Annotated in this window: 407 protein-coding genes, 2 tRNA genes and 2 pseudogenes (2 of these 411 running past the window's edge); 201 read left to right on the top strand and 210 right to left on the bottom strand. The window is 65.4% G+C overall.

The window, feature by feature from the left end:
* On the bottom strand, positions 1–434 hold the 5' portion of the coding sequence (locus ETR14_RS18660; RefSeq protein ID WP_129387374.1) for a hypothetical protein. Its footprint begins 208 nt before the window's first position; 434 of the gene's 642 nt are visible here — the first part of the coding sequence; it begins with the start codon at positions 432–434; the stop codon falls past the left edge of the window.
* A gap of 198 nt (positions 435–632) precedes the next feature.
* On the opposite strand from ETR14_RS18660, the gene ETR14_RS18655 reads away from it, so the two are divergent.
* On the top strand, positions 633–1,652 hold the full coding sequence (locus ETR14_RS18655) for a hypothetical protein (protein WP_206185867.1): 1,020 nt from the start codon (positions 633–635) through the stop codon (positions 1,650–1,652).
* A 22-nt stretch (positions 1,653–1,674) separates the two neighbouring features.
* On the opposite strand, the gene ETR14_RS18650 is transcribed toward ETR14_RS18655, so the two are convergent.
* The 3 genes from ETR14_RS18650 to ETR14_RS18640 are packed head-to-tail and all read right to left on the bottom strand — an operon-like array spanning position 1,675 to position 3,791.
* A complete protein-coding gene (locus tag ETR14_RS18650) occupies positions 1,675–2,157 on the bottom strand; it encodes a GNAT family N-acetyltransferase (RefSeq protein WP_129387371.1) in 483 nt (160 codons plus the stop codon).
* A gap of 51 nt (positions 2,158–2,208) precedes the next feature.
* A complete protein-coding gene (locus tag ETR14_RS18645) occupies positions 2,209–2,844 on the bottom strand; it encodes a TIGR04283 family arsenosugar biosynthesis glycosyltransferase (RefSeq protein ID WP_206185866.1) in 636 nt (211 codons plus the stop codon).
* 8 nt (positions 2,845–2,852) lie between these two features.
* Positions 2,853–3,791, bottom strand: a complete 939-nt coding sequence (locus ETR14_RS18640) for a radical SAM protein (protein WP_243455580.1) — start codon at positions 3,789–3,791, stop codon at positions 2,853–2,855.
* A 92-nt stretch (positions 3,792–3,883) separates the two neighbouring features.
* Here ETR14_RS18640 and ETR14_RS18635 point away from each other — a divergent pair, with 92 nt between their 5' ends.
* The 4 genes from ETR14_RS18635 (at position 3,884) to ETR14_RS18620 (ending at position 7,950) form a co-directional block, all read left to right on the top strand.
* A complete protein-coding gene (locus ETR14_RS18635) occupies positions 3,884–6,019 on the top strand; it encodes an FAD-dependent oxidoreductase (protein WP_129387369.1) in 2,136 nt (711 codons plus the stop codon).
* Complete coding sequence (locus ETR14_RS18630; RefSeq protein WP_206185865.1) at positions 6,016–6,642, top strand: TIGR04282 family arsenosugar biosynthesis glycosyltransferase; 627 nt, start codon at positions 6,016–6,018, stop codon at positions 6,640–6,642. The genes ETR14_RS18635 and ETR14_RS18630 overlap by 4 nt, the downstream gene beginning before the upstream one ends.
* 10 nt (positions 6,643–6,652) lie before the next feature.
* The gene (locus ETR14_RS18625; protein ID WP_129387365.1) at positions 6,653–7,063 is read left to right on the top strand and encodes a PaaI family thioesterase; all 411 of its coding nucleotides are present in this window, start codon (positions 6,653–6,655) and stop codon (positions 7,061–7,063) included.
* 152 nt (positions 7,064–7,215) lie between these two features.
* A complete protein-coding gene (locus ETR14_RS18620; RefSeq protein ID WP_129387362.1) occupies positions 7,216–7,950 on the top strand; it encodes a LuxR family transcriptional regulator in 735 nt (244 codons plus the stop codon).
* Between the two features lie 59 nt (positions 7,951–8,009).
* On the opposite strand, the gene ETR14_RS28495 is transcribed toward ETR14_RS18620, so the two are convergent.
* On the bottom strand, positions 8,010–8,183 hold the full coding sequence (locus ETR14_RS28495) for a hypothetical protein (protein WP_165356520.1): 174 nt from the start codon (positions 8,181–8,183) through the stop codon (positions 8,010–8,012).
* 97 nt (positions 8,184–8,280) lie between these two features.
* Here ETR14_RS28495 and ETR14_RS18615 point away from each other — a divergent pair, with 97 nt between their 5' ends.
* The 3 genes from ETR14_RS18615 (at position 8,281) to ETR14_RS18605 (ending at position 10,680) form a co-directional block, all read left to right on the top strand.
* Positions 8,281–8,778, top strand: coding sequence for a hypothetical protein (locus ETR14_RS18615; RefSeq protein ID WP_129387359.1), 498 nt, complete (start codon positions 8,281–8,283; stop codon positions 8,776–8,778).
* A 298-nt stretch (positions 8,779–9,076) separates the two neighbouring features.
* A complete protein-coding gene (locus tag ETR14_RS18610; RefSeq protein WP_129387357.1) occupies positions 9,077–9,937 on the top strand; it encodes a cytochrome b/b6 domain-containing protein in 861 nt (286 codons plus the stop codon).
* Entirely contained in the window at positions 9,934–10,680 is a 747-nt protein-coding gene (locus ETR14_RS18605; protein WP_129387354.1) for a molybdopterin-dependent oxidoreductase, read from the top strand. Before ETR14_RS18610 ends, ETR14_RS18605 begins: the two co-directional genes overlap by 4 nt.
* Before the next feature lie 10 nt (positions 10,681–10,690).
* On the opposite strand, the gene ETR14_RS18600 is transcribed toward ETR14_RS18605, so the two are convergent.
* The 9 genes from ETR14_RS18600 to ETR14_RS18560 form a co-directional block, all read right to left on the bottom strand.
* Complete coding sequence (locus ETR14_RS18600) at positions 10,691–11,140, bottom strand: FKBP-type peptidyl-prolyl cis-trans isomerase (protein WP_129387351.1); 450 nt, start codon at positions 11,138–11,140, stop codon at positions 10,691–10,693.
* 89 nt (positions 11,141–11,229) lie between these two features.
* A complete protein-coding gene (locus ETR14_RS18595) occupies positions 11,230–11,457 on the bottom strand; it encodes a hypothetical protein (protein WP_129387348.1) in 228 nt (75 codons plus the stop codon).
* Positions 11,458–11,634: 177 nt separating this feature from the next.
* Positions 11,635–12,801 (bottom strand): acyl-CoA dehydrogenase family protein, encoded by a 1,167-nt coding sequence (locus tag ETR14_RS18590; protein ID WP_129387346.1) that lies wholly within the window; start codon positions 12,799–12,801, stop codon positions 11,635–11,637.
* Between the two features lie 157 nt (positions 12,802–12,958).
* On the bottom strand, positions 12,959–14,074 hold the full coding sequence (locus ETR14_RS18585; protein ID WP_129387343.1) for an acyl-CoA dehydrogenase family protein: 1,116 nt from the start codon (positions 14,072–14,074) through the stop codon (positions 12,959–12,961).
* Between the two features lie 249 nt (positions 14,075–14,323).
* Positions 14,324–15,511 carry an acyl-CoA dehydrogenase family protein gene (locus ETR14_RS18580; protein ID WP_129387340.1) on the bottom strand — a complete coding sequence of 396 codons (1,188 nt, stop codon included), beginning with the start codon at positions 15,509–15,511 and terminating at the stop codon, positions 14,324–14,326.
* A 137-nt stretch (positions 15,512–15,648) separates the two neighbouring features.
* On the bottom strand, positions 15,649–17,163 hold the full coding sequence (locus ETR14_RS18575; protein ID WP_243455579.1) for an NAD(P)/FAD-dependent oxidoreductase: 1,515 nt from the start codon (positions 17,161–17,163) through the stop codon (positions 15,649–15,651).
* Between the two features lie 4 nt (positions 17,164–17,167).
* Positions 17,168–17,395, bottom strand: a complete 228-nt coding sequence (locus tag ETR14_RS18570; protein WP_129387337.1) for a hypothetical protein — start codon at positions 17,393–17,395, stop codon at positions 17,168–17,170.
* A complete protein-coding gene (locus ETR14_RS18565) occupies positions 17,392–18,825 on the bottom strand; it encodes a radical SAM protein (RefSeq protein ID WP_243455578.1) in 1,434 nt (477 codons plus the stop codon). Before ETR14_RS18565 ends, ETR14_RS18570 begins: the two co-directional genes overlap by 4 nt.
* Positions 18,800–19,513: a prolipoprotein diacylglyceryl transferase gene (locus tag ETR14_RS18560; protein WP_206185863.1), complete on the bottom strand. Its 714-nt coding sequence runs from the start codon at positions 19,511–19,513 to the stop codon at positions 18,800–18,802. Before ETR14_RS18560 ends, ETR14_RS18565 begins: the two co-directional genes overlap by 26 nt.
* A gap of 109 nt (positions 19,514–19,622) precedes the next feature.
* Between ETR14_RS18560 and ETR14_RS18555 the strand changes: the two genes are divergently transcribed.
* The 4 genes from ETR14_RS18555 to ETR14_RS18540 all read left to right on the top strand — a co-directional run bounded on the left by ETR14_RS18555 (position 19,623) and on the right by ETR14_RS18540 (position 24,671).
* Positions 19,623–20,867 (top strand): acyl-CoA dehydrogenase family protein, encoded by a 1,245-nt coding sequence (locus ETR14_RS18555; protein WP_129387332.1) that lies wholly within the window; start codon positions 19,623–19,625, stop codon positions 20,865–20,867.
* 146 nt (positions 20,868–21,013) lie between these two features.
* On the top strand, positions 21,014–21,790 hold the full coding sequence (locus ETR14_RS18550) for an SDR family NAD(P)-dependent oxidoreductase (protein ID WP_129387329.1): 777 nt from the start codon (positions 21,014–21,016) through the stop codon (positions 21,788–21,790).
* Positions 21,791–21,812: 22 nt separating this feature from the next.
* Positions 21,813–22,598 (top strand): SDR family NAD(P)-dependent oxidoreductase, encoded by a 786-nt coding sequence (locus ETR14_RS18545; RefSeq protein WP_129387326.1) that lies wholly within the window; start codon positions 21,813–21,815, stop codon positions 22,596–22,598.
* 15 nt (positions 22,599–22,613) lie between these two features.
* The gene (locus ETR14_RS18540) at positions 22,614–24,671 is read left to right on the top strand and encodes a 3-hydroxyacyl-CoA dehydrogenase NAD-binding domain-containing protein (RefSeq protein ID WP_129387323.1); all 2,058 of its coding nucleotides are present in this window, start codon (positions 22,614–22,616) and stop codon (positions 24,669–24,671) included.
* Positions 24,672–24,808: 137 nt separating this feature from the next.
* Here the strand turns inward: ETR14_RS18540 and ETR14_RS18535 are convergent, their stop codons facing one another.
* Positions 24,809–25,240, bottom strand: a complete 432-nt coding sequence (locus tag ETR14_RS18535) for a hypothetical protein (RefSeq protein WP_129387320.1) — start codon at positions 25,238–25,240, stop codon at positions 24,809–24,811.
* Positions 25,241–25,575: 335 nt separating this feature from the next.
* Here ETR14_RS18535 and ETR14_RS18530 point away from each other — a divergent pair, with 335 nt between their 5' ends.
* The gene (locus ETR14_RS18530; RefSeq protein WP_129387318.1) at positions 25,576–26,796 is read left to right on the top strand and encodes a hypothetical protein; all 1,221 of its coding nucleotides are present in this window, start codon (positions 25,576–25,578) and stop codon (positions 26,794–26,796) included.
* 9 nt (positions 26,797–26,805) lie between these two features.
* A complete protein-coding gene (locus tag ETR14_RS18525) occupies positions 26,806–27,585 on the top strand; it encodes a hypothetical protein (RefSeq protein ID WP_129387315.1) in 780 nt (259 codons plus the stop codon).
* Between the two features lie 153 nt (positions 27,586–27,738).
* Here the strand turns inward: ETR14_RS18525 and ETR14_RS18520 are convergent, their stop codons facing one another.
* Positions 27,739–28,167 carry a hypothetical protein gene (locus ETR14_RS18520; RefSeq protein WP_129387312.1) on the bottom strand — a complete coding sequence of 143 codons (429 nt, stop codon included), beginning with the start codon at positions 28,165–28,167 and terminating at the stop codon, positions 27,739–27,741.
* An 84-nt stretch (positions 28,168–28,251) separates the two neighbouring features.
* Here ETR14_RS18520 and ETR14_RS18515 point away from each other — a divergent pair, with 84 nt between their 5' ends.
* From ETR14_RS18515 to aat, 5 genes are all read left to right on the top strand, one after another.
* Positions 28,252–30,138, top strand: a complete 1,887-nt coding sequence (locus ETR14_RS18515) for a DUF885 family protein (RefSeq protein WP_206185862.1) — start codon at positions 28,252–28,254, stop codon at positions 30,136–30,138.
* Between the two features lie 72 nt (positions 30,139–30,210).
* On the top strand, positions 30,211–32,529 hold the full coding sequence (locus ETR14_RS18510) for an EAL domain-containing protein (protein WP_129387309.1): 2,319 nt from the start codon (positions 30,211–30,213) through the stop codon (positions 32,527–32,529).
* A 255-nt stretch (positions 32,530–32,784) separates the two neighbouring features.
* A complete protein-coding gene (arsC, locus tag ETR14_RS18505) occupies positions 32,785–33,132 on the top strand; it encodes an arsenate reductase (glutaredoxin) (RefSeq protein WP_129387306.1) in 348 nt (115 codons plus the stop codon).
* Between the two features lie 97 nt (positions 33,133–33,229).
* A complete protein-coding gene (locus tag ETR14_RS18500) occupies positions 33,230–33,973 on the top strand; it encodes a ParA family protein (protein WP_129387303.1) in 744 nt (247 codons plus the stop codon).
* A gap of 32 nt (positions 33,974–34,005) precedes the next feature.
* Positions 34,006–34,752 carry a leucyl/phenylalanyl-tRNA--protein transferase gene (gene aat, locus ETR14_RS18495; protein WP_129387300.1) on the top strand — a complete coding sequence of 249 codons (747 nt, stop codon included), beginning with the start codon at positions 34,006–34,008 and terminating at the stop codon, positions 34,750–34,752.
* A gap of 35 nt (positions 34,753–34,787) precedes the next feature.
* On the opposite strand, the pseudogene ETR14_RS29315 reads toward aat, so the two are convergent.
* The 5 genes and pseudogenes from ETR14_RS29315 to ETR14_RS18470 all read right to left on the bottom strand — a co-directional run.
* A pseudogene (locus tag ETR14_RS29315) lies at positions 34,788–34,955 on the bottom strand (DUF2155 domain-containing protein); the annotation flags it as partial.
* Positions 34,956–35,185: 230 nt separating this feature from the next.
* Positions 35,186–35,572: an NADH:ubiquinone oxidoreductase subunit NDUFA12 gene (locus ETR14_RS18485; protein WP_129387297.1), complete on the bottom strand. Its 387-nt coding sequence runs from the start codon at positions 35,570–35,572 to the stop codon at positions 35,186–35,188.
* Positions 35,573–35,880: 308 nt separating this feature from the next.
* Positions 35,881–36,402 carry a DUF192 domain-containing protein gene (locus ETR14_RS18480; RefSeq protein ID WP_129387294.1) on the bottom strand — a complete coding sequence of 174 codons (522 nt, stop codon included), beginning with the start codon at positions 36,400–36,402 and terminating at the stop codon, positions 35,881–35,883.
* The gene (locus tag ETR14_RS18475) at positions 36,399–36,977 is read right to left on the bottom strand and encodes a cold-shock protein (RefSeq protein WP_371416823.1); all 579 of its coding nucleotides are present in this window, start codon (positions 36,975–36,977) and stop codon (positions 36,399–36,401) included. The genes ETR14_RS18480 and ETR14_RS18475 overlap by 4 nt, the downstream gene beginning before the upstream one ends.
* Positions 36,978–37,075: 98 nt before the next feature.
* Positions 37,076–37,615, bottom strand: a complete 540-nt coding sequence (locus ETR14_RS18470; RefSeq protein ID WP_129387291.1) for a regulatory protein RecX — start codon at positions 37,613–37,615, stop codon at positions 37,076–37,078.
* A gap of 130 nt (positions 37,616–37,745) precedes the next feature.
* Here ETR14_RS18470 and ETR14_RS18465 point away from each other — a divergent pair, with 130 nt between their 5' ends.
* The 8 genes from ETR14_RS18465 to ETR14_RS18430 all read left to right on the top strand — a co-directional run bounded on the left by ETR14_RS18465 (position 37,746) and on the right by ETR14_RS18430 (position 44,536).
* Positions 37,746–39,488, top strand: a complete 1,743-nt coding sequence (locus tag ETR14_RS18465; RefSeq protein ID WP_129387288.1) for a fatty acyl-AMP ligase — start codon at positions 37,746–37,748, stop codon at positions 39,486–39,488.
* Between the two features lie 180 nt (positions 39,489–39,668).
* Positions 39,669–39,744: transfer RNA gene (locus ETR14_RS18460), tRNA-Trp, on the top strand.
* 123 nt (positions 39,745–39,867) lie between these two features.
* Positions 39,868–40,065 carry a preprotein translocase subunit SecE gene (secE, locus tag ETR14_RS18455; protein WP_129387285.1) on the top strand — a complete coding sequence of 66 codons (198 nt, stop codon included), beginning with the start codon at positions 39,868–39,870 and terminating at the stop codon, positions 40,063–40,065.
* Between the two features lie 9 nt (positions 40,066–40,074).
* Positions 40,075–40,614, top strand: a complete 540-nt coding sequence (nusG, locus tag ETR14_RS18450; protein ID WP_129387282.1) for a transcription termination/antitermination protein NusG — start codon at positions 40,075–40,077, stop codon at positions 40,612–40,614.
* Between the two features lie 234 nt (positions 40,615–40,848).
* Positions 40,849–41,280 (top strand): 50S ribosomal protein L11, encoded by a 432-nt coding sequence (gene rplK / locus ETR14_RS18445; RefSeq protein ID WP_129387279.1) that lies wholly within the window; start codon positions 40,849–40,851, stop codon positions 41,278–41,280.
* A gap of 4 nt (positions 41,281–41,284) precedes the next feature.
* Positions 41,285–41,983, top strand: a complete 699-nt coding sequence (gene rplA / locus ETR14_RS18440) for a 50S ribosomal protein L1 (protein WP_129387277.1) — start codon at positions 41,285–41,287, stop codon at positions 41,981–41,983.
* Positions 41,984–42,179: 196 nt separating this feature from the next.
* Positions 42,180–43,316, top strand: coding sequence for an LD-carboxypeptidase (locus tag ETR14_RS18435; protein ID WP_129387274.1), 1,137 nt, complete (start codon positions 42,180–42,182; stop codon positions 43,314–43,316).
* Positions 43,317–43,588: 272 nt separating this feature from the next.
* Positions 43,589–44,536, top strand: a complete 948-nt coding sequence (locus tag ETR14_RS18430; protein WP_129387271.1) for a hypothetical protein — start codon at positions 43,589–43,591, stop codon at positions 44,534–44,536.
* An 85-nt stretch (positions 44,537–44,621) separates the two neighbouring features.
* Here the strand turns inward: ETR14_RS18430 and ETR14_RS18425 are convergent, their stop codons facing one another.
* Complete coding sequence (locus tag ETR14_RS18425) at positions 44,622–45,476, bottom strand: trypsin-like peptidase domain-containing protein (protein ID WP_129387268.1); 855 nt, start codon at positions 45,474–45,476, stop codon at positions 44,622–44,624.
* Between the two features lie 72 nt (positions 45,477–45,548).
* On the opposite strand from ETR14_RS18425, the gene ETR14_RS28490 reads away from it, so the two are divergent.
* The 4 genes from ETR14_RS28490 to rplL all read left to right on the top strand — a co-directional run bounded on the left by ETR14_RS28490 (position 45,549) and on the right by rplL (position 47,742).
* A complete protein-coding gene (locus tag ETR14_RS28490) occupies positions 45,549–45,839 on the top strand; it encodes a hypothetical protein (RefSeq protein ID WP_165356519.1) in 291 nt (96 codons plus the stop codon).
* Positions 45,840–45,841: 2 nt separating this feature from the next.
* The gene (locus ETR14_RS28485) at positions 45,842–46,345 is read left to right on the top strand and encodes a TIGR02594 family protein (RefSeq protein WP_165356518.1); all 504 of its coding nucleotides are present in this window, start codon (positions 45,842–45,844) and stop codon (positions 46,343–46,345) included.
* Positions 46,346–46,789: 444 nt separating this feature from the next.
* Positions 46,790–47,305 carry a 50S ribosomal protein L10 gene (gene rplJ, locus ETR14_RS18415; protein ID WP_129387262.1) on the top strand — a complete coding sequence of 172 codons (516 nt, stop codon included), beginning with the start codon at positions 46,790–46,792 and terminating at the stop codon, positions 47,303–47,305.
* Between the two features lie 59 nt (positions 47,306–47,364).
* Positions 47,365–47,742 (top strand): 50S ribosomal protein L7/L12, encoded by a 378-nt coding sequence (gene rplL, locus ETR14_RS18410; RefSeq protein WP_129387259.1) that lies wholly within the window; start codon positions 47,365–47,367, stop codon positions 47,740–47,742.
* A gap of 258 nt (positions 47,743–48,000) precedes the next feature.
* Here the strand turns inward: rplL and ETR14_RS18405 are convergent, their stop codons facing one another.
* Complete coding sequence (locus ETR14_RS18405; protein ID WP_129387256.1) at positions 48,001–49,419, bottom strand: M20/M25/M40 family metallo-hydrolase; 1,419 nt, start codon at positions 49,417–49,419, stop codon at positions 48,001–48,003.
* 148 nt (positions 49,420–49,567) lie between these two features.
* Positions 49,568–54,094, bottom strand: coding sequence for an Ig-like domain-containing protein (locus ETR14_RS18400; protein WP_165356517.1), 4,527 nt, complete (start codon positions 54,092–54,094; stop codon positions 49,568–49,570).
* A 429-nt stretch (positions 54,095–54,523) separates the two neighbouring features.
* Here ETR14_RS18400 and ETR14_RS18395 point away from each other — a divergent pair, with 429 nt between their 5' ends.
* Complete coding sequence (locus tag ETR14_RS18395; RefSeq protein ID WP_129387250.1) at positions 54,524–55,240, top strand: DUF72 domain-containing protein; 717 nt, start codon at positions 54,524–54,526, stop codon at positions 55,238–55,240.
* Here ETR14_RS18395 and ETR14_RS18390 read toward each other — a convergent pair.
* From ETR14_RS18390 to ETR14_RS18375, 5 genes are all read right to left on the bottom strand, one after another.
* Positions 55,237–55,416 (bottom strand): hypothetical protein, encoded by a 180-nt coding sequence (locus ETR14_RS18390; protein ID WP_129387247.1) that lies wholly within the window; start codon positions 55,414–55,416, stop codon positions 55,237–55,239. The two genes, ETR14_RS18395 and ETR14_RS18390, sit on opposite strands and share 4 nt — an antisense overlap.
* A gap of 114 nt (positions 55,417–55,530) precedes the next feature.
* Positions 55,531–56,319, bottom strand: a complete 789-nt coding sequence (locus ETR14_RS18385) for a TSUP family transporter (protein WP_129387245.1) — start codon at positions 56,317–56,319, stop codon at positions 55,531–55,533.
* Between the two features lie 329 nt (positions 56,320–56,648).
* Positions 56,649–56,873 carry a type II toxin-antitoxin system ParD family antitoxin gene (locus tag ETR14_RS18380; RefSeq protein WP_129387242.1) on the bottom strand — a complete coding sequence of 75 codons (225 nt, stop codon included), beginning with the start codon at positions 56,871–56,873 and terminating at the stop codon, positions 56,649–56,651.
* Positions 56,874–57,029: 156 nt separating this feature from the next.
* A complete protein-coding gene (locus tag ETR14_RS28480) occupies positions 57,030–57,206 on the bottom strand; it encodes a hypothetical protein (protein ID WP_165356516.1) in 177 nt (58 codons plus the stop codon).
* Positions 57,207–57,517: 311 nt separating this feature from the next.
* Positions 57,518–57,778 carry a hypothetical protein gene (locus ETR14_RS18375; protein ID WP_129387239.1) on the bottom strand — a complete coding sequence of 87 codons (261 nt, stop codon included), beginning with the start codon at positions 57,776–57,778 and terminating at the stop codon, positions 57,518–57,520.
* A 145-nt stretch (positions 57,779–57,923) separates the two neighbouring features.
* On the opposite strand from ETR14_RS18375, the gene ETR14_RS18370 reads away from it, so the two are divergent.
* The gene (locus ETR14_RS18370; RefSeq protein ID WP_129387236.1) at positions 57,924–59,030 is read left to right on the top strand and encodes a Gfo/Idh/MocA family protein; all 1,107 of its coding nucleotides are present in this window, start codon (positions 57,924–57,926) and stop codon (positions 59,028–59,030) included.
* 399 nt (positions 59,031–59,429) lie between these two features.
* On the opposite strand, the gene ETR14_RS28475 is transcribed toward ETR14_RS18370, so the two are convergent.
* Positions 59,430–59,573, bottom strand: coding sequence for a hypothetical protein (locus ETR14_RS28475; protein WP_165356515.1), 144 nt, complete (start codon positions 59,571–59,573; stop codon positions 59,430–59,432).
* Positions 59,574–59,727: 154 nt separating this feature from the next.
* Positions 59,728–59,937, bottom strand: coding sequence for a hypothetical protein (locus ETR14_RS18365; protein ID WP_129387233.1), 210 nt, complete (start codon positions 59,935–59,937; stop codon positions 59,728–59,730).
* A gap of 777 nt (positions 59,938–60,714) precedes the next feature.
* On the opposite strand from ETR14_RS18365, the gene ETR14_RS18360 reads away from it, so the two are divergent.
* The gene (locus tag ETR14_RS18360) at positions 60,715–62,934 is read left to right on the top strand and encodes a TonB-dependent receptor (RefSeq protein WP_165356514.1); all 2,220 of its coding nucleotides are present in this window, start codon (positions 60,715–60,717) and stop codon (positions 62,932–62,934) included.
* Between the two features lie 11 nt (positions 62,935–62,945).
* On the top strand, positions 62,946–63,932 hold the full coding sequence (locus ETR14_RS18355) for a 4Fe-4S dicluster domain-containing protein (protein WP_129387227.1): 987 nt from the start codon (positions 62,946–62,948) through the stop codon (positions 63,930–63,932).
* Positions 63,933–64,130: 198 nt separating this feature from the next.
* Here ETR14_RS18355 and ETR14_RS18350 read toward each other — a convergent pair whose 3' ends face one another.
* A complete protein-coding gene (locus tag ETR14_RS18350) occupies positions 64,131–64,631 on the bottom strand; it encodes a hypothetical protein (RefSeq protein ID WP_129387224.1) in 501 nt (166 codons plus the stop codon).
* 129 nt (positions 64,632–64,760) lie between these two features.
* Between ETR14_RS18350 and ETR14_RS18345 the strand changes: the two genes are divergently transcribed.
* Complete coding sequence (locus ETR14_RS18345; RefSeq protein ID WP_129387221.1) at positions 64,761–65,471, top strand: hypothetical protein; 711 nt, start codon at positions 64,761–64,763, stop codon at positions 65,469–65,471.
* Between the two features lie 46 nt (positions 65,472–65,517).
* Here ETR14_RS18345 and ETR14_RS18340 read toward each other — a convergent pair whose 3' ends face one another.
* On the bottom strand, positions 65,518–66,249 hold the full coding sequence (locus ETR14_RS18340; RefSeq protein ID WP_129387218.1) for a TlpA disulfide reductase family protein: 732 nt from the start codon (positions 66,247–66,249) through the stop codon (positions 65,518–65,520).
* Positions 66,250–66,302: 53 nt separating this feature from the next.
* On the opposite strand from ETR14_RS18340, the gene ETR14_RS18335 reads away from it, so the two are divergent.
* Together ETR14_RS18335 and ETR14_RS18330 are read left to right on the top strand one after the other, a co-directional pair.
* Positions 66,303–66,617 carry a hypothetical protein gene (locus tag ETR14_RS18335; protein ID WP_129387215.1) on the top strand — a complete coding sequence of 105 codons (315 nt, stop codon included), beginning with the start codon at positions 66,303–66,305 and terminating at the stop codon, positions 66,615–66,617.
* A 774-nt stretch (positions 66,618–67,391) separates the two neighbouring features.
* Positions 67,392–68,285, top strand: a complete 894-nt coding sequence (locus ETR14_RS18330; RefSeq protein WP_129387212.1) for an alpha/beta fold hydrolase — start codon at positions 67,392–67,394, stop codon at positions 68,283–68,285.
* A gap of 395 nt (positions 68,286–68,680) precedes the next feature.
* Here ETR14_RS18330 and ETR14_RS18325 read toward each other — a convergent pair whose 3' ends face one another.
* Positions 68,681–69,226 (bottom strand): DUF3237 domain-containing protein, encoded by a 546-nt coding sequence (locus tag ETR14_RS18325; RefSeq protein WP_129387209.1) that lies wholly within the window; start codon positions 69,224–69,226, stop codon positions 68,681–68,683.
* A gap of 290 nt (positions 69,227–69,516) precedes the next feature.
* Positions 69,517–69,714, bottom strand: coding sequence for a hypothetical protein (locus tag ETR14_RS18320; protein WP_129387206.1), 198 nt, complete (start codon positions 69,712–69,714; stop codon positions 69,517–69,519).
* A gap of 1,675 nt (positions 69,715–71,389) precedes the next feature.
* Here ETR14_RS18320 and rpoB point away from each other — a divergent pair.
* The 4 genes from rpoB (at position 71,390) to ETR14_RS18300 (ending at position 81,537) form a co-directional block, all read left to right on the top strand.
* Entirely contained in the window at positions 71,390–75,547 is a 4,158-nt protein-coding gene (gene rpoB / locus ETR14_RS18315) for a DNA-directed RNA polymerase subunit beta (RefSeq protein ID WP_129387203.1), read from the top strand.
* A 170-nt stretch (positions 75,548–75,717) separates the two neighbouring features.
* Positions 75,718–79,986 (top strand): DNA-directed RNA polymerase subunit beta', encoded by a 4,269-nt coding sequence (rpoC, locus tag ETR14_RS18310; RefSeq protein WP_129387200.1) that lies wholly within the window; start codon positions 75,718–75,720, stop codon positions 79,984–79,986.
* 128 nt (positions 79,987–80,114) lie between these two features.
* A complete protein-coding gene (locus ETR14_RS18305) occupies positions 80,115–80,297 on the top strand; it encodes a hypothetical protein (protein ID WP_129387197.1) in 183 nt (60 codons plus the stop codon).
* A gap of 76 nt (positions 80,298–80,373) precedes the next feature.
* Complete coding sequence (locus ETR14_RS18300) at positions 80,374–81,537, top strand: glycosyltransferase family 1 protein (protein WP_129387194.1); 1,164 nt, start codon at positions 80,374–80,376, stop codon at positions 81,535–81,537.
* Positions 81,538–81,702: 165 nt separating this feature from the next.
* Here ETR14_RS18300 and ETR14_RS18295 read toward each other — a convergent pair whose 3' ends face one another.
* The 4 genes from ETR14_RS18295 to ETR14_RS18280 all read right to left on the bottom strand — a co-directional run bounded on the left by ETR14_RS18295 (position 81,703) and on the right by ETR14_RS18280 (position 85,515).
* A complete protein-coding gene (locus tag ETR14_RS18295; RefSeq protein WP_129387191.1) occupies positions 81,703–82,635 on the bottom strand; it encodes a Gfo/Idh/MocA family protein in 933 nt (310 codons plus the stop codon).
* Entirely contained in the window at positions 82,635–83,267 is a 633-nt protein-coding gene (locus ETR14_RS18290; RefSeq protein ID WP_129387188.1) for a 2-dehydro-3-deoxy-6-phosphogalactonate aldolase, read from the bottom strand. The genes ETR14_RS18295 and ETR14_RS18290 overlap by 1 nt, the downstream gene beginning before the upstream one ends.
* On the bottom strand, positions 83,264–84,151 hold the full coding sequence (locus ETR14_RS18285; RefSeq protein WP_129387185.1) for a 2-dehydro-3-deoxygalactonokinase: 888 nt from the start codon (positions 84,149–84,151) through the stop codon (positions 83,264–83,266). The genes ETR14_RS18290 and ETR14_RS18285 overlap by 4 nt, the downstream gene beginning before the upstream one ends.
* Before the next feature lie 68 nt (positions 84,152–84,219).
* Positions 84,220–85,515 carry a hypothetical protein gene (locus tag ETR14_RS18280; RefSeq protein ID WP_129387182.1) on the bottom strand — a complete coding sequence of 432 codons (1,296 nt, stop codon included), beginning with the start codon at positions 85,513–85,515 and terminating at the stop codon, positions 84,220–84,222.
* A 15-nt stretch (positions 85,516–85,530) separates the two neighbouring features.
* On the opposite strand from ETR14_RS18280, the gene ETR14_RS18275 reads away from it, so the two are divergent.
* Entirely contained in the window at positions 85,531–87,030 is a 1,500-nt protein-coding gene (locus tag ETR14_RS18275; RefSeq protein WP_243455577.1) for a family 1 glycosylhydrolase, read from the top strand.
* Positions 87,027–88,166: a galactonate dehydratase gene (dgoD, locus tag ETR14_RS18270; protein ID WP_129387176.1), complete on the top strand. Its 1,140-nt coding sequence runs from the start codon at positions 87,027–87,029 to the stop codon at positions 88,164–88,166. The genes ETR14_RS18275 and dgoD overlap by 4 nt, the downstream gene beginning before the upstream one ends.
* 69 nt (positions 88,167–88,235) lie before the next feature.
* Here the strand turns inward: dgoD and ETR14_RS18265 are convergent, their stop codons facing one another.
* Positions 88,236–88,556 carry a hypothetical protein gene (locus ETR14_RS18265; protein WP_129387173.1) on the bottom strand — a complete coding sequence of 107 codons (321 nt, stop codon included), beginning with the start codon at positions 88,554–88,556 and terminating at the stop codon, positions 88,236–88,238.
* 132 nt (positions 88,557–88,688) lie between these two features.
* Here ETR14_RS18265 and ETR14_RS18260 point away from each other — a divergent pair, with 132 nt between their 5' ends.
* Complete coding sequence (locus ETR14_RS18260; protein ID WP_129387170.1) at positions 88,689–89,579, top strand: aldose 1-epimerase; 891 nt, start codon at positions 88,689–88,691, stop codon at positions 89,577–89,579.
* A 130-nt stretch (positions 89,580–89,709) separates the two neighbouring features.
* Here the strand turns inward: ETR14_RS18260 and ETR14_RS18255 are convergent, their stop codons facing one another.
* Both ETR14_RS18255 and ETR14_RS18250 read right to left on the bottom strand, forming a co-directional pair.
* A complete protein-coding gene (locus tag ETR14_RS18255; protein ID WP_129387167.1) occupies positions 89,710–90,549 on the bottom strand; it encodes a phytanoyl-CoA dioxygenase family protein in 840 nt (279 codons plus the stop codon).
* Positions 90,550–90,630: 81 nt separating this feature from the next.
* Complete coding sequence (locus tag ETR14_RS18250; protein ID WP_243455576.1) at positions 90,631–91,329, bottom strand: NTP transferase domain-containing protein; 699 nt, start codon at positions 91,327–91,329, stop codon at positions 90,631–90,633.
* A 125-nt stretch (positions 91,330–91,454) separates the two neighbouring features.
* On the opposite strand from ETR14_RS18250, the gene ETR14_RS18245 reads away from it, so the two are divergent.
* The 9 genes from ETR14_RS18245 (at position 91,455) to ETR14_RS18205 (ending at position 100,011) form a co-directional block, all read left to right on the top strand.
* Complete coding sequence (locus tag ETR14_RS18245; RefSeq protein WP_129387161.1) at positions 91,455–92,360, top strand: CDP-alcohol phosphatidyltransferase family protein; 906 nt, start codon at positions 91,455–91,457, stop codon at positions 92,358–92,360.
* A gap of 81 nt (positions 92,361–92,441) precedes the next feature.
* On the top strand, positions 92,442–92,771 hold the full coding sequence (locus ETR14_RS18240) for a YerC/YecD family TrpR-related protein (protein ID WP_129387158.1): 330 nt from the start codon (positions 92,442–92,444) through the stop codon (positions 92,769–92,771).
* Complete coding sequence (hisG, locus tag ETR14_RS18235) at positions 92,761–93,651, top strand: ATP phosphoribosyltransferase (protein WP_129387155.1); 891 nt, start codon at positions 92,761–92,763, stop codon at positions 93,649–93,651. The genes ETR14_RS18240 and hisG overlap by 11 nt, the downstream gene beginning before the upstream one ends.
* Entirely contained in the window at positions 93,648–96,653 is a 3,006-nt protein-coding gene (gene hisD / locus ETR14_RS18230; RefSeq protein WP_129387152.1) for a histidinol dehydrogenase, read from the top strand. Before hisG ends, hisD begins: the two co-directional genes overlap by 4 nt.
* Positions 96,650–97,231 (top strand): imidazole glycerol phosphate synthase subunit HisH, encoded by a 582-nt coding sequence (hisH, locus tag ETR14_RS18225; protein ID WP_129387149.1) that lies wholly within the window; start codon positions 96,650–96,652, stop codon positions 97,229–97,231. The genes hisD and hisH overlap by 4 nt, the downstream gene beginning before the upstream one ends.
* Positions 97,228–97,947, top strand: a complete 720-nt coding sequence (locus ETR14_RS18220) for a HisA/HisF-related TIM barrel protein (RefSeq protein ID WP_129387147.1) — start codon at positions 97,228–97,230, stop codon at positions 97,945–97,947. Before hisH ends, ETR14_RS18220 begins: the two co-directional genes overlap by 4 nt.
* A complete protein-coding gene (gene hisF, locus ETR14_RS18215; protein WP_129387144.1) occupies positions 97,934–98,701 on the top strand; it encodes an imidazole glycerol phosphate synthase subunit HisF in 768 nt (255 codons plus the stop codon). Before ETR14_RS18220 ends, hisF begins: the two co-directional genes overlap by 14 nt.
* Positions 98,677–99,309: a bifunctional phosphoribosyl-AMP cyclohydrolase/phosphoribosyl-ATP diphosphatase HisIE gene (gene hisIE, locus ETR14_RS18210; RefSeq protein WP_129387141.1), complete on the top strand. Its 633-nt coding sequence runs from the start codon at positions 98,677–98,679 to the stop codon at positions 99,307–99,309. Before hisF ends, hisIE begins: the two co-directional genes overlap by 25 nt.
* A gap of 72 nt (positions 99,310–99,381) precedes the next feature.
* Positions 99,382–100,011 carry a YceI family protein gene (locus tag ETR14_RS18205; RefSeq protein WP_129387138.1) on the top strand — a complete coding sequence of 210 codons (630 nt, stop codon included), beginning with the start codon at positions 99,382–99,384 and terminating at the stop codon, positions 100,009–100,011.
* Between the two features lie 3 nt (positions 100,012–100,014).
* On the opposite strand, the gene ETR14_RS18200 is transcribed toward ETR14_RS18205, so the two are convergent.
* Both ETR14_RS18200 and ETR14_RS18195 read right to left on the bottom strand, forming a co-directional pair.
* Positions 100,015–101,406, bottom strand: a complete 1,392-nt coding sequence (locus tag ETR14_RS18200; protein ID WP_129387136.1) for a HAMP domain-containing sensor histidine kinase — start codon at positions 101,404–101,406, stop codon at positions 100,015–100,017.
* Complete coding sequence (locus ETR14_RS18195; protein WP_129387133.1) at positions 101,403–102,080, bottom strand: response regulator transcription factor; 678 nt, start codon at positions 102,078–102,080, stop codon at positions 101,403–101,405. Before ETR14_RS18195 ends, ETR14_RS18200 begins: the two co-directional genes overlap by 4 nt.
* A 174-nt stretch (positions 102,081–102,254) precedes the next feature.
* Here ETR14_RS18195 and ETR14_RS18190 point away from each other — a divergent pair, with 174 nt between their 5' ends.
* Complete coding sequence (locus tag ETR14_RS18190; protein ID WP_129387130.1) at positions 102,255–102,533, top strand: PepSY domain-containing protein; 279 nt, start codon at positions 102,255–102,257, stop codon at positions 102,531–102,533.
* A gap of 36 nt (positions 102,534–102,569) precedes the next feature.
* On the opposite strand, the gene ETR14_RS18185 is transcribed toward ETR14_RS18190, so the two are convergent.
* Entirely contained in the window at positions 102,570–103,364 is a 795-nt protein-coding gene (locus tag ETR14_RS18185; protein WP_129387127.1) for an inositol monophosphatase family protein, read from the bottom strand.
* Here ETR14_RS18185 and ETR14_RS18180 point away from each other — a divergent pair.
* Entirely contained in the window at positions 103,326–103,865 is a 540-nt protein-coding gene (locus tag ETR14_RS18180; protein WP_206185861.1) for a diacylglycerol kinase, read from the top strand. The two genes, ETR14_RS18185 and ETR14_RS18180, sit on opposite strands and share 39 nt — an antisense overlap.
* A gap of 92 nt (positions 103,866–103,957) precedes the next feature.
* Here ETR14_RS18180 and ETR14_RS18175 read toward each other — a convergent pair whose 3' ends face one another.
* The 5 genes from ETR14_RS18175 to ETR14_RS18155 all read right to left on the bottom strand — a co-directional run bounded on the left by ETR14_RS18175 (position 103,958) and on the right by ETR14_RS18155 (position 111,903).
* On the bottom strand, positions 103,958–107,194 hold the full coding sequence (locus ETR14_RS18175; protein WP_129387124.1) for an autotransporter domain-containing protein: 3,237 nt from the start codon (positions 107,192–107,194) through the stop codon (positions 103,958–103,960).
* Between the two features lie 106 nt (positions 107,195–107,300).
* A complete protein-coding gene (locus ETR14_RS18170) occupies positions 107,301–109,700 on the bottom strand; it encodes a TonB-dependent receptor (RefSeq protein WP_129387121.1) in 2,400 nt (799 codons plus the stop codon).
* A complete protein-coding gene (locus ETR14_RS18165; RefSeq protein ID WP_129387118.1) occupies positions 109,687–110,646 on the bottom strand; it encodes a FecR domain-containing protein in 960 nt (319 codons plus the stop codon). Before ETR14_RS18165 ends, ETR14_RS18170 begins: the two co-directional genes overlap by 14 nt.
* A 36-nt stretch (positions 110,647–110,682) precedes the next feature.
* Entirely contained in the window at positions 110,683–111,231 is a 549-nt protein-coding gene (locus ETR14_RS18160; protein WP_129387116.1) for an RNA polymerase sigma factor, read from the bottom strand.
* A 66-nt stretch (positions 111,232–111,297) separates the two neighbouring features.
* Positions 111,298–111,903 (bottom strand): TIGR02466 family protein, encoded by a 606-nt coding sequence (locus tag ETR14_RS18155; protein WP_129387113.1) that lies wholly within the window; start codon positions 111,901–111,903, stop codon positions 111,298–111,300.
* Between the two features lie 101 nt (positions 111,904–112,004).
* Here ETR14_RS18155 and ETR14_RS18150 point away from each other — a divergent pair, with 101 nt between their 5' ends.
* From ETR14_RS18150 to ETR14_RS18115, 8 genes are all read left to right on the top strand, one after another.
* Complete coding sequence (locus ETR14_RS18150; RefSeq protein WP_129387110.1) at positions 112,005–112,583, top strand: HD family hydrolase; 579 nt, start codon at positions 112,005–112,007, stop codon at positions 112,581–112,583.
* A 72-nt stretch (positions 112,584–112,655) separates the two neighbouring features.
* Positions 112,656–112,862: a DUF2945 domain-containing protein gene (locus tag ETR14_RS18145; RefSeq protein WP_129387107.1), complete on the top strand. Its 207-nt coding sequence runs from the start codon at positions 112,656–112,658 to the stop codon at positions 112,860–112,862.
* Between the two features lie 268 nt (positions 112,863–113,130).
* Positions 113,131–113,862: a methionine ABC transporter ATP-binding protein gene (locus ETR14_RS18140; RefSeq protein WP_129387104.1), complete on the top strand. Its 732-nt coding sequence runs from the start codon at positions 113,131–113,133 to the stop codon at positions 113,860–113,862.
* On the top strand, positions 113,859–114,524 hold the full coding sequence (locus tag ETR14_RS18135; protein WP_129387101.1) for a methionine ABC transporter permease: 666 nt from the start codon (positions 113,859–113,861) through the stop codon (positions 114,522–114,524). Before ETR14_RS18140 ends, ETR14_RS18135 begins: the two co-directional genes overlap by 4 nt.
* A gap of 8 nt (positions 114,525–114,532) precedes the next feature.
* Positions 114,533–115,333 carry a MetQ/NlpA family ABC transporter substrate-binding protein gene (locus ETR14_RS18130; RefSeq protein WP_129387098.1) on the top strand — a complete coding sequence of 267 codons (801 nt, stop codon included), beginning with the start codon at positions 114,533–114,535 and terminating at the stop codon, positions 115,331–115,333.
* Positions 115,334–115,344: 11 nt separating this feature from the next.
* The gene (locus tag ETR14_RS18125; RefSeq protein WP_129387095.1) at positions 115,345–116,673 is read left to right on the top strand and encodes a dicarboxylate/amino acid:cation symporter; all 1,329 of its coding nucleotides are present in this window, start codon (positions 115,345–115,347) and stop codon (positions 116,671–116,673) included.
* Positions 116,674–116,768: 95 nt separating this feature from the next.
* On the top strand, positions 116,769–117,803 hold the full coding sequence (locus ETR14_RS18120; protein WP_129387092.1) for an SMP-30/gluconolactonase/LRE family protein: 1,035 nt from the start codon (positions 116,769–116,771) through the stop codon (positions 117,801–117,803).
* A gap of 26 nt (positions 117,804–117,829) precedes the next feature.
* Positions 117,830–118,222, top strand: a complete 393-nt coding sequence (locus tag ETR14_RS18115) for a four-helix bundle copper-binding protein (protein WP_129387089.1) — start codon at positions 117,830–117,832, stop codon at positions 118,220–118,222.
* Between the two features lie 41 nt (positions 118,223–118,263).
* Here the strand turns inward: ETR14_RS18115 and ETR14_RS18110 are convergent, their stop codons facing one another.
* Positions 118,264–119,181, bottom strand: a complete 918-nt coding sequence (locus ETR14_RS18110; protein WP_129387086.1) for an SDR family oxidoreductase — start codon at positions 119,179–119,181, stop codon at positions 118,264–118,266.
* Between the two features lie 138 nt (positions 119,182–119,319).
* Between ETR14_RS18110 and ETR14_RS18105 the strand changes: the two genes are divergently transcribed.
* The gene (locus ETR14_RS18105) at positions 119,320–120,558 is read left to right on the top strand and encodes an NAD(P)/FAD-dependent oxidoreductase (protein ID WP_129387083.1); all 1,239 of its coding nucleotides are present in this window, start codon (positions 119,320–119,322) and stop codon (positions 120,556–120,558) included.
* Here ETR14_RS18105 and ETR14_RS18100 read toward each other — a convergent pair.
* Positions 120,555–121,265, bottom strand: a complete 711-nt coding sequence (locus tag ETR14_RS18100; protein WP_243455575.1) for an oxygenase MpaB family protein — start codon at positions 121,263–121,265, stop codon at positions 120,555–120,557. The two genes, ETR14_RS18105 and ETR14_RS18100, sit on opposite strands and share 4 nt — an antisense overlap.
* Positions 121,266–121,552: 287 nt before the next feature.
* Here ETR14_RS18100 and ETR14_RS18095 point away from each other — a divergent pair, with 287 nt between their 5' ends.
* From ETR14_RS18095 to ETR14_RS18060, 8 genes are all read left to right on the top strand, one after another.
* The gene (locus ETR14_RS18095; RefSeq protein WP_243455574.1) at positions 121,553–122,245 is read left to right on the top strand and encodes an SRPBCC family protein; all 693 of its coding nucleotides are present in this window, start codon (positions 121,553–121,555) and stop codon (positions 122,243–122,245) included.
* 18 nt (positions 122,246–122,263) lie between these two features.
* Positions 122,264–123,487, top strand: a complete 1,224-nt coding sequence (locus ETR14_RS18090; protein ID WP_129387077.1) for a zinc-dependent alcohol dehydrogenase — start codon at positions 122,264–122,266, stop codon at positions 123,485–123,487.
* Positions 123,474–124,253: an SDR family oxidoreductase gene (locus ETR14_RS18085; protein ID WP_129387074.1), complete on the top strand. Its 780-nt coding sequence runs from the start codon at positions 123,474–123,476 to the stop codon at positions 124,251–124,253. Before ETR14_RS18090 ends, ETR14_RS18085 begins: the two co-directional genes overlap by 14 nt.
* Before the next feature lie 392 nt (positions 124,254–124,645).
* Positions 124,646–125,380: a response regulator gene (locus ETR14_RS18080; RefSeq protein WP_165356513.1), complete on the top strand. Its 735-nt coding sequence runs from the start codon at positions 124,646–124,648 to the stop codon at positions 125,378–125,380.
* A gap of 20 nt (positions 125,381–125,400) precedes the next feature.
* Positions 125,401–126,726: an ATP-binding protein gene (locus ETR14_RS18075; RefSeq protein WP_129387071.1), complete on the top strand. Its 1,326-nt coding sequence runs from the start codon at positions 125,401–125,403 to the stop codon at positions 126,724–126,726.
* Between the two features lie 146 nt (positions 126,727–126,872).
* Positions 126,873–127,457, top strand: a complete 585-nt coding sequence (locus ETR14_RS18070) for a porin family protein (protein WP_129387068.1) — start codon at positions 126,873–126,875, stop codon at positions 127,455–127,457.
* Between the two features lie 158 nt (positions 127,458–127,615).
* Positions 127,616–128,581: a nitrilase family protein gene (locus ETR14_RS18065; protein ID WP_129387066.1), complete on the top strand. Its 966-nt coding sequence runs from the start codon at positions 127,616–127,618 to the stop codon at positions 128,579–128,581.
* Positions 128,578–129,813, top strand: a complete 1,236-nt coding sequence (locus ETR14_RS18060; RefSeq protein ID WP_129387063.1) for a glycoside hydrolase family 18 protein — start codon at positions 128,578–128,580, stop codon at positions 129,811–129,813. Before ETR14_RS18065 ends, ETR14_RS18060 begins: the two co-directional genes overlap by 4 nt.
* Before the next feature lie 5 nt (positions 129,814–129,818).
* On the opposite strand, the gene bamA is transcribed toward ETR14_RS18060, so the two are convergent.
* Positions 129,819–132,470: an outer membrane protein assembly factor BamA gene (gene bamA / locus ETR14_RS18055; RefSeq protein WP_129387060.1), complete on the bottom strand. Its 2,652-nt coding sequence runs from the start codon at positions 132,468–132,470 to the stop codon at positions 129,819–129,821.
* A 139-nt stretch (positions 132,471–132,609) separates the two neighbouring features.
* On the bottom strand, positions 132,610–133,194 hold the full coding sequence (locus tag ETR14_RS18050) for a hypothetical protein (RefSeq protein WP_243455573.1): 585 nt from the start codon (positions 133,192–133,194) through the stop codon (positions 132,610–132,612).
* A 303-nt stretch (positions 133,195–133,497) separates the two neighbouring features.
* Between ETR14_RS18050 and ETR14_RS18045 the strand changes: the two genes are divergently transcribed.
* The 5 genes from ETR14_RS18045 (at position 133,498) to ETR14_RS18025 (ending at position 138,783) form a co-directional block, all read left to right on the top strand.
* Positions 133,498–133,902 (top strand): hypothetical protein, encoded by a 405-nt coding sequence (locus ETR14_RS18045; protein ID WP_243455572.1) that lies wholly within the window; start codon positions 133,498–133,500, stop codon positions 133,900–133,902.
* Positions 133,903–134,026: 124 nt separating this feature from the next.
* Positions 134,027–135,430 carry an efflux transporter outer membrane subunit gene (locus ETR14_RS18040; protein WP_129392065.1) on the top strand — a complete coding sequence of 468 codons (1,404 nt, stop codon included), beginning with the start codon at positions 134,027–134,029 and terminating at the stop codon, positions 135,428–135,430.
* The gene (locus ETR14_RS18035) at positions 135,427–136,875 is read left to right on the top strand and encodes an efflux RND transporter periplasmic adaptor subunit (protein ID WP_129387054.1); all 1,449 of its coding nucleotides are present in this window, start codon (positions 135,427–135,429) and stop codon (positions 136,873–136,875) included. Before ETR14_RS18040 ends, ETR14_RS18035 begins: the two co-directional genes overlap by 4 nt.
* On the top strand, positions 136,868–137,578 hold the full coding sequence (locus ETR14_RS18030; RefSeq protein ID WP_129387052.1) for an ABC transporter ATP-binding protein: 711 nt from the start codon (positions 136,868–136,870) through the stop codon (positions 137,576–137,578). Before ETR14_RS18035 ends, ETR14_RS18030 begins: the two co-directional genes overlap by 8 nt.
* Complete coding sequence (locus tag ETR14_RS18025) at positions 137,578–138,783, top strand: ABC transporter permease (protein ID WP_129387050.1); 1,206 nt, start codon at positions 137,578–137,580, stop codon at positions 138,781–138,783. The genes ETR14_RS18030 and ETR14_RS18025 overlap by 1 nt, the downstream gene beginning before the upstream one ends.
* Before the next feature lie 159 nt (positions 138,784–138,942).
* On the opposite strand, the gene ETR14_RS29670 is transcribed toward ETR14_RS18025, so the two are convergent.
* Positions 138,943–139,506 (bottom strand): methylated-DNA--[protein]-cysteine S-methyltransferase, encoded by a 564-nt coding sequence (locus ETR14_RS29670; protein ID WP_129387047.1) that lies wholly within the window; start codon positions 139,504–139,506, stop codon positions 138,943–138,945.
* 139 nt (positions 139,507–139,645) lie between these two features.
* Here ETR14_RS29670 and ETR14_RS18015 point away from each other — a divergent pair, with 139 nt between their 5' ends.
* Positions 139,646–140,173: a DUF1003 domain-containing protein gene (locus ETR14_RS18015; RefSeq protein ID WP_129387045.1), complete on the top strand. Its 528-nt coding sequence runs from the start codon at positions 139,646–139,648 to the stop codon at positions 140,171–140,173.
* Between the two features lie 2 nt (positions 140,174–140,175).
* Here ETR14_RS18015 and ETR14_RS18010 read toward each other — a convergent pair whose 3' ends face one another.
* A complete protein-coding gene (locus ETR14_RS18010) occupies positions 140,176–140,697 on the bottom strand; it encodes a DUF1993 family protein (RefSeq protein ID WP_129387042.1) in 522 nt (173 codons plus the stop codon).
* 324 nt (positions 140,698–141,021) lie between these two features.
* On the opposite strand from ETR14_RS18010, the gene ETR14_RS18005 reads away from it, so the two are divergent.
* The 3 genes from ETR14_RS18005 to ETR14_RS17995 all read left to right on the top strand — a co-directional run bounded on the left by ETR14_RS18005 (position 141,022) and on the right by ETR14_RS17995 (position 143,038).
* Positions 141,022–141,819, top strand: coding sequence for a tyrosinase family protein (locus tag ETR14_RS18005; protein ID WP_129387039.1), 798 nt, complete (start codon positions 141,022–141,024; stop codon positions 141,817–141,819).
* A gap of 126 nt (positions 141,820–141,945) precedes the next feature.
* Positions 141,946–142,446 carry an RNA polymerase sigma factor gene (locus ETR14_RS18000; RefSeq protein WP_129387036.1) on the top strand — a complete coding sequence of 167 codons (501 nt, stop codon included), beginning with the start codon at positions 141,946–141,948 and terminating at the stop codon, positions 142,444–142,446.
* Positions 142,436–143,038 (top strand): hypothetical protein, encoded by a 603-nt coding sequence (locus ETR14_RS17995; RefSeq protein WP_129387033.1) that lies wholly within the window; start codon positions 142,436–142,438, stop codon positions 143,036–143,038. Before ETR14_RS18000 ends, ETR14_RS17995 begins: the two co-directional genes overlap by 11 nt.
* Here the strand turns inward: ETR14_RS17995 and ETR14_RS17990 are convergent.
* The 10 genes from ETR14_RS17990 to ETR14_RS17945 form a co-directional block, all read right to left on the bottom strand.
* A complete protein-coding gene (locus tag ETR14_RS17990) occupies positions 142,986–144,320 on the bottom strand; it encodes a lanthionine synthetase LanC family protein (RefSeq protein WP_129387030.1) in 1,335 nt (444 codons plus the stop codon). The genes ETR14_RS17995 and ETR14_RS17990 overlap by 53 nt on opposite strands.
* Positions 144,310–145,335: a T3SS effector HopA1 family protein gene (locus tag ETR14_RS17985; protein ID WP_129387027.1), complete on the bottom strand. Its 1,026-nt coding sequence runs from the start codon at positions 145,333–145,335 to the stop codon at positions 144,310–144,312. The genes ETR14_RS17990 and ETR14_RS17985 overlap by 11 nt, the downstream gene beginning before the upstream one ends.
* Positions 145,332–146,423, bottom strand: coding sequence for a phosphotransferase (locus ETR14_RS17980; protein WP_129387024.1), 1,092 nt, complete (start codon positions 146,421–146,423; stop codon positions 145,332–145,334). Before ETR14_RS17980 ends, ETR14_RS17985 begins: the two co-directional genes overlap by 4 nt.
* A gap of 51 nt (positions 146,424–146,474) precedes the next feature.
* Positions 146,475–147,053, bottom strand: a complete 579-nt coding sequence (locus ETR14_RS17975; protein ID WP_129387021.1) for a hypothetical protein — start codon at positions 147,051–147,053, stop codon at positions 146,475–146,477.
* Between the two features lie 226 nt (positions 147,054–147,279).
* Positions 147,280–147,645, bottom strand: a complete 366-nt coding sequence (locus ETR14_RS17970; RefSeq protein ID WP_129387018.1) for a hypothetical protein — start codon at positions 147,643–147,645, stop codon at positions 147,280–147,282.
* Between the two features lie 48 nt (positions 147,646–147,693).
* Positions 147,694–148,641, bottom strand: coding sequence for an N-acetylglucosamine kinase (locus tag ETR14_RS17965; RefSeq protein ID WP_129387015.1), 948 nt, complete (start codon positions 148,639–148,641; stop codon positions 147,694–147,696).
* Entirely contained in the window at positions 148,638–149,780 is a 1,143-nt protein-coding gene (locus ETR14_RS17960; protein ID WP_129387012.1) for an SIS domain-containing protein, read from the bottom strand. Before ETR14_RS17960 ends, ETR14_RS17965 begins: the two co-directional genes overlap by 4 nt.
* Positions 149,773–151,056, bottom strand: a complete 1,284-nt coding sequence (locus ETR14_RS17955) for a D-tagatose-bisphosphate aldolase, class II, non-catalytic subunit (protein ID WP_129387009.1) — start codon at positions 151,054–151,056, stop codon at positions 149,773–149,775. Before ETR14_RS17955 ends, ETR14_RS17960 begins: the two co-directional genes overlap by 8 nt.
* 70 nt (positions 151,057–151,126) lie before the next feature.
* Entirely contained in the window at positions 151,127–152,038 is a 912-nt protein-coding gene (locus ETR14_RS17950; protein ID WP_129387006.1) for a DMT family transporter, read from the bottom strand.
* Entirely contained in the window at positions 152,035–154,131 is a 2,097-nt protein-coding gene (locus ETR14_RS17945) for a glycoside hydrolase family 36 protein (protein WP_129387004.1), read from the bottom strand. The genes ETR14_RS17950 and ETR14_RS17945 overlap by 4 nt, the downstream gene beginning before the upstream one ends.
* A gap of 152 nt (positions 154,132–154,283) precedes the next feature.
* On the opposite strand from ETR14_RS17945, the gene ETR14_RS17940 reads away from it, so the two are divergent.
* Complete coding sequence (locus ETR14_RS17940; RefSeq protein ID WP_129387001.1) at positions 154,284–155,396, top strand: amidohydrolase family protein; 1,113 nt, start codon at positions 154,284–154,286, stop codon at positions 155,394–155,396.
* 178 nt (positions 155,397–155,574) lie between these two features.
* On the opposite strand, the gene agaR is transcribed toward ETR14_RS17940, so the two are convergent.
* Positions 155,575–156,354, bottom strand: coding sequence for a transcriptional repressor AgaR (agaR, locus tag ETR14_RS17935; RefSeq protein WP_129386998.1), 780 nt, complete (start codon positions 156,352–156,354; stop codon positions 155,575–155,577).
* A gap of 175 nt (positions 156,355–156,529) precedes the next feature.
* On the opposite strand from agaR, the gene ETR14_RS17930 reads away from it, so the two are divergent.
* The 11 genes from ETR14_RS17930 to ETR14_RS17880 all read left to right on the top strand — a co-directional run bounded on the left by ETR14_RS17930 (position 156,530) and on the right by ETR14_RS17880 (position 172,764).
* Entirely contained in the window at positions 156,530–159,421 is a 2,892-nt protein-coding gene (locus ETR14_RS17930; RefSeq protein ID WP_165356512.1) for a TonB-dependent receptor, read from the top strand.
* Positions 159,422–159,628: 207 nt separating this feature from the next.
* Positions 159,629–161,545 (top strand): NPCBM/NEW2 domain-containing protein, encoded by a 1,917-nt coding sequence (locus tag ETR14_RS17925; protein ID WP_129386993.1) that lies wholly within the window; start codon positions 159,629–159,631, stop codon positions 161,543–161,545.
* Positions 161,546–162,305: 760 nt separating this feature from the next.
* Entirely contained in the window at positions 162,306–163,043 is a 738-nt protein-coding gene (locus tag ETR14_RS17920; protein ID WP_129386990.1) for a LuxR family transcriptional regulator, read from the top strand.
* Positions 163,044–163,120: 77 nt separating this feature from the next.
* The gene (locus ETR14_RS17915; RefSeq protein ID WP_129386987.1) at positions 163,121–163,735 is read left to right on the top strand and encodes an acyl-homoserine-lactone synthase; all 615 of its coding nucleotides are present in this window, start codon (positions 163,121–163,123) and stop codon (positions 163,733–163,735) included.
* 70 nt (positions 163,736–163,805) lie between these two features.
* On the top strand, positions 163,806–164,639 hold the full coding sequence (locus ETR14_RS17910; protein ID WP_243455571.1) for a phytanoyl-CoA dioxygenase family protein: 834 nt from the start codon (positions 163,806–163,808) through the stop codon (positions 164,637–164,639).
* Between the two features lie 52 nt (positions 164,640–164,691).
* On the top strand, positions 164,692–165,285 hold the full coding sequence (locus tag ETR14_RS17905) for a GntR family transcriptional regulator (RefSeq protein WP_165356511.1): 594 nt from the start codon (positions 164,692–164,694) through the stop codon (positions 165,283–165,285).
* A 610-nt stretch (positions 165,286–165,895) separates the two neighbouring features.
* Positions 165,896–166,201: a hypothetical protein gene (locus ETR14_RS17900; RefSeq protein ID WP_129386979.1), complete on the top strand. Its 306-nt coding sequence runs from the start codon at positions 165,896–165,898 to the stop codon at positions 166,199–166,201.
* Between the two features lie 209 nt (positions 166,202–166,410).
* A complete protein-coding gene (locus ETR14_RS17895) occupies positions 166,411–166,950 on the top strand; it encodes an RNA polymerase sigma factor (RefSeq protein ID WP_129386976.1) in 540 nt (179 codons plus the stop codon).
* A complete protein-coding gene (locus tag ETR14_RS17890; protein WP_129386973.1) occupies positions 166,947–167,960 on the top strand; it encodes a FecR domain-containing protein in 1,014 nt (337 codons plus the stop codon). The genes ETR14_RS17895 and ETR14_RS17890 overlap by 4 nt, the downstream gene beginning before the upstream one ends.
* Positions 167,961–168,055: 95 nt before the next feature.
* Positions 168,056–170,659 (top strand): TonB-dependent receptor, encoded by a 2,604-nt coding sequence (locus tag ETR14_RS17885; protein ID WP_129386970.1) that lies wholly within the window; start codon positions 168,056–168,058, stop codon positions 170,657–170,659.
* Positions 170,653–172,764, top strand: coding sequence for an Atxe2 family lasso peptide isopeptidase (locus ETR14_RS17880; RefSeq protein WP_129386967.1), 2,112 nt, complete (start codon positions 170,653–170,655; stop codon positions 172,762–172,764). The genes ETR14_RS17885 and ETR14_RS17880 overlap by 7 nt, the downstream gene beginning before the upstream one ends.
* On the opposite strand, the gene ETR14_RS17875 is transcribed toward ETR14_RS17880, so the two are convergent.
* From ETR14_RS17875 to ETR14_RS17865, 3 genes are read right to left on the bottom strand one after another with little or no spacing between them, the layout of a single operon-like run.
* The gene (locus ETR14_RS17875) at positions 172,733–174,508 is read right to left on the bottom strand and encodes an asparagine synthetase B family protein (RefSeq protein WP_129386964.1); all 1,776 of its coding nucleotides are present in this window, start codon (positions 174,506–174,508) and stop codon (positions 172,733–172,735) included. The genes ETR14_RS17880 and ETR14_RS17875 overlap by 32 nt on opposite strands.
* Positions 174,505–175,170, bottom strand: a complete 666-nt coding sequence (locus ETR14_RS17870; protein WP_129386962.1) for a lasso peptide biosynthesis B2 protein — start codon at positions 175,168–175,170, stop codon at positions 174,505–174,507. Before ETR14_RS17870 ends, ETR14_RS17875 begins: the two co-directional genes overlap by 4 nt.
* A gap of 54 nt (positions 175,171–175,224) precedes the next feature.
* Positions 175,225–175,350 carry a benenodin family lasso peptide gene (locus ETR14_RS17865; RefSeq protein ID WP_165356510.1) on the bottom strand — a complete coding sequence of 42 codons (126 nt, stop codon included), beginning with the start codon at positions 175,348–175,350 and terminating at the stop codon, positions 175,225–175,227.
* Between the two features lie 889 nt (positions 175,351–176,239).
* Here ETR14_RS17865 and ETR14_RS17855 point away from each other — a divergent pair.
* Entirely contained in the window at positions 176,240–176,854 is a 615-nt protein-coding gene (locus ETR14_RS17855; RefSeq protein ID WP_129386956.1) for an SOS response-associated peptidase family protein, read from the top strand.
* A 344-nt stretch (positions 176,855–177,198) separates the two neighbouring features.
* On the opposite strand, the gene ETR14_RS17850 is transcribed toward ETR14_RS17855, so the two are convergent.
* From ETR14_RS17850 to ETR14_RS17765, 18 genes are all read right to left on the bottom strand, one after another.
* Entirely contained in the window at positions 177,199–177,384 is a 186-nt protein-coding gene (locus ETR14_RS17850) for a hypothetical protein (RefSeq protein WP_129386953.1), read from the bottom strand.
* A gap of 264 nt (positions 177,385–177,648) precedes the next feature.
* Positions 177,649–177,846 (bottom strand): helix-turn-helix domain-containing protein, encoded by a 198-nt coding sequence (locus ETR14_RS17845; RefSeq protein WP_129386950.1) that lies wholly within the window; start codon positions 177,844–177,846, stop codon positions 177,649–177,651.
* Positions 177,847–177,965: 119 nt separating this feature from the next.
* Entirely contained in the window at positions 177,966–178,310 is a 345-nt protein-coding gene (locus ETR14_RS17840; RefSeq protein WP_129386947.1) for a hypothetical protein, read from the bottom strand.
* Positions 178,311–178,371: 61 nt separating this feature from the next.
* Positions 178,372–178,602: a DUF2274 domain-containing protein gene (locus ETR14_RS17835; RefSeq protein WP_129386944.1), complete on the bottom strand. Its 231-nt coding sequence runs from the start codon at positions 178,600–178,602 to the stop codon at positions 178,372–178,374.
* 4 nt (positions 178,603–178,606) lie between these two features.
* A complete protein-coding gene (locus ETR14_RS17830; protein ID WP_243455570.1) occupies positions 178,607–179,845 on the bottom strand; it encodes a TrbI/VirB10 family protein in 1,239 nt (412 codons plus the stop codon).
* Positions 179,842–180,687: a P-type conjugative transfer protein TrbG gene (gene trbG / locus ETR14_RS17825; protein WP_129386941.1), complete on the bottom strand. Its 846-nt coding sequence runs from the start codon at positions 180,685–180,687 to the stop codon at positions 179,842–179,844. Before trbG ends, ETR14_RS17830 begins: the two co-directional genes overlap by 4 nt.
* A complete protein-coding gene (trbF, locus tag ETR14_RS17820) occupies positions 180,684–181,472 on the bottom strand; it encodes a conjugal transfer protein TrbF (protein ID WP_129392060.1) in 789 nt (262 codons plus the stop codon). Before trbF ends, trbG begins: the two co-directional genes overlap by 4 nt.
* Positions 181,472–182,776 (bottom strand): P-type conjugative transfer protein TrbL, encoded by a 1,305-nt coding sequence (trbL, locus tag ETR14_RS17815; RefSeq protein WP_129386938.1) that lies wholly within the window; start codon positions 182,774–182,776, stop codon positions 181,472–181,474. Before trbL ends, trbF begins: the two co-directional genes overlap by 1 nt.
* A gap of 103 nt (positions 182,777–182,879) precedes the next feature.
* Positions 182,880–183,626 carry a P-type conjugative transfer protein TrbJ gene (gene trbJ / locus ETR14_RS17810; RefSeq protein WP_129386936.1) on the bottom strand — a complete coding sequence of 249 codons (747 nt, stop codon included), beginning with the start codon at positions 183,624–183,626 and terminating at the stop codon, positions 182,880–182,882.
* 5 nt (positions 183,627–183,631) lie between these two features.
* A complete protein-coding gene (gene trbE / locus ETR14_RS17805; protein ID WP_129386934.1) occupies positions 183,632–186,070 on the bottom strand; it encodes a conjugal transfer protein TrbE in 2,439 nt (812 codons plus the stop codon).
* Entirely contained in the window at positions 186,064–186,324 is a 261-nt protein-coding gene (locus ETR14_RS17800) for a VirB3 family type IV secretion system protein (RefSeq protein ID WP_129386931.1), read from the bottom strand. Before ETR14_RS17800 ends, trbE begins: the two co-directional genes overlap by 7 nt.
* Positions 186,321–186,650 (bottom strand): TrbC/VirB2 family protein, encoded by a 330-nt coding sequence (locus tag ETR14_RS17795; RefSeq protein ID WP_371416822.1) that lies wholly within the window; start codon positions 186,648–186,650, stop codon positions 186,321–186,323. Before ETR14_RS17795 ends, ETR14_RS17800 begins: the two co-directional genes overlap by 4 nt.
* A gap of 7 nt (positions 186,651–186,657) precedes the next feature.
* Positions 186,658–187,608, bottom strand: coding sequence for a P-type conjugative transfer ATPase TrbB (trbB, locus tag ETR14_RS17790; RefSeq protein ID WP_129392057.1), 951 nt, complete (start codon positions 187,606–187,608; stop codon positions 186,658–186,660).
* Between the two features lie 44 nt (positions 187,609–187,652).
* A complete protein-coding gene (locus tag ETR14_RS17785) occupies positions 187,653–188,057 on the bottom strand; it encodes a CopG family transcriptional regulator (protein ID WP_129386925.1) in 405 nt (134 codons plus the stop codon).
* A 7-nt stretch (positions 188,058–188,064) separates the two neighbouring features.
* Positions 188,065–190,077: a conjugal transfer protein TraG gene (locus tag ETR14_RS17780; protein ID WP_129386922.1), complete on the bottom strand. Its 2,013-nt coding sequence runs from the start codon at positions 190,075–190,077 to the stop codon at positions 188,065–188,067.
* Positions 190,078–191,242: 1,165 nt separating this feature from the next.
* Positions 191,243–192,619, bottom strand: coding sequence for a transposase (locus ETR14_RS17775; RefSeq protein WP_129386919.1), 1,377 nt, complete (start codon positions 192,617–192,619; stop codon positions 191,243–191,245).
* A 108-nt stretch (positions 192,620–192,727) separates the two neighbouring features.
* Complete coding sequence (locus ETR14_RS17770) at positions 192,728–193,207, bottom strand: ankyrin repeat domain-containing protein (RefSeq protein ID WP_129386916.1); 480 nt, start codon at positions 193,205–193,207, stop codon at positions 192,728–192,730.
* Positions 193,208–193,217: 10 nt separating this feature from the next.
* Positions 193,218–193,409, bottom strand: a complete 192-nt coding sequence (locus tag ETR14_RS17765; protein ID WP_129386913.1) for a hypothetical protein — start codon at positions 193,407–193,409, stop codon at positions 193,218–193,220.
* A 1,110-nt stretch (positions 193,410–194,519) separates the two neighbouring features.
* Between ETR14_RS17765 and ETR14_RS17760 the strand changes: the two genes are divergently transcribed.
* Both ETR14_RS17760 and ETR14_RS17755 read left to right on the top strand, forming a co-directional pair.
* Positions 194,520–194,930, top strand: coding sequence for a hypothetical protein (locus tag ETR14_RS17760; protein ID WP_129386910.1), 411 nt, complete (start codon positions 194,520–194,522; stop codon positions 194,928–194,930).
* Positions 194,931–195,452: 522 nt separating this feature from the next.
* Positions 195,453–196,196, top strand: a complete 744-nt coding sequence (locus ETR14_RS17755) for a Crp/Fnr family transcriptional regulator (RefSeq protein WP_129383506.1) — start codon at positions 195,453–195,455, stop codon at positions 196,194–196,196.
* A 1,062-nt stretch (positions 196,197–197,258) separates the two neighbouring features.
* Here the strand turns inward: ETR14_RS17755 and ETR14_RS17750 are convergent.
* The 6 genes from ETR14_RS17750 to ETR14_RS17725 all read right to left on the bottom strand — a co-directional run bounded on the left by ETR14_RS17750 (position 197,259) and on the right by ETR14_RS17725 (position 200,419).
* A complete protein-coding gene (locus ETR14_RS17750) occupies positions 197,259–197,576 on the bottom strand; it encodes a hypothetical protein (RefSeq protein ID WP_129386907.1) in 318 nt (105 codons plus the stop codon).
* A 228-nt stretch (positions 197,577–197,804) separates the two neighbouring features.
* Positions 197,805–198,023 carry a hypothetical protein gene (locus tag ETR14_RS17745; RefSeq protein ID WP_165356509.1) on the bottom strand — a complete coding sequence of 73 codons (219 nt, stop codon included), beginning with the start codon at positions 198,021–198,023 and terminating at the stop codon, positions 197,805–197,807.
* A gap of 183 nt (positions 198,024–198,206) precedes the next feature.
* Positions 198,207–198,869 (bottom strand): hypothetical protein, encoded by a 663-nt coding sequence (locus ETR14_RS17740; RefSeq protein WP_129386901.1) that lies wholly within the window; start codon positions 198,867–198,869, stop codon positions 198,207–198,209.
* Between the two features lie 172 nt (positions 198,870–199,041).
* Entirely contained in the window at positions 199,042–199,344 is a 303-nt protein-coding gene (locus ETR14_RS17735; protein ID WP_129386899.1) for a hypothetical protein, read from the bottom strand.
* Between the two features lie 220 nt (positions 199,345–199,564).
* The gene (locus tag ETR14_RS17730; RefSeq protein ID WP_129386896.1) at positions 199,565–199,927 is read right to left on the bottom strand and encodes a hypothetical protein; all 363 of its coding nucleotides are present in this window, start codon (positions 199,925–199,927) and stop codon (positions 199,565–199,567) included.
* A 198-nt stretch (positions 199,928–200,125) separates the two neighbouring features.
* A complete protein-coding gene (locus tag ETR14_RS17725; RefSeq protein ID WP_129386893.1) occupies positions 200,126–200,419 on the bottom strand; it encodes a hypothetical protein in 294 nt (97 codons plus the stop codon).
* Positions 200,420–200,808: 389 nt separating this feature from the next.
* Between ETR14_RS17725 and ETR14_RS17720 the strand changes: the two genes are divergently transcribed.
* Positions 200,809–201,582 (top strand): energy transducer TonB, encoded by a 774-nt coding sequence (locus ETR14_RS17720; RefSeq protein ID WP_165356508.1) that lies wholly within the window; start codon positions 200,809–200,811, stop codon positions 201,580–201,582.
* A gap of 255 nt (positions 201,583–201,837) precedes the next feature.
* On the opposite strand, the gene ETR14_RS17715 is transcribed toward ETR14_RS17720, so the two are convergent.
* Positions 201,838–202,092, bottom strand: a complete 255-nt coding sequence (locus ETR14_RS17715; RefSeq protein ID WP_129386887.1) for a hypothetical protein — start codon at positions 202,090–202,092, stop codon at positions 201,838–201,840.
* A gap of 97 nt (positions 202,093–202,189) precedes the next feature.
* Positions 202,190–202,492 carry a hypothetical protein gene (locus ETR14_RS17710; protein WP_129386884.1) on the bottom strand — a complete coding sequence of 101 codons (303 nt, stop codon included), beginning with the start codon at positions 202,490–202,492 and terminating at the stop codon, positions 202,190–202,192.
* A gap of 883 nt (positions 202,493–203,375) precedes the next feature.
* Here ETR14_RS17710 and ETR14_RS17705 point away from each other — a divergent pair.
* The gene (locus ETR14_RS17705) at positions 203,376–204,197 is read left to right on the top strand and encodes a hypothetical protein (RefSeq protein WP_165356507.1); all 822 of its coding nucleotides are present in this window, start codon (positions 203,376–203,378) and stop codon (positions 204,195–204,197) included.
* Positions 204,198–204,425: 228 nt separating this feature from the next.
* Here the strand turns inward: ETR14_RS17705 and ETR14_RS17700 are convergent, their stop codons facing one another.
* The 3 genes from ETR14_RS17700 to ETR14_RS17690 all read right to left on the bottom strand — a co-directional run bounded on the left by ETR14_RS17700 (position 204,426) and on the right by ETR14_RS17690 (position 207,404).
* Positions 204,426–205,862, bottom strand: coding sequence for an IS1182 family transposase (locus tag ETR14_RS17700; protein ID WP_129382883.1), 1,437 nt, complete (start codon positions 205,860–205,862; stop codon positions 204,426–204,428).
* A gap of 822 nt (positions 205,863–206,684) precedes the next feature.
* On the bottom strand, positions 206,685–206,927 hold the full coding sequence (locus tag ETR14_RS17695; RefSeq protein ID WP_129386875.1) for a hypothetical protein: 243 nt from the start codon (positions 206,925–206,927) through the stop codon (positions 206,685–206,687).
* A gap of 168 nt (positions 206,928–207,095) precedes the next feature.
* Complete coding sequence (locus tag ETR14_RS17690) at positions 207,096–207,404, bottom strand: hypothetical protein (protein ID WP_129386872.1); 309 nt, start codon at positions 207,402–207,404, stop codon at positions 207,096–207,098.
* A gap of 225 nt (positions 207,405–207,629) precedes the next feature.
* Here ETR14_RS17690 and ETR14_RS17685 point away from each other — a divergent pair, with 225 nt between their 5' ends.
* Positions 207,630–208,118 carry a hypothetical protein gene (locus ETR14_RS17685; RefSeq protein ID WP_129386869.1) on the top strand — a complete coding sequence of 163 codons (489 nt, stop codon included), beginning with the start codon at positions 207,630–207,632 and terminating at the stop codon, positions 208,116–208,118.
* A gap of 164 nt (positions 208,119–208,282) precedes the next feature.
* Here the strand turns inward: ETR14_RS17685 and ETR14_RS17680 are convergent, their stop codons facing one another.
* Entirely contained in the window at positions 208,283–208,564 is a 282-nt protein-coding gene (locus ETR14_RS17680) for a hypothetical protein (RefSeq protein WP_129386866.1), read from the bottom strand.
* Between the two features lie 419 nt (positions 208,565–208,983).
* Between ETR14_RS17680 and ETR14_RS17675 the strand changes: the two genes are divergently transcribed.
* The 3 genes from ETR14_RS17675 to ETR14_RS17665 all read left to right on the top strand — a co-directional run bounded on the left by ETR14_RS17675 (position 208,984) and on the right by ETR14_RS17665 (position 214,254).
* Positions 208,984–211,413 carry an AAA family ATPase gene (locus ETR14_RS17675; protein ID WP_129386863.1) on the top strand — a complete coding sequence of 810 codons (2,430 nt, stop codon included), beginning with the start codon at positions 208,984–208,986 and terminating at the stop codon, positions 211,411–211,413.
* On the top strand, positions 211,413–213,272 hold the full coding sequence (locus tag ETR14_RS17670) for a UvrD-helicase domain-containing protein (RefSeq protein ID WP_129386860.1): 1,860 nt from the start codon (positions 211,413–211,415) through the stop codon (positions 213,270–213,272). The genes ETR14_RS17675 and ETR14_RS17670 overlap by 1 nt, the downstream gene beginning before the upstream one ends.
* A gap of 181 nt (positions 213,273–213,453) precedes the next feature.
* Positions 213,454–214,254 carry a hypothetical protein gene (locus ETR14_RS17665; protein WP_129386858.1) on the top strand — a complete coding sequence of 267 codons (801 nt, stop codon included), beginning with the start codon at positions 213,454–213,456 and terminating at the stop codon, positions 214,252–214,254.
* A 395-nt stretch (positions 214,255–214,649) separates the two neighbouring features.
* Here the strand turns inward: ETR14_RS17665 and ETR14_RS17660 are convergent, their stop codons facing one another.
* The 3 genes and pseudogenes from ETR14_RS17660 to ETR14_RS29305 all read right to left on the bottom strand — a co-directional run.
* Positions 214,650–215,387 carry a hypothetical protein gene (locus ETR14_RS17660; RefSeq protein WP_129386855.1) on the bottom strand — a complete coding sequence of 246 codons (738 nt, stop codon included), beginning with the start codon at positions 215,385–215,387 and terminating at the stop codon, positions 214,650–214,652.
* An 822-nt stretch (positions 215,388–216,209) separates the two neighbouring features.
* Positions 216,210–217,517 carry a hypothetical protein gene (locus ETR14_RS17655; RefSeq protein WP_129386852.1) on the bottom strand — a complete coding sequence of 436 codons (1,308 nt, stop codon included), beginning with the start codon at positions 217,515–217,517 and terminating at the stop codon, positions 216,210–216,212.
* A 314-nt stretch (positions 217,518–217,831) separates the two neighbouring features.
* Positions 217,832–218,056, bottom strand: a pseudogene (locus tag ETR14_RS29305) (transposase); the annotation flags it as partial.
* A gap of 544 nt (positions 218,057–218,600) precedes the next feature.
* On the opposite strand from ETR14_RS29305, the gene ETR14_RS17645 reads away from it, so the two are divergent.
* On the top strand, positions 218,601–219,587 hold the full coding sequence (locus ETR14_RS17645) for a toll/interleukin-1 receptor domain-containing protein (protein WP_129386849.1): 987 nt from the start codon (positions 218,601–218,603) through the stop codon (positions 219,585–219,587).
* Positions 219,588–219,731: 144 nt separating this feature from the next.
* On the top strand, positions 219,732–220,220 hold the full coding sequence (locus ETR14_RS17640; RefSeq protein ID WP_129386846.1) for a hypothetical protein: 489 nt from the start codon (positions 219,732–219,734) through the stop codon (positions 220,218–220,220).
* 255 nt (positions 220,221–220,475) lie between these two features.
* Here the strand turns inward: ETR14_RS17640 and ETR14_RS17635 are convergent, their stop codons facing one another.
* Both ETR14_RS17635 and ETR14_RS17630 read right to left on the bottom strand, forming a co-directional pair.
* Positions 220,476–221,228 carry a hypothetical protein gene (locus tag ETR14_RS17635; RefSeq protein ID WP_129386844.1) on the bottom strand — a complete coding sequence of 251 codons (753 nt, stop codon included), beginning with the start codon at positions 221,226–221,228 and terminating at the stop codon, positions 220,476–220,478.
* A gap of 317 nt (positions 221,229–221,545) precedes the next feature.
* A complete protein-coding gene (locus ETR14_RS17630) occupies positions 221,546–222,436 on the bottom strand; it encodes an exonuclease domain-containing protein (protein ID WP_243455569.1) in 891 nt (296 codons plus the stop codon).
* 349 nt (positions 222,437–222,785) lie between these two features.
* Between ETR14_RS17630 and ETR14_RS17625 the strand changes: the two genes are divergently transcribed.
* Entirely contained in the window at positions 222,786–223,415 is a 630-nt protein-coding gene (locus ETR14_RS17625) for a tyrosine-type recombinase/integrase (RefSeq protein ID WP_129386841.1), read from the top strand.
* Positions 223,416–223,613: 198 nt separating this feature from the next.
* Here the strand turns inward: ETR14_RS17625 and rlxS are convergent, their stop codons facing one another.
* The 6 genes from rlxS to ETR14_RS17595 all read right to left on the bottom strand — a co-directional run bounded on the left by rlxS (position 223,614) and on the right by ETR14_RS17595 (position 229,458).
* Positions 223,614–225,623, bottom strand: a complete 2,010-nt coding sequence (gene rlxS, locus ETR14_RS17620; protein WP_129386838.1) for a relaxase/mobilization nuclease RlxS — start codon at positions 225,621–225,623, stop codon at positions 223,614–223,616.
* A gap of 356 nt (positions 225,624–225,979) precedes the next feature.
* Positions 225,980–226,330, bottom strand: coding sequence for a hypothetical protein (locus ETR14_RS17615; RefSeq protein WP_129386835.1), 351 nt, complete (start codon positions 226,328–226,330; stop codon positions 225,980–225,982).
* A 307-nt stretch (positions 226,331–226,637) separates the two neighbouring features.
* Entirely contained in the window at positions 226,638–227,051 is a 414-nt protein-coding gene (locus ETR14_RS17610; RefSeq protein WP_129386832.1) for a single-stranded DNA-binding protein, read from the bottom strand.
* A 288-nt stretch (positions 227,052–227,339) separates the two neighbouring features.
* The gene (locus ETR14_RS17605) at positions 227,340–228,263 is read right to left on the bottom strand and encodes a nucleotidyltransferase and HEPN domain-containing protein (RefSeq protein ID WP_129386829.1); all 924 of its coding nucleotides are present in this window, start codon (positions 228,261–228,263) and stop codon (positions 227,340–227,342) included.
* A 68-nt stretch (positions 228,264–228,331) separates the two neighbouring features.
* A complete protein-coding gene (locus tag ETR14_RS17600) occupies positions 228,332–228,556 on the bottom strand; it encodes a sigma factor-like helix-turn-helix DNA-binding protein (RefSeq protein WP_129386826.1) in 225 nt (74 codons plus the stop codon).
* On the bottom strand, positions 228,553–229,458 hold the full coding sequence (locus ETR14_RS17595) for an ArdC family protein (protein WP_129386823.1): 906 nt from the start codon (positions 229,456–229,458) through the stop codon (positions 228,553–228,555). Before ETR14_RS17595 ends, ETR14_RS17600 begins: the two co-directional genes overlap by 4 nt.
* 630 nt (positions 229,459–230,088) lie before the next feature.
* Here ETR14_RS17595 and ETR14_RS17590 point away from each other — a divergent pair.
* Positions 230,089–230,313, top strand: coding sequence for a hypothetical protein (locus ETR14_RS17590; protein WP_129386820.1), 225 nt, complete (start codon positions 230,089–230,091; stop codon positions 230,311–230,313).
* A gap of 9 nt (positions 230,314–230,322) precedes the next feature.
* Positions 230,323–230,508, top strand: a complete 186-nt coding sequence (locus ETR14_RS17585; protein ID WP_129386817.1) for a hypothetical protein — start codon at positions 230,323–230,325, stop codon at positions 230,506–230,508.
* 77 nt (positions 230,509–230,585) lie between these two features.
* Here ETR14_RS17585 and ETR14_RS17580 read toward each other — a convergent pair whose 3' ends face one another.
* Both ETR14_RS17580 and ETR14_RS17575 read right to left on the bottom strand, forming a co-directional pair.
* Positions 230,586–231,551, bottom strand: a complete 966-nt coding sequence (locus tag ETR14_RS17580; RefSeq protein ID WP_129386814.1) for a DUF2493 domain-containing protein — start codon at positions 231,549–231,551, stop codon at positions 230,586–230,588.
* Positions 231,552–232,201: 650 nt separating this feature from the next.
* The gene (locus ETR14_RS17575) at positions 232,202–234,325 is read right to left on the bottom strand and encodes a ParB/RepB/Spo0J family partition protein (RefSeq protein WP_165356506.1); all 2,124 of its coding nucleotides are present in this window, start codon (positions 234,323–234,325) and stop codon (positions 232,202–232,204) included.
* 424 nt (positions 234,326–234,749) lie between these two features.
* On the opposite strand from ETR14_RS17575, the gene ETR14_RS17570 reads away from it, so the two are divergent.
* On the top strand, positions 234,750–235,115 hold the full coding sequence (locus ETR14_RS17570) for a hypothetical protein (protein ID WP_129386808.1): 366 nt from the start codon (positions 234,750–234,752) through the stop codon (positions 235,113–235,115).
* Between the two features lie 350 nt (positions 235,116–235,465).
* Entirely contained in the window at positions 235,466–235,744 is a 279-nt protein-coding gene (locus ETR14_RS17565) for a hypothetical protein (protein ID WP_129386805.1), read from the top strand.
* Between the two features lie 117 nt (positions 235,745–235,861).
* On the opposite strand, the gene ETR14_RS17560 is transcribed toward ETR14_RS17565, so the two are convergent.
* The 3 genes from ETR14_RS17560 to ETR14_RS17550 form a co-directional block, all read right to left on the bottom strand.
* A complete protein-coding gene (locus tag ETR14_RS17560; protein WP_165356505.1) occupies positions 235,862–236,173 on the bottom strand; it encodes a response regulator in 312 nt (103 codons plus the stop codon).
* 687 nt (positions 236,174–236,860) lie between these two features.
* On the bottom strand, positions 236,861–238,732 hold the full coding sequence (locus ETR14_RS17555; protein WP_165356504.1) for a methyl-accepting chemotaxis protein: 1,872 nt from the start codon (positions 238,730–238,732) through the stop codon (positions 236,861–236,863).
* A 357-nt stretch (positions 238,733–239,089) separates the two neighbouring features.
* Complete coding sequence (locus tag ETR14_RS17550; RefSeq protein ID WP_129386796.1) at positions 239,090–239,458, bottom strand: hypothetical protein; 369 nt, start codon at positions 239,456–239,458, stop codon at positions 239,090–239,092.
* A 195-nt stretch (positions 239,459–239,653) separates the two neighbouring features.
* On the opposite strand from ETR14_RS17550, the gene ETR14_RS29760 reads away from it, so the two are divergent.
* From ETR14_RS29760 to ETR14_RS17530, 4 genes are all read left to right on the top strand, one after another.
* On the top strand, positions 239,654–240,025 hold the full coding sequence (locus tag ETR14_RS29760; protein ID WP_371416685.1) for a hypothetical protein: 372 nt from the start codon (positions 239,654–239,656) through the stop codon (positions 240,023–240,025).
* Between the two features lie 427 nt (positions 240,026–240,452).
* A complete protein-coding gene (locus tag ETR14_RS17540) occupies positions 240,453–243,098 on the top strand; it encodes an EAL domain-containing protein (RefSeq protein WP_243455568.1) in 2,646 nt (881 codons plus the stop codon).
* Positions 243,095–244,411: an HD-GYP domain-containing protein gene (locus ETR14_RS17535; protein ID WP_129386791.1), complete on the top strand. Its 1,317-nt coding sequence runs from the start codon at positions 243,095–243,097 to the stop codon at positions 244,409–244,411. The genes ETR14_RS17540 and ETR14_RS17535 overlap by 4 nt, the downstream gene beginning before the upstream one ends.
* A gap of 336 nt (positions 244,412–244,747) precedes the next feature.
* On the top strand, positions 244,748–245,029 hold the full coding sequence (locus tag ETR14_RS17530) for a hypothetical protein (RefSeq protein WP_129386788.1): 282 nt from the start codon (positions 244,748–244,750) through the stop codon (positions 245,027–245,029).
* 466 nt (positions 245,030–245,495) lie between these two features.
* Here the strand turns inward: ETR14_RS17530 and ETR14_RS17525 are convergent, their stop codons facing one another.
* The 5 genes from ETR14_RS17525 to ETR14_RS17505 form a co-directional block, all read right to left on the bottom strand.
* A complete protein-coding gene (locus tag ETR14_RS17525) occupies positions 245,496–247,532 on the bottom strand; it encodes an EAL domain-containing protein (protein ID WP_129386785.1) in 2,037 nt (678 codons plus the stop codon).
* A 66-nt stretch (positions 247,533–247,598) separates the two neighbouring features.
* The gene (locus ETR14_RS17520; protein ID WP_129386782.1) at positions 247,599–250,502 is read right to left on the bottom strand and encodes a S8 family serine peptidase; all 2,904 of its coding nucleotides are present in this window, start codon (positions 250,500–250,502) and stop codon (positions 247,599–247,601) included.
* A gap of 138 nt (positions 250,503–250,640) precedes the next feature.
* A complete protein-coding gene (locus tag ETR14_RS17515; protein ID WP_129386779.1) occupies positions 250,641–251,027 on the bottom strand; it encodes a response regulator in 387 nt (128 codons plus the stop codon).
* Between the two features lie 61 nt (positions 251,028–251,088).
* Positions 251,089–253,566 carry an ATP-binding protein gene (locus ETR14_RS17510; protein ID WP_129386776.1) on the bottom strand — a complete coding sequence of 826 codons (2,478 nt, stop codon included), beginning with the start codon at positions 253,564–253,566 and terminating at the stop codon, positions 251,089–251,091.
* A 214-nt stretch (positions 253,567–253,780) separates the two neighbouring features.
* Positions 253,781–255,364 carry a winged helix-turn-helix domain-containing protein gene (locus ETR14_RS17505; RefSeq protein ID WP_165356503.1) on the bottom strand — a complete coding sequence of 528 codons (1,584 nt, stop codon included), beginning with the start codon at positions 255,362–255,364 and terminating at the stop codon, positions 253,781–253,783.
* Positions 255,365–255,621: 257 nt separating this feature from the next.
* Here ETR14_RS17505 and ETR14_RS17500 point away from each other — a divergent pair, with 257 nt between their 5' ends.
* Both ETR14_RS17500 and ETR14_RS17495 read left to right on the top strand, forming a co-directional pair.
* The gene (locus tag ETR14_RS17500; protein WP_129386770.1) at positions 255,622–255,921 is read left to right on the top strand and encodes a UrcA family protein; all 300 of its coding nucleotides are present in this window, start codon (positions 255,622–255,624) and stop codon (positions 255,919–255,921) included.
* Between the two features lie 141 nt (positions 255,922–256,062).
* Entirely contained in the window at positions 256,063–257,826 is a 1,764-nt protein-coding gene (locus ETR14_RS17495; protein ID WP_129386767.1) for a gamma-glutamyltransferase family protein, read from the top strand.
* 1,126 nt (positions 257,827–258,952) lie between these two features.
* Here the strand turns inward: ETR14_RS17495 and ETR14_RS17490 are convergent.
* From ETR14_RS17490 to ETR14_RS17430, 13 genes are all read right to left on the bottom strand, one after another.
* Positions 258,953–259,447 (bottom strand): hypothetical protein, encoded by a 495-nt coding sequence (locus ETR14_RS17490; protein ID WP_129386764.1) that lies wholly within the window; start codon positions 259,445–259,447, stop codon positions 258,953–258,955.
* Complete coding sequence (locus ETR14_RS17485) at positions 259,444–262,809, bottom strand: glycosyl hydrolase (RefSeq protein ID WP_129386762.1); 3,366 nt, start codon at positions 262,807–262,809, stop codon at positions 259,444–259,446. The genes ETR14_RS17490 and ETR14_RS17485 overlap by 4 nt, the downstream gene beginning before the upstream one ends.
* A gap of 25 nt (positions 262,810–262,834) precedes the next feature.
* Positions 262,835–264,205 carry a nucleoside hydrolase-like domain-containing protein gene (locus tag ETR14_RS17480; RefSeq protein ID WP_371416684.1) on the bottom strand — a complete coding sequence of 457 codons (1,371 nt, stop codon included), beginning with the start codon at positions 264,203–264,205 and terminating at the stop codon, positions 262,835–262,837.
* Positions 264,206–264,210: 5 nt separating this feature from the next.
* Entirely contained in the window at positions 264,211–265,158 is a 948-nt protein-coding gene (locus ETR14_RS17475) for an alpha/beta hydrolase (RefSeq protein WP_129386756.1), read from the bottom strand.
* On the bottom strand, positions 265,158–266,465 hold the full coding sequence (locus ETR14_RS17470; RefSeq protein ID WP_129386753.1) for a family 1 glycosylhydrolase: 1,308 nt from the start codon (positions 266,463–266,465) through the stop codon (positions 265,158–265,160). Before ETR14_RS17470 ends, ETR14_RS17475 begins: the two co-directional genes overlap by 1 nt.
* A gap of 13 nt (positions 266,466–266,478) precedes the next feature.
* Positions 266,479–267,330 (bottom strand): alpha/beta hydrolase, encoded by an 852-nt coding sequence (locus tag ETR14_RS17465; RefSeq protein WP_129386750.1) that lies wholly within the window; start codon positions 267,328–267,330, stop codon positions 266,479–266,481.
* A 31-nt stretch (positions 267,331–267,361) separates the two neighbouring features.
* Complete coding sequence (locus ETR14_RS17460) at positions 267,362–269,674, bottom strand: TonB-dependent receptor (RefSeq protein WP_129386747.1); 2,313 nt, start codon at positions 269,672–269,674, stop codon at positions 267,362–267,364.
* A 47-nt stretch (positions 269,675–269,721) separates the two neighbouring features.
* Positions 269,722–270,558: a fumarylacetoacetate hydrolase family protein gene (locus ETR14_RS17455; protein ID WP_129386744.1), complete on the bottom strand. Its 837-nt coding sequence runs from the start codon at positions 270,556–270,558 to the stop codon at positions 269,722–269,724.
* The gene (locus ETR14_RS17450; RefSeq protein ID WP_129386740.1) at positions 270,555–271,457 is read right to left on the bottom strand and encodes a VOC family protein; all 903 of its coding nucleotides are present in this window, start codon (positions 271,455–271,457) and stop codon (positions 270,555–270,557) included. The genes ETR14_RS17455 and ETR14_RS17450 overlap by 4 nt, the downstream gene beginning before the upstream one ends.
* A complete protein-coding gene (locus tag ETR14_RS17445) occupies positions 271,454–271,888 on the bottom strand; it encodes a heme-binding protein (protein WP_129386737.1) in 435 nt (144 codons plus the stop codon). Before ETR14_RS17445 ends, ETR14_RS17450 begins: the two co-directional genes overlap by 4 nt.
* Positions 271,879–273,444 (bottom strand): bifunctional 3-(3-hydroxy-phenyl)propionate/3-hydroxycinnamic acid hydroxylase, encoded by a 1,566-nt coding sequence (locus ETR14_RS17440; protein ID WP_129386734.1) that lies wholly within the window; start codon positions 273,442–273,444, stop codon positions 271,879–271,881. Before ETR14_RS17440 ends, ETR14_RS17445 begins: the two co-directional genes overlap by 10 nt.
* A 16-nt stretch (positions 273,445–273,460) precedes the next feature.
* Positions 273,461–274,711: an amidohydrolase family protein gene (locus tag ETR14_RS17435; RefSeq protein ID WP_129386731.1), complete on the bottom strand. Its 1,251-nt coding sequence runs from the start codon at positions 274,709–274,711 to the stop codon at positions 273,461–273,463.
* Between the two features lie 131 nt (positions 274,712–274,842).
* Positions 274,843–275,742 carry a LysR family transcriptional regulator gene (locus tag ETR14_RS17430; protein WP_129386728.1) on the bottom strand — a complete coding sequence of 300 codons (900 nt, stop codon included), beginning with the start codon at positions 275,740–275,742 and terminating at the stop codon, positions 274,843–274,845.
* 597 nt (positions 275,743–276,339) lie between these two features.
* Here ETR14_RS17430 and ETR14_RS29665 point away from each other — a divergent pair.
* Positions 276,340–277,617 carry a calcium-binding protein gene (locus tag ETR14_RS29665; protein WP_165356502.1) on the top strand — a complete coding sequence of 426 codons (1,278 nt, stop codon included), beginning with the start codon at positions 276,340–276,342 and terminating at the stop codon, positions 277,615–277,617.
* A gap of 774 nt (positions 277,618–278,391) precedes the next feature.
* On the opposite strand, the gene ETR14_RS17420 is transcribed toward ETR14_RS29665, so the two are convergent.
* The 5 genes from ETR14_RS17420 to ETR14_RS17400 form a co-directional block, all read right to left on the bottom strand.
* Positions 278,392–278,601, bottom strand: coding sequence for a hypothetical protein (locus tag ETR14_RS17420; protein WP_129386722.1), 210 nt, complete (start codon positions 278,599–278,601; stop codon positions 278,392–278,394).
* A gap of 291 nt (positions 278,602–278,892) precedes the next feature.
* Complete coding sequence (locus ETR14_RS17415; RefSeq protein WP_129386720.1) at positions 278,893–279,480, bottom strand: lytic transglycosylase domain-containing protein; 588 nt, start codon at positions 279,478–279,480, stop codon at positions 278,893–278,895.
* 23 nt (positions 279,481–279,503) lie between these two features.
* Positions 279,504–279,986: a conjugative transfer signal peptidase TraF gene (gene traF / locus ETR14_RS17410; RefSeq protein WP_129392052.1), complete on the bottom strand. Its 483-nt coding sequence runs from the start codon at positions 279,984–279,986 to the stop codon at positions 279,504–279,506.
* A gap of 82 nt (positions 279,987–280,068) precedes the next feature.
* A complete protein-coding gene (locus tag ETR14_RS17405; RefSeq protein WP_129386717.1) occupies positions 280,069–280,293 on the bottom strand; it encodes an AlpA family transcriptional regulator in 225 nt (74 codons plus the stop codon).
* 110 nt (positions 280,294–280,403) lie between these two features.
* Positions 280,404–281,180: a DNA -binding domain-containing protein gene (locus ETR14_RS17400; protein ID WP_129386714.1), complete on the bottom strand. Its 777-nt coding sequence runs from the start codon at positions 281,178–281,180 to the stop codon at positions 280,404–280,406.
* Positions 281,181–281,619: 439 nt separating this feature from the next.
* Between ETR14_RS17400 and ETR14_RS17395 the strand changes: the two genes are divergently transcribed.
* From ETR14_RS17395 to ETR14_RS17375, 5 genes are all read left to right on the top strand, one after another.
* A complete protein-coding gene (locus ETR14_RS17395; RefSeq protein WP_165356501.1) occupies positions 281,620–282,327 on the top strand; it encodes a LuxR family transcriptional regulator in 708 nt (235 codons plus the stop codon).
* A gap of 373 nt (positions 282,328–282,700) precedes the next feature.
* Positions 282,701–284,239 (top strand): tryptophan halogenase family protein, encoded by a 1,539-nt coding sequence (locus ETR14_RS17390; RefSeq protein ID WP_129386707.1) that lies wholly within the window; start codon positions 282,701–282,703, stop codon positions 284,237–284,239.
* Positions 284,240–284,411: 172 nt separating this feature from the next.
* Positions 284,412–287,348, top strand: a complete 2,937-nt coding sequence (locus ETR14_RS17385; RefSeq protein WP_129386704.1) for a TonB-dependent receptor domain-containing protein — start codon at positions 284,412–284,414, stop codon at positions 287,346–287,348.
* An 82-nt stretch (positions 287,349–287,430) separates the two neighbouring features.
* Positions 287,431–288,111, top strand: a complete 681-nt coding sequence (locus ETR14_RS17380) for a DUF6445 family protein (protein WP_129386701.1) — start codon at positions 287,431–287,433, stop codon at positions 288,109–288,111.
* Between the two features lie 11 nt (positions 288,112–288,122).
* A complete protein-coding gene (locus ETR14_RS17375; RefSeq protein WP_129386698.1) occupies positions 288,123–289,946 on the top strand; it encodes a family 43 glycosylhydrolase in 1,824 nt (607 codons plus the stop codon).
* 1,126 nt (positions 289,947–291,072) lie between these two features.
* Here ETR14_RS17375 and ETR14_RS17370 read toward each other — a convergent pair.
* Positions 291,073–291,510 carry a hypothetical protein gene (locus ETR14_RS17370; RefSeq protein WP_129386695.1) on the bottom strand — a complete coding sequence of 146 codons (438 nt, stop codon included), beginning with the start codon at positions 291,508–291,510 and terminating at the stop codon, positions 291,073–291,075.
* Between the two features lie 1,600 nt (positions 291,511–293,110).
* Between ETR14_RS17370 and ETR14_RS17360 the strand changes: the two genes are divergently transcribed.
* Both ETR14_RS17360 and ETR14_RS17355 read left to right on the top strand, forming a co-directional pair.
* Positions 293,111–293,356 carry an AbrB/MazE/SpoVT family DNA-binding domain-containing protein gene (locus ETR14_RS17360; RefSeq protein WP_129386692.1) on the top strand — a complete coding sequence of 82 codons (246 nt, stop codon included), beginning with the start codon at positions 293,111–293,113 and terminating at the stop codon, positions 293,354–293,356.
* Positions 293,353–293,742, top strand: coding sequence for a type II toxin-antitoxin system VapC family toxin (locus ETR14_RS17355; protein ID WP_129386690.1), 390 nt, complete (start codon positions 293,353–293,355; stop codon positions 293,740–293,742). The genes ETR14_RS17360 and ETR14_RS17355 overlap by 4 nt, the downstream gene beginning before the upstream one ends.
* A 471-nt stretch (positions 293,743–294,213) precedes the next feature.
* Here ETR14_RS17355 and ETR14_RS17350 read toward each other — a convergent pair whose 3' ends face one another.
* From ETR14_RS17350 to ETR14_RS17330, 5 genes are all read right to left on the bottom strand, one after another.
* Positions 294,214–295,563 (bottom strand): alginate export family protein, encoded by a 1,350-nt coding sequence (locus ETR14_RS17350; protein ID WP_165356500.1) that lies wholly within the window; start codon positions 295,561–295,563, stop codon positions 294,214–294,216.
* A 220-nt stretch (positions 295,564–295,783) separates the two neighbouring features.
* Complete coding sequence (locus tag ETR14_RS17345; RefSeq protein ID WP_129386684.1) at positions 295,784–296,407, bottom strand: sugar transferase; 624 nt, start codon at positions 296,405–296,407, stop codon at positions 295,784–295,786.
* Positions 296,408–296,471: 64 nt separating this feature from the next.
* Complete coding sequence (locus ETR14_RS17340; protein ID WP_129386681.1) at positions 296,472–298,223, bottom strand: carbamoyltransferase C-terminal domain-containing protein; 1,752 nt, start codon at positions 298,221–298,223, stop codon at positions 296,472–296,474.
* A 146-nt stretch (positions 298,224–298,369) separates the two neighbouring features.
* Entirely contained in the window at positions 298,370–298,588 is a 219-nt protein-coding gene (locus ETR14_RS17335; protein WP_129386678.1) for a hypothetical protein, read from the bottom strand.
* Between the two features lie 310 nt (positions 298,589–298,898).
* Positions 298,899–299,342 (bottom strand): hypothetical protein, encoded by a 444-nt coding sequence (locus tag ETR14_RS17330; protein WP_129386675.1) that lies wholly within the window; start codon positions 299,340–299,342, stop codon positions 298,899–298,901.
* Between the two features lie 205 nt (positions 299,343–299,547).
* Here ETR14_RS17330 and ETR14_RS17325 point away from each other — a divergent pair, with 205 nt between their 5' ends.
* Positions 299,548–301,188, top strand: coding sequence for a histidine kinase (locus ETR14_RS17325; protein ID WP_165356499.1), 1,641 nt, complete (start codon positions 299,548–299,550; stop codon positions 301,186–301,188).
* Positions 301,185–301,835 (top strand): response regulator transcription factor, encoded by a 651-nt coding sequence (locus ETR14_RS17320; RefSeq protein WP_129386670.1) that lies wholly within the window; start codon positions 301,185–301,187, stop codon positions 301,833–301,835. The genes ETR14_RS17325 and ETR14_RS17320 overlap by 4 nt, the downstream gene beginning before the upstream one ends.
* A 689-nt stretch (positions 301,836–302,524) precedes the next feature.
* Here ETR14_RS17320 and ETR14_RS17315 read toward each other — a convergent pair.
* The 6 genes from ETR14_RS17315 to ETR14_RS17290 all read right to left on the bottom strand — a co-directional run bounded on the left by ETR14_RS17315 (position 302,525) and on the right by ETR14_RS17290 (position 309,632).
* Positions 302,525–303,775, bottom strand: coding sequence for a calcium-binding protein (locus ETR14_RS17315; RefSeq protein WP_129386667.1), 1,251 nt, complete (start codon positions 303,773–303,775; stop codon positions 302,525–302,527).
* 274 nt (positions 303,776–304,049) lie between these two features.
* A complete protein-coding gene (locus ETR14_RS17310; protein ID WP_165356498.1) occupies positions 304,050–304,574 on the bottom strand; it encodes a DUF2141 domain-containing protein in 525 nt (174 codons plus the stop codon).
* A complete protein-coding gene (locus tag ETR14_RS17305) occupies positions 304,567–305,853 on the bottom strand; it encodes a hypothetical protein (RefSeq protein ID WP_129386662.1) in 1,287 nt (428 codons plus the stop codon). Before ETR14_RS17305 ends, ETR14_RS17310 begins: the two co-directional genes overlap by 8 nt.
* Positions 305,854–306,292: 439 nt before the next feature.
* Complete coding sequence (locus ETR14_RS17300) at positions 306,293–307,186, bottom strand: plasmid partitioning protein RepB C-terminal domain-containing protein (protein ID WP_206185860.1); 894 nt, start codon at positions 307,184–307,186, stop codon at positions 306,293–306,295.
* Entirely contained in the window at positions 307,183–308,073 is an 891-nt protein-coding gene (locus ETR14_RS17295; protein WP_129386659.1) for a ParB/RepB/Spo0J family partition protein, read from the bottom strand. The genes ETR14_RS17300 and ETR14_RS17295 overlap by 4 nt, the downstream gene beginning before the upstream one ends.
* Positions 308,070–309,632, bottom strand: coding sequence for a recombinase family protein (locus tag ETR14_RS17290; protein WP_243455567.1), 1,563 nt, complete (start codon positions 309,630–309,632; stop codon positions 308,070–308,072). The genes ETR14_RS17295 and ETR14_RS17290 overlap by 4 nt, the downstream gene beginning before the upstream one ends.
* Before the next feature lie 103 nt (positions 309,633–309,735).
* Between ETR14_RS17290 and ETR14_RS17285 the strand changes: the two genes are divergently transcribed.
* The 6 genes from ETR14_RS17285 to ETR14_RS17260 all read left to right on the top strand — a co-directional run bounded on the left by ETR14_RS17285 (position 309,736) and on the right by ETR14_RS17260 (position 316,366).
* Positions 309,736–310,074: a hypothetical protein gene (locus tag ETR14_RS17285; protein WP_129386656.1), complete on the top strand. Its 339-nt coding sequence runs from the start codon at positions 309,736–309,738 to the stop codon at positions 310,072–310,074.
* Between the two features lie 628 nt (positions 310,075–310,702).
* The gene (locus ETR14_RS17280) at positions 310,703–311,530 is read left to right on the top strand and encodes a class I SAM-dependent methyltransferase (protein ID WP_243455566.1); all 828 of its coding nucleotides are present in this window, start codon (positions 310,703–310,705) and stop codon (positions 311,528–311,530) included.
* Between the two features lie 605 nt (positions 311,531–312,135).
* A complete protein-coding gene (locus tag ETR14_RS17275; RefSeq protein ID WP_165356497.1) occupies positions 312,136–312,531 on the top strand; it encodes a hypothetical protein in 396 nt (131 codons plus the stop codon).
* 445 nt (positions 312,532–312,976) lie between these two features.
* On the top strand, positions 312,977–313,783 hold the full coding sequence (locus ETR14_RS17270) for a DNA/RNA non-specific endonuclease (RefSeq protein ID WP_165356496.1): 807 nt from the start codon (positions 312,977–312,979) through the stop codon (positions 313,781–313,783).
* A gap of 632 nt (positions 313,784–314,415) precedes the next feature.
* Positions 314,416–315,036, top strand: a complete 621-nt coding sequence (locus ETR14_RS29660; RefSeq protein ID WP_206185859.1) for a MucR family transcriptional regulator — start codon at positions 314,416–314,418, stop codon at positions 315,034–315,036.
* A 289-nt stretch (positions 315,037–315,325) separates the two neighbouring features.
* Positions 315,326–316,366, top strand: a complete 1,041-nt coding sequence (locus ETR14_RS17260; RefSeq protein WP_129386645.1) for a sulfate ABC transporter substrate-binding protein — start codon at positions 315,326–315,328, stop codon at positions 316,364–316,366.
* Positions 316,367–317,498: 1,132 nt separating this feature from the next.
* On the opposite strand, the gene ETR14_RS17255 is transcribed toward ETR14_RS17260, so the two are convergent.
* Positions 317,499–319,019 carry an FAD-binding protein gene (locus ETR14_RS17255; RefSeq protein WP_129386643.1) on the bottom strand — a complete coding sequence of 507 codons (1,521 nt, stop codon included), beginning with the start codon at positions 319,017–319,019 and terminating at the stop codon, positions 317,499–317,501.
* 9 nt (positions 319,020–319,028) lie between these two features.
* Positions 319,029–319,340, bottom strand: a complete 312-nt coding sequence (locus ETR14_RS17250) for a hypothetical protein (protein WP_129386640.1) — start codon at positions 319,338–319,340, stop codon at positions 319,029–319,031.
* A 770-nt stretch (positions 319,341–320,110) separates the two neighbouring features.
* Here ETR14_RS17250 and ETR14_RS17245 point away from each other — a divergent pair.
* Both ETR14_RS17245 and ETR14_RS28470 read left to right on the top strand, forming a co-directional pair.
* Complete coding sequence (locus ETR14_RS17245) at positions 320,111–320,311, top strand: hypothetical protein (RefSeq protein ID WP_129386637.1); 201 nt, start codon at positions 320,111–320,113, stop codon at positions 320,309–320,311.
* Between the two features lie 298 nt (positions 320,312–320,609).
* On the top strand, positions 320,610–320,777 hold the full coding sequence (locus ETR14_RS28470; RefSeq protein WP_165356495.1) for a hypothetical protein: 168 nt from the start codon (positions 320,610–320,612) through the stop codon (positions 320,775–320,777).
* A 305-nt stretch (positions 320,778–321,082) separates the two neighbouring features.
* Here ETR14_RS28470 and ETR14_RS17240 read toward each other — a convergent pair whose 3' ends face one another.
* Complete coding sequence (locus tag ETR14_RS17240) at positions 321,083–321,451, bottom strand: hypothetical protein (RefSeq protein ID WP_129386634.1); 369 nt, start codon at positions 321,449–321,451, stop codon at positions 321,083–321,085.
* A gap of 332 nt (positions 321,452–321,783) precedes the next feature.
* Entirely contained in the window at positions 321,784–322,539 is a 756-nt protein-coding gene (locus ETR14_RS17235; RefSeq protein WP_206185858.1) for a hypothetical protein, read from the bottom strand.
* 397 nt (positions 322,540–322,936) lie between these two features.
* On the opposite strand from ETR14_RS17235, the gene ETR14_RS17230 reads away from it, so the two are divergent.
* Complete coding sequence (locus tag ETR14_RS17230) at positions 322,937–324,169, top strand: glycosyltransferase family 4 protein (protein WP_243455565.1); 1,233 nt, start codon at positions 322,937–322,939, stop codon at positions 324,167–324,169.
* A 57-nt stretch (positions 324,170–324,226) separates the two neighbouring features.
* On the opposite strand, the gene ETR14_RS17225 is transcribed toward ETR14_RS17230, so the two are convergent.
* The 4 genes from ETR14_RS17225 to ETR14_RS17210 form a co-directional block, all read right to left on the bottom strand.
* Positions 324,227–324,943 carry a sulfate/molybdate ABC transporter ATP-binding protein gene (locus ETR14_RS17225; RefSeq protein ID WP_129386625.1) on the bottom strand — a complete coding sequence of 239 codons (717 nt, stop codon included), beginning with the start codon at positions 324,941–324,943 and terminating at the stop codon, positions 324,227–324,229.
* 1 nt (position 324,944) lies between these two features.
* The gene (gene cysW, locus ETR14_RS17220) at positions 324,945–325,787 is read right to left on the bottom strand and encodes a sulfate ABC transporter permease subunit CysW (RefSeq protein WP_129386622.1); all 843 of its coding nucleotides are present in this window, start codon (positions 325,785–325,787) and stop codon (positions 324,945–324,947) included.
* Positions 325,784–326,563: a sulfate ABC transporter permease subunit CysT gene (gene cysT / locus ETR14_RS17215; RefSeq protein ID WP_243455564.1), complete on the bottom strand. Its 780-nt coding sequence runs from the start codon at positions 326,561–326,563 to the stop codon at positions 325,784–325,786. The genes cysW and cysT overlap by 4 nt, the downstream gene beginning before the upstream one ends.
* A 148-nt stretch (positions 326,564–326,711) precedes the next feature.
* On the bottom strand, positions 326,712–329,213 hold the full coding sequence (locus tag ETR14_RS17210; RefSeq protein WP_243455563.1) for a TonB-dependent receptor: 2,502 nt from the start codon (positions 329,211–329,213) through the stop codon (positions 326,712–326,714).
* Between the two features lie 388 nt (positions 329,214–329,601).
* Between ETR14_RS17210 and ETR14_RS17205 the strand changes: the two genes are divergently transcribed.
* Complete coding sequence (locus tag ETR14_RS17205; protein ID WP_129386617.1) at positions 329,602–329,781, top strand: hypothetical protein; 180 nt, start codon at positions 329,602–329,604, stop codon at positions 329,779–329,781.
* Positions 329,782–330,343: 562 nt separating this feature from the next.
* On the opposite strand, the gene ETR14_RS28990 is transcribed toward ETR14_RS17205, so the two are convergent.
* Both ETR14_RS28990 and ETR14_RS17195 read right to left on the bottom strand, forming a co-directional pair.
* Entirely contained in the window at positions 330,344–334,138 is a 3,795-nt protein-coding gene (locus tag ETR14_RS28990; protein ID WP_129386614.1) for a cadherin domain-containing protein, read from the bottom strand.
* A gap of 367 nt (positions 334,139–334,505) precedes the next feature.
* A complete protein-coding gene (locus ETR14_RS17195) occupies positions 334,506–334,706 on the bottom strand; it encodes a hypothetical protein (RefSeq protein ID WP_129386612.1) in 201 nt (66 codons plus the stop codon).
* Between the two features lie 1,066 nt (positions 334,707–335,772).
* Between ETR14_RS17195 and ETR14_RS17190 the strand changes: the two genes are divergently transcribed.
* From ETR14_RS17190 to virB11, 10 genes are all read left to right on the top strand, one after another.
* Positions 335,773–336,192: a hypothetical protein gene (locus ETR14_RS17190; protein WP_129386609.1), complete on the top strand. Its 420-nt coding sequence runs from the start codon at positions 335,773–335,775 to the stop codon at positions 336,190–336,192.
* A gap of 170 nt (positions 336,193–336,362) precedes the next feature.
* Positions 336,363–336,824 carry a hypothetical protein gene (locus ETR14_RS17185; protein ID WP_129386606.1) on the top strand — a complete coding sequence of 154 codons (462 nt, stop codon included), beginning with the start codon at positions 336,363–336,365 and terminating at the stop codon, positions 336,822–336,824.
* 539 nt (positions 336,825–337,363) lie between these two features.
* Positions 337,364–338,608 (top strand): hypothetical protein, encoded by a 1,245-nt coding sequence (locus tag ETR14_RS17175; RefSeq protein ID WP_129386600.1) that lies wholly within the window; start codon positions 337,364–337,366, stop codon positions 338,606–338,608.
* 268 nt (positions 338,609–338,876) lie between these two features.
* Positions 338,877–339,089, top strand: a complete 213-nt coding sequence (locus tag ETR14_RS17170; protein ID WP_129386597.1) for a hypothetical protein — start codon at positions 338,877–338,879, stop codon at positions 339,087–339,089.
* A gap of 241 nt (positions 339,090–339,330) precedes the next feature.
* Positions 339,331–339,501, top strand: coding sequence for a hypothetical protein (locus ETR14_RS28445; protein ID WP_165356494.1), 171 nt, complete (start codon positions 339,331–339,333; stop codon positions 339,499–339,501).
* A 967-nt stretch (positions 339,502–340,468) separates the two neighbouring features.
* On the top strand, positions 340,469–340,750 hold the full coding sequence (locus ETR14_RS17160; RefSeq protein WP_243455930.1) for a TrbC/VirB2 family protein: 282 nt from the start codon (positions 340,469–340,471) through the stop codon (positions 340,748–340,750).
* A gap of 167 nt (positions 340,751–340,917) precedes the next feature.
* Positions 340,918–343,290 carry a VirB4 family type IV secretion/conjugal transfer ATPase gene (locus tag ETR14_RS17155; RefSeq protein WP_129386591.1) on the top strand — a complete coding sequence of 791 codons (2,373 nt, stop codon included), beginning with the start codon at positions 340,918–340,920 and terminating at the stop codon, positions 343,288–343,290.
* Positions 343,291–343,477: 187 nt separating this feature from the next.
* Positions 343,478–344,293 (top strand): virB8 family protein, encoded by an 816-nt coding sequence (locus ETR14_RS17150; RefSeq protein WP_165356493.1) that lies wholly within the window; start codon positions 343,478–343,480, stop codon positions 344,291–344,293.
* Positions 344,294–344,324: 31 nt separating this feature from the next.
* Positions 344,325–345,476 (top strand): TrbI/VirB10 family protein, encoded by a 1,152-nt coding sequence (locus ETR14_RS29275; RefSeq protein WP_243455562.1) that lies wholly within the window; start codon positions 344,325–344,327, stop codon positions 345,474–345,476.
* A complete protein-coding gene (gene virB11 / locus ETR14_RS17140; protein WP_129386585.1) occupies positions 345,476–346,480 on the top strand; it encodes a P-type DNA transfer ATPase VirB11 in 1,005 nt (334 codons plus the stop codon). The genes ETR14_RS29275 and virB11 overlap by 1 nt, the downstream gene beginning before the upstream one ends.
* A 28-nt stretch (positions 346,481–346,508) precedes the next feature.
* Here the strand turns inward: virB11 and ETR14_RS17135 are convergent, their stop codons facing one another.
* From ETR14_RS17135 to ETR14_RS17115, 5 genes are all read right to left on the bottom strand, one after another.
* Positions 346,509–347,537: an NAD-dependent epimerase/dehydratase family protein gene (locus tag ETR14_RS17135; protein ID WP_129386583.1), complete on the bottom strand. Its 1,029-nt coding sequence runs from the start codon at positions 347,535–347,537 to the stop codon at positions 346,509–346,511.
* A gap of 114 nt (positions 347,538–347,651) precedes the next feature.
* Positions 347,652–347,840 carry a hypothetical protein gene (locus tag ETR14_RS17130; RefSeq protein WP_129386581.1) on the bottom strand — a complete coding sequence of 63 codons (189 nt, stop codon included), beginning with the start codon at positions 347,838–347,840 and terminating at the stop codon, positions 347,652–347,654.
* A 192-nt stretch (positions 347,841–348,032) separates the two neighbouring features.
* On the bottom strand, positions 348,033–349,007 hold the full coding sequence (locus tag ETR14_RS17125) for an NAD(P)-dependent oxidoreductase (protein ID WP_129386579.1): 975 nt from the start codon (positions 349,005–349,007) through the stop codon (positions 348,033–348,035).
* On the bottom strand, positions 349,004–349,990 hold the full coding sequence (locus ETR14_RS17120) for an ATP-grasp domain-containing protein (RefSeq protein ID WP_243455561.1): 987 nt from the start codon (positions 349,988–349,990) through the stop codon (positions 349,004–349,006). Before ETR14_RS17120 ends, ETR14_RS17125 begins: the two co-directional genes overlap by 4 nt.
* A complete protein-coding gene (locus ETR14_RS17115) occupies positions 349,987–350,703 on the bottom strand; it encodes a metallophosphoesterase (protein WP_129386576.1) in 717 nt (238 codons plus the stop codon). Before ETR14_RS17115 ends, ETR14_RS17120 begins: the two co-directional genes overlap by 4 nt.
* A 340-nt stretch (positions 350,704–351,043) precedes the next feature.
* On the opposite strand from ETR14_RS17115, the gene ETR14_RS17110 reads away from it, so the two are divergent.
* The 6 genes from ETR14_RS17110 (at position 351,044) to ETR14_RS17085 (ending at position 358,113) form a co-directional block, all read left to right on the top strand.
* A complete protein-coding gene (locus ETR14_RS17110) occupies positions 351,044–353,326 on the top strand; it encodes an exopolysaccharide transport family protein (protein ID WP_165356492.1) in 2,283 nt (760 codons plus the stop codon).
* A gap of 1 nt (position 353,327) precedes the next feature.
* Positions 353,328–354,050, top strand: coding sequence for a response regulator transcription factor (locus tag ETR14_RS17105; protein WP_129386570.1), 723 nt, complete (start codon positions 353,328–353,330; stop codon positions 354,048–354,050).
* An 85-nt stretch (positions 354,051–354,135) separates the two neighbouring features.
* The gene (gene cysD / locus ETR14_RS17100) at positions 354,136–355,050 is read left to right on the top strand and encodes a sulfate adenylyltransferase subunit CysD (RefSeq protein WP_206186099.1); all 915 of its coding nucleotides are present in this window, start codon (positions 354,136–354,138) and stop codon (positions 355,048–355,050) included.
* Positions 355,050–356,936 (top strand): sulfate adenylyltransferase subunit CysN, encoded by a 1,887-nt coding sequence (cysN, locus tag ETR14_RS17095; RefSeq protein ID WP_129386567.1) that lies wholly within the window; start codon positions 355,050–355,052, stop codon positions 356,934–356,936. The genes cysD and cysN overlap by 1 nt, the downstream gene beginning before the upstream one ends.
* 71 nt (positions 356,937–357,007) lie before the next feature.
* Positions 357,008–357,730 carry a 3'(2'),5'-bisphosphate nucleotidase CysQ gene (locus tag ETR14_RS17090; RefSeq protein WP_129386564.1) on the top strand — a complete coding sequence of 241 codons (723 nt, stop codon included), beginning with the start codon at positions 357,008–357,010 and terminating at the stop codon, positions 357,728–357,730.
* A 146-nt stretch (positions 357,731–357,876) separates the two neighbouring features.
* On the top strand, positions 357,877–358,113 hold the full coding sequence (locus tag ETR14_RS17085; RefSeq protein WP_129386561.1) for a hypothetical protein: 237 nt from the start codon (positions 357,877–357,879) through the stop codon (positions 358,111–358,113).
* Between the two features lie 154 nt (positions 358,114–358,267).
* Here ETR14_RS17085 and ETR14_RS17080 read toward each other — a convergent pair whose 3' ends face one another.
* The 7 genes from ETR14_RS17080 to ETR14_RS17050 all read right to left on the bottom strand — a co-directional run bounded on the left by ETR14_RS17080 (position 358,268) and on the right by ETR14_RS17050 (position 364,939).
* Positions 358,268–358,660 carry a hypothetical protein gene (locus ETR14_RS17080; protein ID WP_129386558.1) on the bottom strand — a complete coding sequence of 131 codons (393 nt, stop codon included), beginning with the start codon at positions 358,658–358,660 and terminating at the stop codon, positions 358,268–358,270.
* Positions 358,661–358,844: 184 nt separating this feature from the next.
* Positions 358,845–360,224, bottom strand: a complete 1,380-nt coding sequence (locus ETR14_RS17075) for a lipopolysaccharide biosynthesis protein (RefSeq protein WP_129386555.1) — start codon at positions 360,222–360,224, stop codon at positions 358,845–358,847.
* A 33-nt stretch (positions 360,225–360,257) separates the two neighbouring features.
* A complete protein-coding gene (locus ETR14_RS17070) occupies positions 360,258–360,833 on the bottom strand; it encodes a response regulator transcription factor (RefSeq protein WP_165356491.1) in 576 nt (191 codons plus the stop codon).
* A gap of 764 nt (positions 360,834–361,597) precedes the next feature.
* Entirely contained in the window at positions 361,598–362,281 is a 684-nt protein-coding gene (locus ETR14_RS17065) for a PIG-L deacetylase family protein (RefSeq protein ID WP_129386549.1), read from the bottom strand.
* Positions 362,278–363,192 carry a methionyl-tRNA formyltransferase gene (locus ETR14_RS17060; RefSeq protein ID WP_243455560.1) on the bottom strand — a complete coding sequence of 305 codons (915 nt, stop codon included), beginning with the start codon at positions 363,190–363,192 and terminating at the stop codon, positions 362,278–362,280. The genes ETR14_RS17065 and ETR14_RS17060 overlap by 4 nt, the downstream gene beginning before the upstream one ends.
* Complete coding sequence (locus ETR14_RS17055) at positions 363,164–363,760, bottom strand: sugar transferase (protein WP_243455559.1); 597 nt, start codon at positions 363,758–363,760, stop codon at positions 363,164–363,166. The genes ETR14_RS17060 and ETR14_RS17055 overlap by 29 nt, the downstream gene beginning before the upstream one ends.
* Before the next feature lie 3 nt (positions 363,761–363,763).
* A complete protein-coding gene (locus ETR14_RS17050) occupies positions 363,764–364,939 on the bottom strand; it encodes a glycosyltransferase family 4 protein (protein ID WP_129386546.1) in 1,176 nt (391 codons plus the stop codon).
* A gap of 419 nt (positions 364,940–365,358) precedes the next feature.
* Between ETR14_RS17050 and ETR14_RS17045 the strand changes: the two genes are divergently transcribed.
* The 8 genes from ETR14_RS17045 (at position 365,359) to ETR14_RS17010 (ending at position 375,527) form a co-directional block, all read left to right on the top strand.
* Positions 365,359–367,497, top strand: coding sequence for a nucleoside-diphosphate sugar epimerase/dehydratase (locus tag ETR14_RS17045; protein WP_129386543.1), 2,139 nt, complete (start codon positions 365,359–365,361; stop codon positions 367,495–367,497).
* Positions 367,494–368,765, top strand: a complete 1,272-nt coding sequence (locus ETR14_RS17040; protein ID WP_129386540.1) for a DegT/DnrJ/EryC1/StrS aminotransferase family protein — start codon at positions 367,494–367,496, stop codon at positions 368,763–368,765. The genes ETR14_RS17045 and ETR14_RS17040 overlap by 4 nt, the downstream gene beginning before the upstream one ends.
* A complete protein-coding gene (locus ETR14_RS17035) occupies positions 368,762–369,625 on the top strand; it encodes a sulfotransferase (protein WP_129386537.1) in 864 nt (287 codons plus the stop codon). Before ETR14_RS17040 ends, ETR14_RS17035 begins: the two co-directional genes overlap by 4 nt.
* Positions 369,626–369,741: 116 nt before the next feature.
* A complete protein-coding gene (locus ETR14_RS17030) occupies positions 369,742–370,320 on the top strand; it encodes a polysaccharide biosynthesis/export family protein (protein WP_129386535.1) in 579 nt (192 codons plus the stop codon).
* A gap of 4 nt (positions 370,321–370,324) precedes the next feature.
* Entirely contained in the window at positions 370,325–371,557 is a 1,233-nt protein-coding gene (locus ETR14_RS17025) for an outer membrane beta-barrel protein (RefSeq protein WP_129386533.1), read from the top strand.
* Between the two features lie 79 nt (positions 371,558–371,636).
* On the top strand, positions 371,637–372,983 hold the full coding sequence (locus tag ETR14_RS17020) for a polysaccharide lyase family 1 protein (protein ID WP_129386530.1): 1,347 nt from the start codon (positions 371,637–371,639) through the stop codon (positions 372,981–372,983).
* Position 372,984: 1 nt separating this feature from the next.
* Positions 372,985–374,364 carry a UDP-glucose/GDP-mannose dehydrogenase family protein gene (locus tag ETR14_RS17015; RefSeq protein ID WP_129386527.1) on the top strand — a complete coding sequence of 460 codons (1,380 nt, stop codon included), beginning with the start codon at positions 372,985–372,987 and terminating at the stop codon, positions 374,362–374,364.
* On the top strand, positions 374,361–375,527 hold the full coding sequence (locus tag ETR14_RS17010; protein WP_129386524.1) for a glycosyltransferase family 4 protein: 1,167 nt from the start codon (positions 374,361–374,363) through the stop codon (positions 375,525–375,527). Before ETR14_RS17015 ends, ETR14_RS17010 begins: the two co-directional genes overlap by 4 nt.
* On the opposite strand, the gene ETR14_RS17005 is transcribed toward ETR14_RS17010, so the two are convergent.
* Entirely contained in the window at positions 375,509–376,645 is a 1,137-nt protein-coding gene (locus ETR14_RS17005; protein ID WP_129386521.1) for a glycosyltransferase family 4 protein, read from the bottom strand. The two genes, ETR14_RS17010 and ETR14_RS17005, sit on opposite strands and share 19 nt — an antisense overlap.
* A complete protein-coding gene (locus tag ETR14_RS17000; protein ID WP_165356490.1) occupies positions 376,642–377,652 on the bottom strand; it encodes a sulfotransferase in 1,011 nt (336 codons plus the stop codon). The genes ETR14_RS17005 and ETR14_RS17000 overlap by 4 nt, the downstream gene beginning before the upstream one ends.
* Before the next feature lie 114 nt (positions 377,653–377,766).
* Between ETR14_RS17000 and ETR14_RS16995 the strand changes: the two genes are divergently transcribed.
* Positions 377,767–378,882, top strand: coding sequence for a glycosyltransferase (locus ETR14_RS16995; protein ID WP_129386515.1), 1,116 nt, complete (start codon positions 377,767–377,769; stop codon positions 378,880–378,882).
* 67 nt (positions 378,883–378,949) lie between these two features.
* On the opposite strand, the gene ETR14_RS16990 is transcribed toward ETR14_RS16995, so the two are convergent.
* Positions 378,950–380,281 (bottom strand): O-antigen ligase, encoded by a 1,332-nt coding sequence (locus ETR14_RS16990; protein ID WP_129386512.1) that lies wholly within the window; start codon positions 380,279–380,281, stop codon positions 378,950–378,952.
* A gap of 351 nt (positions 380,282–380,632) precedes the next feature.
* On the opposite strand from ETR14_RS16990, the gene ETR14_RS16985 reads away from it, so the two are divergent.
* Both ETR14_RS16985 and ETR14_RS28935 read left to right on the top strand, forming a co-directional pair.
* Positions 380,633–381,706: an acyltransferase gene (locus tag ETR14_RS16985; protein ID WP_165356489.1), complete on the top strand. Its 1,074-nt coding sequence runs from the start codon at positions 380,633–380,635 to the stop codon at positions 381,704–381,706.
* Positions 381,707–382,242: 536 nt separating this feature from the next.
* A complete protein-coding gene (locus tag ETR14_RS28935) occupies positions 382,243–383,859 on the top strand; it encodes a hypothetical protein (RefSeq protein ID WP_206185857.1) in 1,617 nt (538 codons plus the stop codon).
* A 171-nt stretch (positions 383,860–384,030) separates the two neighbouring features.
* Here ETR14_RS28935 and ETR14_RS16975 read toward each other — a convergent pair whose 3' ends face one another.
* The 3 genes from ETR14_RS16975 to ETR14_RS16965 form a co-directional block, all read right to left on the bottom strand.
* Positions 384,031–384,210 (bottom strand): hypothetical protein, encoded by a 180-nt coding sequence (locus tag ETR14_RS16975; RefSeq protein ID WP_129386506.1) that lies wholly within the window; start codon positions 384,208–384,210, stop codon positions 384,031–384,033.
* A gap of 91 nt (positions 384,211–384,301) precedes the next feature.
* Entirely contained in the window at positions 384,302–384,544 is a 243-nt protein-coding gene (locus ETR14_RS16970; protein WP_129386503.1) for a hypothetical protein, read from the bottom strand.
* A 329-nt stretch (positions 384,545–384,873) separates the two neighbouring features.
* Positions 384,874–385,620, bottom strand: a complete 747-nt coding sequence (locus ETR14_RS16965) for a response regulator transcription factor (protein WP_243455928.1) — start codon at positions 385,618–385,620, stop codon at positions 384,874–384,876.
* Between the two features lie 499 nt (positions 385,621–386,119).
* On the opposite strand from ETR14_RS16965, the gene ETR14_RS28440 reads away from it, so the two are divergent.
* Positions 386,120–386,278, top strand: a complete 159-nt coding sequence (locus ETR14_RS28440; protein ID WP_165356487.1) for a hypothetical protein — start codon at positions 386,120–386,122, stop codon at positions 386,276–386,278.
* Positions 386,279–386,332: 54 nt separating this feature from the next.
* On the opposite strand, the gene ETR14_RS28435 is transcribed toward ETR14_RS28440, so the two are convergent.
* From ETR14_RS28435 to ETR14_RS16955, 3 genes are all read right to left on the bottom strand, one after another.
* Positions 386,333–386,551 (bottom strand): hypothetical protein, encoded by a 219-nt coding sequence (locus tag ETR14_RS28435; protein WP_165356486.1) that lies wholly within the window; start codon positions 386,549–386,551, stop codon positions 386,333–386,335.
* A 126-nt stretch (positions 386,552–386,677) separates the two neighbouring features.
* Positions 386,678–386,863, bottom strand: a complete 186-nt coding sequence (locus tag ETR14_RS16960) for a hypothetical protein (RefSeq protein WP_129386497.1) — start codon at positions 386,861–386,863, stop codon at positions 386,678–386,680.
* Positions 386,864–387,251: 388 nt separating this feature from the next.
* Positions 387,252–388,655 carry a tetratricopeptide repeat protein gene (locus ETR14_RS16955; protein ID WP_129386494.1) on the bottom strand — a complete coding sequence of 468 codons (1,404 nt, stop codon included), beginning with the start codon at positions 388,653–388,655 and terminating at the stop codon, positions 387,252–387,254.
* A gap of 978 nt (positions 388,656–389,633) precedes the next feature.
* On the opposite strand from ETR14_RS16955, the gene ETR14_RS16950 reads away from it, so the two are divergent.
* The gene (locus ETR14_RS16950) at positions 389,634–390,818 is read left to right on the top strand and encodes a hypothetical protein (RefSeq protein ID WP_129386491.1); all 1,185 of its coding nucleotides are present in this window, start codon (positions 389,634–389,636) and stop codon (positions 390,816–390,818) included.
* Positions 390,819–391,068: 250 nt separating this feature from the next.
* On the opposite strand, the gene ETR14_RS28430 is transcribed toward ETR14_RS16950, so the two are convergent.
* Together ETR14_RS28430 and ETR14_RS28425 are read right to left on the bottom strand one after the other, a co-directional pair.
* The gene (locus ETR14_RS28430) at positions 391,069–391,245 is read right to left on the bottom strand and encodes a hypothetical protein (protein ID WP_165356485.1); all 177 of its coding nucleotides are present in this window, start codon (positions 391,243–391,245) and stop codon (positions 391,069–391,071) included.
* Between the two features lie 998 nt (positions 391,246–392,243).
* Entirely contained in the window at positions 392,244–392,414 is a 171-nt protein-coding gene (locus tag ETR14_RS28425; protein ID WP_165356484.1) for a hypothetical protein, read from the bottom strand.
* Positions 392,415–392,947: 533 nt separating this feature from the next.
* Here ETR14_RS28425 and ETR14_RS16945 point away from each other — a divergent pair.
* Both ETR14_RS16945 and ETR14_RS16940 read left to right on the top strand, forming a co-directional pair.
* Positions 392,948–393,268: a hypothetical protein gene (locus ETR14_RS16945; RefSeq protein ID WP_129386488.1), complete on the top strand. Its 321-nt coding sequence runs from the start codon at positions 392,948–392,950 to the stop codon at positions 393,266–393,268.
* A 580-nt stretch (positions 393,269–393,848) separates the two neighbouring features.
* Positions 393,849–395,624 carry a hypothetical protein gene (locus ETR14_RS16940; protein WP_129386485.1) on the top strand — a complete coding sequence of 592 codons (1,776 nt, stop codon included), beginning with the start codon at positions 393,849–393,851 and terminating at the stop codon, positions 395,622–395,624.
* A gap of 339 nt (positions 395,625–395,963) precedes the next feature.
* Here ETR14_RS16940 and ETR14_RS16935 read toward each other — a convergent pair whose 3' ends face one another.
* From ETR14_RS16935 to ETR14_RS16925, 3 genes are all read right to left on the bottom strand, one after another.
* On the bottom strand, positions 395,964–396,239 hold the full coding sequence (locus ETR14_RS16935) for a hypothetical protein (RefSeq protein WP_129386482.1): 276 nt from the start codon (positions 396,237–396,239) through the stop codon (positions 395,964–395,966).
* 1,355 nt (positions 396,240–397,594) lie between these two features.
* Positions 397,595–398,983: a tyrosine-type recombinase/integrase gene (locus ETR14_RS16930; protein WP_371416682.1), complete on the bottom strand. Its 1,389-nt coding sequence runs from the start codon at positions 398,981–398,983 to the stop codon at positions 397,595–397,597.
* Positions 398,984–399,038: 55 nt separating this feature from the next.
* A tRNA-Ser gene (locus ETR14_RS16925) sits at positions 399,039–399,128 on the bottom strand.
* A 123-nt stretch (positions 399,129–399,251) separates the two neighbouring features.
* Between ETR14_RS16925 and hspQ the strand changes: the two genes are divergently transcribed.
* From hspQ to ETR14_RS16900, 5 genes are all read left to right on the top strand, one after another.
* On the top strand, positions 399,252–399,626 hold the full coding sequence (hspQ, locus tag ETR14_RS16920) for a heat shock protein HspQ (RefSeq protein ID WP_129386479.1): 375 nt from the start codon (positions 399,252–399,254) through the stop codon (positions 399,624–399,626).
* 164 nt (positions 399,627–399,790) lie between these two features.
* Positions 399,791–400,324 carry a 50S ribosomal protein L21 gene (gene rplU / locus ETR14_RS16915; RefSeq protein WP_129386477.1) on the top strand — a complete coding sequence of 178 codons (534 nt, stop codon included), beginning with the start codon at positions 399,791–399,793 and terminating at the stop codon, positions 400,322–400,324.
* An 18-nt stretch (positions 400,325–400,342) separates the two neighbouring features.
* Entirely contained in the window at positions 400,343–400,612 is a 270-nt protein-coding gene (rpmA, locus tag ETR14_RS16910; RefSeq protein WP_106514637.1) for a 50S ribosomal protein L27, read from the top strand.
* Positions 400,613–400,779: 167 nt separating this feature from the next.
* A complete protein-coding gene (locus tag ETR14_RS16905; RefSeq protein WP_129386475.1) occupies positions 400,780–401,331 on the top strand; it encodes a GNAT family N-acetyltransferase in 552 nt (183 codons plus the stop codon).
* Positions 401,332–401,392: 61 nt separating this feature from the next.
* Entirely contained in the window at positions 401,393–401,800 is a 408-nt protein-coding gene (locus ETR14_RS16900) for a hypothetical protein (RefSeq protein WP_129386473.1), read from the top strand.
* Here the strand turns inward: ETR14_RS16900 and ETR14_RS16895 are convergent.
* Positions 401,791–402,624 carry a metal-dependent hydrolase gene (locus ETR14_RS16895; protein ID WP_129386472.1) on the bottom strand — a complete coding sequence of 278 codons (834 nt, stop codon included), beginning with the start codon at positions 402,622–402,624 and terminating at the stop codon, positions 401,791–401,793. The two genes, ETR14_RS16900 and ETR14_RS16895, sit on opposite strands and share 10 nt — an antisense overlap.
* Positions 402,625–402,667: 43 nt before the next feature.
* On the opposite strand from ETR14_RS16895, the gene ETR14_RS16890 reads away from it, so the two are divergent.
* The 7 genes from ETR14_RS16890 (at position 402,668) to ETR14_RS16860 (ending at position 409,528) form a co-directional block, all read left to right on the top strand.
* Complete coding sequence (locus ETR14_RS16890) at positions 402,668–403,291, top strand: TetR/AcrR family transcriptional regulator (RefSeq protein ID WP_129386467.1); 624 nt, start codon at positions 402,668–402,670, stop codon at positions 403,289–403,291.
* A 102-nt stretch (positions 403,292–403,393) separates the two neighbouring features.
* On the top strand, positions 403,394–404,431 hold the full coding sequence (obgE, locus tag ETR14_RS16885) for a GTPase ObgE (RefSeq protein WP_129386465.1): 1,038 nt from the start codon (positions 403,394–403,396) through the stop codon (positions 404,429–404,431).
* On the top strand, positions 404,428–405,354 hold the full coding sequence (locus tag ETR14_RS16880; protein ID WP_243455558.1) for an NAD(P)-dependent oxidoreductase: 927 nt from the start codon (positions 404,428–404,430) through the stop codon (positions 405,352–405,354). Before obgE ends, ETR14_RS16880 begins: the two co-directional genes overlap by 4 nt.
* Before the next feature lie 193 nt (positions 405,355–405,547).
* The gene (locus ETR14_RS16875) at positions 405,548–405,721 is read left to right on the top strand and encodes a DUF465 domain-containing protein (RefSeq protein WP_129386463.1); all 174 of its coding nucleotides are present in this window, start codon (positions 405,548–405,550) and stop codon (positions 405,719–405,721) included.
* A 124-nt stretch (positions 405,722–405,845) separates the two neighbouring features.
* Entirely contained in the window at positions 405,846–406,094 is a 249-nt protein-coding gene (locus ETR14_RS16870; protein WP_129386461.1) for an acyl carrier protein, read from the top strand.
* Positions 406,095–406,122: 28 nt separating this feature from the next.
* The gene (locus tag ETR14_RS16865) at positions 406,123–407,364 is read left to right on the top strand and encodes an aminotransferase class I/II-fold pyridoxal phosphate-dependent enzyme (protein WP_129392012.1); all 1,242 of its coding nucleotides are present in this window, start codon (positions 406,123–406,125) and stop codon (positions 407,362–407,364) included.
* Between the two features lie 253 nt (positions 407,365–407,617).
* On the top strand, positions 407,618–409,528 hold the full coding sequence (locus tag ETR14_RS16860; protein ID WP_243455557.1) for an ATP-binding protein: 1,911 nt from the start codon (positions 407,618–407,620) through the stop codon (positions 409,526–409,528).
* Here the strand turns inward: ETR14_RS16860 and ETR14_RS16855 are convergent.
* From ETR14_RS16855 to ETR14_RS16845, 3 genes are all read right to left on the bottom strand, one after another.
* On the bottom strand, positions 409,485–410,315 hold the full coding sequence (locus ETR14_RS16855; RefSeq protein ID WP_371416821.1) for a hypothetical protein: 831 nt from the start codon (positions 410,313–410,315) through the stop codon (positions 409,485–409,487). The genes ETR14_RS16860 and ETR14_RS16855 overlap by 44 nt on opposite strands.
* 116 nt (positions 410,316–410,431) lie before the next feature.
* The gene (locus ETR14_RS16850) at positions 410,432–411,703 is read right to left on the bottom strand and encodes a GGDEF domain-containing protein (RefSeq protein ID WP_165356483.1); all 1,272 of its coding nucleotides are present in this window, start codon (positions 411,701–411,703) and stop codon (positions 410,432–410,434) included.
* A gap of 16 nt (positions 411,704–411,719) precedes the next feature.
* On the bottom strand, positions 411,720–412,580 hold the full coding sequence (locus tag ETR14_RS16845) for an alpha/beta fold hydrolase (protein ID WP_129386456.1): 861 nt from the start codon (positions 412,578–412,580) through the stop codon (positions 411,720–411,722).
* A gap of 186 nt (positions 412,581–412,766) precedes the next feature.
* Here ETR14_RS16845 and ETR14_RS16840 point away from each other — a divergent pair, with 186 nt between their 5' ends.
* Positions 412,767–413,978, top strand: coding sequence for an MFS transporter (locus tag ETR14_RS16840; RefSeq protein ID WP_129386454.1), 1,212 nt, complete (start codon positions 412,767–412,769; stop codon positions 413,976–413,978).
* 16 nt (positions 413,979–413,994) lie between these two features.
* On the opposite strand, the gene ETR14_RS16835 is transcribed toward ETR14_RS16840, so the two are convergent.
* The 3 genes from ETR14_RS16835 to ETR14_RS16825 form a co-directional block, all read right to left on the bottom strand.
* Complete coding sequence (locus ETR14_RS16835) at positions 413,995–414,969, bottom strand: diacylglycerol kinase family protein (RefSeq protein ID WP_129386452.1); 975 nt, start codon at positions 414,967–414,969, stop codon at positions 413,995–413,997.
* A gap of 4 nt (positions 414,970–414,973) precedes the next feature.
* Complete coding sequence (locus ETR14_RS16830) at positions 414,974–415,477, bottom strand: DUF2141 domain-containing protein (protein ID WP_129386450.1); 504 nt, start codon at positions 415,475–415,477, stop codon at positions 414,974–414,976.
* A 183-nt stretch (positions 415,478–415,660) separates the two neighbouring features.
* On the bottom strand, positions 415,661–416,353 hold the full coding sequence (locus ETR14_RS16825) for a helix-turn-helix domain-containing protein (RefSeq protein ID WP_129386448.1): 693 nt from the start codon (positions 416,351–416,353) through the stop codon (positions 415,661–415,663).
* 169 nt (positions 416,354–416,522) lie between these two features.
* On the opposite strand from ETR14_RS16825, the gene ETR14_RS16820 reads away from it, so the two are divergent.
* The 8 genes from ETR14_RS16820 to ETR14_RS16785 all read left to right on the top strand — a co-directional run bounded on the left by ETR14_RS16820 (position 416,523) and on the right by ETR14_RS16785 (position 428,680).
* Complete coding sequence (locus ETR14_RS16820; protein ID WP_243455555.1) at positions 416,523–418,508, top strand: serine hydrolase; 1,986 nt, start codon at positions 416,523–416,525, stop codon at positions 418,506–418,508.
* Complete coding sequence (locus tag ETR14_RS16815; protein WP_129386444.1) at positions 418,508–419,518, top strand: dipeptide epimerase; 1,011 nt, start codon at positions 418,508–418,510, stop codon at positions 419,516–419,518. The genes ETR14_RS16820 and ETR14_RS16815 overlap by 1 nt, the downstream gene beginning before the upstream one ends.
* Positions 419,515–420,837, top strand: coding sequence for a peptide MFS transporter (locus ETR14_RS16810; protein WP_129386442.1), 1,323 nt, complete (start codon positions 419,515–419,517; stop codon positions 420,835–420,837). Before ETR14_RS16815 ends, ETR14_RS16810 begins: the two co-directional genes overlap by 4 nt.
* A gap of 197 nt (positions 420,838–421,034) precedes the next feature.
* Positions 421,035–423,296 (top strand): TonB-dependent receptor, encoded by a 2,262-nt coding sequence (locus ETR14_RS16805; protein WP_206185855.1) that lies wholly within the window; start codon positions 421,035–421,037, stop codon positions 423,294–423,296.
* 70 nt (positions 423,297–423,366) lie between these two features.
* On the top strand, positions 423,367–424,425 hold the full coding sequence (locus ETR14_RS16800; protein WP_129392003.1) for a DUF1611 domain-containing protein: 1,059 nt from the start codon (positions 423,367–423,369) through the stop codon (positions 424,423–424,425).
* Positions 424,422–425,528: a hypothetical protein gene (locus ETR14_RS16795; protein ID WP_129386440.1), complete on the top strand. Its 1,107-nt coding sequence runs from the start codon at positions 424,422–424,424 to the stop codon at positions 425,526–425,528. The genes ETR14_RS16800 and ETR14_RS16795 overlap by 4 nt, the downstream gene beginning before the upstream one ends.
* Positions 425,528–427,090 (top strand): serine hydrolase, encoded by a 1,563-nt coding sequence (locus ETR14_RS16790; protein WP_129386438.1) that lies wholly within the window; start codon positions 425,528–425,530, stop codon positions 427,088–427,090. The genes ETR14_RS16795 and ETR14_RS16790 overlap by 1 nt, the downstream gene beginning before the upstream one ends.
* A gap of 60 nt (positions 427,091–427,150) precedes the next feature.
* Positions 427,151–428,680: a TolB family protein gene (locus ETR14_RS16785; RefSeq protein ID WP_129386436.1), complete on the top strand. Its 1,530-nt coding sequence runs from the start codon at positions 427,151–427,153 to the stop codon at positions 428,678–428,680.
* On the opposite strand, the gene bla is transcribed toward ETR14_RS16785, so the two are convergent.
* Positions 428,662–429,516 (bottom strand): subclass B3 metallo-beta-lactamase, encoded by an 855-nt coding sequence (gene bla, locus ETR14_RS16780; protein WP_129386434.1) that lies wholly within the window; start codon positions 429,514–429,516, stop codon positions 428,662–428,664. The genes ETR14_RS16785 and bla overlap by 19 nt on opposite strands.
* A 152-nt stretch (positions 429,517–429,668) precedes the next feature.
* Between bla and ETR14_RS16775 the strand changes: the two genes are divergently transcribed.
* Positions 429,669–430,466 (top strand): transporter, encoded by a 798-nt coding sequence (locus ETR14_RS16775; protein WP_129386432.1) that lies wholly within the window; start codon positions 429,669–429,671, stop codon positions 430,464–430,466.
* Between the two features lie 44 nt (positions 430,467–430,510).
* Positions 430,511–431,380 (top strand): LysR family transcriptional regulator, encoded by an 870-nt coding sequence (locus ETR14_RS16770; protein WP_129386430.1) that lies wholly within the window; start codon positions 430,511–430,513, stop codon positions 431,378–431,380.
* Here ETR14_RS16770 and ETR14_RS16765 read toward each other — a convergent pair.
* Together ETR14_RS16765 and ETR14_RS16760 are read right to left on the bottom strand one after the other, a co-directional pair.
* Positions 431,377–431,892, bottom strand: coding sequence for a DUF2939 domain-containing protein (locus ETR14_RS16765; RefSeq protein ID WP_129386428.1), 516 nt, complete (start codon positions 431,890–431,892; stop codon positions 431,377–431,379). The genes ETR14_RS16770 and ETR14_RS16765 overlap by 4 nt on opposite strands.
* 348 nt (positions 431,893–432,240) lie before the next feature.
* Positions 432,241–433,209, bottom strand: coding sequence for a LysR family transcriptional regulator (locus tag ETR14_RS16760; RefSeq protein WP_129386426.1), 969 nt, complete (start codon positions 433,207–433,209; stop codon positions 432,241–432,243).
* Positions 433,210–433,333: 124 nt separating this feature from the next.
* Between ETR14_RS16760 and ETR14_RS16755 the strand changes: the two genes are divergently transcribed.
* Positions 433,334–433,669 carry a UrcA family protein gene (locus ETR14_RS16755; protein ID WP_165356482.1) on the top strand — a complete coding sequence of 112 codons (336 nt, stop codon included), beginning with the start codon at positions 433,334–433,336 and terminating at the stop codon, positions 433,667–433,669.
* Between the two features lie 93 nt (positions 433,670–433,762).
* Here ETR14_RS16755 and ETR14_RS28420 read toward each other — a convergent pair whose 3' ends face one another.
* Positions 433,763–433,939, bottom strand: a complete 177-nt coding sequence (locus tag ETR14_RS28420; protein ID WP_165356481.1) for a hypothetical protein — start codon at positions 433,937–433,939, stop codon at positions 433,763–433,765.
* 162 nt (positions 433,940–434,101) lie between these two features.
* Between ETR14_RS28420 and ETR14_RS16750 the strand changes: the two genes are divergently transcribed.
* Positions 434,102–434,806 (top strand): nuclear transport factor 2 family protein, encoded by a 705-nt coding sequence (locus ETR14_RS16750; RefSeq protein ID WP_129386422.1) that lies wholly within the window; start codon positions 434,102–434,104, stop codon positions 434,804–434,806.
* A 67-nt stretch (positions 434,807–434,873) separates the two neighbouring features.
* On the opposite strand, the gene ETR14_RS16745 is transcribed toward ETR14_RS16750, so the two are convergent.
* The 8 genes from ETR14_RS16745 to ETR14_RS16710 form a co-directional block, all read right to left on the bottom strand.
* Positions 434,874–435,248, bottom strand: a complete 375-nt coding sequence (locus ETR14_RS16745; protein WP_206185854.1) for a GFA family protein — start codon at positions 435,246–435,248, stop codon at positions 434,874–434,876.
* A 155-nt stretch (positions 435,249–435,403) separates the two neighbouring features.
* On the bottom strand, positions 435,404–436,333 hold the full coding sequence (locus ETR14_RS16740; RefSeq protein ID WP_129384622.1) for an electron transfer flavoprotein subunit alpha/FixB family protein: 930 nt from the start codon (positions 436,331–436,333) through the stop codon (positions 435,404–435,406).
* Entirely contained in the window at positions 436,330–437,079 is a 750-nt protein-coding gene (locus ETR14_RS16735) for an electron transfer flavoprotein subunit beta/FixA family protein (protein ID WP_129386420.1), read from the bottom strand. Before ETR14_RS16735 ends, ETR14_RS16740 begins: the two co-directional genes overlap by 4 nt.
* Before the next feature lie 198 nt (positions 437,080–437,277).
* The gene (locus ETR14_RS16730; RefSeq protein WP_206185853.1) at positions 437,278–438,579 is read right to left on the bottom strand and encodes an OmpP1/FadL family transporter; all 1,302 of its coding nucleotides are present in this window, start codon (positions 438,577–438,579) and stop codon (positions 437,278–437,280) included.
* A 79-nt stretch (positions 438,580–438,658) separates the two neighbouring features.
* The gene (locus ETR14_RS16725) at positions 438,659–439,057 is read right to left on the bottom strand and encodes a DUF2147 domain-containing protein (protein ID WP_129386418.1); all 399 of its coding nucleotides are present in this window, start codon (positions 439,055–439,057) and stop codon (positions 438,659–438,661) included.
* A gap of 233 nt (positions 439,058–439,290) precedes the next feature.
* A complete protein-coding gene (locus ETR14_RS16720) occupies positions 439,291–441,087 on the bottom strand; it encodes an acyl-CoA dehydrogenase C-terminal domain-containing protein (RefSeq protein WP_129386416.1) in 1,797 nt (598 codons plus the stop codon).
* Positions 441,088–441,293: 206 nt separating this feature from the next.
* The gene (locus ETR14_RS16715; RefSeq protein WP_129391998.1) at positions 441,294–443,621 is read right to left on the bottom strand and encodes a 3-hydroxyacyl-CoA dehydrogenase/enoyl-CoA hydratase family protein; all 2,328 of its coding nucleotides are present in this window, start codon (positions 443,619–443,621) and stop codon (positions 441,294–441,296) included.
* Positions 443,621–444,757, bottom strand: coding sequence for a thiolase family protein (locus ETR14_RS16710; protein WP_129386414.1), 1,137 nt, complete (start codon positions 444,755–444,757; stop codon positions 443,621–443,623). The genes ETR14_RS16715 and ETR14_RS16710 overlap by 1 nt, the downstream gene beginning before the upstream one ends.
* Before the next feature lie 138 nt (positions 444,758–444,895).
* Here ETR14_RS16710 and ETR14_RS16705 point away from each other — a divergent pair, with 138 nt between their 5' ends.
* From ETR14_RS16705 to ETR14_RS16670, 8 genes are all read left to right on the top strand, one after another.
* Positions 444,896–446,635 carry a long-chain fatty acid--CoA ligase gene (locus ETR14_RS16705; protein ID WP_129386413.1) on the top strand — a complete coding sequence of 580 codons (1,740 nt, stop codon included), beginning with the start codon at positions 444,896–444,898 and terminating at the stop codon, positions 446,633–446,635.
* The gene (locus tag ETR14_RS16700; RefSeq protein WP_243455553.1) at positions 446,619–447,020 is read left to right on the top strand and encodes a MerR family DNA-binding transcriptional regulator; all 402 of its coding nucleotides are present in this window, start codon (positions 446,619–446,621) and stop codon (positions 447,018–447,020) included. The genes ETR14_RS16705 and ETR14_RS16700 overlap by 17 nt, the downstream gene beginning before the upstream one ends.
* A 65-nt stretch (positions 447,021–447,085) precedes the next feature.
* A complete protein-coding gene (locus ETR14_RS16695) occupies positions 447,086–447,337 on the top strand; it encodes a type II toxin-antitoxin system CcdA family antitoxin (protein WP_243455552.1) in 252 nt (83 codons plus the stop codon).
* Positions 447,337–447,630, top strand: coding sequence for a CcdB family protein (locus ETR14_RS16690; protein WP_129386407.1), 294 nt, complete (start codon positions 447,337–447,339; stop codon positions 447,628–447,630). The genes ETR14_RS16695 and ETR14_RS16690 overlap by 1 nt, the downstream gene beginning before the upstream one ends.
* Before the next feature lie 193 nt (positions 447,631–447,823).
* Positions 447,824–449,668 (top strand): calcium-binding protein, encoded by a 1,845-nt coding sequence (locus ETR14_RS16685; protein WP_129386405.1) that lies wholly within the window; start codon positions 447,824–447,826, stop codon positions 449,666–449,668.
* 292 nt (positions 449,669–449,960) lie between these two features.
* Positions 449,961–450,446, top strand: coding sequence for a hypothetical protein (locus tag ETR14_RS16680; RefSeq protein ID WP_129386403.1), 486 nt, complete (start codon positions 449,961–449,963; stop codon positions 450,444–450,446).
* Between the two features lie 87 nt (positions 450,447–450,533).
* Positions 450,534–452,522: a calcium-binding protein gene (locus ETR14_RS16675; RefSeq protein WP_129386401.1), complete on the top strand. Its 1,989-nt coding sequence runs from the start codon at positions 450,534–450,536 to the stop codon at positions 452,520–452,522.
* A 94-nt stretch (positions 452,523–452,616) separates the two neighbouring features.
* Positions 452,617–454,704 carry a calcium-binding protein gene (locus tag ETR14_RS16670; RefSeq protein ID WP_129386399.1) on the top strand — a complete coding sequence of 696 codons (2,088 nt, stop codon included), beginning with the start codon at positions 452,617–452,619 and terminating at the stop codon, positions 454,702–454,704.
* A 64-nt stretch (positions 454,705–454,768) separates the two neighbouring features.
* On the opposite strand, the gene ETR14_RS16665 is transcribed toward ETR14_RS16670, so the two are convergent.
* On the bottom strand, positions 454,769–455,062 hold the full coding sequence (locus ETR14_RS16665) for a hypothetical protein (protein WP_129386397.1): 294 nt from the start codon (positions 455,060–455,062) through the stop codon (positions 454,769–454,771).
* Entirely contained in the window at positions 455,059–455,874 is an 816-nt protein-coding gene (locus ETR14_RS16660; protein WP_129386395.1) for a DUF899 domain-containing protein, read from the bottom strand. Before ETR14_RS16660 ends, ETR14_RS16665 begins: the two co-directional genes overlap by 4 nt.
* Before the next feature lie 167 nt (positions 455,875–456,041).
* On the opposite strand from ETR14_RS16660, the gene ETR14_RS16655 reads away from it, so the two are divergent.
* The gene (locus tag ETR14_RS16655) at positions 456,042–456,620 is read left to right on the top strand and encodes a TMEM175 family protein (protein WP_129386393.1); all 579 of its coding nucleotides are present in this window, start codon (positions 456,042–456,044) and stop codon (positions 456,618–456,620) included.
* Between the two features lie 19 nt (positions 456,621–456,639).
* On the opposite strand, the gene ETR14_RS16650 is transcribed toward ETR14_RS16655, so the two are convergent.
* On the bottom strand, positions 456,640–457,695 hold the full coding sequence (locus tag ETR14_RS16650) for a fatty acid desaturase (RefSeq protein WP_129386391.1): 1,056 nt from the start codon (positions 457,693–457,695) through the stop codon (positions 456,640–456,642).
* 252 nt (positions 457,696–457,947) lie between these two features.
* Positions 457,948–458,310, bottom strand: the 3' end of a protein-coding gene (locus ETR14_RS16645) for an AI-2E family transporter (RefSeq protein WP_129386389.1). 765 nt of this gene lie beyond the right edge of the window; only the last 363 of its 1,128 coding nucleotides appear in the window; the start codon falls outside the window, past its right edge; it ends in the stop codon at positions 457,948–457,950.

The following is a 458,310-nucleotide window of genomic DNA, read 5'->3' as shown; positions in this document are numbered from 1 at the left end:
ATGAACTGGAACCGGTCCTGGCTGATCAGAAGCCGGCCGCACAGCCGTTCGCCGGAGCCCTGCTCGGAGCCTGCGTCCTCGGCTGGCGGACGGTGGCTGACGGCACCGCTGCTGGTGCCGTCCTGAGTCGCCTGGATGTCGAGCTCGAGATCGGCCGCGATCGCATGCTCGCCCTCGGCGCGAAGCGCGTGGAGGCGTCGCCGGGAATTTCGAAGCCGGCACCGGAGCACGCTGGTCGGCGGGCGGTTCGGCACCGGATAATAAGCCTTGCTGGATTGGCCGATCGGTGCCCCGGTGCCTTCGACGATCAGCCAGTCGTCGACCTGGAAGGTTATTGCGGTCTCACGCGGCGTCATTCGTCCAGCAAGGTCGACCACGTCTGCGCTGCGCAGGAACACGCCCTCGCCGGTCTCGATGAAGGTCTTCTTGACCATCTTGCCGCCTCGTTATTGCTGCTCGAAGCACCTTGGAGCATCGCACGATGCTCCTCTCCCGAGACGAAGCTATGCGCCGAAGCCGTCGTCAGGAAAACGAACAATGTCGCTCAGCGAGTGCGGAAAAACCGATCAGAAGAGCCGAGATCGCGTAAGCAGAGGCACGAGCCGAGAGGCGGTCGAAATCGGGGAGCAGGGATGGACTGGTTCGAGCGCCTGACGGGATTCGCTGAAATGCCCTATTCCGAGACGCAACGTCGGCTCGAGGCGGCAGACGGATACCTACGCTCACAGATCAATGGCCGCACCTATGGGGCAGGCTTCTTGAGCATGCCGAGCCTCGGCGAACTGCGCGCCGCTTCCGCGGCGCGTCGGAGCAAGGGCCGCCTGCGGCTCAGCACCTGCTCTGGCGACGTGCGGCGGATGCACGCCGATCCAAACAATGCCGGGGCGCTGTTCCAGGTCGCATCCCAGTTCAATCTTCTCGAGATGACCGGCCCCGAAATAAGTCCGGAGGACGGCGTCACCCGGTATCGATGGGATCACACTCAGGGACCGGCCTGCGCTATGGCGGCCGGCGCTGCGACGATCTACCGCAACTACCTCGTCCCGGTTGGCGGTCAGACCGGGCAGACGCGGAACCGACAGCTGAATGCCCTCGATCAATTCGAGCGCAGGCTTGCTGAAGACATCGACACTGCGGGCGCTCCACCTTGGTCTATGGAGAACGGCTATGCGCTGCCGAGCGACAGCGACTTGCAGCGTATTTCGGAATGGTTGACCCATGCCGATCCCAACGCGCTCGACGAGCTCCGCGCGTGCTTGAAGATCGGACTGCACGAGGATGTCGAAGTCACCGACGTTCAGCCCGGCCCCCGAGTCTCGCAGGCCTTCTGTTCGGCAATGCCAGTCAGTTATTCGGGCTTGCAGCCGGCGCTCTGGCGGCCGCTTGCCACTCTCGTCCTGGAAGCGGCCTATGAGGCGACACTGCACGCCGCGGCCCGCATGGCTGCCGAGGGCGGGTCCAACCGCGTGCTGCTCACGCGCCTCGGCGGTGGCGCGTTCGGGAACGCGGCATCATGGATCGACCACGCGATCGTGCGGGCTGTCGGGCTATTTGCCCAGCACGACCTCGACGTGGTGTTCGTCAGCTTTTCGGAGCCCGATCCCTTCGAGCTGCGACTCATCGAGGACTATGCGGGCCGTTCGGGAGCGTGATCCCGTTTCTCGCGCGACGCACTCACAGAGCCCGATACATGACCAGCGCGTCGACGAAACCATGGGCCGGGTGTCGGAATGCCTCCGGCAGGCGGCCGACGATGTCGAAGCCGAGCGACTGCCACAGCCGCACTGCGCGATCGTTGGTGCTGACGACGAAGTTGAACTGCATCGCTCGGAAGCCCCTAGCACGCGCCCGTTCCAGCGAATGCTCGGCCATTCGCCGGGCGACGCCCCGGCCGGTCGCCGCAGCCGCGGTCATGTAGCCGCAATTGCAGACGTGGCCGCCGCCGCCTGCCTGATTTGATCGAAGGTAATAGGTGCCGAGGCTGACGCCGCTCTCCTCGGCGACGAACGTCTCCTTGTCCGCAGCACACCAGTAAGCGAGCGCGTCGGCCTCGGTCATCGCCGGATCGAGCGCATAGGTCTCGCCCGCGCGGATCGTCGGCATGATGATCGCTGCGATGGCTTCGGCATCGCGCGGCTCGGCCATCCTGATGTCCATGGCTCCGGATTAGGCTGCCCCGCCGAGCGGCACAACGGCGCGCCGCAGCTTCTAGCGGTAGAGTCTGGCTGCTGCATCCGGGCTGAGGCCGAGCCGCCACAAGGCGAGAATCGAGAGGTTGCGAGCCGATCGGCGCAGCCAGCCGTCGCGGCGCCATCGAACGGCGGAAGTGATCGCATCGGCGGCGAGCGGGATCGGCCGCGGCAGCCGCTGGAGAAGATCGACATCCTCCAGCAGCGGCAGCGGACGATAGCCGCCCGCAGCGTCGTAGAGAGTGCGCGAGACCAGCAGCCCCTGATCGCCATAGGGAAGACCGAGCAGCCGCACGCGCAGCGCTACGCCGCGCTCGATCACGCGCGCCTGCCAGGCTGGATCATCGAGGCGGAACCGCAGGCATGCGGGCCGATCGGGACGGGTGGCGACGTGATCCTCCACAGCAATGCGCCAGCCGCTCGCGACGACCGTGTCCGCATGCAGAAACAAGAGCCAGTCGCCGGTCGCGGCGCCGGCGCCGGCACGAAGCTGAACACCCCTGCCCCGCGGAGCAGCGACGATCTCCGCGCCGGCCCCCGCCGCGATCGCCCGAGTTTCGTCCCTGGAGCCGCCATCCACGACGATCAACTGGTCGACCGCGCCGAGCGCGGCGAGGCAGGCCGGCAAGGTCTGCGCCGCATCGAGCGTCGGCACGACCACGCTCAGCCGGAACAGCTCGCGCCCCCGAGTACGCAGAATTTGGCGCAATGCGGATGGTTGAGCATGACCCTCCGCGACGCTTCGGCCAGCGTCTCGCCGAGCGCGAATTGCGGATCGTAGGGGAGCAGGGTGCAGGCCACGACATGCGGCCGGTCGGCCCCGCGCGGCTTCACCACCATCCGGCTCGATGCGCACATCAGCGCATCGGGCGAGAGATGGAGAATGCCCCAGCAGGCCTCGGTGATTTCCGGCACGTCGGCGGCTGCGTCCATCGGCGGGAACAGGACCAGCCCGGCATCGATCCGCAGGCCAAGGCCGTCGAACAGGCGCTGATAGCCGGCGCGCGCCTCGCTTTCGGGCTCGCCCGGCAGGCTCCGCCCGGCCACGGCAAGGCGGAAGCCGCCGTCCGAGAGCCAGCGCAGGCCGTCCAGCGCCTTGGCCCACGTGCCGGCGCCCCGCTCCGCCTCGTGTACGCTCCGGCTATGGTGATCGAGGCTGACCCGCATCGTCAGCGCCCGGCCGGCAAGCGGCTGCAGCGCAGCCTCGAAGCGCCGCATCGGCCGCATCGCGTTGGTCAGAACCAGCACTTCGAAACCGCGCGCAAGCGCCGCCTCGATCATCGGCACGATGTCGGGATTCATGAACGGCTCGCCACCGGTGAAGCCGATCTCCCGCGTGCCGAGCGCCGCCGCCTCGTCCAGATAGGCTTCGGCTTCTGCGAGGCTCAGGTAGACGAGCGCGTCGTTGCGCGGGCTGCTTTCGATATAGCAGCTGGTGCAGGCGAGGTTACACAGGGTGCCGGTATTCAGCCACAAAGTGTCGAGCCGGCGCAGCATCACCGAAGCGCGGCGATCGCCCTTGGCGGTGACGAGCGGGTCCCGGAACTTGGCCGGATCGAGCGGGCGCACGGCCGGATCGGCGAAGGGTGACGGCGCGGGCACGATCCTGGTGGCGATGTCCCCCTCCTTTGGGTGGGATGGTATGAGGCCACCTGCCCTGTTAAGCCTCCGGTGCACGGGCGGGAAGGTCAAGAATGAAGCGGTACGGCAGATTGATCGTCTTGCTGCTGGTCGTCGCACTCGCGGTCGCCTTTTTCCTGTCGCCGCTGCGCGACTGGCTGACCCTGGCCAGGCTCAAGGACAGCCGCGAGGCCATCCAGGCTTTGATCGCAGCGCAGCCGCTCGCCGCCGCCGCCGCCTTCTTCCTGCTCTACGTCGCGGTTACCGCCCTGTCTCTGCCGGGCGCCGCCATCCTGACGCTGGCGGCCGGCGCCCTGTTCGGTCTGTGGGAAGGTCTGTTCCTTGCCTCCTTCGCCTCGGCGCTCGGCGCTTCCCTGTCCTTCCTCGGCGCCCGCTATCTGCTGCGGGACTGGGTGACCCGGCGGTTCGGCGCCAGGCTGCGCGCGATCGACGAGGGCATCGATCAGGACGGGATCTTCTATCTGCTGACGCTGCGCCTCAACCCGGCGATCCCCTTCTTCCTGATCAACCTGGGCATGGGCCTCACCGGCATGCGACTGCTGACCTATTGGCTGGTCAGCCAGATCGGAATGCTTCCCGGCACGTTCGTCTACGTCAATGCCGGTACCCAGATCGGCCGGATCGAGAGCAGCGGCGACATCCTCTCGGGCGGACTTCTCGGCGCCTTCGTGCTGCTCAGCCTGTTTCCGCTGCTCGCCAAAGGCATCGTCGGCTGGCTGCGCAAGCGCCGCGTCTACAAGGGCTGGACGAAGCCGAAGCGCTTCGATCGCAACCTGATCGTGATCGGCGCGGGCGCGGGCGGGCTGGTCACCAGCCTGATCGGCGCGACCGTGCGTGCCAAAGTGACCCTGATCGAGGCCGGCGAGATGGGGGGCGACTGCCTCAATACCGGCTGCGTTCCGTCCAAGGCGCTGATCGCCAGTGCCAAGGTCGCCCACGCCGCCCGCGACGGCGGCCGCTTCGGTGTGCACGCCTCGGACGTGCGGATCGATTTCCGCGCCGTCATCGAGCGGGTCCATGAAGCGATCCGGATCATCGCGCCGGCGGACAGCGTCGAACGCTATAGCGGCCTGGGCGTCGACGTCCGCCAGGGTCACGCCCGCATCATCGATCCCTGGACGGTCGAGATCGACGGCGGCGAACGGCTTACGGCCCGCGCGATCGTGATCGCCGCGGGCGGGACGCCGTTCGTTCCCGATCTGCCGGGCCTCGCCGCTTCGGGCTATCTCACCAGCGACACGATGTGGGAGCGGCTGCGCGGGCGCGACGACGTTCCGCGGCGCATCCTCATCCTCGGCGGCGGTCCGATCGGCACCGAGCTCGCCCAGGCCTTCGCCCGGCTGGGCGCTCAGGTCGTCCAGATCGAGCATGGCCCGCGCTTGCTATCCAAGGAGGATCCCGAAGTTTCCACCTTGGTGGAGGACCGGCTCCGCGCCGACGGGGTCGACATCCGCACCGGCTGCAAGGCCGTCCGCGTCGAAGACAAGGTGCTGGTTGCCGAATGCGGCGGCGCGGAAGTGCGGCTGGAGTTCGACGAACTGATCGTCGCGGTCGGCCGCCGCGCCCGCCTGACCGGCTACGGACTCGAAGAACTCGGCGTCGATATCGACGCCCGCCCCCTGGTCAATCCGTGGCTCGAAACACGCTTCCCCAACATCTATGCGGTCGGCGACGTCACCAACACCATGCAGTTCACCCACCTCGCCGCGCACCACGCCTGGTATGCTGCGGTCAACGCACTGTTCGGCAGCGTCCGCCGCTTCAAGCTCGACGTTTCCGTGCTGCCCTGGGTCACCTATACCGATCCGGAAGTCGCTCACGTCGGCCACAACGAGCAGTCCGCCGCCGAGGCCGGTGTGGCCTACGAGACCCACCGCTACGATCTGTCCCACCTCGACCGCGCCGTATCCGACGGTGCGCGCGATGGCTTCGTCAAGTTGCTGGTGCAACCCGGCAAGGATCGTATCCTCGGCGCGACCATCGTCGGCGCCAATGCCGGGGAGACCTTGGCCGAGATCGTGCTGGCGATGCGCCACGGCCTCGGACTCAACAAGATCCTCGCTACCATCCATGCATATCCGACGATGGCCGAAGCCAACAAATATGCCGCCGGCGAGTGGAAGAAGGCGCACAAGCCGGAATGGGCGCTGGCGCTCGCCGAACGCTGGCACCGCCGGCGCCGCGGGTGAACGCCCGGATACTTCTCTTCGCCAAGGCGCCGGTCGCCGGACGGGTGAAGACGCGGCTCATACCAACCCTCGGCGCGGACGGTGCTGCCCGGCTGGCGCGGCGCATGCTCTCCCGCACCCTCTCCGCCGCGCGAGCCAGCGGGATTGCGGTCGAACTCTGCGGCGATCCGGATCCGGCGTGCTGGGGGCCGCTCTCGTTCGGCATCTCCCTCTCGGTGCAAGGGGACGGCGATCTCGGCCAACGCCTGGCTCATGCCGCAAGCCGCACGATCGAACGCGGCCAGGCCGCCCTGCTGATCGGTGCCGACTGCCCTGGGCTCGATGCCGCGCATCTGCGCGCCGCGGCCGCCGCGCTCGAGGCAGTCGATGCGGTGATCCATCCCGCCGAAGACGGCGGCTACGTGCTGCTCGGGCTGCGCCGCTTCCACTCCTCCCTGTTCGAGGACATTGCGTGGAGCAGCGACCAGGTCGCGCGCCAGACGATCGCGCGGGTCGAAGCGCTCGGCTGGAGCCTCGAGGTGCGGGACACGCTCCGCGACATAGACGAGCCGGACGATCTGGGTGCGCTCCCGCCGGAGCTGCGCCCGGTGACGGCGATTGCGGGCGCCGACACCGCCCGCTAACCCGCCGTCGATGACCCTTGCTTTGCCGCCTTATGCCGAACTGCTCGGCCTCAGCACCCGCCGCGACGACGATGGCGGCCTGCTCTGGGTGATGCCGTTCCGGGATCAGGTCATCGGGCGACCGGGTTTCCTGCACGGCGGCGCGATCGCCGGCCTGCTCGAATTTGCCGCTCTCGGTACTCTCTACGAGGCGTTGGCCGGGCAGACCGGCGTCCGGCCCAAGCCGATCAACGTCAGCGTCGATTTCATGCGCGGCGGCACCGATACCGAGACCTACGCCGCCGCGGTGATCACCCGGCTCGGCAAGCGAGTCGCCAATGTCGAGGCGCATGCCTGGCAGCAGGACCGTGGCCGGCCGATCGCGGCGGCCCGGATGAACCTGCTGCTGAGCCGCGCGGAGCCCAACACCCGCCAGGATTGAGCAGGCACCGTTCGGCCGCATTGCCTTTTGCAATTGGTCTGGTCGACTTCGCTATTGCCTTCTGCGATTGTACAAAGGCTTATCAGCCGTCGTGGGAGGCAAGTCTGAGCAAATTCGCCGACATTCAAAAGTTCATCGATGCGTCCCGGGCGGTGCGCGGACCGCGAGCGCTTGAATCCCTGCTGGGCGACGTCGCGCGCCAGATGGGCTTCGACCATTTTGCCCTCATGCATCATGTCGATCTCGCGCCCTATCGCACCGGCCTCGACCATATGGAGCGGGGCGAGATGGTCGCGATCAGCGATTATCCGTCCGCTTGGATCGAGGAATATGTTCGCCGCAACATCGTCGCGGACGATCCGGTTCTGCTTGCAAGCCGCCACAGCATCGTCGGATTCGCGTGGGATCGGATGCCCGATCTGATCACCCTGACCATGGAACATCGCGCCTTGATGGAGGACACCCACCGTGCCGGCATCGGCGACGGCTATACCGTTCCGGCCCACATTCCCGGTGAAGCCGCGGGCTCTTGCACGTTCGCGACACGGACCGGGCGCGCCTTGCCCGTCCACAATCTCGCCATGGCGCAGCTCGTCGGCGCTTATGCCTTCCAGGCGGCGCGGACGATGGTGATCAACGCGCGTCGGCATCCGGCGGCGCAGCCCCCCAGGCCCCGCCTCACCGATCGCCAGCTGCAATGCACGGTGATGGTCGGACGCGGGATGACCGAGCGGGAGATCGCCCGGCGGCTCGGCATCTCGGACGAGACCGTCAAGCGTCACCTCAAGGAGGCCCGCCAGGTCTACGAGGTGTCGAAGAGCATCGAGCTCGTGACCAGGGCTCTGCACGACGGCCAGATCAGCCTCTTCGACCTGGTCCGCGATTGACCGGTTTTTTCGGCGATGACCCTTTGGGGGGAGAGACGACCAACTTGAAATCACGGACTTTACCCGGGGGAAAGGGGAGCAGGACCGACTTGCGCCTCGTTCATGCCGGCCCCGACACTCACCTTCCCGAACCAGGCGTCGGCGACCCGACGACCGCAAAGCTTCGGCCCGACGTTGCCCGTGTTACCGCGCATGATCTGGTCGGGGTTCGCGGTCGCGGCGGTCTCCTTCACGCAACCTCCACCATCGACACGGACTGGAACGCCGAAAAGGTGCCTGAAAACGACTCCCGAGGACGGGATCTGCCGGACCAATCGAACGGGAAAGAAAATGCCCTGGACGGATGACGAGCCGCTGATTGCCCTGTCCAAGGCGGCCTACGACGAACTGATAGCGGATGGCCCGGCGGGCCTGCGGCGCGCCGCCGACGCGCTCGATCCCGATGCTCGGGCCCCTGCTCTGCGGCCGGAATCCGGACGGCGCGACCTCGCCCGCGTCGCCTTGCTGCTCTATCGTTTCAGGCGCTTTCGCGAGCGCGCCTTTCCGGCCGATCTGTTTGCCGATCCGGCCTGGGACATCCTGCTCAACCTCTACATCGCTGAAACGCTCGAACAGCCGGTCTCGGTGACCAGCGCGTCGATTGCCGCGGCGGCACCACCGTCAACCGGTCTTCGCCACGTCCGCCGGCTCGAGGAAGTGGGAATCATCGCCCGCGCGCTCGACCCCGACGACCGACGCCGCGCCCATCTGCGGCTGACCGAAGCCGGGACGGAGCATGTCGAGCGGGCCTTGTGCGGGATCTATCCGCTGATCGGCGCGGCCGGCTGATCCGGCCTGGCGGGTTCCGGCTTCGAGCCTCGGGATGCGTCTCCCGGCTCCGGCTTCTGGCTTCGGGGCCCAAGTTTCCGTTCGGGCTGAGCCTGTCGAAGCCCTGTCCTTCCTGGCCTCGAAAGGAAGGAAGGTCCTTCGACAAGCTCAGGACGAACGGTCTTCCATCATTGTCGAAGCCCTCCCTTCTTCCTGCCCACGCGAAACACCGATCATCCTCCAAGTCGCTCAGGACGAACGGTGTTTCACTGAGAGCCTGATCATCCTAGATTGGCCATCGGGAGATTTGGAGGCGTCGATGCGCAAGCGGGAGGGGGCCAGGGAGGACGACGCGGCCGCCATCACCTCGTCCGTGGTCCGGCGCCACCGCTTGTCGACCCGCATCTGGCACTGGACGAACGCCGTCACCGTCTTCGTCATGCTGATGAGCGGGCTGATGATCTTCAACGCGCATCCGCGTCTCTATTGGGGCAGTTATGGCGCCAATCCCGATGCCGCCTGGCTGGAGATCGGCGCGACCGCCGCGACCGGCTATATCCGGATCGGGGCGCTCCAGGCCGAGACGACCGGTCTCCTCGGCCTGTGGACCGACGGCGACGGCATCGTGCGCCGCCGTGCCTTCCCCGGCTGGGCGACCATTCCTTCCGGCTACAGTCTTGCCGCCGCGCGACGCTGGCATCTCGCCTTTGCATGGCCGCTCGGAGTCGGCCTTCTCGTCTTCTGGCTGGCCGGCCTACGCAATCGCCACCTGCGGCGCGACATCGTGCCGAGCGCCGCCGAATTGTCGCCGCGGCACATCTGGCGCGATATTGCCGATCACGCGCGTCTCCGTTTCCCCACCGGTGCTGCAGCGTTGCGCTACAACGTACTGCAGAAGCTCTCCTACGGCGGCGTGATCTTCGTGCTGCTGCCGCTGCTGGTGCTGACCGGCTGGACGATGTCGCCGGGGCTCGACGCGGCCTGGCCATGGCTGCTCGATCTGTTCGGCGGGCGACAGTCGGCGCGTTCGATCCACTTCCTGTGCGCTGGCCTGATCGCTTTGTTCATCCTCGTCCACCTGATCATGGTGGTGCTTGCCGGCCCGCTGAACGGCGTGCGCGGGATGATCAGCGGCCGCTACCGTCTGCCGACGCCGCGCGGTGGGGAGGATATCCGATGATCACCCGCCGCCGCCTGCTCGCGGTCGGCGCCGGCGGCCTGCTCCTGCCCGGCTGCGACCGTCTCGACCAAAGCGCGCGCTTCCGCGATGTGCTGCGCTCCGCCGAAGGGATGACGATGCGCGCCCAGCGCCTGGTCACCGACCGCCACGCGCTCGCCCGCGAATTCACCGCGAGCGACATGTCGCCGGTCTTCCGATCGAACGGCACCAGCATGCCCGCCAGCGAGGCGTATCGGGCACATGCCGCCAGCGGCTTCACCGACTGGCGGATCACGGTCACCGGCCTGGTGCGACGCCCGCTTTCGCTGTCCGTCGCCGCGCTACGGGCGATGCCGATCCGCACCCAGATCACCCGGCACGATTGCGTCGAGGGCTGGAGCGCGATCGGCAAGTGGCACGGCACGATGCTCAAGACGGTGCTCGACGCGGCCGGGCTTCGCGATCTGGCCCGCTTCCTCGTCTTTCACTGTGCCGACACGATCGGCGATGCCCCTTATTATGAGAGCATCGACCTGATCGACGCATTCCATCCGCAGACGATCCTTGCCTGGGGGATGAACGGCCAATTGCTGCCGATTGCCAACGGCGCGCCGGTGCGGCTGCGCGTCGAGCGCCAACTCGGCTACAAGCATGCAAAATATGTCACCGGCATCGAGGCAGTGGCGTCGCTCGCCGCGATCCACGGCGGCAAGGGCGGCTTCTGGGAAGATCGCGGCGACTATGAATGGTATGCGGGGATCTGACCGCAAAGGCTCAGCGGGCCGGGGCGATCGACACGAGTTCGACGTCGAAGACGAGATCGCTGTCCGGCGGGATGTCGCGCTTCAGATTGGGATCGCCCGGCGCATAGCGTTTTCCTTCCGGACCGTAGCCGAGATAGGCAGGGATGCGGAAACGCCAGCGATCGCCCGGCCGCATCAGCCGCACAAGTGCGCTGAAGCCGGGAATGACGCTCTTGACGGGAAAGGTCGAAAGGCCGGCGCCATCCTCGGCCGAGGTGCTGAAGATGCGGCCGTCGGCAAGCCTGCCGACATATCGGATCCGCACATCGTCGGCGCGCGTCGGATGCGCGCCCTCGCCTGATCCGGAACCCAGCACCTGATATTGCAGCCCGGGCAACTGGATCGAAGCGGGATCGGCAGCGGCCAAGGGGAAGGTCCAAAGACAAAGCCCGGCGCAGGCGAGAATGCCAAACCGCATCATGCCTCCTTCGTGCCCAGGGCAGCCCTGTTGCCGGGCAGGCCGCGGGCTGATCCCGCGGCCCGCCGCACGGCGTCAGCGCAAGGCCGAGCTTATTGCTCGTTTTCGCCGGGGACCTTGACGTCCACCGTCGGAACCTCGACCGTCTTGTTCTCGGTGCCGACATTGACCTCCGGACCGGTGACGTTGAACTCGGGCAATTGGCCGCCGCTCGCGTTGACGTCGACGTCCGGAAGCTTGGTTTCCTTGGTCTGGTCCACGTCGCATGCGCCGAGTGCCAGGCAACCGACGGCGATGATCCCTACAGCGATGGTCTTCATGAATCCTCCTTCTGGCCCTCCGGAAAACAAGACGCCCCGGCGTGCCGAGGCGTCTTTGGCAGGGGAGTTGAACTGCCAGTGCCGCAATGCGTGACGCGACGAAGGTGCTAACCAACACAGATCAAGGTTGTTCCGAACCCGTCACGAGAACGGTGACAGGCCCCTCATCGCGGAAAGCTAGCCGCCGCGCTTCAGGGTCTCGCGCGCGATCACCAATTGCTGAATTTGGCTCGTGCCCTCGTAGATCCGGAACAGGCGCACGTCGCGGTAGAGCCGCTCGATCCCGTAATCCGCGATATAGCCGGCGCCGCCGAAGATCTGCACCGCGCGGTCCGCGACCCGGCCGACCGCTTCGCTGGCGAAATATTTGGCCGCCGCCGCCTCCAGCGTGATCGGCGTGCCCGTGTCCTTCAGCGCCGCGGTTTCCAGCACCAGCGCCCGCGCCGCCATCGCCTCCACCTTGGAGTCGGCGATCATCGCCTGGATCAGCTGGAAGTCGGCGATCGGCTTGCCGAACTGGCGCCGCTCGGTTGCGTAGGCGACGCAATCCGCCACCAGCCGCTCGGCAATACCGGTGCAGACCGCAGCGATATGCAACCGGCCCCGGTCGAGAACGCGCATCGCGATCCCGAACCCCTCCCCTTCCGCGCCGAGCCGATTGGCGGCGGGAACGGGCACGTCGTCGAAATGGACGTCGCAGACGTGGGCGCCCTGCTGACCCATCTTGGTCTCGGGGCGGCCGATGGTGATCCCCGGCAGATCTGTCGGCACCAGAAAGGCGGAGACGCCCTTGGCACCGGCGTCTCCGGTGCGCGCCATCACCGTGAACAGCGAGGCCTTGTCGGCATTGGTGATGTAGCGCTTGGTGCCGGAGAGGCGATAGGAGTCCCCGCCTGCCCCGACCCCCGATCCGGGGTCCCGAACGGCACGGGTAGACACCGAGGCACTGTCCGAGCCGGCGCCGGGTTCGGTCAGCGCGAAGCTGGTGATCACCTCGCCGCTTGCGATCCGCGGCAGCCATTCCGCCTTCTGCGCATCAGAGCCTGCCATCACCAACCCCTGGCTGCCGATGCCGACATTGGTGCCGAACACCGAGCGAAATGCCGGCGAGGTCCGCCCGAATTCAAGCGCGATCCGAACCTCTTCCCGCATGTCGAGGCCAAGCCCGCCATACCGGTCGGGAATGGAGAGGCCGAACAGCCCCATCTCCCGCATCTCCCGGACGATCTCGGGCGGCACCTCATCAGTCTCGGCGACGTGCGCCTCGAGCGGCCGCAGCCGCTCGGCGACATAGCGGCGGATGGTGGCAAGAAGGGCGTCGAATGTCTCGGTGTCGAGCGGCATGCTTCTCTCCTCTCCCCTTCATGCCCCCCATCAAAGTACTACTTTGATGGGATCCCACGGGAGAGGCCGGGAGAGGGGGAGTGTCCTCCCATCCGACCTGATCAGTGTGGACGAAGACTCCCCTCTCCCGACCCTCTCCCCTGAAGGGAAGAGGGATTCAATATCCCCTGAGCCGCGCGACCCGATCCGCGTGATAGTTGGTATCGCCGAACAACTCGCCGAGCACCCGATCCCGCTTCATGTAGAGGCCGATGTCATATTCGTCGGTCATGCCGATGCCGCCGTGCATCTGCACGCCCTCCTGCACGGCGAGGGTGGCGACGCTGCCGGCCTTCGCCTTGGCGACCGACACGAACAGCTCCGCCTCGTCGCTGCCCTCGTCCAGCAATTGCTGCGCCTTGAGCGCGGCGGCGCGCGCGATCTCGACCTCCGCATAGAGGTGGGCGGCGCGATGCTGGAGCGCCTGGAACTCGCCGATCAGCTTGCCGAACTGCTTGCGCTGTTTGAGATAGTCGACGGTCATCGTCATCGCGCCGGAGGCGACGCCAACCTGTTCGGAGGCGACTCCCACGCGCACTGCCGAGAGCATCCGGCCAAGCATCTCGGCGCCGCCGCCGACATCGCCGATCACCCCATCGGCATCGATCTCGACGCCCTCGAACCGGATCCGAGCGCCGACGCTGCTGTCCGCGAGGCGCACGCCCTCGATGTCGAGCCCGGCCGCGCCCTTTTCCACGGCGAACAGGGTCAGTCCCTCCTCCGCGCTGGCGGCGACGATGAACAGGTCTGCCGACGCGCCCTGAACCACGAATTGTTTGGCGCCGGTCAGCCGAAAGCCATTGCCGGCACGCTCCGCCTGCAGCGCGATCGCCTCGGGCCGATGCTTGGCGTTTTCGTCGATAGCGAGCGCCGCTACGGTCTCGCCGGCGAGGATACCCGGCAGCCAGCGCGCCCGGTGCGGCGTTCCGCGGAGTGCCTCGACGGCGCCGATCGCGGTGATCAGAAAGGGTGACGGGGTCAGGTTGCGACCGATCTCTTCCAACACGATGCCGGCCTCGACATGGCCGAGCCCAAGCCCGCCATCCGCCTCATCGACGAGGATTCCGGTGAAGCCCATCTCGCCGAACTGCCGCCACAAAGCGTGGCCGAAGCCATCCTTGCAGTTCATGTCGCGATATTTGCGCAACTGCTTCTGGATCGCCCCTTCCTCGGCCATGAAGGTCCGGGCGGTGTCCTGAAGCATGGTCTGGTCGTCGGTGAGGGTGAGTGGCATGCCAAGAAACCTTTTGAAAACCTCCCTCTCCCTTTGAGGGCCCCCGTCAAAGTACCACTTTGATGGGATCCCGGGAGAGAGGATACGGAGCCTTGGCGAAGCGAAGCTGAGCCTAGGCGAAGTTGGAGAGGGTGACACCGGCAGAAGATATTCGCTGAAGCTGTCACCTCTCCCAGCTCAGCCTAAGCTCGCCGAAAAGGCTCGCTAAGGCTGCGCAATCCTTCCCCGTCCAAGGGGGAGGGAACCGGTCTAACTTCCCGGCAATTCCAGTATCCGCTTCGCGATGATGCCGAGCTGGATTTCGCTTGTCCCGCCCTCGATCGAGTTGGCCTTGCTGCGCAGCCATTCGCGTGCGGCCTTGCCGCCGCGGCTGCGGTCGCTCTCCCATTCGAGCAGGTCGGCGCCGCCCGCCGCCATCACGATCTCGTTGCGGCGCTTGTTGAGCTCGGTGCCGGCATATTTCATCATTGAGGGCTGGGCCGGATGCGCCCGGCCCGCCTTCAATTCGTCCAGGAACCGCTCCGACATCGCGTTGAACGCGAGCGCGTCGACGTCGAAGCGGGCGATGTCCGCGCGCAGGAACGGATCGGCGATCCGCCCGTCCCCATCGCGTCCGGCGAGATCCGCAAGCGTGCGGCCGAGCGTGCCGTCCGATCCCGGCGCAACGCCCATGCCGCTGATCATCTCGCGCTCGTGGCCGAGGAGATATTTGGCGACATCCCAGCCCTTGTTGATCTCACCCACGACTTGGTCCTTGGGCACCCGGACATCGTCGAAGAAGGTCTCGCAAAAGGGCGACGCGCCGGAGATCAACCTGATCGGCCGGGTCGAGACGCCGGAAGTCGTCATGTCGAACAGCAGGAAGCTGATCCCCTGGTGCTTGGGCGCCTGCGGATCGGTCCGGACCAGGCAGAAGATCCAGTCGGCCTTGTCGGCATAGGAGGTCCAGACCTTCTGTCCGGTGACGCTCCAAGAATCGCCCCGGTCCTCCGCGCGAGTCTGCAGCGCGGCGAGATCCGATCCGGCATTCGGCTCGGAATAACCCTGGCACCAGCGTATCTCGCCGCGGGCGATTTCGGGCAGGAAGCGAGTCTTCTGCGCCTCGCTGCCATATTTGAGCAGCGCCGGCCCGAGCATCGAGATGCCGAAGCTGTAGAGCGGAGCGCGCGCGCCGATCCGCGCCATTTCCTGCTTCAGAATCTTCGCCTCGGCCGGCGACAGGCCGCCGCCGCCATAGTCGCGCGGCCACTCCGGCACCGTCCAGCCCCGCTCCGCCATCGTATCGAGCCAGCGCCGCTGCGCCTCGTTCTTGAAGCTGGCCTTGCGCCCGCCCCAGCACAGATCGGATTCGTCGCGGATCGGCTCACGCATCTCCGGCGGACACTTCGCCTCGAGCCACGCGCGAACGTCCTGGCGAAACGATTCGAAATCGCTCATCGGCGTCCTCTCCTTTACGTAAACGTAAATGACGGGTGCTGCAGTGTACGTCAACCGGGCCCGGTGGATCCATCACCTAGCTCAGATCCTCCTCCCGCAAGCGGGGAGGATTTTGCCTCATCGCAGCCCGGCGCGAGTCACACCGCCCCCACTCGACCCTCGAACTCCATCGCCTCGTCCGCGACCGGACGCAGCCGCAGCGCGGCGAAATCGAGCAGGTAATTCTGATGCACGCGCCAGGGCGCGCGCGGGCCCTGCTTGGGCATTATCGCCGAGGCACGTTGCACATAGCCCGAGGTGAAATCGAGCAGCGGCTCCCGCGCCATTGCCGGGTCCCGCAGGCGCGGCAGACAGGACGTGTAGCCGTGCCGATCCATATGGTTGAGCAGGCGGCACACCGTGCGGGCGGTGAGATCGCACTTCAGCGTCCAGGACGCGTTGGTGTAGCCGAAGGCCAGCGCGAGGTTGGGAACGTCGCTCAGCATCATGCCCTTGTAGACCAGCTTGTCGGCGGTGCGGATGGGCGTGCCGCCGACCGACAGAGCGATCCCGCCGGCAAGTTTGACGACCAGACCGGTGGCGGCGACGACGATGTCCGCAGGTAGCCGCTCGCCCGAGCGAAGTACCAGCCCGTCCGGCGCGAACGCCGCGATCTCGTCGGTGACCACCGACGCACGCTTGCTTCGGATCGCGGCGAACAGATCCCCGTCGGGAACGAGGCAGAGGCGCTGGTCCCAAGGCTTGTAGACGGGTCCGAAGTGACGGTCGACATCGTAGGCCGGACCGAGCGCCGTGCGCACGCCCTTCAGGACGTGCTTTCGGAAGGCCTCGGGCCAGCGGCGGGCGAGCGTGAAGAAGAGGATCGCCAGCAGCACGTTCTTCAGCCGCACGATCCGGTCCGCGAGGCGCTGCGGCAACCAGGCGCGGGCGGCCTTGGCGATCGGATCCGCCGCCGGGAGTGAGACGACATAGCTCGGCGAACGCTGCAGCATGGTCACATGGCCGGCGGACGCCGCCAGTGCCGGCACCAGCGTGACCGCCGTCGCGCCGCTGCCGATCACCACCACCCGCTTGCCCGCGACGTCCAGAGTCTCGGGCCAATGCTGGGGGTGAACGATCGTTCCGGCGAACGCCTGCTCGCCTGTCCAGTGGGGGCGGTAGCCGCCCTCATAATCGTAATAGCCGCTGCACAGATAGAGGAAGGAGCAGGTGAAGCGCCGGACGCCGTCTTCGGTCTCGGCCTCGAGGATCCAGCGCCCCGCCTCCGCCGACCAGTCGGCTCGGACTACCTTGTGACCGAACCGGATCCGACGATCGATGCCGTAGGCGCGGGCGGTGTCCTCGATATAGGCACGGATGTCCGCTCCGTCGGCAATCGCCTTGTCGCCGCTCCAGGGGCGGAACGGGAAGCCCAACGTGTACATGTCGCTGTCGGAGCGCACGCCGGGATAGCGGAACAGATCCCAGGTTCCGCCGATCGCACCTCGCGCCTCGAGGATGGCGTAGGACTTGCCGGAACAGATCGTCTGCAACCGGTAGGCGGCATCGATCCCGGACAGACCGGCGCCGACGATGAGGACGTCGTAATCGTCTTCGGACCGCGCGTCGGAGATCATCGGCAGCGCACCGATCGCGGCATGTCCACGGGGCACATCGTCAGGATCGGTTGCGCTTCAGCATTCTGGATCCCACGATCACGAGCCACACCCCGGCAGCGAGGACTGCGATCGCAAGACCGAACAGCAGGATGCCGTCACTTCCGCGAAGGATCTCACCGATCATCGACAGCAATATGAGGGTGCAGCCGCCGCCGACCAGCGTCAGGCAGATCCCCGCCACGATCAGAAAGACACCCGCAAGGACCCGACCGGGTGAGTCGCTCATGCGCCGATCCCGCCTTTCTCACGCAATTTGGCCGCACCGGGCGCGCCCGGCCGATAGAAACTGTTATAGGTGTCGAACGGGATCAGCCGGCCGTCCGGCGTGGCGAAGTGGATGCAGCTGCGCTTCACCGTGCCGAGATCGAAATTGTAGCGATCGAGGAACTGAATGATCGCCACCTTGAAGGTGTCGCGATAGGCAAGGCTCGCCGGCGCCTCGATCCCCGGCAGGCAGCAGAACAGGCTGGCAAGCCGGTCCTCGCCATTATTCTCCACCGTGGACAGCGACAGGAGCTCGAACACCCGCGCTTTCAGCGCCGGATCGCGCTCGAAGCTGATCGTGTTCGGCGCGGCGGCGACGATGTCCTCGCGGCCCATCAGCCGAGTGACCGGCACGACCGTACTGCCCGAGCGTATGCCGTAGCCGATGCAGATCTGATCCGGGTTGCAAGGCAGCGGCACCAGGTCCGACGCCTCGAACACGCCGCCCGCCGCGATCTTGCGCCGCAGCCCGGACAGCGTCGTCCGATGAAGCGCAGGATCGAAGCCGACGTTGCGCCCGGCGTCCTGGACCGGCTGGAAAACGACGCCGCGAACGCAGCGCCATTGCAGCGCATGATCGACGATCGCCGCGGCCTCATCGTCGTTGAGGCCGGCGCGGACGGCACAGACCAGGGTGGTGGACACGTCCGCCGCCTCGAGCCGCTCCAGCGCACGCTGGCGAATCCGGCGGAGATGCGCCCCGCGCAGGTCCATCAGAACGCCGTCGTCAAGCGAATCGAACTGGAGGTAGACTTCGAAGCCCGGTCCGATCTCCGCCAGCCGCTCGGCGAACCCCTCTTCCTGGGCGATGCGAACACCATTGGTGTTGACCATCAGGTGCCGGATAGGGCGGGAGCGCGCAGCCGCGACGATCTCCCAGAATTGCGGATGGATGGTCGGCTCGCCGCCGGACAGCTGGACGAGGTCCGGCTCGCCCTCGGCGCGCACCACGGCATCGAGCATCGCCTCCACCTCCGCGAGCGGCCGATGGCCGCCGCGCCCCACCGCGCTGTCGGCAAAGCAGACCGGGCAGGTCAGGTTGCAGGCGTCGTTGATCTCGACGATGGCAAGGCAGCTATGCTGCTCGTGATCGGGGCAGAGGCCACAATCCCACGGGCAGCCGCGCTCGGTGCGGGAGGCGTTGAACAGGGGGCGATCGCCGGGCTTCAGCCAGTGCCGGATCGACAGCCAATAGTCCGCATCGTCCTCGATCAGCGTCTTCGTCACGCCATGGTCGAGGCAGCGTTTCTGGAGGTAGACCCGCCCCTCCTCGCCGATGATCTTGGCGGGAACGAGCTCCCAGCAGGTCTCGCACAACGACGTCGTCTGTCCGTAGAAGATCCACGGCACGCTCTTTCGCGTAAGGTCAGCAGGTCCGGCGAGCGCGTGCATCGAACCACAGGGCATAAACGATCATCAGCCCGGCGAGAAGCTGGAACACGTTGAGCGGGCCGATCACCTCGGGATAGGGCTTCAGGAACTCCCAAACGAAACGCTGCGCGGCATAGACGAGGATGAACAGGTAAAAGGCGCGGTCCCGCGTCCACGCCGCTCGCCGCTGCAGCGCGGCGAGGTAGACGAGCAGGAAGACGAGCATCGAAGCACTCTCGTATATCTGCACCGGATGCCGTGCGATCCCGTCGCCCAGATCCACGCCCCAGGGTAGATCCGTCGGCGTCCCATGGGTTTCGTCGCCGAGACCTGCGAACAGGCAGCCCAGCCGGCCGACCGCGATGCCGAGCGCGATCGGGCCAACCCAGACTACACCGGTCGAGCCTCGGATCCCGCGCAGCATCTTGTAGATTTCGACCGCGACGATCGCGCCGGCAAGTCCACCGGCGATGCTGTGGGAGGGGTGCGGAACGGCGGCGAGGCCGGTGTTGAGCGAGCCGATTCCCCACGCTCCCGTCACCGCGCCGAAGGCGAGCACGATCCCGTAGGTCGCGTCGGTTCGGGCGGCGACGCCACGCGCGACCGGCTCCAGCCGCCACCGATAGAGAAAGGCTCCCAGCAGCGCCGCGGCGCCCCAGGCGATCAGGTCGAACAGGAGGTGGACCCAGGGGCTGGTCGGAACGGCCATGCGGCCTTCTTGCCGCGATCGCGCGCCCGCCACAATCGCGACGAGACTGGCGCGAATCTGCCGTTTCTGGCAGCAGGAACGCACGAAAAATGGAGAGGAAAGCGGCCGCATGGACTTTGACCTTACGGAACGGCAGGCTTTTTACCGCGACCGCGTCCGGGACTACGTCGAGGCCGCGATTCGGCCCCGCTGCAAGGACTACAAGGCCGAGCTCGCCGCCGGCGACCGCTGGCAGCCGATCCAGGTCATCGAGGAATTGAAGCCCCAGGCGCGAGCCGCCGGTCTGTGGAATCTGTTCATGCCGCCCGGCCATGCACTCGCCCATGTCGACGAGACGTTCGAGTTCGAAGGCACCCAGCTCACCAACCTCGAATATGCGCTTTGCGCGGAGGAGATGGGCCGAGTCTCCTGGGCGTCCGAAGTGTTCAACTGCTCCGCGCCCGACACCGGCAACATGGAGGTGTTCCATCGCTACGGCACGCGGGAGCAGAAGGAGCAATGGCTGCGGCCGCTGATGAACGGCGAAATCCGCTCGGCCTTTCTGATGACCGAGCCCGGCGTCGCCTCATCCGACGCGACCAACATCGAATGCGACATCGCCCGCGACGGCGACGATTACGTGCTGAACGGCCGCAAATGGTGGTCGAGCGGTGCCGGCGACCCGCGCTGCAAAGTCGCGATCGTGATGGGCAAGACCGACCGCGGCGCCGACAAGCATCGCCAGCAGTCGATGGTGCTGGTCCCGCTCGACGCGCCCGGAGTCACCATCGAGCGCCCGCTCACCGTCTACGGCTATGACGACGCGCCGCACGGCCACATGGAGATCGAGCTGAAGGACGTGCGCATCCCTGCGTTCAACATGCTGCTCGGCGAAGGCCGCGGTTTCGAGATCGCGCAGGGGCGGCTGGGGCCGGGCCGCATCCACCATTGCATGCGCACGATCGGCGCCGCCGAGGAAGCGCTCGCCGCGATGGTCCGCCGCCTCCAGAGCCGGGTCGCGTTCGGCAAGAAATTGGCCGAGCATTCGATCTGGGAGCAGCGCGTCGCCCGCGCCCGTATCGACATCGACATGTCGCGCCTGCTTTGCCTCAAGGCCGCCGATCTGATGGACAAGGCCGGCAACAAGGCGGCGCAGGCGGAGATCGCGATGATCAAGGTGCAGGCGCCGAACATGGCGCTCTCGATCATCGACGACGCCGTCCAGGCCCATGGCGCCGCCGGCGTCGGTCAGGATTTCGAGCTCGCCAAGAGCTGGGCCGGCATCCGTACTCTGCGCCTCGCCGACGGCCCCGACGAAGTCCACAATCGCGCGATCGCGCGCATGGAATTCGCCAAGCATGCGCCGCGCGGCTGAAAATCAAGCATCTTCCCTGCGTGCAAAGCACGTGGGGAGGGAGACCATCCGCAGGATGGTGGAGGGGCGCAGGGGCCGTGACGCCCCTCCACCGCGTTGCACGCGGTCCCCCTCCCCATCGTCTGCGACGACAGGGAGGAGTTAAGATGACCATGTTCGATCTGACCGGCAAGGTCGCGGTGATCACCGGTTCGTCGCGCGGCATCGGCCGGGCGATCGCCGAAGCAATGGCCGATCAGGGCGCGACCGTGGTGGTCTCCAGCCGCAAGGCCGACGCCTGCGCCGAAGTGGCCGACGGCATCAACGAAAAGCACGGCGCGGGCCGGGCGATCGTCGTTCCCGCCAACATCTCGTCAAAGGAAGCGCTGCAAGCCTTGGTGGACGAGACCCGGCGGCAGCTCGGCAAGATCGACATCCTCGTCTGCAACGCCGCCTCCAATCCCTATTACGGGCCGATGGCGGGGATTTCGGACGACATGTTCCGCAAGATCCTGGAGAACAACGTCATCGCCAACCATTGGTTGATCCAGATGGTGGCCCCGGAGATGATCGAGCGGCGCGAAGGGTCGATCATCATCGTCTCGTCGATCGGCGGACTCAAGGCGTCCACAGTGATCGGCGCCTACAACGTCTCCAAGGCGGCCGACTTCCAGCTCGCCCGCAACCTCGCCGCGGAGTTCGGCCCGCATCAGGTACGGGTCAATTGCATCGCGCCCGGCCTCATCCGCACCGATTTCGCCAAAGCGCTCTGGGAAAATCCGCAGACCCTGGCAATGGTGACCGCCCACACCCCTCTGCAGCGGATCGGCGAGCCGCACGAGATCGCCGGCGCCGCGGTGTTCCTTGCCAGCCCTGCCTCCACCTACGTCACCGGCCAGGCGATCGTCGTCGACGGCGGCTCGACCACCGGTGTCGGGCTCTGACCCGCATTCCAGGGAGTTTGCCATGAAACTTGCCGACAAGGTCGCTATCGTCACCGGCGCCGGCTCGGGCATCGGCCGCGCCACAGCAATCCGCTTCGCCGAGGAAGGCGCCCGCGTCGTTTGCGCCGATCTCACCGGCCACGACGAGACCGCCGACATGATCGGCGAGGCGGCGGTCGGCATCCAGGCCGACGCCGGCAATGACGAGGACGTCCAGGATCTCGTCCAGGCGGCGCTCCAATATCATGGCGGGCTCGACGTCTTCTTCGCCAATGCCGGCATTTCGGGCGGCCTCGCCTCGATCTTCGAACAAAGCGCCGAGGATTGGCAGGAGATCTTGCGCGTCAATCTGATCGGGCCGTTCCTGGCGGTGAAGCATGCCGCGCCGGCGATGAAGGAGCGCGGCAAGGGCTCAATCATCTGCACCGCATCGGTCGCCGGTATCCGCGCGGGGGCCGGCGGCCCGGCTTATTCGGCGTCGAAGGCCGGGGTGATCAACCTCGTCGCCGTCGCCGCGACCCAGCTCGCCGGCTCGGGCATCAGGGTGAATGCGATCTGCCCGGGCCTCATCGAGACCGGCATGACCCGGCCAATCTACGACATGGCGCGTGCCGCCGGCAAGGAAGACCGGCTCGGCCACCTCAACCCGCTGAGGCGCGGCGGCGTGCCCGACGAGATCGCCGCCGCGGCCCTGTTCCTTGCCTCGGACGAGGCGAGCTACGTCAACGGCCACGCGCTCGTCGTCGACGGCGGCCTCTCGATCTCGCATCCGTTCAACCACCAGGAATATGGCCGCACGGCCTTCTGACCATCGGAGACACGCATGAGCCCGATCAGCACCCGTCGTCACGGCGACGTCCTCATCATCCTGTCCAACAATCCGCCGGTCAACGCCCTCGGCCACGCCGTCCGCGAGGGCCTCGTCGCCGCGATCGAGCAGGCCGACGCCGACGATTCCGTGAAGGCTGTGGTCATCCTCTGCCAGGGGAGCACCTTCTTCGCCGGCGCCGACATCACCGAATTCGGCAAGCCGATGCAGATGCCGATGCTGCCGCAGGTGGTCGACCGGATCGAGGCGTGCACCAAACCGGTGGTCGCGGCGATCCACGGCACCGCTTTCGGGGGCGGGCTCGAAGTCGCACTCGCCAGCCATTATCGGGTGGCGGTGCCCTCGGCCAAGCTCGGTGTACCGGAAGTGAAGCTGGGCCTCTTGCCGGGCGCCGGCGGCACCCAGCGGCTCCCACGTGCGGCGGGCGTCCGCAAGGCGCTGGAAATGGCGACCAGCGGCAGTCCGATCTCCGCCAAGGAGGCTTATGCCTGCGGCCTCATCGACCGGCTGATCGAAGGCGATCTCGAGCAGCATGCGGTCGCCTATGCCGAGGAAGTGCGCGACGTCCGCCCAATCCCGATCACCAGCGATCGGGACGAGAAGCTCGAGGAAGCGCGGGGCAATGCGGCCCTGTTCGACGATTTCCGGAAGGAACATGGCCGCAAGTTCCGCGGCTTCGATGCGCCCGAGGCGAACATCAAGGCGATCGGGGCCGCCATCGCAAAGCCGTATGCGGAGGGCGTGCAGGACGAGCGTCGGCTGTTCATGGAGCTGATGAACGGCACCCAGGCCAAGGCTCAGCAATATTTCTTCTTCGCCGAGCGCAAGGCTTCGAAAATCGAAGGCCTCCCCGAAGGCACCCTGCCGCGCACCATCTCCAAGGTCGGCGTGATCGGCGCCGGCACCATGGGTGGCGGCATCTCGATGAACTTCCTGTCCGCGGGAATCCCCGTAACGATCGTCGAGCAGCAGCAGGAGGCGCTCGATCGCGGCACCGGCATCATCCGCAAGAACTACCAGGCGACCGCGGCCAAGGGCCGGATGAGCGAGGCCCAGGTCGAGTCCGCAATGGCCCTGCTCACCCCCTCCCTCTCGCTCGACGATCTCGCCGATTGCGATCTGATCATCGAGGCGGTGTTCGAGACTATGGACGTCAAGAAGGAGGTGTTCGGCAAGCTCGATCGCATCGCCAAGCCGGGCGCGATCCTCGCCTCCAACACGTCGTACCTGAACGTCAACGAGATCGCCGCCGCGACGTCCCGCCCGCAGGACGTGCTCGGCCTGCATTTCTTCTCGCCAGCCAACATCATGAAACTGCTCGAGGTGGTGCGCGGGGCGAAGACCGCGCCCGATGTCCTCGTCACCGCGATGCAGCTCGCCAAGCGCATCCGCAAGGTCGCGGTCGTCGCCGGCGTGTGCTTCGGGTTCATCGGCAACCGCATGCTGATTCCGCGCCAGACCGAGGCCAACAAGCTTCTTTTGGAGGGCGCCACGCCCGAGCAGATCGACCGCGTCCATGTCGAATTCGGAATGCCGATGGGACCGTTCCAGATGGCTGATCTCGCCGGCGTCGACATCGGCTGGCACCGCGATCCCACCCGGATCGAGAGCATCCGCGACGCGCTCTGCGCGATCGATCGCTGGGGTCAGAAGAAGGGCGCCGGCTTCTACGATTATGACGACAAGCGTCGCCCCTCCCCCAGCTCCAAGGTGCAGGAGATCATCGACGGTTTCCGTGCGCAGGCCGGCATCGCGCCGCGCCAGATCGACGACCAGGAAATCATCGAGCGCACGCTCTACACCATGGTCAACGAAGCCGCGAAGATCCTCGACGAAGGCATGGCCCAGCGTGCCAGCGACGTGGATGTGGTCTGGGTCTACGGCTATGGCTGGCCCGTTTATCGCGGCGGTCCGATGTTCTGGGCCGACAGCGAGGGCCTCGACACGATCGTCGAAGGGCTGAAACGGCAACAGGCCCGGATGGGCGACGATTTCACCCTCTCGCCGCTCCTCGCCCGCAAGGCCGAAGCGGGGGAGAGATTCACCCGCTGACCGAGCTCCCTCACCGGAAAAGGCGGCCTCGCCGGCTGCCTTGGGGGGGACGTCGGGGATGAGGCGGATATGTCCGCTATGGCAGCCGGGGCGAAGCGCCCGGCCCGGCTGCCAAACCCGGAGGTGCGGGCGCTCCGCTATGCCTTGTGAAGTTCCGGATCCTGCATTTGGCTGCGCATCACCAGCTCGGCGCCATAGGCCTCGATCATGCCACGTGCGCGATCCGCGGTATCGCTCGAATTCCAAAACTCCGCAGGGATCTGATCGTTGGAGGCGGACGACACCTTGCCCGGAGCGTAGACTTCCGCGACAGACCCTCCCTCCGCTTCGCTGTTCCCCGAAATCTCGGCAGCGCTCTTTTCGGCGGATTCGGACGGCAGCATCGCCAGGGTCTGCAACGTTCCCGCGGCCAGCAGCCGTTGCTTGAGGGCATCGGTGACCCCGCTCGGCGGCGAGCTGGCGAGCCCGACGATGATCCGCTCCGGCGCTTCGACCGCGAACCTCTCGGGCGCCGCCTTTGCCGGATATGCGCGATATGGCTCGTTGCCGGCAGTGTTGATCGTGGTCATGCGCACTCCTCTCCTTGCGGGCCGGTGCGGCACGCTCCTGGCTGCTTTATAGACGGCGGCAGTCGTTACGGCGCCGATCGGAACATTGATGTCGGCGCCCGGCCGCTCTCCCCGATGGCTTGAACCGGCGCAGGAGACGCCTTGCGCCGCCGCCAGCAGGCAGGCCCTGCAACCGCTTCACCAATTGGCCGCGGCTCCCGCGCAGGCCGGTGCGAGGAGACTTCCACGCGCCAACGTCAGCTCCTTCGCCGGCTTTGAAGCAGGTCCTAATCGATTCGTTTAGTGATCCCATGAGGAGGTTCGGCGTAGATCTGGGCCAATCAACGGAGGCCGTCATGCAGGATTCCATCGGCTCGATCACGAGCACGCCCGCTCTCCCCAAGACTGCGCAAGCCGATCCCGTCGGCAGCGAGGGGCGCAGCGTCCGGGTCGATTTCGGATCCGGCAAGCCAAACCTTTATTGCAGCGATTGCACGGGCGTGCCGCTCGAACAGGCCGTCCGTTCGGGCGACGCGAAGATCGGCTATGACCTCCAGGCCAGGGCGGCCGGCCTCGATCCAGCCGCGATCGCGCCGGGGAGTGCCGAAGACAAGCAGGTGATCGCGGATCTCTCCGCAACGCTCAACCGCTGGATGAATCATGGCGAGCCTCGCGGCGACGGGATCGCCAGCAGCATCGAAGCCTTCCGTGCGGAGGCGCAGGCAACCGTCGCACTGCGTGACCAGGCCGCTAAGCCCGGTGGACAGACGCTGACTGCGACAGGGGCAACCACCATCCCGACGGAGGCTGGCGGCCGCATCCTGCGCGACAATCCGGCACTTGAGATCCAATGGCGATCGACGACCAGCCCGGTGACCAACAAGGATGGGTTCACCAAACCGCTGGAGACTTTGCTCGACGACGCTGGAATCCGGCGCGATTTCCCCGTCAACCCGGCGCCGATCGGCGGCACCACCTCCAACCACCCCGGCGCGACCACGCTGAACGGCAATGCGGCGCGCGATGCGATCGCCGACGATCTGCGGGCCGATCCGCGCTACAGCGACGTTCGCACCGAAGTACCGCGGCAGACGTCGCTTGGCGGCCGTCAGGTCGACGTCGTCGCTTCCGAGCGGGGCACCCGTCCGGAGATGAACCGCACGCTCGAGATCGAGTCCAAGCTCGGCCGGGCGAGCGCAAGCAGCGACACGCGGCTTCAGGTCGCCAAGGACGCGGAGCGGCTGACGGAGAACGGCAACGTCCGCCGCCTCGGCACGACGCTGGAACGCGTCGGCCGGGTGGCGCGCCCGATAGGATTGGCCATCGACGCCGTTCAGGTCGGCCAGGCCTTCCGTGCTGACGGCAACACGTTCGGCGATAACACGCAACGCGCAGTTGGTAGCCTCGCCGGCGGCGCGGCCGGCGCGTGGGGCGGCGCGCAGATGGGCGCCGCCATCGGTTCCGTGGGAGGTCCGGTCGGAACCGTGGTGGGCGGCGTCGTGGGCGGCGTGGTTGGCGGCGTGATCGGCAGCGGCGTCGGCGCAAAGGCAGTCGACTGGGCCAAGAGCTGGTTCTAAACCGCGGCCATGTTCGGCTGGGCAAAGAAGAAGGATGCACGCACCGAGGCGGGCAAGTTGTCGCGCCTCCTCCAGGAATATCCCCCCTTCACGCCGCGACACGTCGCGCTGAACATCCCCACTCCGGGATCGAACGCGCCGGTACTGACCGAAAGCCAGGCGCACGAGAATCTCGACCAATATCGTGACGCGCTGCCATCGCGGCTCGCTTTGTTGCGGCCCGTGCTTGCCGGGATCGGCATCGACATGGATGCGGCTTATTCCGATCCGCTGGCCTACGTGGCGACGCTGCACCGAACCCTGCTGGCAGAACTGCCGCCGCTCTACCGCCCCGAACTCGCCAGGCAGCCCGCGCGCGAACTTTCCAGCCGCGGCGGGGCAGACATCCCGCTCAGCTTCATGAGCGATCTGGCGATGCTCGAGTGCGATGTCCTCATGCGCGCCAAGCCGGGCTGCTTTCTCGGGCTGAACATCGATCCCGACGACCGAAAGATGGCCAGCTATCGCCGCCCCTGCCTCCTCGGTCTGCGCGATGCGCATTTCGCCGCGCCGCCCGCGACGTTGTTCGTCGAGGCGGATTACTTCAACTCTTACGGCGCAATGGATCATCCCGAACGTCTCGCCAGCCCCGACGTCAGGCTGCCGGCGGGATGGATGCGCACGATCGGCGGCACGCTGTTGATGCGCCTGGACCGCTTCGAGGCGCACCCCGATCTGCCGAGGCTTCGCGAATCGACCTGGCTGGCACAGGCGGCCCGAGCCGAGCCAAGAGCCGTTCGCGAGGCGTGACGGCGAGCCCTGCGCCTCCATGCAGAGCAGACGCTTTCGCGCGCTGCGACCGTCCGCGCCTCCGGTGCCGTCGTCGAAATACTTACCGTGGAGTCGGGCCCGGCTTGCCGTCCGGTCGTTTCCCCGCTCGCCCGTTCGGAGCCGTTGCGCCTCTCACCTGCCGGCGCGCGCCTGCACAGCCGTCCGCTTCGACACGTCGGCCGGGGGAACCGTCCGGATCGTCGCCGCATATTCCGCGATCAGGACAAGCAGCCAGAACTCCACGCCCGCCCATTTGCCCGTCACCCCCGCGGCGATCAGATCCAAAGCGAGGAACACCAGGCTGAGCATCCGAAAGAATCTGAAACTCGCCGTCGGGCTGTCGGCGCGACGGGCGGCGGTGATCATCATGATCACGCTCATGCCGCCCCACAGGATCGACGAGAACAAAGTGTCCGCATGATAGAAGCCATCGAGCGCCGTGATGAACCAGAACAGGCGCGACACTGCGAACTGGCTCTGTCGCGTCACCTGGCACAGCTTGATGATGGGCGGGATGAAGAGGGTCCCACCGACCCATTCGTCAATCTTGTCGAACAGCATGGCGCCGATATGGGGCCGCCCGCATCGGTGCGCTACCGTCACGCGGGGAAATGCCGCCGACGCAGAGCCCGAAACAAGGCAGGAATGACAAAGATGCTCATCCTGTGGCAGGGAACCCCGCCGGCGCGTCCGCCGGCATCCGCTTATCATGTCAGTCGAGGGGGACCAGAATTGTTCAGCCGCCGCCAGACCATCGCCATGCTCGGAGCCCTGCCTGCGGTGACGATTGGGTCCCGGGCGCTTGGCCGTGAAACCGTGCCTATCACCACCGTGCTCGAACAGTTCATCCAGGCGGCGATGAACAATTCGCCGCAGCTGCTGACCATGATGGGCGCCGACAAGGGGGACCATGCCGACGCAAGATCGAAGCTCGACGATCGCTCGGCTGCCGGCATCGAGCAGATGCGCAAGCTGCTGGCCGGCCTGTCCGATGCAATGGACCGTTACGACCCGAAGCAGCTCTCCGGGAGCGACTGGGTCAATCAGCAATCGGCGAAATATCTCGCAGCCGCCACTCTGGAGGGCTTCGACTTCCCGTTCGGCGACCCGAATGTCGGCATCGCCGTTCCCTACACCGTAAGCCAGCTCACCGGTTCCTATCAGAGCATCCCGTCCTTCCTTGCCACCCAGCATCGCATCGCCGCCGCCGCCGATGCCGAAGCCTATCTGTCGCGTCTTTCCGCCTTTGCCGCCGTGCTCGACCAGGAAACGCTTCGGTCGCACGCCGATTATGGGCGCGGCGCCGTTCCGCCGGTCTTTGTTCTTCGCCGCACCCTTGAACAGCTCGATGCCCTGCTGTCACCAGCGCCGGACGCTTCCGAGCTCGTCACCAGCCTTGCCGAGCGCGCCGCCGCCGCGAAGCTGCCCGGCGCGTGGCGCACGCGCGCAGCAGCGGTGGTAGCGCAGGAGGTCAGGCCGGCGCTGCTGCGCCAGCGTGGGCTGCTCGACGACGCGCTTGCCCGGGCGGGGGACGCGGCCGGCGTGTGGAGATTGCCGCGCGGTGAGGAATATTATCGCTATGCGATCCGCGCGGCGACGACCACCGACATGGCCCCGGAGGAGATCCATCGCTTCGGGCTCGAACGCGTCGCCGAGCTCACTGCGCGCGCCGACATCATCCTCAGGCGTCAGGGTCTCGCCGACGGAACGGTGGCCGCGCGTCTGGCCCATCTTCGCCGCGATCCGCGCCACCTGTACCCCAATGACGAAGCCGGGCGGGCGGCGCTGATCGCCGATCTCAATGCGCGGATCGATCGGATCAGGCCCAAATTGCCGTCCTATTTCGGCCACCTGCCCCGCGCGGGCGTGGAGATCCGACGGACGCCCCCGTCGGTCGAGGCCGGCGCGCCGGGCGGCACCTATCAACCGCCAAGCCTCGACGGCAGCCGGCCCGGCCTGTTCTCCATCAACCTTCGCAATCTCGCGGAGTTGCCCAAGTTCGATCTGCCGACCCTCGTCTATCATGAAGTGCTGCCGGGACATCATCTGCAGAATGCCTCGATGATCGAGGCGCCCGACGTGCCGACGCTGCGCCGGCTTCCGCTCTTCTCCGGCTATTCGGAAGGCTGGGCACTCTACGCCGAGCAGCTGGCCGAGGAGATGGGGGTCTATGCCGACGATCCGCTCGGCGAGGTCGGCTATCTCGCGTCCATGCTGTTCAGGGCTGTCCGGCTGGTCGTGGATTCCGGCCTGCATCACATGCGCTGGACGCGCGAGCGCGCGATCACCTACATGGTCGAGACGCTCGGCGACGCCGAGACCTCGATGACCCGCGAGGTCGAGCGTTACTGCGTCCAGCCCGGACAGGCGTCGAGCTACATGCTCGGCTGGCGCGTGTGGTCGAGCGCGAGAGAGCGGGCGCAGGCGCGGCTGGGCAATCGCTTCGACATCCGCGAATTCCACAATCGCGGCCTGCTGGCAGGATCGCTCCCGCTGGATGTCCTGTCGCGCGTGATCGACGACTGGCGGTAGTCTGGCCCTTTCCCGCCGGCCGGAAGGGGAATTGCCACCTTTTGCTAACCTTTTTCAGGCATCGCAACTGGGATGGGGATCGGGCAATTCCGCAAGCTGCGGGAGCAGCTCAGAGACGGGCGTACCAAGGTCCTTCTCTGGACCACGCTCGTCGCCCTGATCTTCGGCGCGATCCAGTTCGGCGAGCCGCTCGAATATTTCTTGCGCATGACCCGCGACCGGCTGCGCGAGCACCCGCCGAGCGGCGACATCGTGCTGGTCGCGATCGACGACAAGAGCGTGGCGAGCCGGGAGGGCATGCTCCTGGCGCGAAGCGACCATGCGGCGATGATCGATGCGCTTGCGAGCGGCGGCGCTCGCAGCATCACGTATGCCAGCGACCTTCCTCCTGCCAGGAGCGAAGCAGACCGGGCGTCGCTTGCGGCGGCGATCCGGCGCCATCCGCAAGTGGTGAGGCTGAGTGCCCGGTTCGATCTCGGATCGCGCGACGAAGCGTCGCGCAGCATCATCGCGGATTTGACCCTGCAGCCGCTTCCCGAGCAGGTAAATACGAACTTCCGTTACAACTTCACCGGGACAGCGTGGCGGCTCCCATTCGCCCTCGACATGCACGGCACGAAGGTTCCCAGCGTCGGCGCCCGGCTTGCCGGGGTTACTGGCGACACCGCCGTCACCTACCGGGTCGATTATGCCGTCGAAGTAACGGCCATCACCCACATAAGCGCCATCGACGTTCTCAAGCGACGAGGCATTGCCGCGGTTCGGGGAAGAGACGTCGTGATCGCAAACACGGCACCGACCATTTCAGACAACTTCTTCGTTCCCGGACACGGCCACCTGCCGACCGTCTATATACATCTCGCCGGCGCCGAGACGCTCAAGCGGGGGCAACCGATCGAGATCGGATGGTTCGTCCCGTTCCTTTGCGCCCTCGCTATTGCGATCCTCGGCACATCGCGAAGAAACGGCAAAGCGGGTGGCGCGATCGCCGCGTCCGGCATCCTTCTGCTTCTCTTCGGACCGCTCCCGTTCGAGGAAGCGTCGATCTTCATGGACGTCACGCCGGCGCTGTTCCTGATCTGCTCGGTGTCGCTGTTCATCGGTTCCGGACGCCTCTGGCGAACCTATCGTCAACGCGCCAACGTCAACGGCGTCTCGGGGCTTCCGAACCTCAATGCGCTTCGCCAGGAGGCGGATGCCGGAGGCAAGGCGCTGATCGTGACGCGTGTTCACAATTACGCAGAGATCTGTGCAGCGCTCGCGGTCGATCAGGAGGGCGCACTGGCGCTCGAAATCGCGAAGCGGCTCGGCATCGGCGTGCCGATACCCAAGCTGTTTCACGGCGACGAGGGTATCTTCGCCTGGTTCGTGCCGCTGGAGCGCGCAGGCCAGATCGAGGAGCATCTGGAAGCGTTGCAGGCACTGTTTCGCACGCCTGTGGTCGTCGGGGCAGCCAAGTTCGATCCCGTCGTAACGTTCGGCATCGAGACGACGCAGGGTCGCTCGCTGGCAAGTCGTCTCGGAAGCGCCCTCGTTGCGGCGGATCAGGCTGCCGCCGCTGGCAGGGCCTGGGGGCGCTACGATCCCGAACGCCTGAAGGAGGCGCCTTGGCGCCTGTCGATCTTGAGCCAGCTTGATGCGGCCGTCGAAAGCGGCGATCTGTGGGTGGCTTATCAGCCGAAGATCAATCTCGCCACGCGCAGCCTTATCGGGGCGGAGGCCCTGGTGCGCTGGACCCACCCCGACAAGGGCCCCATCCCCCCTCTGGAGTTCATTCCGCTGGCCGAGCAGAATGGCCGCATCGCCGGCCTGACGCACTTCGTGCTCGAGCGGGCAGTCCGCGCCGCCGCCTTCATCAACAAGAGCGGGCTCGAGTTCGGGATGTCGGTCAATCTGTCGGCCAAGCTTCTTCACGAGCACGGCCTCGACGAGACGGTGATCAAGATTCTCGATCGCTATCAGCTGCCGCCGGAACGGTTGACCCTGGAGGTTACCGAGACCGCCGCCTTGGCGACGGACGGCGACGACCTCGATTCCCTGCACCGGCTGCGGCGGATCGGCGTTCTGGTGTCGATCGACGATTATGGCACCGGGCTTTCGACTCTCGAATATATGCGGCGGATACCCGCCACCGAAATCAAGATCGACCGCAGCTTCATTCAATCGATCTACAAGAATCACAGTGACAAACTGATGGTCCACTCCACCATCCAGCTCGCTCACTCCCTCGGTCAGAAGGTTGTCGGCGAAGGCGTCGAGGACGCTCAGACCCTGGAGGCGCTGGCCTATATGGGCTGTGACGAGGCACAGGGTTATTTCATCGGAAGGCCGGTTCCGTTCAGGCTTTTGGTTCGGCAGTTGCGGCAGAGCTCAGGAGTTCAAGCGGCCTGACTCGGGGTTTAACGCCTTGATAACCACTTTTGTTAAGGTTAACGCTCTCAACCGACGCCTGCGATGGCCGCAGTGCGCTCGGCGCAGAGGGAAAACACGATGCAAAAGCAGGTTCGACCCACGCGGTTCAGCATCTGGGATTGGATCATCGGATACGGCACTATCAGCTGATCCGGCGTTTCGCTTGCGAGGCCCCGCCACGGGGCCTCGATTTCCAGCTGGAATGATCTCAGATATTATCGCAAGGCAGGCGCCGTGAAGGCGACCATCTACCACAATCCGCGCTGCGGCACCTCGCGCAAGACCCTCGAGATCCTCGAGCGGAGCGGCGCCGAAATCACGATCGTAGACTATGTCAAGACGACACCGTCGAAGGACGAGCTTCGTCGGCTCTACGCACGCGCCGGGATCACGCCGCGTGAGGGTCTCCGGGCCAAGGAGAGCCTGGCGCAGGATCTCGATCTGGTGTCCGGCACCGTCAGCGACGACGCCATTCTCGACGCGATGGTCGAGAATCCCATCCTGATCGAGCGACCTCTGGTCGAGACCGACAAGGGCGTCCGCCTTTGCCGCCCGCAGGACAAGGTGCGCGAGATCCTCTGAGCACGGCGCGGCCTGCCATCAGGGGCAAGGGGCGGCGAAGCGCCGCCATTCTTATATCCGTCACATTCGCATCCTACAGCCGCTTCGGGGGTGCCGGGTGCGTTCTGTCGCGATCTACAGTCTGAAGGGCGGAGTCGGCAAAACCAGCCTGTCGCTCAACCTTGCCTGGGCGGCGGCGACCCTGTCCGCCCGCCGCACCCTGCTCTGGGATCTCGACGCCCAGGCGGCGGCGACCTTCCTCGCCGGTGCCCGCCCGCGCAGCGGCGCCGGCGAAGCGCAGGGCCTGTTCGCGCGCGAGATCGCGCCCGACAAGCTGGTGGTGCCGACCCAGACCGCCCGCCTCGACCTGCTTCCGGCCGATCGCTCGCTGCGCAGCCTCGATCGCTTCTTCTTCACCCTCGGCAAGAAGAAGCGGCTCGAGAAGCTGCTCCAGATGCTCGCCCACGGCTATGATCGGGTGCTGCTCGATTGCCCTCCGGGTCTCTCGGAGACCAGCGAGCAGGTGTTGCGCGCGGCCGACCTGATCGTCGTTCCGGTGATCCCCTCGCCGCTCTCCCGTCGCGCCCTCGACGAGGTCGTCGCCCATCTCGGCCGAAGCTCCGGGCGACGCGGCGCGATCCTGCCGGTGTTCAACATGGTCGACCGGCGCCGCGCGATGCACCGGTCCGCGATCGAGGCGGCGCCGGATTGGCCGGTGATCCCGATGGCGAGCGCGGTCGAGGCGATGGCCGTGCACCACGATGCGGTCGGCAGCTTCGCCCCCGGCGCGCCGGCCGCCGACGCGGTGGCACGCCTGTGGCGCGCGGTCGAGCGCCGGCTGATCGCCGCCGAAAGCAGTTGACGCCCTCCGGCTCTCCCCTTCAATCCCGCGCCATGGCGCTGATCGATCCCGACCTGCTGCTGCGTGCCTATGCGATCGGCGTCTTCCCGATGTCGGACAGCCGGGATGCGGCCGAGATCTTCTGGGTCGAACCGCGCAAGCGCGCGATCCTGCCGATCGAAGGCTTCCGGCTCTCCCGCTCCTTGCGCAAGACCCTCCGCGCCGGTGCATTCGAGGTCAGCCGCGACACCGCCTTCGCCGATGTGATTCGGCTCTGCGCCGGTCGCGAAGAGACCTGGATCAACGACGAGATCGAGCAGAGTTTCGTCCGCCTGCACGAGCTTGGCTACGCCCACTCGATCGAATGCCGGCAGGACGGCAAACTCGTCGGCGGCCTCTATGGCGTGCGCCTCGGCGGGGCGTTCTTCGGCGAGAGCATGTTCTCGAAGCGCACCGACGCCTCGAAGGTGGCGCTCGCCTGGCTGGTGGCGCGGCTGAAGGTCGGCGGCTACACCCTGCTCGACTGCCAGTTCATGACCGATCATCTCCGCAGCCTGGGCGCGATCGAGATCAGCCAGAAGGATTATCTGGCGCTGTTGGCCTCTGCGCTGTCGGCGGACGGAGCCGCTGCCGCCGGAGTCTCCGTGGTTCCGCCGGGAGACGGTGCCGGCGCCGCCGGGGCACGCCGCGCGCCGCCCGATCTCGGCGCACTCGACCGATTGCTTGCCGACTCGGCGCGGACCGTCGATTCGCCGCCTTCGGGATGGGTCATCGCGCAGCTCTTGGGGGTGACGTCGTAGATCGGATGCTCGACGACGTTGAGCGACGGCGTCTCCTTGTACAGCCAGCCGGAGAACACCCGCTGGAACTCGCCTTGGGGATTGCGGACGTCGAGTTGGACGAAGGCACCGGTGAGCTTCTGAACTTCCCACGGCGCTGTGGTTTCGCAGGCGCGCAATCGGACGATCGCGTCGCCGACTCGCAGCGCCTCGCCCGGCTTCATCGTGAGATCGCGCGAACTGCCGTTGCGCTTGTTGAGCAGAGAGACGACGGCGACACGCTGCGCCATCGGCGTGGTTCCCGGCGCAAACGCGGTAACCGTCTGCGGAATGTCGACGGTCTGCGGTTCGGGTTCGCTCTGCTTGCCGGCCTTCTTCTGCTGACCGCCGTCACCGCCGCAGGCTGTGAGTGCGGCAAGAGCAGCGAGCGCGGCGGCGCGGCAGGCGAGGCCGCTCATGCCTGATCCGGAGTCCACGCCTCGTAATCGCCGCTCGCCGCCGGGCGCCGGCCGCCCCGATCGAGCGCACCCGATGGCTTGTAGGCCTCCGGCGTTCCGGTCCGGTTGCCGGTCGGCTCGCGCAGGAATTTTGGCGCGGGCGGCAGCGCTTCGTCGGGAAGTCCTGCAATCTGGTGATGCAGCCAGCTGAACCATTCGGGCGGAATCCGGCTGGCGTCGTTCGGGCCGTTATAGATGACGAACCGGCGGCCGCCCTTCTTCGCCTCGTAATAGACGTTGCCGAGATCGTCGGTGCCGACCTGGCGGCCATTGCGGCGCACGTGCAGCGACGTGCCGATCGTCGCGCCGTCCCACCAGGTGAAGATCTGCTTCAGGAATCCCATGGCCGTCGCCTAGCGCCGATGCGGGGTAAGGCGCAAGCCTGACCGTGCCTCTGCTCCCCGGATCGCCAATGCGCCGAGGAGTGTGTGTCGGGCGGAGCAGCGTGTCGGGTTGAAAGGTCTCCGATCCTCCCGGTTGCCGCAGCGATGAGAGGGGGACAGCGTAGCTGATGGCGTGGCTGAACGCCGCGGCGCTGCTGCTCTGGCGTACCGGTGCCGCTCGGTCTCGGCACACTCTCCACGGCCATCGGCGATCATGAGCGGGCCGTGCTCCCATCGCCGCCTGGATCGTCGCCTCGCTGCGCCTGCGCTCAGCTTTGCGGGCCTCCCGGCCAGCTGATCCGGGCGTCCGCGGTGATGCCGAGCTCGGCGGCTCGGCCGCCGGCGATCTCCAGCACCGCCAGCACCGGCTCGCTCACGCCGACCGGCTCCAGCGACAACGGCGCGGCGCTTGCGATTCGGGCGATGCTGCCGTCGCCCCGTATGAAGATCATGTCGAGCGGGATCAGGGTGTTCTTCATCCAGAATTGCGCCGGTTGCGCCCTGGCGAACGGGAACAGCATGCCTTCTGTCGGCGCAATCTGCTGCCGGTTCATCAGACCGTAAGCCTGCTCGTCGGCGGACGGCGCAACCTCGACGGTGAAGTGGTGGGTCCTGCCGCCGGCCACGATCCCGAGGCGCACCACCGGCAGGCCGGACACCGGGTGCGTCGCCTCGCTCTCACCCGGCGCAGCCGTGTCGTTGAACGCGGCGAGCTTCTGTTCCGGCTGTTTCTGGCAGGCGGCGAGCGGGAGTGCGGCAAGGCTTGCCGCAAGCCCGATCGCTCGCCTCATCGCGGCTCCACTTCGACCGCCAGCGGCCCCTTGCGTCCGCTGGCGATGCGCGCCTGCAGCAATTGCTCGGGCTGAAGGTCGGCGAGGCCGCCGCGGCGGACGGTCTCCATATGGACGAAGATATCCTCCGATTCGTTGCCCTCCCGGTTGAGGAAGCCATAGCCCTTCAACCGGTTGAACCATTTCACCCGCACCGGCTCGAACGCTCCGGCCTCGTCGAGCAAAGCGGTCGGATCGACCCGCTCCTTCGCCCCCGCCCCCGACGCGCGCGGCGGTTCGGGCACGATCGCATGGCTGAGATCGATCGACAGCACCTTGCGCGCCTGAAGACCCCGCTCCTGCTGGGCCACCAGACATTCGATTACGGCGCCTTCCGGGAGGCTTCGCCGTTCATGCTCCTTCAACACACTGAAATGGACGAGTACGTCGCCCGGCACCTCTTCCGATACCAAGAAGCCGAAACCACGCGTCGCGTCGAACCACTTCATTGTTCCGGTGATCTTGAGGAGCCCCTCTTCTTCGGAGTGCACCTCTTCCCCCTCCCCCTCTTGCCGCGCGGAGCTATCGGCCAGCATTTCCCGTCGCGACATCATGTTCGGCCGATCCACCAAGTTTCCCCAAGACAAGGACTATCACGGCTTTCGATATCTTGTGAACTGTATACGTTAGCTTTTCAGCAACCGTCCAATTCCGGGATTTCTCCCGGGCAAGAGTTAATGATGCGGCGAGCATGGCCGAGATCGTGGCCCGCGCGCAACATCGCTGCGATCGCTTTTTCGCGCGCCGCGCGATCCACCGGCGGTTGCGCCGCATAGGGGCCGATCCGGCGCTTCTCGGCGAACCGCAAGGCTGCGCCCCAGGCGCCCTCGCGCGCCTCCTCGCGGGCCGGCTCCGCATCCTCGTCGCCGACGCCTGCCGCGCGCAGCGCCTGCCCGACCCGGCGTTCGCCATAGCCACGCCGGGTGAGCGATGCGGCCCGCGCTGCGGCGAATGCTCGATCGTCGACATAGGACAAAGCGGCGAAACGCTCGACCAGCGCCGGGATCGGATCGGCCGTCTCCCCAGCCCAGCCCCGCTCTGCGATCTTGCGGGCAAGATAAGTGGCAAGCTTGGCGCGGGTCGTCGCATAGCGCTCCACATAGTGGAGGGCGAGGCGCTCGAGCGCGGCTTCGGCAAGCGGCGGCCGGGGCTTTTTGTGGCTGGTCTGTCTCACGCGCCATGTTTGTGCCACAGTCGATAACGATTATGAACGGCCATTGCCTCCTGACGGGGTTGCGTTCGTGCGGCCCGGCCCCTGGATAGAAACGACATCGCAGTGCAAGCACCTGCCGAAATCGAGAAATATGCAGACAAGTAACCTCCTCGCCCCGACCCCGACCGCGGACGATCTGCCGCGGCGCTTCGCAGATTTCCGGACGCTCGGCGAAGCGCTCGATTACGCCGCGCAAGGTCTACGCGGTCTCAATTTCCACGACCCGCGAGGGCAGCTGTCGCGCAGCTACCCGTTCCGCGAATTGCGCGACGACGCGATCGCCGCCGCCTACCGGCTGATCGCCGCGGGCGTGCGCCCGCAGGATCGAATCGCCCTCGTCGCGGAGACCGGCCCCGATTTCGCCGCCTTGTTCTTTGGCTGCATCTATGCCGGCGCCTGGCCGGTGCCGCTGCCGCTGCCGACCTCGTTCGGTGGCCGCGATTCCTATATCGATCAATTGTCGGTTCAGCTGCGCAGCTCCGATCCGAGAGCGTTGTTCTACCCGGCCGAGCTCGCCTCGATGGCCGGCGCCGCCGCAGAGAGCGTCGGTGTCGAGGGCATCGTCTGGGAAGAATTCGCCACCCGCGAGGCACCGGCTGCGGAGCTTCCCGCCGCCGACAGCTCCGACATCGCCTATCTGCAATATTCGAGCGGCTCGACGCGCTTCCCGCACGGCGTCGTCATCACCCACCATGCCCTGCTCAACAATCTCGCGGCGCACAGCCACGGCATGCAGGTCAGCGACACCGATCGCTGCATTTCGTGGCTGCCCTGGTATCACGACATGGGCCTGGTCGGCTGCTTCCTGTCGCCGGTCGCCAACCAGGTTTCGACCGATTATCTGAAGACCGAGGATTTCGCCCGGCGGCCGCTCGCCTGGCTCGATCTGATCAGCCGCAACCAGGGCACCACGCTCAGCTACTCGCCGACCTTCGGCTACGACATCTGCGCGCGCCGCATCGGCAGCCTGTCCAAGGTTTCGGACCGCTTCGATCTGTCGCGCTGGCGGGTTGCCGGCAACGGCGCCGACATGATCCGGCCCGACGTCATGCAATCCTTCGTCGATGCCTTCGCCGAAGCCGGCTTCAACGCCAAGAGCTTCACGCCCAGCTACGGCCTGGCCGAGGCGACGCTCGCCGTGACGATCATGCCGCCGGGCGAAGGCATCGTCGTCGAACTGGTCGAAGAGACCCTGCTCGCCGGCGGCGGCCCCGCCGAGCGGGACCGGCCGCAGCGCTACCGCTCGATCGTCAATTGCGGCAAACCGGTGCGCGACATGGAAGTCGCGATCCTGGACGAGAATGGCGGCCGCCTGTCCGATCGGGAGATCGGCAAGGTCTGGTGCAAGGGCGATTCGGTCATGGTCGGCTATTTCCGCGATGCCGAGGCGACCGACGCCTGTCTCAGCGCCGACAAGTGGCTCGACACCGGCGACATGGGCTACATGTCGGACGGCTATCTCTACATCGTCGGCCGCGCCAAGGACATGATCATCATCAACGGCCGCAACCATTGGCCGCAGGACATCGAATGGGCGGTCGAGCAGCTCCCCGGCTTCAAAGCCGGCGACATCGCCGCTTTCTCGATCACCACGCCGGGCGGCGAGGAAACGCCGGCGGTGCTCGTCCAGTGCCGCACCTCCGACGTCGCCGAACGCAGCCGTCTTCGCGACGCGATCCGCGATCGGGTGCGGGCGATTACCGGCATCAACTGCGTCGTCGAGCTGGTGCCGCCGCGCACCTTACCCAGGACCAGCTCCGGCAAATTGAGCCGCGCCAAGGCCCGCAACCTCTATCTGTCCGGCGAAATCCAGCCCTACGACATCGCCGCCTGACGGCCGCCGCGACACCCCGTCAGATCCACCCTGTCCCCGCTGGGGGAGGGGGTTCCTCTGCCGGGGACAAGCTCAGCACGCGCGCCCCTCTTGCAGCCTGCCCGTTCGCCACCATCTCTTCGATAAGCCTTGCGCGGTTCCGAAGCCCTCGCTAAGGACCGCGCTCTCCCTGGCTCCCTTAGGAGTGTAGCTCAGTTGGTAGAGCATCGGTCTCCAAAACCGAGGGCCGTGGGTTCGAGTCCCTCCACTCCTGCCATCCCCGCTTCGGCGCGGGGCGGCTGAAGGGAAACCTAGGGACAGGGGGTCAAGCAAGGTCAAGGACGGTCCGCCCGGCGGATCAATCCTTGGCCTGATTTGTGTTGTTTTGAGGGTTTAAGCGGTGGCAAAAGTCAATCCGGGCGAATTCCTCCGGCAGGTGAAGACCGAGACCGGCAAGGTCGTCTGGCCGACCCGCAAGGAGACGGTGACGACCGGGATCATGGTGGTCATCATGGCGACGATCCTCGGCGTCTTCTTCTTCGCCACCGATTCGGCCTTCAGCGCCATCGTTCAGGCGCTTCTCGGTCTGCTGAGCTAAGGAAGTCACGTGTCCCGCTGGTACATCATCCACGCTTATTCGGGCTTCGAGAACAAGGTCCGCGAGTCGATCATGTCGGAAGCGCAGCGGCTCGGGCTCGAGCAGCTGGTCGAAGCCGTCGAGGTTCCGACCGAGAAGGTGACCGAGGTCCGCCGCGGCAAGAAGGTGACTTCGGACCGCAAGTTCTTTCCGGGCTACGTGCTCGCCAAGCTGGCGATGAACGACGACGTCTATCACCTCGTCAAGAACACGCCCAAGGTCACCGGCTTCCTTGGCTCCAGCGGCAAGCCGCAGCCCATCTCCGAGGCCGAAGCCGCGCGAATCCTCAACACCAAGGAGGAAGCCGCAGCGGCCGCGCCGAAGACCAAGGTCAACGTCGATTACGAGATCGGCGACAACGTCAAGGTGCTCGACGGTCCGTTCGCAAGCTTCAACGGCATGGTCGAGGAACTCGATTTCGACCGCGGCCGGGTCAAGGTCGGAGTCTCGATCTTCGGCCGCGCCACCCCGGTGGAGCTCGAATTCGAACAGGTCGAAAGAGTCAAGTAACGGCCCCTGCGGGCCGTTATCTACCGCCCTTCACGTCATCCCAGTGAAGGCTGGGATCTCGTAGTGAAGGCTTGAGCGTTTCCGACCTGAGATCCCAACTTCCGCTGGGATGACGGGTATAACAGTTTCCGGAGCGATCCGGAAAAAGCGGGTCGAAGCCCCACTTCGACCCGATCCATGCGGGAGGCCTCCTCGGAGGCCGTCATCACCGCTAAACTTGGAAGAGAGTGAAACATGGCAAAGAAGATTACGGGCTATATCAAGCTCCAGGTGCCCGCGGGCGCCGCCAATCCTTCGCCGCCGATCGGCCCGGCTCTGGGTCAGCGCGGCGTCAACATCATGGAATTCTGCAAGGCGTTCAACGCCGCGACGAATGAGCTCGAGAAGGCGATGCCGATCCCGACGATCATCACCGTCTATGCGGACCGTTCGTTCAGCTTCGAGACCAAGACTCCGCCGGCGACCTTCCTGCTGAAGAAGGCGGCGGGCCTGAAGTCGGGCTCCAAGGAACCCGGCAAGACCTCGGCCGGTACCGTCACCCGCACCCAGGTGCGCGAGATCGCCGAGACCAAGATGAAGGATCTGAACGCCAACGATCTCGACGCTGCGGCGAAGATCATCGAAGGCTCCGCCCGCGCGATGGGCCTCGAAGTGGTGGAGGGCTGAGATCATGGCCAAGCAGACCAAGAAGCAGAAGGCTCTCGCCGCCGCCGTCGACCGTGACAAGCTCTACGGCGTCACCGAGGCGATCGAGACGCTGAAGGCGCACGCCACCGCCAAGTTCGACGAGACGATCGAAGTCGCGCTCAACCTCGGCGTCGATCCGCGCCACGCCGATCAGATGGTCCGCGGCGTCGTCACCCTCCCCGCCGGCACCGGCAAGGACGTGCGCGTCGCCGTCTTCGCCCGCGGCGGCAAGGCCGACGAAGCAACCGCCGCCGGCGCCGACGTCGTCGGTGCCGAGGATCTGATGGAATCGATCCAGGCCGGCAACATCAACTTCGACCGCGTCATCGCGACCCCGGACATGATGGGCATCGTCGGCCGTCTCGGTAAGGTGCTCGGCCCCAAGGGCCTGATGCCGAACCCGAAGCTCGGCACCGTCACCCCGAACGTCACCGAAGCCGTCAAGGCGGCCAAGGGCGGTCAGGTCGAGTTCCGCGTCGAAAAGGCCGGCATCATCCATTCCGGCATCGGCAAGGTCAGCTTCTCGAGCGACGACCTGCGCCGCAATTTCGAAGCGTTCGTCGAGGCGATCGTCCGCTCCAAGCCGACCGGCGCCAAGGGCAAGTACGTCCGCAAGGTCGCGATGAGCTCGTCAATGGGCCCGGGCCTCAAGGTCGATCTCGCCGAGGTCGCCGGCGCCTAAACGCCGCGCGCTCAGCGAACTGAAAGAAGGGCCGGGGCGCAAGCTCCGGCCCTTTCTCTTTTCCCGCCCCCACGTAGGCGAAGCAGGCTTCCGGCGAACCGCGCGCCACTCCCCGCGCCCATGCCGCACCGGCGAAGGTGCGAGAGGATCGCGAACAGGCATTGGTACCAGGGTCGCGGCGGGCTACAGGGCCACGATGCTGAGCCGCCGCAATCTTGTCGCAGCCATGGGTGCGTTGATGACACTGCCCGGTGTCGAGCCCGCAAGCGCGGGAACCCCGCCAAGCAAGGGCAAAGCGCCGCGGCTACGGCCCGGCGACGTCGTCGGGCTGGTGGCGCCGGCCATGTTCAGCGACGGCGGCGAGGAGCTCGCGGCGATCGAGGCCAATATCGCCGCTCTGGGACTGGTGCCGAAGATCGGTCCTCACGTCACCGCGCGTTACGGCTATCTCGCCGGCAGCGACCGCAACCGCGCCGACGATCTCAACCGCATGTATGCCGATCCGGCGGTGCGCGCGGTCTTTGCGGTGCATGGCGGCTGGGGTTCGGCCCGCATTCTCCCTTTTCTCGACTGGAAGACGATCGCCGCCAATCCCAAGCTGCTGATCGGCTTCAGCGACATCACCGCTTTGCACCTCGCCTTTGCCGCCAAGGCCGGCTTCGCTACCATCCATGGTCCCAATGCGGGCAACAGCTGGCAGCCGATCAGCGCCGGCAGCTTCACCAGCCTTGCCTTCGCGGGCGAGATGCCGCTGCTGCGCAATCCTGCTCCCCTGATCCTGCCGGCACCGCTGCCCGCTGGCGCAGATCCGGGTGCCAACGCGCCGGGGACTCCCTTCGGAGCGGCTCCGGCTCCCGCAACGAGCGAGACCCCAGTTGCAGCGCAGGTCGACCCGCGCTGGCGCACCACGGCGATCCGCCCCGGTCGCGCTCAGGGCAGGCTGATCGGCGGCAACCTCGCCGTGCTCGCCGCTTTGGTCGGATCATCCTGGATGCCCGATTTCACCGGTGCGATCCTGGTGTTGGAAGAGACCGGCGAGGCCGAATATCGGATCGATCGAATGCTCACGCAGCTCAGCTATGCCGGCATTCTCGGCAAAGTGGCCGGCATCGTCTTCGGCCAGTGCACGCGCTGCGTCGGCGGCGCAGCCGGCTATAGCGGCTTCACCGTGCCGCAATTGCTCTTCCACCATTTCGCCCCGCTCGGCGTGCCGGCTTTCTACGGCGCGAACATCGGCCACGTCGCCAACCAGCTGTGCATCCCGTTCGGCGTCCGCGCCGATATCGACGCCGCGGCCGGCACCATCCAGATTCTCGAACCGGCGGTGTCTTAGGACGGCCGCGCTCGGTCAGCCCTGAGGGAGGCCAAAAGAGGAGACCGAGCTAAGGTGCGGCTTCGGGCAGGCACTGGCGGAGGCGAGGAGCCGTCGTGGCGCCGCCTTGGCGCGCATTTTCCGCGGACTTCCCGTCGGAAGCCTGTTCCGACCCACTTCAGTTGCGCCCGTTGAACAGTTTGACCGCTCGAGTATAGATATGGGACACCTGCCGCGGAGCCAAGACCGAGGTGCGCAGTGCCGATGTCACAGTTGAACCATGTGTGTCATTCGTGAAGCTGCAGCTGCCAGCCGCGCGGATCGCTGCGGCTGCTCTCCTCCTTGCTTGCTGTCCTGCGCCGTTCCGGACCGCGCCGGAGCGACTTGCCCAATGGACGACGTCGCTCCGTGACGAGCAACCGGACGATGCATTCGCCGCCGTCTACAAGACAGGAAAACGACACCTCGTCTTCATCGGCGCACGGCACGCCAACCGGACCGACAGCTTGACGTTTGAATTGATCAGGAACGCCTATTCAGCGTTCCGAGTGGACGCCACCATCGTGGAGGGCTCCCCGACCTCGCGTGGCCCGAACTTCGCGCGCCTGATAGAATACGCGTCGTCCGCCAAGGTGACGGACGGGTTTCAGGAGGGCGGCGAAACGATCCCAGCGGTGATGGGGGCGGTTCAAGAAGGCGCAACACTCTGGGGTGGCGAACCGGACGATGCAGACATAAAGACGCGAATGCTTGGTGAGGGTTTTCCGAGCGCCGACCTGCTGGGTTTCTACGTCCTTCGGTCCATTCCTGAATGGATCCGAGAAAAGAAGCTCACCGAGGCCGGGGATCCTCGACTGGCAAGTTTGGTGGAAAAGGAGCTTGCCCGCAACCGTCAGCGCCTCGCGCTGGGTCCCGATGTTCTGCCCAGTTTCACCGACTGGGCCGATTGGTACAAGGCAACGAACGGGAAGCCGATCGGCCCGAGCTTCGCAATGGAGGAAACAGGGCCACTGTCCGACGGCGCATTTCCATCAAACCGCATTGCCGCGGCGATTTCACGAGCCCGTGCGGCCTATCTCCACGAATTCATCATCTCACATTTGAATGCCGGCGAAACTGTGCTGGTCGTCTTCGGCAGCAGTCATCTCATGATCCATCGTACCGCTCTCGATGCAGTGCTCGGCTCGCCGTGCTACGTCGGATCGGATATTGCAGCCGCGGCCAAGAACTGCGCCGGCTAATGCCCAGGGCGAACCTTGCTGACGGCCGGGTGATTCAATCACCGCCGCAGCAAGAGCGGTGTCGGCCTGTCGCCTCGCCTCCCCTTCACCGCTCCGCCTGCGCCACCACCTCACGTACCACGTCCGACGGGATCGCGAAGCCGATGCCGACATTGCCCTGGTTGGGGCTGATCAGTGCCGAATTGATGCCGATGACCTCGCCTCTCATGTTGATCAGAGGCCCGCCGGAATTGCCCGGGTTGATCGGCGCGTCGGTCTGGATGAAGCGGCGCGGATCGTCGTCGCCGAGGCCGCGGTCAGTGGCGCTGACGATGCCGGCGGTCACCGTCTGACCGAGCCCGAAAGGATTGCCGATTGCGACGACATAGTCGCCGACCGCGAGCGCGCCGGAATTGCCGAGCGGCAACGCCGGCAGATTGCGGGCGCTGATCGTCAGGATGGCGAGATCGAGCTGCGGCGCGGCGCCGAGCAGCCGTGCCCGCACCCGACGGCCGTCGCGCAGGCCGACTTCGATCGCACTGGCATTCTGGACGACGTGGAAGTTGGTGACGACGAGACCGCGGGCGGCATCGACGATGACGCCCGAACCGGCCGAGATCGCCGGCTCCAGCGCGCTGTCCGGAACCCCGAAATAGCGGCGGAAGAAGGGATCGCGCAGCAACGGATTTTGCGAGGCCGGCGAAGGCTGCAGCACCGCGATGTTGACCACCGCGGGCGCCGTCCGGTTGACCAGGGGCGACAGGCTGAGCCGATTGAGCGGCACCGCATCGCTCGCGATCGTGCCGTTGGTGGACAGGCCTGGCGAAGCCGCCTCCTTCCGTCCCTCGTAGAGGTGGGCGGCGAGTCCGCCTGCGCCACCGGCAAGGGCGAGGCCGAGCACGATCGGCAGGAACAATCTTCCCCGGCCCGGGGTTCGTTCAGCATGGCTAGGTTCGATCATCGTCCTGTCCCTGTTCGGCACGCTGCGAATCCGAGGCTTGTCGGCACGGCCCACGCAGGGCAGACATGGTTCATGTCCGTCCCCGGTTTCAAGATGCGCGGCCAAGGCTGGCTGGCCGTATGGACCTTCATCGCCATCCTGGCCGGCGTTCGCACTTTCAGCGAATTGTTTCGCCATGGCTGGTCCGATCTGGTTCTGATCGGCCTGTTCTCGCTGGCCGCCGCTGTCGCTTTCGCCCTGCTGGCGCGTCGCACCCGGGCCGAGATCGCCGACGATTTCGATCGGGGCGCCCCCCTCCTCCGCCCCGCCGCGGCCCGGCGGCGCATCGGCGATCCGATCCAGCCCGGCCGCCGCTTCTTCTGAGCATGGCCGGGCCCTGGCTCGCCATCGCGCTCGAGGAGGAACGACGGCGCATCCGCGAAGCCGATCCCGAAGGCACGCGTCGGATCCTCGAATATCTCGAGACCTGCGACGATCTCGAACCCGGCGAGGAGTCGCGCGACGACACCCCCTGGTGCTCCGCCTTCGTGAACTGGTGCGTGATCCAGGCGGGCTATACCGGCACCGGTTCCGGCTGGGCTACCTCCTGGGCAAGTTGGGGCGTGGAGGATCCGCACGCCGGCGAGGGCACCATCGTGGTCTGGCGCCGCTCGCGCGATCTCGGCAACGGCTTCGAGCCGGTTGGCGGCCATGTCGGCTTCCTGCTCGAGGATCGCGGCGACATGCTGCACGTCCTCGGCGGCAACCAGCGCGACCAGGTCTGCCGCCGCGACTATCCGCGCAACGGCTTCCTCACCGACACCGTCGACCGCAGTGGCGCCGTCTCCGACCGCTACGAACTGCTCGGCTTCCGCACGGCGGACGCGTGATCCCGGACGCGCCACACCACATCCTCCCGCACCTTGCTCGGGGAGGGGCACCAGCGTCGCTGGTGGAGGGGCAAACGGCGCCGGAGACCAGTCCGCCAGCTACGCGTGGTCATGCCCCCTGCAGCCCCTCACTAAAGGGTTGATTTCCCGTCCTCCTCCTGTATAGGCGCGGCTTCGCGTGCGAGGCTTGTCCTTGCGCGCATCCGTCCGAGACAGCGGGTGGCCGGGTTTGCCGGTCTTAATCCCCCGCCGAGACGGGGACGCGTTTTTCCGGGTGCCGCTTGGCGGCGCCGGGTCTGCCTGATGATGATCGGGCAAAACCACTCCCCTCGGACCGGTTCCCATCGAAGCCTCGGCTTCGGTGCGTACCAAGCCTGCACACGGCGACGGGTGCGGGTTCACCTGCCCGGCAGGCGTTCTGCCGGGCTGTTTGGAGTGTAAGGCATGGATCGAGCTCAAAAGTCCGAGCAGGTCGCCCAGCTCAAGCAGACGTTCTCCGAGACCAGCGTGGTGGTTGTCACCCGCAATCTCGGCATGACGGTGGCCCAGTCCACTGCCCTGCGGAACCGCATGCGCGATGCCGGTGCGACCTTCAAGGTGACCAAGAACACGCTCACCCTGATTGCGCTCGAGGGCACTCAATATGCCGGCATCGGCGAGATGCTGACGGGGCCGACCGGCCTCGCCACCTCGCCGGATCCGGTTGCGGCCGCCAAGGTCGCCGTCGATTTCGCCAAGACCACCGATCGCTTCGAGATCGTCGGCGGCGCGATGGGCGACACTGTCCTCGACCTCGCGGGTGTTCGTGCGCTGGCCGAACTGCCGTCTCTTGACCAACTGCGTGCCACGATTGTGGGCCTCATCCAGGCGCCCGCAACCAAGATCGCGCGGACGATCAACGAGCCGGGTGCTCAGCTGGCGCGTGTCTTCGGCGCATATGCCGCCAAAGAAGACGCCTGATCATCATTTTGTTTTGAACTGAAATCTTTGGGGCACCGCCCCCGATTTGGAGACTTACAATGGCAGACATTCAATCCCTCGTCGACCAGCTCTCCGAGCTGACCGTTCTCGAAGCCGCCGACCTCGCCAAGGCGCTCGAAGAGAAGTGGGGCGTTTCGGCCGCTGCGGCGGTTGCGGTTGCCGGCCCGGCCGGCGGCGGCGCGGCTGGCCCGGTCGAAGAAGAGAAGACCGAGTTCGACGTGATCCTCGTCAACGACGGCGGCAAGAAGATCAACGTGATCAAGGAAGTCCGCGCGATCACCAACCTCGGCCTCGGCGAAGCCAAGGCGCTCGTCGAAGGCGCTCCGAAGCCGATCAAGGAAGGCATCCCCAAGGCCGAAGCGGAAGAACTCCGCAAGCGTCTCGAGGAAGCCGGCGCGACCGTCGAGGTCAAGTAAGCTTCTGCCGGGCACGGCCTTCGGGTCGGCCCCGGTCGAACGAAGAAGGGCGGCTCCGCTGGAGCCGCCCTTTTTTTGCCTCCTCTCCCCTTCAGGGGAGAGGAAAGCGAGCGCAGCGAGCAAGGAGAGGGGGAGACGGGCTCCTTGGCTCAACGCTTGGTCGGGCGCTCTTCGAGTGCGTGCCCCTCTCCCAACCTCCGCTCGGCGGCGGAGCCGCCAAGCTTTGGTACCCCTCTCCCCTGAAGGGGAGAGGAGACGTCAGCTCCCCGCGTAAACCTTCACCAGCCGGTACAGGAACGTCCGGCCGTCCATCAGCGACTTGATCCGCATCCGCTCGTTCAGCCCGTGCGCGCGGCTGCCTTCGCGATCACTGAAGAAGCCGGTGAGGCCGTAGGTCGGGATGCCGGCCGGGGTCAGGAAGGCGCCGTCGGTACCGCCCGCCGCCATCACCGGCACCAGCGGCACGCCCGGAAACACCTCCGCCGCGACCTTCTTCGCCGGCCCGATCACGCGCTCGGTCAGCGGCGGCGGCGGCGCGATCTCGCTGCGGGTCTCGAGCGTGGTGATCTTGACCTGCGGATCGCCGACCACCCGTTCCAGTTCCTGCCGCACTGCTTCCACAGATGTGCCGGGGAAGATCCGGCAATTGACGTTGGCGCGGCTGCGCTGCGGCAGCGCGTTGGTGGCATGGCCGCCATCGAGCATGGTGGCGACGCAGGTGGTGCGCAGGATTGCATTCCAGGCGGGATCCGCCGCTGCGATCGTCGCCGCTGCCGCCGCATCCTTCGGATCGGCCGCGAACGCCGCCATCGACGGCGCCGCAGGCCCCGGCAGCAATTTGGACATCGCGCCGAAATAGCCGCGCGTCGCCTCGTTCGACAGGATCGGGAAATCATAGGCCCGCAGCTTCACCAGTGCGTCGGCGAGCCGGTAGATCGCATTCTCCTTTACCGGCCGCGAGCTGTGGCCACCCGGATTGGTGACTTCGAGCCGGTAATTTTGCGGGAATTTCTCGCCGGCCTGGATGTTGAGCGCGATCGGCTTGCCATTGTCGTCGAGCATGCCGCCCGCGCCCTCGTTGAGCGCGAACTCGGCGTCGATAAGATCGCGCTGCTGCTGGGCGAGATACTGGGCCCCGTTGAAGGCCCCGGCCGTCTCCTCGCCGCAGGTCAGTGCCATCTTGATCGTGCGCTTGGGCTTGAACCCCTCCTGCTTGAAGCGGACGAGCGTATCCACCCACACCGCCGCCTGCGCCTTGTCGTCGGAAGCACCGCGCGCGTAGAAAAAGCCGTCTTCCTCGACCAATGTGAACGGATCCCGCTCCCAGTCGGCGCGGTTGGCCTCGACTACATCGATATGGGCGAGCAGCAGCAGGGCCTTGCGCCTGGAGTCGCTGCCCGGAAGCACCGCCACCAGGCTCCCCTCCTTGGATTGGCTGGGTTCGACGACCAGATGAAGATCCTGGTCGGCGAAGCCGGCCGCCTTGAGCCGCGCCGCCATCCGCTCTGCGGCGAGCGTGCAGCTGCCGGCGGACAGGGTGGTGTCGGTCTCGACCAGCTCCTTGTAGGTCGCGCGGAAGGCCGCCTCGCCGTCCGCGGCAAGCGGCTGAGCGGCGGAGCCAGTGGCGGCGGTGGACGCGAGCAGGGACGCGGCAAGCACGGCAGGACGAAGGCGCATTCGGACGGTCTCCCGGGAAGGACGCGCGCATACTTCCCGCGCCCGCCTTCCCTGTCCATCGCCAATGTGCGGCGCCGCCCGGACGGTGAAGACCCGCGGTGCGTCCTGCCTTGCGCGGCAAGGCCGAGGACGCACCGCGGCGCCGCACTCAGAAGGCGGGGTGCGCGCCCAGGATTTCCGGCGGCGCGAAGCGGACGTCGGCATAGTCGCCGGCGTCGAGCAAGGTCACCGAACCGCCGCCGTTGCTGAAGGTGATGACGAGATCGGCGGTTCCGTCGAAATCGACATTGGTCGTGCGCGCATAACGTACGCTGATCCCGTCGAGCAGGACCAGGCGATCGTGCGCGCTGTCGAAATCCAGCACCAGATCGTCGCCGCCGCTCTTGCCGAACACGAACAGGTCGTCGCCCGCGCCGCCGGTCAGGAGATCGTCGCCCCGGCCGCCGATCAGCACGTCCCTGCCCTCTCCGCCAATCAGCACATCGTCGCTGGCACCGCCGTCCAGCCAGTCATGGCCGTCGCCCCCGAACAGGGAGTCGGTGCCGGTCTCGCCGGTGAGATGGTCGTGCCCTGCCTGGCCGTAGAGCAGATCGGCGCCGTTGCCGCCTGCCAGACGATCTTCGCCGCCGGTGCCGTAGAGAGTGTCGTTGCGGGTGGTGCCGGTGCGGCTGATGCCGTCGGCGATGCTGGTGACGTCCACCTCGACGGTCGCGGTCGAGGTCAGGCCGCGTTCGTCGGTGATCGTGTAGGTGAAGCGATCGACGGCCACCGCGCCGGGCGCCAGCGCATCGAACGCGTCCGCGTCCGCGACGTAAAGCAAAGTGCGGCTCGCCGCATCGAACACCACCGACCCGAGCGTACCGCTGCTGTTCACCGCGGAGATGGACAGCGTCGATCCGGCATCCTGGTCGCTATCGTTGCCGAGCAGCAGGCCCCAAAGATTGCCGGTGGCGGCATCCTCGTCGACGGCGACGCGGTCGCCCGTCGCCACCGGCGCGTCGTTCACGTCGGCGACGTTCAGGGTCAGCGTCCGCTCGACGAACAGGCCGTCGCCATCGGTGGCCCGCGCCGTCACGACGTAGCTCGCCGCCACTTCGTGATCGAGCGGAACCGTGGTCGTGATCCGGCCGGTGGCTGCGTCGACCGCGAAGCGGCCGCCCGCATCGTCGACCAGCGCGTAGGTCAGCGGATCGGCATCCGAATCGCTTGCCGCCAGGGTGCCGACCAGGGTGCCCGCCGGCGCATTCTCGTCGACAGCATTGTCGTCCAGCACGAGGTCGGTCGGGGCCTCATTCGGCTGCGGGATGAAGAAGCGGGCGATCGTCGGATCGTGGTCGGTGGCGCGGGCGCTGTCGGGCAGTTCGGCGTTGATGTGGACGGCGTCGAACGCCGCGCCGGCGCCGAGGCCGCCGCTGACCAGGAAATTGTCGAGCGCCTGCAAATTGCCCTCGAAGAAATAGGAGTAGCGCTCCTCCTCGGGCAGCAGCCGGTGCAGGTTGGTGAGCACGCCCCCGGCTTCGAGCTGGCTGACATTGTCCTCGAACCAGAAGCCGTTGAAGTCGCCAAGCACGCCCAGCTTGAGCGACGGATCGCTTCCCAGCGTCTCGTTGACGTACGCGGCGACGGCCGCGCCCTGGGCGGCGCGGGCACTGTCGCCGGCATCCGCCGGCGGCTGGGCGCTGCCCCACAGGGGATCGCTGCCGCCGCGCGAGGTGAAGTGGACGTTGATCAGCCGCACCGTCTCGCCGTTGAACACGAAATCGCTGACCAGCGGCTTGCGGGTGCCGTTGAAGGCGGAGTCGCCGAGCAGAACCGCGCTGCCCTCGACATAGGAGACACGGTCGGCGTTGTAGAGGTAGCCGCTGCGGATGTTGCCGCCCGGTTCGCCGCCGCTCGAGCCCGCCGTCGCCGGCGCGATTTCGACATAGACGTAATCGGGTCCGCCCGCCGCCTTGATGGCGTCGATCAGCGCCTGCGCCGTCACCTGGCCGGACAGGTCGCCGCCGCTGCCGGGGCCGTCGGCATCCTGGATCTCCTGAAGCGCGATGATGTCAGGCGCCTGCAGGCTGTAGACGATGTTGTCGGCAAGGAGATCGAACTTGGCCGCGCCGTCGCCGACGTCCAGATTCTCGACATTGTAGCTGGCGACGGTCAGGTGGTCGTCGTCGCCGATCAGGGCCGTCGGCCCCTCGGGCGCGAGCGTCACGTCCTCTGTCACCGTCACGGCTTCGCTGACCAGCACTTCGTAGCTGGCGAAGCCGTATGAAAGGATGCCGGTGACGTCGGCGAGACGGTCACCCTGGCTGTGGTCGGCCGTGTAGCCGGCGAACAGCGCCGTTGTCGCGTCGATCTGGATCTTCTCCGGATTATAGTCGCCGTCCGAGATGGTGATACCGCCGCGGTCGTTGACCCCGGTCGCGCCGTCCCCGCCCGAGGCGACCACCCAGGTCTCGCCGAAGCTGTTGCTCGGCGCGACCACCAACGGCGCCTCGATCGTAACCCGCATGCCTTCCAGAGACTCGTAAAAGTCGATACCGTCGGTCGCCGGATCGTAGCTGGAAAGGCCGTCGTCATCGATGATCTCGGTCGGCGGGCGGAGGCCGCTCTCGCCGATCAGCACCGCTTGGGGCAGCGCATTGCCGCTCGATTGGACGGTCACGTGGGTCGCGGTCAGCTGCGTGGTGCTGAGGTTGGTCGGGTCGCTCCCAGGCAGATTTTCGGCGACGGTGCCGCGGACCTCGATCGCATCGCCGGCGACCACGCTCGGCGCGCCGCCGGTGAAGACGAACAGGGCGTCGGAGGTGCGGGCATTGCCGTCGCCGGTCGCGTCCTGCAGGAAGAAGCCGTTGGCGAGCACCCCGGTGACGATGCCGCCGGTGATCACCGGCTGGCCGACATAGGCGGATTGGTGGCTTTCCCCCTGGATCTGGTAGATGCGCAAGGCGGTCGGATCGTCGTTGACGATGGTGCCGGTCGCCGCCCCGTCGCTGATCGCGATATTGCCGGCCGGGTTGACCAGCAGCAGCTCGAACGTCTCATTGGCCTCGCCGATCGTGTCGCCGGCGACCGCGACCGCGATCTGCACCGACGAGACGCCGGGCGCGAACGCGATCGCGCCGGACAGCGGCTGGCCGGCGCCGAGATCGCCGGTGCCGGCGCTGCCGTTCAGGCTCAATACCCAATCGACGCTCGCCTGCTGGCCGAGCCCGCCGGCGCGGGTGACGGTGAAGACCAGCTGCTGGACGCCGCCGTCGCCTTCGATCACGTGCGCATCGCCGACCCTGATCAGGCCGGTGGCATTCGCGCCGACGAAGTCCTGCCCGGCATTGACGCTTCCGAAGCTGGCCGCGCTCGCGCCGGTCCAGCTGAAATCGGCGGCGCTGGCGCCGGTGCCGGTCAGCTGCAGCGACAGGCCGGCGGCGGTGCCCGAATCCTCGGCGACGCCGATATCGGTCGAGGTCAGGCCGGCGGCGGCGCCGTTGGCGGCGACGAACGCGCCCTCGTAGCTGAGGAACTGGACGACCTGGCCGGCGGGATCGACCAAAGCGAAACCGTCCTGCGCCCCGTTCTGCAGGCCGGTGACCGCGAACTGGAGCGTGCCGTAGCCGTCATCCTGGTCGCCGACGATGCCGCCGAGCGCGATGGTGTTGTAGACGGTGCCGGTGGTCGCGCCGGAACTGACGCTGTAGAGGACCAGCGACCAGCCGGCGAGGTTGGTGCCCGCCGGGGCCGCAATCTCGATCGCCTCGCCGCTATCGGTGCCGGCATTGTCGTAATGGATCTCGTTGACGAACGGCGTTCCCGTCACGGTCACCGCATCGTCGTTGACGATCGTGCCCACCGCGCTGCCGTCGGCGACGGTCGCGCCGTTGCCTGGATTGGACAGGGTGACGGCGAACGTCTCGTCCGCTTCGTTGGCGGCGTCGCCGGCGACTTGCAGCGTGATCGTCTTGGAAAATTCGTTGGCGGCGAAGCTCACCGTGCCGCTCAGCACCGGCGACACGAAGTCCGCAGCGTCGGCACCGCCGGCGCCGCCAGGTAGGGTCACGACATAGTCGACCGACGCGGCGACGTTGCTGTCGGTGCCGCGGCTGATGGTGAAGCTGATCGGCACGGCGGCGCCGTCGCCTTCGACGGCGCTGGCATCGGCAATCGAGAAGGCGCCGGGCGTATCGATCACGGTGCCGGAAAAGCTCTGGCCGGCATTGACGCCGCCGGGCGTGTCGTCGGCGATCACCGCCCAGCTGAAGTCCGTGCTGTCGTCGCCGGTGCCGACCCGGCCGATCGCGGTGCCGCTGGCAGTGCCCGGCTCCAGCACGCCGACCGAGACGCTGGTCATCCCGGCGGCGGGGCCATTGGCGGCGGTGAAGCTGCCCTCATAGCTGAGGAACTCGACGACCATTCCGTCCGGGTTGACCAAGGCGATCGCATCGGGCGCGCCATTCTGAATGCCGTCGGCGGGATAGGGAAAGCTCAGCGTGCCGAAGCCGTTCTGCTGGTTCGGGATCGTGCCGGTGAGGCTGCGCGTATTGTAGCTCTGTCCGTTCGCGCCATTGTAGAGCACCAGGCTCCAGCCGGTCAGACTGGTGCCTGCGGCCGCAGCGATCTCGATGAACTCGCCGGTATCGGCGCCCGCATTGTCGTAGTGAAATTCGTTGATCCACACGCCGGCCATTGCCATCCCCTCACTATGTTTTTGCTCCGCAGCACCCGGTGCGCTTGCGGCTTATCCTTGGTCCGTCGGGACAAGAAGCCGATGAGAATCAGCCGATTACGTAGTATCACCGACTTGTGACACACGCATGTCAGGAATTCGTGCCGGGCCAAGCGGAATACCCTCGAGCGGTTCGGGCCAAGGCTCATCGTGAGCGGCTGCGAAGGCGAGCCAAGCCATCTTTCTGTTGTTGCTGAAGCCAGGAGGGGGCTTCGACAGGCTCAGCCCGAACGGAAGTGGATGGCGGTTGCGGACCTACATAGAGGAGCATGGTCCCAACCGTTCGGGCTGAGCGTGTCGAAGCCCTCTTCTTCTTCCTTTGATGAAGTCGTCCCGCAACCCATGCCCTTCGCTCTTGCATCCTCTCACCCGTCGTCGCGTTCGTCGACCATGACCACGATCATCGGCACCGCGGGCTGGAGCCTCCCCCGAAGCGTCGCGGAGCGCTTCCCGCCGGAAGGCTCCTCCCTCGAACGCTACGCCGCCCGTTTCCGCGGCGCCGAGATCAATTCCTCCTTCCATCGCCCGCACCGCGCCTCCACCTGGGCGCGCTGGGCGGAAAGCGTGCCGACCGACTTCCGCTTTGCGGCCAAGCTCCCCAAGACGATCAGCCACCAACAGAAGTTGGTCGGCTGCGAGCATCTGGTCGCGCGCTTCCTGGAGGAATCGGCCGGTCTCGGCGACAAGCTTGCGATCCTGCTGCTGCAGCTGCCGCCCAAGCTCGCCTTCGATGCCGCACCGGCAGAGGACTTCCTGGCCATGCTTGGGTCCTACACAATGGCCCGCATCGTCTGCGAACCACGCCATCCGAGCTGGTTCGAGGATGAGGCCGGGTCCTTGCTGGTCCGCCTCGGCGTCCCCCGGGCGGCGGCGGATCCGGCGATCGTTCCCGCCGCTGCGGTGCCGGGCGGCTGGCCGGGCCTGGCTTACTGGCGGCTGCACGGCTCGCCCGTCATGTACCGGTCGGCCTACGGCACCGAGCGGATCACGGATTATGCCGCTCGGATCCGAAACGTCGCGGCTGCTGAGCGCTGGTGCATGTTCGACAACACCGCGTCGTCGGCGGCCACTGGCGACGCGCTCGATCTCGCGGCGCGGCTCTATTAATCCCGGCGAACGCGGCCCTCGGCGGTCAGATTGGCCTGCGCCTGCGCCGCGTCGACCGCCGCCTCGATCTGCGCCGCGGTGACGCTGCGCGGCGCCGGCTGCGGCGACGCCCCCGCGTCGAGCCCGATCGCGGTCGCCAGCGCGGCGAGCGTGAAGGCGGTGAAGAAACGGATCATCTGCATTTCCTTGGCTCCGGAACGTCTCTGTCCCTGTATGAAGCCGGAATAGGCGTCCTCCGCGGCAACCGCATGTCGCGGGGCGGGCGAAATGGTTTCAAATGTTTCAGTTGGTCAGCGCAGCCAGCTGCCCAGCGCATTTCGCAGAGGATTGGCGGGGTCGGCGAGCAGCTTCACGGTCAGCGCCAGGCACATCAGTACCAGCAACGGCCGCACCGCGCGGCCGCCGAAGCGCATCGCCGCATGGGCGCCAACCTTGCCGCCGGCGATGCTTGCCGCCGCCATCGCCAGGCCGAGCAGCCACAGCACATGGCCGCCGATGATCATCGCCAGCAGGGCCGCGAGATTGCTTGCGAGATTCAACAACTTGGTGTGGGCGACGGCGCGGACGACGCCGAGTCCGGCCAAAGCGACCAGCATCGTGGTGAAAAAGGATCCGGTCCCCGGCCCGAAGAAGCCGTCGTAGAAGCCGATACCGGCGCAGAAGAGGAACAGGCCCACCGCGCCGATATGGGTATGCCGATCCTCCTCGCGCATCCTGGGGCCGATCAGGAAGTAGATCGCCATCGCGATCAGCAGCAGCGGAATGAACCCGGCGAGGAAGGACGGATCGACCCGCTGCACGGTGAACGCGCCGAGCGCCGCGCCACCGAACGATGCCGCCGTCGGCACCGCGAACCGGCGCAGATCGACATGGCCGGCGCGGGCGAAGGTGAAGAAGGCGGTCGCCGTTCCGAAACTGCTCTGCAGCTTGTTGGTGGCGAGCGCCGCAAGCGGCGGCACGCCCGAAGCGAGCAGCGCCGGCAGCGTGATCAGCCCGCCGCCGCCGGCGACCGCGTCGATGAAGCCGGCGACGAAGGCAGCCGCCATCAGAAAGGCGACGAGATCGGGGCCTAGATGCATCGCACCGCCCTAGACCATCGCGCCGGATGAACCACCCGCCATTTCCCGCACACATGATGCGCGGGGTCCGACGCAGCCCCGACCCGCCGTTGCGCGATATGGGCGCGCTTCCCCCTCCACGCCCGACCAAGGCAGTGCCTTCACGAACGGAACGAGCCCGGACCCTCGGGGACGAAGGGCCGGGCTCGAACGTCGCAGCGCCTGTTTCAGGGGCACTGCGGGGCAGCTTTGGGGCTTTTGACACCGGCCCGTCGCCCAGCCGCCAAGGCTGGATCATCGGTCGCGCTCGGCCGCCGGACGGCGGACCGGTGTCCCCGACCCCCCGGGGTTCAGGAAATCCAGACGCGGCCGTTGGTCGCGGGGATGCGGGCGCCGTTGGTCGGCTCGGCCGCACCGTCGATCTCGGCTTCGTAGCGGGCCCAGCGGGCCTCACGCTCCTGGACCAATCGAACGCCTTCGCGAAGCACTTCGCTGCGGGAGCCGTAGCGGCCGTTCTTGACTGCATCGGTGATGAAATTTTCGAGCTGCTCGCCCAGATTTACGCTACTTGCCATTACCCTTCTCCCATCTGAATATCGTCGTCGCTGTCGCCCAGCGGCGCGTCGCCGCTTTCGGATCCTGTGCCCGCCCCCGGCTGCGACCAGGGCAAGGGCGCCTGAGGCCAATCGGCTCCGTGCGCCCACAGCGCAGGGATCCAGAGCGTCTGCCGCTCAGGCGCCGACAAGACCGAGCTCCTGTTCCACCGCCGCCTTGTCCTCGTGGCTGTGCCGTTCGGCGATGCCGCCGTCGTAACGGCCATCGGCCGTCGGCCCCGCGGTCGGAAGGAAGCTCGCATGCACCAGCAGCAAAGCTGCGGTGAGCGCGAAACCGGCAAAAGCGGACTTCATGGCGTTGCTCCTTGCTATGAGAAGCAATCTCGCCCCGGCGTGTCACCGCTCTATGTCGCCGCCTGCGGAGAAGTGTTTCAATTGTGTCGGCGGGGCTGGTCCCTAGACACGCGCACCAACATCCCCCGCGCGTCGCGGGAACGAACCCGATCCCCCTCCCCCACCCGTTCAGGCTGAGCCTGTCGAAGCCCTTCCCTTCGCTGAGGAAGCTCGAACAAAGGCCTGCGACATAAGGGGCCCCTCGCTTGGCCCGGAGACCAAGCAGCCCAATCGTCCGCGCGAATCCAGGAACGGCAACGGCGCGAGAGCGCTCACCGCCGCGCGGCGCGCACCACGACTGCCGTCGACAGCAGAATCGTACCGACCAGCCCGCCGATCGCCAACAGTCCGGCGGGGCTGATCTCGGCCCGTGCGTGAAAGCCGAAGCCGCCGATCCGCGCCTCCACTTCGGCGCTCTCCCGCGCCGCCAGCAGGCGCGGCAGCGGCGGCGGCCCGGCGGCTGCCATCGCGGGCACCCCGCCCGTCTCCCCGGCGTCGCTCCCTGCGACATCCCCCTTGCTCTTCTTGCTCATCGCCAACCTCCATCCAGCCCGGGCCAACGCCCGAGCGCAGCGCGCGTGCCGCTCCCCGGGCGGGCACTTGGGAACCCCGACCATCGGCCGGCTGGCGCCGCCGCGCCTGCTCCTTTATGCCCGGGGCAACGCGAAGGGAGAGTGTATGGCGGATCTGGACAGGCGCGACCTTCTGATCGGGCTCAGCGGGCTTGCCGCCGCGGCGAGCGCCGGCGCCTGCCGCGCCGCCGAGCCGCCCGCGCGCAAGATCGGCTATGCGATCGTCGGCCTCGGCTATTACGCCACCCGGATCATCATGCCGCAATTCGCCAATTGCCGCTTCAGCCGCCTCGCCGCTCTGGTCAGCGGCGACCCTGCCAAGGCACGAACTCTTGCCGCCCAGTACGACGTCCCGGAACGCTCGCTGTACAGCTACCAGACGTTCGATCGGATCCGCGACAATCCCGACGTCGATGTTGTCTACGTCATCCTGCCCAACAGCATGCACGCCGAATATACCATCCGGGCGGCGCAGGCGGGCAAGCATGTCGTCACCGAAAAGCCGATGTCGGTCAGCGTCGCCGAGGCCGAGGCGATGATCGCCGCCTGCAGCAAGGCAGGCAAGAAGCTGGCGGTCGGCTATCGCAGCCATTTCCAGCCGCACAATCTCCACGCGATCAGGCTGGTCCGAGACGGCGCGATCGGCCGCCCGCGCTACCTGCTCGCCGAACACGGCTTCGTCCAGGGCGATCCGACCAAGTGGCGCCTTAAGAAGGCGCTCGCCGGCGGCGGTTCGCTGATGGACATGGGCGTCTACTCCGTCCAGGCGGCCCGCTATCTCACCGGCGAGGAGCCGGTCGCGGTCACCGCGCGCAGCACCACCGATCGCAAGGACCCGCGCTTTGCCGAGGTCGAGGATCTGAGCGCCTGGACGCTCGAATTCCCGTCGGGCGCGATCAACCACGGCATGTCGTCCTACAGCTCCAACCACAATTTCGTCCGCCTGACCGGCGACAAGGGCCGGATCGAGCTCGAGCCGGCAACGCCTTATGAAGGCCAGACGCTGAGCCTCACCCGGGACGGCCGCAAGGAACAGCTCACCCCGCCTCCCGGCCCAGCGGTCAACCAGTTCGTTGGCCAGCTCGATCACATGGCCGAATGCATTCTCAACGATCGGCAGCCGCTCATCTCCGGCGAGATGGGCCTCCAGGACATGCGCATCGTCGACGCCATCTACCGCTCGGCGGCCGGCGGCGGAACGATCAGGCTTTGATCCGCCGCAAGATCGCGCCGGCGGACATACCGGGGCGTTCCTAACCCGTCAGCGCGCCGAAGGCCGGGATCTCCGTTCGGGAAGGCGCTGCGCGGAGGGCAAGCGCCGCCCCGCGGCCGAACGCCAGAAACGCCGCACACCTCCCACACTCGTCATCCCGGCGAGGGCCGGGATCTCCGTGCGGAAAAGCGCGGCGCAAAGGGCAAGCGCCGCCGCTGCGAGCGGCCGGGAACGAACGCGACCAACCCGATCCTGCGGCAGACTTCCATCTCGATCCGGCTTATCGCTCCTTCGCGGCTTCGCCTGCACCGTTTTGCACCTTCGTCGCAGCCAGACGGAGACAAGCTTAAAGGAATGAGACGCGCGCAATGCCAGGTTCGATGCGCCAGGACGATCGCGTCAGCGGCGCTTGGCCGTGAAAAAGCCGATGCCGGCGCCGACCACGGCACCGAAGATCGGCCCGACGAACGGCACCGGGATTGCGATAAGCGCTCCCACCCCGGCCGCGATCGCGGTTCGCTGCGCCACAGGATTGTCGAACATGGCAGTCTCCTGGTCAGAGGGTGTACTATGCAGATAATACACATGTCTGTCCACGGCTATTCTGCCAACTCTCCTGTCGCGGTTCGCCCACCGCCTGTCATTCCGACGAAGGCCGGAGTCTCAAGCCGGGAAGGCTCCGCGCCAAAGGCCGGCTCTACCGGAAAACCTCCACGACGGGAGGGCTCTTCCGGCCTATCAGCACGAGCATCCAGGGCACCCCGACAAGACCAAGCAACGGGATGAACGAGACCAGCGCCCACCAGCCCGACCGACCTGCACGTTTGAACAGGATGTAGAACGGCGCGAACACGATCGACGACAAGATCAGCGACGGAGCAATCTGCGCAATCATGACAAGATCCATGGCGTGCCCCTCATGCTCGGCGGTGCCCGGCTCCTGCCACACCCGAAGTCCCAGGGCCAGACCGCCGCGCGATCTTCGCAGCGGGCCGGCTCTCCACCTTTGCCGCCGCGAGGTGGGCCGCCGCGAGTGCTACCCCGCTGCGAGCCAGGCGTCGCTGCAGACGAGAATGAGATCCCGCCGGGCGGACGGCGTCCTCAGATGGTCTTCGACAGCCGCCCGGTCCTCTTCGGGCAAGCGCCGGATGATCGCCGCAACACTGCGGCACTGGCCTGATCGGGCCAGTTCATAAGCACGTTCGACCGCGGCAGAGCTCGTCATGGGTGACGGCATAGCGTCCGCACCGCGTTCAGGCGAATGCCCATTTCTCCGTCGCGCCGAAACTGCGACACTTTGGTTCGCCGCCGCGGCGTTCGAAGGTCCGGTCCGCGCAACGGCGCGTCGCTACGGTGTAGGCACCGGCGGATGCCGAGCCCGGCTTCGACACGATGCCGCCGTCCGCGCAGGCTTCGGACAAGACCAGAATCACGGCGAAGATAGATGGGGCAGCCAGTCGGTCCCGCTTGCTCGAGCCGCCAGGATCCCAACAGAAGCGTCCGAAATCATTGCTCGGTTTCGAAGACGAACGTAGGTACGTACCTACCTTGTGCCTTGCGTGCCACAGACTGGATCGCGGCGTCGGAAATCGTCGGCAGGCGATGCGAACGGCCCTTGCCAGCGAGAGATTCACCGCTCCATTTCTCCGCTCGGAGCCCGGAAACGGGCGGAGGGGAAAACCGAATGCAACGATCTTTGGGCCCGCTTCTTGGCGGATTGTCTTTGCTCGCGCTCTGCGCATCGCCGGCGTCGGCGCAGACCGGAAGCGACGCCGATGACGCCACCGCCGCACCGGACGCGATCTTCGTCACCGCACGCAAGCAGGCCGAGACGCTGCAGGACGTGCCGATGGCGGTGACGGCGATCAGCGACACTGAACTCGAGCGGCGCGGCGTTCAGGACGTCAACGACCTCACGGCCGAGGTGCCGGGGCTGTTCGTCGCGCCTGGCAGCGTCAACAACAGCGCCGATTTCGCCTATCTGACCATGCGCGGCGTGGGCTTCAACGCGGGCCTGGAGCCTGCCGTCGGCGTGTTCGTCGATGGCATGTACCTGCCGCAAATGGGCTTCGACACGAGCTTCCTCGACATCGCCCGGGTCGAGGTGCTGCGCGGCCCTCAAGGCACCCTGTTCGGTCGCAACACACAGGGCGGCGCCGTGAACCTGGTGACCCGCATGCCCGGGCCAGATCTGCGCGGCCGCCTCCGCCTGGAAGCTGCGGAATTCGACAGCTACTGGCTCCAGGGCGTGATCAGCGGCCAAATCGGCACCGGCCTCTATGCCGGCATCGGCGCCGAGCACCGCCGCTCGAACGGCTTTCTGCACAACATCGTCAGCGGCGACCGGCAGGGCTGGTATCGTCAGAGCGCCCTGCGGGGAACGCTGCGCTGGACGCCGAGCGACACAATCGACGTGGCCTTGATCGGCGATTGGAGCGACCGCGATTATAATGAGGCGATCCGCGGCGTGCGCCTGGCGACCCGCCGCTACGAAAGCGTCGTCGATCAGGACTCACCGGACCGCAAGGACAATCGCGGGGCACAGCTCAACGTCACTGCGCAGCTCGGCGGCGGCATGACCCTGACCTCGATCAGCGGCGCGCGCTACACGAGCTCGGACGTGTTCACCGACATGGACAGCCGTATCACCGCCCAAAACCCGGTGACCCTGCCGGCCGCGCCGCCGCTTGCCGCCACGCCGCAAAGCTTCCGCGGCGCGACTCTCGACGTCGAGATCCAGCAGCGCTTCGTCAGCCAGGAGCTGCGGCTGAACGGCCGCGCGGGGCCGATCGACTGGCTTGCCGGCACCTATTTGTTCGACCAGCGGCAGGATCAGCGCCGCGACCGTCGGGTCGGTCGCGGCGTCGCGCCATTCCCGGCTGCGCTCTACATCTACGAGGATTATCGGGACGATCGCGATGGCATCGCCGGCTTTGCCAACGCGATCTATCATGTGACCGACAGGCTGGAGGTGACCGCAGGCGGGCGATGGTCGCACGAGAAAGTGGAGGGAACGGGCCAGCGCGTCCAGGTGTTCGGCCCGCCGGTCAACTCCGTCCAGCCGGTCGTTCGCGACGCCCGCGACGATTTCGACAATGTCTCCTGGACGGGCTCGATATCGTACCGGCCGGCGGCCGACATCCTGCTCTATGCCACCTATGCGGAAGGCTGGAAAGCGGGCGGCATCAATCGCTTCCCCGGCAATGCGGCCAGCAACCTGCCCTACAAAGATGAATCCTCGAAGAATTACGAAATCGGCGCGAAGACCCGCCTGTTCGATCGGCGTGCCACCTTCAACGCCGCGCTCTACCATATCGACATCCGCAACCAGCAGCTGATCAACGTCATCCCGACCGGCGGGCCGACCCCGGTCAGCGTCGTCGAAAGCGCCGCGCGTGCCCATGTCGACGGCGCCGAGATCGAGGTCGTCGCCCATCCCTCCGATCAGCTTCAGCTGCGCGGATCGGCCTCCTATTCAAGGTCCCGGTTCGATGATTTCGTACGGGTGTTCACGGCCAGCGACCGTACCGACTTTTCAGGCACTCCCTTCGAGAACGTGCCGGAAACGACATTGTTCGCGGCCGCCGATTACGCCTTGCCGCTCGGCCGCGACCGCCGGATCGCATTGCACGCGGAGTATCGCTACGTCGACGCGATCACCTATCAGGACAATACCCGCGCCTCCCGCTCGGGCGACCAGCTGACCGCCCCCGCTTACGACCGGGTCGACGTCAGCGTCAGCTACGAAGGGCCGGGCGGTCTGCGCCTGACGGCCTTCGTCGACAATCTGTTCGACACGTTCGACTACAGTTTCCCGTCGAGCGATCCGCTGCTGGGCGGCGACCTCTTCGTGGTGCCGCTGCCCCCGCGCCAGTTCGGCCTGCGCGCCGCCATCGATCTGTGAGGAGAGCGAAGATGCCGCGCCGTGATCCGCGTCCCTACACACCGTCCCCTGCCGTTGCCGCCGCGATTCCGGATGCCTCTGGCAACGGGATCAACGGCCTTGGCGAGCGGGAGCCCCGCCGCGCCTCGCCGATGTTCTGGCATCCGTCGGACCAGCATCCGTTCGGCGCCCTGCAGGCGGTCGCCGGCGCATCGTGCCGGGTGACGGAGGAAGCGCGCGACGCTTTCGCCGCCGCTTATGATCACCCGCCCCTGGAGCCGATCGCGCCGGACCGGGCAACCCGGTCGCCGGAGGCATGGACGACCTTGGCACGAGACTTCGCCCTCGCCAACGAGGCCGATCTGTTCGGGGCCACGCCGCTCAAGGAGCACCATGTCGTCGAGGGCTATGCGATCGAAGAGCCGAACGTGATCATCCTCGGCGTATCGCACGATTACGAACGGCTGCGCCAACTGCCGAGCACGCCGGACAACGGCGCCGGCATCGCCGAGGTCGGCCGCCAATATGCCCGCGGCACCCGAACCGCCTTCGCCCTGGCCAACTGGATCCGGCGCCAGGGCTTCTCGGCACATGCCTATCCCGGACCGCGCGCGTCGGCGCTGCTGCTGATCCCGCCCGCGATCGAGGCCGGACTGGGCGAGCTCGGGAAGCATGGCTCGCTGATCAACCGCACCTACGGTTCGAACCTTCGGCTCGCCGGGGTCACCACCGACATGCCGCTTGCGTTCGGCCGGTCGGAGACGTTCGGCGCCGACGATTTCTGCACCCATTGCCGGGTGTGCGCCGACGCCTGCCCGCCCGGTGCGATCGGCGACTCCAAGCAATGGGTGCGGGGTGTCGAACGCTGGTATGTCGATTTCGACACGTGCATTCCCTACTTTGCCGACAATGCCGGGTGCGGCCTCTGCATCGCCGTCTGTCCCTGGGCGCGGCCCGGCATTGCCGACGGCCTGCTGGCCAAGATGGCGAGACGCCGGGCCGCCAGCGGCGACGGCTGATCGCGCCGGATACGTGCCGGTCGCTACCTGCCATCGCCGCGCGAAGCCGGGGTCGATGAGAACGTCCGTCTTGCGACGAACCATCATGTGCCGACGGGCGTCAGGTTCGGCGCGACCGTTTGACTTTTCGGCTGACAGGCGCCTTTCTCGCCGGCACCGCCCCGGGGCCGACCTTTCCGGACGTTCCGGATCGGGCCCTCAGCTATGTCCTTGGGTGAGCCGAAAGCATTGGGCCAGGCGATCGACCACCGGCCGATAGCGCTGTGTCGCAGCCTTCGAATATGTCAGCTGAAAGGTGATGAACTGATCGTTTCGTGCGAACGTCTTGGCGTAGAAGAGCCGTGACCCGCCGTTGGTACCGGAGACGACCTCCCACCCCGGCCGCGTCACCCGGTAAGTGATTTTGCCGTTCCGTCCGATGAAGGATCGGACTTGCGCCGCGAATTCGGCGGCAAGGCTACGGTCCAGGACGTTGTTCGTGCCGAACGCGCGCAACTCGGCGCCGTCGCGTGCCTTGAAGACCTGTCCGTCGCCATTGTCGGCTTCCCCCTGCGCCTCGAACAGGCCCGACGGGTAGCAGATGGCGAAGCCGTACCGGACATTGATGTAGGTCTTCCACCGGTCGGGCAGAGCGGCGGCAGAAGCCGGATGCGCAGCTGTGGACAGGGCCAGCGCCGCCAGGAGCAGAAGGGCACGCATCCGAGATGCGATGCCCTGACGGCCGGATGCGTGTCAACGTGCGCGGTTCGAACGGTCCATCTTTCCGATCAAGCAATTGCGCTGGCGAGCACGACCTCTGCTTTCGCCTCGCGGGCAGATCGTGCGGCCGTGCCCAAGGTCGGTTCGCTGCGCGGCAGTCGGACGCCGAGCAGGCCATCGACACCGGTTGCGGACCTCTCGCGGCGTTGTAAGCTGCCGTTTCTTCGAACGGGGCGAACAATGGGATATTCCATCTCGTGGCTTGCTGTCAGGAACATGAGCAAGGTGAAGCTTCTGCGGCGCCTGCAGCTGACGGACACGGGCGAGCCGGATGAGGATAACGAGGCACCTCTCTCGGCCGCCGACCTCCCGACGGGCTGGGCGATCTTGTTCTCGAACGATTTCAGCTTCGGTTCGAGGACGGCGCTGACGGTTTCGCTGGCCGAAAACGAGGTCATCGTCTGTCAGGCGGACGAGCACGTCATGTTCAGTTCGGTCAGCTTCTTCTCGAAGGGGCGGCAGCAATGGTCCGTTGCCCATGATGCACAGCAGGATCTCCGCCACCTGGAGGGCATCGGCGCTCTTCCGGAGCAACTCTCCGCGATTAGAGTCCGCCTGATGGACCAATTGGAGGAAGAAGGCGGCGACGGGAGCGAAGTCGATTACACCTTCGAAATTCCCGTCGAGCTGGCTGAGCATCTGACCGGGTATCGACACGATCGCGATGATCATTCGTCGGGGAGGCCGAACTTCACTGCGGTGGTCGGCAACGGCGGGGACGCGCCGAAGGCCGGCCGACTGCGCCGCCTGATCCACGTTTTTCGAGCGGGCCGCGGCTGAGACTTACCGGGGCAGGCGGCGGCTAAGGAAAAGGTGCGAAAGCCGGCTAACCCACGACCTTCTCGATGGCGTCGGCCAAGCGCAGATCTCGCCCGCCCGCAACGGCGCCGGCGATGACCGCATTCGGCTTGCCGGCGCGATCGAAGACGAGGACGCGCGGCACGCTGAGCTGATTCACCCGGGTCAGCTTCAGGAAATCCGACTGGTCGAGCATCGTAAGGCCAAGCTGTTCGGCGGCGGCGTCGCGCAGGAACGCAGGCCCTTTGGCGCGCTCCACTTCGGGGTCGCCGATGTTGAGATACACGATGTTGAGCTTGTCGCGACCATAATGTTGGCGCAGCCGCGCCAGCTCGCGCGCCTCCATCTTGCACGGGATGCACCAGCTGGCCCACGCTGCAACGAGTGTGGGAGTACCTATTGGCGCCGCCTGTGCGAGCGTCGTCTCGGGCTTGCCGTCCGGCCGGATCTTGATCGATCCCGCGTCGGCGAGAGACATGGGCAGCGTGCCTTTCACCTTCTTCATCTCCGCGGCCAGTTTCGCCTTTTCTGCCGGCGTCAGGCTTGCATAGGCGGCCTTCGCCTCGGCCAGCTTCTTCGCCATAGCCGGGTCCTGACCGGCAACGTCTTCGCCTTCCACGGCGGGTTTCGCCTTGGCTTGCGGCTCGGATCGACGTTCGCATGCCGACAAGCAGCCGGCGGAACCGGCCACCAGCATGATGTAAAAGGCTGCCTTGCGCATTTCGCCTCCCTGCAAGCGGACCGCCGCGATGCCGATCATCGTTGCCGTCGGCTCAGGTCGCAATGGAACCCTTTCGAGCGGCAAATATCCAGATGAGGCTGGACGAACGTCCCTGGGAATACCCGAGTTTCTATCCGGACGATCTTCCAGGCCAGCGGGCTCTGCCTTACCAGTTCGAGGATAAGACTTGGGACCCGACCTACTCCGAAGCGATGATGGATGCATACAGGAACCGACGGGATGGCGTTTGCTTTCGAATCGTCGGCGTCGGCTTCGTGGCGCCGCACAAAGCAACGAGCATGTGGCCTGCGGACGAGCAATTCGTCTTCACGAGGGTTGTCGAACTGGACGAGATGCCATCCGAAGAGGAATGCGCACGACGCCCGGTGCGAAATACCCGTAAATGACAATCGCCAGGCGACGCTGCGAAGGTCCGCTTCCGCGCGGCCCCCTGACGTTCGCCGCCGGCGTGCGCCAGGTGAGAACCTAGGACGTGCTTCGACCCTTTCCGGACATTGGCAGATCCTGTTAGTGCCACATCGCAGCTTTAGAGGATGTAGGAAACACTGTGCCATTGTATCTTGAAAACCTACGGATGGCCGGCACCGGCGTAGCACTCGGCCTCCTGCTCTCAGCGCGTTATCTACGTGGCTACCCGGAGTTGGCAGACAAGCTGGATCATCTTCGCGATGGCGGGATTTTGCTCCTCGTCATCGTCACAGGCCTTTCGCTCTGGCAGGCTCGACCGCCTCGCCCAGACAAACGCTTACAAGTCGCCGCGTCTCGGATCTCACGGGAATCAGCTGAATGAGTGCGGAGCAGGCGAACGTCGGATTGCGCGTGAAAGAGCGACGATGGGACGCGGGTGCTAGCCGTAGACGGCTACAGCGCGGTTCCACCCGAATTAGCTGTTCCCGGAGCGATCGACAGAGCCGCGCCGGAGGTCCGGTTACGAACGCCAGGGCAACGCCCATGCGGTACGGCCTTGCGCCGTTCGGTGGATGAGGAGGAGTAACACTAACCAGGCTACCCACCCATCCATCGTGAGCGGATTGCCAGCGTGGGTGTGACATGCTGCTGTGCTCGTCCGTACCACGCGAAGGATAACTGACTTGATTAGGTCCACTTGGATCTTGGCTGCATTGCTCCTCTGCGCGTCGAGCGCGGGACAAGCGAAGCCGATGACCAGCCAAATGGTCGAGGTCGAAAAGAACGTCTCACTCGAGGTGCTCGAATGGAGCGGTTCGGGACGGCCGATGGTCTTCCTCGCTGGGTTCGGCGGGACCGCGCAAGATTTCGATGGGTTTGCGGAGAAGTTCACCGCGGACCATCGCGTGGTTTCGATTACCCGCCGGGGATTCGGCGTATCGAGTCATCCGCTCCCGATCGAGCAAAATTATACACCCGAGCGCCTGGCGTTGGATGTCATGACCGTGATCAGACGCCTGGAACTGAAGCGGCCGATCATCGTCGGCCATTCGATCGCCGGCCAGGAACTCAGCGAGATTGGAACGCGCTACCCCCAGGAAATCGGCGGTCTGATCTACCTCGAAGCCGCAGAACCGCAGGCTTTCTACGGCCCGCACTCACGCGCGGTCTACCCTATCGCAGCAGAGGTCCGGCGTGACCTCGCGCTCCTAGGAACTGCGCAGCCCAGCGACGGCCGGACGCTGGTAGCAAAGCTCAGGCGCGACCTGCTCAGGCTCTCTGATGGTCTGGATTGGTACGAGAAGGCCTTGGAGGGCGCACCTGATCGTCCTGCGACGTCACAGTCGAGCCCACAATTGGCTCTGCAGGCCGCGGTGATGAATGGTTTTCGGCTCTATTCGCAGATCGACGTTCCAATCCTTTCTGTCGTGGCCGTTCCGCCTCGTTGCGACGACGATTGCGACAGCGAGCGCTACCGGCGCCGATCGGCTGAAGTCGCGGCACAGGCAGATGACGTCGCCCGCGCGAATCCGAATGCACAGGTGGTTCGCCTCCCGAACGCCGGTCACTTCATCTGGGAGACAAACCCGCAACAGGTGGAACAGGCTGTGAAGGCGTTCATCGCAAGGGTCTTCGACCACCAGTGAGCTCCTGCGAATGTCGCTTTTCCACCGAGGGTGTGTGAAACACCACTCCACTCCGCCTTGACGCGGTAGAAGATTTCTCCTGAGCGAACGCGGGACCGGCCCCATTGACGAGTTTGCCACCCAAATCCGCTGGTTTCAATGCTTCGAAGCGGCTGCCGCAAGCGAAGCACTACGGCGAATAGAAGATTATTCTACAGTGCGCAGTGCGGAGCGAGTTTTCACACAGCCTGCACCCAACCCGGTCATCCGATCGCTACCGTCAATCGCAGGATCGCGATCCATCGTCCTGCCCCGAAGCGGACATTCGACGGTGCATCGCCGAAGGTCGGCGTCGACCCTCACAAGCGGACATCGCCTGTGTTCCCGCTCCGGGAGCGGAATCCTCTGCTCGCGCTTCAGCCCACCTCGAAGATGTCGAGTTCCACGCGCTCGGCATAGCGGGCGGCTGAGCAGACGAACACGCTGCACGTCAGCCAGGCATGAGGCCCGGGAACAGCCGCCTCGAACCTGGGCGTCGTTCGGAAATAGTAGAGCGAGGGGTCGACCGCCTCACCGTTGGCGATCCGCGCCAGAACCTTCGCGGGCCCTCGTCGGAAGCCAGGGTTGATGACCGAAATCAAGCCGCCATCGTCCGCCTGGAGCGTGTAGCGGGCAAGGATGTCGGCAACACCGTCGGACCGGATCGTCTGCCAGTCGGCGCCTCCCGGCAGGACCTTGCCCGAGAGCCGCGGCCCGCGAACCTCTCCCCCGGTGATCGGAATGACCCGCTTGCGCGCGCCGTCCACGATCCCGAGTTCCTGAGGCGCGCCGATCGAAACCGTCACGCTGAACACGTGGACGAGAGCCGGTGCCGGCCGAGTCCCGCTCTCCCGGGCATGAGCCGGCCCCACGCCCAGACCTGCAAGCATCACGCCCGCGCCAAGCACCGTCCTGCGATCCATCTTTACCCTCTCCATCCCGGAACGAGCGCGATAGCCCTCCGCTCGCCGGGTTCCCCCAGCCCTTGTGCAGGGTAGTTCATGTCCCTCGGCCGCGCTACGCCGATGGTCCGGCAAGACGTGCAATCCGCCCCTCCGGCTGTTCCCTGCCGGGCGCGTGGAACGACGGCGAAGGCCCCTGGTGGCGCCTCTCGACGTTCGGAGTGGCCATGCACCAGCTCGAACTTAGACCGGCTCAGACACGCACGGCCGGCAAGGTCGGAGCCCGCTCTCCCCGGGAGCGCAGGTGCCGTTCAGACGCTCATCAATGCATGGAAGCCGAACCAGAGGAGAAACAACAGCCACGAGCCAGCTCCGATCAAGGCCAGCACGCCCACGAAGCGCCACGCTCGCCGTCCCTCGCGATGGTCCTCACGAACCTTTCGAGCAAGGTAACCCAAGTTCACGAGCATCAGCACGAGCGTCGCCGTCCACCAGAAGATGAAGATCATTGCGACGCCCTTTCGCTACGCTTGTGCTCACTCGAGGGCTATTCGTCGAAACGGGCTGGCTCAAAACCATCACCGAGCGCCATAGCACGCACACCCCACTTGCAGGTCGCACGATCCGTTCCGGAAGCGTCGCCCTCCCTGCCCGAACGGCGCCAAAGCGGGCATTCGGCGCCGCCGCATCGAAACTCGCTTCATTCGCCGGCGCGCATTTGGCTGGCCGGCTCCTCCGGCCGCTTCGTGCTCTTCGCGGCGTTTCCTGTTCTTCGTGCCGGATGTGTCGGGCCTAGCGGCGCACGGCGCCGGCAAGGATCGCACGCGCCAGTGCGCCGACATCGTTCTTTCGCTGAAGGGTCGGCGCTGGTCTTCAGCCCGGGCCGAAGCGAAGCCGAGCGGTGCTACCGATCCAAGTCGCCGCGGCACTCTGCATTCAGATCGAGCAGCTTGCGCCTTTCGCAACTTTCCCTTGCCTCCATGTGGGCCGACATGGTAGGAACGTTCAGGGAACAGGGGCCGGGAGCAAGCATCCTCATGGCCGATCGCTTTCGCCTCGATGCCCACGCCCGAGAGGAGAACGACATGGACGATCACGCCACACGCGTGGAAGCCCGGCCCATCCCGTCCGGTGACCACGGCCACATGGCGGGCCCGCCGCGTTTCTCGCACCACCGCGCATCGCTGCTGCAAGCCGCTTCTGGTTCGCCCGAACCCGCCCCTCCGCCCTGCCGAGCAGACGAAGCCTCCAACGGCGCAGGCGCCGCCCAGGCGATTGCAGGCGCGCAACCGGTCCCCGCAGCATCCCCAGCCTGTATTTCACCTGTTTTAACGGACTCGTTTACCGCCGGCGGGCATGGAGCCTTTGCCACGTCTGCGCCCCCCTGCCGCGCGCCAGCCTGTATTTCGCCTGTTCTTTCGGTCGCCGGCACGCCCCTCCGGTCCTCGGCGCGCCTGATCCCGGTTCGCCGTCAGCCTGTATTTCGCCTGTTCTTTCGGACGCGGGCAGCGCCCCGCTCGCCGCCGATCCGCTCCTCCCGGATCCGGCTTCCACCTGTATTTCGCCTGTTTCCAGCCCAGGCGAGCCCGACATCCACGAGCGAGCGTCCGACGTGGTCTCAGCCGAGGATCAGGACCCTGGTATGTGCCGCACGCACCAGTCGCGACCGACGGCGTCGCCGCGCGCGCTCCCCGGGCGGCGCGCGATCCCGCCCCTGGTGACAAACGCCCGCTCTTCCTCGTCCCGCTTCCGGTCTGATGTCAGCACCGAGACCCGGTGGCGCGCTCCGGCGCGGCGGCTCGGACCGGTCTCCGCCGGGATCGCCGCGGCCCCCGTCGATCGTCACAAAGCTCCGGCGCGGCGGGATCGCGGCGTGAGGATGGTGCCGGATGCGGTCCCGATCGCTTCCCCGCCCCAGGACCCTTTCGGCGCACTGTGACGGCTCGCGCGCCGAGCCTCCGTAAATCCCCGTAACCAGGGCTTTACATCGCCGGTCCGCGTCCCTAAATAGCCGTCACACCCCATAGGCATCGGAACAGGACACGCCGTCGCGCAGCGTGTTCAACGCATTGAGCCGATGGGGAATTCAGGACGCTGAAGCTGCGGTCTCCGGTCAGAGGGACTCGCGGCTTTTTGCGTCTTCAGGCGCGCCCAATTCTGACGGCGAAGGCGAGAAAAACCTCCATGGCGACCACCGCTCCCAAGGCCCCCGAGACCCGCTCGACGGCCTCCAAGCGCATCCGCAAGATCTTCGGAAACATCCACGAAGTCTCCGAAATGCCGAACCTCATCGAGGTTCAGCGCGACAGCTACGAGCAGTTCCTGCGCTCGCGGCCCCAGGACGCCTATGTCTCGGGCCTGGAGAAGACGCTCCGCTCGGTCTTCCCGATCCGCGATTTCGCCGGCACCGCCGAGCTCGATTTCGTCAATTACGAACTCGAGGATCCGAAGTACGACATCGAGGAATGCCGTCAGCGCGGCATGACCTATGCCGCCCCGATGCGAGTCACCCTTCGCCTGATCGTGTTCGAGGTCGATCCCGATACCGAGACCCGCTCCGTGCTCGATATCAAGGAGCAGGACGTCTACATGGGCGACATGCCGCTGATGACGCACAACGGCACGTTCATCGTCAACGGCACCGAGCGCGTCATCGTCAGCCAGATGCACCGCTCGCCGGGCGTGCTGTTCGATCACGACCGCGGCAAGACCCACGCGTCGGGCAAGTATCTCTTTGCCGCCCGCGTTATCCCTTATCGCGGCTCATGGCTCGATTTCGAGTTCGACGCCAAGGACATCGTCAACGTCCGTATCGACCGTAAGCGCAAGCTGCCGGTGACGGCGCTGCTGCACGCGCTCGACATGTCGAGCGAGGAGATCCTCAACACCTTCTACGATCGCGTGACCTTCGTCCGCGGCAAGAATGGCTGGCAGATCCCCTATGTCGCCGAGACCTGGCGCGGCCAGAAGCCGACCTTCGACATCGTCAACGGCGAAACCGGCGAGATCGCCTTCGCCGCCGGCACCAAGATCACGCCGCGCGCCGCCAACAAGGCGGCCAAGGATGGCCTCACCCAGCTCGTCATCCCGACCGAAGAGATTTTCGGCCGTTATTCGGCGTTCGATCTGATCAACGAGAATAGTGGCGAGATCTACATCGAGGCCGGTGACGAAGTGTCGCCCGAAAATCTCGAGCGCCTCGACGCGGCCGGCATCGATCGGATCGAATTGCTCGACATCGATCACGTCAACATCGGCGCCTGGATGCGCAACACGCTGAAGGCCGACAAGGCCGAGGATCGCGATCAGGCGCTTGCCGACATCTACCGCGTGATGCGCCCCGGCGAACCGCCGACGCGCGAGACCGCCGACGCTTTGTTCGCCGGCTTGTTCTTCGATCCGGAGCGCTACGACCTGTCTGCGGTCGGCCGCGTCAAGCTCAACATGCGTCTCGACCTGCAGGTCGAGGACACGGTGACGACGCTCCGCAAGGAAGACATCATCGCGGTCGTCAAGACCCTGGTCGACCTGAAGGACGGCAAGGGCGACATCGACGACATCGACAATCTCGGCAACCGACGCGTGCGTTCGGTCGGCGAATTGCTCGAGAACCAGTATCGCGTCGGCCTGCTCCGCATGGAGCGCGCGGTGAAGGAGCGGATGAGCTCGGTCGACGTCTCGACCGTGATGCCGAACGACCTGATCAACGCCAAGCCGGCGGTGGCCGCGGTGCGCGAATTCTTCGGTTCCTCACAGCTGTCGCAGTTCATGGACCAGACCAACCCGCTCTCCGAAGTGACGCACAAGCGTCGCGTGTCGGCGCTCGGGCCGGGCGGCCTTACCCGCGAACGCGCGGGCTTCGAGGTTCGCGACGTCCACCCGACCCATTATGGCCGCATCTGCCCGATTGAGACTCCGGAAGGGCCGAATATCGGCCTGATCAACTCGCTCGCCAGCTTCAGCCGGGTCAACAAATACGGCTTCATCGAAACGCCGTACCGCAAGGTGAACGACGGCAAGGTCACCAACGACGTGGTCTACCTCTCCGCGATGGAAGAGGGTAAGCACACGATCGCCCAGGCCAATGCCGAGATCGACGAGAACGGCAATCTGATCGAGGATCTCATCTCGGCCCGTCAGGCCGGCGAGTTCCTGATGGCGCCGCGCGACATCATCACCCTGATGGACGTGTCGCCGAAGCAGCTGGTCTCGGTCGCCGCCTCGCTCATCCCCTTCCTGGAAAATGACGACGCCAACCGCGCCTTGATGGGCTCGAACATGCAGCGCCAGGCAGTGCCGCTGGTTCGTGCCGAGGCGCCGTTCGTCGGCACCGGCATGGAAGAAACGGTCGCCCGCGATTCCGGCGCCGCCATCGCCGCCCGCCGCTCGGGCATCGTCGATCAGGTCGACGCGACCCGTATCGTCATCCGCGCGACCGGCGAGATCGAGGCCGGCAAGTCCGGCGTCGACATCTACACGTTGATGAAGTTCCAGCGTTCGAACCAGAATACCTGCATCAACCAGCGTCCGCTGGTGAAGGTGGGAGACGTGGTCAACGCCGGTGACGTCATCGCCGACGGTCCCTCGACCGAGATGGGCGAGCTCGCCCTCGGCCGGAACGTGCTGGTCGCGTTCATGCCGTGGAACGGCTACAATTACGAAGATTCGATCCTGATCTCCGAACGGATCGTCAAGGACGACGTCTTCACCTCGATCCACATCGAAGAATTCGAGGTGATGGCCCGCGACACCAAGCTTGGGCCCGAAGACATCACCCGCGACATCCCGAACGTCGGCGAAGAAGCGCTGCGCAACCTAGACGAGGCCGGAATCGTCTATATCGGCGCCGAAGTGGAGCCGGGCGACATCCTGGTCGGCAAGATCACGCCGAAGGGCGAAAGCCCGATGACTCCGGAGGAGAAGCTCCTCCGCGCCATCTTCGGCGAGAAGGCCTCCGACGTTCGCGACACCTCGCTCCGCCTGCCCCCGGGCGTGGCCGGAACGGTGGTCGAGGTCCGCGTCTTCAATCGTCACGGCATCGACATCGACGACCGTACCCGTGCCATCCAGGCGGAGGAAAAGGATCGGCTCCGCAAGGACGCCGACGACGAGCGCACCATCCTGAAGCGCGCGACCTATTCGCGTCTTCGCGAGATGCTGCTCGGCCAGAACGCCACCGCGGCGCCGAAGGGCGTCAAGAAGGGCGGCGACATCGACCTCGAGACCCTCGACAGCGTCGAGCGTCACGAATGGTGGAAGTTCGCGGTCAAGGATGACCGTGTCCAGGCCGATCTCGAAGCGGTGAAGGCGCAATATGACGATGCCGAAGCTGCGATCCGTCGCCGGCTCGAGGATCGCATCGAGAAGCTGGAGCGCGGCGATGAGCTGCCGCCGGGCGTCCTCAAGATGGTCAAGGTGTTCGTCGCGGTGAAGCGCAAGCTGCAGCCGGGCGACAAGATGGCAGGCCGTCACGGCAACAAGGGCGTGATCAGCCGCATCCTGCCGAACGAGGACATGCCGTTCCTGGAGGACGGAACCCCGGTCGACATCGTGCTCAATCCGTTGGGCGTGCCCTCGCGCATGAACGTCGGACAGATTTTCGAGACCCATCTCGGCTGGGCCGCCCGCGGCCTCGGCAAGCAGATCTCGGAGATGCTGGAAGACATCCGTCATCGCGCCGAAAAGTTCGACGCCAATGATGCGGGCCAGGTCCGCGCCAAGCTGAAGGACATCTACGGCGACCATTACCATGCCGAGATCGACTCCCGTGAGGACGACGAGATCATGGAAATGGCGTCGATCCTCGTCAGCGGCGTTCCGATGGGCACTCCGGTGTTCGACGGCGCCCGCGAGGCGGACGTGTCGGCGATGCTGGAGAAAGCGGGCCTCGATCCCTCGGGTCAGGTGACGCTCTTCGACGGCCGCACCGGCGAGGCGTTCGACCGCAAGGTGACCGTCGGCTACATCTACATGCTGAAGCTGCACCACCTCGTGGACGACAAGATCCACGCCCGCTCGATCGGGCCGTACAGCCTCGTCACCCAGCAGCCGCTGGGCGGCAAGGCCCAGTTCGGCGGTCAGCGCTTCGGTGAGATGGAGGTCTGGGCGCTCCAGGCCTACGGCGCCGCCTACACGCTGCAGGAAATGCTGACCGTGAAGTCGGACGACGTCATCGGCCGCACCAAGGTCTACGAAGCGATCGTCAAGGGCGACGACACCTTCGAGGCCGGCATTCCGGAGAGCTTCAACGTGCTCGTCAAGGAAATGCGGTCTCTGGGTCTCAACGTCGAGCTGAACAGCAACGCCGACGACGAGGACGGCCTCGCCGAGGCGGCAGAATAATTCTCCCTCTCCCCCTGGGCCCCCATCAAAGTAGCACTTTGATGGGACCTGCCGGGGGAGAGGGCCGGGGAGAGGGGCAGTCGGCAAGCGGCGCTGTCTTCCCCTCTCCTTCGCCGCCTGCGGCGGCTCTTCCTCTCCCCTGAAGGGGAGAGGGTTTGAAGGAAAAGAGCATGAACGAACTGACCAACTTCGCCAATCCGGTCGCCAAGCCGGAAACGTTCGACCAGATCAAGATCGGCATCGCCTCTCCCGAGCGCATCCGTTCCTGGTCTTTCGGCGAGATCAAGAAGCCCGAGACGATCAACTACCGCACGTTCAAGCCCGAGCGTGACGGCCTGTTCTGCGCGCGCATCTTCGGTCCGATCAAGGATTACGAATGCCTGTGCGGCAAGTACAAGCGGATGAAGTATAAGGGCATCGTCTGCGAGAAGTGCGGCGTGGAAGTGACCGTGTCGAAGGTCCGCCGCGAGCGCATGGGCCATATCGAGCTGGCCGCGCCGGTCGCCCATATCTGGTTCCTGAAGTCGCTGCCGAGCCGCATCGGCCTGCTGCTCGACATGCAGCTGAAGCAGCTCGAGCGGATTCTCTATTTCGAATCCTATGTCGTCATCGAGCCGGGCCTGACCCCGCTCGAAAAGTATCAGCTCCTCACCGAAGACGAGCTGATCGAGGCACAGGACGAGCATGGCGAGGACGCCTTCTCCGCCGGCATCGGCGCCGAAGCGGTCAAGCAGATGCTGATCGACCTCGATCTCGAGGGCGAGCGTGAGGCCCTGCTCAAGGATCTCGCCGAGACCAAGTCGGAATTGAAGCCCAAGAAGATCATCAAGCGGCTGAAGGTCGTCGAAAGCTTCCTCGAATCCGGCAACCGTCCGGAGTGGATGATCCTCGACGTCGTTCCGGTGATCCCGCCCGAGCTGCGCCCGCTGGTGCCGCTGGACGGCGGCCGCTTCGCGACCTCGGACTTGAATGATCTCTATCGTCGCGTGATCAACCGCAACAACCGCTTGAAGCGGCTGATGGAGCTGCGCGCGCCGGACATCATCGTCCGCAACGAAAAGCGCATGCTGCAGGAAGCGGTCGACGCCCTGTTCGACAATGGCCGCCGCGGCCGCACCATCACCGGTGCCAACAAGCGTCCGCTGAAGTCGCTGTCCGACATGCTGAAGGGCAAGCAGGGCCGCTTCCGCCAGAATCTGCTCGGCAAGCGCGTCGACTATTCCGGCCGCTCGGTCATCGTCACCGGTCCGGAGCTCAAGCTCCACCAGTGCGGCCTGCCGAAGAAGATGGCGCTCGAGCTGTTCAAGCCGTTCATCTACTCGCGGCTCGACGCCAAGGGTCTCTCCATGACCCTGAAGCAGGCGAAGAAGTGGGTCGAGAAGGAGCGCAAGGAAGTCTGGGACATTCTCGACGAGGTGATCCGCGAGCATCCGGTGCTGCTGAACCGCGCGCCGACGCTCCACCGCCTCGGCATCCAGGCGTTCGAGCCGGTGCTGATCGAGGGCAAGGCGATCCAGCTTCACCCGCTGGTCTGCGCCGCGTTCAACGCCGACTTCGACGGCGATCAGATGGCCGTGCACGTTCCGCTGAGCCTCGAGGCCCAGCTCGAAGCGCGCGTGCTGATGATGTCGACCAACAACATCCTGTCGCCCGCCAACGGCAAGCCGATCATCGTTCCGTCGCAGGACATGGTCCTCGGTCTCTATTACCTCTCGCTGGAGCGTGAGGGTGAGCCGGGCGAAGGCGCCCTGCTGTCCGACATGCAGGAAGTCCACCAGGCGCTGAACGCCGGCGCGGTCACCCTGCATACCAAGATCGTCAGCCGCGTTCCGCAGACCGACGAGCAGGGCAAGCAGTACATGAAGCGCTTCGAGACGACGCCGGGCCGCATGTTGCTGGGCGAGACGCTCCCGAAGAGCCACAAGGTGCCGTTCGAGACCGTCAACCGCCTGCTGACCAAGAAGGAGATCGGCGACGTCATCGACACCGTCTATCGCCACACCGGTCAGAAGGAGACGGTGCTGTTCGCGGACGCGATCATGGGCCTCGGCTTCCGTCACGCCTTCCGCGCCGGCATTTCGTTCGGCAAGGACGACATGATCATCCCGCACGAGAAGGTTGCTCTGGTCGACGAGACCCGTGCACTCGTGAAGGATTACGAGCAGCAGTATCAGGACGGCCTGATCACCCAGCAGGAAAAGTACAACAAGGTGATCGACGCCTGGAGCCGCTGTGGCGACCAGGTCGCGAATGCCATGATGGAAAAGATCAAGGCGCAGCCCAAGGACGAGAATGGCCGCATGGCCCAGATCAACTCCATCTACATGATGGCGCATTCTGGTGCCCGTGGTTCGCAGGCGCAGATGAAGCAGCTTGCCGGCATGCGCGGCCTCATGGCCAAGCCGTCGGGCGAGATCATCGAGACGCCGATCATCTCGAACTTCAAGGAAGGTCTGACCGTCCTCGAATACTTCAACTCCACCCACGGCGCCCGCAAGGGTCTGGCCGACACCGCGCTCAAGACGGCGAATTCGGGCTATCTGACCCGCCGTCTGGTCGACGTCAGCCAGGATTGCGTGATCGTCGAGGAGGATTGCGGGACCGAGAATGCACTCGAGATGCGCGCCATCGTCCAGGGCGGCGCGGTCATCGCCTCGCTTGGCGAGCGCATCCTCGGCCGGACTCCCTCCGCCGACATCGTCGACGAGAAGACCGGTACCGTGCTGGCCAAGGAAGGCGAACTGATCGACGAGGCCGGTGCCTTGAAGATCGACGAGCTCGGCGTGCAGGCGGTCAAGATCCGCTCGCCGCTGATCTGCGAAAGCGAGCACGGCGTCTGCGGCAAGTGCTACGGGCGCGATCTTGCCCGCGGCACGCCGGTCAACATCGGCGAGGCGGTCGGCGTGATCGCCGCCCAGTCGATCGGTGAGCCGGGCACGCAGCTGACCATGCGCACCTTCCACATCGGCGGTGCCGCCCAGCTCAACGAGACCTCGAACCTCGAGGCCACGGTGGACGGCACGATCGAGCTTCGCGACCTGCCGACGATCGTCGATCCGCGCGGCCGCCGCGTCGCGATGGCCCGCAACGGCGAACTTGCGATCGTCGACATGGACGGCCGCGAGCGCTCGTCGCACCGTATCCCCTACGGCGCGCACCTGATGGTCGATCATGGGCACATCGTGAACAAGGGCGATCGGATCGCCGAGTGGGATCCGTTCATGATGCCGGTGATTACCGAAAAGGGTGGTATCGTGAAGTTCCAGGATCTGATCGAGGGCAAGACGCTCGCCGAGCAGACCGACGAAGCCACTGGTATTGCCCAGCGCATCGTCACCGAGTTCCGCGGTTCGGCCCGTTCGAAGGAGGATCTGCGTCCGCGCATCACCCTTCTCGACGAGCAGAGCGGCGAGGCTGCCCGCTACATGCTGGCTCCGGGTGCGATGATGTCGGTCGAGGACGGTCAGCGCGTGCAGGGCGGCGAAGTGCTTGCCCGCGTGTCGCGCGAAGCCGCCAAGACCCGCGACATCACCGGCGGTCTGCCGCGCGTCGCCGAGCTCTTCGAGGCCCGCAAGCCGAAGGAGAATGCGATCATCGCCAAGGTCTCGGGCCGGGTCGCGTTCGGCAAGGACTATAAGGCCAAGCGCAAGATCGCGATCATCCCGGACGACGGGTCGGATCCGGTCGAGTATCTGGTGCCCAAGTCGAAGGTCATCGACGTGCAGGAAGGCGATTTCGTCAAGCGCGGCGACAACCTCATCGGCGGCAGCCCGGATCCGCACGACATCCTCGAGGTGCTCGGCGTGGTTGCTCTGGCCGAATATCTGGTCTCGGAAATCCAGGAAGTTTATCGACTCCAGGGCGTTAAGATCAACGACAAGCACATCGAGACGATCGTCCGTCAGATGCTGCAGAAGGTCGAGATCACCGACGGCGGGGACACCACCCTGCTGGCCGGCGAGCAGGTCGATCTGCAGGAAATGCGCGACATCAACGCCAAGCTGAACCCGAAGCAGCGCCCGGCCGAAGGCAAGCCGGTCCTGCTCGGAATCACCAAGGCGTCGCTCCAGACCCGCAGCTTCATCTCGGCCGCCTCCTTCCAGGAGACCACCCGGGTGCTCACCGAAGCCTCGGTCCAGGGCAAGATCGACACGCTCGACGGCCTCAAGGAGAATGTCATCGTCGGCCGCCTGATCCCGGCGGGCACCGGCGCCGGCATGAACCGCTACCGGATCGCCGCCACCAGCCGCGACGCCGCGCTCCGCGCGCAGCATCGCTCGCTGCAGGAGAGCCTCTACGCGCCGAACAGCGCCGCCGAGGAGCATGCAGCGGAACTGGCCCAGGGTCCGGAAGCCGCGATCGGCAACGATCCGCTCGGCGATGTCACCCCGAGCGGCCACGGCACCGACGCCGATGCAGGCGAATATCTGCAGAGCTGAGGCGCGCGTCGTCGCAGAATGAGAAAAGGCCCCGTCGGAGCGATCCGGCGGGGCCTTTCCTTTGGGGCGCCCCGCCTCCCATGAAGTCAAAGCCCTATCGTCAGGGGAGTTAGCTGGATTTTACTGCCATGAAGATTGCGATTGCCCTGTTCATCCTGGCCCTGATGATCCTGCCCGCCGTCGCCCGCATCCGCATCAAGCTCGACCGCGGCCGCCGCGCGCCGAGGGTCCAGGACGGCTCAGAGGTCCTCCCCGCACGCCGGGAGGGGGACCGCCTGCAAGACGGTGGAGGGGGCTCCGAGACCCACTAAGCGCACGCCATGAGGGTTGGGCGGATCCGCCCCCAAGCGGTTCCCCTCCCCCGCATAAGCGGCTATTCGCGCCGCAATGGACGTGACCGGCCTTCGCATTGCCCTGTTCAGCGGCAACTACAATTACGTGCGCGACGGCGCCAACCAGGCGCTCAACAGGCTGGTCGAATATCTGCTGCGCCAGGGTGTCGCGGTGCGGATCTATTCGCCGACGGTGGCCGAGCCGGCGCTGCCGCCGATGGGCGACCTCGTCTCGATCCCCTCCTTCGCCATTCCCGGACGGCCCGAATATCGCTTCCCCCTGCCGATCCCGCGCCGGGTCAAGCGCGACATCGAGGCGTTCGCGCCCAACATCTTCCACGTCGCCAGCCCCGACATGCTCGGCCACGATGCAGTCAGGTTCGCGCGCCGGCTCGGCAGGCCCGCCGTCGCCTCGGTCCACACCCGCTTCGAGACTTATGCCCGTTATTACGGCTTCGGCTTCGTCGAGCCGGTGATCGAGGCCATGCTGCGCCGCTTCTACCGGCGCTGCGACGCGATCTTCGCGCCCTCCGACTCGATGGCGCAATTGCTGCTCCAGCAGCGGATGAACTACAATGTCGGCATTTGGACCCGCGGCATCGATCGCGCCGTGTTCAACCCGGGCCGGCGCGATCTAGACTGGCGGCGCGGCTTCGGCATCGAGGACGACATGCCGGTGATCGGCTTCGTCGGCCGGCTGGTGATGGAAAAGGGCCTGGATGTCTTCTCCGACACGATCGACCAGCTGACCGCGCGCGGCGTCCGGCACAAGGTACTGGTCGTCGGCAAGGGCCCGGCCGACGAATGGTTCGCCCAGCGCCTGCCCTCGGCGGTGTTCGCCGGCTTCCAGGAAGGGCCGGATCTCGGCCGCGCCGTGGCGTCGATGGACATGCTGTTCAATCCCTCGGTGACCGAGACGTTCGGCAACGTCACCCTGGAGGCGATGGCGGCCGGCCTGCCCGTGGTCGCGGCAATCGCCACCGGCAGCGCCAGCCTGGTCGAGGACGGCGTCACCGGCCGTCTCGTGCCCGCCGAAGAGATCGAAACCTTCGCGCAGGCGCTCGCTTACTATTGCGACCATGCCGACGCGCGCCGCGAAGCCGGCCGCGCCGGCTGCGAGGCCAGCCGCTGCTTCGGCTGGGACGAGGTCAACCAGGCGCTGGTCGACGGCTACCTCCGCGTGGTCCGCGAACGCGCCGCCGGCAAGATGCCGCGCTGAGCGGGTCTCGCGCATAAGGAAAGAGAAGGCTTCGACAGGCTCAGCCCGAACGGCAATGGGAGCGAGGCCCTTAGTCGGGCGCGCCGCCCCCCTCATCCCGTTGGGGCTGAGCTTGCCGAAGCCCTCTCCTTCCGAGCTGAAGACGCAGCGACAGGACCGAAAGCCTCAGTCCTCGAACGCCTCCACCTCGATCCGCTTACCCAGCAGGAAGGCGTCGGCGGTGAGACGCAAGGGGGCGAGATCGACATGGCTTTTGGCGCCGGCGACCAGCTCGGCGAAATGGGCGTAGATGCCGGGATATTCACCGTGGCCGGGGGCGACCAGCTCCTGGCCGCCGACGCTGAGATGGGAGCCGCCCTCGCTGAGCAACAGCATCTCGCCGGCCGCCTCGACCTCGATGTTCCAGGCCTCGCCGCCGCTGTGCCGCCAGTCGAACTCGGCGGTGACCGCGCCGGTCGCGGCCGGACTGGTCAGGTCGAGCCTGGCCGCGATCGGCGTGTCGCGATTGGCCGGGAACAGCAATTCGGCCCCGCGCAGGATCAAAGTGCCGGGAAAGATCTTGCTGGCGATGGACAGCGCGTTGATGCCGGGATCGAACACGCCGAAGCCGCCCGGCGCCCAGATCCATTGCTGGCCGGGATGCCATTCCCGCACGTCCTCGCGCCAGACGATGCGCATCGCGTCGATCGTCTTGCCCGCGAGCCGCTCGGCCGCCGCTTCCACTGCAGGATTGTACTGGGCATGCCATGTCGTGAACAGGCTGACGCCCTTCGCAGCTGCGATACGGACCAGCTCCTCGCACTCGCCAAGGGTAACGCCGGGCGGCTTTTCGAGCAGGCTGTGCAGACCCGCATCGAGGCAGGTGCGGGCAATGTCGTAGCGCACAGAGGGCGGCGTGCAGATCGCCACGGCATCGACTTTGGGGCCGGACGCGAGCAGGTCCTCCACGCTGCCGAAGCAGGCGACGCCCTCCGGCGCCCCCGACGAGCGGCTGACCGTTGCGACCAGCTCGAAGCTACCATTGGCAGCGATCGAGGGAACGTGCTGGTCCTGGGCGATCTTGCCGTAGCCGACGATGGCGATTCGGATCGGCGCCATCAGCCCCGCGCTCCGGCGACATAGGCGCGCGCCTTGTCGGCGGTCTCGGCGGCGGACTGGCCGGGCTTGTAGAGGCCGGAGCCGAGCCCGAAGCCTTCCGCCCCGGCGTCGACCCAAGGTCGCATGGTGTCGGGACCGACACCGCCGACGGCGAGCACGGGCACATGCTTGGGCAATACCGCCTTGTGCGCCTTGATCACGGCCGGTGTCGCCGCTTCGGCCGGGAACAGCTTGAGCCCGGTCGCGCCGGCGCGGACCGCCTCGAACGCCTCGGATGGGGTGAAATAGCCGGGAAGCGAGATGAGGCCGGCCTCTGCCGACGCCTCGATCACCGGCGCGTAGGTGTTGGGCGAGACGATCACCCGGCCGCCGATCGCGTGCACCCGGCGCACGTCCTCAGGATCGAGCACCGTTCCCGCGCCGATTACGGCGTCGTCGCCGAGCAGCCTGACCAGCCGTTCGATGCTGGCGAACGGATCGGGCGAGTTGAGCGGTACCTCGATGATCCGAATACCCGCCTCGAAGATCGCCGCGCCGACCGCCTCGGCGTCGGCGGGAGTGATCCCGCGGATGATCGCGATCAGCGGGCTCTCGGCAAGCTTCGCCTTCAGAAGATCGAGTGCAGTCGTCATTGTACAAGCTCCGCAAGATGCCGCGCACCGCCCAGGAACGCCGTTTCGCCGTCGACTTCGCGCGCCGTTCGCCCGGCGATGCGGAGCGCGGCCGCGAACAGAGAGGTAAGCTCGGGCCGGCCCATCGCAACCACCTCCGCCTGTTCCGCCAGCGCCAGGCCGGCGCGGACGTCGGCGCCGATCAACAGCCCGCTGGTGAAGGAGGCGGCATCCTCGCGCGCCGCTTTGCCGAGCAGGACGCGGGCGCGGACCGAGAACAGCTCGGCGGTGATGTGCGGGGTGTCGAGGCCACGGCGAACGCCCGCCTCGAACGCCGGATTGATGCCGGCGGGCAGGGCCAACAGATCGGCGAGAATGGAATTGCCTTTGAGCAGGTTGAACAGCTCGCCGGTCATCACCGTTCGAAAGGTGCGGATCCGGCCATCCTCGAGCCGGATCCATTTGTTGTGGGTTCCCGGATGGCAGACGATCGCGTCCGCCGGTACCAGCCCTTCGGCATAGGCGCCGAGGATCTGGACCTCCTCGCCGCGCATCACGTCGGCTTCGTCCCCGTCGGAGAAGCAGACGCCCGGAACGATCGCGGTGCGGCCGGGCTCGACCCATTGCAAGTTCCGCGCGAGCTCCGGCAGCCCGGCCGGACACGGCACATAGGGCGCCTCCACCCAGCCGCGATTGGAACCGATCATCCCGGCCATCAGCATCGGCAGATCGCCAAGCCGCTCCCGCAGTTGCGCCACCGCAGCGTCGAAGCCGCCGGCCTCGACGGAGAGGATGCCGAGATCATCCTCCATCTCGTCCTCGAGCGTGCCGCCCGGGCCGACACGATAGCCGCGGCGGTTGGTCGTTCCCCAATCGACGGCGATGAAGTTCTCAGCCCAGCGCATCCATTCCCTTTCGATCAGCCGTCCAACGCTGAAGCGTCGAAAGCGTCGCAAGGCAAGCGCGAAAGCGGCTAACGGGCGGCGGGCGGAGGCGACGGCGCGGCGGTGCGGACCACCGGCGTGGCGGCCGCGACCGGGACATCGGTATTGACCGGGATCGCAGCCACGGGGGCTGCCGGCGCCACCCCCAACGGTGCGACGTTGAAGATGCGCCCGATCAGCGCCTCGAGCGCATTGAACACCGCCTCGACCCCGAAGCCGGCGACGAACGAGATCGCCGAGCTCGACAGCGCGACCGGCCCGAGCAGAGCGAGGTCTGTGCCGCCCTCGTCGTTGGGTCCGGCGATGAACAGGCCGATACAGGCGCCGAGGACGGCGCCGAGGGCGAGCTGCTGCAGCGACAGCTGGCGGTCGCGCGGGCTGAGCAGGCTGCCCTTCATCTTGCGCGACAGCGAGCGGACGATCGCGGCGGCGGCGCCGATCAGCCCGTAGAAGACCGGCAGCACGGCGGTGGCGAGGGTGTTGAGCGTCCAGCGGGCGGTGGTCTCGTTGCCCCAGAACAGCGCCCAGGTGTCGAGGCCCTGCCGCGCCTGGCTGCGCACCCGGCGCGCATCGATCAGTGCCATGCAGGCTTCGGCAAGCGCGCCGTTCCGCTCGGTACGGGCGGCGGCGCGAGCGCAGTCGACCGGCGCCGGGGCGGCACCAGCGCCGCGCTGCGAGACCGAGGCGCCGGCGCTGCTGACCCTGAGCTCGGCGGCCTGCACCGCGCGATCCGCGGTCGCCATGTCGGCGAGCGCGGCATTGCCGAGCGCCGCATACCAGGACAGTAGGCAGGTCAGCGCCAGGATCAGCACCAGGACGAAGCCCATGGTCCGCATCCAGGCGCGGAACTCCCGCGCCTTTTGCTGAAGGTCCGGATAGGCTTCGCGGGCGAGCGAACTGCGCGAATGGCTCGCCGCCCCGGGCGCGCCGAACACGCCGCCGAGCAGCCCGGGCTGACCTGCGTCTTCGTCCTGCGTAACCATCAGGGTGAAGGCGATGGTGGCGCCGCTCGCCGGCTTGGCGAGGCTGTTGAGATAGTCCTTGGCCCGGATCAGAAGGGCTGCCTGCTCCGCCTGGCCGGCGCTGCCGCTGCGGGCCTCGGGCGGCCAGGTGATGCGGCAGACCTGATCGAGCCAGTCCGTGTCGAGGCCCGTCGGGGGGTGGGCAGCGGCGAGTGCCGAGATGCTGATCTCGGGGCTCGCCGAAAGATTGTCGAGCAGGAGATGAACCTCGCTGCTGGTGCGCTCCAGGACATAGGCCCTTCGATCGTCGACGACCGTGCCGGCAGCCGGCGAGGTCTCGCTCTCTCCCTGCACACCCGGCATCGGCTTCTCCGTGACGTGTCCGGCTCCAAAGACATGGAGAGGATGACACCATCCTGCCCGAGCGACAAGCCGAGCGCCTCCGATCGCCGCACCGTGCAACTTTCCGGCGGCCCGCCCTTTTTAGGTGCGAGCCGGCGCCGTGGCGCTAGCCGCGGTGCCACGCCATCGTTACCGGCAGGCACCGACATCAAGGCCAGGGAGGAATCCATCGCCAACTTCATGTTCGCAACCGGGATCGAGAACTCCATCCCGACGATCAACAACGGCCGGACGCGGGTCGACCAGATGGAGGTGTGCGGCCACTATCGCCATTGGCGGACCGATTTCGACTGCGTCGAGGAGATCGGCATCCACTATTTGCGCTACGGGCCGCCGATCCACCGCACCTTCCTGGCGCCCGGCCACTACGACTGGGAATTCTCCGATCTGACCTTCGCCGATTTGAAGCGCCGCAACATCACGCCGATCGTCGACCTTTGCCATTTCGGCCTGCCCGACTGGATCGGCAATTTCCAGAACCCCGATTTCCCGCAGCTCTTCGCGACCTATGCCGGCGCGTTCGCGGATCGTTATCCGTGGGTGCAGCTCTACACCCCCGTCAACGAGATGTTCATCTGCGCGGTCTTCTCGGCCAAATATGGCTGGTGGAACGAACAGGCGACAGACGATCGATCGTTCGTCACCGCGCTCAAGCACATCGTCAAGGCGAATGTCCTCGCCATGATCGAGATCTTGAAGCGCCGCACCGATGCGATCTTCATCCAGTCGGAGAGCTCGGAATATTTCCACGCCGACAGTCCGGCCGCGATCGGCCCGGCCGAGATCATGAATTCGAAACGCTTCCTGACCCTCGACCTCAATTACGGCCGCCGAGTCGACAGCGAGATGTACGAGTTCCTGATGGACTGCGGCATGACGCGGGAGGAATATCACTTCTTCCTCGGCCAGCGGTTGAAGCAGCATTGCATCCTCGGCAACGATTATTACTGGACCAACGAGCATCGCGTGTTTGCCGACGGCCATACCGAGGCGAGCGGCGAAGTGTTCGGCTACAGCGAGATCACCCGCCAATATTACAACCGCTACAATCTGCCGGTGATGCACACCGAGACCAATCTGAAGGAAGGGCCGAAGGGCGACGAGGCGGTTCACTGGCTGTGGAAGGAATGGGCCAACGTGCTCAGGATCCGCAACGTCGGCATCCCGACCGTCGGCTTCACCTGGTATTCGCTGACCGATCAGGTGGACTGGGACACGGCGCTGCGCGAGCAGAACGGCAACGTCAATCCGCTCGGCCTGTTCGACCTCGATCGCAACATCCGCAACGTCGGCAAGGCCTACAAGAAGCTGATCCAGGACTGGGGCGACGTGCTGCCCGCGTCCAGCCTCTGCCTGACCGTTCCGATCGTGCCGCCGTCGCAATGGGGCCGCGCGCCGGAACGCGAACAGCAGGCCGATGCCCGCCGCTGGCCGGTGCTCGCCACCGAATCCGCATTGCCGGAGAATGAAGCATGAAGATCGCCCGCATCGAAACCTTTCACGTGCCGCCGCGGTGGCTGTTCGTCAGGATCGAAAGCGACGATGGCGCGGTCGGCTGGGGCGAGGCCAGCCTTGAAGGCTGGGCGGAAGCGGTCGACGGCGCCTTCGAGGCGCTGAAAGACCGGTTCATCGGCCACGATCCTTATCGCATCGAGGACATCTGGCAGATCGCCTATCGCGGCGGCTTCTATCGTGGCGGCCCGGTGCTGATGTCGGCGCTCTCCGGCCTCGATCAGGCGCTCTGGGACTTGAAGGGCAAAGCGCTCGGCCTTCCCGCCTGGCAGATGATGGGCGGTCGCGTGCGCGACCGTATCCGCGCTTATGCCTGGATCGGCGGTGACCGTCCCGACGACGTCGCAAGCGCCTGCGAAGTGCGCAAGAGCCAGGGTTTCTCGGCGGTGAAGATGAACGCCACCGCCGAACTCGACTGGATCGGAACGCCCAAATTGTTCGACGAGGTCATCGCCCGGGTCGAAGCCGCGCAGGGCGCGGGCATGGACGTCGGCCTCGATTTCCACGGCCGGGTGCACCGGCCGATGGCGAAGCAGCTCGCCAAGGTGCTCGAGCCGCTCGGCCTACTGTTCATCGAGGAACCGTTGCTGTCGGAAAATCCGGAAGGGCTCGCCGATATCGCCGCTCTGGTGTCGACCCCGATCGCGCTTGGAGAGCGGCTGTTCAGCCGCTGGGACTTCAAGCCCTTCTTCGAACGCGGTGCGGTGGACATCATCCAGCCCGATCTCAGCCACGCCGGCGGGCTCAGCGAATGCCGCAGGATTGCGTCGATGGCCGAGGCCTATGACGTGGCGGTGGCGCCGCACTGCCCGCTCGGGCCGCTGGCGCTGGCAGCCTGCCTGCAGCTCGCCGCCAACGCGCCCAACGTGGCGATCCAGGAAATGTCGCTCGGCATCCACTACAATGTCGGCCACGACCTTCTCGAATTCCTCACGGACAAGGAGGTGCTGACGCCGATCGACGGCTATCTGCCCGTCCCGGAGAAACCGGGCCTCGGTATCACCATCGACGAGGATGCGGTGCGCGAGGCGCACAAAGATCGCCACCGCTGGCGCAATCCGATCTGGCGCCAGAAGGATGGAAGCTTCGCCGAATGGTGATGGCCATTCGGCGCGCTCTTGCGAAGACGCTGCCTCCGCCCCCCGGCGAGCGCAGCGCTTCGCGGATCGTCAGGCGACGATGCGCAGCTGACGGGTCGGCCGGTTCGACACGGCACAGAAACCGAGCTCGTTCTCGAAACGAGCCGCTTCACGGTCACGTGATTCCCGATAGGCCTCGGCGTAGCGGGCGTCGCACTCGGCCTCTTCCGCCGTTTGCGGGCGCATGAAGCTGACGCAGAGATGACGTCCGAAGACATCGTCGCCGCGCATCTTGACCTGCGCTTCGCCGGTCTGCGGCAGGCTGTCGCGAACTTCGACGAGACGCGCAATCAGCGCATCGAGCGTGCCATGGTCCTTGATCTCAAGAAAATCTTTAACAAGCTTACTCATTGGACTTACCCCTCCCCGGATTCTCCTGGGCCCGAAAATAACCCGGAGCGGATTCCGCTCGCAAGGCCAAGTTGCACTTTTATCCACAAGAGAGTTTCAATCCGCTGAACGCCCCCGTAAGCGGCTTGAAATATGACCGATGATTCCCGCCCGATCCTCTCTTCCGACACCCTCACGCTGGTGCTGGCGCCCGCATGGGGAGGCAGCATCGCACGATTTGATTACCGCAGTCCCGAAAAAGGGGACATACCGGTATTTCGCGGACTTGACGCGGATCAGAAAAGCATTCTCGACTCTGCGAGTTTCCCGCTGGTCCCTTTCGTGAATCGGATCCGAGACGGACGGTTCAGCTTCCGGGGCCGTGAGGTCAGCCTCAGCCTCAACCTTCCGGGCGAAGCAAGCCCCCTCCACGGGCAGGGCTGGACCTCGCCTTGGCAGGTGGTGAGGCTCGAGGACAGAAGCGCCGAGCTGGTGTTCGAGCACAGCCCGGGCGAGTGGCCCTGGGCCTATGAGGCGCGGCAGATCTTCACGCTGGACGATGGCGGCCTCACCATGGTCCTGCGCTGCACCAACCGATCCGACGCGCCGATGCCCTGCGGCCTTGGCCACCATCCCTATTTTCCGTGCACAACCGAGACCCGGCTCGACACCGAAGTCGAGAGCGTCTGGACGATCGACGACAAGGTCCTGCCGGTCGAGAAGGTGTGGGCCGAAGGCCGCTACGACCTCAAGGATCGCCCGGTCTGCGGCCAGGATCTCGATCACGGCTTCGGCGGCTGGGGCGGAACCGCCCGGATCTCGGATCCCGCCCGTCCCCTCCGGATCGAGGTCCGTTCGGACGATGCCAAATTCTTCCAGCTCTATTCGCCGGCAGAGGGCGGCATCTTCGTCGCCGAGCCGGTCACCCATGCCAATGCGGCGCTCAACGAGCCGGAAGGCCTCTGGCCGGAGCTCGGCATCAAGGTGCTCGATCCCGGCGAGAGCATGAGCCTAACCATGCGCGTGGACGTCATTCCGGTTTGACGGACCCGCTCTGACCGCCTTGCGCCGTTCTGGCTGAGCTTGTCGAAGCCCTCTTCTTCCTGTCATTACGAGACCAAAGAGGGGGCTTCGACAAGCTCAGCCCGAACGGGTCATGAAGCGAACGGATCGCTCAATAAGCCGGCTTCAGCAGGCCCTCGATCGTGTGATGCTGGACCACCGTTTCGAGCGTGTCCACGATCCGGTAGGTGAGGTGTTCCCGCACCCGCGGCGGCAGGCTGTCCAGATAGGCCGGCGTGACCTGGAGATCGTGATGCGCCGCGTTGGCCGCGTCCGGGGCATCAACCCCCACCACCAATACCGGCCGCGGCTGATCGGACCGGTTCGCGGTGCCGCGATGGATTGTGAGCGCCGAGCGGGCCGACATGTCGCCCATCTGCGGCAGTTTCGCTTGCGCCCGGCCGATGTAGCGCGGCCAAGTCTCGCGTGGCGGGAACATGCCCTTAGGACAGCCTTCGAACTGATCCCATTGCGTCCCGGGGGCGATTTCGAACGGACCCATTTCGGGAATGGTGTCGACAGCCGTCAGATTGAAGGCGAGCGAATTGAGCCGCCGCCCGCGCGTGGTTGCTTCCGGCACGGCGAAGTCGCGATGCCAGGGCTGGTCGGCAGCGCCCGGGAACGGAATGTCGAAGCCGACTTCGACGATCCGGTAGTCGGGGCCGAGCACCGCTTCGGACACTGCGACGAACCAGGGATGGGTGGCGATGTCGACGAACCCGCTGATACGTTCAGGCGGCACTTCGACGTACCAGCGTTGCGGTCCTCGCGGCAGCGCTCCGCCCCGCACCGCCTGTGCCTCGGCGAACAGGGTATCAATATCCTCGCGCATGCGCTGCGCCCACGCGCGCGGGAACGCACCCTTCAAAGCGATGATGCCGTCACCATAAAGGCCTCGCAGGATGTCCGCGGGCTCGTAATCCTGGGCTTCGCTCCGCACCGCCGTCGCCATCGTCCACTCCTCGCCACCGGCCTAGGAAGTAACGACTTTCTTCCGGCTGTACGAGCCGCATCACGACGAAACGAAGATCGTCTAAGCCGAACCCTGCTCCAGCCCGGCAAGGCGCGCGGGGAGCTCACGCTCGGCCCGGCGAAAGGCGGGTTCGTCGTCGACGTCGACCCACCAGCCATCGCCGATGTCGAAGGTGAAGGCGGCACCGGCGTCGGCGAGTTTGGCAACGCCTTCCGACAGGCTGCCGCTGCCGCCGCTCTCGATCGACAGCAACAAGGCGGCGAGCAGATCGGGCCCGGCGACGAAGATGCCGGTATCGACCGCATCGTAATCGTCGAGCGCCTTGCCGATGCCGACGATCCGCGCCTCCGCCCCAAGCTTGATCTTGGTGGCATCGTCGAGATCGAGATCCGGCCGATCGACCCGATAATCGGCACCGAGGGTCAGCGCGGCATCGGAACGCAGTGCCGCCACCAGCCGGCGCAGGATGTCTGGATCGAACAAATGGTCGGACATCAGCAGGATGAACGGATCGTCGCCGAGCGCTTCGGCCGCCCGCAGCACCGAGACGCCGTTGGGCCGCGCCCAGTCGAGGTTGCGGACGCAGGTTACCTTGAGGCGGAGACGGCCCTGCAGCTTCTCAAGGAAGGCTTCCACCCCCTCAGCTTCATAGCCTGTGACGACGATGAACTCGGTCGCGCCGCCGGCTGCGGCGAGACGGATGACATGCTCGATCAAGGGCGCGCCGGCGACGGCGGCGAGCGGCTTCGACGGGGCCATGGCGCGGAGCCGCGTCCCCTGACCCGCCGCAATGATCAGGCACTTCACCGGGCCGTGCGCTTTTTGCTTTCCATCGCGCGCCTTTAGAACGAGAGACGCGGCCGAGACGAGCGGAAAAGAGCAGGATGGCGCGCGCCGGCAATATGGACACGATTGCAGAACCACAGGCGCAAAGTCCGTTCAAGGCGCGGCCGGAAGAGCTCGAGGACGGGCTGAACCGCACGATCTACCACCCCTTGTCGCGCCGGCTCGCGCTGATCCTGCAGCACAGTCCGATCACGCCGAACATGGTGTCGGTGACCAGCGGTCTCTCGATCGCCGCCGCCGCTTATTGCTATACGTCGGTGGCGGGCGCGACCGGCGTTCTCGTCGGATTGTTCCTTCACATCCTCTGGCATGTCTTCGACGGTGCTGACGGCGATCTCGCCCGCCTGACCGGCAAGACGTCGCCGCTCGGCGAGATGATCGACGGCCTCGCCGATTATCTCGGCCACGTCATCCTCTACACGGCGCTTGCCTGGCATGTCGGCGGCTGGATCTGGTTCGCGGCATTCGCCGCAGCCGGATCGCGGATCCTGCAGGCCAACCATATCGAGAGCGTGCGCCGGACTTATCTCTGGCGCGCTTACGGCGTGCCATGGCTCCGCCAGTCGAAGGAGCGGGTCGCCGAGCGCCCGGGCCTGACCGGAATTGCCCTTGGCGGGCTCGCTCGTCTCTACGTGTGGCTTGCAGGGAAACTCATCCCGCACAGCGCCCGCACCGATGCGATGGTAGAGCAGCTCGATGCCGATCCGGCTTCGCGCGATCGGGTGCGCAGCGTCTCGCGCCAGGTCGGCCGCCGCGCCCTCGCTTACCAGGCCTGGCTGGGCCCCAATCGCCGGACACTCCTGCTCGGCCTCAGCATGGCGCTCGGCAGCCCGCTATGGTTCTTCCTGTGGGAGGCGACGATCTTGAACCTGCTGCTTGCGCTCTCCGTCCGCCGTCAGCGCGAGGTCAATGCCGGCTTGCACGACGCCCTGGTCGCTCAATGATCTGAGGCAAGACGAGGCCTTGCCAAGCCTGAGGCCTGCCCCTATCTGGCGTTTCATCGTTATAACACGTTGGAACACTGGATGGCAGGCAAGGACGCTCCGATCGAGGCGACGCGCGACGCCAAAGCGTTGACGCAGGACCTCTGCGCTGCCCTGCTCACGCCTGATAACACGGCGGAGATGGCGCGCCTGCTGACCGATCTCTGCACACCGTCCGAGATCCGCACGCTGGCCGAACGCTGGCACGTTGCCCGTCTGCTGGACGGCACCGACCTTTCCTATCGCGAAATTCATGAGGCGACCGGGGTCAGCACGACAACCATCGTCCGCGTCGCCCGTTTTCTGCGCCAGGAGCCGAATGAGGGCTACCGCCGCGCCATCGACAGTCTCGGAACCCCCCATGCTCGTTGACCAGACCCGCCTGCACATCGCCATTCAGAAATCGGGCCGCTTGTCCGATTACAGTCGCGGGCTGCTCCGCGACGCCGGCCTCAAGATCCAGAACGGAAAGAACGATCTGACGGCACGGGTGGACAATTTCCCCGCCGACCTGATGTTCGTGCGTGACGACGACATCCCGATCTTCGTCAGCGACGGAGTCTGCGAATTCGGCATCGTCGGCGAGAACGTGCTGCGTGAATTCTCGCTCGGCGAGCCCGAGCCCCGCTTCGAAGTCGTTGCGCAGCTCGGCTTCGGCCGCTGCACGCTCAAGATCGCGGCACCGGAGGCCACCGGCTACGAGGGACCCGAGTCGCTCCGCGGCGCCCGCATCGCCACCTCTTACCCGCGTATCCTCCAGCGCTTCCTGGACGATCGGGGGATCGAGGCGACGGTGGTCAAGATGAACGGGGCCGTCGAACTCGCGCCGCGCCTGCAGATCGCCGGATTCATCTGCGACCTCGTCTCGACCGGCGCGACACTGGAGGCGAACGGGCTTCGCGCGGTCGAAACGGTGTTCGAAAGCGAAGCGGTACTGGTGCGCACCGGAAAGCCGATGGCCGAGGCGAAGGTCGAGCAGGGCGCGCAATTGCTCAGCCGGATCGACGGCGTGCTCGCCACCAAGGAATCGAAATACATCATGCTCAACGCGCCGAGCGAGGCGCTGCGCGAGATCACCGACATTCTGCCCGGCGCCGAGGCGCCGACGATCATCCCGCTCCACGGCCGCCCCGGCCATTTCGCGGTCCATGCGGTCTGCCAGGAATCCGTCTTCTGGGAGACGCTGCAGAAGCTGAAAGCCGCGGGCGCCTCCGCGATCCTCGTCCTGCCGATCGAAAAGATGATGCTGTGAAGACCTACAACTGGACCGATCTGAACGCGGCCGCGCGCCGCATAGCCCTCGCCCGCCCCGAGCAGCGCAGCGATCCCGCTCTGCAGGTCGCGGTGCGCGCGATCGTCGACGACGTCCGCAGCCGCGGCTGGGAAGCGCTGGTGCAGCAGGCGACCCGCCTCGACGGCGAAGCGCCGACGCGGGTCGCCGTGGCGCCGATCGCCGCCGAGGCACGCCGCACCCTTTCCGCAGATCAGATTGAAGCGATCGAGCTGGCTGCGCGCAACATCGAAACCTTTCACGCCGGCAGCTTGCCGCAGGATCATGTCGTCGAGACGCTGCCTGGCCTTACCGTTCGCAAGATCTGGCGGGCGATCGACCGGGTTGGGCTCTACATTCCCGGTGGCAAGACGCCGCTTTTCTCAACTCTGCTGATGCTCGCCATCCCGGCCCGTGCCGCCGGCGTTGCCGAGATCGTCGTCGCAACGCCGCCCCGCCCCGGCGGCGGACTCGATCCGGTGATCGCGCTTGCCGCAGAGCTTTGTGAAATCGACGCGATCTGGACGGTCGGCGGTGCGCAGGCGATCGCCGCTCTGGCGTTCGGCGCCGGCGACATCCCGGCGGCGGCGAAGATCTGCGGACCTGGCAACGCCTGGGTCGCCGAGGCGAAGAATTACGTCGCCTCGCTGCCCGGCGGAGCTGCGATCGACATGCCGGCGGGGCCGAGCGAACTGATGGTGATCGCCGACGACAGCGCGGATCCGACAACGGTCGCCGCCGACCTGCTCAGCCAGGCCGAGCATGATCCGACGGCGCAGGTGTTGCTGGCGACGCCGTCCAAGGCACTCGCCGACGCCGTGGAGCGTGAAGTGTCCGCACAGGCGGCGACGCTGCCGCGCGCGGAGATTGCCGAGGCGTCGCTGGCCCATGCCCGGTTCGTCATCACCGCCGATCTCAAGGACGCGGCAGAGGTCGCCAATCTCTATGCGCCCGAGCATCTGTCGCTGGCCGTGGCACAGCCTGAAGACCTGCTCGGAGGCATACGCAACGCTGGCGCGATCTTCGCCGGCCGCCTCGCGTCCGAGACGTTCGGCGATTATCTCGCCGGATCCAGCCATGTCCTTCCTACCGACGGCGCAGCCCGCGCCTGGAGCGGGGTTTCGGCCTATACCTTCCTCAAGGCGATCAGCGTGCAGACGGTCACGGCCGAGGCCGCTGTGCGCATTGCGGGCCCGGCGGCGGCGCTGGCACGGCTCGAGGGCCTGGAAGCGCATGCCCGTTCGGCCGATGCGCGGCTAGCGGTTGCGGCAGGTTCCAACGCTGCCCCACCCCCATTCCCTTCCCCGAGCGGGAGGGGAGTGAAAGAGGTGGCGGAAGCCTTGGCGAGACCGGAGATCCTTGCGCTGCCGCCGTTCGATATTGCGGCGCAGGCGAACGAGGCGTTCGGGCCGGATGCGATCAAGCTCGACGCCAACGAGAATCCATTCGCGCCGCTCAGCGAAGGCGCGCTCGCGGCCGGCCTCAACCGCTATCCCGAACCGCAGCCCGCCCGCCTCAAGAAGGCGATGGCTGCTCTCTACGGTGTTGCACCCGACAATCTGATCGTCACCCGCGGTGCCGACGACGCAATCGACATCCTGATCCGCGCCTTCTGCCGGCCGGCGCTGGACGCCGTCTCCATCTGCACGCCGACCTTCTCGGCTTACGGCCATTTCGCCAAGTTGCAGGGCGCGCGGCTGATCGAAGCGAAGCTCGACGCCAATTTCGATTTCGACGCCGATGCCTTTCTCGACACCGTCCGCCACGAGCCGTCGCTGAAGCTCGCCTTCATCTGCGCGCCCAACAATCCGACCGGCAATCTCGTCGATCCCGCCGACGTGCTTCGCGTCGCCGATGCGCTTCCGAACACCCTGATCGTGCTCGACGAGGCCTATCTCGAATTCTCGGAAACACCGAGCCTCGCCGAGGAAGCGATCCGTCGGCCCAACCTCGCCATCCTCAAGACGCTGAGCAAGGCCTTCGGGCTTGCCGGCGCCCGGATCGGCGCCTTGCTCGGCAACCCGGATCTGATCGCGATCGCGGCGCGTGCGCTTCCCCCTTATCCCTTGCCGAGCCTTTCGATCGAGGCTGCGCTTGCGGCGCTTTCGCCATCGCGACGCCCGATCCACCTCGAGCGGATCGCGCGGATCAAGGCCGATCGAGATCGGCTGGCTGGCGAGTTCGCCCGCGCACCGATCGTTAACGCCGTGCGCAGCGGCGGCGGCAACTTCCTGTTCCTCGAAGTCGACGATCCTGCCGCTCTCGCAAAGAAGCTCAACGGCCTCGGCATCCGCGCCCGCTTCCGGCCGAATGCCGCACCGGGCGGGGTCCGAATCACGATCGGCACCGATGCCGAAAACGACGCCGCCCTCGCCGCCTTCGGGGTTCCGGCCAACGATTCGCCGGCCCGGCGTGGCGAGGTCGTGCGCGACACCAAAGAGACCAAGATTGCAGTCGCGGTCGATCTGGATCGCCCGGCACCGCGCAAGATCGACACCGGCATTCCTTTCTACGACCACATGCTCGATCAGATTGCAGCGCATGCCGGGTTCAGCCTGATCCTGTCGTGCGAAGGCGATCTCGAAATCGACGCCCATCACAGCGTCGAGGATTGCGCGATCGCGTTCGGCACGGCGCTGTCGCGCGCGCTCGCCGACCGACGCGGTATCGGCCGCTTCGGTTTCTCCCTGCCGATGGACGAGACCGAGGCGCATGTTCTGATCGACCTTTCCGGACGCCCGTACAGCGTCTTCGAAGGCACGTTCGAGGCGAGCCACATCGGCGACTATCCGACCGAGATGACCCGCCACGTCTTCCGCTCGCTGGCCGACAGCCTCGGCGCGGCGATCCACGTCCGCGTGCAGGGCGAAAACGACCACCACAAGACCGAGGCCTGCTTCAAGGCATTCGGACGCGCGCTCCGCCAGGCGGTCGGGCGCGAGGGCGATCGCGACGCAATGCCGAGCACGAAAGGCGTGTTGTGAATCTCGTCATCGTCGACATCGGCTGCGGCAACATTGGGTCGGTCGGCATCGCGTTCGAGCGATTTGGGCTGTCGCCGACCATCACCGGGGATCCGGAGGTGATCGGCGCGGCCGACAAGGTCATCTTTCCCGGGGTGGGCGCCGCCGGCTACGCGATGGAGCAGATCAACGCCCGCGGCCTTGCCGGAACGCTGCGCGGGCTCACTCAGCCGGTGCTCGGCATCTGCCTGGGCATGCAATTGCTGTTCGAACATAGCGAGGAAGAAGATACCGCCTGCCTCGGCATCATCCCCGGCCGGGTCCGCAAGCTCGTGGCACGGCCCGGCATGCCGGTGCCGCACATGGGCTGGAGCAAGCTGGATGTGCGCGATCCGGATCTTGGACTCGCGCCAGGCGACTATGTCTATTTCGCCAACAGCTTCGCCAGCGATCCGGGGCCGGTAACCGTCGCCAGCGCGCAGTACGGGCGCGAGATTCCAGCTGCTGTTCGTTCCGCCAATTTCCTCGGCGCACAGTTCCACCCAGAGCGCTCCGGCGAGGCCGGCGCGCGCTTCCTCGAGAGTTTCCTGAAGGCATGATCATCTATCCCGCCATGGACCTGATGGGGGGCCGCGTCGTCCGGCTCGCGCAGGGTCGCTTCGACGACGCCACCACCTATGCGGCGGATCCGGCAGAAGCGCTGGCCCAATTCGCAGCGGCAGGCGCACTGTGGGCGCATGTCGTCGATCTCGACGGCGCACGGGCGGGCACCCCCGTCCAGCACGATCTGATCGCGGATCTCGCCCGCGCCGCCCCCCTCAGACTCCAAGTTGCCGGCGGATTTCGGACCGGCGAGCAGATCGCGCGAATGTTCGACGCCGGCGTCGGCCGTGTGGTGATCGGCAGTCTCGCTGTAAAGCAACCGGATCTCGTCCGCGGCTTCCTGGCGGAACATGGCGGTGACCGCATCACCTTGTCGCTCGACGTGCGGGTGATCGACGGAACGCCCATCGTGGCGACTGCGGGCTGGACCGAGGACAGCGGACGATCCTTGTGGGACATTGCCGCTTTGTACCCCGAGGCCAGGCACTTGCTCCTGACGGATATCGGCCGCGACGGCATGCTTGCCGGACCCAATTTCGAACTGCTCGAAGACGCCGGCCGGCGCCTGCCCCACGTCGCCATCCAGGCGTCGGGCGGCGTTTCGTCGCTCGACGATCTGAAGCGCCTCGACACCGACGGTGCGATCGTCGGCAAGGCTTTGTGGGAGGGGCGGATCACGCTCGAGGAGGCGGTGAACCTTGCCGGCGCGTAGGATCATCCCCTGCCTCGACGTCAAGGACGGCCGCGTCGTCAAGGGCATCCAGTTCCGCGACCATCGCGATGTCGGCGACATCGTCGAGAGCGCGATGCGTTACCGTGAAGAAGGCGCCGACGAGCTGGTTTTCTACGACATCTCCGCGAGCGCGGAGCGGCGCAGCCTCGACCCTGAATGGGTGCGCCGGATTGCGAAGGTGATCGACATTCCGTTCGCCGTCGCCGGCGGTGTCCGAACCCGCGACCAGGCTGCAGCCTGTCTCGACAATGGCGCCGACAAAGTCTCGATCAACTCGCCGGCCCTCGAACGACCTGCCTTGATCGAGGAACTGGCCCGCGATTTCGGCAGCCAGTGCATCGTCCTCGGCGTCGACAGCTTCGAGGCGGACGGAGACTATTGGGTGAAGCAATATACCGGTTCTCCCGATGCCACGCGCGACACCGGTCGCCGCACGCTCGACTGGGCGCGAGAAGCGACGGAGCGCGGTGCCGGCGAAATCGTGCTCAATTGCATGCGCCGGGACGGCGTACGCACCGGCTATGATCTCGCCCACACCAAGGCCGTCGTGGACAGCGTCGAAGTGCCGGTGATCGCCTCCGGCGGTGCCGGCGCGCCCGAGCATTTCCGCGATGCGTTCCTCGAGGCCGGCGCAAGCGGCGCGCTGGCCGCCACCGTGTTCCACGATCGTCTGATCGCGATCCCCCAATTGAAGGAGTATCTGGCAACATGCGGGATCGAAATGCGCCGCTGAGCGCCGCCGACATCAACGCGCTCGCCTGGGAGAAGATGGACGACCTTCTGCCCGCCGCCGTGCAGGACATCGCCACCGGCCGGCTGCTGATGCTCGGCTATATGAATCGGGAAGCGCTCGCTGCCACCCTCTCCTCCGGCTTCGCCACCTTCTACAGCCGCTCCAAGGGGCGGCTGTGGATGAAAGGCGAGACCAGCGGAAACCGTCTGGCCGTGCGCAGCGTCCACGAGGATTGCGACTCCGATGCCCTCCTCGTCCGCGCCATTCCCGAGGGCCCGACCTGTCATCTCGGCACCGCCTCCTGTTTCGGCGGCGAGGAGCAGGGACCCGGCTGGCTCGCCGAGCTTTCCCGCATTGTTCACGACCGCGCCGTCTCGGGCGAGGCGACGAGCTACACCCGTCGCCTGCTCGCCGAGGGCAATGCCAAGATCGCGCAGAAGATCGGGGAGGAAGGCGTCGAGGTCGCGCTTGCCGGCGTCACCCGAGACGCCGTCGGCTGCGCCGAAGAGACCGCCGACCTGTTGTACCACGTGTCCGTGCTGATGGAGGCGCGGGGATATGAGTGGACGGATGTGGTCGACATCTTGCGCCGACGACACAAAGCCTGACGCGTTACGGAAGCGCCTTCCATCCCAACGCGCGCTATGCTTGTGTCGCTCTCCCCGGTTCGGAGTTCACCCATGCGCATCGTCTACGCCGCCGCTTTCGCTCTCGTTTCCACCATGGCCATTGCACAGGCGCCGACTTCGGCGCCGGGTAGCCGCAATCCCGCGGCGGTGACTGGCGGAACCTATACGGCCGATCCGAACCATACGCTGGTCATCTGGACGCTCGATCATCTCGGTTTCTCGCCTTACACAGGCATCTTCGGCGACGTCACCGGAACGCTCACGATCGATCCCAAGGCACCGAATTCCGCCAAGGTCGATGTGACCATCCCGGTGTCGAAGGTCGTCACCGCAAGCGCTGGCCTCACCCAGCACCTGCTGCGTCCCGGCAAGGACGGCGGCAAACCCGATTTCTTCGGAGGCTCTCCCGCGGACGCTCGCTTCGTATCCACTGCCGTTGTCGCCAGCGGTCAGAAGGCGCGGATCACCGGCGACTTGACCCTGAACGGAGTCACCAAGCCCGTCACCTTGAACGCGGAATTCTACGGCGCCGGCAAGATGCCGGCGGAGATGGGCGGCAAGGAGAATGTCGGCTTCCACGCTACCGGAACGATCCAGCGCAGTCAGTTCGGCCTTGGCTTCGGCGTTCCGATGGTGGGCGACTCGGTGAAGCTCGACATCTCCGCCGCCTTCCAGAAGTAACGTTCAGCGCTGGACACGGCCGCTCTCGGCGCGCGGCCGTGTTCCGTCTCCTGCTGCGGAAAGGCGAACGTCCACAACCAAGCCCGGTCCACCGGTGCGGAAGGAGATCTCTCCTTCGTGCAAGCGCACGATCGCCCGTACGAGCGACAAGCCCAGCCCCACTCCGGGCGCTTCCAGCGAAGCCGGGGCACGGAAGAAGCGATTGCCCAGGCGGCTGATCGCCTCATCCGGAACTCCGGGACCGGTGTCGGCGACCTGCAGCCGAACCTTATCCTCCCCACGAGCGGCCCGAACCGTCACGTAACCACCAGCGGGCGTGAACTTGATCGCGTTGTCGAGGAGATTGGCAACCATCTGGAACAGAAGGTCGCGATCGCCGAGGACCACCAGATCGCCGCCGAGCTCCTGCGCAACATGGATCGCATTGTCCTCGGCGGCGGGACCATAGAGTTCCACAGCGTCGCCGATCAATTCGGCAAGATCGACAAGGACGAACTCCGCGTCGTGCCGGCCGCTCTCGATACGGGAGATGCGCAGCACCGCATCGAACAAGGCCTGCAGGCGATCCGCCTCGTCGATCACATCGAGCAGATTCGCCGACGTCTCGGCGTCCGGCGATGCGAGCTTTCCAAGGCTTGCCTGCAAGCGGCTGAGCGGCGTTCGCAGTTCATGCGCGACGCTGTCCGATGCCGTCCGTACCGCCTCCACGCCCGCCTGGACCCGCTCGAGCATCAGATTGAGGGTAACCGCCAGACGATCGAATTCGTCGCCGCTGCCGTTGATCGGAACGCGCCCGGCGAGATCGCCGGCCATGACCCGGCGCGCCGTTTTCGTGACCGCGCCGAGGCGGCGCCCGATCGCCCAGTTCATCAGCAAGGCACCGATGGTGGCCAGAAGCAGAGTCGCGGCGATCAGGTAGAGCACAGCCGACGCGATCGCTTCCTCGACATCGTCCAGATCCTCGACGTCGCGGCCGAGCATCAAACGCGATCCGTCCGACAGGCGGCGATCGAGGACCAGCGCCTCATGATCGTCCTCGTCGCCGTCGCGGTAGATGTCGGCCTCGATCGAATGCCAACCGGTCCCACGATATGCGGGCCAGCTCGGCAGGTTGGTGCTCACCACCGTCCCGCCCGGATCGGCAAGCAGGTGAAAGCCGGCGCGGTGGGAGGGCGCGCCTGCGCGCGCTTCCAGCCGTCTCGCCAGCGCATGGCGATCGCCGCGATAGGCGGAGGCGAGCGCATCCGACTCCCTTTCGAGTTCCGCTTTCACGGCATTGCGCGGCCAAGTGATGCTGACCAGCTGATAGGTGCCGAGCACGAGCGCCAGCGAGATTGAGAAGATCAGTGCGTAGCTCGCCGCCAGACGGAAGGAGAAACTGCGAAGCAGCCTCACGGATCGGCCCGAAGCATGTAGCCGGAGCCTCTTACGGTGTGGATGAGCGCTGCCGGCGAGACCAGTGCCAGCTTCTGGCGAAGGCGGCTGAGATGTTGATCGATCACGTTGGTCTGCGGATCGAAATGGTAGTTCCAGACATGCTCGAGCAGCATCGAGCGGGTCACCACCCGGCCGGCATGAAGCGCGAGCATTTCCAGGATCCGGTACTCGCGCGCGGTGAGGTCCACCACCTTCCCATCGAGCTTCACGCAATGGCCGAGACGATCGACCAACAGCGGCCCGACACGCAGATCCGACACCTCTTCCTGAAGCACGCCCCGCCGCCCGAGCGCCTCGACCCGGGCGATCAGCTCCGAGATCGCGACCGGCTTGGCGAGGTAATCGTCACTGCCGGCGCGGAGCCCCTTCACCCGCTCATCGACGTCGCCGAGCGCGCTGAGGATCAGGACGGGTGTCGAGTCCCCGGTTGCGCGCAAGGTCTGGAGGATCTTGAGACCGTCGACATGCGGCAGCATGCGATCGAGCAGGATGACATCGTAGCGCTCGGTCGAGGCCTGGATCAGTCCGGAGCGACCGTCTTCGCGCAGATCGACGATGTGGCCTTCTTCTTCCAGGCCCTTGCGCAAAAAGGCGCCGACGCGGGGATCGTCCTCTACGAGCAGGATGTGCATGCTCTCTGTCTTTCAGAGCCGAGCGCCCGAGACAATGGCCGTGCGCGAAGCTGACGAAATTCAAAGGTTGGAGCAAGCCAAGCGTCAGCGCCGACCGGCAGAAGGCATTCATGGAGACGAACACGGGCCTCACCGGCTGCTCCATGACCCCTACTCCCACACAGGACCAAGATCATGCGCATCCGCACCCCGCTCCTCATCGCCGCGACGATCGGCATCGTTCCCGTGACTGCCTCGGCCGCCGGCACCCCCGACCGGGCTCCGACCGAAGCCGAACGCGCGGCGATCGTTCGTGTCCTCCAGGCCAACGGCTTCGTCGCCTGGGACGATATCGAGCTCGACGACGGTCGCCGCTGGGAAGTCGACGACGCGCGGCTCGCCAATGGCGAGACCTATGACCTGAAGCTGGCGCCGGACACGCTCCGCATCACACGGCGCAGCCGCGACGATTGAGGCGAAGCAGCGCCGGGTGCGCCGCTTCGGACGCTCTCAGCCGGCGTCTCGCATCACGGCCACCGCCTGCTCGAACAGAGCGGGCGTGGCCGCTGCGATGACCCGCCCGGCAGAAAAATCGTCGCCGCCAGTCCAATCACCGATGACTCCGCCGGCGGCGCGCACCACCGGAATGAGAGCGTTATAGTCATACGGTTTCAGCTGTGATTCGATGACAAGATCGAGCGTCCCTGCCGCGAGCCGGGCATAGGCATAGCCGTCATGGCCATAGCGGGTGGTCCGGACACCGGCGCGGACCCGCTCGAACGCGCCGCGTTCGGCGTCTTCGAAAAGATACGGATCGGTGGTCGAGAGTCGCGCTTCGGCAAGGGACGTGCGGTCGCTGGCGCGGAGCCGCACCTGCTGCCCGGAGCGGACGAAAGCTCCGTCTCCACCCGCGCCCCAATAGCGCTCGCCGAGGCAGGGCACGTCGATCAGCCCTATCGTCGGGCGGCCGTCCTCGAGCAGAGCGATCAGGGTTACCCAATTGGGCAGGCCGCAGGTGAAGGAGCGGGTGCCGTCCACCGGATCCAGACTCCACACGAACGGGCCGCTCGAAGGCCGCTCGGGAAATTCCTCGCCGGCGATGCCGTGCTCGGGATAAGCGGCCTCGATCGCAGCGCGCATCGCGCGCTCCGCCTCGCGGTCCGCATCGGTGACCGGGTCGAAGCCATTCGCGCCACCCTTGTCGTCGGCCCCCACTCCCGCCTCGAAGCGGTGGAGGGTCTCGGCCCGCGCGAGATCGGCCAGATTGTGCGCGAAGGCGGCCAAGGCCGCGTGATTCCCGTTCATTGCCATCCGCCTCGCGTGCGGCGGCGCATGGAAGTGGTCAAGCCTGCATGGATTGCAGTCGAAAAAAGCGCCGGCATTCCATTGGCGAAGCACGAGCCAGAGCTGCATCGCTCTGCCATGGATGCATACGAACCCGCCGCAGCGTCGCAGTTCAAGAATCGGCCCTTTCGGGACCGGCTGGGATTCGCCTTGCGCGGCGTTCGCCTGATACTCGCGCGGGAGCGGAGCTTCCGAGCGCAAGCCTTGATCGGCCTTTGTGCGCTGGGGATCGTTGGCTTGCTTCAACCAGGCTTCATCTGGGCGGCCCTGGTCGCGCTCTCCGCCGGCATCGTTCTCGCCTTCGAAGCTTTCAATGCTGCCCTGGAATATGCGATCGACCGCCTTCATCCGGAAGTTGCCGAGGAGATCAGGCACGCCAAGGATGCCGCAGCCGGCGCCGTGTTGATCGCGAGTGTCACCGCCGTGCTGGTCGGCGCAATGTTGCTCGCGTCAAGCTTGTAACGGAAGCGAGGGAGGTCGCCGTCGGCGGCGCACCGCCGACGGCGACCGGCGCCCTGTCGCGGCAGGGGGGCCCCCGCGACAGGACGAAGGCGTCAGAAGCCGATCTGCAGCGCGATCCGGCCGGAGACCGCCGCCCGGCCCTGCTGTTCCTCGGCGCCGACCTCGCCGCCGATGGAGAAATCGCCGCTGCCGCCGATCAGACGGAGCTTGCCCGTCCAGCCGTCGGTGCGCTTCTCCGGCAGCAGGGTGAACGCGGTGCCGCTGCCGAAACGCGCAGTGGTGGCGCCGATGTCGCCGCCGAGGATCTGCCGGCGTCCGCCTTCGATCTCGACCCGGAAAAAGCCGGAGTCACGGTCCTTGCGTTCCTTGAAGTCGTAACCGAGGGTGAGCGATGCCTCCCCGGCAAATTCGTCGCTCTTGCGCTTGTCGACGGTCAGATCCATCGCATTGCCGCCGCCGCTCTCGGCATAGCCATCCTCGGTCAGGCGGTAGTAATCGATCGCGAGCAGCGGCCGAAGGCTGAAGCGCCCGAAAGCGGCCTCGTAGGAAATGCCCGCCGCGGCCGAATAAAGCCGTCCGTCCCACTCCCCGGTCGAGGTGCGGCGGATTTCCTCGCCATTGACGACGCCGCTGAAGTGACGCGTGCCGTCGAACTTGATCGCCGCCGCCGAGCCGCGGACGAAGGAGCGGAAGCCGCCCCATTCGCCGCGCCAGTGCACCCCGAGCTCATATTGATCGGTGCGAACCTCGCTGTCGTTGATTCCTTCGTCGCGGCCGCTGAGATAGGACAGCGAGGCACCGATCCTGCCGGCGCTGCCGAGCGCGATTTCGGCACCGCCGTTCGCGCCCCAGCCGGTGATGTCGTATTCCGAGGTGTCGCCAAGATTCTTCGAGGTTCCCCAGGCGACCTGCTGAACCCAGAAGCCCCATTGGCCGGCATCGAAATAAGGAGCGCCCGGATCGCGCAGCATGCGTGCGGTCGCGCGCGATGCCTGGGTGACGGTCTCGAACACGCCGCCGGCATGTTCCGGCAGCAGCTGCTGGATCGAATCCCGGAACGTCTCGGTCTCGCTCATCTGGAGAAAGGCGCCGGCGAGCTTGGTGTCCTTGTCGAGCACCGAGTAGACGGCGTCCCAGGCGCCCGCTTCCGACCGATTGAGGCCGATCTCGGCCGCCGTCTTGCGAGCGATTGCGACCTTGATCTCGCCGGCCTGCTCGTTCGCCGTCAGGCTGCTCTTGAGGAACACCGGCAGCAGGACCGAAGTCGATGTCAGACCGGCGGTTCCGGTCAGGCTGCCTGCCTTGAGCACAGTATAGGTACCCAGCGATCCCGAAACGCTGTTGAGGCGGACCTGAAGCTTCGAGCCTTGCGCGAAGGCCGCGTTCCCCGCGACCTGGTACAAGCTGCTCTTGCCCGCCGCGGGATCGAGCGTGACGCCGAGCACACCGGTGGCGCCGACGTTCAGCGACGCGATCGCTGCCGTGCCGGTGCCGCTCAGCTCGAGCGTGCCGCCGGCGACGTCAACGGCAAGGCCGGTGGCATTGAGCAAGCTGCCGCTGAAACGCGCCGTCCCGGATAGCGCCAGCACGTCGGCACCGCCGCCGAAATCGGCGCTGCCGCTGAACACCGACGTTCCCGCCAGGCTCATCCGATCCGCGCCGGAGCCGAACACTGCGCTTCCCGAATATTCCGCATCGCCCGCCATCGTCAGGCGGTTGGCGCCGGTGCCGAACCTGCTCGTTCCCAGTACCTTGCCATCGGCAAGGTCGAGCTGATCGTCACCGGCGCCGAACAGGATGTCACCCGAAATCGAGGGGGCGGTGACACCCTGTCCAACCGTTGTCTGGCGCACGACGGCGCCAGCATTGTTGCTTCTGAGGTCGATCGCGACGGCGCGGCCGGTATCAAGGCCGAGCGTGGCGATGGTGATGGCGCCGCTATTCTCGACCAGCGCGATCTTGCCGCTATTGTCGACGATTGCCGACGCGCTGCCGGCGCCGCTCGCCGCAGCGCCGATCGTGCCGCTGTTGCGGATGGCCGTGACGGTCGCGCCCTGATCGACGACGATGCCGCGGGAGATGGTGGACGCCGTCGAGGCGCCCTGGGCAGTGACGCTGCCCGAGACCCGGATCTCGTTCACGGTGGCGTCGCTGCCGATGCGGATGCCGGTGGCGTTGGCCGCGTTGGAGACTGCGCCGACCGCGCCTGTGACGGTCATTCCGCCGGCAACGTTCACCGCCTGGCCCAGGCCACCGATGACGATGCCGTTGGCCTCGACGCCGCTATAGACGCCGCGGCCGGCGATGGTGCCGTTCAGCACCATGCCATGGCCGTTCGCATTGCCTGCGACGGCGCCGATGGTGACGGTGCGCGTGGCAGATCCGACCAGCAAAGCCGGCGCCGCGCCATAGGAGGTGACGGCGGCGCTGCCTTCCTTTGAATCCTCGACGCCGTCCTTGTCTTCGTCATTGTCGGTGGCACTGCTGTCCTTCGGCGGCACGTCGAAGAAGATACCCTTGGCGACGTCGGCACCGACCCGGACGGCTGGTCCGCCCTGCAGGAGATCGTCGGCGTCGAGCTTGGAGACGTCGCTGGGTGCGGTGGTCGCGCGATAGCCGGTCGAGGCGACGGCCGCCTGGATCACGAACGCACCGCCGATGTTTCCGTCCAGCGATACCGCGGTTGCGCCAAGGCCGGTGGCACCGGTCGCGCCGGTGATCCGGACGTCCCCGCTTACCGCGCCGGCGCGGACGCCTACGGCGCGATCGCCGACGACGGCGATCGTGCCGCTCTGAGTCAGTGATCCGGCAAGAGCGCCGTCGAGCGCAATGCCGGCGGAATCGTTGCCCTCGATCGAAATCGAGCCGCTGTTGACGATATTGCCGGTGAAGGTCCCGCCCGGGGCGATCCGGATGCCGATCCGGCGTGCACCGCGGGCGAGAGCGCCATCGAGGTCGCCATCCTTGTCCGCATCGGTGGGTGCATAGCTTTCCAGCAGCTCGATCTTGCCGCTGTTGGTGACCGTTCCAGTGGTTCCGCCATTGACAAGAATGCCGGTGACGTCGTTCAGATCGTTGGTCTGGATGGCGCCTTCGTTGGTGATCTTGTTGTTGCTGTCGAGCGTGACAGCCGCACCACCGCCGGCGGCGAGCACGACCGACCCGGCGCTGGTGATCCGCAGGTCGTCCGCGGCGCCGGCCTTGATCGTCGAGCTCTTCTGGCCGGTGGTGACCTTGGTGGTGATGGTGGTTTCGGCGCGCGCCGCCGTTCCAGTCACGGCGAGCAGGGCGAGCGGCGTCAGGCAGGTGCAAGCAAGCAGATTACGCATGTGAGTCCTTCGTTTCGGCAAGGGCACCACCCCCCGGCGGATCGCCCATTCGAAGGACAAGACGGCACCGCGGAATCCGACCCGCACCCGTACCGAAAGGATTTTTTTAGAAGCGCACGTCCCAGCCGAGGCGTACCGTCCGCGGCTGCATCGGCGTCACCTGGCGGGTGTCGTTGAGCGTGAACGGGGAGCCGAAGGCGAACCGATTGCCCCGCTCGTCGAGCAGATTGGAGATGGTGAACGACCAGGCATGATTGCCGCGCTCGAGCCTGGCGCCGAGGCGGGTATCCAGCCAATCCCCCTGCGGTTCGCCGAGGATCGGTCCGATGCCGAGCCGCGAACGACCGACGTAGCGGGCGGACGCCGACATGCGGAGGGTGACCGCTCTCGACAGGGGTCTTTCATATTCGGCGCCGATCCTGGCGTTCACCTTGGCGACGTTTGGCAAAGGCGCGGTGGGCGTCATGATCACGCTCGGTGCCGGGTTGGTGACCAGGCTGTCGTTCAGCACGGCCGCAGCATCCAGCATCAAGCCCGGCAGCGGCCGCCAGCCCGCCCGCAGATCGAGCGTGTAAATGCGGCCGTCACCGATGTTGGTCGTCGTCGGCAGACCGTCGAAATCGATGATGTCGGCCTGAATGTCGTTCCACCGCGTGTAGGACACCGACGCCGTGCCTTCGAAGCTGCGGTCGCGTCCGCCGAGCAATCGCACGCCGCCTTCGAGCGTCGCCACGCGATCGTTGCGGAAGCGCTGCACCAGAGCGCCGGTGACCGACAGGCCCCCGGGACGGAAGCCCTCCTGGTAGCGCAGGAAGAAGGACAGATGCGGCGAAGCCTCGGCAGAAATCGCGACCGAAGGCAGGAAGGAGGTTTCGGTCCGGCTCGCCTCGATCGTCCGGAGCAGCGCCGCGAAGGCGAGCGGCGCATCCAGCGCCGCGCCCGACAATCGCGAGTGCGACAGCCGGGCCCCACCCGTGACGGTGATCGCCGGTCCGACGCCGACGCTCGCCTCGCCATAGACGGTGGCTTCCTCGATGCCGTTGCGCACGCCGGTGATCGGCTTCAACACATCGGGTGGGCCAAGCGCGCGGCTCTGCTCCGACCGATTGCTGATCAGGCTGGCGCCGATCAGCCAGCCCCGTCCCTGTGGCCCCTCGCGCGAAAGGCGGGTGTCGGCGGACAGCATCGTGACCTCCGTCCGCTGCTCGAACTGGGTCGGCGGACCGCCCATGCGCGTGGAATCATAATGTTCGGTGAGCGTCTGCCGCACGGCGCCGGTCGCGGTGACGAAATGGAGATCGCCCCAGTGCTTGCCGACGACAAGATCGGCCAGCGCATAGGAATTGCGGAAATCCTGCGGCACATAGCTGTGACGCGTGAGCGGCTTGCCGTCCCGATCGGCGAATTGCGCATCTTCGCCGCGAATATGCTGGCCGGTAAGACCGAGATCGACCGTCCAGCCGCTTGGCGAGCGCAGGCGCAGGGCGGCGCGTCCGCCGACCGTGCGCGTGCGGTTGACGTCGTCCAGCCCACGCTCGAGATCGTCGATATAGCCGGCTTCGGACTCGCCGTAGTAGGAGAGGCGCAGGGCCGCGCGCCCTTCGGCAATCGGCACGTTGATCAAACCGGCGAGATCGCCGCCGATGCCGCCATGCTGCGTGGCCGAGAGGCCGGTAGAGGCACCGCCCTCTTGGTCATAGAGATCGGGTGCGTTGGGTAGCACGCGGATGATGCCGCCCACCGATCCGGCCCCGTACAAAGTGCCCTGCGGCCCCGGCAGAATCTCGATCCGCTGAACGTCGTGCAGCTTCAGATCCGGATCGGGCGCATTGTAGTTGAGCCGGGTCTCGCCGAGATATTGGCCGACGGTCGCCTGGGTTGGACCGTTGAAGCTGGAATCGGCGATCCCGCGCAGGAACAATTTGTTGCGCCCGGGGCCGAGATGCGTCGACGTCACCGCCGAAACCCGCCCGGCCAGTGCCTCCGATCCACCGAGGCCGGCGAAGGCGGGATCGTCGCCATCGATCAAGGTCGCGACGCCGGGATAATCGGCGAGCGGAAGTTGCCGTTTGCTGCCGGTAACGACGATCTCTTCCGCCGGTGGCTCGATCGCCTCCGGAGGCCGGGCCGGCTTCGTCCGGGGTTTGGGTGGCAAAAGCCTTGCTACGCGCTGCGGCGGCTGCGGCTGGGACCGAGGCCGCCGTTGCGGGGCAGAGACGATCAGCCAGGTTCGGGGGCCAAGCGGAACCGCCCGCGCCCCTGCCCGCGCCAGCATCCTTTCGAGCGCGTCTTCGACGGACAGCTTACCGGCAACCGCCGGAACGGAAAGCGCTGCGAGCGCGGGATCGCGGATACCGATGCTGATCCCGGCTTGCCGTCCAAGCGCGTTGACCGCGTCTCCGAGACGACCGCCGGGCAAGAGCAGCCGATGCCGCTGGGCGGCCTCGGCGGCAGAGCTCAGCGACACGATGATTGCTGCGGCGGTAAGGACCCTAGCTGCCCGCACCCGTCGACATCTTCATAACCCATCCGTCGCCCGAGCGAGCAACCTCCAGACCGAGCAATGCGGCGGCGCGCGACAGCACTTCCTCCTTGCCGCCGTCGAGCATGATCACGCCGCTGAACGGGCGCCCGCCGGCACCGGCTTCGGCTTGGACCTGGACACCCAGGTTGCGGCCGAGATCGACGGCGATCCGCGATACCGGCGCACCGGAATAGACCAGCCGCCCCTGCCGCCACGCGCCGACCGCGTCATTGTCGACTCTGGTCACCTCGGCGCGTGCGCCTCTTGCCTTGCTGAGGGCCATGCCCGGCGACAGGCTCTTGCGCTCGCCATCGGGCTCGAACAGCACCGCGCCTTCCGAGACGGCGACGTCGAGCGACGCGTCGGTCCGGACCACGTTGAACACGGTGCCGAGATCCCGCAGCAATGATCCGCCCGCTTCGACTTCGAACGGCCGGGCGCTGTCATGCACCACCCGGAACAACGCCTCGCCGCGATCCAACTGCGCAAAGCGCGGACGATCCTTGTCCAGCGTCACGCGGGTGCCGCCATTGAGCTCGATGCGGGTGCCGTCCTCGAGCGCAATTGTGCGCTGTTCTCCCGGCGCCGTTTCGACGGTGTAGCCGCTTCCCCATCCGGCGACGCCATACCAACCGGCGAACAGCGCGAGACTCGCGGCGATGCCCCAGCCCAGGAACGCGCGCCGGTCGCCGGTTCGGCGTGGAACCGCGGGGGTGGCGGGTGCAGGCTGCCAGACGGGCGCCGGAGCGGCAGCCGGCAGAGCTTCGGCGTCCGCGTCAGCCAGTGCCGCGACATCGTAGGCCGCAAGATTGGCGGGATCGGCTTCGAGCCAGGCCGTGAACGCGTCCCAGTCATCGGCCGAGCCGTCGCGCAGCCGGATCACCCAGCCGATCGCCTCATCTTCTGTCTGTCTCTGGCTCTTCAGCATCTGGGTCACCTCGATGCCCTGACGCCGCGGCGCGCTTCAACCCGCATCCAGCCGCCTCCGCAAATCGACGAGCGCGCGATAGGCCTTCTGCAGATGCTTCTCGACGGCACTGAGGCTGATGCCGAGATCGGCGGCAATGTCGCGCTGGCTTTCGCCCCTGAGCCGGAAACGGCGAAAGATCGTGTCGGTACGTTCGCCGAGCTGGGCGAGCGCGGCCTCGGCGGTGTCGAGCTCGTCGCGGGCGAGCGCGCTCTGCTCCGCATCGGGCCGTTCGTCGGCCGGCTCGATGCCCGGCTCGGCGCCCACCCAATCGGCATCGCGCTTCGCCTGCCGCTGCGCCGCGCGGCGGCGATCGAGCATCAGATTGTTTGCGGTGCGATAAAGATAGGGAAGTGGATCACGGATCGGTCCGGTCGCCCCTGCCGAAGCCTTGATCCACATCTCCTGCAGAAGATCCTCGGCCTCGTCGGCGGCCCCGCGCGCGCGCAAGAAACGGAGCAGCGCCGGCCTGTTCGCCAGGTAGACCTGCTCGAGCCCGCCGGGGCTCCCCGCATTCTCGTCGCGAGCGCGCTCCAGGGCACTCATGCGATTCCCCAATCTCCCCAAGGGCGAGCCAGTCCCACCCCTGCCATGAACGGCCGATGACTCACTCTATACCCGATAATTGAAACTGATGCTGATCCGCGGATCCTTGCCGGTGCCGGGAACCACCTCATGCCGCAACCAGCTTTCCCACAGGAAGACGGTACCCGGCTGCGGCGGCGCAGTCACGAACGTCCGTAACATTTCGGGCGCATCCTCGCGCCGAGTAGGGGCCGCCATCATCATCGCCAGGCGAGGATCCTCGAGCTTCAACGGCCCGGCACCGGGCGGCACCGCGACGTACACCGTACCGGAGATGACGCTGTGGGGATGGATGTGAGCGCCATGAACCCCGCCGGGCTTGAGCAGGTTGACCCACAGGCTGTCGAGCTTCAGACGACGGCCGCCGAGATCGAAGGCGCAATCCGCGGCGAATTTCGCCACGTGACGGTTGAGCGGCCGCACCAGATCGGCGAAGCGCGGATCGCGGATCGGCAGATCGTTCAGCGAGGCATAAGAGGTATAGCCGCGGTAGCCGTGATCGCGCGACCAGCGCCGCCCCGCCTCATCCTCGTCGGCGAGCGCACGACAGGCCTCCTCCAGTTCGGCGAGCAGGGCGGGATCGTCAAGCGCCCCTTCGTAGAACAGGGTCGCAAACAGGGATCGGATCGGCATTGCGCCCCGTTAGTCGAAGCCGTGCGCCGCGAACAGCTTCAATGCGCCCTTTGCCCGGGCCGCCGAGCAGCGCTAGGCAGCACGCCTGAGGGAGGGCCTCTATGCAAGCCTATGTTGATTTCGTCATGGAGCTCGATCGCCTCAAGGGCGTGACCCGCAAGGTCAAACCGATCGGCCTCGATCGATACGAGAATAGCGCCGAGCATAGCTGGCAGATCGCTCTGCTCGCTGCCTCGCTCGCCCATCTTGCTGAAGAAAAGGTCGACGTGAGCCGGGTCGTCGCGATGCTGCTCGTCCACGACGTCGGCGAGATCGACACCGGCGACGCGATCGTCTTCGCCGAAGGCGGATGGGAGGAGCGCAAGGCGGCGGAATATGAGGCGGTCAAACGCATCTTCGGCCATTTGCCGGAGGATCGCGGCGCGCCTTTCTTGGCGCTCTGGCGAGAGTTCGAGGCGGGAGAGACGGCGGACGCACGGTTCGCAAACGCCGTGGACCGGGCGATGCCGGCCCTCCTCAACCTCGCCAATCACGGCCAGAGCTGGCGCGAGAACGGGATTGCCTTCGAGCGCGTGGTGGCGCGGATCGGACCGCCTATTAACGCCGGATGCCCGGCCTTGTGGGCCTATATGCTGCCGCAGCTCGAAATCGCCCGAGAGCAAGGCTGGTTCGGCGCCTGACCCGGCAGAAAGCATCAGGAACGTGCGCCCCCGAGACCTGTTCTTGCTCGTCGAACCGGAAAGGATAGCGACATGGCCAAGGACCTGAAGGCCGGCGATCACGTCAAGTGGAAGAGCCACGGCGGCGAAGCCCATGGCACCGTCGAAAAGAAGCAGACGAGCGAGACCCACATCAAGGGCCACAAGGTCGCCGCGACTAAGGACGAACCACAGTTCATCGTCAAAACCAAGGAAGGTAAGCGCGCGGCGCACAAGCCGGAGGCGCTGACCCGCGAGTGACGCTGGCGGGCTGACTCGATAATAAGAGCCATCCACACGCCACCGCTGGAGCTGGAGGGGAGAATATGCTCCCGCAGTGCCGCAGCAGAGCATGATTTTGCTCCGGCGCGCCCCGTTGCGCAACGACGATGCTAATTGCGCTCGCGCAGCCGAGTAGATTGTTTACTCGTGCAGTAGACAATAAATTCCTTCTGATGTTTTTCAGGCTGCCCTCTCCGTATCGAGACATCTCTGCGGCGTTCCGCTGTTACGGCGCGTTGCACGGCCGATGATCGAAATCACAAACGTTTCCAAGCGGTTCGCCGACGGCACATCGGCGCTCGACGACGTCTCGCTGACGGTTCCGCGCGGAGCGGCGTTCGGCGTGATTGGGCGGTCGGGCGCCGGAAAATCGACCCTGCTGCGGTTGATCAACGGGCTCGAGCGGCCGACCGAAGGCGATGTCCGGGTCGACGGTATTTCACTGCCGCGCCTGTCCGAGGGTGGGCTGCGTTCGCTCCGCCGTCGGATCGGCATGATCTTCCAATCCTTCGGATTGCTCGACGGGCGCGACGTTGCCGGCAACGTCGCCCTGCCGCTGGAACTGGCCGGCGTCGCCGAAGCGGAGCGTGAAGTGCGGGTGGCGGAACTCCTCGCCCGGGTCGGCCTGGCCGACAAAGCGGGCGCCTATCCGAGCCGCCTGTCGGGCGGGCAGCGTCAAAGAGTCGGCATCGCGCGGGCGCTGGCGACACGACCCGACATCCTGCTCTGCGACGAGGCGACCAGTGCGCTCGATCCCGAGACCACCCGATCGATCCTCGCTCTGCTCGGCGAGTTGAACCGCGAGCTCGGCCTCACCATCGTTCTGATCACCCACGAAATGGCGGTGGTGCGGACTGTCTGCGACCAGGTCGCCGTGCTCGACCAGGGCCGGATCGTCGAGACCGGTGCCGTGGCGTCGGTGTTCGGTGAAACGCGGCACGACGCGACCCTTCGGCTGCTCGGCGAGGCGGCGCGATGAATGGCCTGTTCGCCAACATCGTCTGGGGCGACATCGGCCAGGCGACGCTCGACACGCTGGTGATGCTTGGGGCGTCGCTGGCGCTCACCGTTGCGCTCGGCATTCCGCTCGGCGTGCTGCTGTTCCTGACCGCCGACGGCCAGCTCGCACAGAGCCGCGGCCTCAACCGGCTGATCGGCGTTCTGGTCAACATCCTCCGCTCCGTGCCGTTCGTCATCCTGCTGATCGTGATGATCCCGCTGACCCTGCTGATCATGGGCACGTCGCTCGGCGTCGCCGGGGCGATCCCGCCGCTGGTCGTCGGCGCCGCGCCTTTTTACGCGCGGCTGGTGGAAGGCGCGCTGCGCGAGGTGCCGCGCGTGACGATCGAGGCAACCCAGGCGATGGGCGCGTCGCGCCTGCAAATCGTCGTCAAGGCGCTGCTGCCCGAAGCCCTGCCCGGCCTGATCTCGGGCGCCACCGTCACCGCCGTCGCGCTCGTCTCCTTTACCGCCATGGCCGGCGTGGTCGGTGCCGGCGGCCTCGGCGATCTCGCCATCCGCTACGGCTATCAGAGGTTTCAGACCGACGTGATGCTGGTCACCGTCGCGCTGATGGTGCTGCTGGTCCAGCTGCTCCAATTCGCCGGCGATCGCCTCGCCCGCCATTTCGATCATCGTTGAGGTTCCTGATGCTCACCCGTCGCACCCTGATCGCCCTCGCCTCTGCCGCCTTGCTCGCAGCCTGCGGCGGTGGCAAGGACAAGGCCGATCCGAATACGCTCAGCGTCGCCGCGACAGCCGTGCCGCACGCCGAGATCCTGGAGTTCGTCAAGCCGGAGCTCGCGGAGCAGGGCCTGAAGCTCGATATTCGCGTGTTCAACGATTACGTGCAGCCGAACATGCAGGTTGGTCAGGGCCAGATCGACGTCAACTTCTTCCAGACCAAGCCCTATCTCGACGAGTTCAACGCCTCTCAGGGCACCAGGCTGGTGACGATCGCCGGCGTCCACGTCGAACCGCTCGGCGGGTATTCGCGCAAGTGGAAGCGAGGTCAGCAGCTGCCGCAGGGCGCCACCGTCGCGCTCCCCAACGAACCGAGCAATGGCGGCCGTGCGCTGCTGCTGCTGCAGAAAGCCGGGCTGATCCAGCTCGCCCACCCGGCCAACCCGCTGTCGACCCTGAAGGACATCAAGGCCAATCCGAAGCAGCTCCAGTTCCGGGAGCTTGAGGCGGCGACGCTGCCGCGGGTGCTCGACGAGGTCGATCTTGCGTTGATCAACACCAATTACGCGCTCGACGCCAAGCTCAATCCGGTTCGCGATGCGCTCTTCATCGAGGACGGCAATTCGCCGTACGTCAATTTCCTCGTCGGCCGCCCCGGCAGCGACAAGGATCCCAGGGTGCAGAAGCTGGTCGCCGCGTTGCGCTCCCCGGCCGTCAAGACCTTCATCGCCCAGAAATATCAGGGCGCGGTGCTGCCGGCCTTCTGAGGACCATCGTCATGAGCATCACACGCCGCGTGGACGCCGGGCGTCTGCCTCTGGGTCTCGGCAGCACCGGCGGCCAGGTGCTCGCCGGCATGGTCGTCGGCCTTGCGCTGGGATTGGTGGCCCGGGCGACCTCGGCGCCGTGGCTGGCCGAGGCGCTGGCGACGATCGGTTCGCTGTTCGTGCAATTGCTGAAAGCGATCGTGCCCCCGCTCGTCTTCACTGCAATCGTCGCCAGCATCGCCAATTTGCGCGCGGTCGCCGACGCCGCGCGGCTCGCCTGGAAGACTTTGCTCTGGTTCGCGATCACTGCGGCCATCGCGGTCGCGATCGGCCTGCTGCTCGGGACGGTGATCGCGCCGGGCAAGCATGCCGCCGTCGCCGCAAATCTCGCGGGCGCGCCATCGAGCCAGGGCGGCTGGACCGACTTCCTCAAGAGCGTCGTCCCGGGCAACTTCCTCGGCCTCACCGCCACGACCAGCCTTGGCGACCACGGCCCGGTCACCAGCCTCGGCGTCAACGTGCTGCAATTGCTGGTCGTCTCGGTCGCGATCGGTCTTGCGGCGGTCAAGAGCGGCGAGGCCGGCGCACCGTTCCTCGCCTTCGTGCAGTCGGCGCTGGTGATCGTGCGCAGGATCCTGTGGTGGATCATCCGCCTGACTCCGATCGGCACCGCGGCGCTGATCGGCACCGCGGTCGCGCGCTACGGCTGGACGGCGCTGGCCGGGCTCGGCTGGTTCGCTTTTGCCGTCTATCTCGGTCTCGCGCTCGTCCTGTTCGCCGTCTATCCCGCGCTGCTGCGGTTGAACGGCCTGTCGGTGCGCCGCTACTTCGCAGCCGCATGGCCGGCGATCCAGCTCGGCTTCGTTACCCGCTCCTCGATCGGCACCCTGCCGGTGACCGAGGAAGTGACGATCGAGCGGCTCGGCGTGCCGCGGGCCTATGCGAGCTTCGCGGTGCCGCTCGGCGCGACCACCAAGATGGACGGCTGCGCGGCCATCTACCCGGCCGTTTCGGCCTTGTTCGTCGCCCAATTCTACGGCGTTGCGCTTGGCCCGGCCGATTATGCGCTGATCGCGCTCGTGTCCGTGCTCGGCTCGGCCGCGACTGCCGGGGTGACCGGCGCGACGGTGATGCTGACCCTCACCCTCTCCACGCTCGGCCTGCCGCTGGAGGGGGCCGGGCTGCTGCTCGCGATCGACCCGATCCTCGACATGGGCCGAACGGCGGTCAACGTTGCCGGTCAAATCCTGGTGCCGCTGATCGTCAGCAAGCGGGAGCAGCTCGCCGTCGCGCACGACGTTCCCGTGTCCCTGTCCGCCGGCCTCGTCCGCCGTCATTGATCCGGCGCCCCTGGCCTTTGGGCCGTGGCGGGCGGAAGTTCGGAACAGGCGCCCGCCTGCCCGGTTTGCTTGCCGACACCGGGAAAGGCACGGGCATGACAGCGACACCTTCCGGGCGGCTTTCTCTGGTCGCCCGCTTCGATCACCAGGTCACCGGCGTCGCCGTGAGCGAGGACGGGCGGATCTTCGTCAACTTCCCGCGCTGGACCGAGGACAGCCCAGCCTCGGTCGCCGAATGGAAGGACGGCGCGCTCATCCCTTATCCGGACGAAGAGTGGAACAGCTGGCGCAACGCCAGCAAGAACGAGATGACGCCCGACGACCATTGGGTCTGCGTCCAATCGGTGGTCGCCGATCGCAAGGGATCCTTGTGGGTGCTCGATCCCGCCGCTCCGGCCACCGAGCAACGGGTGAAAGGCGGACAGAAGCTGGTCCGCATCGAACTCTCCGAGAACCGGGTGGTGCAGAGCTTCATGTTCGGCGACGATGTCGCGCCTGAAGGAAGCTATCTGAACGACGTCCGCTTCCACCCCGACGGACACCGAGCCTACATCACCGATTCCGGCGCCACCGGCGCGCTGATCGTGGTCGATCTTGGGACCGGCGAAGCCTGGCGCGTCCTCCACGGCCACCCGAGCACCCAGCCCGATCCGAAGGTGCTGGTGAAGCATCGGGGCGAGGTGCTGCGCCGAGCCGACGGCCGCGGCGCCGAGTTCGCTGCCGACGGGATCGAGGTCTCGCCCGACGGTGCTTTCCTGTACTGGCAGGCGCTGACCGGACATACCCTGTACCGGATCGCCACCGAGGCGCTCGAGGTGCGCGACGATCGCGCCCTCGGCGAGAAGGTCGAACGAGTTGGCGAGGTCGGGGTCTCCGACGGCTACTGGATGGATCGGCAGGGACGACTATACCTGAGCGCGCTGGAAGAGGATGCGGTCAAGCGTCGCCTGCCCGACGGCGCGATGGAGACGGTGGTGCAGGATTCCCGGCTGCGCTGGCCTGACAGCTTCGCCGAGGGACCGGACGGCGCCATCTACGTTACCTCGTCGCACATCATGGACACGTCCTGGTTCGATCCGGAGGCGGGCCCCGCCACCGCGACCGAGCTGTGGCGCATCGACGAAGACTAATCCCTTTAGTCAACGGGAGACCCGCAATGTCGATCGAGAAGATGATTTCGCTGCACCCGGACGTCGCCGGGAACGTCAACGCACCCCTCGCCCTGGCGGTGCGGCATGCCCTGTACTGCTCGGCGATGTGCACGAGCTGCGCCGACGCGTGCGCGGCCGAGGAGATGGTCGCGCACATGCGTCAATGTATCCGCACCTGTCTCGACTGCGCGGACATCTGCACCGCCACCGCACGCGTGGCGACACGCCGCACCGGCAGCAACGACATCGTGCTGCGCGAGATGCTTCAGCTCTGCATCACCGCCTGCGACATCTGCGCCGAGGAATGCGCGCGCCACGACGACGAGCATTGCCGGCTTTGCGCGGAGATGTGCCGGGAAACGGCACGCGACTGCCGCGCCGCCGTCGAGACGCTCTGAGCCCGCGGGACGGGGTCGGTACGGGCCCCGTTCGCCCTGCCTCAAATCTCTTCGACGATCCTGTTGCGGCGGCTGATTCCGACCGCCGCGGCCACGCCGACCGCTGCCAGCGCGACACCGCCGGCGATCGCCGCCTTGCCGACCCCGGCCTGCTTCACAGGCCGCCTGTCGTTCGGCTCGGTCATCCCGCGATGGACGCTCGCCCGCAGCGGCTGCGGCAGCGCACCGGTGACCTTGCCCTGAAGCCGGGTCTTCAGGCTGCCGGTGAAGGCGTGATGGCGATTGCCCGTCAGCGTTTTGTAGGCCTGGGCGGCAACCTGCGCCGGATCGTCCTTCTTGCCCTCGCCCGCCGGCGTATCGTCCATTCCGGCGCGATGGAAGAAGTTGGTGTCCGTCGGTCCCGGCATGAACACGCTGACGGTGATGCCGCGATCCGCCCATTCGTTGCGCAGCCCCTCCGCAAACGAGTGCACGAAGGCCTTGGACGCCGAATAGACGCTCTCGAACGGACCCGGCATGAACGAGGCGATCGAGCCGGTGAACAGGATCTTGCCCGCGCCGCGACCGGCCATGTCGGCCAGGACCAGCTTGGTGAGATGGACCTGACTGCGCACGTTGAGATCGATCAACCGGAGCTCGCCGTTCAGATCGGTTTGGGTGAAATCGCCGCCGCCCATGCCGACCCCGGCATTGGCGCAGAAAATCTCGATCCGCCTCCCGTCGCCGGTCGCCTCGCGATGAAAGCGCTCGACCTCCTCGGCACGGCTGAGATCGGCGGCGATGGTGACGACGTCGGCGCCTGCGGCGCGAAGCTGGGCTGCAGCCTCGGTGAGCTTTGCTTCGTCCTGTCCGCCGATGACGAGATCATGCCCCTCGCGCGCGAAGATGCGGGCGAGTTCGAGGCCGATGCCGCTTGAAACGCCGGTGATCAGGGCGAGCGGTTTGCGATCCTGAGCCATGGCATTCCTTTCCTGCTGCAATTCGCGCAGTCGACGTATCGTCGCGCGGGCTGTTCCAGAGGACACTTTCCGTCACGTCGGCATGAACCTGGGGCGCGGCAGGCTGTTGAGCGGATCGATGATCGGGGAGGCGACGGCGTGACGGACGAATATGACGTGGTGATCGCCGGGGCCGGCGCGGCCGGGATCGCCGCGGGCCTGCGGCTCGCCGGCAGCGGCCTCAGCTTCTTGATCGTCGAAGCCGCAGCCCGGGTGGGCGGCCGGGCCTGGACGGTCAAGCGCGACGGCATGCCGCTCGATCTCGGCTGCGGCTGGCTTCATTCGGGCGACCGCAATCCCTGGACGCGCGTGGCCGGGAGGATCGGCGCGGCGATCGACCGGACTCCGCCGGCATGGGGCCGCCAATATCGGGATCTCGGCTTTCCTCCCGACGCGCAGCGGGCGGCAGGCGCCGCTTACGAAGCCTTTCACAGCCGCCTGCGCGATGATCCGCCGGCGAGCGACCGCGCCGCCGATGCGCTGGACCCTGCATCGCCCTGGAACCCGTATATCGACGCACTGAGCGGCTACATGAACGGCGTCGGCCTGGCGCACCTCTCCGTCGCCGATTTCCTGGCTTACGAACGCGCCGACACCAACGTGAACTGGCGGCTGCCGGGCGGGTATGGCGCCTTGATCGCCCGGGCCGCGCGTGAGCTGCCGATCCTGCTCGACACCTGTGTCACCGGGATCGATCGGCAAGCGGCGCGGCTACGCGTCTCGACGCCGCGCGGCGTGCTTTCGACGCGGGCGGTGATCGTCGCGCTGCCGACGCCGATCCTCGCCCGCGGCGACGTCGCGCTCGCTCTCGACGACAAGCTTCACGCCGCATCGTGCCTTCCGCTCGGCCTCGCCAACAAGCTGTTCCTGGCCGTCGACGAAGCCGGGGACTTGCCGGCGGACGGCCACCTGCTCGGCACCCCGCATCGCGCGGAGACCGGCAGCTACTATTTGCGGCCGTTCGGCCGCCCGGTGATCGAGGCCTTCTATGGCGGCAGCGGTGCCGCAGCGCTCGAGGATGACGGCGGACGCGCGATGACGGCGTTTGCGGCGGAAGAATTGTCCGCCTTGTTCGGCAGCGACTTCCCGAAACGCCTCCGGCCGCTCGCCGCCTCCGGCTGGGGAAGCGCGCCGCTCTCCTGCGGCTCCTACAGTCACGCTTTGCCAGGACATGCCGACGCTCGCCGCGCCCTTGCTGCCCCTGTCGAGGACCGCCTGTTCTTTGCCGGCGAAGCCTGCTCGCGTGACGATTTCTCGACCGCCCACGGCGCTCATGCAACCGGCACGAGGGCGGCGGAACAGGCGCTCGCCGCCCTGGGCTCGCCTGCGGCAGCCTAGGCCGCGTTGCTCTCCAGCGCCCAGCGGGTCACCGCGGCGACGCTGCGCAAGCCGGCACGCACCGCCGGCCGCTGGTGCTGCGGCACCGACAATCCGTGCATCCGTGCAGCCCAGGGCGGAAGCAGGTCGATGCTGGCGCGGGTCACCAGCTCGCGATAAGGGACAAGGGCGAGCGACGGCGCCGGTTGGCCGAGAATAGCCCGGGCGACATCGGCCGTGCGGTGATCGAAGAGCAGGTTCGGCCGAACGCTTTCCAGATAGAGCGCGACGGCGCGGCGACTGCGCGGGAGTTCGGCGGCGCCGAGGCGCTCCGCGGTGATCGCGGTCTCGGCGTAATAACGATCCTGATCAGCGCCGCGCATGCCCGGATTGCGATAGCGCAGATAGGCCGCGAGGAAGCTCGCCGCACCGGCCACGTGAACCCAGGTGAGCAGATCGGGATCGTTCGCCGAATAAGGCGTTCCGTCCGGCAAAGTGCCGTGCACATGATCGTGGATCCGGCGCACCCGGCCGATCATCGCATCGGCATCGGCGGCGCTGCCGTAGGTCGTTACCGAGATGAACTCGGCCGTGCGGCGCAGCCGGCCCGACATATCCTTGCGAAACTCGGAATGGTCCCAAACGCCGGCGAGTGCGCCCGGATGCAGCATCTGCAGCAGAAGGCCGGAAATGCCGCCGACCAGCATGGTGGTGAAATCCCGGTGCACCTCCCGGCATACGGCATCGGGAGAGACGAATGGCGCTCCGCCGCGGAGAAGATCGGAGCTTGTTTCTCCGCCTCCGACAAGACGTTGCACCTGAACTTGGATAGCGCGCTGAAGAGCTTGCATCGATCAATCGTTGAAACGGGTCCGAAAGGCCGTACCCTTTTGCAGGAACCTACCAGCCGCCGCTTGGTTCACAACAATCAGAACCATCCACCGATTTGCAGATCCGAAGTCCTACGGCAAAAATGCTGTGAAGATGGACGATTCCTAATCTTGAGGAGGAGCGATTGACGGGCTTTCTACTCAGCGGCGACGAGGACGAACGCGGCGACACCCTGCAGCGCACCTTGATTGGCGCCGCGGCGATGGCGGCCGCGGCCGGAGTCGCCCTCTATTTCGGGCGCAAGCGCAGCGAGACGGCGGGAGAACCGTTGCTCAGCGACGCGCCAGCATCCACCCTGCGCGGCAGCCGCAAACCCGATCCTGCCCTGATTGGGCGAACGGTGACGATCAACCGGAATGCGCAGGAACTTTACGATTTCTGGCGCAAGTTCGAGAATTTGAGTCAGTTCATGGACAATGTCCGGGCGGTCGAAACGCTCGACAACAGCCGGTCCCGCTGGACGATCGCTGCTCCGGCCGGAACCGAGATCGAGTTCGTCAGCCGGATCACCGAGGATCAACCCGGGCGGGTGATCGCCTGGGAATCGGAGGAAGGCGCAACGATCCGCAATGCCGGGCGGGTCGAGTTCATCGATGCCGCGCCCGGGCGCGGCACGATGGTTCGTGCGACGATCACCTACGACCCCCCGGCGGGCACCGTCGGGCGGGCGATCGCCAAGGTGCTGCAGCGCGAGCCGAACGTGCAGGCACGGCGCGACCTTCGCCGCTTCAAGCAATTGATGGAGACCGGTGAAGTCACCAGCTCCGCCAGTCCGTCAGGCCGCCGCTCGGAAGAGCCGACCAAGCAATATCTCTGACACCAGGAGCAATCCCGCATGCGTGCACTCACCTGGCATGGGCGCCACGACGTCCGCGTCGACACCGTTCCCGACCCCGAGATCGTCCATCCGCGCGACGTGATCATCAAGATCACCTCCACGGCGATCTGCGGGTCGGACCTGCATCTGTTCGACGGCTACATCCCGACGATGCGGGCCGGCGACATTCTCGGCCATGAGAATATGGGCGAAGTGGTCGAAGTCGGCGCCAAGAGCCCGCTCAAGAAAGGTCAGCGGGTCGTGATCCCGTTCACAGTCAGCTGCGGCAGCTGCTATTTCTGCGGCAAGCAGCAATTTTCGGCCTGCGACAATTCCAATCCGGCGACCACGTCGGACATGTCGGAGACGCTCTACGGCTATCCGATGGGCGGCGCGCTCGGCTACGCGCATCTCACCGGCGGCTATGCCGGCGGCCAGGCCGAATATCTGCGGGTGCCCTATTCCGACGTCGGCCCGGTCGTCATCCCGGACGGGATGCCCGACGACCAGGTGCTGTTCCTCTCGGACATTCTGCCGACCGGCTGGATGGCCGCGGAAAATGCCGAGATCGAGCCCGGCGACACCGTTGCCGTGTGGGGCTGCGGCCCCGTCGGCCTGTTCGCGATCCAGTCCGCCTTCCTGATGGGCGCGCACCGGGTGATCGCGATCGATCATTTTCCGCGCCGGCTCGAACTCGCCAAGGGCCTCGGCGCCGAGATCCTGCACTTTCGCGAAGTGAACGTGCGCGAGGCCCTGTTCGAGATGACCGGCGGCATCGGCCCGGATGCCTGCATCGACTGCGTCGGCATGGAAGCCCACGGCCTCGGCATCGACAATATCCTCGACACGGTGAAGGCCCACACCTTCCTAGGCACGGATCGCCCGGCCGCGTTCCGGCAGGCGATCCTGTCGTGCCGCAAGGGCGGTCGCGTCTCCGTTCCCGGCGTCTATGGCGGGATGATGGACAAGTTCCCGATCGGCGCCTTCATGGAAAAGGGGCTGACGATGAAGACCGGTCAGACCCACGTCCAGAAATACACCGCCGAGCTGCTGCGCATGATCGAGGAAGGCAAAATCGACACCACCTTCCTCGTCTCGCACCACGCGAGCCTGGAGGATGGACCGGACATGTACCGCCACTGGCACGACCACCAGGACACCTACACCAAGATCATCTTGAAGCCCGGCCTGGAGAAAGGCGCGGTACAAACCCAGCAGGAGAAGATTCATGAGCCAGCCTAAGCTCGCCATCGTCACCGGCGCCTCGACCGGCATCGGCCTCGAACTCGCCAAGCTCGCCGCCCAAGACGGCTACGATCTCGTGATCGCCGCCGACACGCCTCTGGTCGACGCCTCGTCGGCGCTTTCCGGCTACGGCGTCCAGGTGCAGAATGTCGAAGCGGATCTGTCGACCTTCGAAGGCGTCGACCGCCTGCTCGCCGCCACCGGTGGCCGCCAAGTCGACGCCTTGTTCGCCAATGCCGGCCACGGCCTCGGCCATGCCTTCCTCGATCAGGATCCCGCCGATTGGCGCCACGTTGTCGACACCAACATCACCGGCACTGTCTATCTGATCCAGAAAGTCGCCAAAGAGATGGTGGCGAGGGATGACGGTCGTATCCTGATCACCGGATCGATCGCCGGTCACATCGCCGGCGCCTTCCAGGCCGTCTACAACGGCACCAAGGCGTTCATCGACAGCTTCTCCGATGCGCTCGTAAACGAGCTCAAGGACACCAACGTCACCATCACCTGCCTGAAGCCGGGCGCGACCGAGACTGAATTCTTCGAGCGGGCCGGCATGGAGGACACCAAGGTCGGCCAAGCCAAGAAGGACGATCCCGCGGACGTCGCCAAGACCGGCTACGAGGCGCTGATGAAGGGAGACCGTAGCGTCATCTACGGGCTCAAGAACAAGCTCCAGGTTGCCGGTGCGAGCGTGCTCGGCGGCGGCGTCTCCGCGCAGATGCATCGCGCGCAGGCGGAGCCGGGCAGCGGCGAAGACTGAACGTGGCGCCTCCATGTCGCTGCCGCAAAGGTGCGACATGGTTGCGGCATAGAAGCGCAAGAAAGCCGGGCCACAAACGCCTGGCTTGCCGGTTCCCTGTCATCCCGCCCGCAAGCGAAGGGCTCCGGAGTCGCTGCTCCGGAGCCCTTCTTGTGCGTATCCATGAGAAGGCAGGCGAGGGACAAATGCCACCGTTCGGGCTGAGCCTGTCGAAGTCGATCCTTCCTTTTTGCGGAAAAGGAGAAAGAGAGGGCTTCGACAGGCTCAGCCCGAACGGGTATCACGTGGGTCTCCGCGCTTTCCCCTCCCCTGTGCTCCGGCGGACACGCTTTGTGTCGCCAATCTGTCCGTGCTGAAAAATCGAGTCTAAGTGGGAATGGCATGGCGCGACCATGCTGATGCAAGTGACCGCCGCCGTGGAAGAAAAGACCCGTATCCTGATCGTCGACGACGATCCTGCGCTCCGGAGCCTCGTCGGAGAGTTTCTCCGCGGGCACGGCTATGCCGTGTTCGAGGCCGAAGGCGGCGTCTCGATGCGACAGATCCTGGAGGAGCAGGAGGTCGACGTCGTCGTGCTCGACGTGATGATGCCCGGCGAGGACGGGTTGTCGATCGCGCGGTCGCTGTCGAGCCGCCGCGAGATCGGGATCATAATGGTCTCGGCGCTCGGCAGCGAGACCGATCGGATCATCGGGCTGGAAGTCGGCGCTGACGATTACCTGCCGAAGCCGGTCTCCCCGCGCGAATTGCTCGCCCGGATTCGCGCGGTGCTGCGCCGCCAGCAGCCGCATGAGGAGGTGGACGACAGCGGCAGCGTCTACACCTTCGAGGGCTGGACGTTCGACGTCGTGCGGCGGGTGCTGCGCGATCCCAAGAACGTGATCATCAGCCTGTCGGAAGGCGAATTCTCGCTGCTGCGGGTGCTCGTCGAGCGGCCGCAACGGGTGCTGACCCGCGATCAATTGCTCGAATATGCCCGCGGCCGCGACAGCGACGCGTTCGACCGCGCCATCGATACTCAGGTCAGCCGGCTCCGTCGCAAGCTCGGCACCCGCACCGAGACAGAGCTGGTCCGCACGGTGCGCAGCGAGGGCTATATGTTCCTGCCGCGGGTTTCCCGGAAGTGAACCCGCGCCGACGTCTGCGCATGCCCGATTCGATCTTCAGCCGCACCCTCGTGCTGGTCTTCGCGACCGCCCTGACCGTCGCCCTGCTCAACGTCGGCATCATCGTCTTCCGGCCCCCGCCCAACGACGCCCCGGTGACTGCCCACGAGATTGCGCGCCTGATCAACGGACGCCCGATCGCAAAGCTGGAGACGAGCTTCGCGCGCACGCGGTCGGCAAGCCCGCCGGCCGAACTCGGCACCGGGCGCGATCTCGTCGCGACCTCGGTGGCACGCTACCTCGGCGTTCCCGCCGATCAGGTCAGGATCGATCGGTCGCGCAAGGATCCCCGGATGCTGGCGGGTGCCGAGACCCAGATGGAGCGTGAATATCGGCTCTACGCCGAGGAAGGCGAGTTCAACCCGATCGTGTTCGGCGGTTTCACCGTGTCGGCGCGCCTGCCGGACGGCCAATGGACGACGGTGACCCGCACCCGCCGCGGTCCGCTCGCCAATTGGCAACTGTCGACGATCGTCCGCATCCTGCTCACGGTCGTCATCCTGGCGCCGTTCGCCTGGCTTTTCAGCAAGCGCCTTGCCCGGCCGATCCGCGCCTTCGCCGGCGCCGCCGAGCGGCTGGGACGCCGGCAGGAGGTCGAGCCGCTCGAAGTGGAAGGGCCTGCGGAGATCCGGCAGGCGGCACTGGCGATGAACGACATGCAAACGAGGCTGCAACGTTATGTCGCCGAGCGCACTTCCGTTGTGGGCGCGATTGCCCACGATCTTCGCACCCCGCTTTCCCGGCTCAACTTTCATCTCGCCGCGGCGCCCGACCCGATCAGAGTGAAGGCGGAAGCGGAGATCGCGGAAATGGAGCAGATGATCACCGCCACCCTCGATTTCGTGCAGAACGAGGCCAAGCCCAGGGTGCACGAGCCACTCGATCTTGCTCTGCTCGTCGAGGGGGTGATCGACGATCTCGCCGATCTCGGCCGTGACGTGGCCCTGGTCCGCTCGGCGGCGGCAACGGTCAACGGCGATCCGATCCTGCTCAAACGGCTGTTCGCGAACCTGATCAACAATGCGGTCACCTACGGCCGCCGCGCGATCGTGACGCTTGATATCGATGGCGGGTGGGCGATCGTCGAAGTCGCCGACGAAGGGTCGGGCCTTGGCAGCGAGGATCTCGCCCGCGCATTCGAACCCTTCTACCGGGCCGAGGGATCCCGCAACCGAGGGACGGGCGGGATGGGGCTCGGGCTGGCGATCGTGAAGACCGCAGCCGACGCGCATGGCGGCGAAGTGCGCCTGCACAACCGCGCCGAGGGCGGCCTGTGCGCCCGGGTGTCGCTCCCGCTCGCCGGATGACGGGTCATTTCGCCGCGTGACAGCGGCGGCGAGCGACGACACGAAGCCGAAATCCTTCCGGCACGCACCGCCTTCAGAAGCAGAGGTTCCGGCGCGGGTCACCCCCCTCCCGCGCCGGGACCCTGTTTGGAAGGAAGGAAAACCTCATGAACTACGGACTGATCGGTCTCGCAGCGACGGCCCTCGTCACCTATGGCAGCGCGGCGCGCGCCGAAGACTTCACCGGCCCGCGCGTCGAAGCGACGATCGGCTGGGACCAGCTGCGCTTCGATCTCGCCCGTTATGGCATTGCGGGCACGAACAAGGAATCGGACATCGCCTGGGGTCTGGGCGTCGGCTATGATCTTCCGCTGAACGCCAATCTGATCGCCGGCGTGGAAGCCAGCGTCACCTTCTCGGATGTCGACAAGGCGTTCAGCGACGGCACCACGGATTATGGTGCCCACGCCAGACGCGATCTCGAACTTTCCGGACGGCTCGGCACCCGGATCGGCTCGAATGCGCTGCTCTACGGCAAGCTCGGCTATACCAACTTCCGTGTCGGGCAGGAGACAAGCAGTGCCGGCTTAACCAGTGTCGACACCGTCAACCTCGATGGTGTCCGGCTCGGCACCGGCATCAAAGTCGCGCTCTCGAAGGCCGCCTATCTGAAGACCGAGTATCGCTACTCCAACTATCAGGATGGCGTGTCCCGGAACGATGTCGTGACCGGCCTCGGTCTCCGGTTCTGACTTGCCACCCGCCCCGCGGCCCGGTCGCTGCGGGGCGCCCGCTATCTCAGCGGGGATGGCGGCCCCCAAGGTATCGCCGAGATATTCGATCCCGCTTGCTCCCAGCCGCTCCGCCTCCATCATGCGCACGCGCACAGAGACGATTCGGAGGTGATAGCGTGAAGAGCGTTCGATGCGGCAGCGTCCAGTTTACCCATCGAGCCGACGACAAGGCCTATAATCTGTCGGTCATCGAGGGCTTCGCCGCGCGGGCAAAGGAGGACGGCGTGCAGATCCTCGCCTTCCCCGAAATGTGCATCACCGGCTATTGGCACGTTCGCAATCTCGATCGACCGCCGCTTGACGCGCTCGCCGAGAGCGTGCCCGACGGTCCGTCCACTGCCCACATCGCGGCGCTGGCCCGCAAGCTCGATATGGTGATCGGCGCCGGCCTGCTCGAGCGCAGCGCGGATGGCCGCCTGTTCAACACCTATGTCGTGTGCCTTCCCGACGGAACGGTCCATCGTCACCGCAAGCTTCACGCATTCGAGAATGCGCATATCGACAGCGGCGATGCCTACACCGTGTTCGACAGCGGACTGGGCGTTCGGCTCGGCGTGTTGATCTGCTACGACAACAATATCGTCGAGAATGCGCGGGCCACCGCGCTGCTCGGTGCCGACATCGTGCTTGCGCCGCACCAGACCGGCGGCACCCGCTCGCGGAGCCCGCATGCGATGGGCGCGATCGATCCCGAACTCTGGCATCGGCGCGACGTCGATCGCGCCGCGATCGAAGCCGAGTTCGCAGGGCCCAAAGGAAGGGAATGGCTGATGCGCTGGCTGCCCTCGCGGGCGCACGACAACGGCTATTTCATGCTGTTCAGCAACGGCGTCGGTCTCGACGACGACGAAGTCCGCACCGGCAATGCGATGATCATCGATCCTTACGGTCGGATCCTCGCCGAGACCCACAAGGCTGCGGACGCCATGGTGACCGCCGATCTGGACCTCGATCTCCTGCCCTTGTGCAGCGGGAGGCGCTGGATCCGGGGCCGCCGGCCGGAGCTGTACGGCCTCCTCACCCAGCGGCTCGGCCACGAACTCGATCCCCGCGCAGCACGCTTCTCGACGGAGCCCGTATGAGGGGTGCGGCACCAAAATGGCTGTGGGCGATGCTGGTCGGCGTGGGCGCCGCTCCGCTGCAGGCACAGCCCGTCGTCGGAACCTATTATGCCGCCACCGGCAACCCGGAGGCTTCCGCGGCGCTGCCCGCCGAAAAGCTCACCCATGTCATCTATGCCTTCGCGACCCTGTGCGGCTCGCATCCGAGCGACACCAAGGCTGCGGGCGCCGCCCGTGCGGCAACCTGCAAGGGCCGTCGCGCGCATGAAATGACGGTGCCGAGGGACCGGAAGACCAGCGCCGAGATCGCAGCGCTCGACGCGTTGAGGCGGCGCAACCCCAAGCTCAAGATACTCGCCTCGATCGGCGGATGGGGAATGCCCCTTTACCCCGAAATGGTTCGCACCCCCTCCAGTCGCGCCCGCTTCGTCAGCTCGGCGGTGCGCTTTCTGCGGAGTCATCCACAATTTGACGGCATCGACATCGATTGGGAGTATCCCGGCGGTGGCGACAACCTTCGCAAGCTTCTCCCCGAAGTGGAGCGAGCGGCGGAAGCCCCGGCCTTCGACGCGCTTGCGCAAAGCCTGCGCACAGCGTTGGACGATCTCGGCCACCGCTCGGGCCGATCCTACCAGCTCACGGCCGCGATCGCAGGCTATCCTCGCAGCGTCCGGGGCGTCGACTGGAAGACCAGCCAGGGCGCGTTCAACTACCTGTTCGTGATGACCTACGACTTCACGCCGGAGAAGAGCTTCGCCGTTCGCGGCGATTATTCGGGCGGCGGCGGTCCGCCCGGCCATCACACCAATCTTCACGCTTCGGCAGCGACCGACGGCTATGGCGCCGATGCGATGATCGAAACCCTCGCAGGTGCCGGCGTGCCGCGCGCGAAGATGGTGATCGGCGCGGCCTTCTATGCGCGCGAATGGAAGGACGTCGATTGGGACCAGGGGAGATTCCCGGCCGCGACCCCCACCGGAACGTTCGTCGACAGCGTTCCCTATCGAGTCCTCACCGCACGCGATCTTTCCGCGAAAGGGGTGCGCGAAGGGTATGACACGGCGGCAGAGGCCGCTTATGCCGTCAGCGACGGACGCCTCCTGTCGTTCGACAACCCGCGATCGATCTGCGCCAAGGGCATGTGGGCGCGCCGGAGCGGTCTTGCCGGCATCTTCGCCTGGGAGGCGTCTCAGGATGACGGCAGCCTGGTCACCGCCATGCACGACAGCGTGAACGGCGGCTGCAAACCCTGACATCATCAAAACGCGGTTCCCACGTTGATCGTGATCAGCTTGGTGCCGTCGCCTTTCTGCTTCAGCAGAGCTTTCGCGATGTCGATGCGGAACGGGCCCATTGGCGAGTTCCAGTTGATGCCGAAGCCGACCGACAGGCGGGGCTTGGCGCTGTTGCCGTAATAGAGTTCCTTGAAGGGCGAGATCGAGGTGGCAACCAAGGTCGATCCGTCGGGGCAGCCGCTCGCGCCGGCCGCGATCGTACTGACCGCACCGCTGGTGCTGTCGGTACACTGGCGGAGGCCGTCGGACGTGAGCGTCGCACGCGTCAGCGCCGCCGATCCCGGCGGAAGATCGAGAAGATCGGGCGTGTCGACGCCGAACACCGCGCCGGCATCGACGAAGAGGGACGGTCGCAGACCCATCTCCCGAAGGCCGCCCGGCACCGGTATGTCGAGCTCCAGCGACCCCTTGTAGTAAGCGCGTCCGCCGAGCGCATCTTCCGACCAGCTGCTCTTGTCGGTGGAGAGGGTGCCGTCGCTTTCATAGGGAACCCGGCGGATGCGGGGACCGATTCCGCGGATGTCGAAGCCGCGGAGTTGCGGCTCGCCGAGGAAGAAGCGGTCGGTGATGCGGACGGCGTCGCTGCCGTCCTCGCCCTTCTTGTCGAGCGGATGGATGTAGCCGCTCTCGGCACTCGCCTGCAGGACGAAGCCGCTGTCGCCAAGACCCCAATATTTGGCGCCCTCGAGCCGGCTGCGGATGTAGCGGACGTCGCCGCCCAGGCCGGCAAAATCCTGCGAGAAGGTCAGGCGCTCGCCCTCGATCGGGCGAATGCTGTTGTTGAGATTGTTGTAGGCCAGGCTGTAACCGACCGAAGACGTCAGCCGGCTACCGAGCTCGCTGCAAAGATAGCGGCCGGCAATCAGGGGGTCGCAGGTGGCGACGCCATTGCCGTCGCGGTCGGTGAAATAGGTCGCCTTGTCGAGCGAGATCTCATCCTGGCTGAGGCCGTAGCGCAGGGCAAGCGAGCTATATTCGGTGAGCGGCACGCCGAGGCGGATCTGGCCACCGGTCGTGACCTGGCTATAGGTCGTGTTCCGATCGTCGCCGATATAGTTGAAGCTGTTGTAATCGCGGCGAAAGATATCGACTCCGAGCGCGATGTTGCGGTCGAACAGATAGGGTTCGGTGAAGCCGAGCTCGACCGACTTCGAGTAGGCCGAATAGGCGACGGACGCCCGGGCGATCTGGCCCTTGCCGCGGAAGTTGCGCTGCGTGATCGACAGGTTGACGAGGAAGCTTTCGAGGCTCGAATAGCCCGCCGACACCTGGAGCTCGCCAGTCGCTTTCTCCTCGACGTCGACCGCGAGATTGACGCGATCGGGTGAGGAACCCTGTTCCTGGCGGATCTCGAGATTTTCCTGGAAGAAGCCGAGGGAGTTGATCCTATCCTGCGAGCGCTTAATGCGAACGCTGCTGAACGCGTCGCCTTCGGCCAGCCGGAACTCGCGGCGGATTACCTTGTCTTCGGTCAGCCGGTTGCCGTTGATATCGACCCGCTCGACATAGACACGCGGGGTCTCGCTCGCGCGGAACGTGACCGACATCGTCTTCTTGTCCTTGTCGCGCTGAAACTGGGGCGAGACGTCCGCAAAGGCGTAGCCGAACGTTCCCGCCGCCGCGTTCATCGCGGTGACCGTGTCCTCGATCTGCTTGGCATTGTACCAGTCGCCCTGCTTCATCGGCAGCATCGGCCGGAGCCGCTCGGAGGGCAGATCGCGAATCTCGCTGTCGACCTTGACCTCGCCGAAGCGGTAGCGCTCCCCTTCTTCAACGACATAGGTGATAATGAAGTCGGTCTTGTCGGGCGTGAGCTCGGCGATCGCGGAGACCACTCGAAAATCGGCAAAACCCTGCATTAGGTAGAATTGCCGCAGCTTCTGCTGATCGTAGGCGAGGCGATCGGGATCGTAGACGGCACCGGAGCCGAGGAAGCTGAGCGGACCGGTGCGTTTGGTCGCCATTTGCGCGCGGATCTCACCATCGGAGAAATGGGTGTTGCCGAGGATGTTGATCTGGCGGACCTTCGATTTCACGCCTTCACGGATCTCGAAGATGAGATCGACGCGATTCTGATCGAGTTGCACCATCTTCGGCTCGACCTCGGCCGCAAAACGGCCCTGCCGTCGGTACAGTTCGATGATCCGGGCGACGTCGGCGCGTGCCTTGGAGCGGGTAAAGATCTGGCGCGGCTGCAACCGGATTTCGGGTCGCAGCTTCTCGTCCTTGATCCGCTTGTTACCCTCCAGCAGAATACGATTGATCACCGGATTCTCGCTGACCTGGACGGTCAGCGCGCCGTGATCGTCGCGGATCTGGACGTCGGCGAACAATTCGGTCGCGTAGAGATCGCGAAGCGCATCATCGAGCCGCTCCCGCGTATAGGCCTCGCCCACGCGCAGCTTGACGTAGGAGATCACGGTCTCGCTCTCAAGACGCTGGGCACCGTTCACTGCCAGAGAAAGGATCTTTCCGTCCGCGAACTGAGGCGAGACCTTGGGGGTGGATCCGGACGGCGGCGGAGTGTCCTGCGCCCCGGCCGGCGCGACAAGCGTGCTGCCGATCAGCAGCGCCGCGGAAACGCGGCGGATCGTTCGAATGTTCGTGGATGTCACGGATGATGCTTCCAAGCTCAGATCTGTACCCGGTGCTCCGGGGCCCCGATGCAGCTGGTAGGAAGCGCGATGCGCGGCGGTTTTTCGGAAGAATGTCGGCGGCGACACGCACTGCCATCCGCCGACACAATGAGGATGATCAGCGGTGGGGGCGCGGCGCCCGCGGGGGCGGACCGAGTTCGTCGCGCCGAAGCAGGCCGTCGCGGTTGCGGTCGAGCAGGATGAAGCGCTGACCCGCCGCCGCCGCAAATTCCTCGGTGCTCACGCCACGGTTGAAATTGGCATCGGCCGACGCGACCGGCTGACGCAAACCGAGCGGGCCGAGCCCGCCTTCTCCGCCGCCCCTGCCGCCACTCGGGCCTCCATCGCCGGGGCCGCCCGGGCCTCCGGGTCCGCCAGGCCCACCGAACCCGCGCGCGCCGTGAGAACCGCCGCGACGCGGGCCTCCTCGCCCGCCCATCCGGCCATGGCCGAGAGCACCCTTGCGGCCGCCCGGCCCCCGCATCAGTTCGGGCGCGATCTCCGTCTCGTAGCGGTTCATCTCGGCGGGATCGATCTCACCGTCATGATTGAGGTCGAGCGTCGCGAAAAAGCGGGCTCCGTCCTGCTGCACTTCGGCGGCGGTAAGCGCACCATCGGCGTCGGCGTCAGCGCCGCTGAACCAGGCCGACAGCGGATTCTCGCCGTCGTGCCCGGCGCGGAATGGCTCCCCCATCGGACTCATGAAGAAGGCACCGCGCGGAGGCGGCGGCCCGTCAAGTCGGAATCCAGGACGATCCGGCACCTCGGAGGTGCAGGCCCCGGCGGCAAGAATCAGGGGAAGAAGAATCGGAACACGCATGGCAGACTCCCTGTTGCGGCGTGCGCCTCACCTCGCTTTCCATTGTTACTGCCGTTTGTCCGTGGCACCGCTGCGGTTGGGCTACGTTCATCCGGCGTGACACAGACTGTCACAAACGAGGCGATTCCACGAAAAGCCCCGTGCCTAGGGCCGCCGGACCGTGCCGAAGTCGAAGAAGGGATTGTCGTGAGCCTGCCGTTTGGAATTGCCGCCGCCCTTCTCGTCGCCTCGGCCGCCGCCGCCGCGCAGGACGGTGATCCCGATCTTCCCGAGCGTTCGTCCAGCCTGGTCGTCTATGGCGACGATCCCTGCCCGAAGGCCCAGGACGACGAAGAGATCGTGGTCTGCGCACGCCGCCCGGAGACGGAGCGCTATCGCATTCCGAAGGAATTCCGGAAGAACAAGGACGAGCGTGGTTCGGTCGCCTGGGGCGCGCGCTTCGACCAGCTCGAAGAAGCCACCCGCTATACGCGACCGAACAGCTGCTCCGTGGTCGGCACCTGGGGTCAGACCGGCTGCTGGAACATGAACATCGGCCGGTGGGCCGCCGAACGCCGCGCGATGCAGGCCGAGGCAAACGCAATCCCCTGACCGGGGGCCTGCACAGATACATCTTGCGACAAGTTGCCGAGTTCCCCGGGATACTTCCGGGACAGAGGCGGTGCATTCCCCAATTTCCAGGCCGCACTCCTGCAGCCAGCAGGCAAAGCTTATGATGACACGATTCCCCTCACCCTTGCTGATCGGCGCCTTGCTCGTGTCCGCATGCACCACGGTGGGACCGGACTACCGGGCTCCGACCACGCAGCAATTGAGCATCCCCGACAGCTATTTCGGTGCCGCGCCCGCCCCCTCTGCAACCGAGGCCGCGACATGGTGGCACAGCCTCGACGATCCTTTGCTCGACAGCCTCGTCGACCGGGCCCTGCCCGGCAATCTGGACCTCGCGGTCGCCACCGCGCGGCTGCGACAGGCCCGTGAAGGCGTGGTTCAGGCGCGTGCCGGACGGGTTCCGACTGTAGGCATTTCCGGGGATGCAGGCCAGAATGTCGCCACCAAGGGCAGCGACAATCGCAGCTTCTCGGTCGGCGTCGACGCCAGCTGGGAAGCCGATCTGTTCGGCGGCGTCACCCGCACCATTGAAGCGGCGAACGCGAACGCCGATGCGGCGGGCTACGACGCGGCGGCGACGCGGGTGTCGGTGGTCGCCGAAATCGTCTCCAATTACGTCCAGGCGCGTCTGGCGCAGCAGCGGCTGGCGGTCGCCCGCGAGACGCTTGCGATCACCGAGGACAATCTTCAGATCGCCGGCTGGCGGGTGCAGGCCGGACTTGCCTCTTCCCTCGACGTCGAGCAGGCGCGCGGCCAGCGCGCACAGACGGCCGCGACCATCCCGACTTTGGAAGGCGCCTTTTCGTCCGCCGCATACCGCCTCGGCGTGCTCACCGGACAGGCACCGGCCGCCCTGATCGGGGAGCTTCAAACCGCCCGCGCCATTCCCGCGGCGCCAGCCCAGGTGGCAGTCGGGATACCGGCCGACACGTTGCGCCAGCGGCCCGACGTCAGAGCGGCCGAGCGCAGCCTCGCCGTCGAAACCGCCCGCATCGGCATCGCCGAAGCGGAGCTTCGCCCAGGGCTGCGGCTGACCGGCAATATCGGCACTTCGGCTCTCTCGATCGGCGGTCTCGTCGATCAGGTGGTCGGCGGGCTGTTCGCCGGGCTCAGCCAGACCCTGTTCGACGGCGGTCGCCTGCGCTCGCAGGTGCGCAGCCAGGAGGCGGCCGCGGAGGCGGCGCTCGCCACCTATCGGCAGACCGTGCTGACCTCGCTCGAGGATGTCGAAAACGGCCTTGTGGCGCTCGACACCGCCAAGCGCCGCCAGACGGAATTCAGCGCCGCGCTCGAGGCCGCCAGCAACCAGGAGATTCTTGCCCGGAGCCAATATCGGGCGGGACTCAGCGATTTTCAGGCGCTGCTCGAAGCCGAGCGTGCACTGCTTTCCGCCCGCGAAGGGCTTCTCACCAGCCGAGCCGATCAGACGCTCGCCGTCGTCCAGCTCTACCGCGCGCTCGGCGGCGGCTGGGATCCGACCACCCTCCCCGAGGACCAGACACGATGACCGACATCGCCATCACGTCCGCCGACAGTATTGCGGCAAAGCAGGATCTCGACGCTTTCCTCGGCGCACCGGCCGCCAGACCGTGGTACAAGCGGCCGATCATCCTCGTCGGGATCGTCGTAGCGCTGGTTGCGCTGTTCTTCCTGTTCCGGACGTTCTCGGCGACCACCGAAGCCGGCTACGCGACCCAGAAGGTCCGTCGCGACGACCTCAGCATCACCGTATCGGCGACCGGCAATCTGGCGCCGACCAATCAGGTCGAGGTCGGCTCGGAGCAATCGGGTCTGGTCGATCAGGTCTATGTCGACAACAACGATCGGGTGACCCGGGGGCAGCCGCTCGCCCGCCTCGATCCCTCCCGTCTTCGCGACACCCTGGTCCAGAACCAGGCGGCCCTCGCGGCGTCGCAGGCGCAGGTCGCGCAACAGCAGGCCTCGGCGGTGCAGGCCAACGCCAATCTCGCGCGGCTGGAGGAAGTGTGGCGCGTTTCCGGCGGCAAGGTACCGTCGCGCACCGAGCTGGACACCGGCCGGGCCGAGGCCAAGCGTGCCTCGGCCGCGGTCCGCGCCGCCCAGGCGCAGGTCACCCAGGCCCGGGCCCAGGTCTCGTCGGCGCAGACCAACCTTTCCAAGTCGACCATCTATTCGCCCGTGAACGGCGTCGTTCTCTCGCGCTCGGTCGATCCCGGCCAAACGGTCGCCGCGTCCTTCTCCGCCCCGGTGCTGTTCACCATCGCCGAGGACCTCTCGAAAATGAAGCTGGAGGTGAAGGTCGACGAGGCCGATGTCGGCGAGGTCCATGAGGGCCAGCATGCCAGCTTCACTGTCGACGCCTATCCCGGGCGAACGTTCGAAGGGCAGATCACACGGGTGGACGTGGGCGCCAATGCGACCAGCTCCTCGTCGAACAGTTCCAGCACCGCGTCGACCAGCAATGTCGTCGCCTACACGGCCGTGCTCAGCGTCGACAATCCGGATCTGGCGCTGCGCCCCGGCATGACCGCGACCGCCGACATCGTTACCTCGGCGAAGCAGAACGTCCTCGTCGTTCCCAATGCGGCCTTGCGTTTCTCGCCCGAGCGCGAAGCGGCGCGCAGCGCCCAGCAATCGGGCGGCGTCACCAGCGTGCTCGTTCCGCGCGGGCCGCGCCGCGGCGGCGGCGGCAACGATCGCGAGGCGACGATCGGCCGCGGCAGCCGCCAGACGGTGTACGTGCTCGGCGCCGACGGTCAGCCTGAGCCTGTCGAAGTCACCGTCGGCGACACCAACGGCACCGTCACCGAGATACAGTCGGGCGGGCTCAAGGCCGGTGCCGAGGTGGTCACCGGCCGTCTCAGCGTCGGCGAGAGCAGGAGCAGCGGATCGGGTGGGCAGAAGAAGGCCGGCTTCCTGCCGCTGGCGCTGCTCGCCGTTCGTCGCCGCCGGTGGGAGGTCCGCAATGGCTGACTTGCCGATCATCCGATTGACGAACGTCACGAAGACGTTCGGCACCGGTCCGACAGCCTTTCAGGCGCTGAAGGGCGTCGATCTCGACATCAACGAAGGCGATTTCGTGGCGATCATGGGCCCTTCGGGCTCCGGCAAGTCGACGACGATGAACATCCTCGGCTGCCTCGACGTGCCGACCGGCGGCACCTTCCTGTTCAAGGGCGTGCATGTCGAGCAGCTCGACCGCGATCAGCGCGCCTTGCTGCGGCGGAAATGGCTAGGCTTCGTCTTTCAGGGCTTCAACCTGCTCGCCCGCACCAGCGCGCTCGAGAATGTCGAACTGCCGCTTCTCTATCGGGGCGAGGACAAGAAGGTCCGGCACGCCGCGGCAATGGCGGCGCTCGACAAGGTCGGCCTCGCCGACTGGTGGGATCATACGCCGGCCGAGCTTTCGGGTGGACAGCAGCAGCGCGTTGCCATTGCCAGGGCCATCGTGACCAGCCCCGCCGTGCTCCTGGCGGACGAACCGACCGGCAATCTGGACAGCGAGCGCTCCGTCGAGATCATGGAATTGCTGACCGCGCTCAATCGCGACAGCGGCATCACCGTGCTTATGGTAACGCACGAGCCCGAAATGGCGGCCTTCGCCCATACCATCGTCCACTTTCGCGACGGTCTGGTCGAGCGCTTCGAAACGACCGGCACCGAGAGGGTCCACTGATGCTCGGCACCACCATCGTGCTCGCCGTGCGGGAGATCCGGCGTCATCTGCTGCGTTCGTTCCTGACCACGCTCGGCATCGTCATCGGAGTCGCGGCGGTGGTGACGATGGTGACGCTCGGCAACGGCGCCACCGCCGCCGTCCAGCAGCAGATTTCCAGCCTGGGCGCCAACATCCTGCAAATCCGGCCGGGACAGGGTTTCGGGCGCGGCGGCGGCGGGCCGACCCCGCCCGATTTCAAGATGGAGGATGTCGACGCGATCAAGGGCCAGATTGCCGGCGTCCGCGCGGTGGCGCCGCAGGCACAGACATCGGCCACCGTCATCCACAACGCCTCCAACTGGCAGACCACCGTCAACGGTACGACCGCGGAATTCTTCGTCGCCCAGCAATGGCCGCTGTCCGCCGGCCGGGTGTTCACCGCCGCCGAGGAGACGGCCGGGAAATCGGTCTGCATCATCGGCAACACCGTTCGCCAGAACCTCTTCCAGCGCGAGAACCCGATCGGCGGCCGGATTCGGATCAAGGACGTGTCGTGCGAAGTGATCGGCACCCTGACCGCCAAGGGACAGGGCGGGTTCCAGGATCAGGACGATACCATCATCACGCCAATCAAGCTCGTCCAGCGCCGTTTCAGCGGCAACCGCGACATCCGCATGATCCTGGTCGCCGTCGACGACGATTACGAAACGAGCGCCGTGCAGAACGCGATCTCTCAGCTGCTGCGCGAGCGCCGCAAGATTGGCCCCGGCGAGCAGGACAATTTCAACATCTTCGACACCAAGCAGATCTCGGAGACGCTGTCGGGCACCACCCGAATCCTCACCATGGTGATGGGCGCGGTGGCCGCGGTCAGCCTGCTCGTCGGCGGGATCGGCATCATGAACATCATGCTGGTTTCGGTGACCGAGCGGACTCGCGAGATCGGGATCCGTCTGGCGATCGGGGCGATCGGCCGCGAAGTGCTGCTGCAATTCCTGGTCGAAGCGGTCGTGCTCGCCTGCCTCGGCGGAGTTCTCGGCCTTGCCCTCGCGCTCCTCGCCAGCGTGGTGGTCGCGCCGCTGATCCAGGTGCCGTTCCTGTTCGATCCGCAGATCAATCTGATCGCCTTCGCCTTCTCGGCGGCGATCGGAGTGGTGTTCGGCTATTTCCCCGCGCGACGGGCGGCCGCGCTCAACCCGATCGACGCGCTCAGGCACGAATGAGGTGCGACGGGTGCGGCTTGATCACCGCTTACGCCCGTACGGACGGAGCTTGTCGAAGTCGTCCCTGCTTCTTTCCATGAACACGCAAGATGGACAGGGCTTCGACGGGCTCGGCCCGCACGGAGGCAAGGCCCAAAAAGCTTCGACCACGGAATCGCGTCACGAAAACAGGTTCGTTTCCTCGTGCTGGAGAAGCCAGCGTTTGCGATCGAGGCCGCCGCCATAGCCGGTGAGCGTGCCGTTTGCGCCGATTACGCGGTGGCAGGGCACGATGACGGCGATCGGGTTCGCACCATTGGCGAGCCCGACCGCGCGCGAGGCCGCGGGCGCCCCGATCGCCGCGGCCAGCCGCCCATAGCTCCACGTCTCGCCCGGACCGATCCGGAGCAGGGCCGACCAGACCCGGTGCTGGAATTCGGAGCCGCTGGCCGCGACCGGGATGTTGTCGAGCGCGGCGAAATCGCGCGCAAAATAGGCATCGAGTGCGGCGCGTATGGCGGCCGGCACCGGCGCCTCCCGACTTTCGACCGCCCCATAATGGCGTTCGAGCAGCCGGCGCATGCGTGGGCCGTAATCGTCGAAATCGAGCGCACGGACACAGCCGGCGGCATCGTGAACGAGCAGCAGCAGACCCATTGGCGAGGAAATTCGATCGAGGAAGAGCAGGCCTCCCGGAGGTACGGTGCGCAGCACCGCCCGTGATTCGATCGTTGCCGTCGCCATCGCCTTCCTCCCTTGCCCAGCCAGTCTAGCAAGGGTTGCGCCCAGCAGGCCACACTTTGCGGTTTGTGCCTGCCCGCTGCTAAGCAAAGCCGGTCGGGCGCGGCTTCGATCGCGGGACCGACGGCCGGGGAGGCACGTGATGAACAGCCGAGACTATCTGATCCTCCAACTCGCCGAGGAATTGCTCGCCACCCCGGCCGATCAGCTCAGCGATCGCGAGCGGCGAATCATCGACCGGGCGGTCAGCCGCCAGCGTAACCCGCTGCCGCCGACTGCTGCCCTGGACGAGAGGCTGAGCTGGCCGGATCGCCTCGCCGACCGGGTCGCCGCGATCGGCGGCTCGTGGTCGTTCATCGTCGGCTTCGGCCTGGTCCTCGCCGCCTGGACCGGGATCAACGCCCTGCTGCTGACGCGTCCATTCGATCCCTATCCGTTCATCTTCCTCAACCTGCTGCTGTCGATGCTCGCTGCGATCCAGGCACCGGTGATCATGATGAGCCAGAACAGGATGGCGGAATCGGACCGCAAGCAGGCCCGCCGCGACTTCGAGATCAACCTGAAGGCCGAATTCGAGATCCTCGCGTTGCACGCCAAGCTCGACCTGCTGCTGCAGGCAAATGGTATCGATCCGGTCCACAAGGCCGTGACCGGCCACAAGCCGGCCTGAAATCAGTGGGCGGGACCGAGGTTCGGCGGGCCGAGATGCTGGAGGAAATCCGGCTTGCCGAGCGTAACCCCGGCCGCGCGCAGGATCGCGTAGGCCGTCGTGACGTGGAAGAAGAAATTCGGAATGGCGAAGCCGGTCAGGTAGGCCGCCCCATTCCACCGGTAGCCTGTGCCCGTCGGAAATCGGAGCACGACCTCACGCTCCTCGCCGCCGCCATAGGCCGCCGCATCGACACTCTCGATGAACGCGATCGTGCGGTCGCAGCGATCCTTGAGTTCGGCGAAGCTCGCTTCGGTGTCCGCCATCGCAGGCGCCTCGACCCCGCACAGACGCGCGACCGCATTCTTCGCGGAATCCGAGGCCATCTGATATTGCGCCGGCAGCGGCCGCATGTCGCGCGCCAGTCGTGCGGTGAGCAGATCGGCCTCTGCCTTCTCGTCCGCCGCCTTGTCGAGCCAGCCACGCATGTCGCGCAGCGAGCGGACGAACAGCGGCGCGGAAGCTTCGTAAATGCTGAAGGTCATGGATGTCGCGTGCCTGTCCAGATCAGAGCCGACCCCATGCCTGCCCTCGATCTGATCCTCTACCCCCCTCGGGTCCTGGCATGCCAGCCTCTGTGAAGAAACCAGATCTACCATCCATGCAGGCGATAACTGTTAGTAGTTCTGACAGATGAATACGCCGAAATGAAGTATATAGCCAGGATGCAGGCGATTATCCCGAATCGGATCATTATTCCCGAGGCTTGCTGCGCATTTGGCGCGCTCGTCTTCCTATCCGCTAGGCAATGAATATGATCGAAGAAGGCGGGTTGCGATTCGCTCGTGGGACGAGGGGGACGAGAGGGGATGAAATATCTTCGTCGCAATGCCGGGAAACTCGGCAGCGACTGGTCTGATCCCATTCTCTGGTATGCCCGCGGTGTGGCGGCGATGCGACGGCGGCCGCTGGCGGAGCCGACGAGTTGGCGATTTTTCGCGGCGATACGCGGCTTCGATCCCGGGCTTTGGCAAAAGCTCGGCTGGCTGCGACCGTCCGATGCGCCCCCCGCCCGCGATCTCGTCGTGCTTTACTGGAACCAGCGTCGCAGGGTGCATGGCCAGGATGCCGCCTGGCACCGCTTCTACCTGCTTGCCTTCGAGGCCAACATCCGCAGCGCCATAGAGGCTCTCGGCGGCCCAAAGGATTGGGCACTTCCCTTCTGCGACCCGCAGGATCGGCTGCCGCCGGCCTTCGTCTCTCCAGATTGGCCCGATGGCCACGGCAACAATCCCCTGTTCAGCATCCAGCGCTACGGCCCCTCGGACGATGGCCGCGTTCCGCTGCCGACCGGCGAGCGAGTGGAAACGGCTGGCGACATGGATGCCAAGATCGGCCGCCTGATCGGTGGTGAGGATCCGCATCCGCCACATTTGCCGGGATTGATGGCGGAGCCGAACAGCGCCGCGCTCGACCCGATCTTCTGGCTTGTCGAAGCCGACCTGGATCGCGCGCGCGCTTCGATCGGCTCCCTTCCCGTGCCGAGCGCAGCGTCCGCAGGAGAGCAATTGTTCACGATGCCGATGACGGGGAACGCTCGGTGGCAAAGCACCGCAGCGGAAATGGCCGATCCTGCCGCCCTCGATTATAGCTACGCGTCCGCCTAGCCCCCGGCTTTCTCTGAAGCATGGGCGAAGCTTGCGCCGGGAGACGAGCGTCTCACCTGAGATCGCCGACGTGCGCGGTTAAGAAATCACGGGCGACCCGCGTCTAAGCCATCGAAGGGATTTGGGATGGCTGAACCAGTGCCGAATCGCGCGGAATGGCTGAAGGAGCATATCGGCATTCTGCAGCGGGTCAGCCGCGCGTTCGCGCAACCGGCCGACCAGCATGATCTGCTGCAGGAGCTGATGATCGCGGTCTGGAAGGCGGCACCCGTCTTCCGCGGCGACAGCGCGGCCGCCACCTTTTTCTACCGGGTCGCCCATAATCGCGCTCTGACCTGGCGGCGCCAGGACGGACGGCGGCGCAGCCGGGCCGCCGAGGCGGAACGTGGTGCCTTGGACCAGGCTGCAGCGGATCCGACGGAGGCGATGCTGCTCGAGCGCCTGTATGCGGCCATTCGCAAGCTCCCGCCGATCGATCGATCGCTCGTTCTGCTTTCACTCGAGGGCGTCACCTATGCCGACATCGCAGCGCTTCACCAGATGACCATCGGCAATGTCGGAGCGCGCCTGAGCCGCGCCCGCACCCGCATCGCCGCTCTCGTAGAGGAGGATCAGGATGGATTTTGAACGGCTCGAACGCGCCTACGCCTCATCGGCAAATCGTCCGAGCGAGGCCGGTGCGGCCTACCTGATGGAGGAAATGATGCACAGTCTTGCCACCCGCCGGCGCAAGTTCCGGCTGCAGATCGGCTTGATCGGATTGGCGATGCTCGCCTGGACCGGCATGGTCGTCAACGCCTTCTTCATCCGTCAGGTCGCCGATGCAGCTCGGGAATGGGGTGCGGCGGCCATGCTGCTGGTGAGTTGGGCTGCGTTTGCGGCAGTGGTTCACCAATATCGGCGCCACCTCGACAAGTTTCCGGAGATCCCGAATTCGATCCCCGAGGCGATAAGTGCGTTGATCGACGAAAATGCAGCCGCGCGCCGCCGCATCCGAACGCTGCTTTACGCTCTTCCTGTCTTCATCGCCGCACTCGTGATCGCCCTGTTCCAATTGCGCACCATCGGGAAGATGACGTCGTCCAACCTTCGCGATGCGGCGATCCTGATGGGCGGCGCACTTCTGTTCAGCACCGCGACCTTCACGTTGCGCTACCTGCGGGATCTCAAACCGGAAGCGGATCGGCTGAAGCGGCTTCTGGCCGGGTATCGGGCGTGAAGCGGCGGAAGGCGTCTGCGAGCCCCTCGGAAGCTTCGCTTACAGCACCGAACTCGCAGTCCGGCAGGAGGATGGAAGGTGTCGCGAGGTCGTCCACACGCAGCAGGAAGTGCCCGGTGCCGGCCAGCCCCAGCATCAGGGTCGGCGAGGTCGCGCTACCGGAATCGACCCCCGCCGGCCAGGAGCGCGGATCGTCGCCGAAACGATCGATCCCGAGCATGGCGATCGTCTCGACCAGATCGCGCGTTTCGATGAGGCCGCTGCCCGCGATCAGCGCCTCCGCATTGCCTGCGAGGCCGTGGCACAGCGAATAATTGCCGGAGCCTGCCTCCAGGGCTGAGCGCAGCCGTTCGGCGGTGGTGACGACCGCAGCCACCGCCTGCGCACGCAGCCCGGCATTTCCGGTGAGCACCCAGAGGCGGATCCGGGAAAGCGCGATGCCGGGCGCGCCGTGACACCAGGACATGGTGAAGCCTCGCCGCCCGCTCGCATCGCAGCTCTCGGGTGACAGATCAGGCCAGTTGCCGACCTTTGGATCGAACCAGGCCTGTTCGTGCGTGATCGCCCCTGCGGCCGCTTCCGCAAAGCGTGACTCTCCGGTCGCATGCGCGAGTTCGGCCAGAGCCCAGGCGATCCCGGCGGCACCGTGGGACAGCCCGCACAGGCCGATCGGTTCCTTGCGGTTCGGCCAATGCCAGCCTGCTCCGGTCCGTTCGGCCCGATCGATCAGGGCGTCACCGAGCGTCGACGCCCAGTCGATGAGGCTTTCTTCGTCCAATCGGCGCGCGAGCGCGAGGGCACCGGCGACACCGCCGCCGAGGCCGGCCATGAGATCGCTCCCGGCAAAGCCTCGGCAACCATCGGACGCCAAGTCCAGAGCCAGCGTCCGTGCCTGCTCGAGAAGCGCTTCGCGGCCAAGCCATTGGCCCGCTTGCGTCGCCGCGAGCGCAATCCCGACCCGGCCGACGAACAGGCCGTTGGTGCGGTGCATGTCGGGCGCACCCGCCTCGAGCAGCGCGTGGGTGAGTGCGCCGATCGCGGTGCGGCCGATGACCCGGTCCCCCGTCACTGCCGAGAGGCGCGCGAGGAAAAGGCCGATCCCCGCACTGCCGGTGTAGAGATCGCCGCCGCAGCTCCGGTGCACGGTCCGCCAGCCCGAGGCGGTGGAATCGATATCGTCGGTTGTGAAGGTACAGCGGCCGTCCCACCAAAGCGCTTCCGCGCACAGCGCATGGCCGATATCCAGCGCAGCCTCGCGCCTGATATCCGCGTCAGCCGGCATCGGCGAATACCAGGCGCCTCAGCCCGAACGGATCGCCGGTACCGGCGACGAGATGCGGGGCTTCGAGATCGATGCCGAAGGCGCTGAAGCTTTCGAGCAATGCGGCGCGTCGCCCAGCCTCGTCGCAGCGACCGTTTCGGTGCGCCGCGATCAGGCCATGGGCGACGGCGCGCATGCGGTGGCCACCGAAGCTGTCGGCCCCCGCCGGCTCCTCGGCGAAGGCGAGCCCCGGCGCGAGTGTCTGCGTCAGGATCGGCACTGCCGGACGCAGCAGCGGCGCCAGCAGCGGCTGCAAGGCTTCCAGTACGAAATGGGCGAGTTGCGCGTGACGCGCCCCGATGTAGAGGACGCAAGGATCGCGGCGCTCGAACCCGCCGGGGCTGTTGGCGCATTTACAGGCGAATGGAATGGCGCGCCGGCCGAATGCGCTCGTGAGCAATCCAACGACGTCCACCGCAGCATCGGCAGCGATGTTCAAATAATAACGGACCGACCGCACCCGCTCATATTCGTCTTCCGTCGCACTGCCGAAGGCGAAGTAGAAGCTCTCCTGAAGCGCTCTCGCCTCGCGTCTGCGCTGAACCTTGATCGGCGTCTTCCGCACGGGTCGGGCCGGCGCCGACTCCGACAGGAATTCGCCGGGCGTCCAGCGCCGCGTTCGGTAACCTTTCTGGGCGACGACGACGCCGCTCGCCAAGGTCTCGATGACCGTCCAGCCCTGCTCCAGTCGATCGCGGCCGGCATTTGCCTCCGACAGGCGCATGATGAAGGTCTCGCGCGCCTTCGGCGGATCCTCGGCAGCGGCGGCACCGGCATGGAAAGCGGCGTAGAGACGCCGGTGCAGGGTGCGCATCAGCGGGTCGGGATCGAAGAAATCGTCGTCCGGAGACGGTGCCGGGCGCGCCATCGCATCGATCCTCGTTCCGGCAAGCATGAAGCAGGTCGGGGATTCGATGCTGACGCTATCGAGAATCGGCTGAAGCGCCGCCAGCCAGGCGGGGCAAGATGCGCTCACGTCTCCAGGCCCAGAAAACCGGCAGCGGCCTCGGGATCGGCAAGCATGTTGGCGGAGAGTTGCAGCGCCAGCACCAGATGTGCATCGACCAGCGTGTCCCCGCCTGCTCCCTCGAACGCCGTCTGGACAATCCTGGCGGCCGCATAAGGAACGGCCCTCGACAGCAAGCCGGCGGCGGCGACGGCATCGAGATCGATCCGATCCAGATAAGCACCGAAGAAGCTGCGGGCGGCGCCCTGGAGGTCGGCAAGCGGGATCGTGGCGGTTGCGGCAATCGCCTCAGCATGGTCGGCGGCGGATGGGCGGGTGGACCGCACCCAGGCCACGATGCACGAGTGCAGGATGCCGGCGACGTCCCAGGCGACGTCTCCGCTTCCTGCCATTTCCCAGTCGACCAGCCGTAAGTCCGGCGCGCTCGCGTCCCGCGCGATCAGGCAATTTGCCCATTTCATGTCGCCGTGGATGATCCCGTTTACGCGCCACCCCGCCTCCAGCGCGCGCAATCGATCGATGAGATCGGCATGGCGCTGCACGATCGCGACGACCTTGGCTTGGGCGACGCTTTGACTCGGGGTTCGGTACGGTTCGAGGCGGTCCGGACGCAGGATCCAGGGACGGTGCGCAGGCAGGGCAATCTCGTTCCCGCCGAAGCGCAGCGCCTTGCCGAACTCGACATGGCAGGTCGCCAGCGCTTCGCCGAGCGCCGCGAGCACAGGGGGCGAGAAGCGGCCGGTACGGACGTGCAGACGGCGCAGCGACTCGGCAGGTTCAAACAAGTCCAGAACGAGTATCTGACCGCCGCGGTCGAAACCTCGAAGCGGCGGCAGCAGCTTGGCCAGACGGGCGCTGCCGCCCGCCAGCGCATATACGGCGGCTTCGGTCTCGACCGTCGAGCCCCGGCTCCAATGGCCTTCCTCGGGCCGGTATTGCTTGACGAAGAGGCCGGGACCGCGGCCGTTCGACACGGCGAACGCACGATTGCGGGAGGTGCGTGAAGCGATCTGGAAGCGGCCATCGACAACCTGCTCCAAGCCGAGATGCTCGGCCTGGAGCAGGTAATGGAGAACGTTCTGGCGGGTGAGGATCATCGATCGAACGCCCTGCCCGCCGGACGGCTCCAGTCGCGCCCGCGCGCCGCTTCAGACACTCAGCAGATCAAAGTCGCTGCGTGCCCGATAGCCGGACTCCTCCTCGGCATCACCCTTGCAGCAGGGGTTGCGAGTCGGCTTGCATGTCTTGTCCTTGGTGCCCTGGACGCCGTCGTCATCACCGCCATCGTCGTCCCTGCAGCAAGGATTCCGGGTCGGCTTGCACGTCTTGTCCTTGGTGCCCTGAACGCCGTCGTCATCACCGCTATCGTCGTCCCTGCAGCATGGGTTGCGCGTCGGCTTGCAGGTCGCCGCCTTGGTGCCCTGGACATCGTCATCGTCACCGCCCTCGTCGTCCTTGCAGCACGGATTGCGGGTCGGCTTGCAGGTCGCCGCCTTGGTGCCCTGGACATCGTCATCGTCGCCGCCATCGTCGTCCTTGCAGCACGGATTGCGGGTCGGCTTGCAGGTCGCTGCCTTGGTAGTCTCCGGCTCATCCTCGCCGTAACCGCCGTCGGTCGCGAACAGGGCGCCGGCGAATTCCGCGTCGAAAATCGCACCGCGAAACAACGCACCGACGCCTTGCACCCCCGTCGCGTCCCCTACGGCAAGCAGATGTTCCGTTTTCATCGCATCCTCCTCTTTCTTCTTGGCCTGTCGAGCATCTACAACGGCAACGAATTGGCGAGAGGGCTCGACGTCAGATCGATGTTCAACCAACCAAGGACGAAGTCGCCGATCCAAGAGATTCTATAATTGCAAGAGCCCCATCCTACTTAGAAGGTAAGGTCCGCCAGGATGCAGGCAAACGCTTCAGAGCACGGCACGACAACAACGTCACGATTTTCCGAGCACATCAGCGCTTTTGCAGGACGATATGGCTTGATGTACGAAGAGTCGAGACGGTGTAAAGCAATCGACACCGAAACGGATTGAAACGAGGATGAATCGCTTTAGTCGCGGTTGGCGGCGCCACGGAATGCTTACCGCCGCTCAACAGCGATGCAGGTTCCGTTTTCGCCCGCACGAAAGATCCTGATTCCTCAAGATCTTCCGGCAATACAAGTTGCCGATCGGCGCGGCCGCGGACACGACTGGGTGGCGGGAAATTGGATGGGAACCGCGGCGCGGCGTGGATAGGCACACCAGGATCGAAGATCGTCTTGTTCTCGCCACCAGAAGTCGTTCGCCTGACGCGATCGCGCGCGCTTGCCCCCATCATGACGGAGGCTCGTCACATCCGCCCTCGACAGATGGACGGTGCCGATACCTACCCCGTCCGCCTTATGTCGGCCAGGCGGCGGGCATTCAGGGCGGCGCCCTGAGCAGGTGGAAAGCGGGGCTCCACAGGTTCGAACGCGCCGGACTCGGCGAGACGCGCGAGAAAGGCATCGCGCACCAGGTGCTCCTGCAGAAGCACGCCACCGGACCAGGAAATCTGCGCCGGCACGCCCTCGGGATAATCGAGCTGCTTTCGGACGGCGAATGCGAGGGCGGCGAGTTCATCCGCCGCGCCGGCAAGGATCGCCTGCGCGCCCCTTTCCCCGTCATGAGCGGCTTCGGAGACGAGCTTCGCGAGCCCAGCAATGTCGCCGCGCGGCATCGCCGGCGGGCCCATCACTCTCTGGCAAAGATCCAGATCCTGTTCGAAGGCCAGTGCCACCCTCATGCGGTCGTAGAACGCTTCCCTTGGCGCACGTCCGTCGCTCATGCGGGAAAAGAGGCCGAGACCCTGAACGGCGATCCAGTAAGCGGATCCTTCATCTCCGAAGACCTCGCCCCAACCGCCTGCCCGCGCCGTCCGGCCCTGATGCTCGCCATATCCGATCGAGCCGGTTCCGGCGACGATGTTGATGCCGTCCTCGCAGCCAAGCGACCCCGCCCATCCGCAGACGACATCATTGCCGCACGCATAGCGGTCATGTCCGAGAAGACGTCCGCAAGCCTGCTCGAGCACGATGTCTGCATCGGCATCCTCCCCGAAGGCGGGGAGACCGAAAAACCCGAATTCGATCCCTGCGGGCGTGATCCCAAGATCCCGGCACACGGTTCCGATGCCCTCCTGCAGGCGTTCCACGACGACGGCATGTCCCACCTGCAGGTGGTAAGTCGTTCCGGTGATGGCGCGCGCAACCACCTTGCCCGCTGCATCCACGCAGACGAACTCCGTCTTCGTTCCGCCGCCGTCGACACCCAGGAAGAGCCCGTCCGCGGTCATGCCGGGACCGAGTGGATCCTGACGCCCTGCACCACACGGTTGACGGTGCCGCTGGCATTCGGACGATCGGGAGCAAGGCCGAGCGCCACGGACAGGTGGAAACCGAACATCTGCGCCGGCACGATGAACGGAAAGAGAAGATCCACGTCCTCGGCAGCCGCCATCCCCTGCACGACAAGATCGGCTTCATCGCGGATGCCGGCGGATATGACGACAACCGCGCCGCATCGCCCCTCGGCCCGCAATTCCTCGACCATGTCGAGGTCGTAAAGTCGGGTGAGCGGATCGTTGGCGATGAAGATCACGGCCAGCGTATCACCGTCGATGATGGTCTTGGGACCGTGACGGAAACCAAGCGCCGTGTCGAAACCGGTCACCACCGCGCCGTCGCTCAGTTCCATGAGCTTGAGCGCGGCCTCGCGCGCCAAACCCTTGAAAACGCCGCTGCCGAGATAGACGACACGCTTGAACGGCCGCGCCGCGAGGTCCGCGACAAGTGGGTGGGAGCGCGCGAGCATGTCCTCAACGGCGTTGGCGATCACCGCGACCCGGTCATCGACGGCACGAACGCCGCTCAGGATCGACAGCGCCGCCAGCATCATCGAGGTGAAGCTGGAGGTCATCGCAAAGCCGCGATCATGCGTCGCCTCGGGGAGCACGACGACATGCGCGTTCGCGGTTTCGCGGCGGGCCAGCGCTCCCTCTTCATTGCAGGTCACGATGAGGTGGTAGGCTTCGGCAACCTGTTCGTCGACCAGGTCAACGGTTGCGACGCTCTCCGGACTGCTGCCGGATCGGCCGAAGGAGACAAGCAAGGTCGGAGCGTTGCGACGCAGATAGAGATGCGGCGCGCTCACGATGTCCGTCGTCGCAATCGCCTCGACCGGGCGCTGCAGCACGTTCGAAAGCCAGGGCGCCAGACACTCGCCGATGAAGGCGGATGTGCCGGCGCCTGTGAGGATGATGCGAAGATCGGGTCGTGCAAGCAGCGGCGCGATGAAGGCGTCGATCTCGGTTCGCCGGTCCTGAAGCAGCCGCTGGGTCGCACGAAGTGTCTCGGGCTGCTGCGCGATTTCCCGCCGCGTCCAGGGCTCGGCGGTGCCTGCGTCGTTCGCGGCGGCGGGACGAGTTTCAGCCATTGGGATGACAGGCTCCATGATAGGCGTCGAGCGTGGCCGCGATGTGCGCCATGACGAGATCGGCAGGATCGAACGACTGTTCGCCTGAGCGGACGGCCGCATAGGCCAGCGGCAGATATTGGCTCACCAGCGCGAGCGGCGGCGGTGTCTCCCGAAGATTGGCGAACAACTGCTCCTGAGCAGCCGCGATCTCCGGATCGGGCCAATAATAGCGAATGCGATCCGACAGGCTGAATTGGAGCTGCAGGGTCAGCGCGTCGCCCCTGTCATGATAATATTTCCGCCAGTTCTTCGGTTCGGCGCGCATCCGCGCGATGCTGACGTCGCGAAGCCGGGCACGGCGCTCCGGCGCCACCGTTTCGGCTTCTATCGCGTCGAGTGCCCAAAGAGCTTCTCGAAGCGCGAAGGTGACTCCCGGGCCGACCTTGAGGATTGCAAAATGATCGCGAACCAGGGACGCGAGCGCCTGCGGCGTCTGGTAGTCGGTCGAGTGCGCCTCGAAGACAAGACGGTCGACCGTTTCGATGGCTTCGCTCAGCGCCCGCGCGCGTTCGGGCCGATAGTCGACGACCTTGTCGTGGTCGAACTCGACGCCGGGCTGAACCACCGTGGCGATGACGCGGTCCCAGGCATTTTCCAGCCCGGATTCGCGAAACAGGCCACGATGCATATCGATGGTCGCAAGGGCTGCGTCCGGAGCGGTGACCGCCAGCTCCTCCAGATCTTCCGCGGCGCCGCCGGGCACCGGTACCTCGGTGCCGATGACATAAACCGGCGCATCCCCTGCCCCACCGTCGAAGGCCCCCTCGGCCGCGCGGCAGAGGCGGGCAGCGCGCTCGGCGATGACCGCTTCCGGCAATGGCACAGGATCGTCCGCGCAGCTCATCGAGCAATCGAGATGGATCTTCCGAAATCCGGCCCGCACATAATCGGCGACCATGATCTCCGCCTTCGCCATCGCCTCCGAAGAGTTCAGCATGGTCCAAGCATTGGGACCAAGGTGATCGCCGCCCAGCACCAGCCGCTCGAGCGGGAAACCCACCTTCGCCGCGATCGCGTGCACGAAATCCCGGAAGTCGACCGGAACCATGCCGGTATAGCCGCCATCCTGGTTCACCTGGTTCGATGTGGCCTCGATAAGCGCGAGAGGCTGACCGGTCTTGATCGAATGGCGCAACGTCGCCTCGATCACCAATGGATGCGCCGAGCATACCGACGTCACGCCGATCGGCTCTCCTTTCTTGTGCCGCAGCACCATGCCCAAAATCGTCTGCACACTACGGCTCCCTTCGGGACGGCTCTAGCAAGCTTGGCGCGCCAAAGCAACAAATCGAAATAAAACGAAACTATGCAGCTGCTTCCGCAACGTCCGGATCCTCAGCATCGGGCTCGAGCGCGAGGAACAGGGAGGCAAGGAGAGCAAGCACGATGCCGACCATCTTGAGCGGGCCAGGTACCACGCCGAGGATGATCAGCGACAGCAAGGCGGTGACGAGCGGAGCCCCGGCATTGGCGAGCGGTGCGACGATGATCGCCTTGCCGTAGCGAAAGGCAAATACGAGGGTGAGCGCGCCGACCGCGTTGAGCAGTTGGATGGCGGCGGCCAGAGCGGATCCATCCCAGCCCCAGTTGATCGGCATGCCAAGGTCGGTCATCGCCCAGGCAACCGGCATCAGCGCCAGGCCGGACAGCGTCATGTATGCGAAGATGCTCTCGGCGGACATGATGTGGTTCGCCGCCTTCATGAAATAGGCCTGCACGCCCCAACACAGCATGACCAGCAAAGCAGGCACCAGCCAGCCGCCCCCGCCGCCGCTTCCCGGCGCGAAGTCGAAGGTGGGCAGAGCCAGCAGTGCCAGCACGATGCCGATGACACCGAGGCGGCCGGTGCGCTCCCCCATCAGGAGGAAAGACAGTGCGATCGTGACCACGGGAGACAGGGAAATCACGGGGAAGATGAGGTAGGCTGGGCCACGCGACACGGCGTAGAACAGCATCATCTGCCCTCCGGCGCCGAGCACGCCGATCGCGAGCCCGTGTGCGACGGCCTTTGCCGAACGGTCCAGCCGCCAGCCTGCCTGCGCAAGCACGATCACGGCGGGAGGAATCATGGTCAGCGCCCAGACGCAATAGACCAGGGTGTCGGGAAAGCCGCGCTGCGCCGACAAACCCGAGAAGGCGCCCCAGACTCCCCAGAAGGCGACGGTCACGAACGCATAGATCAGCCAGCCGCGGCCGCGGGCTGCGGCCCCGTTCATGCGGCGCCTCGTGCGGAGGGCGTCGCGCGCACGAGGAGGAAGCGCTCAAAGCTGACGGTCAGGCTGCTCTGCCGCGCCGTGGCGGTGCCTAGCGGCCTGCCGCTGAAGGCGTCGGACAGCGCGTACCGGCCCTCGGCGAGGCCGCGGAGCGGGAGCGGACCGTCCCACGTTTCGGCGTAAAAGGCGTAATGAAGTACGCCGTCTTTTTCGATCGCATGGGCCTCGGGCTTGTCGAAGCCGATGTCGTAGAGGCCGCCAAGATAGGTGCCCCTGGCGAGCATGTTGGTCTTGTAGAGTTCGATCCACTTGCGCCAGAGCGCCTCTTTCTCGGCCGTCAGCACGAAGCCGCCCGGCGGCAGGGCGTCCGTCGTATTGCTGGAATCCTTGGGCCAGGTGAACTTGGTAGAGGGGATGGCCCCGATGCCGTAGGTGGACGCGAAATCGTCTCGCCCGTCGCTGAGCTCGACGTGGTCGCCCGAATATGGCGCGGACGGCCCCATCAGCGCCTTGAACGTCTTGCCCTTCGAGCGGATCTGCCAGGACGAGGTCGGATCGGATGCCGGCGTGTTGTTCATGGCCGGGATGTTGTGGAAGGCGAAGCTGTCACCGCACGGGCAGATCTCGACGATCGCGTCCGGATTGATCGCGATCGCCTCCTCGTAAATCGCTTTCCAGAAGTCCTGCAGCTTCTCGAACGATTCCTCCGGACGCGCATGTTTGTGCGCCGGGTTGTAGCAGGGCGCGACGCCGTTCAGATGCTGGCCGTCGAGTTTCAGGCCCTCGAATCCCCACTCTCCGATGATCCGGCGCACCTGCGCACGGAAGAAGTCGACGGTCGGCTGATAGGCGGGACACATGGTGAATGCGCTCCACCAGCTGACGTTCTGCACCGCTCCGTTCCGATCCAGGATGAGCATGTCGGCATGGTCGCGGAGCAGGTCGGTGCCGGGATCGATCGCCAGCGGCGCCAGCCACAGGCGGGGTCGCATGCCTTCCGCCTTGATGCGGTCGGCAAAGAGCTTCATGTCCGCATCGCCGCGCGGGAACTTGGTTCGGTCGACCTTCCAGTCGCCTTCCGAAGTCTGCCACCCATCGTCCAGCACCGCCCACTCGAAGCCCAGTGCTTTGGCCTTGGGCAGAGTGCCGTAGACCTGCTCGGTCGTGAAGTTGCGCTCATAGCCCCAGGCGCACCAGACCGGGCCGTAGCTCGATTCCGGTATCGCCGGCGCCGCAAGGCCGCGCTCTGCCATGATCCGGCGATAGGCATCCAACGGCCGGAAATGATCCCCGCTATGCACCATCAGAAATGCGGTCGGTAGCGTCAGCGTGGCACCGGGCGCGAGGAGTACAGGCTCGTCGCCCGAAAGGCCGATGCGGGTGCCGCCGGGCTGCGCGGCGACCGGCAGCGAAACCAGGCGCGGCACGGTCTCGACATGGCCGACCGCCAGTCCCGCATCCTTGCGCCAGACCACCGCAACCGGGGTGCCGCCGCCATAATCGGAGCCGTTCATGCCCATGAAGTTGCGCTGGTCGAAGCCGGGTGCGACCTTCTGCACCCAATCCCGGCGGTCCGGATAGGATGCGCCCGCGAAGCTCCAAGCGCCATCCTTATGCGCAAGGAGGTCGTGGGTGGCGACACGCCAGCCCGCGATCGCCAACGGGTCCGTACCGGTGTTGCGGAAACGCGCCTCGTACAAGGCAAGTCCCGGATAGCGATCGAAGAAGGTGATGGTGAGCACCTGCTCCACGGCGGCATTCGTCGCGGTGCCGCGCAGCCGGTGCTGCTTGCCCGTACCGTGCGGCCCCGTAACGGGAGATTGCCGATGCTCCAGCAGGAGGAAGCGATCGATCGGCCCCTTGCCGGCGAGATACAAGGCTTCTCCGGGAGCGACGGGTGTGAGCGCCCGGCCGGCCCGCGAAACGCGAGAGTGCATCGCAGTGTCGAAGTCGATGGTCAGCGTGCCATCGGACAATTCGACCGCGCGCGGTGCCGCGGCCCAACTGCGCCCCGCGAGGTTCGGCATTGCAAGCAGCGCGCCGCCGGCGAGCAGCCGCCGAAGCGCGGCACGGCGGGAAACGGGGCCAGGTGACATCTCTCGAACTCTCCTCTCAGCACGGCCGCGCGCCGCACATGACGGCACGTGGCCGGTTCGAGAAAGAGCTTGCACCAGCCACCGGCGCGGCGCAAACCAAAAACGCAAGTTTGTAGCGCGTTTAGTTTCGTTATCGTTTGGAGAGGCTTGGCATGCGCAAGATGACTCATCTGCTGCTGGTCGCCGGCGCAGCCATGCTCACCGGCGCGGCGCCGGCGCAGCGCGGATACGATGAAGCGGATTTTGCGGCGGTTCCGAAGTTCGACTCGCACGTCCACGCCAATATCGAGGATCCCGCCTTTCTCGCGCTTGCCCGGCGCGCGGGCTTCGAGCTCCTTTCGATCAACGTCGATTATCCCGATTTTCCGGCCGTGGCGGATCAGGCGGCGATCGCACGGCGGATGCAGGCCGCCGACGGCAGGCATTTCCGCTTTGCAACGACCTTTTCCATGGCCGGGTTCGGCACCCCCGGCTGGACCGAACGGACCATCCAGGCTCTCGACGCCGCCTTTGCCGAAGGCGCGGTCGCGGTGAAGGTCTGGAAGAATGTCGGCATGGTGGCCAAGGACGCCGCGGGCAAGCGCGTCTTCATCGATGATCCACGTTTTGACGGCGTCATGGCGCATCTCGAACGGCGTGGTGTGCCATTGATCGCACACCAGGCGGAGCCCAGGAACTGCTGGTTGCCGCTCGATCAAATGACGACGGAGAATGACCGCGCCTACTTCCGCGAACATCCGGAATATTACATGTTCCTCCACCCGGAGGAACCGAGTTACGAAGCGCTCATCGCGGCCCGCGACAGGTTCGTCGCCCGCCATCCGAAGCTGCGTTTCGACGGGGCTCATATGGGGAGTCTGGAGTGGAGCGTTGACGCGCTTGCCGCCTTCCTGGACCGCCACCCGGGCACCGTGGTCGATCTGGCGGCGCGCATGTCGAACCTTCAGGTCCAGTCCAATGCGGACATCCGGAAGGTGCGCGCCTTCTTCATCAGATATCAGGACCGCATCCTTTACGGCACCGACCTGACCGACAGCCCTCCGGATCCGGCCGCACGGGCCCAGAACCCACCGGCCACGGCAGACTTTGCGCGCGAGGCCGAGACGGTCTGGCGGGCGGATTGGCGCTACCTCGCGACTCCGCTCGCGCAGCATGTGGATGCCATCGATGCCGATGTTCCGGGTCTCGATCTTCCGCGCGCGGTGATCGACAAGATCTACTGGAAAAACGCCCGTCGCTTCTTCCAGCTGGAGCGCCGATCCTGAGCCTTCCTGCGCATTCCGCCGGGACCGGTTTCAGGTCGCCCAGCGGAACCTTCACGAGCCTTGCCCGGTGGACCGGCCAGCTTGCGCAAATCCCGGGCTCACCCTGCCGGCTGCCCCGAACCAGCAGGCGGCTCAGCCGTTAGCGTCCCCGAAACAGGCTGTTCGCGCCCGGCGGAGTTCAGGCGACGTGCAGGCGAAATCCAAGCCGATCCGCGGCCGCCTGCATGCCGTCCGATTCGTTGGCATCCGTCACCAGATCGTCGATCTCGTCCACGTTCAGGATACGGTGCAGGCACACCCGGCCGAACTTGGAACGGTCGGTGACGGCAATGACCTGACCCGCCGCCTTGACCATCTTGCGGTTCAAGATGGCCTCCGGCTCGAAATGGGTCGTGATACCGCGCTCAAGATCGAAGCCGTCGACGCCGAGAAACAGTTTGTCGACGTGAAGATCGCTGAGGGCGCTTTCGGTCTGCGCGCCGTAGAAGGCCCGGTTGCGGCGCCGCAGGGTCCCCCCGAGCATGACGACGTTCAGCCGCTCCTTGCGGGCAAGCGCGCCGAGGATGTCGAGATCGTTCGTGAGGACGGTGATGTCCTCATGATCGGGAAGATGATGCGCGATCTGGAGAGTGGTGGTGCCGGAATCGAGCACGACCGACTCGCCCGGCACGACCATCGCCGCGGCCAGCGCTCCAATCCTCGTCTTTTCCTCAATGCTGATCGCCCGCTTGGCCTCGACCGGCGGCTCCGCCACAACATTGACCGCGTCCGCGGAGATCGCGCCGCCATAGGCACGCTCGGCAACGCCGCGCTTGGCGAGATAGTGGAGGTCCTTGCGGATCGTCTGCATCGACACGCCGTAGCGCTCCGCAAGCGGTGCCACCTGCACGCTGCCGCGTTCGCGCACCAAGGTGCTGATTTCCTGTCGCCTGCGGCTGGTGTCCCGGATCACGGCCATCTCGTATTTCCCCTCCAGAGGTGCTTACCAGCGCGCGTCCCAGACCTCAAACCGAAAGCTATGTTTCGTTTCATTTCTATTTGACAGTCACAAACACAGCTTGGTAACCAAACCGAAATAAATCGCACCCGGCGCCTTGGAACCGGACATGCGAACAGTCGGAAGGGGAATGGCGATGGCTCGGCGGTTGCAATGGCGAGGCAATGTGCTCACCGGAATCAGCGCGGCGGCGCTGCTCGCCGCTTCCGGAGCGTCCGCACAGACCGCCGACGATGCTTCCGCCGCGCCTGATCCCTCCCCCGTTCTCTTGGAGCCTGTGCAAGAGAGCAGCAATGTCGTCCCGGGCGACGCTCCCGATCAGGAGGAGATCATCATCCGCGGCGTCCGGGGCAGCCTGCTGCGATCGATCCAGGCCAAACGGGACGCCGACACCATCGTCGACGCGATCTCCGCAGAGGAACTCGGCAAGTTTCCGAACCGCAACGTCGCGGAGGCGCTCGCCAACATTCCGGGGGTTACGGTTGGCCGTGACGGCCGTGGCGAGGGCCGATCGATCACGATCCGCGGGCTGGGCGAGAATTTCGCGATCACCACCCTCAACGGCCGGATCCTCCCTACCGACGGACCGGATCGATCCTTTGCATTCGACGTGCTGCCCTCGGAGATCATCTCAGGTGCCGAAGTGCAGAAGGCGATCCGGGCCTCCGAGCTGGAAGGCAGCATCGGGGGCAACGTCGACCTGCGGACCGCCCGCCCTTTGGACCGCCCCGGCCTGCACGGCTCGGCAGCGATCGAAGGCCAGTATAACGATCTTGTGGACAAGGGCGGCTACAAGGCGACAGCGGTCATCAGCACCACGTTCGCCGACGACACGATGGGCATCATCGTCGGCGCCAGCTACAACAAGTACAAGTTCCGCACCGACAATCTTGGGGAATATTCGATCACCGACGGCACCGAGGCCGGCTACGGAGTCGATTTCGATCGTAATGGAACGATCAACCCGGACGAGAACGGCCCGGCTTTCATCTGGCCGGATTACTACAGCGTCGGCTACGTCCAGGGCGACCGGGAGCGGATCGGCGCCGCCGGATCGTTCCAGTGGAAGCCGTCGCGCAGTTTCGAGCTGACCATCGACGCCCTCTACAGCCACTATGATGTGGCCCAGCATAATTATCGATCGTCCAATTATCTGAACCCGCTTGGAGATGACGGCTCCCTGCGGTGGGATCCCGCATCGATCCAGACCGATTCCAACCATGTCGTGACCGGGTTCGACCTCGACGATCTGGTTGCGGAAGTGCTCACCACCGATGAGCCGCGCAAGAGCCAGACCTACCAGATCGGCGGCCGCATCGACTGGCGACCCGCCGACAAGCTCAAGTTCGCGCTGGACGGCTATTACGGCAAGGCGCGTGACGACACGGGAGGTCAGAACCGGTTCGTCGTGGCCGGCATTCTGGGTGCATCGGCCACCTTCGCGACCCGCAACGGCGGCATCCCCGATCTCGCGGTGACGATTCCGGGTGGGCGGACGCTCGCACAGGCCACGAACGACGATTTCAGAGCCCATTATATCGGCATCCAGGGCCAGGATATCGAGGATCGCACCCAGGGTCTGAAGCTCGATGGCGAATACGAAGTCGGCAGCGGCGCGTTCAAATCGATGACGTTCGGCGTGGCCTGGACCGATCGCAAGAAAACGGTCGACCAGATCGACAACCAATATACCACATCCTGCAATTTCTGCGGCTATCCCTTTACCTTCGGGCAGATCGGCGCGAACGTGGTCCAGCCGGGGGCATCCGGCGGAATCCTGGGCAAGCTCGACGGCAACTTTCCGCGCGACTTCCCCTTCTTCGACATCGACACCTATCTTGCGGCGTTGCCCAAGGCGGAGGGGAATCCCGCGATCCTCGACCCGAACAGCTGCCTGGACGCGACCGGCACGCCGATACCGGGCTGTACCCTGTCGCCTTATCCTGCCGGCTACGCCACGCAGATCATCGAGGCCAATCTGCCCGCCTCCTACCGTATCAAGGAACGGACCTGGGCGGGCTATTTCCAGTTCAATTTGGCAGGCGAACGCTGGCGGGCCGACATCGGCGCACGTCTGGTGTCCACCAAGGTCTCCTCGACCGGCTATGGAGCAAGCATTGCCAGCATCATCCCGCGTGTCGGCACGCAGGATAACGACGTGAACTTCAATCCCGTCGAGCCGATCAACGGCGGCGGCGATTACACCCGGCTGCTTCCCGCAGCGAACTTCGCCTACGATCTGGCCGATGGACTGCGCCTACGGCTGGCGGCCTCGCAGGCCATTTCGAGGCCGACCTTCGGCGAATTGTCCCCGGCCAAGGATGCCACTTCCGCCCAGTCGGGCACCTACATCATCTACGATGCGGGCAACCCGAATCTGAAGCCGACCAGCGCCGACCAGCTCGATGTCTCGCTGGAATATTACCCCTCGAACCGCCTGGCCCTGACGGCTGCAGCCTTCTACAAGCACATCACGAACTTCGTATCGACGATACCGGTCGACGTGGTGATCACCCCGACGGATCAGCCGGCCAACCAGCAGCAGACCTTCCCGTTCGTCGAATATCAGGTGCAGAACGGCGATACCGCGGACGTCTATGGCCTGGAGGTCGGCGGCCAGTACTTCCTCGACAACGGTTTCGGCGTCCAGGCCAACCTCACCTACAATCACTCACGCGCGAAATCGGGCGACGTTACCACCGATCTGCCGGGAGCGATCCCCTTCTCGGCGAACGCGAAGCTGTTCTACGAAAATCACGGCATCGGAGCGCAAGTCTCCTACAGCTACCAGTCACGCTATGTTTACGCGCAGTCCGGCAATCTCGGCTATCTGCCGCTCAAGGAGGATCCCTACCACGAAGTGTCGGCGAGCCTCTCCTACGACCTCACCAGCAATCTTTCCGTCTATGTGCAGGGCTCGAACCTCCTCGGCTCCGAAATCAAACGTTTCAACACCTACCGCAATGTGCCGAACTTCTACGAATATTCGGGGCGTTCCTTCTTCTTCGGCATCCGGGCACGACTCTGATCCACGGCTCGCCGCGCGGGGCCACACGCGGTCCAATCTTGGTCGTCGGGCGGCGTTTCCCGCAATGATGTTGAGCCGCCGTCTGGCTGAGCCGGCGGCCCCAATGTCCCATGCTCGAAGCCGTCGGCGCTGGACCTCGTGACGAATCGAAAGCACTCAGTGGCGTCGCCCGTCCTTCTTCGTGCCTCAACGCTGAGCAGGTAATCCATGATCAAGAGTCGCGCCTTCGCTTACATCGGTTTCGCCGGGCTGCTGTTGAGCATGCCCGCAATCGCCGCCGCGGAGGCACGGGATCCGATCCGGCCGGCCGGCCGCTGGACCTTGCCGGAACGCAAGCAGGCGCGGACTCCTCCAATGGGCTGGAGCTCGTGGAACGCATTCCGGACGGAGGTGGACGAGGACAAGGTGATGGGCGCCGCCCGCAAGCTGGTGGACAGCGGCCTTGCCAAATTGGGCTACGTCTATGTGAACGTGGACGATGGTTGGTGGCTGAAGCGGCGAACGTCGGACGACCGCATGCAGATCCGCACCCGCATCTTTCCCTCTGCGGCGGTCAAGGGCGCGGACAGCAGCTTCCGCCCATTCACCGACCGTCTGCATGCGATGGGACTGAAAGCCGGCATCTATAGCGACATCGGTCGTAACGCCTGTTCGCAGGCCTACGACCTTCATTCGCCCAATCTGCCCGAAGGCACCGTCGCGGAGCGCGAGGTGGGCCTGCTCGGCCATGTCGATCAGGACATTGCGCTCTACTTCGGCGAATGGGGCTTCGACTATATCAAGGTCGATGCATGCGGGATCAACGTCTATGCACCGGGCAGCGCAATCGTGCGCGAGCACGATTATCGCCCGGTCGCGCCTCTCATCGATCAGGCGTCGGTCAATCGGACGGACATCCCCGCGGTCAGATCGATGTACCAGGCGGTTGCGGAAGCGCTCCACAAGCACAATCCCGACGGTGACTTCGTTTTCTCGATCTGCGCCTGGGGCAGTGCCGATGTCCGTAGCTGGGGCAAGGATATCGGTCATCTCTGGCGGACCAGCGGCGACATAACGCCCGTCTGGACCCGGATGCTGCACACGTTCGACAGCGCCTCGACGCGGGCGCTCTACGCCAAGCCGGGCGCGTGGAACGACCCGGACATGCTGTTCATCGGTCATGGCGATTTCGATGCAAAGCACCTCACGGAGGCGCGCTCGCATTTCGCGCTCTGGGCTATCATCAACGCGCCCTTGCTGATCGGCTACGATCTCAGGGACGCGCCGCAAAGCCTGCTCGACATTTGGGGCAATGCCGACATCGTAGCCGTCAACCAGGACCTCGGCGGGCATCAGGGCGTGATCGCCTATGACAGTGATGACGTGCAGATCATCGTCAAAACGCTGAGCGGCGGGCGCAAGGCGGTCGCGCTGTTCAACCGAGGTCTTGCCGAAGCCAAGGTCGACCTCACCGCGGCCCATCTCAAATTCTCGGCCTCGGCGCCGATCCGCCTTCGCGACCTGTGGGACAAAACGGTCCTGGCGCCCTTCGAGGGCGAGAAAAGCTTCACCCTCGCGCCGCGACAGACCCTGATCTTCGAGGCGCGCGGCGAGCCGCGATTGGGCGCGGGTGTCTACCTCTCCGAAATACCCGGCGACATCAACGTGGCCGCCGATGGCGTGACGGTGCCGGAACCGGATCCGATGGTCCACAGGATGATCGGGCAATGGAGCGGCACGCGAGACTCCGGGGAACGCCCGACCTATGCGGGCTGGGGCGGCGCCCGGGCGGACGCGACGCCCTACGATCAGACGCTGCAGATCGCCGGCCGGCGTTTCGACACGGGGATCGGAATTCTGGCCCAATCCAGGCTCGAGATCCGCAATACGGGTCGGCGGTCGCGCTTCGAGGCGCTTGTCGGGGTCGACGATTCCACGCGCAACATGCAGGACAAGGTGCGCTTCCTCGTCTACGGCGACGGCCGCCTGCTGACACGCAGTGCACCGGTCGGCTTCGGTGACCCGGCCCAGCCCATTGCCGCGGACATCGGCGGGGCGAAGGTGATCGAAATCATCGTCGCACGCGAAAGCCGGACCAGCGACCTGCCGGTGGTGACGACCTGGGGCGACGCCGCACTGCGGTGATTTCCGTCAATCGTCACGATCACGATCGGCTCGCCGCCAGGCGCTGCTCACCGCTCGCGCCCCGGTATGTAAAGGACTTTCCTCCCGGCGCTTGCAGTCGACGGCCGTCGCACCTGCATGTTCACGCTTGAAGTGCCCGGCTCTCGACCTTCGACCGGCCCACGTCCCTCTCACCGGTGCTGTTGCAGCCCAGTCGCGGAGGCCCGAAGGGCTTCCGAACAGGACGGACGACGCTGGACAGGGAAATGGCGGAGAGGGTGGAATCCGAACTGCAGAGCTAAGTCGCTGTGACAACAGAATATTCTTCGACGGATTTTCTACGATGCCCCCAAAAGTGCCCCCAGCACGTTCCCCGCATCGCCCAAAAAAGTCACGCTAAATCACCCCGATCCGACGGTGCAGCGCGCCCCATTTTTTCCCTCCTGGCCCGACATGATTCGACCGCAATTGACGATCGTGGGCCGCGCCTTCCCTCTTGCACCTGCGACCGCGCGATCCCGGCGCTTACGCTTGAGCGCACGATGCGCAACCGCTCTGCAGACGCCGTTCGATCACCCCACAACCGATCGACAGGGGCGACGATCATATTGGGTGTATTTTCTGGTTATACCTCGCAGATGCGGTAAGGTGTTGGGAGTGGTGAGTGCGCGTTTCGTCGACCTGAGAAATCGACGACTCGTGCGAAAGCAGAAAGGCGCTCGCGGGACTTGATCGGTTTGGAACGCTCTCTCGCGGACGTGCGGCCCGGCCGCAATGGAGGATGTTCGATCAGGTAGAAGCGTTCATTCGAGAGGCGAACGGTGTCCGGTGCCAGGCAGAGCTCGGCGAGTTGCTCGCGGAGATCAGCCGAGAGCTTGGCTTTCGCTACTTCGCGCTTGCACATCATGTGGATATCCTAGCCAGCCCGCGCTCGGCCATCCGCCTGCACAACTACCCTCCAAAGTGGGCGCATTATTTCGACGCGGAGAAGCTTGGCGCGTCGGATCCCGTGCATCGTGCGAGCCATATGACCTGCGTCGGGTTCGCCTGGGCGGACCTGCCGCGCATGATACCGCTGACAGAGCGCGATCGTAACATCCTCGCGCTTGCCGGCAGGAACGGTATCGGCGCGGGCTACACGGTGCCGGCGCATGTCCCAGGCGAGTCGAACGGCTCGTGCTCGTTCGCGACTCCGATCGGCCAGCCGCTCCAGCAACAGCATCTGCGGGCCGCACACCTGATCGGAGGCTTTGCCTTCGAAGCCGCCCGTCGCCTCTGGCGAATCCGCGAGGAGGAGTCCCCTCCCGCACCGCGGTTGACGGATCGTCAGCGCGACTGCGTGCTTTGGGCGATGCGCGGCAAAACGGCGTGGGAGATCGGCCGTATTCTCGACGTGCGAGAGGACACGGTCGTCCAGCATCTCAAGGCGGCGCGGCAACGCTATGGCGGCGTCAGGGCGATGCAACTGGCGGTTCTCACCCTCTTCGACGGCACGGTCGGGTACCGGGAAGTACTCTGAACAAGTCCATACCCATTTCTGGGAATATCGGTTTCAAGCTCCTCCGGCGATGATCGCACGAATTGCTGGAGGAGCCGATGATCGTCAGCACAGACCAGGCGCGGCCGCGTGATCACGCGCTGCTCAGATCCATGTTCGAGGCAAGGAAGCGCGTTTTCGTCGATCTCCTCAAATGGGATGTTCCCGTGCTGGAGGATCGCTACGAAGTCGATCAATTCGACGATCCGCACGCCACCTATCTGATCGTCGCGGATCGGCATGGCGGGCACCTGGGCTCGGTCAGGCTTCTGAAAACGACCCGCCCGCACCTTCTCGACACCTTGTTCCCGAGCCTGTGCGCTGGCGGTGTACCGTCGTCGCCGCATATGCTGGAGATCACGCGCTTCTGTCTCGATCCGCGTGCCAGCGCGCGCGCACGTTTGGTGATCCGCAACCGCCTCGTCAGCGCACTCGTCGAACACGCCCTCGCCAGTGGCATCAAAGCTTATACGGGAGTCGCGGAGCTCGCCTGGCTACAACAGGTGCTGGCGTTCGGGTGGCAATGCCGCCCGCTGGGCTTGCCGCAGACGATCAGCGGGCGCCTGCTCGGCGCCCTTCGCATCGACGTCGACGAGGACACGCCGGCACTGCTCGCCCGCAATGCGATGTGGCTCATCGAGGATATCGGCGACGATGCCGTACTCGCAGCCTGAACAACGAAGGAGGAGAATGATGGCGACGCTTGCAATCGCGGATGACCCGGCGGAACGCTGGAGCGAGGCTTTGCTGCGCGACGGCTATATCGTCGTTCCCGACCTGCTGCCGCGCGCCACCATCGAAGCCCTCGACACCGCTCTCGCCGATGATTTCGAGGAGACGCCTTTCTGCCACGGCGGCTTCTACGGCGAGCGCACCAAGCGCTTCGGCCGCCTTCTTGCACGATCGCGGCTCGCCGCGCAGCTCGTGCAACATCGCCTCGTGCTGGATATCGCGGAGCGGATTCTCTCGCCGTGGTGTGACACAATCCAGCTGAACCTGACCCAGGCGATTGCGATCCACCCCGGCGCACGCCCACAGCTGCCGCACAGAGATCAGGACATGTGGCGGGGCCACATCGGCGAGGTTGAATATCTCGTCAACGTGATGTGGCCGTTTACCCGTTACACAAGCGACAACGGGGCAACATTGGTCTGGCCGAACAGCCATGGCATCCGGGCGTTGCAACCGGCGCCGACCGACGCCGGCGAGGTGACCGAGCTTGATCCCGGCTGCGCGCTCCTGTTCCTCGGCTCCACCCTGCACGGTGCCGGAGGAAATCGGAGCCGGAACATCCGGCGCGGTGCCATCGTGAGTTACTGCCTGGGATGGTTGAAGCCCTACGAGAACCAGTGGCTTGCCTATCCGCCGGCGATCGCCCGCGGCTTTCCGCCTGCCCTCGCCGCCCTGGTCGGCTATCGCCAGCACCGCCCCAACCTCGGCAATTTCGAGGGATGCTGCCCGTCCATCCTCCTCGAGGACAACATGCCCGCCCGTCCCGGGGCGGTCGACGCCCTGCGCCCGGACCAGCAGGCGCTCCTCGACGCCTATGTCTCGCGCGAGCAGGGGCCGTGCGACTGATCGGCCGCCCCCGGCGCGGGTCCAGCCGGCCGACGTCATCGGACAAACTCCGGTGAGCGCCGGCGCTACCTTCGAGCGGGTCTATCTCGCGCTTCGCGAGGAGCTTGGCACGGGAAGCTTGCGTGCCGGGGGAGCCCTGGAACCCTCCGCACTCGCATCGCGTCTCAACGCGAGCATCACGCCGATCCGGGATGCCCTTCATCGCCTCGTCGGCGAGCGGCTCGTCGAAGCGCCCCGGGGCGACGGGTTCAGGGTCCCTCTCTGGACGGAGATGGGGCTTCGTTACCTCTACCGCTGGCGGGAGCGGCTGTTGCTCGGTGCCATCCATCCGCGCCACTGGCCGATTGTGACGACCGATGGCGCAGGGACCGGGACGGCAGTGCACCGAGCGGAGGCCGTGTTCTCGCTGATCGGCTCCTTCAGCGGAAATCCCGAACATGAGAACGCCATCGAGCAGGCGAGCGCGAGGCTGCGCCCGGTTCGCGCGGCCGAGGAAAAGGTGCTTGCCGATACCCTCGCCGAATGCGCGGCGCTCGAGGAGATGCTTGCCGATGGTGGAGCGCCCCTGCGGCGTCGGCTGGTTGCCTATCATCAGCGCAGAATCCGGGCGGCAGCGGAGATCGTCGCATTGCTCCACGCGGAGTGATCACGAGCTTGGCGCCTGTGATCGCACGTAACGTCCATGCTCACTAACCGCTGCTGGTCGTTCCTTGCGGAGCAGATCCTGCTCGACTCCACCGATCGGCTGTCACACATCCAGGGGCGAACATATTGGGGGTGGAATCGATGAAGCGCTTTGCAGGCCTCGCCGCCGCGATCACGCTCGTGCTCGGACCTTCATCGCTCGATCCGTGCACCGCCGGTGCTGCCGTCGCGGCTCCTGGACTGGCATGCTGCAAGCTGTGCTCGAAAGGAAAAGCGTGCGGGGACAGTTGCATCGCGCGGGACAAGACATGTCACAAGGGGAAGGGCTGCGCCTGCGACGGATGATCGGGGCCGAGCGGTGCGCGGGCCAGAGCCGCTGCGCTTCCCGACGAACCGTGCAGCGCAACGTCACCTGCTGAGGCAGCGACCGACTAGCCGGGGCGGATTACGAACATATTCACCGGCTGACTTCCCGGACACGTGCGGCTGCTCCGACGCTTTCCCCCGTCCGCATGGTCTTGATCGTCCGTTTTCTTGTTCCACTTTTGTTCCGCAGCGGGTAGCTGATGGCGATGCGACTCGGACAGGACAGGCTGCTTGCGACCGCCTTGATGGCGCTGGAAGAAGCCGCGCAGGAAAGTCGCTACGAGCCGGTACGCAGGACGATCGCGCTCCGCCTGGCCCTCGCCTACCTCTGGGCGTTGGGAGCTCGCGAACGATCGCCCTTCGATCGCTTCTGGACGGCGCTCGGGGAGGACGCCGGCATCTGGCGCTTCGACCACGCAGACCGTGCGCTTGAAGAGATCTACGCCGACCTCGGGCTTCGGCGCGACCACGAACTCGCCATGCGCATCTGGCAGAAGGTCTATGCACGGCGGCCGAAGCCCGGGGAAACCGCTCCTCGCCCGGATGGTTGAACCCCGAGAGAAAGTGAAGCACATTTGCCCTGCAGCCCGGTCTATCGCCGGCGACGGGTTGCGGGCCCAGGCCGCCAGGCATCACATGCATCCGACCCTCCCGGTCGGGTGATCGCAAATCCAGGCAATGCCCCGGCACGGGACGCCCTCTCGTGCGCCTTCTTCAACCCAGCGCATTCGCGCGCTCGCCTGTCGGGCGGCGCTGACCCATGGCCGCGCCCGAAGACACGGCCGAGACGAAGCAGGACCGGGACGACGGGGTCCAGCTTCGGATCGATCGTCTTTATCGCAGCCAGGCACCGAAATTGCGGCGCAGCCTGCGCGCACGGCTCGGTTCGACCGAGGAAGCCCGTGACCTCGTGCAGGACGCCTTCGCGCGCCTTCTCGGCGCCCGGTCGCTGCAGGTCGTGCGGGAGCCTGAGGCCTTCCTGGGGCGGATCGTGCGCAACCTCGTGATCGATCGCGGCCGGCGTCGTTCCACCCGCCCCACGCACGTGCCGCTGGAAGATGGCGACCGATCAGTGCCTGCAGAACAAGAAGACGACCTCGAGGTGGAGCAACTGCGCCTGCGCTATCAGGCGGCGGTTGCGGCATTGCCGCAGCGCACACGCGAGGTTTTCCTGCTGCACCGAGTCGACGATCTCGCTTACCACGAGATCGCGAGCAAGCTGGGGATCAGCCGCCGCACGGCGGAGTGGCACGTCGCCGAAGCCGTGCTTAGGATCGGACGCGAGCTGGACCGCGAATGATGCCGAACGAGCCCCGTACCGACTCCGTCCCGCCGTCCGACGAGACGCGGCGTCAGGCCGCCACCTGGTTCGCGCGCATGCGCGGTCCGGATGCCGAGGAGAGCCGCGACGCCTTTGAAACGTGGCTGGCGGCAAGCGCGAGCAACCGTACCGCCTATAACCGCGCGGCAGAGATATTCGCCTTGGGGAAGCTGCTGCCCAAGTCGGAAGCGGTCGAAGCGCCCGCGCCGCATGGCAGCGCCCGCCCTGCGCGACGACATCTGGTCGTGACCGTCGCAGGGCTGCTGGCGATCGCGGCATTTGCCTCGCTCGCGCTCAGGGTTCCGATGCCCTACCCGACCGGTTCGCCGGACGCGGAGCGTCCCGGCTCGAGATCCGGATCTGACCGCGTCTCCGCCCACGAAGGGATCCCGCGCAGCGTACGGCTCGCAGATGGCTCGACGGTTGACCTTGACGGGGGCACGATGCTCGTCGTCGACATAGACGGGGATGGCCGTCGACTGCGCCTGGCGCACGGCGCGGCACGGTTCCACGTATTCCACGATCCGCGTCCGTTCGTCGTCTCCGCCGGCGGCGGCAGCGTCATCGCGCGGGGCACCGTCTTCGACGTGGCGCTGACCGCCGCGCAGACTGTCCGCGTGCGCCTGATCGAGGGCTCGGTCGAGGTTCGCGCCGCCGGCGCCAGGGAAGACGGCGCCACCGTTCAAACGGTGCGGATGGCTCCGGGGCAGGCAGTGACCTTCCCGGCCTCTTCCAGGAACTCGTCGGCGGGCATCGCGACGCTGGCGGCCAGCAGGGACTTCGCCTCGATTCGGCTCGCCGAACTCGTCGGGGAGGCAAACCGAACTGCGCGACGGCCGATCGAGGTCGTCGGTGCTGTCGGAGATCTGCGCGTCTCCGGCCGGTTCCGGACCGACGACACCGATCTCCTCGCGAGCCGCCTCGCCGCTCTGTTCGGCTTGGACGCGGATCGGTCGGATCCCGGCAGGATCGTGCTGCGCCCCCACTAGCCGAATTTATTTTTGGACGGACCCCGTAGATCGGGATTCGCTGCGTCAATTCCCATGAAGCCGGCTGCTGGAGACCGGCTGATGGGAGGGTGACGATGACCAAATTGAATGGCGCACTGCGCGCCGGCTTCCTCGCCGCGTCGGCTGTCGCAACGGCTCTCGCGGCATGCCCCGCGACCGCGCAGGCACGGCTCGAAGCCACCTACAACCTGCCCGAGCAGCCGCTCGACTCCACCCTTCGCGCGATCGCGCTGGCAAGCGGGCGCGAAATCCTGTTCGACTCCGAGCTCGTCCGCAACCGACGCGCGCCCGCGATAATCGGGTCGATGACCGCCGAGGCGGCGGTGCGCGCCGCGCTCGAGGGCAGCGGCCTCGTGGTGGTGGAACGCCAGGACGCGTTGTTCGTGGTCCGCGCGAATGCGGCAAGCGGCCTGGGTCGCAGCCCGGCCCAGGAAGCGGGAATCACGATCACCGGCACCCGTATCCGCGGTGCGGCCAGCGCATCTCCGGTGATCGTTGCGACGCGCGGCGATCTCGAAAATGCGGGCTTGAGCGATCTTGGCGGTCTGTCGCGGATCCTGCCCCAGAATTATACCGGAGGCCAAAATCCCGGCGTCGCCGGTGGCGGGCAGCAAGGCGGTCAGACCAATGTCAACAACTCGACGACGCTCGACCTTCGCGGCCTCGGCGCGGACGCCACGCTCACCCTCGTCAACGGACATCGTGTCGCCTATGACAGTTTCACCCAGGGCATCGACATCGGCACGATCCCGCTCGTCGCGGTCGAGCGTGTCGAAGTCATTCCGGACGGCGCGTCCGCCCTCTACGGCTCCGATGCGGTGGCAGGCGTCGCCAACATCCTCCTTCGCCGCGATTACCAGGGCGCCCAGCTGAGTGCCCGGGTCGGCGCCGCCACCGGAGGCGGCTCGGCGCAGCAGCAGATTGCGGGGATCGCGGGAACCCGCTGGGCATCCGGCGGCTTCATGGCGGCGTTCGACCATAGCCGATCCTCGCCGATCGAGGCCCGAGACCGAGATTATGCGGCGGGGCTCGACCCGTCGGCCACCCTGATCGCGCGCTATTCGCAGGCGAGCGGGACGATCGCCGGGCATCAACGACTCGCCGACTGGCTCGACTTCGAGCTCGATGCTCTCGTCAGCCATCGAAGCTCCGAGAAGGCGAATGTCTTCTTCACGACGTCCGATGTCTTCACCAACGGGCTGCTCAACCGCCCCACGGTTGACACCTATGCGATCACGCCGACGCTTCGCGCGGCGCTGCCGGGGGATTGGCAAGCCTCGCTTAGCGTCTCGCGCGGCGCCAGCCGGACCGAGATTTACGGGCGTCGCTTTCTCTCGGCGGTCGAGACACGCCAGCGCCTCGTCTACGGGAACCGATACAGCGCGATAGAAGCGGGTGCGGAAGGTCCGTTGTTCACCATTCCCGGCGGGCCGGTGCGCCTCGCCATCGGCGGCGGCCTTCGCTCGGTCGCGCTCGACGTTAAGATCAGTCAGGTGATCCGGGGAGCCTCACGCGTGACCCGCGACATCACCGAGGCGCGCGACATCCAGTTCGCCTATGGAGAGCTTTCGGTGCCGCTGGTCGGCGCCGTCAACGCGATGCCCCTGGTGGAGCGGCTTCGCCTCAGTGCCGCCCTCCGTTACGAGCGCTATCAGGGCATTGATTCGGTCGCGACGCCGAAGCTCGGGCTCATCTACCAGCCCACTACCGACCTGATCCTGCGCGCCAGCTGGGGACGTTCGTTCAAGATCCCGACCCTCTTCCAGGTCAACCAGGCACCGATAGGGGTGCTCTACCCATCCGACCTGTTCCTGCCGCCGTCGCCGCCGCTCGGCGACGGCGCAACCGTGCTGGTGCTCGACGGGGGCAATCCCGATCTCGGCTCCGAGCGTGCGACCACCTGGACGGTGACCGCCGCCCTGACGCCGCGCATCATCCCGGGAATCAAGCTCGAGGCGAGCTACTTCGACATCGACTATCGCGACCGGGTGGGATTCCCCGTCGAGTCGCTGGTGCCTTCGCTGAGCTCTCCCGCCTATCGGGATCTCGTCGAGTTCGCCCCCTCCCCCGCGCGAATCGCCGAGCTGCTCGCCTCGCTCCCGCTCGGCCTCGACAATCTGACCGACGAGCCGTTCGATGCGGACAAGGTCGGTGCGATACTCGACGCCAGGCTGCGCAACACCGCGCGTGAACGCGCCCGCGGCGTCGATGTCGGCATCACCTATCAGGCAGACGTGGCGGCCGGTACGCTGCAGCTCGACCTTGCCGGCAGCTATCTCGAAAGCGAACGCCAGCTCACCGCAGGGCTGCCCGTCCTCCAGCGCGCCGGGCTGATCTTCAACCCGCCGCGCTGGCGGGGGCGGCTCGGCGCCAGTTACGAGAAGGGCAGGCTCGGCCTTTCCGGGTTTCTGAACTATGTCGGCAGCGTCGTCGACGATCGGTTCCCGGAGCGCACGAACATCGGACCGTTCGTCACGCTGGACCTCAGCGGGCGTATCCGTGCAGCGGCGACGCACGGGCCGCTGCGAGGCGTCGAGCTCAGGATCTCCGCGCGCAATCTCCTCGACGAGCACCCCGACCCGATCCGCAATCGCGATCCCGCAGCGCCGCCCTATGACTCGACCAACCAGTCGCCGATCGGCCGCTTCCTCATGCTCTCGGTCTCAAAATCATGGTGATGCTGCGACTGCTCGCCGCCGCGGCGGCCGCTTTGCCCGGCGTCCCGAATGCAAGTTCTGGCGACGCTGCGGCCGGTTCCTGCCCGATGCTGCCCCCGGCCGCTGCTGCGGCTGGACCCAGGCGGCCGGTCGAGCCGGAGGATCTCGCCCGCCTGCTGGATATCGGCCCGTCCGATCATTCTGCCCTCTATGGACGTCTGTTCACCCTGTCCCCGGACGGCCGGCGCGCCGCCTTCCAGCTTCGGCGGGCGGATCCCGGGCGCAATCTTCATTGTCTCGCAATGGCAGTCATCGAGCTGCGCCCGGGCGCGGTGCCGCGTATCGTCGACCGTGGCGGCGATCTCATCCGGTGGCGGATCGAGGCGTTCGGCAAGGCCGATTTCCCGACGGGCGTGCCGATCGCGGTCACGCCGAGATGGGCGCCGGACGGACGCTGGATCGCGTTCCTCAAGCGCAAGGACGACGTCACCCAGGTCTGGCGGGCCGGTGCGAACGGGGAAGGCAGCCGGCCGCTGACCGCAAGCCAGACCGATGTCGAGGATTTCCGCATCCTTCCGGACGCGACGATCCTCTATGTCACCCGCCCCGGGCTTGCCCGGGCTCACGCCGCCATCGCCAGCGAAGGGCGAACCGGCTTCCATTATGACGATCGCTTCGCGCCGAGCGCCGCGCGGCGGCCTTTTCCGCCGGCGCCGGTTCCGCCCGAGCTCTTCGTCCAGGAGCATGGGTCGGTCGCTGCGCGGCCGGCCCGGCCCGAGGAAGCGGCGCGGATCGCCGATGCCGGGGACATGCGGGAGACGATCTGGACTTCGGCACGGACCATCGACGGCGCGAGCGTCTCGATCAGGGCAGCCGGCCCGCCCCACTCCCGCGGCACGATGCAGCTGGTCGTCGACACGCAGGACGGACGAACCATCGCCTGCGGGGACGATATCTGCGCGGCGGCGTCGCGACCCTGGTGGACGCCCGACGGCCGGCGGGTGCGATTCCTCGCCCGCGAGGGCTGGGCGCGCAGCGAGACGTCGATCTACGAATGGGAACCCGGAGCCGGGTCCCCGAAACAGCTCTACCGCACCCGGGATGTTCTCGTCGACTGCGTTCCGGCCGGCACGTTGCTCGTCTGCCTCAGGGAAGGCTCGCTGACGCCGCGCCGCCTGGAGCGGCTCGATCCCGAGACGGGCGAGCGGCAGCTGCTGTTCGACCCCAACCCGGAATGGCCGCAGCTTGCGCTCGGCGCGGTCAGGCGACTGCGCTGGCGGAACGCATTCGCAATCGAGACGGTCGGCGATCTCGTGCTGCCGGTCGGCTATCGTCCAGGGACGGCATGTCCGCTGGTCGTCGTGCAATATGACACACGCGGCTTCCTGCGCGGCGGAACCGGTGACGAATATCCGATCCAGGCTCTGGCTGGCCGCGGCTATGCGGTGCTCAGCGTCAGCCGGCCGGCTTCGCTCGGCGACATCATCTCGCCCGACGATCCCGCCGAAGCGGCGCGGCTCGATGTCGAGGGCTTCACCGACCGGCTGAGCGCGCTCTCCTCGGTCGAAAGCGGCGTGCGGATGCTGATCAGCGAAGGGATCGCGGATCCGGCGAGGATCGGGATCACCGGTCTCAGCGACGGCGCGGTTACCGCCGCTTTCGCCCTGCTCCACAGCCGCTTGTTCTCGGCGGCCGCAATCAGCAGCTGCTGCCTCGACACCAGCATGCCGGCGCGGGTCGGCCCGGCCGCGGCGCGTCACTTCCAGGCGGAAGGATTTCCGCGTCTCACCGAGGACGGAGCAGCCTTCTGGGACCGGCTGTCGCTTCGCCGCAATGCGCCGCGGGTTCGCGTGCCGCTGCTCATCCAGACCTCCGACGACGAGCTGCTGAGCGCGATCGAGAGCTTTACTGCTTTGCGCGAAGTCGGTGCGCCGGCCGACATGTACGTTTTCCCCGGCGAACATCACGTCAAATGGCAGCCCGCCCACCGGCTCGCGGTTTACCGCCGGGCGCTCGACTGGTTCGATTTCTGGCTGCGCGGCGTCCGGTCCGCGGACCCGGCAAGGCGAGAGGAATTGCGACACTGGGACCAGCTCAGGACGGATGCTGCGGCGTCCGGCGGCTAGCGGCGCAGCGCTCGATCCAGCAATCGAGCCAGGCTTCCGCCGCCCCCAGCCGCAGGATCCGTACCCGCTCCGCACCGCCGGGCGGCCGCGCGTCACGAAGCACCAGCTCGAGCGCGGCGCGATCGAGCAGCTTGTGCCCGGCGAGATGTCCGTCGAGCAGCCGGTCGGCAATGGCGGAACGGTGATGCTCGACGAGGCGGTTGCTGAACCCGTCGGGACCGCCCTTGCCCCGCCGGCGCACGACCTCCGCCGGAAGGTCGCAGGCGAATGCGTCGCGCGCCACCGCCCGATCGACGCCTCCCGACCGCCAGGTCCAGCTCGCAATTCCAAGGCAGAACTCGGCGATCGGCTGCGACAGCAAGGGATGGACGACGGGAGCGTAGCGGCTCCGCCCGGGCTCGAGCGACTGTTGCACCCTCAGCAAGGCCGCGATGTGCGCTGCCTTGCCGGGCAGTGCACCGGGCGGAGCCTGGAGCCAGGGATGGCGCGGAAACGCCCCGAGCCTGTCGATCATCTCCGAGGCCAGGAAGAGCCGATCCGGGCGCCAGCAATAGCCGGGCGGCGCCCACCGGATCCGCCAGGCGGCCCGCGCCGCCTCGGCCAGGCTGCAGCCTGTCTGACGGCAGACATCGAGCAGGGTCTGCCGGGCACCGGCGCCGAGGCCCTCGACCAGCCAGCGGTCGGCGATCGCCGCCGCCGACTGCGAGAAGCCGAGCACGTTGTCGCCGCCGCTTCCGGTGAAGAAGCCGTCAATGTCCTCGGCACCGGCGACCTCGAGATGCGCGCGCTCATAGGCGGCGTCCTGCATGCGCCCCGTCGGCCGCGGCAGATGGCCGTCGATGGCCGTGAAGATGTCCACGTCCGAAAGCCGGAACGGCCGCTCGATCAGGCGCAGGCCCAGGTGATCGGCAAGGCGCCGGGCATGTTCGCGTTCGTCGCCGCTCGGATCCTCGCCGAACATCGTCAGGCAGACGCAATCGACATCCGCTTTCGCGAGGCACGATGCGACGATGGAAGAGTCGAGCCCGCCCGAGACGCTGACGAGGACGCGCCGGAATCGGGACGACCAGGCGTGGACGCAATGGTCGACAATGCGGTGCAGCATCTCGGCCAGGGTCTCGCGTCCGCGCACCGGCGCCGGCTCGACATGGTCCCAGGGTGACCATCGCTGCCTCTGTTCGAGCGATCCGGGACCCATGTCGATCGAGAAACCCGGCAGCAATTCCTCGATTCCGGCGAGGGCCGTCTCGCGCACCGGCATTCCGCCGCCATGAAGATGCCGCGCGAGGGCGCCCCAGTCGATCCGGCACGGGACCAGTCCACTGTCGATGAGCAGGTCGGCATCCGAAGCGAACAACAGCACGCCCGGGCAGCGTGCATAATAACATGGCAGGGCCCCGCAGGGATCGCGCAACATCCGCACGCCCTCGCCGCACGGAACCATCGCGACGAAGCCGCCCCAGAAGGATCGAAGCAGCATAGCCCCTTCACTGGCAAGGATCGCCGCCTCATCCTCTTCCGACAGCGTCCCCACCGCCCGGGCGCGGCCATGGCGCGCGAACAGCGTTCCGATCACGACGCCCTTGCCGCCGGCGAGATGGATGGCCGGGCACCCTGCGGTGAGCAGGGCGAACCGGTCGGCGGCGAGGCTCAGGGACAGGCCGGTGCGCCTCGCCAGTGCGACCGGATCGGGCAGTTCCCGTCCGCAGCCAGTGGCTGCCAGCAGAAGGTAGCGGCTTCTCACGGCACCACCAGAATGGGCGTGAACTGCTGGACCTGCTCGAGGTCGCCGGTGAGCACCGCGTCGCCGAGCTGCACCCAGCTATGGGCCGCGAACGGCTCCGCGCCGACACCGAACAGGAGCGAGGCCGGGATCCGGCGGCGGTGACACATTGCGAGGAGCGCGAGCGAGCGTGGCAGGCAGCGGTCGTGGCGCCCGAGCCAGAGGGCGCTCGATGCGAAGGCCGCGGCGACATTCGCCGCCGCCCGTTCGACTTCGGCCGGTGGGTTGCCGAGCCGCTCCGCCCGCGCCCTGATGCCAGCGACGAGATCGAGCAGGCGGCGGCGCCGGAGCCTCCCGGCCGCGGCATGCTGGGCGATCAGCGCCTCGACGATCATTCGCCAGGAGGGCCGGCGGCCGTCATCGATGCCGGACGCTCGCGACGCTGCCGGCACGGTTGCACTCTGTTCGTATTCCAATCCCGGCCCTTCATTCCCGAGCAGCAAGCCCCGGCCGATGAGCGGCGCAAGCGCTCCGACGTCCGCCTCGCCGCCGGCAAGGAGCGCCCGGAACGCGCGATCGGCAACGGGTGGCAGGCAGAAATAACGGTCGGCTTCGAGGTCGAGGAAGACGGCCCGCCCTCCGCAGAGGCAAAAGGCCAGATTGTCGCGGAGGCGAAGCGCCATGGCGGCGGAGCCGGGGAAGCGCGCGCCCGGACAGCCGGACGCGCGCCGATCCCGTCAGTCGTCGGTGAGACCGGCCGGGACACGCTGGAGGCCCTCGAAATCCTCCTTCGCGCCGAGAATGCCTCGGGTGTCGGTGCTGACGACGCCGAGTTCGAGCAGGTCCTGGTTATCGCGGTTCATGGCTGTTTCCTTCCGTTTGAATGCCATGGCCATGGCACGGGAAAGAATAAGCCGATGCGGTCAGGTACCCAGCTTATAGTTCGGCTATAAGTCGATTGTTCAGCAGGCGCAGAGACGCCACCGGACTATGCGAGCTTGCCGAGACACCCCGCGGCGAAAATCGCGGCCTCCATGGCACCGGGGAATGAAGCCGGGTGTTGAGTGCATGAATGGACATGCGCCGCCACCTTTAACCGCGAGGGGCCTGGACATGCATGGCGGCCACCCGGCCGAACGAGGACTCGGCGGACACTTTTCCGTGCCCTGCCTTCCATCGCAACAATTGTCCGCTCCATTCCCGAGTGACAGGCAGGATGCCGCGGAGCCGCCCCTCCTCCAGGACCTTGCGGCCGAAGCGGCGCCGGGCGGGGCAGCGCATGTCGAAGGCGGGGCAATTGGCAGCGCATCGCCGATCTCGTACGATCCTGCCCGCCACCCGGGACGCGGGCGGGCGGTACGGGCGAGGCGCAATATGAGGGCGGGGAGATCGTCGCGGCAGGTAATTTGCTACTCTGCGCACGCCGCTTCCTCGCTCATGGCCTCTCTACAAGACATAGGCCGGGTGCTCAGCCTCGATTGCGGGGCCGGCAGATGAGCCTTCCCGACTGGGAGCTTTGGGCCTGTGCCAACGAGACGATTCGCCAGCATGGTGAGGATGCCGTGGCGCATTCCGAACGGCGCATCGACCAGCTGCTCCGCGACGGGATCTGGCGGGCGCTCGCACCTGGATGGCCATCCGGACCCGCATCGAACAGCTGCGGCCGCAGGCTCCGCCCACCCTGCAATGATGCCCTTGCGCGCCGTCCGGGATGCAGGCTTAACATCCGCGGGGAACAGGAAAGCGGGACGCATGTGCAATCGTTACAGGATGTCGGCCAAGCAGGAGGAAATCGCCCTCAGGTTCGGCATCGATCCGGCGATCGTGATGCCCGAACCGTCCCCGCTGCCGCCGCCCGAGCTGTTTCCCGACCGGATCGGCTGGATGGTACGCGAGGAGGGAGGACGCCGGCTGCTCGACACGGCCGCCTGGGGTTTTCCGACCAAGGTACGCGGCGCGAGCGGCAAGATGCTGGACAAGAAGGTGACCAACGTCCGCAACCTCTCCTCGCCCTTCTGGCGGTCCTCCCTCAAGGATCCGGCCCGTCGCTGCCTGGTGCCGGTCACCGACTTCTGCGAGTGGGAAGGCGAGAAGGGCGCCAAGCTCGCACGCTGGTTCTCGCTTCCTTCGCGGCCGATCTTTTCCTTTGCCGGGGTCTGGCGGCCGACGGAGGCTGGCAAGGCCTTCGCCTTCCTCACCTGCGGATATGACGGGGATCCGTCCACGCACATCGTCGGCCGGGTCCATCCCAAGGCCTGTCCGGTCATCCTGCACGAGGAAGACGAGGCACGATGGCTCGGCGGCGACACGGATGACATCTGCACCCTCGCGGCCGCTTTCCCCTCGCAGCTGATGTGCGTGGCCTGAGCCGCGGCGAACGCCCTCCCCGGCGATGCACGCAGGTTCTGAGCATCGGCGAACATCGAATGGGCAGTCGCATCGACAGGAAGTCGCAAATGGCTAAGCTGCATCGCGGCGACCGTCCCTCTTCGCCGCATTGCCCGCATGCGTTACCACGAGCGCAGGCGGGAGCCCCTTTGGCGGAGAGCGGTGCGGGTCGCTTCCGTGCCCACCACGGGATCCGCATCCTCGAAGCCCGAGCCCCCTAGCGAGTGCTTCGATATCGAGACGGTCGCCAACAGGATCCTCGAGGGCGCCAAGGTCCCGGCAGGGATCGAAATCCACGCGAGTCCCGGACTCAGGCCCTGCGCTCAGGGCCGGCGTTCCCGCTTCCGGCGCGCGGCAAGCTTGAACGCCGACCGACGCGCCTCCCGTCGGGCCCTGGCATCGATCACCAGCGCGATACCGAGGCAGGCGCGGTAGATGAGCCAGCCGAGGCCGCCGAGCAGGGCAGCCGCGGCAGATCCGGCGGCCGAGATTATGATAAGCTGTTCCATGGGCATCCGGGACAAGAATGGCACGAGACTCGAAGCCGAGCCGTCCTCCATGCCTACCCAGAAGATGCGAAAAACGCAAGGATTTGTTTCCGATTTGTTCCAAGACGGTGATTAGCGGGTTTTGCGATCGGGGTTGTCCCGCAGGCTGGACGGGAGGTCGCAAGGAGGCCCGTGAGCCATGACCGGCACCGTGGCAGAAGTCGAGGCGCCTGCCTGGTCTCCTGCCTTCCGTCGGGAGCAATCAGGGCACGCCCGGATCGAGGATCACGGTCGTGGCGGCGGGAGCAGGAACGCCGTCAGGCTGCGCATCGTGATCAGGGTCATCGAGCCCACCTTGACCACCTCGATATGCCCCTCCTGAATCAACATGTACATCTTGGAGCGGCCGATGCCGGTGAGACGGCATGCCTCCCGAACCCGCACGGTGATCGGCATCGAAGCCTCCGCGGCCGCGCCGCCCATGGCTCCTTCGCCGACACTGCGCACCGACATGGTCAACGTCCCCGGTCCAGCTGGAATGCCAAGTCGCCGTCCCCGAGCCGCCGCGCGACCCGCGCGACGAACCGCTCTCGTCCGATCGCCTAAGCGGCCGTGTCGTCTTCCGGAAATCGCGCGTTGAAGACCGGCATAAGGCGAATGACCAACGCGGAGCTTTCCAGCTCGAAATGGCGATTCCGATCGATACGCTCGCGCGGGTTCGATGTCCGGTCGCGCCGGCGTGAGAACCACTCGCGCGCGTCGCCCCGGCGTAGATTCAGCCAACCGCACAGGGTCAAGAATGGGCAGATGGCAAGGCCACCCAATGGCGGCCAAGCCGGGCAACGCCCCGGCTGAGAGGCCAGCAGCGCAGCAAGCCATCGAGACGCGCCCCATTTCCCGGGGAACACGGTCGGGATTTTCCCGGCACAAAATCCGGTCTGCGTCACGTCGAGGCTCCCGCCGGTGGACGAGAGTCGATCCGGACAATCACAGCTTCCGGCACATCCATCACTTGTCGCTGTCCCGCATGGCATCCCGCGCCCGCACGAATGCGCGATCGCTTTCGAGGAAGCTGGCGAGAATTGCCGGGATGAGCTCCGCTATCGGCTCCTCCTCGCCATAGGCCGCCGCGTAGACGCGGGCATAATCCTGCAGCGCCTGGTGAAGACCCGGTGGCAGGGTGATCGTCGCCTTGACCGGGGTGCGATCCGGCAATCTTGCGAGCCTCAGCTCCGGCATGAACTCACTCCTTCCAGGGCGCGAGGACAAGGTCGCGATGAACGACGAGGCGGACGGGTGCGCCAGGCCGGATGGTGATGGTCGGCGGGATCTGCAGGTTGCGGGCGGTCAGCTGATCTCCCGCCCGGGACGTGTTCTGCTGCGTCGACTCTCGTATCGCCTGGACGAGATCGCTCTCGCCGGAGAAGGTCAGGCTCGCGCCGACGCCGAGGAGCGTCGAAATCGCGGCGCCTTTCAACAGCGTCCAGGTGTGGAAGTCGACCTCGTCGGCGAGGCCGGCATAGCCCGAGGGGTCCGTTGCAGGCACGTCGTCGAGACGCACCGAACTGCCATCGGGCATGATGATCCGCTGCCAGACGACCAGGGCACGACGCTGGCCGAATGCGATCACGCTGTCATAGCGCCCGATCAACCGCGCGCCTTGTGGTATCAGCAGCCGCGTGCCGGTTGCGCTGTCGAACACGCGCTCGGTGACCTGGGCGATCACGATCCCCGGCACATCGGACCTGATCCCCGTGATCAGGCTCGCGGCGATCAGGCTTCCTGCAGACAGCATGTCGGGCGACGCGGGCGGCGTCAGCCGATAACGATTGACGTCGGAGCCGCCGTCCCGAGAGCTGACGACGTCGGCCTTCCGCTGCTGGTTCGCGGATCCCCGATCGGGCTCGGTTGCACCTCGTGAGGCATCGACCCTTTGCTCCGGCGCGGCATCGAGCGTCGCCCCGGCGGAGGCCGGCCGATCCGATCGGGTGCTTACCGCGACGAGCAATCCCGACTCCCGTGCCGCGCGCAGGTCCGCAGCCCGCTTCTCCCGCTCGATCTCCGCAGCCTCTCTTGCCGGCTCCGCCGCTTGCGCCGCTGGTTCGTTCAGGTTCTTGCGCTGGTGCTCGAGGATCGGCCGGCCCAGATCCCCGGGCAACGGAGGTCCCAATCTGGGCACCTCGCCATAATCTCCAGGGAGATTGCTCACGGCCTCCGCGCTCGGCTTTGCCACCACAACCCGACCATCAGGCGGCGCGCGGAAGCGGAAAGACGACGATCCGAATGCCGTCCACGCGGTGACTGCAAGTCCGACGGAGCCGAGCGCCGCGGCCGCGATGATCGCGCCACGCTTGAACCGGATCACGCGCGGCGGGTCCGCGCGCAATGCGAGCGATTCCGGATCCGCCTTGGCAGGCGCAGGCGCAGGCGCAGGCCCGGAAGCATCGACCGCCATGGGCGGTTGTTGCGCCTCGGCGTTCATGACCCGCTCCGCGACGTTGCGCCCTCCAGCCGGCGAATGCGCACCTTCACCTGCTTCCTGGTGCCCAGCCGGAGCTCCGCGGCTTCGAAGATGCGGTCGACCACATAGAAGCGGCCCCTGACGCGGTAGTTGACCAGCTCGGCCTCTTCGCCAGGTCCGAGCAGGAAAATGGGTGGCGCCTCGCCGACGGCGAGCGTCTCCGGAAACTCGATGAAGGTGCGCCGCCCGTCGTCGAAGGCACGCACGGGACGCCACGACGGTCGGTCTCCCGATATCGCATAATTGAAGCGCAGCTGCTCGACCTCGAGTCCTGCCGCCACCGGTGATGCCGCCTCGGCCGCGGCCGCCTGATGTTCGAGCGCGATCAGCGCATCGGCGGGGTAGGTCCAGGACAGCGACGTCATCGCTGACCTCGCCACGCTGGTGAGCGCGACATAATAAGTGCGCCTGTCGGTGGTGATGACGAGGTTGGTGGCAAGGCCTGGGCCGAACGGCTTGACCAGCACGTGCGTCCGCTTGTCGGGACCGGATCCGCTCGTGGTGTCGCCGATCACCCAGCGCGCCGTGTCCCCGCTTGCGACTGCTACCAGTGTCTCGCCGGGCTGGAGCGCGATGTCAGTCACCCGTCCGGGCGCGGTGATCACCTCATAGGTGGTCCCTTGCGCAAAGGGCTGGACCGACACTGCACCCGCGAAGCCCCGCCCGGCGGCCGCCCGCGGCAAGCTCCCCGGCGGTGGCGCCACGTTTCGGGCAGGCGGTCCGCCCAGCGACGCGCAGGCATCCCCTGCCGCAGCGGCAAGACAAGTGGCAAGCATCAGGGAAGGTCGAAGAGAGTGGATCATGGCTGAACCTCCGGGCGGACATTCGGACGATTGGCGGCATCGGGATCGACGGGGGAGCCCGACGGCATCCAGCTGGGCGGCTGCAGGCGCGCCGCGGCCGCCGGGTCGAGCTCACGAGTCCAGTCGATCGCATCGACATAGATGCCGAGCGGGTTCGCGCGGAGCGTCTCCGCGGACGCGGGCGGCCTGGTCACGATCGTCACCATAGCCGTCCAGTGCGACGACCCCGCTTCGCTGCCGCGGTCGTAGACCGTCTCGGTCCATTTCACCTGAAACGAATGGTCGGACGCACGCACCACGCTGGTGACCTGGACCGACACCGCCCGGTCCCCGACGCGCGCGAACGGGTCGGCGGCACGCGCATAATCGTTCAGGAATTTCGCGCCGCGTTCGGTCGCAAAGTCGTAGGCCGACAGCCAGGCGCGGCGCATCAGCACCGGATCGAGCGAGACGCCGCGCACATTCTCGACGAACCTTGCGAGGTGCCAGGCGATCTGCGCGTCGTTGGGCCGGAACGTCGCCTCCGCTCTGGACACCGCCCGGGCTTCGCCGAGGCGGTCGACCTCGACCACATAGGGAACGATGCGGCTCTGGAGCGACTGCCAGAGAAGTCCCCCCGACAGCGCACTGCTCAGCGCCAGGGTGCAGAAGGCCATCAGTCGCCAGTTGCGTGCCTGGACCCGTGCGGAGCCGATCCTCTCGTCCCAGACCTGGGCTGCCCTTTGGTAGGGCGTTTCGGGTTGCGGTGTCCGTCCAAAACGCTGGACGGCGCGCTTGAAGATCATCACTCGTCCCTTTCCTTGATGTCAGGGTGGGCGGACGCGCCGCCGCGGTCGCCTTGCTGGAGAGCATGCAGGACGGCTTGCTGATGGTGGCGCGCCGTTTGCCGGCTGCGCAGCGCCTGCGCCCAGGCGGGCGTCTGCGCCGTCGGCTCCGGGCTCGGGGAACCACCGTCCGCGCGCTTTCGATTGAGTGCGTTCCATGCCGCTGCGCGGCCGCGCTCCGCGGCCTCGCCGAGGCCGAGCGTGGCTGACGCGCGGTTGCGCATCGCACCGCCGGCGGCCCGTGCGACGCCGCCGAGCCCCGCGCCAACGCTTGGTGACGACGCGGTCTCCTTGCCGAGACTGTAAGCGGTCGATGCCGCCGATCCCATGGAGGTGCCGGCCCGGACAGCACCGAGCGCGGCGCCCCCGGCGGCGCGAGCGGCGCCAGCCGCCGCGCCTCCCGCAAGCAAGGTCACTCCGGCGGCGCCTGCGGCGGTGCCGAGCGCCGCGCCGGCGCCGAGCTGGGGCGCACCGGCGACCAGGCCCGACGCGATGCCCGGCCCGAAGATCCCGAGGCCGAACAGCGACAGCGCGCCCAGCGCCAGGCTCATGGCGGCAGCGAGGTCCGGTTCCTGCCTCTGCATCGAGGTCGTGAACGCCTCGAAGAAATTGGCGCCGATGCCGACGATCACCGCCAGCGCCATCACCTTGATGCCTGACGAGACCACGTTGCCGAGCACCCGCTCGGCGAGGAAGGCGGTGCGGTTCCAGAGCGCAAACGGGACCAGCACGAAGCCGGCGAGGCTGGTCAGCTTGAACTCGATGATCGTCACGAACATCTGCACGGCGAGGATGAAGAAGGCGAGGATGACGATCGCCCAGGCGAAGAGCAGCACCGAGATGGTCAGGAAATTCTCGAAGAAACTGACGAACCCCATCATGCCCGAGGCCTGCTCCAGCAGGGGCCAGGCGGCCGAGTATCCGGTCGCGGCAAGGCGGCCCGGCCGCAGCAGGTCCTCGGCGGACAGGGTCCCTCCCCCAGCCGTCAGCCCGGCCTGCGCGAACGACCGGAAGATGATGTCGGCGAGCAGCGAGAAGCTGTTCAGGATCAGCGAGAAGGCGCCGATATAGAGGATCTTGCGGAGGAAGCGGCCGATCACATTGTCCTCGCCGCCCACCGCCCAGAACAGGCCGGCAAGCGTGATGTCGATGCCGATCAGGGTTGCCGTGAGGAACTGGACGTCGGCGCCGAGCAGCCCGAACCCGCTGTCGATGTAGCGGATGAAGGCTTGCAGGAAGCGGTCGATGACGTTGAGGTCGGTCACGCATCTTGTCCAGCGTAAGGGGTGGAGCGAGGCGCTCGGGAGCCGGGAAGCCGGGCGGCGATGCGGCTTCACGCTTGCCCGCCGCCCGGCATCGGGCGGGCGTTCAGTCGGGCGTGTAAGCGGACCCGGATCCGAGGAACTTGCTGGTGGCGGCCTGTCCCTCCGCCTCGGCCTGGGCGCGGCGTGCCGCGTCCGTGGCTTCGGCACGATATTGGGCAGCCATCAGAGTCTGGATCTGGAATTGCTGCTTGGCGGTCAGCGCGAGCAGCTGGTTCGCGGCCTGCTGCGCCTGGAGCGCGCCTTCGGCGCCCTGGCTCCTGCCGACGATCCGATCCAGCGCCTCGGCGTCGGCCTTCAAATTGGCCATCAGCTGAGACTGGACGCCGATCGCCCGGCGGAACCCCGCCCGCGCGGCCTCCAGCCGTGCCTTGGCGTCGATCACGCGCTGGTGCGCGCCGATCCCCGCATCGACTCCCTGCGGAAACAGCCGCTCCAGGCGTGCGTCGAGACCGTCGATCCCGAAATCCAGCCCTTGCGCCTGCGCCATCAGCCGGTCGATTGCCTCCAGGTCGCCGGTCAATTGCCGCAGCTCCGGGAAGTCGATCCTGGACAGGTTCTTCGCCTGGTTGCTCAGCATCCGTGTTTCGTTCTGTAGCGACTGGATCTGGTTGTTGATCTGCTGCAGCGTCCGCGCCGCGGTAAGCAGATTCTGGCTGTAATTGGTCGGATCGAACACCTTGAGCTGCGCGTGCGCGGGCGCTGCAGAGATGCCAAGCGCACAAGCGAGAGACCCCAAAGCGGCGATGCCGAGCGCCGTGACGACGAGATATTTGCGGGTGGACGTGCGCATGTCATCTACTCCTTCGGTTGATCGTCGGGAAAGTCGGCGAGGAGGTCGGCGGCCCAGTCGAGGCCGGCGCTTTCGAGGAAGCGGGCCGCGAAGGCCTCGGGGCCATGCTCGGCGAGCAAGGCATCGATGCGCGCCTGGCTCGCCGGATCGGAGGCGCCGCAAAATGCGAGCGCGATCGGCCCGAGCCCAAGCTCGAACAGGCGGTTGCCGCGCGCGGACTGCAGGTAATAATGGCGCTTGGGCGTTGCGCGGCTGACCAGTTCGATCTGCCGGTCGTTCAATCCGAACCGCGCATAGGCCTCCCGCGACTGCGGCTCGATTGCCCGGTCGTTGGGCAGGAGGATTCGCTGCGGACAGCTCTCGAGGATTGCGGGAGCGATAGCGCTTCGGGCAATGTCGGCGAGGCTCTGGGTGGCGAACAGCACCGCCACGTTCTTCTTCCGCAAGGTCTTCAGCCATTCGCGGATGCGGGCGGCGAACAGGGGATGGTCGAGAAAGATCCAGGCCTCGTCGAGCACCAGCAGGGTCGGACGTCCGTCGAACCGCTCCTCCAGCCGGTGAAAAAGGTAGGTCAGCACCGGGGCGACCACGCCTGTCCGGCCCATCAGCGCCTCGGTCTCGAAACATTGCACGTCGCAAAGCGCGAGGCCCTGCTCCGCGGCGTCGAGCAGGCGGCCGTACGGGCCCTCGAGCGTGTAGGCGGCGAGCGCGGTGCGGAGCGCCGCCGACTGGAGCAGAATGGCAAGGCCGGTGAGCGTACGCTCCTCGGCAGGCGCCGAGGCAAGGCTGCCGAGCGCCGACCACACCACTTCCTTGACCTCGGGCGTGACCGCGACCCCGTCCTGGGCCAGCAGCGCCGTTATCCATTCCGCTGCCCAGCTGCGCTCCGCCGGATCGTCGATCGCACGGAGAGGCTGGAAGGCGAGGTCTCCGCCGCCGTCTTTCTCCTGCCCCAGCGCATGATGGGCGCCGCCCATCGCCAGCACCGCCGCCCGGGCCGAATAGCCCTTGTCGAAGATATAGACCTGCGACCCGGCATAGCGCCGGAACTGGAAGGCGATGAGGGCGAGCAGCACCGACTTGCCGGCACCGGTGGGGCCGACGACGAGCATGTGGCCGACGTCGCCGACATGGGTCGAGAGCCGGAACGGCGTCGATCCGCTGCTCTGCGCATGGAGCAAGGGCGGTCCGCCGAAATGGCGATTGGCTTCGGGTCCGGCCCAGACCGCCGACAGCGGCATCAGATGGGCAAGGTTCAGGGTGTGAACCAGCGGCTGGCGCACATTGGCATAGACCTGGCCCGGCAGCGAGGACAGCCACGCCTCGACCGCGTTCACGCTCTCGCGGATGCAGGTGAAGCCGAGGCCGTTGACCACCCGCTCGACCGCCCGCACCTTGTCCTCGACGCGCGCGCGGTCGGTGTCGGCGACGGTTATGGTGGTGGTCAGATGGCCGAACGCGACATGATCGGCGCCGAGCAGCTGCAGGGCGAGATCGGCATCGACGACCTTGTTGTCGGCATCGCTGTCGAGCAATTGCGCCGGCTGGTTGTACATCACCTCGCGCAGCAGGGCGGTGACCGACTTGCGCTTGTTGAACCATTGCCGCCGGATTCGGGTCAGCGCCCGCGTCGCCTCGCTCGTGTCGAGGGCGATGAAGCGGGTTACCCAGCGATAGCCGAAATCCTGGTGGTTGAGCGCGTCGAGCAGGCCGGGACGGCTGAGGCTCGGGAATCCGAGCAGGGTCAGCGTGCGCAGGTGAAGGGCACCGAGCTTCGGCTCGAGGCCGCCGACGAGCGGCGTGTCGGCGAGCACCGCGTCGAGATAGACGGGCGTCTCCGGCACTCCGACCCGGTGGCGCCGATCGGAGATCGTGCCGTGCAGATAGGTAAGCGTCTCGGCATCGCCGAGTGCCCGCACCTCCGGCATGAACCCCGACAGGAGATCGAGCACCCGATCGGTCTCGGCGACGAATCCGGCAAGCGCCGCACGCCAGTCCCGCCCTTGCGCCTCACCCGGCCGTTCGACGAGGGTGCGCGCGGCCGCGTCCTTGCCGTCCGCAGGCGGCAACCACAGCAAAGTCCCGTGAAAGACGCTCTCGAAGTGGCGGCCGGCCGCCTCGAAGCCGGCGCGGCGCTCCTGGTCGACCAGCCAGGATGCCGCATCCGGGAAGCGGCCTTCCGGATAACCCTGGGCCTCCCGCCGCTCGGCTTCGAAGAACAGGGCCCAGCCCGAGCCAAGCCGCTTCAGCGCATTGTTGGCGCGGGCGCAGGCGGAGACGAGCTCGGCCTCGGTCGCGCTTTCGAGATCGGGACCACGAAAGGCGAAGCTGCGCTGGAAGCTCCCGTCCTTGTTCAGCACCACGCCCGGCGCCACCGACGCCGCCCAGGGCAGGTGGTCGGCGAGACGGTCCGCCCGCGACCGATATTCGGCGAGGTTCAGCATCCCCAATAGCCCTTCTGGTTCAGGTGACGGAGCAGGACGGGCCCGAAATCCGGGTCGCGGCGCGCGGCGAACACGGCGACGCTGTGCCCGCCTGCCCACAGGAAGAGGCCGACCAGCCATTGCTGCAGCCCGAGGCCGACGGCCGCCGCGATCGTGCCGTTGACGATGGCGATCCCGCGCGGCGCGCCGCCGAGCAGGATCGGCTGCCCGAGGCTGGCATGGATCGGCGCCTCGTATCCGTCGATGTGGCTCATGCGATCAGAGCTCCGCCGGCAAAGCTGAAGAAGGACAGGAAGAAGGATGAGGCCGCGAACGCGATCGACAGGCCGAACACGATCTGGATCAGGCGCCGAAAGCCGCCGGCGGTCTCGCCAAAGGCAAGCGTCAGGCCGGTGGTGATGATGATGATCACCGCGACGATCTTTGCGACCGGCCCCTGCACCGACTCCAGCACCTGCTGCAGCGGCTCCTCCCACGGCATGCCGGAGCCGCTGGCATGGGCTGCGCCGGCGAACGTCACACAAAGGCCGGCAGCCATGCCGGTCAGCAGCAGGCGGGCAGAAACGAAAGTGCGAAACATGCGCATGTCAGTCTCCTGTGTGGTTCGAGGGTGATGCGAAGAGATCGCGGAGTGCGTAGCCGCCGTCCGGATCGAGGCCAGCGACACAGGCGATGGTTTCGATGCGCCGCCCGGCACCCCGGCCGGCGATGAACACGATCGTGTCGATGGCGTCGGCGATCAGTTGCCGCGGCACGGTGACCGCGACTTCCTGGATGAGCTGCTCGATACGGTGGAGCGCCGATCCGGCGCTGTTGGCATGAACGGTGGCGATCCCGCCGGGATGGCCGGTGTTCCAGGCCTTGAGCATGTCGAGAGCCTCGCCGCCCCTCACCTCGCCGACGATGATCCGGTCGGGCCGCAGGCGAAGGGTCGAGCGCACGAGATCGCCCATCGTCACGAAGCCGGCCCGCGTGCGCAGCGCAACCGTGTCGGGTGCAGGCGACTGCAGCTCGCGCGTGTCCTCGATCAGGATCACCCGTTCATCGAGATGCGCCATTTCGGCCAGCAGCGCATTGGCGAGCGTCGTCTTGCCCGAACTGGTGCCCCCGGCAACGAGGATGTTGCGGCGTTCGACCACAGACAACGACAGCAATCGTGCCGCCTGGGCGGGCATGATGCCGTCGCGGACATAGTCGGAGAGCGTGTAGATCCGGGCGGCGGGCTTCCGGATCGAGAAGCAAGGACCGGGCGCCACGGGCGGAAGGATGCCTTCGAAGCGCTCGCCGGCGCCCTGGCCGTGCGGCGGCAGCTCGGCCGAGACGATCGGCCGCTCGGCATCCACTTCGGCACGGACATGCGACGCCACCAGCCGGATGATCCGTTCGACCTGCGCCTGTTCGAGCGTCACATCGGTCGCGACGCGCCCCTGCCCGAGGATATCGACGCGAAGCGCCCCGTCGGGATTGACCATGATCTCGATCACGCGCGCATCGGCGAGAGCAGCGGCGATGGCCGGCCCCATGGCGGTGCGCAGCATCGACCGACGGCGCTCCGCCGCCACCGCACCCGCGGCGAGCGCGCTCACGACAGGCCTCCGTTCGGATCCACCGGTCCGAGCGTTCGGCGGCCCGCGGCGATCTGCCGACCGACCTGGGCGACGAAGGCCTCGAACCGGTCGCGCCCGACCGCGCGCGCGGCGGCATCCGCCTCCGGCAAGGGGGCGGTGACCATCAACTGGTAGCGGACAAACAGCGACAGGCTTTCGAGCAGCACGTCGATGTCGCGCCGCGCGCCGGCAATCTCCCGCGACATCCGGTCGAGGCGCGGCTTGAGGAGCTCGTCCACCTCCCGCGCCCCACGCCGGGCGAGCCAGGCTTTCAGCGCATCGTTGACGATGTGGCTCTTGTTGCCGCGCGAGCCTGCGGCGAGCGTCTCCAGTGCCCGGCTGAGCTCGTGGTCGATATAGAGGTTCTGGCGGACCTTCATCGCCGCCTCACACTCCGGGAACGAGGTCGCGGCCGGCGCCCTCGTTCACCGCATAGCCGCGGGCCACTGCGCTGAGGCCTCGTGCCTGGTCCATCGCTTTCTTGTCCGCGGCGACGTCCTCGTCGTCCGGCACAAGCTCCGGCGGGCGCGCGGCATCGACCTCGGCGGCCTTGTTCGTCTGCTCGGGCAGGCCGGGGTGACGCTGCTGCTGCAAGCCCTCCTCCTCACCCGTGCCAGCCTCGGGCGCCTGCTCGAGGCGCGCATCGGTACGGCCCCGCCGTTCCGTCCAGTCGTCGCCGCGCACCGGCGGCCGGTCAGGATAGGGCCCCGGCTCCACCTGCGGCGGGGGCGCGAGACGAGCGGTGAAGTTGCGATCCTCGAAGTAGCGCAGCTTGCGGGCACGGATCGGCGCAAGCCCGGAGACCAGCACCAGCTCCTCCTCCGGCGGCAGCTGCATCACCTCGCCCGGGGTCAGCAGCTGGCGGGCGGTCTCCTGCCGGCTGACCATGACGTGGGCGAGCCACGGCGCAAGGCGGTGCCCGGCATAATTGCGCATCGCGCGCTGCTCGGTGGCAGTGCCGAGCGCGTCCGAGATGCGCCTGGCGGTGCGCTCGTCATTGGTCGCGAACGCCACCCGCACGTGGCAATTGTCGAGGATCGAATTGTGCTCGCCATAGGCCTTCTCGATCTGGTTGAGGCTCTGGGCGATCAGGAAGGCGCGGATGCCGTAGCCGGCCATGAAGGCAAGGCTGGTCTCGAAGAAGTCGAGCCGCCCGAGCGCCGGGAATTCGTCGAGCATCAGCAGCAGCGGCCTGTGCTGCCGCGCCCCGTCCAGACGCTCGGTCAGGCGCCGTCCGATCTGGTTCAGGACGAGGCGGACCAGCGGCTTGGTCCGGCTGATGTCGGACGGCGGGATGACGAGATAGAGCGAGCAAGGCCGCGTGCCGTCGACAAGGTCGGCGATCCGGAAGTCGCAGCGCGACGTCACCTCGGCGACGGTCGGATCGCGGTACAGGCCGAGGAACGACATCGCCGTCGACAGCACGCCGGAGCGCTCGTTCTCACTCTTGTTGAGCAGTTCGCGCGCCGCGGAGGCGACCACCGGATGCACCCGGGGATGGTCGTCGTCGCCGAGATGATTGGTGCTCATCATGACGCGAAGCGTCGAGACGAAGCTGCGCTGCGGATCCGACAGGAAGGTCGCCACCCGGGCCAGCGTCTTCTCTCCGTCCGCATAGAGGATGTGGAGGATCGCGCCGACCAGCAGGGAGTGGCTGGTCTTCTCCCAATGGTTGCGCCGCTCCAGCGCCCCCTCGGGGTCGACGAGGATGTCAGCGATGTTCTGGACGTCGCGGACCTCGTCAGCGCCGCGCCGGACCTCCAGCAGGGGGTTGTAATGCGCCGACGCCGGATCGGTCGGATTGAACAGCAGACAATGCGAGAAGAGCGACCGCCAGCCGGCCGTCAGCGTCCAATTCTCGCCCTTGATGTCGTGCACGACGGCCGAGCCGGTCCAGGACAGCAAGGTCGGCACGACGAGGCCGACGCCCTTCCCCGACCGCGTCGGCGCAAACGCCATGACATGCTCGGGTCCGTCATGCCGCAGATAGCGGCCGCTCAAGGTCCCGAGCATCACGCCGGCAGAACGGAACAGGCCGGCGCGGTTCACCTCGGCTGAAACCGCCCAGCGTGCCGATCCGTAGGTGGTCAGGACGCCGCTCTGCCGTGCCCGCCACAACGACCCGACGATCGCCGCAGCGCACCCCAGGAAGCCGCTGCCCGCCGCCAGCATCCCTGCCTTGTCGAAGATCTCGGGCGCATAGGCGTCGAAATGGTACCACCAGCCGAACAGAGCCCAGGGCGGGTAGATCGGCAGACCACCAACCGATGCCCATGCGGGCCCGAGCTCCGGCTGATAGGCCAGCATCGCCGCAGCCCATTGGGTCGCAGCCCACAGGCCGGCGAGCACGATCGCGAAGATGATCAGGATCTGCCCGATGAGGAATCTGGTCGGCGTCACGTCGAGGCTCCCGCCGGTCGACGGGAGTCGATCCGGACGGCCCAAGACTCAGCGAATACTCAAAGAAACGGAATGGACGTGATGGGACGTGATTGGTCATCAACGGTCATTCCGGGCTGCGGTCAAAAATAAACTCGCCAAGAGTCGCCGACGGGACAAGCTCGTGCTGGGCGGCGGAAACGGCTGGATGTGGGACAAAGCCGCCGTTCCCGACGATGGCGGCGAATGACCGCTTTGCTACCCCGAAGCGGTCGTTCCCGGTGCGCTCTGCGAATGACTGCTTCGGGCCATATTAGCGGACCTTGCAACTCGGTCTGGCGAATGTCGGCTTTGGAGCACGTGATTGATGCGCTCGCGCGCGACGCTGACCCGATCCGCGCTGTAGCGCATTGGTCCTGATGGTGGCGGCGCTCTCGTCAGCCTGCCTGGCGAGAGCGGACGTAGCCCGCGCCGGCGCTGGCTTCCGACCGCTACAGCTGAAACGGGTGGAAAGGCGACATCGCTCGTGCAACGATGCTCGTGGAGCGTGCAACGATGCTCGTGGAGGTAGCCGATGCGTGTTTCCGTCTGCTTGGGCTTGGTGCCGCTTTTCAGTTCGCCGGCAATTGCCTGCGACACCGGTCCCTTTCCGGTCGAGTTCAAGGGCTCGGGCGCGGCAACTGAGCTTACCTCCGCGGCGAAGCAGGTTCTCGACAACCAGGTCTACCTTTTCCGAATGGGGGCAGGAGGCCGGGTTCTTGTCACCTTCTACGTCCCGAAACGGGAACCCCGTTCCGCAGCGCAAGTGCGTAGCGCGCGCGAGCGAGCGATCCGCTCGTATCTCTCGAGCCAGGGGCTTGCGACGGGGAATTTATCAGTGAGAACACGCCAAGGCCCACCGCCTCCTGATGCACGAGTTCGTTCTGAAGCTTTGGCAGGAGTGGCCGTCGAACTGATCTCAAGCTGCGGCTGAACGGAACGGCTTCGTTGGTCCGCTTCGGGTCGATCCGCGCTGTAGCCCCCTGATCCTGCCGGTGGCGGCGCGATCGTCAGCCCGCCTGGCGAAAGCGGACGTAGCCCGTGGCGCCGCCGGCTCCGGACCGGAACAGCTGAATCGGGTGGATAGTGTTGAAAAACGTCTGCTTCTAACAAGAGCGGACGTTGCAAATGAGGAGGGGCGCCTACCTCATCCTGCCATCGCAGGAGCCCCGCTCGGGATCAGCTTGGCGAGGTTGCGGAGGTTCTGGGCGGTGGCGGCGAGGTGGAACTCGTCTTTGGCTCCATTTGGCCCCCTGAGGCGGAGGCGATCGAGCTTCAGGATGCGCTTGAGGTGCGCGAACAGCATCTCGACCTTCTTCCGTTCGCAGCGGGAGACCAGGTAGGCATCGGTCTTAGCGATGTCGCGCGCCATGTCGCGTGCGCCTTCGTGGATCGATCGCTGCACGTTTCGCTGTGGCTGTGTCGGGCAGCAGCGCGCCTTGAGGGCGCAAGCGCGGCAATCTGCCAAGGAGGCGCGATACCGCATTAGACCATGCTCATCGACACCGACGCGCGGCGTGGAAAAGGCACGGCGATAGTGCATCAGCTGCTTGCCGGCCGGACAGATGTAGACGTTGCGCTTGTGGTCGTAGGTGAAGTCGGACCGCGAGAATGTCCCATCGCTGCGTGACGACTTCTCGAAGACAGGAATGTGCGGCTCGATGCCACGCTCGTGAACCAGCCACGCCAGGTTCTCGGCCGAACCATAGCCGGTGTCCGCCACCAGTTTCTGCGGCCATATCCCGAAGCGATCCTGGGTTCGTTCGATCATTCGCCGCTGCGCCGTCACCTCGGCCTGGCGGATCGACGTGGTCGCCTCGACATCCATGATCACCGCATGCTTGAGGTCGATCAGATAGTTGGTCGAGTAGGCGAAATAGGCAAAGCCGCCCTCGGCCGCAGTCCAGCGCGAGGCGGGATCGGCGATCGAAATGAACTTCGGCGCGACCGGCGTCGCCGCGCCGAACGCGGCATCGTCGAGCACCGCCAGATATTCCTGCACCGCATGGCTCGTCGCGTCCGCGGGAAGTCCCTCGCTGCCGGAGACGCCCCGCTGCCGGTTGGCGTCGGCCTTGATCAGACTGGCGTCGACCGCGAAGCCCTCGCCGCCGACCAGACCTTCGGCCATGCAGCGTTCGACCGTCGCCTCGAACAAGCGCCGCAGCAGATCGCTGTCACGAAAGCGGCCATGCCGGTTCTTCGAAAATGTCGAATGATCCGGCACCGCGGCAGCGAGGTCGAGACGGCAGAACCAGCGATAGGCAAGGTTGAGGTGCACCTCCTCGCACAGCCGCCGTTCGGAGCGGATCCCGTGCGTATAGCCGATGATCAGCATGCGGATCATCAACTCCGGATCGACCGAGGGCCGACCAGTCTCGCTGTAATAGGGCCGCAGATGCTCGCGAATGCTCGACAGGTCGACGAACCGGTCGATACGCCTCAGCAGGTGGTCGTCGGGAACATGGCGCTCCAGGCTGAACCCGTAGAACAGCGCCTCCTGCATCACCGTCCGCTCACCCATCATCGGCTCGCCTCCCGCCTTGCTCAGGAGCAGTGAATCAGAGCCCAGTCGACAGTGCAACGGGAGTTTTTCAACACTATCGGTGGATTCCAGACGTTCGCTGAAGTGGGATCAGGCTTCCGTTATCGCCAACCGAGCCGCCAAATCGTGATGTCCAGCGTGACGAGCGTAGTCAGCAGCAGTGTACCCATGCGAACGCCGATCCGGACTCGCTCCCGACCGGATCAGCATCTCAACAATGCCGTCGTGTCCATCCCGCGCGGCCTGCATCAGCGCTGTGACTCCGTCTGCGGCCGCGTTGACGTCCACGTGCGCATCTATAAGTTCGCTGACCAAATCAGCGTTGCCGCTTTGAACCGCGTAGATGAGGCAATTCGCGTCTGAAGGCTCCGTCGCGGCATTGGGATCTGCGCCCGCGTCGAGCAATGCTCTGACGACGGGTAGTTGCTCACCTACTCCTCCTCGGAAGCAGGAACAGAGGAGGGGCGTATATCCTTGCTCATCTCGAGCCCGAGGATCGTGACCCGATTGCAGCAGGCGTTCGAGTTCCTCGAGATCGGCATTGTAGGCGGCTAGGTGCAGCGGTCCCATCGAAAACTAATTACGGACGCGTCGTCGGAACGGCAACCGTTCGGAGCGCATCGTAGCGTCCGATCTGGCGCATCGCCAAGGTCAGGCGGCCACGCGTAAGCTGACCGTCGCCGGCGCAGCCGCCGTCGCTCTGGGTAACAGCCGGGTAGAGTGGAAAAGCGACATAGCGGTCGTTCCGTTCCTCCGCATCGGCTCGCAACACAAGTAGGTCATCATCAAAACTTGCGACCTTGCCGCATCCTGTGGCACTTTCAGCGCTCGGCGTGGGGATGCTTCGGATGCACAAGGGAATTGGTATCTCCAAACCGGTTGTCGCCTTGGAAATCTGCCAGGCTGACTGGGCGTCTTCGATGCCACGCTATCACGACATAGGCTCGGATGAGGATTGTATTCGTAGGTGTAGATCAGGCTCTACGTTTTTAGCGTTGGGGCAGCTAGCTGCAAGAACTGTGAAATCATCCTGCCGTTCTCTTTGTCTTGGCTTCACCATGCTGCTGGTCTCTTGCGAAAGGCCTCCAGCAGCGAATTCTCCCAAGCAGATTACTCTGCCAGACGAAGTGTGGGGCAACCCGTCTAGAGTCGGAAGATACAGTCCAATGGACATTCAAGAAGCTAAGGCCCGCATTCTTGGCAAACGAATAACATACGGTCCAGGGTACGCAGAGACATTCCATTCAGATGGGAGTGTGACAGTAGAGCGCGACCTAGGCGTGGTACTCTTTATGCAATGGATAATAGTCAAAAACGCCTTATGTGTGCGTGTTCCGGAATCGACCAGTGCGGCGGATTGTAGGTGGTTCTACAAGGATAACCAAGGGGCACTCGGCCAAGTTTGGGTTGGGCACTCTGTAACGCCGGTCCCCGTAACGATCGAGATCTGATTGAGCAGTCTTTGAATGTTGCGGCCGCTAGTTGATTATATATCTCACGGTACGGGGCCTTGGGCGGGCCGTCGGCAACCACGCCGCCGATCCGAACACATCATGCGAGCCGATCATGGAGCCAGCTTACGAACTGGTTGGATGTCCGAAAAGGGTCGGAGCACGTCTTAGGTCGCGACATCGCGCGCGCCATCGGCCAAGGTCCGGGTGCCGCGCCGAAGCGGACCTTCGCAGCAGGATGGCCTGGCGATCGCCGCGGCGCCGCTTGGGCGTGAGTTGGTGGGGCCGGGCGTTGCAGTCGCCCTGCATCGATGCGATGTTGCTCTAGCTGAGGCGGAGGGGCCATGATCAGGCCTCTTAGGCCAGGTTACAGGCGGGTACGTAAGAGGTGCCTGAGCCCGTCGAGCTTAGGAGGTTAGAGAAGACACTGAATGAATAGAATTGCGCAGATGTTTGCTACTATCTGGAAATTATTTGTTGTACTTGGTTTACTCGTTTTCTGTATGACTTCGCTCGTCTGGTTGCCCTATGGAAGTCGTGCGCTATTTGTTGCAGGGGTGACAATTTGTGTATTTTCTGCCCTTTCAAAGAGACCGGCAAGATATATTAGATTCCTGTCATCGCTTCTGGGAGCGATATTGATCGGCTGCGCGGACTTCTCTGCAGGATCCGCTTGTATCGCGGATCCGGCGCTCTGCACTGACCGCGCCAATCCCCTCCAGGAATATTTTCTCAGGGGCGCTTCCGTGACGATCATCTTATTTCTCGCGTTCTCGGGTGCGATCTGTTTGGAGTGGATCGCATTGCGAGCGCAGGCTTCTGCAAAGACGCCCGATCACTGAGCCGCTATCAACGGGGACCGACCTCGATGGCGGTGACGCAGCGCGACCATCGTAGGATCTCAGGTCGGCGGGACGATCACCGATGACGACGCACGTCGGCGCGCGAGGGACCAAGCTCGTAGAAGGTCGCCCGTAGACTTCATCCTACCGGGCTGGGCGCAACACGACGTGATCTCCCGCTTTCTCCTCCAGTTTGAGCTAGTGTCGACTTATTGCGGATACGAGCAAGCTGTAGCGAGGCGTCACAAGAAACTGCGGAGTTGACGGTAAGAAACCTCCAAATTGCAACCTCCGACGCGCACCACAGCTATGTCCGGAAAGGGTCGGAGGCGGCGGTAGCGCCCTGATCCCGCTCGTGGTCGCGACATCGTCTGCCTACCTCGCGGAAGCGGACGTAGCCGTTGCCGGCGCCGCTCTCGCGGGCAACAGCAGAATCGGGTGGTAAGCCGACGTTCCACTCGTGGCGGAAGACGGGCTTCTTGATGCTTGAGTGCGACGCAATTCATCGATAGTTGTCCAGCCATGCTGTATAACCCGCTGACCTGTAAACTGGAGCAAGTGGTCGACCTTGCCCATGAGGATCGGGTGCTCGTTGATGCGCTTTGCTCGGAAGATGTAACGGAGGTGGGCGCAAAGCGAGACATCGTCCGCAATGGTGAAGTTCCCGACAAAGTCCATTTGATTCTTGAAGGTTGGGCAGCACGTTACACGGTGCTACCTGACGGGTCGCGCCAAATTACCGCGTTCCTGATCCCGGGCGACTTTTGCGACCTCCACGTAGACATCCTAGAGAAGATGGATCACGCCATCGGTGCACTGACGCCGTGCAGGGTCGCCCATCTCGATCCTGAAGTGCTGGAGAGGATCACCTCGGAGAGAACGGCGCTAACAAAGGGCCTGTGGAGAATGACACTGATCGACTCCGCCGTCCTTCGGGAGTGGATCGTCAACGTGGGTCGTCGCGACGCTTATGAAGCCGTCGCTCACATTCTCTGCGAGATGCACCTGCGGATGAAGGCGGTTGGCCTCGTAGAAGATGATACCTTCAGCCTCCCTATCACGCAGGAAGAGCTTGCGGACGCGACCGGCATGACAGCCGTGCACATCAATCGGACGCTCAAGAGGCTTCGTTCAGAGGGGCTGGTCGAACAGCATCATCGTGAAATGACCGTTCTCGACGTTGGCGGCTTACGCGAGGCCGGTGGCTTCAACGACGATTACCTTCACCTTCGCCAATCGCGCAGGGGAAGAGGACATCCTGCTTAGATGTCCGAAACGGGTTCGTCCGCGCTGTAGCGCGGTGATCGCGCTCACGGCGGCGCGAACGTCGGCCTGGCGCGCGTAACCGGACCTTCGTCGCGGCGCCGCTTGATCGCGCCGGGAACAGCCGGCGAGCGTGGAAAGCGGTCATAGCCGCGATAAGCACGAACTGGTGGTTTGCCGCTGTCGGACTTCCATACGAGGAGCGCGACAACCGACATCTCGGCGTTGAGGGAGAGGTGCTCCTCCAGTATCCCTCCGCAGTGAGACGTCTATCAGCCGCGCGACAACACCAGACGGTATTGAGCCTGCGGCAACCTGTTGGAGACCACATTGCTGACCGATTTTTTCATCGCAACAAGGGACGACGCTGTCGCCATATCAGAGGGTGGTTTCCGCGCCCCCGATCATAGCACGCGCAACGCCGATAATTCGGTCCTCGCGGGTCTCTGGGGCGCGGTCGACCACCTCGCTGCACCTGCCCGACTGAGCGGTGAGGAGTTTCTAGTTGCGATGGGCTCGCCGGAGGGCCCGTGGGTTTTTGATTTGCCGGACGAACTAACGACACCCCTGTCAGAGCTACCGGAAGCGGAGCTTCTTCCGGTAGCAACTCGCTGGGCAAAGTCTGAGGAACTTTCGCACTATGGAGCTTCTGGACCAGACATGGTCCCCTCGCTTGTGCTCCTGAAGCGACTGGCCAACGAGGCCCGGTCAAGCGGCCTAAGGCTGCTGCTGCGGATATCTCTATAGAACCTCCCTGCCTCCCATCAGCCAACAATGGGCCAGTCGTGGTGGGAGCTTTGTTCGGCGTGGGGAAACGACGCTTCGTCAAGTGATTTCCGAGGGGCGGTGTTTTGGTTCCAATCCATACCTGACCGTTGATCGGTTGCTGGCGATCGCGAACGGACGCCTATGACCGCCGTGGCTCGAGGTACGTCCTCGGTCCCCACTTGGCGCACGCCGACGGCGAACGGCAGGGTGCCGCGCGGAAGCGGACCTTCGCCGGCCCGCCTGGCGATCGCGCCGGGAACAGCCGGACCGGGTGGAAAGGCGACATTGCGGCGCACGTCAGAATGTGTTGTCGGGGTCCCAGTCGCGAAGGGCGTTCGCCACAGGCAAACCGAGGCTCTGCCGATTATCGAACGTCACTTGCCTGCCGTCGTGCTCGCGAGCGATCAAAAGGTCCGTATGCGCAGTTTGCATTGCCAGTAGCAGCGCTTGGACTTCGTCCACGCCACCGACTCGACGGGAGCTCGTACCTTCAGGCCATTCGATTTCGTAGCGACAGAAGTAGCTTTGGCCCTCGGCCTTCGGTCGGGAAAACCTACAGCCGACCTTTTGACCATCGACGTTGAAGGTCCTGCGTATGACGAAGCGATCATCCATACCAGGAGGATCGCAGCTCCGAACAATGACTGCAATGTCGAACCGCGGCTCTGGCGTCCTAATCCGACGAGCGGCGGCGTGACGGTCTGCCTGCTTGGCCAAACCAGACGTAGGCCTCGCCCACGCCGGCTCCCGATCGGAACAGCGGAACCGGGTGGAAAGGCGACATTCGCGCCGCGGCGCTAGCTCGAGCTCGCGCCCCAGAAATCGCACAGTAGCGAATGTGCGCTAGGCACCGTTTGCGCGGTACAGCCGCCGCAGCACCAACACGATGGGCACAGCCAATAAGGCTGCGGTTGACACTTGATCGGCATAGCCGCGGAAAAGCTGCCAGCCCGCATACTTGTCTGCGGTCGCGATGAGGAACACGCCGGAAAGGGCTACGGCTACCAGGCGATCGGTAGCGGTAGGTTGGCGCAGCGCCCTAGGGGATGAAATCTCGTTCACAGAAGCACGATATGCCATCGCTTGATTTCACACAACGTAGCTCGCTGCCGGGAACAGCTGAATGAAGTCGATTGGCGCACGCTGGCGCCCAACTTCAGGTCACCGCGGGGAACCGACATTCGTGGGATGGCGCGGCGATTGGCGCGGGAATGACAGGGCAGGGTGGAATGCGGACGTTTGCAGCTAGCGTATGGTGAGGGGAATCTCTTGATAACCAACTCGCACGGTTGGTTGATCCACTACCCACGGCAGGATGTCTTTCAATCGGTCCCTCGGTTTGTCTCGGGTGATTTCGATCACGGCCCGAACGATCCTCGGCTGATCCTCGGTCGGGACGAGCAGCCGTGTTGACATCGGATCGTTGAAGTCCCGGATTTCAGCGAGTGGAGGGAAATGATCGGACTCGATGTCAACCTGTCGCTTGGACTTTGAAACAGCTTTCCATGCCGCTCGCCAGTCCTCCCGTGCGCTGCCCCCGTTCGGCACGCCGAGATAGCGGGTGATAAGTCTACAGTGATAGTCGTCGACGGTAGCACCTTGGGTGCCGCCGGGCAGCGCAAAGAGATGGGTGCCGGGGAACGGTCCAGCCGCCTCTCCGACGACCTCGCACCCTAAGCCGGTCCAGGAGTTCGGGTCAGACATAACCCAGTTGTTGTTCGAATGAGCGTCAATCTCGTACACGGATGATGCCATACGTAAGCCGTCACTCGTCTCCACGTACACGGTCATGCGGTACCGCAGATTGTCCGCTGTTTGCCGCCGAATACACCCGGTGAGAAGCGCGAGTGCCAACAGCACACCGGCGGAACGTTGTGCTACGGATTTCATGATCGTGATACGCGCCATCAGAGCGACAACTCATCACACGCCTGCGCTATGTCCGACAAGGGTCGATCCGCGCCGTAGCGCCTGGTCGCCCACGGGGCGGCGCGGTCGTCAGCCTGCTTAGGGAAAGCGAACATAGGCCGACGCGGCAGTTTCCGCCGCCTGGAACAGCCGGATGGGGTGGAAACCGGACCTAGTTTGATCGCTGGAAGATCCCATCCTCGAAGTCGTTCAGAAGCCTACACGCATTCAGGTCATCCTTGTTGCGATACGCCGCGTAGGATTTATCCAAGATGGCGTTGAGTACGGCCCGTTTCGAAGCGAACTCCTCCTCCGGATAAGCAATCAGCACGCCTTGCCGCAGCTGCTCGAACGCCTTGTCTAACGTCATCTGCTCATCGGCGGGCAGAAAGTCGCGGTACGGGAACTGTGGAGCGTACGCCATCACATAGGCGATATGCTCCCAAAGATCGTCCACCGTTTTCATCACGAACATGCTGTCCCTCCAATTTCGAGCGAGTGGTAGCGGCGGTCTCAAGGGCAGGAAAGGGTCGGAGCAGGTCGTAGCTCCCGATTTCGAGCAGGCCCGTCGGGCGAGTCAGCCTGCCGCACGAGAGCTGACGTTCGCCACCGCGGCGAGCGGTCGCGCTGGGGAAAGCGAAATCAGATGGTATCCGGTGTTGCCGGCTACCGCGAGAGTTGGCGGGAAGGAGACGTCAGCCAGCACGTTTGGGAGCGTTGCAAAAATCGACATCCGTCAACGGCGTGGAGCAGGGGCGCTGGCGTATGGCTCTCACACAAGCCGCCGTGGTAAGCCAGCTCCGCACTTCGGGCGCTCTATGAATCTCGATCGTTCCGAATTCCATCTTTCCTATGCCCTTCTCCCAAGCGGGCATCGTAGCAGCAGCAATGCCGTGATCATTGAGGCTGGCATACACGGTCGAGAGGCACTCTGGTGAACCAGTGACTTCGACGTTGATGCGTTCGGGTGTCCCTACTTCGCCATCCGTGCAGGCGCTGGTTAGAAGAGCTGCGGTCCAGATCCAGCGCGGTGTCATCGCCCACAAATACCTGCTCATCCGGATGTCCGCCAGTGGGCTGCCTCCTGTCGTCCATGCACGCGCGCAAGGTCAGCTTTGAGTCGATCCGCGCTGTAGCGCGGCGATCGCGCTGGCGGCGGCAGGAACGTCGACTTGGCGCTCGTAAGCGGATCTTCGCCGAGGCGCCGCCCGATCGTGCCGGGAACAGACCGGGTGGATGGATTGCAGATTGAGCCATCAGGCGGGCATCTCCGCAGGATCCAGCTCCTTCAACCAAGGCTGGCTCGCGCTGGCTCGCCAGGCGGTCCAACCGGGAGGGAGATCGGCGATCTCTTGAAGATCAGGGTGAAGTTCGATGACCTGGGACATGGCTACCACCCATGTCTGCGCCTGATTGATCGGGCGCCCGTCCAGAAAAGCCCATGAATGGTCGTCTTCATAATGGGTAACGACGAGAACGGGATCACCGGCAAAAACCGTTGCGGTTGCTATGCAGGCCACGTTCGGCGACTGATCAAACATCCAAGCCATGCCGCATCTTACCCATTGACCTGGACGTCGGCTATGGGTCGATCCGCGCTGTAGCGCGGTAATCCTGTCTGTGGCGGCGCGATCGTCAGCCCGCCTGGCGAAAGCGGACCTAGCCTGGGCCGGCGCCCGCTCCGGACCGGAACAGCTGAGTCGGGTGGAAAAGCGACATAGCCGCATCGACGGAATTCGATGCTGAGCCGAGGCCTAAGCACGCGGACGTGGCGCGCGCCTTTCTCGGCGGTTATGAAACTCGCCTCGTCACACGGAGGAGACAATCATCAATGAAGCGTTTTTTCCGAGAAGCCTCACTCGCTGTGCTCGTCCTCTCGGGACAGGCACTCGCCGCTCCTCCGGGCGGGCCGCCGGGGGAGGTCGTCGCCGGATGGACCGTGAAGGCGATCGGCCCCGATCATTGCAGCCTCGATCGCACTTTTGCCGACGGAGGGCGGCTGATGCTCTTCCACAGCGGCATTGGTGATACGATCTCGATAAGCAACGACGCATGGCCTCGGCCGCAGACGGGCGGTTACCAGGTCGTCGTCGTCGGCTCGACGCGACGGACCTTGTCGGCGGATCCACGTCGAGTCGGCAGTTTCGGGCTGTATATCCCGCTCGAGGGTCTCACGGTGGCGGAGATCGCCGACGCCGCGGCGATCGAAATCCTCGCCCCCGAAGGGCGGGAGGTCGGCCGCTATGAATTGGTTGGCGCGGCGACGGCGGCGAAGCGCCTGTCGGCCTGCACTGCGAAAGCCGCGGTGTTTGATTGGGCGGCGGTCGCACCGCCTGCTCCCCCGCCGTCGCCGCCTCCCAGCGGATATCGGCATGTGACGATGGCAAAACCCGTTCTCCCGCTCTCTGCAGTGTTCGCGGACGCCGTCTATCCTCCCGCGGCATTGGCCGCCGGCGAGCAGGGTACTGTGAGATTCGTGCTCGCTGTGGATGTCGCTGGCCGGGTCGCCGACTGCACCATCTCTTCGTCAAGCGGCTCCGAAACTCTCGACATGGAAACCTGCCGACTTATGCGCGAACTTGCACGTTTCGAGCCCGCGCGGGATGCCGCAAAGAAGCCGGTCGCGGACAGCTTCTTCAGCCGTGTAACCTGGCGTCTGCCCCCGCCGGAGACAGAGGCTGCAGCGAGCGCGCCGCTCGGACCTACGCCATAAGCGGTGGCTTCCAGAGGGCGTCCGCCTTCCCGTCCGATGTACGATCGGACGCAGAAGTGGGCGAGCCTGTATGTGCCCAAGTTCCAACACGTCGTTTGGGCGAACCCGTTGCGAGCCGCCCAACGATCTCGATCGGCTTACGCCGCTGGTAGAACGTCAGGCTGCGCGCGCAAAACCGCAAAACCGACATTCGCGGCCGCAACCTTCGATTATGCTGGGAACAGCCGGCTGGGGTGGAAGCCGGACATTGCAATGTCAGAGGCTACGTCGAAAGTCTTGCCTTTCGAACGGGAGCTTCGCTCGAGGGCGATAATTCATCTTCCACTCGGATCGTAGGCAGATCCACCCCAGGATGGTCATGGCCCAGCAGAAGCCGTATCCGACGATCACCAGCGTGAAGCGAAAGGGGGTTCCGGTCGCACCCACGTGACCTAGGCGGCGCAGCTCGATGCTTCCGTCGAGCAGGTTCAATCCCACGACCATCAGCCCGATCGTGCTCAAGACGATCATTAGCAGCAGCTTCCACGGCCTGTGCCTCAACTCCACACCCGCCACCTTCCGCAAGACCGTCACGTCCCCTTGTGGCGCCGGGAGCGTTGCAGGTTCGTTAAGCGGTGCTCCGCAAGTCGTATAATGATCGGAGCCAGTCGACGGTCTCGGTCTGGCGCATGCCGCAGCCCAATGTCAGACCGCCGCGCAGAAGCTGACGCTCGCTGCCAGCGCGCTGGACCGTAGCGGGAACAGCCGGGTGGGGTGGAAACGCGACATCGCTCGTGCAACGATGCTCGTGAAGCGTGCAACGATGCTCGTGGAGGTAGCCGATGCGTGTTTCCGTCTGCTTGGGCTTGGTGGCGCTTTTCAGTTCGCCGGCAATTGCCTGCGACACCGGTCCCTTTCCGGTCCAGTTCAAGGGCCCGGGCGCGGCAACTGAGCTTACCTCCGCGGCGAAGCAAGTTCTCGACAACCAGGTCTACCTTTTGCGAATGGGGGCAGGAGGCCGGGTTCTTGTCACCTTCTACGTCCCGAAACGGGAACCCCGTTCCGCAGCGCAAGTGCGTAGCGCGCGCGAGCGAGCGATCCGCTCGTATCTCTCGAGCCAGGGGCTTGCGACGGGGAATTTATCAGTGAGAACACGCCAAGGCCCACCGCCTCCTGATGCACGAGTTCGTTCTGAAGCTTTGACAGGAGTGGCCGTCGAACTGATCTCAAGCTGCGGCTGAACGGAACGGCTTCGTTGGTCCGCTTCGGGTCGCAGGCGGCTGTAGGAGCCCGGGCGACGTCGGCCAGGCGCGAACGTCCGCCTGTCGCGCGCAGCCGGACGTTCGCCGCCGCGGCTCGCGATCGCGCCGGCAACAGCTGACTCGGGTGGAAACGCGACATTGGGCGCCGAGCGCTAATTGGCTGCGCGTGGGCCGCTTGTTGCCGTTCGTTCACGATCGTATCGCCTCAAAGTAGACGCTGGAGAGATCATCTGGACCGGCTCCGGCTGTGACAAGCAATGGTCTAGCCCGGCGCCGGCGCGTCTTTAGGGGCGAAGCCGGGCGCCCGACCCCATCTGGCGCACACCCATTCCTGGGGTTAGGCTGGCAGCCGAAATCCCACGTTGTCGTGCGCGTCGACAAACAAATTCACCAACTCGGGCGATGAAAATGAACGTTCTCGGCATCTGTTCTGCCCTGCTTCTATCCTCCCTCGTCGCTCATTCTGCGGCGCCGGGATCACCTGCACGTTCAGATGGAGAGTGGGCACCCCCCCCGGTTTCGATGGAGCGCAGGTCACAGACGCTTTCTCGAATGCGCTTCGTGACCCCCACTGCGGAAGCAGCGCCGGGATCGCCGGCACGTACCGATGGAGAATGGGCGCCCGCGCGGGTCTCGTTGGAGCGGAAGTCACAAACGCTATCTCGAAAGCGCTTCGTGACCATCACTACGGAGAAGGTATACCCGCTTTCGTTTGACGCCGAGATTGCGCAGCTTGGTTTTACCCCATCGCCTTCGACCGAGACAATCATCGTAAGTCAGATCGAGATTCCGGAAACGACGTCGGAACGCGCCTGGAACGCCTACATGGCTCGCAGCGCCTCGGAAGCGCTGAGGATGGCCTATAAGGGGGTAACCGACGGAACGGCCACACCGCAGCGCGAGGTGTCCGTCGAGGCCTCCGCCCGGGTCATTGCTGTAGCCCCGGGGATCATCGCAGCGGAGCTCAGCTCGACCACGTTTCTACACGCGAACCCAAAATCTTGGGACAGCCAGCATGCTTTCCTCTGGTCAGTAAGCGAAATGCGTCCACTGACTGCTGACGACTTGTTTGACCCCGCCACATCATGGTGGACGAAGTTGGTTCCGGCTGTCCTGCGCGCAGCCTACGGAGAACCAGTAACGGAAACGATTGCAGATTACGAATCCCTCGAAAGATCGCAAACGCCTCGCCTCCTGCGTGAGGGGATGTGTCTGAAGTTTCACGAAGATGCTAATGGCGCGCATGTGCTTTGGCAGCCGCAATTTATACCTTGGCGGGAACTCCGTCGCTATGTTCGTAAGAACCTGTTGTTTGATCTCGAACAAGTCGAGGTTAGCGGTACCGGTTGGGAAAATTGTTCTGAACACGGCTAGCGTTCATTGCTTCTGCCGGCAGGTGCCGATGTTGGGTAAGGATCGGAGCATGTCCTACAGCCCCACATGGCACGGGCCGGCGGTGAAGGTCAGGGTGCCGCCGGGACGCGGACTTCCGCCGGGTCACCTAGCGATCGCGCCGGGGACAGCCGAGCAGGGTGGAGGCTGTGTGAAAACGCCGCCGGGCTGATTTCACGGAGATGATGTGAGCGCGCGCGGTGACGCTTGTCAGCGTCCGACCGCCGCCAACGCTGCCGGCATGCCCAGGATCGCGATCACGCGCTTGATGTTGTAGGCGAGGACGCACAGGCTCATCTCGGTTCCTACGTTTTTTAGCCCTTTGGTTCGGAAGTGGGTGGCCCCCATCCACTGCTTCAAGGTGCCGAACGTGTGTTCAACGGTTTGCCGCCTGATCCGCATGGCATCGGGCATTTTGTCGATGCGCTGCTGCATCGCATCGAGCACGTGCTCGTGCTCCCATCTCCTGATCCGGCGCTCTTTGCCGGTGGTACACTTGGCTTTCATCGGACAGGCGGCGCACGAGCTTGCCCAATAGACGTGCAGCGTCTTGCCGGCTTCGACGCTGTCGAAGCGGTAGGTCAGCGTCTCGCCGGCCGGGCAGCGATAGGTGTCGGTGTCGACGTCGTAGATGAAGTCCTGCTTCCCGTAGCGACCTTGCGCCTTGGCCCCTGAGGTGAGCGGTTTGGGTATGATCGGCGTTGCGCCCAAGGCCTCGCAGGCGCGCACCTCCTCGCCGCCATAATAGCCGCGGTCTGCGAGCACGGTCAGGCGTTCGCCGTCCATCTCTGCCTTGGCCTTACGGCCCATGTTGGCGAGCTGAGAGCGGTCGTGGCCAAGGTTGGTTACATCGTGGGCGACGATCAGGTGATGCTGCGTGTCGACCGCGGCTTGCACATTGTAGCCGACCATGCCGGTGCCCTTGCCATTGGTGGCCATTGCACGTGCATCCGGATCGGTCAGCGAGATCTGCCCGTCAGGCACGTCGGCGAGCGCCGCCTCCATGTCGCGCAGAGCCTGCATCTGTTCGCGTAGCCGGGCTAGGCGTTCGTTCAGCCGTACCGAGCGCAACGCCGAAGTCTCGTCGTCCTGACGATCGGCCGTGTCGAGCTGAGCGAGATAGCGCGCGACGCTCGCGTCGACCTGTTCGATCCGGCGCCGAACCGCGTTGGGCGTGAAGTTCTTGTCGCGCGTGTTCACCGCCTTGAACCGCGATCCATCCACGGCAACGACGCCGCCGGCGAGGAGGCCCATCTGTCGGCACAGCAGCACGAACCGGCGGCACGTCGCCTTGATCGCATCACCATTGTCGCGCCGGAAATCCGCAATCGTCTTGAAATCGGGAGCCAGCTTGCCGATCAGCCACATCGCCTCGACATTGCGTCCGGCTTCACGCTCGAGCCGGCGGCTCGACAGAACCTGGTTGAGATAGCCGTACAGATACAGCTTCAGCATGGTCGCCGGATGATAAGCGGGTCTGCCCGTTGCCGCAGGGCGGGCACCGGTGAAGCCTAAAGCAAGTAGATCGAGTTCGTCGATGAAGGCATCGACCAGCCTGACCGGATTATCCGCACCGACATAGTCGTCCAAGCATTCCGGCAGAAATGCCGCTTGGCGCCGGTCCTGTCCCTCGACGAAACGCCCCATCCGGCCCTCCCTCGCATCGACCGGATCCTATCACATCAGCACGTTTTCACACAGCCTCGGTGGAAGTCGGACGTAGCCCAGCATAGGCTGCGGCGTGACAAGGTAGCGCGAAGGGAAGCGAGGTTGATACCGACGGTTCTTTTTCTCACGGCGGCGCTGGCGGGGGCCGGTCTAGAGGACGCTACGGACCGGCTTTTCAGTGCGCAGGCACCACAAACGTGCGAGGCCCTGCAGGCGGCATTTACAGCGGCAGTCGACAGCAAGAACTTCACGTTCCCCTCCGTAGTGCTCGCTGACGAGGGTTCCCTGGGGCTATTGGCAATGCGCGACGGGATTTCGGTTGCGGTTCAGAAGGGCTTGGAGTTGAACACTCGAGAATCCGCTGAATTAGCGACGAGCCTAAAGTCCTTCAGGCACCCGGGTTTCCTGCCCTTATGTCGCTGGACGGGCGCGCTTAGATCGAACGACGCTGAGGCAGGCCGTGGAATGGCGACCTCCTTCTCGAAGCCGATTTTCTCACAAAACGGGCGCCTTGCCCTGGTCGAAGTTTCCTTCAGCGACGAGACGGGGGCCGGATATGGCAGAATGTGCGTTGCTCGTGCTGGCAAACCGACATGGAATGCCAAATGCATCAACAGTTGGATCACTTGACCCGTGGGCTGCGGGTGAAAGCGCATTGACGTCTGCAACGGGTCGGAGCACGTCCTAAGTCCACGCATGGCGCGCGCCCGCGGCGAACGTCAGGCTGCTGCGCGAGAGCGGACGTTCGCGGACGCGGCGTGAGTTGCCGGCGGGAACAGCTGAATCGGGTGGAAACCGGACCTAGGACGGGGATCGCGTGGTCGCTCTCAAGACCCAGTAGAGGATAGCGGCACCGAGCCACACGACGCTGCCGAACAGCAGCTCCTGCGACCATTCGAACAGGTGGAATGTCGTCACGTTCGAGCCGTCGTGCCAAGCGGCTAAAGGCCACACGACACGCCACAGGAAATCGAACGCTGCCCAAATGGAGAGTGCGAACGGCACCAGCCATCCCATGGAAAAAAAGATCAACCAGATGCGCACGACGGCGAGATTACCTTTTCAGCTGACGGCTGCAATGGGGTTGAACCCGCTCGACCGTGTCGATTTCGCGCACGGCGGCGCTGAACGCCAGGCAGCTGCGCCGGATCGGACATTGGGCAATTTCGCGCCTGGCGGCCGCCCGAACAGCCGAACAGGGTGAAATCAGACCTACCGAGTCAGGCGCTCGAGTTCCTGCAGCGCTAGGAGTGCGGGTCCGTACCAAGCTGCGTTGTGCAATCGACCACCATCGAGCTCGGCAGTGCCAAATATTTCCTCTACGTCGTCAAAGGAAACGACGTAGCGGCCGATGCGTGCCACAACGAATGCGCGTTCAATCTGGCCGGAGCGCTCGATCTCCGCGGATTTGGGATCGATGAGATAGGCCGAAAGCCGATGCCTCAGGTCTGGTTCGATGCCGACCCAGTCTTTAGCGAGCGCTACCAACACCTCGCTCTTGGTTGCTGGTTCCCAATCCATCTCGTAGCTGTAAGCGGCTGCCCGTCCGCAATGCAACGTCTGCTGCGGGTCGATCCGCGCTGTAACCCCCTGATCCCGCCGGTGGCGGCGCGATCGTCAGCCCGCCTGGCGAAAGCGGACGTAGGCCGGGGCGCCACCGGCTCCGGACCGGAACAGCTGAATCGGGTGGAAAACGGACATGACAAAGATCGTTGCGCCAGCCTACATGGCCCTTGGAGGAAACCCATGGGGCACAACATCAGCGCTGTAATCGGAGGAGCTGAAGCGGTTGCCCGAGTGGTCGAAGCTGCTCGGTCCCCTGAGCCTACGCCGTTGCCAGGCGGCCTGCTGATCGCTCCTCTTGGCCACGAACAGATCGATCGCCTGACGTGCCTTCGCCCCGGTGCAAGAATCGACGGCTTCAAGTCTTTATCCGAAGGCCTTGAGAGAGCCGTGTCAGCGGCAACTGGCGCCGGCAGGCTCGCCTACGTAGAGACGAACTATTTCGGCAGCACCGGCTCACAAGCGGCGTGTGTGTTTTCGCAAGGAAAGCTGGTGTTCCAATCCGCCTTGCCCGTCAGTCGCGCTGCCGTTTCCCGCACCGATCCGATTAACGTCGCCCTTCGCATGATCGGGGTCGAGGCGGAGATAGGAAAAGATGAGTTCGATACGCTGGGCCTCGACCGGTTCCGTGACCATGAGTCGCTTGGCTTGACAGAGTGGGACGACGACTGATCGCTTCAACTTCAACTTCCGCTTGGGTCGGACTCGGTCGACCGTTCAATTCGGTGCACGCCAAGGCCGAATGTCAGCGTGCCACGTGAGAGCGGACGTTCGCTGGCCCGCCTTGAAATCCCCGCGGGAACAGCCGGGCAGGGTGGAAACCGGAAGTTCCAAAGTCAGCCGGTGATGGAGTGCAGTTCTCGGAGCATCGCTGCGATATCCTCATTCTTGTCCGGTCGGGCTCGCAAGCCCATTCGGTCCCTTTCGACCGATGTGAGATAGTCGGCCACTTCCCGATCCGGTGTGCCCCGCTCAAGCATGGCGAGAACAGTCAGGGCGTAGCTGTCATATTCATCAGCGGCTTCTGGGATGCCCCGCACACCAATTGGGTCCCAGGCCCAATGCAGCACGACCTCCACCCTTCGAAGTTTGGCTCTGCGCTCCGTTCGCTCGCTCATGCGGAGTGTCTAAGGTAGACGCTGATTGTTCGCAAAGGGGCGATCCGCGCTGTAGCAGCCCGGCGCTCCACAGCCGGCGCGAACGTCGGCCTGTCGCGCGCAATCGGACAGCCGACAAATGAGACTGGTGCGCTGAGTTCCCGTGGAACCGACGCTATAGCTTCAGATTGAAATGGCGCGCAAATTGTTGGAGGATGCGAAGTGCGTAGCTTCCCCGTACGCGAGCATCGCCGACGGGCGATGCTCGTCGGGCGAGGAACGCGGAGCAGCAGCGGCGATCATGCACCTTTTTCTTGCTTTCGCGCATCATCGGAAGCTCTCGAGCCGCGGCCCTACTCCCGCGAATGTGTCGAGCTCGATGGCACATCATTGGTTGTCGCTTCGCCCGCGCGCTCCTAAGCTGAGCCCGGGGGGAACCAATGCACATCAAACACATCGAGATCAGCAACTTTCGGAAGCTGCGTGCCGTCCGCATCGACCTGTCGGACGAGAAGACCGTTTTTGTCGGTGCTAACAACAGCGGCAAGACCTCAGCCATGGTCGCCCTGCGCAAGTTCCTGGTTGACGCCGACGACTTCTCGCTGAACGACTTCACCCTCCCGCATTGGCAGAAGCTCGACGAGCATGCCGAGGCTTGGGAGAAGGCATATTTAGACGACCAGCCGCTCCCAGCAATTGCTTGGGACGACCTGATGCCCAGCCTCGACATCTGGCTCCATGTCGAGGCCACCGAGCTGCGCTACGTCAAGAAATTCCTCCCAACAATTGAATGGACCGGCGGCCTGTTAGGCGTTCGTCTGCGGTATGAGCCCAAGGAGGCTGAGGCGCTCCGCCGCGACTATTTGGCCTGCCGCGCGGAGGTCATGGACACGCTGTGCAAGGCGCAAGTCGCTGATAGCCCTTCTTCGGCCACGGGTGGTGCCGCGGCTGCGCCCACCCTCTCTGAGAGCGGGGTGGAAGCCCCGCTGGCGGGAGATGAAATAGCCGTGGTGGTCACGTCCGCACCATGTGGAGGCGACCAGAAGGGTAACCTGGAGGTGCCACTCTGGCCTCAGAGGATTACCCAATACCTGCAGCGACGGATGCGAGGTGCCTTCGGCATTAAGGCGTACCTGCTTGACCCGGACCAGCTCACCGATCCGACCAACGGCGAGGCTGATCCCCAACCGCTGAATCCCTTCAACCCGGCGCTCGAAAGCGACCCTTTACGCAAGCTGATCCGGGTAGACGAGATCGGCGCGCAGCGCGGTCTGGGTTTCTCAGCGGGGCGGACGGACGATGAGGACCGAACTCAGCCAGGAGGACGGCGCCTGTCCAGCCAGCTTCGCACCTATTATGCGAATCACCTTGATCCCTTCGACAAGCCCGAGCCGAAAGACTTCGAGGCACTGCGATCTCTGGAGGAGGCGCGGCTGGCGTTTGAGAAACGTCTTGAAACCTGCTTCAAGGCCGCGCTGTCCGAGCTGCAGGGGCTCAACTATCCGGGCGTTACCGACCCTCGGCTGAAGCTGAGCAGCGTCATTCGACCAATCGACGGCCTCAATCACGCGTCCGCGGTCCAGTACGAGGTCCCCACAACGGGCGCCGATGCCTCGTCAGCGCACTGTCTGCCAGAGGAATCCAACGGCCTAGGCTACCAAAATCTGGTCTCAATGGTCTTCGGCCTGATGAGTTTCCGCGATCGTTGGATGCGGGTCGGTAAGGCGGGCACCGCGGTACGCGACGAGAACTACTTCATCCCGCCCCTGCACTTGGTTCTGGTCGAGGAGCCGGAGGCCCACCTTCACGCCCAAGTTCAGCAGGTCTTCATCAAAGAGGCGTACAATGTTCTGCGCCGACACGACCGCCTTGGCGAGACCAAAACGCATCGTACCCAGCTCGTGGTCAGCACGCACTCCAGCCACATCGCTCATGCCTGTGAGTTCGAGTGCCTGCGCTACTTCCGCCGTCGGCCAGCCGACGCGGCAAGCGGCGCGGTGCCGCTGGCCAGCGTGATCAACCTGTCGACGGTGTTTGGCGGGGGCGACGACACCGCACGGTTTGTCGTCCGCTACCTGAAGGCCACCCACTGCGACCTTTTCTTCGCCGACGGCGCTATCCTCGTTGAAGGGCCGGCTGAGCGAATCCTCGCGCCGCACTTTGTTCAGACGCGCGCGGCCTACGATCATCTTCGACGCTGCTACATCAGCTGGTTGGAGGTTGGCGGCAGCCATGCCCATCGGCTTCGGCCTCTCCTTCACGCCCTGGCGCTTCCCACCTTGATCGTCACCGATCTCGACGCAAAGCACCCCAAGAGTCGGGTCGCCGTGCCGCCGCGGCGGGGCGCGGGCCTGTTGTCGCGGAACGACACTTTGAAGACCTGGGTCCCAAAGGAAGAGAACCTCGACGCCCTGCTCGACGCGAAGTTCGACGACAAGGTCCATACTGATGACAGCGGCTACGCCGTCCGGGTCGCCTATCAGCAGCCGCGCCGAGTGAGCCTGAAGGGCGCGGCGCTGGCCGAGGCGCTGGCCAATACGTTCGAGGACGCCTTGGTCTATGAGAATCTTGTAATCTTCCAGGGCCTGGCGGGCACAGGCCTGATCGCCAAATTCCGGAACGCTATCGCTGCGGCGGCGGACCTGCCCTCGCTCGCCGCTGACGTCCAGGGGTTCTTGGACAAGGGTAAGGCCGAGTTCGCGCTGAACCTGCTGTACGCGACCTACAAGAAGCACGTCGACGGTACCGAGACGACCGCAGACGTGATCGACGACTTGGTTGTCCCAGCCTATATCCACGACGGGCTTCTGTGGCTGTCGGGTGAACTGGAGCGTCGTGAGCTGGAAGTGCCGATGGGGGCTGCGGCGTGATGGACGTGGTGATTGCGCCTGACAACGTCGATCTGGATAGAGGCGCCGACGAGGTGATCGCCCAGTGCCTGGACCTGAATGCGCCGCAGAGCTTTTTTCTGTTCGCCGGCGCGGGGTCGGGCAAGACCGGCTCCCTGGTTCGAGCCCTTAAGTCCGTCCAGACTCGTTTTGGTCGGGAGCTTCGCTTCTCCGGACGGCGGGCGGCGGTGATCACCTACACCAACAAGGCCCGCGACGAGATCGAGCGGCGTTTGGAATTCGATCCGATCATTCAGGTCAGCACCATCCACAGCTTCGCCTGGCAGCTCATCGGTGGACTGGACCGCGACATTCGCGAATGGCTTCGCGGCAACCTCGCGCTGGAGATCGCGCACCTTAGGATGGCTGAGGCCAAGGGCCGGGCCGGCAAGGCCTCGGAAACGAGAAAGGTGAAGCTCGCTAGCAAGACACGGCGGCTAGAGCGCTTGGACGAGGTGCGTCGCTTCAACTACAGCCCGACAGGCGAGAATCGCGGACAAGCCGCGCTCAGCCACGGTGAGGTGCTGAAGATCGCAACCGAATTCCTCGCGAAGCCGGCCATGCGTCACATTCTAGTCGGCGAACATCCAATCCTACTGATCGACGAGAGCCAGGACACCAATGGTCTGCTACTCGACGCGCTCTTTGCCGTCCAGGCCGCGCACAGGGACGTCTTCGTCCTGGGCCTTTTCGGCGACATGATGCAGCGGATTTACAGCGATGGACGCAAGGGGCTTGGTGAGGACCTTCCTCCAGACTGGGCCAAGCCGAAAAAGCAGCTAAATCATCGCTGTCCCAAGCGGGTCGTTGCCCTGCTCAACAAGATCCGCGGTCCGGTCGATGCACAGGTCCAGACACCCCGCACGACGGCGATCGAGGGTTTGGTGCGGCTGTACGTGCTGCCGGCGAATACCGCCGACAAGGCCGGAGCCGAAGCGGTGATCGCGGCGCGCATGGCCGAGCTGACCAATGACGCGGCATGGCACGAGGCGTCGGGATCCAAGCGTCTGATCCTCGAGCACAAGATGGCTGCTCGACGGCTAGGCTTCTATGAGCTCTACGCGCCGTTGTACGCCGTGGACAGTTTCAAGACAGGCTTGCGGGAGGGAACGCTGCCTATCCTGCGTTTCTTCACCCATGACGTCGCGCGGCTAGTCCAAGCGCAGCGGGCGGACGATCGCTTCGCCGTTGCGCGCTTGTTAAGGGACAGCTCGCCCCTGCTCGCGTCCATCGAAGATGGGGAGGTCGCTGACATGCGTACGACGCTGGCGGCGGTGGGTAGAGCTCTGGGCGAGCTGATGGACCTGTTCGAGAACAGTGCGGACCCACCGCTGGGTGACGTGCTTCGCACCATCGCCGGGAGCCGGCTCCTGTCTATTCCCGAAAGCCTGCAGCCCAGCGCCCTCCGGAAGACCGCGAGCCAACCCGCGGACGCCCACGACGAGGAGGCTGACGATGAGCGGACCGCCGCAATCGACCAGTTCCTCCAGGCCCGGTTTTCGCAAGTACCCGGGTACGATGACTACGTCTCAGGGAGGGCCGCGTTCGACACCCACCAAGGCGTGAAGGGTCTGGAGTTCCCGCGGGTGATGGTGATCATGGACGACCTGGAGGCCGGCGGCTTTACGTTTAGCTACGAGAAGCTGCTCGGCGTTAATGGCGCGGCTAACGAGGTCACCCAGCGCCTCTTCTACGTCACGTGTAGCCGCGCTGAGGAAAGCTTGGCGCTCGTGGCCTACAGCGCCGATCCGGAAGCTGTTCGGCGCAATGTTATCGCCAGTGGCTGGCTCGAACCGCGCGAGGTCGAGGTGATGAATCCCAGCGTTGACAACTCCCGCTGATGTGTGCTGTCATCCTTCCCTTGGAGGCGAGCCTCAGCTCGCGGCGGCGCGCTGCGTCGTTCGTCCCGACGCTTGCGACCAAGTGCCGATGCCACCGTATCATCCAGCCCTGACCGACGTAGCAATGCTGGCGTTTCTGTGCCCCAAGCGGCGCTGATCAAGATCAAAGGGGAGTGAAGTGATGGACCGGCGCCGCCTCGCTGCATTCGCAATCGGCACCAGTCTAATGATCATCGCCATCGTGGCACTGTGGCGTCTTCCCGCCCTCGTGACGCTCGACGCACCAAGCGAGAAGCCGATCTCCAATTCCGGATTCGAGCTCTTCAAGCTTGTCCTCGACAAGGGTGTCCTCGCGCTGCTCGTCGGGGCGGCCACATTCCTGTTCACTCGCTTAGTCGAACGCCACAAGGCGGCCCTTGCGGTGCAGAATGAGCTGTTGCGGGAGGCGCGCGAGGAGACTGCAGAGGAGAAGCGGCGACATCGCGAGCAGCTCGACAAGATTGCTGAAGAGGAGCGCGAGCGAAGTTTTGTCCCGCGTACGCAGTTCGATCTCGAGTGCCGCTTTTATGGGCCGGAAAAGGACAAAATCATCGCCGACATCAGGCTGATCGGGGAGAACAAGGGGCGGACTATACGCGGTATCAAGAAGATGACTTATCGCGTGGCTGCCTTCCTTGAGGGCGAGGAGCCAGAGCTCTACGAAGCACGGGACGGTCTAAGACGACTTGCGATCAGGGGCGAGCGCCAGAAGTGGTCAACTCACGGCCATTTCACCTACAGCATCGAGCCCGGGATCCGGCAGATCTTCCCGCTGACCACGCTCGTCGACGCAAGAGCCATCTACGTGTCGGTCAAGGTGGAGCTCGAGACGCACGACTATGGTGAGGTGGGCGCTACATGGCAGTCCGAGGAGCGTTTTTTCCCGGTGGTGATTCACTCGGGACCAATCGGCTTGGGGCGTAGGGTCGACGCGCCACACTAGCAGGCTGCGCCTGCCCCGCATTACCCGGTACGGAGGCGTGAACGGCAGCTCCCGGTAGCCCCGGTCGTTCGCCAGGCTGTGCATCTATGGCCGATGTCGGGAGTTGCCGACTGCGCGACCGACTCGATCTAGTACCTGGCCGCCGTTCGGGAAGCCCTCGGCGAACGACTGCTAGTGGCGGGAGCCGCTGTCCTGACAATGGAGAGCCGCCGGTCGACGTCGTGCCCCGACCGTTGTTGTACTAGCGCCACAAACATGGGGGCGGTGAGCATTTTCAGATCACCGGGTTGGTGGACCAGCATTAGTAGCGCTCGTCCCTCATCCCTGACGCACGCCAAGCTATAAGGGACACCGCATCGTTCATGCTGCTTTTTTGGGAGGCGCCAGGCATCCGATTAGGTCGCGCCGACCGGCTTAGTCGCAGCCTCCAGTTCCGCAGCCTTCTTGCATGACGCATTGGTGCTCTTGTCGGCCTCACCGACCTTGGCGCACTCAACCTTTGCAGCTGCAAGATCAGTCTTCCGTTTCTCATCTGCCTTGGCTGCCGCAGCCGCCTCTGCAACCTTTCTGCTTGCTTCCTGCTCGTCTGCTACCTTAGCCGCGGTCGCCATTAAAGCATCAATGAACGCTGCGGCTGCCGGCGTTGTCACCGTGGTGTCGTTAGTTGCGCTCAGAGCGTCCTTCGAAGCTGAAAGGTATTCCCTGGCCTCCACAAGGCGTCCGTTCATCAACAAAACGCAATACATCGATGATGTAGTTCGCCACACTTCCACCGTTGATGTTCTAGCATGGATTGCTTGAGCTATGACCTGATAAGCGGAGCCAGCCGACGCGTCCAGCCCACCCTTTGTTTGCAGTGCAATCAAGGACTGTGCCAACGTGTTGTTGGCCACGTCGGGCGGAGGCTCTGGGCACGTGAATCTCGGACCTGCAGGCGATCGATCAAGCTTTTTACTAAGAACAAGCCTGCGTGACGCGTCCAGCGAAAGCGCGACGACCTCCGGGTCCGGACCTGCGCCATCCGAGATGTCCGGCAAGCCCTTGTATTTGGTTGGCTTGCGCCAGTATTCGGAGGCGATACCGCAGCCCGAAAGCAAGCAGGCCATCACCGCCAAGGCAATGAAACTTCGCATCTGACACCCCCGTCTTCCGCCCGATGGTTCTAATGATCATATCCGAGGCTATCTCGCAATTGACCAAAAGGAGTACGATCCATGATGTTTTACATTCGCTGGCGCGCCAACGCGCAATGAGCAAAGCTTGCCCAGGGAGGCTAGATGCGGCGAGCCTGTCGCACGCGCTCAGCAGATATTCAGGAGAGTCGTCGCTATCCATATTTCTAGCTTAGTTGAAGTCTGGAAAGTAAATCTTTGCGGAACAGCATAATTAGCCGGCAATATCCCGAACAACCTAAGTTGTGCGGCTGGTAAGGTAAATAGGTCCGTAAGTGCACCTAACATGATGCGGCCATGCCGCCGCTTCAAGCGCCATTGTCGTTGCTTCCATATGGCCGCGCTTCGCAAGGAATGTCGAGTCCGATAGGGTCTTTCAGACCTCAAGCCTGGCAACCACCGGGCTGCAAACATTGTCGGATCACGTGCTACATTGATTGAGAGAGGCGGCGAATTCGGGTTGCCGACATTCCGCACGAGCATGCCCGCGCACGCTGACCTGCATGGATGTGACCCACTCTGAGCGGGCCGCATCCTCACAGAGATGGTCGCTGGACCCCACCGTCGTCCCTTATGAACTCCGGAAGGTGCCGGCCGCTCGTTTTGAGCCAACATGCGGGTTCCCGTGGAACGACCGGCAGCTTTCTTCAGAACCGGGCGTTCGGCAACCAGCGCAGGAACGGCCGGGATTGGTCGCGAGCTGCTGATCTGCGCGCGAGCGGTCGAGAGGGGACCTTTCTGCCGCTCACTCCGGGTGCGTCTGTTTCAATAAAACCTGCGCCTCTATTCTGCAGGTTCCACTGCTGGCTTGATGTGCTTTCCGCCCACGCTCGTTGCACCTACCTCTGACTTCGACAGAAGCGTGAGGTACCTCTCCTTCAGTTCCGGTATCAGAGCCAAGGCCTTCTCGAACGCAGGGGAGGACGTCAGCTCATGCCAGGGACTGCCATATGCCTCCTGTTCGACGAGTCGAAGCGGCGCCTCCTCTAGGCGAGTAAGGGCGGACCCGAAGAGCCGTGCCTCGAACGCTGGGTCGATCCGAGCGGCCTCTCGGCGGTAGCCCTCGTAAGCCTTCGCGACCGAGGCCTTGAAGGCATAATCTTCCGCCAGCCGGAAACGTTGCCCGATCTGCTTCGTAGCGATCCAAGCGAACCACACAGGGGCGCCCACGCTTAGGAGCGCCAGCGCGACATGCACCCATATCTGCTGAACGGATCCGTCACTTCGCATCAACTCTTGGATTAACTCCAAGCGTTGTGACGCAACATATGAACCCCCGGCCAGAGCAGCCAAAAGGCCTATCACCCAAGCGACTAACGACCAATTCAAAGACTGCGCGCGGCTGTCGAATGAGGCGGCTAAGCCCTTCGTGGTAGTTACCCGGTAAGCCTCACCGCAATTTGCGACCAGTTGCATCGCCTCCTTCTCTTTCTCCTCGATCCGGATGCGCGCGGCATCGATGTCAACCAGGGCCTGCTCGGCCGCTGAGGCCGCAGCTGTCGAGGAATTGGTAGCAGCATCGATGGTCGCGCGAGCTTCCTCCAAACTGGCAAGATCGGTCGGCAGGCTTTCTGCCGCCGAATGCGCAGCTTCGATAGCTTCAACCTGCTCGGTTACCTTGGCTGAGCGAGGTTCTATCGCCTTCAAGCTCGCCTCAACGCTTCGGAGGCGTCGCAGGAGTTCCGGGGGCAATTGCTGCTTCGCAGCAACCTCCTTCCAATCGATGGCCGTCTTGGGTGGCGGCGGAACAGGTAAAGCTCTTTGAATTAGGTCCACGAGTTGCTCAACCTGCGGATAAATGTGAATGATGTTGCTTTGGGATGTGAGATTGGGGATGCTGTTTCCCAGCAGAAATTCTACCCGTTCTTGGGCGGCTTTTAGCGAGGCCACAAGGTTCGGAGACAATGCCGAGGCCGGTATTCCACGAAGCTGAACGGCGAGCCGATTGGGAATGGATGCAAACTCCTGCCGCGTTAACGGGGGAAGGTTCCAACCCCAAAGAGTGTTGAACGGCCTATCGTCGCCGATGTTGGCCATGATACCGATCCCGAGCTTCTCCAGTGAAGCTGCGAGTTCTTCATTTGCGGACATGATCCCCCCTCATGGCATACGCCGTATGTGGCGCCTCTCCAGACTTGGCGCCCATAGGATCAGCGGGAAGCTAGGTCGTCAACGCCTAACCGGTTGAGTTTTCCGCTGAGGATGAGGCGATAGGCCGCAGAGATCTTGGGTTCTTGCGCTCTCCCACAACCGCTCCGTGCAGCAACACCCTGCAGGCGGTGATCGGGAAGGCGCCCATGTCGAAAGGGTCGGTGGAGGAGGCAGCGGTCCGTGTGCGCCAGACTACGCGGAGGTTACCAAAGGGTTTGCAGCTGCGTTGGAGAGCGTGACGCGACCCCAAACTTTCATCCAGCCGGAACCAGAGACCGGCGATTGTGATCGCGCATCGGCGCATGTGAAGCAACGGCCTGCACGCGTGCAGGCCGTTGCTTTTCGAACCCGGCGGCGAATGCCTCCGGTGTGGTGTAGCCGAGCGAGGAGTGCGGCCGCTCAGTGTTGTAGTCGTCGATCCACCTGGCAATCACGTCGCGGGCGTGGCCGAGGCTTAGGAACAGCGTCTCGTTCAGGAGCCGTCGTGCATGGCGTCACGGATATCGAGGGGGATCTCGGGTGCATTCGGCATGTAGCCTTCATATGAAGTCACTCGATCGCCGACAAGCGGCGCACACCAAGTTCGCCCAGACGCACGTCGCGAGCTTAAAAGGAAGATAGGACGCTATCTCGTGATCACGATGCCCGCTCGATGAGTTAGATCGGAAATTGCGTTCAGCGTGGCCGCATCGGTCGTGGGAAAGACGGAGGCAATTGACTCCATATCCGCTGAGACCACCCTGTCGCCGAACAGCACCAGCGCAGTCTCCTGGTCGTAGCGCCGTGACATCCAGGCGATGCCGTCAGGCGTCTCGGCTGAGCCATGGGCGGCGGGCGACTACGCCTAGGCGGCGCGGAGCCCCAGGAGCAGCAATGACAAGACGGGTACCCGCCCTCCTTGTGCTCGCGGCGCCGTGCGCGGTGCCTAACCCCGGATGCGATCGCTGCTCGACGTGGACTCGACGCCTAACGCGTGATCAGTAGCGGTAGATTGAAGCTGGCGGCCGGGCTAAGTCCGCAGCTATGACCAGTGGATTCATCTCGTATACGCACGCGGATGCCGCCCTTAAAGAGCAGTTCGTACGGCATCTGGCGCCGCTCCGAAGAGAGGGGCTGATTGAGGTTTGGCACGATGCGATGTTGCATCCCGGGGAGCACCTCGACCCTGCGGTGCAGGCTGCTCTCGCCGCCTCCGACCTTGTGCTGCTCCTGGTCTCCGCCGACTTCATACATTCCGAATATTGCTACGAGCAGGAGATGATACGCGCGTTCGCACGCCAGCGAGACGGCACCGCGCGCGTGGTACCGATCATCCTTCGTCCGTGCCAGTGGAAGGGCGTACCTGTAGGCGAAGGGCAGACGCTTTCTGAGTTCTTGGCGCTGCCAAAGGATGGCTTACCGGTGACGAGCTGGCCTGATCGCGACGAGGCGTTCGACAACGCCGCAGGAGCGATCCGCGAGATGCTGCGATCGGCAGGCCGGCCGAAGGAGCGGACGGCCCCATCAGGGACGACACCAGCGCCGCCGCCGCCGGCTGCAGCATCAGAGCCCCGCCTCGATACATCGAACCTCGGGCTGAGGACCAAACCGACGGATTTGGACCGAGACCGCTTTCTTCGTGCCGGGTTCGCAGCCACGGCAGCGCTCTTCGAGCTGAAGCTCGCCGAGTTAAATGCCTCCGACGCTGGGATCGAAACCGATTTCGAGCGGATCGACAGCCGGTCGTTCGCTGCGAGCGTCTATCTCGACGGTAAGCGGGTCGGACAGGTGCGCATCTGGCACGGCAGCGACGTTTGGCGAAATGCGCTTTGCCTGAGCTACGACGGCGCGGCGAGCGCGCGGAACTCCATGAACGATTGGCTCCCCATAGAGGACACTCCGCAGGGGCTCGCGTTCACCGGAGGCAATCCCATGTCCCGCGGAGACCGGCAAGGGAGCATGGATGAGGAAGCGGCCGCCAGCTATCTCTGGGAGCACTTCCTCGATCATATGCAGAGCCGCATCCGCTAAGGTTCCGCACCTAATGGTTAGGTCGAGGCGGATTTCCTGCGTTCGGGGATCGCAGGCAGTCGGCGAGAGACCGCCGGACGATGAGGCCGGTTTGAGCTTTGTCCAAGGCCCGAGCTTATCGTCGTTACAATGGTGGAGAACAGCGTGGCCTACATCCCTATCCGACTGCTTCGGCCGAGCAAGGTCCCTGATGTCAAAGGCCCCGCGATCGTCTTCCCCCTGATCGGCCGTGACCAAGGGACCATGCTCGTCACCGGTGGCGAGATGCCCCACGTTTGCTTCCTGGAAGGAACCTACGTTGGCGAGGGCTTTGAGCAGGCTAAGGCCGGACGATGGGAGGGGTTGGCCCTCGAGCACATAGAGATCGAAGTGGATCAAACAGCCCAGTTTCGACCCGCGCTGATCCGGCAGCCGCTCGGTTCCATCATCCGGACTGGTTCGAGCCTCGAGGTCATCATTTCGATCAAGGATGGCCACGGCTTCGATACTGCGGCTCGTATTCCTATCGAGGGAACCGCCGCTGAGGAAAGAGAGCTTGAGGTCGGCTTCACGAAGTGGAGAGCCGTGATCAACGAAGCGGCCGAGCGTCGCGTCATCTTCACCTACACATCAGAGAAGACCGCCGACATGTAGGGCAAGAACAGTGCGACAAACCTGATCCAGTGATGCCCCAGCTAAGATGCATCGCTGCCGACCACCGAGGGCTCGCAACGTCCGCTTCTGGGAATCAGATCGATGCACTTGTGGGTCCGGAAAGGGCGCTGAGCCGACCAGCGGGTTTGCACGGCGTGAACGGCGGCTTCCGCCAAGAGCTGCCTTTCACCGACTTCCGCGGCAACGACCGAAGTTGGTCGCGAGCTGCCCATCCGTCGGCGCCGCCGGAACCCCTCACTGTCCCCGCGCCTCGATACCGCTGATGTTACAAGCAGGCGCCGTTCGAGGATTCAGCTGACACGTGGTCACAAAGATCTTCGGCACCGGCGGCCCGATCGGTCGGTCTCTCGCCGGATCGATCGCCGTGAGCGCCACCTGCGCCTTGAATAGGACAAGCCGTTCGAGATGGGCGCACTGAACCGGCAGATTGACGTCGAACATCAATGCGACCTGGACCTCCTGACCTTTTTCGACCCGGTTTGCGCGCAGGCCGCCGATGAACATGCGATCGTCCGTGAGCGTGGCCACGTCGGTGATGGTCACCGGCGCGATGCTCGGGGACTGACCAGCGGATGGGCGAATGAGCGGCAAACTGATGGGTGCGGTCGACACTGCGACCTGCTCGACCCGGGCATGCACCGGGATGCCGCTCGCGCTCTTCAGCATTAACTGCCCGAATACCGGCGTCGATTGGACTAGAACCGCGCGTGGATGCGCCAAGCAGTAGGCGTTGATATCTGCAGGTTCAGCCGCAGCGGCGTCTTCCCGGAACGGCGGCGGAGAACCATCGTCGTTCATGTCGAGCTCAACGCTGAAAGTGCCCGATACATCCGTTCGCACTGAGGCGGCAGCCGCTTGTACATCTGCTCGGGTCTTCGGAAACAGGGTATCCCATTGATAGAGGACCCACAGTCCACCTACCACTACGGCCCCCGTTGAGACGAAGTTCTTGATAACCTCGCTTCGTTCTTTCCAGTCGATCGCCATGAGGTCCTCCCGCTCAAGACAGCGGAAGCGAAGAACGGCGAGGTGTCAAGGGAGGCTGAACCCGGCAAAGGTTCTGCGAACCGAACCTGGATCAACTGCGGGGATCATCAAGGCGAACCGAAGCCGAATTCAACAATTGGCTGCAGCTGATCCGGTGTCGCTCAGCCTCAGCGTGATCGCTCCTGCGGCGAATGGCCGGCTCTGTCTGATCCGGGCATCCAAGTCGGTACCGCAATATGGCTCATAATGGTTGTGAGCTGCTGTGTGATAGGCTTCCGACGGCGGCTGCGGCCAACTTCTCAGATGACTGGCGACCTTCAAGATGTCGGGAGACGGTCAACGAGACTGGCGGCACTCAGGATCTCGATGGCGCCACCCGCATCCTGCAGCTCGCGTGCTCTTCTGAACTGGGCATCGTACCGGACGTAGCCGAACGGCTCGTCAGCGACGACCACCAGCATAGTCGTGGTCTTACCGACGGCTGCCACAATCCGTCCACCGTGTTCAGCAATGCGTTGAGCGATTGCGCCATGCCGGGGCTCGCCCAGAATGGCAACCCGCTGGCCAACAAGCGGTCCGGACAACGCCGGCCGCGGCGCGGGAGAAGCTCGGCCGCGCTTCGAAGTGGCGAGCCAAGCGGTCAACGGAATACCGGTCTCCTCCACGGCACGGACTACGATCAGCCCAGCCGCGCGGGCGTCGCTCAACGCATCATGATGCGTGAGGCGAATGCCGAGATGCCGAGAAACGATGTTGAGCCGGTGGCTGCCGAGATTCGGCCAAGCGCGCTTGGCAACGCGCACGCTGTCGAGCCAGGTTGCCTCGATCGGCGTGCGCTCATGGACTCTGCATGCTGCGGCCAGCGCGCTCTTGTCGAAATATGAATGGGCAACCGCAACGCGGCCTGCGAGATGCCCGTCGATGACCCCGTGGAGATCGCCGAAGCACGGCTTGCCTACGACATGATCTGCAGTGATGCCGTGGATGCGCGTATTGAAGCTGCTGAAATAATCGCGCGGCTCGATCAGCGTTTCATACTCGAAGGCGATTTTTCCGCCTCGGAAACCGACGATTCCGATCTGGCAGATGCTGCTGACGCGGCCGCATGCCGTTTCGACATCAACCGACACGAAATCGAGCGCATCGTCGGCCTTAACCTGCTCGGCCGCAACAGGCACGTCCTGCTCTGGAGAGATCGGATGGAACATAACGCGACCATAGCGGTGATGACTCGTTGGTCAAAGCGCGTTTCAAAGTAAGAGACGCTGGCTGTCGACCGTGGCGGTCCGCACCACCGTTCATTCCCCTCCAGATCAGAAGGTCGAAGTCGGCGAAGTTCAGCTCCGCGGCTGTAACGGCCGGGGATCTCGATCACTGTTATCTCGACCTGTGGTGCAAAGGCTGAAAGTTGCGGGGAACGAGCGGTCTTGTGGCAAGCGGGCGTTCGCACAGGTTCTGGCAACTACCTGAGTCGGCGGGCAGGCGCCGTGGCCCACCCTGGCTAATCGTGCGCCAAAGCGTTTCTCGGACGGCCGCACTGGTCATCGGAGAACGATCATGGAGACGCCCAAAACTGAACACACCACCAAACGTCTTGTCTGGAATGCCGGAAGGATGGTCGGCGCGAAGCGAGCGCTCAAGCCGAAGCAAATATGGGAGATCCGGTTTTTCCTCAACCAGCGCCGTCGCTTGCGTGATCGTGCGCTATTCGACCTAGCGATTGATAGCAAGCTCCGCGGCTGCGACCTGGTGCAGACAAAGATCGGCGACATTGTAAGCGGCGGGCAAATCCGCACGCGTGCCATCGTGACGCAGCAGAAGACGGGTCGGCCTGTTCAGTTCGAGCTGCTTCCGGACGCTCGATGCAGCCTGCTTGCTTGGCTTGATCGGCGGGGAGGAACCGTGGACGACTATGTCTTTCCCAGCCGGGTTGACCAGAAGGGGCATCTCAGCACCCGCCAATATGCCCGGCTTGTCGATGAATGGGTAACCGGGGTGGGTCTGATGCGAAGCGAGTATGGCACGCACTCGCTCCGCCGAACGAAGGCATCCATCATCTACAGGGCGACCGGCAACCTTCGAGCCGTCCAAATTCTTCTCGGGCATAGCAAGATCGAAAACACAGTCCGATATCTCGGGATCGACGTGGAAGACGCGCTTGCGCTAGCGGAGAATACCGAGATTTGATCGCTTGGCTCCTCGCCAACGGTGAGGGGCCTCTTACCGTGCTTTGGGACTGAGCCGTCGATGACGCGGGGGTTTGGCAATGTCCACTGGCGGTTCGGTTGCTGTCGCTCCTGGCCGGTCCGCAACCATTATCGCCCACCAGCCGGACGATGAGCATAGCTGAGGACGAGCCGTAGAGCCGCGGGGCACGAGCCAGCATCAGCGCAGATGAGGTCCTCCGCGCTCGCGACCAAAGGACCAGCTGATGCCATCGCCGCGCATCACTCCGGACACGGCCTTCCCAACCTGCCGTTCCAGCACTGGGCGCCAGGGCACCAGCGTGAAGTCGCGCGCGCGTTCGACCAGGGCGAAGCGACCGCTCACCAGGTCAACCGGCCGACGATAGATTCCTTCGACGCGCGCGGCTTCCTCTGTCTCACGATACGGCATCGCTAATTCTTCGCTAATCTCGCCGGCAACCCGGAGCAGCTCCCGCCGCTGCAGGATCGCGAGCAAGCCAGGCGCAAACCGCGTGCCATCTTCGGTCACTTTCGCAAGACCTTGCGCAACAAGCCATTGTCGGCGCAGCCGCTGCGCTTCCCGAACTTCGAGCCCGAATCCGGTGTCTCTCAACGGCTCCGGGGCACTCGCGACAAGCTCGCGGTCGATCCAGGTGGCCGATCCCACTTCGACCAGCGTCTCGAGTGGCTGCGAGCACAGCAAGGTGATCGTCACCGGTCGATCACGAACCAGCGCGGCCTCGTAGGCGGCCGCCCTCTCGAGATGGTCGGACGCGATCACCCATCGTCCCGAAGGCTCCCTCTCGACGATCCCGTTCCTTCGCCGCATCGCTTCGAGGCGTCGTATGTGGGTCTGCGCGAAGCGGTCCGTCGCGGTCGGGTCGTGGCGCAGGTGTGCCTCGACGTCGTAGCGGCCGCCATTCGCCGCCGCGATATCGGCAATCGTGCGATCAACCTCCCGGACCTCAGCGCGCACCGGATTTATCGAAACGATGGTGCCGATCCTCGGCCCCGCGCCCGGCTCCCGCTCGCCACCGTAGCTCGACGTCGGCTTACCGATATCCACATAATGGCTCCGGCCATCGATCCCGTCGACGATGACATAGTGACGGTCGGCGTGCTCGTCCGCGAGCCCCAATGCACGTACCCGTCCTACCAGGCGCCGCGCGTCCGGTGCGCCAGGATCGTAGATGACCTGATCCGCCGGTGCCGGCGCCACGCCGGAGCGGGCAAATTCCCGCTGCAACGTTCGAATGATGTCACCGCGTTCGCCCATCGCGCGCAGCGTGTCGGCAAGATCGGGTGCGAGCCGGAACCGCCCGGCACCCAAAGGTTCTGCCAGGCCTAGCTGCACCAGCTTGGCCAGGCGGCCCGCGCGGAGGCTCTGGTCGAATGCGTCCCGGGCGTGACTCGTCACCTGCCCCGCTGCGTCCACGCCGTTCAACAGCCGATGGTCGATCGAGGTCAGCCGCTCCTGCTCGATCTCCGCGTGAAGCGCCTGCCGTATCTCCCGCGCTGTGCGTGGTCCGAGGTCCAAGTCCACGAGCTCCGCAGCGCGGGCGCGGATGCCGCTCGTCATGTAATCCCGGGCGATCACGAGATCCGCGCCGCGATCATCCTTTCCGCGAACAACGATGTGGGTGTGTGGATGGCCCGTGTTGAAGTGGTCGACCGCGACCCAGTCGAGCTTCGTCCCGAGATCCTCCTCCATCCTCGCCATCAGCCGCCTGGTGAGCGGCTTCAGATCCTCGTATTGGTCACCATCCTCGGGAGAGACGATGAAGCGGAACTGATGGCGATCGCCGCTGCCCCGCTCGCGAAATACCCGCCCGTCGGCCATGTCGCCGGCTTCGTCATAGAGCGCTCCGCGCTCCCCCTCCCGGGTTGTGCCGTCCCTCTGGAGGTAGCTCAGGTGCGCTGCGGCCGCAGCCGCCCCCTTGCCGGCGAGCTTCACGATGCTCGCCTTGACGATGACACGGCGGCTGCTCCTCCCGCCGTGGCCCGAATGCGCTACCAGCACGCTGCCGATTCCCGAGCCGCGCCCGGCGCGAACGCCGGTGAAAGCGGTTCGTCCCGATCTTGCCAGCGCCAGCCCGGACCTGGCGAGATTGACGGCGGCGAGGACCCGGCCAAGATAGCGCCGCCCAGCCTTCCCCGTCTGATCGCGTTGCCGTCCGAGCCGTGGCTCAAAGCGCTCGTCATCGTCCATGGATCGTCGTTCCCGGCGTTAAGACAAGCGAGCATGACGCAGCGAGAAGCTTTAGAAAACCGGTGCCGTCGGCTTCGCGGAATTGCGCCATTTCTCCCCGGACCGGCACCGGTTCGCCCATGCCAGTGCCGGTCCGGCACCCAAATAAACGATGTGCAGACAAGGGCTTATGGCAGCTCCGGTGCCATAACTTTATCTTGCCTTCCCCTGCTCCCTTCTGTCTCCCTGCACCCGTTGCATCCCAGGACCTCCCATCTCGATCACCCGCAAGCCTGCTATACACCACCCCTGCGGCGAACAAAAAGAAGGCGGAAGCGACGCTGCTGCGCCGCTCCCGCCACTGGAATGGCCGACCTTCAATGCACCGAATGGTACGCGATTTCGGCCTCTTTCAAGCTCTCGAAGCGCCGCTTCCAGAGCAATTCCGAGGCATGTCCGTTGCCATCCACCTGGCACAATCCGACGTGCCAACACCCATCGACGAGGCTCAGGATCACGATGCGCGAGACCTCGTCGAAGCTCTCTACGTCGTCCAGGAACGCGGCTTCATGCTGCCCGAGATAACGCTCCCGCACCCGCGCTTCCCACAGGAAATCGAGGGCTTCCGCTTCCAGGATACGCTCGGCCAACATGCCTCCGAACTCCGCTTTCAGCGCATCTACCAGAGCATCGCAGCGCCCGGTTCCGATCATCGACATCATGCTCATCGCCATCTCCTTTCGTGGTCTTCGAAAGCGAAGACGGCGCTTCAGGAGCGGGCGGCGGAGCGGCGGTCAGGGACGCCGAAGGCGCCGCGAAGCGGGGCGTGGGGGAGCCGATTTGCGCAGCAAATTGGGGGAACCGCGCATCCTTGAGGGCCGCTTCGCCGGCCGCCACACTGGGCCTCTACGAGACGCCCCTCACCGCCGCCTCCGCCCGCACCAACAGAGGCTGTGCGGTTCAGGGTGTCAGGCACATGGATTGACCAGCATGCAAGAAGCCCCGGCGGAGTTCCCGCCGGGGCTCGCACTGGCCTCAGAAAGGCACATCGTCATCGAGGTCGGACTGCGGTTCGGTGCTGCCGCCGGCGGGCGCCTGGCGTGGCCTGCTGAGGAACTGCACGTCGTCGGCGATGACCTCGCAGCCGTAGCGCTCGACACCTTCGCGGTCGGTCCAGCGTGTATAATGGAGCCGTCCGCGGACCGAGACGAGCATGCCCTTGGACGCGTGCTGGGCGATGGTCCGGCCGAGCCCGTTGAAGCAGATGATGCGATGCCACTCGGTATCCTTGGCGGTGAACCCGCTCGCATCCTTGTAGGTCTTGCCCTCGCTGTCGCGCTTCGGACGGCTGGTCCCGAGGCTGAAGGTTGCGACGTCGGTGCCGCCGGTGGTGGAGCGACGCTCCGGGTCGGCGCCGAGATTGCCGACGAGGATCACGATGTTGGTCATGGCTGAAGTCTCCTGTTCCTGCCGCCGGGACCATCCCGTCGACAGCCCGGAGACAGGCGCGGATTAAGCGACGGAGCGCACCGGAACGGGGAACCCCGGCCCGAGACCGGCGCGGGCAGCCCGAAGGGCAACACGGGGCGAGAGGCCGCGGGTTGCGTCCCGCCGCGGCCGCGCCAGCAGGGCTGAGACAGGAGAAGGGAAGGTCCGGCCGGCCGATCGGAGCCCAGACGAATGACTTGCCCCCGATGTGCTCAGGCCATCTCGCTGCCGTCCTGCCACGCCAGAACTTCAGGCGGCGGCGCTCTGCTCCAGGCTCTGGATCCGCTCCGAGCAGATGACGTGCACGACCCGCCCGAGCTCTTCCACCTGCTCACCGAGCCAGGCAAGCTCCTCTTCGGTGATGCGGTAATGGCGGGAGTAACGCGCCTTCACATAGGCGTCCTTGAGCTTCTCGAACATCGCCCGTTCGCGACGGCTGTCCTGCGGCCAGATGTAGACCAGCCGTCGGTCGATCCGCTCAGCCTGCGTGCGCAGGAACGCCAGATTGTGCACATGCGGCGTGTAGAAAGTGCAGACGAGCAGCACACAGTGATAAAGACGCTCGGCAGTTTGATGGAGGTCGAAAGCAGCGTCCTTCAGTAGACGATCTGCCATCGCGTATCTCGCGAGCTTGAACCGGCTCATCGCGGATGGCATCCACTCCTCGAAATATTCTCGTGCCATGGCGAGCGCCTGCCCCGGCGTTTTCGGCTTGGGCGTGTGCAATTCTGTGTCGTCGCTCTGGTAGAGAGCGATCCCGTCGCGAGCGACATCCATGAAGAAATAGCGACCATGGGCGAGCCCGTCATTCACCTCCTGGAGGGTGTGGACGATGAAGTTGACGGGCGTCCGCAGCGTCTTCGTGATAGAGAGCTCGCGGATCAACCGTTCCTCGGCCTTGGCCCAATATTCGACACGGTCGACCAGACGCTTGTCGCTGACGATGATCAGCAGATCGTAATCCGACTGATAGCCCTTCGCGGTGTGCGGCTCGTCCACCCAGCCGCCGCGCGCGTAGGAGCCGTAGAGGATGATCTTGAGGATCCGCCCCTTCTTCTTCCAGTCCTGGGTGGCCAGCCCGGTCGCTTCCTCGAACTCCTCGAACAGGATCCGCACCACGCGTTCGAGCTCGCGCTGCTTGGCTGGCGGCAGATGATCCACGTCGGTGCGCATGGTTCGACTTGTCGCAGGAGAGGACCGGATGGCAAGAGCCATCCGATCCGAAGCGGCAGCGAACGACGTCACGCCTCCTCCTCCTGCATCATCCTGCTCAGCTCGATATCAAGGTGCAGGATCGCCTCAGCGACCTCCCGCTCCACGATGTCGGCATCGATCCCGAGCCGGTCCGCTATCTCGGGATAGGCAAGATCCGCGACACGATGCAGCAGGAACACCTCCCGCGTTCGTGCCGGCATCGTCTCCAGAGCCGCTTCGAGACAGGCGAGCAGTTTTGCTTGGCCGGTCATGACCGCTCTCCTTCATCCGGCCTGAAGGCGAGCAGGTAATCGGCTGCCTTACTTGCCGCGCTCGCCGCTCGGAAAATCGCCTTGTCGTCGCCATGCAGCACCTCGAGCCAGGCGCCGATATAATCGGCATGGCGGACGGTCGGCTGGATCGACAGCGACGCGCAGGTGAAAGCGCTGGTCAGCTCGGCGACCAGTTCCTCACGGGCATAAGCAGCCCGGTCGAGCCAGCCGCTCTGGTCGCGGCCGAGCCGGGTCGGATGTCCCGTCCAGTGACCGAGTTCGTGCAGCACGGTCCGGTACCAATTGATCTGGTCGCCATAATAAAGCTGCGGGGGAACCTGCACGAAATCGAGGTCAGGCGCGTAGAAAGCAAGCCCGCCACCGACCCGTATATCGGCTCCGGTGGCGGCGATGAGCGCCTCGGCATGAGGTAAAGTCTCGCGTTCACCGCGTGGTTCCGGCGCACCCGCCACCTCCTTCGGGAGCCCGTCGCATTGGTCGACATTGAAGACGACGAAGCGCTTCAGAAACGCAACCGCCCTCGCCTCCCGATCCTCGTCGCGTGCCTTTTCGGCCTCGTCCCGTGGCGTGAACCGGTCGGCATAGCAGACGATCGTACCCGTCTCGCCCTTGCGGACATGGCCGCCGAGCGCGAGCGCCTGCCGGAAGGTCAGCCAGCGCTGCGAGCAATAGCCACCTTCGATCACGGCAGACCACAGGATCAGCACGTTGATGCCGGAATAAGGCCGTCCGGTGCCCCCATTGTGCGGCATCGCCGGTCCGCAGGCGCCGCTGTCCCACGGCTGAACCCAAGGCAGCCGCCCTGCCTCGAGCTCCCGGATTATGCGCTCGGTGACCTCCGCATAGAGGCTCGAGCCGCTCTTTGCCGTCTTGTTTCGCATGATCTTCACTCCTTCAGCGCGCCCGGGGAACCGCCGAGCGGGGTGGGCGCAGGAGCGGCTCCAGCGGGCCCGCTCAGGAGGCGGGCCGCACCCGCCGGGGTCCCCATCGCCCAGGCGATGGGGTGGCCTCAGGGCCGGAGCGATAGTGGAGGACCCGGGCACAAGCCCGGGTTGCGGCGCGCCGGAACGGGCCCAAAGAGCGCGACGCCCACCCCGCCTCTGCGCCGCCGCGCATTCCCACGGCCGTGATTCCCTCCATCAATTGCCGAGAAACACGAGAGTTCGCCCGACCGGGCTCGCCCTGATCGACAAGCAGGGTGCTGGTCGGGAAACGCTCCATCCCGGGGTCGAACAACTGAGAAATGGAGAAATCGGCCGTCGATGAGCGAGCATGAAGAGGACTGAATTAGGGATTATGCGGGCCGAAATGCCGTCGAGCGTAGCAGGTCACCGCACTCGATCTTCCCGCTGTACATTCGAGGGGTGCACAGGCGCTGGATGCTCAATGAGGGCGAGACGCTTCGATACTTTCTGGTCTTGGCCGGCACCCATCGAGCAGGCTTGAATTATCCTCGTGATCCACAAGGGAGTCCCGTTGACCTCGCATCATTGTTCCCGCCCTGTTCTCGCATGGCGAATGCGCGATTCGAGACCACCTTCAGCTTCGGTCGGCACAAGGCAAACTGCCGCGTGCTCTGCCAGGCGTGCGGCCACGAGATCGTGGTGGCGCCATCCGCCTTCTACGACGTGTTCCCGATCCCGGTGACGATCAAGGAGGCGGAGCGGCGGCTTCGGTGCACCGCCTGCGGGGAGAAACGGGCGCGGCTCATACCTATGCCGATGCCGATGCGTTAGGCGGGGAGCATGCCCGACATTCCAATTTCTGCCGATCAGGCTGCCCTGATCCAGTCGGACGAATGTGCCCGCTGGATTATGGACAATTGCCCGCACAGCGTCTTGGGTCGGGTGGATCCGTTCGCCGGCTTCGTGCTGTCGTTCGCGGACGATCAGGAGGCGGCGGCGTTCCGCCGGAGGTGGCTCGGTGGCTAAGCTCTAGATCCATTCGTTTGAGTTCGACCTAGAGAGCGAGAGCCGGACCGGCGGCAAAGCCAGTCCGGCAATGGCGGTCAGGCCGCAGCTTCGGCGAGCCGCGCCGCATGCTTTGGGTTGGTGCCGAGCGGACCGCGGCGATCGACGACGGCGATGTTCTTCTCCTTGGCCTGCACGACCAAGCGCTCGAGCACGCCGCTGCCGGGAAAAGCGACGAGGCAGCGGGCCTTCAACGACAGCATCTGCTCGTTGCGCTTGAACCCGGCACGCTGGCCAAGGCGTCTGTCGAGCCCGAACGCGATCTGCGGCACCTTGCGCGCCTCGGCCCAGGCTGCTGCCAGGCGATCGACGCCCTTGCTGTCCCCGCCGTGGACGAGGACCAAGTCGGCGACGCGTTCGCGTACCCTGTCGAGCGTGTCCCAGACGTTGGTGGCGAACGTCTTCGCCTCCAGCTCGGTGGCGAAGGACAGCCGCCCGCCAGCGAACAGGACCGGCGTGCCCTCGGGCATGCGGGCCCGGCGCTGGGCCTCGCCGCGTGCTCGAAGGAAGTCGCGGCCGTCGACGACGGCCGAGGTGCAGGAAGCGCCGTGGTTCAGGCGCGAGCCGCCCGCGGGACGCCAGGAGGAGCCGGTCTCGCGGGCATAAAGCAGGGCCGCGGCCTCCCGCATCGCCTCTAGGCCCAGCATCGCGGCCTCGGCGGTGCGTGCACGCTCGATCTCAGTTTCGAGCTGGCTCGAATGGACTTCCGAGCCGTCGGCGCAGGCGAGCAGGCATCGGATCTCGTCTGTCGCCCGGTCGATCTGGCGGCTGCGCTTGGCGGCGGCACGATGGAACAGGTTGACGAGGCCCCAGGCGATCTCCTCGGCATCCTCCTCAAGCGCGGTGTCCGGGAACAGGGCGAACAGCTCGGACCAGATCGCCGCGAGCGTGTGCTCGACGGCTTCCGCGTCAGGCGGCTCGGTGCTCCGGGCGGCCTGGACTCGCTCCGCGCGGAGATGGCCAAGTTCGAGCTGGGCGAGCTGTGCGGCAAGGCTGGTATGCATCGAAACGTCTCCCGTTCAAGGCGCCGGATCGTCCGGCGACGGGAGCCCGCAGGCCCCGGTCAGGCCGCCTCTCCCGCACCGCGCGCAGCGCGGGAAACCTCCGGCCGAGGCCGGCGCGGGCAGCCCCGTGCAAGCGGGGCAACACGGGCCGAGGGCCGGCGGGTTGCGGGGAAGCGGCGCCGGGTCAGGGCGCCCTCTCGCGCCGGACGCCGCGCTTCCGGAAGGCGTCGAGGCCGATATCGGCATGCGCTTCCAAGCTCGGAACTGCTATCAGGCACGCGGCACTCCAGGTTCCCGACGCGCTTTCATCAGCTCCGATCAGCCTCGACATGTCACTCGGGAATGCTCGGCACGGGTTGGGGACGGCGGGGATCCCGGGCGGCGATCTGCCGGCGGCGGGGCGACATGTGCGGATCTCCTGTGAACGACCTGCCGCCCGTCCGGACGGGTGAAGGCAGGTCCTTCAGTGAGGCACCTCGGCGACGCCCCTGTGCCAGGTCCATCGCGGCGGAAAGTGGGGAGCGCCTGCATATCCCGTTGGACGATCCCTGCGGCCACTTTTGACAAAATCCGGTCGCCGCCCCCAGCCGGTGCTGAGCAGGACGCGGGCGGCCGTCCGGAGACAACCGCCCGCGGAAGCAACCTGGCTCTCAGGCCGCTTCCTCCATCCCGCAATCGGCAACGCTGCCTTCCCTCTCCGCGACAGAAAAGCTGTCATCGCAGGCCGCATCGGCTTCGCGGAGATCGACAGCCGTGTCGCCGAGCGCCTCCACAGCCAGCGCATCCTCGGCGTCCAAGAGCTGGTGGCCGGGCAGATCTTCCCAAGGCGGCGTATCGGCCTGCTCCTCGTTCGCCGCGCCTGCCGCGAACCGCATTGCGTCAGGCACCCATTCAAGCGCCGCCGCCTTCACCTCGACATCGCCGATGAAGTCGCCGGCGAAGATACGCTCGCAGCTTTGCGAGAGCTCCGCCTTCTTCGCCTTGGCGTAGCGGGCGGCGAAAGCCGGCCCGCCGATCTCGGCAAGAACGCCGAGCGACATGCTCTTCGGCACCCGGTCGAAATAGTTCATGCCCGTCGGCCGCCACCAGCGCGCGACATGGACGCCGAGCAGTCCCGCGAGATGGTCGTGAAAGGCGCAGCCGGCATTTGCCGCACCGATACTGGGCTCAAGCGTGCCGGCGATCGCAAAAGCGAGCCATGCCAGCCGAGCTTCCGGGCTCAAAGACCTGAAGGCGTCGAACCGGGCGGCGCGCGTCTCCCCCTCCGTCCAGGTACGGTCGAGAGCCTCGGCGATCCGCGCAAGTGCGATGGTCGCTTCCGCATCGGGCGTTTGCAGGTCGGGCACCGGATCGGCTGGCCGTGTCGCTCTCAGCGAGAAGCCGCTCTTCTCCGAAACGTATGTCTCTTCGCCGTCGACCATCAGGAAGGTCGCGAGATCGAGTGCCAGCGCTGAGTCCCGGGCGACGTGCACGGCGAGGACGTCCCGCCGCTGCATCGAGAGTTCGTCGAGAAGGCGCTGCGACAGCGAAGGCCCGGTCTCGGCAGCTGCCGCAGTCGCGCCGGCCGTCGCCTCCGCTCCATCCACCTGCGTCCCCTCCGCTTCACCGCAGTCCGGGGCAGCAGCTTCGGTGTAGAAGACATTGTGCAGGGCCGGTCTGCCCTCGTCGTCGAGCAGGAGGAAGGTACCGGCTTTCTCGCGTATCTCAGGCGGAAGGACGGGCGGCTTGTCGGCAAGGGCGCTGAGCGCCTCCTCCCGCGCGAGAAGCTGCCGTTCGGCCTCGATCCTCGCCTCTTCGGTCGCCTCTGCGTCGTCGATCAGCGCGACGAACGCATCGATCTCCTCCTGAAGAACCGCCACGCGCTCCAACTCCTCCTCGGTGAGCGCCGCGGGCTCTGCAACGATGCGATCGAGCCCGTTGGTAAGCGCATGGCCAATCCAGTCGGCGAGCGTCGGACGCACCCAGGCAAGGGCCGCCTCGGCGGCTTGCTCAGCCGCGATCGCGTCTAGCTTCTCAAGGGCGAGCCGCTCGAGCAGCGGCACGTCGAGCCAGCGTGTCGCCGCCTCGCCCGAGAACAGGTCCCGCTCGACGCGGCCACCGGCTCCGACATAGGCGTCCTCGCCGACGAAGCGGGCGCGCCGATCGGAGCCGCTTGCAGTCGCCTGCGTCATCATCCGGCGCACGCTGTCGGGCTGCGCGCCGCCATAGCTGTTGCCGATCTGCTCGTAGACCCAGGCCTGCCGCTCCCGATCGGAGGTGACGGCATAGGCCTTCGCCACCTCGAGGCCGATCTCGCCCGACCCGAGGGCCTCGAAGACGACCGGCGCAAGATCGGCGAGCCGGAGCCGCCCCTCGACGAAGCGGGTGGTGAGGCCGAACCGGCGGGCGATGCTCTCCACGTCGGCACCAGCGGCGATGAGCTGCTGGAAGGCGAGGCATTCGTCGGCCGGGTTCATCGACAACCGCTGGAGGTTCTCGGCGAGGCTTGCTTCGTCCAAGGGGATCGATCCGACCTCGAGCACGAGGCATGGCACCGCATGTGCCTTGTCAAGCTTGCCCTCGTCGGCAAGGGCCTGCAGCGCACGCCTGCGCCGCTCGCCGGCCTCGACCGCGAAGCTGCCACGGGGTTTCGCTGTTGCTGTCACCACCAGGTTCTGGAGCAAGCCGCGTGCCTCGATGTCGGCCTTGAGCTGCGCGTCCGCCTGCGGATCGCCTCGCCGACGCACGTTGCGGCAGGACGGCACGAGCTTGTTGAGGGCAATAGTCTTGATCATGGAAGATCTCCGCTTGAGAGCCGGCACGGACTTTCCGCACCCGTCGCTCAAAAGCAGCCAGCCCCCTCTCCTCTTCCGGGCTAAAGGCGATAAGAAGGACCGGAATATACCGGCGCGAGATGAGGAACGCCTCCAAACGGCAGCAACGGAACCCGGATCCACGTTCGTCGCGAAAACCATTGTTGAAACGGGAGGAAGATTTCGCGTGGCCCGCCACTTTGAATGCGGCTCGCGAGCGGGCAGAGAGCAGCGTCCCGAGCTAGCCGTTTTCGAGAACCGCCTGCCTGTCGCGCGTCTCGAAGACACTGCCAAATGATCCTGGCTTCAGCTCGGAACGTGACCAGGAGCATGTACCCGAACATGCCTACACGATCGTCAATGCTTCCTGAACATATTGATCTGTATGCACGCGTAGGAGGAAGCCATGTATCGCATACACGTTGATCCAGCCCAGTCGATCATCGAGGTGGCCCTGGGCGGTTTGATGACCGTCGACGAAGTCGACGCATATATCGCAGACCTGAAGCAGGCGTTCGTCACGAACCAGCTGCGTGACTATGCAATGATCATCGACGTGTCTGCGTGTCCAATCCAGTCCCAGGAGATGATCAAGCGGATGGGCGAGCACATGGCGACGATGCCCAAGTCGCGAGCGCTTGCCGTCGTGACGGGCAGCTCCCTAGCTCGCATGCAGATCCGGCGACTATTCACCCAGAGCTATGCTCGGATCGTGACCTCCGCTTCCGACGGTCGCGCTTGGGTCGTCTCGGGAACGGAGCCGACAAGCTGACGCAGGAAGGACGAAATGGCGGGGCGTCAGGACACCAGACGCAGCGTTCATCCCTACGGTAGCCGGAGGCGGCGTTTGCCAAGGGGAGCGAAGATCCCCAGCTCGCTCCGCGACTGCGACGCTCCGGGGTTAGTCGGACCTCCCGACTATCCTTGCGCTATCCCAAAACTCGCACTTGGCGCAGTGGTTCTCCGCCTTCTGCATCGCGTCGGCATCGTCCGCAGCTTCGATGGCGACCGCCCCATAAACCGGCCGGTGCCGTCCGACAGCTTAGAGCAACGGTGGGGCCTGGTCACTTTTCCCGTCCTGCCGCAGCCGGGCGCTCCCTAAAAAGAGCAACGGGATTATCTTTGGGTAAGCCGATGTCGCGGCAACCCGGCCGCGGGTTGCATTGCCGGACCAACCGCGAAGTGCCCACAGGGTGCCGTTCGAAAAAGACGCTGATTGGCTCCGGCGGCGACTTTTCACGGCAGGAATTCAGCAGGGATGGCACCACCAGCCCGAATCACCAACCTTTCCGATTGCCGCACGAGATCTTCAAGCTGGGGAACATCTTCGCCACCGCCGCTTGCTTTGGCGACTACGAGCATCTCTCGTGCCGTCTCGAGCGTCCGAAGAGCGCTGGCTAAAGCTTCCGTAGAGTCCGGCGGTGACATTCGACTAAAATCCTAAGAACCCGGCTATCTCTCTGCGCAGGGCACTAAGCTCCTGGCCTGGCGGCTTTCGAAAGCATTTCTCCGATCAGGCTATGGAAGACTGCTTCGGAGCAGGGAGGTGAACTGCTCCAACTGGTAAGGCTTGCCGACGAAATGCGTGCAAGGCGGAAGGCGCTCATGGTCATCGCCGAGAAAGCCTGACGTGAGAATGACGGTTACATCCGGCCAGCGTGCTGCGATCTCGTGGGCCAATCCGACACCATCCATGCTGCCGGGCATCCTGACGTCGGAGATCACCGCCTCGACCCCCGGCAACTCATCCAGGAGCTTAACGGCTTGATCTGCATCCGCGGCTTCGGCGACCTCGAATTGCGCTTCGCGCAGGTGGTCGGCGAGAAGCATGCGGACTAGTGGCTCGTCTTCTACCACTATGATGCAACGGCCCACCTTCGGTCTCCTCTTCGCGCCGACGAGTGCCTCCATTCCGATTCAGTGGCAAGACGAGGTCTGGGGCAACACGACGATTCTTCCAACCTTGAGGTTGGCCGGAGCGGAATGTCTTGATCCTCCCCTCCTGTAATTGCGCGCGGCATAGCCCCGCTCGGCAGCCAATGTCCGATCTCGCGCCGCGGGCTGACGTTCGGCGCCGGCGTCCGCCAGGTCGAGACGGTCGCCCGGCTCCGACCCATGATCCCAATACGCATGTGCGGATCCTTGCATACGAAACGCCTGCCTTCCACCCTGCCCTGCTGTTCCCATCACCATCGGACAGCGCTGCGGCGAAGATCCGGGCACCCGCGCCAGGACAACGTTTGCGCCACACGGGCTCGCGCTCGATAGCTAAAGCCGGCAGCGACCCAGACCGATCGTGCGGTGACTTGGAGCTCTGGGCGGTGAAGCGCAGGATTGTGCGCGTGGGGCTAAGAGCCGCGGGATTGGAAATAGAAGGCGTTGCCGGGGGTATGCCTCCCTCGCGCCACGTAAGCCGAGCGAAATAGATTGGGGCTTCCGTGGGCAGCGCCTAGTTCGAAGCGGGCCAGCGCCAAGGACGCCGCAGGCCCGCTTCTTGTCGCACTCGATTATTCTAGACTAGAATTCGTTCCATTCATCGACGGCGTTCGTGAGATCGGATTGTAGCGCGAGTGCGGTGTTTCCGCTGGCCCGCGGAGCCAGCGCGGGTCTGCGCGACGGTCGCGCCACAACCGCGGGCGCCTTCGCTCCCGTTTCAAATCGGCCGACGAGCCGAGCGAGTCCGGACGCCTCGTCGGCGAGGCTGCGCGCGGCGGCGTTGCTTTCCTCCACCATGGCCGCGTTCTGCTGGGTCACCTTGTCCATCTCGCTGATCGCAGTGTTGACCTGAGCAAGCGCCGAGCTCTGCTGGTCGGCCGCCATCGCGATCCGGCTGATCAGGCCGGAGACTTCATCGACCGAGCCGATGATACGCCCGAGCGCCTTGCCGGCCTCGCCGACCAGCGTGACCCCGCCTTCGACCTGGCGCGAGCTATTCGAGATCAGGGTACCGATCTCCTGCGCCGCATCGGCCGAGCGCTGGGCAAGCGCGCGCACTTCGTTGGCGACGACCGCGAAGGCGCGACCGGCTTCACCGGCATGCGCCGCTTCCACGGACGCGTTGAGCGCGAGCAGATTGGTCTGGAAAGCGATCTTGTCGATCACCTCGATGATCTTGGTGATCTCCTGGCTCGATTTCTCAATCTCGGCCATCGCGGCGACGGCATCTCCGACGACCTTGCTGCTCTCCTGGGCGTCCGCCTGGGTAGCGCGGACCAGCTTGTTGGCCTCGTTGGCGCCGGCCGCGCTGTTCTGCACGGTGGCCGTGATCTGCGTCATCGCCGCAGCGGTTTCCTCGAGCGAGGCGGCCTGCTGCTCGGTGCGCCGCGACAGATCGTCCGAGGCCTGGCTGATCTCGCCCGATCCGCCGTGGATCGCGGACGCAGACCGGCTGACTTCGCCGAGGATGTCCTGCAGGCTTTCTGCCGCTGTGTTGAAGTCAACCTTTAGCTTGGCGAACGGACCAGTGAGGTCGGCCGATATCCGGGCGCGAAGGTTTCCACGGGAAAGCGCCGCAAGGCCCTCGCCGATGCTGCCGACGATCGTGTCCGCCTGATCCTTTTGAGCCGTCTGGGCGGCCTCATGGGCGCGCTGAGCCGCCTTGAGCTTCGTCCTGAAGGCGATCATCGCGTCGGCAAGCTGGCCGAGTTCGTTGCGCGTACCCGCCGCCGGCAGCACGAGATCGCCGTCGCCGGAGTCGAGAGTTTCCATGATCTTGGCCATGGCTCGGATCGGACGGACGCAGGCGAGCGACCACCAGGCGACTGCGGCGCCAAGCGCAAGGCCAAGTAGGCACAGAACGATGATCAAGGACTGGAAGCTGCCGGTCGCCTCACGGGTATCGGCGGCAACGGACTTGTTCATCGCTTCTTGCAGATCGATAAACTGATTGATCCGGGCCAGCCACTCGACGAACAGCGGCCGCGCTTGGCCCATCAGCATGGCCGCGGCACCATTCTGGTCGCCGCTGCGCTTGCGGGCGATAACCTGCTCGATGATCGGCAGCGTTTTGCGCTCGGTGTCCTTGATGCTTTGGAGGATTCTCACTTCCTCGGCAGTCGGGTTCGTGTCTGGCGCCAGCATCGCGTCAAGCGGGCCTGCCGAGGCGTCATACTTCTCGGTGAGCGTCTTGATGTCGGAGAGCGCCGTGTTGAGCTCGTCGGCCGAGGAAACCAGGATCACGTCGCGAAGGGCGATCGCGCGATCGTGCACGCTGCCGCGGAAATTGATAGCGTAGCGCTGCTTGACGCTGTTGACGTCGTTGATCGTCGTCAGATTGTCGTTGACGGTGTTCACCCGCCCGACGCTGATCGCGGATAGAACGATGAGAAGCAGCAGCACGATGCCGAAGCCGGCAATCAGTCGCGCGTTGATCGTGAGATTCCTGAGCATAACGCCTCTAACGACCCCTCCAGATTGTTCGTAGGGCATTATAGACGTTTTTGCGGTATTGACGGCCTTGGTAAGGCTTTTCGCCGCTCTCGCACACTCAGCCTTCGCCACCGTGGCACCGCTCTCGATGCGGGGCAATTCCAACATTAAGTTCCGCACAAGGCCTGTGGATTGCCCGCCCGCATCTCCGACTGGATGTCCATTTCGGCCTGAATCCAACGCCCAGCCAATGTCGCGTATCCACCCCCTCCAGCTGTTGCCGACAGGATCGGGGGGCACGGCGGCCAACGTCCGCTATTGCCAGGCAGGTCTACGATCGGGAGCACCAGCTACAGCGCGGGTTGACCCACGCCGGAGTCAGGTGTGAGCGTTAAACTCGGCCAGCGTCCCTTGGAGGCACCGAATTCCATCCGCTGAACATTTGGTGGCGACAGCAATCTCGCGCCTCATTCTGTCCAGCTCGCCGCATCCGTGACCAACTGCGAAGTTAAAGAGGATCGAGGGATGCGGATTCAAACTTCTGACCGCGGCCACCTCTCGTAGAAGCACGTCATAGCTGACGCGCTCCCCGTGCCAGAGCCATTGACCGTCGGACATCTCTTGCGCGTGGAACACCAGCTTCAGCGTGTAGACATCCGAAACCCGCAGAAAACGTGAATTCACGAAGCCCGGCTCGGGACGCCACTTCTGCCTGGTTGAATGCTCCAGAGAGGCTTCGGCCGACATTGCCGATGGATAAGGCGGCCGCGGCCTGCTTGATGCGCAAGGCCGCGGCAGGCACTGCAAGACTGGCTTTGTGTGTCGGATCCCTCATCCTGTCGGCGCTGCAGCTGGGCACAACGCGATCCGCCGCGACGAACCCCCGCTTTCGCCAAGTAGGCTGACGATGCAGCGACACGGGTTCAATCACGGCCCTATAGCGTGAACCGACTCCAAGCAGGCCTGTTCGGGCTCCAGCAGGCTGCTGAAGAACTCCAAGATTCCTTTCTGGTCGCCTCTCGGCGGGAGATGGCCGTGTTGGCCTCGGCGCCCTTGCGTTTCTGGCCTATTGAAGGGCAGTTCCGGCTGTTGGAGGCCAGACCCGTGGGCCGCTGGTGTCCCGTTGCATGCCGTTTGCTCCAGCAGCTTGGGTATTCGGACGAGGTTGCAGGCAGCGACTGCAAAGGTGAAGACCGCATCGGCCGTGGCGCGACCGCGAACCTTGACCTTGCCGAAGCCGGCCTGCGTCTTGGTCCAGCCGAACGTCTCCTCAATCGGTTTGCGGACGCGCTGGCTGATCTCCTAGATCCATAACGCGTAAGCTCCTTGCTGAAGCAGCGAAACCCTAAGCGGATCGGAACGCCTCCCGCAGAGCAAGCAGCGTCCGGAGTCACTCTTATACCGTGTCGACCATTTCGGCGGCCGAAGCGAGAGGTCGAGACAGTCACCCATCCACGCGTGCGAAGGCGCGGTGCCGGCCGTGGGCGGATCACAACATAAGCACAAATGCCTATGAAGAAACAGCGAGTCACTGCCGAACCGTTTATTAAGGCGGACGGGATAGAGGCCCTCCATCAGGGGGACATGGATGCTCGAAGTCTATCATTGTCTGCGAAACGAGCATGATCTGAGACTCGTCGCTTTGGCTGGACTGATATGCATTGCAGCCTCGGTGGCAACGGTCGTCCTCCTCCGCCAGGCACGTTCCTCCGCGCCAGGGCAGCGTGGGCGCTGGCTGATCATGGCTGGCCTCGTGAGCGGCTTTGGCATCTGGGCCACGCACTTCGTTGCCATGCTCGGCTACGATCCGGGCATGATCGTCGGCTTCGCCATGCCGTCGACGGCGGCATCGCTGGTCGTCGCAATCCTCTCGACGACGATCGGCTCGTCATTGGCCCTCGATGGAGGTTCGCTTCGCCGCTCCTGGCTCGCCGCCGCCGCGTTCGGCGCCGGCATCGCAGCCATGCACTATCTCGGAATGCAGGCGGTGGAGCTTGCAGGGTCGTTCCGCTGGTCCGCTCCTCTTGTCCTGGTCTCGATCGTGTTCGCAATCGTGCCGACGCGCTATGCGCTTGGCTGTGCGGTGGAGCGCGCGAGCGCGGCCAGCGCCCTCGCGGCAAGCCTGCTGCTGGTGACGGCCATCCTGATGCTGCATTTCACCGGCATGGCCGCGATCTCGGTCGTGCCGGACCCCGTCCAAGTCTCGGACGAGACCCTGCTGTCTCCGTTGAGCCTTGGCATGGTCGTGGCCGGCGCCGCCTTCGTCGTGCTCACGCTCGCCCTTCTTGTCTCGTTGTTCAGCGCCCGCACGAGATCTGCCATCGCGGCCAGTGAACGCGAGTTCCGGGTGCTTGTTCAGGGCATCAGCGATCATGCGCTCTACATGCTCGATGACGTCGGCAACGTGGTGAGCTGGAATGCCGGCGCCGAACGGCTGAAAGGCTACACCGTGGGCGAGGCGTGCCGGCTCAACCTTGCCGATTTCTATTCGTCCGACGATCGTGCAGCAGGTCTCCCCACGGCGTCCCTCGCTGCGGCGCGCGGGTCGGGGAAATTCAACGGCGAAGGCTGGCGTTACCGCAAGGACGGCTCCCGCTTCTGGGCGCATGTCACGATCGAGGCGGTGCACGATGAACGGGGAGCATTCCGGGGTTTCGCCAAAATCACCCGGGACATGACCAGGTTCAAGGAAGACCAGGACCATCTGCGCGCGCTGACCCAGAACCTGGATGCCGCGCTCTCCAACATGCACCAGGGCCTCTGCCTGTTCGGCGCGGACGAGAAACTGGTGATCGCGAACGCACGCGCAGGTCATCTGTTCGGCGTCACCAAGGAGGATTGTCCGGCTGGCACGCCATTCGCGCTGCTCCTGCGCGCCGGCCTTGAGAAGAGATGCGGCGGTGCCGTCACCGACACCAGAATGGCCGAGGTCCTCTCGCGTCATCGTGAGTGCATCGCGCAGCCGGGGGGAGGAACCCTCGTCGTCCAACTCGCCGAAGATTGCATCCTCTCCATCGCACACCGACCGATGGAGGAAGGCGGCTGGGTTACCACGTTCGACGACATCACCGAACGCCGGCTCGCGGAGATGCGCATCGAGCACATGGCTCTGCACGACAACCTTACCGGTCTCCCTAACCGCGTGCACTTTGTCGAGAAACTGGATGCGGCGGTTCTAAGAGCGGCGAGCGAAGGCGGTCAGGTGGCCGTGATCGGGATCGATCTGGACCGCTTCAAGGAGGTGAACGACGCTCATGGTCACGCCACCGGCGACCGCGTGCTGCGCATCCTCGCCGATCGCTTTGGCAGGGCGATATCCGGTGAAGAAATGGTCGCGCGCTTCGGCGGCGATGAATTCGCGGCCATGAAACCTTTCGCCGACGACGTCGCGCTGGCCGACTTCCTCGAGCGCCTCGAACAGGCCCTCGGCGAACCGATCGCACTCGATGCGGTGGTGGTGAACCCGGGTGCAAGTCTCGGCGTCGCTATCTATCCGCAGGATGGCAGCACGTGCGAGCAGATCGTCAACAATGCGGATCTCGCCATGTACCGGGCGAAAGTAACGCTTGGCGCCCAGGTCTGCTATTACGAGCCGGGGATGGACGAAGCCGCCCGAGCACGGCGTGTTCTCGCCAATGACTTGCGCGAAGCGATCGCGCGCAACGAGCTCAGCCTTGCCTTCCAGGTGCAAAAGGACGTGCCGACCGAGAGGGTGACCGGCTATGAGGCGCTGCTGCGATGGAAGCATCCTCGCCAAGGCTCGATATCGCCGGCCGAGTTCATCCCGATTGCCGAGGAAAGCGGCGAGATCGTCAAGATCGGCGCCTGGACGCTTCGGGAGGCCTGCAAGCAGGCGGCCCGCTGGCCGGAGCCCTGGCGGGTTGCCGTCAACCTTTCTCCAATCCAGCTCATGCACGTCGATCTCGTCACCACCGTCACCGAGGCGCTGGTGGAGTCCCGCCTGCCTGCACGAAGGCTCGAGCTTGAGATCACAGAAACTGCGATCGTGTCCGACAAGGCGCGTGCGCTCCACATCCTGCGTCAGATCAAGGCGCTCGGGGTCACCATCGCGATCGATGATTTCGGAACCGGCTATTCGTCGCTCGACACGCTCAACTCGTTCCCGTTCGACAAGATCAAGATCGACAAATCCTTCCTGATCGAATCCGAGGGGAGCGAACAGGCGCGGGCGATCATAAGGGCCGTGCTGGCGCTCGGGCGAAGCCTCGCCGTGCCCGTGCTCGCAGAGGGATTGGAAAGCGCCGAGCAGTTGCGCCTGCTGCGGGCGGAAGGATGCGATGAGGCACAAGGCTTTTACTGGGGGCGGCCGCATTCCGGGCCGGGCGATCTGCGCAGTCTTCCGCGCGGGGCGGAGGAAGCGGCATGACGCTGAAGCGAATCCATCCGTCTCAGGCACGAATGGGCATGTTCGTCGTATCGTTCGAGGGGTCTTGGTTCGATCATCCCTTCTGGAAGAGGCGGGTGCTTATCTCGACCGAGGTTGACTTGAAGGCAGTGCTCGACAGCAAGGTTCCGGCGCTGATGATCGACACCGGGCGCGGGGTGGACGTCGCGCCGGTTTTGCCTGAAGGTCGCGTAGCACGCTTTGAGCCGCCGAACACCGTGGGCAGATCGCCGTCGGAAGCACCGGCATCGGGAACGCCCGATGGGATGCCGAGGGAGGATCTGGCACGCGCAGAGGCCAGCCTGGTCGTCAATCGATCCAAGGAGGTCATGCGCGGCGTGTTCGATGGGGCGCGGCTGGGCAAGGCGATCGAGTCTGAGGCTGTGGTGGCGGTCGTCGCGGACATCTCAGCGGCGATCCAGAACAATCGCGCCGCCTTCCTGCGGGTAATCCGCCTCAAGTCCAAGGACGAATATACCTACCTCCACTCGATCGCCGTGTGCGCCTTGATGGTCAACCTGGCGGGTCACCTCGGCCTCGACCCTCCTGCCATCGCCGACCTTGGCACCGCCGGACTGCTGCACGACATCGGAAAGGCGAAGATCGCCGCCGAAGTGCTGAACAAGCCGGCGCGGCTTAGCAAGGAGGAGTTCGCGGCAATCCAGGCGCACGCCGAACAGGGTTATCGTCTGCTCCTCGGCGCGAGCGGCGTGCCCGATGTGGCGCTCGATGTCTGCCGGCACCATCACGAGAAAGTCGACGGAACCGGATATCCGCACCGGCTGCGAGGCGACAAGATCAGTCTGGGCGCGCGCATGGGCGCGATCTGCGACGTCTACGACGCGCTGACCTCGAACCGGCCCTATAAGAATGCCTGGTCGCCGGCGGAAGCGATGGCGGCAATGCACGGCTGGGCGGGGACATTCGACCCCACGCTCCTGTCGGTTTTCATGCAGAGTATCGGTGTCTTCCCGCCAGGCATCGTGGTGCGGCTGAGTTCGGACCGCCTCGGCATCGTGCTCGAGCAGAGGCGACCGGCGACCCGTGCCCAGATCCTGATATTCTACTGCATCGCCACCAGGAAATGGATACCGCCCGAAACCGTGATCATCGGGGACGGCGCGCCCGGCATCGCCGAACCTGTCGAGCCGTCGCTCTGGGGCATCGCCGAGGAGGAGCTGACCGCATTCCAGCTTCGCTTCGGCGTCTCTTCGAAGATGTCGGCGGCTGCAAGGCGCTGGCCGAGGGTCGGGCCCGAACATCCTGCGGCAGGGCCGCTGAACCTTCACAGTTGAGCGCGCGGCGTCCACCAGCCATTTCCGTAAGGCGTAAAGCCGGAACGGCAACGGCCGGTACCCGAACAGGCATGTGCCGCGTCACTGGTACGATCATGGTCGGGCTGCCGACCCCGCGGAAGTCGCGAGTGGAGGCACTGGACAACGAGACCGCGTATCCCGCTGGCGCTTTGTACGCCACCTGCCCCGCCACCGTTCAGTCGATTGCCGATAACGGAAGAGGTGCCGCCGTTCCGACCAACGGGACCGGAAGGAGCAGCGAGGCGGGGCAGCCGGGATCGTCCGGTTATCTACGCTCCCGGGCGCCGGTCGAGCCGACAGAAACTGCGAAGCAAAATGGGCGATCGAGCGTTCTTCGTCGGAACAGGCCGAGAGCAGCTTATGCCGAGATTTTTCTTCGATGTCGTGAGCGACAAGCGGGATGACGATGTCGGCGGCTTGAACCTGCCTGACCTGGCCTCCGCCAGACGCGAGGCCGCGCGAAGCGCAGAGATCCTCGCCCGCGAGGACCTGGCGCAGGGCATCCTCGCCTCCGAACGCCATATCGAAATTCGGGACGAGACCGGGCTCATGGTCGAGGTGGTGACCATCCCGCAGCCGGCGAAGGAGGTCCCCTGAGCCTGGCCCGTCTCCTCCCGGGCACTGATGCGGCCATGCTCAGCTCCGCGCTAGCCCAGCGCTGACGACACTCCAACATGGGGACCCTGGTCGCGCAGCCAGAATGCCATTTGCTGTGAAAAGTGCACCGCGGGCCATCCCGCGCCCATTCTCGCCGATCAAATCGCCTCGAACGGCGCTCATTGCGAATCTGTAACGAGCGTGGGCGTGACCAGACCGGAGGTCGACAGTCGCGTGCCGGCTCCCGAGCGTGCAGATGGGCCCCCGCATCGAGCCTTCATCGCACCGGCCGGGGGATCCCGCCGCAAGCTACAGCGAATGCCGAGGCGCAAGCTTGCAGTATCGGAATCCGGCATGTCCAGGTCGGCCCGGAAATGCAGTGGCTGTCGCACGGCCATCGTCTCACCAGGAACACTCGCAGCGACACCTGAACCGGGAGCAATGATCAACCCCGCCCTTGCCTGCCTCAGAAACCGCTGGCGCTTCCGAAGGCAAGTGGTGCCGCAGACACACTCGACCGCGCCGACGTGCAGAAGGCGATCAGCTGGTCGAGGTCGAGCGCTGGCGCGAACACGAACCCCTGCACGAGATCGCAGCCCATCACCCGGAGCAATGCAAGGGCGGATTCGGTTTCGACCCCCTCGGCAGTGACTTTAAGCCCGAGCCCGTGCGCGAGGTCGATGGTCGAGCGTACGATCAAGGGATCGCGATGGCTCTCCGCGAGGTGCGTGATGAATTGCCGGTCGATCTTGAGCTCCTGCACCGGAAGCTGTTTAAGGTAGATGAGCGACGACATGCCGGCGCCATAATCGTCGATCGACAGCGGGACACCGGCATCGGCAAGCATCTGCAGATTGGCCAGGGCATTCTGCGGATCGTCGATGACCGCAGTCTCCGTGATCTCGAGGCCGATCCTGCCTTCCGCGCTTGCGATCAGGTCGAGCATGCGCCGCATGAACACTTCGTCTCCGACGAGTCGTGCCGAGACGTTCACGTAGACCGGCAATTGCAAGCCTGCCTGCCCGAGAAACGCCTGGTCGGCGATCGCGCGGTGCAGCACCCATTCGGTCATGTCGCGAATGTCCCCCGTCTCCTCCGCGATGCGGACGAAGTCGTCTGGACTAATCGAACCCCGAACAGAGTTCGTCCATCGAATGAGCGCCTCGACGCCGTCCACCAGATTGTCCGAAACACGGATCTTGGGCTGGTAGGCGAGCGTGATGTCCCCGTTCGCGAGCGCTTCGCGCATGTCACGCATGAGCGCGAGACGGTCCGACGGATCACCATAATCGGTCTTGCTGAACAAGGCCCGTCGGTGTCGGGACGTTCTCGCCTGTTCAAGGGCGATCTGGGCCTGCTCGATCAGGACACGCAGATCGTCGATACCGGCAGGTCCGGAATAGCCGATCGTCACGGTCACGTCGATGACGTGGTCCCCGACGCTGATCGGGCCTTCCGCCACCGCATGGATCTGCTCGACGAGCGTCAACGCCTCGTCCGGACTTGCTGCTTCGAAAGCGAGGCCGATCATATCGGGTGCGATGCGGTCGATGACGATCTCGGGACCGACGTCGGCGAGACGCTCGACCAGTTCGCGCATCAATTGGCTTCCAGCGGCATGCCCGATGGTCGCCCGCATGGCCGCGAACCGATCGATGCTGAGCGCCACGGCATAGGCGGCTCCCGCCTTGCCGCCGAACGGGCGCGCGGATGCTTTCTCCACCAGACGCCGGCGCCATGTTCGCAACGGCTCGTCGCCACGTTGCGCATTGCGGGGGTTGGCGTCGCCTTCCTGCCGCTTGGCGGTGTACATCGCTGCGTCGGCCGCGCTCAGGGTGTCGTCGATCGACGTTCCGGGAACCAGCCTGGCCGAGCCGACGGAGGCGCTGAGGGCGACCAGTTCGTGATCGCCAATGGCGATGGGGCGGCGGGCGGCATCCTGGATACGCCGTCCGATGCGTTCGGCAAGATCGCTGTCGCGGCAATGGCGCACCACACATGCGAACTCGTCGCCGCCGAGCCTGACGATCAGGACACCGTCATGATCGGTCTGTATTGCCCGCAGCCGGGCACCGATCTCCCGGAGAACGACATCACCCGCACGGTGGCCGTAGGTGTCGTTGACTTCCTTGAAGTTGTCGAGGTCGCTGATCAGGACGGTAAGGGCGCCGACCGCCGCCGACTCATCTTCATCGTGAGAGATGAAGTCGGTGAGCGCGCGCCGGTTGGGCAGCCCGGTGAGGGGATCGAGCCGGGCAGCCGCGACAGCCTGCTCCTGGAGACACCGCACCTCCGCCAACGCACAAGTCAGCTTGCGGCTCGTCCGCCAGGCGAGCCATGCGCCGGCGACCGAGAAGGTCAGCGCGCCGATCAGCAGCTCATCCAGCTGCAATCGCTCATATTCGGCGGAGAAGCGGCAGAAGATCTCGAAGAAATTGAGCCGCGCGAGAATGGTAGCGGCGACGACTGCTCCGCAGAGCACCACCGCCCGCTCGGTTCTCATATCCCCTGCAGCTGAACCGACCCCGCGAGACGTCACGATTACTCCTGTGCGGCCTCGCCCGGCCTGTTAGAACCCCATCCTGAAGCGGCCGCCGACCACGAGGTCACTCTCGAGCGCATCCTGCCGGTCGCCCTGGAGCTGCAACCGGCCGAATGCACTCATCTCACCGCCACCGTTAAATATCGGTGCACCATAGAGAAATTCGGTGAAGATCGGGCGTTTTCCCGCGGTGACCCCGATCCGCTCCGTGACCGGTCCGATCTCCCCGGTATTCCGGTCGACGACCCTGATCATCGTGAGGTCGACGCTGCCGCTTTCCACATGCATGGCCTGGGAGACCGAGAGGCGGGCACGATCGGACTTGCCGAGCAGGCCGACCTTGGCCACGGCGACCTCGGACGCCGTGCTCAGCAGGCCCCCGTCGGAAACAGCGATATTCTGACGGCGGCTGTCGCCGGCACGGGTGCGCCCGATCGTGGCGGAGGTCGCGAGGCTCACACCGCTGCCGAAGTCGTAATCGAACCCGACGGTCAGGCCGTCCGTGGTAGAACCTTCTCCGAGATCGTTGCGATCGAGCGACTGGACACCGAGGAGCGAGTTGCGCTCCCCCACCTGCGTGTAGCTGGCGGTCAGCATCAAGGCGTCGCTCACTTTGTGGCTGAGCCCGAAATTGAGGCCGTGCGCCTTGTAGTCGCGAAGCGTGCGATAGAGCTCATATTGCTCCAGCGGCTGATCGTCGCGGCGCAGGTGGAGATCCTTCTCGCTGGCACCGACGGTCAATGTCGTCCTCGTGCCGAGCGCCACGTCGGCGCCCGCATAGGCGCCGCCGGAAGCCATGCCGAGGACCGGGTTCACGCCGCCGGTCCGGGAATCGTAGCTCGAGAACAGGCCAAAGCTCTCGCGGCCGCCCAGCAGCACCGCGCCGTCGCCATAGCCGACCCGGATGCCGAAGCTGTCGGACAAAGTCGCGAGACGGACGGAGGATTGATAAGTGACTCCGTGCCGGGAGAAGCCGAAGGCGGCGCTCCTCGGCGCGAACGACATGGACAGGTTCATGCCGAGCTTGTTCGGCAGCGGTGCGCCACTGCTGATGAAGTTGGTGAACTTGCCCTTCTTCGTGGTGCCGCTCGCGTTCACCCAATCGACCATGCGGTCGTAGAGATAGGCCTGGAACTGCTCGTTCGCGCCGTTGACGTAGATGGTCTGGTCGACCAGCTTCGACGATAACGGGATTGCGAAATCGCGCTGGGAGCCTCCGGCGAGCTTCTCGAACGTGTAGAAGAACATGTCCTTGGAGTCCCATTTGGACGTGTCCGCCTGGGTCACCGTCTTCTGAACCGAGTCGACGCTCTTTTCAGCGGGTTTCTTGCCGTCCCACTGGTACCAGACGAGCTGGTCGAAGCTCTTCGGCGACTGCGCCGCTTCGACATCGATCAGTCCGGCGCCATAGACGCCGTCGACGCCGGGGGCGCCAAGATCCTTGGCAGTGCTGGTGATGATGTCGACGGTCGCCTGAGGATTGCTGGCAAGCCAGGGCCAGCGATCGAGCAGGAGCGCGACGGTGCCGGCGACGATCGGCGCCGAGAAGGAGGTGCCCGTCTGCCGCGTGACGCCGCCCTGGTCGTCGGAGACCAGGATCAACTCGCCCGGGGCGACCACGAACCGGTATTTCAGCTTATTCTGCTCGCTGCAGGCGCCGGTGGCGTTGAGCAGGCAGGCCTCGCCGGGCCGATTGGAAAATTCCGAGATCTTGCCGGTCGGGTCGACGGAGCCGACAACCAGGAGCGCGGGGTTGTTCGCCCAGTCCCACTTGATGTTCTGGGTCTGGGTGATGCCATCATTGCCGGCGGCCTTCACGAACACGGTCGACTTGAGGTTTGGTGCGACGCTCGCATGCGAGAATACCTGAGACCAGTCCCCCTCGAGGGTCCAGCCGGGGGTGCCGAGCGACATGTTGACGACACCGGCCTTCCCGCTGAGCATGGCGACCCCGCGTGTGATGTCCTCCCATCCTGCCGTTCCGCTGTCGTCGAACGGATTGAAGGCGACGACGGAAGCCTCGGGCGCGATGCCCATGATCCCCTTCCCGTCGTGCGCGGCCACCATCAGACTCGCCACACCGGCACCGTGACCATTGGTGAAGCTCGACACGCCGTCATAAGCGACGACGTTGTTGCGGATATCCTGGTCGCCGGCGACGACGAAATCGAGCAGGCCGATGACCGCGTCCTTGCCCTCGCCCTGGACCTGGGTGAGCGAGGGAGTCCAGTTCACCGTCTTCATCCAGTGGTCGGCGTGATCGGTGCCCGAATAGTTCATCAGGCCGTCATACCAGTCGATGAAGAAGTGGGACTGCTCGGCCGGGCTGAGCGCCGCAAGAGTGGAAGGATCGTTCAGGTCGATCTTGAAGCGGGCAAGCACGTCTTCGGCAAAGCCTTTAGAAAATGACGCTCCCGTACTCGCCTTCACCGCCGGACCCCACATGGTCTCGGACTTCGTGATGATAGCCTTCAACTGGCCCGCGATCGCCGCATAGCCGGTCGGGTTTGCGGAATAGGTCCCGGCCTTTTCCCAATTCGTGCTCAGCACGGTCCAATCACTGCCGAGATCCTCCCAGAAGACCCCGATCTTGTCATATTGCGGCGCACCCACGGCCTGAGCCGACACGATCGGGTCGATCTCACCCCAGAAGGCGCGGATGTTGCGGTAAAAAGGATCCACGTCGCCCCAGAAGGCGCGGATGTTGCGGTAGAACGGGTTCACGTCGCCCCAGAAAGGACGGATGTTCCGGTAAAAAGGGCGAATGGTTCGGTAGTAGGGTGTCACCGGCCTGGCAGCCTTCGTGCTGGCTGCCTGGGCCACGGATGTCGAACCGCCCTGCCCGCTGGTCTGCGCGACGGCGGGTCCGGCAACGGCCGAGGCGCCGCACAGGATCGATCCCGTCAAGAGAAGTGCGCGCTTGGTGCCCATCGATTCGCCCCTTTGATTTCAAGGGACAAATTGGGGCCGGACTCCTTACGGCCGCCCGAATCAACGCGCTTAATTTCGCGCTAAGGATGATTAGAGGTACCGGGCCGAGTGTACGTCCTCGCCTTCGTGAGCCTGATGCTAGGCCGCGGCGCGCTTGGCATGGCGAACGATCATCTTCCCCATCGCGTCGAACAGAGCCTTCATCGCCACCGGCTTCAAGATAACTTCGTCGGCGCCGTTCTCCATGCAGTCCTCGCGGATCCGGGCACCGGTGTCCGCGGTCACCACGATCACGGGGAGGCCCGCTTTGTCGTCCTCCCGCTCCCTGATCCGCTTGATCGCGGTCATGCCGTCCATCCCCGGCATCCGAAGATCCATCAGGATGACGTTGAAGCTCTCCTCCTCGATCATCCGCAGCCCGGACTCCGCATCCTCCGCTTCGGCCATCTGGGCGCCTGCGACGCTAAGCATGTCCTTGACCACCCGGCGATTCATTGGGTCATCTTCGACGAAGAGCACGCGCATCGGGGAAGAACCTTTCGTTACGTACGCACCTTAGCGGGGCACGGTTAATAAAGGCTTGATGTCAGGCTGCGGCCTTCTCCGGAATGGAGCAATCGTCATCCGATCGAAGAACTGCCTCCAGAGCGCTGGCGAGGCCGACGGGAGGAAATGCCTTCGCAACGACGGCGTCGATGTCCGGCGACAAGCCGGCGGCCGGTTGCCCGTCACCTTCGTCCCGTTGCATCATCACGATGCGCACGGTGCCGCACATGTCCCGAATGTCTCGCGGGTTCATTTCCCCGGACGCGACCGCGTCTGCGTCGAGGATCACGAAATCGAAGGCTCTTGCAGCAAGGCTCTCCTTCACACCCGCAGCATCTTCGACGAAAACGATCTCGCCTAGTGCCCCATCCAGTGCTGCCCCCGTGATGCTCTGGAGAAGCGGATTGGGCTCGACGAAAAGTGCGGAGCACCGGGCGAGCGAAACAGGCCGAGGTTCGTCTTCCGGTCGGGCGTCCCCTTCGGAAGCCGGCAGGGCCAGCGGAAGGCGAACGATGAACGTCGAGCCGGATCCGGGCTCGCTTCGCACCTTGATCGTGCCTCCCATCGCCTCGACGAGGCTGCGGGAGATGGCCAGGCCAAGTCCCGTTCCGGAAAACTTGCGGGTGGTGCGGCCATCGACCTGATGGAAGGCTTCAAAAATCGCGTCATGCTGATGGTCCGGGATGCCGATGCCCTGGTCCACGACCCGGATTTCCAGGGCATGCGACCCTTCGCCGGCGACCTGCTCAGCGTGAATTCCGATCGTACCATTGTCCGAAAATTTGACGGCATTGGAGACGAGGTTGAACACGATCTGCTTCAGTCGGCGGCCATCCTCGATGATGGACCCCGGGGCGGATTCGACATCGATCTCGATCGCGATGCCCTTGGTCTCCGCCTGCTCGACCCACAAGCGCGCGACGTCGCGGACGAGCTTCCTGACCGAAATCGTCTCCGGCAGGATTTCGATGCGACCGGATTCGATGCGGGCCATGTCGAGGATGTCGTCCACCACCGTCTTCATCATCTCGCCGGCATTGTGAACGACCTCCACCCGTTCCCTGGTCTCGCTCGAGACAGAGCGGTCGGAAAGCAGAACCTGGGTCATCCCCAATATGCCGTTCAACGGCGTGCGGATCTCGTGGCTCGTGGTTGCCAGGAATTCCGATTTGGCGCGAAGGGCCTTCTCGAGCGCCAGATTCGACTGGTTGAGATCCCGGTTGGCGGCCCGAACCCTGTTCCGGCTGCGCCGGATTGAGAAATAGGCCGCGAGGGCAAGGGCAAGCGCCACGCCCACGCTGACGAGCAAGATGACGTGGAGCCGCGCCCGCGATCTGGCGAGCAGCACGTCCCGCTCGAGCTGACCGGTCTTCAGCCGGCTGATCTTCAGTTCCTGGTTGGAGAAGTCGAACTGTGCTGCCATCAGCGCGGCATTCGTCGAGGTCCGGATTTCTCGCGTCTCGTCGTCGATCCTCTTCAGCGCTTTCAAGTGGGCGAGCGCGAGTCCTTCGTTGCCCAGCTGCGCGTAGATGCGTTGCGCGGTGTCATGGAAATCGCGGAAGAAGGGACTGGTTGCCTCGAGGTTCAGCCCCGAGAATGTCCGCTGAAGCAGGCGTTCGGCCGCCACCCCGTCGCCGCGTTTGTCCGCCACTTGTGCCTTGACGCCCCACAGAAAGGGTGCCCACTCAGCAGCGGCTGCGCTTCGTGCCACCGTCAGGCCGAGGTCCGCGGTGTCGTCGGCGGCCTGCAGGCGTCCCTGCAGCAATTGCGTCGAAGCGATATTGGTCAGGATGCGCGCCTCGAGAAGCTGGCTCTCCATCTTCCGGCTGATCGCCAGGGCTGTGCGAAATTCCCGCTCGGCCTTGTCGAGCTTGCCCATGTCCTTGAGGGCTGTCGCAATATTGTTGTGGGCCGCGAGAACGACAGAGGGGTCACCCTGATAGATTTCGGCGGACTGCTCGTAATATTTGAGCACGCGCTCATGATCGCCGGCATCGCTGTAGAGAGATCCGATATTCTGGAGCGCCATTGCCTGGCTCCGCTCTTCGCCGAGCTTCTGGAAGATCTTGAAGGCTGCCTGGTAGCTTTCGAGCGCAGGCCGGACCTGCCCAAGATCTGCCGATGTGGCGGCGCGCGACATTAGCAGGTCGCCGTGCAGCTTGCCTGAAGGGGCAAGCTTCACCACCACAGCGATTGCCCCGTCGAGGATCGCGGCCGCTTCGTCGGACTTGCCGATCCGACCGAGCGCCTCGCCTTCCAGCCACCTTCCCTTTGCCTCCGCCAGTCGTCGCGGCGCCCCTTGTGGCAATGTCTCCAGGAGCGCAAAGGCGCTTCTTGCCAGCTGCAGCGCCCGTTCCGGATCAGCCATCATGGCAAGTTTCGCGGCGTCGAGGCGCGCCTCGAAGCCGGCGTCGGCCAGCGCACCAGCGCTTTGCATCGAGGCAGGGTCGGCCCGACCCGTGGACGGGAGACAAGCCACCGCGATCACGAACGTTGCTGCGAGACCGAACTTGCGCATGCGACTCTCCAGAGTGGGTCGCCCCTCCTAGGAGAGATGGCTTAAGAGAAGGTGTCCGTTGGTCCATGCCGACGCCACAGGTCGCGGCGAAGGAGCTCTTTCGTGGTGCCAATACGATTGCCGCTCTTCACCTGAGGCACTGCCGCAGTTGCGGGCGTGATGGAGGCGGGCGACGACACGCAAGCGTTTCATCGGGATTGCGGGCCTGCGATCCTCACTCGAGATAATCCGGCCGTGTCCGGCTCTCCCGCCAGTATTCCTCAAGCCCAAGATCGCGGGCGAGAAGGGCGAATCGTCCGTCGGCTCGCAACGCCCCCGTCGAAGGCAGGAAGAGGATGTGCAGCCGTCGGTTTTTGCGCTGGGAGTAAGCCCTCTGGTCAGCCGCAAAGCGAACGTCGGCAATCTCGAATCCCCGTCCAAAATAATAAGCCTGCGCCAGTCCGAAGGCTTCGTCGATCCCTCCGAGCGCCGACGCGAACTGGATCGCGTTTTCGCAATAGCCGGTCCCCTCACGCGCCGCAGCGTTGTTGGCCCTGATCGCCCGGTCGATGTCGTCCGTCCGTCGGGATAGCATCGCCCTCGCTACCTGTTCGATGAGGGCGATGTTGGGACGGTCGATGCCGGATGGCCAGTTCTCCACGTCCGCGCTCTGCGAAAGGGCGTCGGCGGGCCGACCGCTGTACATCAGCAGATAGAAACGGGTGAACCAAATCGCATAATGGCTGGTGAAAAGGGATGAGGCCGTCTCCAGCGCCTGCTCGGCTTCCTCAAGCCGGCCGGCAGCCCAGAGCATCGTGATCTGCGCGAAAAACTTGTTCGGTGAGGGTCTGCCTTGTTCAACCACCGGCCCGATCATGTCGGCGGCTTCCCGGCAGCGGCCGACGTTCAACATCGTCCAGGCGAGATGATGAAGCAGGATGGGGCTGCCAGGATTGTGCGACAGACCCCGCCGCAGCACGCGCTCGAGCTGGAGTTCCGCGCCCATGCGCGGCAACAGCATGGCCTCAGCCGCAAAGGCAAAGCCGTTCTCGGGTTCGATCTCGCGGGCGCGACTCATCGCCGCCTCTGCGCGAAGGCGCATCTGCCGCTCCAGCTTGGGAGACCAATGCTGGGCCGCCACCGCGTAATTGTTGGCGAGCATGCCCCAGGCCTCAGCGCTCCCGGGTGCGATCTCCACGACTTTGCGCAGAATTCCGATCGCCTGGCTTGTACCGTCTACTGTGGTCTGCTGCGCGAGCACGCTCGCCTGGTCGAGCATCGCCTGCGTCTCCGGCGATAACGGGGCTGGAGGCTTTCGGCCGGTCCAGAAGGCATAGCCGGCGCACGCCATAGCGGCGGCGATGAGGCCGCCGCCGAGAAACTGCCGCCGTGGCAGCTGGCGGTCGGCCTCGACGTGGGAATCGTCTCCGGCGGGAGGCTCCGCCTCGCCGTCCTTATCGCGCAAAAGTCGGTAGCCCACCCGCGCCACCGTATCGATCCTGAACGCCCCTTCCCCGATCTCCGCGGCGGCGCGGCGCAACAACAGGATTGCGCGGTTCACCGCGCTGTCGCCGACGACACGGCCTTCCCAGCAGCTCTGCACGAGCGTATCGCGACCCACCACGGCGCCGTTCGCCTGCGCCAGCGCCACCAGAACCTGCATCACCCTCGGCTCGAGCAGCTGGCGTGCGCCGTCGTCCCTGAGCAGCTCGCGCGACGGTGGGTCGACGCGGAGCCTTCCAAGTTGGAACGGACCGACCTTCGCCAGATTGAGGACAACGCCGTCCGCCGGTGCAGTGCGCCCGGAGCTACCGTTCATCGCAACTTTGCCTTGATCGAAAGCAGGTCCGTTCCACGGGCGCCTCCAACATCTGCGCACCGTCCGAACGTCGCGCCAGAGCCTCCTCGCTCTTAGCGTAGGCGTCGCCGGAAAGCAGCCGGTTTGGGCCGACATCAGCAAAGCATCACCGATCCTCAACGGAAACATCACAGCGCCCTTGTCAACGTCGCGATCGCCCAGCGCTACCCACGAGCCGAGCACAGGCTCGAACAGATATCCCGACAAGGAGACAGGAGATGACCGGACGTGCGCGTGCAGTTCTTTGCGCGCTTTTGCTGACGATCTGTTCAGTGGCGGCAGCGGAGACGAGCACCAGGGTGCCCCTCGGAGGCATCCGCCCGGAGGGTCCTGGCGATCTGGCGCGCCTGAAACGCCGGCTCGCGGCAGCGATTGAAACGGTGTGCGGCTCCTATGCGGGCGCCTCGACGTCGGAGGAATATGAAATCAAGGCCTGCCGGCGCGCGGCGATAATGGAGATAGATCGGCAGCTCGCCGAGAAGCTCCCCGGCGTCTCTGCCCGGCTCGCGCGGCGCTGAATTGTCGAGCACGCACTGCGCGGGAATGATGAAGCTGCCCGGCATCGAGTCGGCAGGCGATATGCCGCGACCGTCGGATCGTGCTACCAAGGATGGTGCAGAATGGTGCCAAGGATGCGCCTGGAACCCGGAGGAAAAAGCATGAGAAGGGCCGGCAAATGCTTGGCCTTTGCAGCCGCGCTGCTCGTTCAGGCGGCGGCTTTGCCACCCTCCAACGCCAAGGACCAAGGCGATCGCCACACCGGAGCGCCGCATGCCAGCCGCTCTCCCGTGCTCGGGCGCAACGGAATGGCGGCAACGAGCCAGCCCCTGGCGACACAGGTCGCGCTCGACATTCTCAAGCGCGGCGGCAGCGCGGCCGATGCGGCCATTGCCGCAAATGCAATGCTGGGCCTGCTCGAGCCCAACATGTGCGGCGTCGGCGGCGATCTATTCGCAATCCTGTGGGATCCCGCGACGCACCGCTTGTACGGTCTCGAAGCTGCCGGCCGTTCGCCGCACGGCCTGTCGCGCGACAGGCTCTTGCGCCTGGCCGGCAAGAGCGGACAAATTCCATCTGTGGGCTGGCCCGCCGTCACCGTACCCGGCGCGGTGGACGGCTGGTTCGCCCTCCATCGAAAGTTCGGCCGGTTGCCAATGGCCGAGCTGCTGGCGCCCGCAATCGGCTATGCCGAAGCCGGAATTCCGATCACCCAGGAGACCGCCCGCTTTCTCGGCGAGGACGCGGCATATTTCGGGAAGAAGGCCCGGGACGGTGCGCTGCCGCAATTTGCCAGCTACCGGCGGCTGTACATGCCGGGCGGCAAGCCACTCGTGGAGGCGCAAGTCTTCCAAAATCCGGATCTCGCCCGGACCTATCGCCTGCTCGCAGCCGAAGGGCGCGACGGCTTCTATCAAGGCCGCGTTGGACGGGCCCTCGACGCCTGGTTTCACCGCATCGGCGCGCCGCACCGTCTGGAGGATCTGCGGCAACAGGCGAGCCGCTGGATCGAGCCGGTCAGCATCCGTTACCACGGCTACGATGTTTTCGAGCTCCCGCCGCCCGGGCAAGGGATGGCCGCGCTGGAGATGCTGAAGCTGCTGGAGACGCGCGATCTGAAAGCCAAGGGTCGCGCCAGCCCCGATTACTGGCACGCTTTGATCGAGGCGAAGAAGCTTGCCTATGCCGATCGGGCGGCAATCTACGGTGACGATCCGGCTCTGCCTGTGTCGATGCTGCTTTCCGACGCCTATGCCGCGCGGCGTACCGCCTTGATCGACGATGCACGCGCCAGCGTGCGGACGGAGGCCGGCCTGCCGCCCTCGAAGGATACGACCTATCTGGCGGTGGGCGACAAGGACGGCATGATGGTGAGCCTGATCCAGTCGAACGCGAGTTCAGGTGGCTCGGGACTGGTGCCCGAGGACGAAGACGGCCGCACCCTCGGTTTCGTGCTGCAGGACCGGGGCGCAGCCTTCACCCTCGTTCCTGGCCTTCCCAACAGCTATGCGCCGGGCAAGCGGCCGTTTCACACGATCATGCCTGGTTTCGTGATGAAAGCAGGCAAGCCATTTCTGAGCTTCGGCGTGATGGGCGGCGACATGCAGCCGCAGGGCCAGGTGCAGGTTCTCCTCAACATCCTCGATCTGGGCATGAACGTGCAGGCCGCAGGAGATGCCGCCAGGTTCCTGCACCAGGGCTCGGCGGACCCGGACGGCACGCCGGCGGATCCCGAGGGGGGCACGGTGCTGCTCGAAAGCGGTGTTCCCGGTGCTATCGCGGACGAACTCGCGCGGCGCGGGCACGTCGTTGTTCGCGGCCGAGAGGCGTTCTTCGGCGGCTACCAAGCCGTCCTCCGAGACGAGAACGGCGTATATTGGGGTGCCTCGGAGTTCCGAACTGACGGGCAGGCTGCCGGCTATTAGCGGCACAGGAGCTTGCACGTCCTGCGGACGGCTCGCCTGCCGGTCCGGCCGAGCAGATGGAGAACGGAAATGCAGAGGCAGCTGGCGATCCTGGCATTGCTGTTGGCCGGACCACTTGTCCCGTCCGCGAGCATGGCGGCGGATGTGGCGAGTGTGTCTGCCGCTCGCCTTTCAAGTCGCGAAACGGAGGCGCACGAGGCGAAAGAGCTGTTTGGATCTCTCATTGCCTACCGCGGCACCACAGGGCGTGACCAGGTCCATGCCAGTAAAATTTCATCTCGACATCCCTGAAGACGGAAGGCGTTTCAGCCAGTGACATTGCGGCGCTATGCGTTGGCGACGTCGAGGCGCTGATCGTCCGCTTGCCGGGATCGACAAGTGGGTCGCAGCCCATTCTGTTCGCCGCAATATGGATGTCGCCGACGCCGATGCGCGGACTGGGGCCGGAATCCGTTCTGATTGACTGGGAAGGATGGCTTCTTCCAGAACGCGGCGCGACCGACAACAAGCCGGCCCGCCGAACGGACGGAGCCCCGGCATCTTCAGTCACCGAGCCGCGCGCCGACGCCGATCGCGCGATCTCTCACTGGTCGCCAGGCATAACCCCAACGTTCCGGTGGTTCCCTAGATGGAGTCGGGTCCACGAATGGCTTGGTCTATCGTGCGGCGGGGATCCCGACCTTCGGCTCGTCGGGCATATCCCGCAAGAATAGCCACAATTCGAACATGGCACAAACGAGCGTATTCTTGTTCGAAGCTTTGTCGAGATCCTTGACCATCCCTACAGCCTGCCGGTGGAGCTTGGCGAAGCAAGAGAGCGCTGACCGGATATGCTTCACCGGCGGTTCGAGGGTGCCTCCTTGCCGCTCATTATGAACAGTCCGGGCCCCGAATCATGGTTGCCCGTCAGCTTACGGCCAGCTCCGGACAGTGGAAGATCAGTCAACGAACAGCCGCTTGTGACGTAAGCAGTCGTTTGAGGCTCCCCAATGGTCAGCCCTGCAAATCCGGGTCTCAGGTAGAACACTGTAGTGCGCAAGAAACTGCGGGCCAAGATGGGTTCGACACGTCCGGACAACGCGGCCGCGGCAAGCGCCCGCCAGTGGCGCGCGGGCGAAGCAGAAGATTATTGTAAACGGGACATTCTGTTCGATGGAGAAACTGACGTGCCGTCCACCAGCGCTTCGCGAAGGATGAAGGGCCCTATCAGAAGCGCCAGGAGGCCACCATAGACGATCTTGTACGCGAGTAGCGGCAATAAAGGCCAGAAAGGTCCGGCAAGGCGTGGCAGCAGCAGCACGTGCGCGCCACCAGTCAAGAACGCGGCTGTCATGGCCACGAGCGCGGCGCGAACCAGCAGTGCACGCGGAAGCATCGGCACGGCCGCAAGCGGTGCAACCGCGCCCGCGCGCAACCGGCGGTGCGTCAGAAGCGTCGGCACGACCGTCGTCATCAGCGCGATCATGAAGCTCTGCGGAAAAGCGTCTCGGGCGACTGCCTCCACCGGCGCGGGCGTGGTCCCGGCAAAAACCAGCCAGGCGAACAAGGCGCTGAGCGCTCCATTAATGGCGACGCCGATCGCCGCCTCGCGCGCGATGTAGCGACGTTGGTCCCAAGTCATCGCGTCGACTCCATCGAGAGGGTGACGGGACCGATCAAACCCGACGGGCGCAAGGGTGCATCGGCCTGATAGGTCGGCAGGGTGGTGAAGGTGATTTTCCGTACGCCGGGCTGGGCGTCCCCGATCAGTCGATTGGCCCAGAGGTTTGCGACCCGGACCTCGAGCCGGTTGGTACCTTTCCTGACCGACCTGCCAATGTCGAGCCGGTAGGGCGCGTGCCAAAGGGCTCCGACGAGATCGCCATTGACCCGAACCTCGGCGAGATCGCCGACTGCGCCAAGATCGAGCAGCAGAGGCGCTCCGGGCGTGACGCCCTTCGGAAGTGCGAAGTCCTTGCCGTACGTCGCAATCCCAGAGAAATAGCGGATGCCGGGATCGGATTGTGCGCTCAGCGATGCGAGCGCGGCCAGCGTCGTGCCGGCGGGGGCGCCGCGACCGGGCTGGAAGGCGATCGTCCATGGGCCGTCAAGCGCCAGCGGCGGCGCAAACGTCGGTCGGGGAATGCTGCGCGCGGACTGGGCCGCCGCGTGGCGGAAAACGATGAAGAAGGACTCATCGGCGGCAAAATCGAGCGGCACGATCGTTTCGCCGTCTTCCATTCGGTACGATAGCGGCTCGGCGGTGCCGGTGTCGGCCCGCCACAGCTCCGGAGCCTTGCCGGCGACCCGGAAGCGCGCCTCGACCTGCTCCGCCCGATCACCGCGGTTGGCGACGAAATAGAGGTCCCCTTCCGCAAGGCGGCGGTGGACGTAAAGGATCTGGCCACGATTTGCCTGGAAATCCGGACGGACACCAGCGCCGGCGAGCGCAGCTTCGGGATCCGCGCCGACCTGTTTTTGCCGCAGTCGATTGAGCAAAGTGCGATATTCGGCAGGATCCTCGCCAAGAGCCGGCGTTCCTTCCGGTGCGGCCCCGACGACCCTCGCTCCGGCGTCGGCGAGGGCGACGATGCGGCGGAGCACCGGCAAGGTCATCATGCGGCTGGAGCCGCCCAGATAGAGTATCTTGTAGCGCGCGCCGCTCTTCGCGACGAGTTCGCCGCCCTCGACGGAAAGCTGGTTGAGCAGCACGTCGGGATTGACGAAATCATAGGCGTAGCGCGTCGGCAGGTCGGCCGGGGGCCCTTGCGCGAACAAAGCGGTGAGAGGTGCCTCCTCGCCGTAGAAATAAGCGATGTCGGCAACGTTGCGGCCCTGCTGGAGCAGATAGGAGGAGCGGGCGATATAATCGACCCAGGGCCGCGCCATCTCGGCCCAGGTCTCGTGCCGGTTGAAATATTGACCGAAGATCGCGAGCGAAAGGCCGGGGAGCTTGTCGTCTACGGGCTGGTGCACCGACGTATGAATGATCGGGCGGTTGATCCCGTGCGCGAATTCTAGATCGACGACGCGGCGGAGATCCGCAGGCGCGTGGGCCCAGGGCGATAAGGCCGAAGTCAGCGATTCCGCCGCCACGACATTCTGGCCGTAGACGTGGGCGACCGAAGAGGCGCCCTTCATGTCCCCGAGCAGGGTCGGGCGCGGGGACTCTCCTCGTCCGTAAGTCCACATCGCCGCCATCGGCACGTCTGCATATCGGCGCATGGCCATGTCGTCACCCAACGCGGGGCGCCCGTCCTCGAGCGCCTCGCCATAGACTTTGAGGCCGTTCGCGTGGGCGAACTCGGCGATCGTTCGATAATGACCGGTCGCGTGGAGATCGGCGAGCGTGCGACGAAAGTCGAAGAGGAAAGCATCGCTCCGGGCGCGCGATCCGACGATCGCGCCGGTCAGCGCGGGAAGATAGGGCCTCGGGTCATAGCCGCGGAGGCGCTGGAACTCTGCCAGCAGCTTCGGGGTCCAGTTGGAGGCGCCGACCTCGGTGCTGTCGGTAAGCAGGGCGCGCAGGCCGCGGGCGCCGATCAGGTCGGCACCGGCCGCGTTCCGATACATGCCGAGATAGGTCTCCAGATAGCGGCGGACGGCGCCGGCATCATATTTGTCGACCTCCAGGCCAGTTGCTTCGGGCGGTGCAGGGTGATTGGTCTTGCCGGTAAGCGAGGCGCCGAGGCGCAGCACGCGCCAGCGGCCCGCGGGCGGGGTCCAGTCGAGGCTGCCGTCGTGCTTCATCCGGGCCGTCAGATCGATCACGGCATCGGCATCGACGACCGCCGGCTCCGGATCCGATACCGCGCCCAGCGCGTGATAATCGCGCGCGATCGCGAAACCGGCCTTGGCCTCGAAGCGATCGACTTTTGCTTCGCTGGAAAGCTTCAGCATTCCGATCCGGACCGGCGCGTCCTTGGACACGGAGGGCAGGAAACTGGGAAAGGCGACGCCGGCGACCGGCGCGCCGAGGCCGGCCCGCTTCTCGCCGGCAAAAGGACCGAGGACGATCCGGAAGGTGTCGGCACGCACGGGTGCGAAGCTCACCGTAGTCGCGACGCCGCTTAGCGGCAGATCGGCGACCTTGCGCCAGCCGTTGCCGTCTCTGACTTCGAGCAGCGGGGTAAAGGCCGGGTCCCCGAACGGCGGCAGCGCTCCATGGATGAAGATCGTTGCCGATCGGATCGTCTGCGACTCGGTATATGTCAGGACCAGCGAGGAAGGCGCCCCGGCGGAGCCGGGGGCAAGGTCGATCGAGGTGGCGAGGCTGTCGTCGGACAGTTTGGCGGCGTCGATCGGCGCGCCCGCTCCGGCCCGGATCGACGGCACGGCCAAGACGACCGCCTGAACCGGGTAAGCGAGCACCGCGACGTCCTGATAATGGACCGGCTTGTCGACGTGCTTGCCGCCTTCGAACGCTGCGAGCGGATCGTCGAACGCGATATCCTGGTACGGGCCGGTGACGGAAGGCGGCGGCGCCAGCCTGCCGTTGAAGCGCCTGGCGCCGGAAATCAGCGTCTCGCTCCACACCAATTTCTTCATCGCGTCCTCGGGCGCGACCCAGGGGCCGCCGGTCTCGCTCCAGCCGGGGGACGCCGCGATTGCGAGCTCGAGGTCCAGCGCATCAGCCTCGCGCGCCGCGAAGCGGAACGCGTCCTGCCAACCCGCATCCATGTAGACGAGACGCTTTTCAACGACCTGGGGCGTCGCGAGATTGGCGTCGAAAGTCTGCACTCCGCCGATGCCGACCCGCTTCATCCAGGCGAGATCCTTGGCGATCCCGTCCTTGGAGATATTGCCGTTCATCCAGTGCCACCAGACACGCGGCCGCGCCTCCATCGGCGGATCGGCGAACCCGGCGGCGAGCGGGTCGCCGTCCTCGTGACGCGTGTCCTGCGCGAAGAGCGGCACCGCGACCGCAGACAGCAGCAGTGCGGCAAAGGTGGCGGACACCCGGCATCGGCCTAACGGTGCGGTCGTTCTTTTGTCATTGCTCATCGGGCGGTCCTCGCAATCCGGCAGATCATGGACGTGCTGCAACGATGACGCGCCGATACCGGGTCAGGGCCGGCACGCCGTTGTCGGTGACCTCTAGGATCACGTGAATGTCGGTCGGTGCGTCGACCTTCGGAATGATGAAATCGGCCTTTGCACTGGCGCTGCCATGGAGAGCGATCGTCGGAGGGCGAAAGCCGCCGCTCGGCTCCGCATAATGCCACCAGCGGTAGGCCAGGACATTGCCGTCCGGGTCGCTGCTGCCGGCGGCATCGAGGAGGATACGGTCACCGGATCGGCCCGCGATCGTGAGCGGTCTCTGCCCTGCCTGAGCGTTCACGACGAGGTTCGGCGCATGGTTGGCGTCTTCGACCTTCGCCGTGATCGACCATTGCACCCGCGCCGCGAAATCGCGTTGGAAGGCATCGCGCCAGCGGAAGATCGTCGCCTGGTTGCTTGCGTAACGCGTGCCGTCGGCCGCGGTGAACGTGTCGACCGCATCGCCATAATGGCCGGCAGCAAGGTCCGACCTGACGTAGCGGCCGCCCCACCCGCCATGGTCCGGACGCTCGGGGTTGTTGAGCCCGTTGGGGATCAGGGACAGGAAGGAGGGCGTGTCGCCTTCCATGATGAACTGGTGGGGCGGATAAAGGCTGCCGAGCGGTCCCTTCCGAATATGCGCGGCAAGCCACCCATTGGTGACCGTCTCCGCCGCGGGCCATTTGTCGGGCAGCATGACGTCCCGCGAGATGCCCGTCCAGGCGGCCATGTCATATTGGTTCCAGCCGTGTACGCTTGCGATCCAGAAGATTTGCGGGAACGTGCGGCGGATCCACGGCCCGGCGTCGTCCTGGTCGGAGATCGAATAGACGCGCAGCCTGGACACGAAGGTCGCGAGATCCTCGGCCGAGCGGGTCTCGCGAACCGTCCAAAGTGCCTGGGCGAGGTCGGCGGCACCGCCCCATGTCGGTATCCAGACGGGGCGATCGTCGGCGCGGTCGACCGCGGCGACGATGAGCCGAGACGCAGCGCTGTCCTTGCCGGGCCCGACGCCGTCCATGCCGTAGCGACTCACACCGCTGCGAACCAGCGACTGCAGGCGGGCGGCGTCGGGATAGCCGGAGGCGTGGCGGCGCAGATTGGGCAGGACCCTGCCATAGGCTGCGATACGTTCCTGGAAGAGATCAGGCCGCACCCGGTTGCGCTGGTGCGTCGAGGTCGCGGCAACGATGCCTTCGACGTCGAATTCGTTGGCGTAGAGCAGGAAGCGAACGAAGCTTTCGGAATCGTCGGGCTCGTTGCCGATGTCACTTATCAGCAGCACCCGCGGCTTGGGCGCATCCTGAGCCTGGACAGCAGGCGGCGCAGCAACCAGCGCCGCGAAGGCGAGAGCCTTCACCGGCATCACCGGGATTTTGCCTCGACGGGCCAGCTGCGAGCCCGCAGCCAGGCGACGAACTCATCAATCATCAGCATCGTCGTCGTGCCCGGCCGGCCGACACCGAAACCGTGATCGCCTCTCTCATAAGCATGAAGCTCGACCGGCCGGTTGGCCTGGTGCCAGGCCTCGACGATCCCGAAGCCCTGCCTGCCGAACAGGCCATCGTCGAGCGCGATTGCGGCGAACATCGGCGGCGCATCGGCAGGCACGGGGATTGCCCGCATCGGTCCGTATACGAAGCCGAGGAAAGCCGGCCGCGATGGTGAATCGGAGACGAGGGCTGTTTCGAGGCCGGTCTGGGCACCGGCAGAAAAGCCGATGAGGCCGACCTGCGCCGGATCGACGCGGAACTCGGCAGCGCGGGCGCGAACGATCTTCAAGGCCTGCAGGGCATCGGCCACCGATTGAGACGGCGCCGGCCGTCCTCTCGCATCGCCCTTGCCCGCCTCGCCGAACACCCGCCCCACCTCGGCCATGAAGGCAGCGTCGTCGGCTGGCGTTTCCTGCAGGCGGTATTTGAGGACGAATGCGGCAATGCCGCGGTCGGCAAGGCTGCGTGCGACCTTGAAACCTTCCTCGTCCATCGACAGCGACAGGAACGCGCCACCGGGCGCCACGATCACTGCCGCGCCGGTCGCCTTTGCCGGATCGGGAAGGAAGGGCGTGATCGTCGGCATCCGCACGTTGCGAACGGAGCGCATGTCGATCCTGGTCGGCCCGATGGAGCCGAGCGTCCGGTTCCAGACCTCGCCGGAGGCCCCCTCGACGGGACTTCCCACGGGGTAAAGCGGGATCGCTGTCGCATCGGCGGGCGCCTCGACGCGGCTGATCGTGAAGGGGCCGGGCTGCGCACATACCGGCATTGCGATCCCTGCGGCGAGCAGAAGGAGCAAGCGCCTCGGTGTCGCCATCACAGGGAATTGCTCCGCGCGATTGCGCCCAGCACGCCGGCGCTCGGCTTCGGCGTTCGCTTGAATGTCGCGCGGTCGACTGAGACCAGCCCGTATCGTGGCTTGTAGCCGAAGATCCATTCGAAATTGTCCAGCAGCGACCAATGGATATAGCCTCCCACCGGGACGCCTTCGTCGATCGCCTTCTTGAGCTCGACGAGGGCCGCGGGGATCGTGGCGGCGCGGAGCGCGTCGTCATCGGTGCCGATGCCGTGCTCGGTCACGAGGATCGGCAACCCCGTCGCCTGGTGGGCGTAGCGGACGGCGCCGGCGAGCGAAGCCGCGTAGACTTCGGTTCCCGACCAGTTCGTCTTCGCACCCGCGGGCGCGGGCAGCTTGCCCTTGTCGCCCCACAAGGTGCGCTCGTAATTCTGCACGCCGAGGAAGTCATCGCCTTTGACCGCCTCCAGCCAGGCGCCGTATATTTCAGCGCGCTTGGCATCGCGGACGCTGTTGCGGCCGACCGCCTGATCGTCGAGCATCGCCAGGCTGACTCCGACCGGCAGATCGCCGCGCACGGCCTTGATCGCCGCCCTGCCCTGTTGGTGACCAGCGATCATGTTGGGCAGCATGACATCGAGATCGTCGAAATTGGTGACGTTGGCTGTGGCGAACTTGGCCGCACCGGTCGCGCGCGCCGCCGCTTCCAGCATCGCGCGCTGCCCCGCCAGCGCGGGTGCAGGCAGCACGTCGAGCGCGCGCAGCAGCCGCAGCAGATTGGGCTCGTTCATCGTCAAGGCGTGACCGATCCCGGCGCCGACATGCCGGGCGGCGCGGTCGCAATAGCGCGCGAAAAGGGCCGGTGCCTCGGCATTCGTCCAGCCGCCGCGGGCACCGAACCAGCGCGGCGCGGTGAAATGGTTGAATGTCACAACCGGGGTCAGGCCACGCTGCCGGCAGCCATCGACCATGGCTTTGTAGTGATCGAGCATGGCGACGGAAAACAGGCCCGGCTCCGGCTCGATCCGCGCCCATTCGAGCGAAAAGCGGTAGGCGTTGAGGCCGAGGTTCTTCACCAGGTCGAGATCCTGCGGCCACAATTCGAGGCTGTTGACCGCATCGCCGGACGGCTCGGCGAAGATGGTCGGCTTGACATTCTCGAGCAGCCAGAGATCGGAATTGACGTTGTTTCCCTCGACCTGATGACCCGCCGTCGCGGCGCCCCACAGGAAAGCTTGCGGAAAGGCACCGCTCTTCGCCTGTGCGAAAGCGGGCGCGGCGAGCAGTGCGCCGGCGCCGGCGAGCAGGGTGCGGCGATCGAAATCCATATACGGTCTCCAGTCAGGCCGCGGTGTGTGCGCGGGCGAAAGCGATGATCTCGTCGGTCAGGCGGGTGTCCGCCGAGCCGAGATGGCAAGCGAGCGAATAATGATTGTGGCCGGTGACGATGGTGGCACGTGGGAGGCCGCCGTGCCGCGCAAGCCGCTGCTGGAGCAGCCCAAGCGTCTCCGCCTGGAAGCGCGGCGGATCGAATTCGGCGCAGGCGACGAACAAGGGAAGTGTTGTCGCGACCAGGGCGTCCAGCGGCATCCGCTCGGAATATAGCGCCGGATCGCCGTAATAGAGCGTGTCCCGCTCCTCGAGCGGCGTCAGTCCGTACAGACCCGAGAGCAGGACCGCGCCGCGCACCGCCGGGTCCGCCCCTTGCATCAGCCAGGTCGCAATGTGCACCGAACCCGCAGAGGTTCCGGCAAGGACGATCCGCTGCGGGTCGCCGCCATGTTCGGCTGCATGGACCTTGAGCCACTCGACCGCGCCGGCCACGTCCTCACCGCCGCTCGGCCAGCCGGAGGCCGGCGCGAGCCGGTAGTCGATCACCGCACCGAGGAAGCCGGCGCGCGCCGCGAGCTGACCGACATGCGCATTGAACGGATGATCGGGCGCCGATTTCTCGCCGCGCAGGAAACCGCCGCCATGGACCCAGACCAGTATCGGCCGCAGACCTTCGCCCCGCGCTGGGTAAAGATCGAGCCGCTGGAGGCTATGGGCGCCGTAAGGGAGATCGGCGGCCGGCTCGACCGCCGCCAGCGCGCGCTGCTCGTCGGCGTAGAGCGCCTGCACCTCGGCGAGGACGCCTGGCCCGAGCTTCGTTCCCATGGCACCGATCGCCGCGCGCGTGCGCTCGTCCTGCATCACAGGCTGCCCTCCTCTCGGCGCGGCGACATCAGAAACTCGCGTCGAGGCTGAGCCCGACCTGCCGGAAGGACTGCGGCCCGTAGATCGCGCCGATATTCTCCGCACCGTTGTAGGGGAAGCTGCTCTGGAAAAGCGATGGTTCGTGAACGTCGAACAGGTTGCGAACGAACAGCGCGACCGAAAAGCGGTCGTCGGCGGTACGGATTCCGACACGGCCGCCGACCAGCCAATGCGGCTTGAACGTCGTCTCCTCGAGTGCGTTCGCCTCGTAACGGAGCCGCGATTTCCAGACCGCATCGGCACCGATGAAGCCTGCGAAATTCTCGCTCACCGGCGTTTCATATTCGCCGGACAAAGTGAACTTGTAACGCGGCGCGTAGGCCAGCTGGGAGCCGCCGATGTCGGCCCCGTCGGTGCCGATGAATCCTTTCGGATAGGTGACCTTGGTGTAGATGAAGCCTGTGTTCAGCGACAGTCCCTCGAAAAGCTTGCCGAAGAAGCTGAGTTCGGCTCCGCGCGATTTGACCCCGTCGATATTGGTCTGGACGCAAGAGATAACGGCAGTGGCGCTGTCGACCGTGCATTGCTGCGCCTGGAAATCCTGGATCTTCTGATAGAAGACGCTGAAATCGGCGACCCAGTTGCGGAACAAGGTGGTTTTTACCCCTCCCTCGTAGCTGGTCGGTATCTCCGGCAGGACGACATAAGGCAGCGCAGGCGCCGCCGGCGTCGCGATCTGTCCGCCTTTGTAGCCGCGCGCGACGAAGCCATAGGCCATCGTCCGAGGCCCGAGATCATATTGCGCACCGAGCTTGTAGGAGAAGACCCCGCTGCTCAGGCTGGCGCCGCTGTTCGGACTGGCGGGAAGATCGAGATTGACGCTGTCGAGCTCCAGCTTCTCGCTGGTGTATCGCGCGCCTGCGATCAACCGGAAGGCATCGGCGACGTGCCACGTCGCCTGGCCGAAGCCGGCAAGCGATTCATCGACGATGTCAGCCGAAAAGCCGAGCGAGCGGACGATCGGGATTGCCACACCGGGCGCGGGCCGCAGGGTAACGCTCAGCGACTCCGGATCCCGCTGCTCGCGCTGGTGCGAGAAGAACGCCCCGAGTGTATATTCGATGGGTCCGCCGCCGGAGGAGGTCACCCGGAATTCCTGGGTGAAGAGCTTGAGATCGCGGTGGACCTCGCCGTTGCGGACTTCAAGCTCAAGCGGATCGCCGCGGAAGACGTTGGTCGCGGCGCCGAAACCGCGCTCGTTATTCTGCCGGTAGGCGGTGATCGACGTCAACGTGAAAGGCTCGGCAGCATAATCCAGCTGCAGCGAGCCCCCGAAATTCCGGGTCTTGCCGCGAAAGTCGTCGGCACTGCAATAACGACGATTACCGACCTCCGCGGTGACGCCGCAGCTCGCAAGCCGCGCGGTGATGCCGATCGGGTCGAAGCCTGCTCCTCCGAAGAACGGCCCAGGCCCTCCGGCCTTGACGAAGGTGAAGAAGTCGCCGCCATTCTCGGTCCGGCCGCGCGAATAATCGCCGATGAGATTGACGGTCACGTCTGCGCTCGGTGTCCACAGGAAGCGGGCGCGAGCCGCATAGCGATCGATATCGTTCCGCTCTCCGGTCAGCGCATTCTGATTGGGGCCCTGACGACGATTGACCAGCCCGGAAATACGCAGCGCGCTGTCCCCGCTCACCGGGATGTTGACGACGCCCTGTAGGATCTGCTGCCCGAATTTCGATCCCGCAGTGCCGGCGTCGGAAAGCTCAGTGCGAACCCGGGCGCTGAACTGGTTCGGATCGGGCGCGTTGGTCGTGATATTGATGACGCCGGCGGAGGTGGTGAGGCCGAACAAAGTGCCCTGCGGCCCCTTCAACACTTCGACGCGCGCAATGTCGAACAAGTCGGACGCGTTAGCGTTGCCCTGGCTGACCTGATCGACGACGACGCCCACTGATGCGACTGCGCCGACGGAAAAGGTCTGGGTTCCGACCCCGCGGATCGCACCGCCGCCGCCAGTATTCTGGCCCGGCGCCGACTGGATTTCGAGGCTGGGCGCGACGCGGTTGAGATCGTTGATGTTGTTGACCTGCTGACGCTCGAGCTGCGCTGCGTCGGCAACGGTGATTGAGATCGGAACGTCCGTAACCCGCTCCTGCCGTCGCTGTGCGGTAACGAAGATCTCGCCTTCGTCGCCCGACGCGGGAGCGGACGCGGTCTCAATCGGTGCGCCGGCCTCGGCGGCGGTGCCGGTCTCCGGTTCATCCTGCGCGAAGGCCGGCGCGGCAAGGGCGAAGCTGCTTGCGGTCGCGAGCGCCGCAGCGATTTGCCTCAGTCTCATAGTCCCTCTCCCTCCTTTGTGTACTTTGTCGTTGGGTTTTGCGATCGTCAGGGCTCGTCGACGATCCTGTTCCTCAGGATCCCCACGGGGCCGATGTCGATCTCGATCGCATCGCCCGCCTTCATCCACAGCGGCGGGGTGCGCTTGGCGCCGACGCCGCCGGGCGTACCGGTGGCGATCACGTCGCCAACCTCCAGAACGGTGAAGGCCGAGACGTAGGCGATGATTCTCGCGATCGGGAAGATCATGTCGCCGATCGGCTGATCCTGCATGACCATGCCGTTGAGGCGGCTGATTACCCGCAGCTCCGACAGAGTGCCGGCTTCGTCGGGCGTGACCAGCCAGGGGCCGAAGCCGCCGGTACCGGGAAAGTTCTTCCCCGGGGTGAACTGGCTCGTATGCCATTGCCAGTCGCGCACCGACGCGTCGTTGAAGCATGCAAAACCGGCAATGTGGTCGAAGGCCTCGCCCTCGGCGATGGCGCGGCCGCCGCGCCCGATGACGACGGCGAGTTCCGCCTCATAATCAAGATTGGTCGATACCTTGGGGCGGAGGATCGGCTCGCCGTGCCCGACGAGCGTGTCGGCGAAGCGGGTAAAGATCGAGGGATGATCGACCTTGGCGCGGCCGGTCTCCTGCCGGTGGGTCTCGTAATTATGGCCGACGCACAGGATCTTGCCGGGATTGGGGATGACCGGCAGCAGAGTGATCTCGGCGAACGTGTGGCGCGGGCCGTCCGGCAAAGTCCCCAGCGCCCCCGCCCCGAGCGCGGCCTTGAGGTCGGCCGGGGCATCCGTCCCATTGCCGAGCTCGACAATCGCATCGCCCTCGACCCGGCCGTAAGCGGAGCGGCCGTCGGCGCGGCGGAAGCTTGCATATTTCATCGCAATATCCTCGTTTCGGTGCCTGCCCGATGCCAGTCGCGGCGAAAGCGGAACCGCTGCTCGGCGGCGCGCAGGGCATCGACATCCTTGTTGGAAATGCCCCACTGGTCGATGCGGCCCTCGGGCCAGGTCCAGTCCTCCGGACCCCCTGCCCGGTAATCCTCGCCGACCTTTTCAACGGCGGTCGAAAATTCGACGACCGCGCCGAAGGGCGCGATGAAATAGGCAAAGACATTGGCGCCCGGACCGTGGCGGCCAGGCCCCCAGGCAGGAACGAGCTCGTGGTCGCGAAGGCGGCCGATACCGCGCATCACCGCGTCCATATCCGCCATCTCGAACGCGATGTGGTTCAGGGAGCTGAAGCCGGCGCGGGCGAAGGCCGTCGAATGATGGCTTTCGTTGCAGCGCACGAACACCATGCCCTTGGTGCGGTCCGAAACGCGGAAGCCGAGCACGTCTTCCGCTACTCTCGCACTCGCTTCGGCGTCGGCGGCGTTGAGCACGACATGGGTGAGCTTGACCGGCAGGTCCCGACCCTCGATCGGCGCGACCTCGGTCGTACCGACCAGAAACCGGAACAGCTCGCCTTCGGGCAGCTCGACGATCAGACCGTCGCCGCCGCCAGGGTCTGTGGAAACCGTCGGAGTCCAGGCGAGGCCCGAGTTCTCCACCCGCTGGCGCAACGCCCCCAGTGCATCCCGGCTGCAGACAAAGGTGGTACTGCGGACATGTTCGTCGGCGCCTTCCTCGATGGCAATGAGATAGGGATGAGCACCGGAGCCGCGCAGGTAGTGTGTCGCGCCCTGCACCTCCGCCGGCGCCATGCCCCAGATGTCGGTGAGGAACGCGGCGGCCTCGGCAGCCCGCGGTACGACGAGCTCGATACTGCGCAATTTCATGGCGTCCCTCCGGAATGGCTGAGGCCGGCGGCGTCGATGCCTGCGCGCGCGCAGGCTTCGTCGACATCGGGCGTGTCGCCGCTGATGCCGATTGCGCCGAACAGGTCGCCGCCGCGGTCACGGACGAGCAGCCCGCCCGGCGACAACGCGAGCGCACCGCCGGTGGCGATCGCGACACTGGTGAAGAAGGCGGGGTTCGCGGCGGCGCGGGCGGCGATGTCGCGTGTGTCGGCACCCATGCCGAGCGCGCCCATCGCCTTGGCGCGGGCGATATCGAAGCGGAACAGGCTCGCACCGTCCTGCCGTGCGTAAGCAACGGGGTGCCCGCCGGCGTCAAGGACGATGATGCCGAGCGGCCTCGCATCGCGCCCGTTCGCTTCGGCCAGCGCGCCGGCCAGCATCGCCTGCGCCTGCGAGAGGCTCAGTGGCACGGTTCAGCCTCCGCGGAGATGGGCGCCTTGAGCCCGAGACGACCGGCAATCTCTGCGATCAACGCGCCGACGTCGGTCGTCGCCGTTCCGAAGACGTAGAAATCGGGGCGGACGAGCACCGCGTCGACGCCGTGTCGATCGAGCCAGCGCGAGAGAGCGTCGCCGAGCGCGTCAACGTCGATAAGCGTGATGTTGAGCTCTGGGGCGTGCTTCAGGGCATCGTTTGCCGCGTGGACCTCGCGCCTTCGTACGAACAGCCGCCAGCCGCCGCCGGTGCAATCGTCCAGCAGGCGGGTGCCGCCACAGTCGCGAACCAGTGGCTGGATGAAGCGCTCGCCGGCTCCGCTCGTTCCTGCGGCGACGATGCCGCCGCGGATCGGCGGGATGAGATCGGCCGCGGTAGACGGCGCAGCGGTGCGCGCCCGTGCGCGCATGCCGGCGTCGCGGGCGGCGGCGTCCCGCGGGTCGAGCATGCAGATGTAGCGACCGGCCTCAACAGCAGAGCTGATCACAGCGCGGACATGCGGATCGCGCTCGGGCTGGTAGGTGTCGAGCAGGCTCGGTCCGGCGCGGCCGTCAAGCACCAGCTCGAGCTTCCAGGCGAGGTTCGCAACGTCGCGGAAGCCGTGGCACATGCCCTGGCCGAAGAAGGGCGGGGTCTGGTGGGCGGCGTCGCCGGCCAGAAAGACCCGGCCGACCTGCCAGCGCTCGGCGATTAGACCATGGAAGCGGTAGGTGGCCGCGCGGATGATTCGGTGCGGCACGTCGGCGAGATAGGGACCAACCAGCTCGGCCACCTTCGTGGGCGCCATCATCGCCGCATCGTCCTCACCCGGCAGCAGCATGAACTCCCACCGGCGATGGTTGCCGCGGCCCGGTACGATAGTCGCCGGGCGAGCAGGATCGCATAGCATCACCGACAGGCGCTGGAGGTCGGCACCTTCGGGCACGCCGTGGACGTCCGGGAAGGCAATCGGCCCGTCGACTTCGCAATCGACCACAAGCCATGGCTCCTCGAAGCCGAGATCGTCGAGCGCGACCCCCAATTGCTTGCGCACCGCACTTCGGGCGCCGTCGCAACCGACCGCCCAGCCGACCCGGACATCGGCGGTGTCTTCGCCGCGAAAGCGGAGGGTGACACCCTCATCATCCTGCGTCAGGCTCTCGAAATCGGCGCCAAGCGCGAGCGTAACGTTCGGATATGCGGCCAGCGCCGTTCGCAAATGCGCCTCGAGCTCCGGCTGGTAGAAGAAGTAGTCGTTCGCCCACCCGAACGGGCGCTCCTGCCCGACCGTGCCCAAGTAGCGGATGACGCCGTGGTCGGCGCCGAGGTGAAGGTGACCGTCTGTCTCGCGCATGTCGCCGGCGACGGCGTCGATCAGCCCTGCGGCCTGGAACAGCCGCTTCATCTCGTGATCGATATGAACCGCCCGAGGCAGTGGATGCGGATCGATCTCGCGTTCGACAACCAGGGTCTTCACCCCTGACTTCCCCAGGAAATTGGCCGCAAGGGCCCCCACCGGCCCGCAGCCGATGATCGCAACCTCATAATCCACGTGTAAAACCTTCCGGTCAGGCCGCCTTGGCAGCCGCTGTTCCGCCAGGCGCCTTGTGCAGGTGCCCGTTCTTCATGATCACCGTCAGCCGATCCTTGTCCTGCAGGATGCGGACATCCTGGGTCGGATCGCCGTCGACCAGCAGCAGATCGGCCAGATAGCCGGGTCTTACCTGGCCGAGCTCGTCGCCCATCCCCATGATCTCGCCGCCCAGCATTGTTGCCGCGACGAGTGCCTCGGCCTGGGTGTAGCCGTAAAGGGTAACGAAGTGCTCGAGGTCACGTGCGTTGCGGCCGTTGGGATTGAACGGAAAACCGTAATCGCCCCCGGGCAGCACGCGAACGCCGCGCCGCTTCAGTTCTGGGATGAGCACAGCCGTATTTTTGATCACTGGCTTGGCCGATTCCTTCATCGACGTCATGTCGATGTGCGGCGGCGGGCTCGCTTCAAGGGTCGCGACGATAATACCGATCGCCGGGCCCATGAAAATCCGGTCGCGGGCGGCCTCGAGCATGTCGAGCGCTTCGTCGTCGGCGTAGGAGCAATGGTAGAGAACGTCGACTCCGGCGCGGAGCGCAATCTTGACCGCTTCGGCGGCCTGGGTATGCGCCGCGACACGGAGGCCTCGCCCGTGCGCTTCCTCGCAGGCGGCGGTCACTTCCTCCTGGCTGTAGAGGACGTGCTGCGAGCTTCCCGGCAGCAGGGCATCCTCGCCGGAAATGACCAGCTTCACCGTGTCGATGCCGTTCTCGGCGCAGCGCCGCACAAAGGCGCGCATCCCTTCGACACCTTCGCCGATCGACAATTTCTTGCCGGTCTCGATGCCGTCGGCGCCTTCCGGGCTGCGTTCGATGGTCGAAGCGCGAAGCCGCGGCCCCGGCGTGATGCCCGCCTCAATCTCGCCGCGAAGTTCGACTTCAAGCGTGTCGCCGAGTGCGCCGGCCGAAAATGCGCTGGTGAAACCATGGTCGAGAAGCACCCGTGCGTTGCGCCACGTGGCAACCTTCATCTCCTCAGGAGGCAGCACGAATTCGTGGTAGATCTTTTCCACGGAGGATGGCCATGAAAGATGGGCGTGCGCCTCGACCATGCCCGGCATCAAAGTCCTGCCGGTGCCGTCGATTACCAGATCCTCTGCGTCAGGGTCGATCGTTTCACCGGCTTCGATGATCCGCTCGATGCGCTCGCCCCGGACCACCACCGTGGCCGGGCGTACCGGAGATCCCGATCCGTCGAAAAGTCCCGCATTCTTGATGATCGTCCGCACGTCAGCTTCCTCTCGCAGGCGATCTCGCGTCGCTTGAGAGGAGTTTTTCCGCCGATGCGGGGCAAAGATCAAATAGTGATTCTTTGGGGTAGCATCACTTCAGATTATGGATCGCCATTGCGGTCTGTGAGTCATCGCTGTGCCGCATCACGCATGCAGGACAAGAGAGCTTCCAGGATGGGGGAAGGGAGTTTCCGCTTCAGCATCCGCACTCCAACCTTGCGAACCAGCTGTGATCCGAGGATCTCGATCGATCGGATAGCTCCGGAGGCGAGCTCGGCGGCCGCAACCTCGTGCGGCAAGATGGTGAGGTAGTCGGTTCGTCGGACGAGCGCTTTGGTGGTTAGCAGGGAATCGCAGCGTATCACATTTGCCGGCGTTCGAGTGCCCGTCGCGAGGAACAGAGTGTCGACCTGTCGTCGAAAAGCGCCTTCGGCGTGCGGCAGGACCCATCGCGCATCGGCGAGGGATGCGAGTGCAAGCTGCTCTGGAAGGTGATCGTTCGCAGGCCCGACGAGCAATGCGAACGTGTCGCTGAGGAAGGTCTCCTCAATGAAATCCTCTGCGACCGGATCAATGCCGGTGCTCACGACGGCAAGGTCGATCCGTTCGCTCCTGAGCAAATCGGCAAGTTGTCTGTCGGAACGCTCCAGCACCTGGAGTTCAAAGGCCGGGTACCGGTCCTTCAGCAGGGCGATGGTGGTCGGGATAAGGCTCGCGAGCGCGCCCGGTGTGCCTCCTACTGTGAGCGGTCCGCTTACATTGTCCTTCAGCAGCGCTATCTCTCGCTCCGCGCTCTGGAGTATCGCTTCCATCGCTTCTGCCCTTGTTCGAAGAGCGACACCGGAAGAGGTGAGCATGATGCCGGAGCGCTTGCGATCGAACAATCTGGTTTGCAGCCCCTGTTCGAGCTGCAGCATCGTTGCGGAGACGGCGGGCTGAGTAAGGCATAGCTGGCGCGCAGCCGCGCTGATCGAGCCGGTACGGCAGACTGCCAGGAACGTCTTCAACGCACGTGGATCAACCGCCATTGCAAAGCGCTCCCGATAACCTTCCATCCTGCTTGTTCAGCTGGAACAGCAGGCAATCCGTTCAGCCGCAAGCTCATAAGGAACAATCGCTGAAAGGTGGCTCCGAATTGGGCACCGCGGCGTGAGGGCTGAACGAGCGCCGTCCTCGAACCCCTTTAGGGCAGCTCCCGACCAAACCTTGCCGTTCGCCCAATCCGATACGAACGTCCGCTTGCGCCAATACCTGACACGCGTCGGACGATGTCAGTCCTCGCGCGAGATCCTGACGTTCGTGCTGCCCCACGCCTCTCACGCCAGCTTCACCGGGCTTCAATCCTAACGAGACATTGCTGGCGCGTTCCCGAGTGTGCTCCGCGGAAACCTTTCGGCTTTGATCGGGCCGCAGAACACAAGGTCGCGCAAGATATCGGCGAGCGCGGCACACGAGGCGCCTGCGGCTAGAACCCGGCGCAGACAGGAGCATCTCCTTCGACTGCAGCGCCTTCCGCCATCCGATCGATTACCCCTAAATAGGATGCTGGCTGTTCTTTCAGCCGATTGCGAGATCTATGTTGTAGCGTGAAGATGACGCAATCGTTCTTCTATGGGAGATATGTTATGGGAAAGGCCGGTCGTCATATCTACAACACCAACGTGAATGGCCAGATATACGGCACAAAGGGCGCTGACACCTTCTATCCGTTCGAGTCGGCTCCCAGTGCGATTTCAGCCGACGCCTTCTACGCGTCAATGACCTGGACCACAGGTATCAAGCTGGCAGCAGGTAGCGGATATCTCCAAGTGATCGGGACGAACATGAACGTGTCGCTGGACGTACTGCGCGGCGACGGCGGCCATGATCATCTCTACGGAAGCGAAGGGAACGACTTTCTCGCCTACAACAATGCCTCAGTGGCTGATGGCGTAGGCGGTTTCAATTCGATCTATTCTTTCTATCTGGGCGGTGGCGACGACATCATCGACCTGTCGGCGCATGGGTCTGGCGGCTTTTCCTACAAGGAGTCGGTGGTCTTGGGCGGGAGCGGGAACGATCAGATCATTGGCAGCGGTGCCCTCAATGATTTGCGCGGCGATGATGGCAATGACTATATCGTCGGCGCCGGCGGTAAAGATCTCATTTATGGAGGATCGGGAAACGATACGCTTTATGGCGACGACCTTGGGGCGGGCGAGAGCACTGGGGCCGACGAAGTCTTTGGTGAACAAGGCGACGACGTGATCTACGGCGGCAAGGGAAATGACCTTCTCATGGGGGAAAGCGGTGCAGACTACATCTTCGGTGGCCTGGGAGAAGACGAAATCTGGGGCGGCATGGACGCTGACATCTTGCTCGGCGGCGAGTCCAATGATCGCGTTTACGGGGACACCGAAGCGGATACGATCGACGGTGGGGCTGGTGATGACAGCCTATATGGCGGCGACCAGAATGATGTAATTACCGGCGGTTGGGGAAATGACTTTCTACGTGGTGACCGGGATCATGACATCCTTTTTGGCGAGGGCGGCTCCGACACGCTGTTCGGCGATAGAGGCAATGACCGGCTTTATGGCGGGCCTGATTCGGATGTTCTGTTCGGCGGCTCCGGAGCCGACCAATTCGTCTTCAAGGGACCTGAAATGGCTAGCGGCTCAGACACAGTCCTCGATTTCGAGCCGGGCGTTGATCGCATCCGTCTCGAGAAGTCCGGTGTCACGCGATTCGATCCGAATGGAGGCAACGGCAGCGTCATGGCGGTGGATGATGCGGACGGTGGCGTCTACCTCTTCGTGACGAATGCCGACGGGGCAGTCTCTTCGATCCATCTCCTCCGCCCCTCCTGGAACAGTTCGATACAGGCTTCGGATCTCAGCACTTCGGACTTCATCTTCCTCTGACGAGTGTCGCGCTTGGTGACCAGGAGGCTTTCTGACCGGATCTGAAACCTCAAGTTCCCACTCGACCCAGGCATTCAATCAAGGCCTGCAATCGCGGAGGCGCGACGCATTACCCTTCGGCTTGCCACGGCGCGTGCGGCCGGTTGCCTCAAGCGCAGCTTTCGCCGCTTCACGGCCACCGCAGCGCTTTTTGATACATTGACGTTCCATGTCAGAGATTTGGACGAGGTCGGCAACGATTAACTCCCCCGAACCCTTCCCTAAGGGGGCCGGAGTCGCGCACGTCCAGGGCACGCCCATTTCTAGTAGCTGGCGCACCGTAGCTTGAACGTCCAACCCGTCACGATCCAACCGATCCAGGGCAAAACGTCTACGACCGGTCCTGCGAACAGCGGTCGTTCCGCGCAGCCACTTCGGACGGCAGGAATGTCCCACCAGCGGCCGTTTCCGGTTTCTGCCTTTTAAGACCGCACGGTCACGTTTCGAAGATCTCAGAACGTCGGCAGCTCATGACCACTCTGGCCATCCGCGCGCGATCTGCCCTGACGATGCAGCCCGGCGTCATGCCCTGCTTGCTTGCTCGACGCGTCTCTTCATCTCCTCGCGGGCCCTTTGCCGACGCGCCTCGTCTCGTTCCTCCTGCATCCACGGGCAAGAGATCGTAAAGCGGCCAAGCTCGGCTGAGAAGGACGATAACGGCATGATGATCTGCTCCCCGTCTGGAGCGACCATGATCGCGGTTTATGGTTAACGAACGACTAAGACGCGACAGCGTCAGCCCGACGACCAGCCTTGGTTGCACAACATTGGAGCGCGCGGACCTGCAGCACCTTTGGAAGTTCCGAGTCCTAAACTCGCGCTCTTGGCGGAGCGCTCAGCTGCGTCGAGACGCTCCAAAAGGGCTGAGACAATGACCGCAGGGATGGAGCGGCCCTGAAGCACGAAGTCGCGCACCTCCTCCAGTTGATCATCGCTGATGAACATCGTCCTGCTCGCATCATTCGCCGGCTCGGCACGGCGCCGATTGATCCAAAATGGATGAACTCGCCCGAGCCGTGGCCGTTCCGGCTGTCACCTGGGCGACAGGTGCAGGCAAGCGGGGCCTGGGCTGAGGAGGAGGTAGCCGAACGCGCGTTCCTTTCGGCTTGTGACCAGGGCCACCGTTTGTCGCGATCGCCTCCTCTGGCATCGTCCGCATGCCTGCTGCTTCGATTGGCATATGAAGGCGGAAGGCGCATCGGTCCTTGACGGTGCGGGAAACGGTAGCACGCAAGCTCAAGGATGCGCCGAAGCCCCGACAGGGAAGAACAAGGCAACGGGCCGCTCCGCATCGTACAACGGCGCTGAGGTTCGGCTCCTCCTGATCGCAAAGAGCCGCGGCGGAGCGGGCTCCAGGATGCGCGCTGCAGACTGCGAGCCCTCTCCTCCCGTGATCCGGCCAACATAGAAACGTGTTTCAGCCGGGAGCGCACGTCCTGTCGCGAGGTGCCGGGAGAAGCGCGCCGGCCCGGCATTGTAGGCGGCGAACACACCCGGGTAGCCAAAGCGTTCATACATCGCGCGGAGGTAAGCGGTGCCGGCGAGAATGTTGTCACGTGGGTCGTGCGGATCAGGGCCGAGGCCGTGCCGCGAGCGCATTTCCTGCCAGGTGCCCGGCATCAACTGCATGAGCCCCATTGCGCCTGCGCTGCTGGTTGTCGGTCGTCCATTATAGGTCGTCCTGCCACCGCTCTCGGCACGGATCACCCGCTCGATCCAGTCGATCGGAACGCCAAACCTCGCTGAAGCCTCGCTCGCATGAGACCGCCAGCGCAGCACCGGATCAGGTGCTCCGAAGGCGGCAGTCGGGACCGCCGCCGCCATCCACGCGACGGCGACAAGCCATCTCAACGCAGCCACAAGGGTCTCGCCTTGCCGATTACGTCCGCGGCGTCGGTCGCCCCGAAATAGCGGCCGTCGAAGGAATCCGAACGATCCGCGATCAGCAGGAACAGCATGCCGCGAGCCAGCGACACACAGCCCTGCCAGGCTGGCAAGGGACGGCCGAGACGGTCAACGGATCGGCGGCTGGCCGCGAATGCCCCGTTCACGGTCACGATCCTGTCATGGGCGCAGACCGTGTCGCCTTCGATCGCGGCGACCCGCTTCACCAGCGGAACCCCGGCGGGCAGATACCCTCGCCGCGCCGCGAGCTCTCTCGCCGCATCTGGCGGCCATGCCAGCGCCATCTCGCCGCGTGCCTCCGGCGTCCGCCTGGACACGAGGTACAATCCGATCGGCGCGCTCGCGCTTGCATTCCAGATCAGGAGCGGCCTCGGCGGAACCACGATCGTCAGGCCGAGGCAGGCCACGCCTGCCGCAATGGCCATCAGACCCCGACGCGATCGGCGCCGGCTTGCCCGCGCCGCCCGCAGGCTCTCGCCCCACCGGAAGAGCGGCAGGTCCGGATGCTCAAGCACCGTCGCCACCGCAGCTTTGCGCCGCCGACCAGGCTTCCAGATCTTCGATATGATAATGCCAGATGCGACCGTGCCTGCGGCATCTCGGCCCGGTGGCCTTTTGCCGGAACTGCTTGAGCGTGCCGTAGCCCAGCCCGAGGTAGAAGGCGGCCTGTTTGGCGGTGAGGAACGGAGAGGTCTCGCGCGCTGCCTCGGCGCGCGATGCAACATCATCCATCTTTCGGCTCCCGGTGCGCCGGCGCTGCGTGCCGGCTCCGGGTCAGGATGGTTCCGTTCCCGCCGCCCGGGGAGGCTCGAAAACACATGCATGCATTTTCGAGCCCCCCGTCACGGATCGCGCATTCCGAGCAGATCGACATATCCGCCCGAAGCGACTTCGCGCGCGGTTCGGACCAGACGCTGCACGCGCGACCGCAAGGACGGATTGGCGAAGCGCCAGCCGCTCGTCGCGGCGTCGGGCCCGAACAGGCTTGCCGCGATGGCGCGCTGGCCGGCACCGGCACGGATTGCGTCATGCGCCCGCAACAGGAGGATCTGGCGTGCCGCGCGCCTGAACGGCGGATGGAGCGTGCGCGCGAAGTGATGCGTGCCGAACAGCGCGAGCGCCTGGCGGAGCACCAGCAGGGGCCCCGCGGCACTGGCGATGCCGCTCAGCCGGTAGGCGAGCCTGGCGCTCCCCCGGGTCAGGTCGCCGCCGGTGACGTCGAGGCGGATGTTGCGCAATCCGTCCGAAAGGAGGAGGTGCTGCCCCGCCTGGTCCTTGAGGATCGTCGTGATCCCGCCCAGGATCCGGATGTCGATCGTGTCGGCGCCCATGGGTGCCCGCTCGGCTTGCGCTCCGAGGACCAGCGAATGCCATTCCGCACGCCATACCGGCCGCGCGGACCGCGTATCCAATCTGGGATCGGTGAAGTCATGCAAGCCCCACTCGGACGCCGCGGCTGGCGGCGCGCCGCCGCCGAACAGGGCCGCGTCCCTGAACCGCACGTCACGGCGCAGCCATTCCCAGGCAAAAGCGACACGCTCGCACCGCATCAGAAAGTTGTAGCTATGTGGATCCCGCCAGTCGGGTATGTCCTCGGCAAGATCTCGCCCGGCGGTCATTCGTCACGGCTTGGGAGAGCCGCGATCGATGATAGCGTTCACGCAGTCTTCTCCTGCCATGGCAGGAGAAGATCAGGAACTCCGCTGACGCATCAGCCCCCGGGCAGGGGAATTGCCTCCGCGTAAGCTGACACGGAGTTGCATCCGCCAATGAATATGCGCGACGATGTCACCGATCGCGTGTTCCAGAGCTTGGCGTAAGCGGGATGTCGATGCCGGGATTGCTGCTGGCCGATATCGAAGTCCTCCCCCATCAAGGGGAATTGCCGTCCTTCATTGTTGCTGACATAGTCGAGGACGGTTGAAGCGGCCGCGTCACGGAGTGAGATCCCGGGGCCGGCCACAAAAGGGCGGCTCGTGGATCAGGTGAGAATGGACGCCCCACGCGGCCGTGGCGCTTGCATCGATGTTCGACAGGATCGCCGCGTTCGTCGAAGAAATGAGAGCAGTTCGGACCGAGGCTGAACTCGGAGCCCTGCTCGCACAAATCACCCGCGAACTGGGCTTCGTCCATTTCGCGCTTATCCAGCACGTGGACATGCGCCACCCTCTCGCGAAGGGCATGCGGCTCCACAATTATCCGCCCGAGTGGGAGCGTCACTTCGACGAGCAGCAGCTTGTCCGGACGGATCCGGTCCATCGCGCCTGCCAGGTCACCGCCGTTGGTTTCGCCTGGTCACAGCTGCCGACGATGATCCGGCTTACGTCCCGAGACCGGCGGCTTCTGGAAACGGCGGCGCTTTATGGTCTCGGCGACGGCTATACCGTTCCGGCCCATGTTCCGGGGGAAGTCAACGGCTCCTGCACGTTCGCGGCGTCCAGGCGCCCGCCCCTGCTGGAGCAGCTTGCGGCAGCGCAGCTCGTCGGCGCTTATGCGTTCGAGACAGCCCGCATACTGGCGCGCGCGCAAGACCGGGCGCCTGAACGGCCGCCGCACGTCTCCGATCGCGAGCGCGAGTGCCTGATCTGGGTCGCGCGCGGCAAGTCCGACGGCGATATCGCAACGATCCTCGGGATCAGCCCTGAAACGGTGCATCAATATGTGAAGCAGGCCCGCGCCAGCCACGACGTGGTCAGTCGCTCGCAGCTGGTGGCGCACGCGCTGTTCAACGGGACGATCACCTATCAGGAGGTCCTGAGCGGATAACGGTCTGCTCGGCAGGCCAAGCCCCAGGCGATCCCCAGCAATCATCCCGACCGTTCGATATCGCGATGTCTTGCTGTGGTCCGGCTCCCGATCCGAACGGCGGCGAGCACCGATCAACATTCGATTGCCCCGTCACTCCCCCTCGGACGACGCAGCGCTGGAGGAGTCACTACCGGGTCTGCCTGGATCCTTTATGCGCTGATCCCGGGGCCGACTGCGCCCGAGCGCCCGGTAACGGCTTGCGATCATAGGGCCGGCATCGGCAAAAGCCGTCGCGCCCCGGGGAGCGGCGGGCGATTTTCGAGCCTTTGCAGTCGCAGCGCCGGGCGATAGCCTCCCTCGTCCGCAACAGAGAAGGCGAGGAAGAGGACGCATGCGGAACACGAGGGCACGCAACGCGCCGTTGAAGGACATCGTCATCGTCGGCGGAGGCACCGCCGGCTGGATGACCGCCGCTCTGCTCTCCAAGCTTCTCAGTCGCCACTATGTTATTCGCCTGGTCGAGTCGGACGAGATCGGCACGATCGGTGTCGGCGAAGCCACGATCCCGTCCATCCGCACCTTTCTCCAGCTGGCCGGCATCGACCAGGTCGAGATGATCAAGGCGACGCAGGCGACGTTCAAGCTGGGCATCGAGTTCGTCGACTGGCGCGACCTCGGCACCTCCTACATTCACGGGTTCGGCAAGATCGGCCAGGACATGCTGTGGCTGCACCCGCATCAGCTCTGGCTGAAGATGACGGCAAAGGGCCAGGCCAGGCATTTCGATCATTATGCGCTGAACTGCATGGCTGCGCGCAAGAACCGGTTCTGCCCTCCCGATCCAAGGCAGACCGGTTCGCCCCTTGCGGACATCGATTATGCCTTTCATTTCGACGCGTCCCTTTTCGCCGCCTTTCTCCGGAAGGAGAGCGAGAAGCGCGGGGTCGAGCGAATCGAGGGACATATCCTCTCGGCGGAACGCGACGGGGAGAGCGGCCTCTTAAGCCGGCTCCTGCTCGCGGACGGCCGCACAATAGCCGGCGACCTGTTCATCGATTGCTCCGGAATGCGGGGCCTCCTCATCGGCGACATCCTGGGGGTCGGCTATGAAGACTGGGGCCACTGGCTCCCGTGCAACCGCGCTTTCGCGGTGCCGAGCGAGAGCGCGCCGGTGCTGACGCCCTATACCCGTTCGACCGCGCGACCGGCGGGCTGGCAGTGGCGGATCCCGCTTCAGCATCGGACCGGCAACGGTATCGTGTTCTCGAGCGATCACTGGAGTGACGACGAGGCCGCCGCTGCGCTTCTCGCCAATCTCGACGGCAAGGCGCTCGGAGAGCCTCGTCTCGTCCGTTTTCGCCCCGGCATGCGGGCCCGCTCCTGGGACAGGAACGTGGTCGCGATCGGGCTCGCAAGCGGGTTCCTCGAGCCGCTGGAGTCGACCAGCATCCACCTCATCCAGACCGCCATCCTGCGCCTCGTTGCGCTGTTCCCCGGCACGGCCTTCAATCCCACGGACATCGCCGAGTATAACCGGCAGACCGCGTTCGAATATTGCGATGTCCGCGATTTCATCATCGCCCATTACAAGGTCACGGATCGCGAGGACACAGCGTTCTGGAGGTATGTGAAGCATATGGAGGTGCCGGACAGCCTCGCCGAACGCCTCGCCCTGTTTCGCGACTCCGCGCGCTTCTTCGTCCATGGAAAGGCGGAGCTGTTCCGGGAGGAAAGCTGGGTGCAGGTGCTGATCGGACAGGGCCTCGACATGCACTATGACCCGATGGTCGACATGATCCCGGAGGCCGAGGTCGCGAACCACCTCCGCGACATCGAAGAGGTTATCGCCGATGTCGCGGAGCGCATGCCCCGGCACGAAGACTTCATCGCACGGCAATGTCGCGCGCCGGCCATCTTGGCGACCGGCTGAAAGTCGACGCCGCGCACGCGGCGCTGCGTTGCCGGCGCGCAACACCCGCACCGAGACCGCGGAGCCGCGGATTGACAGTCCCGGACCGAGCGTATCTGATGTCGCGAATAGCAATAAATGCGCGTCGGCCCGGATGTAACCGGTTACGACGCCTGATCGGGGAGGATGAACGATGCGGAACCAACAGTCTCGCCGTGCTCCGTTCGGCTTCGGCACGTCCGCGGCCGCGATCGCGATCGCCCTGCTCGCGACATCGCCGGCCCATGCGCAGACCGCGGGCACGATCCGGGGCGAGCATGGTCAGCCGGGGGAAATCGTAACCGTCACGGACACTGTTACCGGACGCAGCGTCACCGCCACCGTCGGTCCCGACGGAACCTTCGTCATCGTCGGCCTTCGCCCGAGCACCTACCGGATCGACGGCAGCGGCCTTGCCGAGAACGTGACCGTGCCGGTCGGCCAGATCGTCACCGTCGATGCGGCCCCGGCTCCGGCCGAGACGGGCGAGGCAATCGTCATTCGGGGGCGCCGCGACCGAACCGAGGTGCGTACCGCCACCGTCTCCACCAATGTCTCGACCGCGCAGATCGAGAACCTGCCCCAGAATGATCGCAACTTCCTGAACTTCGCAGGGCTTGCGCCCGGCGTGTCGGTATCCCCCTCCGGTGGCGACAAGCGCGTCCAGGCGGGCGCGGTCAGCGGCGACCAGGTCAATGTCTTCATCGACGGGCTCAGCCTCAAGAACCCGGTCAATCATGGCGGCGTCGCCGGCCAGAATTTCTCCCAGGGCAACCCCTTCCCGCAATTGGCGGTGCAGGAGTTCAAGGTCGACACCCAGAACTTCAAGGCCGAATATGAGCAGGCCGGGTCGGCGATCATCACCGCCGTCACCAAGACAGGCGGGACCGAGTTTCACGGCGACATCTTCGGCCAGTTCCAGCCCAAGTCCTTCATCGGCAGGCCGTTTTTCGACCGGCCCGGCGAGGCCAACAATCCGGACGGGACCAAGGAGAAGCCCGACTACAAGAGATGGCAGTTCGGCGGCGACATCGGCGGGCCGATCATCAAGGAAAAGCTGCACTTCTTCCTGGCTTATGAGGGCACAAGGCAGAACAGCCCGTCGACCAGCGTCGCGCTCGGCCGCGGCGTTCCTGCGGGTGTCGCAAACGAGGTCAATGGCAGCTTCCCGGTCACGTTCGACCAGGATCTCTATTTCGGCAAGCTGAGCCTGTTCGCGACGCCGGACGACACGATCGATGCCAGCGTGTTCGTTCGCAAGGAACAGAATTTGCGCGATTTCGGCGGCATCGCAGCGCCGAGCCACGGCCACGACATCACCAGCAACGGCACGCTCTACCAGTTCGAATGGGACCATAGAGGCGACAATTGGCTGAACGAGTTCACCATCGCCTACAACACTTTCACCAACGGTACGCCGCGCGTGAGCGACGGACCCGAGATCGTGCTCACCTGCTCGGCGCCCAATCCGGATCTGCCCGCGGATGCGGGGCGCCTCTGCGGGACCGTCAATGACCAGAATGCCCGCAGCGCCGAGCTCGGCGCCAACGCGTTCGCGCAGAACGACCGGCAGAAGACATGGACGTTCAAGAACAATGTGACCTTGGATCGCGGCAATCACATCCTCAAGGGCGGCATCCGCTTCACGCTCAGTGACTATGAGCGGACAGAGGATTTCCGAAGCAACGCGACCTACTATTTCAGGGCGGAAGACTTCACATCCTTCGAGGCCTCGACGCCTTATGCGGCGCAGGTCACCATTCTTCCGGTGCAGCCTGCCAGGGCCAACAATCTGCAGTTCGGGATCTTCGTCCAGGACGACTGGTCGCCCGACGAGCACTGGACCATCAATGCCGGCATCCGGTGGGATTATGAAAGTAATGCCAAGAACGAGGATTTCGTCACGCCCGACTATATCGTGACGGCGCTCCGCAATTATCCCAACTGGACGGCCGCCGGCATCGACCCGGACGACTACATCTCGAACGGACGCAACCGCAAACCCTATTGGAAGGCTTTCCAGCCTCGCCTCGGTGTCTCCTATGACGTCAAGGGCGATCGGGACCTGATCCTTTTCGCTGGCGCCGGCCGGTATTTCGACCGTCCGCTATTTCTCACCGCCGGCATCGAGACGATCAAGGCGCTCTACCAGTCGATATCCACGCTTACCGCCGCGACGGACGGTGCCCTGCCCAAGGATGTCGATGCGCTGCGCGCACGTGCCGTTCAGCAGGGTCTGCGAGGCGATGTCTGGTTGCTCAACAACGACACGAAATTGCCATTCTCGGACCAGTTCAACATCGGCGTGCGCAAGCGGTTCGGCGAGTGGAACACGTCGCTGACGCTGAGCCACATCCGCAGCCACAACATCTTCCAATATGTTCGCGGGAACCGAAACCCGGACGGCAGCTATCCGACCACCTCCGCCACCGGCGAGCCGATCATCCGGGACGACTTCCCCGCCGAAGGGGACCTTCCCGGGTTTAACGGCAAGCTCAACATCGGGGCCAATGACGGAAAGGCCCATTATTGGGGAGTCTACGCCCAGGTCGACAAGCCCTATACGCGCGAGTCCGGCTGGGGCGTCACGGCAGCCTTCACCTGGCAGCGGCCCCGGACCAATGTCGGGACGGAGCTTTATGCCGACGAATTCTTCGCGGGTCCGAGCCAGGCTCAGTTCGGCTGGAACTATTCGCAGGGCGTCGAGAAATACCGGTTCGTCGGCACCGGCATTGTCGGCCTGCCGTTCGACCTGCGCCTCTCGGGAACGCTGACGCTCACCTCCGGACCCTCGTTCGGAAGCGTCATCTTCTATCCGGACGGCGGCGTCTTCAACGGATCCGGTGTCTATTATCCCGACAAGACGTTCGGCTACAAAACGCTGGATCTGCGCCTGGCCAAGACGTTCAAGACGCCCTGGGGTCACGAGATCACCGCCGATGTGCAGGTCTACAACGCGTTCGACTGGGTCAACCGCAACTACACCACCTGGGGCTCGGGCAACGGCATCGATCCGCCGCTCAAGAACGACAATGACGGCACGGTCGGCAATGCCCGGAGCTTCCAGGCCGGGCTCAAGTACAGCTTCTGATCTCGTTGGCTCTCCCCCGGCGGACACCTGGGAAGGGAAGCCGCGAACTTTCCTTCCCGTTCTCTTTCGAGGTGACGACGCGATGAAGCCCCGGCGCATCCTCGTTGGGAACGCCCGAAGCCCGGTGATCGTGGTCGATGCGTTCACCGGCACGGTCCCGACGGCGATCGACATCGCCGCCGCGCTCGCGCCGTTTCCACCGCCGCAGCGCGTCCACTATCCTGGGCTGCGCCGCATCATCGACGAGCGGGACCATGCCGCTTTATTCTATGTCGAGAACATGCTCCAGGCCGCGGCGCCATTCATCGGCGGCGGCTTCGGAATCGACAGGTTCGATTTCATCGAAGCGAGCTTCTCGCTGATCACCACGCCGCCGGCCGTGCTGGCGCCGGTGCAGCGCGCGCCGCACTTCGACTCCACCGATCCGAACTATCTGGCGGTCCTCCACTATCTTCGTGCGCCGGCCGGCAGCGGCACGGCATTCTACCGTCATCGGGCGACCGGTTTCGAGCGCATCACGGAAGCGCGCATGAACGATTATGTCGAGGTCGCGAAGCGCGAGAGCCCCCGTTTCGCCCCAGGCTACATCGCAGGCTCGAACGACTTTTACGAGCAGACCTTCATGGTCGAGGCGGTGCCGGATCGGCTCATCATCTATCAGGGAAGCCTGCTCCATTCCGGTATCATCCCGCCGGGAATGGCGTTCAGCGCCGATCCGCGGGTCGGGCGCCTGACGACCAACATCTTCGTTCAAGCCTATTGAGAGAACAATCCGTGCAGCGTCTCGCTATCCTGTCCCTCATCACCATCGCGGTCGGCGCCGATGCCGAGGCGGCCGAGACCGCCAGACATACTTATGCCAATCCGATCGACATCGATTATCGCTACAATTTCGAGCAGAGGAACGAGGACGTGTCCTACCGCACCGGCGCCGATCCGGCGATCGTGCGGCACAAGGATGCCTATTACATGTTCCAGACCCTCGCCGATGGCTATTGGCGCTCAACCGACCTCATCGACTGGACCTTCGTAAAGCCCAACCGCTGGCCGTTCGACAGCATCGTCGCGCCCGCCGCCTGGTCGGACGGCGAACGGATCGTCATCCAGCCGTCGATGATGGAGCCTGAAGCAATTCTCGAAACCAGGGCGCCCGAGACCGGGCAGCTGGACTTTCTGGTTCGACGCATGCCGCCATTGCCCGGGGCGGTGCAAAAGGAGCCCGGTGAGATGAAGCCGGGCGAGATACCGCCGGGTCCCTGGGACCCTGCATTGTTCAAGGACGATGACGGCCAATGGTATATGTATTGGGGCTCGTCCAACATCTTCCCGCTCTATGGCAGCAGGATCGCATTCGAGGACGGCAAGCTCGTCTACCAGAGCCATCCCAGGCCGATGCTGTCGATGGATCCAGGCCGCCACGGATGGGAGCGCTTCGGCAAGGATCATTGCGCCTGCTGGGCCCCGGGACGCCCGAGCCCCTCCTACATGGAAGGCGCTTGGATGACGAAGGTCCGCGGCCGTTATTATCTTCAATACGGCGCACCGGGATCCGAGTTCAATGCGTACGCCAACGGCACCTACGTGTCGGACAGTCCGCTCGGACCGTTCACCTATGCGCCCTATAATCCGGTCGCCTACCGTCCCGGCGGCTTCGCCGAAGGGGTCGGCCACGGCTCGACCTTCGAGGACAGGCACGGCAATTGGTGGAATTCAGGGACGAGCTGGATCGGCAATAATTGGGGCATGGAACGCCGCATCGCCCTCTATCCGGCGACATTCTATCCGGACGGGCAAATGGCGGTGTCGACCCGCTTCGGCGACTTCCCGCATCGTGCCGCAATTTCGAAGGTGGACGATGCCGAAAGCCTGTTCACCGGCTGGATGCTCCTGTCCTACCGCAAGCCGGCGGTCGCTTCGTCGACCATGGGCGCCTTCTCGGCCGTCAACGCGACCGACGAGGATCCCCGGACCTTCTGGGTCGCTGCGAACAAGGAGCCCGGACAGACACTGACGATCGATCTGGGCGAGGTGAAGACCATACGCGCGATCCAGGTCAATTTCGCGGACTATAAAGCAGGCCGCTACGGCGACGCGCCGGACATCTACACGGAGTTCCGGCTCGAGCAGTCGGTAGACGGCACCAATTGGCAGAAGCTCGCCGATACCGGCACGCAGCGCCGGGACCGGCCCAACGCCTATCTGGAGCTGCCAGGCTCCGTCGCGACGCGCTTCGTGCGCTACGTCCATGGCCATGTCGGAGGCGCCAATCTCGCGATCAGCGACCTGCGCGTGTTCGGCAACGCCAGAGGAACGCCTCCCGCCCGTCCGGCAGGCGTGGCAGCCGACCGGAGCAAGGATGCCCGGGATGCAACGATCCGGTGGCGCCCGGTCAAGAATGCACTCGGCTACAATATCAGATGGGGGATCAGGCCCGACCGCCTGACCCTCACCTATCAACTGTTCGCCGATGAGCTGGTCGGCGCGCCCCTCGAGAAAGAGATCCGCGCGCTCAATGTCGGAGAGAGATATTTCGTTGCAGTCGAGGCCTTCAACGAGACTGGGGTCTCCAGACTGAGCAGGGTCACGGAGATGCGCTGACATGGCGTCGGGCCGATGGGGTGCCGTCATGCCGCCCGCCTCTAGGACATGCTCGGCCGGGCTCCGACCGGATGGAGGCTGAGACTCGCCGGAGATTGGCTCTCATGAGCGTGCGACGAGCCTGCGGGAACCAAGCACATCCAACGGCAACGAGCGTCCCGGAAGGCGAAGCCTGAGGCGGGCTGGTGTCCGTCACCCGCAAACCCGGTGCGAGTGCGGGTCGAATGATCGAAATCGAGATTTTCGAGGCGGGCGGCGCTGATGCGCGCCGCAATGGCGGCCCCCTAGGCGAAAGCCGCCGGGACGGCGGATCAAGTCAACTCGATCGCTCCTTGCGCCGAGCTTCGGCCGGGCCGCGGTGAGGCCTCGAGGCGTTGACGACGAGCAGCCAACCGGAGGCGAGATCCCCAAGGCGGCTCCCCTGTCGCTCGAGCTTTCGTCGCCTCGGGACCCATCTCCGTCGATGTGTCGTGGCGGAAACATAGCGCTCGGGCCATCAGCACCGTGACAGTGAGCCGAGGTTTCGCCTTCATGAAAACAGCCATGTGTCGGGAACATGCTCGCGTCCTGTGCGAAAGCCGGGATAGCGCGGCGGCAAGGCGCAAGTCCTCGTGGCTGTTCAAACGATCCTGGCGGACTCAAAAAGTTTGTAAACCCGTGCGTTCCCCCCAAATGGTCGGCGTGTCGAACTCGAACGAGGCCGGCCGATGATCCAGCCAAGTACATTGAGGGCGCGCGCCGCGCGATATCGAGAGAAAGCGCGGACCGCACCAACGTCGCGCAGGCGAGAAGCCCTCTTGCTCATGGCTGTTGCATATGAGCAGGAGGCTTTCCGTCGTGAGTCCCCGTTGAGGTGGAGTGTCCGTGATCATCTTGCCGGCGATCGTGGAACCGGCTGCGCGTAGATCGTCGCGTCCGACGTCCCGGCTGCCTTGCAGCAAATCGTCGAAGCGCCCTAGCGCTCCGCGACGTCGTCCAGCAGTCCGGTTCAAATCCTTCCCGCCGCCAGGCGATCCGCTCCAGGATTATTGGCCGCTCAGCAAAAGGTAATGAGTTCGCGCCATTACGGCGCCGCCGTCTGCCTGCTTGTCGATCGTCGTCAAGAGCAGCGTATCAGCGCTCAGGCTCAGAAGTAGACTGCTTCGGCGTTGGTGCCGCGCGTCGCCTGCCAGGCACTGATCCAATAGACGGTATAGGCGTCGGCGAGATTGTCGACCCGCATGCCATAGGGCGCGAGCGCCGCCCCGATCTTCTCGATGAAGTCGCCGTCGGCGAACATGCGCTCCAGATCGGCCGCGCCAGCGGGATCGACCGCGCGTGTCTTGCTGACAAATCCCGCGAGATTGGCGACCCGCCGCGCCATGGATGGCGTGTAGCGTAACGCAGTCGGACTGATCGCCGGCCGCCTGCGCGCCTGCGACGCGCCCGCGTCCGGCGAAAAGCGCTCTGCATGGTCCTGAAGCGCGATCCGCGGTCCCTCATAGAGCATCGGGCCAATCATCTGGGCCTGGGCCACGCCGGGCGCCGCGACGAGCGCGAGGCCGAAGGCCATGGGCAACCGCATGAGCAACTCCTCTACGCTTGGGGCAGGTCCGCCACCGGTACGCGCAGGCATAAAAAGTGCACTGGGCTAAGTCGATGCTTGGTCCCGCCGATTGCGGCGAACCGCGCTCCTCGTGGGTCGCGGACTGATGCCACCCGGTCATGCCGGACGCCGGAGCCGGGAACGGTCGTCCAGGAAGAGCCCCGAGACGGCCCTTCATCAAACTCAAGCCAAGTCGGAAGCTGGATGCGAGGATAGCCGATGCTCCTGCCATGCCTCCTCCTGGGGTCTGTCTACTGAGTCCGAGATCCATCGATCAGACCGAGCATCGGTGACTCAGTCTCTGGTACAATGAAGGCGTCCCGATCGAAGCGGCTGGCCCGTTCCGGCGGGCTGCCACCCGTTTCGGTCTCGGGTGAACACGCGCAAGCGCCGAGCCAGAGTCGCATTCCCTCGGTTTTCGCCGATGCACGAACACGTGATCGGCGCCCGTTCGTGCCGACCATGATGAGCGCTTCATTGCCTGGAAAGGGATCACTCATCCCGGCAGGCATGGCGTGGGAACTCAATTCCGAGCCCACTGCCCCATTCATGGCCTTTCATGGGCGGCGTAGCATGATAGGTCCGGTTCAATGGTTAACAGAGCAAGCCGCAGGCGCAACCGCAAGACAGGCGTAGCAGCGCTCACTCTGCTCGTCGCTCTTCCGGCCACTCCTTCAGCAGTCGCGCGGCCTCATAAAGACGTTTCGGCTCCACCTCGCGGTGATTGCGCCAGTCCCTCGATCGACGGGTATCAACAATGGCTGGCTTCCGGAGAGGGTGCCACCGTTCCTGCCGTCGGAACGATGCTGGTACGTGGCGAAAAAGGGTATCAGGCGTCCGTGCGCTTCCTTGGGCCAGGGTGGCATGTGGCCGTCGTCCAGCTTGGAAACCGGTTTGAGGCGCAGGTCGACCTTTCACGATCGAAAGGCTTTTGGCTGACCTACAGCGCCACCGACGAATTGTATGTGCAATTAAGGCCGGCTTCGCGATGGAGCGGCGGAGACAAGTGGGTCACGTCTGTTCCATCCACGGGCGGCAAAAGCACGAGACGCTTTTTCAGCTTCTCGCCGACACGATGGGCTTGGCTTCCCGAACTCGGCAGGCCGAGGTACAGCTTCGCCTCCGCGCTGGGCGAAGCGCGGGGACTGGTCTTTGTCGGCAAGACCCCTAATCTCCTGACGGTCCAGGGCTTAAGCATAAATGATTATGTGCCCCCTTGCTCCTAGCAGTCATGCCCTGCGGCTGAGCCGCGCCAGCCGGCGAGCCTTCCCGGCACGCGCTTTTGGACGCCGCCACCTGAACAGGGTCCAGTGCCGCCTCCCTCTGCGTCGGCAGCGGTTGCCGTGAATGGAGTGCACGAAAACTACGCCTCGTCCACCCAAATTCGGTGGTTGGGCGATCGACGCGCCACACGAACTCCGCTTAAAGCGAAGGCCACATGAAAGAAGCTCTACATGCGGCACGATTGCCCCACCTTGCCACAAAGGAGCTTTGATGGCGTGTCCACCACTTTGTTGAACAAGGACGTTGCTCGTTGTAAGGCGTCTTCGTTCAGCAAAAGAGACGTAGGATTGTCAGGATGTCGGTTCAGGTAACCATCACGCCGAATGGACGCATGAGCCTCCCGGCGGACATTCGGAAGCGCCTCGGGCTTGCGGATGGGGGCCAGGTCCTCATCGAGGAGACTGAAGACGGAGTGGTGTTGAGGACCCCAGCCCAGGCTGTCGCAAGAGCTCAGGCGATGGCGAAGCGGTACACGGCAGGTAAACCGGACGCGTCGGTCGACGCTTTCATTGCAAACCGCCGTATGGAAAGTGGGGAATGAGCGACTTGGTACTCGACGCTTCTGCGCTCCTGGCTATGCTGCAGGATGAGCGCGGCGGCGCCAGGGTGGCCGATGCGATTGCTGCCGCACGCATGAGTGTGGTCAACCATGCGGAGGTTGTCAGCCACTTCATTCGCCTTGGAATGCCCCCCCGGGAGGTGGACGCCATGCTCGACCCACTGCCGATATTCCTGGTGCCTGCTGACAAAGGCCTGTCGCAGATGGCAGGACGGCTAAGGGCGAAAACGGCGGAAGCGGGCCTGTCACTCGGGGATCGGTTTTGTTTGGCGCTCGCACTTCGTGATGGACTCCCGGCCTGGACTGCAGACAAAGCGTGGCGAACGATCGCCGAGGCGACCGGGGTGGAGGTTATGCTGATCCGGTAACCAGGTCATCCCGGCGAAAGAGTCCGGATGCGCGCTCCGCCCGCGCCCTCCTAACCAGCAAGCCTTTCTTAAAAAATGTGCTCCCGTTGAACGGGGAATCGCTCAAGGCGAGGGTGCCTGTCACACTTCATCGGACCGGGGCGGCTGCATCCGGAGTGATAGGTAACCGCGCCAATAAAGGTGGTACAACCGTTCGGTATCTCAGGACTTCGTGTGAGCGCCCGAACTATCCGGTATGACCACGCATGCCAGAGTGTTCCGATCAGCGGAAGATGCAAGCGCCTTTGTTCACGCCCAGTTCTCGCCGTTCATGTGCAAACCTTCGTATGGCTCAATTTGCCAGGAGCAGCCGTTCGCGACCGGGAGCCACTTGAGAACACAGAAGCTCTCCTGGAAGGATCGGGAGCCCACGACTAGGTAACCATTCAGCTGGACGGATACGTCGAGGTGCGCCCCGCGCGCGCATCTCGCTCAAAATCCATATGTAACCTCGACATAGCCGAAATGGGTGTTGCCGTTGCTGGGAGAACCGGGGGCGTCTTCGAGAAACCGGCCCTTGGCGAGCACAGCTGCGCCGGCCGCGATCCGGACGCGGTCCGGGGTCAGCCAGTAGCGTGCACGCGCATCGAACTGGGTGCCCGCGTAGCGGCCTGAAGTTCCGCGTGCGTCTCGCAGGCCCGTGCTGGCGAAAGTGTCGGTCGCACTTTCGAGCCACAGCGGCCGCCCCGCCACATAGCCGTCCCACCGCTTGTTCGGCTTCACCTCGAGCCGAAGCTCGGGGGAATTGAGGTTCGCACGCCCGATCGGGCCGTACAGGCTGCTCGGTCCATATTCAAACACACGCGCACCGAAGAGCGTGTCGAAGCGCCCATAGCCCCGACCCCCTCCATCTCCGCTCGCCCGGTCGTAACTGACAACCAGTCGAGGCGACCATGCCGCAGCGAAGGTGTGGCCGACGGCGACATGGACGAAATAGGCTTTCACGTTCAAATCGGCCCGGTCGGCTGCGGACGTCGAAGCACGGGTCGTGCCGCGCTGCCCGATGGCCTCCAGTTCGAAGTCGAACGCCTTTGCTCTAGCGGGCTTGAGGATCCGGAACCCGCCCGTCCACAAATGCCGGTTGCGGGTGGAGAAGTTCGCGCCGTCGCGCTCCGTCAGCCGGTACAGATAGGTTTCGAGGCTCGCGGTCTTGAACAGCTTCGATTTGACGGAATGGGCACCGAACAGCTGCTGATCGACCCGCTCCCGGTTGAGGGCAAATTCGTTGTCGCGAATGCCGTCGCTGTCGTTCGGCAGGCGATCGTGCGGCATCGTCCAGAAGAGGGTGAGAGCGTCGCCTTTGGCCGGCCTCCAGTCGAAACGCACGCCGGTGAAAGCGTTGGTTGAATTCCGGAAGTTCTGCCGTGAAACAAGGCGGCGAGATCCCAGGTCCATGGTCATGCGACCGACCTGGAGTTCCGTCTTCGCACCGAGCTCGCCGACGACATAGGCCTGGATCGGCTCGAAGGTATCGACTTCCGTCGTGCCGATAGAGGATGGCTGGCGCTCGAAATAGACTCGGGCGTCCTGGATCTCGCCGCCGATCCTGATCGGCCCGGCGTCATACTCGGCGCGCAGCTGGGTGCGCAGGAACAGCGCTCCGCCATTCGCTGCCCCGGCGCGGAACTGCCCGTCGATCGCCTCGAGGCGTGCGCGTACGCTCCCCTCGATCTCCAGCGCTCCATCTTCAGCCGCGGCGGTGGTCGCCAGAAGGCAGACGGGTACCACCGCCGCAGCAGTGGCGTGCCTCAAGTCGAGCCGCTTCAGCTGAAAACGTCCCATGGGCGCTCGCATCAGAATTCATTCCAATCTTCTGCCGGAGGATCGCGAACCAGGCCCGTGCCAGCAACGCCTACAGGAGTTTCGGTCCGGCATGCACGCATCCGGCGTCCACAGATCCGTCCCGCGCTGCGTAAGGCTGAGTTGAAATTCTCCACGACGCAAGACGGATCCCCTCCTCGGACCCGAATGAGGAGCATGTCTGCGCGCCAGCTCCGTTCCCTCAGACGTCCTTCGCTGCCGCGTCGGCACCATGGCCGGGCCTGTCCCGGAGCCCACGTTCGGAGAGCGCCCGCGACAGCCGGCCTTCGCAGATCCGCTCGCCAAAGACGACCAGCTCGAGTGTCTTTACGAGAATGAAGACGTCCAGACGCAATGATCGATTGCGAATGTACCAGAGATCGAGGGCGAGTTTGTCGTCATTCGTGAGGCTCGAATTTCCGCTGATCTGCGCCCATCCGCTCAGGCCCGGCCTGACGGTTCCCCGGATCCGTCCCTCCACGCCCATCGACGCGATGGTCTCGGGCAGGAGCGGCCGCGGGCCGATGAAACTCATCTCACCGGCAAGGATGTTCCAGAGTTCCGGGAGCTCGTCGAGGCGGCTGCGGCGGAGCAGCCGTCCGAAGGGCGTCACCCGGACCTGATCCGGGAGGGGCATGCCGGAGCTGTCGCGCATGTCCCGCATGCTTCTGAACTTCATCATCTCGAAGGGCACGCCACCGCGGCCGGATCGCTCCTGCATGAACATCACAGGCCGGCCCATCGCGGCCAGAACGACGACGTAGAGGACGGCCATGAGCGGGATGGTCAGCGGGATGAGGATCAGCGCTCCGACGATGTCCATCATGCGGTGGGCGAAGTCCGCGCCTCTTTCACTGGGGCTTTGCCCGGTTTCGGTCCCGTGCACGACGTCACGCGGCCACTGGCACGGCAGGCTTGCGGACGAGGAAGTCACCGACGGCCAGAGTGTCCATGCCGGTTCCGAAGAACGTCCGGATCGCGTCCGTGGGCGTGCAGACGATCGGCTCGCCCTTCACGTTGAAGGAGGTGTTGAGCAGGACGGGTACACCCGTCAATTTCTCGAACTCGTCGATCAGCCGGTGGTAGAGCGGGTGCGTCTCCTGATGAACCAGCTGCACACGCACCGTATCGTCGACATGCACAATCGCCGGCGCATCCCGCTTCAGCTCGGGTTTCGCATCGAAGGCGATGACCATGAAAGGAGCATCGTCCCAGTTCACCAGATAGCGATCGGCCGCCTCCGCCTTCATGGACGGGCAGAATGGCCGCCATGGCTCGCGATACTTGATGACCGCATTGACCCGGTCCCTGGCGCTTTCGCTGCGCGGATCGGCCAGAATGCTCCGCTGGCCGAGCGCCCTAGGCCCGGCCTCCATGCGGCCCTGGAACCAGCCCACGATGCGGCCTTCGCTGAGTTCCCGCGCCACCGAGACGGCGATGTCGTTCGACCGGGAATAGGCGATACCGCAGCGCCGCAGCGTCTGCTCGATCTCCTGCTCGTCTTCGGCATTTCCGACGGCCAGAGATGCGAGCTTCTCGGGCTTCACGCCGGTCTGATGCCAGCAGGCGACGAAGGCAGCACCGGCGGCCGCGCCGCTGTCGCTGCACAGGGGATGCGGGAAGATGTGCGAGATGCCCTTCACTTCGAACAAGCGGGTATTCATCTTCACGTTCAGGCCGACGCCGCCTCCGATGCAGAGGTTCTTGGTCCCGGTACGCTCCTGTCCCCAGCGGACCAGTCGAAGCGCAGCCTGCTCGAGCGCGTCCTGGACCGCATAGGCGAAGTCGAAATGCCATCTCTCGAGCGGCTCCACCTCGGCGCGGGGCGCGTGACCGAGCAGAGCCGGCAGCAGATCGGTGAACCGCTTCGACCAGCTGTGCGGTCCATAATGGATCATGCGCGGATCCAGGCGGTAGCCGATCCCGTCCTCCGCCGCGAACAGGATCTTGCCGACAGCATCCTGGATCTGGCGGTTCGGCTTTCCATAAGCGGCGAGTCCCATGACCTTATACTCGCCGTCATAGGCCTCGAACCCCAGAAATTCGGTCGCGGCGGCATAGAACCAGCCGAGCGAGTGCGGCATTGCGATCTCGTAGATCGGGACCACGGAATCGCCCTGGCAATGCCAGAGGACGGTGCAATATTGATCGCCGGAGCCATCCACCGTGAGGCAGAGGGCATCCTCGTAGGGGGATTGCATGAAGGCATGGAGCGCGTGGGTATAGTGGTGCGGTACCGGATAGATTGGCGGCAATCGGTCGGCGCCCAGCGTACGCTTCCAGGCCGCTGCATGCCGGGCGACGACGGCATCTTCGCCATAATGCCGGAGCAGGGACTCCTGCCATCCGATCGTGGCGGCATCGACGGGATGCTCGGCGCGCATGCCGTCGAAAAAGCTCTTCATCACTCCGTTGGTGTAGGAGGGCACGTCCCAGTTAAGCGCCAGGGCCTGGACGTCCCCCGCCCCGATCCCCGCCTGATCGAGGCAGAAGCGGAGCGAGCGTGACGGATACCAGCCCGTCGCATGTTTGTTGCGCAGGAAACGCTCTTCCTCCGCGAAGGCGAGCAGCCTTCCATCCGCCACGAGCGCAGCAGCCGGATCGTAGCCGCCTTCGAAGATCCCGATGAAATTGGCCGGCATGGTCGCTGCTCCCCTGTCTGGTCATGATGTCGAGAGGAACCTATCCGAGCCTCGGCGCGCCGAACATTTACCAACGGATATAGCCCGCATTGCGCAGCGGTCAGGCGCACGAACTAACCTCAAAGAGGTAGCGCGCCTGACCGGAGTTAATCCGGCGTAAGCCGCCCGCGTGCCGCTTCAAGGTATGCGTACGGAGTGGCGGTTCCATTCACGCCCTGCCCGTCCCGACGTTCGCCGACCTTGTCGACCTGCAGGCGCAGGTGGCGGAGGATCAGATCATGATTAACCTTGATGAGGAGCAGGTGATTCAGCCGGCCCTCCGGCCCGGGAACGGTCGATCCGGTCCGGCGCTGTTCGAGCCGCAACCGTGAGACACGGACTTGCGGACCGGCCGCCCTTCCACCGGATCATGCCTCCGATCCTGAAGGTGCACATTCCCGCCCTCTGCCCCGATGCAGGCAGCGATGTGTCGCCGAGCCCTGAACCGACAGCGAAGACGCGCCCGCCGCTCCTTCCCCCGGCTCGGCGGGCCAACGCCGGCAGCCCCGGTCTTGCGGGCGTTTCATTTCAAGGCGGCTATGGTCCTCGGCAGTATCGCAACGGATGAGCAAGCGCCGATGCGCAACAGCAGGAACACCGCCAGGTGACACCTTGCATCGCAGCGACGAGGCCCGGCTAGATGTGGAAAGACGTTGCTCCGGGACCGCTGTTTCGCCGCGGCCGCCTTGTGCGGACTGCGAGATCCGCGAGGCAGGCGGGCCTCGCGATGCGGCAGAGCACCTCGCTTGCACGGTCCGGCTCGCCCATCGCCCGGCGCCCGAGCAAGGCAGAGCGCCAGTAGGTCTGCGTCTCGTTCGAGACGAAGATCATGCTTGCGCCGGAACTGGCCTCCGCAAGGCTGCCGATGTCCGTTGCTCGCAGATAGAGGAGACCCGGAATGTCCAAGGGCATCTCCCGAACCAGCGCATCCAGCTCGGCGTCGATCTCGGCCGCGGAAACATCGTGCAACACCAGCAGGATCCTTCCCCGGCGGCTGGCCCGGTAGGCGAGCCTCAGCAAGTCCGCCGGGAGGCCACCATCCGGGTCGCGCCGAATTTCAATGAGGGCGAGGATGTGCATGCAGCCTCCGTAACGACTCACCGCCGCAATGATCATAGAGCATCGAGCGCCGCGTCGTTTGGCGCATTGGAGGTAGCGGGACGGCGAGACCGGGACGGTTTGCCGCCGGACCTACCCGGAATCGCAATGTCCGGCCGCCCTCGGGTCGACTAGCCTTTTCGCGAGAGAGGAACAGATGGCAGCCGCCCGACCCGCACCCCCCAGAATGTTCCGGAGATTCGCTGCAGCGGCGAGGCTGACGCGCGCACCCCGCGCCATCCTCGGAGCGTCGGATCCGGAACGGCTCATCAACCTGGGCCGCCTGGTCACCGCGCTTTTTGCCGTTCTCGCCATCTATCTCGACCCGACCCAGCCCAGCAACCTGCTCGGCGAGTCGGAGATGGTTCTCAACGCTTACGTCCTGTTCTCCGTGGTCATGGTCCTGATTCCCGTTCGCCGCTCGTTCGACGACAAGGTCCACATCATCATCCACGGGGTGGATGTCCTGGTCCTCGGCAGCCTCTCCCTGATGACGAACGAGCTTACGAGCCCCTTTTTCGCATTTCTGCCCTTCATCCTCCTGGCGACGACGATGCGATGGGGAATGGTCGGAGCCTTTCTCGGCGCCATGGTGCTCGAAGCGGTGCTCATCGTCGTCGCCTGGCCGGACCTCGAGGACGGCGAATCCGAGCTGAACGTGCTGATCATGCGGTCCGCTTACTTCCTGGTCGCAGCAGCGATGCTCGGCTATTTCGGGGCATCCCGCGATGCCAGCAGGCGCAGGCTCGCGCGACTTGCCGATTGGCCATCCGATGCGGTGGAAGGCACGCGAGACCGTTGGCTCAACAGCCTCCTGAACCACGCAGCGGCAGTGCTCGGCGACCCGCGTCTCGTCGTGGTCTGGGAAGATGAAGAGAGAGGGACGAGCATGCTGGCGCATTGGGAGAGCGGCCGGCTCGACGTTTCCAGGATCGACCCGTCGGACGCGTGGCTGACGGAAACAGGCGCCCACGGACTTTTGCGAAGCAGACGGGACATGGCGAACGGGCAGGACAGTCCGCTGCTCCAGCAAAGCGGGGCGCTGCGCCATCTCAGCCGCCAACGCACGAGGTGCATCTATTCGAAGCCCTTCTCCGGCATCCGTTACCAGGGGCGGCTCTTCGTGCTCGACCCCGATTGCTCCTCCGAGGAAGGAGACTCGCTGACCGAGATTATCGCCGTGCGCATCGGCTCCGAGCTCGAGCGGCTCGCATTGATGGAGCAGATGGCCGAATCGGCCCGCGCCGAGGAAAGGGTCCGGCTGGCACGGGATCTCCACGACAGCATCCTTCAGGACATGACGGCCGCGGGGCTGCAACTGAAAGCCGCAACGGCATCGATGCCGGAGTCGCTGAGACCATCGCTGCGCGCGATCAGCGCACTGATCGTGGACCAGCAAAGGCGTATCCGGCTGTTCGTCGAGAATTTCCGCCCCTCTTCGAGCAGCAGCGACGTCGCGCTGAGCGCGCTTCTTGCGGATCAGGCGAACTGGCTTCGCGAGCGATGGCGATGCGAAGTCGTCGCCCGGGTGGAGACACAAGGCATCCGGATCCCCGAACCGCTCTCATCGGAAATCTCACATCTTGTCGCGGAAGCGACGGCGAATGCCGTCAGGCATGGCGGCGCAAGCAGGGTGGAACTTACGGCCCGCCGATTGCACGACCGGCTCGAAATGGAGATCGAGGACAATGGTCGTGGCCTTGACCCTCCGCACCGCGGATCCTTTCGGCCGACCTCGCTCACAAACCGGGTGCAGGACCTCGGTGGAAACCTTTCCGTCCTCAGACACAATCCTGGCGTGTCCCTGCGCATCGAGCTGCCGATTTGACCGGGCGGCCGGCGCCCACGATCGTCGTCTCGGACGATCACCCCCTCCTGCTCCATGGCCTCTGCGACCTCCTCCGGGCGGAGCCCGACTTCAGGATCGTCGGGTCGAGCACCTCAGGCGTGGAAGCGCTCGGTCTCGTCCAGCGCACCCGACCGGAGATCGCCCTGCTCGATGTGTCCATGCCGGACCTTGGCGGTCTCGCGATCCTGAAGGCGCTCCGTCAAGGCGGGTCGGGTGCCAAGGTCGTGTTCCTTTCGGCGACGCTGACCGGCGTGCAGATTTCGGAAGCGCTCAGCCTCGGCATCTGCGGCCTGTTGCTCAAGGAATGCGCGCCCGACACGTTGATCGACTGCCTGCGGCACGTCGCAAGCGGGGGTAAATGGCTTCCCGCAGAGCTCCTCGAACGCGCGGCGATTGTCCCTGCCAGGAACGCGCCCGGCATGTCGTCGCTCACGCGCCGCGAACGGGAGATTACCAACTGGGTCTGCCGCGGCCTCTCCAACAAGGCGATCGCGACCAAGCTCGGGACCACGGACGGGACCGTGAAGGTGCACCTCCACAATATCTACCAGAAACTGGGCATCGACAATCGCATGGCGCTTGCTGCGCTCAAGTTTCAGTGGACCGAGGGCGGGCTCTGCGAGTGAGAAAAGACGACGGTCGAATGCCTCTGCGCCGGTTCTGACGCTGCTCGTTGCCGGCGGGATACAGACGGCTGTGACCATCGTACAAGGTCAAGGGAGCAGTTCGCGAGCGAGGCTTCCATGAGGATGAGGCGCATCGTGAGATCCGTCCCGTCAATCCACGCCGCTCGCTTGGGTCAACGCGAACTTCCGCATGCGAGGGAACCAGTGGTTCGCAAATCGACGGTTCGTGGCCGGATGTCCGCTCTTCCCCCATGGTCTCGTCCTAGCCGACGCTCCCGTCAAAGGACTGTTGCCAACTTTCCGCTGCTTGTGGAGGCCGGCAGCAAGCGCGGGAACAAGGCTGGTGAAGTGCTTCGGCGCATGCCATTGTCAATTGATGCGGAAGCGCTGCACTACCGACTCAAGGAGTGATCCGATGTCGCTACATCCTCTCGGGTTGCTCGTAGCCGCCCTTCTTGTCGGGGCCGCGGGCCGGACCTATGGGATAGGTGTTGCATTGCTGGCCCTGTCCATTGCCGTGCTGATCAGCTTCGCGGCTGAAAGGTACGTACGCCGGATGGAAGAAGACGCGTTGAGAAAAGCGGGGCGACTCCGCGGCCGGGATCGTCAGTCAACTCGCTAGACGATCAGTCTCGAACTCTCCTGCCGCGCGTCTCTCCCGATGTTTCCGGGACGCGGTCCAAAGCCGCTCAGCCGAACAAGAAGTCCACGGCACTGAGATCTGCTGCCTTCAGGGACGTACCGATCTGCGTCAAAGTGACCGTAAAGCTCTCGCCCGCGCCGGTCACGAAGTCGAGTGCGACGAACGTCCACGGATCATTCGGATTGATGTCGCGCGCGAACACGGTCCCTGGAGCGCCGCCCGCAACATATTCGGTGATACCGAGACCCACGAGCTTGATCAGGTCGAACCCGTCCTCGAAATAGATCGTGTCCCCACCGCCGACGGCGCTTCCATCGAGCAGGTATATGTCGGTGGCCTGGTCTTCACCGCCATCCAGGACGTCCGAGCCGGTACCGCCTTCCAGGATATCCGCGCCGCCTCCGCCAACCAGGAAGTCGTCTCCGACCCCGCCGCGCAACGTGTCGTTGCCGGCTTCATAATCCTGGGGTACCGCCCAGTGGTCCTCTCCGTAAAGCACATCATCGCCGCCGCCGCCGATGAGGAAATCGTCTCCATGCTGTCCGGCAATGATGTCGTTGCCGCCCTCGCCGTACAGCCGATCGTTATCAGCGCCGCCGTCCATGATGTCGTAGCCAATGGCGCCGTACATCGCATCCTCTCCGGATCCGCCGGTCATATGGTCGGAGCCGGCCGCCCCGACGATGAAGTCGTTGCCCTCTCCGCCGTCCAGCACGTCGCCCATCCCCACCTCGATCGCGGTCGTCAGGATCAGGTGATCCGCGTAGATGCGGTCGTCTCCCGACCCTCCGGCCAGACTGTCCGGCCCGCTGTTGCCGATGAGGAGGTCACGCCCGGCGCCTCCATCCATCACGTCATAGCCGGTGCCGCCGATCAGGGTGTCGTTGCCGTCCTCCCCAAACGCGGTAGCCGCAGTGTAGGCGACGCCTCCGGGACCATGCGCCGACAGGTCCAGGAAGTCGTTGCCCGCACCTAGGCGAAAGATCTCGATCGATCGGAACGCCCCCAGTCCCTCGTTCTGCACGCCGTTATTGTAGACGAGAACGTCGTCATGATCGGACCCGAAGATGGTATCCTGCCCGCTGCTGCCCCGCAGGAGATCCCTGGAGATGTTCACGTTCGACGCCAGATAGGTGAAGGCTGCGCCACCGCCCGCCACGATCGATGTCGTCCAGCTGAGGTTGACGGTTGCGTCCGCCAGGAACGCACCCGACGAAGAGGAAAAGGCATAGAAGCTGTCGTCCGCGTCCGAACCGCGTACGACCGAGGATTTGGTGTTGTTGTAGTAAACAGCCATGTTGGACCTCCCGCGCTGAACGCGAGAAAATAGGGACGACGAGACAGAGCGAAATCGTCCAGACGGTCAGTTCTGGTGCGCAGTCGGCTTCAAATCGGGAAATAGAGGATTAAGCCGCTCACGGACGAGGGCGGTTCTTTGTTGCCGCTCCAGCCGCGCCGACATCATGTGGCGGTGCCGCGAACGTGCTTGCCGTGCTGCTCGTCCGTCGCTGCACGCGAGAGCAGGCTCGCCGGTGCACCGCCGCGACGCCGGTGACGAAGGTCGCCCGGCGCTAGCGATCTCCCGCCAGAGGCCTGAGGCCCAGTCCCCTGCGATAGTTCAGGATGATCGGGATCGTCTGGATGCCCGGCCGTGCCGTGAACAACACCTTGCTCAGAGCCGGCTCTCCCAGGCCCAGCTTTGGATTGTTCGAGAAACCCACGCCATCGCTGCTCGCCGAGAATTTGAGGTCGCCATTGACGTCATGCAGCACCGCGATCGCGTAGCGACGCACGCCCGGCAATGCGATGCAGACATCGACCTCGCCGCGCGCGGGCACGCGCAATTCGATCCTCTTGAGCTTGCGTCCGGCACGCAGGAAGTCTTCCCGCCGGTCGCCATAGAGGCGCACGAGCAGCCCGCCCTGGCGGTTCTTGAAGCCCTGGATCCGGACCCGGGCGGCCGGGCCCGCCGCCCCCGGTGCGCAAGCCCTCGTCTCCGGCGCGATCGATCCTTCCCGCAACTGGGCGCCGGCCTGCGCAGGCCCCAGCGAGACGAAGAGGATCAGCGCAGAAGCGCCTCTTGCGATGCTATTCATTGCCGCCTCCGACATTGGCTGCGCCCGGGCGAGGGACCGGCCGGCTCACCAGACGATCGATGGCGTCGGGCACGAGCCGTTCGGCAAAACCTGCGACGAACGCCCAGATCAGCATCTTGAAGACGTCCCCCGGACCGGCAAAGCCGAGGCGGCCCGCGAACTTTGCGAACCAGCCGCAGGAGGGTCCTGCTGCGACGTCGCAATCACTTTCTCCAGCCCCCTCTGCCCCGAGGCTACCATCTTCTACCCGCGCGGCGGGCAGCGCCCCCTGCAGCTCCCGGCCCGGACGTCCGATTGCGGGTCCGCCGCGCGGCGCTGCGGCCGCACTGGCGTCATCCGCGGCGTTCGGCGCCTGTGCGGCATTCGTTTCGACGGGGCGCGGGAAAATCCCGCCTTTGATGCCCAGCATCTCCCCAGCCCCCGACACGAAGATGAAGTAGAGCAGGAGGGAGAAGATGCTTCCGCTGATCATTCCCAGCCTGATGCCGCGGCGGCCGAAACGCAAAGGCGCAAGCTCCATATAGGGATCGAGCCGGCTCCGCCCCTCCCCCACCGCAGCCTGCAATCGCCGCACCGTGCTCATCGCTGCTCCAAGATAGCCCATGAACATGATGGTGATCAGGCCGATCAGGAAAAGCTTGGAGAAGTGGATCGGAGTCATGTTGTCGCCTGACGCGCCGAACATCACCTTGAGCAGGACGTAGGTGGCGATGACGAAGGCCATGAACATCGAACCATCGCGGACGATCGACCAGCCGACCCAGCGCTGCAGATCGTTGATCGTCCGCTCCCCTTCCCGGTTCATCAGGAAAATGCGGTTGATCTGCCCGAGCAACGCGATGGCGTCGGCCTCGATCAGCGCCAGCCCGCCCTCCGGAAGCCTGTCGGCAGTGCTGAGGGCGGGCGGCCTCGACGCCCGATAGCGTTCCACCGCGCGCGGCGAGGCGATGCACTCGAAGCGCTCGCGAATGCTCCAGCAGGTGCGGACCTTCAGCTCCTTGGGCAGCAATCGTACCAGTTCCATTTCCATGGCCGCCAACAGCGAGAAATCATCGGGTGCCCGCCCGGCGTCGGCGGGCTTGTCGATCAAGGCACCGATGCGTCCTGCCAGGTCTTCAAGCCTCGCATCCGCGTCGCTGGCCGCTGTCGCTGCCCCCATGGCCATCGCGCGGAGCGACCTGGCCTGGCTATCGAACAGCTGGCAGTCCCGGTCCGACGATCCCGCCCGCCGCCGTCGCTTGCTGCGGTCCTTCTGAAACCGCCAAAGCGTCTCAAGCATGTCGCAATTCCTTCGACACTCGCGCTCTTCCTATCACGAAAGGGCGGATACAGACAGGAGCGACCGAACGAAGACCTGGCCTCTGGAACCTCGTCCTGACGCAGACGGCAGCAAGGTCGGCTCGGGAGCCGCTCGTCGGCGGGCCGATGCCTTCGCAGTCCCGCTGCTCTGCGCGAGCAAAGAAAAAGGAAGCGGCACGAGGAAGCGCGCCCAGGTGCTCCCAACCGGATGGTCGCTTTCAGGTGGCCGACTACTGGATCGGGAGGTCAGTCCGGGCCTGATGCTGCCAACTCAACGGCGTTGCGCTGAGGCGCAGCCTGCCGTTCAACGGGTTCGAAATCCCGCACCCGACAGCGCGGGTCATTTGGATCGGTCACCTGACGCTCGCGCTCGGATGGGCAGGCCGCAGAGCTCGGACTTTGCTATACCCTCAGGGCAGTCAGGCCGCCTCCTGATAGTCCGCGATCCTCTGGAATTCGGCGAGCAGGTCGCCATGATGCTGCGCGAGATAATTGACGATGCGGGCATTGCCGAGCAGCCGCGAGACGAACCCGGCCGCGAGCATCAGATCGAGATGGTCGGCCCCGAAGTCCTGCTCGATCAGCTTGAACTCGCGATCGAGATTTTCGGATTCGCGCTGCATCGTCTCGATCTGCTTCTCGGACAAACCCGTGCGGCGACGCCGCGTGGTTTCGAGAAGCTGGTCCCCGGGCGTCGCGGCGACGAGCGACTTGGCGTAAGACAGGGTGAAGCGGTTCATCGTGATCATCGCCTGCGCCGCCTCGACCTGGCGGATCGCCTTCATGCGACGCAGCTCCGCGAAGACGTTGATCGGGACGTGACGGTCGCGCAGCAGCGTGGCGACTTCCGGGCAGATCCCGATCAGCAGGTCCCGCTTTGTCCTGATGTTGCCGATATTGACGTTGAGCGCACGGGCCAGCCGTTCCTCGGGAACACCCTTCTTGATGGCGTTCAGGATCATCTTGTGTTCCTGGATCGTCGCGACCCGGCTGATCCGCTTGTTGTAGGTGAAGGCCTCGTCGTCAATCGCGACCAGGCACACCACTTCGGTTTCGCCGCGCTCCCGCAGGATCGCGACGCGCAGGTGTCCATCAAGGAGGTGGAAGCGGTCAGGATTGACCGAGTCGCGCACCACCGCCGGCGGTTCGATGATCCCGACCTCGGCGATGGACGCTGCGATCTGGCCATATTTGATTGATCGCCGGATCGCTGCAGAGACGTCGCGCAGCGGCATGATCGCATCGATCGGCAATCGCAGAGTAGCTTCCTCGAACCCGACCCTGACCGGCCCGGAGGCGCGCCGGCCGCTCACGACGAGACCTTTCCGGCAACCCGCGCGGCGATCTTCTCGGGCATCGTGTCCAGGCCCTCGGCTGCAAGCAAAGCGGTGAAGCCGTCGTCGCGCAACAGCCGCCGAACCGCTTCGATGACCAGCATCAGACGGTCCTTGGTCGCATTCGCACGCCTGATCATCTCGCGCTTGCGCTCGGCATCCTGGCGGTAGGCCCGCACCAGCCCTGCGGTGGACAGCTTTTCCGGCTGCGAGACGTCCCGCTTCCCGATCTGTTTGCCGCGCTGGCGACGCGCCTCGATCAGGCGCTTGGCGGCTATCAGCCTTCGCCCTCTCAGGAGACCCGCGTCATAGGCATTCTGGAGGGCGCGCTGAACGTCCTGGTCCTCGGCTTCCGCGATTTCCAGCGCGACGCTGATCGGGAGGGCGCGCGCCTCCACGGACTGAAGCAGGCGTTGCTCGCCTTGCTCGAGGAGCCGGGCGACACCGTGAACATATTCGGCTGAAAGGCCGGTCTTCTGCGCGATCTCGGCCACCGAATAGCCCCGCTGGCGCATGCCGCCAATGTCCTGAAGGAGGTCGATCGCGCTATGCTGGCGACGCGCGCAATTCTCGACCAGGCTCGCGATGAGGCAATCCTCGGGCTCGGCCGCGACCACGAAGGCGGGCACCTCCTTCTGGCCGAGGACGCGATACGCCTCCAGCCGCCCTTGTCCGCAGACGAGCTCATAGCCTTCTTCTTGCGCCTCCTTCCGCCGCCGGACGGTGATCGGCCGCTTGAGCCCGATCTGGCCGATATTGTCGACCATCTCCTTGAACGCGCGCCGGCCGCGGCTGCGCGGATTGACGACTTCGATGCGGTCGAGCGGGATCCACTCGACATTCGGCTCCGGCTCCACAGCGATCATGCCGCTTTCCTCCATGAACATCGTGCGGCGAGAGCGAACAGGGGCTCCAGCGTATCGATGCGATAGGCATCGAGGCCAAAGCCGTCATGCGCCTCCAGCCGCAGGACCAGCTCCCGCATCACCGATTGCGGCAGCAGGAAATAATCGCCCGCGGATTCATTGTCCGGACGCATCCGGGCGATGATGGCGAGATCCGGCTTCGGACCTGGTTCCGGATGAACGACCCAGCGCGGCGATCCGTAACGCGTGCGATGGCAGGGGACGAGGATCACGGAAGCGGTGAACTCGTCATTGATGGTCAGGATTTCACTTCCGGCACTTCGACGAACCTGTCCGCCTGCGGCCACTATGCCGGCGACCACGGCATCGACGATCAGCGGGTGGAGGCGGCGAAGCCTGCTCGCGTCCTCCAGGAAGCGGTAATCCTGCCTGGGTGCGAAGCCGGCCATTGCATAAGCCTTGAGCAGGCTGCCGAACCGCCTCCGGTAGGTGGTGCTGCTCGGTGCTCCCTTCGTTCCGTTGATCAGGAAGCTCGACAGGGTGCCGTGCTCGGCCAGGATCGCCCGCAATTGCTCGATCATTTCCTGGTCCGTGTGCCGATGCAAACGCGCGGCAATCTTCGCCTGCGCTCTCCCGAACAGCTCCATGTCGACGACCGGCTCGAACGTCGCCTCCGCACGCACCCAGTCCCGGGCTTGGTTGCGAACATACCTGCGCTTGAGCTTGAACGACCGCTTTCCCCAGACGTTGTTGCCGATATATTTCTCGTTGGTGAGCATCTGGTGGATCGTGCCGCGAGTCCAGGGGCCGCCGTGCGGGGTCGCGACGCCTTGTGCGTTGAGCCGCGCTGCCAGGCTCGTCTCGTTCACCCCATCCTCGACGAAGGCCCGGTAGATCTCGCGCAGGATCGCAACCTCTTCTTCGGGCCCCGGCACGAGGATCACGCGGTCCGTCGAAATGCTTTTCTTCTCACCGTTCGCGAGCATGATCTTGGGTGCGCCGTTCTGGTCCACCAGCAGGCGCCGTACGGCATAGCCTGCCATGCCTCCCTGGCGGTAACCAAGCCGGATCAGTTTGCTCTGACCCGCGAAGACCTTGACCGACAGCTCGCGACTATATTCGCCTGCCATTGCCCGCTTGACGGTCTTGATGATCGACGAGCCGATGCTCCCGTCATTCTCGAACTGCTCCGCGCAATAATGAACGGCGATGCCCCGGCGCCGGCATTGCAGTTCATGGCTCGCGGCCTCGTCCGGATCCTGAAACCGGCCGAGTCGACTGACGTCATAAACGAGAAGCGCCTCATAATCAGGATGGCCCTGCTCCACGTCGTCGAGAAGTTGCTGCAGGGCCAGGCGCCCCTCTACGCGGAGGCCGCTCTTGCCGGAATCGGCATAGGTCCGCACGATCTCGTAGCCGCGCTGCTCGGCATAATCGGCGATCGCGACCATCTGATTGTCGACCGAATAACATTGATGCTCGGTGGACATGCGAAGATATTGCGCGGCCCTGGCGAGGGGCGGATCGCTGCCCGGACGAGACGCACAATCGATCGCCATGACGAGATGGGCTCCGCAAGAGTAAGCCGGCAATCTCTTCTAGTGCGAAAGGGCCGGAAACATGTTTCCAGAAAACGGCAGCGCAGTGCCGGGCCGTCCGAGAATGGCGACAGAAGCCGAATATATCCTCGCGATACGCGATGCTCTTCGCGGCGAGCTCGGCGGCTCGCGGGCGGCGACGAAGATGATCATGCGTTGGACGGGTACGTGCGATCGCACCGCCCGCAACTGGCTGAGCGGAGCCGCTGGGCCAAGCGGCTACCACCTCGTCCGGCTCGCACGGGAGTCCGATGCAGTGCTTGGGATCGTACTGACGCTGAGCGGCCGCCCCGAGCTCTCACTCTCCACCGACATCCACGCCGTAGAGGTCGCGCTCGCCAAGGCGTCGGGTGCACTCGAACGGCTCAAGCGGCAGCAATTTCGGCAACAGCGCTTCCGCTGAGGCGCGTCGCAGCATTGGCCCCGGGACACGAAAGCTGGATCGCGGTGGCCCCGGATGTCCTGGATTGGTGGGTGGGATTGGCTCACCATCATGCACCTGTCTGGTCGACCGCGTTCCAACAATCTCGGGCAAAAGGGTCGCGCCGCTCGATCGCATTCACCCAGTTTTTGCGCTTCGAGCGCGATCACCAACCCGGCAGCGAGAAGCGGGGGTGCGGCCAAATCAGGCATATTGACGGTCAGGTGAAGGCTCCAGGCGCCGCCAACCTCAACCCGTGACGCGCTCCCACTTCAGGGCTGCATCCAGGCACCCCGCTTCGTCTGCTGGGGGGCGTTCTTACTTGGTCCACTGCGAAGGATTGCGCGCGGCAACACGGAGTCCTTCTGCCCTGACGCTCAAGGGCGCAATATCAAGCGCTCCGTAGAGCCAGATGGCGCTGAACCATCACATGCCGTACAGAGCCGCGATCATCGCCGCCGCTGCTCCAGTAGTCGCCGGCCGCTCGCACCTCTGTTGCCGTGACAATCGACACCATCGACCTGGGGCCGCGGCATCGGACTGACACCTGACGCCACCAGATTGCTCGCCGCATTTCCGCGGTCCCGCCGCGCATCTGAGGAGAATTGAGATGACCATGCCGTCCGCCAATCCCAACCGGGCACTGTGGGAGAAAGGTGATTTCACCCGCATTGCCGATACGATGCGCGAGAGCGGCGAGGCCTTTGTCGAGACGCTGGACATCCGCCCCGGCCTTGCCATGCTCGATCTCGGCTGCGGCGACGGCACCACCGCCCTGCCCGCCGCGCGGCGCGGCGCCGAGGTTCTCGGGGTCGACATCGCCGCCAATCTGGTTGCCGCCGGCACTGCGCGCGCCCGAGCCGCCAACCTCCCGAACCTGCGCTTCCAGCAAGGAGACGCCTGCGACCTGGAGAATATCGAAGACGCGCGCTTCGAACTTCTGGTCAGTCTGTTCGGCGCCATGTTTGCGCCGCGTCCCCAGGATGCCGCGCGGGAAATGGTGCGCGTGGTCCGCTCCGGCGGCCGCATCGTCATGGGCAATTGGATTCCCGGTGACCCGACGATGGTCGCCCAGATCCTGAAGATCAGCGCCGCCTACACGCCGCCGCCGCCCGAGGGATTCATCAGTCCGATCACCTGGGGACAGGAGGAGCATGTCATCTCTCGTTTCACCGCCGCCGGGATTCCGCAGGCGGACATAGGTTTCGAGCGCGCCACCTGGCTGTTCCGCAACCCCGGCCCGCCGGCGGACCTGCTCGACATCTTCCGCAATTATTACGGCCCGACGATGAACGCCTACGCCGCCGCTGCGAACGAGGGGCGCGAAGCTGCGCTCCATGCCGAGCTTCTCGAGCTCTTCGAGGCCCAGAATCGCGGCACGAACGGCAATACTGAAATCGCCGCCACATTTCTCAAGGTGTCAGTGGCCAAGGCCTGAAGTCCACGCACCCGGGACGTCTCCCGCGCAACTGTCCGATCGAGGCCGCGACCTCTCTGCTGAGGCCGAGCCGCCGCTCCAAGGCGGACCAGAAGTGCGCTGCGGGGCGTCCCGGGAACATCGCCGAAAGCTCCGTGCCAAAGGGTCAGTCCTGCCGCGGTCGGCGTCGATGGAAGCGCGGCGCCGATTGGCGGCATCGAGCGCCGCCAGGCGCGGTACCGACCGTGGGAAACAGCCGCCCCTGCGCTTCGCCCCGCTTTCAACGCGAATTCCAACGCTAGCTCCAACGCTGGAGGGGCAGATGATCGCCGAACGACGGAGCGATCATGATGACCAACCTCAATCACGGTACCATGCGGACCAGCCTGCTCGCATGCGTTCTGGCGCTGATATTCAGCGCCCTGACAATGCCCGGAGCGGCGGGAATCCTTGTCTGATCCCGGCCGCCGGACGACAGGTTCGATCCGGACCTTTCTGCCGGTCATGCTTTCCCCCCGCTTTCAAGACCTCGGGAGTTTACCTCCATGCTGCATCATGTCTCGTTCCCCGTCCGTGATCCCTCGCGCGCCGCGAGAGTCTGCGCCGATTTGTTGCGCGGCCGGGCCGTGACCGCTCCGGTGCCGCCCTTCCCGGCCGGCTCGTGGTTCGTCCTGCAGGGTGACGATGTCGGTACCCTGATCGAACTCACGCCCTGGGGTTCGATCCTCGCGCCCACGATCGAGGGCATCGGACAGGATCCGGAGATGAGGCCTCACAGCGGATCGCATGTCCTGGCGGGCACACCCTTGTCGCGCCGGCAGGTCCTCGCCGCTGCACAAAGACTCTCCCTGGTTGCCGCTCTCGTCGATGCGCGCCTCTTCGAGTTCATCAAGATCTGGGTGGAGGACAGCTTCCTCCTCGAACTGCTGACGCCGGAGCAGCAACCGGCATATCGTTCCGTATTCGGCATGGATCCGCGGGCGACCGATCAACGCTTGCGCGCACTGGAAGGCCGGGCCTAGCGCGCAAGCCTGAAGCAACAGCGGTCTTCACGAGGTCGGGTGTCGCGCCACACCGGCCTGCGGCGGCGGCGGCGAGGCCCTGTCGCCTCTCGCGCCGCGGGAGCGTCGGTCACTGACCCTTGCCGTCCGCGGCCCGGTGAAATCCGCCGCGCGACAATGCGCAGCGAGCGGCTTGTCGGTGGCAGGGAGACGACGAGGTCGATGCAAACAGGGACGTGCACGCACTTGCACGTTCGCTAGGCGACCGGCCGCTACAGGATCTCGGTGCGGCGGTCAGACGCAGCCATCCCCCGGAACATGTCCGTCCGATCGATCGCGAATGATCATGCGGACGGTTCCGGTGCTGTTTGGCAAGTCCCCCCAGGCAGAGCTGGCTAGCGTCGACCGCACGTCCTAAACAGCAAGTTCACCCGTCGGTTCCGGCTTGAACAAGGTGGATCGAACGTTGCCCGCGAAGTTCCTGCTCCTTTCTCTGCTGCTCCTCGGCACCGCAGCGACCGGGTCCGGCGCGGAGCTCCACACCTTCCACTGCCTGGGCGGCTGCCCCGTCGGTGCGCCGGCGACAAATGACACGATCGTTCGCGAGATCTATACGCTCTCGTCCAACGACCTCACGAAGATGGCGGACTGGGTCGCCTACCGGGTGACCCCGGCATCGATCGGACCATCCGGTGCCAGACAATGGCAGCCGGATCCGTGGCTCGAGCCGGACGAGCGCTTGAGCGTGGGCAGCTACGATGGCGCGCCCGCGGCACTCAGGATTGATCGGGGGCACCAGGCGCCGCTCGCCTCCTTTTCGGGCACCCCGCAGGCGGACGAGACGAACATCCTGTCGAACATCACGCCGCAAGCCTCCGCGCTCAACCAGGGCCCCTGGGCGAGGCTTGAGGATGAGGAGCGTGCGCTCACCGGCCGCCTCCAGGAGCCGGTCTATGTCTACACCGGCCCGCTGTTCGAACGACCAATGAAGCCGCTGCCCGGCGGCGGAGACTATCATCGCGTGCCTTCGGGTTACTGGAAGATCGTGGCGCTACAGGACGGACGCGTCTCCGCCTTCCTCTTCGACCAGAACACGCCTCGATCTTCCAGCCACTGCGATGCCCGGGTAAGCGTGCTCGACGTGGAGCTTCGAAGCCGGCTTCGGCTCATGCCGGACTTTTCGGAACGGGATTTCGCGCCATTGGATGCGGAACTTGGCTGCGCCGGGCCAACCCCGCCGCCGTCGGCGCCCTCGGAAATCACCACCCGCTGATCCCGGGCCGCAACCCGCTATCAGCGCGATCAACGGCAAGACGAAGCGGCCTGCTCCCTAAGCCCGCCCGGCGGAGGATCCCGCGTCAGCGCCCGGCTGGACGAGAGCTCAGGTCGTCGATTTCAGCCGAAGGAAGTCCCGGCACTTCACCGCGTGGAACCTATCGGACAGCGTGCTCTGCAGCTTCCAGACATCAGTGCAACCGGAACAAGCCCGCGTGCATCGACGGTAAGAATTGGGATCCGCCAGGGCGGCTCCGCCACGGACGCTTGCATCTACGCGGCGGAGCCGGTGACCCGGAGCGCGCCCCCACGCCTCCGAGTCGACCGGTTATATCCGATTCGGATCCTTTCCAGAAGAGCACGGGACGACCGTAACCGAACGCCGTCAGCATCTTCGGCAGATGCACCATTGCGGGACAATCGGCTCCACAAGATTACCCGTCGGTGACACCATGCTTGGACGAGGAAGTGCCGGGCGCAATCGGGTTCAAACGTCATTCGGACCGATCGACAGATCGATGCCACCGGAAAGGCATTAAAATCTGCCTCTCGCATTTGCGATGACTTGAACCATTCCAGCCATAGGGTACCATGTGCCAGTAGAATCATAACCATTGACTGGAGAAGGACATGGCGAACGATCAGGAAGTTGTCGAGCTTACGGCAGGTCTGGTCGCCGCCCATGTCTCGAACAACAAGGTTTCGATCAAAGACGTAGCCGTTTTGATCGCCAATGTTCACGGGGCACTTGCCGCGCTTCACGCGCCTCCATCCGACGCGCAACAGGAGAAGCGGACGCCTGCAGTGTCGGTCCGTGCATCGGTAAAGCCCGAGGCGATCACGTGCCTGGACTGTGGCAGCAAGCACCGGATGCTGAAGCGTCATCTCCGGGTCGCGCACGATCTGACACCGGCTGAATATCGCAGTCTCTTCGATCTGCCCGGCTCCTACCCGATGGTGGCCCCTGAATATGCGCGGCAGCGATCTGAAGTCGCCAAGAGGATGGGGCTCGGTTCGAGCCGTCGCGGCACGGGAGCGGAAGCCGGGGCCGAAGCCGATCGAGGGAGCGTGTCAGGTTCGCCGCCCGCCGCGTCCGAACAGCCGAAGAAGCGTTCGCCGGCCCGGAAAGCCGCCACTGCTTCGAGCGAGCAACCCAAGCGCCGCGGACGTGCCGTGAAAGCCGCCCTTACGCCTGAACCTGCCGTGCCCGACGCGCCGAGGCGCAGGCGCTCCCCACGAAAGCAGGCCTGAACACGCGCCTTCGGACTTCACCCCTGCAAGGCGACTGGAATGACCTTAACAGCAGTCGATGTTCAGCCCCCGCCATCGTGCCACCGGCCGGAGAGCACGACGTGCGCCGGTTCGGGCGCGCGGCATCGTCCGAACCGTTGCCTGCCATCTGTCGCTCAGCAATCGGCAAGGATCCACAAGCGGTGCCTTGCCCGCCACCTGTCGACGCTCGCTCGTTGATCGCGTGGCCGCAGCCCCTCGCAGCCCGGCGGCGGCGCCGCCGCCTGAGTCCCTTTGCCCTGGAGGAAACATGAGCCATCGCGTCCTGCTTCTTGCCCTGTTCGGCCTCGCGGTCGCCCCGATAGCCTCCTGCTCCGGCGGTTCCCGGGAAGGAGGAGGCGCGGCGCAAATCCTCAACGTTTCCTACGACCCGACCCGTGAGCTCTACCGGGACGTCAACGAGGCCTTCGTGCGGAGGTGGAAAGCGCAGAAGGGGCAGACTGTCGCGTTCCGCATGAGCCATGGCGGCTCCGGCAAGCAATCGCGCGCGGTGATCGACGGGCTCGAGGCGGACGTCGTCACTCTGGGCCTCGGCTATGACATCGACGTGATTGCCGAGAAGACCAAGCGGCTCCCCGCCTCGTGGCAGACACGGCTGCCCAGCAACAGCTCGCCCTACACGTCGACCATCGTCTTCCTGGTTCGCAAGGGCAATCCGAAGAACCTCCGCGATTGGGGCGACCTTGTCCGTCCCGGTGTGCAGGTAATCACGCCCAATCCGAAGACGAGCGGCGGCGCGCGCTGGAACTTCCTTGCCGCCTGGGGCTATGGCCGGAGGAGCGGCGGGTCGGATCTTGCCGCCCAACGCTATGTGACACGCTTGTTCGCGAACGTCCCCGTGCTCGACAGCGGCGCGCGCGGTGCAACCACGACCTTCGCCGAACGCGGGATCGGGGACGTCCTCCTCGCCTGGGAGAACGAGGCCTTCCTCGCCCAAAACGAGCTTGGCGCCGGCAAGTTCGAGATCGTCGCGCCATCGCTTTCCATTCTCGCCGAACCGCCCGTCGCCGTGGTCGACGAGAATGCCAGGAAGCACGGGACGACCGAGGTCGCCGAGGCCTATCTCCGCTTCCTCTACACGCCCGAAAGCCAGGAGATCGTCGCCCGCCACCATTACCGGCCGCGGGACCCGAACGTCGCGGCGAAACATGCGGGGCAGTTCCCGCAGATCGAAATGTTGACGATCGACAAGGACTTCGGCGGGTGGGCGGCCGCCCAAAAGCGCTTCTTCGCCGACGGCGGCCTGTTCGACGCGATCTCGGCAGGAAAGCGGCGAGCCGGCGAGCGATGAATGCGCTTCGCCTCCGCTTCGTCCCCCCGTTGCCCAAAGGAGGAGAGAAAGAACTTGGAACTGAAAGACCAGGTCGAGCAAGGTCCATCACATCGCGATGGCGTGCCGCTTTGCGCCCGAAAGGCGGGCGGGCAGAGGGACCATCGAGCGTCTCTTGCTTCCTGGCGGAGCGTCCAACCAGACCACGACCCGGCCGCGTTGGAGGAGCCTGCCCGACGCGCGAGCAGGTTCCATTCAGGACAGGCAGACACCGGCCATCCGGATCTTCGACGCGACGTTCACATGCGCTGACGGCGCCCCTTTGCCGGCTTCTGTCGGCTTGGTCGATGAGCGATGCGGGATGAGATCGTGGCGACCGGCAAACCTCGACCGGCGACGATCTTGCCTGCGGGAACGGCGCACCGCGCCCCTTACGGACGGATGCAAGGGTGGCACTCATCAAGTCTCGTACAACGCCCAGGACGGTGCCCATTCCCGCTCACCGGAACCTCACGGCGTGGGCGGGCGCGATCATGTCGTCCACGTCTCATTCGCTGTGAAGGCCTAAGCTGCGGGTTCGGCAGCCCACAGGATTTCCTGGGAACGGCCAAGGCCACGCGGGTCGCGACATCAAGAGCGGCGCTGCAAATGGAAGCAGGACAATTCAATGGTCGCGACCTCTGCCATCGGGCTCAAAAACCGAAGATCGTTGCGTCCACGCTCCCCGAAGTCGCTCACCGCTTGCTCCGCCGATCCGGCAGGGACCCAAACGACGATCCCCGCCGAGAAATCGAGAACTCGACGGGGACCGGCTGCGATCGAGCAGCGGCGCGAGAAGGGAGATCTATGCGCAGCCAGGAGTGGATCACGACTCCCCGAGTCGATGCAATAGCTCCAAAATGGTGTAATCCTGAATAGGGATGGCTACCGGCACGAACCGGTTTTCTCTGCGGCGGTCCCCGATCCCGGAAATGAGAACCGCGCTGCCGGTTTTTTCAAGCCCCCCGACCGAGGCCCCTCGACACGCTCGATCGCTTTTCGGCCAACGTCTCCAGCAGACGTTGACGACGACGCGGAGCACGCGACGTCCGCATGGGACGGCGGCAATGCGGCGCCGGAAGATCCGTCACAGCCCCTGCCCTCCTTCCGCGGATCAGAAGGTCGGCGAGGTGAGACCCAGGCGATCCAGGAATGCGCTGCCGAAGACATATTCGGCCTGGCGGTCGAGAAGATCGGTTCGCGCGCGCATCCAGGCTTCCAGGTCATCGCGATAGGAGTCGCGAATGCTCGCCGCGGTCATCTGGTTGATCTTTCCCCAATGTTCGGCATGCGGGATACCCGCAGCACGAAGATCCGCCACCGCCTGGGCCATCAGCTTGCGCGTGCCGACGGTATCGATGCCGTCGATGTCGACGATCGTGGTCCGCTCGTGACGAGTGAAAGCGAGCCGCCCAGGCGATTTCGTCGCATAGCGGCAGGCGAAAGCGGCCGGCACCTTGCCGGTCCTCTTCATCGCGCGCTGCAGTATCTCCAGAGCTTCGAGCGTACGCTCGGTCGGGACGGCGATCGACGACCCTGCGGTGCCCGACCGCGGTGTCGTGTAGTTGAAGCTTTGTCCCCAGCTGCGCTTGCGGGCCTTGAACGACTTGAGCTGATCGGAGAGTACCGCCTTGGTGATCGGCGGCGTGAGCCCGGGGAAAGCGGAGAGCAGGTTCGCCACCACGACGGCGAGCTCGTATCCGGGACCGCGCTTGTTGACGAGGTCATAGTCGAGCTGGTGATCTTCCTCCCAGGGGAGATCGTAGCCAACCGTGACGTAGGCGTGGCCGGCGTCGATGTGACGATTGACCACGGACTGAAAGAAATACGGGCGGCGCCTGCCTCCCGGCAGGTCCGCCGCATCGAACCCGCCGCCATTCATCGCGCGTTCGATGCCCTCGGTCAGCGGACGACGCTCGCGGCTCATCTCCATCAGGAACCGCGGTACGGTGCGCACCAACACCGAATGCACGATTCCGAAAGCGCCGAGCCCGACCAGCGCAGCCGAGAACAAGCGATCGTCGCGGACGAGGGTGGCGCCGAGATCGGCCGCGAGCCTGCCATCCGTCACCGGCTGCGACGCAGGCTCGATCCAGAGGTTCACGTCCGGCGCCGGCAGAAGCTGGAAGGCGGCAACCTGTCCCTGTATGGCTGGCTGGTCGATCGCGGAGCCGTGAGTGCCCGTGCTCATCGCGCCGACGAAGGTCTGCCCATTCGAGGCACCGGTGGTGGCGAGCGAGCGTCCCCTCACTTCGAGGAACATGTTGAGCTCCGCCACGGAAATGCCGGTCTGGCAGAGGATCAATCCGTCTCGATCGAATGGATAATCGAGCAGGACATGACTAGCGGGCAGCCGAAACAGCCAATTGGCATGACCTGTTGCCAGGCACCATCCTCCCGGAACCGCGGCCGCCTCCGAGAACGACCAGGCGGCCCCCTGCGCGCGAAGGCGCCTCCGCTCACGGCATGCCCGACCGATCAGGGCCTGTATCGCGGCTGCGCTCTCGACCATATGCGCGAGGGTCGCGCCGCCGGCGCTGTTGTGGAGCTCGAAACGGCCGGCGACGGGCACATCCCGCACGGTGAGGTGCCAGTTGGTCCAGAGCGGCTCGTCAAAAAAGACAGTCTTTGCCACAGTCTCACCTCAGGGTTCGATCTTCCCCTCCTCCGTCGGCGCTTTGGAGCAGCGATATTCGATGCGTGCGGGCTGGACGGCACCAAGGGTCAGCACAGTCACCAATGCGCGCCCCAGGGAGGTTTTCACGCGCACTTCGGAGAGGAGGCTGGTTTCGCACTTCGTGGCAATGTTCTGCTGTTCGATGGCCCCCCAGCCAAAGGCCGTCGAATTGACCGGATGATAATATTGGTCGGCGGGATTCGGATTCCTCACCGCAAGCCTGTGATAAGCGCAGCCTTGAGCAAGAAAAAAGATGAGGATGATTGGGTTGACACGCATGCGACCCTCCCCTCGACTCGTGAGTCGAAAGTTCATCTTAACAAAGTTACACGGACGTGGCATCCCGTTGCACGGAGAGGCCGGTAACGGCCCTCGTCGGCCGTGCGCGCCGGCCTGGATCCTTATATCGGCGCATCGCAGTCAAGCGTAGGCCAGTCGTGCCGCATAATGGGCGAAGCGCCCATTGCAGCCCCATGCGCTACACGGGACGCTCATGGACTTGATCGACCAACACGATGATGATCGCAGGCCCTTTCGGTGGACCAAATCGGCCGACAACATACTCGCCTTGATCGACAAGTTCTGCCTCAGGTACAGGTCTCTGGCTAAGAAAAGTGCAAACTTCCCGTTCAGGACACCAGGTCGGCAAGCAATCGCCGTCCCGCGTAACAGGACTGATGCGGCAAGTCAGCGGAGAGCCGACCTTCGCGGATATTCAGGTTTACGCCTTTGGGACAGGCAGGCGTGCTTTCGCCCTGCATCATCCTGTCAGCATGTCAGTATAATCCGAACAGGTCCGCGTGCGACGGCGGCGACGGCATCCGCCACCGGATCCTGGCGGAGTCGTCGGAGCCGGCCTTTTCCCGTCCGCGCAGCGCCCTCTCGGAAACATACCTGACCCCTGCGAACGGCCTATCTCGGAATATCCTCGCATTCCGAAGCTCGCGGCGCCCCCGATCTTCTGATTCCAAGGTAAAAGGCGGCTTCAGGCTTTCATCACAAAGTCCTGGTCAGGACGAGAATCCTCATTCGCGGAGTCGCAGTGGAACATGCAACAGACAGGTCGGGACCGCATCAAGATCGAAGATCTGGAGGAAGCCCTGAAGATGACCTTCGGCCAGCTACGGCTGACCGGGGAGCTCGACCTTACGATCGGTAATGACCGCTCGGTCTCGTTCATCGGCACACCCTGCGCGAGGGACATGCTCGTCAGCGTGCGGATCGAGTTTCTCGACCCCCAGGAGCCGTAGGTCCTGCGCGTCACACCAAGTGGTATCCTCGCAGAGGCAGCAAAGACGTTGGCGCGAGCGTCGCAAATGCCATGACGTACCATGAAGTAGAACAGCCACGCGGCACGCGCCGGAGCGCCACCGGCCGGTGGGCTGGGCCCTTACTCTCCGACACGCAGCCAGGCCCCCGTCCCGCCGCGGAACGAGGCCGGACATGCATCGAAAGAGAACTTGAAGACGACGTCATGTTCAAGTTACTCTGCCGGGCAGCCGCTGAATTTTGCTGGGGAACGGCCGCAGCAGGGGAGAGACGAGCGGAATGCAGAGGCATCTGCCGGACGATCTGCAAAAGCGCGGAGATCGGCACGCCGCCACGGCGGCCCGGGAACCGGACAAGGATCGCGCCGATCTGCTGCGGATGATGGCGGAGGCCTATTGGAGAGAGGCGGAGCGATTACGCAGGCTGACGGATCACGGCTCTACCTGACCCAGCGCAGACCATATCCGCGCCGCCAGTCATCCTGCTCAGGCTCCCTGGGTTCAATCGGCAGCCGCGTCGACGTCGCGCAGCCTCGCGCCACACTTCATACCGGACGGAACAGGAGTTTCGCCCCTTCGAGAGCATCTTGCAAGAGACGATGCTTCGCTGCGCCGCGAAGGGCGACGCCGGCCCGATCCCGGTTCGCGAAGCCATGGATGCGCAGGCATTGCGATACACTCGGCCTCGCAGAGATGCGCCGGCTTTCCAACTCTCGGGGGAACACCATCTCGCAGGCCGCGATGAGGCAAGGATCAGTGCGTGCAGCCCATCGAGGATCGCCCATGCGGGTTGATCATCGCCTTCTCATCCGCGCAATCCGCAGCCGCGCGTGGAGCATCGACTGGCCAACTGAGCAGCACCGACAGACAATCGCCTCCAGGATCCGGCTGGAATATTCCAAGAACCTTGGCGCCCGATCGCTGAAAATCCTCGATGCGCAGGACCGCCCGGAGCAGCAGCTCTTCCCGACTATGCGTCCCGGTGTCACCGAGATCGAGAGAGATATTCATGTAGGTGCTTGGCACCAGATCGGAATTACCGCCGACGATGTTGCTTCGGACGCGCCGATCCGCAGGACGGGCCCGGACCTTACGACCAGCTGTTCTTCGGTCACGGCTCATCGCGCTATCTCCTGGACCTCTCGCTCGATGGGAGACCCTGGCGTGGACGCCTCAGATCAGCATGCCCGCCGCCGACGACTCGTACGGGCGCATCATTTTCTGACGATTGTCTACTTACCAAGTAGACATCTTCTTGTCAATTGCTTCCGCGTCCACCTGGCTGCAGCCAGCATCGGTGCCTGCACGCGTGCGCTGCTGTCATGTTCCCAACAACCCGTTTAAACTAAACGTGCTCGTCGCCCATCCGGCGGAAGCCTCTCCTCCGGCTCTGTTGCGGTTCGCGCGAGCATCTTGTCGAGAGCATGCGTGCACTCGCGGCCCGGCGCCCGCGATCAGGCGAATCCCGCCTGTCCGGCGCGGCCCGGCCGGAAACTCCGCCCAGGAATATCGGAGGATCGCCACGTCCGAGCATATTCGGCGAGCGTCCCGCCTGCGAAGTTTCGGGCCGCCACGTCGAACAGGGTTTCAAGGTCCCGATACAATGTCTCGATCTGCTCGGCAGTGGTGAAGGTAGGGCTCCCTCCGGGCATGAGCTCGGACGAATGAAGCACGAACTGCACGTAATCGCGCTTCTCCTGCAGCGCCGACTCCAGGATGAACAGCATGTCTCCGAGATTGCGTCCGTTGGGCCGGAGCCACAGCAGGCGGTGTCCGGGACGGCCCAGCAGGCGGCGGACGCCGCGAACGATCGTCGTCGGCGCGTAGCGAAGGATCGAGACCGGTATCTCGAGGAGCCTCGAGCCGTCTTCGTGCCACCAGAAAGGCCGGTCCGGAAAGTCGGTATAATCCGATCCGCCGCTACCGGTCGCGGCGCCCGGTACGCTCTTCCAGGAGCGATGCGGTGTGACCGAGCAATCCGCCTGATAGCCATGGTCCATGAGGATGCGGGCATAAGTCTCGTTGAACGCCCATCTGCCGGCGCGATGGGACAGCATCTTCGTCCCGAACACCGCTTCCAGACGGTCGGTGAGACATGCCACCTTGTCGCGCATCACCTGCTCGGGAAATTCGATGAGATAGGGATGCTGCACGGCATCGTCGGCCGTCAGCGGACGCAGCGGAGGCGAATCCCACGCATGCAGGTGCATCCCGATCTCCCCGACGCCCCGCTGCAATATGTCTCGTCCAAGTTCCTGGAATGCAGGACTATTGGCCATCTCCCAATTGACCAGATAGGTCGGCCTGAACCCGTAACACTCGCAAAGATACTGAAACCTCGACAGATATTCCGCATTCCGGGTTTCACCGGTCGACGGCCGCAACCAGGCGTTGTCGCCCTCCGTATCAATTGTTATCTGGAATGCAGGAACTTGCGCATTCATCGCCAGACTATCCCTTCCATTCTGAAGAGCATCGCCTTGAAAGGCTACGGACCGGGTTGCGGGCGCTCAATGGAAATTATGACCTGACAGCTACCCATAGTGGTTATTTCGAATGGGTCATCGAAACCTTATGGTTCGGCGCCATCCAAGCCGAGGATCAACCGTGTCTCAGCCTTTCGACAGCGGCTGGCAGGATTGTCAGCGAAGTGCAGGTGACGATCCACGCTTCATCCCCGAACGGATCGCGCTCGTCCTGTCCGGTCTTGCCGCGGGGGGTACCGAACGTGTCGTCTGCAGTCTCGCAACCCACTGGGCGCGCGCCGGGCGCCAGGTCTCCGTGATCTCGCTCGACGACGAGACCACCCCTTCTTATTACCACTACCCGCCGGACGTCGAGATCGTGCGGCTTGGCCTCACACCAAGGCCGAGGCCACCCCTCTCAGCTGCGCTGGCGATCTTCAGGCGGGCAAGGGCGATACGCCGCGCGCTGAAGGCGATCTCTCCCGATATCGCGCTGTCCTTCCTCACCCGGCAGAATGTGCTGACGCTTGCAGCGACGGCCGGCATGCGCCTGCCCGTCATCGTCTCCGAACGCAGCAACCCGGATCGCCAACATCCGGGCGCTGTCTGGGACTGGCTCAGAAATGGGCTCTATCCCAGGGCGCAGCGGCTGGTGGTGATGACGGAAGGGGCACGCGACTGCTTCGGCCCCCGTCTCGCCGGAATGGCGAGCATCGTTCCAAATCCGGTGGTCCTCCCGGCGGGCTGGACCTGCCGCCGGGGCGGCTCGCGGGTCGTCGCAGTCGGCCGACTGGAGCCGGTCAAGGGCTTCGATCTGCTGATCAGAACCTTCGCCGCGATCGCCCCGGCGCATCCGGACTGGACACTCACCATCTGGGGAGAAGGTCCCGAGCGCGCAAACCTCGAGCAGATTCGCACCGAACTCGGTCTGGACGACCGGGTCTCGCTGCCCGGGGTGACGTCCACGCCCGGTGCCTGGATCGAGACGGCTGACGTCTTCGTCCTCACCTCCCACTATGAAGGCTGGCCCAACGCGCTCGCCGAAGCCATGGCTGCCGGCATTCCGGTCGTGGCGCTCGATTGTCCTCACGGCCCCGCGGAAATGATCCGGCATCGGCACACGGGCCTGCTCGTCAGCCCCGCCGAGCCCGGGCGACTGTGCGAGGCGCTCGACGAGATCCTTGGAAGTCACGCCCTTCGCGAGACGCTCGGCGCGGCCGCCGCGATCAGCGCTTCCCGCTTCGAGCCGGACCAGGTCATGGCGGGGTGGGACGCCGTGGTCTCGTCCGCCATGGCACGGGTCCAGGCGAGGATCCGGCATCGCCGCCGGCGAGATCGCCGTCCGGAGCTGACTGCCGGTTTGGCCAAGCCATAAAATCGCCGGGGGCACGCAGGATCCTCTGCCGGGCCACATCGACATGGCCTGACGGGATCAGGATATGAAGCTGCGAACGAACGGACTGACCGGCGCCTCCTGGATGATGGCGGGCGTGTCGAACTGCTCGATGCGGCCGCCGTTCAGCACCGCCACCCGATCGGCGAGCGCAAAGGCCTCCTCATGGTCGTGGGTCACGAAAATCGTGGTGAGACCGATTTCGTCATGGATGCGCCGCAATGCGCCGCGAAGCTCCCGCCTGACCCTCGTATCGAGTGCGCCGAACGGCTCATCGAGCAGCAGGATCTGCGGATCCCTGGCAAGCGCCCGTGCCAGGGCCACACGCTGGCGCTGCCCCCCCGAAAGCTGGGCCGGATAACGGGTGCCGCAACCGTCCAGCTGAACGAGCCTGAGCAGTTCATCGACCCGCGCCGAGATCCACGCCTTCGACGGCCGCTTGGCGCGCGGCAGGATATCGAGCCCGAAGGCGATATTCCGTTCCACCGTCATGTGACCGAACAGCGCATAATGCTGGAAGACGAAGCCGATGCCCCGCTTCGCCGCCGGCCGCCCGGTCACGTCCTGGCCGGCGAATATGATCCGGCCGGTATCGGCAAAGTCGAGACCCGCGATGATCCTCAGGAGGGTCGTCTTGCCGGACCCGGAGGGACCGAGAAGCGCCACGAACTCTCCAGCGAGGACGTCGAGCGAGACCCCGTTCAGCGCGGGATAGGCCGAGAAGTGCTTCACGGCCTCCTCGACATGGATGGACATCTCAGTGACCGCGCGCGGCAAGCAGGTGCCGGTGCCGCCACTCGAGATAGCTTTTGAGAGCGAGCGTGACGAGGGCGAGGAAGGCGAGGAGCGAGGCGACCGCGAAGGCGGCAACGAAATTATATTCATTGTAGAGAACCTCCACCTGAAGGGGCATGGTATTCGTCTCGCCACGTATGTGGCCGGAGACGACGGAAACTGCGCCGAACTCACCCATTGCGCGCGCATTGGCGAGAAGAACCCCGTAGAGCAGCCCCCAGCGCACGTTCGGCAGGGTCACGTGCCACAGGACCTGCCAGCCGGACGCGCCGAGCGAGAGAGCGGCTTCCTCATCGGCCCGTCCCTGCTCTTCCATCAAGGGGATCAGCTCGCGGGCGATGAACGGAAAGGTCACGAAGATGGTCGCCAGAACCATTCCGGGAACGGCGAACAGGATTCGGACGCCATGATCCTGCAGCCAGGCACCGAACCAGCCCTGTCCGCCGAACAACAGGACGAAGATGAGGCCGGCGACGACGGGAGAGACGGAGAAAGGAAGATCGATCAGCGTCGTCAGCAACGCCTTCCCCCTGAAATCGTGCTTGGCGATCGCCCAGGATGCCGCAATGCCGAAGGCGAGGTTGAGCGGGACCGCGATCGCCGCCACGAGGAGCGTCAGCCGGATCGAGGACAATGCGTCGGGCTCCGTCACGGCTTCGATCCAGGCGCGCGCGCCGTCGCCGAAAGCCTCGGCGAACACTGCGCCGAGCGGCACCAGCAGGATCAGCGCGACATAGAGCAGGGCGAGCAGGATGAGGGCGCCCCTGGCCGGCCGGCTCTCCTGCAGCGGATCGGGGCGAGTCATGCGGCTCTCCTGCGCTGCCAGACCTGGAGGCCGTTGATCAGGAACAGCATCGAGAAAGAGATGAGCAGCATCACCACCCCGATCGCGGCGGCGCCGGGATAGTCATATTCCTCGAGCTGGGTGATGATCAGGAGCGGCGCGATCTCCGACACGTACGGCATGTTCCCGGCGATGAAGATCACCGAACCGTATTCGCCGGCGCCGCGGGCGAATGCGAGCGCGAAGCCGGTGGCAAGCGCCGGGGCGATGGTCGGCAGGATCACGTGCAGGAAGGTCTGGCGGCGGGTCGCCCCGAGCGTGACCGCGGCTTCCTCCATCTCCCGCGAGACCTGTGCCAGGACGGGCTCGACCGTCCTGACGACGAATGGATGCCCGATGAAGACCAGTGCGACCACCACGCCTGCCGGCCGGTAGGCGATGGGCAGGCCGGCGCCCGAGAAGACGCCGCCCAGCAGGCCGTTCTCGGCATAGACGGTGGTGAGCGCGATCCCGGCGACCGCGGTCGGAAGCGCGAACGGCAGGTCCACCAGCGCGCCGAACAGCCGTTTCCCCGGAAAGTGATAGCGCACCAGGACCCAGGCGACGACGAGACCGAACAGGGCATTGATCGATGCCGCGATCAGGGCGCTGCCGAAGCTTAACCGGTATGCCGCGACCGCGCGTGCCGACAGGGCCGCCGACCAGAAATGTTCCCAGCCGTCGCCCCCGCTCTTCACGAACACGGCGCTGAGGGGCACCAGCACGATGAATGACAGCCATGTCAACGTGATCCCCATCGCAAGCGGGAAGCCTGGAATGGAAGAGCGTGGCGACCTGCGAGATCGTCGTCGTCCGGATGCGGGAAAGCCCAAGGCGAGACTGCTCATCTGGTTCATCCTTCGAGGTGATCGCGATCGAAGCCGGATCTGCCGGCGCAATTGTGCATCAGAAGCTCAGCCGGAGGGTGAGGCCGTAGGTGCGCGGATCCGCCGGCTGCCCCACGATCAGGCCGGTGCTGCCGGACTGGGTCGCGAGTACGTCGAAATAGCGGGTGTCGAACGCATTGCGCATCCAGGCGAACAGGTCCCAGTGCTCGGGAGATCTGACGCCGACGCGAAGGTTCACGACGGAATAGCCGTCGATGTCCGTGTAGAGGGATCGGGACGGGTTCGACGAGAATCTGGACCGGTAGCTGCCGTCCAGCCCGGCATAGGCTTCGCCGGCCCTGCCGAGCAACGAGAGCGGGTGGCGGTACTCGCCGCCGAACGAAAATGCCCAGCGCGAAATGCCGGGGAGCCACTGCCCCGATATGTCGCAATTGGAGGGGCTCAGCCCGCCTGGGGTTCCAGGCGCGCTCGGTGTCTGCCCCGCGCCGGCGATGGTTCCGCCGGACAGTTCCGGGGGACAGGGCGCATCGACGAACCTGACATATTCATGATCGGTGAAGGCGCCGCTCGCATAGAGCGTGAGCCGCTCCGTCGGTCGCGCAGAAAAGTCCGCCTCGACGCCCCGCACCCGCACTTTCTCGGCATTGGCGAGATAGCCGCGCAGCACACCCAGCTGACCGTTGGTGACGGTTGCCTGATAATCCTTTATCTCCGTCCAGAAGGCGGCCAGATTGAGCGTGATCCTCCTGTTCCAGAATTCCGTCTTGAGCCCGGTCTCGAAATGGCTGACGTCCTCCGGCTTGACGGTCTGGGCCGACAATATCGGAGTGTTGCCGGAGTCGAGCGGCAGGCCCGCGAGGTTGATGCCGCCGGACTTGAAGCTCTTTGCATAAGTGGCATAAGCCATCGCATCGGCGCCGAGCCGGTAGGAGATGGTGAAGTCTCCCGAGACGTTCCAGTCGCTGAATTTCGGATCGTAGCTTTGCGGCGGCAGATTGGCGCATTGATCGCGCGCGATGCTGCTTGCCGGCGGCGGATTGCACAGCAGAGGAGCACCGCTGCCGGTGAAGACCAATGCCTCATATTGTCCCGACTTCCGATCGTAATTGAGCCGCAGCCCGGGTTGCAGCGTGAGCCGATCGGTCACCTTCCAGCTCAACTGGCCGAACGCTGCAAGGCTGGTGGTGCTGAGCAGGATATCGTTCTCGGACCGGAGCCCGTCGAGCACCGCGCTGTTGCACGCATTGGCCGACGCCGGATTACAGCCGCTCGCACCGACGGGCACGGCGCCCGGGTTCAGCAGCCAGCGGCTCGCCGCCGGGCCCTGCTCCTGGACGCCGGTGGTATGCTGCCGCTGGTGATAGGCGAACAGCCCGACGACATAGTCGAGGCGCTTGCCGGAGGCCGCGTACCGGATTTCCTGGGAATATTGATCCTGCTTCGAGGGATTGGCCGAAATCGTCGTGATCGGCAGCCCGGTGAAGTCGCGATCGTTGGATGGACCCCAGTTCCAGAACCTCCAGGCCGTCACGGACGTCAGCATGCCCGGCCCGAGCGACCATTCCGCACGCAGCGAGGCACCGCCAATTTCCTGGAAGGCATCGAGCGGCGTATCAAGATCGGTAAGCCGATCGAACGCATCGGTGCTCGGCGGAGCATAGCCGAACGCCGCCGCCAGCCCTGCAAACTGGCGATTTAGGGGACGCTGGGTGGCGCCCGTACGAACGTATAGCTGCGCGCAGCATTCCGGATTCTGGCGGTTGAAGTCTCCGGTCAGGACGATGTCGAGCCCGTTGGCGGCCCGCCACAGGAGCGATCCGCGGAAGCCGAGATTGTCCTGGGCGTTGACGTGGCGATTGGTCGTCACGTTGAAGACCGTGCCGCGCCGGCGCGTCGCCGATGCAGCGATGCGGACGGCGAGGCGATCCTCGATGATCGGACCGGAGACGGATCCCTTGGCTTGCCGGTAGCCGAAATTGCCGACGCTGAGTTCCCCCCGGCCTTCGAACTCGAAGCTCGGGCGGCGAGTCGTGATGTTGATGGCGCCGGCCGTCGTATTCTTGCCGTAAAGCGTTCCCTGAGGCCCGCGCAGAACTTCCACCTGCTCGACATCCAGGAAGTCGAACGTGGCCGCAGCAATGCGGCTGTTATAGACCTGGTCGATATAGACTCCGACGCCTTGCTCGATGCCGTCGTTGGTGAGCCCGAAGGGCGCGCCGAGACCGCGGATGTTGGCCGCCGAATTGCGCGGGTTGGTAGAGTAGAATTGGAGCGACGGCTGAAGCTGGGTCAGCTTCGAGACGTTGAAGCTGCCGGTTGATTCGATCGCATCGGCGTTCAGGACCGACACCGCGAGGGGCACATCCTGTACATTCTCCTGGCGTCGCCGCGCGGTGACGATGATCTCGCCTTCGCCGACGGCCGCCGGAACGGCCTCCGCAGGTGAGGAGGTGATGGGCCCTGCTGCATCCGCCACCTCGGGCGTCGAGGTCTGCGCCAGTGCCGCTCCCGGCATGGCGATCATCACGAACATGCTGCCCGCAAGACGGCCTGCTGTCATTCTTGCCTCCCCGAAGTCGTTCGATGGAGCAAGTTTGATGTCTACCGGCAGAGTAGACAAATACCCTTTCGGATATAACCCTTTTTGTCTACTCTCCTGCTAGACAAGATGTCGGATCTTTTCGCGCAGGGGGGCGTGGCCTGCTCTCGGCCACTGCCAACCAGCCCTGCGACTCGAACATCATCAGCCGCAGTGCGGTCTCATAAGCCGAAAGTGGTAGACGCGCGGCCACCGGACGCCTGCGCCGGTCAATGGGCGGACGAAGGCGGCTCCGCTCACCCGCGCGACAACAGCCACCCGGCCGGCCACAGTTGAAACATAATCGGCTTCTCGACGGCATCGGCCTGTGACAGACTCGTTCGACGTTGCACTCTCGAGGAGAGAGCTCATGACGTCGCCTGGGAAGCTGATCCAAGTGCTGCGCCGAAGGGCCGATCATTACCGGGAGCAGGCATCATTGCCGCACCGGCTCGATCGCCGCGACCTGTTGCTGATGATGGCGCAATCCTATGACCGCGAAGCAATGCGGCTTTCTCTGGCAGCCCTTCGAGGCCCGGATGCCGCCTGACCGGCACGGAGGCGAAAAAGCCGCGATTTCAACGACGTTAATCCAGCGAACGAAAGGCGTAGCGCGAAGTTGCCGGTTTGTCGCCGCCTCCCCCATGCTAGGCATGCCCTTCGGTCGCGGCCCCAACCCTGCCCCTTCGCGACCGAGGGCCGGACTGCAGATCATTGCGCTCCGGCCCACCCGGGCGGGCGGAGCATGGCTTTGCAAGGGGCTCGGCACGGATGGGGATTAGGGGAGCAGTGGCATGATCGGTTCCGGGCATGAAATGCCTCCTCGGCTCGTCGCTGTGCATGGTCCGCCGAATTTCGCGCCGGCCGCCTTGCTGGAGCGGCAGGAATTCACGCTCCGCCGCGGCGATGTCCTGCTTATCGTGGAGCATGACGACGGGACTGACGAATGGATCGAACCGTCGCTCCTGCCTCTCCGTGCTTCCGGATCGCCACCACGCTTCATGTGCCGCAGCTGATCACGTCCGGGCCCGCGCCTTTCCGGATCGCGCGCAACCGCCGGCCGCTTCCTGCCCCCTGACCGGAACGCCGCGCACATCCTGTGCCCGCACCGGTCAGATGATGTTGAGACTATCCATCGCCGCGAGCGTGTTGGCGCCGAGCAGCATCACGGCCTGGTCGAGTGCGCCGTCGGAATTCGTGTCCCAGAACAGCCAGCCATCCGCCGTCCCGGCGACGAACACCGCGGAAATACCGGGCTGCATCGCGCCTGAGGCAGCGACGAGCGCATCGCTCATCAAGGCACCGGCGATCACGGTTTCCGCATAAGCGGATGCGGCAAGTGGCGCCGTCACCGACAGCAGATCGATCCGATCCTCGACTGCATTGAAGTCGGTTATGGTGTCGCTGCTGGCGCTTGAGAGCCCGCTGTCCGATGTACCGAAGGCAAAGACATCGGGATCAAGCCCCCCGGTCAGCATATCCTTGTTCAGCCCGCCAATCAGGATGTCGGCACCTTCGGAACCGTTGAGGGTGTCGTTCGAGCTTCCGCCGTGGAGCCAGTCGTCTCCGGCGCCGCCGGTGATCTTGTCGGGCGATTCGTCGCCGCTGATCCGGTCATTGCCGGACTTTCCGCTCAACGTGTCGCTGCCGAGACCGCCGAAGATGATGTCGTCGCCTCCCGCGCCGTCGATCGTGTCATTGCCGGCCTCGCCGGTGATCTGGTTGCCGGCGCCATTGCCGTTGATGACATTGTCGAGCGCATTCCCGGTGCCTGCGATTCCATCCGCTCCGACCAACGTCAGCATCTCCACATTGTCCGCGAGCCGATAGGATATCGAGGCCTTGGCATGATCGGCCGTGCCTTCGCCGGCCAGTTCGACGATGCGGTCATCGTTCGACGGGTCGCCGTCGTCGGAATAGGTGTCGACCATGTAGATGTCATTGTCGGCACCGCCCTGCATCAGATCGGCACCTGTCCCTCCGTCCAGCTGGTCGGCGCCGGCGCCGCCGCGAAGATCGTCTGTTCCGCCGCCGCCGGAGAGCGTGTCATTGGCATCGCCGCCGTCGAGTAAGTCGTCTCCGAGGTCGCCGACCAGCGAGTCGTTACCGCCTTCGCCGCGAAGACTATTGGCGGCGGCATTGCCGGTGATCAGGTTGGCCAGATCATTTCCCCATCCCATCGCGGCCGATCCGGTAAGGGTCAGCCGCTCGACATTGTCGGGGAGCCGGTAGGAAAGGGCGGCATTTACGAGATCGATCCCTTCGCCGGCCCTTTCGACCACCAGGTCGTCGTTCACGGTCTTGCCGTCGTCTACGTAGGCGTCGACGAAGTAGATGTCGTCGCCGAGGCCGCCCTCGAGGCGGTCGGTTCCCGCGCCGCCGTCGATCCTGTCGTTACCGCCGAGCCCGAACACAATGTCGGAAAGCGCAGTGGTGCGCAGGCCGGCCGTGCTCGCCGTCGGCGAGAAGGTCTCCCCCGCGCTGGTGCCCGTCAGCGTCTTTCCAACCTCGTTGACGTCCGTCACCGCCACAGCGATGCGCTGAACCGCGGAGAAGGTTCCATCCGTCACCCGCACGATGACGTCGTAAATGCCGTCCGCGTCCGCATCGATCCGGTCTTCGAAGTCCGGTGCGGCGCGGAAGGCGAGCTGCCCCGTGGCACTGTCGAGCAGGAACAGGCCCGCATCGGCGCCCCCGTCGATCAGGAAGGACAAAGCGGGCCCGTCCGCGTCAGCGGCCTGGACCATCGTCACGAACAGGCTGTTCTCGCTCACTGCGACGCCGGCCACCGCCCCACCCCCGTTGGACACGATCGTCGGTGCGACATCATTGATGTTGAGGATCTGGATGGACAAGCTCTGTTGCGCGACGAACAGGCCATCGCCGGCGCCGACGATCACTTCGTAGACGCCGTCGCCGCCCTGATCGGCCGGAGCCTCGAAGTCGGGCGGAGCAACGAACGAAAGCAATCCCGTGCCCGAATCGATCATGAACAGGGCCGCGTCGGCGCCGCCGCGGATCGAGTAGGTCGGAGCGGTGCCGTCGGCGTCGGTGGCGGCCACCGTGGCCGCCACGCTCTGGCTTTCGGCAAGCAGTATCGAGGCGGACGCCCCGCCGCCGTTCGAGCCGATCACCGGCGCATGTTCATTCCCGTTGGCGACGGTCACCCGGATGCGCTGGGAATCGGCGTTGGTGCCGTCGGAGGCGGTGACCTCGACTTCGTAGATGCCGTCACCGTTCGCGTCGGTCGGGTGCTCGTAATCCGGCGCGGTGATGAAGCGCAGCTGCCCCGTCTGGGCATCAAGCTCGAACCTGGCTGCATCCGCACCTCCCGAAACGGAAAGGACGGGGACGGTGCCGTCCGGATCGATCGCCGTGACCTCGACCACGGCCTGCGTATTTTCGGGAACCGACAGGTCGACAATTGGCGCGCCTCCTCCCGACGTGATGACCGGCGCCGCGCCGTCCGCCAGGTCCGTGACCGTGATCGCGAGGCTCTGGCTGTCAGCGCCGCCAAAGCCGTCCAGCGCCGTCACCACGACATCGTAGATGTTGTCGCCGTCGGCATCCAGCGGATGTTCGAAGTCCGGCGGTGTCACGAACGAGAGCAGGCCGGTCGCGGCATCAATGCTGAACAGGGCTCGATCGGCGCCCCCGGTCAGCCCGTAACGCACCACCTGGCCCGGATCGGGATCGGTCGCGCTGACCAGCGTAACATTGGCGCTGTTCTCGGCGACCGACAGCGCCGCCGCCGGCCCGCCGCCGTTCGATACGATCACCGGAGCCGCGTTGATCAGGCCGGCCGGGAATATCCCGTCCGCGAACTGGAAGAATTCGGCATTCCGGACCCGATCGGACGTCCCGTCAGGAGCACCGGGTCGCAGATCCGAGAACAGATATTCTCCCGACGACAGGAGGATGTACGAGTAATCCGACCTGTTGCCCGAGAAACGGATTGTGTCGGAGCCGGCACCGCCGTCCAGACTGTCGTTGCCGCCGCCGGCGATCAGGACATCGTCTTCCGTTCCGCCCGACATGATGTCGTCGCCGTCGCCCGCATCGAGCAAGTCCATGCCGGCAGCACCAGCGAGGGTGTCGATGCCCGCTCCGCCGAACAGTTGGTCGTTGCCGCCGCCGCCATCGAGACTGTCATCGCCCGCATAGCCGTCGCTGTCGCCGTGCAGGACGTCGTTTCCGGCGCCGCCGAGAAGAACGTCGCTGCCGAGGCCGCCGTAAAGGAGATCATTGGCTTCGCCGCCCTCGAGCCGGTCGCCGCGTCCGCCGCCGTGAAGCACGTCGTTGCCGGCGCCGCCGTAGAGGATGTCGTCACCTGCGACGCCATCATATCCGAAATCGTCGCCGTAGAGAAGGTCATCGCCGCCGCCACCGGAGATGGTGTCGGCCCGCTTGCCGCCGACGATCAGGTCGTTGCCGCCGCCGCCGTCCAGGGCGTCACTTCCGGCGCCCGAGAGAATGATGTCGTTGCCTTCCTCTCCGAAGACCTTCACGTCCTTCGAATATTCGGGTCCGTCGACGCCTTGCGGACTGAAGTCGATGACATCGTCGCCAGCGCCGAGATAGACCTGTTCGATCGCGGAAAAGCCCCCGATTCCGTTGAGGAAAGCGCCGTTATTGTAGAAAAGGGCGTCGCGGAATGCCGAGCCGTAGATGGTGTCGGTGCCCTCGGCCCCGGCGAGGACGTCGAGCGAAATCTGGATATCGTTCGCCGCGATCGTGTAGGTCGAGCCGTCCTGCAGGTGATAGGGCGTTGCCCAGGTCAGTGTCGCAAGCACCGCATCCGGATTGCTGAACGCGAAATTGGTGTCCGCCATGAAGGCCCAGAAGACATCCTTGCCGGTGGTGCCCTGGCTGACGCCTTTTCCCTTGACGTTGAAATAGGTGGCCATGTGCGAACTCCCCGATCGCGGCTGCGTTGCTCCGCAGCATCCGGATCTCGGCGAGTCGTATCAGCTAAGGAGAGGCACCCGAACCGGCCATATGGCCACCCTGCTTACTCTTATGCGGGAGGAACGGGCGGCTAAGAGGGATTAGCCGCGGCCGGCATCCTATACGGCATGTTGTCTGCCGTAGCGCCGGGAGACCCAAGACCGCGCCCCGGTTTTGCACGAGCCTTGCTTCGCGATCGCTCGCGGCGGGAACTGCACCATTCGGACAGGTGCCGGCGCCGCCATTCTTCCGCTGCCGGCAGGCGCGCCGTATGGCAGGGCGGTAGAGCGGCAGGGCGATAGAGCGGCACAGGGCAGTGCACCTGTGTCACGACCGAACCGGCTTCCTCGCGGCACCGTCCGGCCGCGGCTTCGCGCGGGCCTGGGATTGCCGCCCGCTTGCCGCGTCGGCCTGGTCGATCGCCAGGAGCAGCCGGTCGAAATTACCCCATTCCGGCAGAGGAATGACGCGGCGCAGACGCGCTCCGATCAACTCGACATCCTCTCGCAATTCGAAGAAGTGGGCCAAGGCGGAAGCCTTTGAGCGTTGGACACGCGGGAACGTCCGCCGCCGGACGAGGCATGATTATGCCGGGCGCACCCCAAGCCCTGAAATGATCTTCCGTATTACGCCTCCCGCTCTATCCGCGCGGGCAGGGTCCTCCCTTGTTCCGCGCCTCAAGAACGCCCTCGGGAGGACGAGTCGCGGAGAGGATGGCGGGAACCCGGGACCCGCCTGCCCTCCGAAGGACCTACCTCGGAATAGATCCGGCGCCGGCCGAGGCCCGCCGTTACCATACCAACCGATCACGACACCGGATCGGAAGGACGCCCCTATGTCGTTTCTTCTCTTCATCTCCCTGATGGCCGCGTCCGCACCGGCGAGTGAAGCGGCCGCGACCCCCGGCACGGCGGCGATCCCGCCACACCGCGAAGCTTCGGAGACTCGCCGGGCGGATCGGAGGCCGGACCCCAATCGAGTTCGGAGCGGGCCTCGCGATCCGGGACCTGCCGCGCGTGCCGCGCGCCACCGCGACAGGGGACCGGCGCGACCAGGTCCACGCGACCCGGGGCGGCGCCTTGGTCCGGCGAAGCAGGGCGGCCCTTCCGGGTCCCCTCCCGACCGTGATCCAGCGGAGAGCAGGGCGGAGCGCCCGGCCGGCAAGGCCTCTGCCGCCGGCACCCAACGGCTCCGCAGCTCCTGACCAATATGGATTACCTCTTGAGAATGCGTCGCTAACAGCCTGTTTCCCGGTTAGCTTTTTTTCACCTTCATTGCTGGGAGTGGCGGCGCCGACACAAGCCTGACGATTGCGTCAGGCGGGAGTCAGCTCGAACGGTAAACTCGCGTGCACAGCACCTGAAGCCTTCGCCGGACCGTCCGTCGTCGAACGGGAGTGAGACCATTTGCCGCCGCCTGCCGCCGCGCTTCCGCCAGAACCTTTCGCCCGCCGCCAGGCGCGTATAGCCGGGAGCGGCGGATGCGGATGCTGACGCTCCAGCCCTGTCCGCGTTGCTCGGAACTGCAGGCCGAGCAGATCAGCAGGTGCCGCGCCTGCGGACAGCGACTCTCCGACCGAAGGCGGGTCCGTCCGGTGCGGAGGCGAGTCGCGGCAATCCTGTCGCTGCTGATGGTCGTCATGCTGGTGAGCGGCTATTTCTGGCTGCACCCGTCCTCCCCGATCACGTCGGCGCTTGCGCCGCGCCCGGTGGTGCTCCGCGACCCGAACGATCCGAGATCGACCTACCGGCTGATCGCATGGCGACAGACCAGCCGGGGCTTTGCCGAGGCGCTCGTGCAACGCGACGGCACCAGCGGGCGCAGCTTCAGCCGTCGCCGCGTCGATTGCAGGACGGGCCGGACGCGAAGCCTCGGAGCCGGCGACAGCCTCTCGGAGACCGCCGTCGAGCGCCCCGAGGCCGCGGAGGTTACCCACGCTTCGGGGACAATATGGGCGCAGACGGCCGACCTGGCCTGTCGCCGCCGTGCCGGCAGCTCGCGCCCGCCTTCATGAGGATGACTCCGCTTCGGGTGGGCATGGTCGACCGTTGGCCTGTCGCAGCGAAGGGCCGGAGAGGTGCGGGCCTGGCCGAACGGGCAATATCGCTGCCGTGCGCTGGCTGCTAAACTCCGCTCTCGAGCCGGGTTGCTGATGGTGCCGCCAGGGAGGCGAGGATGACAGCTGTGGAAAATCGTCCGCAAGGTCGCGTCCTGGAGCTGGTCAGCTGCCGTACCGCCCGGCAGGTGGAATGCTATCAGGCCGCCAATGGCATCGTCGCTCCCCTGCAACGGCTCGCCGCCGGCCTGTTGCGTGTGATGCGGGGGAGCGGAGAGCCCGAACATATCGGTTTCCTCTGCGGAGCCGTGCTCGACGCCCTGGAGGAGCATCGCCAGATCCTGGGTTCCTACCCGGACGGGAATGCGATCGCTGCCGCCCTGCACCTCGGCCTCGAGGAGGCGCAGGCGGGCACCGATGCCGAGGGCGCGGGTATCGCGCGAGCGCAGAGAATGATGATTTCCGGGGCCCTCCAGGTCTGCGCCTCCAGCCTTCTTTCCCAGGCTGTTCAGACGCGCAACGGCGAGCGCGAACTCCTCGCCGGCGCTATGGACGCGGTACGCAACCTCACGGAGGGTGCCATCGGCTGAGCTGCAGCCAGGATTTCTGCATGCGCCGCGCATCCGCGGGCGACGACGCCAACTACCACTTTTGGCCGATTGCGGCACGGCAGCACGCCCCCTTAGCCTCATGCCGCGGCAGGGCGATTCATGTCCACGGGAGCGCCGCCGGCGGGCGCGATCCCGAGGCGCCGGGACCAGGAGGGGAAATGGGTCAGAATCCGTCGCCGGGCACGCGGAGAGGCGACTGGCTGAGGATTGTAGCGGCCGGGCTGCTCTGCACGGCATGCCTGGCAAGCTGCGGCGGCGATGGCCAGGACGGGGCGCCGCCGGACGTGCCGTCCCCGCCATCGCCGGCTCCTCCTCCTCCGCCTCCTCCTCCGCCGCCGCCGCCGCCGCCGCCCGGCAACCCGCCGGGAGGATTTGATCCCTCGAAGCTACCCGACGGTCGTCAGCGTGCCTTCCCGACCGCGCAAGGCTTCGGGGCCGCAAGCGTCGGGGGACGCGGTGGCCGGGTGATTCCAGTGACGAACCTCGAAGATGATGGTCCAGGTTCCCTGCGCGCCTGCATGATGTCGACGGGCCCGCGAACATGCATCTTCCGAGTCGCCGGAACCATCATGTTGCTCAGCCAGATCAAGCCGGTCGCCGGCAACCTGACCATTGCGGGTCAGACGGCGCCCGGGGGCGGGATCGCGATCCGCAACGCACCTTCCAACCTGAGCGGCTCGCCGATCTTCCTCAACGCTCCGCACAACATCATCCGACACCTGCGGATCAGGCCTGGTCCGACATCCGGGGCCAAGCAGGACACGACCGACGCGATCACGGTTGACGCCGGCGCCCACGACACGATCATCGACCATAGCAGCCTTTCCTGGGCGACGGACGAGCCGTTCAACTCGACCAAGGCCTCCCATGACATCACCCTCCAATGGTCGCTGATCTATGAAGGGCTGAGTAAGTCGACCCATGTCCAGGGCGAACATGCGAAGGGAGTTTTCATGGAGGGCAGCAATCTTACTCTGCACCATGTCTTCATCGCTCACGCCACGGATCGTTTACCCAATGCCGGCGTCGGCGCCCGGATCGACGTCGTCAACAACGTCTCCTACAACATGCGGGAGAAGGCCCAGCAATATTTCTCGATGCTCTTCCAGGGCGCCGGCGTAAGGCGGCAGGCAAACATCATCGGCAATTGGGTATCGATGGGCCCGTCCTCGTTGCGCGGCATCCCGATCTACGGCGCCGATTACGAGGAGGAATTCTCGACCTTCCCCGGCCAGGCGGCTTTCTACCTGTCCGGCAATATCGACGGGCGCCGCTGGAACGACATGCTCGACGAACGGCTCTTTCTCGAGCCGTCCGACTGGAAATATGTCGTCGGCAGTCCCTTTCCCCTGTCGATGGCGCTTTATTCGGGCGCGCCGCAAGCGCTGAGGGACGTCGCCGCCTTCGCCGGTGCCTGGCCGCGTGACGCCGCCGATCAGAGGGTGATCGCGGATTTCCTCGCCTGCCGCGGACAGATCATCGACGATCCTTCGGATGTCGGCGGCTGGCCCCTGCTGGCTGCCGGCCAGCCTTATGGCGACGCGGACGGCGACGGCATGGCGGATGGATGGGAGATGCAGCACGGCATCTCCGATGCCGGCGCCGACCCGGATGGGGACGGCTATACGAACCTCGAGGAATTCCTGAATGAACTGGCCGGCGACCAGGACAGCTCGGGCCTTGCCTTGAACCGGGTCGGGACCGGCGACACGGCACTGCCTGCGGTGAATTGCGGGCTTCCCGTCGCTTCGAACGCAGCCTGAGTCCCTTTCGAGCGCGTCGGCCGCCGGCACCGCGGCCTGCCCGATCGAAATCGGCGACAGGGGTCGGAAAGGTTGCATAAATACATCGTTAATGGATGCTTCCTATGCTGGACAGAAGGCGCCGGATCGCTATTAACCGGCTCCCGGTGTCAGTTGGCGTCTGATCCGAGCACCTTCGCACAGCTGGCGCCGCCGTCACTCGACGGCGGCATTTCGTTGGACGAGCGACCAATCCTGCCATGATTCAGACCGAGAAGAGCAAAGGGTGGTGAACCGTCCGACGCAATTTGGCGTTCGCCGGATCGGCGAGCCCTCTCCGCGGCTGCGGCGCTTCGAGGTCGTCGGCGAGGACGCCGACGGCTTCCTGCACAGCTTCCACACGGATGACATGCAGCAGGCTCTCGATATCGCCGAGATCATGCGCGACGACCTCGCAAACGTGCGCATGGAGACGCATGATCAAGGCGGCAAGCTCGATTGATCTGGTCGCAGCGCCTTGCCGCATGTGCCGGCGGATGGCGCTGCGGTCTCGCCGCCTGAACGTTCCGCAAAGCACATCGCCATCTCTGTTCATCATCCTGCGAAGTTGCGCCGGCCTACGGAGCGTCATTGACCGAAGGACGTAGGCAATCCTGGTCCGGCTGCCCGCAATAGTCTGCAGGCGTTTCGCATCCTTGCTTTATCATCCGACGATGACAGGCTCGGCAGAGGAGAGAACCTCGATGCGGCACAGAAGGATGGAAGGGATTCCGCTCGCATCACTCGATGCGGACGACATCCAGGCCGAAGAGATCGAGAAAGCGATCCGTCTCTACAAGGCCATTCTGTGGGCGCTCGCATTCTCGATCCTGCTGTGGATCGTGATCGCTGCAGTCCTGTTTGCGGCTCTGTGACGCCAATGCGCCTGGTCTTGGCACACGCCTGACTTTGCGGTCGATCGCCGGGCCGAGCGCCGGCCTCGAGGAACAGGCGCTCCGCACCGACCTGCCTGCCGCACTCCCCGAAGGACGAGACCGGCCAGGACCCAAGCTCAAACGGATTTCGCCGCCCCGGAGCGCGCAAGACGGGTCGCGCGCAAAGATGTCGGTCGAAGCCTGCTTCGCAGAATGAAGCACCTGCGCTCGAGGCGACCCGCCGGCATGCAATTCCAATTCGCCGCGTGCCGGTGACGATGCGGGCCGAGGCAGGGGATCGACCCCGGCCCGCCACGCCCGGTGAGGCGCGTATTCCTTCATGACAGCCTCCGGCGGAGTCCCGGGAGTGCGCTTTGTGAGTAAGCCTCCCGCAAAGCCGGATCCGCCCCGCGTGAAGGCCGCTCGTGCCGCTTAGGGGTTGCGCCGTCAGCTCTTGGCGGATCGAGCGGAGGATTGTGCGTAAAGCGCGTCGCTCGCCTTCCAGGGACCTCCGTTCTTCCGCTCCAGCGGGCGTGCGCAGCCCTCGCACAACGATATGAGGCGATCGCCGCGCCGCGTCAGGGAACAGGCGGATGGCCGATGGAAACCGAAGAGGCAAAGCAACTGCATGCCGGCATGATATCGGATCGTGGCGCGGTGACCAAGGTCGGCAAGAGGGTCCCGGACGGATGCCGATGCTCCTGAGCGAGCACTGCGGCGCGAACGCAGTAGGTCGATCGGACGACCGCTTCGCAACGCGCCTCGGCCGGCCAGATCGTACCGGATCCACCCTGCTTTGCGTCGAAAGACGTAACCCGGAATAGTCGGTCAGCCCACGGGATAATCACCCCCTCGCCTGCTCACATCTGCTATCCCGTGCCAGTTCGTTCGCCAAGTCCGATGCGGGCATCAGGAACGAGTCGTGAGGCGCAAAAAGTTGAAGCTCCCGATCGCCGCCGCGCTCGGCGTGCTGCCGCTCGTTTCCGGCGCGGCGCGCGCACAGGACAGTCTCGCCGACCCCGCAGGGTCCGGCGCGATCGTTGCAGCTGTACAATGGCTGCAGGGCACGTTGCTCGGCACCATCGCCACCGTGGTCGCGGTGATCGCGGTTGCCTCGGTCGGCTTCCTGATGCTCACCGGCCGGATCAACTGGCGCTACGGCGCCACCGTGATCGTCGGCTGCTTCATCCTGTTCGGTGCGGCCAGCATCGTCGCCGGCATCCAGTCGACGGCCGGCGCCGGCAATTGATCGATGGCGATGCCGGTCCGCGGAGCGCTCGGGACTGAGCGCCGCCAGGCGGGCCACTCCACCGTCTTCTTTGCATCTTCGCTTAGCCCAGGCGCTGAAAATGGCGGCATGAGCGCCCTGCCCGACGCGCCCGGGCACCGCCTTCCGCTCAACCCTGTCGTCCGCCAATGCAACTCCTGCCGCCCCTGACCCGCGATCCAAAGGTGATCGCGCGCGAGCAGCCGGTCGGCCGTCATCTGCCTTATGCGCGGCACGTTGACGATCACACGATCGAGACTCGCGACGGCCTGTTGCTGCAGGTCATCCACCTGCGCGGCCTGCTGTTCGAGACCGCGGATACGGACGAGATCAACTATCGCAAGCGGCTGCGCGACGCGATGCTGCAGGCAATCGGATCGTCGCGCTTCGCCCTCTACCACCATATCGTCCGCCGCCGGGTCGAGGCGGACCTCCCCGCCGAGCATGAGGACCGCTTCTCGCGCGAGCTCGACGAAGCCTGGGCCGCGCGGCTCGCCGCCAGGCAGCTCTACGTCAACGATCTCTATCTCACTTTGGTAAGGCGACCGCTGCAGGGCCGCGTCGGCATCCTCGATCGCATTCGCGGCGCGCTCGGCCGCGCCGCCGAGGCCCCGGGCGCATCGACCGGCTATGAGCTGCGCCAGCTCGGCGCCGCCCGCGACGCCCTCGTCGCCGCCCTCGGCAATTACCAGCCGCGCCTGCTCGGCGTTCGCGACACCGAGCACGGCATCTGCTCCGAGCCGCTCGAATTCCTCTCCACCCTGCTTAACGCCGAGAGCCGGCCGGTGCTGCTGCCCAACCAGGATCTCGGCGACTATCTGCCCTACCGCCGGATCAGCTTCGGCCAGGAAAGCGTCGAGCTCGGCCGCACCGGCACCGCGCCGCGTGCCTTTCAGGGGATCGTCTCGATCAAGGATTATCCGGGGCAGACCCAGGCGGGGATGCTCGACGATCTGCTGCGCCTGCCGTTCGAGCTGACCATCTCGCAGAGCTTCGGCTTCGTCGATCGCCAGGCCGCGCTCTCCGGCATGAACCTGGCGCTGCGGCGGATGCGCTCGGCCGAGGACGAGGCGGTCAGCCTTCGTGCCGATCTGTCGCGCGCCAAGGACGACGTCGCCGCCGGCCGCGCCGCCTTCGGCGAGCATCACCTGACCATCGCCGTCCATGCCGACACGCCGGACGGGGTGGACGACGGCGTCGCCGAGATCCTCGCCGCGCTCGGCGATCTCGGCATCATCGCGGTGCGCGAGGAAATTGCGCTTGAGCCTGCGTTCTGGGCGCAATTCCCGGGCAACTTCAAATATATCGCGCGCAAGGGCCTGGTCTCAACCGCCAATTTCGCGGGCCTCGCCAGCGGCCACAATTTCCCGATCGGCCGTCCCTCCGACAACCATTGGGGCGACGCGGTGACCCTGCTGGAGACGACCGCCGCCGGGCCCTATTTCTTCAATTTCCACCAGGGCGATCTCGGCAATTTCACTGTCATCGGACCGTCCGGGTCCGGCAAGACGGTGGTGCTCAATTTCCTGCTCGCGCAGGCGCGCAAATTCCGGCCGCGGATCATCTTCTTCGACAAGGATCGCGGCGCCGAATTGTTCATCCGCGCGATCGGCGGCCGCTACGATCTGCTGCGCCCGGGTACGCCCTCCGGCCTCAACCCGCTGCAGATCGAGGACAGCCACGCCAATCGCCAGTTTCTGATTGGCTGGCTGGCGGTGCTCGCGGGCGGCGCCGACGTCGACGAAATGGCGCAGATCAAGGATGCGGTCGACGCCAATTTCGCTCAGCCCGCGGCCCACCGGCGCCTCCGCAACATCGCCGAATTGTTCCGCGGCGGCCATCGCGCCCACTCGGCCGATCTGTGGGCGCGGCTGCGGCCGTGGTGGGGCGAGGGCGAGCGCGCCTGGCTGTTCGACAATGCGCAGGATCTGACCGATCTCACCGCCGCCTCGGTCGGCTTCGACATGACCCAGATCCTCGACGATCCCGCGGTCCGTACCCCGGCGATGATGTATCTCTTCCACCGCGTCGAGGAGCGGCTGGACGGATCGCCGGCGATCATCGTCGTCGACGAAGGCTGGAAGGCGCTCGACGACGAGGTCTTCGTCCGCCGCATCAAGGATTGGGAAAAGACGATCCGCAAGCGCAACGGCATCGTCGGCTTCGCCACCCAGAGCGCCCAGGACGCGCTTGAGAGCCGCATCGCCAGCGCGATCATCGAGCAGGCGGCCACCCAGATCTTCATGGCCAATCCCAAGGCGCGCGAGTCCGATTATGTCGAGGGCTTCGGCCTCACCCCGCACGAATATGAGATCGTGCGGACATTGCCGGATTCGTCCCACAGCTTCCTGATCAAGCACGGCACGGACAGCGTCGTCGTCCGCCTCGACCTCTCGGGTGAGCGCCAATTGCTGACCATTCTCTCCGGGCGCGAAAGGACGGTGCGGATCCTTGACGAGGTCAGAGCGGAAACGGGCGACGATCCCGAGGCCTGGATCCCCCGGCTGCTGGAGCGGGTCTGATGGTGCATCGTCCTCCTTCGGCCTCTTCCGGACAAGCCTCGGCCGGCGCCGGTCGCGGGCGCCGCTCACCAATCACGGCGCCTTCCGGACGAGCCGGGCTTCGCGTCGGCAGAGCGGTGGCGAGATCCAGTCCGGTCGCCTTGACAGCGGCAGGGATGCCGATCGATGTTGTTGACCGGATATGGCCATGAGCCGGGACGCCGCGCCCGAGCCGCCCGTCTGCGCGAGCGAAACGCCGGCCGCAACGCCCGGACGGCCAGCATATCCGCAGCGGGGATTCCGGATCGGGCTGATCGTCGCTTCCGGAGCAGCCCTTGTCGCATTGTGCGGGGCGTTCGCGCTGGCCCTTTTCGTCCCGATGAAGACGGCTACGCCCGTCATGCTCCTCGTCGATCGCCGGACCGGACATGTGCAGGCGATCGGCGCCGGCGCCGCCGGCACGGGTGCCGCCGATGCCGTGCTCAGGCGCAGCCTCCTCGTCCAATATACTGTCGCGCGGGAAAGCTTCGATCGCGACATCCTCCAGCACCAGTATCGCAAGGTCTCATCCTGGTCGGCAGGCCCCGCGCGCGCAGACTATGTCCGCACCATGGAGGCCTCCAACCCGGACAGCCCGCTGCGACGCATCACCCGCAACAGCGTGGTCGAAGTGAACGTGGAAAGCATGACAGACCTCGGTCCGGATGTCGCGATGGTGCGTTTCGACACCGTTCGAAGGGATGCGAACAACCGCTCGGAGCGTACCGGAACCTGGGCGGCCCTCCTCCGCTACCGGTTCGGGGCCGACCTTCCCCCCGAGCAACGCTTCACCAACCCTCTCGGCTTCCAGGTCGTTCGCTATCGCAGGGATCCGGAGGTGCTGCCCGGGCCGGAATCGCCGGTGACGCCGGCGCCGCGAACCGGCAGCCGGGCGGTTGCCCCGGAACGCGAGCCGGAACCCGCTTCCCCTTCCGCCGCCGCGCAGGCTAGCGTGGTTCCCGAAGGGCAGGAGTCGGAACGGTGAAAAGACCGGTTCGCGCTCCGGACAGGCGGTGATGGCCAGTATCGACCGATATACGGATCCGCGCGTTGACGGGCAGCCGACCGCGCAAGCCGAGGTCGAGCCGGTCGTCGCCAGGCGCAGTTCGGGCAAGACGCTGTGGCTGCTGGTCGTCCTGGCCGGCGCGGCCGCGGTGATCCTGTTCCTCTTCCTCGAGTCGCGGCGCAGACAGGCTTCCGAGACCCGCGTCGAGGACTCTTCGGGAGGCGGGAATTTCCCCGCTCCACCGCCTCCCCTCTACGTTCCGCCCGACCTTCGAACGCCGCCATCCTTGCAGGCGCCGTCGGCGGGGACGGCGACCATGACGGCCCGCATTCCGCCGGAGGCGCGGCTCGTGCCCGCGCCGCCGCAACCGATGGCGTTGCCGCCCCAGGCTCCGTCCCCCGCATCGGCTGCGCCGGAGCCGGAGGTCTACGCGCCGTCGGTCATGCCCCCGGTCGGTCCGCCGCCGCAGGTGCGCGCGGATCCCGGCCCCGCTCTGGTGATCGACACGACCGGCCCCGCCGCCGCAGGCGCGCCCAGCGACGCCGCCCCGACAGGCGCCCCGACCGGCACGGAGGCGGGCGCGCTCGGCGCCCGTGCCCGCGCAGCCATGCTTGCCAACCGGGAGACCACCGTGCCGCAGGGTACCCTGATCCCCGCCGTGCTCGAAACGGCGTTCGACTCCAGCCGTCCCGGCTTTGCCAGGGCGATCGTCGCCCGCGACGTTCGAGGCTTCGGCGGCACCCGAGTGCTCATTCCCCGCGGCAGCCGCCTGATCGGCGAGTATCGGGCGGACGGGACTCCGGGCCAGAAGCGGGCCTTGATCAACTGGGTTCGGCTGATCCGACCCGATGGCGCAACGATCGCGATCGGCTCTCCGACCACCGACACGCTGGGTCGCGGCGGGGTACGCGCGAGCGTCGACACCCATTTCTTCCAGCGCTTCGCCGGCGCGATCCTGCAATCGGCCGTCGACATCGGGGTGGCGCTGGCGTCGCGGAGCAACAATGCCTCGGTCATCGTGGCGGCGCCCGGCAGCACTGCCGTGGCCGGGACTTTTGCCCCGTCCGAGCCGATCCGGCCGACGCTCAAGGTCGCGGCAGGCCGGAGCATCGGCGTATTCGTCGCCCGGGATCTGGACTTCACGGGCGTCGGGGCACGCTGATGGCGGCGGGCGCGCAGGGTGCTACGGGCATCTACCTCCAAAGCTATCTCGCGCCGCTGCGTGCGGTACTCGAGCGGCCGGACATCACCGACATCTACGTCAACGGGCCCGGCGAGATCTGGTTCGAGACGATGGCCGGCGCAATCGAAAGCAAGCCCGTGCCGGAGCTCGATGAAACCACGCTATGGCGCCTCGCCCGCCAGATCGCGGCGATGTCGCACCAGGGCATCAGCCGCGAGCATCCGCTGCTGTCGGCGATCCTGCCGGACGGTTCCCGGGTCCAGGTGGTCGCACCGCCGGCGACGCGCGGCCATCTGGCGCTTGCCATTCGCAAGCACGTCCAGACGGATCTCAGCCTTGCCGATTATGTCGAGGCCGGAGCGCTGAACGATGTCACGATCCAGGCCGGCGTCGACCATCACGGTGTCGACGCCGCGCTCGACCAGCGCCTGCGCCGCGGCGATGTCGCCGGAGTGCTGGCAGAGGCGGTCCGCGCCCGCAAGAACATCCTCATCTCCGGGGGAACCTCCACCGGCAAGACCACTTTCCTCAATGCGCTGCTTCGGGAGATCCCCCCGGAGGAACGCCTGATCTTCGTCGAGGATACGCCCGAGCTTCAGATCCGGCAGGCCAACGCGGTCGGCCTGGTCGCCGCCCGCAGCCGGCTGGGCGAGAGCGAAGTCACCGCCAACGACCTCGTTGCGGCATCCCTGCGGATGCGCCCCGACCGGATCATTCTCGGAGAGCTCAGGGGCGAGGAAGCCTATGCCTTCCTGCGGGCGGTGAACACGGGACATCCCGGATCGATGACCACCGTTCATGCCGATTCCGCGGAGCGGGCGGTCGAGCAGATCGCTCTGCTCGTGCTGCAGGGCGGCACCCGGCTCGGCCGTGAGGACGTTCATTTCTACGTGGAGAGGACGATCGATGTCTTCGTCCAGCTCAGCCGCTCCGGCGGGCGGCGACACGTCTCCCAGGTGGTGCTCAACGAGCATAGCCGCTGAGCATCGCCGATTGTCGCCGCGGCGCGGTTCAGGCGGCGGCGCGGCCTGCGGACGCGTTGCCCTGATAGTCGCGAAACCACTGGACGAAGCGGGGAATGCCGACGTCGATCGGGGTCGTGGGGCGGAAGCCGAGATCCCGTTCGATCGCGCTGATGTCGGCGAAGGTGTCGCGGACGTCGCCCGGCTGGATCGGCATCAACCGTCGCATCGCAGGACGACCGCAACTGCGCTCGATCAGGTCGATCATCCTGGTCAGTTCCTCGGAACGATTGTTTCCGATATTGTAGAGGCGATGTGGCGCCCGGCTCCCGCCGGCCTTTTCGCAGCCGTCGTCAGCGGGCGGATTGTCGAGGCAGGCGACGACGCCGCTGACGATGTCATCGACATAGGTGAAGTCCCGCCGCATGTCGCCTTCGCCATAGACGTCGATCGGACGGCCTTGGAGGATCGCGCTGGTGAAGATCCACATCGCCATGTCGGGCCGGCCCCAGGGCCCGTACACGGTGAAGAAGCGGAGCCCGGTCTGCGGCAGGCGGTAAAGGTGCGCATAGGTCTCGCTCATCAGCTCGTCGGCCTTCTTGGTCGCCGCATAGAGGCTGAGCGGGTGGTCGACACGATCCTCGACCCGGAAGGGAAGGCTGTCGTTGCCGCCATAGACCGAGGAGGAGGAAGCGTAGACGAGATGACGGGAGCCGCGGGCGCGGGCGATTTCCAGCAGGTTGAGATGTCCCACGAGATTGGACTGGGCATAAGCGCGGGGGTTGAGGATCGAGTAGCGCACCCCGGCCTGCGCGCCAAGGTGCACGATGGCGTCGAAGGACGTTCCGGCGAGGCCGCTCTCGAGCGCGTGCCAGTCGGAAAAGTCGATCCGGCGGAAATCGAAGCGATCGCCATGGCCCGATTGCAGGACGCGCAGGCGGTCCTGCTTGAGGGAGGTCGCATAATAATCGTTGAGACTGTCAATGCCGATGACCTGATCGCCGCGAGCGAGCAGGTGCGCGGCAACATGAAAGCCGATGAAACCGGCGGCGCCGGTCACGAGTATCTTCTGCGTCATCTGTTTCGTCCTCGCTGGTAACGGCCGCAGCCGGCACCCGACACTGCCCGAAGCTTCCGTGTGCTCAGGGCTCGCCCGGGCTTTTCTCATGTCTGCAGGCGCGGTGGGTCCGGATCAGAGGATCGGACAGCCGGATTCGTCATAGACGATCCCGGTGAAGTCGGAGACGAACCCGGGCTTGCCGGCTCCCGCCGGTTCGCGACCGCGCGGCGAAGACGCATGGGCCTTGGCGGCGCCATCCCGTGCCTTCTCCCCTTCCCGACTAGCCGGCGATCCGCCGCCGCCCGTCACCCTTCCCCCCACGAGAACCTCCCGCTTCGTGATCGATGATCGGCACTGTAGGCACCGGCATCGTGGGGTCGCCAGTTGGCCATCCGGCCAATCCGCGGACCTTTCGAGCAAGGAAGGGTGATCGTTCGGATGATCTCACGGGTGGGTTGCCGCCCGGAAACATGACAATCGGTGCAGAAAGCCGCCCGAACTTCGCAAGGGAGTTCACCATCTGCCGTCAGTGCATTGTTGCACGACTGCCGGTGCGGGCCCGGCATTGGCCGCGAACTTCCCGCCACCATGATCGAGCGCGGCGAGCATGACCGCGAGGCCATGCTCGAGCGGCGTCGGCCCCCAGCCCAGCGCCTCAAGCTTTTCAATCGCAAGCGGCGCGAATCCGAAGTCGGCGGTATCGCCGCCCGGCCGGATATCCAGGCGCTGCTCGTCCTCACCGGCGATCGCGAGCAGGTGGCAAGCGATGTCTCGGATGGTAGCGCGCTGCCCCGACCCGACATTGTAGACGCCGCTCACCCCGCCTTCCAGACAGCGCAGCAACGCGGCCACGACATCATTCACCTGGACGAAATCGGCGCCGAAGCGGCCACCGTCGATCAGCCTGAGCCTCTCACCGCTGCGCAGGGCACGGATCAGGGCGGGCACGGCACCCTTGCTCTGTCCGGCGCCATAGACCGAGGAGAGGCGAAGCGTCGTGAGGCCGATCCCGCCGGCGGCGCAGGATGCGCCGGCAAGCAGCTCTTGAGCGATCTTGGACGCAAGATAATAGACGCGGCTGACCGGGTAGAGTGCAGCCTCCTCGTCGGGCCGCTCGACCCAGGGCGCGTAGGCATTCGCACTGGTCGTCTGCAGCAGTCGCCCGACCCCGGCCGCCCGCATCGCCTCCACCAGCCGCAACGTGCCGAACGCATTTGCGGCCATGCACGTTTTCGCTTCGGAAGGATCGAAATGATCCGGCGGAACCCTCGCCGCGAGATGGATGACCGCGTCGACATCCTCCAGGAGCACGGGATCGAGCGGCTCTTCCCCAAGCAGGTCGAACCGCCTGGCGTCCGCTCCGGACAGGCCGGCAGGATCGCGAAGGAGCAGCCGCACGTCATGAACGCCGCGCACGGCCTCGACGAAGCGGCGGCCGATAAAGCCGGTGCCGCCCGTCACGGCAAGCAGGAGTCGCCTGCCCGTCATTTGACCTGCTCGACCGCCTCGCGGGTCACCACCGTTTCGCTGAGATGGCGAAGGATGATCGCCTCACGCACATCCGGTGCGACGATCGGCTCGTCCAGCAGGACATGTCTCAGGCACATTTCCACCTCGTTGAACCCGACGAGCGCGCGCAGCGGGGTCGCACCCGAGAAGCGCGCGTTGATCTCGAACACGCGCGGCCTGCCCTGACGGTCGGTCCTGAACTGGAAATTGGCGGGCCCGAACGGCGCAAGCGCCTCTCCAAGCCTGCGCACTTCCGCATTCAGCGCGTCATAGGCGCCGGAATAAGCGCGGAAGGTGTTCCCATCCCTCAGGTCCCGCCGCATGACGATGGACGCCGCCGCGACTCCGTCGAACACCAGCACGCTTGCGGTATATTCGGTGTCGGAAGTGCCCACGCACTCCTGGACGACCAGCCCGCTCCGCCCCCGTATCGCGTCGTCCAGCTCCTGCCGGTCGTGTACCACGGAGACGCCGACGGAACGGGCACCGACGCGCGGCTTCACGACCAGTGGGAAACCGACCTTCGACAGCAGGGCTTCCACTGACGGCCCGTCCTCAGCGCGCGCCGATGCGGGCGGATCGAAGCCATGGTCGCGCAGAAACTCGAACGTGCGGAATTTGTCGTCGGCGATCGCCACCACCTCAGGCGCGCTGACGATGATCCGGGTGTCGAACCGCGCTTCGAGCGCCGGCCGGTGCGCCGCGAATGCGGCGAGCTCGACGTCCGTCCCGACGAGCACGACATCGGGCCGCTCGCGCTCGAGCAGGCTGGCGATCGCCTCGACGTAAGAGGGGTCGTCCGCGAGCGGCACGCGATAGGCGGTATCGCCCCAGTAGAGCCCGGCGGACAGGGGATTTGGGTCGGTGACGACGATCGTCGCGTCGAGCTCCGACCGGCGCAGCGCGAGAATGATGCCTTGGCCGAGAACGGCGCCTCCGCCGGTTACGACTGCCTTGATCATGAATAATACCTGCAGATGCGATCTTTTGTGTCGTCCGAAAGATCGGTTGCGCGAACGGCACGGACGAGAGTGCCCCATTCCACGGACACGGGCCGACGCTCCGCCAGCAGCCTCCCTCCGGCCCAGCATATCAGCGTCCACTCGCTCGTCCGAGCCGCATCGCGCGGCTGCCCGACCGAGCCGACGGTCAGGACGGTGCGGCGTCCGTCCGCATGGCGGCGATAGCGATGGGTATGGCCGAACAGACCGGCGCTCAGTCCGCGGGCGGCGAGCGCGGATGCGGCGGCCTCGAGGTCCTCGGACGTCCGAAGATAGGACCAGTCTCCCGGGCCGTTGGGATTGGCGTGCGCGGCAAGGAGACCGTCCCGCGACCACTCGTCGCGCCATGCAAACCCGCCCAGACTTCGTCCCTGGAGGCGCTCGCAGGTCCAGTCCACCGACTCCCGTATCCAGGGCGGGATCGTCAGTTCGTAGCCGGGGCAGCCGCTTTCCCTGTCGAGATAGATCGAGTCATGATTGCCGCGCACGAGCAGCGCGCCGTCGCGTTCCACGGCATCCTCCACGAGATCGAGCGTCTCCGCCGGCTCGGCGCCGTAGGTCAGAAGGTCTCCGAGAATGAGGAGCTGGTCGAAGCCCGTGTCGCGCGCCGCCGCGAGCGCCGCGCGCAGCGGGCCGGCGGCAGCATGAACGTCACTGATGACGGCAATCCTCATCGAGCCCCCTGCACCGGCGGCAATGCGCGCGGTTCCCGGTTCGCTTAGCGGAAGACCACCGGCCTCGGCAGGCGAACAACGGTCGTAAGCCTTATGCGCAAGGCCTAACCATTCCGGCTGAGCGACCTGCGCGACAGGGCTTCCCGCCGCGCCGGCGTGTCGGTCGGGAAGCACGAAAGGGCTAGTTGGCGGCCGCTTCCTCCCAAAGGCCTAACCACTATGCCCTTGCCTTTTCTCCCAAGGGCTTTTGCGTGGCGCCACTCCACCTTGCAGGATCATGCGACGTGGCGCCCGACGCAGGGGCGCCGAGCCTGCAGGCGCAAGGTTGCGGAGAAGAGAGATGAACGTTCAGGCTCGACTGCTCGGTCCAACCGCTCCAAGCGACGGCGGCGGCGCCGCGCCTCGCTCTATGACCAGCCCCGTTCACGCGAACCAGCTGCTGTCGATACGGCAGATGTGGAGCATCATCCGCCGCCGCAAGATCCTGCTGTTCCTGGTCGTCGCCCTTGTCACCGGCGCGGTCACGATCTCCCAATTGCTGACGCCGCGCCTCTATGAAGCCGTCGCCACCACACAGGTCGAGCTGAATGACGCCACCGGCGCCAACCAGGCCGACGTCGCCGCGCGCAATCAGCAGCGTGTCGCGAACGAGGCGCGCCTCTACCGATCCCGTGCCCTGGCCGAGAAAGTCGTGCGCGACCTCGATCTCATCCATGATCCGCGCTTCATGCTGCAGGCCGACAATGGCGATCCCGACCGGGCGATCCTGCGCGCCAGCGCGAGGCTCGAGAACATGACCAAGATCAACAGCACGGGCGACTCGGACCTGATCGACATCGTCGTGCAATCACGTTCGCCGGAACTTGCGGCCCGAATCGCCAACCAGTTCGTAGACAGCCTCCAGGAGCTGAAGTTCGGCCGGCGCAACATCCGCAAGGAGCGTACCGCGATCGCGCTCGCCGGCGAGCGCGACCGGCTTGCCGCTGAGACCCAGGCGGCCGAGCAGGCGATCGCAGACTTCCGACGCCAGCATGGCATGCTGGCCGGTGCCGGCGGCCCGGAGGATTATCAGCAGCTGAACCGGATCGCCGTCGAGGCGGCATCGGCAAGTGCGGCACGCGCGGCGATGGCCGCCCGCACCGCCGGCATGCCGGGCGCCGATACCCTCTATCGGGCGAATGCCGGCAAATCCGCGCTGCTCGAGCAGCAGCAGCGCCAATATGAGGATCTGATGCGGCAGCGCTCGGACCTCAAGGTCACCTACGGCGCCCGCCATCCCGAAATGCAGCGGATCGATGCGCAGCTCGCTGAGATCCGGGGTGGCATCGAACGCGAGCAGCTCGCGAGCGCGCGCGCCGAGCGGGACCGGGCCAACGCCGCCGCTGCACGGGAACGTCAGCTTGCCGCGAGCGAGGCCGCAGCGGCTGCCGCCCGCGCCAGCACGCTGGAGAGCCGGGTCGGCGTGATTCGGTCCAAGGCCTTCTCGAACAGCGAAAATCTCGTGCAGCTCGCGGCCCTGGAGCGCCGGGCCGAGGTCCTCAAGCAGAGCTACATCGTCACCGCGCAGCGTGCCCAGGACGTCCGTGCGGAGCTCAAGACCACCGGCGTCAACTCCTCGCTCATCTCGCAGGCGACGGTTCCGGACCAGCCGGTGGCGCCGGCACCCAAGAAGGCCGCGCTCGCCGCATTTTCCGGCTCGATGATCCTCGGGCTCCTGCTCATCTTCGCCCTCGAGATGTTCGACAACCGGATCTGGTCGAGCGAGCAGATCGCGCAGCTGTTCGGCTTGCGGACGTTCGCCATGTTCCCGAAGGTCAACGCGGCGACGCTCACCGACGCGGACGGTAGCCTCGTCACGCGGCAGCCCCACTCGGTCTATGCCGAAGTCGCTCGCAACCTGTTCGCGGAAGTCGAGCATCTCGCGCCCGAAAACACGCATAACAGCGTTCTGGTGACCTCGCCCTTACCCGGCGCGGGCAAGTCCATGGTCGCGGTCGCCCTTGTCGCCGCGGCTGCGGCGGCGGGACGGCGGGCGGTCGTCGTGGACCTCGATTTCCGCAACCGGAACAAGGGCATTTCCCCTTTGGAAGGAGATCTCTCGCAAGGCCCCGACCTGATGGACTATCTGGTCGGCGGCGCGCAGACGACCAGGCTGCTGCCGCCGCCCGAGCCCGCCGAAAGCGCGCGCGACGCGCCGACCTACACGCCGGTCGTGCTGGCCTCGAGGAGCAGTGCCGATCCTGCCGCCTTCATCCGCCTCACCCAGATCCGCCGCCTGCTCGGAGACCTTCGCAACGATTTCGATCTGGTCGTGATCAACGCGCCGTCGGTTCTCTCCGTCCGCGATGCGCGCACGATCGTCGGCCTTGCGGACAGCACGATCATGGTCGTCCAATGGGGCAAGACCACGATCGAACAGATGCGGGCGGCGAGCCAGATCCTTCAGGAGCAGGTCGATGGCGCCGTGATCAACCGGGTCGACTATGCCGAGCATGCCAAGCGCGGGCATGGCGACCCGCTGCAATTCTACGCGGCGTCGGTGGCGACTTACGACGAAGAGAAGGAGCGCCCCGCCTGGTTCGCGAGACTGCGCCGCGGCGCGCGCCGGCACGAGGCCGCGTGAGGTGGACACGACCGCCGCATTCGGCACCGCTGGATTGCTGACAATGGACCGTCACCAGAAGACCTGTGTCGTGCTGATCGATCCGCGGCCCTTCACACGTGCATGCACGTCCGCGGGCCTCGTCGCGGCACCGGACTTCCAGGTCCATGCCTTCGACCGGCTCGCCGCGGCGGGCGAGATCGCCAGTCCCGACCTCGTGCTGCTCCAGCACGAGCGTGCCGCAGAGAATATGGCGACGCTGACGGAAGACGTGCGCGACGCCATGCGACGATGGCCGGGTGCCCTGATCCTCGTCGTCACGCCGGATGGCGATGCGGAGCGGCTGCTCGAAGCGCTTCAATGCGGTGTGCGCGGTGTGCTGACGACGGACACCAATCTCCAGGCGGTGATCTCGACAATCCGCCTGCTGACCGCCGATCTCGTCGTCTACCCGCGCGCGGCGATCAATCTGATCCGGAGCGCACTGTCGGGAAGCGGTGAAGATGCGGCGAGCCCCGCCGGCGACGAATGGGCCGAACGCGACACCTTCAGTCAATTGACGCCTCGACAGCAGGAAGTGGTCCGGCTGCTCGCGCTGGGCATGTCGAACCGCGCGATCGCCAACCTGCTCAACATCAGCGAGAGCACGGTCAAGGTCCACATACGATCGGTCATGACGCAGACCGGGGTCAGCAACCGGACCCAGATCGTCGCGCAGTTCATGAGTCATTTGTCTCAGACGTGATGGAGGTCATGTGCAAAGTCCGATCGAACCGCAGCGGCCGTTGACCGCCGCGCCACAGCCGCTCCCGGCGGCCACCGGGCAAGGCATTCGCAATGCCGGGCGGGCGGCGGGATCCAGCCACCTCGACCGTCTCGAGGCGGAGAGCATCCACATCATCCGCGAGGTGGCCGCCGAGGCCGAGCGACCGGTCATGCTCTACAGCATCGGCAAGGATTCCGCGGTGATGCTGCATCTCGCGCGGAAGGCCTTCTACCCGTCGCCGCTGCCGTTTCCGCTGCTCCATGTCGACACCACCTGGAAGTTCCGCGACATGTATGCGCTCCGCGACAGGGTCGCGGCCGAACCCGGCATCGAGCTGCTCGTCCATCGCAATCCGGAAGCGGAGAGAATGGGCATCACGCCTTTCCACGGGCCCATCCACACCGACATGTGGAAGACCGAGGGCCTGAAGCAGGCACTCGACAAGTTCGGTTTCGACGCGGCCTTCGGCGGTGCCCGGCGGGACGAGGAAAAGTCACGCGCCAAGGAACGGATCTTCTCGTTCCGCACGGCCGCCCATCGCTGGGATCCGAGGACGCAGCGTCCCGAATTGTGGCGGCTCTACAATGCACGCAAGGATCGGGGCGAATCGATCCGGGTGTTCCCGTTGTCGAACTGGACCGAGCTCGACGTCTGGCGGTATATCGCGCGGGAAGCCATCGAGATCGTGCCGCTTTATTTCGCCGCGCCACGGCCGACCGTGGAACGCGACGGCGTCCTGTACATGGTCGACGACGGGCGTTTCCCGCTCCGTCCGGGCGAAGCGCCGACGCTGAGATCGGTGCGCTTCCGCACGCTCGGCTGTTACCCGCTCACCGGCGCAGTCCTCAGCGAGGCGCGCACGATCTCCGAGATCATCGACGAGACTTCGCTGTCGACGACTTCGGAGCGTCAGGGCCGCGCCATCGACAGCGACCAGGCGGCCAGCATGGAGAAGAAGAAGCTCGAGGGGTATTTCTGATGAACATGGCGTCCGCTCTTGCACAGATCGCGCTTCCCGACGTCGACGCGTCGGGCGACAAGAACCTTCTTCGGTTCATTACCTGCGGTTCGGTCGATGACGGCAAGTCGACCCTGATCGGGCGGCTTCTGTTCGACTCGAAATCCCTGCTCGCCGACCAGGTGGAAGCGCTCGAGCGGGAATCGCGCGTGCACGGGACCACAAGCGAGGGGCTCGATTTCGCGCTGCTCGTCGACGGGCTTTCCGCCGAGCGCGAGCAAGGCATCACCATCGATGTCGCCTACCGGATGTTCGAGACTGCAAACCGGCGGTTCATCGTCGCCGACACCCCTGGCCACGAGCAATATACACGCAACATGATCACCGGTGCCTCGACCGCGGACGCCGCGATCATCCTGGTCGACGCCCGCAAGGGCGTGCTGACGCAGACCCGGCGTCACAGCTATCTTTGCCATCTGGTCGGCATCCGCAACGTGGTGCTCGCCGTCAACAAGATGGATCTGGTCGGCTACAGTCGGGAGCGGTTCGACGAGATCGTTGAGGATTATCGCGCGTTCGCTCAATCGCTGGGGATCGAGAACGTCGTGCCGATCCCGCTTTGCGGTCTGTCGGGCGAGAATGTCGCGAGCCGCTGCTCCAAAATGCACTGGCATCACGGGCCAACATTGCTGGACTATCTGGATTCGGTGGTGGTCGATGGGGAACGGCTCGTCGAACTTCCGTTCACGATGGTCGTCCAGTGGGTGAACCGTCCCAATTCGAGCTTCCGCGGATTCTCCGGCCTCGTGACCACCGGACTTCTTTGTCCCGGCGACGCCGTGCGCGTTCTTCCGTCGGGACGCACCACCACCATCGAGCGCATCGTGACCATGGACGGCGACCTGCCGGCGGCAGCGGCTGGCCAGGCGGTCACGGTGACCTTTACCGACGAGGTCGACTGTGCCCGCGGCGATGTGCTGTCGGCGTCGGCCGACCCGATCGAGGTGGCCGACCAGTTCGAGGCGACGCTGGTCTGGCTCGGCGAGGATCCGATGCTTCCCCAGCGTCCCTATCTGCTGAAGATGGGGGCCAACACCGTTCCCGTGCGCATCACGGACCTCAAATACCAGGTCGACGTGAATACGCTCGGCCAGGAGGCAGGCAAGACGCTGCCGCTGAATGGAATCGGCGTCGTGAACCTCGCGGCCGACAGGGCCCTTCCCTTCATGCCCTATGCACGAAGTGCCGATCTCGGCGGCTTCATCATCATTGACCGGCTGACGAACAACACGGTCGGTGCCGGCATGATCCATTTCGCCTTGCGGCGTTCGCACAACATACAATGGCAGGCGCTCGAGGTCAGTCGCGAAGCGCATGCCGCCCAGAAGGCACAGCAGCCGAAACTGCTCTGGTTCACCGGCCTGTCCGGGTCGGGAAAGTCGACGATCGCCAATCTGGTCGAAAAGAAGTTGCTCGCGCTCGGCAAGCACAGCTTTCTCCTGGACGGCGACAACGTGCGTCACGGCCTCTGCCGGGATCTAGGGTTCACCGATGCCGACCGGGTCGAGAATGTCCGACGGGTCGCGGAGGTCGCGCGCCTGATGACCGATGCGGGGTTGATCGTGCTCACGGCCTTCATCTCGCCGTTCCGCGCGGAACGCGACATGGTCCGAAGCATGTTCGGGCGCGACTTCATCGAGATCCATGTCGACACGCCCCTGGACGTCGCGGAGATGCGGGACGTCAAGGGCCTGTATCGCAAGGCCCGGGCAGGCGCGCTGCGCAACTTCACGGGCATCGACTCGCCCTATGAAGCGCCGGAGGCGCCGGACCTCCGCATCGACACGACCGCGATCTCGCCCGAGGACGCGGCGGAGCAGATCGTCGCGCTGCTTCTCGAACGTTGATGTTTCCGGGGGTCGCCGGGCGGTTCGTCCCGGGCCTTCAACCTTCCCTGTCGAAGCCTGGAGCGGCACCGATGAATGATGCAAATCTTGCCCGCACGCTCGCAACCGAGGCAGGCGCTCTGCTTCTCCAGCTCCGGGCGGAGGGGAAGCAGACCGGGAAGGCTCTTGGCAAGGCGGGCGATCTGCTGTCGAACGCCTATCTTCTCGAAGCCCTTGCCAGACATCGCCCGGGCGATGCGGTGCTCTCGGAAGAGACGGCCAGCACGGCCGACCGGCTGGCGAACCCACGCTGCTGGATCATCGACCCGCTCGACGGCACGCGCGAATATGGCGAGGGGCGCTCCGACTGGGCGGTCCATGTCGGCCTGGCGATCGAGGGCCGGGCAGCGGTGGGCGCTGTCGCCCTCCCCGATCTCGGCCTGACGATGGACAGCGGGCGCCCGCCATCGCTCCCGCAAAGCAATCGTGGACTGAGGATGCTGGTCAGTCGGACCCGGCCCGCGCCGGAGGCGCTGGCGGTAGCGACCGAGCTCCAGGCCGAGCTCGTGCCGATGGGCTCGGCCGGCGCGAAGGCGATGGCGGTGCTCCGCGGCGAAGCGGACATCTACCTGCACAGCGGCGGGCAGTTCGAATGGGACAATTGTGCTCCGGCTGCCGTTGCCGTCGCCGCAGGCCTGCACGTGTCCAGGCTGGACGGGTCCCACATGGCCTACAACAAGCCATGCCCGGAATTGCCCGATCTGCTGATCTGCCGGCATGACCTGGCCGAGCGGATCCTGTCCTTCTGCAGATGATGACGCCGACGCCGGCCGACGAGCGCCGTTTCGGCCCAAAGATCTACTCCGCAATCGCTGGCCGGCGCGAGAGATAGTGTTCGGAACGCGTGACGCCGCGGCTTAAGATTCGGGTGCGGCATCCGCCGCGACAGGAGGAACTTGCAATGAGGATGCTCAGAACAGTCGGATTGCTCGGGTTCGCCCTTGCTCTTCCGACCGCTGCGGCGGCGGTCGACGACAGCGTCATTTACGCCACGAAGCCGGAGTGCAAGGCAGCCCTTGCCGATGCCAGGGAGGAAGATCCGTCTTATTACATGCGCGAATGCCGTCCCGAGGGTGAGGGATGGAGCTTCCGGGTGAAGGATCGCGGCGACAGGTCCACCAAGGGCATGGGCAACTAGAACATGACTGGATCAGGCTCAGCCTGGTCCGATCATTCTCATGCCCTTATTCTAGGGCGAGCAGCCCGGGCTCCGGGCTCGAAAGCTGCGCGTCCGCAAGCAAGCGGCGGCCCGCCTGCATATCGGCCGGGCCGCCGCATGCGCCAATCCGTTTTCACTTCGGCTTCTTGCGCGTTCGGATTTCCGCCAGCGTCGCCTCCGCGCGCCGCAGCTGTAGGCGGGCCGATTCCACCCGGTCGCTGGCCCTGGCTTCCATTGCGCGATGCAGGTCCTCCCGGATCGCTGCGCGCATCGCCTCCGCGCCACCCTCCTGCAGGTCGTCCGCGAAAATCGATTGCAGCATCGCGTCGACGCTCTTGTGGCCCATGCGCGGAAGACTCATCAGTTCCGAGCGGGAGCGGGCAATCCCCTTCTCCCGAAGCAATGCCTTCAAGGCTTCGAGCGTGTCGGCGCGATCGCCATAAGCAGTGATCACAGCCACCGCGGTGCCCCTGCCGAATATCGAGCTCAACGGCTTGTACAGCGGGTGAAGCACCCTCCAGTTCATCGCGCAACGCTCCCGAACCTGCCGGACTCCGAGGCGCACCGCCTCCGCCGAACAGATTAGCGCGGCCGCGCACGCCGGCGCTGCGGAATATCGGCGAAATCGTGAAGCTTGCGAGGTAGGTCGAACGAACTAGTCGCGGGCTTGAACCCGAACGTGCGGCAGCACGCGCGACTTCAATCCGAGGCTAGCGGCCCGCTGCGGCAACCAGCGATGCCGGCACTTCCGGATGCCCCGCCCGCGATCCGCGCAGCCAGGCAATGTCGAGAATGACGGCCGTAAAGCCCGCCAGCGCGATGTGGGCGATGTTGGCACCGATGGCCCCGAGATGCGGGATGGCCAGGAAGCTCGTTCCAAGGAAGATGGCCACACCGACCGCGGAGACCGCCAGAACCAGGCCCGGACGATGCATTGCGAGCAGCGCCGACCGCGAGGGCGCGGCATGCATGGTGAGAACCACCGCCACCAATTGCGTCAACAGCAACGGATAGGCCGCCGCATAAAGGGCGCCTGGGCCGATCCTGATGATCCACTCTCCGAGCAGCCAGGCGGCCGCAAGACCGGCGAGGCCGACCCCCGCCAGTGCAGCCTGGGTCTGGAGCACCGTGGACCTGAACCGCTCCCGCTGCCCGCGTGCCCAGATGCGGGCGACATCGGGGTAGATCACGGCCTGGACCTGCGCTCCGACCTGCTGAGCGACCTTGCCGATGCGCTTGGCGAGATAATAGAAGCTCGCTGCAGCCGGGCCTGCGAGCGCGCCGACCAGCAGCGAATCGGCTTCCTGGGTGAGGGTGCGCATCGTCATCGACAGGTTGGTGGACCAGGCGAACGACATGAACCCGGGAAAGCTCGCGCGAAGGCCGCGCCAGCGCACGGAGAACGGCCCCGGTATTCCGAGGCTGCGCAACGCGCCGTAGCCGAGCCACAAAAACAGCAGGGATCCCGCGATCTGCGCGATCGTCCAGGAAAGGATGAACGCCGCGATGCCCCATTGCTGATGGGCACACAGCATCGCGAGACCGATGCGGAGGATGTTTGCGGCAAGCTGGCTGTAGGCGAGTATCCGGAAACGGCCTGCCATGCGAAGCGCTGCAGTCGGGACTCCGGTGATGTTCACGGCAAGTGCAGCCGCATAGATCGCGACCAGGCCCACATGGGCAGGATCAAGGCCGAACAAGGGGCCCAGCAGCGCCGCCCCTCCCCAGGTGACGAGTGCGGCCAGCAGGGCCGTCGACACGTCGAGCATCAACCCCAGAGCGTAAAGGCGGCCGAGCCGCTCGCGGTCCGGCTCGCCCTCCTCGAGCGCCGTGTACCGGATCAGCGGCTGCCACGATTCGAACCTCAGGACACGCTCGACCGTACGGCCATAAGCGAGCACCAGCACCATCACGCCATAGATTTCAGGGCCGAGCGCGCGCGCCGCCACGGCGACGCTCACAAGCATGATCGCCGCGTTGCCGAAGCTGCCGGAAAGCAGGTGCCCGATATTGACGAGCCGCTGCGTCAGGCTCTGTACCTGAAGGTCCTGTGGCACGGGCGGAGCATCGGGTACGGACGATCCCGCCATGGCTCACCTCCTCGCGATGTCCCGCTTTTCCGCTCAGTGGGCCGCGATCGCGAGCTGGGGCAGCGCCTCATGCGCGAAGACCTGCGGCGTCAGCGCAGTGAACTCGATCGCCTCGGACTCCAGCCATGGGCCCATTTGCTGGGCGTTGAGCGTGATCCCCTCGAGGCCGCGATTGACCGCCCAGATCGCCGCCTGGGTCCTGTTGTGGACGCGAACCTTGCGCAGGATCGCCTTCACATGGACCTTTACCGTCGCCTCGCTGATGTCGAGCACGCGCGAGATGATCTTGTTGGGACAGCCCATGATCAGGCAGCGCAGGATCTCGGTCTCGCGATCGGAGAGCTGAGCGCTGTCGATCGTCTTCTGGACCGCATCGCTTGCCGCCGCCGGAGCGTGGGCCGGCAATTGCTCGGCCAGCTGGGAGGGAAGGACTTTCTCGCCGGTCGCGGCCAGCTTCAGCGAGGCGATCAACGGCACCGGCGTGATCTCCTTGACGATATAGCCGCTCGCGCCCTGCCGGAAGGCGGTCAGCATCGTTTCGAAATCGAATTCGTCGGCGAGGAGAACGATCCTCGCACCCGCGACGTGTGCCTGGATCGTCTCGATCATTTCAGGCTCGCAGCCATTCATTCCCACGTCCGCGACGACCAGACAATTTTCGAGGCCGCACAGGGCGTCGGCCGAAGACCTTAGCTCCGATGGCCTCGCCGCCGATGCGCGAACATCGAATCCCTGTTCCGCCAATATCCTGCAGAGTCCCTCACGGGTGAGTGCATTGCGACCGACAAGTGCGACATTGATCGAGTCTGGCATCTTTACCCCCTCTTACCGACTGACCACTTCACGATTCACCGCGCAGTTCTATGCCGCGCTCGAGGCGTGAAGGGCTGATTGTTTGGATAAGCGAAGCGAACTCGCAAGACCGTCGTGCCGCTGGAATCGACATCGATCTTGTGCAGCAATAGTACCAGAGGGCAGGCCACGTGTCCAATCACGGAAGTGCCTACCTCGAAAGGGCAGTCGTTAAAAAAGGCTTACGCCTGCTTTTCGGAGCTTTTCGGCTATTGTTGCGGAGGAGACATGTCATGCAGGGCCGACTCCTCACCCAAAAGGCGTAGTCACAGCCGGAACGTTTGCTGGCTGTTATAACGGCATGTTACCCGGCGGCAGCGCCCCGACGGGCGCGACTCGCGTCGCGGCGCGAAGAAAAATGCGCGCGCGCGACTCAATCGAGCGCATGTGGACCACTCCGGTTTACAAGCTCAACATGGCCAATAAAAGTTATTAACAGTCGATCCAAATAAAGCGTCCTGCTCGAGACCGCTTCCCTGGAAGTACCGCCGGCGATCGGCAGCCGCCAACGGCACCTTTCTTCAGCATATTCCGCGGATGAGCACATAGGCCTCGGCGGCCGCACGATATACGGCCGCGCCGCGCATCATCGCCAGCGCACGGATCGCCTCTAGGGAACGCTCGTCCGGATAGGCCTTGAGCTGAGAGCGGAACTGCGAGAAGGCCGCGAGCTTCGCCTCCAGTTCGGCGGTGATGTCGACGAAGCAATTCGGCGTGAACGGTGGCGTGATTCCCGGCGCCCACCAGTTGGTCTCCGAGAGCGTTTCATAAGCGAGGACGCGGGCGGGCGCCGAGGGCCCGCGTGGACGTGCCCAGACGAGCGCCGCGTTGAACACGAGCTGGTGGTCGACATGAATGTCGCCGATGAACGGCACGAGCAGGGTGTCCGGACCGATCTCGCCGAGGGTCTCGCCAAGTTGCCCGTTGAGATCGCTGATCGGGACCTGGTCGAGCTCGGCCGCAGGCAGATCGAGATGATGCGTGCGCGCGACTCCGAGGGCCTCGTGGGCGCGCCGGGCCTCGTCGCGCACGGTCGAGACCATCTCCTCCGGAAAACGTGGGCTATAGCCTTTGGTGACGATGACGACATGGACCTCCGCACCCGCCTTTGCGAGCCGCGCCATCGTCCCGCCACATCCGAGGACCTCGTCGTCCGGATGCGGTGCGACGATCGCGATCCGCCGCCAGCCATCGAGCGCGTTCATGCCGGCCGCCCCAGCACGGCATGGAGCCGGGGCGCCTTGCCGGTCTCATGCTCCCAGGAGGTGACCGTCAAGGCGCCCTGGTCGCCGCAGAAGATCGTGAATCCCGCGGCATCGATTGCCACGACCTGGCCCGGTACGGCACGGCAGCGTTCGCCAAGTCCTGATCGTTCAGCGGCCCATAAAGTCAGCCGTCCGGCTCCGGATGTCGTGAAGGCACCGGGATATGGCCGACCGACGGCCCGGACTAGGCGCTCGATCTCGTCGGCCGGCCTGCGCCAATCAATCTCCCCGTCGGCCGCGGTCCTCCGGGTCGTCCAGGTGGCATAATGTTCATCCTGGACGTCGCGGCGCGCCGTGCCTGCGCCGAGGTCCGCCAGGGTCCGCCGCATCATCGCCGCCAGGGCCTTCATATGCTTCCGGTAAAGCGATGCGGCCGTTTCGGCACAAGAAACGTGGAAGAATTCCTGGTCGAGGATCGCACCGCTGTCGACGCCCTCGTCCATCCAGAACAGGGTTCCGGCCGTGATCGGCTCCCCGGCCAGGATCGTCCAGGGGATCGCCGCACGGCCGCGCATGCGGGGCAGTGCCGCGGGGTGGTAGCCGATCACGCGGCCAGGGCAGATCGCCATCAGCTCGGGCTTGCAGATCTGCGACCAGCCGATCACGAAGATGTAGTCGGGTTGAAACCGGGACAGGCGCGCCAGCGCCTCCGGGTCGTTGATGCCGCGGACGGCGACGAGCTCGGCACCCGCCTCCACGGCGATGGGCGCGAGGTCGTAAAAGTCCGAATGCCGCCCGGCGAGGAGCGGGTCGAGCGTGAAGATCGCCGCCAGAACCCAGTCCGGAGCCGACGCGATCGCCTCCGCGGCGATGAAGCTGCTCTCAACAGCCCCGATGATGACCGCCCGCAATGGCTTTCTCCAGATTGGTGTCGTTGCGCCGCTCGCCAAGGATCATCACGCCGATCGTCCGCACCAGGATCGCGAGATCGCGCACGAACGACCGGTTGGCGACGTACCAGAGATCCAGCTCCAGCTTTTCCTCGGACGTGAGCAGGGTGTTGCCGTTGACCTGCGCCCAGCCGGTCAATCCGGGCCGGACGCGACCGCGCGCGATCCCGCCGGCGCCGAATGCCGCGATCGTCTCCGGAAGCAGCGGCCTTGGACCGACAAACGACATCTCCCCACGCAGGATGTTGATCAGTTCGGGAAGCTCGTCGAGCCTCGTTCGCCGGAGCAGGTGTCCAATGCGTGTCACGCGCCGCGAATCCGGCAGGAGCGTACCGGAGCCGTCGCGCAGGTCCAGCATCGTCCTGAACTTGAGGATCTCGAACGCGGCGCCGCCGAGCCCGGCGCGCGTCTGGGTGAAGAAAATCGGCCGGCCCACGCTGAGCCGGACGGCAAACGCAACCAGCGCAGCCAAGGGCGCGGCCACCAGGCCGACGAGGAGAGCGAGGAGCATTTCGGCAAGGCGCGACATCGATCAGGCCTCGACTTCCGCCGGAACCTGATCGCGCAGGTGCGATCGCCCCCGCCCAACCGTATGCAGCCCCATCGCGCGAATGAGCAATGCATTGACCTTGCGCACGTCATAGCGGGCGGTCGCCGCTTCCCGTGCCGCCGCCGCCATCTGCTCGAGACGCTTGCGGTCTTCAACGATGCGCAGCATCGCCGCCGCAAGCGTCTCCGGCGATCGTGCCGGCACCAGGAAGCCGGTCACCCCGTCGGTGATGGCATCGCGACAGCCGGGCAGGTCGCATGTGATCACCGGGCGGCCGCTCGACATGGCTTCGAGGATCGTGCGCGGCAGACCTTCCCGGTAGAAAGACGGCAGTACGAACGCGTGGCATTGTGCGAGATAGGGACGGACATCCCGCGTTTCCGGGATATGCTCGATCAGACCCTCCCGCGCCCAGGCCTGCACATCCTCGTGCGAATAGCCGGTCGGATTCTCGGTTTCGGGACGTCCGAGCAGCATGAAACGCGCGTCCGGCAGTGACGGGCGCAGCCTGCGTGCCGCTTCGATATAGTCGCCGACGCCCTTGTCGCGCATCAGGCGCGCCATCATCAGGAAGCAAGGCGGTCCCTCGGGCAGCCTCGCCATCGTATAATGGCCTGTGTCCACGCCCGAGCCGGGCACCTGCAGGACCCGATGCTGCGGGTCGATGATGCCATGCTCCAGCATCATCCGACGATCGTCGTCGTTGAACACGAAAATCGTCTCCGCACGCGCGACTCCGGCGCGATATAGGCGCGACACGAGCTTGCGAAGCCAGACACGGCGGTCGGCTGCCTCGCTATAGACGTAGCCGAGGCCGCTCATCACGACATGGAAGCGCACGGCGCGCAGTCGAGCGACGAGGCCCCCATAGATGATCGGTTTCTGGGTATAGGCGATGATCGCGTCAGGCTTCTCGTCGACGCAAAGCCAGGCATAACGCGCCAGGGTTGCGAGGTCGCGCAAGGGGTTGAGGCCGGCGCGTGCCATCGGCGTTTGGCGGTAGCGCGCGCCCATCTGCTCCAACGCCCGGATCACCTCGGCATCGACGTCCGGGGCGCAGGCGACAACCTCATGGCCGGCCTTCACCAGCTCTTCGAGGAGTTTTCCACGAAACCGGACCAGCGACATCGCCAGGCTTGCCAGAACCACTATCTTCATGATCAGCCCTTCATCCGCCCCCCGGCCTGGCGCCATCGGCGATGCCGCGGCCGCCGGCAGCGCCGGTTTCCCTTTTCTACGGGTGCGTGGGCTGCGACGGGCCTGCCATTCCGAGCATCATGCGAAAGAGTTAGGGCCTGACGCCGATGCCGTTCGCGCGGCGCGATCGGGCTGTCCCCGACGCGCCTGACGGGTGCGTCTTCTGCCCGGTCGCGCCCGCCGATACCCCGAAAGAGGTAGCGCAATCGCCATCCGGTAGGCGGAGCGGCCGATCCGCACGATAACGGCTAGTGGCTGAATGGTGGACTTAATCCACGGCACGCTTTGGCATTCTGCGCCGCGAAAGAGTCGGCACGACGGGCGCATCGCCCGTGATCGATCCGTCTGCTCTTCGACGTGATGAAGGAGGAGCTGTCTCCATGGCGAAAGAATCTGGCTTCGGCCCGGCAACGACGCCGGCGCCCCGCCCTGCCAGCGAGAGAGCGCCTCGAGCCGCCGGGCCGACCAGGGCGGGCGGCCTGCTCCCCCGCTCCGGCGCCGGGCTGCTGCGCCTGTTCGCGGTCGCCGGTCTCGATGCGGCGGCCGTCACGCTCACCTTGCTGCTCGCAGTCGCGCGGGTCGACGGCGACGCGCCCCGCGCGGTGCCGGCCTCACCCGGAGCGCTCGCCTTGTTCGCCGTGCTCGCCGTGACCGCCTTCTTCCTGTTCGGCCTATACCAGCGAAGCTGGCGCTATCTGAGCTCCGAGGATTGCATCTTTCTCGGCGCCGTCGTCGTCAGCGGCCTCGCCCTTCCCTGGGCGATCCGCCTCTATCTTTCCCCCTCGACGTTCAACGATACCAGCCTCCTGCTGCCCTCGATCCTGGTGCACGTCATTCTTCTCACCGGCGTGATGGGTGCGATGCGGATCTGCCGGCGGACGATCCGCGAACGGTGGCGAGCCAGGGCGACGCGCCAGGCTGTCGCGCTGCAGCGCCGCCGCGTGTTGCTCGTCGGCGAGCTGGACTGGGCCCGGGCGATCATCGAACTGGCCCGCGCGGACGCGACCTGCACGTTCGAAGTGGTCGGGATCCTGACGGAGACTCCCAACGTCGGTCGACTGAGGATCGGGGGCGTCAAGGTTCTCGGTGCAACCGATCGGCTGCGGCCGGTGGTCGGCGATCTCGCCGCCAGAGGCAGTCGGCCGGAAGCGATCATCGTCCACGAAGACAGCGAACGCTCGCAAGCGGCGCTCGCCCGCCTGCTTCCTGCCGCGAACGATCTCGAACTCACCATCGGCCGCATCCGCAACCTTTGGGGCGGACCGGGTGGGGACGCAGGATCCCACCTCCAGCTCGAGCAACTGCCTCTCGCCGAACTGCTGGGACGGGCAATGGTCGAACTCGACAAGGGGCCGGTCGAGCGGACCCTTGCGGGCCAGCGCATCCTCGTCACTGGCGCAGGCGGAACGATCGGCGGCGAGCTGGTACGCCAGATTGCCGGGTTTCGCCCGGCCGAGATCGTGCTTCTCGATCACTGCGAATACAATCTCTACGCCATCGACATGGAAGTCCGGGAAAAATTTCCCGAGGTCACCTTCCATTCCGAGCTCTGCTCCATTCGCCAGATGCCGGCGCTGCGGAAGGTGTTCGACCGGCACCGGCCGCAGCTCGTCTTCCATGCCGCGGCCTTGAAGCATGTCCCGATCGTCGAGGCGAGCCCGTGCGACGGCGTCCACACCAATGTCCTTGGAACCCGAAACGTGGCGAATGCCGTCTGCGAGTTCGGGGCCCGGGCAATGGTCCAGGTCTCCACCGACAAGGCCGTCAATCCGGTCGGCATGATGGGTGCGACCAAGCGGCTGGGAGAACTTTACTGCCAGGCGCTCGACCTGATCGGCTCCGCCGACCTGGACAGCCCCCGCTTCATGACGGTCCGCTTCGGCAACGTGCTCGGCTCCAGCGGATCGCTGATCCCCCTGTTCAAGAAGCAGATCGCCCAGGGCAAGCCGCTGACCGTGACCCATCCCGACATGGAGCGCTTCTTCATGACCGTCGAGGAAGCGGTTCAGCTGGTTCTGCAGAGCAGCACCCGGACGATGGAGCTCCAGGGAAGCCGGGGAGCGATTTTCGTTCTGGACATGGGTTCCCCGGTCAAGATCATGGACGTCGCCAAGCGGATGCTGCGGCTTGCCGGCCGACCGCTCGATGACGACGCGATCCGGGTGGTGGGTCTGCGCCCGGGCGAGAAACTCTACGAGGAATTGTTCGACGCGTCCGAGGAGCGGGTCCCGAGTCAGATTCCGGGCGTGTTCGAGGCACGTCCCTGCCCGCTGCCGCTCGACCGCCTCGTTCTCGGCTTCTCGCAGCTCGAACAGCATATCAAGGAGGGCGATGTCGAGGCGCTCCGGGCGCTGACGCTCGCACTGATCGAAGCGCCCAAGCATGCCGCCTGGGATCCTGCCCTGCTCAGGATCATCCAGGAATCCAAAATGTACCCGCCGTCCGAGCAGGACCTGACCGGCGGTCCCGGCACCCAGCCGGCAATTCCGCTCAAGAGATATCCGGGGAGGAAAGCATGATCAGTCCCTACGCCACGCTCGACGCGGCGGGCGCCACCCTCGCACTTGATCCGGACGCCGGGCGGAGCGGAGCTTCCGTGGGCAAGATCGCCTCCGGCTGGCCCCGCCACGATGCGGACGAGATCGCGGCGGTACAGCACGTGCTGCAAAGCGGGCGGGTCAATGCGCTCGTTCATGGCGAGGAGACCCGCGCGTTCGAACAGGAGTTCGCGGCCTTTTGCGGCGCGCCTTTGGGTATCGCGGTGGCGAATGGAACGCTGGCCCTCGAGCTTGCGCTTCGTGCCCTCGGCGTCGGTCCGGGCGACGAGGTCATCGTTCCGGCACGAAGCTTCTTTGCCACGGCGGCCTGTGTGGTCGCAGTGGGCGCGGCCCCGGTCTTTGCGGACGTGGACCCGGTCAGCCAGACGATCGACCCGGCTTCGGCGGCGCAGCTGGTCAACGCTCGGACGCGGGCCATCATCTGCGTTCATCTCGGCGGCTGGCCGTGCGCGATGGATGAGCTGCAGGCGCTCGCCACCACCCACGGGCTCGTCCTCGTCGAGGATTGCGCGCAGGCGCACGGCGCGACCTATCATGGCCGGAAGGTCGGCTGCTTCGGCGATGCGGCCGCATTCTCCTTCTGCACCGACAAGATCATGTCGACCGGCGGCGAAGGCGGGATGCTGCTGCTCCGCGACGAGGCCGTCCATGCCCGGGCCTGGGCCTATAAGGATCATGGCAAGAGCCTGGCCAAGGTGCGGGCGAAGGCGCCTCCCGGCGCGTTCCGCTACGTCCATGACAGCTTCGGCTCCAATTTCCGGATGACGGAGATGCAGGCTGCGATCGGCCGGGTGCAGCTGCGCAGCCTGCCACTCTGGCTGGCGAGGCGTCGGCGAAATGCCGCCATCCTGACCGAGGCGCTGCTGAACGAGGCCGCTTTGCAGGTCCCGCAGGTCCCGGACGGGCTCGAGCATGCTTTCTACAAATTCAACTTCCTCGTCGATGCCGGTATCGCCGGGACTCCCTCCGATCCGAGCTTCCTGCGGAGCCTCATCGATCTCGGTGTTCCGGCAAGCGCCGGAACCTGCTTCGACATGTCGCGCGAAGAGGCGTTCAGGGCGGAAGGGTTCGTCAATCCGGTGCCGCTCGACGGTGCGGCCTCGCTCGCCGGCCGCAACATCTGCCTTCCCGTCGACCATACGCTCGGCGATGCCGACATGATCTTCATGGCGGCCGCCATCCTCAAATGCCTTGCCGCCAAATCCCGCTGCGTGGAGCTCGTTGGATGACCGACACTCTCATTCTGCCCGACTTCGTGATCATTGGTGCGGTGAAAGGCGCAACGACCTGGCTGCACGGCCAGCTGCAGGCCAATCCCGGCGTCTACCTGCCCGACCCGGAGCCCCATTTCTTCAGCCGCGACTATCAACGCGGGTTCGCCTTCTACGCGGACTTCTTCAGGGGCGCGGCGCCCGGCCAGCTGCTCGGCGAGAAGTCGGCGGATTATCTGGCGCACCCGCAGGCACCGGCCCGCCTCGCCAGGGCGCTGCCCGGCGTTCCGCTTGTGGTCCAGCTTCGCAACCCCGTGGAGCGCGCTTATTCGGACTACAAGATGCTGTACCGGAGAGGCACGATCCGGGGCGGGCCGGAGCTTCACCTCACCCCCGCGAATCGCGACCATCGCCGCTTTCTGGAAGACGGCCTCTACGCGAAGCATCTGAGGCGCTGGTTCGACCATTTCCCGAGGCACCAGATCAAGGTGTTGCTGTACGAGGACGTGCGGAACAGTCCGGAGGACACGGTGCGTTCCGTCTGCCGGCACATCGGAGCCCCGGAAGTCTATTCCCCGTCCTCCGGCGCGCGCCGCTTCAACGATGCTTCCGAACGCTTCCTGCCGCTGGGCATGCGCCGCCTCCTCAAGCCGCTGAAGGGCGCCGTGAAGCCGTTGCGGAACAACGCCATGTTCACGAGGGTCCGGGGGCTTCTCGCCCGGGAAATCGCCTATCCCCCGCTCACCCCCGTCCTCCGTCAGGCCCTGATGGATTATTATGCGGACGACGTCGTCCAATTGTCCGAGCTCATCGGGCGGGAACTCGGCCCCTGGGTCGGGATCGACCTCGCCCCGCCCCGTCGGGCGGCGGCAGGCTAGCCATTTCGAGGCAGGCGGATGCTCCTTTTGGTCAGACCAGGGACCGGAATCCCCAGCCCGAATCGGCGGCGCGGGGTCTAGTCTTCTAGGCGCCCGATCCGAGTTGGAGATGTCAGATGCCCGGTCCAGGTTTGAAAGTCCTTTGTGCCGCGGCACTGTTGCTTGCCGCTTCCTGTTCGAGCGGCCTTGGCGACCTTCCGCAGCTCGCCGGTGCAGAGGCGGCCGAGTTCCGGCTTGGCACCGGCGACGAGCTTCGGATCGTCGTGCCGGGCCTGAGCGGCACCGACCCTACAGGCAATACCACCTATGCGATCAACGACCGCGGCGAGCTTTCGCTGCCGGTGCTTGGCGCGGTACCGGCGGCCGGCCTCACCGTCAGCGAACTCGAGAAGTCGATCGCCGCTAAGCTGGTCGCAGGCGAATATCTCGTTGCACCGAGCGTCAGCATCCAGCCGGTCAAGCTGCGGCCGGTCTACGTCACCGGAGAGGTCCGGAATCCGGGCGAATATCAGTTCCGCCCCGGCATGGCGGTGCTCGCCGCCGTCTCCGCCGCGGGCGGCTACACCTATCGCGCCGTCCAGGGGCGGGTTGCGATCACCCGGGTGGTCGGCGGACGGCCGGTGACCACGCGTGCCTCGGATACCTCCTGGGTGATGCCGGGCGACACGATCGTTGTCTACGAGAAGTGGTTCTGAGCGGATGAAGCGCGTCACCGGCCCGCTCGCTCTTTCGGCTGCCACGCTCGCCCTGGTGGCACCCGCGCTCGGCGATGCGCAGGAGCTCAGCCGCGCAACGCCGGTGATCGGCACCGCCGAGAGTGATTATCCGCGCACGCCGGTGACCGTGGGCGACACCCGGCTTTTCTTCAACGGCGACGTTCGCCTCGAATATGACAGCAATGTCTATGCCCAGTCGCACGATGTCACGTCCGATTTCAAGGTCGTCATCGCGCCGGCCGTGACCGCGGTGCTCGACAAGGATCGCTATCGGCTGACCGGGTGGGCCAATGCCCGGGCGGAGCGCTTCTTCGACGTCACCACGGAGGATTCGACGGCGGCAAGCATCGGCGCGACCGGCGAGTTCCGGCTGCGGGCGACCGACTCCATCACTGCTCTGGCTTCCTACGAACGCGCGGTCGAATCGCGCGGCGATCCCGAGGCGCGCACCACGCCGACCACCGGCCCCCGGCTGATCGACATCTCGCGTGCCGAGTTCGGCTATAACCGGACGGGAACCCGGATCGGCTTCCGGATTCGCGGGACCGGCGCCCGCTTCGATCATGTCAGCGCGGTCGATCGCGAGCGCGACCATGACAGCCTCTCGCTCAGCGGCCGGATCCGCTACCTGCTGAGCGATCTCAGCAGCGCCTTCGCGGAGCTGTTCTACAATCGCCGCGACTTCGCGCTTGCCCGGGACGCCAGCGGCGTCGATCGCGATTCCGCGACCACCGGCGGCAGGATCGGGATCGCGATCGATCCGGGCGGCGTGCTCCGGGGGGAAGCCGGAGCCGGCATCTTCAGGTTCAATCCCCAGGATCCTACGCTTTCCGCCCGGACGGGCTTTTCGGCGCAGGCCGCGCTCATCTACCAGCCGCGGGCGCGGCTCGCTTTCACCCTCGACGGCTTCCACGGAGACGCTGCCACAGTCCGCAGCGGCGCTTATGCGCGGGAGGACACGCGTGTGCGCCTCGGCATCCAGCAGGAGGCCCGGCGCAACCTCCACTGGCAGGGTGGCCTCGTCTATCGCCGATCGGCATTTCTTGGCACCAGCGTCGTCGAGAAGACGCTCGGCGGCTATGGCGAGGTCGAATATCTCGTCAACCGCCGCGTCGCAGTCGCGCTCAGCGGCCGCTACGCCGACCGCGAAAGCAGCCGTCCGGGCGATGACTTCGAGCGTTTCCGCGGCGCGCTCGAGCTCAGGCTGCAATTCTGAGCGCGTGATGCCGAGCCGCCCCGCCCCTCATGCAGCCCTTCGCCAATCCCGCTATGAGCGGCCACTGCTTGCTCTCGCATTGGCCCTGCTGCCATCCTGTTCCGAGCCGACCGAGGCCGCGGCGCCGCCGCCCCCGGCACCAGTTTCCGGCGAGCTCGCCTTTCCCGGGGCGATCGGTCATGGCGCGACCAGCCGGGGCGGCCGCGGCGGCCGGATCCTCTATGTCGACAGCCTGACCGATCGCGGGCCGGGCACGCTGAGGCGCTGCATCGAGGAGGAAGGCCCCCGAGTTTGCGTGTTCCGGGTGAGCGGGATCATCCGGTTCGAAGGCGCCTCGCCGGCGATCAAGAACCCCTATCTGACCATCGCCGGACAAACGGCGCCGGGCATCGGGATCACCATCGCCAACAGCGCCGACGGTGCCGGCCGCACCCCGATCATCGTCAAGGGCACCCATGACGTCGTGATCCGCCACGTGCGGGTGCGGCTCGACACGTTCGGCCCCGATCCCGCCGGCGAGGATGCCTTCACCATCGAGAACAGCCGCAACGTCATTCTCGATCATGTCAGCGGCAGCTGGGCTCGCGACGAGCTGGTCAATCCCTATGGCGACAATGACCGGGTGACGATCAGCTGGTCGATCTTCGCGGAAGGCATACCGCCGCACGACAAATGCGCCTTGCTCGGCAGCGACCCGGACGGGCCGCAAAATGTCAGCTTCATCGGCAATTTGTGCGCGCACAGCGGCGACCGGAATCCCGACATCAATTTCGAGCCGCGATCCTGCGTCGAGGTGATCAACAACGTCTTCTACAATGCGAACTCCCAATTTGCCGAAGTCTGGGAAAGCTATGGCGGAACGCCGGTGGCCATCGCCGGAAATTACTTCCGCGGCGGCCCCAATACCGCGCGCCATGCGGTCGGGATCGATCGCGAGATCATCGGTGCCAAGGGCCTGTCCAGAATCTATCTCTGGGACAACCGCTTCGACGGCAAGTTCGTCCATACCTCGCCGCTGCTTGCGCCCGCCACGGTGGCGCAGCCGCCCTGTCCGATGACGATCGTGCCGCTGACGCCGGACCAGGCCTATGGGCGCGTGCTCGCCGGGGCCGGCGCCTTCCCGCGCGACGACATCGACAGGCGCGTGATCGAGGACGTGCGGACGCGGCGCGGCAGGATCAAGACCGCGCCCGGCTCGATCCCGCCGACGAGCGACGCCACCGCCCCGTATCCGGACCAGGACCGGGACGGCATGGCCGACGACTGGGAACGGCAAATGCGCACCGACCCGCAGCGACCCGATGCCTGGGGCGATGCCGACGAGGACGGCGACTACAATCTCGACGAATTCCTCGATCACCTTCACCGGCGGCTGACCGCCGCCCCGCCATCCAGCGCCCGACCCTCGCTTCAAGGAGATTCATGAGATGCGCATCACGATCGTGGGCGCCGGCTATGTCGGCCTCGTTTCGGCAGCCTGCTTCGCCGACTTCGGCCATGACGTCACCTGCGTCGACAAGGACGTCGACAGGGTCGCGGCGCTCAAGCATGGCCGAATGCCGATCTACGAGCCCGGCCTCGAGAAACTGGTGATGCGCAACGCCAGTTCGGGCCGCCTCCGGTTCGAGCTCGAGCTGGCGTCCGCCGTCGCCGGCGCGGACGTCGTCTTCATCGCGGTCGGAACGCCGTCGCGGCGCGGCGACGGCCACGCCGATCTCAGCCACGTTCATGCGGCCGCCCGCGAGATCGGCAGCAACCTGGCCGGCTATACGGTGATCGTGACCAAGTCGACGGTTCCGGTCGGCACGGGCGACGAGGTCGAGGCGATCCTGCGCGACGTCGCGCCGGATGCGGAGTTCGACGTCGTGTCCAATCCCGAATTCCTCCGGGAGGGCGCCGCGATCAGCGATTTCAAGCGGCCCGACCGGATCGTGATCGGCGCGGAAAGCGCCCGTGCGGCGGCGGTAATGGAGGAAGTCTATCGCCCCCTCTTCCTCAACCGCTCGCCGGTGGTACGAATGGGTCGTCGCTGCGCCGAGCTCACCAAATATGCCGCCAATGCGTTTCTCGCGACCAAGATCACCTTCATCAACGAGCTTGCCGATCTCTGCGAGGCGGTCGGCGCCGACGTCCAGAATGTCGCGCACGGGATGGGCCTCGATAACCGGATCGGCGCCAAATTCCTCCACGCCGGCCCCGGTTACGGCGGATCCTGCTTCCCCAAGGACACGCTCGCTTTGCTCAAGACCGCACAGGACCATGAGACGCCGCTGCGGGTCGTGGAGGCGGTGGCCGCCGTGAACGACGCCCGCAAGCGGGCAATGGGCCGGAGGATCATCCGGGCGCTCGGACGCCCGGCACGGGGCAGCCGGGTTGCGGTGCTCGGCCTGACCTTCAAGCCCAACACCGACGACATGCGGGACTCGCCGTCGATCGCGATCATCCAGGCCCTGGAAGATGCCGGGGTCGAAGTCCGCGCCTACGATCCCGAAGGGATGGATGCCGCGCGCCTGCTGGTGCCCGGGGCCACCATGGCTGCAGATCCCTACGAGGCGGCCGAAGGCGCGGATGCCGTTGCCATCGTCACGGAATGGGACGTGTTCCGGGCCCTCGACCTTGAACGGCTCGGCGCCGTCATGCGCCGCCGGTGCCTGATCGACCTGCGCAACATCTATCGCCGCGACGCGGCGGCAGCCGCCGGCTTTGCCTACAGCGCGATCGGGACGAGCGCCGCTCCGCAAGCGGCGGACGCTGCATTCGAGCGCATGCCGGAGCCGCGCACGGCCATGGTGAGCGCCGCGCGATGACCAGGCCGGGCGGATCGGCGACGAGCGGCCGCCGGACGATCTGCTTCCCCTTCACCGGCGACACGGTCGGCGGCAGCCACATATCGGTGCTCGGCCTCCTCGCCGGTCTCGATCGCCTGCGACTCCGCATTCTCGTCGTGCCTCAGGTCGGCGACGGCGCCATCGCCCGGCTGTTCGCGGGTGAGGAGATCCTGCCAAGCCCCGAGGCGCAGGCGGGACCGCCCGGGCCAGGCGGGCGGGTCGGCGCGAGGGAGGCCTTGCAGGCGATGGCGGGCCTCGGCGCCAAGGTCCGCTTCCTGCGCCGCCACGGAGTCGACATCGTTCACAGCAATGACGGGCGCACCCATGCGAGTTGGGCCCTGGCCGCCCGCCTCGCCGGAGCCCGTCTGGTATGGCACCATCGCGGTGATCCCTCCGCGCGCGGCCTGCGGCTGCTCGCACCCTTGCTGGCCGACCGGGTGCTCGCGGTCTCGACCTTCGCGCTCCCGGCGCCGGGCCTCTGGTCGGCGGCGGGCAAGGCCGAAGTGCTGCACAGCCCGTTCGACACCTCGATCCGGCCCGATCGGGTGCGCGCCAGGGCGGCACTGATCGAGGAGACGGGGTTGCCGCAGGACACATTGGTCCTCGGCTATTTCGGCAGCTTCATTCACCGCAAGCGCCCCCTCGCCTTCATCGACACCATCGCGCGGATCAGGGACCTGCGCTCGCACCGGCCGGTGGCCGGCTTGATGTTCGGATGCCCGGAGGAGCCGGGAATGGAGGCCGCCATGAGGAGCCGGATCGAAGAAGCCGGAGCCGAAGACGTCGTGCGGCTGATGGGGTATCGCTCTCCGGGCGCCGAATGGATCGCGGCTTGCGACCAGCTCGTCGTCCCCGCGATCGGCGAACCGTTCGGGCGAACACTGGTCGAGGCCATGCTGGTCGGCACCCCGATCGTGGCGACCCGCTCAGGAGGCAATGTCGAGGCATTGCGGAACGGCGCGCTCGGCTTTCTCGTCCCGCCCGAGGATTCATCCGCGCTCGCGGAGGCCTGTTGCGCGCTTGCGGACGATCCCGCTCTCGCGGCGCGGCTTGCCGGCCTGGCCCGGGAGGATGCCATGACCCGCTTCGGCCAGGAGCATCATTGCGCCCGCGTCGCGGAACTCTATGCCGCGCTCGGCTGAGGGCATTCGCCGCGCACCGGCGGAGTGCCGCCAAGCGAGGTGACCGCGTCGTTCCATGCGAGGAAGATGCGTTCGGGCGCATACCGGATCGCCGCTTCCGGCGCTTCGGTCCGGAGCCGCGCGCGCAGTGCTTCGTCTCCGAGCAGCCGATCGAGCCCGGCGGCGAGCGAGGCGACGTCGTCCGGGGCGACCAACAATCCATTCTGCCCGTCCCGGACGAGGTCGGAGGGCCCGAAATCGCAGTTGGTGGCGACGACCGGCAGACCGGCGGCAAGGGCTTCTCCGAGCACGTTGGGGAAGCCTTCGTAGCGGGAAGACAGCACGAAGGCATCGGCATGGATCAGCCAGCTTCCCGGTTCGGCGCTGAGGCCGCGCAAGAGGATCCTCGACGACAATCCGACCGCCGCGGCCCGCCCGGCGAGCGCGGCTCGCTCGGGTCCTTCGCCCCAGATATGCAGCTCCCAGGCCGGGTGAGCGTCGGCGATCGTGGCAAAGGCGTCGACGAGGAGATCGAACCCTTTCTGCCGGGTCAGGCGCCCGACGGCGACGAGCACCGGTGCTCCGGCCGACACCGGCCTGAAGTCGGCGGGACTGACCGGATTGGGGATCACCTTCACGCGGCGGCGGGCCGTACGCGGGATGCAGCGGACGCTCCCTTGGGTCTGGCAGATGACGAGGCTCGCACGGGCATGGACGAGGCTCGAGGTCAGCCGCCACAGGAAATGGGCATCCTGCCGCTCCGGATTGTTTCGTTCCGCCACTGCCACCGGCACCCGGAGGCCGATGGTCGCGATCAGGGTCAGGATGTTGATCTTGGTGAGGAAGCTCACCACGACGTCCGGATCCAGCCTGCGCAGCGCGGAGCGAAGGGCCCGGATCCGCGCGATCAGGCCGGATGCGCCGGCTTGTCGCGGAAGCCCGAGTTTCACGACGTCGACGCGCTCGGGCAAGCCATGATAGACACGGTCCTCGCCACGGTCGAAACTGATCACCGTGACCTTGTCGCCGACCGCCGCCCAGCTCCCCGAGATCTGCGCGATCACCCGCTCCGCGCCGCCTGCGCCGAGCCCGGCGGTGACGATTGCGATATGGCGGCGGCCGGGCGGCTGCGCGATCATTTCCGTCCCTCCACCGTGTAGCCGAGCGCCGCCAGGTCGACGTCGATCAGATCCTGGGTGCGGGCATTGCTCTCGGCATAGAAGTCACCGACATGGGCGGCGATCACATTGCGCAGCCGTGCGTCCAGGCGGCGTTCCAGAAAGCGTGGCGAAAGCGCGGCGAAGAGCGGCCGCAGGCGCGCATATCGTTTGTGGAAGCGGGGGATGTGGAGCAAGGCGCCAGGACTTAGCTCATTATGGTAGAGCAACATGTTGAGCGGTCTCTGCACGGCCTGCATGAGGAGCGGCCGCGCCGCGTTGACGCGCTTCGCTTCTCCCACCGGCGCCGGCGCGCCGCCGCAATGCCGGACGATCCTCGCGCTGAACGCGGCGGGGTCGCGGGCGAGGAGCTCATAAGGAAGCACCAGTACCCGCTCGGCTCCGAAAAGCCCCCGGTAGAGGTCCAGCATCCGGTCGTAGCAATAATATTCGAGAGAGAAGCTCGGCTTCCGGCACAGACGAGGCTCGGGCGTGACCAGGAAATGCTCGATCGACTCGACGCCGCCGTCGGTCACGTGCTGGCTGTACATCGAGCGGATGACCGCCTTCTGCTCGCGGATCACGATCAGGATCCGCGCCTCGGGAAAGGTTGCGGCGAGGCGCTCGGCGATGAGCTGGCGGTCCCTTCCGCCCGACGAGGGGTAACCCGACAGGCGTTCATGACTGAGAACGAGCGTGCGCCCTTGCGCCAGCGCAAGATCGGATGCCGGGCGATAGGCGGCGGCGGCCGCGGCCGGATCGTAGAAAAGCGGGTCGGGTCGGACGAGCGCCTCGACCAGCGCGTGCCGGGGAGTCGCCGGATCGGTCATGAACCCCTGATCGCGCGCGTCGAACAGGTTCGACTGCAGCCAGGTCGACGCGGTCTTGTGATAGCCGATGTGCAGCAGCAAGGGTGTCCGGACCTGCCGGTCAAAGCCGCAATCTTCCCCCGCCCCTGCCTGCGCCCGGGGCTCTCCGACGTGATCCATGCCACACTTCTGCCACGGGAACCGTCGCGTCCGCCAAGGCGCATATTGCCTAATCCGGAATCGCAATTGCGAGCTCCCGGCGGCGACCCGATTGTCGGCCGGAGGGAGTAGGCCATGCGCATCTTGTCTGTCCTGACCAGCTTCACCTCGGGAGGCGCCGAGATGCTCGTCTGCAACCTGGCGAAGCAATTTGCCGGAGACGGGCATTCGGTAACGATCGTGGCGCTCGCAGATGCGGCGGCAGTCGGCAACAGCCCCGACACGGAGCGGGAGATGATGGCCGAGGCGCGCCGGGCGGGGATTAATGCGCGCTCGCTCTCCCTCGTCCGTCGCGGCAATCTTTTTTCCGGAGCGCTGGCCGTGCGGCGGCTGATGGCGGAGCTTCGGCCGGACGTGATCCATGCGCATACGGCCCGGGCCATTCCGATGCTGTGGCTCGCGCGCACCAAAGCCCCGATCCTTCTCACCCACCATAATACAAGGCTTAGCTTTCCGCCGGCGATGTTCCGTTTCTTCGACCTCAGCGTGCGAGAATATGTGGCGATCACGCCCGAATGCGCGCGGATCGCGCGCGCGCATGCGCGTCGGCCGATCCGGTTGATACCCAATGCGGCATCGGAGGCCTTCCGCGCGGCCGCGCCGCGGACCCGGCCGGCCGAGCGGCCGATGATCCTGAGCGTGGGCGCGCTGACCCCCCAGAAAGATTATCCAACCCTCATCCGCGCGGCGTCCCACCTGGCCACGGCCATGGCTGCAACCGGCCGCACGCCGCGCATCAGGATTGCCGGCGGTGGTGCGCTGATGGCGGAGCTTCAAACCCTTGTGGCCAGCGAGCGCGCGGGCTCGATCGTCGAATTGCTGGGCCCGCGCAGCGATGTCCGGGCGCTGATGACGGAGGCCGACCTCTACGTGAACTGCTCCCTGTACGAAGGCATGCCGATCGCGATTCTCGAGGCGCTCTCGTCGGCGTTGCCGATCGTCGCGACCGACGTGCCGGGGAACCGGGAACTGATCGACAACCGAAGCGGGATCCTGGTCCCCGGATCGGACCCGCAAGCGCTTGCGTTGGCCGTCCAGGCCGCGCTTACCGACGAGCTCGGCTACAGACGGCTGTCGCAGGGCGCTTTGTCCGCCGCCGCCGCATTCACGATCGATGGATGCGCAAGAGCGCATCTGCAGCTCTACGCGGATGCGCTGCGCGGCGACCAGCTCTCGCGCCGCGCGGCCTGAGCTGCTGCGCCGCCGACCTTCGCCAGATCCCGACCCCCAGGCTCCGGCTTACCCGGCGCATCGTGTCTCAACGGCGGTCGTGGCCGCTCCCGGCCCAGCGCCCCCCATAAACGGTGCTGAGCGCAACCATCACCGGCATCAGCCAGAGCCGGGCATACATGTGCGCACTGGTGTTCGTATAGATAAGGAAGACCACCAGCACGCCTGCCGCCATCGCGCCGGCGGCCCTGTCGATCCGAACCGCATTGAAGGTGAGCAAGACGAGCACGCCGAGGATGCTCAACAGGCCCAGAAAGGCGATGAAGCCGCCTTCGGTCCAGATCAGCAGATAGAGCTGGTGCACGGGCGCGCCGTGCAGGCTCTCCTCGCGGAAGCGATCTACCCCGAGGCCGACGAGGGTCGTGTCCTCCGCCATTGTCCAGGCTTCCTTGATCAGCTCCGCCCGGCCCGCAAAGGTGCCTGCCTGGTTGAGGTCGCCGCTGGTGATCGCGCCCGCGACACGCTTCTCGAACGTCGCCGGGAGCGGCGCTCCGCTCGCGACAAAGAGCGCGCCGGCAAGCCCGACCACGAGCGCGAGCCGGACCATCTGTCGCCAACCGACGAGGACCAGCGTTACCGAGGTCGACAGCAAGGTCGCCGAGAAGCCGGTGAACGAGGCGCTCAGCAGCAATCCCCAGGCAAGGATGCCGCCGCACAGCAGCGCCGGAAACCAGCCGATCAGCTTCTTGTGCAGCGAGTAGATCAGCATCGGTGCCGAGAATGCGATCACCGCGCCGTTCCAGTTCGCTTCTCCGGCCAGGGCACCGAGCCGCTCGCTGCCGGTGATGAACTTGGTTCCCAGCAGCGCGCTCGTCTGGCCGTAGGAGAAGAGGTTGATCGCAAGGATACCGACCAGCTCGGAGAGCAATGTGCCGATGCAATAGATCAGCGGGAGCCTGCTCGTCTGCTCCACCGGATAGGAGTTGAGCAGCATCGGAATGAGACATAGCGAGAAGCTATATTGGGCGCCGACCACCAGCCATCGGCTGAGATCGCCATTGACGGCAGTGCTCAGGAACAAGCCGCCGAGCAGCATGGCGACGGCGAGGAACCACAAGGAGGTGATCCCTCCGAACGGAGCGCCGCTGAGGCGCCCGGTGGCGACCATGATCCCGAAACAGCCGACGAACGCGATGTCTGAGATGGTGATGTTGAGGGTGCCTGGGCGGAGCACATGCCATCCACCGGCGAGGACGGACAGAAACAGCAGCATGCGGGCGGCAGCGACCCACAGGTCGCTCCCCGGCTCCACCCTGAGCAACGGATTGCCGGCCGCCCTGGATTGCCTCCGGGATCCCGCCGCATCCCTGGGCATCATAGATGGTGCCATCGCCTGGTCTCGGGTAAGATCCTGGTTCACGGGCCGGCCTCCTGCGTGCCGGCTGATCCTGGGCGTGCCGACGTCCCGCCGCAAATGCGCAAGAGCCCAGCGGCGATACATTTAGACCTACGCCTTTCGAGGTAGAAGCACGCCTTTCCCCTCACCCGCAAGCGCCCGCGCAAGCCGCGCCGGCGATGCTAGGCTACTCCAGGCCGGGCTCGGCGAGCCCGGTCCAGGTGCGTGGTCGATCCAAGGGTAATCTGTTCGATGCCTCGTCAGTCTCCGAGCAAGGCCCAATCCTGGCACTCACCACCAGGCGATGGTGACCGCGGCGGTGCTCCACCCTCGCAATCGCACCAGTCCCCGCCACCGGCCGCCGCTTGGAGGCGGATGAGCGGTTCCTGTTTCAGCCCGGCGGCGCACGGCCTTCGGGGTATCGCCTGCCTGCTGGTCCTCGCAGCGCACATCCTGGCGGGTGCGGCCGAGCACGTCTATCCCGGAGACCGGGACTATGTCGCCCTGGTCCGGATCCCCTCCTTGTTCGGGACCTACGGTGTCTATCTGTTCTTCGTCATCTCCGGCTATGTCATCCTGCCGAGCGCAATCCGCTACCCCCCGCGCGAGTTTGCGCTTCGTCGATGGCTGCGCATCTATCCGTTGTTCTTCACTTTCTCGGCCTTGTTCGTAATCCTGAACGCGCTGACCAATGCCTATCCGAAGCAGAACAGCCTCGGAGCCGTGCTTGCCGGCTTTCTCTTTCTCGACCTGTTCACACCGACCGAGCAGCTGACGCCGAATGCCTGGAGCCTTTCCTATGAAGTCGTCTTCTATTGCCTGACGGCGCTATGCGTCCATGCGGCATTGCGTACCAACAGCATCTTGTTGAAAGCGGCCGCCTTCTCGCTGGCCGCGTCCTTCCTGTTGTTCGAGCCGATCTCGATCTACTTCCTGGTCGGCGTGGTCATACGCCTGGTCCAGGCCCGGACCGGCCAGGTGGCGAGCCGGTGGTCGCGTCTCCTCGAAGCTCCGGCTCTGTTGCTCGCGCTCTACGCCGTGACTCTGGGCCGGCACGATTATCAGTGGCACGAATTCGATCGTCCCACCCTTCTCGCCTGTCTGCTCTTCACGGGCCTGTACTTTCATCTTGCGACGCTCGCCGGCAGCCTCAGCGGTCGGCTGCTCGCCAATCCGGTCACCGCTTATGCCGGAACGATCAGCTACAGCCTCTATCTCGTCCACCCGTACGTCTATTTTCCGCTGCGGGAGGGATTTTTGCGGCTGGGCCTGTTCACCGACGCAATTCCCCAGTCCATGATTGCCTTCTCGGTCGCCGTGACCGCACTCTCGCTCGCGGGATCGCACGTCGTCCATCTGTATCTCGAACGGCGACCCTATGAATGGTTTTTCCGGCAGCGTCTTTACGGTCGCACCCGATCACCTGACATCGGGCCGGCCCGCGGCTGACGCGCGCCCGTGGAGGGGCCGCCCAGCCCCGCGCCAAGACTCCTCATCTTCAAGGCCATCGATATGGCGTACCGGCTGCTTCGTCCGACCCAACCTGTGGCGTGCGAGCGGGGAAAAGCCGGCGACGCCCCGCTGCCGCGCCTTCGATCGTTCGACCGCCCGGCCCGTTCCTCGAAACGAAGCTTGAGCCGCGCCGGCCGCCGGCAGCTGTCAAACACGCGATAACCGGACGACCCGTCCGTTAAGTAACAAGGCATTTATTCGACTACGCCTTTTGGTCGATAGTGTATTTGCGACATTGCTAACAGTTGCGCATCCGGCAATGGGGCGCCGCCAGCTTCGCGCGAACGGCCGGATCATAGATCACCGCCCGTGTCAAAGCCGGCCAGGAAGACGGCACTTCAAGCCGTCTCCTCCTGCACGTCCTCGTCTTCGCCTTGCCAGGCGAATTCAACTCCACGCTGGGCTTCTCGGCATTGTTTCTGCCGGAGGTCAATATTGTATCATGAAGGTATTTTGCGTTGAAGAGTAAGTACATGTGTTTGCTGGTTGCCAGCGGCTTCGTACTAAGCCTGGCGACCAGCGAGGCGATTGCGTTTGACAAGCCAAAGCCAAAGCCGACCAACCCGGTGCCCGCGCCGCCCCCACCACCGCCGCCACCGGCCCCCGCACCACCACCACCACCGCCGCCACCCACGCCGACGCCGGCTCCGCCTCCGACACCCGCCCCGACCCCCTCGCCGGTGCCAAGTCCGGCCGGTTACAATCCCGCGAAGCTCCCCAGCGGAGCGCAGCGCGCTTTTCCAACCGCGGAAGGGTTCGGGGCGGGTGCGCTCGGCGGCCGCGGCGGCAAGGTCTTCGCGGTGACCACGCTCGCGGATTCCGGTTCCGGGTCGCTTCGGGAATGCATGATGGCAAGCGGACCCCGTACCTGCGTGTTCAGGGTGTCCGGCACGATCGAGCTGCTCAGCCAGATCAAGCCCACGTCGGGCGCACTGACGATCGCCGGGCAGACCGCTCCGGGCGGCGGCATTGCCATTCGCAATGCGCCGTCGAACCTGACCGGTTCCCCGATCTTCCTGAACAAGCCGGACAATATCATCCGTCACATCCGCATCCGGCCCGGCCCGACGTCAGGGGCGAAGCAGGACACGACGGATGCCGTGACGGTCGATGCCGGCGCGAAGAACACCATTCTGGATCACGTATCGCTCTCCTGGGCCACCGATGAACCGTTCAACTCGACCAAGATGTCGTCGAACATCACGGTACAATGGTCGCTGGTCTATGAAGGTCTCAGCCACTCCACCCACAAGCAGCTTGAACATGCCAAGGGCATGTTCATCGAGGGCAGCGGGATCACCGTCCACCACAGCTTCATCGGCCATGCCACCGACCGCCTGCCCAATGCCGGCGTTGGCGGCCGCGTCGATATCGTCAACGTGGTATCCTACAATATGCGCGAAATGGCGCATCAATATTTCTCGATGCTGCAGATCGCCCGCGAAGCCGGCTCCGGCGTCAAGCGCGAGGCCAACGTGATCGGGAATTGGGTGTCCCGCGGGCCGAGCTCCTCGGCGTGGCTGCCCATCTACGGCGGCGACTATCAGGAGGAATATTCGACTTATCCCGGCTATGCCGGGCTTTACCTCCAGGGCAATATCGACGGCCGCCGGATCCACAACACGCTCGATCAGCGGCTCTTCCTCGAGCCCAAGGACTGGAAGTACGTCACTGCCTATCCTTTCCCGATGGCCGTCTCCTTCTACACGGATGCGGCGCAGGGCGTTCGCGACGTGACCCAGTTCGCCGGCGCCTTCCCGAGGGATGCCTCCGATGCACGGGTCGTCGGTGACTTTCTCGCCTGCAAGGGCAAGATCATCGACAGCCCGACGGAGGTCGGCGGCTGGCCTGCACTCGCCCAGGGCTCGCCTTATCCGGACTCGGATGTCGACGGGATGGATGATCGGTGGGAAGCGGTGAACGGCATCAGCCAGGCCAGTCTCGACGCCGACGGCGACGGTTACACCAACCTCGAGGAGTTCCTGAACGAGCTTGCCGGCGACCAGGACGCAGCCGGAAACCTCATCCTGCGGACCGGGCGCGGCAATGGCGCCGTTCCCGCGGTGAATTGCGGCTTTGCCGTCAAATGAGAAATCCCGGGCAGGCGGCGCCTGTCCGGGTCACGGCGGGCCGTGGCGGACGCGTGACGATCCGCAACGGCCGGCCTTGCACCTTCGTCCTCGTGTCGAGAAGCTGAAGCGATCGCCCTGGAGCCGGCCGGAAGGACGCAGGATATGACGAAAGCTGCACGCCTGGAGCGCTCAACCGAATTTACGATCCGGAGTGCCGGTGCGCCCTCGCCGGCGCTGCGCCGCTTCGAAGCCAGGGGAAAGGACGAGACGGGGCTCGTGCACAGCTTCCACACGGATTGCGAGCAGCTCGCCGGCGATATTGCCGAGATTTTCCGTTGCGACTTGAGCGAGGTTCGCGTCGATCGGCACGCCTCGCGATCCTGACCCAACGAGACAGTCGCAAGCGCCGCAGCCAACGAATACGCATGAAGACGCCGTCGAGAAACGCCCGGAACCGGTGTCAGCCGTTCTCCAGGATCCTGACGCAGTCGAGGTCCTCGCCCATGATTTCGGCGATATCGACCGCCTGATCATGATTGTCGGTATGGAAGCTGTGGATATTGCCGTCGGCATCTTCCCCACAGACCTCGTAACGGCGCACGGCCGAGGTCGGCATGCCTGACGAGCGGATGCTGAACTGAGTCGTTCGGTCCGCGGCGGAGGGCGCTCTCTCGTAGAGCGTTCCGGGGGGCGATCGTCTCATGGCTCGGCACACGACGTTTTTTCCTATCTTAAATCAAGCGGGCCCGACGACTTTATCCACAGAAAAGTGACGGAAAGATTTCGATCGCGCGTCTTGGTGGTCGCACGGGAGCGATCCGACGCGTCCGAGCGAGAAACCGGCAGCCCTGCCGGACGGCTGCTTCACCGCGGCGGGAAGCAGGCATGTCCATCCGCGAGCCTCCGCCCGGGCTCCGGATCGTCCGGCTGCGCCATGCGCCCACCGTCCCACTGGAAAACCGCCGGACTTTCCCTCGTAATGCGCCACGGCAAGCCGCTTCGAGGGATCGCGCTATCGGCTTCGCGCCGTCCTTATTCGTGTCGTCCTGCCTTCAGCGCAATCTCCGAAGGAGCCAGCAGGCGCCATCCGCTCGAGGGGACGGTCAGCAGAATATTCTGACCGCCTGGGATCGCGCGCAGCTTTGCGCGTATGCGCGAGATGTAGACGTCGACGATCTTGGAGGCGCTCGGTGCATGATCCCCATAGAGAGCGGCGAGCAGCTCCGCCCGGCTTACAATTCCTTGGGAGGCGGCCGCGAGGACCCCAAGGATCCGATACTCGGCTTCGCTGAAGCGCGCCTTGCCGCCGTTGAACGACACGCTCTGGTCGAACGGGTCCATGAGGAACGGCCCGATCGCGACCGGCAGACGCGCCGCCGTATCGGACGGCAGATCCTGGAGCTCGGCGGCGGCACTTGGCTTGCCGTATCGCCGCAAACTCGCGCGAATACGGGCCAGGAGCTCACCCGGCATAAACGGCTTGGCAATGAAATCATCGGCGCCCAGATCCAGCGCCTCTACCCGCTCGCGCTCCGAACCGCGTCCCGACACGACGAGGATCGGCCGGTCCGAGAGCTGCCGCAAGACAATGAGGAGCTCGCGCCCATCATAATCGGGAAGACCAAGGTCGAGCAGAACGACATCTCCAACGCCTTGCGACACCAGCGAGATCGCCTCGGAGCCGCTCGCCGCCTCGCGCGTGTTGAAGCCGCCAATTTCGGCCGTCGAACTCAGCACGGATCGAAGCTTCGGATCATCTTCGACAACGAGGACTTCCATCGTCACCGCGTCACCTCCGCACGAAAGCGGTCGGCACGGGCAATGCTCCATGGGCCTGAAGCACCCTCTGCTCTCCTCTGCCGATGCGTTCCCATCCGAATCGCGCCATCGGCTCGCACGTTCGGCTTCCGTCTTCTTACCGGCGCGCCAGCCCGCGCGATCCCGTTGCGCAGGAAGAACGATTTCGGTCCGTCGTGGGTTACTCGAAGGATTGCACCGGGACAATGGCGCTACCCCGCCGCAGAAGATGGTGTTTCGCCTTGTGAGCGGTCATAGCAGCCAGTATTTTCGTCTCGGTTCAGAGACTTATTGCCTCGAAGCCCGGGAGCGCCTTCCCCGTTCGGCCGAAAGGCGTAGTCCTTCTTGTCCGTTGCGCGGGGGCGGGTAAGCAGCTTTCCTGCAGCACGAGATACATTCGGCGGGTCGAGGGAGCGAGGAAAAGCCTTCGCGGCCTGCAACCTGCCGACTCGGATCAGCCTCTCCGAGCAAGGGTCAGCCCATGTCAAAGCGCCGAAGCAAGTGGGGAGCCTCCCTCAAGCCCTCATATACCACCAAGCGCCGCCTCAAGGATCGAGCCGCGGGAACCGACTGGCCCTTCCTCGCCGCAGCCCTCTTGCTCCTTCTCGCCATCATCACCGGAATCGCCTTCCTCCGCTGATCCGGACGCGAGGCGCCTGCCGGCCGGTCCCAGCTGAAGCGCGGCCGGCGAACGTCAACGGCGCGCCAGCATCCGCTCGGCCCTGTCCATCCGGGCCAAGAGCGCGCCGACGATAACGGCGGGAACGGAGCGCCCCTCGGCGACCAGCCTGCGTACGTCCGCAAGTTCGTTTTCGGTGATCTGGTTCATCCTCGTGGTCCAGTCCTCGATCGTCCCGTCATCCGTCGCACGGGGCGTTGCGAGAAAGGCAGCGACCAAATTGCTCGGAAGCACGACCTAGCTGACACAGGTGTAAACGCGCTTAGCGACTTCGTAGGTGTTTTTGCAATTCATGCAAAGCAATGGGCGGGCGCGTGCGCCCCCCCTGGCAGGCATATCCCGGCCGCGACACGGCGCCGATCACCTGACGGTGCGAGAACTCCGGAGTTCCCCGGCGCCGTCCAGACGCTCGGCTTCGGCGCGATACGCGTCAGCCATCATCCGGAGCAGGTCGCGACGTCCCGCTTCTCCCTGTTCCTCGGCCTGGGCGCGGTAGCGGCCGGCACGCTCCAAGAGGCGCGCACTCAAGCGCTCCGGGAGGGACATGACCTTGATCCTTTGGAACCCGGCGGTGGCGGCGTCCTAAGACGATCCCGCACCCCGCCTCGGTGCTGGCTTAGAGCGCGCCTCGGGCCTGTCGCCATTCCGAGCTGCGGCCCGGGCGCCCGCCGACGCCCGGGCCGTCCGCGAACACCCCCCTTTGTTCCGCGGTTTTCCGGAAGCAGGGACCGCATCGATGCCGCGGAGACGGACACCGCCCGCAGCCACTGCATCCGGGCCAGCCTTGCCGGCGGCTCTCGCCTGATCATCTTGCCCCTGCTTCCCCTAGGCGCCCGCCCGCCCCGCGGCGGTTCGGGCGTCCGCCAATATCGCGCAGGTCGACCCGTCCGCTGAGGTGGCAAATTGTGGTATAATGATGAAAACGCTGCCGGGCCTATGAACTCGAGGCCATGGGCGGTGCCGGCAGCAGCGGCTCGAGGAGCCGCTGCACCTCGGCATCTCCTTTCCAGCGGGCGGCGATCCGACGCGTCACGGGCGCGGAATACCATTTTTCGCCCAGGTCATTGGCTTCGTGGAGGAGCTCCACCAAAGCCGTGCGGTCGCCCATTGCAGACGCGAAGAATGCGGGGGTATCACGCAGCTTGCGCGCGCCGACGGCAATCTCCCGCCGGGACTGCGCGATCAGTTCCGCGACAGCCGTGTCGGGATTTCGCCGGACCGCTGCGTCGATCGCGGAGGCGGCCCCCAGCAGATGCGGCTCGCCTTGCAGCCGCGCGCGCGCCGAGAAGGCACGCGAATAGCCGACGATGTCGCCTCTCGAGATATGCAGCCATGCGAGGCAATTATAGATGGTCGCATCATCAGGGGTGCGTCGTGCAAGAGCTTCGAGCTGCTCCAGCGCCTTGCGATCGCGACCTGCCTGCCAATGCGAGCAGGCCTGCTCGACCTCGATGGTCCGCGATCCTGGGGAGAGCAAGCGGGCCTTGTCATATTCCCGCTGGGCCGATTGATCCTCGCCAAGATCCGCGAGCACATTGGCGTACCAGAAATGTGACTGGGCATCGCGGCCGTCCAGTGCGATCGCGCGCTGGAAATTCTGCACGGCCGAAGGAGCCTTGCCGCTCCACCAGTAATCGATGAAGCCGAGCGCACGATACGCGCTCGGAAGTTCCGGATCGAGCCGCAGCGCCTCCTCTGCGTGCCGGCGCGCGTGGCGATAGGCGGTCGGATCATTCACCGCACCATATTCGCGGATCAGGAGCCAGGCCTCTGCCAGGCCGGCATGGGCCGGCGCGAAGCGCGGCTCGCGGCGGATCACGCTTCGATAGAGGCCGATCGCACGATTGAGGTCGGCGGGAGAGCGGCGCGCCCACAGATCACGGGCGGTGACATAATCGGCAGCCACTGCAGGGTCGCGCGGCAGGCTGATCGCCCGCGGCGCGCCAGTCCCCTGGGCAGGCTGACTGGCCTGCTGCCAGGCGATGGTGATGAAGACGAGCAGGACGAGCGCAACAACGCCGCTCACCGCGCGCCCCTGCCATGCCGGCCTCGGGCGCGGCGCCTGCATGGGGCCAACCCGATCGGGTTCCGGCAGTTGGGCCGGCGTTCCCGCACCCTCCCCCAGGGAGGTCGCTATATCGTCCTGCCGAAGCGCCCAGGCGGCAAGCTCGTGCTCGAAGGCGAAGATCGAACCCTGCTTCCCCCCGGGCAGACGATGGACCGGAAGGTTACGCTCGCGTGCCCAGCGCATCACCGTCGTCCGGTCACGGTTGAAATAGGCTGCGACCTTCTTCCAGCCGTCGAGCCGCGTCCCTGTCGCCGGTCCCAGAGGATCCATCCAACACTCCACCACGCGCTGCCCACAACAGCGAACTCGAGAGCGTGCGGCCCGGACCGCAGCGCGTCAAGGCACGACTTGGATCGACGACTATAAAGCAAAGACGCTCAGTCGTTTGGCACATCACGACCTATCTCTCCCGGGACTGACCCCTGGGACGAAAGGTGCCGACCGGCAGTACGCCGGACAGCCTCGACGAGGCAGGAGGGTCGGAGGAAATCTGTCGGACATCGGTTCGCGAGCAGAGGAGCGGAGCGTCCAGGAGTCTGCGGCGCCCGGAGCCCTTTCACTTCCTCAGTAGGGCAAGAACACCAGAAGCAATCGTCTCGCTTGCTCTTACCGGAGCGTGATCGGGTAACCGCAATGAGCACAGCTCGCCGGACAAGCTAAGCGAACGGACGATTAATACTTGCTTAACCCGAAACCACCTGAAACACGCGATCAGGTTCGAGCGCCGAACACTGCGGGAGAGGGGCGCAAATTTGGTAAATCAACAGACTTAGCCTGCCTGTACAGACCATTGCGACTTCAGGACCCTGCGGCGTGTCTGCGGCCGCGGGACGCGCAGAGGATTGCCTCGCGCAGAAGATTGCAGCTTATCTTGGGGAGGGATTTCTAATCATGACCAACGGATTTATAATCGAAGCTGGTGGAAGCTCGCGCGCGGTGGCCCTGTTTGTTACCGCTCTCGCGCTCGCCGGGATGACCGGACCGAATGGGAATGGCGGCAACGGAGCCGCGCCGATCGCTGGCGCCACCGCCGCGCCCCCCGGCTATAATCCGGCCAAGCTTCCGGACGGCGCGCAGCGCGCCTTCCCGACGGCCGAGGGGTTCGGTGCGGCCGCGAAGGGCGGGCGTGGCGGCAAGGCCATGTGGGTCACCACGCTTGCGGATTCAGGGCCGGGCTCGCTGCGCGACTGCATGGAAGCAAGCGGCCCACGAACCTGCATTTTCCGGATCGCGGGAACGATCGAGCTCGTGAAGCAGATCAAGCCTCGATCCGGCAATCTGACAATCGCCGGCCAGACCGCACCCGGCGGCGGAATTGCCATCCGCAACGCTCCGTCCAACCTGACCGGCTCGCCAATCGCGCTCAACAAGCCCGACAACATCATTCGCCATATCCGGATCCGTCCCGGGCCGACGTCCGGCAAGAAGCAGGACACGACGGACGCGATCACCGTCGACGCAGGCGCCCGCAACACGATTCTCGACCACGTTTCCCTGTCATGGGCGACCGACGAGCCGTTCAATTCCACCAAGGCTTCCGCGAACATCACCGTGCAATGGTCGCTCATCTATGAGGGCCTCAGCCACTCCACGCACATCCAGCTCGAACATGCCAAGGGAATGTTTATCGAAGGCAGCGGCATCACCGTGCATCACAGCTTCATCGGACACGCGACCGACCGCATGCCTAATGCAGGCGTCGGCGGGCGAGTCGACGTGGTGAACGTCGTTTCCTACAATATGCGCGAACGGGCCCACCAATATTTCTCGATGCTTCAGGTCGCCCGCGAACCCTCCTCAGGGGTCAACCGGGAAGCGAACGTCATCGGCAACTGGGTTTCGCGCGGTCCGAGCTCATCGGCCTGGTTGCCGATCTTCGGCGGCGACTATCAGGAAGAATATTCCACCTTTCCTGGCCATGCCAAGATTTATATCCAGGGTAATATCGACGGTCGAAGGAGCCACGTTACACTTGACGAACGCCTGTTCCTTGAACCCAAAGACTGGCGCTACGTCACGGCCTATCCATTTCCGCTGTCGATGTCACTTTATAGCGGCGCCGCCCAGGCCGTGCGCGACGTCGTTCAATTTGCCGGCGCGTTCCCGCGCGACGTGTCCGATGCCCGTGTCATGAGCGACTTCCTGGCTTGCAAGGGCAAGATCATCGACAGCCCGGCGCAGGTGGGGGGCTGGCCGGCGCTGGCGAGCGGCACGGCCTATCCGGACGCGGATCGCGACGGGATGAGCGATCTGTGGGAGTCCGCGAGAGGCCTCAAGGACCCGAACCTCGACCCCGACCGGGACGGCTATACCAATTTCGAGGAATTCCTGAACGAACTGGCGGGCGATCAGGATGCTGCGGGTAACGTCATCCTGCGAGTGGGGCGGGGCAATGTCGCCGTCCCGCCGGTAAATTGCGGCTACAAGATCTGAGACTCAACGCCGGGAAGAGCAGAGTGCGCCACTGCCCGCCGGCCGCGTGCCGCCCTTCCCGGCTGGACCCCGCAGAGATCGAGTCCGCCGGGCACGGCATCCAAACCCGCCGACGCGGTTTGAGCCCGGCATTGTTTCGCAACCCGCCCTACGTCCCGCCGGGATCACGGCGACAGCTGCCGATCGGGAATATGGATATCCCTTTGTCCGGCGGTCCATGAAGAACGCTCGAGACTGCAGCCAAAGCCGCTTAATGCGGATTGTTCACCAGGAACCGGGATCGCAACGACGCTAGCGCCGCATGGCTCAGCTTCAACGGCGGCGCGGCCTTGCACGTCGAAGCCTCGCTCATGCGCCCCGCACCAACCAGAAGCTCGCGCGGCTTCTGATCACCAGGTCGGGTGGCGAGTCGTGTCCAGATGTCCATCTCGGATCTCCGTGCTGCGGCGAAGCGTCATAGCCTATTCTGTTTCCCGAACGAAGCACCGGATGTTTCGTTGAGCATCCTCCCGGCACCCCCCCGTCCGGCTTGCTCCAGGCCCGCTGGGTCAGCAGTCGATGCTTGGCCCGGTCTTAATCCGGCAGCACCAGCAGCCCGTCCCCCATACGCTTCCAGATCCGCCATGCCGCTTTGACTCGTTGGACCTCATGGACATTCCGCCCTCGGGCATCTTGCAGTATCCTACCCTGCACATACGGGGAGCTCGACTGCCATCCAAGGTTGCGACAGTCGCGTGCTGAGCAAACCTTGTCCCCGACCGCCGCGGGACCTGCCTTCGCGCGTTCGCTCAGCCGACCGCCAAGCGCAACGGCCTGCGGGCTCGTTGTCCTGCCGCGCTCTCGGCGAAGAGGCTGATCGAAAGGGATGGGAACATCGGGTCGAGAAAGCCCGGAAACCTTCGCCGAAAGGCGTACGACGCCACCCGGAATAGCCGTCCCCGGCCCTATTGTTCCAATTGCGCCAACGCCCGCTTGGTGTTTGACTTCAAGTGCGCGCTGACTCCCTTCAGCGCCGCTGCTTGGTCGGCAGCCGGTCCCCGCCGAGACGACCCTTACTCGGCGGGGATTGTCATAACGTCAGGGTGGTCACAGCCAGTTGGATTCGGAAGGTTCGCCGCCCCCGCCTGCGATTGGCGCACCAGGTGACGAGTCTCTCTGGAGAGGCGCCACGGGAGTATACGGATGCAAAGACCCTCGGAGCCCCACTTCGTCACGACCCGCCTCGCAATGGCGGCAGTGACGTTTCTCCTCCTGAGCGCACTCGTGCATGCGGGCCTGCAGCTTCTCGCCTCGCTTTGAGCGAAGATTTCCCGCGCCGGAGCCGTTTCCGCACAACTCCACGCCTGCCCAGGCTTGAAAGAGAGCCACGCTCGAGGCGGAGCACCGTCGGCTCTCGTCGCGCGTGAAGCAGAAATTTCGCCTTCGTTACGGCACCGCAGGCGCGCCGGCTTTGCCACCCGCCGCCGCCAGGACTTGCCGGTAGGCCGAGGCAAGCCGTGCATGCGCTGCCGCTGCCCGCGGATCGCGGGCAGCTCCGGCAGCGGCCTGCTCCTCACGCACACGCTGCAGGAGATAACCGATATCGGCAGTCTGCATCGAACGTCTCCACAACGAAGTCGTTTGAACGTGCATCGTCCGATCGATGCCCGTCATTATCATGGATCACCAAACACGATGTTACCGTGCCGCAGGCACTTATAAAGTTGGTTCGCGAGAGATAATTAGCTGCGCAGACAGCAGAAAATGGCGGTACGACATGCACACACCGGGGCTATGCGGCACCGGGTTTCGGAGAAAAGCCCAAGCCGTTCGGCTTCAACGGAATGCGTTGCGAACTCCCAGTTACGCGCGCCAAAGGAAGTTGGTTCCTGCTAATCCCGAGTTCCTCGACTCGCGTAGAAGCGTTGCGCGACCCTGGCTTGAGCCTGCCGCAGAGAAGGCTTCGCGCCCGGACTAGGAACAGGTGATGCTCTCCCAGATGCTCTTTGCCAAGAGTGACCAGGGGCTGGCAGCCGGTCAGCCGGGATGGCCGTGCCGTGGCGAAGCAATCGGCAGGACCGCGGGCAGCGTCAGGAACGATCTGTTGAAGATGACCACTTGTCGCGAGAAGCGGCTGAAAGAAATTATGGATGATCACCATCTGGTCGCATCCCGTCGTGTGCGACTGCTCTATGACGGCCTATGGGGACGCAATTTCCCCTTGGAGACGAACCATGAAAAAAGCAGCAGCTCTCTTTCTGTTCGCAGTCGGCTTCGCAACTCCGACCATTACGTCGGCGCAGGTCGATGATACCGTCATTTACGGGACGCTGGCCGACTGCAAGACAGCGCTTGCGCAGGCGCGCATGCAGGACCCCTATTACTACACGCGTGAGTGCCGCCGGGAGGGAGAGGGTTGGAGCTTCCGCATTCGGGATCGGCCGGACGGCAGCACCGCGCCCGGGAAATGAAGAAAGAGGGCGCCGCCTGCGCGGCGCCTTCTCGCTCGGCCGCCGGCGGGCGAGGCGTTCCGATCTCCCTTTCGTCTCGCCGGCAAGTTCGTTGTCGTTACCCGCTCGGGGCTGGCCGTCTGCAATCGCCGCCATGCGAAACGGCAGCCGCTCCCTTCCGGGTGTCGCGGAGGATTCCGGAAGCATCGCGCGGGTGCGCATCCGGCAAGACCATGTAAGCTTCCCGGTGGTGCTCGTGGCGCTTGCCTGCGGACGACACGCAATCGATGGACATATGTCCCGTCGGCAGGAAGCAGGAGCGCGAGCGGCGAGCGGCGAGCGCGCCGGACTCGAGCATGAACTCTCGTGCCTCGCGGCGCCCCGTCCTCAACCATGCCGCACCATCGTAGCGACTCATACCGCCTGCATGCCCGCCGAACCGAACAGCCGGCCCGCACGCCGGCCCGCCAGGCCGCTACGAAGGCGAAGACCGAACGACTGGGGGTTCAGAGTAGGAGGCGCGCTCTCTGGACAACCGGCTGACCTGCCGTGCGGATAGTGGTACGATCGGCGCCGCGACCGGCCCTCCCAGGAGGTGGTGATGCAGAAGATAGTGCGCCCCTTGGCGCTTTTCCTCGTCGCCGGAACTTTGATGGGCGTACGCCCCGATACCCCGACGCGCTATTCGCCTGAACTGCTGAGCCTGCTCGATCCGACACGAAAGCTCGGCAACATGTGCGGGGGGAAGGTCGGAAGCGGCGCGATGCGCCAGAGACTGATGGTTGCTGCGGCTGCCGTGCAGAGAAAGGCAGCACCGGCTCCGCCGCTCTCCAGTCGCCTTGGCCGGGTGCAGTTCCCGATCACCACCAGCAACCGGAAGGCACAGCTATACTTCGATCAGGGCCTGTTGTTTGCCTATGGCTTCAACCACGCGGCAGCGATCGCGTCATTCCAGGAAGCGCAACGGCTCGACCCTGCTTGCGCGTTGTGCTTCTGGGGCGAGGCGCTGGCGCACGGGCCCAATATCAACGCGCCGATGGATGGCGGCGTGAACGCGCGCGCGATCGAGCTGGCGCGTCGCGCCGATGACCTGGCGGGAGCCGCCACCCCGCCCGAGCGGGCGCTGACGGCTGCGATGCTCCGGCGCTACTCGGCCAACGCAAAGGTCGACCGGGCCACGCTCGACGCCTCCTATGCCGATGCCATGCTCGCCGCCGCCGAAGAATACCCCGGGCATGACGATCTCGCGCTGCTCGCCGCCGAAGCGGCGATGGACACCAGGCCCTGGGATTATTGGCAGGCCGATCGCCGTACCCCCCAACCGCGGATCGGGGAAGCGGTGCGGCTCGTCGAAACGGTGCTGGCGCGCAACCCTGACCATCCGCAGGCAGCGCACCTCTATATTCACCTGATGGAAAACGGTCCCGACCCGAAGCGGGCTGAGGCGGCCGCCGACCGGCTCGCCGCGCCCCTGGCGCCGCAATCCGGTCACCTCGTCCACATGCCCGCGCATATCTATTTCCGTGTCGGGCGGTGGAAGGACTCGATGCGCGTCAACGTTGCCGCCGCTCGGGCCGACGAAGCCTGGATCAGGTCGAGCGGCGACAAGGGGCTCGTTCGCTACGGTTATTACCCGCATAATGTGCATTTCATCGTCACGTCAGCGCAGATGGCCGGCGATATGCGAACAGCCATTCGCGAGGCGCGACGACTGGAGAGCCTTCTCGATCCGGAGACCAGCGGTCGGATCGCCTGGATCCAGGCGATCAGCGCCGCTCCCTTTTTCGCAGCAGCGCAATTCGCGACGCCCCGCCAGATCCTCGCAATGGCCGAACCGGATGCGCGTATACCCTATGCCGCGGCGATGCGACGATATGCCCGGGCCATCGCCTTTGCCCGGCAGCGTGACCGGCCTGCGTTCGACAGGGAAATCGCGGCTCTCCGCATCTTCCGCCAAGGCAAGGTGCTGCAGACGATGGAGACCCAGGGCGTGCCGGCTCGCGACCTCGTGCAGGTAGCGGACCGGGTTGCGCAGGCCCGCTGGGCGCAGGCCAACGGCCATCCGGGTGAAGCGGCGATGCACTACCGTGCGGCCGTGGCGCTTCAGAACAGGCTTGCGTACATGGAGCCGCCTTTCTGGTATTATCCGGTGCAGCAATCGCTGGGCGCCGTGCTCTACCAGGCTCGCCAATATGATGAGGCGCGAGACGCGTTCAGTGCCGCGCTCCTGCAGTCGCCGGGCAGTGGCTGGGCGCTCTATGGCCTTGCCGCGACCGAGCGCGCGCTCGGGCACAAGGCGGAAGCGGCCGCGGCAGAGGCGGCCCTGGAACGCGCATGGGCCGGCGACCGCACCTGGCTGAGGATGGACCGACTGTAGCCCGACATCGGCTTGCGTTTCTTCGACTGCGCAGCTCTGCCTCGATCTCGGAGTCGCGGACGAGGCTCTCGACGTCAGGCGAAGTTCTGCTTCGGCGCGCTTGCATTTCGCCCAGCGATGATACGACCGGAGGCCCGTCCAGCGCTCCCATGCGGATTGCCGGCAGAAGATCGAGTACTGGACGCCTCCGAAGACAGGTGCCAGGAACATTACGGCCCTTCTGCCATATCGACGAGAATGACTTTAAGGCGCATCTTTATTAAAGCCGGTGAGCTGTCGCCCCCTTCGGACCTGCCGGTCAGGGCCGAGGCGCTTCTGGACTCGTGCGCCTCGGCCCGTTCAGTCTGTGAAGACCATCATCAGCACGAAGACGGCTGCCACCAGCAAAAAGGCGTGCAGCGCTCCGCGCTTGAACTCGGGTGAATTGATCCAGGGCTTAGCCATCGAGCCTTCTCCGGAGGAATACCGCCATATCCTGATCACAGGATGACGCCGACTGCCGTTGATCCGCGCATCGGCGGCTATACGCTCGCCTGCCGTCAAGGTCGACCGCGCGCGCGGGCAGCGGCGCGTTGAGTCGTCACGGCAGGCGGCGTGTCCGTCGTCGGTTTCCACTCCTGGTCGATTTCACGCGTCCAAGCGAACGTGAAAAGGGGCGACCCCTTCTTCCAGGGGGTATGCGGATAGGGATCGCCCAGACGCTACAGCCGCCTGTACTTTGACGCTTATGGATTGCAGCACATGCGCATCAAACGCACAAGTCGCTGTCGCCGAATTGAATGGGAAACGGGATAGAATGTATTTCCGCTGATGCCTAAATTTGTCTTCAGGTTCGACCAAACGCGATTAACGCCTCATCAAATGAATAGCACTTTCGGGCTAGTCTTTCTGGCAAACTCAAGAAAGCAGTCGGCCAACTCCCCTCTGCGCCTTCTCCGCCTTCCGCTACCAAGCTCAACCGCGGCGGGCCAACGGCAGATCCTGACCGGCTGAACTCCCGTTCTCCCATGGCGGCCTGGGTCGCCGCCACCTCCAGGAGTGAGGCGGCGAGCCCAGGGCCGCACATTAAGAGAACCTCTGTGGGTCTGGGGCATGGACGCCTCAGGCGTTTGCACAATGCTGAGGTTTCCCGAATTGCCGCTCCGGATCTCCGCGCCATCTTGAGCCCATTGGTATTCATGAAGGTGGAGCCGCGCCGACGCGATGGAGATCGAAGCGTTTGGAGATTTTCGCTCCAGATCGTTCAATTGGTTGAACGCACCTGCGCCTCGGCAGCGAAACGGCATCTGGGCGGTGGTGCTCGCGCGAGCCGGGCCCCGCCCTCCCAAGACCCCCTCGATCCCGCATCAAGGGGAGGCTGGATTATCCCGAAAATATGACTAGCATTAGCCGGCAGCAGGTAGAGAGGGGCATCTGCAATGATTACAGACGATGACAAGCGAGCGAACACGGCTGCTTTCGAAAGGGTGATCGTCTATTGCGTAACGCACGGCACAACTCCGGCACGGATTGACGATAACTATTATTTTGCTACGCCGGCGCCGATAGCGGGATCGTGGTATTTCTCACTGGAATGCAACCAATGCGGAAAGGCAACGCCGTTGTTCGCTGATGCTTCCAATGGATCGGACACGATCTCGTTCGATGGCTCAGGGGAGATCGTGGCTGATTGCCATTATTGCGCGAAGACGAACGTAGCGTCACCGAGCGCGATCCATTCCATGCAGTGGCTTTGAGCGAGCTGTGCGCTCTGCACATGTCCGTTCCGGTTCAGGCCTGGTCACCAGGAACGGCTCATAGTGCGGCGACTAGCGTCGACGGGCCCGAGCGATGGACAAGCATAATACATCGTCTTGTCAGGACACCCATCAGCATGCATCTCGTGAGCTCTGCGCATTGTGGACTGCGGCACACTCAATCGCTGCCTCAACTCCGCAAGGCAGTTCTGCCGCATGCCAATGCGAGGCACCTCACCGCCTTGGCCCCTTGAGCAAGTCAGCCGCCGGCGCCAGTCCTGCAGTCAGCAGGTCGGCCCACTCCTGCGCGATCTCGCGGCGGCGGTCCATGTAGGCGGCGCGGTTGTAAACGGCTTCGATCTGGTTCTGTGGCAGGTGGGCAAGCATCAGGTCGATGATGGCTCGATCACCGGGCCGCCCTGTCCGCTCCGCCCGCTCGTTCATCACGGTCGAGAATGCCGCGCGCCAGCCATGAGGTACGTGACGGCCGTGATAGCCGGCTCTGTTGTAATAATAGCCGATCGCATTCTCGCTCAGCGGACGATGAAGGTGACGGGTACAAGGAAACACTATCTTCAGCCGGCCGGTCAGCGGCCTGATCGCGACCAGCAACTCCAATGCCTGGCGTGACAACGGGACCAGATGGTCGAAGGCCTCGTCGTCCTTGCGCTCGAGGACGATCTTCATCCGTGCTGCCGGAACGCGCCAGATCGGCTGTCCGGCCATTGTCGGATCGGCGGCCTTCCAGTCGATGCCTTCGAACTCGTCCCACGTTGCTCCGCGGATCACCCCCGGACGAACGGCGGTCAGGGCCAGGAGCCGGGATGCCACCTTGGTGACGGGACTGGCGTTCGAAGCTTCCGCGGTGTTGAGGAGACGGTGCAATCCCTCGATGTCGGTGATAGCCGGGCGCCTCGCTTTCTTCGGGGTGGGTCGTAGCGCCTTAGCCACAGGAGCTGCGGGATCGGCGGAGCAGATACCGCACGAAATTCCGTAGACGAACACGGCGGACATTCGCTGGCGAACCCTCTTGGCGGTTTCGAGCGCGCCGCGTTCTTCGATCTTGCGGAGCACTGCGAGGGTCAGGGGGACGTCGATGTCGGTGAGCGGCAGCCGGCCGACATAGGGAAAGACCTCCTTCTCCAGGCTGCTGATCACATCGTTTCCATGAACCGGCGTCCAGCGCGGGGCTTGCAAGGCGTGCCAGTCGCGGGCGACTGCCTCGAATGTCGCCTCCGCTTTTGCCTTGGCGACAAACCGGTCCTTCCACGCTTCTATCGCGGGGTCCCGCCCCTCGCGTACGAGGCTCTTGGTGTCCTCTCTGCGCAGGCGCGCCTCCGCGAGCGACATATCCGGATAGGTCCCGAACACGAGGCGTTTCTCCTTGCCGCCGATGCGGAACTTGAACCGCCACGATTTGGATCCGGCCTTGCTGACGAACAGATAGAGTCCGCCGCCGTCGGCAAGTTTGTAGTCGGCCGTTTTTGGCCTTGCCTGACGCACCTGAAGATTCGTGAGCACAGTGCCCCCATCGTTCAGTTTCGATGCCCCCAAAATGCCCCCACTTTTCTCTGGTAGGCGGTGTTTCCGGGTGGATCGCGATGGACGCATCTTGCCCGACAACCCCCGGAAATCCTAGGGTTTTCAGGTCGTTGATGGACGGCGTTGGACAGGGAACTGGCGGAGAGGGTGGGATTCGAACCCACGGTACCCGTGAGGGCACAACGGTTTTCGAGACCGTCCCAATCGACCACTCTGGCACCTCTCCGCGAAAGGTCTACGCACCGGAACAGGCCGGCGGTGGGTCGTCAGGCGGGGCGCTTAGCCGAGCGTTTGACGCTTGCCAACCCCGCAATCTTGCGGATCCGCGCAACTTTCCTACATCGCGTTCATGCAGGGCATCAAAAACATCACGGCCGACGGCAGCCCCATCGCTCCTGTCGTCCGACATGCGGATTTCGCGATCGGCGACATCGTCCGACACCGTCTCTACGATTTTCGCGGCGTGGTTTACGACGTCGATCCGGTATTCGCCAACAGCGACGAATGGTACCAGGCGATCCCGGAGGATCTGCGACCCGCCAAGGACCAGCCTTTCTACCATCTCCTCGCCGAGAATGGCGAATCGAGCTATATCGCCTATGTCAGCCAGCAGAACCTCGAGGTGGACGACAGCAACGAGCCGATCGATCATCCGGAAATCGCCGGCCTGTTCGACGCTTATGCCGAAGGCCGCTACCGGTTGCGGCGGGAACGGACCCACTGATCGCCCGTTGATCGACCGGTTCGGACGTGCAGGCGATTTAGGGTTCACTCTTGGTTGACACGCAGGGCACCTCACTGTAGCAGCCCTCAACTCTCCTGCGCGGAGCCACCGGCTCTCGCCGATTCCGCATGCGGGTAAAAGCTGGAAGGTAGTTGAGACAAGCCATGTTCGCAGTCGTGCGCACGGGCGGCAAGCAGTATCGCGTTGCCGCAGGAGACAAGATCGTCGTCGAGAAGCTCGCTGGTGAAGCGGGCGACACCATCACGCTTGGCGATGTCCTCATCGCCGGCGAGGGATCCGAGCTGCGCTCGACCGACGGCCTGACGGTCGCCGCCGAGATCATCGCGCAGGCGAAGGCCGAGAAGGTCATCGTCTTCAAGAAGCGGCGCCGGCACAATTATCGCCGCAAGAAGGGCCATCGTCAGCAGCACACCATCCTGCGCATCGTCGGCATCGGCGATCAGCAGGCGGAGAGCAAGCCGAAGGCTGCCAAGGCCGCCGCGCCAGCGCAGGACGCTGGCGAGACTTCAGCTCCGGCACCCGAGGCTTCCGCCGAAGCGCCCGCCAAGAAGCCGCGCGCCAAGAAGGCCGCAGCCCCGGCCGACACCGAGGCGCATGTTCAGGCTCCGCTCAAGGTTGAGGGCGCTGAGAGCCCGGCAACCGATACCCCGGTCGCTGACAAGAGCGACTCCGAGTAAGACGAAGGCAGATCAGAGATGGCACATAAGAAAGCAGGCGGTTCCTCCCGCAACGGTCGCGACTCGGCGGGTCGTCGTCTCGGCGTGAAGAAGTTCGGCGGCGAGCAGGTTCTCGCCGGCAACATCATCGTGCGTCAGCGCGGTACCCGTTGGTATCCGGGCGCCAACGTCGGCATGGGCAAGGACCATACCCTTTTCGCGCTTACCGAAGGCCGCGTGACGTTCCGCGACGGCAAGCTCGGCCGCAAATACGTATGCGTCGACATGATTGCGCAAGCAGCCGAATGACGGGCGACCTGGGTCGCCCCTAGAGGGTGACCCCCAGGTACTCGCAAGAGCACCATAAGAGGGAGAGGGGTCACCCCCTCTCCCTTTTTCGTTTCTCCCTCGAAACTGTCACCAGGCTGCAACCTCATCGCGGTAGCGGCCCGGCCAAAGAGAAAGAGGTAGAGACGATGTTTGCTAGGACCGAGAGATTGCTGCTGCGGCCCGGCTGGGCTCAGGATGCACCCGCCCTCTACGCGGCGGTCGCCGATGAAGCGATCGTTCGCAATCTCGCCAGCGCGCCGTGGCCTTACACGCTCGGCGATGCCGAGGCGTTTCTCGAAACCGAGCGCTTGCCGGCGGAACCGTCGATGCTGATTTTCCGCCGCACCCTCGGCGCACCGCAGCTGGCGGGCGCGATCGGTTTCGGGCGGCGGCCGGACGGCGAGATGGAACTCGGCTATTGGATCGCGCGCCCGTTCTGGGGTCTCGGCTACGCCACGGAGGCCGGCCGCGCCGTCATTGCCATGGCCCGCGAGAGCCTGCGACTGCCGCGGGTCCATGCCGGGCACTTCCTCGACAATCCCGCGTCGGGCCGCGTTCTGCACAAGCTGGGCTTTCGTCCGGCCGGCGTCGCGCCACGGTACAGCGCCGGACGCCGCGGCCTGGCGCCCTGCCGGGACTATGCGCTGGAGCTCGGCGCCGAAGAGGACGTCTCCGCAGACGCGCGAATGGCGGCCTGAGCCCTACCCTTTCCTGCGATCCGCGGCCGGTCTATCCCGGTAGCGGACGCAGGGGGATGGGATGAAATCGATCTGGAAGCAGACCAAGGCGGAAAAGCTCGGCTTCATCGACGGCTTCAATCTGTTCTTCGGGGCCTTGCTCGGCGCCAATCTGGGCACGCTCGGCACGGTGCCGCTCCGCGACTATGTCCTGCTGATCATCCTGCTGGCCGGCACCGTGGCGGTGCTGCGAATGATCTCCACGTCCGAACGCCGGCTCTACGCTCTGGCATCCCTGGCGCTCTACGTCGGCCTGCTCGCAATGGTGTTCGGCAGCGAGCGCATGGCCCCGAACGGGCTCAGCGAGGGTGATCTGCATCGATTGGTGGCCACCCTCGCGATCTGGATCGTCGCCGTGCTCGCGATTGAATTCGCACCGACGCATGCCGAGGACCCAGTCTCGTCGATCCCGCCCGCCGATCAGGCGTAGCCGAGCGCTTTCTCTTCGGCCGCAATCAGAGCGCGGTCGTCATGATTCCAGGGGTGGAAGCCGGGAAGAAAGAAGCTGAGCCACGCGCCCAGAATCTTCCGCATCATCCCGGGCTTCGCGAACGCGAACCAGAACAAGCCTGACCAGGCCTTGGGGCCTTTGATCCCATCCTGCGCCAGCAGATCGAGCGCGCCTTTGGTGCGATCGACGAGAAAGTGATGGGTGACGAGAAGCATCACTCGTGCCTTGATGCTCCAGCGCTTGAACCGGCCCATCTCCTTCGTGGCGTGCAGCCAGGTGTCGTAGGCGACGCCCTTATGCTCGATCTCCTCGATCGCATGCCAGCGCCACAAGGCGGCGGTTTCGGGATCGGCGCCGGCGAGGTGGCGTGGCTCGGCGAGCAGCTCGTGCGCAAGCATCGCCGTATAATGTTCAAGCGCCATGGTGACCGCGAGGCTGACGATCGGATGCTTGGCGCGGACGATCGCCAGGCGATGATCGACCGCTTTGTCGAGCCTGCTAAGATCATAGCCGGCGTCGACCGCACGCTTGTTGAAGGCGACATGCTCGCGGCTGTGCAAGACCTCCTGAGTGGTGAACGCCTTGATGTCGGCGGCAAGCCTCGGCTCGGCACCGTCGCGGAAGGCGCGAACGCTCTCGACGAAAAAGGCTTCTCCCTTCGGGAAGGTCGCGGAAAGTGCATTGTAGAGCGCGGTGCCGATCGGGTCGCCGCCGAGCCACCAGCGCTCAGTCTGGCCGCCGCGTCCGAATTTCTGGTCACGGGGCGTGATCGTGAGATCGGAGGGTGTCGCAACGCTCGCCATGCTGTATCTCCTTCGCCATGACAGATCGCGATTACTGACACTGATGTCAACAGCCAGAGCCCGCCTCACCCCGGAAGAAAGCCGTTCCGCCGCCCTCGAAGCCGCCCGTACCCTGCTGATCGAGGCTGGGCCACAGGCAGTTACGCTCAAGGCCGTCGCGGCCCGCATCGGCCGGACCCATGCCAATCTGCTCCACCATTTCGGCTCCGCCGCCGAGTTGCAGGCGGAGCTTGCCCGTTACCTTTCCGAGCGGATCACGGCGGCGATCGGCGATGCGGTGGTTCGGGCGCGGCACGGCACGGCCGATCCGCGCGAAATCGTCGATCGTACCTTCGATGCCTTCGGCCGCGAAGGCGCCGGGGCGCTCGCCGCCTGGATGATCCTGTCGGGCAACAAGGATGCGCTCAACCCCGTGCTGGAGGCGATCCATCGCCTGGTCGATCATCTCGGCCGAGGTCATGAGGACCGGCCAGTGCACGAAATCACCCTATGGCTGGTACTGGCGGCGCTCGGCGACTCGCTGCTTGGCGAGCCGATGGCGGCGGCGCTCGGCCTGCGCCCTGAAAAGGCCCGCGAACTCGCCCGCAACCACCTTCTTTCGTCGATCGGCGTGGCAGCGGAAGGCGTGCGTCCCGAGACCACGATCTCTCAGGCTGAATCAGCCTGAGGCGTGAATCTTGGTCTCAACCCTATGATAGAGCATGATTCACGTCATCGGTGGAAGCGCGAAGCGCTTCCACCTCAGACGATCATGCTCTAGGTCCCCCCGATGCATTTTCTGGATCAAGCAAAGATTTTCATTCGCTCCGGCTCCGGCGGCCCGGGTGCGGTCAGCTTCCGGCGCGAGAAGTTTGTCGAATATGGCGGCCCTGACGGCGGCGACGGCGGCAAGGGCGGCGACATCGTCTTCGAGGCCGTGGAAGGCCTCAATACCCTGATCGATTTCCGCTACACCCAGCACTTCAAGGCACCACGTGGCAAAGGCGGCGCCGGCCGCAACCAGACGGGCGCCGGCGGCAAGGATCTCGTCATCAAGGTTCCGGTCGGCACCCAGATCATTTCCGACGATCGCGAGCATGTGCTCGCCGATCTGACCGAGGTGGGCCAGCAGATCGTGCTTCTGCGCGGCGGGGACGGCGGCCGGGGCAATGCCAGCTACAAGACTTCGACCAACCGGGCGCCCCGCCAGCATGGTACCGGCTGGCCGGCGGAGGAAATGTGGGTGTGGCTGCGCCTCAAGCTGCTCGCCGACGTTGGCCTCGTCGGACTGCCCAATGCCGGCAAGTCGACCTTCATCAACGCCGTCACCAACGCCAATGCCAAGGTCGGTGCCTATCCGTTCACCACCCTGCAGCCGAAGCTCGGCGTCGTCCAGCACAAGCAGCGAGAGTTCGTGATGGCGGACATCCCCGGCCTGATCGAAGGCGCAGCGGAAGGCGCCGGCATCGGCGACCGCTTCCTCGGCCATATCGAGCGCTGCCGCGTTCTCCTTCATCTGGTCGACGCCAACGAAGAGGATGTCGCCGAGACCTATCGCACCGTCCGCGACGAGCTCGAAGCCTATGGCGAGGGCCTCGAGGAGAAGGACGAGATCCTGGCGCTCAACAAGGCGGATACGCTGGACGACGAGATGCTCGCCGCCCTCGCCGACGAGCTCGAGCAGGAAGCCGGCGTACGCCCGCTGATCGTGTCAGGCGCAACCGGCAAGGGTGTCGAGCAGGTGCTCGATGCCCTGCTCGAGCGCCTGGATCCGCAAGCGAGCAGCGGAGAGGAGGCGGAGGACAGCGGTGATTGGTCGCCGCTGTGAGGCGGAGGGGCACCATTCGCACGCTCGCCGTTACCGGCGGCACCGGCTTCGTCGGCGGCCACCTCCTCCGCCTTGCCGTGGCCGAAGGCTATGATGTCCGTGCCCTGACCCGCGCCTGGAAGCCGCCGGAGGATGAGATCGCCTGGGTGGAGGGTGCGCTCGATCGCTCGGATTCGCTCGAGAAGCTCTGCGCCGGCGCCGACTCGGTGATCCACATTGCCGGCGCGATCAACGGCAACGAAGCCGAATTCGAGGCCGTGAACGTCGGCGGCACCGCCGCCGTGATCGATGCGGCGCGCAAGGTGGGCGTACGGCGCTTCGTCCACGTCTCCAGCCTCTCAGCGCGCGAGCCCGAGCTTTCCGCCTATGGCCGTTCCAAGCTCAAGTCCGAGCGACTCGTCGCTGCCTCTGGCCTCGACTGGACGATCATCCGGCCGCCGGCAATCTATGGTCCGGGCGATCGCGAGACCTTCGAGCTGTTCAGGATGGCGCGGATGGGCCTGGTGGGTCTGCCGCCGGGCGGCCATTTCTCCGTCATCCATGTCGACGATCTCTCTCGCCTGCTGCTGGCCGTTCTCGACGATGCCGACAGCCGCTCGGTGCTTTACGAGCCCGACGACGGCCGTGAGGGCGGCTGGGAGCACCGCCATTTTGCCAAGACGCTGGGCCGCATCTACGGCAAGCGCGCAGTGACGGTGGCGATGCCGAGGCCGCTGCTTCATCTCGTGTCCGGCGTCGACCGTCTCGTACGCCGCAGCAAGGCGAAGCTCACCCCGGATCGCGTGCGCTATTTCTCGCATCCGGATTGGGTGGTCGCCGCCGAGCGGCGGCCGCGTTCGGCATTGTGGATGCCGCAGGTCCATACCCCGACCGGTCTCAAGGAGACGGCCGATTGGTACCGCAGCGAGGGTTGGCTGGGCTGAGGCGCGCGCGACTTGAACCCTCCGCGGCCCGGCCCTAAATTGAGCGTGCGGGACCGGGCCCCTCTGGCGGCCGTTCTTCAGGAACGATCGTGATGTCGGACCGCATCGGGTTAGCTCGATGCAGTCACGACCATTTGCCTGCCTGCATCGCAGCCGACCCGATCGATGACCAACCATCGATTGGAGTGTGGCAATGAATGCAATGACCTTTCGCCTGACCCTCGTCCACCGCAGGCTTGACGACGAGATTCGCCGCGAGCTGAGGCGGCGCCTTCCCGATTGGACGCGATTGCTGCGGCTGAAGAGACTGCGGCTTGCGGTCAAGGACCGGCTCCACCATCGGCCGGCACTCGCGCCGGGCCGCTGAGCAGGCGGCGGGCCGGCGAACGCCGTCGGCCCGCCTTCCGGCACGCTCCCCTCTGCGCCTCCCCAGGGTCGCATTCCGGCCCAATTGTCTTGGCAGGAGGGCGCACGGAACCTAAGGGACGGCAATGACCGACAGAGACGAGATCTTCGACAAGGTGAGCCAGCTCATCGCCCCGTTCAACAAGAAGGGCGTGACGCTCGCCGAGAGCACCACCTTTGCCGGCGATCTCGAATGGGACAGCCTGATCGTGATGGATTTCGTCGCCTCGGTCGAAGACGAGTTCGACATTCTGATCACGATGAACATGCAGGCCGAGATCGAGACGGTCGGCCAGTTGGTGGACGCGGTCGAACAGCTCCGTAGCGACGGCTGAGGCGATGACCGAAGCTGCGCGCAACCCCATGGATCCCTCCGACGAGACCGCGGTCGCGCCCTCGCACGGCCGTGACCTGTTCTCGAAGTTCGACTCGCTGATCGCCGAACGCGAAGCCCTGCTCGACACCGGAGTCCGCGATCCGTTCGGCCTGGTAATGGAGAAAGTTCTCTCCCCCACCCGGGCGATCATCAAGGGCAAGGAGACGATCCTGCTCGGCACCTACAATTATATGGGCATGACGTTCGACCCCGACGTCGTCGCCGCCGGTAAGCGCGCCCTGGACGAATATGGCGCGGGCACCACCGGCAGCCGCGTCCTGAACGGCACCTATCAGGGCCATCGCGAAGTCGAGGACGCGCTCAAGGACTATTACGGCACTGCGCATGCCATGGTCTTCTCGACCGGCTACCAGGCCAATCTCGGCCTGATGTCGACGATCGCCGGCAAGGAGGATTACATCATCCTCGATGCCGACAGCCATGCCTCGATCTATGACGGCTGCGCGCTCGGCAACGCCCAGATCGTCCGCTTCCGGCATAACAGTGTCGACGATCTCGAGCGGCGGCTGAAGCGCTTGCCTGCCGAGGGCGGACGTCTGGTCGTGCTCGAAGGCGTTTATTCGATGCTGGGCGACATCGCACCGCTCAAAGAGATGGTGGAGGTCGCCAAGCGCCACGGCGCGATGGTGGTCGTCGACGAAGCGCACGGCATGGGCTTCTTCGGCGAGCGTGGTCGCGGTGTCTTCGAGGAGGCAGGCGTCGAGGATCAGGTCGACTTCGTCGTCGGCACCTTCTCCAAATCGGTCGGCACCGTCGGCGGCTTCATCGTCTCGAACCATCCCAAGTTCGAAGTGCTGCGCCTGGTCTGCCGTCCCTATGTCTTCACGGCCTCGTTGCCGCCGTCGGTCGTCGCCACGGCGGCGACTTCGATCCGCAAGCTGATGCATGCCGGCGAGAAGCGCGCGCATCTCTGGGAGAATAGCCGCCGGCTGCACCAGGGCCTGCGCGAACTCGGTTTCAACATCGCGACTCCCGATGCGCAGTCGGCGATCATTGCGGTGCTGTTGCCGGATCAGCAGACCACTGTCCTGATGTGGCAGGCGCTGCTCGAAGCCGGAGTCTATGTGAACATGGCGCGCCCCCCAGCCACGCCGGCCGGCATGTTCCTGCTCCGCTGCTCGCTCTGCGCGGAGCATTCCAGTGACGAAGTCGGCCGCATCCTGGCTATGTTCGAGGCCGCCGGACGTGCAACCGGCGTAATCGCCTGACCTCCTTTCAGGTCCGCAACGAAGCATTTCAGTAACGCCCACGCGCCCCAGCACACCCCCGTCCTACAGGATGCGGGGGTGCGGCACCCCTTTACGTAGCTTCCCTGGTCTTTCCAGCGCATTTGCTTTGGAATAGACTTGGTAAATGGCGGGTGAAGGATTTGAGACGTCCGTGGACGGATCTTCAGGCAGGGGACGCGGCCTTCTGGCCAGCGTGGGAGCAGTCGTCACGACGCTTTTGCTCGTCGCTCTGATGTACATGGTGACCAGTTCGAACCGGGCACGCGAACAGGCGATCCTTTCGGAACGCCACAGCTACGACGTCATGCTGCTCACCCGCAGCGCCGACGGCTCGATCGCGCGCGCCGAAGCGGCGCTGGGCCGCTACGTTCTCGACGAGCAGCAGAAAACCGGTACCACCTATTACAATGAGTGGCGCCTGGCCGAGCGGCAGATCACCCAGCTCGAGCGCATGGTGTACCGGGACCGCGAACAATATGCCCGCGTCAAGGCGCTTCGCAAAATGTACCGCGACCGAGGGGCCGAACTCGCGGCGGCCGCCGCAGCCGCAGCTGCCCAGAAGGGCGCCGGCGGCATCAGCCTCTTCTACCAGGCCGGCATGTCCGACGACGGTCCCGGGCCCGCGCTACGCGCCAAACTGTCGGAGATCGCTCAAGAGGAGCGTCACGATCTGCTCGAACGGATGACCGCGACCGGCGCGTCCGGCGCTCGCGCCAACGAGCTTACCGAGTGGCTGGGCTGGATCGCGGTGCTTATCGGCATCGGCGCCGTTATTCTCGGCTATCTCGCGTTCCGCGCGATCAGCCAGCGCCTCGACGCGCTTGCCGAAGCCGATAGCGAAGCGAGCCGCGCTCAGCGCCTCGAGGAAGCAGTGCGGGTGCGGACCAGCGAACTGCTTGAGGCCAATCAGGCGCTTCAGGCCGAAGCGGCCGAGCGCGCCGCTGCGGAAGCGCAGCTTCGTCAGGTGCAGAAGATGGAGGCGGTCGGCCAGCTCACCGGCGGCATCGCCCACGATTTCAACAACATGCTTGCTGTGGTCGTCGGCGGTCTTGATCTCGCCAAGCGCAAGCTGCGGAGCTCCAAGCGGGAGGTGGAATTCCATCTCGACAACGCGATGGAAGGCGCCACCCGCGCCGCCGCGCTGACCCGGCGCCTGCTTGCCTTCGCCCGCGCCGAGCCGCTGCTGCCAGTCTCGACCGCGCCGTCGGAGCTCGTCGAAGGCATGCTCGATCTGATCGATCGCTCGATCGGCGAGCGCATCTCGGTCTCGACCCGCTTCCCGGACCTGCCGTGGCACGTACGCGTCGACACCAACCAGCTCGAGAATGCCGTGCTCAACCTTGCCGTCAATGCCCGCGACGCGATGGATGGCCAGGGCCGTCTTGCGATCCGAGTCGACAATGTCCGCCTGGACGATCGTGAGGTCAACGAACTCGGCGCCGGCGACTATGTGAAGATCAGCGTCTCCGATACCGGATCCGGCATTCCGCCGGAGATGATCGACCGGGTCTTCGAGCCGTTCTTCACCACCAAGCCGGTCGGTAAGGGTACCGGGCTGGGCCTCAGTCAGATCTTCGGTTTCGCGCGCCAATCGGGCGGTGACATCGTCCTTGAATCCACGGTGGGCGTGGGCACCACCGTCTCCATCCTGCTGCCGCGCAGCGAAGTTGGTGGCGAGGAAGCAGGCGACGTCCGGGTCGCCGACAGCATGGCTGTGACCAAGGATGCAGAGGCGGCCACCGGTATCTCGATCCTGGTGGTGGAGGACGATCCGCGGGTCAGCCGCGCGACCGTCGGCGCGCTCGAGGAACTGGGCTACCGCACCATCGCCTGTGCCAGCGGCCGCGAGGCCATTGAACTGCTCGAGCGCGAGCCGAACATCGCCCTCATCATCACCGACGTGATGATGCCGGAAATGACCGGTCCCGAGCTCATTCGCGAAGCGGCCCGGCGCTGGCCGTGGATCGCAGTGCTGTTCGTCACCGGCTATGTCGGAGAGGCCGGCGATGCCGACGATCTCAGCGGGCACGACATCCTGCGCAAGCCGTTCACGGTGTCCGGTCTTTCCAATGCGGTCGCCAATGCGCTTTCGCATCGCGTCAGCGGATGGCACCCCGCCGAAGAAGTTTCGGCAGCAGAGTAAGCGCCGCCACCAGCGGCCAGCGCCGCTGCCAGGGCCGGATCTCGATCTCGGTGCCGGCGTGCCGGTTGATCTTCCATGCGAGATAGTCGATGCCGCCGGCATAGGTGCCGCTGGCCTTGATCAGCCGCACCACGGTCAGTGCCTTGCCGGAGCGCCGCATCCGCGCCCAGCGCCCCAGCGCCCGTCGGCGCTCTGCCGGCGTGATCGGCCTGTCGAGTGACAGGTCGGCGGCCGAGAGCGCGGCAGTCGTGAAACGGGTGTAACGGTCGGGATCGGCATCGACCACCGACATCGCCCTGCCCTTGCGCTCCGATCGCAGCTCGGCGCCATAGGTAAGCTGAAAGCCGAGCCGCCACAGGTCGAGCGGGTCCGAACCTGAATAGAGCGGACGCGCCTGGGCAAGCAGGGTCGGAGCCGCGCGCGCGACCGCCGCGACCGCCTGAGCGGCCGCTTGCGCATCGCTGCTCCACACCAGGCGAGAAGGCTGCGCGAACCGCGCCCAGACCGAGACGGATACGGTCTCGGGGCCGTTCAGGCGGTGGAAGTCGGCCTGGCTGAGCACCGCATATTTGGCCACCAGCCCGTCATGCTGGAATGGAAACACGTTCGGCGGGATTAGCCGGTTGGCCCGGACCATCCAGCTCTTGCCATAGGCGTCCGCATAATCGGAGACGATCAGATAGAAATCGAGCATCAGCCCTTCGAGCTGCCGTTCGCGCAGGCAGGAACCGTAGAAGAGCACGGCGCGCGCCGCCGCGGGATATTGGCCGGCAAGCGCCGCCGCCATCGCGGTCACGCGGGGATCGACCGGCTGGGCGAGTTCGCCGGCGACGAGAAGCTCGATCGGTTGCTGGGATGGCGCGTCGGACACGTGCCGCGCTTCGCGCAGCCGGGCCCGTGCGGTCAAGTGGCGCGTGCGGTTCCGCTCAGCACGGTACGATCGCGCCCGCCGCGTTTGGCGCTGTACAGCGCTTCGTCGGCGCGTGCGACGAGCTGCTCGCGATCGTCGTCGAGACAGGGTGCGACGCCCAGACTGCAGGTCACCCGGATGCTCGCGCCGCCATGGCTTACGCGCGCGGCCGCGACAGCGCCGCGGATCCGCTCGGCAACGCCAAGCGCCCCCTGTGCGTCGGTTTGCGGCAGGATCACGGCAAATTCCTCTCCGCCGATCCGCGCCAGCACGTCGGTCTCGCGCAGCGCGCCGGCGGCCGCGGCAGATGCTCGCCGAAGCACCTCGTCTCCCGCCGGGTGTCCCCAGCTGTCGTTGACCGCCTTGAAGTGATCGAGATCGAACATGATCAGGCTCAGCGGCGCATCATGGCGACGTACCCGTTCGACCTCTTCGCGGAGTCGGAGGTCGAAGCTGCCACGGTTTAGCAGACCGGTGAGCGGGTCGTGCGCAGCCAGGTCGACAAGCTGCCGCTGAAGCTGCTTCTCCCGGCTGATGTCGGTGAACAGCCACAGCCGACCGGAAAGTGAATCGTCGTCGATCCAGCGGCTGTCGACTCGGAAGTCCATCGCACCCTGTCGGACTTCGAACTGAAGGTCGGCGTGCGGGTCCTGGGTCAAGGCGCGGTGCAGGGTCTCGCGATTCCCTGCGTCGATCAGTCGCGCCAAAGCCCCGGCGACGACCTGCGGCTGCCGCGCGTCGAGCCCCAGAAGAGCGGCGGCCTGATCGTTCATTTGAACGTCGTGCGAGCCCATTGCGTCGACGAACAGCACCGGAACCGGCACGTGGCGCACCAGGGCCTGAAGGCGCTCGACGGCATCACGCTGCACCCTGGTGGCTTCCCCGGCTTGCATCAGTTGACTGAGGAGATCGGCAACTGATGTCAGCCGGCTGGCCGTCAACCGGTGCTCGCCCGTTCCGACGGCGACGAGATGAAGCCTTCCGCCCCGCACCGGAGCTGCGAGGAACCAGTCCGGCCGCCCCGCACAGGCCACCGTCCACGCCAGCGGTACGCGGACCACACGGGCATCCAGCGCTGTTGCGCTCTCCCCGAGCAATCCCGGAGGCAAGCGAACTTCCTGACCGATGAGTTCGACCCGCTGCGGCGCATCTTCGACGAACCCGCGCTCGTCCCCGATCGCTCTGACCAGCGCACAGAAGCCGTGCGGAATGCTCGGCTCGATCAGCTCCAGCGCGGCACCGATCGCGACGGGGCCTTGCGACACCGGGAGAGAGACGCGGCTAAGCAAGCTGCTCATAAAGCGCCCTTGCCACCACCTGCGGTGCCGACAGATGGGGCAGATGCCCGTCGGTATCGAGCCAGGTCAGGCTGCTGCCGTGAAGATGGCGATGGAGATAGTGCGCAACAGCGGCAGGGACCGCGACATCGTTGGCGGAATGAAGCAGGCTCACCGGTACCTGGCAGAGCGGCAGGAGGTGGCGGATGTCGGACTCGAAAATCGCACGCGCCACCGTGGCCGTGACGTCGGGACGCATCGCCAGCAGCCCCGCGGCGAATTCCTGAACGGCCTCGGGCACGTTCGCGCCGATCGCCATCGGCGCGAAGCCCGCAACCCAGCCCTGGTAATTGGCGGTCATCGTCTCGAACAGCGAATCGAGATCCTCCCGCTCGAACCCGCCGACATAATCCTCGTGGTTAAGGTAGCGCGGCGAGGCGGAGAGGAGAACGAGCTGCTCGAACCGGTCGGGCGCCTCGATCGCGGCGAGCACGCCGATCATTCCGGACACGGAGTGGCCGACATAGCGGCAGCGTTCGACCCCGGCTTCGTCGAGCAGGTCGAGAAGATCGTCCGCGAACGGCGCCAAAGACGCATAATCCTCGGGATCAAAATCGGCGGGAAGCAGCGGCCCGGCGCCCGGCAGATCGAACAGCATCGCCGTGAACGCGTCGGGCAACGTCTCGACCACGCCGTTCCAGACGCTCTGGTCCGTACCCAGGCCGTGCGAAAAGACCACGATCTCTTCGCCATTGCCGACGAAGCGCAGCCGGTGCCGACGGGCCAGCGGACCATCGACGGCGCCCTTTGCGCGCCGCAGCATCACCGAGGTTCGGTCGGGCGCGTTCAGCGTGATCGTGTCCATGTCTCGATGTCTCAACTCAGCGTTTTTGCACCGCGCAATCGCTACATCGGAACAACTTCACGGCAGCCTACGCTCCGACTACGGAGCTTTGCGTAGGCCCTGCCCCTTGACGCTACGGCAGCAAGGACCGATTTGCTCGATGCTGCGTTGCAGCACGAACTCCCTTCGCCGCCCAAGAGATAGTCCATGTCCGCTGATGCCGTGCGCCCGTTTCGCGCCTCTCCTGCTCTCGTCCATTTCGCGCTCGCAATGGGTGGATTCGCGATCGGCACGACCGAATTCGCGACGATGAGCCTGCTGCCATTCTTCTCGCGCGGGCTCGGGATCGACGAGCCGACCGCCGGCCATGTCATCAGCGCCTATGCGCTCGGCGTGGTCGTCGGCGCTCCACTGCTCGCGGTGCTTTCCGCCCGAATGGCGCGGCGGACTCTGCTTCTCCTGCTGATGGCGATCTTCGCCGTCGCCAACGGCCTCAGCGCCCTCGCCCCTTCCTATGAAGCCATGCTCGTTTTCCGCTTCCTGAGCGGACTCCCTCACGGCGCCTATTTCGGCATCTCCGCGCTGGTCGCCGCCTCGCTGGTTCCGCAGGAGCGGCGGACCCAGGCGGTCGCCCGGGTCATGCTCGGCCTGACCACGGCAACGCTTGTCGGCGTGCCGTTCGCCAACTGGCTGGGCCAGGCATTTGGCTGGCGCTGGGGCTTTGGCGTGGTCGCCGCAGTTGCGGCGGCCACCGTGGCGGCCCTGTGGCTGGTGGCTCCGCGCGATCGGCCCGAGCCTGGGGCAAGCCCATTGAAGGAACTGGGGGCACTCCGCCGCGGACAGGTCTGGCTGACCCTTGCCACCGGTGCGATCGGGTTCGGCGGCATGTTCGCGGTCTACACCTATCTCGGCTCGACCCTGATCGAGGTGACGGGCGTCAGCGCCGGCACCGCCCCGATCGTGTTCGTGATCTTCGGCCTCGGCACGACGATCGGAACCTTGATCGTGCCGCGTTTTGCCGATCGCTGGCTGATGCCGACGGCCGGTGGTCTGCTGCTATGGAGCGCCGCCGCTCTGTCGCTCTATACCTTTTCGGCCGGCAACATCTGGACGATCTCTGCGGCAGTGTTCGCGATCGGAGTCGGCGGCTCGCTCGGCACCGTGCTGCAGACCCGGCTGATGGACGTCGCGGATGACGCGCAGAGCCTCGCCGCGGCGCTCAATCACTCCGCCTTCAACTTCGCCAATGCGCTCGGCCCCTGGCTCGGTGGCCTCGCGATCGCGGCCGGCTACGGCTGGACCTCGACCGGGTGGGTCGGCTCTGCACTGGCGCTCGGTGGGCTCCTGTTCTGGGCGCTGTCGCTCGTGCATGCCCGCGGTCGGGATAGCCGAACCGGAAGGCTTGCAACCGCGCATTGAGGCCGCGTCGTGCGTGTCAGGCAGCGAGGCGCAGAAAGGGAACCGGCGACGTCGGCTTCAACACGATCGGCTGACCAGGGTCAGCCGAGAACAGCTCGCCGTCGAGAATTACGTTCGACTGCTCGCCCTGGATGTGGATCTCGTCGCCGCGCTCGAGATGCACTCCGGACACCCGGATCCGCCCAAGCTTGCCGAGGATCCCTGCCGTCAGCGCCCGCAACAGCGCCAAAATGCTGCGATCGATGAGCACGAGCTGCATCGCACCCAAACGGGTCGATGATGCCGACATCTGAGTTCCGAACAGCAGCCGCTGCAACGTCGTCACCAGCAGCACCGAGAATTGGCCGTTAATCTCGCCCTGCTTCAGCACCGAGACCCGCAGCGGATTCGACCGCATCGGGCCGACGCTGATCCGCTTGCCCCCCGCCGCCGAAAACAGCCCGAGCATCAGCGCAATGAAGTGGGCAATCCCGTTGGGGAGTCCGAGCGGATAGATTTTGTGGCGGCAGTAGAGCATCGTATCGGCAAGCCCGGCTCCGCCGAGGAACATGCCGAGCACCGGTTTGCCATCGGCGGTACCGCCGGAAAGCTCGATCAATTCGCGCCGGACGATGTGCGTGTCGAGATCCGACCGGGCGATTTCCAGCACTCGCTCGAGCGCGAGGATCGGATCGCCGCTGGCCCCAAGATCGTGGGCGATGAGGTTGGTCTTGCCGTTGGGCAAAACGGCGACCGGCGGCGGGTTGTCACCGAAATAGCCGCCGTTGAAGATCTCGGTCAGCGCCGCCTGCACGGTACCGTCACCGCCATTGATCACCAGAACGGTCGGCTGAACGCGCGCGATTGTCTTCAGCGCATCGCCGACCTGATCGACCCGCTCAACCTCGTAGTGAAAGATGTCCTGATGCTCGGCACAGAAGCTGCGCACACGCGGCAGCAACGAACGATTGCCTGTCGACCGTGGATTGGAAAGCAGTGCGACTCGGGCCATTCGATCAGCGCCCCACCGGGCCGATGGACAGGCCCGAACGATAGTTAAGCACAACGTTGACCGGCTTGATGCCGGAGCCGACGTTGATCGCGACCTCGCGCAAGGAAGGTTTTAGATCGAGCAGCGAGATGCGCGGATTGTTCGAGAAGCCGCCGCCATCGTTCCAGCCGGATTTGCCATTGGCGTCGGCATCATGCCGCACCGCCACCGCATAGGTGCCGGGCTTCGGCACCGCGACGCAGACGTCCATCGATCCGGCCCGGGTCACCGGCAGATCGATGCGGCGCAGCTTCTTGCCCTTCGCGAGAAATTCCGAAGGGTTGCTGCCGTACAGCTGAACCCTGATCTTGCCCGCGCGATTCTTGAAGCCGTTGACGCTGACCAGCACGGCAGGCCGATTGGAACCCGGTGCACACGCCGCCGCATCCGGGCCGAGCGCAGCCTGCGCCGACGCCGCCGGCGCAAAGGCCAGAACCGCAAGCGCAACGGGGAAAACCATCTTCAACATGAATCCAGCCACTCCTGAAAGCCGCCCATGCCCGCGGGCATGATCTTCGCTCTCGATGCCCCTAATCACTCCGATATCGGGGACGGTTGCGGCCAAATTGTGGTCAAGGCTGGTCGAAAAGGAGAGATATCAGACACTTTGGGCAGCACGGGCGGCTGGTGAAGGCGCCCGAAGCGCAGATGGTTATATGGTGGCGCGCGCCTTCCTGACCCTGCCCCCCGAAGGCGCCTCCCCGCCATCCTCGTTCGAGGCTGCGGGCGCGTGCAGGCTCATCAGCGAATTCATCAGGCTCTCGTCGGCGCTCGAACAGACTCCAAGCACCGTCGCCTCGTCACAGCTCTCGGCGACGATGTAGGCATGGCCCATGTTCGAATCGATGTAGATCGATTCACCCTTATCCAGCACCACGGGATCGTAGAATTCGGTGTGCACCTCGATCCGTCCTTCGAGCACGTGGATATATTCCTCGCCGGGATGACGGACGAGTTCGCCGAACTGCTCCACCGTCTTTGCGCGGATGATGGTGATGATCGGCACCATGCGTTTGCGGCGCAGCTCCGGACAGAGATAATGATAATCGTAATTGGGGGTGGTCACCTGGACCGCGCGATCGAGGCTGCCGATGCTGCGGCGAGCGGTGACCGGCGGCTCAGCCTGCCCGGCGGGCTCGGCGAACAGGTCGGAGATCCGGAGTCCCAATCGCTGGCTGAGCTGCAGAAGCTTGTCATAGGTCAGCGTCAGCCGGTCATGCTCGACCTTGGACAGGGTCGACACCGGAATGCCGCTGCGCTCGCTCATCTCGCGCAGGGTCCAGTCATGCCGGGCGCGTAGACCCTTCAGCACCTTGCCGAGCGTCGGCTGTTCCGATTTTGCCATCGAATCTCTCGTTTGACATTTTTCTAATCAGGATCATTATGTCCTGATCAGCATATAGGTCGCGGTCTCAGGTGAACAATAGTCCGGCACGGCCGGCGTGGCAAACCAGCGCGATCAACGGGGAGCACGTCGCATGCACTTCCGCCTGCCTGTCACCGCACGTCGCGCCATGGCGATGATCGTCGCCCTTCTCGCCATGATCGGCGTCACCGCAGCTGCGCAGCAGATCCAGCCGCTTGGACCGCGCGTATCGACCGAGCGAGCGGATCAGGGTGCCGTTGCGGCTGCAACCGCACAGCCGCAGACGGCGGCGATTCCGAACCTCACCGGCCAGGACGTCAACGCCTGGCTCGACGGCTTCATGCCTTATGCCCTTGGCAAGGGCGATGTCGCCGGTGCGGTGGTGGTGGTGGTCCGCGATGGGCAGGTACTGACCCAGCGCGGATACGGCTTCGCCGACGTGGCCAAGCGCAAACCGGTCGACCCGGCAGGAACTCTGTTCCGTCCGGGCTCGATTTCCAAATTGTTCACCTGGACCGCGGTCATGCAGCTGGTCGAACAGGGCCGGCTGAACCTCGACGCCGACGTGAACACCTATCTCGACTTCAAGATTCCTCCGCTGGAGGGCAAGCCGGTCACGCTCCGCAACATCATGACCCACACGGCCGGCTTCGAAGAGCAGGTGAAATCGATCATCGGCTACGACCGCGACCGTGTTCCAGCTTATGAAGCCTTGCTGAAGCAATGGGTGCCCGAGCGGGTCTATCCGGCCGGGACGACGCCCGCTTACTCAAACTATGCGACGTCGCTCGCCGGCTATATCGTCCAGCGGGTCTCGGGCGAGCCGTTCAACACTTATGTCCAGCGACACATCTTCACACCGCTTGGCATGACCCATTCCAGCTTCGACCAGCCGCTGCCGCCGCGCCTGCGTCCGATGATGGCGACCGGGTACCAGCAGGCCTCGGGAGAGATCGTGCCCTTCGAGATCATCGGCCCAGCGCCGGCGGGCGCGCTTTCGACGACGGGCGCCGACATGGCCAAGTTCATGATCGCCCACCTCAATGATGGTGCCGGAATTCTCCGTCTGGAAACGGCGCGGACGATGCACAACACCGCCAACACCATTCTGCCGCACCTCAACCGCATGCTGCTCGGCTTCTACGAGACCAACATCAACGGCCACAAGGCGATCGCTCATGGCGGCGACACCATCGCCTTCCATTCGGACGTGCACCTGTTCACCGACGACAAGGTCGGCATCTACATCTCGATGAACAGCATCGGCCGAGACGGCGCTGCCGGCGACATACGCAACGCCTTCTTCGAGGAGTTTGCCGATCGCTACCTGCCCGCCGCGCGCAAGGACACGCGCCGCGTGCCGCCGGAGGTCGCGGCCGAGCATGCGCGGATGCTGACCGGCAATTGGATCAACTCGCGCGGATCGCATTCGAGCTTCCTCAGCCTGACCAGCCTGCTCGGCCAGACTTCGGTCGGTCTCGACAAGGATGGTCGCCCGATCGTTCCGGTCACGATGGGCCTCAACGGCCAGCCGCGGGTCTGGGTCGAAGTCGAGCCCTTCCTGTGGAACGATCTCAACAGCCACGAGCAGCTCGCCGCCAAGGTGGTCGACGGCAAGATCGTCCGCTTCAGCCTGAGCGGTCTGCCGTTCATGATGTTCGATCGTGCGCCCTGGTACCAGAATTCGGCGTTGCTGACCCCGTTGCTGATCGCCAGCATCGTGATCCTGTTGCTGACCGTCCTGCTGTGGCCGGTGCGCGCCCTCGTTCGCCGCCATTTCGGCGCCAAGCTCGCGCTCGAAGGGCCGCTGCGCCGTGCCCACCTGTATAGCCGGCTCGCGGCACTGGCGATTTTGCTCGCGCTCGTGGGCTGGGCCGCGGCGATCACGGTGATGATGGGCGACATCGTCAATCTCAGCGCCGCGACCGACCCCATCATCTGGCTCCTCCAGATCTTCACCATCCTCGCGCTTATCGGCGGGTTCCTGGTCCTCGCCTGGAACGTCTGGGTGACATGGCGCGGCGGTCGCCGCTGGCCGGCGAAGGTCTGGAGTGTGGCCTTGCTGCTCGCGGCGATCGTCGCGTTGTGGCTCGGCCTCGCCTTCCACCTGATCGCACTCGGCGCGAACTACTGATGCCGCGCCGGGCATTAGAGGTTCGCTCCGAGCGTCTCCGCCTCGCTGCGCCCTTCCGCATCTCGGGCTATGTGTTCGAGAGCGCCCAGGTGATCGTCGCCACTCTGACGGAGGACGATCATCTCGGGCGGGGCGAGGCCGCCGGCGTCTATTATACGGGCGACGATGCCGCCCACATCATCGACACGATCGAGGCACACCGGAGCGCTTTGGAAAGCGGCGTCGACCGTCACGCGCTGCAGGCATTGATGCCACCCGGCGGCGCCCGCAACGCGATCGATTGCGCGTTGTGGGAGCTGGAGGCGAGACGGACCGGACGTCCGGCGTGGTGGATCGCGGGGATCGAAGAACGCCGGCCGCTGGTCACCACCTTTACCCTCGGGGCCGACGATCCCGCTGTCATGGCGGAAGGCGCACGTGATTATGCCACGGCCAAGGCCATCAAGGTCAAGCTGACGGGCGAGCTCGAGCTCGATCTTGCCCGGGTCAAGGCGATCCGCGCAGCGCGTCCCGACGTCTGGCTCGGCGTCGACGCCAATCAGGGCTTCGGCCGCGACACGCTCGACTCGCTCGTTGCCGGCTTGCTCGATGCGGACGTCGCCTTGCTGGAGCAGCCACTGAGGCGCGGGCGTGAGGCCGATCTCGAAGGCTTTGCCTCGCCGATCCCGATCGCCGCCGACGAAAGCGTACTGACGCTCGACGACATCGAACGGCTCGTCGGCCGTTTTCAGGTGGCCAATATCAAGCTCGACAAATGCGGCGGCCTGACCGAGGGCCTGGCGATGGCTGCCCGGGCACGCGAACTCGGCCTCGGCGTCATGGTCGGCAACATGGTCGGCACCAGCCTCGCCATGGCACCGGCCTTCCTGCTCGGTCAGCAATGCGATGTCGTCGATCTGGACGGCCCGACCTTCCTGGAGCGCGACCGCCAACCTTCCGTGCGCTATCAGGACGGCACGATCTGGTGCGACGAGGCGGTGTGGGGCGCCGGAGCGATGCAGACGGCATGAGCGGCACCGGCCCCGCCGAGCCCGGCAGTTGGTTCGGACAGCCACGCGGCCTGACCATCCTGTTCCTCACCAACATGTGGGAGCAATTCTCCTATTTCGGCATGCGGGCGCTGCTGGTCTATTACATGACCAAGAGCCTGCTGATCGAGCAGCAGGCGGCGTCCTTCCTCTACGGCACCTACACCGCCTTCGCCTATTTCACGCCGATCATCGGCGGAGCGATCGCCGACCGATGGCTGGGCAAGAAGAAGGCAGTGGTGATCGGCGCCAGCGTGATGGCGCTCGGCCATTTCCTGATGACGTTCGAGGCGACTTTCTACGTCGCACTCGCGACGATCGCGCTCGGCAACGGCCTGTTCCTGCCGACCCTGCCAAGCCAGATCAACGACCTCTACCATGCCGACGACCCGCGCCGCCCCTGGGCGTACAACGTCTATTATGTCGGCGTGAACGTCGGCGGCTTCCTGGCGCCTCTGGTCTGCGGCACCCTCGGCGAGGTCTATGGCTGGCATTACGGCTTCGCCGCAGCCGGCTTCGGCATGCTCGCCGGCTTGATCATCTATCTCGCCGGAAGTCGCTATCTGCCGCCGGAACGGCGCTTCGAACCTGCGGCTGCGCAGACGCAACGCATTCGCTCGGACAGCCGCCGGGCCTACGGCGTGCTGCTTGCCATCGGCCTTGCCGTCACCGTCTTCCGCGGTGCCTACGAGCAGGTCGGCAATACGGTCGCTTTGTGGGCCGACAGCGGCATCGACCGCAGCCTCGGCAACCTGACCATTCCGATGACCTGGTTCCAGTCTTTGAACCCGCTGCTGGTGATTGCGATCACGCCCTTTCTGCTCGCTTATTGGCAGCGCCGCGCTGCCGCCGCCCGTGAGCATTCGCCACTGCAGAAAATGGCCATAGGTGCGCTGATCGTCGCCGGCGCCTACCTGCTGCTGGCGGTCGCCGCCGGGTTCGCAGGCGAAGGCCGGGCCAGCTGGGTCTGGCTCGCCGGCTTCTTCCTCGTGTTTACGGTGGGCGAATTGTTCATCCTGCCGAACGGGCTAGGCCTGTTCGCCCGACTTGCACCGCCGCGCTTCGGCGCCACCACCGTCGCCGCATGGTACCTTGCGATCTTCGCCGGCAGCCTGGCCGCCGGGCTGGTCGGCACCCTGTGGAGCCGGCTCGGGCACAGTGCCTACTTTCTGCTGCTCACCGTCATCGCGACGGTCGCCGCCTTTCTGTTGCTGCTGATCGATCGTCCGGCACGCGCGGTGGTCGCAGCTCGCGAACTGGAGAACGACCTCGATCCGCAGGCGGGGCTCCGAGCCTCTTGACAATATTTCCGATTAGGTAGCTACTGTCCGGATCAGGACATACAATCCCGGGATCGGAAAATGTGGATCAGAGTGGCGCAATCTCGGCCGATCTGCAAAATGTTGCGGAGCAAGAGCGCCTTCCACGCTGCGTCAGGAACCCGGATCAATCATAGCGGCCGCTTCGCGGCGGCTCTCGACAAGAAAGGACTGGGGGAATGACGAGGTCCAAATCCTTGACGATGCGCTGGGCGCTTGCCGCCTCTGCCGCAACCTCGCTCGTCACCGGCGCCGCGGCGGCGCAGGAGACGCCGGCCACGCGAGACCAGGTCGCGCGAGATGCAGGTGGTTCCGATGAGGAAATCATCGTGACCGCGCAGCGGCGGGAACAGGCGCTGATCGAGGTTCCGCAATCGATCTCGGTCGTGTCGGGCGCGACGCTCGAGGGCCAGCAAGCCGACAGCTTCGCCGATTATCTCAAGCTCGTCCCCGGACTGCAGCTGGACGAGAGCCGACAGGGCCAGGCGCGCCTGATCATCCGCGGCGTCAATACCGAGGGCGTCGCTTCCACCGTGGGCGTCTACATGGACGAGACGCCCTTCGGATCGAGCAGCGGCCTGGTCAACGCGGCCGTGCTCGCCGGCGACTTCGACACGTTCGATCTCGACCGGATCGAGGTCCTTCGCGGTCCGCAAGGCACCTTCTATGGCGCGAGTTCCTTGAGCGGCGTGCTCAAATTCGTCACGCGCGCGCCTTCCACCGACCGGATCGAGGTTCGGACACGGGCGGGGATCGAGACCTCGGATGGCGGCGATGCCAGCTACCGCGGCAATCTTGTCGTCAACATTCCCTTGTCCGACAGCGTCGCCTTTCGTGCGTCGGGTACCTATCGGCGGGAGGGCGGCTTCATCGACTCGATCGGAACCGGCGGCTCGGATGTCGACAAGAACATCAACGATGCCGAAATCTATGGCGGCCGCGCCTCGCTCCTGATCAAACCCTCCGAAACCTTCAATCTACGCCTGACCGCCGTGGCCCAGAATATCAAGGCGGACGCAGCGTCGCTGGTCGAGAGCGATCCGGACACGCTCGACACGCTGTACGGCAGGCTCACGCAAGCTCAGTTCGTGCCCACGTTCAGCGATCTGCGCTATCGCGTCTACAACGCCACCGGGACGCTGGACCTCGGGTTCGGCGAGCTGACCTCGTCGACCAGCTACGCGACCCAGAAGCAGAAACTGCAGACGGACTACAGCTTCGCTCTGTCGCCGCTGATCGAAGCGCTTCTGGGCGTGCCGAACGAGTTCTTCCAGGCGCAGAGGACCGATTCCAAGAAGTTCACCCAGGAGCTTCGGCTCTCGGGCGAGAGCAAGGTGGCCGACTGGCTGGTCGGTGCCTATTACACCAGCGAAGACGGCCTCATCCTTCAGGACTTCATTGCCGCAACCCCAGGATCGACGACGCCGATCGCAGGCCTGCCGCTGATCGGCTTCGCGCGGGTGGAATCGGACTATCGCGAAATTGCCGTGTTTGCCGACGTCACCTGGCACCTGACGGACCGCTTCGAGATCGATGTCGGCGGCCGCTACAGCAGCAACAAGCAGAAGGCTCACCAGCTGACCGACGGCATATTGGTCGGCGGCGCGAACGATTTCGGCAACATCCGATCGAAGGAGGACGTGTTCACCTATTCGGTCGCGCCACGCTTCGCGCTCAGCGACGATGCTTCGATCTACGCCCGAATTGCCAAGGGCTTCCGTCCCGGCGGGCCCAACGTCCTGCCTCCGGGAGCTCCCGCCGAGTTCGGCAGCTACGATTCCGATTCGGTGATCAGCTACGAGGCTGGCTTGAAGATGCAGAGCGCCGATCGCGTCTTCGGCCTCGACATCGCGCTGTTCCACATCGACTGGAAGGACATCCAGTTGCTCGCAACCCAGGATGGCTTTAATTTCAACGCCAATGGCGGCGGTGCCAAGGTCGACGGCGCGGAACTCTCCGCCCGGATCAATCCGACCCCCGGTCTCTCGCTGTCCGTGAACGGCGCCTACACCAACGCCCGGCTGACCACCGACACCGAAATCGGCGGTCTCGACGGGGACAGACTACCGTTCACGCCCAAGTTCAGCGCCTCGCTCAACGCCGACTACAAATGGGCGGTCGGCAACGATGCCACGGCCCGCATCGGCGGCTCCTTGCGCCACGTCTCGAGCCAGTCCGGCAGCTTCGACACTGCGTTCCGCACCGAGAACGGGCGGCAACGCCGCGTTGAGGCCTACGACGTAATAGACCTGCGCGCAGGCGTCGATTTCGGGCGCTTCTCCGTGGACGCCTTCGTCCGCAACCTCGGCAACAGCCACGGGCGTACCTCGACCACGGGCACCGACGTGTTCGGCGGCTTTCCTCTCTATCCGGGAGGCGCGATCGGCACCGGCGTGATCCGGCCGCGCACGTTCGGCATGTCGCTGGGTGCCGAATTCTGAACCGAGGGACACCGCGGCAGCGGCCGTCCATCTCTCGCCGGCAGGGAAGTAGCGCGTGAACCACAATCGTATCGACACGGCGACCCCGGGGAACGCGGTCCACCCAGCGCTCGGCGCGCTGGCGCTTCCCCAGCCCTACCTTCTGTTCCTGGGCGACACGATCGAGCCGGGTTTCGCCAAGACCGCCTTCGGGCTGCGCGACTGGGCCCGGGACAAGTGCATCGGCGAGTTCGCCTGCTCGCCGGATGCGGTCAGCACCGGGCTGCCGCACATGCGGCCCGCCGCCGCACACGCCAAGGGTGCGCGCGCGCTGGTGATCGGTGTCGCGAACAGCGGCGGAGTCATTCCGGCGCACTGGCGCGCATCGCTGGTCGAGGCGCTCGCGGCGGGGCTCGACATCGTCAGCGGCATGCACGTCCGCCTCGCCAGCCTGCCGGATCTCGCCGAAGCGGCTGCGCGTTTCGGCCGGCGGCTGATCGACGTCCGCTCGCCGCCCGCCACGATCCCGATCGCGACCGGGCGCAAGCGCAGCGGCAAGCGCCTGCTGACCGTCGGCACCGACTGCGCCCTCGGCAAGAAGTATAGCGCGCTGGCCATCGCACGGGGTATGCGGGCGCGCGGCCTCGACGTCGATTTCCGCGCCACCGGCCAGACCGGGATCATGATCTCGGGCAGCGGAATTCCGATGGACGCGGTGATCGCCGATTTCGCCGCCGGCGCGGCCGAGATGCTGAGCCCCGATGCCGCTCCTGACCATTGGGACGTGATCGAGGGCCAGGGCTCGCTCTTCCACCCCGCTTATGCCGGCGTCTCGCTCGCGCTTCTTCACGGCAGCCAGCCCGATATGTTCATCGCCTGCCACGAGGCTGGCCGCGCGGCCATTCTGGGTACGCCAGGATTTGCCTTGCCGGATCTGGAAGAGGTGATCGCGCTGACCCGGACGTTGGGGCGCCGCACCAATCCGGCGATACGCTGCGGCGGCGTGACGATCAACACCGCCAGGCTGTCTGACGAGGATGCCGCGATCCTGCTCGACGGGGAGGCGGATCGACTCGGGCTCCCAGTCGCCGATCCGATGCGCGGCGGGCCGCGGTTCGAGCGGCTGCTCGATCAGTGCCTCGCGCCATGACGGAAGGCTCCGCCGCGCCGCCGACCCGGTTCCAGCGCTGGCTGCTGCCGGGCCTCGCCTTCAAGGCGGTGGTGATCGGTGGCGGCTATGCGACCGGCCGGGAACTCGCCGAATTCTTCCTTCCGAGCGGCCCCGCCGGGGCACTTGCCGGAATGCTGCTCGCGACCGTCCTGTTCAGCCTGGTCTGCATCGTCACCTTCCTGTTCGCCCGCGCCACTGCCGCTCGCGATTACGGGAGCTTCTTCAAGGCGCTGCTCGGCCCGGGCTGGGTCGCCTTCGAAGCTGTCTACATCCTCTTCGTGATCCTGATCCTCGCCGTCTACGGGGCTGCCGCGGGAGCGATCGGCGAGGCCCTGCTCGGCCTCCCGGCGATCGCCGGCACGCTCGTGCTGATGGCGGGGATCATCCTGTTCGTGACCTTCGGCAACAAGGCGGTCGAGCGGCTGTTCGCCTGGGTCTCGTACCTGCTCTACGGCATCTACGCCCTGTTCGTGCTGCTCGCCTTCGTCCGCTTCGGCGATCGCATCGGCGAGGGCTTCGCCGTCCACGCGCCGATGGACGGGTGGGCGCTCGGCGGTGCCACCTATGCGAGCTACAACATCATCGGCGCCGTGGTCATCCTGCCGGTGCTGCGGCACCTCACCAGCAATCGCGACGCGGTGATCGCTGGCGCGATCTGCGGGCCGCTGGCGATGCTGCCCGGCCTGCTGTTCCTCACCGCGATGGTGGCCTTCTATCCGGAGGTGGCAAGTGCCACCCTCCCCTCCGATTTCCTGCTCGCGCGGATGAACCTGCCGCTCTTCCAGCTCCTTTTCCAGGCGATGATCTTCTCGGCTCTGCTCGAGAGCGGCGCCAGCGCCGTCCATGCGATCAACGAGCGGATCGACGCGGTCTGGCAGCGCCGCCGGGGCACGCCGCTCGGAGCGCAGGCCCGGCTCGTCCTCGCCCTCGTCCTGCTCGCCGGCTGCATGCTGCTGGCGGGGCGCTTCGGCCTCGTCTCGCTCATCGCCGGCGGCTACCGGGCGCTCGCCTGGCTGATGCTCGCCGTCTTCGTCCTGCCGCTGCTCACCCTCGGCACCGCCCGTCTGGTCAGGAGGTCCTGATGATCCGCACGCTTGCTTTGTGTCTCGTCCTGCTCGTCCCCGCACCCGCAGCCGCGGCGCCGCCGGCCGATTTCGCGAGAAGGGTCGAAGCCTTGCGCAAAAGCTCGGGCACGCCAGGCGCGGTCGTCGCCATCGTCGAGAACGGGCGCACCACCTTCGCACGCGGCTTCGGCGTGACCGATCTCAGCGCACCCAAACCGGTCGACGCCGACACTCTGTTCTTCACTGGATCGACCGGCAAGGCCTTCACCGCCGCGGCGCTCGCGATCCTCGTCGACCAAGGCAAAATCAAGTGGGACGACAAGGTGATCGACCACATGCCCGATTTCCGGCTGTGGGATCCCTGGGTGACGCGGGAGTTCACCATTCGCGATCTGCTCGTTCACCGCAGCGGCCTCGGCCTCGGCGCGGGCGATCTGCTGTTCGTGCCCCGCAGCGATCTTGCGCGCAAGGAGATCGTCCGACGACTCCGCTTCATCCCGCCTGCGACCAGCTTCCGCAGCGCCTACGCCTATGACAACGTCCTCTATGTCGTCGCCGGCCAGCTGATCGAGGAGGTAAGCGGATCGAGCTGGGAGCAGTTCATGATCCAGAACGTCCTGCGCCCGGCCGGCATGATGCGCACCACGGTCGACATTCCCGGACGTGCGGCCGCCGGCAACATCGCCCGGCCGCATGCCCGGCTTAACGGTCCGATCCGCGGTTCGGGCGATCAGGAGCCGCTCGGCCCAGAAGCGGTGATCCCGGCGGTTGCGGCGCCGGCGGGCGGCATGTCGGTGAGCGCCAACGACATGAGCAAGTGGCTGGCGCTTCAGCTTGCCCATGGCGACCTTCCCGGCGAGGCGCGCCTGTTCAGCGACGTGCAGGCCAAGGAGATGTGGACTCCGCAGGTGCTGATGCCGATCAGCCCCTGGCCCGAGCCGATCCGGCAGACGCAGGCGAATTTCAGCACCTATGCGCTCGGCTGGAACGTGCGCGACTATCACGGCGCCAAGATCGTCCTTCATGGCGGCGGCGTGTTCGGATCGATCACCCAGGTGGTGCTGATCCCCGAGAAGAATGTCGGCTTCTCGATCATGATGAACAGCGAGGAATCGGGCATGCTCGCCGGCCTCACCTACGAGCTGCTCGACCATTATCTCGGCCGCCCTCGCGGCAAATGGCCGGAGGCGTTCACTGCCTTTCTCGACGCCCGCCAGAAGGAGGCGATCGCCTTCCTGCAGACGCCGGCGGCGCAGCCGGCGAAGGTCGGGCCGTCGTTGCCGCTCTCCGCTTATGCGGGCGCCTATCAGGATCCCTGGTTCGGCACGATCAGGATCCGCGAGCAGGACGGCAAGCTCGCCATCGATTTCCCGCACTGGCCGGGGCTCGCGGCGACGCTCGAGCATCATCAGTACGACACGTTCAAGACGCGCTTCAACGATCCGGTGGTCGAGCCCGCTTACGTCACCTTCGCCCTCGACGCCGAGGGCAAGGTGGCTCGGATCACGATGCAGCCGGTCTCTCCGATCGCCGACTTCAGCTACGATTATCGCGACCTCAACTTCACGCCGGCGCCCTGATCCCACTCGCCTCCGCTAGCGATCGCCGTTAGCGTGCCGAGCAAAGGCAGGGGAGACGAGATGCGTATCAGGCTTTTGCACGGCGGCCTCGCCCTGCTCCTCGCCGGCACGGCCGGAGCGGCCGCGGCGCAGGGTCTGGCGCCGTTCGAGCGCTCGGCCGATATCGGAAGGGTCGCCGTGGCCGGTGCGGCAGTGCGGGAGCCGTCGTGTGCCTTTCGGATCACCGGCGGCGGTGCCAACATCTGGGGCAGCGCCGATGCCTTCCGTTACGTGTGGACCAAGCGTTCCGGCGATCTCCACATCGAGGCGGACGTCGCCTTTCTCGGCAAGGGCAAGGATCCGCATCGCAAGGCCGGTCCGATGATCCGCCAGAACGAGTCTCCGGGATCGCCTTATGCCGATCTGATGCTGCACGGCGACGGCCTCGTCTCACTTCAATATCGGGACGTGCAGGACGGCCCGACCCACGAGATCCGCGCCAACGTCACCGGCGCCGGGCGCCTGCGGCTGGAGCGGGAGGGCGACTATGTCTTCTTCTCGGTCGCCGGACCGGACGGGATCTTCCGTCATGGCGGCGGCAATTACCGGATCCGCTTCGCCGAACCCTATCTCGCCGGCCTCGCCGTATCCGCCCATGACGACAAGGTCACCGAGACCGCGTCCTTCACCAACGTCACGCTGCACGTGCCGAAGCTCGCCCACGTGCCCGACACCGGCTATCCGGCCGCGGTCGAGAGCACGCTTGAGATCATGGACCTGACCGGTGCCGAAGGCCGGCGGGTCGTCCACCATTTCGACGGCAAGATCGAAGCGCCGAACTGGACTCGCGACGGCAAGTGGCTGATCTACAACAGCAAGGGTCTGCTCTATCGCATTCCGCCGACCGGCGGCGAACCGGCGCCGATCGAGACCGGGCCGCAGCGCAAGAACAACAATGACCACGGCTTGTCGCCCGACGGCACGATGCTCGCCATTTCCGATCAGTCGGAGGCGGACGATCATTCCCGCATCTACGTGCTTCCGGTCGGCGGATCGAAGGCGCCGCGTCTGGTTGCGAGCCACCCTTCGACTCCGTCCTACTGGCACGGCTGGTCTCCCGACGGACGTACCATCGCCTATACGGCGACACGGCCGGACACGAACGACTTCGACATCTACGCCCGGGACCTCGCCGGCGGGCCCGAACGGCGGCTGACCGATGCCAAGGGGCTTGACGACGGACCCGAATATTCCCCCGATGGGCGCCACATCTATTTCAACTCGGCGCGGTCCGGCGCGATGCAGATCTGGCGGATCGATGCCGACGGCGGCAATCCGCAGCCAGTGACTAGGGATCCGGCGTGGCGCGACTGGTTCCCGCATTTATCCCCCGACGGGAAATGGATCGTCTTCATCTCCTTCGGCCTCGACGTCGAGCTCGGCGACCACCCGCCTAATCGCGACGTCGTGCTGCGCATCATGCCCGTGGACGGCAGCGCGCCACCGCGGGTGCTGACCACATTGTTCGGCGGTCAGGGCACGATCAACGTGCCCTCCTGGTCCCCCGACGGCAAGCAGATCGCCTTCGTCAGCTACCGGCTGGTGCGCTGAGCGCGCTGGGCGGCGAGTTCCTTTTCGAAGCCGCGTTCGGCGCTTGCGATCTGGCGCTGGAGCGCACCGGGATCGACGAAGGCATCACCGTCACCCGCCTGCTGGCGGGCACGCTTGCCTTCCAGATCGAAGAATTCGGGATGGAAGTTGACGAAGATGTCGGCCTTCATGCCCTTCAGCTTCGCGTAGGTGGCGCGAAAATCGTCGGCCGCATTCGGGTAGACGGGATCGTCGATCAGATTCTGCCCGGCGACGGTGAGACTGCAGGCGAACAGGATCGTTCCGGCGTCGGTTCGCATCGACCAGCTCGTGCAGCCGCGCGTGTGGCCCGGCGTCAGGTTGGCAGTCAGCACGGTAGCACCAAGGCGAAGCTGTTCGCCATCGCCGACGACTCGATCGACCTTGACCGGGGGCGCCGACGGCAGCTCCGGACGCCCGGCGACCTGCCCGCTCTCGAGATCGGCACGATCGCCGGCACTGGCGACGAGCCTAGCGCCGGACAGCCGCTTCAGTTCGGCAAGACCCCCGGAATGATCGAAATGCGCGTGGTTGATCAGCAGATATCTGACGTCGCGCAGATCGAAGCCGAGTGCGCGGATATTGGCGGCGATCAGCGGAGCACTCTCCGGAAGGCCGCCGTCGATCAGCACATGGCCCTTCGGATCGGTGATCAGATAGGCGCCTAGCCCCTTGGTGCCGACATAATGAACATTGCCGGCGATCCGGAACGGCGCCATCGGCCGATTCCATTCGACCCGCTGTCGGCTGCCCTGTGCCGACGCCGCGGTCGACATGCCGCTCCCGAGCAGCACCAAAGCCAGGATCATGTTTCGCATCGTCACTCCCCTTCAAGGTTTCCGGCGTGATGCCGCGTCGCCCGCCGGTCCGGCAAAGGATCTTCCGTCGCTGCAGCCGTGAGAAGAAGTAATGCGTCGCGCGCACGTGCATTCGAGGCGCCTTGCCGCCGCATTGTCTCTATAAGGCTCCGATGAACCGCCTCCTGCCCCTGATCCTGCTCGGCGTCGCCTGCGCCGCCGCCGCTCCCGCCGATGCCGAGACGCTGCGCGATTTCTGCGTCGACGCGCCGGGACTCGGCACGCCGGCCTGCACGATCGACAAGGGCCATGTCGCGCTCGAAGTCGGGACCGTCGACTGGACCCGCAATCGCGACGCCCGCAGCCGCGAGGACATTATTCTCGCCGGCGACACCCTGCTTCGCTACGGGGTCACCGAGAGCCTGGAGGTGCAGTTCGGGTGGACGGCCTACGGCCATGTCCGCCAGCGCAATGCCGACGGCACCATCCGCAAGACCGACGGCAGCGGCGACGTGCGACTTGCCCTGCGCCAGAACCTCGCCAACCCCGATGGCTCGGGTTTTTCGATCGCGCTGATGCCGACGATCACGCTGCCGACCGGCGGATCGGCAATCGGCGCGGGCGACTGGACCGCCGGCTTGCTGGTGCCGGCCAGCTATGAACTCGGCGGCACGCTTTCGCTCGGCATCACCGCCGAGATCGACGACGCCGCCGACGAGGGCGGCAGCGGCCACCATCTCGCCTATAGCGGCATCGTCGGCCTCGAAGCGTCGTTGACCGAAACCCTCAGCGGTGCGGCGGAGCTCTCCGCCGAGCGCGACGACGAGCAGAAAACGACCGAAATGCTGGCCGGCTTCTCGCTGGCGATGATGCACGGCGAGTCGCTGCAATTCGGCGCCGGTGCCAATCTCGGCCTCAACCACGATACCGCCGACCTGCAACTCTATCTGAACGTCGCCAAACGCTTCTGAGCCGGACGCTTCCGCTCCGCCGCGGATATCGATAGCCATTGCGCATGGTTCGTCCACATCTGCCCCTCAATGCCCTTCGCGCCTTCGAAGCTTCGGCGCGTCACCTGTCCTTCACCCTCGCCGCGATCGAGCTCTGCGTCACCCAGGCCGCGATCAGCCATCAGGTGAAGGGGCTCGAAGAGAAACTGGGACACAAGCTCTTCCGCCGGCTGCCGCGCGGCCTGGCACTCACCGATGAAGGTCTGGCGCTGCTGCCGACTCTGGTCGACAGCTTCGACCGGATCGCCGACGCGCTCGAACATGTCGGCGAAGGCCGCGCCCGCGAAGTCCTCACCGTCGGCGCGGTCAGCACCTTCGCCACCGGCTGGCTGATCCCGCGCCTGCCGGCCCTTGCCGAAGCCTGCCCGGCGCTCGACCTGCGCCTGTTCACCAACAACAATCGGGTGGACATCGCGGCGGAGGGGCTCGATTTCGTGATCCGCTTCGGCGACGGCGCCTGGCACGGCACCGAGGCGGTAAAGCTAATGGAGGCACCGTTCGCGCCCTTGTGCACGCCGTCCATCGCCGCTCGCCTGTCGGCTCCGGCCGATCTGCTGCGCGCCACGCTTCTCCGCTCCTATCGCAGCGACGAATGGACGCGCTGGTTCGCCGCTGCCGGCATCGAAGCGCCGCCCGTGCGCGGCCCGGTGTTCGACTCCTCGCTCGCGATGGTCGACGCGGCGGCGCAAGGCCTGGGCGTCGCCCTGGCCCCGCCGGCAATGTTTACCCGCCTGCTCGGCGATGGCGCAATCGTCCAGCCGTTCGCGGCGGGCGCATCGGCCGGCGCCTATTGGCTCACCTGGCTGAAGTCGCGCCGCCCGACCCTGGCGATGGATTCGTTCCGCGACTGGATCGCCGAGGCCGCGACGGCTTAAGCGCGCGGCGCTCTCGTCGGCGGCAGATCGATGCCGACCAGTTTCCAGCCGAGGCCGCGCCGCTCGAACACGAGGCCGCTGTCCGGCATGTCCTTGCCGGCGACGACGAAGCGGTTGAACCCTTCGCGCCGGATCACCGGGTCTGCCTTGTCCTTGGCCCCGTCATTTTTTGCTTCGATGGTGAGGTTGGTGAACGCCTGGTTGATCGCCTTGGGCGAGACCATCCGGTCGACCAAGGGTCCGATCAGCGCCAGGCCCATCATCGCGGCGAGCTTGGCCTGCGGCGCATCGTCCTTCTTCGATTCCTGCTCGATGCGGGCGGTGAGGTCCGCCTTCATGTCCTCGCGCAAAGCCGGGTAGTCGACATAGGCCGAAAAGCGCGCCTCGTCGCGATCCTTTGCCGCGGCGACCATCGAACGCACCGTCCATGCCGGCGAGAAAGCGTACCAGCTGGCCCCTGCGACGAGCAGCAGGATGAGGGCGACGACAGCCGTCACGATCGTTTTGCGCATGCAAGTCTCCAGAAGCGGCTGGAGGTGAGCAGCGAATCGGGTCACGGTCAAGCCGAAGGGCGACGCCGGCAGCTTTGCCGCCTGGCTGCCATTTGAGGTCCGGCCGTGTTCGGCGCGATCGACGACCGTAATGACCGTTATTACGGTCGATTTTCAGCCCTCGTCCGCATAGCTTCGGCGGCTCATCCTTCGACATCGCGCCAGACACACCGACGCAGGACCGCGGTGCTTCGTTTCTGTCCGACCCTTTGCCTTCAAGGTAGGGCGATGCCCCGTGGCGAAGGATACGCCGAAGCGCAAACAGCAGAACATATCATGAACACAATTTAAAATCAAGGTGCCCGTCTATCACAGCCGCACGCTTTCGGAATCTTTCCCGTTCGCGGCCACAGGCCGGTGCGGCTCCTCGAACGCCGAGACTCGCCGCTGCTCGCCCTCGCGCGCCAGCCGGCTCAGCCGGTCGGCGAGGAAATCGAGCACGATCCGGACCGACGGCACATGGCGTAGGCGCTCGTGGGTGAGCAGCCACAAACCCTTGCGACCATCCTGGCCGGGCGGCAGACAGCAGATCAGATCGGGATCGAAATCGGCGACGAAGCACGGCAAGGCCGCGAGGCCGAAGCCCGACCGAACCGCAGACAGCAAGCCGGTTGCCGAGCCGTGATGGATCGCCACCGCGTCCTCGAGCTCGTTCTGCTTCAGCCACTCGCCATAATGCTGCCAGACGTTGCGGCCGCCGCCCCCGATCAGCGGATGACGCCGCAGCGCGCGGCGGCTGCGCGGGCGTCCGTTCGCCTCCGCGTAGGCACGGCTGCAATAGATGGCCCACATCCCGGTGGCGACCCGTCGCCCGACCAATCCGGTACCGCTCAGCGAGTCGGCGCTTCGTAACGCGACATCGGCGGCGCCGGCGGCGAGATCGCGAACCTCCTCACTGGTCTCGAGTTCGATCCGGATCTGGGGATGGGCCTCGTGGAGGTCGCGGAGGATCGGCGCGAGCACGGTCACCGCGAATATTTCCTCGGTGGTCAGGCGAACGATACCGCTCACCTCGCGGGCCTGCGCCGCCGCGGCATCGGCAAAGCCGGTTGCCGCCGCTTCAACGGCGCGGGCGTGCGCGATCAGTGCTTCGCCAGCCGCGGTCAGGGTGTAGCCGGCCTGACGCCGCTCGAACAATGTCGTCCCGATAGCCTCTTCGAGTGCGATCACCCGGCGCGCGGCCGTGGTTTGGCTGACCCGCAGCGTGCGGCCGGCGGCCAGCGTGCTGCCGCTGTCGGCTACCGCCAGGAAATAGCGAAGATCGTTCCAGTCCAGCATTCCTCCATTCTGCACTTTTGCAGAATGCCTGCGCAACATCGTTGTTCGTCTCTCCTACCCGAACAGGCGTAATGAGGGACTGCGCCGGCGCCGGCACATGCTTCAAAAACATATGGAGACAGCGATGAAGACCCTGCTTTCGCTGGCGACGGTCGGCGCCCTTTTCACGTTCACGCCGGTCGCAGCCAAGAGCGTCGAACAGCCGCAGACGGCGCGTGTCGGCTTTGCCGATCTCGATCTCGGCAGCACCCGAGGCATCGCCGAGCTCGACCGCCGCATCGCCGCCGCAGTGCAGGATTATTGCGGCACCGCCTCGGACATCAATGTCAAAGGCAAGAACGACGTTCGCCGCTGCCGCGCCGAAGCGCGTCGCTTTGCCGCCCAGCAACGCGAACAGGCGCTTGCCGCTTACGCGAATTCCGGCCGTACCCTCGCCAGCGCCGCAGCCGGCCACCGGTGAACTGCGCGCGGGCGGCGCGTAACAAAGGAAAGGCGCGGTTGCCTGGGGCTCCGCGCCTTTCTCCTGCGGCAGTCAGCCCTGTGTCGGAGCGGATCAGGCTTCTTCTGAAACCTCCGCGGCGGCGGCCTGGCGCCGCGCCGACTCGGCGGCATCCATGCGCCGCATAATCGCCTTGAGCACGATATCCGGAATGCGCTTTCCCTCCGCCGCGAGACGCTGCACGTCGGCGAGATCGGCGTCGCTGATATGGTGGCTGGCGTTGATGAGCATGCATATTTGTTACCCGATTCACCGTTGCCAAAGTCATAACGACGCCGTCCGATTCATCCCGCGGGCGCCTGAATCAAGGCTCCCGCCCCGCCGAATAGCGACGGGACACAAGGCGGCTGCTGGAGTAGAGTGCGGATCGGCCGGGCTACCACGGGAGCTATCATGTCCGTTCCGCGACTTGCGCTCGCCTGCGTGGCCGCGCTGCTGCTCGCCGCCGCGCCTCCTGTCTCGCAAGAGGAAATGCAGGTCCAAGCCGTGTTCCAGGCGGTACAGGAAGCGGTCGAGGCACGCGACGCGGCCCGCTTGCGGGAACTCGTCCATCCGCGTTTCGAGATGCTCCACGCCTTCGGGCAGGTTGACGAGTTCGACATATGGCTGAAGCTGGTGGCCGGCGGCAAGCTTCCCCGCCAGACGGCCGACATCCGAGAATATGATCGCCGCGTCACCCGCGTCGGAGACACCGCCGTGCGGAGTTCGATCGTCCGCTTCCGCGATGCGAAGAGCAAGCGGGATACGTGGCTGCGGGGATCGACTGTGTTCGTGCGGGAGGGCGGCCGATGGCGCGAGCTACGTCATCAGTCCGCCCTGCTCTACGAGGCGCCGAGCGTCGATGCCGTTGGCCTCAGCGATTATCTCGGCGCCTATGCGATTCCGGAACGCGATGGTTTTCGCCTGACCGAGCAGGACGGATTGCTCCACCTCGTCTGGACCACGGGTGCCCGCCTTCCGCTCGTTCCAATCGGTCCCGACCGGTTCGGCGTCGGCCCGCTCTCGACGATGACCTTCGCCCGCAACGGCGCCGGAGCCGTCGTTTCGGTGACCCGTGCCGACACGGAGCGCACCTGGTGGACCGCGACGCGGCAATGAACCGGTGTTCTTCAGCGTCAACGAACCAGCTTTCCCCTCTCCCTGCCCTTCCCGAAGGGAAGAGAGATCACCCGTTGGCGCCGTGCAGGAAGGTGATCGGGACCGGGCCCTGGCCGAAATCGTAGCGCGAAGTTTCCGCGCCGCCGGTCTCGACGAAGCCGTCGATCAGCCTGGCATTAACGCCGATCTTGCCACCGAACTGGTGATTCGAGTGCCAGTGGGTGGTGCAGCCGCATTTCGGGCAATGGTGGAAGCGGATCGTTTCGTCACCCCACACATAGCCTTCGGTAAAGCCGTCGGTCGCCACTTGTTTGTCGTCATAGTGCGCCCACAGCATGCCGCGACGGCTGCACAGCGAGCAATCGCAGGCGACCACTTCCGTCGGCGTCTCGGTAAGCAGGAGACGAACGGAATGGCAGTGACAGGCTCCACGGACGCTCACGAGCGCCTCCTTGCGAGTCGCCCCCGGCCGGAGTCTACCCTTCCTCTCCCCTTCAGGGGAGAGGGTAAGGAGAGGGGAGACCCGTTCTAGAGCGCCAGCGCGGGAGAAGGGGCACTGCCCCTCTCCCAGCCTTTCCCCTAAAGGGGAGAGGCGTCTCACAGCTTTTCGGTCAGCTCCGGCACCAGTTTGAACAGGTCGCCGACCAGGCCGATGTCGGCGACCTGGAAGATCGGTGCGTCTTCGTCCTTGTTGATCGCAACGATCGTCTTGGACTCCTTCATGCCGGCGAGATGCTGGATCGCACCCGAAATGCCGACTGCGACATAGAGTTCGGGGGCGACGATCTTGCCGGTCTGGCCGACCTGATAATCGTTGGGCGCATAGCCGGCATCGACCGCGGCGCGGGACGCGCCGACGGCGGCGCCGAGCTTGTCCGCCAGCGGATCGATGACCTGATGGAAGGCTTCGCCCGAGCCGAGCGCGCGCCCGCCGGAGACGATGATCTTGGCGCTAGTCAGCTCCGGACGCTCCGAGGCGGCAATCTCCGCACCGACGAAGCTCGACAGGCCGGCATCGCTGCCGCCCGAGACCGCCTCGATCGTGCCGGAGCCGCCCTCGCGCGGCGCCTTGTCGAAGGCGGTGCCGCGGACGGTCAGCACCTTCTTGGCGTCGGCCGACTTCACCGTCGCGATCGCATTACCGGCGTAAATCGGCCGCACAAAGGTGTCGGCGTCGACCACCTCGATCACGTCAGAGACCTGCATCACGTCGAGCAGAGCGGCGACCCGCGGCGCGACATTCTTGCCGGTGGTCGTCGCCGGCGCGACGAAGGCGTCATGGTGGCCCATGAGCTCTGCGATGAGCGGCGCCACATTCTCCGCCAGCTGATGCGCGTAAGCGGCATCGTCGGCGACGTGGACCTTGCCGACGCCGGCGATCTTCGCGGCCGCCTCGGCGACGGCGGAGACGCCCTCGCCGGCGACGAGGAGATGGACCTCGCCAAGCTTGGCGGCGGCGGTGACTGCCGCCAGAGTGGCGTCCTTGAGATCGCCGGCTTCGTGTTCGACGAGAACGAGACTCTTCATCCGATGACTCCCACGGTGCGGAGGCGGTCGATCAGTTCGTCGACCGAGGCGACCTTGATGCCGGCTTCGCGCTTGGACGGCTCGCGCACCGACAATGTGGTCAGCCGCGGCGCGGTGTCGACGCCGTAATCGGCCGGCGCCTTGGTCGCGAGCGGCTTCGACTTTGCCTTCATGATGTTGGGCAGCGACGCATAACGCGGCTCGTTGAGGCGCAGATCGGTGGTGACGATCGCCGGCAGCTTCAGCCGCAGCGTCTCGAGGCCGCCGTCCACCTCACGGGTGACGTCGACGCTCTCGCCCGAGAGCTCGACCTTGGAGGCGAAGGTGCCCTGCGCCCAGCCGAGCAAGGCGGCAAGCATCTGGCCGGTCTGGTTCGAATCGTCGTCGATCGCCTGCTTGCCGAGGATGATCAGCCCCGGCTGCTCCTCGGCAGCGACCTTGGCCAGGATCTTGGCGACCGCAAGCGGCTCGACGGCATCGTCGGTCTGGACCAGGATCGCACGATCCGCACCCATCGCCAGAGCGGTCCGCAAGGTCTCCTGCGCCTTGGCCGGGCCGATCGAGACCACGACGATTTCGGTCGCCGCACCCTTCTCCTTCAGCCGGATCGCCTCCTCGACCGCAATCTCGTCGAACGGGTTCATGCTCATCTTGACGTTGGCGAGATCGACCCCGCTCCCGTCCGCCCTCACCCGCGGCTTCACATTGTAATCGATCACCCGCTTCACGGGCACGAGCAGCTTCATGCGAACTTCTCCTCATCCACCCTGTCGAGCTTACGCGAGGCTGGGCGAGGGTGACAGACTCGACGGATATCCGTGAGCGCTGTCACCCTTTCCAACTCCACCCAGGCTGAGCTGGGTTTCGCCCAAGGCTCTGTATTCCCTCCCCGAGGAATTCCATCAAAGTAGTCCTTTCATGGAATCTTTCCCGAGGAGAGAAGGTCAGAACGTCATCCGGCCCCCGAGCGAGAAGATGAAGGCCTTGGCGTTGCGGAGGGTGCCATTGACCACAATCGGGGTCTGCACCGGCGTGCCGGCAAAGGCGGCCGTGGTGCGGTCGATCGTCTCATCCTCGAAGTCGACATAATTGAAGGCAGCGTCGAGCGCGAGGCGCGGGGTCGCCTGGAAGGTGCCGCCGGCGCCGAAGTTCCAGCGATCCGAGTCCGGAACGCGTGCATCACGCTCGCCGTCGACGGTCGGCGTGGAGGCATGCTGGACACCGGCACGCAGGATCAGCTTCTCCGAGGCCTGGTAATCGAAGCCGCCGGCAAGGCTCCAGCTGTTCTGATAGCCTTCCGGAATGGCGGTGTTGAGCGGCGCGCCGAGGCGGATCGCGTCGAACTTGCTCCAGGTGTAGCGGATCCCCTGCGTGTTCAGGGTCAGCGCCGGGCTGACCTTGAAGCGGGCCCCTACGATGATCTGAGCGGGAGTGTAGAAGCTGGCACTTACGCCATCGAGAGTGCGGTTCTGCGCGGCGAGCGGGCCGAGCAGGCCGCTGATCTCGAGCGAGCCCTTGAGCTTGTGCTCGATCGCGGACTTGTAGCTGATGCCGACGGTGACGAAATCATTGTGCATCTGCACGCCGGCGCTCCAGCCGAGATCCCAGCCGTCGCCCTTCAGCACCTGGCGGCCGTCCGGAAGCGTCGCCAGCAGATTGGGGAGCGCATTGGACAGGCTCGCATCGGTATATTCGACGTTGAGCGCGGCACCGGCGCGGAGCCAGTCGGTCACCGCGACGGCGACGCTCGGCTGGATGTCGACCGTCAGCAGCTTGGTCTTGTCCGCGGTGTACCGGGCCCAGCTGTCCTCGGCATAATCCGTGGTGAAGCTGTAGGGCGAGCTGACCGCGAGGCCGAGCGCGACCCGATCGTTGAGCGGGATCCCGACCGCAAAGGCCGGCAACACGCCGTTGTTGATCGGATTCTTGGCCACGGGATCGCCGCCGACCGGGGCGAAGGCTTGGCCCGGGCGGCGAATGACGGTGCCGTTGTCGACGACCTTGCCGCGCGGCAGGATCGCCGAGGCGGAGAGCGACACGTCCATATTCTCGATGCCGGCGATCGCCGCCGGGTTCCACCACAAGGAGGCGGCGCCGGTGTCGGCACCCTCGCCCGAAAAGGCCCGGCCCGCACCGCGCGCGGATTGCTCCTGCAGATAGAAGGCCTGGGCGTTGGCGGCGCTGGCGAAGCCGAAGGTGGCGGTGAGCGCAGTGGCGGTAGCGAGAGCGGTCTTCAAATACGACATCAGATCATCCTGTAAGCGATACGGCACGCGGTACCGGGTAGGGGAAAACGGGTGTGGAAAAAGGCTCGCGTAACGCGGCTCAGCGCACGCGGGTCCAGGTCTGGGTCTTGCAGAGCGGACGGAACACGCAGCCCTTGACCTTGAGCTGGTTCGGGCCTTCCGGCGTCACATAGGCGCTGTAGGTCTTGCCGTCCTCGGCATTGTAGATCTTGCCGCCGCTCCATCCATTGCCGTCGGCCTTGAACCCGCTGAGGATCTGAAGGCCGCGCAGGGGCCGATTGCGGAGGGCCGCGTTGGTGTTGTTCGCGTCCTTGAGGTTCGGATTGGTGCGCAAATGCTCGGACGTGAGCAAGCGCCCGCAGATCGAGGCGCCGCAGCGCTGGATCTCGACGATCCCACCACGTGTCTCGGTCTTCCAGCGGCCGACCGCCACATCCTGCGGCGCCGCCATCGCCATGGCCAGCATGGTAATCAGCATCAAATCCTCTCCTTACTCTACGCCGTCGGGGTCGATTGCCCCTGGGGTCGATCCTTGCGGCGACGCCGGGTCGGCATCACCGTTGCGTTACGAGACTGATCTATAGGAGCAGCAACTTACGTATAGGTCAATCCTGTCGCAGCGCTCGCTGCGACAGGATGAAGCTCTTGGCAAGCCTTTGTTGCACAATGGTTATCGCCCAACCGCAAAAACCCGTTGTTCCGATCTGTCGGTCAGAAAGCTTCCGCCGGCAGCGCCATCATCGACGCCTTGCCGGTCTTGATCGTCAGGAACAACGTCGTCGCCTGCGGTAGGATCCGATCGAAGAAGAAAGCCGCGGTGGCGACCTTCGCGGTGTAGAAGTCGGCATCGTCCGTGCCCTCGGCCAGCCGCGCCTTGGCGATCTTCGCCGCCTTGAGGAAAGTATAACCCATGCCGACCAGGCCGAGCATGCGCAGATACTCGCTCGCTGCAGCGCCCGCCTCTTCCGGATCCTTCATCGCGCGGCGCGCGATCGTCGCCGTGGTCAGCTGCAGCGCCCCGAAATTCTGCATCAGCGCCCCGGCGAAGCCGGAGATCTGCGGGTCCTGGCTCTTGGTCAGTTCGTCGCACAGTTCCGAGACGGCATGGAAGAAGGGCCGCATCGCGCGCCCCATGTTCGCCGCCATCTTGCGGCCGACGAGATCGAGCGCCTGGATGCCGTTGGTGCCCTCGTAGATCTGGGTGATCCGGGCATCGCGGACGAACTGCTCGACGCCATGCTCGCGAATATAGCCGTGCCCGCCATAAGTCTGCACGGCAAGGTTGGCGGCTTCGGAGGCGAGATCGGTGAACAGGGCCTTCACCACCGGAGTCATCAAGGCGACGAAATCGGTGGCGCGGGCGCGGACGTCGGGATCCGTGCTGTGCTTCTCGGCATCGAGCGCGCGCGATGCCCATTGTCCGAGCGCCCGGCAGCCCTCGGCATAGACGCGCATCGTCATCAGCATGCGGCGCACGTCGGGGTGGACGATGATCGGATCGGCGGCGAGCGACGGCTGCTGGGCGCCGCCGAGCGCGCGGCCCTGCAGCCGCTCCTTCGCATAGGCAACGGCCGACTGATAGGCGATCTCGTTGATGCCGAGGCCCTGAATGCCGACCGAGACACGTTCGGTGTTCATCATCGTGAACATCGCGGCAAGGCCCTTGTTGGGCTGACCGACAAGCCAGCCGGTCGCATCGTCGAACGCGATCTGGCAGGTGGCGGAGGCCTTCAACCCCATCTTGTGCTCGATGCCGGCAACCGCGACGCCGTTGCGAGGGCCGACCGAGCCGTCTTCCTTCGGAAGGAATTTGGGCACCAGGAACAGGCTGATCCCCTTCACGCCCGCCGGCGCATCCGGAAGCCGGGCGAGAACGAGGTGGACGACATTGTCGGTGAGATCATGGTCGCCGGCCGAGATGAAGATCTTCGACCCGGTGACCTTGTAGCTGCCGTCCGCCTGCGGCACCGCCTTGGTGCGCAGCAGGCCGAGATCGGTTCCGCAATGCGCCTCGGTGAGGCACATCGTGCCCGACCATTCGCCGCTGACCATCCTGGGCAAGTAAGCGCGCTTCAGATCCTCTGAGGCATGGCCCTCGATCGCAGTGGTCGCGCCGTGGGTTAGGCCCGGATAGAGGCTGAACGACAGGTTCGAGGCGCAGATCATCTCCTCGACGAGCTTGTTGACCGTCTCGGGGAGGCCCTGCCCGCCATATTCGGGATCGGAGGCCAGCGATGCCCAGCCGCCCTCGACGAACGTGTCGTAAGCCTGTTTGAAACCCTTGGGCGTGCGGACGACGCCATTTTCCAGCGTGCACCCTTCCTCGTCCCCGCTGGCATTGAGCGGCAGCAGCACGTCGCGGGCGACCCGGGCTGCTTCCTCGAGCACCGCATCGAGCAGATCGGGGGTGAATTCCGCGAACTTGTCGAGACCGCCGAATTCGTCGTTGGCGAACAGTTCGTGAAGCACGAAGCGCATGTCGCGCAGGGGTGCGTTATAGGTCTGCATGTCCTGGTCTTCCGATGGTGTGGTGCACGTCCTCGCCTTCGACCGGCAGGCACGCGAACCTCGTTATCTCGTCTCCCGTTCGGGTTGAGCTTGTCGAAGCCTTTCTCTTCTCCTCTTCAGCAAGAAGGAAAAGGAGGGCTTCGACAGGCTCAGCCCGAACGGAGTGTTCGGGGGTGGCCGACGGGTCGACGGTCCGGCCACCTCCCTCAGTTGCGCAGCGGCTTGCCGGTTTCGAGCATGTGCTCGACCCGGGCCTGGGTACGGCGATCGCGGACGCTGGCCATGAATGCCTCGCGCTCCAGCTTCAGCAGCTGGTCCTCGCTGACAGTGTCGACCAGGTCGGCGTCGCCGCCGGTCAGCACGTTGGCCAGACGGCCAGCGACGACCGTGTCGTAATCGGTCGCCACGCCCTTCTTGTGGAAGTCGCGCACCGCATTGCCGATCGCGACTCGGCCGCTTTCACCGGGCAGGCGGAAGGTCGGCTTTTCCGGGGGCGCATAGCCTTCGACGAGGGCCAGCGCCTTCGCCTTGGCGTCGGCGAGCAGGCGGTCGCGGTTCATCGTGATCCGGTCCGAGGGACGAAGGAACATCATCTCCCTGGCCTCGGCCGCCGACTTCGACACGGATGCGGTCGAGATCGTTTCGAACGCCTTGACCACGGCCGGCATCGGCCCCTTCGGCATCATCGGCGACTTCACCATCCGATCGATCAGCTCGCCATGGCCGCCCCAGCCCGGCACCAGGCCGACGCCGCACTCGACGAGGCCGACATAGCTTTCGGCATGGGCCTGGACCGCGTCGGAATGGAGCAGGATCTCGCAGCCCCCGCCAAGGGCCATGCCCGCCGGGGCGGAGACCACCGGGAAGGGCGCGTATTTCAAGGCCTTATAGGCTTGCTGGCCGGCCGAGACGAGCTTCTCGATCTCGCTCCATGCGGCGATGTTGAGCGCGAACATGGCGAGGCCGAGATTGGCGCCGGCGGAGAAGTTCGAACCCTCGTTGTAGACGACGAGGCCCTTATACTGCGCCTTGACCAGCGGGATCGCCTTCTGGACGATCTTCATCACCTCTTCGTCGAGCGCATTCATCTTGCCGGTGAATTCGAGGCAGACGATGCCGTCGCCGATGTCCCAAAGCGCTGCCGAGCCGTTCTTGAGCAGCGGTTCGCTGCGCAGCTTGACGTCCTCGAGCAGCAACACGCCGTCGGGCCGGACGATGTCGCGATAGGCGCCGTCGACCCCGAGATACTGGCGAACCCCGTTCTCGATCCGATAGAAAGGACGGTCCCCCGCAGTCTCGAGGATCGCAGGAACCTTGCGCCCCTCTTCCCTCAGCCGCGCGGCGAGCTTGCCCGGCCCCAGGCGGTCGATCAGTTCGAACGGCCCGAACTTCCAATTGTAGCCGAGCTTCATCGCGTCATCGATGCCGACGACGTCGTCCGCCGCCTCGCCGACCAGCGACGCCGCATAGGAAAGCACGTTGCCGAGGATCGTCCAGGCGTAGGCGCCGGGCTTGCCCGGCAGCGCGACCAGCGCTGCGAGGTCCTTCTCCGCCGCGCCGGGCAACCGCTCCGGCTTGCGCTCGGGCCGGTAGTCGCCGGTGGCGAGATCGAGGCTGAGCTTGGCGCGAGTCCCGTCCGGCTTCTTGTCGAGCCGGTAGAAGCCGCCGTTGCCCTTGCGGCCGGTAAAGCCTTCGGCGATCATCCTGTCGACCAGCGGCATCGGCCGGATCGTATCGAAATAGGCGTCTCCAGCCGGGAGGGTCGAAGCAAGGCTCTTGGACAGAAGCGGCATCAGGTCGACACCGACCAGATCGACCAGACCGAAGATGCCGGTCTTGGGAACGCCCATCGGACGCCCGCCGATCTGATCGGCTTCCTCGACGGTGAGGCCCTGGTCCATCGCCGCATTGATCGCGACGGCAAGCCAGTAGGTGCCGATGCGGTTGGCGATGAAGCCCGGCGTGTCCTTGGCCCGGACGATCCTCTTGCCCATCATCCGATCGACGAAATCCTCCACGCGTCCGGCCACAGCCGGATCCGTGCCGGGTCCCCGGACGATTTCAATCAGCCGCATGTAACGCGGCGGATTGAAGAAGTGGGTGATCAGGAAATCGCGCTTGAACTGATCGGAGCGCCCATCGACGAGGTGGCCGAGCGGGATCGTCGACGTGTTCGACGACACTGCCGTTCCCGGACGCTTCAGCTCTTCCAGCCTGGCGTAAAGCGCTTGCTTGATGTCGAGCCGCTCGACGATCGCTTCTACGATCCAATCGCATTCGGCAACGCGGCCGAGATGATCGTCGATATTGCCCGTCTCGACCAGCTTCGCGGCCGACTTGGACATGAACGGCGCCGGCTCGGTCTTGAGCATTTTGGCGACCGCGCCCTTGGCAACCGCATCACGATCGGTGCCGTCCCTGGGCACGATGTCGAGCAGCAGCACGGGCACGCCGGCATTGGCGACCTGGGCGGCGATGCCGGCGCCCATCACGCCGGCACCGATCACGCAGACCTTGTTGATCCGATCGGTCATCATGCACGCTCCAGCACGGTGGCGATGCCCTGGCCGCCGCCGATGCACTGGGTCGCCAGCGCATATTTGCCGCCCTCGCGCTCAAGCAAAGCCGCGGCCTTGCCGACGATGCGGGCGCCGGTGGCGCCGAGCGGGTGGCCGATCGAAATGCCGCCGCCGTCGATGTTGATCGTTTCTTCCTTGAGCCCGAGATCGCGAATGCAGGCGATCGCCTGCGAGGCGAACGCCTCGTTGATCTCGACCACGTCGAGATCGTCGGTCTTGAGACCGGCGCGCTCCAGCGCCTTCAGCGACGCGCCGATCGGGCCGAGCCCCATCGTCTCGGGCTCGCAGCCGGAAATCCCCACCGACTTGATTCGGGCCAGAATCTTGAGGCCGTTGGCCTTGGCGAATTCCTCCGAGGTGACCAGCACCGCGGAGGCGCCATCGGTCAGCGGCGACGAAGTGCCAGCGGTGACCGAGCCGTCCTGACTGAACGCCGGCTTCAGACCGGCGAGCACCTCTTCCGAAGTGTCGGCGCGGATGCCGCCGTCCTGGTTGACGATCCCCGCCTTGGTCTGGATCGGCACGATCTCGTCGGCGAGCTTGCCGGCATCGCGAGCGGCCGCGGCCTTGCGGTGGCTCTTGACGGCGAAGCTCTCCTGCTCGGCGCGCGTGATCTGGTATTTGCGGGCGACGTTTTCCGCCGTCTCGCCCATGCCCATGTAGGCACCGGCGCTCTTCTTCGCGAGCGTCGGGTTGGGCAGCGGGTTGTAGCCCCCCATCGGCACCCGGCTCATCGATTCGAGACCGGCGCAGATGAACGCCTCCCCGGCACCGATCTGGATCTGGCCGACCGCAATATGGATCGCGCTCATCGACGATCCACAGAAGCGATTGACGGTCATGCCGCCGACCGACAGCGGCAGATCGGCGAGCAGGCCGATCATCCGCGCGACGTTGAGTCCCTGCTCTCCTTCCGGAAAGGCGCAGCCGAGGATGATGTCTTCGATCTTGGCCGGATCGACCTTGGTCTTCTCGATGAGGCCGCGGATCGTCTGCGCAGCGAGATCGTCCGGGCGGACCCGGGCGAGTTCGCCTTTGCCGGCGAGGTGGAAAGGCGAGCGGGCGTAGCCAGCGATCACGACTTCGGTCATCAATTCCTCATCTTCTGCCTGTTAAGGCCTTGCAGCCTCACGTTAAGGTGCGTTACCTGACGCATACGTCAAGGGCTAATAAGCCGGTCGGGTGCGGCCGACAACCGGGACGAGCACGTTTTTTTGGAAAGGCGTTGAATGCGTATTGCTGAGGCCAGGGGTGTCGAGCTGAACTTCGCGCCACGGCTCCTGACCGATCTCTTCGCGGAGACGGTGGAGCGCTTCGGATCGCGCCCCGCGATCGATTTCATGGGCCGGATCACCAGCTATGCGGCGCTGTCCGAGATGGTCGATGCCGCCGCCGTCGGGCTTCAGAAGCTTGGCGTAAGACCGGGCAGCCGGGTCGCACTCTGCCTGCCCAACATCATCTATTACCCGGTGCTGTTCTTCGCCACGCTCAAGGCGGGCGGAACCGTCGTCAACGTGAACCCGCTCTACGTAGAGCGCGAGCTGCGCCACCTGCTGGTCGATTCGGGCGCCGACATCATCGCAACCTGCGACATTCCCGACATCCATGGCCGGGTCAGCCACGTCGCCGCCGAGCTCGGCCTGCGTCACGTCATCGCCTGCCCCGTTTCCGGTGCGCTGCCCGCTCTCAAATCGATTGCCTATCGTCTATTCAAGCGCAGCGACATCGCCGCGATACCGTCCGACGGACGGCAGCTGCGCTTTGCCGACCTGATCGGCGCCAAGGGCAAGCTGCAGCCGGTCTCGGTCGATCCGCAGGCCATTGCCGTGCTCCAATATACCGGCGGCACCACGGGCGAGCCAAAGGCTGCGATGCTCAGCCACGCCAATCTCGTCGCCAATGCCGACGCTTGCTATCTGCACACCGGCGGCGAGCGTCCGGAGCAGGACCGGGTGCTTGGCGTGCTGCCGCTGTTCCACGTCTTCGCGCTGACCACCGTGCTCACCTTCGGCATCCGCTCCGGGGCCGAGATGATCCTCCTGCCCCGCTTCGATCTCCGCCAGGTGCTCGATACGATCAAGCGGCGGCGCCCGACCTTCTTCCCGGCGGTGCCGACCATCTTCAACGCGATCGCGGGTGCGGCCAAGAGGGAGACGGTCGACATGTCTTCGATCCATGCCTGCATCTCCGGCGGCGCGCCGCTGCCGAGCGAAGTTCGCCAGGCGTTCGAAAGTGCAACGGGCGCCAAGGTGGTCGAGGGCTACGGCCTGTCCGAAAGCTCGCCGATCATCACCTGCAATCCGATAATCGAGGGCGTGAACAAGACGGGATCGGCCGGCCGACCCTTCCCCGGCACGACGATCGAGATCCACGACCGCGACAATCCCGGCCATCTGCTCGAGGTCGGGCAAATCGGCGAGATCTGCGCCCGCGGGCCGCAGATCATGTCGGGTTACTGGAACCGTCCCGACGCGAGCCGGGAAGTCTTCGCCAACGGCGCGCTGCGTACCGGCGACGTCGGCTATCTCGACGACGAAGGCTATCTGTTCATCGTCGACCGGATCAAGGACGTGATCATCGCCGGCGGATACAACGTCTATCCGCGCGTGATCGAGGAAGCCCTGTACGAGCATCCGGCCGTCGCGGAAGCCGTGGTGATCGGCGTATCCGACCCGTATCGCGGCCAGGCACCCAAAGCGTTCGTCACCCTCGCCGCCGGCCAGAGCGCCACCGCGGCGGACCTGCGTACCTTCCTGGCCGACAAGGTCAGCAAGATCGAGCTTCCGCGCGAGATCGAAATCCGTGAGACCCTGCCCAAGACTTTGATCGGCAAGCTTTCCAAGAAGGAGCTGGTCGAGGAAGAGCGGGCGAAGGCCGCGGCGGCGGACATCGGCTCCGGCGGTCAGCCCGGCACCGGGGGGAATGACGATGGGGAAAACGGGGAGGTTGCGATTGAGCGAGGCGGCTGAACAGCTGCAGGGCATCCAGGAGGTCGCCGACAGTCTCGGCATCACGCCTCGCACCCTGCGCTTCTACGAGGATCGCGGCCTGATCGAGCCGCGCCGGGTGGGGACCCAGCGAATCTATTCGAAGCGCGAGACCGCGCGCATGCAGCTCATCCTGCGCGGCAAGCGCCTGGGCTTCTCGCTGCGCGAGATCCAGGAATTCCTCGACCTCTACGATGCGGATCCTCAGCATCTCGAGCAGATGCGCGCGCTCGCCGGGCGCTGCCGCGAGCGCATCGAGGAACTCGAAGCACAGAAAGCGGCGCTCGAGCAGACGGTGAAGGAACTCGCCGTTATCGAACGCGAGGCGCTGATGCGGGTGAAAGGCACCGAACGCGCGACGGGATGAGCGTCGCCGCGCGCACCGCATCGCGTCACGGCATTGCGCACGGTCCTTGCGCAGCGTAGATAGGGATGATGTCTGAAGCGAGTAACCGCGCCCCGCCGCCCCGTCGACGGACGAACCTGTCGCTCGACCCGCGCCTCGTCGACGAGGCAAAGGAGCTCGGCATCAATCTCTCCCGCACCGTGGAGCATGCCCTTTCGACGGCGATCGCCGCAGCGCGCGCGAAGCAGTGGCGGGAGGAGAACAAGGCCGCGATCGACGGCACGAAGAGCTGGGTGACGAAGAACGAAGCGCCGCTCCGCCGGCACCGGAAATTCTGATGGCCCGGTTCGACATTTTCCGGATGGGTGACGCCCTCGTTCTCGATTGCCAGGCCGACCTGCTGAGCGATCTTCCGACCCGAATCGTGGTTCCGCTGCTGCCCAAGCAAAAGGCGCCGCCGGCCAAGAAGGTGCTCAATCCGATTTTCAGGATCGACCAGGCGGAATATGTGCTCGCAACCGAGTTCGTCGCCTGCGTCGACAGGCGTGAGCTCGGCGCGTGGATCGGCACACTCTCCCATTGCGAGCGGGATGTTGTCGGAGCCCTGAACCTGCTCCTCACTGGTTTCTGATTTCCGGGCAGCACACAATGGCGAGACGGTAAAACCTACGGTCGACGAACGTCTCGAAAGGTCTTCCCGGTCGAAAGTTGCCGGAGATCGATGATTCCAAGCTAGCCCGGTCCAAACCCGCTTGCCGCGTTCACGGCACCGGATTACTTGCTTTCGACAGCGCGGGGCGTTGCCGCGAGCGGAGTAAGTCCAGATGTATGCTTTCGATCTCGCAACCGCGGCAGGTGTGCCCGCGTCCCTCGGCGGCGCCCCCAGCCTTTCCGGCATCGGCCGGGTCGAAGCCTTGGAGCAGCTCGACGCAGCGATCCTTGCAGGCATAAACCTGTCCGATGCCAGCCGCGACGCAGCCAATGGCGGTCTCGGCGATTATGGCGGGACCTTCCTGCTGATCCAGGGCGACATTCTCGACCACGTCGATCTTTTCAGCCTCGCCGCCTCCAGCGCCTTCACCGTCGACGGGCCGGCCCTGGTAGCCGGCGGCCATGCCTTTGCCTCCTACGCGGTGCGAGCGGGAGAGATACGGATCGAATTCTATCCCGGCAGCGTCGATGGCGGCGTCGCCACCAAGGCGCTGGTCGACGAAGTCGTCCGGTCGATCCGTTACCGCTACGACAGCGACACCCCACCGGCGCAGACCGCCCTCACCGTCGCCTTCGGCGAGAACGAGCCGGACGGCCCGGTCGCCCTCGGCTCCGTTCCCGTTTTTCTCACCGCGCTCAACGACGATCCGGTCAACTCTGTGCCGACCGCCCAGGCGATCGTCGAAGGATCCAGCCTCGTCTTCTCCGCCGCCAACGGCAACGCGGTCAGCATCGCAGATCCGGACGCGACGACACTCGAATTCACGGTTGGCGTTGCCCATGGCACCCTCACGTTCGCCACGACGCACGGATTGCGCTTCGTGACGGGCGACGGCACGGCCGACAGCTTCATGACCGTTCGCGGCAGCGCCGCCGACATCAATGCCGCGCTCGATGGGCTCGTCTATGAAGGTGCCGCCGGGTATCGGGGCCGCGACGGTCTCTACGTCCGCACCAGCGATCTCGGCGGCAGCGGCGTCGGCGGCACCCTCACCGACAAGGACACGATCGGCATCACGGTGATGCCGAAAGGCGATCTGATCGGCGATTCCGGCGACAATGATTTCGGCGGCGGGGAGGATGGCGACCGCTTCCTGTTCCAGCAAGGAGGCCACGATCATGGCCAGGGCCGCGGTGGCGACGATCTCTTCCTGTTCGGCGACCAGTGGGACTCGGGCGATCGCGTCGAGGGCGGCTCGGGCGAGGACACGCTCCAGCTCATCGGCGCCTATCGGCTGCGCTTCGGCGAGGATCAGATCGACGGCGTCGAACGGCTGCTGCTGATCGGCGGCCCGACCGGCACCAATTTCGACTATTGGCTGCAGAGCAGCGACGGCAACGTCGCCGCGGGTGCCCGGCTGCGGGTCGATGCGAGCGATCTCGTGCGCAGCGAGCATCTGACCTTCGACGGCAGCGCCGAAAGCGACGGCAGCTTCGAAATCGTCGGCGGCTTCGGCGACGACGTCGTCACCGGCGGGCGCCAGGCCGATCTCCTCATCGGCGGCAATGGTGCCGATATCCTCACCGGCCTGCGCGGCAACGATCGCCTCGTCGGCGGAATGGGCGCGGACCGGCTGATCGGCGGCAACGGCCTCAACGTCTACGCCTATGCGTCGGCCGCCGAGTCCACCTCCACCCAGTTCGACACCATTACCGGCTTCGACTTCTTCTTCGATCGCCTCGACCTGCCGTTCGAGATGCGCGGATGGAGCGGCAGCGTCGCGGCCGGGGCGCTCCGCGCCGCAAGTTTCGGCGCCGACCTCGGCAAGGCGGTGAACGTGGCGCTAGACGCCCACGCCGCCGTCCTCTTCACCCCCGACGGCGGCGACTATGCCGGCCGCACCTTCGTCGTCATCGACGGCAATGGCGACGGAACCTACCAGGCGGTGCAGGACTACGTGATCGAGTTCGCGCAGCCCGTCTACGCGCTCGACACGACGGCTGCGATCTTCATCTGAGCCGAAGACGTTCGGGAGGATAGGACGGCCGTCGCAAACAACGGCACGTACATTCCCCAGATCAGTTCATTGAAGCGTCACAAACATGACACGAATCGGTGTAACGGCGCTGCCTCGCCTTATTCTCGGGAAGTAAGTCCGAGAACATCTGCGTGCCCGAAGCCCGGTCGATGCCGTCGCTGCCGAATATCCTGCACGGGTGCATTCTCATCACTTGCCCATGATGTACGCACATGGTTAACGCTCCGAACAGCCTTTGCGTGAAACGGCTGTTGTAAGCGGAGTAACTCCGATGTATGCGTCGAAAATCAATGCGTTGACGTTCATCGATGCGTCGGGCGAATCGGCCGTTGCACCCATCCTCCATATCGTCACCGGGGAAGATACGCTTCGGCTGCTCCGACTGAGCGACTTCGACGCGGACAGTGACGCTGCCCGAATTCGCTTCAGCGCTGCCACAGGCGGACGGCTGGTCTATTTCGCTAATGTCGTAGGCAGCGGTACAGCGATCGATGTGCAGCTTCCCGCATCCTTCTCGGCGGCCGATTTCGCCGCTGGCCGGCTCGGCTTCATTCCTGCCTTGAACGGTGATGGCGCCGCATATGGCAGCATCAGCTTTGCGCTGGCAGGCCAGAGCGGTACGGTCAGCGAGCCCGAGACGCTGGGTATCGACGTCTCGGCGGTCAACGACGAGCCGGTGAAGGACTATGTCAGCGAGTTCGCCCAGCCCCGGGTCCCGCTCGACGCGGTCACCGACATCTCTTTCTACTGGAACTGAAGCGGACGGGTGAGCTTGGGCGCGACGCTAAGTTCAGCCCGCGACCTACCCGCATATTCTTCACCTTTGATCAACGGAGGAACGCCCATGCCTGCTTCCAAGAGCCGCAACCTGCCCTTCAACCTCGAGCAAGAGGATCCGGCGAGCGCTCCCCTTTCAGGCACAAGCGACGCGCTGCGGCCGCTCGCCTCCGGCCCCGGCGGTGGCGCCATGTCGGAGATTGCCGGCAGAGGCCCGCAAAACATAAGGACACCGCATAACGAGTTGCCCGTCATCTCCGGCGTCGTGCCGGTCATCGCGACCGAAAACACCCGCGTATCCTTACTCTCGGGCGTGACGATTTCCGACGAGGCAGATGTCGCGAATAATTGGCTGGGTGACTATATAGGTGGCTCGGTCCTGATCCGTGCATGGACGAAATATGATGAATTGACACTAGAAGCGGGACCGAATTTCACGATCGAGGCTGGATCCACATTGAACAGCTTTCTTCTGAAGGCGGACGGAAAGATCTTTGCGACCTTGGACACGTCCCCCCGCATTCTCGCGCCAGACGTCATTTTTCCCGAGTTGTCTATAAAATTCACCAGTACCGGAACTCCCGCAACGACGGCATTGGTGAACGAGGTACTTCAGTCCATTCATTACCGGAACACAAGCGACACACCTCCTTCAGCAACATCGCTGGATCTTATCGTCGGAGATCCCTGGTGGCGAAGTGAGTCGTCCAGCTACCAGCGGGTTCCCGTCACGTTGACGCCGGTCAACGACGCTCCCATCAACAGCCTGCCTGCCGTAGCGTTCACCACGGCGCTGGACGAGCACGTCTTCTCCAACGCCAACGGTAACGCGATCAGCGTCTCGGATCCCGACTCGCTAGTTCTGGAGGTGACGATCGGCGTCGGCCACGGCAATCTATCCCTGTCCCGCACTGCAGGCCTCTCCTTCCTCACGGGAGACGGCAGCGGCGACGCCCTGATGACCTTCAGCGGAACAGCCGCGGCGATAAACGCGGCGCTGGACGGTCTCGTCTATCGCGGTGCTCCGGGACAGGCCGGAGAGGATGTCTTGACGCTAACCGCGCGCGATTCCGGCGCCCCCGCGACCGGCGGCCCGCTTGCCGACCGGGATGCCGTCACCATCGTGTTCACGCCTAAGTCGGATCTCGCCGGTACTCCCGCAAACGACAGCATCGCGGGCACCGAGTTTTCGGAGCGCTTCCTTCTTCAACAAGGCGGCGCGGATCATGCAGATGGCCGCGGCGGTAACGATAGCTTCGTTTACGGAAGCCAGTGGGACAGCGGAGATCATGTGAACGGCGGTTCCGGTCACGACACGCTTCAACTCACGGGCGATTATGATCTCGCATTCGGCGAGGATCAGATCACGGACGTCGAACGCTTGCTCCTGATCGGCGGCCCGAGCGGCGTCCCCTTCAACTACACGCTTGATATGGCTGACGGGAATGTCGCTGCCGGCCAACGCATGGTCGTCGACGGCAGAGATCTGGTAAGGACGGAGACGCTGCGCTTCGACGGCACCTCCGAAACGGACGGCTCATACCAGGTTTTCGGTGGGTTCGGAGACGACGTCATTTCGGGCAGCCGCGGACACGACATTCTTTCGGGCGAGAACGGCGCGGATCAGCTCCGCGGTGGCGATGGCGACGACATTCTGCTCGGTGGGCTCGGTGCTGACGTGCTGAGCGGCGGCGGCGGTGCAGATGTCTTCCGTTACCATTCGGCTGCGGAGTCCACGACCATCCGGTTCGACACGATCGTGGGCTTCGATGTGACCGAAGACCGAATCGATCTCCCATTTCAGGCGATCGGCCCCGAGCGTATCACGAGCGGCGCACTCAGCCTGGAGAGCTTCGGCAGCGACCTCCGAGCGGCGGCCTTCTTCCTCGGCAACTCCTTATCGGCTCTTTTCACGCCCGACAGCGGGGATTTGGCGGGCCGCACCTTCCTGCTGATCGATGGCGATGGAAAGAACGGTTACACGCCCGTCCAGGATTACGTGATCGAACTCACGCAACCCTCGAGTCCCCTCGAGGGCGTGAACTTTTTCATCTGAGCCGACGTGAGCGGCTGGAGCAGCGCTTTACGGGCTTCAGCCGAATGTACCCAGCACAGCGGACGTTCGCGACACTTCCCAGGAGTGACCATTCATGTATGCTTCCAATAGCACCAAGTCCGCGTTGCTGACTCAAGCCAGCGATCGGACCGCTGCGGACATTCTAGCGGCGCAAAGCGAGGAGGCCGTTGTGCGCTCCGTTGCCCTCGCAAGCCTCGAGGCGATACCGGCGAAAGCCGCCGCTGACACACCACGGATCGGCGCCAGCACCAGTGAGGACGAAAGCGCTGCCCTGCGCGCGCCGGCCGCAGCCGTGGCGAACAACAACGTGCCGGTCTGGTCAGGTCTTGATCCAGTTGAGATCATCGAAGACGGCCCGCCTGTCGCGACCTTCGCGAATGCCACCATCTTCGACCTCGATCTGGATGTTCTGAATGGAGGACTTGGCGACTACAAGGATGCATGGATTGGTTTCTTCGGCGGCGTGCTGACTGTCGTAAGTCTCGTCCCGAACGAGAGCTTCACGATCGAACAGAGCACATCTGCCGATGTGTTTATCCTGAAGCACGGCGGCCACGCATTCGCGCGTTACTCCATCGTAACCGACCCTCGCTCTTCAGGAAGTGTTAGTCATTATGTTCATTTCACCAGTGAAGACACGGCATCCACGTCTGCGCTGGTCAACGATGTCATTCGCTCAGTGCATCTGGAATATCGGTACGATGCACCCGGTCCCGCCACTGGTGACACCATCGTTTTCGGCGATGCGGCCGGGTTTGATCGGAACATCGCATTCGGCACGGTGCAGGTCAACATCACGGCCGTGAATGATGCGCCGACGAACATCGTGCCTCAATCGCAGTTCATTGCAAGCAACACCGACCTGGTCTTTTCGGCACCGAACGGGAACCGGCTGATCGTCGGAGACCCCGACACGCCTGCCGACTTTCCCGACCAAGGAACGCTGGAAGTGACGATCGCCGCTCTCCACGGCAGTCTGACGTTAGCAAGCCCGGCCGGATTGAGCTTTTCCAGCGGCGACGGAACGGCAGACGCGACGATGACGTTCCGCGGCACCATCGCGGCGATCAACACCGCGCTCGATGGTCTCGCCTACCGCTCCGATGCAGGCTATTCGGGTCAAGACATCGTGACAGTCACGACGAACGACCTTGGCGCGACCGGCGTCGGCGGCGTGCTCACCGACCGAGACAGCTTCACGATCAATGTGGCGGCCCAGCTCGATCTCGTCGGCGATGCGAGCAACGAGAGCCTGTTCGGCACCGAGTCGGCGGATCGCTTCCAGGTTCAGCAGGGTGGCGAGGACCGGGTCGAAGGCCGCGGTGGCGACGATCTGTTCGCGTTCGGCGCGGAATGGTCGGCGGGAGACAGCGTGCTCGGCGGCACGGGTTTCGATACGCTGCAACTCGCCGGCGACTACGATTTCACCTTCGGCGAGGACCAGATCAGCGGCGTCGAGCGTCTCCTTCTGATCGGCGGTTCGAGGGAAGTCTCGTTTGATTACAGGCTGAAAATGGCGGACGGCAACGTTGCCCCATGGGAACGGCTGATCGTCGACGCGAGCGATCTCGTACGAACCGAGACGCTCAACTTCGACGGCGGGGCCCTGCCGAACATGCCTCCGAGCAGCTACGAGGTGATCGGAGGATTCGGTGCCGACACCATTTCCGGCGGGCGCGGGAACGACCGTCTTTCGGGAGGAAACGGCGATGACAGGCTCGACGGCGCGAGCGGTGACGATGTTCTGATCGGAGGCCTTGGCGCGGATCTCATGAAGGGTATCGCAGGCGATAGCATCTATTTCTACACTTCGGCAGCAGAGTCGACGACCACGCGCTTCGATACCATCGAGGGCTTCTGGAACAGAGGCTATGGCGACCTGATCGACCTCCCGTTCGAAGTCAGCGGATGGACCGGGAATGTCACGGCCGGCGCGCTCAGTTTCGCAACGTTCGGCACCGATCTTCGCAGGGCGGTCGACGGCGCGCTCGAAAGCCATTCCGCCGTCCTGTTCACCCCGAACAGCGGAGACTATGCGGGCCGCACCTTCGTCGTGATCGACGGCGACGGCGACGGCTCCTACGCGGCCGTGCAGGATTACGTGATCGAGTTCGCCAGTCCCGAATTCCCGATCAGCACGACCGTCGACATTTTCATCTGAGGTGACGGGCACGGCGCCCAGCGTTTTGCCTGGCAGGCGAGGCTTGATGCCTCGCCTGCCAGGATCAGTTCTTGCACAACAAGCCCGACGTCTGCCGACGCATGCCGATGCGCTTCAGCCATGGACCGGCATGGAAGGCGCTCATCAGCACGTACATCAGCGGCATCCCGCCCGAAGGTGGTCCATGCGCCGCCCCACACAGCATCGCCGCCGCCTCGCCGCCTTCACCGGCACTCAGCAACGCCATGACCGCGAAGGTCGGCGAGGCGGCGAAGGCGAGCCATGTCGCCGCCTTCGCCCCGGCTGACCGCCGGACATCCGCCGCGTCGCCGGTTCCGCTGGAACCGGCCGCGCTCATGCCTCCGTGCCCGATTGCGGTCCCTCGCCCGCCGCTTGCGCGCGGAACGCCTTCTCACCCGCATCGGACACTTGCACCCAGGTTTTGTCGGGCGCTGCGTCGGGCACATAGCTATCGTGCCAGTTCCACCATTTGTAGGTCGGCGTCTGCGGATAGCCCGGCGGCGAATCCTCCCACAATTCCTGGCGGCCGAGTGGGGTGATATCGAGATAGTTCCAAGTACCGCCCATCTGCTCGTCGCCGCGATTGTTGAGGAAGTAGGTGCGGAAGACCTGGTCGCCGTCACGATAGAAGACGTTGGTGCCGTGCCATTCGCCGACGCCAAAATCGGCATCGAAATCGTCGGTGATCGTGAACCAAGGGATGTCCCAGCCCATACGTTGCTTGAGCCGGGCGATGTCGGCCTGCGGCGCGCGCGACACGAAGGCCAGGGTCGTGTCGCGGGCGTTGAGGTGGGCGACGTGTGCGACCTGGTCCGCCACCATGGAGCAGCCGCGGCAGGCGTGGTCCGGCCAGCCGAACACGCCGGGTTCGAAAAAGGCGCGGTAGACGATCAACTGGCGCCGTCCGTCGAACAGGTCGAGCAGGCTTGCCTCCCTCGCCGCGCCCACGAACCGATAGTCGCTGCGGACCTCCATCCATGGCATCCGCCGCCGCTCGGCGGCAAGCGCATCGCGGGCGCGGGTCAGCGCCTTTTCCTTGACCAGAAGGGCGGCGCGCGCGGCCTGCCACGCTTCGGGCGAGACGACCGGCGGCGTCTCCATCGAGATCCGGCCGTCGGCCGCCGCCGGCTCCGCACTGTGGGTGTCCATGCGATCGATCCTCCTTTGTCAAAGTGCTCGGGACCGTCCGTTCCGGCCCCGTGGCTAGGACCGCATCATCGCGCGCAAAGCGGCGGGGTGGGAGTAACAAGTGTGGCGCGCTTGTCGGAAGGCGCCTCCGCATCCATAGCGACGACGTCATTCATCGGGGCTGCGACATGAACAAGACCAGGCTGGAAGCCTTCAGCGACGGCGTCATCGCCATCATCATCACGATCATGGTGCTGGAGCTGAAGGTGCCGCACGGCACCGAGCTTGCCGATCTCGCGGGGCTGGTGCCGGTCTTCCTGAGCTACGTGCTGAGCTTCGTCTATGTCGGCATCTACTGGAACAACCACCATCACATGCTGCACACGGTCAGGACGGTGACGGGGGGCCTGCTCTGGGCCAACCTCCATCTGCTCTTCTGGCTGTCGCTGATCCCGTTCGCCACCGCCTGGATGGGCGAGAACCATTTCGCGGCGAAGCCGGTGGCGCTCTACGGCTTCGTGCTGCTGATGGCGGCGACCGCCTATCGCCTGCTCGCCTCCGGTTTCATCCGGCACGAGGGCGAAGGCTCGACCCTCGCCACCGCGCTTGGCAAGGACTTGAAGGGCAGGCTGTCGCTCGTCGCTTATGCCGCCGGCATCGCTGCCGCCTTCGTCGCGCCGGCGATTTCGCTTGGCCTCTACGTGATGGTCGCGATCAGCTGGGTGATCCCCGATCGCCGGGTCGAGCGGCTGATCCGCAACGACTGACCCTTGAAGCCCGACTCGGTCAGGCGGCGCGGGCGAGCCTGGCCTCGCGGAAGGACACCATCCGCCCGGCTTCCTCGTCCCACAAAGTGAGCTTCACCGTGCGCAGGCTCTCCCGGAGGGTCATGCGGTTGATCTGCGCCAGCTCCGGCCGGGCGCGAAGAATGGCGCCGAGCCGGTAGGAGGGCACCGTGCTGCAGAGATGATGGAGGTGGTGCAGCCCGATATTGGCGGTGAACCAGCGCAGCACCGGCGGCAGCACGTAATGCGAGCTGCCGTAGAGCGCGGCCTCGTGGAAGCTCCACTCGCGGCCACGGCTCCAATAGGTATGCTCGAACTGGTGCTGGACGTAGAACAGCCAGACGCCGATCGACGCCGCGATCAGCGTGATCGGGAGCTGGATGAGCAGAAACGGCCCGATCCCGACGAGCAGGATCAGGCCGGTGGCGCCGAGCAGGATCGCGGCATTGGTGCCCATCGTGCTGGCCCAGGGCTTCCAGCCCTGGCGCATCAGGCCGAGCGGCAGCCGGTAGCGCAGGAAGAAGACGTAGGCGGGGCCGATCACGAACAGCACGATCGGGTGGCGATAGAGCCGGTAACGCAAGCGCCCCCACCGGCTGCGCCCCGCATATTCGCGCACGGTGAGCGTATCGACGTCGCCGATGCCGCGCTTGTCGAGATTGCCGGTGCCGGCATGGTGGATGGCATGGGTGCGGCGCCAGAAATCATAGGGGCTGAGGGTCAGCACGCCGATGCAGCGGCCGACCCAGTCGTTGGCGCTGCGATTCTTGAAGAAGGCGCCGTGGCCGCAATCATGCTGGATCAAGAAAAGCCGGAGCAGAAAGCCCGCCGCGGGCAGCGCCAGGATCAGGGTCAGCGCATAATGGTGATCGAGCAGCCACCACATCAGCAGCCACAGCACCAGCAAGGGCGCGGCACTGACCGCAAGCTCGAAGATGCCGCGACCGCTGCTCGGCTTGCGGAACGCGGCGACGTGGCGCGCGACCTCGCGCAGATCGAGCCGCCCGGCCGCTTCGCCCGAAGCGGGGCCGTCGAGATGAGCTATTTTGCCTGTCATAGATACGGACGCGCCTGACCAACACCGAGAAACCAGGCCAGCCCCGGCTGCTTGCACAGCCTTGCACTCCGGCACAGGAGGAGAATCCCCAACGATATGCGCGCCCTAAAGCTGCGTAACAAAAATTCCAACAGCGAACGAAGGGCGCGAGGGACGAGCGTCTCCGCCGAGCGCCTCACCCGGCCCCGCTGACCCGTCGTTTGCCGGCGGGGATGTTCATGGTTGGCGCGTCATCGGCGGCCGCCAGCGGCGTCAGTCCGCGGAGGTGGCCGGCGGCGGCGGCGGTGACGGCGCGTCTCCGCTCGCCAGCACTTCCTGCTTGTCTTCGCCGAGATAGAGGCGGCGGACCAGCACCAGCACGACGATGGTGAGAGGGGTCGCGAGCAGCACGCCGGCCACGCCGAACAGGATGCCGGCGGCGATGATCCCGAAGATGGTGATCGCCGGCGGTAGATCGACCATCCGGTTCTGCAGCAGCGGCATCACCAGATTGCCCTGGATCTGCTGAACGCCGACCAGCACCGCGACCGTCCACAGGCCCGTATCGATGCCCTGGCCGAAGCCGAGCACCGTGGCCGGAATGACGGCGACGAAGATGCCGAGATAGGGAACGAA

The organism is Sphingosinicella sp. BN140058, from assembly GCF_004135585.1.
Classification (GTDB): Bacteria; Pseudomonadota; Alphaproteobacteria; order Sphingomonadales; family Sphingomonadaceae; genus Allosphingosinicella.
The sequence above is the reverse complement of the archived record's forward strand: the minus strand, read 5'-3'. Positions and strand labels throughout refer to the sequence as shown.

Bases quoted from the DNA above. Each gene is read 5' to 3' on its own strand.
- ETR14_RS18655 (WP_206185867.1), top strand. From the start codon at position 633: ATGGACTGGTTCGAGCGCCTGACGGGATTCGCTGAAATGCCCTATTCC.
- ETR14_RS18650 (WP_129387371.1), bottom strand. From the start codon at position 2,157: ATGGACATCAGGATGGCCGAGCCGCGCGATGCCGAAGCCATCGCAGCG.
- ETR14_RS18635 (WP_129387369.1), top strand. From the start codon at position 3,884: ATGAAGCGGTACGGCAGATTGATCGTCTTGCTGCTGGTCGTCGCACTC.
- ETR14_RS18625 (WP_129387365.1), top strand. From the start codon at position 6,653: ATGACCCTTGCTTTGCCGCCTTATGCCGAACTGCTCGGCCTCAGCACC.
- ETR14_RS18615 (WP_129387359.1), top strand. From the start codon at position 8,281: ATGCCCTGGACGGATGACGAGCCGCTGATTGCCCTGTCCAAGGCGGCC.
- ETR14_RS18610 (WP_129387357.1), top strand. From the start codon at position 9,077: ATGCGCAAGCGGGAGGGGGCCAGGGAGGACGACGCGGCCGCCATCACC.
- ETR14_RS18605 (WP_129387354.1), top strand. From the start codon at position 9,934: ATGATCACCCGCCGCCGCCTGCTCGCGGTCGGCGCCGGCGGCCTGCTC.
- ETR14_RS18600 (WP_129387351.1), bottom strand. From the start codon at position 11,140: ATGATGCGGTTTGGCATTCTCGCCTGCGCCGGGCTTTGTCTTTGGACC.
- ETR14_RS18595 (WP_129387348.1), bottom strand. From the start codon at position 11,457: ATGAAGACCATCGCTGTAGGGATCATCGCCGTCGGTTGCCTGGCACTC.
- ETR14_RS18590 (WP_129387346.1), bottom strand. From the start codon at position 12,801: ATGCCGCTCGACACCGAGACATTCGACGCCCTTCTTGCCACCATCCGC.
- ETR14_RS18585 (WP_129387343.1), bottom strand. From the start codon at position 14,074: ATGCCACTCACCCTCACCGACGACCAGACCATGCTTCAGGACACCGCC.
- ETR14_RS18580 (WP_129387340.1), bottom strand. From the start codon at position 15,511: ATGAGCGATTTCGAATCGTTTCGCCAGGACGTTCGCGCGTGGCTCGAG.
- ETR14_RS18570 (WP_129387337.1), bottom strand. From the start codon at position 17,395: ATGAGCGACTCACCCGGTCGGGTCCTTGCGGGTGTCTTTCTGATCGTG.
- ETR14_RS18565 (WP_243455578.1), bottom strand. From the start codon at position 18,825: ATGCACGCGCTCGCCGGACCTGCTGACCTTACGCGAAAGAGCGTGCCG.
- ETR14_RS18560 (WP_206185863.1), bottom strand. From the start codon at position 19,513: ATGGCCGTTCCGACCAGCCCCTGGGTCCACCTCCTGTTCGACCTGATC.
- ETR14_RS18555 (WP_129387332.1), top strand. From the start codon at position 19,623: ATGGACTTTGACCTTACGGAACGGCAGGCTTTTTACCGCGACCGCGTC.
- ETR14_RS18550 (WP_129387329.1), top strand. From the start codon at position 21,014: ATGACCATGTTCGATCTGACCGGCAAGGTCGCGGTGATCACCGGTTCG.
- ETR14_RS18545 (WP_129387326.1), top strand. From the start codon at position 21,813: ATGAAACTTGCCGACAAGGTCGCTATCGTCACCGGCGCCGGCTCGGGC.
- ETR14_RS18540 (WP_129387323.1), top strand. From the start codon at position 22,614: ATGAGCCCGATCAGCACCCGTCGTCACGGCGACGTCCTCATCATCCTG.
- ETR14_RS18535 (WP_129387320.1), bottom strand. From the start codon at position 25,240: ATGACCACGATCAACACTGCCGGCAACGAGCCATATCGCGCATATCCG.
- ETR14_RS18530 (WP_129387318.1), top strand. From the start codon at position 25,576: ATGCAGGATTCCATCGGCTCGATCACGAGCACGCCCGCTCTCCCCAAG.
- ETR14_RS18525 (WP_129387315.1), top strand. From the start codon at position 26,806: ATGTTCGGCTGGGCAAAGAAGAAGGATGCACGCACCGAGGCGGGCAAG.
- ETR14_RS18520 (WP_129387312.1), bottom strand. From the start codon at position 28,167: ATGCTGTTCGACAAGATTGACGAATGGGTCGGTGGGACCCTCTTCATC.
- ETR14_RS18515 (WP_206185862.1), top strand. From the start codon at position 28,252: ATGACAAAGATGCTCATCCTGTGGCAGGGAACCCCGCCGGCGCGTCCG.
- ETR14_RS18510 (WP_129387309.1), top strand. From the start codon at position 30,211: ATGGGGATCGGGCAATTCCGCAAGCTGCGGGAGCAGCTCAGAGACGGG.
- aat (WP_129387300.1), top strand. From the start codon at position 34,006: ATGGCGCTGATCGATCCCGACCTGCTGCTGCGTGCCTATGCGATCGGC.
- ETR14_RS18485 (WP_129387297.1), bottom strand. From the start codon at position 35,572: ATGGGATTCCTGAAGCAGATCTTCACCTGGTGGGACGGCGCGACGATC.
- ETR14_RS18480 (WP_129387294.1), bottom strand. From the start codon at position 36,402: ATGAGGCGAGCGATCGGGCTTGCGGCAAGCCTTGCCGCACTCCCGCTC.
- ETR14_RS18475 (WP_371416823.1), bottom strand. From the start codon at position 36,977: ATGCTGGCCGATAGCTCCGCGCGGCAAGAGGGGGAGGGGGAAGAGGTG.
- ETR14_RS18465 (WP_129387288.1), top strand. From the start codon at position 37,746: ATGCAGACAAGTAACCTCCTCGCCCCGACCCCGACCGCGGACGATCTG.
- rplK (WP_129387279.1), top strand. From the start codon at position 40,849: ATGGCAAAGAAGATTACGGGCTATATCAAGCTCCAGGTGCCCGCGGGC.
- rplA (WP_129387277.1), top strand. From the start codon at position 41,285: ATGGCCAAGCAGACCAAGAAGCAGAAGGCTCTCGCCGCCGCCGTCGAC.
- ETR14_RS18435 (WP_129387274.1), top strand. From the start codon at position 42,180: ATGCTGAGCCGCCGCAATCTTGTCGCAGCCATGGGTGCGTTGATGACA.
- ETR14_RS18425 (WP_129387268.1), bottom strand. From the start codon at position 45,476: ATGATCGAACCTAGCCATGCTGAACGAACCCCGGGCCGGGGAAGATTG.
- ETR14_RS28490 (WP_165356519.1), top strand. From the start codon at position 45,549: ATGTCCGTCCCCGGTTTCAAGATGCGCGGCCAAGGCTGGCTGGCCGTA.
- ETR14_RS28485 (WP_165356518.1), top strand. From the start codon at position 45,842: ATGGCCGGGCCCTGGCTCGCCATCGCGCTCGAGGAGGAACGACGGCGC.
- rplJ (WP_129387262.1), top strand. From the start codon at position 46,790: ATGGATCGAGCTCAAAAGTCCGAGCAGGTCGCCCAGCTCAAGCAGACG.
- rplL (WP_129387259.1), top strand. From the start codon at position 47,365: ATGGCAGACATTCAATCCCTCGTCGACCAGCTCTCCGAGCTGACCGTT.
- ETR14_RS18405 (WP_129387256.1), bottom strand. From the start codon at position 49,419: ATGCGCCTTCGTCCTGCCGTGCTTGCCGCGTCCCTGCTCGCGTCCACC.
- ETR14_RS18400 (WP_165356517.1), bottom strand. From the start codon at position 54,094: ATGGCCGGCGTGTGGATCAACGAATTTCACTACGACAATGCGGGCGCC.
- ETR14_RS18395 (WP_129387250.1), top strand. From the start codon at position 54,524: ATGACCACGATCATCGGCACCGCGGGCTGGAGCCTCCCCCGAAGCGTC.
- ETR14_RS18390 (WP_129387247.1), bottom strand. From the start codon at position 55,416: ATGATCCGTTTCTTCACCGCCTTCACGCTCGCCGCGCTGGCGACCGCG.
- ETR14_RS18385 (WP_129387245.1), bottom strand. From the start codon at position 56,319: ATGCATCTAGGCCCCGATCTCGTCGCCTTTCTGATGGCGGCTGCCTTC.
- ETR14_RS18380 (WP_129387242.1), bottom strand. From the start codon at position 56,873: ATGGCAAGTAGCGTAAATCTGGGCGAGCAGCTCGAAAATTTCATCACC.
- ETR14_RS28480 (WP_165356516.1), bottom strand. From the start codon at position 57,206: ATGAAGTCCGCTTTTGCCGGTTTCGCGCTCACCGCAGCTTTGCTGCTG.
- ETR14_RS18375 (WP_129387239.1), bottom strand. From the start codon at position 57,778: ATGAGCAAGAAGAGCAAGGGGGATGTCGCAGGGAGCGACGCCGGGGAG.
- ETR14_RS18370 (WP_129387236.1), top strand. From the start codon at position 57,924: ATGGCGGATCTGGACAGGCGCGACCTTCTGATCGGGCTCAGCGGGCTT.
- ETR14_RS28475 (WP_165356515.1), bottom strand. From the start codon at position 59,573: ATGTTCGACAATCCTGTGGCGCAGCGAACCGCGATCGCGGCCGGGGTG.
- ETR14_RS18365 (WP_129387233.1), bottom strand. From the start codon at position 59,937: ATGGATCTTGTCATGATTGCGCAGATTGCTCCGTCGCTGATCTTGTCG.
- ETR14_RS18360 (WP_165356514.1), top strand. From the start codon at position 60,715: ATGCAACGATCTTTGGGCCCGCTTCTTGGCGGATTGTCTTTGCTCGCG.
- ETR14_RS18355 (WP_129387227.1), top strand. From the start codon at position 62,946: ATGCCGCGCCGTGATCCGCGTCCCTACACACCGTCCCCTGCCGTTGCC.
- ETR14_RS18350 (WP_129387224.1), bottom strand. From the start codon at position 64,631: ATGCGTGCCCTTCTGCTCCTGGCGGCGCTGGCCCTGTCCACAGCTGCG.
- ETR14_RS18340 (WP_129387218.1), bottom strand. From the start codon at position 66,249: ATGATCGGCATCGCGGCGGTCCGCTTGCAGGGAGGCGAAATGCGCAAG.
- ETR14_RS18335 (WP_129387215.1), top strand. From the start codon at position 66,303: ATGAGGCTGGACGAACGTCCCTGGGAATACCCGAGTTTCTATCCGGAC.
- ETR14_RS18330 (WP_129387212.1), top strand. From the start codon at position 67,392: ATGACCAGCCAAATGGTCGAGGTCGAAAAGAACGTCTCACTCGAGGTG.
- ETR14_RS18325 (WP_129387209.1), bottom strand. From the start codon at position 69,226: ATGGATCGCAGGACGGTGCTTGGCGCGGGCGTGATGCTTGCAGGTCTG.
- ETR14_RS18320 (WP_129387206.1), bottom strand. From the start codon at position 69,714: ATGATCTTCATCTTCTGGTGGACGGCGACGCTCGTGCTGATGCTCGTG.
- rpoB (WP_129387203.1), top strand. From the start codon at position 71,390: ATGGCGACCACCGCTCCCAAGGCCCCCGAGACCCGCTCGACGGCCTCC.
- rpoC (WP_129387200.1), top strand. From the start codon at position 75,718: ATGAACGAACTGACCAACTTCGCCAATCCGGTCGCCAAGCCGGAAACG.
- ETR14_RS18305 (WP_129387197.1), top strand. From the start codon at position 80,115: ATGAAGATTGCGATTGCCCTGTTCATCCTGGCCCTGATGATCCTGCCC.
- ETR14_RS18300 (WP_129387194.1), top strand. From the start codon at position 80,374: ATGGACGTGACCGGCCTTCGCATTGCCCTGTTCAGCGGCAACTACAAT.
- ETR14_RS18295 (WP_129387191.1), bottom strand. From the start codon at position 82,635: ATGGCGCCGATCCGAATCGCCATCGTCGGCTACGGCAAGATCGCCCAG.
- ETR14_RS18290 (WP_129387188.1), bottom strand. From the start codon at position 83,267: ATGACGACTGCACTCGATCTTCTGAAGGCGAAGCTTGCCGAGAGCCCG.
- ETR14_RS18285 (WP_129387185.1), bottom strand. From the start codon at position 84,151: ATGCGCTGGGCTGAGAACTTCATCGCCGTCGATTGGGGAACGACCAAC.
- ETR14_RS18280 (WP_129387182.1), bottom strand. From the start codon at position 85,515: ATGCCGGGTGTGCAGGGAGAGAGCGAGACCTCGCCGGCTGCCGGCACG.
- dgoD (WP_129387176.1), top strand. From the start codon at position 87,027: ATGAAGATCGCCCGCATCGAAACCTTTCACGTGCCGCCGCGGTGGCTG.
- ETR14_RS18265 (WP_129387173.1), bottom strand. From the start codon at position 88,556: ATGAGTAAGCTTGTTAAAGATTTTCTTGAGATCAAGGACCATGGCACG.
- ETR14_RS18260 (WP_129387170.1), top strand. From the start codon at position 88,689: ATGACCGATGATTCCCGCCCGATCCTCTCTTCCGACACCCTCACGCTG.
- ETR14_RS18255 (WP_129387167.1), bottom strand. From the start codon at position 90,549: ATGGCGACGGCGGTGCGGAGCGAAGCCCAGGATTACGAGCCCGCGGAC.
- ETR14_RS18250 (WP_243455576.1), bottom strand. From the start codon at position 91,329: ATGGCCCCGTCGAAGCCGCTCGCCGCCGTCGCCGGCGCGCCCTTGATC.
- ETR14_RS18245 (WP_129387161.1), top strand. From the start codon at position 91,455: ATGGCGCGCGCCGGCAATATGGACACGATTGCAGAACCACAGGCGCAA.
- ETR14_RS18240 (WP_129387158.1), top strand. From the start codon at position 92,442: ATGGCAGGCAAGGACGCTCCGATCGAGGCGACGCGCGACGCCAAAGCG.
- hisG (WP_129387155.1), top strand. From the start codon at position 92,761: ATGCTCGTTGACCAGACCCGCCTGCACATCGCCATTCAGAAATCGGGC.
- ETR14_RS18220 (WP_129387147.1), top strand. From the start codon at position 97,228: ATGATCATCTATCCCGCCATGGACCTGATGGGGGGCCGCGTCGTCCGG.
- hisIE (WP_129387141.1), top strand. From the start codon at position 98,677: ATGCGGGATCGAAATGCGCCGCTGAGCGCCGCCGACATCAACGCGCTC.
- ETR14_RS18205 (WP_129387138.1), top strand. From the start codon at position 99,382: ATGCGCATCGTCTACGCCGCCGCTTTCGCTCTCGTTTCCACCATGGCC.
- ETR14_RS18195 (WP_129387133.1), bottom strand. From the start codon at position 102,080: ATGCACATCCTGCTCGTAGAGGACGATCCCCGCGTCGGCGCCTTTTTG.
- ETR14_RS18190 (WP_129387130.1), top strand. From the start codon at position 102,255: ATGCGCATCCGCACCCCGCTCCTCATCGCCGCGACGATCGGCATCGTT.
- ETR14_RS18185 (WP_129387127.1), bottom strand. From the start codon at position 103,364: ATGAACGGGAATCACGCGGCCTTGGCCGCCTTCGCGCACAATCTGGCC.
- ETR14_RS18175 (WP_129387124.1), bottom strand. From the start codon at position 107,194: ATGCGTAATCTGCTTGCTTGCACCTGCCTGACGCCGCTCGCCCTGCTC.
- ETR14_RS18165 (WP_129387118.1), bottom strand. From the start codon at position 110,646: ATGCTGAAGAGCCAGAGACAGACAGAAGATGAGGCGATCGGCTGGGTG.
- ETR14_RS18160 (WP_129387116.1), bottom strand. From the start codon at position 111,231: ATGAGTGCCCTGGAGCGCGCTCGCGACGAGAATGCGGGGAGCCCCGGC.
- ETR14_RS18155 (WP_129387113.1), bottom strand. From the start codon at position 111,903: ATGCCGATCCGATCCCTGTTTGCGACCCTGTTCTACGAAGGGGCGCTT.
- ETR14_RS18150 (WP_129387110.1), top strand. From the start codon at position 112,005: ATGCAAGCCTATGTTGATTTCGTCATGGAGCTCGATCGCCTCAAGGGC.
- ETR14_RS18145 (WP_129387107.1), top strand. From the start codon at position 112,656: ATGGCCAAGGACCTGAAGGCCGGCGATCACGTCAAGTGGAAGAGCCAC.
- ETR14_RS18140 (WP_129387104.1), top strand. From the start codon at position 113,131: ATGATCGAAATCACAAACGTTTCCAAGCGGTTCGCCGACGGCACATCG.
- ETR14_RS18135 (WP_129387101.1), top strand. From the start codon at position 113,859: ATGAATGGCCTGTTCGCCAACATCGTCTGGGGCGACATCGGCCAGGCG.
- ETR14_RS18130 (WP_129387098.1), top strand. From the start codon at position 114,533: ATGCTCACCCGTCGCACCCTGATCGCCCTCGCCTCTGCCGCCTTGCTC.
- ETR14_RS18125 (WP_129387095.1), top strand. From the start codon at position 115,345: ATGAGCATCACACGCCGCGTGGACGCCGGGCGTCTGCCTCTGGGTCTC.
- ETR14_RS18120 (WP_129387092.1), top strand. From the start codon at position 116,769: ATGACAGCGACACCTTCCGGGCGGCTTTCTCTGGTCGCCCGCTTCGAT.
- ETR14_RS18115 (WP_129387089.1), top strand. From the start codon at position 117,830: ATGTCGATCGAGAAGATGATTTCGCTGCACCCGGACGTCGCCGGGAAC.
- ETR14_RS18110 (WP_129387086.1), bottom strand. From the start codon at position 119,181: ATGGCTCAGGATCGCAAACCGCTCGCCCTGATCACCGGCGTTTCAAGC.
- ETR14_RS18090 (WP_129387077.1), top strand. From the start codon at position 122,264: ATGCGTGCACTCACCTGGCATGGGCGCCACGACGTCCGCGTCGACACC.
- ETR14_RS18085 (WP_129387074.1), top strand. From the start codon at position 123,474: ATGAGCCAGCCTAAGCTCGCCATCGTCACCGGCGCCTCGACCGGCATC.
- ETR14_RS18080 (WP_165356513.1), top strand. From the start codon at position 124,646: ATGCTGATGCAAGTGACCGCCGCCGTGGAAGAAAAGACCCGTATCCTG.
- ETR14_RS18075 (WP_129387071.1), top strand. From the start codon at position 125,401: ATGCCCGATTCGATCTTCAGCCGCACCCTCGTGCTGGTCTTCGCGACC.
- ETR14_RS18070 (WP_129387068.1), top strand. From the start codon at position 126,873: ATGAACTACGGACTGATCGGTCTCGCAGCGACGGCCCTCGTCACCTAT.
- ETR14_RS18060 (WP_129387063.1), top strand. From the start codon at position 128,578: ATGAGGGGTGCGGCACCAAAATGGCTGTGGGCGATGCTGGTCGGCGTG.
- ETR14_RS18050 (WP_243455573.1), bottom strand. From the start codon at position 133,194: ATGAGTCCGATGGGGGAGCCATTCCGCGCCGGGCACGACGGCGAGAAT.
- ETR14_RS18040 (WP_129392065.1), top strand. From the start codon at position 134,027: ATGACACGATTCCCCTCACCCTTGCTGATCGGCGCCTTGCTCGTGTCC.
- ETR14_RS18035 (WP_129387054.1), top strand. From the start codon at position 135,427: ATGACCGACATCGCCATCACGTCCGCCGACAGTATTGCGGCAAAGCAG.
- ETR14_RS18030 (WP_129387052.1), top strand. From the start codon at position 136,868: ATGGCTGACTTGCCGATCATCCGATTGACGAACGTCACGAAGACGTTC.
- ETR14_RS18025 (WP_129387050.1), top strand. From the start codon at position 137,578: ATGCTCGGCACCACCATCGTGCTCGCCGTGCGGGAGATCCGGCGTCAT.
- ETR14_RS29670 (WP_129387047.1), bottom strand. From the start codon at position 139,506: ATGGCGACGGCAACGATCGAATCACGGGCGGTGCTGCGCACCGTACCT.
- ETR14_RS18015 (WP_129387045.1), top strand. From the start codon at position 139,646: ATGAACAGCCGAGACTATCTGATCCTCCAACTCGCCGAGGAATTGCTC.
- ETR14_RS18010 (WP_129387042.1), bottom strand. From the start codon at position 140,697: ATGACCTTCAGCATTTACGAAGCTTCCGCGCCGCTGTTCGTCCGCTCG.
- ETR14_RS18005 (WP_129387039.1), top strand. From the start codon at position 141,022: ATGAAATATCTTCGTCGCAATGCCGGGAAACTCGGCAGCGACTGGTCT.
- ETR14_RS18000 (WP_129387036.1), top strand. From the start codon at position 141,946: ATGGCTGAACCAGTGCCGAATCGCGCGGAATGGCTGAAGGAGCATATC.
- ETR14_RS17995 (WP_129387033.1), top strand. From the start codon at position 142,436: ATGGATTTTGAACGGCTCGAACGCGCCTACGCCTCATCGGCAAATCGT.
- ETR14_RS17990 (WP_129387030.1), bottom strand. From the start codon at position 144,320: ATGCCGGCTGACGCGGATATCAGGCGCGAGGCTGCGCTGGATATCGGC.
- ETR14_RS17980 (WP_129387024.1), bottom strand. From the start codon at position 146,423: ATGATCCTCACCCGCCAGAACGTTCTCCATTACCTGCTCCAGGCCGAG.
- ETR14_RS17975 (WP_129387021.1), bottom strand. From the start codon at position 147,053: ATGAAAACGGAACATCTGCTTGCCGTAGGGGACGCGACGGGGGTGCAA.
- ETR14_RS17970 (WP_129387018.1), bottom strand. From the start codon at position 147,645: ATGATGGGGGCAAGCGCGCGCGATCGCGTCAGGCGAACGACTTCTGGT.
- ETR14_RS17965 (WP_129387015.1), bottom strand. From the start codon at position 148,641: ATGACCGCGGACGGGCTCTTCCTGGGTGTCGACGGCGGCGGAACGAAG.
- ETR14_RS17960 (WP_129387012.1), bottom strand. From the start codon at position 149,780: ATGGCTGAAACTCGTCCCGCCGCCGCGAACGACGCAGGCACCGCCGAG.
- ETR14_RS17950 (WP_129387006.1), bottom strand. From the start codon at position 152,038: ATGAACGGGGCCGCAGCCCGCGGCCGCGGCTGGCTGATCTATGCGTTC.
- ETR14_RS17945 (WP_129387004.1), bottom strand. From the start codon at position 154,131: ATGTCACCTGGCCCCGTTTCCCGCCGTGCCGCGCTTCGGCGGCTGCTC.
- ETR14_RS17940 (WP_129387001.1), top strand. From the start codon at position 154,284: ATGCGCAAGATGACTCATCTGCTGCTGGTCGCCGGCGCAGCCATGCTC.
- agaR (WP_129386998.1), bottom strand. From the start codon at position 156,354: ATGGCCGTGATCCGGGACACCAGCCGCAGGCGACAGGAAATCAGCACC.
- ETR14_RS17930 (WP_165356512.1), top strand. From the start codon at position 156,530: ATGGCTCGGCGGTTGCAATGGCGAGGCAATGTGCTCACCGGAATCAGC.
- ETR14_RS17925 (WP_129386993.1), top strand. From the start codon at position 159,629: ATGATCAAGAGTCGCGCCTTCGCTTACATCGGTTTCGCCGGGCTGCTG.
- ETR14_RS17920 (WP_129386990.1), top strand. From the start codon at position 162,306: ATGTTCGATCAGGTAGAAGCGTTCATTCGAGAGGCGAACGGTGTCCGG.
- ETR14_RS17915 (WP_129386987.1), top strand. From the start codon at position 163,121: ATGATCGTCAGCACAGACCAGGCGCGGCCGCGTGATCACGCGCTGCTC.
- ETR14_RS17900 (WP_129386979.1), top strand. From the start codon at position 165,896: ATGGCGCTGGAAGAAGCCGCGCAGGAAAGTCGCTACGAGCCGGTACGC.
- ETR14_RS17895 (WP_129386976.1), top strand. From the start codon at position 166,411: ATGGCCGCGCCCGAAGACACGGCCGAGACGAAGCAGGACCGGGACGAC.
- ETR14_RS17890 (WP_129386973.1), top strand. From the start codon at position 166,947: ATGATGCCGAACGAGCCCCGTACCGACTCCGTCCCGCCGTCCGACGAG.
- ETR14_RS17885 (WP_129386970.1), top strand. From the start codon at position 168,056: ATGACCAAATTGAATGGCGCACTGCGCGCCGGCTTCCTCGCCGCGTCG.
- ETR14_RS17880 (WP_129386967.1), top strand. From the start codon at position 170,653: ATGGTGATGCTGCGACTGCTCGCCGCCGCGGCGGCCGCTTTGCCCGGC.
- ETR14_RS17870 (WP_129386962.1), bottom strand. From the start codon at position 175,170: ATGGCGCTTCGCCTCCGCGACAATCTGGCCTTTTGCCTCTGCGGAGGG.
- ETR14_RS17865 (WP_165356510.1), bottom strand. From the start codon at position 175,350: ATGAACCGCGATAACCAGGACCTGCTCGAACTCGGCGTCGTCAGCACC.
- ETR14_RS17855 (WP_129386956.1), top strand. From the start codon at position 176,240: ATGTGCAATCGTTACAGGATGTCGGCCAAGCAGGAGGAAATCGCCCTC.
- ETR14_RS17850 (WP_129386953.1), bottom strand. From the start codon at position 177,384: ATGGAACAGCTTATCATAATCTCGGCCGCCGGATCTGCCGCGGCTGCC.
- ETR14_RS17845 (WP_129386950.1), bottom strand. From the start codon at position 177,846: ATGGGCGGCGCGGCCGCGGAGGCTTCGATGCCGATCACCGTGCGGGTT.
- ETR14_RS17835 (WP_129386944.1), bottom strand. From the start codon at position 178,602: ATGCCGGAGCTGAGGCTCGCAAGATTGCCGGATCGCACCCCGGTCAAG.
- ETR14_RS17830 (WP_243455570.1), bottom strand. From the start codon at position 179,845: ATGAACGCCGAGGCGCAACAACCGCCCATGGCGGTCGATGCTTCCGGG.
- trbG (WP_129386941.1), bottom strand. From the start codon at position 180,687: ATGATCCACTCTCTTCGACCTTCCCTGATGCTTGCCACTTGTCTTGCC.
- trbF (WP_129392060.1), bottom strand. From the start codon at position 181,472: ATGATCTTCAAGCGCGCCGTCCAGCGTTTTGGACGGACACCGCAACCC.
- trbJ (WP_129386936.1), bottom strand. From the start codon at position 183,626: ATGCGCACGTCCACCCGCAAATATCTCGTCGTCACGGCGCTCGGCATC.
- trbE (WP_129386934.1), bottom strand. From the start codon at position 186,070: ATGCTGAACCTCGCCGAATATCGGTCGCGGGCGGACCGTCTCGCCGAC.
- ETR14_RS17800 (WP_129386931.1), bottom strand. From the start codon at position 186,324: ATGAGCCACATCGACGGATACGAGGCGCCGATCCATGCCAGCCTCGGG.
- ETR14_RS17795 (WP_371416822.1), bottom strand. From the start codon at position 186,650: ATGTTTCGCACTTTCGTTTCTGCCCGCCTGCTGCTGACCGGCATGGCT.
- trbB (WP_129392057.1), bottom strand. From the start codon at position 187,608: ATGCTGCGCACCGCCATGGGGCCGGCCATCGCCGCTGCTCTCGCCGAT.
- ETR14_RS17785 (WP_129386925.1), bottom strand. From the start codon at position 188,057: ATGAAGGTCCGCCAGAACCTCTATATCGACCACGAGCTCAGCCGGGCA.
- ETR14_RS17775 (WP_129386919.1), bottom strand. From the start codon at position 192,619: ATGATGGGTGAGCGGACGGTGATGCAGGAGGCGCTGTTCTACGGGTTC.
- ETR14_RS17770 (WP_129386916.1), bottom strand. From the start codon at position 193,207: ATGGGACCGCTGCACCTAGCCGCCTACAATGCCGATCTCGAGGAACTC.
- ETR14_RS17760 (WP_129386910.1), top strand. From the start codon at position 194,520: ATGAATAGAATTGCGCAGATGTTTGCTACTATCTGGAAATTATTTGTT.
- ETR14_RS17755 (WP_129383506.1), top strand. From the start codon at position 195,453: ATGCTGTATAACCCGCTGACCTGTAAACTGGAGCAAGTGGTCGACCTT.
- ETR14_RS17750 (WP_129386907.1), bottom strand. From the start codon at position 197,576: ATGGATGATCGCTTCGTCATACGCAGGACCTTCAACGTCGATGGTCAA.
- ETR14_RS17740 (WP_129386901.1), bottom strand. From the start codon at position 198,869: ATGGCGCGTATCACGATCATGAAATCCGTAGCACAACGTTCCGCCGGT.
- ETR14_RS17735 (WP_129386899.1), bottom strand. From the start codon at position 199,344: ATGTTCGTGATGAAAACGGTGGACGATCTTTGGGAGCATATCGCCTAT.
- ETR14_RS17730 (WP_129386896.1), bottom strand. From the start codon at position 199,927: ATGAGCAGGTATTTGTGGGCGATGACACCGCGCTGGATCTGGACCGCA.
- ETR14_RS17725 (WP_129386893.1), bottom strand. From the start codon at position 200,419: ATGGCTTGGATGTTTGATCAGTCGCCGAACGTGGCCTGCATAGCAACC.
- ETR14_RS17715 (WP_129386887.1), bottom strand. From the start codon at position 202,092: ATGATCGTCTTGAGCACGATCGGGCTGATGGTCGTGGGATTGAACCTG.
- ETR14_RS17705 (WP_165356507.1), top strand. From the start codon at position 203,376: ATGCGCTTCGTGACCCCCACTGCGGAAGCAGCGCCGGGATCGCCGGCA.
- ETR14_RS17700 (WP_129382883.1), bottom strand. From the start codon at position 205,862: ATGGGGCGTTTCGTCGAGGGACAGGACCGGCGCCAAGCGGCATTTCTG.
- ETR14_RS17690 (WP_129386872.1), bottom strand. From the start codon at position 207,404: ATGGATTGGGAACCAGCAACCAAGAGCGAGGTGTTGGTAGCGCTCGCT.
- ETR14_RS17685 (WP_129386869.1), top strand. From the start codon at position 207,630: ATGGGGCACAACATCAGCGCTGTAATCGGAGGAGCTGAAGCGGTTGCC.
- ETR14_RS17680 (WP_129386866.1), bottom strand. From the start codon at position 208,564: ATGAGCGAGCGAACGGAGCGCAGAGCCAAACTTCGAAGGGTGGAGGTC.
- ETR14_RS17675 (WP_129386863.1), top strand. From the start codon at position 208,984: ATGCACATCAAACACATCGAGATCAGCAACTTTCGGAAGCTGCGTGCC.
- ETR14_RS17670 (WP_129386860.1), top strand. From the start codon at position 211,413: ATGGACGTGGTGATTGCGCCTGACAACGTCGATCTGGATAGAGGCGCC.
- ETR14_RS17665 (WP_129386858.1), top strand. From the start codon at position 213,454: ATGGACCGGCGCCGCCTCGCTGCATTCGCAATCGGCACCAGTCTAATG.
- ETR14_RS17660 (WP_129386855.1), bottom strand. From the start codon at position 215,387: ATGCGAAGTTTCATTGCCTTGGCGGTGATGGCCTGCTTGCTTTCGGGC.
- ETR14_RS17655 (WP_129386852.1), bottom strand. From the start codon at position 217,517: ATGTCCGCAAATGAAGAACTCGCAGCTTCACTGGAGAAGCTCGGGATC.
- ETR14_RS17645 (WP_129386849.1), top strand. From the start codon at position 218,601: ATGACCAGTGGATTCATCTCGTATACGCACGCGGATGCCGCCCTTAAA.
- ETR14_RS17635 (WP_129386844.1), bottom strand. From the start codon at position 221,228: ATGGCGATCGACTGGAAAGAACGAAGCGAGGTTATCAAGAACTTCGTC.
- ETR14_RS17630 (WP_243455569.1), bottom strand. From the start codon at position 222,436: ATGTTCCATCCGATCTCTCCAGAGCAGGACGTGCCTGTTGCGGCCGAG.
- ETR14_RS17625 (WP_129386841.1), top strand. From the start codon at position 222,786: ATGGAGACGCCCAAAACTGAACACACCACCAAACGTCTTGTCTGGAAT.
- rlxS (WP_129386838.1), bottom strand. From the start codon at position 225,623: ATGGACGATGACGAGCGCTTTGAGCCACGGCTCGGACGGCAACGCGAT.
- ETR14_RS17615 (WP_129386835.1), bottom strand. From the start codon at position 226,330: ATGAGCATGATGTCGATGATCGGAACCGGGCGCTGCGATGCTCTGGTA.
- ETR14_RS17610 (WP_129386832.1), bottom strand. From the start codon at position 227,051: ATGACCAACATCGTGATCCTCGTCGGCAATCTCGGCGCCGACCCGGAG.
- ETR14_RS17605 (WP_129386829.1), bottom strand. From the start codon at position 228,263: ATGCGCACCGACGTGGATCATCTGCCGCCAGCCAAGCAGCGCGAGCTC.
- ETR14_RS17600 (WP_129386826.1), bottom strand. From the start codon at position 228,556: ATGACCGGCCAAGCAAAACTGCTCGCCTGTCTCGAAGCGGCTCTGGAG.
- ETR14_RS17595 (WP_129386823.1), bottom strand. From the start codon at position 229,458: ATGCGAAACAAGACGGCAAAGAGCGGCTCGAGCCTCTATGCGGAGGTC.
- ETR14_RS17590 (WP_129386820.1), top strand. From the start codon at position 230,089: ATGGCGAATGCGCGATTCGAGACCACCTTCAGCTTCGGTCGGCACAAG.
- ETR14_RS17585 (WP_129386817.1), top strand. From the start codon at position 230,323: ATGCCCGACATTCCAATTTCTGCCGATCAGGCTGCCCTGATCCAGTCG.
- ETR14_RS17580 (WP_129386814.1), bottom strand. From the start codon at position 231,551: ATGCATACCAGCCTTGCCGCACAGCTCGCCCAGCTCGAACTTGGCCAT.
- ETR14_RS17575 (WP_165356506.1), bottom strand. From the start codon at position 234,325: ATGATCAAGACTATTGCCCTCAACAAGCTCGTGCCGTCCTGCCGCAAC.
- ETR14_RS17570 (WP_129386808.1), top strand. From the start codon at position 234,750: ATGTATCGCATACACGTTGATCCAGCCCAGTCGATCATCGAGGTGGCC.
- ETR14_RS17560 (WP_165356505.1), bottom strand. From the start codon at position 236,173: ATGCTTCTCGCCGACCACCTGCGCGAAGCGCAATTCGAGGTCGCCGAA.
- ETR14_RS17555 (WP_165356504.1), bottom strand. From the start codon at position 238,732: ATGCTCAGGAATCTCACGATCAACGCGCGACTGATTGCCGGCTTCGGC.
- ETR14_RS17550 (WP_129386796.1), bottom strand. From the start codon at position 239,458: ATGTCGGCCGAAGCCTCTCTGGAGCATTCAACCAGGCAGAAGTGGCGT.
- ETR14_RS17540 (WP_243455568.1), top strand. From the start codon at position 240,453: ATGGCTGGCCTCGTGAGCGGCTTTGGCATCTGGGCCACGCACTTCGTT.
- ETR14_RS17535 (WP_129386791.1), top strand. From the start codon at position 243,095: ATGACGCTGAAGCGAATCCATCCGTCTCAGGCACGAATGGGCATGTTC.
- ETR14_RS17530 (WP_129386788.1), top strand. From the start codon at position 244,748: ATGGGCGATCGAGCGTTCTTCGTCGGAACAGGCCGAGAGCAGCTTATG.
- ETR14_RS17525 (WP_129386785.1), bottom strand. From the start codon at position 247,532: ATGAGAACCGAGCGGGCGGTGGTGCTCTGCGGAGCAGTCGTCGCCGCT.
- ETR14_RS17520 (WP_129386782.1), bottom strand. From the start codon at position 250,502: ATGGGCACCAAGCGCGCACTTCTCTTGACGGGATCGATCCTGTGCGGC.
- ETR14_RS17515 (WP_129386779.1), bottom strand. From the start codon at position 251,027: ATGCGCGTGCTCTTCGTCGAAGATGACCCAATGAATCGCCGGGTGGTC.
- ETR14_RS17510 (WP_129386776.1), bottom strand. From the start codon at position 253,566: ATGCGCAAGTTCGGTCTCGCAGCAACGTTCGTGATCGCGGTGGCTTGT.
- ETR14_RS17505 (WP_165356503.1), bottom strand. From the start codon at position 255,364: ATGAACGGTAGCTCCGGGCGCACTGCACCGGCGGACGGCGTTGTCCTC.
- ETR14_RS17500 (WP_129386770.1), top strand. From the start codon at position 255,622: ATGACCGGACGTGCGCGTGCAGTTCTTTGCGCGCTTTTGCTGACGATC.
- ETR14_RS17495 (WP_129386767.1), top strand. From the start codon at position 256,063: ATGAGAAGGGCCGGCAAATGCTTGGCCTTTGCAGCCGCGCTGCTCGTT.
- ETR14_RS17490 (WP_129386764.1), bottom strand. From the start codon at position 259,447: ATGACTTGGGACCAACGTCGCTACATCGCGCGCGAGGCGGCGATCGGC.
- ETR14_RS17485 (WP_129386762.1), bottom strand. From the start codon at position 262,809: ATGAGCAATGACAAAAGAACGACCGCACCGTTAGGCCGATGCCGGGTG.
- ETR14_RS17475 (WP_129386756.1), bottom strand. From the start codon at position 265,158: ATGGCGACACCGAGGCGCTTGCTCCTTCTGCTCGCCGCAGGGATCGCA.
- ETR14_RS17470 (WP_129386753.1), bottom strand. From the start codon at position 266,465: ATGGATTTCGATCGCCGCACCCTGCTCGCCGGCGCCGGCGCACTGCTC.
- ETR14_RS17465 (WP_129386750.1), bottom strand. From the start codon at position 267,330: ATGCAGGACGAGCGCACGCGCGCGGCGATCGGTGCCATGGGAACGAAG.
- ETR14_RS17460 (WP_129386747.1), bottom strand. From the start codon at position 269,674: ATGAGACTGAGGCAAATCGCTGCGGCGCTCGCGACCGCAAGCAGCTTC.
- ETR14_RS17455 (WP_129386744.1), bottom strand. From the start codon at position 270,558: ATGAAATATGCAAGCTTCCGCCGCGCCGACGGCCGCTCCGCTTACGGC.
- ETR14_RS17450 (WP_129386740.1), bottom strand. From the start codon at position 271,457: ATGAAATTGCGCAGTATCGAGCTCGTCGTACCGCGGGCTGCCGAGGCC.
- ETR14_RS17430 (WP_129386728.1), bottom strand. From the start codon at position 275,742: ATGGCGGTTGATCCACGTGCGTTGAAGACGTTCCTGGCAGTCTGCCGT.
- ETR14_RS29665 (WP_165356502.1), top strand. From the start codon at position 276,340: ATGGGAAAGGCCGGTCGTCATATCTACAACACCAACGTGAATGGCCAG.
- ETR14_RS17420 (WP_129386722.1), bottom strand. From the start codon at position 278,601: ATGTTCATCAGCGATGATCAACTGGAGGAGGTGCGCGACTTCGTGCTT.
- ETR14_RS17415 (WP_129386720.1), bottom strand. From the start codon at position 279,480: ATGGCGGCGGCGGTCCCGACTGCCGCCTTCGGAGCACCTGATCCGGTG.
- traF (WP_129392052.1), bottom strand. From the start codon at position 279,986: ATGGCCATTGCGGCAGGCGTGGCCTGCCTCGGCCTGACGATCGTGGTT.
- ETR14_RS17405 (WP_129386717.1), bottom strand. From the start codon at position 280,293: ATGGATGATGTTGCATCGCGCGCCGAGGCAGCGCGCGAGACCTCTCCG.
- ETR14_RS17400 (WP_129386714.1), bottom strand. From the start codon at position 281,180: ATGACCGCCGGGCGAGATCTTGCCGAGGACATACCCGACTGGCGGGAT.
- ETR14_RS17395 (WP_165356501.1), top strand. From the start codon at position 281,620: ATGAGAGCAGTTCGGACCGAGGCTGAACTCGGAGCCCTGCTCGCACAA.
- ETR14_RS17390 (WP_129386707.1), top strand. From the start codon at position 282,701: ATGCGGAACACGAGGGCACGCAACGCGCCGTTGAAGGACATCGTCATC.
- ETR14_RS17385 (WP_129386704.1), top strand. From the start codon at position 284,412: ATGCGGAACCAACAGTCTCGCCGTGCTCCGTTCGGCTTCGGCACGTCC.
- ETR14_RS17380 (WP_129386701.1), top strand. From the start codon at position 287,431: ATGAAGCCCCGGCGCATCCTCGTTGGGAACGCCCGAAGCCCGGTGATC.
- ETR14_RS17370 (WP_129386695.1), bottom strand. From the start codon at position 291,510: ATGCGGTTGCCCATGGCCTTCGGCCTCGCGCTCGTCGCGGCGCCCGGC.
- ETR14_RS17360 (WP_129386692.1), top strand. From the start codon at position 293,111: ATGTCGGTTCAGGTAACCATCACGCCGAATGGACGCATGAGCCTCCCG.
- ETR14_RS17355 (WP_129386690.1), top strand. From the start codon at position 293,353: ATGAGCGACTTGGTACTCGACGCTTCTGCGCTCCTGGCTATGCTGCAG.
- ETR14_RS17350 (WP_165356500.1), bottom strand. From the start codon at position 295,563: ATGGGACGTTTTCAGCTGAAGCGGCTCGACTTGAGGCACGCCACTGCT.
- ETR14_RS17345 (WP_129386684.1), bottom strand. From the start codon at position 296,407: ATGATGGACATCGTCGGAGCGCTGATCCTCATCCCGCTGACCATCCCG.
- ETR14_RS17340 (WP_129386681.1), bottom strand. From the start codon at position 298,223: ATGCCGGCCAATTTCATCGGGATCTTCGAAGGCGGCTACGATCCGGCT.
- ETR14_RS17330 (WP_129386675.1), bottom strand. From the start codon at position 299,342: ATGCACATCCTCGCCCTCATTGAAATTCGGCGCGACCCGGATGGTGGC.
- ETR14_RS17325 (WP_165356499.1), top strand. From the start codon at position 299,548: ATGTTCCGGAGATTCGCTGCAGCGGCGAGGCTGACGCGCGCACCCCGC.
- ETR14_RS17315 (WP_129386667.1), bottom strand. From the start codon at position 303,775: ATGGCTGTTTACTACAACAACACCAAATCCTCGGTCGTACGCGGTTCG.
- ETR14_RS17310 (WP_165356498.1), bottom strand. From the start codon at position 304,574: ATGAATAGCATCGCAAGAGGCGCTTCTGCGCTGATCCTCTTCGTCTCG.
- ETR14_RS17305 (WP_129386662.1), bottom strand. From the start codon at position 305,853: ATGCTTGAGACGCTTTGGCGGTTTCAGAAGGACCGCAGCAAGCGACGG.
- ETR14_RS17295 (WP_129386659.1), bottom strand. From the start codon at position 308,073: ATGATCGCTGTGGAGCCGGAGCCGAATGTCGAGTGGATCCCGCTCGAC.
- ETR14_RS17290 (WP_243455567.1), bottom strand. From the start codon at position 309,632: ATGGCGATCGATTGTGCGTCTCGTCCGGGCAGCGATCCGCCCCTCGCC.
- ETR14_RS17285 (WP_129386656.1), top strand. From the start codon at position 309,736: ATGGCGACAGAAGCCGAATATATCCTCGCGATACGCGATGCTCTTCGC.
- ETR14_RS17280 (WP_243455566.1), top strand. From the start codon at position 310,703: ATGACCATGCCGTCCGCCAATCCCAACCGGGCACTGTGGGAGAAAGGT.
- ETR14_RS29660 (WP_206185859.1), top strand. From the start codon at position 314,416: ATGGCGAACGATCAGGAAGTTGTCGAGCTTACGGCAGGTCTGGTCGCC.
- ETR14_RS17260 (WP_129386645.1), top strand. From the start codon at position 315,326: ATGAGCCATCGCGTCCTGCTTCTTGCCCTGTTCGGCCTCGCGGTCGCC.
- ETR14_RS17250 (WP_129386640.1), bottom strand. From the start codon at position 319,340: ATGCGTGTCAACCCAATCATCCTCATCTTTTTTCTTGCTCAAGGCTGC.
- ETR14_RS17245 (WP_129386637.1), top strand. From the start codon at position 320,111: ATGCAACAGACAGGTCGGGACCGCATCAAGATCGAAGATCTGGAGGAA.
- ETR14_RS28470 (WP_165356495.1), top strand. From the start codon at position 320,610: ATGCAGAGGCATCTGCCGGACGATCTGCAAAAGCGCGGAGATCGGCAC.
- ETR14_RS17240 (WP_129386634.1), bottom strand. From the start codon at position 321,451: ATGAGCCGTGACCGAAGAACAGCTGGTCGTAAGGTCCGGGCCCGTCCT.
- ETR14_RS17235 (WP_206185858.1), bottom strand. From the start codon at position 322,539: ATGCACCTGCATGCGTGGGATTCGCCTCCGCTGCGTCCGCTGACGGCC.
- ETR14_RS17225 (WP_129386625.1), bottom strand. From the start codon at position 324,943: ATGTCCATCCATGTCGAGGAGGCCGTGAAGCACTTCTCGGCCTATCCC.
- cysW (WP_129386622.1), bottom strand. From the start codon at position 325,787: ATGACTCGCCCCGATCCGCTGCAGGAGAGCCGGCCGGCCAGGGGCGCC.
- cysT (WP_243455564.1), bottom strand. From the start codon at position 326,563: ATGGGGATCACGTTGACATGGCTGTCATTCATCGTGCTGGTGCCCCTC.
- ETR14_RS17210 (WP_243455563.1), bottom strand. From the start codon at position 329,213: ATGACAGCAGGCCGTCTTGCGGGCAGCATGTTCGTGATGATCGCCATG.
- ETR14_RS17205 (WP_129386617.1), top strand. From the start codon at position 329,602: ATGACGTCGCCTGGGAAGCTGATCCAAGTGCTGCGCCGAAGGGCCGAT.
- ETR14_RS28990 (WP_129386614.1), bottom strand. From the start codon at position 334,138: ATGGCCACCTATTTCAACGTCAAGGGAAAAGGCGTCAGCCAGGGCACC.
- ETR14_RS17175 (WP_129386600.1), top strand. From the start codon at position 337,364: ATGATGTCGACGGGCCCGCGAACATGCATCTTCCGAGTCGCCGGAACC.
- ETR14_RS28445 (WP_165356494.1), top strand. From the start codon at position 339,331: ATGCGGCACAGAAGGATGGAAGGGATTCCGCTCGCATCACTCGATGCG.
- ETR14_RS17155 (WP_129386591.1), top strand. From the start codon at position 340,918: ATGCAACTCCTGCCGCCCCTGACCCGCGATCCAAAGGTGATCGCGCGC.
- ETR14_RS17150 (WP_165356493.1), top strand. From the start codon at position 343,478: ATGAGCCGGGACGCCGCGCCCGAGCCGCCCGTCTGCGCGAGCGAAACG.
- ETR14_RS29275 (WP_243455562.1), top strand. From the start codon at position 344,325: ATGGCCAGTATCGACCGATATACGGATCCGCGCGTTGACGGGCAGCCG.
- virB11 (WP_129386585.1), top strand. From the start codon at position 345,476: ATGGCGGCGGGCGCGCAGGGTGCTACGGGCATCTACCTCCAAAGCTAT.
- ETR14_RS17135 (WP_129386583.1), bottom strand. From the start codon at position 347,537: ATGACGCAGAAGATACTCGTGACCGGCGCCGCCGGTTTCATCGGCTTT.
- ETR14_RS17125 (WP_129386579.1), bottom strand. From the start codon at position 349,007: ATGACGGGCAGGCGACTCCTGCTTGCCGTGACGGGCGGCACCGGCTTT.
- ETR14_RS17120 (WP_243455561.1), bottom strand. From the start codon at position 349,990: ATGATCAAGGCAGTCGTAACCGGCGGAGGCGCCGTTCTCGGCCAAGGC.
- ETR14_RS17115 (WP_129386576.1), bottom strand. From the start codon at position 350,703: ATGAGGATTGCCGTCATCAGTGACGTTCATGCTGCCGCCGGCCCGCTG.
- ETR14_RS17110 (WP_165356492.1), top strand. From the start codon at position 351,044: ATGAACGTTCAGGCTCGACTGCTCGGTCCAACCGCTCCAAGCGACGGC.
- cysN (WP_129386567.1), top strand. From the start codon at position 355,050: ATGAACATGGCGTCCGCTCTTGCACAGATCGCGCTTCCCGACGTCGAC.
- ETR14_RS17090 (WP_129386564.1), top strand. From the start codon at position 357,008: ATGAATGATGCAAATCTTGCCCGCACGCTCGCAACCGAGGCAGGCGCT.
- ETR14_RS17085 (WP_129386561.1), top strand. From the start codon at position 357,877: ATGAGGATGCTCAGAACAGTCGGATTGCTCGGGTTCGCCCTTGCTCTT.
- ETR14_RS17080 (WP_129386558.1), bottom strand. From the start codon at position 358,660: ATGAACTGGAGGGTGCTTCACCCGCTGTACAAGCCGTTGAGCTCGATA.
- ETR14_RS17075 (WP_129386555.1), bottom strand. From the start codon at position 360,224: ATGGCGGGATCGTCCGTACCCGATGCTCCGCCCGTGCCACAGGACCTT.
- ETR14_RS17070 (WP_165356491.1), bottom strand. From the start codon at position 360,833: ATGATCGAGACGATCCAGGCACACGTCGCGGGTGCGAGGATCGTTCTC.
- ETR14_RS17065 (WP_129386549.1), bottom strand. From the start codon at position 362,281: ATGAACGCGCTCGATGGCTGGCGGCGGATCGCGATCGTCGCACCGCAT.
- ETR14_RS17055 (WP_243455559.1), bottom strand. From the start codon at position 363,760: ATGTCGCGCCTTGCCGAAATGCTCCTCGCTCTCCTCGTCGGCCTGGTG.
- ETR14_RS17050 (WP_129386546.1), bottom strand. From the start codon at position 364,939: ATGAAGATAGTGGTTCTGGCAAGCCTGGCGATGTCGCTGGTCCGGTTT.
- ETR14_RS17045 (WP_129386543.1), top strand. From the start codon at position 365,359: ATGGCGAAAGAATCTGGCTTCGGCCCGGCAACGACGCCGGCGCCCCGC.
- ETR14_RS17040 (WP_129386540.1), top strand. From the start codon at position 367,494: ATGATCAGTCCCTACGCCACGCTCGACGCGGCGGGCGCCACCCTCGCA.
- ETR14_RS17035 (WP_129386537.1), top strand. From the start codon at position 368,762: ATGACCGACACTCTCATTCTGCCCGACTTCGTGATCATTGGTGCGGTG.
- ETR14_RS17030 (WP_129386535.1), top strand. From the start codon at position 369,742: ATGCCCGGTCCAGGTTTGAAAGTCCTTTGTGCCGCGGCACTGTTGCTT.
- ETR14_RS17025 (WP_129386533.1), top strand. From the start codon at position 370,325: ATGAAGCGCGTCACCGGCCCGCTCGCTCTTTCGGCTGCCACGCTCGCC.
- ETR14_RS17015 (WP_129386527.1), top strand. From the start codon at position 372,985: ATGCGCATCACGATCGTGGGCGCCGGCTATGTCGGCCTCGTTTCGGCA.
- ETR14_RS17010 (WP_129386524.1), top strand. From the start codon at position 374,361: ATGACCAGGCCGGGCGGATCGGCGACGAGCGGCCGCCGGACGATCTGC.
- ETR14_RS17005 (WP_129386521.1), bottom strand. From the start codon at position 376,645: ATGATCGCGCAGCCGCCCGGCCGCCGCCATATCGCAATCGTCACCGCC.
- ETR14_RS17000 (WP_165356490.1), bottom strand. From the start codon at position 377,652: ATGGATCACGTCGGAGAGCCCCGGGCGCAGGCAGGGGCGGGGGAAGAT.
- ETR14_RS16995 (WP_129386515.1), top strand. From the start codon at position 377,767: ATGCGCATCTTGTCTGTCCTGACCAGCTTCACCTCGGGAGGCGCCGAG.
- ETR14_RS16985 (WP_165356489.1), top strand. From the start codon at position 380,633: ATGAGCGGTTCCTGTTTCAGCCCGGCGGCGCACGGCCTTCGGGGTATC.
- ETR14_RS28935 (WP_206185857.1), top strand. From the start codon at position 382,243: ATGTGTTTGCTGGTTGCCAGCGGCTTCGTACTAAGCCTGGCGACCAGC.
- ETR14_RS16970 (WP_129386503.1), bottom strand. From the start codon at position 384,544: ATGAGACGATCGCCCCCCGGAACGCTCTACGAGAGAGCGCCCTCCGCC.
- ETR14_RS16965 (WP_243455928.1), bottom strand. From the start codon at position 385,620: ATGGAAGTCCTCGTTGTCGAAGATGATCCGAAGCTTCGATCCGTGCTG.
- ETR14_RS28440 (WP_165356487.1), top strand. From the start codon at position 386,120: ATGTCAAAGCGCCGAAGCAAGTGGGGAGCCTCCCTCAAGCCCTCATAT.
- ETR14_RS16960 (WP_129386497.1), bottom strand. From the start codon at position 386,863: ATGTCCCTCCCGGAGCGCTTGAGTGCGCGCCTCTTGGAGCGTGCCGGC.
- ETR14_RS16955 (WP_129386494.1), bottom strand. From the start codon at position 388,655: ATGGATCCTCTGGGACCGGCGACAGGGACGCGGCTCGACGGCTGGAAG.
- ETR14_RS28430 (WP_165356485.1), bottom strand. From the start codon at position 391,245: ATGGACATCTGGACACGACTCGCCACCCGACCTGGTGATCAGAAGCCG.
- ETR14_RS28425 (WP_165356484.1), bottom strand. From the start codon at position 392,414: ATGCAGACTGCCGATATCGGTTATCTCCTGCAGCGTGTGCGTGAGGAG.
- ETR14_RS16945 (WP_129386488.1), top strand. From the start codon at position 392,948: ATGATCACCATCTGGTCGCATCCCGTCGTGTGCGACTGCTCTATGACG.
- ETR14_RS16940 (WP_129386485.1), top strand. From the start codon at position 393,849: ATGCAGAAGATAGTGCGCCCCTTGGCGCTTTTCCTCGTCGCCGGAACT.
- hspQ (WP_129386479.1), top strand. From the start codon at position 399,252: ATGCAGGGCATCAAAAACATCACGGCCGACGGCAGCCCCATCGCTCCT.
- rplU (WP_129386477.1), top strand. From the start codon at position 399,791: ATGTTCGCAGTCGTGCGCACGGGCGGCAAGCAGTATCGCGTTGCCGCA.
- rpmA (WP_106514637.1), top strand. From the start codon at position 400,343: ATGGCACATAAGAAAGCAGGCGGTTCCTCCCGCAACGGTCGCGACTCG.
- ETR14_RS16905 (WP_129386475.1), top strand. From the start codon at position 400,780: ATGTTTGCTAGGACCGAGAGATTGCTGCTGCGGCCCGGCTGGGCTCAG.
- ETR14_RS16900 (WP_129386473.1), top strand. From the start codon at position 401,393: ATGAAATCGATCTGGAAGCAGACCAAGGCGGAAAAGCTCGGCTTCATC.
- ETR14_RS16895 (WP_129386472.1), bottom strand. From the start codon at position 402,624: ATGGCGAGCGTTGCGACACCCTCCGATCTCACGATCACGCCCCGTGAC.
- ETR14_RS16890 (WP_129386467.1), top strand. From the start codon at position 402,668: ATGTCAACAGCCAGAGCCCGCCTCACCCCGGAAGAAAGCCGTTCCGCC.
- obgE (WP_129386465.1), top strand. From the start codon at position 403,394: ATGCATTTTCTGGATCAAGCAAAGATTTTCATTCGCTCCGGCTCCGGC.
- ETR14_RS16875 (WP_129386463.1), top strand. From the start codon at position 405,548: ATGAATGCAATGACCTTTCGCCTGACCCTCGTCCACCGCAGGCTTGAC.
- ETR14_RS16870 (WP_129386461.1), top strand. From the start codon at position 405,846: ATGACCGACAGAGACGAGATCTTCGACAAGGTGAGCCAGCTCATCGCC.
- ETR14_RS16865 (WP_129392012.1), top strand. From the start codon at position 406,123: ATGGATCCCTCCGACGAGACCGCGGTCGCGCCCTCGCACGGCCGTGAC.
- ETR14_RS16860 (WP_243455557.1), top strand. From the start codon at position 407,618: ATGTACATGGTGACCAGTTCGAACCGGGCACGCGAACAGGCGATCCTT.
- ETR14_RS16855 (WP_371416821.1), bottom strand. From the start codon at position 410,315: ATGGCGGCGGCGCTTGCCGGCCAATATCCCGCGGCGGCGCGCGCCGTG.
- ETR14_RS16845 (WP_129386456.1), bottom strand. From the start codon at position 412,580: ATGGACACGATCACGCTGAACGCGCCCGACCGAACCTCGGTGATGCTG.
- ETR14_RS16840 (WP_129386454.1), top strand. From the start codon at position 412,767: ATGTCCGCTGATGCCGTGCGCCCGTTTCGCGCCTCTCCTGCTCTCGTC.
- ETR14_RS16835 (WP_129386452.1), bottom strand. From the start codon at position 414,969: ATGGCCCGAGTCGCACTGCTTTCCAATCCACGGTCGACAGGCAATCGT.
- ETR14_RS16830 (WP_129386450.1), bottom strand. From the start codon at position 415,477: ATGTTGAAGATGGTTTTCCCCGTTGCGCTTGCGGTTCTGGCCTTTGCG.
- ETR14_RS16825 (WP_129386448.1), bottom strand. From the start codon at position 416,353: ATGGCAAAATCGGAACAGCCGACGCTCGGCAAGGTGCTGAAGGGTCTA.
- ETR14_RS16820 (WP_243455555.1), top strand. From the start codon at position 416,523: ATGGCGATGATCGTCGCCCTTCTCGCCATGATCGGCGTCACCGCAGCT.
- ETR14_RS16815 (WP_129386444.1), top strand. From the start codon at position 418,508: ATGCCGCGCCGGGCATTAGAGGTTCGCTCCGAGCGTCTCCGCCTCGCT.
- ETR14_RS16810 (WP_129386442.1), top strand. From the start codon at position 419,515: ATGAGCGGCACCGGCCCCGCCGAGCCCGGCAGTTGGTTCGGACAGCCA.
- ETR14_RS16805 (WP_206185855.1), top strand. From the start codon at position 421,035: ATGACGAGGTCCAAATCCTTGACGATGCGCTGGGCGCTTGCCGCCTCT.
- ETR14_RS16795 (WP_129386440.1), top strand. From the start codon at position 424,422: ATGACGGAAGGCTCCGCCGCGCCGCCGACCCGGTTCCAGCGCTGGCTG.
- ETR14_RS16790 (WP_129386438.1), top strand. From the start codon at position 425,528: ATGATCCGCACGCTTGCTTTGTGTCTCGTCCTGCTCGTCCCCGCACCC.
- ETR14_RS16785 (WP_129386436.1), top strand. From the start codon at position 427,151: ATGCGTATCAGGCTTTTGCACGGCGGCCTCGCCCTGCTCCTCGCCGGC.
- bla (WP_129386434.1), bottom strand. From the start codon at position 429,516: ATGCGAAACATGATCCTGGCTTTGGTGCTGCTCGGGAGCGGCATGTCG.
- ETR14_RS16775 (WP_129386432.1), top strand. From the start codon at position 429,669: ATGAACCGCCTCCTGCCCCTGATCCTGCTCGGCGTCGCCTGCGCCGCC.
- ETR14_RS16770 (WP_129386430.1), top strand. From the start codon at position 430,511: ATGGTTCGTCCACATCTGCCCCTCAATGCCCTTCGCGCCTTCGAAGCT.
- ETR14_RS16765 (WP_129386428.1), bottom strand. From the start codon at position 431,892: ATGCGCAAAACGATCGTGACGGCTGTCGTCGCCCTCATCCTGCTGCTC.
- ETR14_RS16760 (WP_129386426.1), bottom strand. From the start codon at position 433,209: ATGCTGGACTGGAACGATCTTCGCTATTTCCTGGCGGTAGCCGACAGC.
- ETR14_RS16755 (WP_165356482.1), top strand. From the start codon at position 433,334: ATGAAGACCCTGCTTTCGCTGGCGACGGTCGGCGCCCTTTTCACGTTC.
- ETR14_RS28420 (WP_165356481.1), bottom strand. From the start codon at position 433,939: ATGCTCATCAACGCCAGCCACCATATCAGCGACGCCGATCTCGCCGAC.
- ETR14_RS16750 (WP_129386422.1), top strand. From the start codon at position 434,102: ATGTCCGTTCCGCGACTTGCGCTCGCCTGCGTGGCCGCGCTGCTGCTC.
- ETR14_RS16740 (WP_129384622.1), bottom strand. From the start codon at position 436,333: ATGAAGAGTCTCGTTCTCGTCGAACACGAAGCCGGCGATCTCAAGGAC.
- ETR14_RS16735 (WP_129386420.1), bottom strand. From the start codon at position 437,079: ATGAAGCTGCTCGTGCCCGTGAAGCGGGTGATCGATTACAATGTGAAG.
- ETR14_RS16730 (WP_206185853.1), bottom strand. From the start codon at position 438,579: ATGTCGTATTTGAAGACCGCTCTCGCTACCGCCACTGCGCTCACCGCC.
- ETR14_RS16725 (WP_129386418.1), bottom strand. From the start codon at position 439,057: ATGCTGATTACCATGCTGGCCATGGCGATGGCGGCGCCGCAGGATGTG.
- ETR14_RS16720 (WP_129386416.1), bottom strand. From the start codon at position 441,087: ATGCAGACCTATAACGCACCCCTGCGCGACATGCGCTTCGTGCTTCAC.
- ETR14_RS16715 (WP_129391998.1), bottom strand. From the start codon at position 443,621: ATGACCGATCGGATCAACAAGGTCTGCGTGATCGGTGCCGGCGTGATG.
- ETR14_RS16710 (WP_129386414.1), bottom strand. From the start codon at position 444,757: ATGACCGAAGTCGTGATCGCTGGCTACGCCCGCTCGCCTTTCCACCTC.
- ETR14_RS16705 (WP_129386413.1), top strand. From the start codon at position 444,896: ATGCGTATTGCTGAGGCCAGGGGTGTCGAGCTGAACTTCGCGCCACGG.
- ETR14_RS16695 (WP_243455552.1), top strand. From the start codon at position 447,086: ATGATGTCTGAAGCGAGTAACCGCGCCCCGCCGCCCCGTCGACGGACG.
- ETR14_RS16690 (WP_129386407.1), top strand. From the start codon at position 447,337: ATGGCCCGGTTCGACATTTTCCGGATGGGTGACGCCCTCGTTCTCGAT.
- ETR14_RS16685 (WP_129386405.1), top strand. From the start codon at position 447,824: ATGTATGCTTTCGATCTCGCAACCGCGGCAGGTGTGCCCGCGTCCCTC.
- ETR14_RS16680 (WP_129386403.1), top strand. From the start codon at position 449,961: ATGTATGCGTCGAAAATCAATGCGTTGACGTTCATCGATGCGTCGGGC.
- ETR14_RS16675 (WP_129386401.1), top strand. From the start codon at position 450,534: ATGCCTGCTTCCAAGAGCCGCAACCTGCCCTTCAACCTCGAGCAAGAG.
- ETR14_RS16670 (WP_129386399.1), top strand. From the start codon at position 452,617: ATGTATGCTTCCAATAGCACCAAGTCCGCGTTGCTGACTCAAGCCAGC.
- ETR14_RS16665 (WP_129386397.1), bottom strand. From the start codon at position 455,062: ATGAGCGCGGCCGGTTCCAGCGGAACCGGCGACGCGGCGGATGTCCGG.
- ETR14_RS16660 (WP_129386395.1), bottom strand. From the start codon at position 455,874: ATGGACACCCACAGTGCGGAGCCGGCGGCGGCCGACGGCCGGATCTCG.
- ETR14_RS16655 (WP_129386393.1), top strand. From the start codon at position 456,042: ATGAACAAGACCAGGCTGGAAGCCTTCAGCGACGGCGTCATCGCCATC.
- ETR14_RS16650 (WP_129386391.1), bottom strand. From the start codon at position 457,695: ATGACAGGCAAAATAGCTCATCTCGACGGCCCCGCTTCGGGCGAAGCG.